Origin of the sequence: Mycobacterium kiyosense (assembly GCA_021654635.1) — a bacterium.
GTDB lineage: Bacteria > Actinomycetota > Actinomycetes > Mycobacteriales > Mycobacteriaceae > Mycobacterium > Mycobacterium kiyosense.
The window spans coordinates 4,200,212-4,661,584 of sequence record AP025179.1; the positions used below are offsets into that span (position 1 = coordinate 4,200,212).

Below are 461,373 nucleotides of genomic sequence, written 5' to 3' on the forward strand. Positions count from 1 at the left end.
TCGTGCACCGCGGCGGGGTCGGCGCCGGCCCGCACGAACCCCACCATCTGTTGCACCGAGATCCGGGCCGAGCCGGCGGACCCGACCAGCCGGGGTAGCCGCTCGAGGTGGTTGGCCTGCAGATTCCACCAATCCGCATGTTCGGCAACAAGTTTCATCATGCGCGGGCCGCTGCCACCCAGAACCAGCGGTATCGGGTAGGTGGGCTTGGGTTGCTGCCCACCGGTCCAGTATTGCTTGATCAGCTCGAGGTGGCCCCCGAGCTGCTTGACACGGGCCAGCGGATCCTGCTGACCGACATCGAATCTGGTGAACTCGGCGGGCCAGGATCCCGAGCCCAGGCCGAGTTCGAAGCGGCCCTCGCTGGCCTCCGACAGGGTGACGGCCTGCTTGGCGAGCACGGCCGGGTGCCGGAACGCGTCGCACAGCACCAGGTGTCCGACGCGCAGTCGTTGCGTCCGGGCTGCGACCCAGGATGCGATGCTCATTGCCTCCCAGATGTTTTCGTCGGGTTGTCCCGGCGCCTCGAGGTGGTCGATGAACGCGATGCCGTCGAATCCGGCGGCCTCGGCGTGCAGTGCCCGATCCACGATGTCGGACACCGCCAGCCGCACCTGCGGTACGAACAGATACCACTCCACCGTCAACCCCTCACTTCGTTTGCGCGCGGCCCGCTAGTTTACTATTTTTATTATGTTAGGGGTCTTATGAATGTTGGTCTGACGTCGGAGCAGCTGGCGCTGCGCGACACCGTGCGCGGCATCCTGCGCACCGAGTGTCCACCCGAGGTCGCGCGGCAGGCCCTCGACGATCCCGAACGCTGGCGCACCCTGTGGAAGACGGTCGTCGACCTGGGCTGGACCGAGTTGGCGGCCAACGACGCCGACGGCGAGTTCGGCCCCGTCGAACTGGCCCTGGTGCTCGAGGAATGCGGCGCGGTGCTGGCACCCGTCCCGCTGCTGAGCAGCATCGGCCTGGCCGCCGGCGCACTGCGCGCCACCGTCGGCGCGGGCTGCGCAGAGGTGCTAGACCAGATCGCCTCCGGTGCGGTGGCGACGCTGGCCGTGCACTCCCCCGGTGCTCGGCTGCCGGGCACCCCGATGACGCTGCGCGACGGCCGGCTGCGCGGCCGGGCGGTCGCGGTCCCACATGCCAGCCGCGCCGACTTGATCGTCGCCCTGGCCCGCTCCAATGACGGACCGGTGGCCGCCGTGCTGCGCGCCGGCGACGGCGTCGCTGTCTCGCCCAGCGAATCCACCGACCCCGCGCACCCATTCGACGACGTCGACGTCAATGCCGCTCCGGTGGCCGTCGCTCCCATCGCCACGCTGGACGCGGCCGTTGCGGCTCCGCTGGTGGCCGCGGCCGCGGACCTGCTCGGGGTGGCGGGCGCGGCCCTGCAGCGATCCGTCGAACACGCCAAGACACGTCGGCAGTTCGGCACCCCGATCGGCGCCTTCCAGGGCGTCAAACATGCCCTGGCGGACAACTACGTCGGCCTGGAACGCGCCCGCAGCCTCACCTATGCCGCGGCCCACCAACTCGACGCGCCATCATCAACGGCCTGGACGGCGGCGGCCATGGCCAAAGCGGCGGCCGCGGATGCGGCCACCGACTGCGCGCGCACCGCGGTCCAGGTGTTCGGCGCACTCGGCCAGACCTGGGAACACGACGCGCACCTCTACGTGCGGCACGCCTGGCAGGGCGGGGCGCTGCTGGGCGACAGCCGCGCGCTCTACAACGAAGTGGGCCGGCGCTTCGCGGGGGGCCGGGCATGACGGTCGTCGACGAGTACATCGGGTGGCTCACCGAGTTCCTGCCGCGCGACTATCACCAGCGCTACCGGGAATACCGCTGGGACATCGCGATGCGGCGCGAGCACCAGCGGGCCGCCTTCGAAGCCGGCTGGCTGCAACCCACCTGGCCGCGCCAGCACGGCGGCCGCTCGCTGGGGTTACGGGACGCGATGGAAATCCGCATCGCGGGTGCCCTTCGGTCGGCGCCCAAACTGCCCAACGTCCAGGGTCCCGGCGTCGCCGCACCCGGCCTCCGCCAGTTCGGCACGCCCGAGCAGATCGACCGTCTGCTGGTTCCCCTGTTGCGCGGCGACGAGTGGTGGGCGCTGGGGATGTCCGAGCCGGAAGCCGGGTCGGATTTCGCCGGGTTGCGCACCCGCGCCGAACGCGACGGTGACATCTTCCGGGTCAACGGCCACAAAATCTGGACCACGCAGGCGCATCTGTCGCAGTGGTGCACGTTGTATGCGCGCACCGACCCCGATGCCCCCAAGCACCGCGGCATCTCCTGCCTGATCCTGGATCTGCAGTCCCCCGGAGTGCGGATCGAACCCATCCGGATGGCGTCGATCTCCGACGAGACGTTCTGCGAGGTCTTCCTCGACGACGTCGAGGTGCCGGCGGCCAATCTGCTGGGGCCGTTGCACGGCGGATGGACCGTCGCCCTGTCCTCGCTGCACCATGAACGCCAGATGATCTGGATCATGAACTGGGTCGAAATCATGCGGGGCCTGGATTCGGTCACCGACGACCCGGACGTCTACACCGAACTGGGCACGCTGCTCACCGACGCCGAGGCCCTGCGCACCACCGGCTACCGCGCCCTGGACAACGAACTCGCCGGCCGGCCCACCCCGGAGGCCGACACCATGAAGCTGCTCGGATCGCTCACCTTGCAACGGGTCTGGGAACTGAGCGCGGCGGCCGCCGGGCCCTCCTCGTGCACCGACCCCGACCTGCTGTTCGAACGCCAGGACGCATTGGCCGCGACCATCTACGGCGGAACCTCCGAGGTTCAGCGCAACATCATCGCCGAGCGGGTGCTCGGGCTGCCGAAGGGATGACCACCATGGACTACGATCTCGGCGACGACGCCGGCGAACTGCGAAACCGGTTGCGGCAGTTGATCGCCGAACACATCCCGGCCGACTTCCTGGGAGCCTGCACCGACGACCCCGACGACCTGGCCACCACCGAGTCGTTCTGCAAACTGCTGGCCGCGGAGGGACTGTTGGCGCTGGCCTGGCCGAAAGAGCATGGCGGCGGCGGTGGTTCGATCTGGCAGCAGACCGTGCTGCGCGAGGAGATGTGGGCCAACTACGAACCGCGCGGTCCGCAGTACATGGGCATCAACTGGGTCGGACCGGCCATCATGCGATACGGCACCGCCGAACAGAAGGCCAAGCATCTGTCCGGCATCGCCGCCGGCGAGGTGATCTGGTGCCAGGGATTCTCCGAACCGGAGGCCGGCACCGACCTGGCGTCGTTGCGCACCCGCGCGGTCCGGGACGGGGAAGGCTGGCGTATCGACGGCCAGAAGGTGTGGACCTCCTACGCGCGGATGGCATCCTGGTGCGTGCTGGCCGCCTGCACCCATCCCGACGCGCCGAAGTCCAAGCGGCTCAGCCTGTTTCTGATCCCGATGGACCGTCCGGGCTTCACCGTGCGCGGCATCCCGTCGATGCTGGGGCCGCACCACCTCAACGAGGTGTTCCTCGACGGCGTGCCGGCATCCGACGACGACATCCTGGGCGAGCCCGGCGACGGCTGGCGGGTGATGCGCGAGGCGTTGGCCTTCGAGCGCGTCGGCATCGCGCGCTATGCCCGCTGCGAAGCGTTGCTGCACCGCATGCAGGACGCCCTCGGCGACGACTGGGACCGGCTGCCCGAATCGCTGCGCAGTCGCTGGGTGCGGGCGCTGGTCGACCTGCGGGTGGCCCGGCTGATGGCCTACCGGGCCGTGTCGCTGCAGGACGATCCGCAGGCCGGCGCGGCGGCCAGCGCGGCCCGCATCGCGACCACCACCTGTGACCAGCTGGTCGCCGAGCTGCTCTTCGACGTGCTGGGCCCCACCGCACTGGACAGCGGCTCCACCGCAGCGCTGCACGGCGCCGTCGACGACCACTGGCGCTACGCGCAGGCCGCCACCGTCGCCTCGGGCACCATCGAGGTCCAGCGCATGATGGTGGCCCGCGACGTACTGGGAGAACACCGATGAATACCGAACTGCCACAAGACATCACCGACTTCGCGGCCGTCGCCGCCAAGCGCCTGGCCCGGCTCGGCGGGCCGCAGGCGGCGATCCGCGCCGAGACCGACGACACCGTGCGGCAGTCGGCGCGCGACGCCCTGACCGAGCTCGGCGCGTTCGAACTCGACGTCCGCTCCGGTTCGGACGATCTGCTGGCCGCGGCGGCGCTGTGCCGAGCCGCGGGTGCCGCGGCCCTGCCTTATCCGCTCGTCGAGGAACTGCTGGCGATCGACGGCGCCCGGCTGGCGTTGGTGAACCCCGCCGCCCCCCGCATCGACCACGGCGATCTGCCCGGCGGCTGGATCGCCGCCGACCTGGACGGCATCCGCTACCCGGTACAGCCCGGCGTGCGCCCCGGCGCCAAGCTGGGGCCTTTCCTGACGCCGGCCACTCTGGGCGCCCCCGACGGAGCCGTTGCAGCGGCCGACGTTAATCTTCATCTCGTGCTGGGATCATGGCGGATTCTGGGTGCGGTGCAGCGGGCGCTGGACATCGCCACCGAGCATGTACAGGCGCGGGTGCAGTTCGGCAGGCCGCTGGCCGACTTCCAGGCCGTCAGATTCTCCGTCGCCGACGCGTCGGTCGCGGTGCGCGGCCTCCACGAACTGGCCAAATACACCCTTTGCCGTCCGGAATCGGTTGCGCTGCAAGTTCTTTCGGCTGACGCCCTGGTGTTACGGCTGAAAGCGGCCGAGACTGCGCGGCAGGTGTTGCGCACCGCCCACCAGCTGCTGGGCGCACTCGGGTTCTGCGACGAGTCCGACGTCAGCGTGCTGGACCGGCACACCCAGCCGCTGATCCGGCTGCCCCTGGGTCCCGAAGCGCTGAGCCTGCGGCTGATCCCCGACGTGCGCAAGGGACATCTGGAGACGCTGTTCAGCGGGCGCGTATCGGCATGAGCACCCAACCCGTCAGCGCGGGTACCGCCCCCAACCCGTTCGCCAACGGAATCCCGTTCGGCGACAAGCTGCGCGAGCTCGCCGGGGAGCGGGGCGACGACACCGCGGTGACCATTGTCGCGCTGGACGGTACCGCCGAGTCGCTGACCTTCGGCGAACTCGAGGCCCGCGCCAACCAATGGGGACGCGCCCTGGCCGGACACGGTGCGCAGACGGGTTCGCTTGTTGCCCTTGCCATCCCGAACTCGATCCACCTGGTGCTGGCCGCGCTCGGGTGCTGGAAGATCGGGGCGGTACCGATACCGATGCACTGGGACCTGCCGGAGTGGGAACGGGGCCGGGTGCGCGCGGTCATCGACCCCGTGGTGGTGGTCGACGAGACCACCCGCTGGGAGCTGGACGAACTGGCCGCCGCCTCGTCCCGAAGTCCTTTGCCCACAGCGGTTTCCCCGACCGCCAACGGTATCTGCAGCAGCGGGTCCACCGGCGTGCCGAAGGTGATCCTGAACCTGGCGCCCTCGCTGTGGATACCCGAACAGGGCGAACCCTTCCTGTCGAACTGGACGCCGGTGGCCAAGCCGCAGCGGATCATGGTGCCCGCGCCGATGTATCACACCAACGGTTTCGCCACCTTCCTGATGCTGCTCAGCGGCGACCACCTGGTGATCCTGGAGAAATTCGACGCCCACCTGTTCGTCGACACCATCGAGCGCTACCGGATCACCAATTTCACGGCCACGCCGACGATGCTGGCGCGGGTGGCCGCGCTGCCCGACATCCGGCAGCGCGACCTGTCCAGCATCGTGTTCATCCTGCAGGGAGCCGCGGTGATGCCGCCGTCGCTGCTGCGCACTTGGTTCGAACTACTCAGCCCCGAACAGATCGTGACCGCCTACGGCATGACCGAGAACCTCGGGCTGACCGCGCTGCGCGGCGACGAGTGGCTGACCCATCCGGGCAGCGTCGGCCGCGGCTTCCGAGACACCGAGATCCGCATCCTGGACGCCGACAAGAACCCGTTGGGCCCGGGCGAAGAAGGCGACATCTATCTGCGCGCGCCGATGAGCGCCGGCTACCGCTATCTGGGCGGGGCGCCGCCGCTGCCGTCCACCGAGGACGGGTTCCGCTCGGCCGGCGACATCGGCCGTCTCGACGAGGACGGCTTCCTCTACATCACCGACCGGCGCGCCGACATGATCGTCAGCGGCGGCGCCAATGTGTTTCCCGCCGAGGTGGAGTCCGCGCTGTCCGGACACCCTGACATCGCCGACGTCGTCGTCATCGGCCTGTCCGACCCGCAATGGGGCCGCCGGGTGCACGCCGTGGTTCAGGTGTCGGCGCACGCCGCGCAACCGCCGACCGAACAACAGCTGATCGACTACGCCAAGAGCCGCCTGGCCCACTACAAAGCGCCCAAAACGGTCGAGTTCGTCGACCACATCCCGCGCACGGCGGCGACCAAGGTCAACCGGTCGGCGATGATCGCCGCGCGAGAGGGCTCGAACACCGGCTCGAAAACCAGCTAGGTCCAGCGGCGCTGAGCGATGTAGTGCGGAAAGAACGTCTCCCACATCACCAGGCAGGCCAGGAACCACGCCGCCGGCGTATCGATGTTGATCGAACCGTAGGACGAGACGATGGGGCGGCCGCGCCCGGCGTGCGCGCGGGCATCCAGATACACCCACGTCGCCGTGGCGAAGACGATCGCCAACAGTTCGACAACTGCAACTACCACCGCTTCTCTCACGGCACCCCCTGCTCCTTAAGGCGATCTGAAACGTATATCAGAGAACACCCGAGCCGATGACCGATCACGGGAATCGGCGTCGGGCATGCTCAGTGGCGCGACGCCGCGCGCTTGGTGTCGGCGAACCCGTCGGCGATGGACGCAGCCAACTCCAGGAACGCCTGGCGGGTGCGGTTGGCCATCAGGTCCAACACGATCTCCGAACCCTGGGCCAGGTGGTCGTCGAACGGAATGACGTGTACCGACCGGATCCGGGTCAGGAACTGCGCGGCCAGCTTGTCCAGGTCCACCGAGGCCTTGCCGGGGCGGGCGGCGCTGATCACCACCGTCGCGTTGGGCACCAGGTGACCCCGCCCGTGATGCTCGAGCCAGTCCAGCGTCGCGAACGCGCTGCGCGCCGCGTCGATGGCCGGGGAGGCGACCAGCACGATCGCGTCGGCCTCGTCGAGGATGGCCGACATCGCCGAATGCACCAGCCCGGTGCCGCAGTCGGTGAGGATCAGGTTGTAGAACCGCTGCAGCAGCCGGATCACCACCCGATAGTCGGCATCGGAGAACGCCTCGGAGGTCGCCGGATCGCGTTCGGAGGCCAGGATTTCCAGCCGGCTGGTGCTCTGCGACGTGTGCCTGCGGATGTCGGAGTAACGAAAGATGTTGTCGTCCAACAACAAGTCCCGCACCGTGGACCGACTTTGATCGGGGCCGCGCTGGGCCAGGGTGCCGAAGTCGGGATTGGCGTCGACGGCGATCACCCGGTCACCGCGGATCGCCGCGAAGGTGGATCCCAGCCCCACCGTGGTGGTGGTCTTGCCGACACCACCCTTCATCGACAGCACGGCGATGCTGTAGTCACCGCGCACCGGTTGGCTCACCCTGGCCACCAACTTCTGCCGGGTGTTCTCCAGCTCGGACTCGCCGGGGTTGAGGCCGGTGAGCCGGTGCACGGCCCGGCGCCATCCGCGCTGCGGCAGCGGCCGGGCCCGCACCAGCCCGAGATCGGTGTGCGACGGAATGCGCGGATCCTGATAGCCGGGCGGAGGCTGGGGCGCGCTCGGGGCCGCCCGGGTGAACGGCGTCGCCACCGGCGCAGCGGGCGGGTTGAAGCGGGGGTCCGGTTGCGGCGGCGCCGGGGCGGGCGGCCCGGATGCCTGCCGAGGTGCGACGACCGGCGGCGCCGCGGCCGGCGGCGGCGCGGGCCGGGTGGGCCGCGGAGCGGAGCGCACCGGCGGCTTATCGGGGCGGGCGGCTGGCGCGGCGGGGCCGCAGGGCGCGCCTGGGAGTGGGCCCGGGGGTGAGGGGTAACTGGAAGACGGCCGTGCCCTCGGACATCGGACCCAGCCGCTCACGGGCTGGTCGCGGCGGCTCTGCGGGCGCCGGCGGCTCGGTGCCGCAGGCGCCGGAAGTGGGGGCAGCGCCATGACGCGGGTGCCCTCCGTGGTGGGGGCGGGGCGCGCCGGCTGCGGCTCGGGTTCCGGCTGGGGTGGCGCGTCGGCTCCAACCGCCGCGTCCGGCTCGGGTTCGGCCGCGGGTACCGGCGGCAGGTTGATGACCTGGGTGCCGGCGGTCATCGGACCCGCAGGGCCCGCGTCGGCGGCGGGCGCCGGCTCTTCGGCAACAGGTGCTGCCTCGTGGGCTGCCGGTTCGGCCGCCTCCTCGGCAAGCTTGGCCTGAATCAGGGCAACGGGTATCGGATTGGTGTCCGCGCCGCTGCTGCCCTTGAACCCGGGGGTGTCTGGATTGCCCACTAGAACGTTCTCGAAGTCAGCCGGTTGGACATGCCGAGCACGTTTTCCAGGGCGGTCCGCATGTCGGAGAGTTCGATGCGCATCAACTCGGTTTCGTCGAGATCCTCCACGCTGACGTCCTGGCGCTCACTGAGCCGGAACTCCCGTTCCTCCTCGGCCGTCTCGATCACGTTGCGCACGAAACGTCCGTTGCCGACCAAGTCGATGTCGCGGCGCAACTGGCCGGTGTCGTCGACCGACTGGTTCTCGTAGAGGCGCTTGCACGCCGCGACCAGTTCCTCGTAGGCGCCGTCGGTGAGTTCGGAGTCGCGGGTCTTGGCGATCAACCGGCCGATGTCGCCCAATTCCGTGGGGTTGTAGGAGGCGAACCGGATCCGCTTGGTGAATCGCGACGCCATGCCCTCGTTGGACGCCAGGAAGCGGTCGATCTCCGCGTCGTACCCGGCGATGATCACCACCAGCCGGTCGCGGTCGTTTTCCATCCGCGCCAGCAGGGTGTCGACCGCTTCGCGGCCGAACGCGTCACCACCGGCCAGACCGGTCTGGATCAGCGTGTAGGCCTCGTCGATGAACAGCACCCCGTCCATCGCGGTGTCGATCAGCGCCGACGTCTTGATCGCGGTGCTGCCCAAGTGCTCCCCGACGAAATCGGCACGCTTGGCTTCGACCACGGCCGGCGTCTTGAGCAGGCCCAGCCCGCAGTAGACCTGTGCGACCACCCGGGCGATGGTCGTCTTGCCGGTTCCGGGCGGACCGGTGAAGGCCAGGTGCAGGCTGCGCGCGGCGGCGCTGAGCCCCTTGCCCTCGCGCACCTTGGCCAGCTGAGCCGCCGAGCGCAGCTTGGCCACCTGCAGCTTGACGTCGGCCAGGCCGATCTGGCGGTCCAGCTCCAGCTGCGCGGCGCGCAGGTACTCGTTGCCGCGCTCGTTCATGGCCTCGGCGTCGACCTCGCGGGCGCTGCGCGCGGTTGTCGGATCCCACTTGTCGGTGCGCGAGTCGATGTCGTTTTTGGTGCTGATGATCAGCCGGAATTTCGGGTCGTGCAGCGCCGCCGCGTTGGCTTCGAACCCAGGCTCTTCGCTGTAGATCCGCTCGAAGATGGTCCGGGCCTCGGGCTCCTTGCCCATCTCGCGCAAGGTCAGGCCCTTGCAGAATTCGGCGGCCCGGCTCGCGGCCGGGATCGGGCCGTCGATCGCCAGGTCGAGCCGGCGAATACCTTCCCCGAACAAGCCCATCTGAGCGCACGCCGAGCCCACCATCAGGTTGGCCCCCGCGGCAATGTACTCGTCGGTGAACGATGTCGAATTGGCAAGTGCGGTAAGCACATCCGGCCAGCGCTGGGTAGTGAAGTGCAGCACCGCGCGGATGTAGGCACAGATCTCGGCATTCTCGGCGTCGCAGTCGGGCATCGACCGGCGCATGGTGTCCAGTTCGTCGAGCACCCGCTCGGCCTCGTCAAAGTCCTTGCCGGCGATCATGCTGGCCGCGTACGCCAGCCACACCTCGGTGAGCGTGCTCAGCGTGTAGTCCAGGTACAACCCCGTCTGAAAGCGGCCGCACAGCGCCCGTCGCGGCAGCCCGAGCCGCCGCTGCTCGCGGTTCAGGTTCTCCTTGCTGGTACGCCACAGGTTGTAGAGCACTTCGCTGCTGGTGTCACCGGCTGCGGCCCGTCCCAGCCAGGCGTCACACATCTGCGGGTCGTGCTCGGTGGCGCGTTTGAACGCCAACGCCGCGTACTGAACGTCGCGATCGGTCTCCAGCCCATCGATGGGGATGCCCAGTGACAACACCCCGGCGTCGAAGACCCGCTGAGCGTCCCTGGTGCCAGGCATCTACTCGGTGTCCTCACTACTAGTGACTGCAAGCGTCCGCGATCGCAGCTTGCCGGGCGGGGCAAGCACAAAGCGTTCTTTAATCCGGACATATAGCGGTAGAAAAGTATTGTACCGATCTGAAGAGTGTCATTGTCGCGCTAAAAATCCGGGCCGTAATCCGGCCGGACCGGCGCGGAGAGCGAGGCGGGAAGTGGTAGAGGTGCCACCGGAAAAACGGCAGCGACGCCAGCCACCGGTCCGGTCCCGTACCGGCACCATCGCCGTCGTCACCACCGAGCGCGGGCTGCCGACGGCGCTAAAAATCGACCGCAGCGAGCTGGCCCGGCCACCGCAGGACCTGGCGGCCGAGATCCTGGCGTTGTGCAAGTACTCGGCACTGCGCGCCCAGGTGGCCTTCCGCCGGGAACTGCTGGGCAAGGGATTCACGCCGTCGTCGATCCGTGAGATCGGCCTGCCCACCGAGGAGGATCTGGCCCGGGCGGAGGCCGAATTGTTCGCCGATGACGACGACGATCCGCCGGCCACCTGGATGAGGTCGGTATGACCAGCCTGGCGCAGTCGGTGATCGCGCGAGCCAAGAAGCAGCGTGATCTGCTGCAGTCGATGACCGAGCAGACCAAGACCATCAGCGCCCGGGTGACCAGCCGCAACCGGGCGGTGAGCGCGGAGGTCGACGGCCTCGGCCAACTGACCGGCTTGTGGCTGGGCCCGCCGGCCAGCCGGCTGGAACCCGACGTGCTGGCAGACCTCATCGTCGAGACCGCTCAGGCCGCGGCAAAGGTGGCCGCCGAGCGGTACAGCTTTCTTCTCAAAGAGTTCATGACCCGCATGGACGAGCTGCAGAAGTCACCGCTGGCCAGGTCCGACGGCACCATCGTGGAACCTCGGTAACCCGCAATTTCAACTTATTGCACATGCGCAAATAACGATCACGGTCTTATTACACACGTGTGAATCGCGCACCCGACACAAACCTGCTAAAAATTGGTGCAAATTAATGCTGCCGGGGGCGCTTATGGTTAGCAAAGCAGCACAAACCGCCGACTCAGCGAAAATCCTGGGGGAAAGAGGCCGACGATGACATTTTCAATGCAGCCTGAGTTCATGGAAGGACTCATCGACGCGCAGGACGGCGCTTCGGCCACCATCAGCAGTGCGTTCGGCGCGGTCACGCCCGCGGTCCTCGCTTCTTTCTCCGTGGCCCTGGGTCCGATCGCGGTGGCCAACATGATCCCGGCGATGTACGAGTCGACGGGGAACAACGTCATGAGCGGAATGATGACGGCCGCAAATCACGCGGCACTGGGCGCGGCAACGCACATCTCGCAAGGGGCATACGTCGCGACCGACACCCCCGCAAACGTCACCGAAGTCTAGGAACACTGCGATGGGGGACGTCGACACCGGCGCGCCGGCAGGCCCCCCCGGGCAGGGCGGCCCGGGGCCCGACTTCGACCATCTGCCGGTGGTCAACCAGATCGAGAACGATCTGCAAGCCTGGCTGAACCGGCCGGTGCAGGACATTTTAAGCCAGTTCAACCTCGGACAACTGCCCACCGGCGGTCCCGAGCTGCCCGGACTGCCCGGCGACGCCATTCCCGCCGACCTGACCGGAGCCACCGGCGGCATGGGCAACAACTTCGCCGGCGGGCTGCTCAAACCCGTCACCGACATGCTCGGCACCCTCGGTTCCGGCGTCTTCCAGGGCCTGAACCCCACGCAGATGTTCGGCGGAATCACCCAAGCCTTCCAGCAAGCGGCCGGCGGCGTACAGCAGGCCCTCGGCCAGATGATGGGCGGCATGGGCGGCCAGGGCTGGTCGGGCGCCGGCGCCGGCGCCGCCGCCGCGAAAACCGGAGAGACGCTGGCCAATGGCGCCGCCGTGGCAGCCCAGGGCACGGCGCTGGGCGGCCAGTACAGCGCGGCCGGGGCCAATGTCGCGCAGGGTCAGGCACGGCTCCTGGAGATCCTCATGCAGTGCCAGCACGAGCTGGAGGGCCTTTCGGCCGGGCTGCCGTGGACCGCACCGGAGATGGTCGAGTCGGCTTCGCGGGCCAGTGCGTTGGCAACTGAGTGCATCACCGAACTGGAGAGCACGCTGACCTCCCAGGCGGCAGCCACCACCGCGACCGGCGCACCGGTGGCCATCGCCCAAGGTCCCGAGATGGCCATGCAGATGATGGGTCCGCTGCTGTCGGTGGGCATGAGCATGATCGGACCCGCGATCCAGATGGGCACCATGCCCCTGTCGATGGGCATGCAAGTCGGCACACAGGTACTACAAGCAGGCATGCAGGCCGGTACCGGGCTGATGTCCAGCCTGGGCCAGGCCGGGCCGGCAACCGGCGCGGCCGCGGCCAACGCGCTGAGCCACCCCGCCCGGATGGTGAGCGCCACTCACCCCACGGGCGCCGGCGGGCACGGAGGCGGCGGCGCCGGTGCCACCACCCCGGCCCGAGCGACCGCGTCGTCCCCGATGGTGCAGAACGAGAACGGCGCCGCAGCCGCGGCGCGATCCGCCTCCGTGCGGCCCACCGTGATCGCCGCCGGCGCCGCCGGCATGGGGATGGGTGGTGGCGGCGGAATGATGGGCGCCGGCGCGGCCGGCGCACACGGCGGCAAGGCCGGCAGCGGTAGCCACACTGCGGCGTCCTTCCTGCACACGACCGATCAGGGCGGCGAGATCGTGGGCGACCTGGGCACGGCCAGCCCCGCAGTGCTCGGCGATGCCGCAGCCAACCTCGACGACGACCCCGACATCAAACTCCGGCTCTAGCAGAAAGCAACGACATGACTGACCACAATCACCTGTCCGCCCGGCCCGACGAGGTCACCGAGGTCACCCGGCAGCTCGACGAACTCGCCAGCCGGATGCAACACGTCATCCAGACCGAGACGCCAAACCTCACCACCGTCGCCTCGGGCACCGACGAGGTGTCGCAGCGGGTCGCCCACACCCTCAACGAGGTGCTCGGGTCGTTCCGGAAAGCCTCCGACCAGGGAACCAACGAGATGCAGGAAGTCGCTGCGACGCTGCGCGCGCACTCCGGGCGTATCACCGAAGCCGACCTCGCGGACTGACACGTCCGACCAACCGGCACATCCAACTTGATCCGTCGCCCTGAGGCGACGTCGGCACAGCCTGAGAAAGGGGGGCCAAGGCATGGGATTCACCAACGTGGTGTGGGAATCGCGGGACACCGAGCAACTCGCGCGCGACCTGACCGAAGGCCCCGGCCCCTCCTCGGTGGGAGAAGCGGGTGCAGCGTGGATCCGGGTGGCCAACGAGTTCGCCAAGATCTCCGCGGATTACGACCGGATCCTGGAGCGCTACCAGGCGTCGTACGACAGCAGCAACTCCGAAACCGTCGTCCGCAAGCTCGAGACCTTCGGAAAGTGGCTGCAAGCGGCCAGCCTCAGCGCCGCGGCGAACGGGCGGCGAGCCGAAGAGGCGGCGGTGGCCAACACGGTCGCGATCCTGTCGATGCCCAGCGTCTCGGAAGCCGTCGAGGCCAAGGCGGCCCAGGACATGATGGCGTCGTTGTCGGCTTATAACGGGGCCGTCCTGCAGGGCAGCTTCGCCGAGTTCGACGAAGCCGCGTCGTCGCAGCAGGCGGACGCCGCGGCGGTGATGCACCGATACGAAGACGCCTGTGCAGAGCTGGCCCAGCCGTGGGAGCAGCCGGTTCCCCCGCAGGTCACCACCGGTGCGGCGATGAAGGCTGAGAAAGAGGGCAAAGGCAAGGGCGGTGGCCATGGCGGCGGCGGAGGCGGCGGGGGCGGCGGTGCCGCCCGGCAATTGTCGCCGATGCTGGCCAGCCCCATCAGCCCCAGCAAGGAGCCGCAGGAGCTGAAGAAGACGCCGTTCAGCAACGCCGGGTCCAATGGCAGCGGCGGCGGGCTGGGCCGCGGCGCGGGATACGGCCCGATGGGGGCGATGGGCCGCAGCAACGACAGTCGGGAGCACGACTCCATCCGGCCGGCGGCCGCGCTGGAGGGCGGTGGCGAACCGGGCGCGGCCCTCTCCGATGGGGGCCAGTCCTGGCTGCCGGCCGCACAGCAGAACGATGCGCCGTTCGAGGTGTCCAACGTCAGTTGGGGCCCCAACACCGCGATATTCGACGATCTGGCGATGCCGGAGCCGGAGCCCGTCGAAGGTTTCGCCGAGGAGCCCGAGCGAACCCTGCAGCAGGTCTCCGATCGGTGGGTATCGCCGCCGGTGATCGGCGCTGAACACGAGGTGTCACTGTGACGACCGCCCTGAACGCCGCATTCACCCTGACCCAGGACGAGCTGCAGGTCCTCGCGGCGCGGGTCAACATCCAGGGCTTCCCCGCGGTACTGGGTGTGCGGACCCGGCACGCCACCATCGATGCCCTGCTGGCCGCACAGGATGCCGCGACACGGCGGCTGGCAGCGCGGGGACTGATCAGCGACGGCGCCGTCGAACCCGATCTGATCCCGCTGCTGCAGGCGCTGCAGCGCCCCCACCGCGAGCTGGCGATGCGGCTGGTGACACCCGACGGGATGAGCCGGGTGGCGATCGTCCGTCGCGGCGATCTGCAGCTGGCCGCGCGCCGCGTCGGCGACCAGTTCACGCTGCGGGTGCTCGACGGTTGCGCCGAGCTGCCCGAAGTCACCCGCGCGCTGGTCGGCGAACTTCCGCGCGCGCAAGCGGCCCAGTTCACCCCGCTGCCGGCGCCACTGGATGCGGTCGGCCGTTACCTGGCGGGCACTCACGACGCCGCGCAGCTGGCGGACCGGGTACGCGCGCTGGGCGCTGATCAGCGCACCGCGCTGACCCTGGGCGCGGCGCTGGCGACCCGGGCCGCGTTCGCCGAAATCGTCTATTACGCACTGTGTTCCGATCAGGACCGCATCGCGCGCCAACCCGCGGCGGTCGGGGTGTTCTACACGCGGCAGGGCCGAATCGTCGGCTCCCCCACCGTCTCCCCGAGCGGGCAGTTGTGGACCACGCTCAAACCAGGTTCGGAACACGCGCTGGCGCAGGCCATCGGCCAGCTCGTCGAGTTGTCCGCGGAACGATGGGAGAGGCATTAGGGAACAGTTGAATGCCAGCTACTCCGGAAGCACACCACGCAAACGAATTATCAGATAACTCAGCAGATTGGAGACTCAAATGACTGTTGCACTATCACCAGAAGAGGCAGCACGAACTCTGCAGAACATCGAGGAAATGGTCGCCCAGATCAAGCGGCGGCAGACCGACATGCGACTGCGGGCCGAGGAAATGGTCCAGAGTTCGTGGCACGGTGGCCAGGCCCGCCGGTTCGGCGAGGCCATGCAGGCCCACGATTCGGATCTGACTGCCGTCAACAACGACTTGGACAACGTCGTACAAGAGGCGCGGCAGAAAGCGAACCAGATCGAGCAGCAGGCATCGTAGGAAGGGAAATCAAATGGCAACCGATAGCGACATTCTGTACAACTTCGCCGAGAACCACGATGGGTTGGACCACATCGGCCGAGTCGTGACCGACATCCACACCATCGCCAACGATGTGCACAAGGTCTTCCAGGGCATTGCGGACCTGTGGTCGGGCCAGACGCCTGAGGCCCTGCAGGCCGCCCACCAGCGGATCAACACGCAGCTGGAGGACTACCTGCATGCGATTCAGGCGACCGGTGCCGCGGCCGGCAACCAGCAAGACGAAATGCAGGCACTGGACTCACAGCTGGCCGGCGGTTTCTGACTCCGGACGGAGGCATCAGCTCGACTCGCAGGCCCGGACTCCGCACCAGCGGAGTCCGGGTCTTCTTGTTTGCCCGCCGTTCGCTGATCTCTCCGTTCGCTGATGTCTCCGCTCGCACAGCGACACGGGCTCCGCCGAACGACTACGCCTGTTCCCTCGCTCCGCGCAACCGCCCGAAATTCTCCGACACCGAACCAGCCAATTCCAGATAAGCCTGCCTGGTGGCGGGCCGCAGCCTGTCGAAATCGACGTCGGCCCCCTCAGCGAGATGCGGGTCGAACGGAATCAGATGAATTGACCGGCAGCGCGTCTGGAAATGTTCGTACACCTTGTCCAGCTTGAGCGCCGCCGACCCGGGCCGCGAGGCACTCAGGACTACGTGCGCCTCCCGGACCAGACCCGAATGCCCGTGCTGCATAAGCCAATCCAGTGTCGCCGAGGCGCTACGGGCGGCGTCGATGGCCGGTGAACTGACCAGCACGATGGTGTGAGCCAGGTCCAGCACCGCCGACATGGCCGAGTGCATGATGCCGGTGCCGCAGTCGGTCAGGATGATGTTGTAGAAGTGCCGCAGAATATCGATGGTGCGCCGGTAGTCGTCGGCGCCGAAGACCTCCGATACCGCCGGATCCTGTTCACTGGCAAGCACTTCCAGTCGGCTGGTGGCCATCAAGGTGTGGTTGCGGACGTCGGCGTAACGGTTGATGTTCGGGTCGGCCAGCAGGTCACGCACCGTTGACCGGGTGGACATGTCACCGACGCGTTCCCCCAGCGTGCCGCGGTCGGGGTTGGCGTCGACGGCGATGACGCGGTCGTGCCGCACCGTCGCCAGTGCTGATCCCAATCCGAACGTGGTGGTGGTCTTGCCGACTCCGCCCTTGATCGACAGCACCGCGATGCGGAAGTCACCGACAATGGGCTGTCGGATCTCGGCGAGCAGATGCTCGTGCCGGCGTTGCTTGCGTGACGCTCCGGGGTTGAGGTGCCCCCCGGTCGCCCTGTGTACTGCGCGGCGCCAGCCCGACGGCGGGGCGAAGCGGTCCAGGTTGTCCACCTCGGCCTCGTCGATCGGGGGCGGCACCTGGAACGGTTGGTAACTCGGGGGCGGCCCCACGGGCGCTGGCGGCCCGCCCGGCGGTGCGGCCCGGCGTGCACGCACCGGTTGTCCGGCGACCGGCCGCGGCGTCGCCGGTGGCACGCGCTGCCCGGGCGGGGGCCCGGCCACCAGGGCGGCGGCGGAAACGGGCCCGGCGGGGGCGGCGGCGGGAACGGCGGGAGAGCGCCGGGCCGGCGGCGAGGGCCCGGTGTCGGGCGCCCGGACGGCGCTGACGTCGTGGGCGATTCCTGCGCAGCGGTCGCATCGTGCGCTGCCTCGTCGCGGCCCGCGGTGGCCGTCGATCCCGGCACCTGCCACGGCGGAATCACCGGCCGATGGGTGACCGACGGATCCGGGCCGTTCTCGGCGGAACTCGCGCCGGGCGGGACCCGGTGATCGGCCGGCTGGTCCTCAGCGGCCGGCTGCGGTGCCGACTCGGCACCCGGCATGAAATCGGTCCATCGCCATTCGGCCGCGGGCGCGACTACTTCCGCAGGTTCTTCGACCGCGGGTTCTTCGACCGCGGTCGGGGAAGATTCCTCCTCCGGCGCAACGCTTTTCGGTGTCACCGGCGGGCTGACCGAGTCCGACGGCGCCCAGTCATCGGCGCTCTGCTGCGGCGCGGACTCCTGGCTCTCGACGGCGACGGGCGCTGCCTCCGGCTCCGCCGGGGCAGTCTCCTCTTGCGCCCGCTTGGCGTGCATCTGCTCGAGCAGCGCCGCCGCTCTCAACTCGATGTCGTCGAGTTCGCCCGCCGCCGAGACTGTCGGCTGCTCGGGCACCGTCGGGGTCTCGGGTTCCACCGGGGACTGCGGCTCCCATCCGGTCTGTGTCGAAACCTCAACGCGGGCATCGGTTTCCGCCCCATGATCGGTGGGCGGCACCGCGGGCGCCGCGCCCCACTCGCGTTCCGTCGAAACCTCTACCGGCGCTTCGGATTCCACCGTGGCATCGGGTTGCTCAGAAATTTCCGGTGGCGCCGTCGATACCCACCACCCGGTATCCGGTGCGGATGCGCCGGCCGGAGCCGAAATCCCCGATTCCGGTGGTGCGATGCTTTCCTCGTCGATCTCCTCACCGCCCCGGCTCGGCGGGCCGGACGAATCAGTCCGGTAATCCGGCGACGAATCATCGGCGTGCTCGTCAGCCGGCGGCACCGGACGGTCGGCAGGTCGGCGCTCGCTGTCGTGACCGGCCCGCAAAGCCACTCGGTTTCGAGAACCCGCAGCGCCTTCGTGCTCGTCGTCGCGAACCGCCTCCGGCCCGGCCGACGACTGGACCGCTCCCGAAACGTCGTCGCCACCACGCGCGTGACTCTCGGCGTCGTCGGCACGTTCTTGCTTCCCGCGACCCAGCGGGGTGCGCTTCCGCTGCGGGTCGCCGGTCAGCCAGGGAGGATGCGCCAGCGATCCGCGTTCGTCCCCAGGCGTTTGCTTGGGCGTTTGCTTCGGCACCGTCATCCCCCCTTTCGATCGCAAATCGGTCGGCACGCCGTCTTCAATCCTACGTACGGGGACACGGATAATTTGCAGTACGACAGTCGCACACATTCGACACGGCACACGAACGGCAATTCCGCCGGAAGCCAGGGGTGCGGCGCCTTACTCCAGCAGGTCCGTGGCCTCGGATTGCACCGCTGCCGAAGCGCGGCGGCGCCGGGCCAGCGAAACCGCGCCCGCCACTCCCGCCAGCGCAACCGCGCCCACTGTGACCGACAACACGATGATCTGCGCGCGCTGGCTGGCCGGGTCGCGACGCGGCCGGCCGGCAATCGGCGTCGCCTGGTCCGGATTAGGCAGCTGGTTCGCCGCTGGAAGTCGATAGGTCAGCGCCGCGACCGGGTCGACCACCCCGTATCCGGTGGCCTCGTTCGGCCCCGCGCCCGGCGTGTGGGCGGTGCGCTTGACCAGCTCGATCACCTGGCCGGCGGTCAACTCGGGAAACCTGGACCGGATCAACGCCACCACGCCGGAGACGAACGGCGCCGCGAAACTCGTGCCGTTGATCGGCGCCAACCCTTGCTGGCTGAGCACGGCGTTGATCAGACCCGGGCCGTTGGAGTCCAGCGACGTGATCCGTTCACCGGGCGCGGCTACGCCGACCCAGGGTCCGCGCAGGCTGAAATCCGCGGGCTCGCCGGAGGTGGTCAGCGCGCCGACGGTCAGCACGTAGTCGCTGAACCAGGCGGGGCTGGCGATGGTCCGCACCGAATCCCAACCGCTGCGCAGTGGCATATTCGGGTCTGGCATCGCGTTCTGCGTCTTGCACAGGCCCTGGTTGTTGAAGTTGCCCGCCGCGGCCACCACCACCACGTTGCGTTCGAACGCGTAGCGCACCGCGCGGCCCAACTGGGCGTCGTCGAGTCCGGCGCCGACCGGGCTGCAGGCCACCTCGGACAGGTTGATGACGGTGGCGCCCAGATCGACCGCGCGGGTGATCGCGTAAGCCAGCGTCAGGGTGTTGCCGTATCCCGGCGAGGTGGCATTGGGATCGTTGGTCTGCGCGGAACCACCTTCCCTGACCGCGTAGACCGCGCTGTTCTGCCGGATCGACAAGATCGTCGCGTCGGGCGCCACCCCGAAGAAGCGGTCGGCCGGGCTGGGTTGCGCGGCGATGATCCCCGCCACCAGCGTGCCGTGGGCGTCGCAGTCCTGCAGACCGTCGGTGCTGGACACATAGTCGCCGCCGCCCTGCAACGCGGGCAGCCGTGGATGCCGGTTGACGCCGGTGTCGATCACCGCGACCTTCTGCCCGGCACCGCGCGAGAGCCGCCACGCGTCGGTGAAGTTCAGCATCGCCTCGGCGCTGGTCTGCACGGTGAAGTCGGTCTGCGGCAGTACCCCGGTGGGAACGCCGCAGATCGCCTTCAGATCGGTCGGCTCCGGCGGACCGACCGGCCCACTGGGCGGCGGACCCGGTTCCACCACCGGCGGTCTAATCGCCAGCGCGGGAGCGGCATCCACCGCACCGGTCACCAGTAAGACGGACAGAACCGCGACCAGGCGCCGCATCAGAATCCCAGCCGCTGGTAGATGCCCACCACCCACAGCGCTAGCGGTATCAGCGACCCGACAGCCAGGTAATCCAGATACGCGAGCAAAGTCGCCGTTCGCGAAGGCGACCCGTCGCCGGCATCGACCAACCCGGCCGCCGCGGCGCCGAGCGCCACGACCAGCAGCACGCCGAGCGCCACCTGCGGCATCGGTCGCATCCCGTCCTGCGCCGTCACGCAGGTAAACACCATGATCGTGACAGCCGGCACCTCCAACGCGGCGCGCTCCAACCAGCTGCCGAAGACTCTGCTGTGCAAGGCCAGCACCGTCGCGGCCGTCAACGCGAACGCGAACGTGGGCCAGTCCAGCGGCACACCGCTGCGCAACAGCAGTGCCAGCAGCACCGTCGCAGCGCCCGCCGCGCCGGCCAGCAGTGCAGCGCGGGTCACCGCCGCCGACTTGGCCCTGGTCCACACCTCCTCGGCGGTCGGCATGGTCACGCCCGGACCACCATCTGCGGCCGGAGCGGACGGCTCGAACGGATTCTCGAAATCCCAGTCCTCGCGCCGGGTTTCGACAGCGACGGACGGGGTCTCGAATCGACCCCACCTCGCCGTCAGCCGGCGCACCGCCAGGCAGATCAAGAGCGTGGTCACCGCCGCGGTCACGTACACGATGTCGGCGCGGCCATGCAGCGCCCGGGCCGGCATCACCAGACCGACCAGACCGAACAACACAGCGTTGGCCAAAAACGCCCCGTGCCCGGTGCCGATCACCCGGTCATACACGACGCAGAGCAGCAGCACCGCCGCGCAGGCGCCGGCCAAGCCGTAATAGCCGTACCGCCCCCCCACCGCGAAGGCGACACCGGCGGTGACCGGGATCGCCGCCCAGCCCAGCGCCGCCGCGACGTCGCTCAGCCGATAGGACCGGTGCGCCATGGCGGCCCCGCCCACCAGGGCCAGCACCACGGCCACCGCCAGGGCGACGATCACGAGGTGGTGCGCCGCGGCAATCCTGCCGACGACGCAATAGGTGATGGCCAACGCGGCGAGATGAACTCCGGCGAACGCCATCCAGCGTGCAGACCCGGCATCCCAGGCGGCGTAGGCCACCTTGTTCAGCCGACCGACGGCGTCCACCACGTCGTCGTAGAGGGTGGGCGGCGACAGTGCCCGTTGCGACGCGAGGCGCAGCAGTTCACCACCACCCACACCGGCCTGGCGCAGCGTCTGTTCCGGCTTCAACGCGACGCCGCCGTCGACTCGGCTGAGCACCCAGAAGTTGCGCCGCTGGTCCCTGGCGGCCTCGTCGTCGCGGTCGAAATCCCGGGACCGGACCAGCCGGGCCAGGTCGGGAACGATGTTCGAAATCGGAATGTCCAGTGGCAACGCGATATCCAGCTGGGTGTTCCCGCCCAACACCGACACCCGGATGTGCTCCGGTGCGGCCGACACCACCCGGAGCTGGCTGAGCTCGCTGATGCCGGTCACAGGTCCGGCATCCTGGACAGCTGGATCACGCCGCTCTTTGTGGTCCGCGAAACCAACATGCCTCGGCCCGGGGGCATTTCGGTGGCTTTGTAGCCGAACAGTGCACCTTCGTCCTTGGTGCCGCTCATCACCAAACCGTTGCACGACAGATCCTTGAGCCGTCCCAGGAACTGGTCCAGCATGGCGCGCCCGGCACCGCCGATCCGGCGGGTGACGACGACCCGCAGGCCGATGTCACGGGCCTGGGGCAGAAATTCGATCAGCGGAGTCAACGGGCTGCTCAGCGATCCGGTGGCGACCAGGTCGTAGTCGTCGATCATCACGAAGATGTCCGGACCCGACCACCAGGACCTTTCCTTGAGCTGCTGCTGGGTGATGTCGCTGGGCGGCAACCGGCCCTTCAGGGTGGTGGCCAGCGCTGTCATCAGCTCGGTACACGACTGCGACGCCGTGGCATAGCCCGCCAGGTACTCGTTGTCCACCACACCGAGCATCGAACGACGGTAGTCGACCAGGATGATCTTGCACTGATCGGCCGTTGCGTTCTCCATCAACCCGGTGGCGACGTTACGCAGCAGGCTGGTCTTGCCGCACTCCGTGTCACCCAGCGCCACAAAATGCGGCTGCGCATCGAAATCGATTATCACGGGTGCTAATTCGGATTCGTTGATCCCCACGGCAACGCGGGATGGGCCCAGCATCCCGGCCGTGCGGGCCGCGCGGACCACGGCCTTGCGATCCAGATTGTGCGGCAGCATCCGCACCCGGGGCGCCTGCCGTTTGCCGTAGTGCGCGCGCATCGCGCTGACCGCGCCGGCAACACCCTCCGGCAGATCCTCGACGCCGGAACTGGAATCCAGCCGCGGCAGTGCGATCAGGATGTGCAACCGTTCGCTGTTGATACCCCGGCCCGGGCGGCCGACCGGCACCAATTCGTTGTATCGGCGGCCCACGTCGCTGTCCAGCGCGTCGCCCAGCTTCAGTTCGATGCGGGTACCCAACATGTCCTTGACGGCCGCACGCATCTCCATCCAACGCGTCGCGGAGACCACCAGGTGCACCCCGTATGAAAGCCCTTGCACCGCAAGCGAAGTCAGAACAGGCTCGAGCATTTCAAAGTCGCTGCGGATCGAGGCCCAGCCGTCGACCACGAGGAAAAGGTCGCCGAACTTGTCCTGGCTCAACGGATCCTGCGCGGCCACCTCCGGCGCCAGCGTCGCCAGGCGGGCCTTGCGGGCGCGGAAGTCCCGCATCGACTCGATGCCCAGCTCGCGGAACCGCATCTCGCGGGCGCGCAGCACTCCCGACACCTCGGCGACGGTGCGACGGATACCGTCGGCATCCATCCGGCCGGCAACCCCGCCCACATGCGGCAGGTTGGCCAGGCTGGCCAGCGTCCCGCCGCCGAAGTCCAGGCAGAAGAACTGCACCTGCTCGGGAGTGTGCGTGGCCGCCGCCGACATGATCAGCGTGCGCAGCGCCGTCGACTTGCCCGACTGTGGGCCGCCGACCACCGCGACATTGCCCTGGGCGCCACTCAAATCGACCATCAACACGTCGCGGCGCTGATCGTATGGTCGGTCCACCACTCCCATGGGCAGCCACAGCCGGCCGTCGAGATTCTCCGGCGCGGCCCAATTGCTGTCCGGCAGAAGTTGATTGACCGCCGGGCTCTCGTCCAGCGGCGGCAGCCACACCTCGTGCGCCGGGCGTCCGTGGCCCCGCAGCCGGGACACCACGACGTCGAGCAGTGTCGTCTTGGCCGGACCGGCAGGCACGCTGATCTGCGGCTCGTCCACTTCGACCGGGGCGGCGCGCTCGGAGGCCACGGTTTCCTTTTTCACCGGCGTGGCGGTGAAAAGCTTGGGCGCCAACGCGCCCAGCTGCCGGCCCCTGCTGCCCTGAGCGGCCCGGCGGGGCCGGACGTATTCGCCCGACACGTAGCACGTGTTGAACCGAATCGGTTCGGAGGCATCACATTTCAGAAACGCCGAGCCTGGCACACTGGGCAGGTGATAGGCGTCCGGGACACCGAGCACGCTGCGCGACTCACCGGCCGAGAACGTCTTGAGCCCGATCCGGTAGGACAGATGCGAGTCCAGGCCGCGTAGTTTTCCTTCTTCCAGGCGTTGCGACGCCAGCAGCAGGTGTACGTGCAGCGACCGGCCCAGTCGGCCGATCATCACGAAGAGCTCCGCGAAATCCGGTTTCTGCGAGAGCAATTCGGAGAATTCGTCGACGATGATGAACAACGCCGGCAGCGGGTCCAGCTCGGCGCCGTTGGCGCGGGCGCGTTCGTATTCGTTGACGTTGGGGAAGTTGCCCGCCGCGCGCAACAGTTCCTGGCGGCGGTTCAGCTCACCGGCCAGCGCATCGCGCATCCGGTCGACCAGGATGAGCTCGTCCTCCAGGTTGGTGATGATCGCCGCGATATGCGGCACCCCCTCGAGCCCGAGAAACGTTGCGCCACCTTTGAAGTCGACCAGCACCATGTTCAACACATCGGGCGAGTGCGAGGTGATCATCGACAACACCAGCGTGCGCAGGAACTCCGACTTGCCCGACCCGGTGGCGCCGATGCACAGGCCATGCGGGCCCATGCCGGACTCGGCGGACTCCTTGATGTCCAGCTCCAGCGGTTGGCCGTTGGGGGTGTAGCCGATCGGCACCCGCAACCGCTCGCGGGGCGAGCGTTTCCGCCACACCTGCTCGGGGACGATCTCGGCTGCGTCGGGGATCTTCAGCAGCGTCATCAAACCCGGGTCGGTGGCGCGCGAATCGGCCTCCAGGTTGACGATGTGCGCGGCGCTGGCCAACCGGTAGCGGCCGATGCGGCGGGCCGTCGCCTCCGCCTCGGCGATGGTGATCGCGTCGGGCGTCGCGAACCGCTCGACCCCGACCGCGGTGCGGGCACCGACGTGCTCGCCTTCGGCGTCGGCTTCCAGCACCAGCGCCAGCCCGCGCCGGCTCGCCGCGGTGTCGGAGCCGTTGAGGTCCAGCAACACGACACTGTCCAATCCGGCGTCGGTGACCAGACGTTCGGTTCCGGTGACGTAGCCGTCGTCGACGACCACCACCAGCTGCTTGAGCCCCTTGGTGGGTTCCGCGTTGCGGGTGAACCGGCCCCGCTCGCCCAGGTCGGCGGCCAGCGACCGCTCGAGCAGATCGAGGCTGGGAAACAGCATGCGCATCGGACCCAGGCCGTCGCGGGCCGTGGCGTGCTGCGCGTGCGGCAACCACTTGACCCAGCTCCAGTTCTCGCCGTCGGGGTTTGCCGTCACCACCGCCACCTGTACCTGGTCCGGGCCGTGGAACGTGCACAACTCCAGCACCATGGACCGCACCAACTGCCGCGCCAGCTTGCGGTCGCCTTCGAAACTGATGGCGGGGAAAGCGCGCAGGGACACCGCGGTGGGCAGGGCGTGTACCACCGAATGCGTTTTGACGAACCGACGCAACGCCACCGTCGAGACCGGCTCGAGGTCCTCCGGTGGGCCGGTCTCGGGTGCCAGCAGCCGGGTCGCCAGCCGGTGGGTGCCGATGCCCACCCGCACGTGGCACCAGTCGTTGTCGGTGGTTCGACGTTCCCACATCCGCCGGCTGCCCACCACGTCACCCAGGGCGCGCGGGTCGGGGTGACTCCACTCCAGCGCCGTGCGCTGACCCTCGCCGGTTTCCTCGGCGTCGTCACGCAGGTTCGCCAGGTAACTGAAGTAGTCCTTGCGTTCCTCGTTGAGTTCCGCGGCCGCCTTGCCGGAACGTCCGCCGCCGCCCATGAACATGCCGGCCATCGACATGATCATCATCATCGGGAAGATCAGGAACATCGGATTGCGCGCCAGATCCCGGCCGCCGACCGTCACCATCAGCGCGATCATCCCGACGACGGCGACGATCATCACGAACGGCAGCAGCTTCACCACCAGGTTGCCGGGAACCACCCGCGGCACTTCCGGCGGCGGCTGCAAGTTGACTTCACCACCGGGCATGCGCGGCGGCGACGCCCGCTGCCGGCGCACGAAACCCTGCGTACTCAAAAGGCCTTTTCCCCGAAACTCGCGACAGATTCTCCACCCGCCCCTGGGTAATGTGACCAGCGAAATGCCACAACACGCAGGAGGCCGACAGCGATGACTCTACCGCCGTCGCTGTCGGAATTAGACGCCGAATCCGAGGCCGAACCCACCCTCAGCCGCGTCACTTTGGTGGTCGGTGACCTGCGGCTGGACTTCGGGCTACCGGCCGACACCAGCATCGGTGCGTTCATCGACGACGTCATCGACATCGCCAACGAGCAGATCGCCGCACACCCCGGCCCGGACGCCGAACTCGAACAGGTCGTCTTCGACACCACGGAGGGCAAGTGGACGCTGGCCCGGCTCGGTGACGATGCGATCGACCCGAGCCGTTCACTGCGCGAGGCCGGCATTTACGACGGCGAGTTGCTGACCATTCGGGAAATCGACCAGCCGGCCCGGCCGATGTTGTTCGACGACGTGCTGGACACCGACGGGCAGCCGGACAGCTCGATACTCGGCATGGGTGCCCGCCACGCGCGACTGATCACCAGCTTCGGTGTGGGCCTGACCGCTTCGGTGACCATCGCTTTCCTGCTGCCGCGGCACGCCACCGTGATCTACCTTCCCGCTACTGCGCTGGGTATCGGATGCCTGGCGGTACTCCTCGCCTGCGTCGTCGCTCACCGCTGCGGCGGTGCGCGACGCTCGGAGTGGCTCGCGGCGGTCGCCACGCCGCTGTTGTTCGGCGGCGCCCTGTACGTGGTGCCCGACGGCTGGGGAGCCAAATCGCTGCCGATGGCGTTCGCGCTGACCGGACTGGCGTCGCTGCTGGTGTTGCTGGTCACCGGCCGCGGCCGGGCGCTGCACACCGCGGTGATCGCGTTGGCGGTGATCGGTGGCGCCGCCGCGGTGGCCGGGCTGCTGTGGAGTCCGCCGCCGCGCGCCACCGGCGCGGTGCTGGCCACGGTGTCGGTGATCGTCGTGTACCTGTCACCACGGGTGACGATCCTGCTGGCGAAACTGCCCGTCCCGCGGGTGCCCACGGCCGGCGAGCCGCTCGACGACATCGAAACGCAGGGCGGGACGACCGTCGAGGGGGTCAACGCCGTCGGCAAACAGGTGATCCCGACCGAGGAAGGCATGATCGTGCGGGTGCGGCGGGCAAGTCAGTACCTGACCGGCATCCTGACCGCCACCGCCGTCACCGCAACGGTCGGCTGTTACCTGGCGGTCGACGTCAGCGACGGATTTTATTGGCAGGGAACGGTTTTCGCGACCGCGGTGGCGACCGTGCTGTGCCTGCGCGGACGCAGCCACCACGATCTGCGCCAGTCGGCGACGCTGATCGCAGCGGGTTTGACGATCGCGCTGTTGACCATCGTCAAAACTGCTGTCGGCCTGGACAATTGGGAGTTCAACGGCACCGCGGCGCTGGTGGTGCTGATGGTGTTGGTGGTCGCCTGCGGCATCATCGCCCCCCGGTTGGAGTTCTCGCCGGTGCTGCGGCGGCAGGTGGAGCTCCTGGAATACCTGGCGATCGTGCTGATCTTCCCGCTGTGCTGCTGGATGGTGCGTCTGTACGCGATGTTCCGCGAGCTCCGGATCTGACGGCTAGGACCTGGGCTGCTCGACCTTGGAGCCACGCGGGTCGGCGGCCATCCCGTCGTGCGCGACCAGCGCCGCTTCCTGGGACAGTTCCGGTCCGGCCGGCAACAACGACACGACCGGCCACGGAGCCAGTTGCGGCACCTCGCTGTCGTCTCCCGGCTTGCGCACGCCGGTGACACCCAGCGCCGCGGCGGTGGGCAGATCCTTGATGTGATAGCGCACGCCGGCGTCGGAGATGTAGAAGAGCTGCCCCTTGGCCCGGCTGTCCGGCTCCGCCCCGGTGGCTTGCACGTACTCGCCGGTGCCGGGTTTGAGGTACACCGAGTCGACGCCGGGCCCGTTGCCGTCGGCGGTGGCCAGACCGACCGGCTGCGCCCCGTCCGGAATCGGCAGCCGGTGCCCGACCAGCACCCGCACCGTGGCCTGCGCGGCGGAGTTCGCCCGTTCCCAGGCCATGCACACCACCCGGTCCGGCTCCACGGGCACCACCTGCGGCGACACTTTCGGGTAGTGATCCACCGGCAGGGTGTGCGCAATCGGGATGTGACTGACCACCGCCGGCGACACCTCGTGGGTCGCCTGGGACACGACATCGTTGGGATTGCTGTACCGGATGATGTCGGCCGCCGCCGCGGACACCGGTTGCAAACCATTGGGCAGTACGACGTAGAGCTGCTCGCCGCGCGAATCGACGGTCTTGACGATCGATCCGACCGGATAGCTGGCAGGCACGCCGGGTACGACACTGCCGGCCCCCTCGATGACCACCGGGCGGATCGGCGGGACCAGCGGGAAAGTGTTGAGTAGTGAGGCCGAGATGGGCCGCGTCGGCTCGTTCTGCAGATGCAGGGCGTTGACGACGACGGTGTCGCCGGGGTCGATCAGCGCGCGGACGCCATCGAAGATCAGGTAGACCGAGTCGCCGGCCCGGACCAGCAGCATCTGCGCCGGCGCCGCCGCGCCGATGTCGTCGCCCAAAGTGAGGTCGCCCGCGACGACCGTGGTCAGCACGCTGGCCGTCCCGATGCTTCTCGACACGTCGGGGGTGGTGACGGTGTCACACACCGTCCAATGCGAGCTGCGCATGTCGGCGCCACCGTGAATGGCGTTGGGCGCGCCGATGATCCCCACCATCGGCCCGCGCGGCACTTGATTGAGCCACTTGTCGCTGACCGATTTGGGGAGATCGGGCTTGCCGGTGATCATCCGGGCCGACGCCAGGTTCAGGACGGGATGCAGGCGCTCGCCGATGCGCACGTAGAGGCCGCCGCCGTTGCTGAGCAAAATCTGGGCATTACCGATGTTCGGCGACGGTTTGAAGAAGGCCAGCACCCCGGCCGCCCCGGTGATGAGGATCGCGATCACCAAACCCACCAGCAACGACCGCATCTGCCCGCGCATGGGGTCGTGAATCATCCGCGAGTCGGCCCGGATCAGCGCGTGCTCGAGCCGGCGGATCAGGAACCGATAGCCGTTGACTTGCGCGCGCGTCGTGACTTGCGCGGGCATATGTGCACCCCCATCAACGTCGGTCCAGCACCGAGCCTCGGTAGCGTATAACAGCGCGACCGCGGAAATGCGCGCCAGTTTTCGCTGCGCACACTGGTTAGGATTTCGTCTGTGCCGCGTCGTGCAGCAACGTCCCGGGAGCGGGGCGCGCCTTCTGACCCCCCCCCGAGTTGCGCTCGACGATCGACATCGGGGCGCAGCGCGTATTGCCGCTGCCCGATCTGCTGGTGCTGCAATTACTGGTGGCCGCGGGGACGGTCACAGCGCCGCTGCTCGGGTTCCCGGGATGGCAGGGCAGCGCGGTCGGCTTTGGCGGCCGCTCTGATTCTGGTCGTGCGGGTTCGCGGCATGACTCTGCCCAGGTTGGTCGCGCTGCGGACGGGTTTTCGGCGGCAACGCCGCAAGAGGGCCAAGAAGCGGACCCTGGCCGAACCTTTCGACGTCCCGACGGCCGATGGCGCCCTGATCGGCTTCCGTTGGGACGGAAGCACTCTGATGTCGTTGTTGAAGATCGAAGAGAACCCGCAGGCGATGACCATCATGGAGCCGGGGACGACGGTTTCCGGAGAAACCGTGCCGGTGCAGGCGTTGGTGGAATGCCTGCAGCAGTTCGACATCACCCTGGACTCCATCGACGTGATCAGCCAGGGCGCCCGGTCGCAGGGCCACAGCCAGGTGGCCGCGGTGTACGACGCCGTGCTGGGGCCGCTGCCGGCGATCGCCCAGCGCAATGTATGGATCGCCGTCCGGTTCGACCCGTCGCGCTGCGCGGCGGCGGTACGCCGGCGCGGCGGCGGCCGCGACGGCATCCTGCGGGCCGCCACGACTGCGACTCGCCGGGTGGCCAACCGGCTGACCGAGGGCGGGCTGCGCACCCGGGTGCTGACCGCCGGGGAGATCGGCCAGGCCACCCACCAGCTCACCGACGGGGTGGATCTGGCCACCGTCGAGGAGACCTGGCGGACCTGCCGGGAAGGCAGGTTCAGGTTGCGCAGCTTCGCCGTCGCACCGCGCATGCTGACCACGGCCGGACTCGGGCTGTTGTGGACCATCCCCAGCTACTCGACCACCATGAGCCTGTCGTTGCGGCGCGACCACCCGCGCGGCCCCGTCGCGATCCGGGGCCTGGCCCGCTTCGACACCCACGGCCGGTCGCGGGTCAACCTGCGCGGCCTGACCCATCTGCGGGGACATCAGTATTCGGCGCTGGCCGCCAGTCTGCCGGTGCCGGCCCCGGCCCGGCCGATCGAAAAGTGGGCCTACTCGACCGCGGATCCGATCGGGGATTTCGCGTCGCTACGCGTTCCCGCCTCGGGCTGCGGGCAGGTGATCGGCGCCGACGAGCATGGTCGCGCGGTGGCGCTGGCCCTGTTCGGCCCGCAGATCCGGCGCGTCGAAATCGCCGGCACGCTGCACCTGGCCCAGCAGGTGGTGCTGCGGTCGCTGGCGTTGGGGGCGCACGTGCTGGTACACACCCGTCGGCCGGCCAAGTGGCGCACCATGGTCGACGAGGTCGACGACCACGACCTGCTGTGGGTCGCCGACTTCAATCGAGGCTCGATGCAGGCCGGCGCGGACCGGAACTATTCGGTGGAGATGTTCGACGGGGTGGCCGAGCAGGCGGTGCGGGTGGGAGTGACCGCGATCGTGGTGATACCGCCGGAGTCGGCGGTCACGGCAAACGCCGACGTGGCCCTGGAACTGCTGGACTTCGCCAGCGACACGGTCAGGGTGAGCACGCGGGCGGGGTCGTCGGTGGTCACCATGGTCGCGACCGACGAGGAGATGCGCTACCTCAAGGCCTCGTTCGCCGACGAAGAGTGAAATGCGGCGCAGGGTGCCGATTTGCCTGACCGGGGTGCGCTAGCGTGAATCGAGGTCACCCCGATCGGGGCGGTTTGAAGGAGTGATCATGGCTTACCCCACGGGCCCGTCGGGCGGTTACTACGGCGACCACTCGCAGTGGGTCGCCGATTCCAAATCCGGTGCCAAGTCGCACCGCCATCTGACGCTGGCCGTGGCATTGCTGGGTATGGGTTCCTACCTGGTCAGTTTCGGGCCGATGCTCGGCGTGGGCGGGATCGACTGGGACGTCCGCTTCGCCGCGCTGGCGGGCCTGCTTGCGGTGTTCGGGCTGCTGCCCGGGCAGACGCCCACCGGCAAGGTCATCGCAGCGCTGGCCGCGATCGGTTTCCTCGATGCCCTGTCGAGGGCGATCGTGGTCCCCGACGGCGTCGAGCCGGGGTGGGCGCTGTGGGTGGTCGTGGTGCTCAACGCGCTGCAGGCGGCGGCCGCGGTGGGCGCATTGCTCAATCAGCCGACCGAAGCCGACGCGCAGCAGGCGTGGTATGCGGCCTACGCCGAACAGTATGCGCAGGCCGCAGCCCAGTACTACGGCCAGTACGAGCAGGAGGAACAGGCCGAGGATCGGTATGAAAGCGGTACCGCGCACGCCCAGCAGACCCAGCAGGTCTCGGCACCGGCGCCCGGACGCGCCGCCAGCCCGCAGGGCGCCAGCTACGCGGAGTTCATCGGCGACCAAGCCGCCGCGGACACCCGCGCGCCGCAGACCCAGGCGCCGGCGCCCGCCACCGGTGTGCCCAACGCGGCGCATTCCCCGACTCCGGCGCAGCAGCAGACCGTCGCGTTTCAGACGCCCTACCGAACGTCGCCGCAGTAGGGCTCAGCTGATCGACAGCTGTCCGATCAGGGTGCTCAGCGCCGCGGCGACATCGTTGGGGATGGGCCGTTCCGCCTCCGCGTCGGCCAGGAACGATGCGGGCAGGCCCGCAGCGGCAGCCGCCTCCTCGATGCTGAGTTCCGCGCGGTGCCGCGCCCCGTACAGCCGTTGACCCAACGTCGCGTGCGGTGATCGCGCAGCCCGCGCCATCACGTCGTTGTACGCGCGTCGCACGCTGCTCAGCGCCAACACCACCGCCGGTGTGCCCTTGGCGTTACGCGCGGCGCTGGCGGCCACGTTCTCGAGTTTGCGCAGATCAGCGAGGATGCTGGTGACCCGCGGGGTGAAATCCGGATGGGTCGGTTCCGGCAGCAGCCTGGTGGCCGCGTTGATGCTGTGCATGGCCAGTTCGACGGCCTCGGCCATCAGCGGGGCGCGCACGGTGTCGGTGAGCACCTCGGTGGTGTCGTCCCCGACCGCCGGAGCGGGAGCGCCCGGTAGTGACGCTTCACCGCTGCGAATCCGCGTGATCGTGCCGGGCGACCATTGCAGCGCCTTTTCCAGTTTGGCCAGGGTGGCGCGGCGCGGCCAGCTGCGCCCCTTCTCGAAGGCGATGAGGGTACCGGCGTTGATGACTTTGTCCTTGGCCAGACCTCGCTGAGTGATCTCGAGTTCGGCACGCCGGGCAGCAACCGCGCGGCCGGCGCGTGCGACGCCCGGGTCGCTGTCGGCCCCCCACCATTCGTCGTCCTCGTCACCCTCGGGCAGTTCGATCACGCCGGTCGCTTCGGTCGAGGGGTCGACCTGCGCGCCCGGGTCACCCGGTGCGCCGGCCACGCTCGGCGTCAGCGAGACCGGGATGCCTTCGGGTGCGCCCAGGTGCAAGGTGGTGGGCCCGGTGATCAGCACCGAGCTGCGCCGCACGCCGTCGAGATACATGCCGTTGGTGCTGGTGTCGATCGCTTGCCAGGCGTCCTGGCCCGGCTCGAGACGCACGTGTGACCGGGAAATGCGCTCATCGGCCAGATGTACTGCCGCGGCGCTGTCCCGGCCGATCACCGCGACTCCGGCGTGCGGATCCAGGGTATGCACTTGATCGCCGAGTCGCACCGCGATGGCGGGCGTGGCCACCGCGCGACCCGCGTGATCAACGGTCACCGCGTCACTCCCCCGGTCACTTCCGCACGCGTCGGCTCCGAATGGTTGAGCATCCTTGCTACAGCCTTTCTCAAGCACTGCGGTTACTGATGCTACATGTTTCCTGGCACATATCTCCGCGTCAGATGTCACGGATTCGCAGCACCCAGCGTTCCCACTGGCGGAGCGGTTGCCGCCGACACGCCGCTGATCAGGCATTTCATCGTGCTCCCCTAACGGCGCTTGTACGTTTTCGTAGACCGCTTCGATTTAGTTGTTGCACTAGCGCTGCAACTTTGGTTAAAGTCGTCGCATCGGCGCCCTGCGGGGCCCAGACAGCCAGACACGGAGGGGGCAGTGATGACTGCAACGGCGGTACCGCTGGTCACACGGTTGGACGAATACGTTCCGGTGTGCGCCGCCCAACCACAGCGATGGACGACCACCGAGCCCGACGACGAAGCCAAAGCGTTGTGCCAGGCCTGCCCGCGGCGCTGGCTCTGCGCGCGTGAGGCGTGCCAGGACCCCGCTGTCGAGGGCCTGTGGGCCGGCGTGGTGATCCCAGAATCGGGACGGCCGCGAGACTTCGCTTTGCGACAGCTACGCGCACTGGCCGAACGCGGCGGTTACCAGGTTGCGCCGCGACGGCGCGGGCGACCGCGGAAGTATCTGCCGTAGCCGTGCGGCGCCCGGTCTATCGATTGGCGGTCGCGGACAGACCACGGCGTCGTGGTCGCGCCGCTCGGATTACGGGACCGGTGCTGAACCGATCTGGCACACCAACAGCTCCCCGTTACGCACCTGCAAGGTGAATGTCCCCACCCCACCGTCCGGGCGGATGGCGTCGACCGTCCACACCGGACCACTGCGGGTGAACCTGACCACCTTGTCAACCGGCGACAGCACCGTAAAGAAGTCCTCACCTTTGATACCGGCGATCTCGGCGGCAAGGACCCCGTCATGGGTATCTGGACACGACAGTGCGAGCACGTTGGCCAGATGCCGTTCGTTTCGTTCCCGCATCCACACCCGTACCGTGTTCGCGGCAACGGCGAATGCCCGTTCGTCGGACATCGATTCGCTAGCGGCCATCGGCCGCAGCGTCGGAAGACTCGGGCCAGGCTTGTCCTCGGGATGGCCGCGGGTGCGGCCCACGATCGCAACGACCAGCACGACGATCGAAATAAGTGCCGCTACGCCCCACCCGGCAACCCACCGCCACCGCCGGCCCGTGCCGAATTGCGGATCAGCGGCTTCGGTAGCCACGATCACACCCGCGGCGGCGTGTCGGCGTCACATACCTTCAATTGGCCACCTTCTGATACCAGCGTGTACTCGTCGGAGAAATAGCCACCGTGCTGCTGTGCCTGCTCGACCAGCTGTTTGTCGCGCTCGGTGAGCGGATGCACCCGCAGCATGAACTTGCCCCAGACCCCGTCCCCCTCGTCCCGGAATCCCACCACCGCTTCCAAGTAGCTGATCCCTTGGACGGTCTTGGTCTGTTCGAATCCTTCGATCTCGTCCTCGACGTTCTTGCCCGGATGCGCACACGCCAGCGCGCGCAACGCCGCACCGTCCGCCCGATTCTCCGCGTCGTACCAGCGCTTCAACACTTCGAAGGCTTCCTGTTCACGCGGCGAGGGCGGCGGCACGTCGATCATCGCCGCACGGGGCGGCGGCGGCGGCACCGGCGGCGGCACCGGTGTCCGCCATCCCACCGCGAACACCACCGCCGCGGCCACCGAGCACCCTGCGGTGATCGTCGCCAGCACCCAGGTGTACCACCGCTTGGGCTCGTGCACAGGGCCGGCCGGGTCCGTCTGCATCGACAGCCGCCCGTCTGGACGGCAGTCGATCACCAGCCTGCGCCACGCTGCTCCGGCGGCCCTTGACCGCACCTGGTATTCGTTCAGCGCCTCGTATGCCTCGGCAGGCACTGTCAACGGCGTCCGCACCGAATCGGCCCCGGTCACCGATGCGGTGGCTACCGGCGGCAGCGCAGCGGAGTCGAACTCCAGTCCAAGGCGCGTCCATCCCGCGGGCGCCCGTTCGATCAGCATCGCCACGGCATCCTCGATACAACGACGATCGTCGGCACCCGAAGTCATGAAGTCAGATTAACGAAACGCCCCCGCAGACCCCGACGGCGTGAAATCGGCCCGCCGCTGATCAAGCGGGTGGTCGCAGCCAGGTCATCGCATTGTGGGTTTGATCGCTTTGCAGCAAACCGGTGCCAACCTTCCAGAGGTTGACCCGCACATCAGCGGGGGGTTTTCCACAGGATCTGACACGTGGTCCTGTTCATCGCGGCGTATTGCCCAACAAACACGCCACCCGTTTTACCGATAACGGTCGTGCCATCGGAGGCGACGTATTCTCCCGAAGGCGCGGTCTCTTCGAGATTCTGACCGGCGCACGTCGCACCGGATTGTCCGGTATGCAGATCCCACTGCTGCCACGCGTGGTCGATGACATCACCCCGCTGCACATACAGCTTGGACCCGATCATCCGCAGTATTGGAACCATCTCGGGGGGCTGCGATCTCGGTCACCGGCTTGCCCACCGCGGTGAACACCTGCCACTGACCATCAACGGCCACCACCGGCATCGCCGGGTTATCCAGCAGCTTCACCGTCGACGGGCCCATCGGGCGCTGCGCCAGTACCTTCCCCGACACGTCATAAAACATCACCCCGTTCTGGCCGGTCTGCCCCTCACGGTAGGCATAGGCAAACCCGCCGTTATAGACCACCGCACGGGTCAACGACGTTCCCGCCGGAGCCGCCGGGGTGACCTCATGACCATCAGCCGGCGAAAACACCCGATCCGCCACATCGTTCAACCCACTGGGCGAGACCGCCAACACCGGCGCCGGAATATCGTCGGCCACCCGAGCATCGGTCGGATTGAAATACCCCGTCCCCGGCACAAACCAGGTCCGCTCCCCATGCGACCCCACCCCATACACACCCCGACCATTAACCGAGGCGACCAACCACGACTGCCCCAAATACGTACCCACGGCATGCGCCTCAGGGCCGGGAAACGCAGAAACCGCCACGTCGGTCGGGCCGGTGAAACTCAACACACCGTGAACAAGGTCGATCACCGACGCCGTCGGCGGCTTTATCTCAGCCAGACACACCGCCACCCCCGGCCCGTTCCCGTAACACGTCACCCCCCACCTGGGTAACACCACCGGATCGAACAACTTCTTCCCGGTCGTGGTGTCGATGCCATACACCCACGCCTGCGGTGGGCGACAAGCGTTCCCACAGTCGTTGTCATGGAATTCCGACAGAAAGTACGCCCGGTCACCGTCGCTGGCGAACAGGTTCCCGATCGGCGCGTAATCGGGCAGCCCCACATCGGTCGGACGCACCTGCCAGCCCGCCACCGGTTGCCGATCCAACGAAAACGACACCAACAACTCCTGCGGCGTCCCTATCGGCGGCACCCACGGCCGCTGCGCCTGGGCATTACCGGGACCTTTGCTGGCACCGAGCACGCCCGAACGCCACACCCACAACCCCCCCACCAACACCACAACCACCACCAACACCGCCACCACCCACCACCGGCGCCGCCCACGCCTCGGCGGCGAGCCTTCCCCGCTGGGCGACTCCACCCAGCGAAAACCACCTGAAGAAAGCTCCGGTTCAGCCACGATTTGCCCCCTTACGATTCGCGTAGGTCGCGAGGCCAGGCACGCCTGCACGTTGGACCATGGCGATGACAAGCGATTCTCCGCGCACAATAAGCCAAGTGATGTCTTAGGCTTAAATGCGAGAAACGACGGAGCCAAGATATCTCGGTGCGTACGTTTCCCAGGGGGATCGACGAGGAGCGGCGATCGGCGTCAATTCTCGTTCGTGGCCAGCGAGCGCGACAGGTAAGGGACGCGCATCGCTGCCGTCGCCCACAAGTCGGCGACGATTTGCGAGGAGTGACCACATGAGCAACGACGACCGAAACCTTCTCGATCTGACGACGCAGATGAGCGCGTGGAGATCGGCGGGCAACGACCTGTGGACGGCGGATCAACTCCGTCTCGAAGCGGGCGCAGCGACCCGCTTCATAGGCAACATTGACGCCGCGTTAGACACCCTTCGTTCTCAACTCGCCGGAGCCCAGGGGCTACAAAGTTGGCTCGCGAACGCCGATGTGGGGCAATTCGTCTCGGCTACGACAACCCGAGGCCATCTGCAGCAGGACATCACTGAGTTCCTCGAAGCGGTGAACAAATACGCGAACTACCTTCAGGCGCTCAAGACAGCAACAGCCGGCGCTGCGCGTCTCATCACCACCGCCGACCAACCCCGCTGATGAATGGTGCGACGTCGTCTCAATACCGGCGCTTCTGCACAAGATTGATTTAGGACGCAACCGTGGCTACCGGCGCCGATATACAAGCCATGCTCGATGCAATACACAGAGTCGCTCCGCAGTGGCAACCGTCGTTATTTCTGCAAAGCTCCCTGTCCGTGGGGGCAAATCTGCCCTTGGTGCCGAACTCGGTTGTGGACGCGATCCGGAGGGAAGCTCCGCCTGGGGTCTTCGACGCCAACGGGCAAATCGTCAACCCGGCGCCAAACGCGCCCACTTTGCCTCGCCCCAGCTCCCCGACCCGACCGAACCGACCCCCGCCGCCGAATATCCCGGGTCCGGCAACTGGTACACCAATTGATAGAGACCTCGCGCGGCCACCGAATCACTTGCACGAACTGAGTGGGCGCGGCCACCCCTGTAAATCCGCGAAAAATGTTCCCCATGATGATGTCAAGAAATACATTGACGGCTACAACGCGATCGTCAATGCAACCGAGCAAGGCCCACAAAATCCTGGTTGGGATGCAACCATAAGAGCGATAAATACCGAGCTACAAAATGGCTTGCGCCTGCTTGGTGACGGCTTTACCGGCCAAGCCGCCGGCGCGATGAAGGCGAACCTGGATCGGTCTTTTCAAGTGCTCGAACAGATGAGACAGCACGCAGAGACTATGGAAACCTTGTTTCAAGCATTTTTTGACGACCTCAGCACCACAAAGCAGAACTTCGCCCAATACATGCCTCAATATAATGAAGCCGCAGCTCACCCGGATGAGCCATCAAGCCAAGAAACGCTGAATCAACTGAACGATCTTGTGGTGGGCATCATGAACGTCTACCGAGGCCCTATCGACGAAATCTCGACAAATCATCCGAGCGTCAACAGCGCGGTGCCCGACGTCAGCCCGCCCACGGACGGACCGTCCAGAGCGGGGTCCGGCACACCCAGCGGCACTGGCGGAGGCACACCGCAGACCCTTCCCCAACAGGGCCTGAACACAGGTGAACCTGCCCGCCTGACCGGACCGGACAATGCACAGCCGGACAACACAGGTGGAAAATCGGCGCCCACCTCGCCGGCCGGCGGCCAGGACGGCGGGGGCGACTCGGGCAAAGGTGGTGCCGACGGCTCAGGAAAAGCCGGCAGCCAGGGAAGCGACCCCGCTTCCAAGACGTTGGGCGGCGCAGGGCAGGGCGATCCGAAAGCCGGGGTGGGCGGTCCGACCGGTTTGCTGGGACCAGGCGCCAAGGGGCTGTCCAGCGCCTTGAAGGCGGGCTCCGGCGGCAGCGGGGCTGGTGGTGCGGGTGGACGCGGCGCCATTAACGCAAAGCCGGCGGCCAACGTCCCCGCGACACCCAAGGTCGCGAACAGCGCAGCCCCGGTCTCGCGTGCCGGAGTCAGCAGTGCCGGACAGGGCACCGGCGGCACCCCGGTTGCTGGTCATCAGGGCAACAAAGCCGACAAAACCCACAAGGCCAGCAAGGCGTTGCGCCTTCCCAAGAACGGCGAAGAGGTGGCCGGTGAGGCCGACGCGGTCGCGCCGGTGATCGGCGGCGCGCCACCGAAGGCAACTCCCCCGACTCCGAAGAAGACCTAGCCGGCGCAGCTATGAGCGACCGCACGGTGGACTTGAAGCGACTGAGCCGCCTCGACGTGCTGGATCTGGGCATGATCAGCAATTACCTGGGCCGCGAGTTCCTGCCGTTCCCGTTCGTCCCGACGCTGCCGAATCGTTTTGCCGACTTCGGCGCCTACAACGCCCATGCCAGAACCCTGCCGGATCGGGTGAACCACGGCGACCTGAAGGTGTTCAAGACGTGGTTCGCGACCTATGCCGAGGCCGATGTCCGCGTCGAGTGCCGGGTGCAGTATTTCCCCGTGCACCTTCCCAGCACTCGGTTGCTGGCGCACCGTTGCGGCGACCGCGGCTTTCTGGCGAGCCAACATTCGGACGACGTCGTCGAATTATTCGCCCTCTCCCCCTACGACCTGGGGCCGGCTATCGCGGGCATGGTGGAGCTGACGAGGCCAGGCCCACGTCCGAGGGTTGTGATTCCCGAATACGTACCGCAGTCCCTGCGTGACAGCAAAGAGGTTGCAGCACAACCTAACTGGGGTTCAGGTCCGGTGATCGACGTGCCGAGTGCGGAGGTCACCGCCTACGCCACGGTGCAGAGCCACCGTCTGCCGGCACGTGCGTGGGGATTGGATCAGGACACGGATGCCGTGGTATGGGTTCGCATCAAAGATGACGGCGAATACATCTACAACCCTGACTACCGCTGGGCCCAACCGATGACCCGGCGTTACCTCAGCGAGCGGATCGATAACCTGATCGCGGCCGACATTGCGGCGGTACGGCGACAACGAGAATGACTGATTACCAACGTTTTACAAGATCAAGCGTAAGCAGCGGGTCGTCGACTCCCGGGCGACGAGCCAGCTTGCCTACGATGGTCGACAGTGGATCGGAAACGGGGGTGGGCATGAGCGGGTCGGTCGGCAAGCGCAGCTTCGGAGGCAACCGGTTCATCGCTTGGCTCGCCCTGCTCGTGACCGCCATCGCAGCCTGCCGCGCACCCGAAGGTCCACGGGCCGGCACGACGCCAGGGTCCGGTACCACCACCCCTCAGACGAGCAGCGCAGCCGCGAGCCCGCAGATTGTGCTGCCCCTGCCCGGACTTGAGCATCCGCGCAAGCTGGCAGTCGATGCCGAGGGCGCCCTGTACATCACCGACAGCTCCGAAAAGCCGCGGGTAGTCAAGTTTCCGCCTGGGACGAGCGATCCGACCGCGTTGCCCTTCACCGATGTGCAGACTCCGAACTTCGTAGCGGTAGATCGGTCTGGCGGTGTCTACGTCAGCGACTACACGCAGAACAAGGTACTCGCGCTGGCTGCTGGAGCGGCACTCCCGAAGACTCTGCCGTTCAATGGATTACAACTTCCGTCTGGTGTCGCCACAGACGCCGCTGGTGCCCTCTACGTCGCCGACACCGGCAACGACCGCGTCCTGAAACTGCCGGCCGGCGCTGACAATCCGATCGTGCTGCCGTTCAGCGGTCTCTTCCGCCCGGTCGGCGTGGCAGTCGACAGCGCGGGTGCTGTGTACGTGTCCGACATGCGCCAGTTCGTGCTCAAATTGCCGCCCGGCGCAGACGTTTCGACCGATGTGCCCTTCTCGGGTCTGACGAACCCCTCCGGTGTCGCCGTCGACGGCGCCGGATCGGTCTTCGTCGCCGACAGCAGCAACAATCGCGTTCTCAAGATGGTGGCTGGGTCCACGACGCAGATCGAGCTGCCGTTCAACGGATTACGCAATCCAGAAGGCCTCGCCGTCGACCCCGGCGGGAACCTCTACGTGGTCGATGCCGGCAACAATCGAGTGCTCAAGCTTGCCGCGGCATGACGAAGGATCACAGCGGTATCCACTGATCACGCTGCTGGGAGTTGTAGCTGGCGACATTGGGTGTCGGCCAGTCCCCCTGGGCATCCAGCGCTCGCTGCAATGCATTGGCTTGATCGCTTTGTGCATTCTCGACTGAGACGAACCCGGCGATAATCGCAGCAGCACTGGCAAGGAAGGTGGCGATCGTGGTCAGGACAAAGGCGAGCGTCGCCGGCAGGCCGACAACCGTTACCGCCGTCGCGATCGCACCGGCAATGGACAGCAGCAGGCCGGCCACGCCGGGAATGATCGTGTACCCGGCCGTGTCCAACGCACTTGCTACTGCTTCCAACGAAGTTTGGATCGCTTGTGCTGCCGTACTCAAACCGGTAACCGCCGTCTTCTGGTGACCCACAGATACCCCGTATGCATTGGCCGCGGCACCCGTCCAATGCACTTGGCCGCGGATTCCGTTGACTTCGTCGTCCAATTTGTCCGAGATGCCTCGGGCCCCGGAATCGATTGTCTGCCAACCGTTTTTATGGTCGCGCAGCACATCAGACATGGACAGGGTGTCGGCGATCTTCTTGACGGTGGGAATCACCTGGTTTCGTAGCGCACCGATGACCAGCTTTCCGGCGGCACGGATCTCCTCGTCCAGATCCAGCGTTCGGGCCAGCCAGCTGTCAGCGGCTTCGTTGATCGCCCGCTCGAGCTCGTCGGTTCGCTTCACCAGATCTCGGTAATACTGTTGCAATTCGTCGCCGATACTCACATATCCCCCTGCCTCGACAACCGCGCGGTCAACGTGGTGTGTCAGTCGAATGAAACGCGTTCGCGACACCCACCAGCGTGGTGCTCATGGCTTCCATCCCTTCTCGACCCTTACTGGCCCGGCTGGAAAACGCCTCGCTGAACTTGTTGTAGGCAGTCAAGAATTCCTTGATCAGGGCGTACGGGTCGTAAGGCATTTCACCTGCCGATGGTTGACCGAAGGGGCTGCTGATCTTCGCCCCTGCCGCCGTGCTCGCGAACTCGCCTAATTTATCGGCGCTGCCCGACCAGAGCCGGGCATCCTTCCGCAGCCATTCGAGGTCGACCTTCAGATTGGGTGCCATTTGCTATCGCTTTCTCGCAGGAGCCGGTGACATCAGCGCTCACCCAGGTATTGCAGCGCAGCAATCCCCTCGCGGGTCAGATTGCTCAATTGAGCCAGCAGTGCCTGCTTTTCAGCTTCCAGCGCCGGCCCGCCGGCTTGGTTGTCCTTCGCCTGCTGCAGTGCAACTGCGAACTCGTTCATGATCCGGGCCGCGGCGGCTTGCTCCGCCCATTCGGCGTTGATCTGGCATCCGACCAACCAGGCACCGTCGAGCTGTACTGCGATCGTTCGGGGTTCAGCGGGCGCACCGCCGGCTTTGCGGGCTGCGGCCGCCGATGCCAGCGCAGTGGACAACCGGTTGGCTTGATCGCAGGCCGCGTACACATCCTCCCGGAATCGGGCCAGCGGTCTCGGCGGGTCGCGGTAGTCGTCCAGCGGCCCAACCAAGTCCTGCAGCGTCGCCGGCTTCGGCGGCGGCTCGTCGCTCGCGGCCTGGCGAGCCTGCTGGTATTGGATATCCAGGGCAGCCCTATAAGCGCCGAAAATGGCCGTCGGCAGCGCTTGCGCCGGTACCGCATCAGTCCAGTCGTTGCGCAGGTCCAGACGTAGAGGTGTGTGCATTTCGTCGACGGTGAGCGCGACCATCCCTGTGGTGTCGCGGCCGATCGCCGGTCCGGGCGCCGGCCCGGTGCGCAGGCGGAGGTCCTGCAAGGTGTCGGCGAACGCCGCGGCCGCTGCGGGTGCCAGTCCGATTTCGGCCGCGGTCTCCGGCGAGAGGGCGGTGAATGCCTGCAGCGGCGGCGCGACAAAGCGATGCCGCGGCTCGTGCGACTGCCCGGCAGCCTCGTCGACTGCATCCGTATCGGCCGCATCCGCGTCTGCCCAAGCCCGAGCCGTCGCGGGATCCACACCTTGCGAGAGGTACTCGTCGTAGGTCCCCATGGCGCGTTAGGTTCGCCCGCCCAGGTCACCTGCGCGTTCCGGCTCCAACGGAGTCGACACCATGACCAAAACCCCCAGGTGGATCGCTGTGCGAATAGCGTAACTAGCGTCACCAACGATAAACAGCGCAGATCTTCGGCGGGGTGGGGGCATCGGCGCGCCCACGGCGATGGCTGTGCGCCGCCGAGGCCCGCCAGAACCCCACATCGGGCGACTGTGGGCGGGTGTAGCGGTCCCGAATCACGGCACGCTGCGCGGCCCATGCACATCACCAACCGGACGGGCATCCTCGCACCGGTGTCGACCATGTTGGGTCCGGCACCAGCGGTAGCGGCTTCTCGGAACGGCTCAGCGGCAGAAAGATTCAGCAGAAAGCGATCTCGTCCCACCACAAGTCGACCGGATGTCGGCTGGTCACCAAGTCAAAAGCATTGTCGGCGAAGGGAAGTGGCCGCTGGGCGCACACGACGACGACCCCCAGCGGATGCAGCAGTTGCGTGGCCAAAGCCAGATTCGGCGGCCACGACTCGGTCGCCACCATGGCCGGCGGGAAAGGCCCGGCGCGGCCAGAACTTCGCCGCCGCCGGTCTGGATGTCCAGCGCGGACGTCACCCCCGCTAATCGGTCGCGCAGCAACCTCTGGTAGCCCCAGGACGGGCGCTGCTCGGTGGCCCTGCCGTCGAGCCAGGAGAAATCCCAGCCGTCTACCGATACCGCATCAGCCTCTGCAACCAGCTGGTCGAATCTCTTTCGCAACCCTTCCATCTTCGACTACGTACTCCACAAAGGCGAAGCGCACCATACTGATACACCACAGTGACGATGTCTCAGCGCCGCTGAACCGTCACGACAGTCCACGCGGTAACCTGATTCTCAAAGCGTCGTCGCAGCGCTCTCGCAGAGGAGAATCCGCCCATGGCCGACCCCACCGACGAAGCCGAAGTCACCCGCGCCGACCGCTTCATCAAGACCGCCGTCGAGATTCTGGGCGAAACCGGACGCACCGACTTCACCGTCCAGGAGGTGGTCGCCCGCTCCAAGACCTCACTGCGCGCCTTCTACCAGCACTTCGCCAGCAAGGACGAACTCCTGCTGGCTCTGTTCGACCGGACCATGGCCCAGGCGGCCCAGCAGTGGCGCGCCGAAATCAACGGCCTGGACAGCACCGCGGCGCTCAAGCTGGTCATCGACCGCGTCACCGCACAGCCGGAATCGACCACCCAGGACAGCCTCAACCGCGCGCTCAGCCTCTACAACCAGCACCTGGCCGAGACGCGGCCGCGCGACTATGCCCGGGTGCTGTCCCCCTTGCATCGGTTGATGCGCGACATCGTCGGGCAGGGCATCACGGAGGGGCTGTTCGATCCCTCGCTCGATGTCGGGGCGGCATCGGCGATCGCCATGCAGACGATCATCGGCGCGATGCGACTGCATTGGTTGGGCACCGAATTGAACGGCACGCCGATCGAGTCCGGCCAGATCTACGACTTCTGCAGCCGCGCGCTGGGCATCCGCGACACCGGTGACGATGCATCCGAGGCCACCCTGGCCGAACTGTTTGCCCGAATCGGCCTGCGTCCGGCCAGCGCGCCCGACGGTGAGTTGGCCATGACGATGCCGGTCAGCCCGCAGGTGGTCAACACTTCCGGCGCCTTGCAGGGCGGCCTGATCGCCACGCTGGCCGACGTCGCCGGCGGCCAGCTCGGGCTGGAATACCTGCAGCCCGGTACCGCGATGACAACCTCTGATCTGGTCATCCGCTACCTGCGCCCGATTCGGCACGGATCGGCGCGTGCCGTCCCGAAGGTACTGCGCGCCGGTCGGCGCTCACTGGTCATGCAGATCGACATCTTCGGCGACAGCGACAGCGAACTGGCGGCCATCGCGACGGTCAACTTCGCCATCGTCGGGCACCCGACCGAACCCGAAGGTGCCGCGGGGATTCGCTGAACGACCGCCGCGAAACCCCCTATCGCTTACCGCCCGTCATCGCGTGCTGTGCGGATCATTCACCGGGATCGTCGGGGTACGCGGTACCACCCTGGGAACTTACGGTTCGAACTGACCGCATTGCACGGCAACGAGATACCCGTCCCGGCGGCGAATCGACGCCGAAAGATGCTGCGCCGCAACGCATGAAAGCCGATCATTCGATCGCGGCCGGCTCGCTCCCGCCGCCGACGGCACCAGATTCTGTGAGGCACCTGTCGGATATGCACAAACGGCCGAATCCGCTGCTGGTCTCTGCTATATAAAAGGCACCACGTTTTGTCCCGGCCCGCAGCTGATATCCATCGGGGAGATATTCCAGTGCGGCCTCAATGGGGGTGCCTGATGAACATTGGACCATCCGAGTCGTTCTCGATTCCGCTGCCGTTCAGCAGCCGGTTGGCATCGGAGTTGGGTGGCCCGACGAGCACCTTGCGGGCCACCACGCTGCGCAACGGCTCCGCGGTGGTCGTCCAGGCCGGCGGCGAGGTCGACGCCGCCAACGAACACACCTGGCAGGGCCTGCTGCGCGAGGCGGCGGCCGTTGCCGTCGCACCCGGCCCCCTGGTGGTCGACGTCAGCGGGCTGGACTTCATGGGTTGCTGCGCGTTCACCGTGTTGGCCGACGAGGCCGAGCGCTGCCGTCGCCGCGGCATCACGCTGCGCATGGTCAGCGACGACCCGGGACTGGGTCGCATCGTCCACGCTTGCGCACTGAGCGGCGTACTGCCCGTTCACCCGACGACGGAAGCCGCCTTGGCAGCGGCATAACCCGGGGACCCGCACGGGGGGGTGCCGACGAAATTTTGGTGAGGCGTTCCGGCGCCGCGGATTGCTAATGTGTTTGATGTTGCTGGACTGTCGCGTCAGCGCATTCTTTGCTACTTCGGTCCGCGGGAGGTACGTCAGATGGCGGCCGAAATGGACTGGGACCAAGCGGTGGGCGCGGCGCACGACGTGCGGCGGGTCTTCGAGAACATCCCAGCCATGGCGGTCGGCTTACAGGGGCCTGAGCATCGCTTTATCGCCGCCAACGCCGCTTTTCGCGCCTTGAATCCCTCGAACGAGGTGGTGGGCAAGCCCGTCAGGGAGGTCTATCCGGAGCTGGCGGGTCAGCAGATCTTCGACATGTTCGACCGCGTTTATCACACCGGCGAGCCGCAGACCGGCACCGAGTGGCGCCTTCAGGCCGACCTCGAGGGGTCGGGTTACCGGGAACATTTCTTCGACTTTCTGGTTACGCCGCGGCGCGCTGCCGACGGATCGATCGAGGGCGTGCAACTGATCTTCGACGACGTCACCGCCCGGGTCGAGGCACGGGAAGCCGCCGAAGCACGAGTCGAGGAACTCTCCGAGCGCTACCGCAATGTCCGGGATTCGGCGACGGTGATGCCGCAGGCGTTGTTGGCGGCCACCGTGCCGATCGTGCCGGGGGCCGACGTCGCCGCCGAGTACCTGGTCGCGGCCGTGGACACCGCGGCCGGCGGGGACTGGTTCGACGCCATAGCGCTGGGCGACCGCCTGGTGCTCGTCGTCGGCGACGTCGTGGGCCACGGCGTGCAAGCAGCGGCGGTGATGTCGCAGCTGCGCACCGCGCTGCGGATGCAGATCACCGCCGGACACACGATCGTGGAATCGCTGGCGGCGGTGGACCGCTTCCACGAGCAGGTGCCCGGGTCCAGGTCGGCCACCATTTGCGTGGGCGCACTGGACCTTGCGACCGGCGAGTTTCAATACTGCACCGCCGGACACCCACCGCCCCTGGTGGTGACGGCCGCGGCGGAATCGCGTTACCTGGAGCCATCCGGCGGCGGTCCGCTCGGTGGCGGCACCGGATTCCCGATGCGCACCGAGATGCTCGACGTCGGCGATGCCGTCCTGCTCTACAGCGACGGCCTGATCGAACGCCCGGGCCGGCCGCTGCAGGCCAGCACCGCGGAATTCGCCGATCTGGCCGCCGGTATCGCCGCGGGCACGAACGGCTTCGTGATTGATGCGCCCGCCCGGCCCATCGACCGGCTCTGCTCGGAAACACTCGAATTGCTTTTGCGCTCAACCGGTTACAACGACGACGTCACGCTGCTGGCCGCTCAGCGCCGCCCCGCGATCCCACCGCTGCACATCACCACCGATGCGACCATCCAGGCCGCCCGCAAGGTGCGCGCCGCGATGCGGGAATGGTTGACCGCGATCGGCGCCGAAGCCGGTGACATCTCCGACGTGGTGCACGCGATCTCCGAATTCGTGGAGAACACCGTCGAACATGGTTACAGCACAGACGTTCCCGACGGTGTCGTCGTCAGCGCGGAGCTGGGCGGCGACGGAATGCTGCGGGCGTCGGTGACCGATCGCGGCACCTGGAAGGACCACCGTGCAGGCGAGCGCGGCCGCGGTCGCGGGCTGGCGATGGCCGAAGCCCTGGTCACCGAATCGCATGTCACACACGGATCCGAGGGCACCACGGCCACCCTCACCCACCGCCTTTCCCGCCCGGCGACCTTCGTCAGCGACTCGGTGGTCAGCCGCGTTTCCTTCCAGCGGGCGGTGGACAGCGAGTTCGTGTCGCTGGTCGCCGACAACGGCCGCATCGTGGTGCGCGGCGAAGTCGACTCGCATACCGCGTCCACCCTGGATCGGCAGATCGCCGTCGAAAGCCGTTCGGGCGTAGCGTCTTTGACGATCGACCTCAGCGCGGTCACACATCTCGGGTCCGCCGGTGTGAGCGCTTTGGCTGCCGCCCGCGACCGGGCCCGCAGGCAGGGCGCCGACTGCGTGCTGGTGGCGCCTCCGGGCAGCCCGGCGCACCACGTCTTGTCGCTGGTTCAGATCCCGGTCAGCGGCGGCGAGGCCCAGGACATCCTGGTCGAGGACTGATCTTCGACGCTCAGCGTGACCGGCCGTGCCGCACCTGGTTGAAGGGCACGCCGCGGTCGGCGGCGTATTCGCGCGGGAAGTTCAGCACCCGCTCGCCGATGACGTTGCGGGCCATCTCGGTGGTGCCGCCGCCGATGGCGACCGACTGCCGCGACAGATAGCGCAGTCCGGCCTGCAGCCCTTCGCCGACCTCTCCGACCACCCCGGCCGCACCGGCGATCGACAGCGCGGTGTCCATCTCCAGCATCACCGTCTCGGCGTGGAAAAGCCGGATCAGTGATCCCGCGGCCGGCGGCAAAGCGCCATGGCGGACGTGGTGGGACACGTGGCTGATGAGTTGCTGGGCGACGGCGCGATGCACCAGCGCCCGGCCGGCCATCTCCTGCACTCGCTCGCTGTCGGACTGCCCGGTCGCGGCCGCGAGATCGTGGTAGTCCACCGGGATGGTGTGGCCGCCCTCGTTGCCGGAGCCGCTGGCGAATTCCGAACCCTGACCGACCGCGCGCCGCTCGTGGTAGAGCTGCCGCGACGCCACCGCCCATCCGCCGTTGACCTCGCCGACCACGGCGTCGTCGCCGACGTCCACGCCGTCGAGGAATTCCTCGCAGAACTCGGCGCCGCCGTTGACCTGGGTGATGCGCCGCAGCGTGATGCCGGGGTGGTGGATCGGCACCAGGAACATGGTCAGCCCGTCGTGCTTGGGTACATCCCAGTCGGTGCGGGCCAGGCAGAGCCCGTAGTCGGCGGCGAACGCGCTGGTGCTCCAGGTCTTGGCGCCGTTGATCACCCACCGGTCACCTCGGCGTTCGGCCCGGGTGATGACGCCGGCCAGGTCGGATCCACCGCTGGGTTCGGAGAGCAGTTGCACCAGAATCTCGTCGCCGCGCAGTGCGCCGGCGATGTGCTGTCGCTTCTGCTCCTCGCTGCCGGTGTCCAGCAGGGTGGCGCAGCAGATCGTGAAGGTGGGCACGTTGAGGATCAGCGGCATCTCGTAGCCGAGGGATTCGACGTTGAATGCGCGCTGGTATTCGGGATCCAGGCCCAGGCCGCCGTATTCGCGGGGGAAGCAGATACCGGCAAACCCGCCGTCCCACAATCGCTTCTGCAGCTCCCGGGCGCGTTGCCAGGACCGTTCGTCGTCGCGGGGCGCCGCCGGCGGCGAATCGGGGTCGATGGCGGGCATGTTGGCGGCCAGCCAGGCCCGGGCCCGGACGGCGAATTCGGCGACCGATTCGGCACCTGTCATCGGCTCTCCATCTGGTAGACCCGCAGGTTGTGTTCCTCGGGGGTGCCGAACATCGCGCGATACAACGTGACTCGCCGCAGGTAGAGGTGCAGGTCGTGCTCCCAGGTCACCCCGATGCCGCCGTGCATCTGCACACAGCGCTGGACGATCTGGCCGGCCAGTTCGCCCACGTAGGATTTGGCGATGCCGGCCGAGAGTGCGGCTGTGGGCGCGCCGACCGAGACGTCGGCGACCGCGGCGGCGGTGGTCGCCCGGCAGGCTTCGAGCCACATTTTCATGTCGGCGAACGCGTGTTTGAGCGCCTGGTAGGACGCCAGCGGACGGCCGAAGGAGTGCCGGTCCAGCGCCCACTGGACGGTGAAGTCGAAGACGGTCTGCAGGATTCCGACGGTTTCGGCGCAGACCAGCACCTGGGCGATCTGACTCTGCCGCTCGATCAGCGCGGGCGTCTCGGCGGCACTCCCGACCGCGCGGTCACCGTCGATGAGCACGCCGTCGAACTCCACTTTGGCGTACTGCTTGACCAGGTCAACGGAGTCCTGCGGCGTGATCCGGACACCTGGTGCGTCCGTGGGCACCAGGTACTGGCAAACCTCGTCCCCGCTACGCGCGACGACCAACAGAACCGCGCTCTGCGCCGCCGCTTCCACCCGGTCCTTTACGCCGTCGATCCGGAAGCCGCCGTCGGTCTCGGCAACGGTGACCTGCGGATGCAGCGGCACCCACCCGCGCCGCGGCTCGCAGACCGCCCACGACGCCACCGTCTCGCCCGACATCAGCGCTTCGACCAGCTCGCTGTGGCGCTCCCGTTCGGCGCAGGCCACCAAGCCGGCGAGCACGGTACTGACCGGGTACAGCGGTCCCGGCGCCACGGTCTTGCCGAGAAATTCGGCGACCATGGCCAGGTCGGCGAGCCCATCCCCGGAAGCGCTGCCACCGCCGAGTTCCTCGGGAACCAGCAGGGCCGTCCAGCCGAGTTCGGCGGCTCGCCGCCACCAGGCGGGGTCGAACGACTGTCCCGCGGCGTGCAGTTCCCGGACGTGACGCAAGGACGCTTCTTTGGACAGAAACGCTTGGGTGGTGGAGCTGAAGAGTATCTTTTCGGGAGAGTCGACAGCGGTCATGACGACAGCCGGACTTTTCTCGGTTTTCCCGCGCTGGCGCGCCGGGGCTCGGGGGAAAAATTCGGGTGGCTGGTCATCCGCCTGATCGGTCCTCGTCGGGGTTCGCTGGCGACTCCGATGTTAGCAATGGGCGATACCGTAAGAGATACCGGAGTTCAGTCGATAATGACGAGCGGTGGCTGTAATGGCTGACACGACCGACGATGCCGTGCCATCGAAAGCCGACGTGCTGGCGCTTGCCGCGGAGGCCGAAGCCGAGGCAGCCGAGGCCGAAGCGCTGGCCGCCGCGGCACGCGCCAAGGCCCGCGCGGCCCGGTTGAAGCGCGAGGCGCTCGCCGCCGCCGATCGCGATGACGACGACGAGTACGACGAGTACGACGAGTACGACGAGTACGAAGACGACGGCGAAGAAGAGGACGAGTACGAATACGAGTACGAGGACGACTCGGACGAGTACGAAGCAGCCGGCGAGTACGAGTCCGAGGATTACGACGAGTCGCAGAATTACAGCGAGTCCGAGTCGGCTTCCGAAGCAGCTCCGGCGGTCACACTGTCGCGACGGCAGCGGTTGCGCAACGCGATTCGATTGCCGAAGCTGTCCACTGTCGCCGCTGTCGCAGCGGTGCTTCTGACCGTCGTGTTCACGGTTTTCAGCATCCTTTTCGTCTGGTGGCACCACCAGGCCACCGACAAACACCATCGCGAAGAGGCGTTCCTCGCCGGCGCGAAGCAGGGCGTGGTCAACATGACCTCGCTGGACTTCAACCGGGCCAAGCAAGACGTGCAGCGTGTGATCGACAGCTCCACCGGCGAGTTCCGCGACGACTTCCAGCAGCGCGCAACCGATTTCACCAAGGTGGTAGAGCAGTCCAAGGTGGTGACCGAGGGCACGGTGAACGCGGCAGCCATCGAGTCGATCGACGGGAACACCGCTCACGTGTTGATCTCGGCCACCTCCCGTGTCACCAATTCCGCGGGCGCAAAGAACGAGCCTCGCACGTGGCGGCTGCGGGTGACCGTGACCGAGGAGGACGGACAGTACAAGATGTCGAAAGTCGAGTTCGTGCCGTGACCGACGACGTGGACGGGATCAACCTGACCAATAAAGGCTCCGGTGCACAGGCCGCCGCGGACGGCGACACCGAGACGGCAGTGATCCAGACGCCGACGAGCGACACACCTGACCCGCACGCCGATGCTGATGCGCACGCCGACGCTGATGCGGACGCCGACGTTGATGCGCACGCCGATGCTGATGCGCACGCCGATGCCCAATTCGCCGAGGCGGCCGAGGCGGACGATGCCGCCTGGTCACTGGACGGCGACTTCGCGGACGGACTGGTGGAGCACGGCGTGACAGCGGACGGCCTGGTGGCTGACGACGCCGAGGGCGTAGCCGCCGACTCGACGGACGTCGACGACTCCGCCGCCGCTGCCAAACCGAAGCGGAACTGGCGCGGACTCTGGCAACGCCAGATCACCGTCAAACCCGTTGCCGTGATCCTGACCCTGCTGGTGCTGATCTCCGGCGGCATCGCGACCTGGCTCTACTTCTTGTATTACCGCCCCGACGAGCAGACCAGCCAGCGCGTCGCGCGGGCAGCGATCAACGCGGCCACCGACGGAACGGTGGCGTTGCTGTCCTACTCACCGGACAGCCTCGACAAGGATTTCGCCAGCGCGAGGTCGCATCTGTCCGGCGATTTCCTGTCGTACTACGACCAGTTCACCCAGCAGATCATCGGTCCGGCGGCAAAGCAGAAGTCGCTGAAGACCACCGCCCGCGTAGTCCGTGCCGCGGTGCAGGAATTGCACCCCACGTCGGCGGTCGTGCTGGTCTTCGTCGATCAGAACACCAGCAGTAAGGAGAGCCCGGAGCCGTCGATGACCGCCAGCAGCGTGCTGGTGAACCTGGCGCTGCTCGACGGGAAGTGGCTGATCACCAAGTTCACCCCGGTCTGAGCGCAGCTCGCGCTACACCGCGAACGCGCGTCGCAACGACTGCGCATGCAGTGCCCGGTTCTCTTGGGACACAACCCAATCCGGCACCACCGAGTCGAAGCCGTTGAATGTCGCCGCGATGACGTGCAGCCCGGTCGGCACGTAGGCGTGCAGCAGCCGGTTCGCGTAGTCGATGGCCTCGTCGCGGCAGGGATCGACGTCGGCGCAGCTGACGAAGGTCGGCGGCAACCCCTTCAAGTTGGCCCGATGCGCGGGCACGTGCTGGCCGTTGGCAGTGGCGTGGCCCAGGTAGTGGCCCCAGGCCCGGCTGACCGCCTGACCGTTGAGACCCGGGGTGCGCTGGAACTCCCGCCGCGACGGCGTGGCATCGGAGTCCAGCATCGGCTGATGCAGGATCTGCACCAGAATCTTGGGGCCTTCGTCGTCGAAGGTCCGCTGAGCCAGGCCGGCCACCAGTGCGGCGCCCGCGTCGCGGCCCATCACGGCGATGCGACTGGCGTCGGCATCGAGTTCGGCGGCGTGCTCGACGGCGTAGTACAGCGCGGCCTCGACGTCGTCCAGGGCCGCCGGGGCGGGGTGCTCGGGTGCCAGCCGGTAGCCGACGGAGACCACCAGGGTGCCCGAGTCCCGAGCCAGCTCGACGCAGTGCGCGTGATCGGTGTCCAGGTTTCCGGTCACGAAAGCGCCGCCGTGGGCGTAGATCACCAGTGGCAGCGCGGCGGCGCCGGCGCCCCGGTACAACCGGATGGCCAGTTGACCGCCATCCGGACCCGCAATCGTGCGTGTTTCGACGCTGACGCCGGTGGTGTCGGCGGCCGCGGCCCGCTCGGCGGCGGCGCGGTCGGCCCGCTCCCGTTCGTCGGGCAGGCTCTCGGTGCTGAATTCGACTACACCCAGCGCTTCGGCGGTGGCCCGCAAAGCCGGGTCGATACGGCTGAGGCCTTGCGGCCGTGTGACATTCGTTTGCGTCATGCCCTCTTGTCTTCCGTTTCGATGGCCCGGCCCCGGGAGCCGAAAACCCTCTCCAAGGTAGACCTGCGCTGATCAGCGCCTCAATCGAGGGCATCCCGCCAGTCGCGCGCTCGCCGGACAACGCCTCGACGGTCGCCGGCTGACCATACGGTGCGATCGCGTTGCCGTGAGCGTCCAGTCCGACCAGAAAGTCATGACATCAGACGATTGCCGCTGCCCTACTATATAAATGTCAAATATCGGTGGTTCATGTGTACCCGTTCGGAGAAAATTATGTCTTTTGCATTTGCGGCACCTGAGCATATGGCGGCGGAGGCGACGGACTTAGCAAAACTCGGTTCGGCGATCGAATCAGCCAACTCGGCGGTAAATCTCCCTACTACCAGCGTCCCGGCCGCAGCGGCCGACGAGGTTTCTGCGGCCATCGCCGCCGTGTTTGGCGCCCATGGTCAGGCGTATCAAGCCCTCAGCGGGGAGGCTGCTTCTTTCCACCAGCAATTTGTCACGTTGCTGAATGGGAGCGCGGCACAATATCTCGGTACCGAATTCGCCAACGCGCAGCAAACCATTCTGGGCGCTGTCAATACGCGTACCGAAATGTTGCTGGGACGCCCGCTGATCGGAAACGGAGCCGCTGGCTCGGCCGCGAATCCCAACGGCGGCGCCGCCGGGATTCTGTACGGCAACGGCGGCAACGGCTATTCCGAAGCGGCTAACGGCGGTGTGGCCGGCGGCAACGGCGGCGCGGCGGGACTGATCGGGTTCGGCGGCAACGGCGGCGCGGGCGGTGCGGAGCTGCGGGCGGCGCCGGCGGTCACGGCGGGTGGCTCGATGGCGGAGGTGGACAGGGCGGCGCCGGCGGGGCCGCCACGGCGGTGGGGGCTTCGGGCGGTAATGGCGGCGCTGGCGGCGCTGCCGGATTGTGGGGCGGCGGCGGAATCGGCGGGGCCGGCGGGGCCGGGGCGGCCAACAACTCCAACAGCGGCGCCCCGACCGGCGGCAACGGCGGTAGCGGTGGTGTCGGCGGGGCCGGAGGGCTGCTCGCCGGCAGCGGCGGAGCCGGCGGGCAAGGTGGCGCGGGCGGGAACTCCCACAACGGCCCCCAAACCGGCAACGGCGGGCAGGGTGGCGCGGGCGGTAACGGTGGCGCCGCCGGCCTGCTGGGCAATGGTGGTGCCGGCGGGGCCGGTGGGCAAGCTGGAATCGGCGATGAGGGCGGCGGCGGCGTCAACGGTGTCGGCGGCGTCGGCGGCAACGGCGGCACCGTCGCCGGGATCGGCAACGGCGGTGCCGGAGGCGCCGGCGCGGGCAACTCCACGTACGTCGACACCGGCTCGAACGGCGGGAACGGCGGTGCGGCCGGGCTGTGGGGCGCGGCGGGGCCGGCGGGCAGGGCGGGTTGGGCTACGGCAACGGCGGCGCCGGCGGCACCGGCGGGTTCTTCGGCAACGGCGGTGCCGGTGGTGCCGGCGGGGCAGGCGGCGACGGCAGCCACGCCGCGGGCAATGGCGGTGCCGGCGGCGCGGCGAGGATGTTCGGTGACGGCGGCGCCGGTGGTGCCGGCGGGGCCGGCAATTCGATCTCCGGCAACGGGGCGCCGGCGGTCGCGGAGGCTCGTTCGTCGGCAACGGTGGGGCGGGCGGCGCCGGCGGGTCCGCCGGTGGTTCTACCCCTATCGGTGACGCAGGCAACGGCGGCCGCGGCGGCGATGCGGGCCTGCTCGGGAGCGGCGGAAGGGTGGCGCCGGCGGGGCCGGGGCGGCACGAACAGCTTCGGCGGCCCCGGTGGCGACGGCGGCGACGGCGGGTCCGGCGGGGCCGGCGGTTTGTGGATCGGTGACGGTGGGGCCGGCGGCGCCGGTGGCGCCGGCGGAGCGGGAAACGAGTTTCAGTTCGGTAGCGGCGGCGGTGATGGTGGGATGGGCGGTCACGGCGGAGCGGCCAGAGGAATCGGCAACGGCGGCGCCGGTGGTGTAGGCGGGGCCGGGGAATCGGCAACACCAACAACGTCGGCGGCGTCGGTGGAGCCGGCGGGACCGGTGGGTCGGCCGCGACGATCGGCGACGGTGGCGACGGCGGTAACGGTGGCGCCGGCGGCGACGGTGGTGCGAGGCCGCCGGCGGGGCCGGCGGGCCCGGGGGCGGAAATGGGACCGGCGGGACACGTTTCGGGGCGGCCGGGGCGCCTGGCCAGCAGGGTGCGTCGGGCGCGAACGGCTAGCAACTGCACGAGTGGTCGGTGCCAGTGCGCGCCGCGCCGGGGCCGACTGCCGAAATCCCAACCGTCCGAGAGCTATCGACCAGGTTGCGGCCGGTGGAGATGTCGAATTTCGCATTGCGCCAACGGCATCGAGGCATCACGTACCCGGCGCAAGCCGTCGGGCTGGGGTGGGGTCGGGTTCGTTAGTGCCGTCCCGCAGACCCAGGCACCGGGGCCACCCGGACCGGCCGTTGGGCTTCGTTGCTATTTATATTATGATAGCGATATTCCGCTTTCCAAGCCCGCGCCCTCGGGCTCACTCGGTTGCTCAGAGAGGAGCGCTGATGACGCTCAGCACCGACCAGGAGGACGCCCCGGTCCTCGACTTCACCGGTGAAACCAGCCCGTATCCGTTCTTCGAGCACATGCGGCACACCGACCCGGTGTGGCATGGCGGTCTTTCGGACCAGGACCAGATGCCCGACGAACTCAAGCCGAGCGACGAGTGGACCTTGTTCGGCTACGACGATGTATTCACGGCTTTCCGGGACGACCAGACGTTCACCTCGGCCAAGTACGACGAGACCATCGGGCTGGTGATGGGCCACACCATCCTGGCGATGGGCGGCAAAGAACACCACGACCACCGCAATCTGGTGGCCAAGGCTTTTCGGGCCACCGCGCTGGAGCGCTGGGAACCGTCGGTGATCGGGCCGGTGTGCGATCAGCTGGTCGACGAGATCAAAGACCAGGGCGAGGCGGACCTGGTCAAGGCGGTGACCTTCGAATTTCCCACCCGGATAATTTCCGCGCTGCTGGGGTTGCCGCCCGAAGATCTCGACATGTTCCGCCGGCTGTCGCTGGACCTCATCTCCATCCCGACCGACATCATGGCAGGCCTAACGGCGGCGGCCGAGTTGCACGGCTACTTCCTCAACCAGGTCGAACAGCGTCGCCGCAAGCCGACCGACGACATCATCGGCGACCTGGTCGCCGCGGAGATCGACGGCGAAAAACTCGACGACGAGGCGATCATCGCGTTCCTGCGCCTGCTGTTGCCGGCCGGCTTGGAGACCACCTACCGTTCGTCGGGCAACTTGCTGCACTCGCTGCTGACCCACCCCGAGCAACTGGAAATGGTGCGGCAGGACCGGTCGTTGATCCCGCTGGCGATGGAGGAGGGTCTGCGTTACGAGACTCCGCTCACGATGGTCATGCGGACTACCACCCGCGAGATCGAATTCGGCGGCAAGACAATTCCCGCGGACGCGCAGATCGACATGTGCATGGGCTCGGCGAATCGCGACGAAACCCGCTGGACAGATCCGAACACCTTCGATATCCGCCGCCCCCGCCAGCCCCATATCGCCTTCGCCGGCGGCATCCACATGTGCCTGGGCATGCACCTGGCCCGGCTGGAGACGAGGGTGATGCTCAACAGCCTCTTCGACCGCGTCAAGGACCTCAAGCTCGTCGAAGACGACGGCACCGGGGTGGAGTCCAAGATCGTCGGACTCGTGTTCCGCTCCCCCAACAAGCTTCCCGTCACCTTCAGCCCGGTCGCATGACAAGTCCGTGGCGTCCTCGATTACGGGCTGGCCTCAGGCCTGCGCCTCCACCGCCGAATGTAAAGCGCACGACGCGACACGCCGGTGGAGCGTCGTCGACTTCACAGTCGACGTGTTAGGCCTCGTTGGCTTTTTGCTTCGCGGCGTGTAGCTCCTTTAGCCTTTTCAGCCGCATCAGCTTCTCGACCTGGCCGTAGGCGTCGATCGGGCTGTGCAGCGACAGCCCGCCGTCGGCATGCAGCACTTGGCCTGTCACCCAAGACATTTCGAGAACACCGACAATCGCCTCGGCGATGTCGCCGGGCTCCCCCAACCGACGCAGCGCCGTCCGCTTGGACATGCCTTCCACCCAGGCGGGCCACTTCTCGGCATCAGGCAGCATCGGGGTGCGGGTGACGCCGGGCCCGACGGCATTGACCCGGATGCCATGGCTGCCCCACTCCACCGCGGCGACCTTCACCAGCATGTCCAGGCCGGCCTTCGACACGCAGTAGGCACCCATGTCCCGGTCGGCGAGGGTGCCGCTGATGCTGGAGACTACGACGATCGAGCCGTCCAATTCGGCGTCGATCATGGCCTGGGCGGCGGCCCGGATCGTGTACCAGGTGCCGGTGAGGTTGACCGACAGCACTCGCTGCCACTCCGCGGGTGGCAATTGCAGCAGCAGGCCCGACGACCCGATGCCGGCCGATGTCACCACTCGCGTGGGTACCCCGTGCTCGCGGATGGTCTGTTCCATCGCCGCCGACACCGCGTCGAGATCGCTGACATCGCAGTCGATATCGCCGCCGGCGATATCCCACACCACGACGTCGTGGCCGGCCTCGCGCAGCATCGATGCCGCCGCCCAGCCGATGCCCGAGCCGCCGCCGGTCACCAGCGCGACGGAGGCGCTCATATCGCAGGCCCGATCAGCTGTACCGGCACACCACCGGGGGCGGTGACGACCGCCATCGTCACGGTCTTGTCGCGCACCAATTCCACGATCCCCCCGTCGGGTATTTGCGAATCTCCCAGAGCTACCGATCTCGACCAATCCGTCTCGGCGCCGGACAACTCCGGGCGGTCACCGGTGCACGTATGGTCGAACAGCTCGGTCGGCCCGCGCCCGTCACGCCAGAACCGCAGCTGAGGTCCGACGTTGCGCAGCGCGCTTTGAGGAACACCCGGCATGCTCAGACCGCGACCTTGGCCAGCGTGCTCTCCCACAGCTCGGCGGCCAGCCGGGGATCCTTCGCCAAGCGGTTCACCCGGGCGATCTTGTGCCGCGAATAGTATTGCCCCGGAACCCAATCCAGCCCGGGACGACTCGACGCCAACCAGATCAGCTGCTCGGCACCCTGTTCCGGTGTGGCGGTGTATCGCTCGGTCGGCAGGTATCGCTTCGAGAACGCGAGCACCTTGGATCCCGACGCCGGGCCGAAGTTGGAGTTGACGTAACCCGGGTGGACCGTCGCGACGTTGAGGCCGCAGCCGTGGTAGCGCCGATGTAATTCCTTGGTGAACAACACGATAGCCAGCTTGGACAACGCATAGGCGGTGCTGGGCCGGCGCCGTCCGGTGTTCTCCAGGTCCGCCACGGTAGCCCGCAGTATCAGCAGATGCGACGAACTGGTGGTGTTGACCACGCTGGCCCGGGATTCGACGAGCACTTCCATCAGCTGCGTGGTCAGCAGGAACGGCGAGAGGTAGTTGACCTGGTAGGTGTGCTCGTAGCCGTCAGGCGTGAAATGGATCTTCGTGCCCATGCCGCCGGCATTGTTGACCAGGACGTCGATGCGCGGATACTGCGTTCGCAACTTCTCCGACAGCGCGCGAACCTGCGCCAGGTCGGCGAAGTCGACGACGAAATGGTCGGCGTCCAATTCCGCGGCGACCGCTTCGGTCTTGGTTTGCGACCGGCCGATCACGACGACGTTGGCGCCGCTGCGGCGTAACCGTCGTGCGGCCGCCGCTCCGATACCGTCGCTGGCACCGGTGATGATGATCGTCCTAGGGCTCATGTGGCTGCTGTCCTCCGGGTGGGAGTCTATGGCCTGCGCCACACGCGCCGAGCGCTCGGGTGCCCAAGGGGGTTCATCCCAACGAGTAGCGCACCGGCAGGTGTTTGAGGCCGCCGACGAACGTGGTCGCCATATACTCTGGATCACCGGCCAGCTCAATGGATTTCAGCCTGGGCAATAACTCGGTGAAGAAGCTGCTGACCTCCATGCGGGCCAGTGCCGCCCCCATGCAGAAGTGCACCCCGTAGCCGAAGGCCACGTGCTTGTTCGGCTCCCTGCCGACGTCGAAACGGAACGGGTCGTCGAACACCTCTTCGTCCCGGTTGCCCGATACGTAGGACAACAGCACGGATTCGCCTGCCGCAATCGGGATTCCGCGTACCACGGTGTCCTGGGCTGCAGTGCGCATGAACTGTTTGACGGGGGTGACCCAGCGGATCATCTCCTCGGTCGCCTTGGGCATCAGGCCCAGATCGGCACGCAGTCGCTGCAACTGGTCCGGATTCTCGGCCAGCGCGTGCAAGCCACCGGAGATGGTGGCGCTGGTGGTGTCGTGGCCGGCGGTCGCCACGATCAGGTAGTAAGACACCGTCTCGATGTCGGACAACGGTTCGCCGTCGATGCGGGCGTTGGCGATCGCCGAGGCGAGGTCTTCGGTCGGCTGCTCGCGGCGCGCGGCGGTCACTTCGTTGAAGTAGCCGAACATGTCCAGCAGCACCGGCAACTGGTCCTCGATCGTGCTGCCGCGTTTGAATTCGTTGTCGTCGCTGCCGAACAGCTCCTGGGTCAGCTTGAGCATTCGCGGAAAGTCGGCCTCCGGGATACCCAGCAGCGACATGATCACGTACAGCGGGTAATTGACCGCAACCTCCTGCACGAAGTCGCACTCCGGACCCACCTGCATCATCTTGTCGACGTAGATTTTGGCCAGCTCGTCGACGCGTTGCTTCAGCGCGCGCATCGCCTTGGGCCGGAACCAGTCCGAGCCGATCGCGCGTACCACCCGGTGCTGCGGGTCGTCGAGGTGGATCAGCGTCTTGACGCCGATCGCGGCCTGCTGCTCGTCGCCGGCGGCGGTGGTCAGCACGGGTCGCGGCCAGTTGGTGAACAGGGTGTTGTCCCGCTCGATGTCCATGATGTCGGTGTGTTTGGTGATCGCCCAGAACGGCCGGTAATTCTCCACGTCCACCCAGGACACCGGAGCGTTGGCGCGCAGGTGGGTCAGCGTCGCATGCAGTCGGGCCTCGTCGGCGTAAGTCTGCGGGTCGGCGAGCAGCTTGGCGGCCTCGTCCATCACCGGGGTGCTCATCGTCGAAACTCCTTCAGTGCCTGGTCGATACAGTCTTGCGAGGCGGCGTAGAAGATCGGCCATACCCGGTCGGCGAGACCTTCGCAGCGGCTGCGCAGCGCTGCGGCGACCTCGTGCACCGGACCGACCACTACGAAGGCGTGCAGGATCTCGTCGTCGACCAGCGAGGCCATCGCCTCCCACTGGCCTTCCTTGGACAGCCGGTGCAGCTCGGTGTGCAGGTCGCCCCAGCCGTGCAGGTCGAGCACCCGGCGGTAGGCGGGCGTGGACCCGTAGAACGCGATCTGCTTGCGGGCAGCCGCGATCGAGGTCGCCAGCTCCTCTTCGGTGCTGCCGGTGGCCACCATCACCTCCGCGGCGACCTCGAACTCCGAGCGGTCCCGGCCCGACCGTTGCAGGCCTTGCTGCAACAACGGCAACGTCACCTCGGTGAGATAGCGCTGGGAGACCATGGGGTGACCGAGGTGGCCGTCGGCGACTTCGCCGCACATCTGGGTCATCGCCGCACCGACGGCGGCCAGGAACACCTTTGGAGCCGGGTACGGCATCGGCTCCGGAGTGAACATCGGTGTCATGATCTTGTGGGTGTAGAACTCGCCCTCGAACCGCAGCCGCTCGCCGTCTTTCCAATTCGCCCAGATCGCGTGCAGCGCCGCGACGAATTCACGCATGCGCCGGGCCGGGTGACTCCACGGCATGCTGAACCGTTTCTCGATGTGGGGCGCAATCTGGGTGCCCAGACCGAGGATGAACCGGCCGCCGGAATAGGCCTGCAGGTCCCAGCCCAGGTTGGCCACGATCATCGGATTACGCGCGAACGCGACCGCGATGTTGGTGCCCAGTTCGATGCGCGAGGTGTGTTCGGCCGCCAGCAACAACGGCAGAAAAGGATCATGACTGGTTTCGGCGGTCCAGCCGCCGTCCAAGCCCAATCGTTCCAAGCTGCCGGCCGCCTCGGCAGCCTGGTCGAGCCTGTTCGGGATGCCTCCGTCGATTTTGAGGCCCGGCACTGGACCTCCACCCACCATGACGGAAAAGCTACAGTAAGCGATTCGGTAGGGTCAACGTCTGCCCGCCTCCGGGCAGTGCTTGGCCACCGTCCGCACCCGCTACAGTAAGCAATTCAGTATGTATCCATCCGGCGAACGAGGACGAGGACGACGATGGGCAAGCCCGAGGACTGGGAAGAAACCCTCGACGACCTCGACCGGCGCCGCCGGCATTCCCGGGGCATGGGCGGCCCGGAGCGGCTCGACAAGCACCGGGGCAAGGGCAAATTGGACGCCCGTGGCCGGATCGCGCATCTGCTCGATCCGGGGACGTTCCGCGAGATCGGCACCCTGGTCGGCGGTGAGGTCGCCGCCGACGCGATCGTCACCGGCTCCGGGCTGATCAACGGCGAGCCGGTGCTGGTGGGCGCCGAAGACTTCACCACGCTGGCCGGCAGCATCGGTCCGGGCGGCAATTCCAAGCGCTACCGGATCGCCGAATTGGCGGTGCGCAACAAGGTTCCGCTGGTGATGTTGCTCGACGGCGCCGGCTTCCGCCCGACCGGTGGCCACTACGGACGCTCGCCCACCGATCTACTCGCCCAGACCCGGTGCTCGGGTCGGGTGCCCACCGTCGCCGCGGTGCTGGGACCGTCGGCCGGACACGGCGCCCTGGTCGCGCCGGTGTGCGACTTCCGGATCATGAGCCGCAACGGCACCATCTTCACCGCTGGCCCGCCGGTGGTCAAAGAGTCGACGGGCGAAGAGATTTCGAAGCACGACCTGGGCGGACCGGACGTCGCCCTGCCCAGCGGAGTGATCCACAACGTCGGCGAGGACGACGAGTCGGTGCTCGACGAGATCCGCCGCTATCTGTCCTATTTTCCGGCCAGCGCATGGTCCTACCCGCCGTCGCGGGAGCCGGATCACACCGCGGGGCCGCGCCCGACGCCGGAGCTGCTGGGCATCGTCTCCCGCGACAACCGCCGCGTCTACGACATGCGGCAGGTGCTCGACGTGGTGTTCGACCGCCCGGACTGGTTCGAGGTCCAGCCGTCCTTCGGCAAGGCCATCATCTGCGCCCTGGCGCATCTGGGCGGCCACCCGGTCGCCGTGGTGGCCAACCAGCCGCAGGTGCTGGCCGGGTCCATCGACTCCGACGCGGCCGACAAGGCGGCGCATTTCATCATGGTGGCCGACTCCTTCCATCTGCCCCTGGTCTTCCTGGCCGACAACCCGGGCATGCTGCCGGGCAGCCGCTCCGAGCGACAGGGCGTATTACGTAGCGGTGCAAGGATGTTCGCCGCACAGACCGCTGCGACCACGATCAAGTTGCATGTGACGCTGCGCAAGGCCTACGGCTTCGGGTCCATGGTCATGTCGCTGCTCAGCTTCGATCATCAGACCGCGACGTTCGCCTATCCGGGGGCCACCATGGGGGCCATGAGCGCCGCGGCGCTCAGCCGGGCTTCCCACGCCGGTGAGGATCTGGCCGCGCGGCTGCGTAAAGCGGAGTTGGAGGCGTCCTACCGGTCGGCCGAGGGGATGGGGTTCGACGAGCTGATCGATCCACGCGAGACGCGGGATGCGCTGCTGGCCGCTCTGCAGCGCGGCCTGTCCGCCCGGCAGGCCGCCGCCGAACCGGTGACGCGCACCGTCATCCTGCCGTAGTCCCCTGCCGCGAGCAGACGCTCGCGCTACGTCCGGTAGGCGGCCACGACGGGTTCGAGCTCGTCGGGGGTGGCACCGTGCAGGATCACCGCGTCCGCCCCGTAGTCGAACTCGCGCCGGATCCGGTCCACGCACTGCTGCGCCGATCCGGTGGCCGACGGTTCCAGCCATTCGTCGGGGATCAGCGTCGCGATGTGCTCGATCTGCTCGGGCGTGGCCTTGTGGTCGATGCCGCCGGCGATCGACGTCACCACCGAGTCTTCCCGGAACCGTTGCAGCACAGCGGGATCCCAGCCGTTGGTGCTGACCAGCAGGTCCCCGTAGCCCTGCAGGTAGGTGGCCAGTCGCGCCACCGTCTTCTTCAGCCGCAACTGCTCGGGCAGGTGGTCGCCGACGGTGGCGAAACACGACCACACCCGCACGCTGTCGGGGTCGCGACCGGCTTTCTCCGCGGCCGTCTTGACCGTTGCCACGCAGCGCTGCAGCGTTTCAGGCGTGAAGTAGGTGTGCAGGATGACGTCGTCGAAGGCGCGGCCGCCCAGTGCCAGCGTGTTGGGCCCGAACGCGACCAGGGCCAGTCGGATGTCCTCGTCGAAGTCGGGGTCGAGGAACAGCACGGGATACTTGCCCATCGGCCCGTCGTGGTTGAAGATCAGCTCGCCGTGCCACAGCCGGCGCATCACGTTGGCCCAGTCCTCCATCTGGGCGGTGGTCACCGCCGGGATGCCGAATGCCCCGTAGATCGCGGCGATGCCGCGGCCGATGCCCAGCGTGAACCGGCCTCCGGAGAGCCGGTGCATGGTGGTGGCCCAGGAGCCGGTGATCAAGGGATGGCGGGTGTTGTGATTGGTTGCGGCGGTGGCGATCTGCATCCGGTTGGTCACCGCGCAGGCGGCGCCGACGAGGGACGACGCCTCCTTGACGTTCCAGCGTTCGGAGATGAACGCGGTACCGAAGCCGAGCGCCTCGCCACGGCGCGCCTCGTCCATCAGCGTGGCCGGTCCCTCACCTCCGGCGCCGGCCAGCAGGTAGTAGCCCAGCTCGTCGAGAACGCGTTCAGCCAATTCCGAACTCCTTGCTAGTCATCGTCATTCGGCCACCCGGAGCGCGGCGTCCTCGCTGACCTCGCGCAGGAACCGCTCCGAGACAGCCAGGACCCGGCGGGAGAATACGTGACTGACGTGGCCGCCGGCATACCAGTACAGCTGGCCGCCCCACTTCTGCTGCAGTGCCAGCGTCGGCTCCAGCATCGCCATCCGGTCGTGACGCGCGCCGATGATCAGCCGTCGGTGCGGCGGGGGCGCCGGGTCGGCCTGCAGCGGGTCGATCACCGTGGTCAGTTGGGCCACCACGTCGGACCGCAGCAGCGTGCGGTAGTCGCTGTGCGAGGCGCCCGACCTGCCGAGGTGGCGCGCGATCATCGTGTTCAGCCCGAGGATCGGCGTGTACAGCGCGACGGCGTGCACCTGCCGCTCCAGATGCGAGACCAGGGCGGCCACCGGGCTGCCCATCGAAACTCCCGCTACCACAACCGGGGTGCCCTGCCGCTGCGCCCAGCGGACCACAGCGCGGATCTCCGACACCGAACGCATCATGCCGGCGACGTTGCCCAGTGGATCCATGTCCGGGTAGGTCGGCCAGTACTTGCGCCGGCTGCCGTGGCCCGGCTGCACCGGCATCGCGACGTTGAATCCCAGGCCGTGATGGATCCGGTCGATCCGCGACATCAGCATGTCTTGCGCGCCGCCCTGACCGGCACCGTGGATCCAGATCAGCCAAGGCCGCGGACGGTCCCGGTGCCGGCACAGGTGCACCACCGCCCGCGACGGGCCGCCGAACCCTTCATCCAGCAGTGACTCGGGCAACTGCGGATCGTGCTCGAACGTCATGCGCTCGTAGGACAAGCCGCCGATGCGCCGCCGTCGGATGCCGTGCACCCGCAGCGGGGCGGGATCCGCGTACGCGCCGTCCAGACCGAGCGCCGACAACTCCTCGGCGGCCGCCACGCACGCCGCCGGCGACCGGACAGTCACCGGGCCACCACCGCCGAGTACCGAAAAGCCGGTCAGCACCAGCTCATCCAGCAGCACTTCACCGAATTGACGCACTCCGCACGGGCCTGGCCCGTCGGCCTGGGAACCGGCCCGCACCCCGGCCACGGTCCGCGGCAGCAGCATGCCCACCTCCCGGGTGACGCCCAGCCCGCGGGTAGCAAACGACACGATCGATCACCTACCTCAGCTTGAAACCGGTATAGCCGGTGGCGGCGATCTCGTCGCAGCGTCGCCGGTATTCGGGGATTCCGCCGGTATAGCCCATGTACATCCGTTTCTTGCCGGGTACGTTGCCACCGTTGTACCAAGAGTTGCAGGACGGATGGACCAGGACCGTCGCCGCCACCAGCGAGGTGGCGTGGTCGATCCATTCCCGTTGTGCGCTCTCGAGGGCTTCGATGGTGCGAATCCCGTTGCCGCGCAGATAAGCAACGCAGTCGGCTATCCATTCGACGTGTTGCTCGAGGGCGGCCACGTAGTTGGTCGCTGCGCTGGGGCTGCCGGGCCCCTGGATGGTGAACAGGTTCGGGAAGCCGGCGACCGCCAAACCCAGATACGACAACGGTCCCTCCTCGGCCCAATACCGGCCCAGGGACATCCCGTCGCGGCCGCGGATGTCGATGCGGCTCAACGCCCCGGTCATCGCGTCGAATCCGGTGGCGTAGACGATCACGTCGAGTTGGTACTCGTTGCGCTGGGTGCGGATGCCGGTTCGGGTGACCGTTCGGATCGGGTCGGCGCGCAGGTCGACCAGGGTGACGTTGTCCCGGTTGAACGTCTGGTAATAGCCCTGGTCGATGATCGGACGCTTGCAGGCGAACGGGTGCCGAGGTACCAGCGCGGCCGCCGTCGCCGGATCCTTGACAATTCGCGCGACCGCTTCGCCGTAGAGCTCCGCGGCCATCCGGTTGGCCTCGATATCGAAGAAGACGTCGCTCCAATTCAATGCTCCCAGAACGCCTTTCTCCTCGATTGCGCGTAGTTGCTCGTCCCGGGTCGCCGTCTTCAGCGCCGGGCTGGCCAGCATCTCCAACAGCACCGAGAACGCGCTCAGCCGGGCCGCGCCGATCGGGTGCTCGCGTTGCGCGGCGCGTATCTCGCCGTAGCGGGCCTTCATCGCGTCGAGTTCGCCCGGTTCGAACCGGTGCACCCGCCACGGCAGGGTGTAGGGGGCCGAACGCTGGAACACGACGAGCTGCTGAGCTTCCCGGGCCACCACCGGGATGAGCTGGACGCCGGTGGAGCCGGTCCCGATCACACCGACCCGCTTTCCGCTCAGCTCGAAACCCTCGCGTGGCCAGCGGCTGGTGTACAGCGATGTCCCGGCGAACGACTCCCGGCCGGGGATGTCGGGTTCCAGCGGCACCGACAGGATGCCGGAGGCGGCCACGACGAACGCGGCGGTGTAGGTCTGTCCGGCCTGCGTCCGCACCTGCCAAACCGCGGCGTCTTCGTCGAAGGTCATCGCGACCACCTGGGCGCCGAAGGTGATGTCGCGGCGCAGGTCCAGGCGGTCGGCGACGAAGTTCAGGTAGGCCTCGATCTCGGGCTGGGCCGGCATGGACTCGGTCCATACCCACTCCTGCTGAATATCTTCGGAGAAGCTGTAGGAGTATTCGATGCTCTCGATGTCGCAGCGCGCACCCGGGTAGCGGTTCACCAGCCAGGTGCCACCGACACTGTCGGCCATCTCCAGAACCAGGGTGCGCAGCCCGAGTTCGCGCAGCCGGTGCAGCATGTACAGGCCGGCGAATCCGGCCCCGATGACGAGTACGTCGAGAACGTCGCAGTCAGGATCCACCGAAAACCCGCACTGTGGTCCCGGCGGTGAGCCGGCGTATCGCCTCGAGTTCGTCCGCCGCTGCGGTCATGTCACTCCTCGCCCACACCGGACGGTCTGTCAGTTGCCGTCCAGCTGAAATCTATACTGTAATGGATTAAGTATCAGCCCACACGCGAAAGGTGCCGCCGTGAAGGTCCCTTTCACCTGGAAAGTCACCGGGTGGTTCATGGTCGGGTGGTCGCCCGAATTCCCGGTCGGCGAGGTGCGCCCGTTGCAGTACTTCGGCGAAGACCTGGTCGCTTACCGCGACGAGGCCGGCACGCTGCACGTGCTGGAAGCTCACTGCAAGCACCTCGGTGCCCACCTCGGTCACGGCGGCACGGTGATCGGCGACTGCGTGCAATGCCCGTTCCACGGGTGGCGCTGGGGGCCGGACGGCACCAACCGGTACATCCCCTACCAGCCGGACCGCCCCAACAAGGCGCTGACGCTGCGGGCATATCCCGTCCACGAACAGTACGACTGCGTATTCGTCTGGCACCACCCCGACGGTAAGGAACCGCAGTGGGAGATGCCCGACATCTTCACCAAGTTCCCGCAGTTCGAGACGGACCCGTCGGCCTACTACCGGGCCTACCCGGAGTTCTCCCGGCGCGCCGAACGCGAGCCGGTGCATCCGCAGATCGTGGCCGAAAACGCACCGGACAGCGCGCATTTCGAATACGTGCACCACGCGACCGTGACGCCGCGGGTGCTGGACTGGCGCATCGTCGACCACGAATGGCAGTTCACCGCCGGCTGGCCGGACGCACGCAGCGACGATCCCGACGATTTGGCGCTGGTGTTCCACAGCCACCTGTTCGGGCTCGGCGGCGCTATCAGCGTGTTCGAGGGCGCCCAGAACCACCGGCTGATCTTCACCTGCACGCCGGTCGACGACCAGTGTTCGGACCTGTTCTACTCGATCTGGTGGCCGCGGGTGCCGGGCGACGAGGCCCCGGTGCCCGAGGGCAAGCTACGCGAGCTGATCGAAAAGCAGTTCCTGTCAACCGTTTTCGACGACCTGCAGATCTGGCGCTACCAGAAGTACGTGGAGCGTCCGCCGCTGTCCAAGGTGGACGCGAAAGGCTATATGGCGCTGCGGAAATGGGCGACACAGTTCTACGATGTCCCGGCCGGCGTCGGGGCTCCGGCATGACGAGCCGGCTCGTCGGCCTCGTCGAGCCGGGGCGCACCGCGGTCGTCACCCAGGAATGCCAGGGCGCAGTGATGGGCGCCGACGCCGGGCTGGGGATGCTGGCCGCCGAGGCACGCCGGGTGGCGCTGCCCAATATCGTCCGGCTGCTTCCGGCGGCGCGGGCCGCCGGCGTGCACGTGGTGCACTGCCTGGTGCAGAAGCGGCCGGACGGGCTGGGATCCAACCACAACGCCAAGATCTTCGCCCTGGACCGTGGCGAAGTGGACATCACTCCCGGCACCCCCGGCGCGAAACTGTTGCCCGAATTAGGTCCGGAGCCAACGGATCTGGTGCTGGCCCGCTGGCACGGCGTCGGGCCGATGGGCGGCACCGACCTGGACGCGGTGCTGCGCAACCTCGGCGTGTCCACCGTCGTGGTGGTGGGCGTTTCGCTCAACATCGCGATCCCCAACTTCGTGATGGACGCCGTCAACGCCGCTTACCGGGTGGTGCTGCCCCGCGACGCGGTGGCCGGCATCCCCACCGAATACGGCGAAGCCATGATCGCCAACACCCTGTCGCTGCTGGCCACCATCACCACCACCGACGACCTGCTGCACACCTGGCAGGCGGCATGACCGAGACCGCATCGCCGAGCCGCGGCGGCTTTCCCGACCTCAGACCGGTCCAGGATGCGCCCCCGGAACTGAACCGCTACGTGGCCGCACTGCACCGGCTGCAGGATCTGACCGTCTCCACCCGCCCGGACCCCGCACTCTGGACCGCCGCCGCCGAACACCTCGAACAGGCGTGTGCGCTGCTGGACGGCCATCAGGTTGCGGAGGTCGAGGCCGTGGCCGGCCGGGTCCTCACCATCCCCGGTCTGGGACATCCGCTGCTGCCGCCGTGGACGGTCGCCGAGTCCGGCCGCGACGGGGTGACCATGGCCGGGCACTTCAGACAGGCCCACGTCGGCGGTAATCACGCCGTGCACGGGGGCATGATTCCGCTGCTCTACGACTGGCTGTTCGGCATGGTGGTCACCGCCGCCGAGATCCGCCCGACCCGCACCGCCTACCTGCATGTGGACTACCGCAAGATCACCCCGATCGACGAGCCACTGACCGCCCGCGGCAGGATCAGCGACGTCGACGGCCGGAAGGTTTTCATTGCGGCTACCATGACGTCGGCCGACGGAACGGTGCTGACCGAAGCCCGTGGGCTGATGGTCCGCTTGTTACCCCACCAGCCGTGAGAGAGATAATGACAGACAGCACAACGCAATTCACGGTACCGGAGGTCATGGCCGCCGTGGTGGCCGCAATACCCGACCGGGAGCTGGTCATCCACGGCGACCGGCGGTTCAGCTATGCGCAGATCTTCGAGCGATCCAACCGGCTGGCCAACTACCTGCATTCGCGCGGGCTGGGCTGCCACACCGAACGCTCCGACATCGCCGGGCACGAGACCGGACAGGACCTGCTCGGCATCTACGCCTACAACGGCAGCGAGTACGTCGAGACGCTGCTCGGCTGCTTCGCCGCCCGGGTGGCTCCGTTCAACGTCAACTTCCGCTATGTCAAGAACGAGTTGCAGTACCTGCTGGCCGACGCCGGTGCCACCGCGCTGGTGTACCACGCCACCTTCGCGCCGCGGGTCGCCGAGATCCTGCCCGACCTGCCCCAGCTGCGGGTCCTGATCCAGATCGCCGACGACTCCGGCAACGAATTGCTGGACGGCGCAGTCGATTATGAAGAGGCACTGGCATCGGCCAGCCCCGAGGTGCCGCCGGTGCAACACTCGCCCGACGACCTCTACGTCCTCTACACCGGCGGCACCACCGGGATGCCCAAGGGCGTGCTGTGGCGCCAGGCCGACATCTTCATGACCTCCTTCGGCGGCCGTGACCTGGTCACCGGTCAGCCGGTCGCCGCCGTGGAGGACGTGGTGGCGCGGGTGACCGCCGGCCCCGGCGCCAAGATGATGGTGCTGCCGCCGTTGATGCACGGCGCCGCGCAGTGGAGTGTGATGACGGCGATCACCACCGGCCAGTCGGTGGTGTTCCCGACGGTGGTCGACCGGATGGACGCCGACGACGTGGTCCGCACCATCGAGCGGGAAAAGGTCATGGTGGTCACCGTGGTCGGCGACGCGATCGCGCGGCCGCTGGTCGCCGCCATCGACAAGGGCATCGCCGATGTGTCGTCGCTGGCCGTGATCGCCAACGGCGGGGCGCTGCTGACGCCCTACGTCAAGCAGCGACTGATCGAGGTGCTGCCCAACGCCATCATCATCGACGGTGTCGGGTCGTCGGAGACCGGCGCGCAGATGCACCACATGTCCATGTCCGGGTCGGTGTCCACCGGCACCTTCAACGCCGGGCCGGACACCTTCGTGGCCGCCGAGGACCTGTCCTCGATCCTGGCGCCCGGTCACGAAGGTCTCGGCTGGCTGGCGCAGCGCGGCTACGTGCCGCTGGGTTACAAGGGCGATGCCACCAAGACCGCCGCGACCTTCCCGGTCATCGATGGGGTGCGCTACGCCATCCCCGGCGACCGGGCCCGGCACCGCGACGAGGGCAACATCGAACTGCTCGGCCGCGACTCGGTGACCATCAACTCCGGCGGCGAGAAGATCTTCGCCGAGGAGGTCGAGACCGCGATCGCCTCGCATCCCGCGGTGGCCGACGTGGTGGTCGCCGGACGGCCCAGTGAGCGCTGGGGCCAGGAGGTGGTGGCCGTCGTCGCGCTGGCCGAAGGCGCCAGCGCCGAGGCCGACGAGTTGATCGCGCACACCGCAAATTCGTTGGCGCGCTACAAACTTCCCAAGGCGATCGTGTTCCGCGACGTCATCCAGCGCAGCCCGTCGGGCAAGGCGGACTACCGCTGGGCCAAGGAGCAGGCCCTCAACCCGTGAGCCGGCCGGTCGGTCGCGCGACGCGGCGCCCGCTTAACCCGCTCACGCGCTTACCCGCTTAACCGCTTACGCCGCTTACCCGCTCACGCCGAGCGTCACGCTGGCGTGACGCTCGACCGTCCAGCGTTGCACTAGCGTGACGTTGAGCGGCCCGAAGGTTCGGCGATCGGCGTATCGGGGGCGGCGCGCATCTGCTGCAGGATCGAGATGACCGTTTCGGCGGGCAGTGCCGCTGGCAGTGCCGGCATCACCCGGTCCACCGCGCCCACGCAACGAGCACGCAGCGCGGCGGCCAGTTCGTCGACAGGTGCCACGACGGCGAAGGCGTCCAGCACGTCGTCGTCGATCAACTCGGCCATCGCATCCCATTCACCCTGCCGGGACAGCCGATGTAGCTCGGTGTGCAGGTCTGCCCAGCCGTGCAGGTCGAGCACCTTCAGGTACGCCGGCGTGGACCCGTAGAAGGCGATCTGCTTACGCACTCCGGCGGCCGCGGCGGCCATCTCGGCTTCGGTTCGACCCGTCACCACGAACACCGGACACGCCACCGCGACCTCACCGGGATCCCGTCCGGCGCGCGTGATTCCGCGCCGCAACGCCGGCAGCGTCACCTCGTCCAGATACCGGCGGGTGGTGAAGGCGTGGGCGATCAGACCGTCGGTGACCTCACCGCACAGCTGCGTCATCGCCTCGCCGACCGCGGAGACGAAAACCTTTGGCACCGAACAGGTCAGGCGTTCCGGGGTGAACATCGGCGTCATGATCTTGTGGGTGTAGAACTCCCCTTCGAAGCTTAACCGGGTCCCGTGCTGCCAGCAGTCCCAGATCGCCCGGACCGCCGCGATGAACTCGCGCATCCTGGCCACCGGCCGGCTCCACGGCATGCTGAACCGCTTCTCGATGTGCGGCTGGATCTGGGTGCCCAACCCCAGGATGAACCGGCCGCCGGAGTAGGACTGCAGGTCCCAGGCGACGTTGGCGACGATCATCGGGTTACGGGCGAAGGCCACCGCAATGCTGGTGCCTATCTCGATCGTGGCGGTGTGTTCGGCTGCGAGCAGCATGGGCAGGAACGGATCGTGGTTGATCTCTCCGGTCCATCCGCCGTCATAGCCACGACGCTGCAGCTCGGCCGCGACCGCGGGCACGCGCGCCAGTTCCATGGGGATGCCCCCATCGATTTTGATCGCGGCGCCGGACTGGTCATTCATCGCTACGCCAGCACTCCGCTCATGCGGGTGGACGTTACTGTAATTGATTCGATAGGTTCAACCGGATGAGTGGGTTAGCTGAAGCGCTGCTGGGCGGCTGGCTGCTGGAATCGTTCGTGTCCCGTCATGACGGCACCGACGAGGTCCGGCACCCGTTCGGGGACAACCCGTCCGGGTTGATCCTCTACACCGCCGACGGCCACATGTCGGCCCAGTTGACGCCCGGCGGCGACGGCGAATTCGTCTCCTACGGCGGCAGGTTCGACGTCGACGAAGCCGCGGCGACGGTGTGCCACCACGTGGTCATCTCGACACTGCCGGAGTTGTTGCGCCAGCCGCAGATTCGGCACGCCAAGATCGACGGGGACCGGTTGACCCTGTCGGTGACCCAAACCTCCGCGAAAGGCCGCGTCGTACACAGCACCCTGGTCTGGCGCCGCGACACCGGTTAGCGCAGCACCCGCACCGGTACGTTGCTCCACCCGGCCACGTTCTGCATGTTCACCCGCTTGCAGCCGTCCCAGTCGACCTCGTAGTGCGGCATGAAATCCAGCATTCGCTCGAGCGCGATCACGCTCTCCAACCGGGCCAGGGCGGCGCCCAGGCAGCTGTGAATCCCGTAGCCGAGCCCCAGGTTCTGCGCCTCGGTGCGGTCCCGGTCCAGCTCGAAGGTGTCCGCGTCGGTCCAGGCTTGCGGATCCCGATTCGCCGAGGCGCCCACCAGGAACACCGGTTTGCCGGCCGGAATCGTCACCCCGTGCAACGTGACCTCGCGCATCGAACGGCGCACGTTGTACTGCGATGGCGCCTCATAACGCAACAGTTCCTCGACCGCCAGCGGCACCTTGCTGCGGTCGTCCAGCAGTTTCTGCCACTGGCCCGGGTTTCGTGCGAACACCACTGCCGCATTGCCCAGCAACTTGGTCACGGTCTCGGCGCCCGCACCACCCAACAATGTTGCGAATTCCGTGATCTCGAGATTGTTCAGCGGCACCAGTTGGCCGTCGTCGCGCTCGATCTCGGACTCGATCAGCTTGCTCAGCAGGTCGTCGCCCAGGTCCTCACGACGTGCCTTGATCAGCCGGTAGTAATAGATGGACATGTCGATGGCCGATTTGATGCCGCCCTCGCTGGCCTCGACCTGGCCGGGTTCGCGGTGCAACAGGTCGTCGATCCAGATCCGGATCTGTTGGCGATCCGGTTCGGGTACGCCCTGCAATGTGGTCATCACATCGACCGGGAACAGCGCGGAGAAGTCCTGGACGAAGTCGAAGCCGTCCGGGTTCAGCGCGGCGAGGTGCTTGTCGACGGACTCGGTCACCAGTGGCCGGAACGCCTGAATGGCGCGCGGGGTGAACACCTTGTTGAGCAGGCCCCGCATGCGCCGGTGCGCCGGCGGATCCATTGCGATGATCGACCCGTGCTCGGCGACCTGACCGGTGCGCACCTGGGCGAGGTCCACGCCGTAGGCCGACGAGAAGGTCTGGTGATCCTTGAACGCCGCCGCGACGTCTTCGTGGCGCGTCAGTGCGTAGAAGTCGTATTCCGCGCTGTAGTAGACGGGCGCTTCCGCCCGCATCCGGCGGTAGGTCTGGTAGGGGTCGGTGAAAAACTCCTCAGAGAACGGGTCGAACACCACCGTGGCTGTGGTCATGAAATCGCCCTTCTAGCAATGACTTTCGCTCTGCGGACCCGAATCCGATCCGGCGCGGGCCGATACACACCGGCGACTTCCACCAACCTGCCCACGGGGCGCGACCCCTCCCTGCTGACGGCACCTTCGGAACGCTCAACGGTAATGGTTACAGTAGTATAGACAAGTCTGTCCGTACAGCATGCACCGAACCTCGACCGGAAGGCGTTGCTCCGTGAATGATGTGGCCATCGTCGGCGTGGGTCTGCACCCCTTCGGCCGGTTCGACGGGAAGTCCGCAATGCAGATGGGTGTCGAGGCCATCGTCGCCGCCGTCGCGGACGCCGGCGTGCAGTGGAGCGACATCCAGGCGGCCACCGGAGGCAGTTGGACGGTGGCCAACCCGGACGCCATCGTGGGGATGGTCGGGCTGTCCGGCATACCGTTCACCAACGTCTTCAACGCCTGCGCCACCGCGGCCAGTGCCGCCAAGGCCTGTGCCGACGGGATCAGGTTGGGCGACTACGACATCGGCATCGCCGTCGGTCTGGACAAGCACCCCCGCGGCGCGTTCACCGAGGATCCCGCGCTGGTCGGGATGCCTCGCTGGTACGCCGAGAACGGTCAGTACCTCACCACCCAGTTCTTCGGTATGAAAGCCAACCGGTACCTACACGACCACGGCATCTCTCAGCGCACCCTGGCGCGCGTGGCCGCCAAGAACTTCCGCAACGGCGCGCTCAACCCGAATGCGTTTCGGCGCAAGCCGATCTCCGAGGAGGACATCCTCAACTCGACGATGCTGAACTACCCACTCACCCAGTACATGTTCTGCGCGCCGGACGAGGGCGCGGCCGCGGTGGTGATGTGCCGCGCCGAAATGGCACACCGCTACACCGACAAGCCGGTCTACCTCAAGGCTGTCGAGGTCCGCACCCGCAGGTACGGCGCCTACGAGGTCAACACCACCTTCGCCCCGGTCGAAGAGGACGTGGCGCCCACGGTGTACGCCGCCCGTGCCGCATTCGAGAAGGCCGGCGTCGGCCCCGACGAGGTCGACGTGATCCAGTTGCAGGACACCGACGCCGGCGCCGAAATCATCCATCTGGCCGAGTGCGGTTTCTGCGCACACGGCGACCAGGAGAAGCTGCTGGCCGAGGGCGCCACCGAGATCGGCGGGCCGATGCCGGTCAACACCGACGGTGGTCTGATCGCCAACGGCGAGCCGATCGGGGCCTCAGGGCTGCGCCAGATCCACGAGGTCGTCCGACAGCTGCGCGGCCAGGCCGGCGACCGCCAGGTACCCGGTGCGCCCAGAGTCGGTTTCACCCAGTTGTACGGTGCGCCCGGCACGGCGGCGGCGTGCGTGCTCACCACCTGAGCCTCGACCAGACCGGCGGCCGTCCGCCGCGCTATCGCATATTCTCCACGGCGCGGCGCGAGAACCCGAATCGGGCAGCCCTACAGCCCATTCGCCGCGGCCACCGCCACGCAGATCGAGGCCGGAACCACCAGTGCGTATCCACCGACCAGGTGCCCGCGACGATCCCCGTCACCGCGCCCGCGAGGAACAGCAGCGCGCGGGCACGTACGCCGCCCCGGCGTTGCACGGTTGACCGACTGGCGCGGGTCAGGAAACCTTCTGCACCGGCGGCGAGTAGTTCGGCTTGCCGAGTCCGAGCACATGCTGGGCGATCATGTTGCGGAACACTTCCAGTGTGCCGCCGTAGATCCCGGCCAGCGGGGCGAATCGGTAGAGATACTCCGATGTTCCGTTATCCGCTGCACCTTCGGTCTCGATCGGCAGCACCGATGCCGGCCCGGCGATGTCCATCAGGTCGGGCCCGATGTCGCGCATCGTCTGTGCCTGCGCGACCCGACCGAAGATGCTCGGAGTCGACAATGCCGCCTCCAACCGGGCTGTGCTGCGGCCCAGCCGGTAGGCGACCGATCCGTCGTCGATGCGCCGCGACCCGTCCGGTCCGCGGCGGCCCACCGAGGCCGCGACGGCATCCACGGCCGCCGACATGAACCCGGTCTGGTGCTGCATGATCGCGACATCCTGCAGGCCGTCCGACGCGGCGGCGACCGCGCCGTGTTCGGCGTCCAACGGCCCGCGCAGCACGGTCCAACCGCCGTTGACCTCGCCCAGCAGGTACTTGTCGTCGACCCGGACGTCACTGTAATAGACGATGTTGGTCCGGTCGCCGTCGACGGTGCGGATGCCCTGGATCTCGATGCCCGGCAGATCCAGCGGAACCAGAAACATGGTGAGGCTCTTGTGTTTCCGCGCGCTCGGGTCGGTGTTGGTGATCAGGAAGACGTACTGGCAGTTGTGCGCGCCGGTGGTGAACATCTTGGCGCCATTGACGATCCAGCTCGATCCATCCGCCTCCCGGACAGCCCGGGTCTTGCAGGTCGCCACGTCGGAACCACCCTCGGGTTCGGTGTAGCCCAGGCACATCCGGACTTCGCCGGTGAAGACTTTGGGCATCACTTCCTCGACGAGCTCGGGTTTGCCGAACGCGGCCACGGCGCGCGCCACCATCGCGGTGGTGCCCCAGGTGACCCAGGGTGTGTGCACCCGGCGCTTCTCCAGTTCCCAGATTCGCCGTCGTACCCGGGTGAACCCGCCGTCGGCCAACGGCTTCCACTCTTTCTCCAGGTATCCGGCGGCGCCCATCGCCAGGTGGACGGCCTCGTCGAAGTTGTCGCCGGTCTCGCGGTCGCGGCGACGCACCTCGTCGGTGACGTGTTCGGCGAGAAAGGCGCGGACTTCGGCCAGGAAAGCCTGATCTTCTTCGTCAAGCTCGACGCGGGTGAAATCCATTGCCTTATGCGCTTTCCCGCTCGGCGACGAGTTGTCCGACCTGTTTGGCGGTGAGGCCCGGATCACCACCGGCCAGCGCCCAGCCACGGGCCCGCACCAGATACGCCGTCGCGGCAGCCTCCACGGAAACTCCGAGTCCACCCTGGATATGCACCGCCATGGTTGCCGCTTTGGGCGCCTCCTCGGCCATGAAGACGAAGGCGCAGCCGGGCAGTTCGGGTCGCTCGTCGGGTTCGTTGTCCAGGAACCAGGCGGCCCGCCGGGCCAGGTTGCGTCCGCCCTGCACGGTGATGGCCATGTTGGCCAGCGGATGCGAGATCGCCTGCAGTGTCGAGATCGGGACGCCCAGGGTGTAGCGGGTCTTGGCGAATTCGGCGGCGATGGTCATGGTCTGCTCGACCAGTCCGGCCAGCGCGGCCGCGGTCAGCACCCGCCATTCGTCGAAGGCCCGACGGTAGGCGGCAAGCGCCTCCGGACCCGAACCCAGCACCGTCCGTGAATCCGCCGCCGCGGGGTCCACCCAGGCCATCGGCAGCTGCCCGAGATTGGGCACCCGCGCCGGTCTGGTGGCAAACGTCAGGAGCACCACCTCGTCGCCGTCGGCGACCACCAGGGCGTCGGCGATCGCCGCCGAGGCGACAAGCCTTGACCCGGTGGTCGATTCCGGCGCGACGTCGAGTCCCAGGATGCGGCTGCCCTTGACCACGTCGGCAAGATCGGCCTCGGCGACGCCGAGCCGTTCGGCCAGCCGCGCCGCGCAGACGTGCTCGATCCACGGCACCGGGGCCAGCGCCCGACCCAATTCCTCGGCCACCAGTGCGAGATCCACCAGCGTCGCGCCGTCGCCGCCCGAGTCCTCCCCCACCGCCATCGACGTCGCGCCGGTCGCGCACAATCGCTCCCACAAGCTCTTGTCGAACCCGGTTTCCTGTGCTGCCCAGACGGTTTCGATCGGGCAGTGGGTTTCCAGCAGCTGCCGATAGGCGGACTGAAGAGCCTTGTGGTCGTCGGTCAGGCTGTAGTCGACTCGGCGTAATTCGTAGCGATCCATCAGGGCTCCTGATCCTCGTCCGCGTTGAAGAAGAATGTGTCGGCATTGTTGTACAGGTAGTTGTCCAGGACTTCCGCGGGCAGGTCCAGGGCGTTGGCCTCCGGCACCACCCGGTGCTGGCGCAGCACCGGCCAGTCCGAGGCGAAGATCACCTTCTCGGCACCGCGGCTGCGCATGTAGTGAATCAGGCTGTCCGGCAACCGCTTCGGTGACCACGCTGAGGTCATCAGCCGCAGGTTGCGGTACTTGATCAGCATCCGGATCGCGATCTCCCACCACGGGTCTGCACCGTGAATCATGCACAACTTGAGTTCCGGGAAACGCACGCACACCCGGTCCAGATGGATCGGGTTCTGTACCTCGCCGGGGATCGGTGGGCCCGGGATGCCGGTGTTGACGCAGAGCGGCAGCCCGATCTCGGCGCATTTGGCATACAGCGGGTAGTAGACGGCGTCACTCGGCGGGTATTGCCCGTCTGCCCAGAAGCTGGGCCCCACAACGGTATAGGCGACCGGAAGGTCGGCCACCGTGGCGGCCAACTCGCGCAGCGACGCCACCGGGCGCAACAGGTTGACGCCCCCCATGGCGAGCGCGAAGCGGTCCGGGCGGGCTTCGACGAACTTGCGGGCGGTGACCGAAGGCTTGGCCAGGTTGTCCATCAGGATGGCCTTGCGCACCCCGTGCTGGTCCATCTCGTCGAGCAACTCAGGAAGCTCCACCGGGTCGAACATCGACTTGGGGCCCTTGAAGTAGTCGTCGCGGACTCTCTTCATGAATTCCGGTTGGGTCTCGGTCTCGCCGAAGTGGACGTTGACCAGGCAGTCGATGACTCGGCGGGGTCCGGACGGCGTCATCGGTGCATCCTTGCCGTGTCCGTGGCCTGTCGTCGGGCCCAGCGGTAGTCGGCCTTGCCGTTGCCCAGCCGGCGCACCTTGTCCACCACGATGAAGGCTTTCGGCGTCTTGAATCGCGCCAGCTCGGCGTTGCAGTGCTCCCGCAGCTCTTCCTCGGGCGCCTCGGCCCCGTCGCGTAACTCGACGAGCGCCACCACCTCCTGCCCCCAGCGTTCGCTGTCGCGGCCGATGACCAACGCGTCGGCGATGGCGGGATGGGCGCGCAGCACCTCTTCGACCTCCTCGACGAACACCTTCTCGCCACCGGTGTTGACCACCAGGGAATCGCGGCCGAACAGCCGCAACGTGCCGTCGGCGTCGACGGCGGCCCGGTCACCGGAGATCACCACCCGCTGTCCCTGCACCACCGGGAACGTCTTTGCGGTCGCGGCCTCGTCCTCGAAGTAGCCCAACGGGATTCGGCCGGTGCGGGCCACCCACCCGACGTGTGGTTCGCCCGGCCGCAGGAAGCGGGCGTAGTCCTCCGACAGCACCAGGCCGCCGGGCCGGATGGTGAAGGTGTCGGCCTGGGTGTCCTGCTTGCTGTGCCCGAATCCCATGTTTCCGGTCTCCGAAGATCCGTAGCCGTTGATCACGGTGATGTGCGGCAGGTACTTCAGCAGCGCCCGTTGGTGTTTGACGTTGGTGGCCGCTCCGCCGGTGCCGATGGCGAACAGACTGGACAGGTCGTAGCGGCGCCGGCCGAGTTCCTCGACGATCGGCGCGGCGTATGCGTCACCGACCATCGTCATCAGGCCCACTTTCTCGCGTTCGGCGATCTGCAGCACCGCGGCCGGGTCGAACTTCTGGCGGGTGTCGTAGAGCACGACGGTCTGCCCGTTCAGGATCGCCGAGAAGGCGGTCCACATGCCGGCCGCATGCATCAGTGGGGACACCGCGAACCAGGGCGCCCCGGCGTGTTGCACGCGCTGGTGGATTTCGGCGGCTTCCGCGTGGTCGGCACCGTTCATCGAGGACACATAGATGTCGGCCTGGCGCCACAGCACCCCCTTGGGGCGTCCGGGTCGTGCCGCCGGTGCAGATCATCAGCAGATCATCCGGCTGCGGCGTCGTTGGGTGGTCGGAATCACCTTGTGCCAGTGCATCTTCGAGTGGCACAGCACCGGACAGCTCGGGCAGCTCGCTGCCGTCGTCGATCGAGATCAGCAGTTCGGTGCCTGCCCAGGACAGCGCGGGCAGGACGTCGGCGAACTTGGCGCCCAGCGCGCGGTGATAGATGACGCCGCGCGGCTTGACGTAGGCCAGCAGGTCGGCAACCTCGCGCGGGGTGTAGTAGTGATTCACGTTGACCGGAACCACCCGCGCCTTGAGGCACGCGATCACCATTTCTGGATACAGGTCGTTGTGCATGATCAGCGCGACCCGGTCCTGACCACACTCCCAGTTGCCCAGCTGGTCACGCTCGGTGTGCACGCCGAATCCGTTGGCCGCCAGGTAATTGGCCAGCCGGCGGGTCCGGTCCGCGGATTGCGCGAAGGTACTGCGGCGACTGCCACAGATCGTCATCAGCCGATCGGGCACTGCGTCGGCGACCGCGTCGAGGACCGCCCCGATCGTCCATTCGCCCATCGGCTACGCCGACACCGGCACGTTCGCACCGAGCAGGTCAAGTGCGTTGTCGCGCATGACTTTACGGGTATCCTCGGCGCTGAACTCGGGGAACTGCGGTATGTCGGCGGTGAACGCCATCGGGTCGGCCAGTCCCTCCCCGTGCGGCCAGTCCGAGCCGAACAAGATCTTGTCCACCCCGATCGTCTCGGCGAGCAGCTTCACGTCGTCCTCGTAATACGGTGCGATCCAGACGTTGTTACGCAGCTGCGCGACCGGGTCCTCCTTGAAGTGATAGGGCGCGGTGTTGGCGGCCTTCTTGAGACGCTTGATCAACCGGTAGACGAAGTAAGAGCCGTTCTCGATGCTGGCGACCTTCAGCTTGGGATGCCGGGTGAAGACCTGATGCACGATCATCGACGCCATGGTGTCGTGGATCGCACGGTCGTCGAGCAGCACCTGGTCCAACGGATCCTTTTTGCCGAATCCTTCGAAAGTCGCCTTGCCACCCCACAGCGCGTTGATCGCCAGGTAGCCGCTGTCGCTCAGGTGAAAGCCCACCGGCACACCGGCTTCGGCCAGCCGCGCCCATACCGGGTCATGCAATGGGTCGCCCAATGAACGCGGTTTGACCACCCCGGGTACCGGCGCGGGACGCACCAGCACCATTTTCGCTCCCCTACCGAGCACGAATTCCACTTCCCCGACCGCCATTTCGGGATCGGCCAGCGAGATGATGGGCGCCGAGATGATCCGGTGGTCGGGACGGTCGAAGCCCCAGTCGTCGTCGAGCCACTCGTTGAAGGCGTGCACCGACGCCATCGTCGCGGGAATGTCGTGCTTGAGGGCCTCCTCCACGCCGCAGGCGAAGGTCGGCAGCATGAACACGGTCTCGAGGTTCTGGGTGTCCATCACCTTCACCCGGGCGTCCCGGTTCTGGTATTCGGGATGATTCTCCAGCCGGTCCACCTTCATCAGCGAGGCGGGGTCGACGCCTTCGGGGATCTCGCCGCGGAACAACAGATCCAGGCAGCCCGGCTCGATGATCGGGTCGAAGGTGGGGTTCGGGATGAACTGGTTGATCCGCTCACCGATCACCGCCCAGGTGCGCTTGCCGTCCCGCAGCATCTGCACACCGCGGCGCTTGAACTCCTTGGGCAGGTACCGGGTGAACGAGTCGATCGGTTCGTAGTAGTGGTTGTCGACGTCAATCGCTCGGTAGTCCAACGTGGTCATCGTGGACGTCCTCTCAGTCTGCAATCTCTAATCTTCGGGGCTGTGATCTTCGGGGCTGTCGTCTATCTTCGGGGCGGTCAGAGATGGAAAGTTCGGCGCACGCTTCTGGAAGAACGCGGTGATGCCCTCGATGAAATCGCTGCGGGTCATCGATTCGTGCATCAGCTGCTCGGCCTTCTCGCTGGTCTGCACGATCGGCAGCTCGGCGTCGGCGTAGAGCTGCTGTTTCATCACCGCCAGCGAGCTGGGCGCGCAGTTGCGGGCGATGTCCTCGGCGTAGGACAGGGCGCGACCCAGCAACTGCTCACCCGGCACCACTTCTTTGACCAGACCCAGCTCGAGCGCCTCCTCGGCCAGGAAGGTGCGCCCGGACAGCAGCAGGTCGATGGCCGCGCCCCAGCCGACCAATCGTGGCAGGATCCACGAGATCCCGTACTCGGCGACCAGTCCCCGGCGCGCGAACGACGTGGTGAACTTCGCCCCGGCAGCGGCAAAGCGGACATCTGACATCAGCGCCAGCGACAGTCCGATGCCGGCGACCGAGCCGTTGATCGCGGTGATCACCGGCTTGCGCAGCTGAGTCAGGAAATACGGATGCTTTTCGGCGACCAGGGAACGGACATCCGTCTTGCCGGCCGACTCGATGGTGGTCGACGAGATCGAATCCAGGTCCCCCATGTCCGCACCGACGCAGAACGCACCGCCGCTGCCGGTCAGCAGGATGACCCGGACGTTGCTGTCCGCCTCGGCCGTTTCGACATAGCGGAAGAACCGATCCGTCATCCCCCCACCCCAGGCATTGCGGCGCTCGGGACGGTTGAGGGTGATCACCGCGACGCCGGATTCGGAGACTTCGTAGAGCACCGGCTCGCTGGACGCGATCGGCCGCTCGGCGACCGCGCTGCCGTCGGTGGTCATCGGGGCTGTCCCTTCGTCATGCGGCAACCGTCGGGGGATGACCGGTCATAGGTTGGTACATACTGTATACCTATCGGTACTGCTTTCTGCAATGCGGCCCACCGGTGCCACCGACCCGTCGAACGCCTGCTCAGACCGGCAGTTGCGCCGGCCCCAATGCTCTTGCCAGGAAGCCGATCTGGTCGTTGGACGCTTGGTCGAACCAGTCATGACCGGGCCACACGTCGAAGTGATCGCACGGGTAGTGGTGCACCTGCGCCCGGCCGTGCACGGCGGTCTTGGCGATCGAGGACGCCGGCACGAACCGGTCGAAGTCCGCGATTTGGATCAACAGGGCCGCCCGCAGGCTCTTCGCGGCCGCTTTGGTCTTGACCTTGGCCAGTTCGAACCCCACCCCGGAATCCACTTCGTTGCGCCAGGACGGCCCGGCGATCGAGAGGTAGTTCTCGTACGCTCCGTCCAGCGACAGCGCGCCGTGTTCGCCGGGTCGGGAGGTCAGTTTCATCAGCACCGGGGTGCGCCCGCGCGCTACCGCCCAGCGACTGCGCACGCCGTCGACGGTCGTACGCAGCGCCGTACCCAGGGTGTGCTGTTTGAGCACGGCAGCACCGGTGGCCAACGGATCGGTCAGCGGTGTCATGGCGATCACCGCGACGACGTCGTCGCGACCCGCGGCCACCCGCAGCACGTGCCCGCCGGACATCGAAACACCCCAGAGCACAACGCGGTTCGGGTCGACTCCGGGCAGCGCCTTGGCGCAGGCGACAGCTGCTTGGTAGTCCTGCTCCTGTCGCTTGATCGAAATAGACTGCCGCGGAGCGCCTTCGGAGGTGCCGAAGCCACGGTAGTCGAACGCCAGCACGTCGAGGCCGGCGGCGCTGAACTTCTCCGCGAAGGGTTGCAGACCGGAATCCTTGGTGCCGCCGAAGCCGTGCGCCATCACCACCACCGGCCGGGCCGGCGTACCGTCATCGCGGCCGGCAAAGTGCCAACCGCTGCACATGCTGTCCTGCGATCGGAATGTCAGTTCCTGATAGGACATCTCGCACTCCTCATCGTGTCGGTTCCGCGACGATTCCATAAACCGCACCCAGCCATATCGCCGCCGCACCGTCGAGCAGTTCGGTCCGGTTCAGCGGGCCGCCCAAGGTCATCCGTTCCAGCATGCGGTCGTTGACTTCCAGCAGAACGGTGGCCAGAATCGTCGCGTCGATTCCCTCCGGCGCGGTACCCGCGACGCGTTCGGCACGGATCATGCCGGCCACCGATTCGACGAACGTGGCGCGCCCGTCATCCCACATCCGCCTACCCGCCGCGCTGTGTCCGCGGGCTTGCAGGGCGGCCTTGAACATCGACCGATGCCGCTCCCAGGTGTCGAACAACCCCTCGAGCATGCCGCGTACCCGCTCCCGCGGCGGGCAGTCGCTCATCGTGAAGATGTCGTTGACGAACATGGTGTCGTCGACCATCCGCTCCATCAACGCCGCGACAGCCGACGCCTTGCTCTCGAAGTAGAAGTAGAAGGCCGGCCGGGTGACCCCGGCGCGGGCAGCCACCTCGGCGATGTTCACGTCGTCGAAATCGTGCTCCTGCAGCGTCTTTTCGAGCGCGTCGAGGATGGCCTCGCGGCGCTGGTCGCCACGCTGCGGGGCACGGCGGTCGGTGCGCGCCCGGGTCACAGCGCAGCCCCCGCACGGGCTTCGGCACGCTTCATGCCGGCCGGGATCTCGCGGGCCCGCAGGTCGTGCTCGTAGTAGAAGTAGTCGACCTGCTGGGTGTGCCGCGGCCGGTCGACACAATGCCCGGTGTACAGGCGCTGGTCGGCGTCGATCACCCGCTCCATCTCGTCGACGGACGGCAGCGCGTAGCGGCCGACGGCGTATGCGGCGAGTAACCGAGACTGGCATTCCACGAACGGGAACAGCGTGGGAATGGCCTGGGCGAAGCCGATGAACACCAGGTTGTCCACGCCGGGCTTGAACATCCGCTTGTAAAGCCGGATCTGGTTGTCGGGCGCGTCGATGAAGTCGGGGTCGAAGAACGGGAAGGTGATGTTGTAGCCGGTGGCGTACACGATCACGTCGAAGACACCGCTGGAGCCGTCTTCGAAATGTACTGTGTCACCGTCGAGTCGGGTCACATTGGGCTTGGGCGTGATATCACCGGACCCGAGCCGCAGCGGCAGTTCGACCGACTGGGTGGGGTGGGCTTCGAACAGTTTGTGGTTGGCCGGCGGCAGACCGTACAGGGTCGGGTCGATACCCAGCATCGGGGCCATCAGCTGCGCCAGTTTCCGCTGCCAGGACAGCGGCAGATAGGGCGTGGTGCGGAAGAAGCGGTCGCCGGGCTGGCCGGCGAGGTACTTCGGCACAATCCACGCGCTGGACCGGGTGGACAGGGTGACGGTGTTCTGCAGTGTGCGGGAAGACAATTCGACGGCGATGTCCGCGGCGCTGTTGCCGATTCCCACCACCAGGATGCGCTTGCCGGTGAGCTCCAGCGGGGTGTGCGGGTCGATGTAGTGATGCGAATGGATCGACTCCCCGGTGAAGGTACCCGGGAAGTCGGCCAGGCGGGGATCCCAGTGGTGTCCGTTGCCCACCACCAACAGGTCGAATTCGCGCGTCGCACCGCGCTGATCTTCGATCTCCCAGCCGGCACCCACTTTGCGCGCGTGCACTACGCCGTTATTGAACTCGATGTGCTCGAGCAGCCCGAATGCCTGGGCGTAGGAGTCCAGGTAGGCCTTGATGTCGGAGTGATGCGGAAACGACGGGAAGTCCTCGGGGATCGGAAAATCCTTGAACGACAAGCGATGTTTCGAGGTGTCGATGTGCAGCGACCGGTAGGCGCTGCTGTGTCCGTTGGGGTTGCCGAACGCCCAGTTGCCGCCGATTCGGTCGGACAACTCGAAGGTGGTGTAGGGAACGCCGTAATCCTTGAGCATTTTGCCGGCGGTCAGGCCGCTGATGCCGGCGCCGATGACCGCGGTGCGTGGACGCAACATCACCGGAGGCTAACACCCGTTTTTGACGCGGGTCAATGATTTCTGACAGATGTCAAAAGGTCGGGTGATGGCCGCCGGCACTCGGTTACTGTTGGATCAACTGTACTGGATTCGGCTGATCTGCAGTACGCTGCCTAAGGTGACCGCGCCGCGCTGCCGGTCACCTTCGACAAAGGGTACGAATGATCAAAGTAATGCAAGGCTTTCGGGTCCTGGAGGTCGCACAGTTCACCTTCGTCCCGGCGGCCGGCGCCATTCTGGCCGACTGGGGCGCCGACGTCATCAAGGTGGAGCACCCGCTGCGCGGCGACACCCAGCGAGGTTTCATCAACATGGGCGGCATCCAGGTCGACCCGGAACGGCATCCCCTGATGGAGCATCCCAACCGGGGCAAACGCAGCGTCGGAATCGACATCTCCACGCCGGGTGGTCAGGAGGTGATCTACGAACTGGCCAAGACCGCCGACGTGTTCCTGACCAACTACATGCCCCGGGTGCGGCAGAAGAACAAGTTCGACCTGGAACACATCCGCGCGGTCAACCCGGACATCGTCTACGCGCGTGGCACCGCCTACGGCGACAAGGGCGCCGAACGTGACGTCGGCGGGTTCGACGGCACGGTGTTCTGGACGCGCAGCGGCATCGGGTACGCCTGCACCCCGGAGGAGCTGGGTGCGCCACTGTCGCAAGGGATTCCCGCGTTCGGCGATTCCATCGGCGGCATGTTCATCGCCGGTGGCATCTCGGCCGCCCTGCTGCATCGCGAACGGACCGGCGAGGCGCTCGAACTCGACGTCTCGCTGCTCAGTACCGCCTGGTGGGCGGCCGGCGCGAGCGTCACGCAAGGCATGGAGACCGGCGAGGTGATGCGCGCACCGATGCCGGGAACCACCGGCCCACTGGTGAATCCGTTCATGGGCAACTACCAGACCTCCGACGGCGGCACCATCAACCTGTGCATCATCAGCCCGACCGGGCTGATCCGCGACACCTTCGAGCATCTCGGCATCCCCGAGGCCGCCGACGATCCACGCTTCTCCGAGGTGCTCCCACTGATCCAAAATGCCGGCGAGGCAGCCGAATTGATCGCGAAGGCGTTCGCCGGCAAGCCTTTCGACTACTGGCGAGAGCACCTGAGGACGATGCGGGGCCAGTGGGCGCCGTTCCAAAGCCTCGTCGAGCTGGCCAGCGACGAGCAGGCGCTGGCCAACGACATGATCGCCGAGGTCGAACTCGCCGGCGGCGGTGCGCCGTTCAAGGTGGTGCGCGGCCCGGTCCAGTTCAACCACGAACCGCTGGAGACCACCAGAGCCCCGCAAGCCTCCGAGCACACCGAGATCGTGCTGATGGAACTGGGCATGGACTGGGACCGCATCGCCGAGCTCAAAGACTCGGGCGCCATCGCCTGAACGGGTACGGCCACCTCGCGACTAGATCAGGCCCAGCTTCTGGTAGGCGGCTTGCATCTGGATCCTGGCTTCCTCCGGCAACTCGGCCTGCGGCGGCCGGGAATGCGGATAAGCCCCGATCGGCAAGCCCAGCAGCGAGGCCGCGTACTTGAACGCGCCGCCCCAGTGGGTGAAGTACTCAGGTCGTCCCGGGTAGCAGGTGAACCAGGACCCCATGTCGAGCTCGAACTGGTCCAAGCCCGAATCGCGGCCGTAATCCATGGCTTCCAGCAGCTTGCCGCTCTGGATCAGGTCCCAGTACTCGGAGAAGACAGGGCGTGCCGGGGTTTCGTGGAGGTAGCCTGCGGTACCCAGTTGAGCGGGGCACACGATCCCCTCGCGCAGCCAGCCCGCCCGATACACCGTCTTGTCGCATTCCCACAGCACCAGCCCGGGCGCCAACTCGTGCAGTCGCCGGCTGGCCGCGGGACGGAACGCACCCTCCTTGGTGGCACACACCGCCGGTACTTCGTGGTAGATCCGCGCGCTTTCGGCCGGCGTCAACACGTAACCGGAGGACGGCGAATTGAACATGCCCAGCGCGATGTCGGTACGGGCGGCGATGTACTTGATGAACCGCAGCACGCCCTCGCCGCCGTGCGTCTCCATCATCGGCGTCTGGATGTAGGCGATATCGGCGCCCGACCGCTGGGCGTGCAGCGTGAGATCGAGGCAGTCCTTGGCCGTGATGGCCGCCGTGCAGGCTTGCACGACGACGTCGGGGTTGATCGCACGCGCCTCTTCGACGGCGACCTCGAGCAAGCGCTTGCGCTCGTCGAGGGGTCAGTGCCCAGAATTCGGCGATCCCGCTGGTGCACCACAACATCGGGTGGCCCAGATCTTTGACGCAGTAACGCACCAATGTGCGATAGGCGTCCCAGTCGATGTCGTCGCCGTCCTCGCCGCGGAACGGCGTGTACAGGGGAGTTGCCGATACCGCGTAGCGCACCGTGCGCCCAGGTGCGCGCCTGCGCTGCCGTAGCCATCGTCCACTCCTCCTGCCGGACAACTGTTTTCAGCCAGCTTCACGTAGTTTCCGGGACACCGGTGCCCCACGCCCGCGGAGGCGCCGGCGCAGCGGCAGATCCGGTGCCACCACTACCGCCGCAGGGCGCTCGGAGACGAGATACCAAAATGCCTACGATAGGGATTACAGTAGCAGAGGTAACATCGGATTCAGCGAGCATCGCCAAGGGCTACCGGTAAGCTAGTCGATCAACGAAACGCCCGGAATACGCAGCACGGATCGTCATGGAGGTGCCCGTAGTGGCAAAGCAGGCAACCGCCGAGAAACGTCAGCGACGCGAACGCGGTTCCATCAATCCCGATGACATCATCAGCGGTGCATTTGAACTCGCCGAACAGGTGTCGGTCGACAACCTCAGCATGCCGTTGCTCGGCAAACACCTGGGTGTCGGTGTGACGAGTATCTACTGGTACTTCCGTAAGAAGGACGACCTGCTCAACGCGATGACCGACCGCGCGCTGGGCAAATACGTCTTCGCCACGCCGTACGTCGAAGCCAGCGACTGGCGCGAGACGCTGCGTAACCACGCCCGCTCCATGCGTAAGACGTTCATGGGTAACCCGATTCTGTGCGACCTGATTCTGATTCGTGCGGCGCTGAGCCCCAAGGCGGCGCGGATGGGCGCTCAGGAGATGGAGCGCGCGATCTCCAATCTGGTGGAGGCCGGGCTGTCACCGGAGGACGCGTTCGACACCTATTCGGCCGTCTCCCTGCATGTCCGCGGATCCGTGGTGCTGCAACGACTGTTCGAGAAGAACCAGACCCCGGACAGCGGCCCGCGCTCGATCGAGGACGCGGTGGGTATCGACCCGCAGACCACTCCACTGATCGCTCAGGTCACCGGCAAGGGTCACCGCATCGGCGCCCCCGACGAAACCAATTTCGAATACGGCTTGGACTGCATCCTCGACCATGCCGAGCGACTCATCGAAGAGGGCGCGAAGTCCGCCAAGACCGGGGCACGGCCACGCAAGGCCGCCAAGTCCAGCACGCCGCGCGCCAAGACGAACGGTTAGGTATCCGTCAGGCGTTCCGGCTCCGGCACGTGAAAGTGCTCGTCGCGCAACCGGAAAGCCTCCTTGGTCCCGTGTTCGGCGCGGGTCTTGACGAAATTGAATTCGCCGGGGCCGAACTGCAGATTGGTGCCGTAGGCGTGGAAGAGATAGCTCGCGACTTCCTCGCCGTTGTAGGCCTGGGTCTGCTCGACGAGCCGGAACGCCTCCTTGGCGATCACGATCCCGTCCGCCGGCATCTTGGCGACCTTCTCGGCCCAGTACCGTGCGCGGGCGGTGACCATGCCGGGATCGCAGGTGTCGGTAAAGATTCCGAGGTGCTCGAGCTGGCCCGCCTCGATGATGTCGCCCGTCAGCAGCAGCCGGCGCGCCAGCACCGGTCCGAGCCGATGGAAGAACATGTGCAGGCTGCCCAGCGCGGGACCGAGGAACCGTGTTGCCGGCATCCCGATCTTGGTGTCGCGGCCGATCACCGAGATGTCGGTCATCAGCGCCATTTCGAAGCCGCCGCCGAGGGCGTAGCCGGAAATCTCTCCGACCGTCACCTTCGGAAAGCCCATCAGGTTGTGATAGAAGCCGAATGATTTGCGGTCCACAGTAAGTCGGCGGCGCTGGCTGGGCCGGCTCCGCTGCGGTCGTTGCTCTTTGCCGGCTCCGTACCAGCCGTAGGCATTGTTCATGTCGGCGCCGGTGCTGAAGACGCCGTCGGCGCCGCGCAGAATGACCACGGTGATGTCGTCGTCGTCGGCGACGTCGTCGAGGTGACGGGCGACGGCGTTACGCATCGCGGCGTCATAGGAGTTGCGCTGCTTGGGGTTGTTCAGGGTGATCGTGGCGATGCGCCGGTCCGGGTCGACGTCGTAGCGCACCCGATCGTCGGTGGTGTCGGTGTCTGTCATGCTTGGGTCTCCGTTCTGCGCCTGCCGAACCGGGTGGTGGACAACTGATCCGGTCGCGACGCCAGGGTGCTGACCTCACCGGTGCACAGCACCTCGCCGTCGAGCAGCAACCGCGCCGTCGAGGTGATCCCCCGCTCCACCTGCGAGCGGGCGATGTCGAAGCCTAATTCGGTCAGCAGCGGTGTCGGACGACGGAAGGTGATGTTCAGCGACCTCGTCTTGCCCGAGCGCCCGGTGTGGCAATTATGGTGCTGTATAACGCAATCGAAGAAGACACCGAGAAAGCCACCGTGCACCAGGCCGGGCGGGCCTTCATACAGCACCGGGAACGTGACGCGTCCGGACGCGGCGTCGGGGTCGAGTCGCTCGAACCGGTATTCGGGGAAACAGGGATTGTAGGCCCCGATGTCGGTGGCGTGGTTCAGATAGACCCGGCGGGCGTCGTTCTCGCGCTCACCGATGCGCGGGGCGCTGTCGGCCGGGGCGGCAGCGGCGAGCTCGGCCTCCCACTCGGCGAACTTGGCCACCATGGCGTCCACAGCCGGGTGCGGGGATTCCAGCGACAGCATCAGCGAAGCGAGCCGGCGCATCGCAGCGGCCGCGGCGACGGTCTGGTCCAGCGGCGTCTCGCCGAATCTGACGGAGGCTTCGGACGGATCGTCGGACGGGCGGCGGCTGCTGGTGCCCTCGGCCATTTCCCCTCTTTGGTCGCCGGTTCCACCGGCCCCGTTTCCGCCGGTTGGGTTTCTTGCTAACTTATACACGTCAGCAATCGTATTGCCTACTGTATGGGTAACCGTAGGGCTGGGGAAGGTCGGAGTCCAGCGTGAGCCACGAGGCGCAGACCGCCGCCGGCGACGGTTCGGTGGCGCTCAGCCGTGCCGACGCGGTGTTGCGGATAACCCTGGATCGCCCGTCTCGGCGTAATTCGTTGACGCCGTTGATGATCGACGCCCTGATCGACGCCTTGACCGACGCGGCCGCGGACGATTCGCTGCGCGCGATCCACATCTGCGGCGCCGGGGACGATTTCTGCTCCGGCTCTGACTGGGTGACCGCGAACCGCCCCGGCGCCGCGCGCCCGCGCGCCGGTGACCTGGTGCGCCGGGTGCCGCACGGAGCACACCGCGTCATCGAACTGGTCCACACCATTCAGTTGCCGGTGGTCTGCAGCGTGCGCGGCTGGGCGGTGGGGCTGGGTTGCAACCTGGCGCTGGCCGCCGATTTCACCGTGGCCAGCCGGGATGCCACCTTCTGGGAGCCGTTCGTGGACCGCGGGTTCAGCCCGGACTCGGGCTCGACGTGGCTGGTGTCCCGACTCGTCGGGCTGGCCCGGGCCCGGCGGATGTTGCTGCTCGCCGAGCAGATCAGCGGCGCCGACGCGGCCGACTGGGGCCTGATCCACCAGGCGGTGACGGCGGACGAGCTCGACGACGCCGCCGAGCGCCTGCTCGCGCGGCTGGCCGGCGGAGCGACGGTGGCGATCGGCCTGGCCAAGCAGGCATTGCAGTACGGTCAGCGGGCAACCTTGGCCGAGTCCCTGAACCAGGAGCTCTACAACCTCGAACTGTCTTGCCGCACTGGTGATTTCAAAGAGGGTCTGGCAGCATTTCGGGAGCGCCGCGCGCCGCGGTTCGAGGGCCGCTGAGCGGTGACACGACCATGAAGGGAACCCCTATGCCCGCGTTCGACAACATCCGCTACGAGGTCGACGGGCACACCGCCACCATCACACTGGACCGCCCCGAGGCTCTCAACGCGCTGAGCCCACACATGATCACCGAGCTGCGAGCCGCCTATGAGGAGGCGGAGAACGACGACCAGGTGTGGCTGACCATCGTCACCGGAACCGGCCGCGCCTTCTGCACGGGCGCCGACGTCAAGGAGATTCCCGAAGACGGCAAGGTGATCTACGAGCGGCCCTACCTGTCGACCTACGACCAGTGGGAGGCGCCGCAGGAGGGCACCCCGCCGTTTCGCACCGCGGCCAAGCCGGTGATCACCGCAGTCAACGGATTGTGTTGCGGCGCGGGCATGGACTGGGTCACCACGACCGACATCGTCATCGCGTCCGAACAGGCCACCTTCTTCGATCCGCACGTCAGCATCGGACTGGTGGCCGGCCGCGAGATGGTGCGGGTGTCGCGGGTGCTTCCCCGCTCGATCGCCCTGCGGATGGCCCTGATGGGCAAGCACGAACGGATGAGCGCCCAGCGCGCCTACGAATTGGGGTTGATCAGCGAGGTCGTCGAGCATGAGCGGCTGCTGGACCGGGCCCGCGAAATCGGCGACATCGTCAATTCCAATGCGCCGCTGGCCGTTCGCGGCACCCGGCTGGCGATCCTGAAGGGACTCAACGTCAACCTGCACGAGGCCGAGATCCTCGCCGAGACGTTCCGCGAGCGGGTGCTGCGCACCGAGGACGCCCAGGAGGGACCGAAAGCCTTCGTGGAGAAGCGCAAACCGGACTGGCAGTGCCGCTGATGACCACAGCTTTCCAGACCATCCTGCTCGACGTCGACGCCGCCGACCACGTCGCGACGATCACGCTGAACCGGCCCGAGCAACTCAACGCCTTCAACCGCACCATGTGTGAGGAGATGGCCGAAGCCTGGCGCAGCGTCAAATTCGACGATGCGGTGCACGCGGTCGTGCTGCGCGCCGCCGGTGATCGTGCCTTCAGCGCCGGACTGGACATCAAGACCTCCTATGGGCAGCCCGACAATGTCTGGAATCACGAGGATCCGGGCGAGTTGCTCAGCCCGAAGTGGCAGAAGATGTGGAAACCGGTGGTGTGTGCGGTGCAGGGGATGTGCACCGCGGGCGCGTATTACTTCGTCAACGAGTCCGACGTGGTGATCTGCTCTACCGACGCAACGTTTTTCGACTCGCACGTATCGGCCGGCCTGGTCTGCGCGTTGGAACCGATCGGCCTGATGCGCCGGGTCGGCCTGGGCGAAGCGCTGCGGATCGCGCTGATGGGGAACGACGAGCGGGTCTGCGCCGACACCGCGCTGCGGATCGGCTTGGTAACCGAAGTGGTTGCCCCGGAAAGCCTCTGGGCGCGGGCCCATGAGATCGCCGCGACCATCGCCGCCAAACCGCCCACGGCGACCCAGGGCACCGTGAAGGCCATTTGGGAGTCGCTGGACAAGCCCTACCGCACCGCTATGGAGCAGGGACTGATTTACACCAGGCTGGGCAATCCGCTGGGCACGGCCGAGCTTGCCGCCCAGCCGAAATCGTCCGGCGCGCCCAGGCTGCGGTGATGAGCCGGCATCCCCTCAGCCGGCGCATCGGGCAGGTGCCGGAGCTTGAGCCTGGCGCGCCTGCCATCGAATACGGTGCCGACTGGTATACGTGGGCGTGGGTCGGCGAAAACGCCCGCCGCATAGCGTCGTTGACCTGTGACCATCCGCAGGTCGGCATTCTGCTGCGCAACCGGCCCGGGCACGTGGCTGCATTCCTCGGGGTGCTGCTGGGTGGCGGCACCGTCGTCACCATCAACCCGTCCCGCGGCGACGACCGCACCCGAGCCGACATCGCCGAACTGCGACTGCCGTTGGTGATCGGCGAAACCGACGATCTGGCCCGATTCGTGGCGGCGGGCACGCCCACGGTCACTATCTCCGGGACGTTGGCGGAGCCCGGGGATCTTAGTCAACCCGTCGGCGATGGAGCCGGTTCGGCTGTCGCGGTCCGCATGCTGACCAGCGGGACCACCGGGCCGCCCAAGCGAATCGACCTCAGCTACGACATGCTGGCGCACAGCGTGATGGGCGCCGGGTACGCCGGCGCGGCCGCGCCCACCGAATTGCGGCGTGGGGTCGCTATCGTCAATTCCCCGCTGGTGCACATCGGCGGCGTGTTCCGGGTACTTCAGTGTGTCGTGGAGCCGCGACCCTTCGTGTTGCTGGAAAAGTTCGAGTTGCAGGCGTGGGCCGACGCGGTACGGCGACACCGGCCCCGCGCGGTTTCGCTGGTGCCCGCAGCGCTGCGCACGGTATTGCACTCCGAGATGACGCGTGCCGACCTGGCCGGCATCCGCGCAGTCACCTGCGGTACCGCGCCGTTATCGGCCGACGACGCCGACGCATTCACCGAGAAGTTCGGTATCCCGGTGCTGACCTCCTACGCCGCAACGGAATTCGGCGGTGGCGTGGCCGGCTGGACACTTGCTGACCATCAGCGGTACTGGCGGGAAAAGCGCGGCAGCGTGGGGCGCATCAATCCCGGCGCCAAGCTGCGGGTGGTCGGCGAGGACGGCGAACCACGCGCGTTCGGCCAGCCGGGCCGGCTCGAGGTCAAACCCGCTCAGCTCGGCCCCGCCGCCGACTGGATGCCGACCAACGACATGGCCCGCATCGACGAAGACGGCTTCGTCTGGATTCTGGGGCGCGCCGATCAGGCGATAATCCGCGGCGGATTCAAGGTCATGCCCGACGACGTGCGCGCCGCCCTGGAGGCACACCCCGCCGTCGCGGGCGCGGCGGTGGTCGGCCGGATCGACGACCGTCTCGGCGAAACCCCGGTCGCCATGGTGGAATTGCGCGCCAGCGCCGAACCCGACGAGCTGGTGGATTTCCTGCGAACACGATTGGCCCGCTACGAGATCCCCACCGATATCGCGATCGTCGACGCCATCCCGCGCACTGCGTCCGGCAAAGCGGACCTCAGCGCCGTGCGTGCCTACTTCCGGCCGGCACCCGCAGACCCCGGCAACCATGTCCGGTGAACCCTGCACGGTCGCCGCCACCTTGCGACGACAAGCCACCGCGCGGGCCGAGCACACCCTGTTGGTATGCGACCGCGAGCGGATCTCGTACGCCGAAGCCGACCGGCGCTCCGCGGACCTCGCCCACGGATTGATCGCCCTGGGGGCGGGCAAGGGAACCCATATCGGGCTGCTCTACCCCAACGGCCCCGAGTTCGTGGTCGCGATGCTGGCCGCGGCGCGCATCGGTGCGGTGGTGATCCCGTTCTCGACCTTCGCCACCCCGCGCGAGATCCGCGAGCAACTGGTGCACAGTGACACCGCGATATTGCTGAGCGCCCGGTCGTTCCGTACCCACGACTACGTCGAGCGACTGCGGGACGTGAGTGCGGGTGCGCCGCTGTTGCGCCACGTGGTGTTCGATTGCGATGAGCTGGCCTGCGATGCCGACGCCGCACTGCTGAACGCACTCGAGGCCGATGTCGACGGCTGCGACGTGCTGGCCATCGTCTACACCTCCGGATCCACCAGCGCCCCGAAGGGGGTGGTACACACTCACGCCGGCCTGCTGGGAAACCAGCTCGGCCTCAATATGATTCGCGGTCTCACCGCCGCCGACAGACTATTCTGCAACTCACCGTTCTGCTGGATCGGGGGGTTCGCGTTCGGGCTGCTGGCCACCCTGTCCGCCGGCTCGACCTTGGTGTGTTCCAACGCCGCCGATGCGGGCGTGACACTCGATCTCATCGAGAACGTGAAGCCGACCATGACAAACGGTTTCGTTTCCGGAATCAGGCATCTCATCGAGCACCCCAGCTACCCCGCACGGGATTTCTCCTCGTCGCGGCGGGGCAATCTCTACCCGATCAACGCACCGGACACACGGCCGGCCGATCCGGAATTGCGGCACAACATGTTGGGGATGACCGAAGCCGGGTCCGTGTTGCTGATCAGCGACGACGAGTCCGACCAGCCCGAACATCGGCGCGGATCCTACGGACGCCCGGCCCCGGGTTTCGAGACCAAGGTCCTCGACTCGGGCGAGCTGTGCATCCGCGGGCCCTACGTGATGCAGGGCTACTACAAACGCAGTCGCGAAGAATGCTTCGACGCCGACGGATGGTTCCACACCGGCGATCTGGTGCGTGTCGACGGCGAGGGATACGTGTACTTTCTCGGACGGATGTCCGGCATGATCAAGACCGCCGGCGCCAATGTCTCCGCCGCGGAAGTCGAAACGGCGATTGGCCGTGCGGGTTTGACGGCCCACGTAGTTGGTCTGCCCGACGCCGGGCGCGGTCAGGTGGTGGCGGCGGCGATCGTGCTACCGGACGGCGTGGCCGGCTTCGACGAAGCAGCGCTGCGTGATCGGCTGCGCACCGAACTTTCGGCGTACAAGATCCCGCGCCGATTCGTCGCCGTCCCGCGCGCGGACGTGCCATTGCTGTCCAGCGGAAAAGTCGACCTGGCGCAACTGAAAAAGCTGTTCGATGCCTGACACCGTCGATGGGCTACTACGGCGCCGTGCTCTCGGCGCAGCGGGCAAGCCAGCGGTGATCGACCCGACGACCCGGCTCAGCTACGCCGAACTCGACTCGACGACAACCGAACTGGCCGCTGCGCTGGTCGCGCTGGGGGTGAGCAAGGGCACCCGGGTCGGACTGATCATGCCCAACAGTGTGCGCTGGGTACAGATCGCCCTGGCGGTCACCCGCATAGGTGCGGTGCTGGTGCCGCTGAGCACGCTGCTGCGGCCACGCGAACTCCGGGCGCAGCTGCGAATGGCGGCCGTTCAGGTGCTGATCAGCGTGCAGGAGTTCCGCAGGCACCGCTACATCGACGACGTCCGGGCCGTGCCACGGATGGATCTACCAGCGCTACATAGTGTTTGGTTGGCAGACGAGCTCTCTTCGGCGCCCTTTGGTGACCGTGGGGCCGTCGCAACGATAGCTGCCACCGTCACGCCGGCCGACCCGATGGTGATCATCTTCACCTCGGGCAGCAGCGGAGCGCCCAAGGGGGTCGTGCACTCACACGGCAGCGCGTTGGGCGCGGTGGGCTCCGGCCTCCACGCGCGCTGCATCGATGCCGGCACCCGGCTGTATCTGCCGATGCCGTTCTTCTGGGTAGGCGGGTTCGGTGGCGGCATCCTGTCGGCGCTGCTGGCCGGTGCCACGCTGGTGACCGAAGAGTCCCCACAACCCAATACCACCCTGCGGCTGCTGGAACGCGAACGAGTCACGCTGTTCCGCGGCTGGCCCGACCAGGCCCAGATGCTGGCACGCCACGCGCAGCGGGCACAGACTGACCTGTCCGCACTGCGGCCGGGCAGCCTGGAGGCACTGCTGCCACCGCAGCAGCGAACGCAACCGGGCGCCCGCGCAACGCTGTTCGGCATGACGGAGTCGTTCGGGCCGTACTGCGGCTGGCGCGCTGACACCGACCTGCCGACATCGGCCTGGGGTAGTTGTGGAAAACCGTTCTCCGGCACGGAAGTTCGCATCGTCGATCCCCATACCGGGGTGCCGGTCCCGTCCGGAACTGTCGGGATGATCCAGTTGCGTGGCCCGCATACGCTGCGTGGCATCTGCCGCCGCAGCCGCGAAGAAGTCTTCACCGTCGACGGCTTCTACCCCACCGGCGACCTCGGGCGTCTGGACGCCGAAGGCTTCCTGTTCTACCACGGCCGCTGCGACGACATGTTCAAGGTCAGCGGCGCCACCGTCTACCCCAGCGAAGTCGAGAAGGCACTGCGCACCGTCGCGGGAGTCGAAGCGGTCGTCGTCACCAATGTGCCCGTCGGCGCTGGGCAGCGGGTGGGAGCCGCGGTGGTGTGCCGTGAAGTTGGGGTCGACCAATTGCGTGTTGCGGCACGCGAATTGCTGAGCGCCTTCAAGGTCCCGACCGTGTGGTTGCTGCTGGACTCCGTCGACGATCTGCCCCGCGGCGGCACCGGGAAAGTCGACGTCAGGTTGCTGCGCGAGATGCTGACCGAAGCGGGGTCTTAGCGTCGCTACGGAACCCGCGTCCACGGTTGGCAGTTCTGCGATTCGAAGGCCTTGACCGATGTGTTGATGTTGGCGAACATCGGCCCGACCGAGATATTCGTCTGCAGGACATGCTCTTTGTTCGCATCCGGCGTGCTGTAGGTGAACCAGGCGCACATCGAATCCTGGGTCGGCACATTGTTGATCCAGACGCCGAACGTCGACGCCGACCCGGCCGTACGGTAGAGCCCCGGGACGATGTCGGGTCCCACGACGAAGACACCGTTACCCGGGATGGGATCCAGCGGTTCGGCAACGGCGGGTGGCGCCAGTGGGATCGCCGACAGGCAGGCGAGCGCTGCGGCCGATGCGCGGGAAGCGAACGTGTGCGGCATTTGGTTCTTCCTCTCATGCCACCCCCAGGCACAGTATGCCGTTTCGCGCAAGTCACCACCACGGGCCGATCCGTTGTCTGACCATCACTTTTGGGCACCTCTGGAGGTCGTTGGCCGCTCCCGGACTCGATATTGCGGGCGATATCTGTTGTGCGGCTTGCTTTTTCGGTATCTCCGCCATTCGGCGGCGTGGGCTATCCACAGTTGAGGGTTGATCCACAGGCTTGCTTTTGGGCTGGCGACGGCCGGGGTGGTGTCGCCGCGGGGCGATTTCATTCGAACATGCTTGCGAACACGCGTGCGGAGATCGTCGAGGTCCTCGACGCGTGTGATGCGGCCGTCGAGCGGTTGTGTGAGTTGCGGTTTGAGGTGCTGAGCACCCCGGAGCGGATGGCGATCCTGGAGCGCTTGGAGACGGTGGCGCGGCGGCTGCCGGTGCCGCAGCATCAGCTGCTCAACCAGTTGGGCACCGCCACCAAAGAGGAGCTGGGCGACACCCTGCGCAATACGCTGGCCGACCGGCTGCGCATCACCCGCGCCCAGGCCAGCCGGCGCATCGCCGACGCCGCCGACCTCGGTCCCCGGATGTCGCTGACGGGGGAGCCGCTGCCCCCGAAGCTGGCCGCCACCGCCGCCGCCCAACGCCGCGGCCGCATCGGCAGTGAGCACGTGGCGGAAATCCGCAAATTCTTCACACACCTGCCCGCCGACATCGACGCCGGCACCCGCGAACACGCCGAAGCCGACCTGGCCGACCAAGCCGCCACCACCCGGCCCGACGAGGTCGCCGACTACGCCACCGCACTACTGACCTACCTGCACCCCGACGGGGAATTCTCCGACGACGAACGCGCGAAAAAGCGCGGCCTGAGTCTGGGCAAACAAGACCCCGACGGCATGTCCAAACTCACCGGCTGGATCACCCCCGCGCTGCGCGCCGCCCTGCAAGCCGCCTGGGCCAAGCTGGCCGCCCCCGGCATCGCCAACCCCGACGACCACCTGCCCCACATCGACGAGGGCGAGCCCGACCCCGAGGCGGTCCGCCGCGACACCCGCACCACGGCTCAGCGTCAGCACGATGGGCTGCAGGCCGGGCTGCTGGCGCTGCTGGCCTGCGGCAAACTCGGCCACCATAACGGGTTGCCGGTCACCCTGATCGTCACCACCACCTGACCGAATTGGAAGCCGGCACCGGCAAAGCCCGCACCGGCGGCGGCAGTCTAGTGCCGATGTCCGATGTGATCCGCTGGTCGGGCGCCGCGCACCCCTACCTCGCCCTGTTCGACGGCGCCACACCGCTGGCCCTCTACCACACCAAGCGGCTGGCCAACCGCGCCCAACGCCTGATCCTGTATGCCCGCGACCGCGGCTGCACCGCCCCGGCTGCACCACCCCGGCCTACCACTGCCAGGTCCATCACCTCACCGCCTGGCAAACCTGCCACAGCACCCACATCACCAACCTCGCCCTGGCCTGCGGCATCCACAACCGCCTCGCCGACAAAGGCTGGACCACCCACACCACCAGCCGCGGCCTCACCCAATGGCTACCCCCACCCACCTCGACCACGGCCAACCCCGCATCAACACCTTCCACCACCCCGAACGCCGCTACCCACCCGACGACGACGCCGATCCCTAGGGGCGCAACGACTTCGGCGTACCCGCGGAGCGCGAACGTGCTCCGTGATCGGTGACGCCTCGGCCGCCTGCTGGGTGAAGCAGCCATTGTGGCGCACGGCGCGCCGGGACGTACGACGGGAACTCGAGCGCATGATGGAGCAGCGGCTGTTCAACCGCCGACGTCAGGCATCCGCCGCGGCTACTGCGGCGGCGCCGCAGCATCCGACGCCGGTTGCGCAACCACTCCCCGCTCGATGAGATGCTCGATCAGCGGAATAGCGCTGGCGGCAAGGTGTTCCGACATCGCCCGACGAGCCGACTCCTCGTTGCGCTCAGCCAGCGCGGCGAGCACCCGACGGTGGTCCTTGACGGCCTGGTCGGGCCAGTGCTCGATCATCGGGAACACCGATTCGGGCGCGTACCGGGTGATCTGAGACATCACCTGAGCCAACTTCGGCGAATCCGCGGCGATGTTGATCGCCCGGTGAAACTCGTGGTTGAGCCGGATGGTGCGCTCGTCATCGTGGTCTGCATAGGCCTCCTCCTCCAGCTGCGCCTGAATCTCTTTCAGTTCCCGCAGCTAGCTGGGCATCGGTGATGTGCGAGGCGGCCCGAGCCGCCAGCTCGCCACCCACGTGGGCCTGCACATTGGCGACATCGGCGAGGTCGCGCCGGGTCAAGGGCAGCACCTGGAAACCACGTCGGGGCTGTTGCGCGACAAGGCCTTCGGCGCGCAACGCGAACAACGCCTCACGCACCGGCGTGACGCTGACGCCCAGTTCTGCGGCTAACTGGTCCAACCGCACGTACTGACCGGCGGCGTAGGTGCCCTCGAAGATCCGCTTTCGGACAAAGGCCGCGACGTCCTCGGAAAGCTGAGGACGCGCACCGAAATCCGGAACCGTCATCGCCTCACATCCGATACTCGTCGAGCAGGCGTTTGCTGATGATCTGCTTCTGGATTTCGCTGGTTCCCTCGCCGATCAGCAGGAACGGCGCGTCACGCATCAGCCGCTCGATCTCGTACTCCTTGGAGTAACCGTAACCGCCGTGGATCCGGAAGCTCTGCTGCGTCACCTCCGAGCAGAATTCGCTGGCAAGGTATTTCGCCATTCCCGCCGCCACGTCGTTGCGCTCGCCGGAGTCCTTGAGCCGCGCCGCGTTGACCATCATCAGGTGCGCGGCTTCGACTTTGGTGGCCATCTCGGCCAGCTGGAACGCGATGGCCTGGTGCTCGGCGATCGGCTTACCGAACGTCTGGCGCTGCTGGGCATAGCGCACCGCCAACTCGAAGGCGCGGATACCGACGCCGCAGGCCCGCGCCGAAACGTTGACACGACCGACTTCGATGCCGTCCATCATCTGGAAGAAACCCTGCCCCGGCTTGCCGCCGAGAATGTCATCGGCGCTGGCACCGTAGCCGTCGAAGATGAGTTCGGTGGTGTCGATGCCTTTGTAGCCGAGCTTGTCGATCTTGCCGGGAATGATCAGGCCGGGCACGACTTCACCGAAGCCGACCGGCTTTTCGACCAGGAAGGCGGTCAGGTTGCGGTGCGGCTTGTCGGCGCCCTCGTCGGTGCGTACCAATACGGCGACCAGCGTGGAGCTGCCGCCGTTGGTCAGCCACATCTTCTGGCCGTCGATCGTGTAGGTGCCGTCCGCATTGCGGGTCGCGCGGGTCCGGATCGCGGCCACGTCGGAACCCAGCTCCGGCTCCGACATCGAGAAGGCGCCACGGGTTTCGCCGACCGCCATCCGCGGCAGGAAGCGCTGCTTCTGTTCCTCAGTGCCGTGCTGGCGCAACATGTAGGCCACGATGAAGTGGGTGTTGAGCACGCCGGACACGCTCATCCAGCCGCGCGCCAGCTCTTCCACGCACAACGCATAGGTCAGCAGCGACTCCCCCAGACCGCCGTACTCCTCGGGGATCATCAACCCGAACAGGCCCATCTCGCGCAAGCCGTCCACGATCGCCTGCGGGTAGGTGTCGCTGCGCTCGAGTTCGGGCGCGTTCGGAATAATCTCCTTATCGACGAACTGCCTTACCGTGGTGACGATCTCGGTCTGGATCTCGGTCAGGCCGAGGGTCTGGGCGAGTCTTGTCATTGCGTCCCTATCGTTTTCGCGGCCACCAGGCGCGCGATCTCCGCCGCGGTCAGACCCAGTTCGGAGAGCAGGTCGGCGGTGTCGGCCCCCAGCCCCGGCGCGGCGATGCTGGCCGGATGTTCACCGTCGAACGCCACCGGCAGGGCGGGAGCCAAATACTCCCCCACACCCGGCTGTTGCAACCGGGAAAACAGCGGATTCGCAGTCACTTTCGGGTCGGCGGCCACTTCGGCGAAGGTACGGTACCGCTCGAAGAGCACGGTGCTGCCCGAGAGCCCGGCCTCGATCTCTTCGGCGGTGTGGTCGGCGAACCAGGTGCCGAAAAGCCCGGAGAGTACGTCGCGGTAGCGGTATCGGTCACCCTCCGTGCCGAAGTCCGCACCCAGCGCGTCGGCCAGTGCGGCCATCGCCGCCCCGGTGCCGGTCACCTCGACCAGATCGCGAAAGTGCCTGCGCGTCAACAGCACCACCATGAACCTGGCTCCGTCGCGGCTGACGAAGTCCTGACCGTACTGGCCGAAAATGGAATTGCCGACCCGCGGTCGCTGGGTTCCGAGTATCTGCGGTTCGGTGAGCAGCCCGAGGTTGCCCGCGGTGGCCAGCGCAACGTCTTCCAGCGCCAGGGTGATTCGCGCACCCGATCCGGACTGGTCGCGGCGGTGCACCGCGGCGACCACGGCGAGTGCAGCGTACAGACCACAGCTGACGTCCCACGCCGGCAGCACGTGGTTGATCGGACCTGCGTAGTCAGCCGGACCGGTGACCAACGGGAATCCAATGGCCGCGTTCACGGTGTAGTCCACCCCGGTGGATCCGTCACCGCGCCCCAGCAATTGGAGGTGGATGACGTCGGATCGCTTGGCCGCCAATGCTTCATGGCTCAGCCAGGACAGCCCGGCCGAGTTGGTGACGACGATTCCGTCGCCTTCCACGATCAGCCGCTGCACCAGATCCTGTCCCTCGGGTGAGCGCAGATCGATGGTGGCCGAACGCTTTCCCTTGTTCAGTCCGGTCCAGTAGATCGAGGTGCCGTCCTCGGCCAGCGGCCACCGTTGGGTATCGGAGGCACCGCCGATCGGATCGACGCGGATCACCTGCGCACCGAGTTGACTCAGCGTCATGCCGCACAGCGGCGCGGCGACGAAGCTGGACACCTCGACGATGCGCACACCGGTCAGTGGCAGCGTCACAGCGCCCCGACCCGCTCGAAGATGGCAGCCAACCCCTGACCGCCGCCGATGCACATGGTCTCCAGGCCGTAGCGCGCCTGGCGCCGGTAGAGTTCACGCGCCAGAGTGGCCAGCATCCGGCCGCCGGTCGCCCCGACCGGGTGGCCCAGCGAGATGCCGGAGCCCAGCACATTGGTCCGGTCATGGTCGGCGGCGCCGAAGTTCCACTCCCGCATCACCGCGAGCGCCTGGGCGGCGAACGCCTCATTGAGCTCGATGAGGTCGATGTCGCTCAGCTTCAGGCCGGCCTTGGCCAGCGCGGCTTCGGTAGCGGGCACCGGCCCGATTCCCATGACGTTCGGCGCCACCCCGGCTTGCGCCCAGGACACCAACCGCACCAATGGCGTCAACCCGAGTTGGGCGGCCTTCTCCGGTGTGGTCACCACGCACATGGCGGCCGCGTCGTTCTGGCCACTGGCATTGCCGGCGGTCACCGTCGCATCCGGATCGTCTTTGCCGAGAACGGGTTTGAGCCTGCTCAACGACTCCACCGAGGTGTCGGCGCGGGGATGCTCGTCGGTGTCGATCCGCTCGTCGCCCGAGCGGGTGCGGACCGTGACCGGGATGATCTCTTCGGCTAGCAGGCCGTCCTTCTGCGCGGCCACCGCACGCTGGTGTGAGCGCACCGCGAGCTCGTCCTGTTCCTGCCGGGAGATGCCGTACTGCCGGCGCAGGTTCTCGGCGGTCTCCAGCATGCCGCCGGGCACCGGGTAGTTGCGGCCGCCGGCGGTGCTGCGGCCGCGGGCCAGGGCGTCGTGGATGCGCACCCCGGATCGCGCTCCGCCCCAACGCATATCGGTGGAATAGAACGTGACGTTGCTCATGCTCTCGCAGCCACCGGCAATCACCAGGTCGTCGTTGCCGGTGCTCACCTGCAGGCATGCCTGGATCACCGCCTGCAACCCCGAGCCGCAGCGACGGTCGACCTGCATGCCAGGCACCGTCACTGGCAGCCCGGCATCCAGCGCCACCACCCGACCGATGGCCGGGGCCTCGGCGCTGGGATAGCAGTGCCCCAGGATGACATCCCGGACCGCCTCGGGAGCGATGCCGGTGCGGTCGAGCAGACCCTGCAGGGCAGCGACGCCCAGCTCAACGGCGGACAGCGACTTGAACATTCCGCCGTAGCGGCCGATCGGAGTGCGGACCGGTTCGCAGATCACGGCCTCGTGCCGAGCGGTCACAGGTGTCGGCCCCCGGTGATCTCCATCACGGTCCCGGTCATGTAGGACGAGAGGTCAGAGGCCAGGAACAGGGCGACACTGGCCACTTCGCTGGGTTCACCGGCGCGGCCCATCGGCACCTCGGCGACCTTGGAGTCCCAAATCCGCTGCGGCATCGCTTCGGTCATCGCTGAACGAATCAGACCGGGCTGGATCGCGTTGACCCGAATACCCAGGTAGGCAAGCTCTTTGGCGGCGGCCTTGGTCATGCCGACGATGCCGGCCTTGGCCGCGGAGTAGTTGGTCTGCCCGATCATGCCGACCTTGCCCGAGATCGAGGACATGTTGATGATGACGCCGCGCTTCGTCTCGCGCATAACTGCGGCGGCCAACCGCGTGCCGTTCCAGGTGCCCTTCAGGTGCACTGCGATCACCTGGTCGAACTGTTCTTCGGTCATCTTGCGCATGGTCGCGTCGCGGGTGATGCCGGCGTTGTTGACCATGATGTCCAGCGCGCCGAAACGGTCGATCGCGGTCTGGATCAGGTTCTGCACCTCGTCCGCTTTCGTGACGTCGCAGCGGACCGCGACGGCCACCTGCTCGCCGCCCAGTTTCTCGGCCGCGGCCTGCGTCGCTTCGAGGTTGACATCACCGAGCACCACTCGCGCACCCTCGGCGATGAACCGCTCGGCAATGGCGAAACCAAGGCCTTGCGCACCCCCGGTGACCACCGCGGTCTGACCCTCCAGCAACGACATCTCGCTCCCTTTCCTGGCCCGAACCGGGCACTTCGGTCGTAAATCATATTTCATATATGATATTGGTTCACCCTATCAAGCCGGTCGAAGGAGCACCGAACGATGTCCGTTGCCGAGGTCTCCGACGAGGACTTCCGCGAGATCCTGGCGCAGACGCGCCATTTCGTGCGCACCGCGGTGATACCGCGCGAGCAGCAGATCCTCGACGACGATCAGGTGCCCGACGACCTGCGCGACCAGGCCAAGAAGATGGGCCTGTTCGGCTACGCGATCCCCCAGGAGTGGGGCGGGCTGGGCTTGAACCTGATCCAGGACGTCGAATTGGCCATGGAGTTGGGCTACACCTCGCTGGCGCTGCGGTCGATGTTCGGCACCAACAACGGCATCGCCGGGCAGGTGCTCGTCGGCTTCGGCACCGACGAACAGAAGGCGCGCTGGCTGGAGTCCATCGCATCAGGTGAAACCGTCGCCTCCTTCGCCCTCACCGAACCCGGCGCTGGCTCCAACCCGGCCGGCCTGAAGACCAAAGCCGTTCGCGATCAACAGGATTGGGTGATCGACGGCCAGAAGTGCTTCATCACCAACGCACCCGTCGCGAACCTGTTCATCGTCTTCGCCCGCACCCGGCCCGCCGACGAACGGGGGCCGGGCATCGCCGTCTTCCTGGTCCCGGCCGATACTCCCGGCGTCCAGGTCGGTGTCAAGGACGCCAAGATGGGCCAGGAGGGCGCCTGGACGGCCGACGTCACCTTCACCAATGTCCGGGTCGACGACAGCGCGTTGATCGGCGGCGCCGAGGACATCGGTTACCGGGCGGCCATGACCTCGCTGGCGCGCGGCCGCGTGCACATCGCCGCGCTGGCGGTCGGCGCGGCACAGCGTGCGCTGGACGAATCCGTGGCCTACGCCGCGACCGCGACACAGGGCGGCACGCCCATCGGGAAGTTCCAGTTGGTGCAGGCGATGCTGGCCGACCAGCAGACCGGGGTGCTCGCCGGGCGTGCGCTGGTCCGCGATACCGCACGCGCGTGGGTCGCAAACGAGGACCGGCGCATCGCGCCGTCGGCGGCCAAACTGTTCTGCACCGAGATGGCCGGCAAGGTCGCCGATCTGGCGGTGCAAGTGCACGGCGGCAGTGGCTACATGCGCGGCGTACCGGTGGAACGGATCTATCGCGACGTGCGGTTGCTGCGACTCTACGAGGGCACCAGCGAGATTCAGCGGTTGATCATCGGCGGCAACCTGGTCAAGGGAGCCCAGCGCTAAGCGGCAAGCTGGCACTTTCGCAGCAAGGCCGCGTTGACTCTGCGCCCAGGGCTTCGAAACGCGAGTGCGATGCGCCCTCAGCGCAGGATCGACCGCGCTGGGCAAGGACATCGGCGCCCGGCTGTTCATCTCGCCGCGCACCGTGCAAACGCATCTAACCCACGTCTACAGCAAGCTTGGGCTCACTTCGCGCATGCAACTGGTTCACGAAGCGGGGCGCCACAATTGACTGTCCGGCTCAGCCGATCAATTCCAGCGTGCCCAGATCGCGAACCGCCTGGCAGCCGCGAGCGAGCATGGTCAGCACCATGTCGTCGCCGCGCTCGGTGGAGCTGGCGAAGGCGAACCCGAACGCCGAGATCAGCAAGGCCTGCGGCACCCCGAGCCGGTAGTCCCGCCAACAGGTTTCACGGTCGTAGCCGCTCACCCCGTAATCACACAACGCCCGGTGATACTGCTCGACCAGCGATTCCTCGATGGCCGGCCGCAGTTGCGAATCCAGGCTGGTCGCGGTGAAGTAGGCGAGGTCGCGCGCCGGCAGCCCGACACCGAGCGTCTGCCAGTCCACTACGCTCACCCGGGTCCGTTGCGGGTCGAACAGCAGATTGTCCAGCCGGTAGTCGCCGTGCAGCAGCGCGAACCGGTCGTATTCGGACATCAGCCACGGCGCCACCAAACTCATTGTCGTGGAGAAGGTCTCGCGATCGGCTGCGGTCATCCGGTCGCCGAGTTTCTGCAGCGTGATATCCACGCTCATTTTCGCGACCTCGCCCATGCCCTTGGCGCCCTCGGCGTCCGGGCGCGCAAAAGCGATGCCCTGGAAGTCCAGCCAGACCGGATCACACCAGCTGGGTGCGTGCAGCCCGGCCAGCGCGGTGACCGCCAGCCGCGCCTCCTGCTCGCCGCAGCCGGCGAGTTGATCGCCCTGAACCGCGGGCGCCTGGTCGGCCAGCAACAAAGCGAAATTCGCTGCGTCCTCGCTGATTTCGCTGTAGAAGCAGTCCGGTGTCGGCACCTGTACCCGGTCGGCCACCGAGGCGTAGAACGCACACTCGCTGCGGTAGCCGAAGACCACCCGGTCGCGCACCGCGTCGTCCTGGGCCGGCAACTTGATCACGAACGTGGTGGGCAGCTCACCCTGATCCGAACCGTAACCGGCCGTCACCCGGTAGGTGGCGCCGGTCTGCCCGGTGCCGATCGGTTCGACGCGGGTCTCGCTCACCTCGACCGGGGTGCCGCGTTGGCTGAGCACCCGCGACAGCCATTCGGCGGTCACGTCGGTGGGATACCGGGGAATCGACATCAGGGCACTCACAACACGCCTCCCGCTACAGCCAGGCTGAACTCCCGACTGTAAGCCATACGGAAAGAGTTACGGCAGTCGTCCCCTCGCGAGGCTGACGGCACAGTGACAAATCCTGCCGAGGTTCGCAGCAGGGTCACCACGGCGGAACCGAAGCCAGCCGCCTACTCCGCGGCGATCCGCCATTCGGCCGCCTCGTGCTGCTGGCGCCAGAACTCGCTGAACCGGCCGCCCGCGGCCAGCAACTCGTCGACCGGCCCGTCCTCGACGACCCGTCCGTTCTCGACGAACAGGACCCGGTCGGCGTGCCGGATGCTGGCCAACCGGTGCGCCACGATCACCCTGGTGTGCGACTCCGGTTCGGCGGTCAGCGCTTCGACCACCGCGACCTCGTTCTCGTTGTCCAGGGCGCTGGTTGCCTCGTCGACCAGCAGGATCGGCGACCCTTTGAGCAGGGCACGGGCGATGCTCACCCGCTGGCGCTCGCCGCCGGACAGCGCCGAGCCCGCCTCGCCGACGACCGCGTCGACCCCGTCCGGCAGCCTGCCGGTCAGTTCGTCGACCCGGGCCAGCCGGATCGCCCGGGTGAACCGGTCTTCGTCGGCTCCCGGATCGCCGGCCAGCACGTTCTCCCGAATGGTCCCGTGAAACAGGTACGGATGCTGGAACACCACGCTGCTCGCGGCGCGACGGGCATCGGCGGTCAGTGCGGCGGCGTCGACACCGTCGATCAGGACGCGGCCGCGGGTCGGCTGATGCAGTCCGGCGATCAGCGCCAGCACCGTGCTCTTGCCGGATCCCGACGGACCGACGATCGCGGTCGCAGTACCCGGCTCCAGCGCGAAGCTGACACCGTCCAGCACCGGATGGCTGCCCCCGTCGTAACCGAAAGTGACACCGTCGAACTCGATGCGTGGCGCGGATTGGGAAGGCAGCGATTCGGCGCCGGCCGCAACCCTCGGCGCGGTCAGCACCGACCGGATGCGGTCGAGGGTGGCGCGGGTGCTCTCCAGAGCCGGCGCCAGTTCGCTGACGGTAGTGAAGGGCTCCAGGTAGCGGGCGATCACCACGATCAGCGCAATGGCCTCCGGCACGGTGAGCGTGCCGCCGACCGTCAAGGCCGTGGTGGCGCCGGCGAGCAGGATCAGCGCCACCTGGCTGGCGATGCTGAACAGCAACTGTCCCGGAATCTGCATACCCAGCAGCCGGATCGTCGCACTGTGCTGCCTGCTCAACGCGTCGCCGACCATGCTGCGGGCCGGCTCGACACGGCGCGCGGCACGCAACGCCTGCTGGGTACGGGCGAATTCGATGATCCGCTCGGTCAGCGCGCTGTTGGCCGCACCGGCCGCGGCGTCGGCTTTGCGCGACAGCCGCACCGACGCCCACAGCGCGGCCAGCATCAGCGGCACCCCGGCCAGCGCGGCCGCACCGAGTTGCCAGGAGATCGGCAACAGCACCAGGGCGATGACCGCGGGCAGCAGCACCGCGCTGATCAGTGGCGTCAGCAGGTTGACCACCAGGCCGACCAGTTCGGGACCGGTCGAGGCGATGGCTTGCCGTGTGGTCGCGGTGTTTTCGGCGGTGAACCAGTCCAGCCGGACATCGGGGAGCCGGTCGGCCACGTCGTGCTGGGTGTGGTCCAATACGGCGAAGCCCAAGTCGAATCCGAGGCGCGCGGTGGTGGTGTCGATCAACCAGCCGAGCACGGTCGCCGCGGTCAGCCAGCCCAGCCACACCAGCGCCTGCCGCGGGGTGTCGCCGAACAACGCGGCAACCAACGGGACCAGTAGCACGGTGCCGACCGCCCGAACGACCACCGAGACGAAAGTCAGTGTCGCATAAGCGATCACCTTGCTCCGGCGCTCGGCCGGTACCAGGCTGAGCCAGGCGCGGATCATCGGGCACCCTCCTGACCGGCGCTGACAGCCGCCCGGGGCCGGCCGGTATCCCAGAGGCGGCGGTAGCGGCCATCGGCGGCCAGCAACTCGTCGTGGGTGCCGCGCTCGACGATGCGTCCGTGGTCGAGCACGACGATCTGGTCCGCACCGGTGACGGTGTGCAGCCGGTGCGCGATCACCAACACGGTTCGGTCCTGAGTCAGCCGGTTGAGCGCTTGCTGCACAAGGTATTCCGATTCCGGGTCGGCGTAGGCGGTGGCTTCGTCGAGAATCAGCACCGGGGTGTCGGCCAGGATCGCGCGGGCGATCGTCAGGCGTTGGCGTTCCCCACCGGACAGCGCGGCCGCGGCGCCCAGCACGGTGTCATAGCCCTGCGGCAGCCGCAGGATGCGGTCGTGGATCTGCGCCTGCGTGGCCGCGGACTGAATCTGCTCACGGGTGGCGTCGGGCACGGCCAGCGCGATGTTCTCGGCGACGGTGCCGTGCACCAGCTGGGTCTCCTGCAGCACGAATCCGACGCGGGTGTAGAGTTCGTCGGCGGTCAACGACCGAATGTCTTGTCCGCCAACCCGGATGGACCCGGCCTGGATGTCGTGGAACCTGGCCAGCAGCGCGGCCAGCGTGGACTTTCCGGAACCGGACGGACCGACCAGGGCGGTCACGGTGCCGGGCCGCAACTGCAGCGACACGTCGCGGATCACCGGCACGTCCGGGCGGTAGCCGAAGCTGACGGCGTCGAACACCACACCCGCGGCGGAGTGGGAAACCGGCAGCTCTTCGACGGTGAGCTCCGGTTCGGCGAGCGCGATCTGCAGGCGCCGTGCGGCCAGCATGCCGCCCCTGATGCCGCCGAGCCCGTAGCCGATGCCGAGCAGCCGGGCCCCGAAGGTGGTGCCCAGCAACAAGAACGGCAGCAGATCGACCGGATTCATCCGGTGGGTGACCACCAGCAGCGTGCCGGTGGTCGCGATCAGCCACAGGAACGTCGCGGGACGGGTGGCCAGATCCATCAGCGTCTTCTTGCCGGTGAACGGCCGCTGCCAGGCGACGAGGAAGCCGACGTACTGGTCGAGCAGCCGCCGGAAGTTCGAGGCGGCGGCGCCCCCGAACACCCGGATCACCGGCTGGCCTTCCAGGTAGGCGCCGGCTTCGGTGTTCATCCGCTCCGCCCACCGCTGGGCCTGCGCGATGCGTGGCCCGGACTGGACCATCATCACCGACATCGTCACCAGGTAGACCAGCACGGGCACGAACAGCACCAGCCCCACTCGCCAGTCGACGACGAACAGATACAGCAGCACCGCCACCGGGGCCACCACGGCGTTGACCGCGTCCGGGATGGCGTGGGTGACCAGATAGTGCAGGGACAGCGTGTCGTCGCTCACCAACTGCTTGATCGCCCCCGACCCGCGGGCGGTGAACCAGCCCAGCGGCAGCCGGGACAGCTTGGCGAGCAGCCGGGAACGCAGGTCGGTGGCGAACCGCGCGTCGACCACGTGCAGCCACAGCGTCAGCGCCGAACCGAGCAGCACGCCCAATCCCAACAGCGACACCGCCCACAGCCCGAGATTCCACAACCGGGACTCCTCAGCGCCGGCGGCCAGCAACCGGGCAAGCTCGACCAGCAGCACGAACGGCGCCAACTGCACCAGCGTGACGATGGCCTGCAGCACCCCGGAGACGATCAGCGCCGAGCGCAACGGCGCCAGCAACTGGCCGGCGGCCTGCGCGCGCCAGCTGCCCCGGGTGGCCGGCACGGCTGGCGCCTCGACGGATTCCGGTTGCGCCGCAACAACTTCCGGTTCAGCCGCGGGCGCCTCAGCGGGCTCGTCGCCGCGCCGGGTACCCATCTCCTTGCCGGCGCTCCAATACGCCTGCGCGTGAATCTCGGACTTGGGGAACCCGAACTCGTCGCGTAGCCGTTTGCGGACGTGCTTGAGCGCGTTGGCTTCCGGGGTCGCCCAGCAGTACCAGTTCGACCAGTCGCGACTCTCGATCGCGTTGGCCAGTGCCTTCTCGTCCCGTCGGGGCACCCCAGTGCACCCGCACCCGGGGATGCGGCGTGATCGGGATCAGCGGGTCGTTGTCGTGGTGCTGTTCGAGGTACGTCTCGATCGGGATGTCATCCGGGACGGTTTCGATGATCCCGTTGATCCCGGGGAATGGACGCCGAGTCACCGATCAGCAGGTATCCGGCCGGCTGTTCCTCGGGCACGTCGAAGCGCGTGGAGCCCATCAGCACCATCACCGCGATGCTGGCGCCGGGTGCGACGTTGCGGGCCCAGGTCGATGCGGGTCCGGCCGGCTCGTGCAGCACCACGTCGACGGCGAACCGACCGGTGGCCGGGTCGGCTTCGGAAAGGGTGTAGCCGCGCTGGAATTCGGTCTTGGATCCTTTCGGATCCGGGAACCAGAACCGCAACCACGCCGCCGGCTCGGGCTCGACCTCGTCGAACAGCGTCGTCGACTCCATCCGGACCCGCACCATATGCGGTGCGATCAGCTGGGTTTCAAGCACCGTCGCCATATGGTCGCGCGCGCCGTAGCCCCTCATCACCACGCCGGAAAATCCGCGTGCCATCAACGGTCCTCTCCCGCGGCGGTGTGGCCGCCACGACTTCGGTGATCGGACGCCCGGGCGGGATCTCCCCGACCAGCCCCTTGATCGACGCGGCCAGCAACAGCCGCACGTACTCCGCACTCGCCAACTCCGGGAGCACACCGTGTGCGGCGCCCAGCCGCGGGTGCCCGGCCAGCCGCTGCGCCACGGCGTCGCGTTCCGCCGCGAACCTGTCGGCCTGGTCGCCACCGGTAGTGCTGGTGTTGCTTTCTTCGCGGGCGGCCAGGCTGATCGCCAGGGTGGCGACGGCGCTGCTCAACACGATCGCCGCCTCTTCGGCGTAGCCGCGCCGACTCAGCGCATCGACCTCGGTGACCAGCAACCGCACCCCGGCGTCGCCGCGTGGGAACAGCACCTGCAGATAGGACGCCAGACCGGGATGCTCGACGGTGTAGTGCCACAGCTGCAGCCCGAAGGACAGCAGGTGGCCTTCGATGCCGTCGTCGGGGTCGTCGCGCAGTTCGAGCTCGGCGAGCAGACTCTCGCCGACCAGTCGCTCCAACTCCCAGCGACTCTCCACGTGCCGGTACAGCGCGGTCGCCGAGACCCCGAGTCGTGCGGCGACCGCGTTGACGCTCAGCCGCCGCAGACCCAACTCGCGACCGACGCGGACCACGTCGTCCACCGCGATCAGCGCTGGACGGCCGCCTACCCGCGACGTCACGGTGCTCATATCCAGGCCCACCCCGAGCTAGTAAGTTACCCCCACAAACTAAGGGTTGCCTTACTGCAGGTCAACTCCGGGTGCTCTGCGGCACTACAGGCCCTTGGGCGCATCCTTGACGGCTTGCACCGCGGACTCGTCGCCCTCGAAGTCCACCCGGGCGGTCCGGCCGACGGCGAACAGCAGCAATTCCTCGGGATTGCCAGTGACGGTAACGGCCGGGCCGTGGCCGGCGATCAGGATCGTCTTGCCGTCGTTGGTGCGCAGGGCCACCCGGCCCGGCACCTTCGACAGGGTCAGCCGGCCCATCAGCGGCACGGTTTTGCGCAGCCGCTCGACGAGCTTCGGCTCCAGTTCGCGCGGCTCCCAGCCGGGCTGGGCGCGGCGGACGTCCTCGTTGTGGATGAACATCTCGGCGACGTTGGCCACCGCGTCGAGCAGTTTGAACGGCGAGTAGGCGGGCGGGCCGGAGGCGACCTTGTCCACCAGCGTCTCCCAGTCCGTCTCCTGAGCGACCTTGTTCTGCAGCTTATCGGTGTGGCCGGCGAAGTACGGGATGAGGATGCCCGGCGCGGCGTCCGGGCGGTACTCCCTGATCACCAGGTGGGCCGCCAGATCTCGGGTGTCCCAGCCCTCGCAGAGGGTGGGGGCGTCGGGGCCGGCGCTGCGCATGGTCTCTACCAGAGCGGCACGCTCGCGTCGTGCGACGGACAATTCCGCCCTCCCTTCATTCGTCGGGGCGTTCGGAGGATCGTATCCCGGCCCGCCGGGCGGCTCACGCCGCCCGCAGCTCCCGCAGTGCGGTGCGCAGACCGCGCCGCTTTCCGGTCTCCGGGTCGACGAAGCTGTCCCGGACGCCCTTGCGGATCGCGAACTTGCGTTCCGAGCGGGTCTCCGGCGCGTCGTCGGAGGAGGCCTTGAGGTACTTGTCCGGCAACGCCAGCTTCAGGATCGTCCAGAACGACTGGAAGTACTGTCGCCCAAGCGATCCCGTGGTGTAGGGCAGGTCGTACTTGTCGCACAGTTCGCGCACCCGCACTGCGATCTCCGCGTACCGGTTGCTGGGCAGGTCCGGGAACAGGTGATGCTCGATCTGGTAGCACAGGTTCCCGCTGACGAACGCCATGATCGGTCCGGCGTTGAAGTTCGCCGATCCGAGCATCTGCCGCAGGTACCACTCGCCCTTGGTCTCGTTCTCGAACTCCTCGACGGTGAATTTCTCGGCGCCGTCCGGGAAGTGGCCGCAGAAGATCACCATGTACGCCCAGTAGTTGCGAATCAGGTTGGCCGTCATATTGGCCTTGATGGTGTGCTTCCAGTTGCGTCCGGTCAGCGCCGGGAAGACCACGTAGTCCTTGCCGGCCTGCTTGGCGACCTTCTTGCCGATGATGCGCAGATCCTTGCGGGCCTCGGCCCAGGTCTTCTCCTTCTTGCGCAGCTTCTTGGACTCGATGTGGTGCAGCGCCACCCCCCATTCGAACAGGGTGCCCAGCAGCATGTTGTAGATCGGGTTGCCGAGATAGTAAGGCTCCCAAGGCTCGTCGCGGGTGACGCGCATGATGCCGTACCCGACATCGGCGTCCAGGTCCACGACGTTGGTGTACTTGTGGTGCACGAAATTGTGCGAGTGCTTCCACTGCACGCTCGGGCAGGTGGTATCCCACTCCCATTCGGTGGAGTGGATCTCTGGGTCGTTCATCCAGTCCCATTGCCCGTGGGTGATGTTGTGGCCCAGTTCCATGTTCTCGATGATCTTGGCCATCGCGAGCATTCCCGTGCCGGCCAGCCACGCGTAGCGGTTCCGGCTGGCGAACAACGCAGCTCGGCCGCCGGCGGCCAGCGCCCGCTGCAACTGGATGGAGCGCCGGATGTAGCGTGCGTCGCGTTCGCCGCGGGACTCCTCGATGTCGGCGCGGATCGCGTCCAATTCTTGAGCGAGTTGCTCGATGTCCTCGGTGGTGAGGTGGGCGTATTCCTTGATGTCGGTGATAGCCATGTAATTTCTCCTAGATCTTGAGCGTGCAGTCGCCGGAGGCGGTGGAGATGCAGGTCTGGATGCGGTCACCTTCGCGGTGCTCGATTCCCGACCGGATGTCGCGCACGTGACCCGCCTCCAACGGGAGCACACAGGATTGGCAGATACCCATCCGGCAGCCGAACGGCATCTGGATTCCGGCTTCTTCACCGGCTTCCAAAAGCGTTGTGGCACCGTCGATCTCCAGCGTCTTGTCGGAGATCGCGAAGGTTACGGTGCCGCCTTCACCGCCCTTGTCGGTGGCGGCGATGGTGAACCGCTCCATATGTAGCTGATCGTCGAGATCTGCTTCTTTCCAGCATTTCTCGGCCTCGTCCAGCAACGCCGGCGGCCCGCACACCCACGCCGGACGTTCCTGCCAGTCGGCCACGATGTCATTGAGGTCCCCGAACTCCAAATGTCCCTGACTCTCGGTGAGCTGCAGGTGCAGCCGGTAGCCCTCTTGCTTCTTCTCCAATTCCCGCAATTCGTCACAGAAGATGACGTCGTCGATGGTCGGTGCGGAATGGATGTGCACCACGTCGGCTTGTTGTCCGCGGGAATTCAGGGTGCGCAACATCGCCATCACCGGGGTGATACCGCTGCCGGCGGTGATGAACAGGATCTTCTCCGGCGGCGGATCGGGCAGCGCGAAATCGCCTTTCGGACTTGCCAATCGCACGATGGTTCCCGGTTTCACACCTTTGACCAGGTGCGTCGACAGAAAGCCTTCGGGGGTGGCCTTGACGGTGATGGTGATGTTCTTGTTGTCGCGCTTGGGAACTGACGTCAGCGAGTAGGAGCGCCAGTGCCAGCGCCCGTCCACCCGCAGCCCGATGCCGACGTACTGTCCCGGGTCGTACTTGCCGGAGAAACCCCAGCCAGGTTTGATCGTGACCGTCGCCGAATCGGAGGTTTCCGATTTGACGTCCACGACGCGCCCGCGCAGCTCCCGCGCCGACCAGAGCGGATTGAGCAGCTTGAGATAGTCGTCGGGAAGCAACGGGGTGGTGGCCCGGGCGGCCAGGCCCCGGGGAATGTTGACCCAGGGTTTCGATGCCGTCTCGACGCCTTTGGCGGGAGCCGAGCTCCACCGGGTGAGGCTGCGAAGAGTCGAACTCATAGTTCTTCTTCCAATGTTGGATCGGGCTCGGATCGGGTACGCCGCGCGAGAGGCTTGAATGCGCGGTCCCTAACGGCTTCCCAGGCCTCCGGTTCGCTAAACACTTGTTCGCCCAAACTCGGGCACCAGCCTCGCGGCCGGCCCCCGATACCACCCGGGTCAGCTCGGCACCCTGCGGCGATAGCCGAATACGAGAACAGCCAGCGGGCACGTGTTCAGTCAGGAGGGTCGGTGCACACCCGGGACCGCCGAGTGCGGGCTCAGCGCCAACGCTCGAACAGGCGGCGAGGCTTGCGTCCCTGCTGCCCCAGCTCGGCGCAACAGGGTCCGTAGAAGTTGCCTTGCGGCGTCCGCCGCGACTGCCATAACGGCACATTTCGTTCGCAGAAAAAGCAGGTGACCGACCAGACGCTCCAACTGCCCATGCGCTCACCCTACGGCTTCAAAGCGCCAGCGCCGATGCTCACCGGTGCGGGCGGTGGGACTCGAACCCACACGCTCTCTCGAGCACCGGCACCTAAAGCCGGCATGTATGCCAATTTCATCACGCCCGCGCGCTCAGCGATCCTACCGCCGCACGCGGCGGATCCGTCGGCCGCGCGCGACTCGGTGGGTTCGTCCGGCACCAGCCATGACCGCCACCGCGGTACCGTCATGGGGTGTCCAAGCAGGCCAACACCCGGCACCACCGGCTCGCGGCGATCGCCTTGGTGATCGCCGCGGCATGCGGCTGCCTGGCACTGGGCTGGTGGCAGTGGACGCGGTTCCAGTCCGTGTCGGGCAGCTACCAGAACCTCGGATACGCGCTGCAGTGGCCGATGTTCGCCGCGTTCTGCGTCTACGCCTACCGGAAATTCGTCCGATACGAGCAAGCACCGCCGCAGCCCAGCGGCACCGTCACCGAGATACCGGCCGGGCTGTTACCGGAGCGGCCGCAACCCGCAGCAGAACAGACCGATGACCCGGCTCTGCGCGAGTACAACGCTTACCTGGCCGAGCTCGCCCAGCACGACGCCGAGAAACAGAACAGGACCACCGCATGAGTACATCCGAGACACCCCCCGAAGCGACGGGCGTCGAGCGCGGCGCCTCGGTATTCCCCGTCGAGAAGATCCGCACCGCGTTGCTCGCGTACCGGGTGATGGCGTGGGTGACGGGTATCTGGCTGATCGCGCTGTGCGGGGAGATCGTCTCGCACCTGGTCTTCCACCGCGAGATCCGCTGGATCGAGGTGGTGCACGGCTGGGTCTACTTCATCTACATGCTGGCCGCATTCAATCTGGCGATCAAAGTCCGCTGGCCGATCGGCAAGACCGTCGGTGTGCTGCTGGCCGGCACCATCCCGCTGCTGGGCATCCTGGTCGAGCAGCGACAGACCCGCGCCGTCAAAGCGCAGTTCCCCGTCTAGCCGTCGACAGCGCCCGCAGGGCCGGCAGCAGCAGCTGCAGCGCCCGCCCGCGGTGCGAGACCGTGTCCTTCTCGGCCGGACTGAGCTCGGCCGCGGTCCGGCCGCCGGCGTCATCGGGAAGAAATACCGGGTCGTAGCCGAAGCCGCCGTCGCCGCGCGGCTCCCGGCCGATGGCGCCGGTCCACTCCCCGCGCACCACCACCTCGTCCGTGGGAGAGACCAGCGCGCACGCCGAGACGAACGCGGCGCCGCGGCGCCCGTCGGGCACGTCGCGAAGTTGCGCCAGCAGCAGAGCCGTGTTGGCCGCATCGTCGCCGTGCCGGCCCGACCAGCGTGCCGACAACACCCCGGGCATCCCGTTCAACGCGGCCACTTCCAACCCGGAATCGTCGGCGACGCTCGGCAACCCGGTCGCGGCGAATGCGTCGCGCGCCTTGGCCAACGCGTTGTCCTCGAACGTCGCGCCGGTCTCGGGGGCCTCGTCGAACGGCTCGACGTCGTCCAAGGACACCAACGTCATCCCGGACAACCCCGCAGCGTCCAACACCCGCTGCAACTCGGCCAGCTTCTTGCGGTTACGGCTGGCCACGAGTAACCGGCTCAGCTTCCGAACGCCTTCGGTTGCGGCTTGCGCTCGGGCAGCTCACCCGGGTAGGGCAGCGCCAGCGCCTCGCGCTGGGCGGCGAACAGCTTGTCGCAACCCGCCAGCGCCACGTCGAGCAACTTGTCCAAAGTCGACCGCGGAAACGTCGCACCTTCGCCGGTGCCCTGCACCTCGACCAGCGTCCCGGTGTCGGTCGCGACGACGTTCATGTCGACCTCGGCGCGCGAGTCCTCCTCGTAGGGCAGGTCGGCGCGGACCCGACCGTCGACCACCCCGACACTGATCGCGGCGATGGCGCACGACAACGGTCGGGGATCGGACAGCTTGCCCAGTGCGGACAGGTAGGTCACCGCGTCGGCCAGCGCCACGTACGCGCCGGTGATGGCGGCGGTCCGGGTGCCGCCATCCGCCTGCAACACATCGCAGTCGACGGCGATGGTGTTCTCCCCCAGCGCCCCGAGATCGATACACGCCCGCAACGAGCGACCGACCAACCGGCTGATCTCCTGGGTGCGGCCACTGGGCCGGCCCTTCACCGACTCACGGTCCGACCGGGTGTGGGTGGCCGACGGCAGCATCGCGTACTCGGCGGTCAGCCAACCCAGGCCCGATCCCTTACGCCAACGGGGCACGCCTTCGGTGACGCTGGCGGTGCACAGTACCTTGGTGCGGCCGAATTCGATCAACACCGAACCCGCTGGATTCTCGGTGAAACCCCGGGTGATGACCACTGGACGTAGCTCGTCGTCGAGGCGGCCGTCTTCTCGTTTTGACACGACGCCTACCCTATCGGTCGCACCGCGAGCGCATCGGCGGCGCGGGATTTCGGCACGATGTTGGCAGCCGGTCACATCCGCGGCGGACTAGGAGTTGCGGACCTCGAACGTCTCACCGGGCACCACTGCGTGCACCGGACCCTCGAACTCGGCCTTGGCCTCGCTGATCACGTCCTCCCGCGACGTCCACGGCGGAATGTGGGTCAGCAGCAACTCGCGCACTCCCGCCTGAGCCGCGGCCCGGCCGGCCTCGGTGCCGGAAAGATGCAGCGCCGGCGGATGTTTCGGCGAATGCGTCCAGGACGCCTCGCACAGGAAGGCGTCGGCGCCGCGGGCGAGCTCGACCAATTGTTCGCACGCGCCGGTGTCGCCGCTGTACACCAGCGACGCCCCGGTGGGGTCGGTGAAGCGCAGACCGAACGACTCGGTGGGATGCGCGACCACCCGGGGGCACAATGGTCAGCGCGCCGATCGTCACCGCTTCGCCGTCAACCCAGTGGCGAACGTCGAAAATGTCCGAGCAGTCATCGATTTCGCCACCGTAGGGCGACGACGCCGCCCCCATCCGGGACCAGGTGTCGCTGGGCCCGTAGAGCAACGCCTTGCCACTGGGCCGCGACGTCGGGTGGTACCGGCGCCAGACGAACAGTCCCGGCAGATCCAGACAGTGATCGGCATGTAGATGCGACAGCAGCACGTGCACCGAGCCCGGGTCGGCGTGGCGCTGCAACGCTCCGAGCACGCCCCCGCCGAAATCGATGACAAGCGGCGGCGTGTCCGGCGCCCGAAGCAGGTAACCCGACGCGGGCGAGTCCGGGCCCACGACGCTACCGGAGCATCCGAGCACGGTTAGTCGCACGGACACCACTGTGCCATGCCCGCTACCACGATGGGGAAAACATCGCCGCATTTTGAGGTCGGAATCATCGGCATTCCTAGTGGACACGTGTATGACGAACGGGTTCGACGCCCGTCACGGCGGGACCCAGGAACCGGGCCGCCAGCCGGGTGAACGCCTCCGGGTCGCCGGTGGCCTCGAACACCCGTGACGGCGGGGCTGCGCCGTCGGATTCGACCGGGTGGGGCCGCAGCAGTTCCCGTTCGGTGAGAACGCGCAGCACCTGCTTGGCCGTCTCCTCGGCACTGGAGACGAGTGTGACCTCGTCCCCCATCACCAGTTGGATCAACCCGGACAACAGCGGGTAGTGCGTGCAGCCCAGCACCAGCGTGTCCACTTCGGCGCGTTGCAGCGGCTCCAGGTAACCCTCGGCCAGGCCGAGTACCTGACGACCGCTGGTGACGCCCCGCTCGACGAAGTCGACGAACCGCGGGCAGGCCACCGCGGTGATCTCGGTGTCGCGGGCCGCAGCGAACGCATCCTGGTAGGCGTGTGAGGTGATGGTGGCCCGGGTGCCGATCACCCCGATCCGCCCATTGCGGGTGGCGGCCACCGCGCGGCGCACCGCCGGCAGGATCACCTCGACGACGGGCACGTCGTAACGTTCCCGCGCATCCCGCAGGCAGGCGGCCGAGGCCGAGTTGCAGGCGATCACCAGGACCTTCACCCCGCGGCCGACCAGGTCGTCACCGATGGCCAGCGCGTGGGCACGGATCTGCGGGATGGTCAGCGGACCATACGGACCATTGCCGGTGTCGCCGACGTAGATGATCTCCTCATCCGGCAACTGGTCGATGATCGCCCGCGCGACCGTCAAGCCGCCCACGCCGGAGTCGAATATCCCGACCGGCGACAGCGGCGTACTCATGGCTCAACGGGAAGCACGGATGGACCGCTTCCGTTCCCGGGCTTTGCGTTCCGGCGATGACAGCAGATACGCCGCCACCACTCCGGCCAGTGCGCCGCACAGGTGCCCCTGCCAGGACACGCCGCCACACACCCCCGAGCACCGGCAGTGCGCCCAGCAGCACACCGCCGTACACGAACAGCACCGCCAGCCCGATGACGATGTTCCACAGCTTGCGCACGAAGATCCCGAACACCAGCAGGAACGCCAGCCAGCCGAAGATCAGGCCGGAGGCTCCGATGTGGTCGGTCGGACGGCAGCTGCTGCCCATATCGCCGATCAGCCAGGTGCCGAAGCCACCCAGGATCCAGATGATCGCGGTGGCCCAGACGAATCGGGACAATCCGGCCAGCGTCATCAGAAAGCCCAGCACCAGCACCGGCACGGTGTTGGCGATCAGGTGCCCCCAGTTCGCGTGCAGCAGCGGCGCGAACAGGATGCCCCACAAGCCGTCGGTGGTCTGCGGCCTGATGCCGTTGCGATCCAGCCGGCCCCCCGGTGAGTTGGTCGATCAATTCGACGAGGTAGAGGAGCGCGACGAACGTGCCGATCGTCGTTGCCCCGATAACCCAGGCCGGCTTCTTGTCCTGCGCCGCCGGCGGGCGCGACCCGCTTCTGCCCATAGCTGCCCTTCCAGCGCGTCCCCCGCATCGACCAGGCTACCGGCGCAACCGCGATCGGCGGCGCATCGCCTCGACCAGGTGGACGCGGATCACCAGCACGCTAACCGGTGTGCTTGGCGAACGCGCCCGGCACCACGTCACGGTAAGCCGGTATCCCGGCCACCGACTCGGCGGCGATCACCCCGGACACCACCGCCCGCGCCAGGCAGTCGGCCGCGGCGGCACCAACCGCGGTGATCACGGCCGTTTCCGGCGACAACGCGGCGGGGGTATTGGGTGACGGCGGCACCTCGATTGCGCCCGTCGCCAGCGCGAAGACGGTGTCACCGTCCAGCGGCGTGTGCGCCGGACGCAGGGTGCGCGCCAGACCGTCGTGCGCGGCGACCGCCACCCTGCGGCAGGCCGCCGGGCTCAGCACCGCGTCGGTGGCCACGACGGCGATGGTCGTGTTCAGCTGGCTCAGCGGCGACGGCAGTTCCGCCAGCGCCGCGACCTGGTCGTGCGGCGGTGGCGTCAGCGCGAACTCGCCGATCAGTTCCGCCATCCACGGCAGGCCGGTAGCCCGGTCGACGGCGTCACCGGCGGCGTTCACAATGGCCAGCGCGCCGACAGTCACTCCGGACGGCAGCGTGCGAGACGCGGTTCCCACGCCGCCCTTGAGCACCCCGGCACGCGCACCCACGCCGGCCCCGGCGATGCCCAGCGGGACGGGCGCCGCGTCGCCGGCTGTATCGGCGGCTTGGCATGCGGCATAACCGAATTCGGCGGTCGGCCGACAATCCCAGGCCCCGACCGGCAGGTCGAACACCACCGCGGCCGGCACGATCGGCACCACACCGCCGCCCATCGCCACCCCGCGCTGGTGTTCCTCCAGCCAGCGCATCACGCCGTCGGCGGCGGCCAATCCGTAGGCGCTGCCGCCGGACAGCACCACCGCGTCCACGTAGCGGACGCTGTTGATCGGGTCGAGCAGGTCGGTCTCCCGGGTGCCGGGCGCGCCGCCGCGGCAGTCGACGGCACCCACGGTCCCGGGCGGCGTCAACACCACCGTGGTGCCACAGGCCCAGCCGCCGCCGAGGAACGCGTCGGGGTCCAGCCGGTGGTAATGGCCGACGCGGATTCCGCCGACGTCGGTGAGCGAGTTCATCGGGCCCGCCACCGGGGTTACCGGTGGCCCATCAGCACCAGCACCAGATACTCCTGCAGCACCGTCAGCCATTGGTAGACGTCGAAGTGCGCGGCCAGCGGGTGGTCGGCCGGCAGGCGTTCGGGCCCGTTCGGCCCGACCTCGAGCATCACGCCCAACGTCAGGCGCAGGTCGTTGACCGCCGAAATCCAGGCGTTGGCCGCGTCCTCGGTCAATTCGAACCGGCCGCCGTTCTGCGGCACCGTATCCAACAACTGCTGCGCCGCAGCACGTTTGGCGTCGATGATGTCGGGCTCGTGCAGACTGCGCAGTGCCGAGTTGAGCGTCTCGGAGGCGTCGAGGTCCAGCGGATCCCCCTCACGCCGGCGATAGAAGTCCGGCAGCAGCCGGCCCAGCGTCGGGTCGGCCGGGCGCTGCGAGTGCCCGGTCTTGATGCCGGTGATCTCTTCGAGTTCGTCCGACGGCGAGGATGACTGCCGCTCGTCCAGCAGGCCGACCATCGCACCGACCAGGTTCTGCAGCAGGGCCGCTTCGTGCGGGGCCAGCGACGACCGAAAACGGGGACCGTTACGGGTCTCGACGCGCTTCCATTTGCGCACTATGACTACCGGCTACCCGCGGATCTCATTTGTCCTGCTGCATCGTCGCCCACAACCCGGCGGCATGCAGTTTGGACACGTCGACCTCCATCGACTCCCGACTGCCCGAGGACACCACGGCCTTGCCTTCGTTGTGCACCTGCAGCATCAGCTTGGTGGCCTGCGGCTCGCTGTAGCCGAACAATTTCTGGAACACGTAGGTCACGTAAGTCATCAGGTTGACCGGGTCGTCCCAGACGATCGTCACCCACGGACTCGTCGTAGCGTCGACCGGAGCGGATTCGCGCTGCCCCGTACTGCCCGGCTTGGCCGGCGCTTTCGCTACCACCATGGGGGTAAGGATACCGAGAGCGCACCGTCGCAGTCAGCCGATACCGTTGGCGAGGTGAATGCGCCGTGAATGACATTGCATCAGCTGGGTTGTTGACCGACAAATACGAGTTGACCATGCTGGCGGCGGCCCTGCGCGACGGCACCGCGCAGCGACAGACCAGCTGGGAGGTGTTCGCGCGCCGGCTGCCCGCCGGCCGGCGGTACGGGGTGGTCGCCGGCACCGGCCGGCTGCTGGAGCTGTTGCCGCAGTTCAGGTTCGACGACGCCGCATGCGATCTGGTGGCCGAATTCCTCGATCCCGACACGGTGGATTATCTGCGCAACTTCCGGTTCGGTGGCGACATCGACGGTTACGCCGAGGGCGAGCTGTACTTCCCCAACTCCCCGGTCCTGTCGGTGCACGGCAGCTTCGCCGAGTGCGTGCTGCTGGAAACGCTGGTGCTGTCGATCTTCAATCACGACACCGCGATCGCTTCGGCGGCCGCGCGCATGGTCAGCGCCGCCCGCGGCCGTCCGGTCATCGAAATGGGCACCCGCCGCACCCACGAGCGTGCCGCGGTCGCCGCGGCGCGGGCCGCCTACATCGCCGGCTTCGCCGGCACGTCGAACCTGGAGGCCCAACGGTTGTACGGGGTGCCCACGGTGGGCACCGCCGCGCACGCCTTCACCATGGTGCACACCCAGCAGAGCGGCACCGAGGAATTGGCCGCCTTCCGGGCACAGGTCGCCGCGCTGGGCCCAGGCACCACGCTGCTGGTGGACACCTACGACGTGACGACGGGGGTCGCCAACGCGATCGCCGCCGCCGGCCCGGAGCTGGGTGCGGTCCGCATCGACTCCGGCGACCTCGAGGCGCTGGCCCACCAGGTGCGTACCCAGCTCGACGAGCTGGGCGCCAGACACACCCGCATCGTGCTGACCGGTGACCTCGACGAGTTCTCCATCGCCGGGCTGGCCGCCGCGCCGGTCGACCGCTACGGCGTCGGCACGTCTCTGGTCGCCGGGTCGGGCGCACCGACGGCGAGCATGGTCTACAAACTCGTCGAGGTGGACGGCATCCCGGTGCAGAAACGCAGCAGCCAGAAGCAGTCCCGCGGTGGCCGAAAAGCGGCGCTGCGGCTGGCCCGGCCGACCGGCACCGTCACCGAGGAGGTCGTGCACCCCGCCGCCCGCCCGCCGGACGTCACCGAGCCGCACCGCGTGTTGACGACGCCCTTGGTGCGCGCCGGGCGCGCCGTCTTCCAGACCGATCTGTCCGCGGCACGGGAACTGGTGGCGGCGGGGTTACGCAGCCTGCCGTGGGAGGGGCTGAGCTTGTCCCCCGGCGAACCGGCGATCCCGACGCAGACCATCCCTACCTGACCGAAGGGGCAGCTGGTGTCCGAGGCTGAATCCGTCAGGGCGCTGCTTGGCAAGGCGGTCGCCGCGCTCGGCGGCAGCGAGCGCAGCGGCCAGCAGCAGATGGCCCACGCGGTCGCCCGGGCCTTCGAAACCCGCCAACACCTGGTGGTGCAGGCCGGCACCGGCACCGGCAAGTCGTTGGCGTACCTGGTTCCCTCGATCGTGCGCGCGGTCAACGACGACGCACCGGTGGTGGTGTCGACGGCGACGATCGCCCTGCAGCGCCAGCTCGTCGACCGCGACCTGCCCCGCCTGGCCGACTCGCTGGCTGACGCACTGCCTCGCCGGCCCACCTTCGCGTTGCTCAAAGGGCGACGAAACTATCTGTGCCTGAACAAGATTCACGGCGCCGTCACCGACGACCCGGACGAGCCGCCGCAAGAGGAACTATTCAACCCGATGGCGGCCAGCGCCCTGGGTCGCGACGTGCAACGCCTCACCGAGTGGGCGTCGAGCACCGAAACCGGGGATCGTGACGACCTCAAACCCGGTGTGCCGGAACGATCCTGGTCACAGGTCAGCGTGTCGGCACGCGAATGCATCGGGGTGGCCCGCTGCCCGTACGGCAGCGAGTGCTTCTCGGAAAGGGCGCGGGCGCGGGCCGGCGGCGCCGATATCGTCGTCACCAATCACGCGCTGCTGGCCATCGACGCGGTGTCCGACTCCGCGGTGCTGCCCGAACACGAACTCCTGGTCGTCGACGAAGCGCACGAGTTGGCCGATCGGGTGACGTCGGTGGCCACCGCGGAGTTGACGGCCGCGTCGTTGGGGGTGGCGGCGCGGCGCATCACCAGATTGGTGAAGCCGGAGCTGGTCCAGCGTCTGGAAGCGGCATCGACGACCTTCTCCTCGGCCATCCACGACGCTCAGGCCGGGCGCATCGACTACCTCGACGACGAGCTCGCCACCTACCTCGCCGCGCTCCGGGACGCTGCCAACGCGGCTCGCTCGGCGATCGAGGGCACCAGCGACACGCGGGCCGCGGCCGCGCGGGCGGAGGCGGCCGCGACGCTGATCGAGATCGCCGACACGGCCGCGCGGATCCTCGAGTCGTTCGGGCCGGCCATCCCGGACCGCACCGACATCGTCTGGCTCGACCACGAAGACAACCGCGGGACCCCACGTGCGGTGCTGCGGGTGGCTCCGCTGTCGGTGGCCGGGCTGCTGGCCACGCAGGTGTTCGCCCGGTCGACGACGGTGTTGACCTCGGCGACGCTGACGGTGGGCGGGACCTTCGACGCGATGGCCCAGGCCTGGGGCCTTCAGGGTTCGGACCGCGCCTGGTGCGGGCTGGACGTGGGGTCTCCGTTCGAGCACGCCAAGTCCGGGATCTTCTACATCGCCGCCCATCTGCCGCCACCGGGCCGCGACGGTGTCGGGTCGGCCGAGCAGCTCACCGAGATCGCCGAACTGATCACCGCGGCCGGCGGTCGCACGTTGGGCCTGTTCTCCTCGATGCGCGCGGCGCGGGCCACCGCCGAGGCGATGCGCGACCGACTGTCCACCCCGGTGCTGTGCCAGGGCGACGACAGCACCTCCGCGTTGGTCGAGCAGTTCAGCGCCGAGCCGGAGACCTCCCTGTTCGGCACGCTGTCGCTGTGGCAAGGCGTCGACGTCCCGGGGCCGTCGCTGTCGTTGGTGCTGATCGACCGCATCCCGTTTCCGCGGCCCGACGACCCGTTGCTCAGTGCCCGCCAGCGCGCGGTCGCCGCCCGCGGCGGCAACGGCTTCATGGCCGTCGCCGCCAGCCATGCGGCGCTGCTGCTGGCGCAGGGATCGGGCCGGCTGCTGCGCCGGGTGACCGATCGCGGGGTGGTCGCGGTGTTGGACTCACGCCTGGCCACCGCCCGTTACGGCGACTACCTGCGCGCCACGCTGCCGCCGTTCTGGCAGACCACGAATGGCGCGCAGGTCCGGGCGGCGCTGGCCCGGCTGGCACAGAGCTAAGCCAGGGTGACCAGCCCGAGTTCGCTGCTGTCGGCGAGCATCGGATGGCGCGGCAGCACCCGCACCGTGTAGCCCAGCGACCCGGCCAGCGGCAGCGGTGTCGTCGTCGAGAACACCTGGTAGCCCCCCTCGGCGCTGCCGGTGTACGTCATCTCGACGGTGAACGGATCCTGCAACTCGTCGGCCGCGTCGACCCGGCCCAACACCGCCTGCACGGTCACCTCGTCGGGCGACAGGCCGGCCAGGTGCATGGTGGCGGTCAGCGTCAGCTTCGATCCCAGCAGCGGGGTGTCCGGCAGTCCGGTGCTGTCCACATCGGTGATGTCGATCTTCGGCCAGGCCTCTTCGGCGCGACGCCGGTAGGCGGCCAGTTCCCGGGCGGCATCGAATCGGGCGCCACCCTCGTGAGCCGCGACGATCTGCCGCAGCGACCTCGCGGCCGGCGTGTAGTACTGCTCGACGTAGTCGGTGACCATCCGGGAGGCCAGCACCTTGGGCCCCAGGGTCTGCAGCGTGTGCCGCACCATCTCGATCCAGCGCGGTGGCGTCCCGTGCTCGTCGCGCTCGTAGAACTTGGGCGCCACCGCCTCCTCCAACAGCTTGTAGAGGGCGGTGGCCTCCAGGTCGTCGCGCCGGTTCTCGTCGGCCACGCCGTCCGCCGAAGGGATCTCCCAGCCGTTCTCGCCGTCGTACCACTCGTCCCACCAGCCGTCTCGGATGGAGAGGTTCAACCCGCCGTTCAACGCGCTCTTCATCCCCGACGTTCCGCAGGCCTCCAACGGCCGCAACGGGTTGTTCAGCCAGACGTCGCAGCCCCAGTAGAGCAGCCGCGCCATCGACATGTCGTAATTGGGCAGGAAGGCGATCCGGTGCCGCACCTCGGGGCGGTCGGCGAACCGCACCACCTGCTGGATCAGCGCCTTGCCGCCGTCGTCGGCGGGGTGCGACTTACCGGCGACGATCAGCTGCACCGGCCGCTGCTCATCGAGCAGCAGCCGTTCCAGCCGAGCCGGGTCGCGCAACATCAGGGTCAGCCGCTTGTACGTCGGAACCCGCCGGGCGAACCCCACGGTGAGCACATCGGGATCGAATGCTGTTGATATCCAAGTTAATTCGGCTTCCGATGCGCCGCGTTCCAACCAGGACTGGCGCAGCCGCAGCCGGACGTCCTGAACCAGCAGCGCGCGCAACTGGGATCGGATCCACCACAGGTGCCCCGGGTCGACCTGCTGCAGCCGCAGCCACACGGCAGGCTCGCCGAACGAGTCCGACCCGGCCAGCTCGCGCCCCAACTCCAGCCACTGCGGAGCGGCCCCCAGGTGCGCGCATGAACGCCGTTGGTGATCGATCCGATCGGGACTTCCGCAGGGTCGAAGCCGGGCCACAACTCGTTGAACATGACCCGGCTGACCCGGCCGTGCAACAACGAGACTCCGTTGGCCCGCTGCGCCAGCCGCAGACCCATGTGCGCCATGTTGAACTTGGTCGGGTCGTCCTCGGCGCCCAAGGCCAGCACCCGCGCCGTCGGCACGCCGGGCAGCAGCGTGGACACCTGGTCGCCGGCATCGTCGAAGTAGCGCTGCACCAGCTCCGCGGGGAACCGGTCGATGCCGGCCGGAACCGGGGTGTGGGTGGTGAAGACGGTGGCCGACCGCACCACGGTCAGGGCGGTGTCGAAGTCCAGTCCACCTTCCGTCAGTTCGCGGACACGCTCCACGCCGAGGAATCCGGCGTGGCCCTCGTTCATGTGGAACACCTCGGGGCCGGGGCGCCCCTCGATGGCGGTGAAGGCACGGATCGCCCGCACCCCGCCGATACCGGCCAGCAGTTCCTGCACCATCCGGTGCTCCTGGTCGCCGCCGTACAACCGGTCGGTGACGGTGCGCAGCTCGTGCTCGTTCTCCGGGACATCGGAGTCCAGCAGCAGCAACGGGATGCGCCCGACCTGCGCGACCCAGATCCGCGCCCGCAGCCGCATGGAGTCCGGCAACGCCAACTCCACGAGCGCCGGGCTGCCGTCGGCGTCGGTGAGCAACCGCAACGGCAGCCCCTGCGGGTCCAGCGAGGGGTAGGTCTCGTGCTGCCAACCGTCGGCGGTCAGGGACTGCCGGAAATATCCGGAGCGGTAGTACAGGCCCACCGCGATCAGCGGCAGCCCCAGGTCCGACGCCGATTTCAGATGGTCTCCGGCGAGGATTCCGAGACCACCGGAATAGTTGGGCAACACCTCGGCGACACCGAACTCCATCGAGAAGTAGGCGATGCCGGTGGGCAGGTCGGCGCCGGCAGACTGTTGCTGCTGATACCACAGCGGGCGGTTCAAATAGTCGTTCAAGTCGGCGGCGAGTTCGTCGAGCCTGCGCAGAAACTCCTCGTCGGTCGCCAGTTCGTCGAGCCGCGCCGGCTTCACTGCGCCGAGCACGGCCACCGGGTCCTTGCCGCATTTGTTCCACAGCTCGGGATCGATGGTGGCGAACAGGTCCTGCGTCGGTTTTTCCCACGACCAGCGCAGGTTGGTCGACAGCTGGTCCAGCGCGGCGAGGCGTTGTGGAAGGTGGGCACGCACGGTAAAGCGACGGAGGGCTTTCACGCATTTCAACCTTACTGAGGTTTTCCCAGCTTGCAGCCTTCGGCCACCGCGATTCGGGCAGTCGGCTGCGCCACCTTCGGTGTAGCCGGCCACTAGGGTGGGTATGGGCGCAAGGAGGCGAGCAGACCGGCCTGAGGAATCAAGACCTGTGCAAAACCCCGACGAGGAACGCTGCGGTTTCCGCGGGTGAGAACGTCCAAGAACCCTCCCGCGACGATGCGGTCCGCACCCGCGGACCGAGCAGGAGCCGGAGAATCGGATTGGAGTGATTGGGTGCCCGGTCGTATCGAGATCGACGACGTCCAGCCCGTCGTCTCGTGCGGTACTTATCCCGCAAAAAGCTGTCGTCGGTGAGGTGATCCCGGTTCGTGCCGCGGTGTGGCGCGAGGGACACGAAGCGGTGGCGGCAACACTGGTGGTGCGGTACCTGGGTACGCGTTACCCGCAGGTCACCGAGGTCCGCCGGATCAAGGCCGCGCAAGCCACCGAAAGCGAGGTGGCCGGTAGGCCGGACGCCGCAGCCGCCGACGAGCGCGTCAAGCCGCTGCACCTGCCCATGACGATGGGCCTGGAACCCTATTGTTTTTCACGGTCTGTTCACACCTGACCGGGTTGGGTTGTGGAGCTACCGGGTCGACGGCTGGGGCGACCCCATTCACACCTGGCGGCACGGTTTGATCGCGAAACTCGATGCGGGCCAAGGCGAGCAGGAGCTCTCCAACGACCTGCTGGTGGGTGCGACGCTGTTCGACAGAGCCGCCGCGGGGATGCCGCGCCAGCAGCGCCAACCACTGCTGGAAGCGGCCGCCGCTTTGCGGTCCCCCGGGGACCCGCTGACCCGCACCGCGCTCGCACTTGCCCCGGAGATCGAGGAGCTGCTGCACGAGTTCCCGTTGCGGGAATTGGTCACCCGCGGTGAGCAATTCGGCGTCTGGGTCGACCGGCCGGCGGCGCGCTTCGGGTCCTGGTACGAGTTTTTCCCCCGCTCGACCGGCGGCTGGGACGCCGACGGCAACCCGGTGCACGGCACTTTCGCCACCGCCGCAGCGGCGCTACCGCGGATCGCCGGCATGGGCTTCGACGTGGTCTATCTGCCGCCGATCCACCCGATCGGCAAGGTGCACCGCAAGGGACGCAACAACAACCCGACCGCCGCGCCCGGAGACGTCGGCTCACCGTGGGCCATCGGCAGCGACGAGGGCGGCCACGACGCGGTACACCCCAGCCTGGGCACCCTCGACGACTTCGATGATTTCGTCTCCACGGCAAGGGAATTGGGGATGGAAGTCGCGCTGGACCTGGCGCTGCAGTGTGCACCGGACCACCCATGGGCGCGTGCGCACCGCAACTGGTTCACCGAGCTCCCCGACGGCACCATCGCCTATGCGGAGAACCCGCCGAAGAAATACCAGGACATCTATCCGCTGAACTTCGACAACGATCCGGCCGGTCTTTACGACGAGGTGCTGCGCGTGGTGCGGCACTGGATCGACCACGGCGTCAAGTTCTTTCGGGTCGACAACCCGCACACCAAGCCACCGGACTTCTGGGCCTGGCTGATCGGCCAGGTCAAGTCCGTCGACCCCGACGTGCTGTTCCTGTCCGAGGCTTTCACTCCGCCGGCGCGCCAGTACGGCCTGGCCAAACTGGGATTCACGCAGTCCTACAGCTACTTCACCTGGCGCACCGCGAAGTGGGAGCTGACCGAGTTCGGCAACGACATCGCTCGCCTCGCCGACTTCCGCACCCCCAACCTGTTCGTCAACACCCCGGACATCCTGCATGCGATCCTGCAGCACAACGGTCCCGGCATGTTCGCCATCCGGGCGGTCCTGGCGGCGACCATGAGCCCGGCCTGGGGGGTGTATTCGGGCTACGAACTGTTCGAGCATCGGGCGGTACGTGAGGGCAGCGAGGAGTACCTGGACTCAGAGAAGTATGAGCTGCGCCCCCGCGACTTCGCGGGCGCGCTGGCCGAAGGAAATTCGTTGGAGCCGTTCATCACCCGGCTCAACGAGATCCGACGATTACATCCCGCACTACAGCAGCTGCGCACCATCGCCTTCCATCACCTGGACAACGACGCCCTGCTGGCCTACAGCAAGTTCGACCCGGCCACCGGCGACTGCGTGCTGGTGGTGGTGACGCTCAACGCATTCGGGCCCGAAGAATCAACCCTGCATCTGGACATGGCGGCGCTGGGCATGGAGCCCTACGACCGGTTCTGGGTGCGCGACGAGATCACCGGCGAGGAATATCAATGGGGACAAGCCAACTACATCCGCATCGACCCGGGCCGCGCCGTGGCCCATGTCGTCAACATGCCCATCGTTCCCGAGGATGCCCGAGTCGCGCTGCTGCGCAGGAGGTGAGGGGAAATGAACCGCACTGAACAACTCGCCACGACACATCTGGCGCCCGATCCCGCCGAGGTGGGCCGCTTGGTCTCCGGCGTACACCACAACCCGCACAGCATCTTGGGCGCTCATGAATACGGTGACCACACCGTGGTACGCGCCTTCCGCCCCCACGCCGCCAGCGTGGTGGCGCTGGTGGGCGAGGACCGGTTCCCGTTGCAGCACGTCGATTCCGGAGTGTTCGCGGTCGCGTTGCCGTTCGTGGACCTGATCGACTACCGGCTCGAGGTGACCTACGAGGGCTCCGGCCCGCACGTCGTCGCCGACGCCTACCGGTTCCTGCCCACGCTGGGCGAGGTGGACCTGCACCTGTTCGCCGAGGGCCGCCACGAGCGACTCTGGGAAGTGCTCGGCGCGCATCCCCGTTCGTTCACCACCCCCGACGGCGAGGTGACCGGGGTGTCGTTTGCGGTGTGGGCTCCGAATGCCAAGGGCGTCAGCCTGATCGGCGAATTCAACGGCTGGACCGGAAACGACGCGCCGATGCGGGTGCTGGGCTCCTCGGGTGTGTGGGAGCTGTTCTGGCCCGACTTCCCGGTCGGAGGTCTCTACAAATTCCGGGTGCACGGCGCCGACGGCGTGGTGACCGACCGCGCCGACCCGCTGGCTTTCGGCACCGAAGTGCCACCCCAGACCGCATCGCGGGTCACGGTCAGCCAGTACACCTGGGGCGATGGCGAGTGGATCGCGCAGCGTGCGCAACGCAACCCGGTGTTCGAGCCGATGAGCACCCTCGAGGTGCACCTCGGCTCCTGGCGGCCCGGGCTGAGCTACCGGCAGCTCGCCGAGCAGCTCACCGAATACGTTGTCCAACAAGGGTTCACCCACGTCGAGCTGTTGCCCGTGGCCGAGCACCCGTTCGGGGGATCCTGGGGGTACCAGGTCACGTCGTACTACGCGCCCTCGTCCCGGTTCGGCACCCCCGACGAATTCCGCAGCGTCGTCGACGCACTGCACCAGGCCGGCATCGGCGTCATCGTCGACTGGGTGCCCGCGCATTTCCCGAAGGACGCCTGGGCGCTGGGCCGCTTCGACGGCACCGCGCTCTACGAGCACTCCGATCCCAACCGCGGAGAGCAGCTGGACTGGGGCACTTACGTATTCGACTTCGGCCGCCCCGAGGTGCGTAACTTCCTGGTGGCCAACGCGCTGTACTGGATCGAGCAGTTCCACGTCGACGGCCTGCGCGTGGACGCGGTGGCCTCGATGCTCTACCTGGACTATTCCCGCCCGGAGGGCGGTTGGACGCCGAACATCTACGGCGGACGGGAGAATCTGGAAGCGGTGCAGTTCCTGCAGGAGATGAACGCCACCGCACACAAGGCCGCGCCGGGCATCGTCACCATCGCCGAGGAGTCTACGTCTTGGCCGGGTGTCACGCGCCCGACCAACCTTGGCGGCCTTGGCTTTTCGATGAAATGGAACATGGGCTGGATGCACGACACGCTCGACTACGTCAGCCGCGACCCGATCTACCGCAGTTTCCACCACCATGAGATGACGTTCTCGCTGCTGTATGCGTTCAGTGAGAACTACGTGCTGCCGCTGAGCCACGACGAGGTGGTGCACGGCAAGGGCACGCTGTGGAGCCGGATGCCCGGTGACAACCACGCCAAGGCGGCCGGGCTGCGCAGTCTGCTCGCGTATCAGTGGGCACATCCGGGCAAGCAACTGCTGTTCATGGGCCAGGAGTTCGGCCAGCGTGCCGAGTGGTCGGAGGAACGCGGCCTGGACTGGTGGCAACTCGACGAACAGGGCTTCTCCAACGGAACCCTGCGCCTGGTGCGCGACATCAACGCCATCTACTCCAGCCATCCGGCGCTGTGGAGTCAGGACAACACCCCCGAGGGCTATTCCTGGATCGACGCCAACGACTCGGCCAACAACGTGCTGAGCTTCCTGCGGTACGGCAGCGACGGCTCGGTGCTGGCGTGTGTGTTCAACTTCGCCGGCGCCGAGCACAGCAACTACCGACTTGGACTGCCGCTAGCCGGCCGCTGGCGGGAGGTGCTCAACACCGATGCCACGGTCTACAACGGTTCGGGAATCGGCAATCTCGGCGGCGTGGACGCCACCGAGGACGCCTGGCACGGCCGTCCGGCCTCGGCGGTGATGGTGTTGCCGCCGATGTCCGCGCTGTGGCTGGAACCGGAGTAGCAGACGCTCAGTACAGCGCGTTGGCAAGGTTGCGGCGGCCGGCGACGACTTCCGGGTCGGCGGGATCGAAAAGCTCGAAGAGCTCGATCAGGCGGGTTCGCACCTTGGTCCGGTCGTCCCCGGCGGTGCGACGCACCAACGCAATCAGCCGGTCGAACGCGCCGCTGACATCCTGGTTCAACAATTGGAGATCCGCGGCGGCGAAGGCCGCGTCGATGTCGTCGGGCGCGGCGTCGGCGACCAGCACCGCATCCGGGCGTTGCGCCGTTGCGCGGGTGAGGAAGTCGATCTGGCGGATTGCCGCCTGCGCTTCGACGTTGCCCGGGTTGGCGTCCAGGACCTCCTGATAGGACGTTTTGGCCGCTTCGAAGTCGCCGGCCTCGAGTTCCTGGCGGGCCCGCGCCACCGTCGGGTCGACCTGCGCCGGCTCACCGGAGCCGGACGGACCCCTGAGCTTTCCTTCGGTCGCCTCGAGCAGCTTGTCGATCCAGAGCCGCAGCTGATCGCCGGGCTGTGCACCCTGAAAGCTGGAAATGGGTTGCGCCGCGGCCAACGCCACCACGGTCGGAACTGCCTGCACGCCGAATACCCGTGCCAGCCCCGGCGCGGCGTCGACATTGGCCGCTGCCAGCGCCCACTTGCCGTTGTCCTCGGCGACCAGCCCGGACAGCGTCTCGAGCAACTCGACACAGACCTCGCTGCGCGGTGACCACAACAGCACCACCACCGGCACCTCGTCGGAGCGGTTGATCACCGCGTCTTCGAAGTTGGCCTCGGTGACCTGAATGATCTGCCCGGCGTCGGGTCCACCCGGTTGCCCCGCCGGTCCACTGCCCGCTGCGGAACCCGACGCCGCGGTGGACTGCTGAGCGCGTTGTTTGAGGCCGGACAGGTCGACCGCACCGGCCAACGCCGGCCCGATCGAGGGACGGGGACGAGTCACGCCGTCAATTTTGGCACGCCGCTTTCGACCCGGCCGACCCGGTGGCGCCGACTGCGTATCCGCCCGGTACCGGCCGGTAACTTATCGATATGAGCAATCTCACAAATACGGCGAGGCGGCCGCGCGCCGAGCCAGCCAGCAAACTCCGGCGCCACACCCCCTGAATCGCTACGGGGCCCGCAGAACGAGCGCGTCGCCCTGGCCGCCGGCGCCGCACAGCGCCGCTACGCCATAGCCCGAACCGCGGCGCGCCAACTCCAGCGCCACGTGCAAGGTGATGCGCGCTCCCGACATGCCGATCGGGTGCCCGACGGCGATCGCGCCACCGTTGACGTTGACGATCTCCGGGTTCACCCCGAGCTCCCTGGTGGAGGCCAGCGCCACCGCCGCGAAGGCCTCGTTGATCTCGACGACGTCGAGCTGATCGACGGTGATGCCCTCCCGGTCGAGCGCTTTCTTGATCGCGTTGGCCGGCTGGGACTGCAGAGTGGAGTCCGGCCCGGCCACCACACCGTGAGCACCGATCTCGGCGAGCCAGCTCAGCCCCAGCTCCTGGGCCTTTTCCTTGTTCATCACCACCACGGCGGCCGCCCCGTCGGAGATCTGCGAGGCCGAACCCGCGGTGATGGTGCCGTCCTTGCGAAACGCAGGTTTGAGGCCGGACAGCGAGTCGGCGGTGGTGTTGGCGCGGATACCTTCGTCCTCGCTGAACTGCAGCGGGTCGCCCTTGCGCTGCGGAATGCTGACCGGCACGACTTCGTCGGCGAAGACGCCGTCCTTCCACGCGGCGGCGGCCTTCTGGTGCGAGGCGGCGGCGTATTCGTCCTGCTGCTGGCGGGTGAACTGGTCGACGTCGTTGCGCTGTTCGGTCAGCGCGCCCATCGGCTGATCGGTGAACACGTCGTGCAGCCCGTCGTAAGCCAGATGGTCGAGCACGGTGACGTCGCCGTACTTGTAACCCGATCGGCTGTCCATCAGCAGGTGCGGCGCCTTGGTCATGGACTCCTGCCCACCGGCGACCACCACGTCGAACTCGCCGGCCCGAATCGGCTGGTCGGCCAGCGCGATGGCGTCGATACCGGACAGGCACATCTTGTTGATCGTCAGCGCTGGAACGTCCCAGCCGATACCGGCCGCGATCGCGGACTGCCGCGCCGGCATCTGCCCCGCACCCGCGGTCAGCACCTGGCCCATGATCACGTACTCGACCGCAGATGCAGGCACGTTGGCTTTTTCCAGCGCCGCCTTGATCGCGATACCACCGAGATCGCTGGCGCTGAAATCCTTCAGCGAACCCATCAACTTGCCGATGGGTGTCCGTGCCCCAGCAACGATCACCGACGTCGTCATGAAACCTCCTACATGCATGAGAGCGGGCGATTGTGCCAACCCGGAGAAGCAGATTCTTCGCTATGAGGTTACCGTTATGAGATGACGACCGATCAAGTTGACGCCCGTCGCAGTTTGGCTACTTCCCTGGTGACTGGACTCGATCACGTCGGCATCGCAGTCGCCGACCTCGATGCCTCGATCGAGTGGTACAACGACCACTTGGGCATGATCCTGGTGCACGAGGAGATCAACGACGACCAGGGGATTCGCGAGGCCATGCTGGCGGTGCCGGGCACTAGTGCGCAGATCCAGCTGATGGCTCCGCTCAACGAGGACTCGGTGATCGCGAAGTTCATCGACAAGCGCGGACCGGGCATCCAGCAGCTGGCCTGCCGGATCAGCGACCTCGACGCCATGTGCGCGCAGTTGCGCGAACAGGGCGTGCGGCTGGTCTACGAGAACCCCCGTCGCGGCACGGCTAACTCGCGGATCAACTTCATCCACCCCAAGGATGCCGGCGGGGTGTTGATCGAACTGGTCGAGCCGGCTCCTCGCTGAGCTAGGACCTAGGACCACTTCCGCGTCGGACCGCGGTTGCCGCGATTGGCCCAGCACGGCGTATGCCAGTGCCGCCGATCCTGCACCGCCTCCGCCGAATCTGCCCGCCACGCCACTACATGCGCTGTGCCGGAACGGATTTCGTGATCACATCCGGGGCAGCGATAAGTCTTGACCGCGCGCGCGGCCGCCACCGGCCGGACCTGGTACTCGTAGCCGTCCGGTCCGGTCTCCACCCGTTGCGCCAGCCTCGGCGGCGCGGCGGCGCGTTGTGGCCGAGTGCGGCGCCGGGCCATCAGAACAGCCGGTACTCGTCGCTGTCCATCCCCCGCATTTTGTCGTAATCCAATGTCAGACAACGGATTCCGCGGTCGGCGGCGAGGGTACGGGCCTGCGGTTTGATCTGCTGGGCGGCGAAAACGCCCTTCACCGGTGCCAGCACGGTGTCGCGGTTGAGCAGTTCGAGATAACGGGTGAGCTGTTCCACCCCGTCGATCTCACCGCGCCGCTTGATCTCCACGGCCACCGAGCCGCCGTTCTCGTCCCGGCACAGCAGGTCGACGGGCCCGATCGCGGTCATGTATTCGCGGCGCACCAGCGTGTACCCGTCGCCTAGCAGCCCGACGTGCTCGGCGAGCAGCGCCTGCAGGTGGGCTTCCACGCCGTCCTTCACCAACCCGGGATCGACACCCAGGTCGTGACTGGAGTCGTGCTCGACGGCCTCGACGGTGATGCGTAACTGTTCGCCGGCCTTGTTCTCCACCACCCAGATCGGTCCCGGTTCCTCGGTCAGCCAGCACGGCGGGCTCATCCAGTTCAGCGGCTTGTAGGCGCGGTCGTCGGCGTGGACGCTGACCGAGCCGTCCGCCTTGAAAAGCAGCAACCGGCGTGCGGAGGGCAGATGCGCGGTGAGGCGACCGACGTAGTCGACGGTGCACTGGGCGATAACGAGACGCACCCGCATCACCTTAGAGGCTTCGTCGCAGAGCGTGTGCGAAGGAATCAGCGGCCCACGAATTAGGCTGGGCGCAACCATGTCGTCCAAACAGCCGTCCAGGCGGTCGTCCCAGCAGAGTTTCGCGCAGCGGCTTGGCCGCATGCTGGAGAGGTTGACCCGGCAGAGCGGGCGACTGCCGGCCACCCCCGCTTACGGCTCCTGGCTGCTGGGGCGCGTATCGGAGGATCAGCAGCGCCGGCGAGTCCGCATCCAGGTCATCATGACCGTGCTGATCCTGGGTGCGAACCTGATCGGCATCGCCGTGGCGGTACTGCTGGTGACGGTCGCGGTGCCGGTGCCGGACGTGTTCGAGGACGCCCCGTACTGGGTTTCCTTCGTGGCGGCCCCGGCCTACATCCTCGCGGCGTTGGCCGTGGGGACGTTCTCGATCACCCGTGGCACCGTCGAGGCGCTGCGCTGGGCGATCGAGGAACGCGAACCCTCCCCCCGCGACGAGCGCAATACGTTCATGGCGCCGTGGCGGGTAGCCGTCGGCCACCTCGTCCTGTGGGGCATCGGCACGGTGTTGCTGACCGTGCTGTACGGCATGGCCAACACCATGTTCATTCCCCGGTTTCTGATCGCGGTCAGCTTCTGTGGGCTGCTGGTGGCCACCAGCAGCTACCTGCTCACCGAGTTCGCGCTGCGCCCGGTGGCCGCCCAGGCCCTCGAAGCGGGGCCACCGCCGCGGCGACTGGCGCCGGGAATCCTGGGCCGCACCATGATGGTCTGGCTGCTCGGCTCGGGCGTGCCCGTCGTCGGAATCGGCTTGATGGCCATCTTCGAGATGGCCATGCAGAACCTGACTCAGACGCAGTTCGCGGTCGGCGTGCTGATCGCCGCGGCGGCCACGCTGATCTTCGGATTCACGCTGATGTGGATCCTGGCCTGGCTGACGGCCACCCCGGTTCGGGTGGTGCGTGCGGCGCTCAAACGCGTCGAACAGGGCGACCTTCGCGGTGACCTGTTGGTGTTCGACGGGACCGAACTCGGCGAGCTGCAACGGGGTTTCAACGCGATGGTCGACGGGCTGCGGGAACGCGAACGGGTGCGCGACTTGTTCGGCCGGCACGTCGGACGAGAGGTAGCGCTGGCGGCCGAGCGCGAACGCCCGAAGCTGGGTGGCGAGGAGCGCCACGTCGCCGTCGTCTTCATCGACATCGTCGGGTCCACCCAGCTGGTAACCAGCCGTCCGCCCGCTGACGTGGTGCAACTGCTCAATCAGTTCTTCACCATCGTTGTCGAAGAGGTCGACCGCCATCACGGGCTGGTGAACAAGTTCGAGGGCGACGCCTCGCTGGCTATCTTCGGTGCGCCCAACCACCTGGACAGTCCCGAGGACGCCGCGCTGGCGGCCGCCCGGGCCATCGCCGAGCGGCTCGCCCACGAAATGCCGGACCTCAGGGCCGGCATCGGGGTGGCGGCCGGGCAGGTGGTCGCCGGCAATGTGGGGGCCAAGGAGCGCTTCGAGTACACGGTGATCGGTGAGCCGGTCAACGAGGCGGCCCGCCTGTGCGAGCTGGCCAAATCACGCCCGGGCCGGTTGCTGGCCTCCGCGCAGACGCTGCAGGGGGCCGGCGAGGAGGAGCAGGCCCGATGGCAGTTGGGCAGGCACGTCCGGCTGCGCGGCCACGATCAGCGCATTCGGCTGGCCGCACCGGCTGAGCCGGCCAGACGGGCCAAGTAGTGCCTTGGACGTAATCTCTTTGCATGGGTACCGGCAGCTGGGTGTTTCTCGTGTACGGATCGGTACTCCTGGTCTTTCTCGGGATCATCGCTTACAGCATCAAGGTGACCCGCGGCGACGGTAGATTCCGCAACAGCGACGTGCCGGACACCGGAAGTGACCGCAAGCCGCGCGACCGGCACCGCGCCGGCGAGGAATGACGTCCTGTCTCATGCGCAACGGACCCCGGGCGGGCGCGGCCATTAGGGCCCGACGCGTCGGGGCAGCGTTCGCGGTCGTCGCGGCGTTGTCGACAACGGTTCCGGCGGCGGCAGATCCTCCGTCCGGCGCTGATGCGATCGATGCTTACCCGTTGGCACAAGGGCATTTTTCCTCGGCCGGTGACTTCTACTGGAAGTTCTTCAAGACCCCAGACGGCCGCTCCTGTGCGATCGCCCCCAACGGCGGCGTCTCCGGATGCGACGCGGTTCCCATTGTCGCTCCGGCCGGCACCAACCAGACCGTGGTCAGTAGCTGGGCGGCAGCACAGTACCGGCACGCCGACCCACCCGGATTCGCCCGCGACGTCGACGTGCTGCCCGAAGGTCAGCGGCTGGAGAACTGGGGCACCACCTGCGGTGTCGGATACCAAGGCACGGTCACCTGCAAGGCTCCCGGGTCGCACGGCTTCATTCTGGCCAGCACCTATGCGGCGCTCTGGTAGCGCAGGTTGTGGCCTGTCGACATTGATGTCGCTTTTCCGCCAGTCATGGCGGCCCGACGGTGTAACTGTTGAGGGGTGCACGAAGATTTCGAACGCTGTTACCGGGCGGTCCAGGCCAAGGACGCCCGGTTCGACGGCTGGTTCGTCATCGCGGTGCTGACCACCCGGATCTACTGTCGGCCCAGCTGCCCGGTCCGGCCTCCGCTGGCCCGCAACGTGCGCTTCCTCCCGACGGCCGCCGCGGCCCAGCACGAAGGCTTCCGGGCCTGCAAACGCTGCCGTCCGGACGCCTCACCGGGGTCTCCGGAATGGAACGTACGCGGTGACGCCGTAGCGCGCGCCATGCGACTGATCGCCGACGGCACGGTGGACCGCGAGGGCGTGACCGGTCTGGCCGGTCGCCTGGGTTACACAACACGGCAATTGGAGCGGTTGCTGCAGGCCGAGGTGGGCGCCGGCCCGCTCGCGCTAGCCCGTGCGCAGCGCATGCAGGCCGCCCGGGTGCTGATCGAGACGACGGACTTGCCGTTCGGCGACGTGGCGTTCGCCGCCGGGTTTTCCAGCATCCGTCAGTTCAACGACACGGTTCGGCTGGTGTGCGACAGCACCCCGACGCAGTTACGCAGCAAGGCGGCCGCCCGCTTCGGCGCCCTGACCAGCTCGCCCGGTGCGATATCGCTGCGACTGCCGGTACGGACTCCGTTCGCGTACGAGGGCGTGTTCGGCCACCTGGCCGCCACCGCGGTACCGGGTTGCGAGGAGGTCCGTGACGGCGCCTACCGGCGCACTCTGCGGCTGACCCGGGGGAAACGGTGTAGCGACGCTGACGCCCGCCCCCGATCATGTGCGCTGCCTGCTGGTCCTCGACGATTTCCGCGATCTGGCGACCGCGACCGCCAGGTGCCGCCGCCTGTTGGACCTGGACGCCGACCCTGAAGCCGTGGTCGATGCGCTCCGCGCGGACCCGGATCTGGCGCCGGTGGTCGCCAAGGCGCCGGGCCAACGGATCCCGCGCACCGTCGACGAGGCCGAACTGGCGATACGGGCGGTGCTGGGTCAGCAGGTGTCCACCAAGGCCGCACGCACCCACGCGGCCCGGCTGGTCACCGCGTATGGTCGGCCGGTACCAGATGCCGCGGGCGGGTTGACCCACACCTTCCCCCTCGGTGCCCGACCTCGCGGACATCGACCCGATGCATCTGGCCGTGCCGCAGTCGCGGCGACGTACGTTGACCGTGCTGCTGTCCGCCCTCGCCGACGGCAGTGTCACCCTTGATCCCGGATGCGACTGGACGCGTGCTCGACGGCAGCTGCTGAACCTGCCGGGAATCGGACCCTGGACCGCGGAGGTGATCGCCATGCGCGCCCTCGGCGACCCGGACGCATTCCCGTCCGGCGATCTCGGCCTTCGACTGGCGGCCAACCAGCTGGGCTTGCCCGATCAGGAACGGAGCCTGACCGAGCACAGCGCCCGCTGGCGTCCGTGGCGGTCGTATGCCACCCAGCACCTGTGGACCACCCTCGAACATCCGGTCAACCAATGGCCACCGGCAGAGGCACCGAAAGGAGCGGCATGATTGTCTACCGCACCATTGACAGCCCCATCGGGCCACTGACTCTGGCGGGCCGGGACGGGATTCTGACGAATCTGCGGATGGTCGATCAGACATATGAGCCGAGCCGTGCCGACTGGACCCGGGACGACACCGCGTTCGGTGCCGCGGTCGACCAACTCGACGCCTACTTCGCCGGCGAACTCTGCGACTTCGACGTCGAAATCGACATGCGCGGCACGGGATTTCAGCAGCGCGTGTGGAACGCCCTGCTGACCATTCCCTACAGCGAGACCCGCTCCTACGGAGAAATCGCGGCCCAGGTCGGGGCTCCCGGAGCGGCTCGCGCCGTCGGATTGGCCAACGGCCACAATCCGATCGCGATCATCGTTCCCTGTCACCGGGTCATCGGCGCCAGCGGGAAGTTGACCGGGTACGGCGGGGGCCTGGACCGCAAGCAGACGTTGCTGCAATTGGAGAAGCGGCGAGCAGCGCTGACGCTCTTCGACTGACCCGATTCGCACGGAGTAACCCCGAGTCCGATTTCCGGTTGGTTCTTTCACCGGGCGGTTGCATTCGCCGACGACTGAACCCGGAATACAAAAACACCCCCAAATGAATGGGGGTGTTTTTGTATATGTTCGGCGGTGTCCTACTTTTCCACCCGAATTGGGCAGTATCATCGGCGCTGACAGGCTTAGCTTCCGGGTTCGGGATGGGACCGGGCGTTTCCCTGTCGCTGTGGCCGCCGTAACTCTATTTAATTGGTGCATTCAAGTTGTATTGATGGGGGGTGTGGTGTCCGCGCAATTAAGCCGGCGAACAGATAGTGGTTGCGATTGGTTGTGTTGGTAAGTTTTCGGCCGGTTAGTGCCAGTCCCCTGCACTCATTACTGAGCTTCCAGGTCTGGCCTATCAATCCCGTGGTCTGCGGGGGGCCTTATCCCTCCTAGAGGGTGAGAAACCTGATCTTGGAGAAGGTTTCCCGCTTAGATGCTTTCAGCGGTTATCCTGTCCGAACGTAGCTATCCAGCGGTGCCCCTGGTGGGACAACTGGTGCACTAGAGGTTCGTCCGTCCCGGTCCTCTCGTACTAGGGACAGGTTTCCTCAAGTTTCTGACGCGCGCGGCGGATAGAGACCGAACTGTCTCACGACGTTCTAAACCCAGCTCGCGTGCCGCTTTAATGGGCGAACAGCCCAACCCTTGGGACCTGCTCCAGCCCCAGGATGCGACGAGCCGACATCGAGGTGCCAAACCATCCCGTCGATATGGACTCTTGGGGAAGATCAGCCTGTTATCCCCGGGGTACCTTTTATCCGTTGAGCGACACCCCTTCCACTCAGAGGTGCCGGATCACTAATCCCGACTTTCGTCCCTGCTTGACTTGTAAGTCTCGCAGTCAAGCTCCCTTGTGCATTTACACTCAACACCTGATTGCCGTCCAGGTTGAGGGAACCTTTGGGCGCCTCCGTTACATTTTAGGAGGCAACCGCCCCAGTTAAACTACCCACCAGGCACTGTCCGTGAACCGGATATACGGTTCGACGTTAGGTGTCCAATACGATCAGAGTGGTATTTCAACAACGACTCCGCCCTAACTGGCGTTAGAGTTTCACAGTCTCCCACCTATCCTACACAAACCGTACCGAACAACAATACCAAGCTATAGTGAAGGTCCCGGGGTCTTTTCGTCCTGCCGCGCGTAACGAGCATCTTTACTCGTAGTGCAATTTCGCCGAGTCTATGGTTGAGACAGTTGAGAAGTCGTTACGCCATTCGTGCAGGTCGGAACTTACCCGACAAGGAATTTCGCTACCTTAGGATGGTTATAGTTACCACCGCCGTTTACTGGGGCTTAAATTCTCCGCTTCACCCTTACGAGTTAACGGGTCCTCTTAACCTTCCAGCACCGGGCAGGCGTCAGTCCGTATACATCGTCTTGCGACTTCGCACGGACCTGTGTTTTTAGTAAACAGTCGCTTCTCACTGGTTTCTGCGACCGGCTTCCGCTCCCACCGCAAGGGTGTTCACGACATGCCGGCCCCCCCTTCTCCCGAAGTTACGGGGGGTATTTTGCCGAGTTCCTTAACCATAGTTATCTCGTACGCCTTGGTATTCTCTACCTGACCACCTGTGTTGGTTTGGGGTACGGGCCGTGTGTGAACTCGCTAGAGGCTTTTCTTGGCAGCAGAGGATCACCGAATTCGCCTCAATCGGCTATGCGTCACCTCTCAGGATTAATGAGCGACGGATTTGCCTATCGCTCTCCCTACGGGCTTGCCCCAGTATTACCACTGACTGGTACGGCTACCTTCCTGCGTCACCCCTTCGCTTGACTACTACCAACCGGGGTCCCACGCAGCCGGTCACCGTCGCACCCCGAAGGGATTGATCAGCAACCATTTGGGTGGTTAGCACAATTGATTCATCACGGGCGCGCACACACGGGTACGGGAATATCAACCCGTTGTCCATCGACTACGCCTGTCGGCCTCGCCTTAGGTCCCGACTCACCCTGGGCGGACTGGCCTGGCCCAGGAACCCTTGGTCTTTCGGCGGGCAAGGTTCTCACTTGCCTATTCGCTACTCATGCCTGCATTCTCACTCCCCCACCCTCCACCGGCGGTTACCCGACGGCTTCGCTGAATGAGGGACGCTCCCCTACCCACACCTACTTACGTAGATGTGCCGCGGCTTCGGCGGTGTGCTTGAGCCCCGCTACATTATCGGCGCACAATCACTTGACCAGTGAGCTATTACGCACTCTTTCAAGGGTGGCTGCTTCTAAGCCAACCTCCTGGTTGTCTTTGCGACTGCACATCCTTTCCCACTTAGCACACGCTTTGGGGCCTTAGCCGGCGATCTGGGCTGTTTCCCTTTCGACGTACGGAGCTTATCCCCCGCCGTCTCACTGCCACGCTTGACACCACGGCATTCGGAGTTTGGCTGACGTCAGTAACCTAGTAGGGCCCATCGGCCATCCAGTAGCTCTACCTCCGCGGTGAACCACGCAACGCTGCACCTAAATGCATTTCGGGGAGAACCAGCTATCACGGAGTTTGATTGGCCTTTCACCCCTACCCACAGCTCATCCCCTCAGTCTTCAACCTAAGTGGGTTCGGGCCTCCACGCGGTCTTACCCGCGCTTCACCCTGGCCATGGGTAGATCACTCCGCTTCGGGTCCAGAACATGCCACTACACCCCTTACGGGGATACGCCCTATTCAGACTCGCTTTCGCTGCGGCTACCCCACACGGGTTAACCTCGCGACATGTCCCTGACTCGCAGGCTCATTCTTCAAAAAGGCACGCCATCACCCCACAAGGAGGCTCTGACGGATTGTAGGCACACGGTTTCAGGTACTCTTTCACTCCCCTCCCGGGGTACTTTTCACCATTCCCTCACGGTACTAATCCGCTATCGGTCATCGAGAAGTATTTAGGCTTACCGGGTGGTCCCGGCAGATTCACAGCAAATTCCACGGGCTCGCTGCTACTCGGGAAATTGATACGAGGCAGGTGCCGAGTTTTCGCGTACCGGGCTCTCACCGTCTATGGCGGACCATCCCAGGCCACTTCCGCTAACTACGACACTTTTTGACTGCCCCCTCAGCCAGGTAGAACTGAGAAGTATCACTCCCACAACCCCGCACACACAACCCCTACCCGGTATCACATGCATGCGGTTTAGCCATTTTCCGCGTTCGCTCGCCACTACTAGCGGAATCACAATTGTTTTCTCTTCCTACGGGTACTGAGATGTTTCACTTCCCCGCGTTCCCCCCCGCACCCTATATATTCAGGTACGGGTAACACGACATCACTCGTGCTGGGTTTCCCCATTCGGAAATCCTCGGATCAACGCTCGGTTGACAGCTCCCCGAGGCATATCGCAGCCTCCCACGTCCTTCATCGGCTCTCGATGCCAAGGCATCCACCATGCGCCCTTAGACACTTACAAACACTACAAAAACCAAAGAATAAAATTGCACAAAAAAAGAACGCGCTACCGCGAACGGCAACGCATCTGTTTTGATGCTCGCAACCACTATCCAATTCTCAAACACCACACCCCACCACCAAGGTGGCGGGACAACACCTGGACAAACTCAAGTGTTGCCTCAGGACCCAATAGTGTGTCTGGCTTGCTTGTTGTTGTGCACCCGGCTCCCGTCCACTACAGACAGGAACCCCCTCACGGCTCGCACCCCACCAATTGGAGTGCTTTTCGTGGTGCTCCTTAGAAAGGAGGTGATCCAGCCGCACCTTCCGGTACGGCTACCTTGTTACGACTTCGTCCCAATCGCCGATCCCACCTTCGACAGCTCCCTCCCAAAGGGTTAGGCCACTGGCTTCGGGTGTTACCGACTTTCATGACGTGACGGGCGGTGTGTACAAGGCCCGGGAACGTATTCACCGCAGCGTTGCTGATCTGCGATTACTAGCGACTCCGACTTCACGGGGTCGAGTTGCAGACCCCGATCCGAACTGAGACCGGCTTTAAAAGGATTCGCTTAACCTCGCGGCATCGCAGCCCTTTGTACCGGCCATTGTAGCATGTGTGAAGCCCTGGACATAAGGGGCATGATGACTTGACGTCATCCCCACCTTCCTCCGAGTTGACCCCGGCAGTCTCTCACGAGTCCCCGGCATTACCCGCTGGCAACATGAGACAAGGGTTGCGCTCGTTGCGGGACTTAACCCAACATCTCACGACACGAGCTGACGACAGCCATGCACCACCTGCACACAGGCCACAAGGGAACCGACATCTCTGCCGGCGTCCTGTGCATGTCAAACCCAGGTAAGGTTCTTCGCGTTGCATCGAATTAATCCACATGCTCCGCCGCTTGTGCGGGCCCCCGTCAATTCCTTTGAGTTTTAGCCTTGCGGCCGTACTCCCCAGGCGGGGTACTTAATGCGTTAGCTACGGCACGGATCCCAAGGAAGGAAACCCACACCTAGTACCCACCGTTTACGGCGTGGACTACCAGGGTATCTAATCCTGTTCGCTCCCCACGCTTTCGCTCCTCAGCGTCAGTTACTGCCCAGAGACCCGCCTTCGCCACCGGTGTTCCTCCTGATATCTGCGCATTCCACCGCTACACCAGGAATTCCAGTCTCCCCTGCAGTACTCAAGTCTGCCCGTATCGCTCGCACGCTCACAGTTAAGCCGTGAGATTTCACGAACAACGCGACAAACCACCTACGAGCTCTTTACGCCCAGTAATTCCGGACAACGCTCGCACCCTACGTATTACCGCGGCTGCTGGCACGTAGTTGGCCGGTGCTTCTTCTCCACCACCTACCGTCAATCCGAGAAAACCCGAACCTTCGTCGATGGTGAAAGAGGTTTACAACCCGAAGGCCGTCATCCCCCACGCGGCGTCGCTGCATCAGGCTTGCGCCCATTGTGCAATATTCCCCACTGCTGCCTCCCGTAGGAGTCTGGGCCGTATCTCAGTCCCAGTGTGGCCGGACACCCTCTCAGGCCGGCTACCCGTCGTCGCCTTGGTAGGCCGTCACCCCACCAACAAGCTGATAGGCCGCGGGCCCATCCCACACCGCAAAAAGCTTTCCACCACAGGACATGCATCCCGTGGTCCTATCCGGTATTAGACCCAGTTTCCCAGGCTTATCCCGATGTGCAGGGCAGATTACCCACGTGTTACTCACCCGTTCGCCACTCGAGTACCCCGAAGGGCCTTTCCGTTCGACTTGCATGTGTTAAGCACGCCGCCAGCGTTCGTCCTGAGCCAGGATCAAACTCTCCAAACAAAAAACCCCTCGCTAACGAGGTGAATTTACAATCAGAGAAAATCTGACCTAACAAGTGACACCAAAACTGGCATCTTAAATTGCGACCACACCCACACACGGGGGGTGCTAGGTGTAGTCAAAAAAACAACAACAAACAAAACACCAAACACACTATTGAGTTCTCAAACAACACTTTTCGATCTTGTTTCGCCCGTTTCGGGGCAACCCTGCCAGCTTAATACAGATCCGGCTGGGGTGTCAAGTCCTGGTTTCGATCTTCTTCTTGGGAAGTTGTCTTCGCTTGGAAGTTGATCGCGCCGATCGGGCGTGACTCGGCTACTGTACCCGCTCGATCTCCGCTCCCAAAATCGCCAGGTTCTCGACGAAAAGTGGGTAGCCGCGGTCGATGTGGAACACGTCGTGGACCTCGGTGTCACCGTCGGCGACGAGCCCGGCCAGCACCAGCCCGGCGCCGGCCCGGATGTCCGAACACCACACCGGCGCGCTGGACAGTTGAGGCAGTCCGCGCACCACGGCGTGATGCCCGTCGGTGCGGGCGTCCGCACCGAGCCGGATCATCTCCTCAACGAACCGAAACCGCGCTTCGAAAACGTTCTCCGTGATCATCGAGGTTCCGTCGGCGATCGAGGCCAAGGCAATCGCCATCGGCTGCAGATCCGTCGGAAACCCGGGAAAAGGCAAGGTCGCGACGTTGACGGCTTTCGGACGCTCATATTGAGCAACCCGGAAACTATCGTCGGTCTGGGTGACCGTCGCACCGGCATCGTGCAACTTATGCAGCACCAACTGCAGATGCGCGGGATCTATTCCCGTGACCGTGATGTCGCCGCGCGTCATGGCAGCGGCAATCCCCCAGGTGGCCGCGACGATGCGGTCCCCGATTACCCGATGTTCGGTGGGGTGCAGTCTCGGCACCCCGGTGATGGTCATGGTCGGCGAGCCGGCGCCTTCGATCTGGGCGCCCATCTGGTTGAGCATCGTGCACAGGTCGACCACGTCGGGTTCGCGCGCGGCGTTGTGAATAGTGGTGACGCCCTCGGCCACGACGGCCGCCATCAGGATGTTCTCGGTGGCCCCCACGGACGGGAACTCGAGCTGAATCTCCGCGCCGCGCAACGTTTCTGCGTGTGCCACCACACAACCGTGCTCGATGTTGCACTGCGCGCCGAGTTGGCGCAGACCGGCCTGGTGCATGTCCAGCGGCCGCGATCCGATCGCGTCGCCGCCCGGCAGCGCCACCTTGGCCCGTTTTGCACCGGCCCACCAGCGGGCCCAGCACACAGACGGAAGCGCGGAACTGGCGCACCGCGGCGAAATCGGCGTCGTACTTGGGTTCGTCGGGTGAGGTGATGCGGGCGACGTCACCGTCGAGTTCCACGGTGGCGCCCAAACCGCGCAATACCTCGGCCATCAACGGGACGTCGAGGATGTCAGGACAGTTGGTGATGGTGCTGGTGCCCTCGGCCAGCAGCGTCGCGGCCATCAGCTTCAGCACGCTGTTCTTGGCGCCCCCAACAGCGACTTCGCCTGCCAACCGGTTGCCACCAGTCACCACGAATCGCTCCGCCACCCGCGTCAGTCTAGTGGGGGGGCCATCGCCTTGTCAGTTAGGTGAGAGGGTCGCGCCCGGTAGCGTCTTGTGCATGGCTGTCCATCTGACCCGCATCTACACCCGCACCGGCGACGACGGCACGACGGGATTGAGCGATTTCTCACGCGTCGCCAAGACCGACGCACGCTTGGTCGCCTACGCCGACTGCGACGAAGCGAACTCGGCGATCGGCGTCGCGGTGGCGCTGGGCAACCCGGACGACGCGCTGCGCGAGGTGCTGCGGCAGATCCAGAACGATCTGTTCGACGCCGGCGCGGACCTGTCGACACCAGTTGTCGCCGACCCCGAGCATCCGCCGCTACGCATCACCCAGCCCTACATCGATCGGCTGGAGAGTTGGTGCGACAGCTACAACGAGAACCTGCCGGCGCTGAATTCCTTTGTGCTGCCGGGTGGTTCGGCTCTCTCGGCGCTGCTGCACGTCGCCCGGACGGTAGTTCGCCGCGCCGAGCGATCCGCCTGGGCCGCGGTCGACACGCATCCGGACGGGGTCAGCGTGCTGCCGGCGAAGTACCTAAACCGGCTCTCGGATCTGTTGTTCATCCTGTCCCGGGTGGCAAATCCGGAGGGCGACGTGCTGTGGCGCCCGGGCGGCGGCGCGCGTTGATCAGTCGCGCAGGGTGCGCCCCTGCGCGTCGGGAACGTTGCCCATCAGGATCATGATCCCGTCGACCAGTGGCCAGATGGCGCCGACGCCACACGTGCAGATGGTCACGGCGATCTGGATCAGGGCGATGTTCGTGTAGCCGAGGTAGAACCGGCCGACCGCGAAGGTGGACAGGAAGATCTGCATGAGTCCGGCCGCAACCTTGCTTTTATCGGACAGCGGTCGGCCGTAGGCATCCACTCCGTACGGGGCGCCGCCATAGGCCGGACCGCCATAGGAGGCCGGAACGGCCGCGGCGGCGTCGTGGCGCCACTGCCCGCCGTCCCAATACGCCTGACCGGGTTGGCCGCTGGGGTCGGGGTACCAGCCGGGGGCCGGTGAGCCGCTGGTCATAGTCGTTTACCTCTTCCTGTCGGTGGCCGAACCGGAAAGGCTCAACGCGGCTCGGTCGCTGGTTACGGGCCTGGATATCAGAATTGAAGCAGACCGGTGTGAATACTGCCCGAGTCTTCTTGGAAGATTCTTGGCTCAGCTGCTGCGACGACGGGCGCGTGGCGACGGCCGCGATTCCAGCCAGGACTGGAATGCCGTCAAAGCGCCTCTGTCCAAAGCGATTTCGTAACCCATCCGCCGCTCCTGGGTGGTGTCGCGCAGCTCCAGGATGGTGATCTCGTCGGTCATGATGTCGAACTCGTCACCACGCGGGGCGCGCCGGGTGACAACCTCCACCCCTCGTCGACTCAGTCTGCGGTCGGGCCACAGCCGCACGCTGGACAAGCGGTAGAAGGCAGCCTCTCCGCCGCGGTACCGGATCACGCCGTGCCGCCAGCCGTGGCCGCCTACCGCCGGGATGTCGCGCATGATGGCCGCGGTCCCGCCCTGACGCAGCTTCCACAGCCGATAACTCAGACCGAGCACCGCCGCGCCCAGCACGACGACGAGCACGACCATGCCGACCATGGGCGCGCTCATTTTGCGAATCAGTCGAGCGCGCCGACGGCGCGCAGTCTGGCGCGGCCCCTGGCGGCAGTTTGCGGATCATCCGATTCGGCGTCCTGCCGGGCGGATTCTTCGTTGATCTCCGACTCGAACTCGGCGGACTCGGCGAGGATGGTCACGCTCTCCTCGGTCACCGAGAGGAAGCCGCCGTCGACGGCGACCCGAAGGTCGTCGTCGCCTTCTCGTTCCACGCGCACCATGGCGTCGTCAACCAACTGAGCCACCAGCGGAATGTGGTGAGGCATGATGCCGATCTCGCCGACGGTGGTGCGGGTGAAGAGGAATTTCGCCTCGCCGGACCAAATCTTCCGGTCGACGGCAACGATCTCAACGTTCATTTCCGCCATGCCACACCTCCTTTCGTGCCAGCCGGACTCTCATCACAGCTTCGCGCCGAGGCTCTCGGCCTTCTTGGCCAGGTCGTCAAGGCCACCGATCAGGAAGAACGCCTGCTCGGGGACGTGGTCGAACTCACCCTTGCTCAGCCGGTCGAATGCCTCGATGGTCTCCTTCACCGGCACCGTCGAACCGGGCTGGCCGGTGAACTGCTCGGCCGCCATCATGTTCTGCGAGAGGAACCGTTCGATGCGACGTGCGCGCTGCACAAGCTGCTTGTCCTCCTCGGACAGTTCGTCGATACCGAGAATCGCGATGATGTCCTGAAGGTCCTTGTAGCGCTGCAGGATTCGAATGACTTCCTGAGCCACCCGGTAGTGCTCGTCGCCGACCACACTGGGGTCAAGAATGGTCGAGCTGGAGGCCAGCGGGTCCACCGCCGGGAAGATGCCCTTGGAGAACACCGACCGGGACAACTCGGTGGTGGCGTCCAGGTGGGCGAAGGTGGTCGCGGGCGCCGGGTCGGTGTAGTCGTCGGCGGGCACGTAGACGGCCTGCATGGAGGTGATCGAGCGGCCACGCGTCGAGGTGATGCGCTCCTGCAGTTCACCCATCTCGTCGGCCAGCGTCGGCTGGTAACCCACCGCGGACGGCATACGACCGAGCAGCGTCGACACCTCGGATCCGGCCTGGGTGAACCGGAAGATGTTGTCGATGAACAGCAGCACGTCCTGGCCGGCCTCGTCGCGGAACCACTCGGCCATGGTCAGCGCGGACAGGGCCACCCGCATACGAGTGCCGGGCGGCTCGTCCATCTGACCGAACACCAACGCGGTGTCCTTGAGCACGTCGGCTTCCTTGAGCTCGACCCAGAGGTCGTTACCCTCTCGGGTGCGCTCCCCCACCCCGGCGAAAACCGAAGTGCCACCGAAGTTTCGGGCGATACGGTTGATCATCTCCTGGATGAGCACGGTCTTGCCCACGCCGGCACCACCGAACAGGGCGATTTTGCCGCCACGCACGTACGGTGTCAGCAGGTCGACGACCTTGAGACCGGTTTCCAGCATCTCGGTGCGGGGCTCGAGGTCTTCGAACTTCGGCGGTTTGCGGTGAATCGACCAGTGGTCGAAGTCCTCACCGTATCCGGGCTTGTCCAGGCAGTATCCCAACGCGTTGAAGACGTGGCCCTTGACCTCCTCGCCGACCGGCACCGAGATCGACGCTCCGGTGTCTTTGACCTCGACGCCGCGCACCAGACCATCGGTGGGCTGCATCGAGATGGCGCGCACCAGGTTGTCGCCCAAGTGCTGAGCAACTTCGAGGGTCAGGGTCTTCTTCATCGCCTCGAAGGTGATCTCGGCGTGCAGCGCGTTGAACAGCTCAGGAACCGAACCGCGCGGGAACTCGACGTCGACGACGGGCCCGGTGATCCGGACGATGCGGCCGTTGGTGTCGGAGCTTCCCGACTTCTTGTCGGTCTTCTCGGTGGTGTCTGAAGTGGCAGCCATAACCTTTTCGCTTCCTCGTCGGCCTATTTGGCGGCGTCGGCGAGCGCGTTTGCGCCACCGACGATTTCGCTGATCTCTTGGGTGATTTGGGCCTGCCGCTCACGGTTGGCTTGCAACGTCAGGTCCTTGATGAGGTCGTCGGCGTTGTCGGTGGCCGACTTCATCGCACGTTGGCGGGAGGCCAGCTCGGAGGCGGCCGATTCCAGCAGCGCCGCGTACACCCTGGTGGTCAGGTACCGCGGCAGCAGCTCGTCGAACAACGTCGTCGCGTCCGGCTCGAAGGAGTACAGGGTGTGTGGCCCGGTGTCTTCCTCGACATATTCGACCAGCATCGGAGCAATGCGGTGTGCCACCGCGGTCTGCGACATCATCGACTTGAACTCGGAATAGAGGATGTGCAATTCGTCGACACCCTGCACCCCGTCCGAGTCGTCGGATTGGTGGTCGGACTCGTCGTCGCCGGTGCCGGCCATGAACGCGTCCACCAGTGTGGCGCCGATCTCGGCGGCATTCTCGTACTTGGGCTGCTCGGAGAACCCCGTCCAGGACTGCTGAATGTCCCAGTTACGGAATGTGTAGTAGTTCTGCGCCTTTCGGCCGACCGTGTAGAGGATCGGCTCCTTGCCTTCCTCGCGCAGCAACGAGAAGAGCTCCTCCGAGCGACGGAAGATGCTGGAGTTGTAGGCACCACACAGACCGCGGTCCGATGACACCACCAACACGCCGGCCCGCTTGGGGTTCGGCCGTTCCACCAGCAACGGATGGTCCAGCGCGGCCTCAGCGGAGAGCGTGGTGAGCATCGCGGTGATCTGAAACGCGTAAGGCCGGGCGGATTCCAGCCTGGCCTGCGCCTTGCCGATGCGCGAGGTGGCGATCAGCTCCTGGGCTTTGGTGATCTTCTTGATCGACCCGGCCGAGCGGATCCGCCCACGCAGTTCGCGAAGTGTTGCAGCCATTGTTAGCTACTTCTTGTCCTTCTTGTTGTCCTTCTTGGGCTTTTCCTTCTTGACCTGTACCGACTCCTTGGCCAGGTCGCTTTCGTCCAACGGCTCGACGTGCTCGTCGGGCACCACCGAGCCGCCGCCGGTGGCCGCGAAGCCCTTCTTGAACTTGTTGATGATGTCGGTGAGCTTCTCTTCTTCTTCCTCACCGAGTTTCTTGGTCTTGCGGATTCCCTCGAGGAAGCCCTCCTCCGACGCCTTCATGTGGTCCAGAAGTTCGGCCTCGAACCGCTTGACGTCCTCCACCGGCACCGAGTCCAGGTGACCGGCAGTGCCCAGGAAGATCGAAACCACCTGCTCCTCAACCGGCATCGGCGCGAACTGCGGCTGCTTGAGCAGTTCGACCAAGCGCTCCCCGCGCTCCAGCTGCTTCTTCGACGTCTCGTCGAGGTCGGAGGCGAACGCCGCGAAGGATTCCAGCTCGCGGTACTGCGACAGATCCAGCCGCAGCGACCCGGCCACCTCTTTCATCGCCTTGATCTGCGCGGCACCACCGACACGGGACACCGATACACCGACGTTGATGGCGGGCCGGACACCCTGGTTGAACAGGTCGCTCTCCAGGAAGCACTGTCCGTCGGTGATCGAGATGACGTTGGTGGGGATGTAGGCCGAAATGTCGTTGGCCTTGGTCTCGATGATCGGCAGGCCGGTCAGCGAACCGCCGCCGAGTTCGTCCGAGAGCTTGGCGCACCGCTCGAGCAGCCGCGAGTGCAGGTAGAACACGTCACCGGGGTAGGCCTCGCGGCCGGGCGGACGGCGCAGCAGCAGCGAGATGGCACGGTACGCCTCGGCCTGCTTGGTCAGGTCGTCGAACACGATCAGCACGTGCTTGCCCTCGTACATCCAGTGCTGGGCGATCGCCGAACCCGTATACGGCGCAAGCCATTTGAAGCCGGCGGAGTCCGAAGCCGGTGCGGCGACGATGGTGGTGTAGTCCATGGCGCCGCCCTCGTCCAGCGCGCGCCGCACCGAGGCGATGGTGGTGCCCTTCTGGCCGATCGCGACGTAGACGCAGCGGACCTGCAACTTCTCGTCACCGCTCTCCCAGTTCTGCCGCTGGTTGAGGATGGTGTCGACGCAGACCGCGGTCTTGCCGGTCTTGCGGTCGCCGATGATCAGCTGGCGCTGGCCACGCCCGATGGGGGTCATCGCGTCGATGGCCTTGATGCCGGTCTGCAGCGGCTCCGACACCGACTGCCGCTCGACCACGGAAGGGGCCTGCAGTTCCAGGGCGCGACGGGTATCGGTCTCGATGTCGCCGCCACCGTCGATGGGCTGGCCGAGCGGGTTGACCACCCGACCCAGGAATGCGTCGCCGACCGGCACCGACAGGACGTCGCCGGTGCGCTTGACCTGCTGGCCCTCTTCGATGGTCTCGAAGTCACCCAGGATGACCGTGCCGACGCTGTGCTCGTCGAGGTTCAGGGCCACACCGAGCACCCCACCCGGGAACTCCAGCAGCTCCTGGGTCATCACCGACGGCAACCCCTCGACGTGCGCGATGCCGTCACCGGCGTCCACGACGGTGCCGACCTCCTCGCGGGAGGTGTCGGCGGTGAAAGACTCCACGTACTCTTCGATGGCGCTCTGAATGGCATCAGCGGAGATTGTCAACTCGGCCATGTCTTTTCGTCTTCCTACTTCGATTTGTGCTGACTAGTTTGTGTTCGGTGGAGCGGTTCAGTCGGGCAACTGCGCTTCGGCGGCGGCCAGTCGAGACTTGAGCGTGCCGTCGATCACCTCGTCGCCCACCGAGATCAAGAGCCCACCGAGTAGTTCGGGATCGATTTGCAGCTGGACCGCCACCGGATGTCCGTAGATCCGGCCCAGCACCTCGCTGAGGCGAGTCCGCTGGGAGTCGCTGAGCTCGGCCGCGGCGCTGACCTGTGCGACAACCTCACCGCGTCGAGCGACCGCCACCTGGGCCAGGAACAGTACGGCCTCCTCGGCCGGCTGACCCCGCAACAACTCGACGGTCTGGGACAGCAGCGACACGGCGACCGGGTTGACTTTTCCGCTCGAACTCTCGAGCACCTTGCGCAGCAACCCGACTCGGCCCTCGGCCGGCGCGGTGTCGGAACCGAGCAGGACGGCCAGTCGCGGCTGCGCATCGAGGATGCGCGAAAACCGGAACAACTGGTCCTCCACCTCGTCGGTGGTCCCGTCCTGTTCAGCCACCTCCAGCAGGGCTTGGCGCGACACATGCTCGATCGCGTCGATCAGGTCGGCGTTGGCCGACCAGCGCTCCGCGACCGCGGCCCGCAGCACCTCGAGGGTGGGGGCGCCGACCTTGCCCTCCAGGATGCGTTCGATCAACCGGACCCGGGGCGCCGAATCTTCGGCCGGCACAGTGAGATACCGGGTGGCAACGGTCTCCCGGTGCAGGAGCGCAGCCACCGATGCCAATTCCTCGGCCAGGGTGTTCAGGCCCTGCTTGTCGAGGTCCTTGATGATGTCCTTGAACCGTTCGACCAGGTCGTCCAGCGCGTGGCGACTGGCCGCACGCATCTTGGCCAGCAGCGGGTACTCGACGTCGACCGCTTCGGGCGCCATGTCGTCGAGTTCGTCCAGGAAGCGATCGACGGTGGCTGCCTGCTGGTCGGCGTCGGCGACGTAGTTGCGCACCAGTTCGCCTGCCTGGCGCACGGATTCGTGGCCGAGCTCCAACCGCAGCTGACGGGTCATTTGAGCACGCAGCAGCTCAGACTGGCGACCACCTTGTGCCCTGATGCGTTCGGCTTCGGATTCGGCCTGCGACCGCATCTGTTCCTCGATGCGCGCGGAATCCGCCTTGGCGTCCTCGACGAGGCGCTTCGCCTCTTTCTTCGCCGCTTCCACGGCCTTGCTGTGCGCGGTGGTCGACTCCTCGAGACGCCGAGCGGCCTCCTTGGAGTCCTTCAACTGCTGGCGCACAGCCTCCTGCCGCGCGGTCATCATGTTGCGCACCGGCGGCACCACGAAGCGCCAGACCAGCAGCGCGATGGCCACGAAACCGACCAGCTGTCCGATAAAGGTGTCCATATTTGGGGCTACCTCGCCGTGGCGGTAGGGGCGACGTCGACGCCGAGGATCCGACTGGCCAGGGTGGCTGACATGGTCCCGACGTTGGCACGCAGATCCAATTCCACGGCGTCGCGCTCCCGCTTCAACTGTTCGTTGGCTTGCGCCAACGTCTCTGCCACCTGCTGCTCGGCTTCGGCGCGCGCGTCGTCGATGGCCTTACGACCCTCGTTGCGGGCGTTGTCGCGGAACGACGACGCCTGGACCCGGGCTTCCTTCAGCGCTTCCTCGTAGTCGGCTTCGGCGGCGGCGAACTGCTCGGACGACTTCTTGTTGTCGGCCTGCGTCTTAGCGACCATGGCGTCGCGTTCCTTGAGTACCTTCAGGATCGGCGGTACGACGAACGTGCCGATCACTCCGAGCACCACCAGGAAGATGGCCAGCACGAAGAAGAAGGTGCCGTTGGGAATGAGGAAGTTGTTACCTTCCGCCACTGCCTGGCTGGACGCCAGAACATTCATGGTCGTGTCACCCACCACGACGAACTAGGACGCGCCGGGTGTGGCGAAGACGAACAACGCCATGAACGCCAAGTTGATGAAGTAGGCCGCCTCGACCAGACCGACGGTGATGAAGAACGGCGTGAACAGCCGTCCCTGCGCCTCGGGCTGGCGTGCGACGCCGGAGATCAGGGCGTTACCGGCGATACCGTCACCGATACCGGCGCCGATGGCGCCACCACCCATGATGATTCCACCGCCGATCAGGGCCCCGGAAAGAATTTGGGGGTCGAGAGCCATCGTTATCCTCCTTGATAATTGGGTTTGCAAGCACTGACAGTGTTAGTGGTGGTCTTCTTCTAGCTCCATGGCCTGGCTGAAGTACAGGATCGTCAGCAGCGAGAAGATGAAAGCCTGAATCGCGCCGACGAACAGGTCGAAGGATTTCCAGATCGCGTTCGGCAGCCACAGGATGTAGGGCGGGAACATCGCGATCAGTGCGACGAGGATGCCGCCGGCGAAGATGTTGCCGAACAGTCGCAGCGACAGCGAGATCGGCTTGGCCAGCTCTTCGACGATGTTGATCGGCGCCAGGATGGCGACGTGACCCTTGAGGACCCTGAGCGGGTGGCCGATGATGCCGCGGCGCCAGATCCCGGCGGCGTGGTAGCAGACGAAGACGAACAAGGCCAGCGCCAGTACGTAGTTGATGTCGGCGGCGGCCGAGGACAACAACTCGCTGGTCTTGCCTTCTTTGTCCTTGTACTGCAGCGGCAGTACCGACAGCCAGTTGGAGATCAAGATGAACACGAAGATGGTCACCGCGAGCGGCAGCACGAACGGCGCGATGCGCATCCCGATGGCGCTTTCGATCTGGCCGCGCATCTGGATGGTGACCGCCTCGAAGAACAGCTGCACCCCGCCCGGCACATCGCTGGACGTGACCTTAGATTTCAGCCAGAAGGCCAGCGCGATCACGATGACGGCGGCGATCGCGGTCGAATAGATCGTGTCGGTGTTGACGGTCAGCCCCAGCCACTTGGCCGTGTGGTGCTCGCCGACCTCGATCTGGCCGGCCAGGATCGACTTAGTCATCGCCGGCGCTCCTCACTTCCGTCCCTTCCGATACCGCCACTACCCCGCTCGCCGCACTCTCGGAGTCCCCGGCCCGCAGCTTCTTCCACACCGGCAAGGCCGTCGAGGCCACCAAGAGCACCTGGAAGATCGCCAAACCGAACACCACGCCCAGGCCTTCCGGCTTGAAGATGAAGGCGATGATCAGCGCCAGGATGGTGATGATCGCGATGCGCGACGCCGAATTGACGGCCATCGACCGCTTCAGCGGATGCTCGCGTCCGGTGATCGACTCGACCGACCGCTTGACCATGACGGCGTTGAGCAAACCCAGCAGCAAACCGACGCCCAGGAACAGCCCGACCATCGGATGGCCGGTGAAACCGGCTGCCAGGGTTCCCGCCGCGGTCAGCGCGAGGCTGATGACCAACAACCGCACGGGGCGGAAGGCAACAGCGGGAAACACCAACGGCGCGTCCTGCGCTGGTGTCGTCACTGCAGCACCTCAATCCCGGGTTGTTGGAGCGGAAACGCCGGATCGCCCGATCCGTGGCCCGCCGAGCGTATCGCAAGGCTCGAGCTGGACTTACCCAAGGGGTAGCTCCCTGTGTCGGTCGTTGTTCGGCACCGCCGGATGCGCGTCCGCCGAGCCGGGAAGGCCACAACCCGCGAAGTTCGTTTTCGGGGTTCTACCAGCACCTTACCATAACTACGACCGACCTACTACCGATCGTCGTAGTCCTCGTCCCAGTAGTCGTCGCGGCGCCGGAGTAGCGGAATGGCCGTCGCGACGCCCGCCACGACGATCGCACCCAGCATCACCGCCGCGGTGTGCCGCGGGTCGAAAAAGATGGTGCTGGCCGCCCCGAACGCGACGATGCCCACCCACAGATAGATGAGCAGCACCACTCGTCGATGCGAATGGCCGATCTGTAGCAGCCGGTGGTGCAGGTGCATCTTGTCCGGCGTGAAGGCGCTGCGGCCCGCGCGGGTGCGCCGCACGATCGCCAGCAACAGGTCGAGCATCGGCACGAACATCACCGCGACCACCAGCAGGAAGGGCGACAACAGAGCAAACACGTCGCGGGCGCCGTAGGCGTTCTGCGAAATGGGTCCCGCCGCCGTCGTTGACGCCGCCGCCAGCATCAGGCCGATCAGCATCGAACCCGAATCGCCCATGAAGATGCGGGCGCGGTGAAAGTTGTGCGGCAGAAAACCCAGACAGGCGCCGGCCAGCACCACCGAGATGACCGCGGGCGGGTAATACAACACGTCGCCGCCGTGGTCGCGGAGCAGACCCACCGAGAACATGCAGATGGCCAGCGCGGTGATCAGGCCCAGCCCGGCGGCCAGCCCGTCCAGCCCGTCGACGAAGTTCATCGCGTTGACGATCGAGACGGTCAGCGCCAGCGTGAGCAGGATCGAGGAGGCCTGGTCCAGCACGATGGTTCCCACCCCGCCGACCGGGATGTACAGCACGCTCCAGGCCACGCCCATGGTCACCAGCACGCTGGCCGCGGTGATCTGACCAGCGAACTTCGTCAGCGCATCCAGGCCCCAGCGATCGTCGATCAGGCCGATGCCCATGATCACCGCCCCCGCCACCAGCACCGCGGGCATCCCGGTGGAATAGACGAACCCGCGGGTGAGGGCCGGCAGCTGCGAGGCCAGGAAAACGGCGGAGACCACGCCCAGGAACATCGCCAGCCCGCCCATCCGCGGGGTCGGCGTCACGTGCACGTCGCGTTCGCGCGGGTAGGCGACCGCGCCCAGGCGGGTCGCCAGCACGCGCACCGGCCCGGTGGCGAAATAGGTGATGATCGCCGCGGTCAGGCCCACCAGGGCGAGCTCGCGCAAGGGAACGCCCGCGCTGCGATCCGAGAGTGCGAGCACACCACCGGCAAGGCTGGTCACATCGCTGGACACCTCGAGACCCTATCAACGTCCCCTGTCAGCTACCTGAGCCGCGGACCGTCGTGTGCGCTAAGCGATCAGCGAGGCGGGGTCGACGCCCAGTACTTCGGCGACCCGCTGGGTGCTCACCGGCCCTTCCCGCAGGATGCGCGGGGTGCTGCCGCTCAGGTCGACGATCGTCGACGCGGCCTGCTGCGCGGACGGGCCGGCGTCGAGATAGACGTCGACGCGCGGCCCGAGTTGGCGGCGCGCCTCGTCGGCGTCGACGGCGGCGGGCTGGCCCGAGACGTTGGCGCTGGACACTGCCATCGGCCCCACCTCGCGCAGCAACTCGAGGGCGACCGGGTGCAGCGGCATCCGCAGCATCACCGTGCCGTGCGCGTCGCCCAGATCCCACTGCAGCGACGGCGCCTGCACCACCACCAAGCTCAGCGCACCCGGCCAGAACGCCCGGACCAGGTCGCGGGCGCCGTCCGGCATCCCGTACACCAGCCCTTCGATGGTGTGCCAGGAACCGACCAGGACGCCTACCGGCATGTCGCGCCCGCGCCCTTTGGCCGCCAGCAGCGCGTCCACCGCGGAGCTGTCGAACGCGTCGGCGCCCACACCGTAGACGGTGTCGGTCGGCATGACGACCAGTCGTCCGGCCTTGAGCGCACCCGCCGCGGCGGCGATTCCGCGCGACCGCTGATCGGGGTCGGCGCAGTCGAAGGTGTCAGTCATCGGCACTCTTTCTGCGGGCCGTCACGAACCTCGGCCGGCCGGCGAGATCCGTTCGGGCCACGATGTCATCGAATAATCCTGTCTTGTCCAAGAATTCGACGGTAGGCCCCGATGTCGTGTCGTCGTGCTCGACGGCGAAGAATCCGCCGGGCCGCAACCAACGTCCGGCCACTTCGACGACGGCCGCGATCACCGCCATCCCGTCCGGGCCGCCGAACACCGCATGATGCGGATCATGCTGTGCCACTTCGGGTTCCAACACCGCGCCGTCGGGAACATACGGCGGATTGGAAACCAGCAGATCCACCTGACCGTCGAGTTCGGGCAGCAACCCAGGCGTACCCACGTCGGCGCGCACCAGTTCCACCGCGGTGCCCGCGGCGTTTCGTCGCGCGTAGTCCAGTGCCGCCGCGGAGTCGTCGATGCCGACGACCCGGGCCTGCGGGCGGTGCCCGGCCAGCGCCACGGCCAGTGCGCCCGATCCGGTGCATGCGTCGACGATCACCGGACGCACCGGAAGTGGTTGTGCCCTAGCCCATTCCAGCATGGCCTCGGTCTCCGGGCGCGGTATGAAGACACCCGGGCCGACCTGCAGCAGCACCGGACCGAACGCGACGGTCCCGACCAGGTGCTGCAGCGGGACCCGTCGAGCGCGGGCACAGACGGCGTCGTGGTAGCGCCCGTAGAACTCTTCGGCGGGCGCGTCGAGCAGCGCGAGGCGACCGCGGTCGACACCGGCCACATGCGCGGCGAGCAGTTCAGCGTCGTGGCGGGCGGAATCGATACCCGCTTCGGCCAGCAGCGCCGCCGCGGAGGCGATCGCCTGCCGCAGGCCGTGCGTCGCCGGACGGGTCATGTCGCCTGTTGCAGCCGGGCTTGTTTGTCGGCTTCGCTCAACGCGTCGAAGAGCGCGTCGAGGTCACCGTCGAGAACCTGGTCGAGGTTGTGCGACTTGTAACCGATGCGGTGATCGGTGATCCGGTTCTCGGGGAAGTTGTAGGTGCGGATTCGTTCGCTGCGGTCCACGGTGCGGATCTGGCTGGCCCGATCGGCCGAGGCGTCGGCCAGTGCCTGCTCTTCGGCCAGCACCTGCAGGCGCGCCGCGAGCACCTGCAGGGCGCGGGTCTTGTTCTGCAGCTGTGACCGTTCGTTCTGGCAGGTCACCACGATCCCGGTGGGCAGGTGGGTGATCCGTACCGCCGAGTCGGTGGTGTTGACTCCCTGGCCGCCTTTACCCGAAGACCGGTAGACGTCGATGCGCAGGTCGGATTCGTCGATCTGGACCTCGCCGACCTCCTCGGGCTCGGGATAGACCAGCACCCCGGCCGCCGAAGTATGTACCCGCCCTTGGGATTCCGTCACCGGGACGCGCTGCACCCGATGCACGCCACCCTCGAACTTCATCCGCGACCACACGCCGTCGGCGCTGTCGCCCTTGGAGGCGATGGCCAGGGTGGCGTCCTTGTAGCCGCCGAGATCCGATGTCGTCTCCCCCAGCACCGTCACCGTCCAGCCGTGCCGCTCGGCGTAGCGGATGTACATCCTGGCCAGGTCGGCAGCGAACAACGCCGATTCCTCGCCGCCCTCACCGGATTTCACCTCGAGCAGGATGTCGTCGGCATCGTGGGGGTCGCGCGGCGCCAGCATGTCGGTGAGCTGGGTGTCCAGTTCGGCGACCCGCGCCTCCAGCTCGGTGACCTCCTCGGCGAACGACGCGTCGTCGGCGGACAGTTCGCGGGCCGTCTCCAGGTCCTCCCGGGCGGTCACCAGCTTGCGGTGGGTGGCCACGATAGGGGCCAACCGGGCGAAGCGGCGGCCCACCTTGCGCGCCTCGTCGGGATTGCTGTGCAGGTCGGGGTCGGCCAGCTTGCGCTCCAGCTCGGCGTGCTCGGCGAGCAGGACGTCGATCGTCTGCACCGGTTGCGTCATGTCTGCACCTCCCTACCGCCTTGCCGCGAGCCCTACCCCCGAACGCGAACCGACGCCCGGCCTGCGCGTTGCTGCGCAGTTCGGGCGTCGGTGAGCCGGCTACTTGTCGGCCTCGGCCTTGTCGGCAACCTTGCGCTTGCCGTAACGCTTCTCGAACCGGGCCACCCGGCCACCGCTGTCCAGAATCTTCTGCTTACCGGTGTAGAAGGGGTGGCACTGCGAGCAGACCTCGGCCACGATGCGGCCACCCGGCTTGGTGCTGCGGGTGGTGAAGGTGTTCCCGCAACCGCAGACCACGGTGGTCTCCTCGTAGGCGGGGTGAATGTCAGTCTTCATGTTGTCCTCTTCGATGCTGAAGTCGCGGGCCGATTATGCCAGCTCAATCACTGCCATCCCAAAACGCGGGGATGGCGTCGGGCATTCCCGGGTCAGTCCCCGTCCATGTTGCCCGGTGTCGTCTTGGACACCTGGACCAGGAACTCGTAGTTGGTCTTGGTCTTGCGCAGCTGCGACATCAACAGGTCGATGGCCTGGTGGGAGTCCAGACCCGACAGCACGCGACGCAGTTTGTGCACGATGCCGAACTCGTCGGGCGACAGCAGCAACTCGTCCTTGCGGGTGCCGGACGGGTTGACGTCGACCGCCGGGAACACCCGCCGCTCGGCGATCTTGCGGTCCAGCTTGGGCTCGGCGTTACCGGTGCCCTTGAACTCCTCGAAGATGACCGTGTCACCGGTCGACCCGGTCTCGACCATCGCGGTGGCGATGATGGTCAGCGACCCGCCCTCCTCGATGTTGCGTGCCGCGCCGAGGAACCGCTTGGGCGGGTACAGCGCGGTGGAGTCGACACCACCGGACAGGATGCGGCCCGACGCCGGCGAGGCGTTGTTGTAAGCACGACCGAGTCGGGTGATGGAGTCGAGCAGCACTACGACGTCCTTGCCCTGCTCGACCAGACGCTTGGCGCGTTCGATGGCCAGTTCGGCGGCCTGGGTGTGGTCCGACGGCGGCCGGTCGAAGGTCGAGGCGATAACTTCGCCCTTGACCGAGCGCTGCATGTCGGTGACCTCTTCGGGTCGCTCGTCGACGAGCACCACCATCAGGTGACATTCGGGGTTGTTGCGGGTGATCGCGTTGGCGATGTCTTGCATGATCGTGGTCTTACCGGCCTTGGGCGGCGACACGATCAGCGCACGCTGGCCCTTACCGATCGGCATGATCAGGTCGATCACGCGGGTGGTCAGCCGGTCGGGAGTGGTCTCCAAGCGCAGCCGCTGGTTGGGGTACAGCGGGGTCAACTTGCTGAATTCGGGCCGCTTCTTGGCGTCCTCGATGGAGCCACCGTTGATGGTGTCCAGGCGCACCAGCGGGTTGAACTTCTGCCGGGGGTTCTTGTCGCCCCCTTCGCCCTCGCGGGGCACCCGCACGGCACCGGTCACGGCGTCGCCGCGGCGCAGACCGTTCTTGCGGACCATGTTCATGGAGACGTAGACGTCGTGGGGTCCGGCCAGGTAGCCGGAGGTGCGTACGAAGGCATAGTTGTCCAGGACATCGAGAATCCCGGCGACCGGCTGCACGACGTCGTCCTCGCGCAATTCGGCCTCGCCGCCACCCTCACCGGTGCGTTCGCCGCGACGCCGGCGGTCACGGAAGCGCCGGCCACGCCGGCCCTGGCGGCCGTCGCCGTCGTCGTCCTGCTGATTCGAGCCGCCGCGCTGTTGACCGCCTTGCTGGTCACCGCCCTGGTCGCCGCCCGAGTCGCCGGAGCGCTCGTTCTTAGCCTGCTTCTGGTCGCGCTGCCCGTCGCCGCTGTCGTCGCCGCCGTTCTTCTCGGCGCCGGCGGCGCCGGCATCCCGGGAGGCACCGCGACGTTCGCGACGCGGCGTGTCGTTCTTCTGCGTGTCGTTTTTCTGTTGCGTGTCGTTCTGCTGCTGCGCGTCGGCCGGGGCGCCTTCCTGAGCCGCGGCGCCTTCCTGAGCCGAGGCGTCCGCAGTGGCGTCCGATCGCTTCTGGGCGCGCGCCTCCTGCGCGGAGTCCTTCTGCGGCGGCGTGTCGGCCTTGGAGGCGTCCTGCGCCGTCTTCGCCGACGCCGACCCTCCGTTGGCCTGTCCGCGGCTTTCCTGGATCGCGGCGATCAATTCGTTTTTGCGCATGCCCGATGTCCCTTTGACACCGGCCTGGTTAGCCAGGGCACGAAGTTCGGGCAGCACCATGGTGGCCAGCGAGCCGGTATTGCTCTTGACGTCGGAGACGACGGCAGAGTCTGTCCTCACGGCGTTCGACAGCTTCTCGCTGTCGGTGCTTTCGCCAGCCGTGATGAGGTCCGTATCAGTCACGGATTTCCTTTCTTGCCCCGCTGATCACGTCAAACGGGGGATTCCTGCATCGGACGAATATTCAGGCAAAGTCCCGAGGGCGCCCAATCATCGACTCTGAAACGGTGATCGCCGGTTGGGCGACGAAACAGCGAACCTCGTCCACGAGAAGAATTTGGTTTGTCCTAGCTTCAAGCAGTATGGATGCAGATGCAGATGCTGCGGTTGCTGGACGGCTCCGAGAATAACCCGCTTCCTGGCGGGAAGCAAGAAACCCCGCCGCCACGCTGTGGATCAGCCCGCGACGGCGACTCCCGGCCTCCAGCGAACTCCGCCGCCGGCCGCCATCGGCCGGATCGCGAATCCATTCGCGGTTCCGTACTCGACCGCTTCACCTGGCAACTCCGGCTCGGTGCTCATCGCTATCAGCGAGGGTCCCGCCCCGGAAAGCGTTGCCGCAACGTTATGACGCCGCAGCAGCCGCAAATATTCCGCCGAGGCCGGCATCGCCGGCGCCCGTTGCGGCTGGTGCAAAACATCTTCGGTGGCGGCCGGCAACAGGTCGGGCCGCTGGGTGAGCGCGACGACCAATAACGCGGCGCGGCTGAGGTTGAATCGCGCGTCCTCGTGGCTGACCTGGGCGGGCAACAGAACTCGCGTCTCGGCGGTCGACGACCGCTCCTCGGGGATTGCAACGAACAAGTGGATGTCGGGGTGCAGGGCCAGGGGAACTGCACGGTAGTCGGCTTGAGTGCCGCGGTGGTCGACGTGATGTTCTGTCCACGCAACCACCGCACCGCCGAGCACCGCGGCCGCCGCGTTGTCCGGGTGGCCCTCGAACTCCGACGCCAGCTGGATCAGCTCGGCTGCACTGAATGGTTCCGAATCGGTCTGCGCGACAAGGCCGTTGACGGCGGCGAGCCCACTCACCACGGCCGCCGCCGAGGAGCCCAGGCCTCGGGAGTGCGGGATGTCGTTGCGGCAGCGCACCACCAGACCCGCAGCCTGGAAGCCCGCGGCCTGCAGACCGCGCTGGATGGCACGCACCACCAAGTGATCGGGGCCCAGCGGCACCTGGCCGGCCCCTTCGCCCTCGACCATCACCACCAGACCGGAACCCGTTGTCTCGACCACGATCTCGTCGCACAAATTCAGCGCCATGCCGAGGCTGTCGAAGCCGGGACCCAGGTTGGCGCTGGACGCCGATACCACGGCAGAGGCGATGAGCCCGGCAGGCAGCGTCTGAGTCACCGCTACTCGAGCCCGAGTTGCTCGACGACCAGAACCGGATCGACCGGCAGCGCAGCCACTTCCGGCATATCCCGCAGTGCGGTGTCGGGATCCTTCAGGCCGTTGCCGGTCACGGTGCACACCACCGTCGAGCCGCGCGGCACCCAGCCGTCCTCGACGGACTTGAGCAGACCCGCGATGCTGGCCGCCGACGCAGGTTCGACAAAGACGCCTTCAAGGCTGGCCACCAGATGATAGGCAGCCAGGATCTCCTCGTCGGTGGCCGCCAAGAACTTTCCGTTGGACTGCTGTTGGGCTTCGACGGCCGCAGTCCACGACGCGGGGGCGCCGATGCGGATCGCGGTGGCGATGGTCTCCGGGTTGGGGACGGGTTCGCCGTGCACCAACGGCGCGGCGCCGGCCGCCTGGGTGCCGAGCATCCGGGGCAGCTTGTCGATCACGCCGTCGCGGTGATATTCGGTGTAGCCCTTCCAGTACGCGGTGATGTTGCCGGCGTTGCCCACCGGCAGCGCATGGATGTCCGGTGCGGCGCCCAGCGCGTCGACGATCTCGAACGCCGCCGTCTTCTGCCCCTCGATACGCACCGGGTTGACCGAGTTGACCAGTGAGATCTTCGGGAAGTCGGCGGTCATCTTGCGGGCCAGTTCCAGGCAGTCGTCGAAGTTGCCGTCGATCTGAATGATCTTCGCGCCGTGCATGACAGCCTGCGCCAACTTGCCCATCGCTATCTTGCCCTGTGGAATCAACACCGCACAGGTGATGCCGGCGCGAGCGGCGTAAGCGGCCGCGGAAGCCGAGGTGTTGCCCGTCGATGCGCACAACACCGCCTGCTGGCCGCGGGCCAGCGCATCGGTGACGGCCATGGTCATGCCGCGGTCCTTGAAAGAACCGGTGGGGTTGAGACCCTCGACCTTCAAATGGATTGTGCAACCGGTCTTCTCGGACAGCCGGGCCGCGGAGATCAGCGGGGTTCCCCCCTCGAGCAGGGTGACCGGCGTCCAGTCGTCACCCACCGGCAACCGATCCCGGTATGCCGCGATCAACCCCGGCCAGGGTTGGTGGACCACCGTGCGGCTCATAGATCGGTTCCTTCCAGTCTCAGCACGCTCGCCACGCTCTGCACGACGTCCAGGTCGGCGAGCGCTTCGACGGTCTCCGACAGCGCGGCGTCTGTGGCGCGGTGGGTGACCACCACGATGCGGGCCCCTACCCGCTGGCCACCCTGGTCTGTCACACCCTCCTGACGGACCTCGGCGATGCTCACTTCACGTTTGGCGAATTCGGCTGCCACCGCCGACAGTACGCCGGGCTTGTCCGCGACATTCATGCTCACGTAGTAACGGGTCTCGATGAAACCCATTGGCGCGACCGGCAGTTGGGCGTACTTCGACTCGCGCGGGCCACGGCTGCCCAGCACCCGGTTGCGGGCGGCCATCACCAGGTCGCCGGTGACCGCCGAGGCGGTGGGGGCACCGCCGGCGCCCTGACCGTAGAACATCAGCCGTCCGGCCGCCTCGGCCTCTACCACCACGGCGTTGAATGCGCCGTTGACCGTGGCGAGCGGATGCGACAAGGGCACCAGTGCTGGGTACACCCGGGCCGAAACCCGTTGCTGCCCTTCGTCGGTGGTGATGCGCTCGCAGATGGACAGCAGTTTGATGGTGCAGCCCAGCGATTTCGCCGACTCGAAGTCCGCCGGGGTGATCTTGGTGATGCCTTCGCGGTACACGTCGTCGGCGGTCACCCGGGTGTGGAAAGCGATGGACGCCAGAATCGCGGCTTTGGCGGCGGCGTCATAGCCTTCCACGTCGGCGGTGGGGTCGGCCTCGGCGTAGCCCAGCGCGCTGGCATCGGCCAGCGCCTTCTCGTAGTCGGCGCCGGTGCTGCCCATCTCCGAGAGGATGTAGTTGGTGGTGCCGTTGACGATTCCGGCCACCCGTAACACCGTGTCGCCGGCCAGCGACTGGGTCAGCGGGCGGATCACCGGGATCGCGCCCGCGACCGCCGCCTCGAAGTAGAGGTCCACGGCTTCGCTTTCGGCAGCCGCCGCCAACTCCCCACTGGACGTGGACAACAACGCCTTATTGGCCGTGACGACGGACTTGCCGTGCTCAAGCGCGGCCAGGATCGCCTTGCGCGCCGGCTCGACCGGGCCCATCACCTCCACGACGATGTCGACGTCGTCGCGGGTGACGAGTTCATCGATGTCGTCGGTGAGCAACTCGATCGGCACCCCGCGGTCGGCGGCAACGCGACGCACCCCGACACCGCGCAGTTCCAGCGGTGCGCCGATGCGGCCGGCCAGATCTTCGGCACTGCGCTCGATGATGCGCACGACCTCGCTGCCCACGACACCCAACCCGAGTACCGCTACGCCCACAGCTTTTTCGTTATCGGGCACAGCTCACCTCACTTCCAAACTCAGCAGATCGTCGAACGTCTCGCGGCGCAGGATCAACCGGGACTGTCCCCCGCGCACGGCCACCACGGCGGGACGGCCAACCATGTTGTAACGGCTCGACAGTGAATAGCAGTAGGCCCCGGTGGCGGCGACCGCCACCAGGTCGCCGGGGTGGATGTCGTCGGGCACCCAGGTGTCACGGACGATGATGTCGCCGCTCTCGCAATGCTTTCCGACCAGGCGGGCCTGCGCGGCGGGGGCGTCGGACAACCGCGAGACCAGACGCACGTCGTACTGTGCGTCGTAGAGCGCGGTACGGATGTTGTCGCTGATGCCGCCGTCGACGCTGACGTAGCGGCGCACCGCGGTGGCGCTCACGTCCACATCTTTGACGGTGCCGACTTCGTAGAGCGTGACGGTGCCCGGGCCGGCGATGGCGCGGCCGGGTTCGACCACCAGCCGCGGTGCGGGCAGCCCGACCGCTGCCGATTCGGCGCTGACGATGGCGCTCAACTTGGCGGCCAGCTCGTGGATCGGCGGGGGGTCGTCCGAGGGCTGATACGAAATGCCCAGTCCGCCACCGAGATCGATGGTCGACACTTGCGCGGTCTTCTCGACGCCGAATTCGGCGACGATATCGCGCAGCAGGCCGATCACCCGGTGCGCGGCGATCTCGAAGCCCGCGACGTCGAAGATCTGCGAACCGATGTGGCTGTGCAGGCCGACCAGACGCAGGTGGTCGGTTTCGAACACGCGGCGCACCGCGGCCATTGCCGCGCCGCTGGCCACCGACAGCCCGAACTTCTGATCCTCGTGCGCGGTGGAGATGAACTCGTGGGTGTGCGCTTCGACGCCGACGGTGAGGCGCACATATACGTCCTGCACGATCCCGGCTTCGCCGGCGATGGAGTCGAGGCGCTCGATCTCGATCATCGAGTCCAGAACGATATGGCCTACACCGGATTTCACCGCAGCGGTCAGTTCGGCGACCGATTTGTTGTTGCCGTGCAGCGCAATTCGCTCCGGCGGGAAGTTCGCGTGCAGCGCGACGGCGAGTTCGCCGCCGGTGCAGACGTCCAGGGACAGACCCTCTTCGGCGATCCAGCGGGCGATCTCGCTGCACAGGAAAGCCTTGGCGGCGTAGTGCACGTTGGCTCCCCCACCGAAGGCGGTGGCCGTCTCCTGGCAGCGGGAGCGGAAGTCGTCCTCGTCGACGACGAACAACGGGGTGCCGTACTGCCGGGCCAGTTCGGTGACGGCGACTCCGGCGATGGTGGCCACCCCGCCCTCGTCACGAGTGGTGTTGCGGGGCCACACATTCGGGGCCAGACGCAGCAGTTCGTCAGCCGACTGCGGGCGCGGCGGGCTGCTGACTTGCCGGGCGTCCTCGGCGTACCGGGGGCCGGCGGGGTGCACGTTCACATTCTCTCCGGGGCGCTGACTCCGAGGATGGCCAGTCCGTTGGCGATGACCTGGCGCGCGGCCTGGCACAACGCCAGCCGGGCGGTGTTCAGATCGGTGGGCTGTTCGTCGCCCTGGGGCAGGATCCGGCACGCGTCGTAGAACCTGTGGTAGTCGCCGGCGAGGTCTTCCAGGTACCGGCAGACCCGGTGCGGTTCGCGCAGCGACGCAGCGGTTTTCAGCACCCGCGGGAACTCGCCGATGGTGCGCAGCAGAGTGCCCTCTTTGTCGTGGCTGAGCAACTCGAGGTGCCCGGTGTCGGGGATCAGGCCCAGCTCGGCGGCGTTGCGGGCCAGGGCCGACAACCGGGCGTGCGCGTATTGCACGTAGTAGACCGGGTTTTCGTTGGACGCCGAGGACCACAGCGCCAGGTCGATGTCGATCGGGGTGTCCACCGAGGAGCGAATCAGGCTGTAGCGGGCGGCGTCCACGCCGATGGCCTCGACCAGGTCGTCGAGCGTGATCACGGTGCCAGCCCGCTTGCTCATCTTGACCGGCTGGCCGTCGCGGACCAGGTTGACCATCTGCCCGATCAGCACCTCGACGGTGGCGGGGTCTTCGCCGAAGGCGGCCGCTGCGGCCTTGAGCCGGGCGATGTAGCCGTGATGGTCGGCCCCGAGCATGTAGATGCACAGGTCGAATCCGCGCTGCCGCTTGTCCAGGTAGTAGGCGAGGTCTCCGGCGATGTAAGCGGGCTTGCCGTCGCTTTTGACCACGACGCGGTCTTTATCGTCACCAAAGGCGCTGCTGCGCAACCAGGTTGCGCCGTCCTTCTCGTAGATGTTGCCGGTGTCGCGGAGTTTGGCGATCGCTTCGTCAACCCGGCCGCTGGTGTGCATGGAGTCTTCGTGGGTGTAGACGTCGAAATCGGTGCCGAATTCGTGCAGCGATTCCTTGATGTGGGCGAACATCAGGTCCACGCCGATCTCACGGAACGTCTCGTGCATCTCGGCGTCCGGCAGGCTCAGCGCGTCGGGCTCCTTCTGCAGCACCTGCGCGGCGATGTCGCTGATGTAGGTGCCCGCGTAACCGTCCTCGGGGGCCGGCTCGCCCTTGGCCGCGGCGACCAGGGAGTTGGCGAAGCGGTCGATCTGCGCGCCGTGGTCGTTGAAGTAGTACTCGCGGACCACCTCGGCGCCCTGTGTGGTGAGGAGCCGGCCCAGTGCGTCGCCGACGGCGGCCCAGCGAGTACCACCGATGTGGATGGGCCCGGTGGGGTTGGCCGAGACGAACTCCAAGTTGATCTTCTGGGCGTCGAGGTCGTTGGAGTGCCCGTATGCCGCGCCGGCGTCGATGACGCTGTTGACGACCTTGGCCTGGGCCGAAGTCTCCAGCCGCAGGTTGATGAAGCCGGGTCCGGCGGTTTCTGCCGCGGCGATGCCGTCGGCGTTGGCGAGCGCCTCGGCCAGCCATCCGGCCAGCTCACGGGGGTTTGCGCCGACCTTCTTGCCCAGCTGCAGGGCCAGGTTGGAAGCGTAATCGCCGTGCTCGGGGTTGCGTGGACGCTCGACGGTGACCGTGGACGGCAGCGCGGACACGTCGAGGCCATGCTCGGCCAGCACCGCCATGGCGGTGATTTTGAGCAGCTCAGCGAGGTCGGCGGGGGTCACGAGCGTCCATCCTATTGGCTGACCTGCCTCGGCCCCGAATCCATTACCGGTGCTCGGGCGGTCACCGGGATGCGCTACTCTGGCGGGGCTTGTTCATGCCCTATGGCGCATGCTGTTGGTGCGCCCCCGTAGCTCAGGGGATAGAGCGTCTGCCTCCGGAGCAGAAGGCCGCAGGTTCGAATCCTGCCGGGGGCACCAAGCGTTTGCGCAGCTCAGAGTCTATTTTTGAGCTGGTCGCGAGAACGCTGTGCAACATCCGGACTATTCGTCGTCGGCCGCCCCCGGTTCCCAGCTAACTGCGGTCTGAGGAGGGCAAATGGGCGGACACCTACTGCTATTCAGCCGGACGCGGACGCTCACGCCGGGCGGCCACCCGGGCGCCGGCATCACGGTCCACTCGCGCGGCGACGGGATCATCGTGCACATCACCGACCAGGAGGGGGCCTGGTACGAGGTCTTCCTCGACACGACCGCGACGACGAACCTCGTCGAGATGCTGACGGACGACCCGACCGTGTGGGGCTGGCGGCCACCGCCGAGGCCCTAGCGAGACCAGGACGCCAAACGCGCGGTCCCCCACCGGATTGCCCGCGTCGGGGGCCCTCGTCGTCTCTGGGCGGTACCTATTTCTGCTTCATCATGTGAGACTCGATGACGTCCACTAGCACTACCTCCAGCAGGAGCGGATCGATCAGCTCGAAGAGTTGCGTCGCGTCTATCGTGATGATGCGGTCGCCGTTGTCGTCGGTCAGCTCCAATCGCGCCATGTCCGAAGTCCACCACAGACGTCCGTCAGCGGTGGCGCACCTTGGCTGACCTCGACGGACGCGCCTTGCGGACCGCCTCCTCGATGCGGACGGCGGCCTGCGTCAGGTCCTCGTGCTCCCAGAAGCGCATGACGGTCCACCCCTCGGCAGCCAGCTGTTCGTCGGTCTGGCGATCGCGCTCCTGATTGCGTTGAATCTTCGCCCGCCAAAAGTCCGCGTTGGCCCGTGGCGCCGTGTAGTGAGTCGTGCAGCCATGCCAAAAGCAGCCATCGACGAACACGGCAATGCGCGCTGGCCTGAAGACGATGTCGGCGGTGCGGTTGAGAGACGGAATCGGCCGGGCCGAAACACGAAAGCGGAGCCCCAGCGCGTGGAGTGCCGACCTCAGCAGCTTCTCTGGCGTCGTGTCTCGGCTGCGATTCGCGCGCATCGTGGCGCGCGCGATGTGCGAGCTTGCCCACGACTCACTGCTGACGATCCCCGGCTGCAGACCCTTCGCCACCACCCAACCGTACGTTCACGCCGTGTCGCCGGTCGCGATCCCGGAGCCCGCTGCGAGAATCGAGGGCGTGCCGGCCCAAGACGATGCCCGCGAAAACCAGATGGTCTGGATGTTCAACCTGTCGGTGCCGCCGGACCCGGGGGCGTTCCGACATTGACGCATACCTCGACCTGGAGGGGCATCCCGAGCCGATACCGTTCGAGCTGAAGTCAGCGACCAGTGACTCGGTGTCAACCGTCCGAGACTTCGGGCCGGAGCACATCGCGAAGTGGGCCCACCTGCATTGGCTGTTCGCGTTTTACGAGGCCGATGCTACAACACTGCGTCACTGCTACTACGCGTCGCCAGCGGACATGGCCGCGTGGATCGCGGACAAGCAGCAGTACGTGCGACCTGACGAGGTGCTGGCGCAACGCGTGCCCCAGCGAATCACCGACGAAGACCTCACGGAGGTAATGGGCCCGGAGGCTGACTTTTCCATATCGGACGCGAAGCGCATCATGAAGAAACAGTGGAAGGCTGCGCAGTACCGCGAGCGCGCCGACCTTCCCCAACCAGCGCTACTCACGCAGCGCGATGCTGGAGGTCCTCCGTGAGCGATGTGGATACGTCATCCGCCGAGGGGCGACGCTCAACAATCCACATATCGCAGAGAGTTACCTCATTGACCAAGGGCTGCAGCCCATTACGAAGGACCACGCCGCTCGACTTCGGGAGCTCGTGCGCGAATACCTCGCGAATCGCGCGGAACAGCTAAAGGAAGGCGCCGTCCCCGCCGAGGACGTGGTCGACCCCGTGATTCTCGATCAGGCGGCCAAAGCGGCGGATACCGACGACGCAAGCGCGTAGGCCATCGGCGGCGGCACCGCATTGCCAAGTTGCCCTAGCTGCATATACGTTGCGCCGACCAGTGGCCAATCCTGCGGGAATCCCTGCAGCACAGCGACATCGGGCACAGCCAGTCTGAAATGGCCGTTCGCAGGCACGAAGGCTCTCGCCTCTTCGCGAGTACGCGCTACTCCGTTCGGCCAAATCTCGAGCTGTTCGAAGACTCGCTGTGCCGCAACACTATTGAGGATGCTGGTCGTGTGTCGCGGGCCGGTCAGTGTGCTGCGAATGGTCGGCGAGAGCGCATCAAAGCCGATATCGGAAAGCCCAAGAGCCTCGCGCGCTCCAAGGCACCGTTCCAACCCCTGGTCTTCGATCGACCACAAGCCGCCCTCATCGGTTTGCCTCGTATGGGTTGGTGCGGGCGGCACATAGCGCTGCGCGTCCTTCTTACGCGCGAATCCAACGAAGACGACGCGACGCCTAATCTGTGGCACCCCGTAGTCCTCTGCGCGAAGACACAACATCCGGACGTGATACCGACTGCCAAGCGGCTCAAGTATCTGAGTTCGTACGTAGCCCTCAAACTTCTTGGATGCGAGAGCTGGGACATTCTCGGCGACGAACGCCTGCGGCTTAGTCGTGTTGACGCAGCGGACGAACTCCGGCCACATATCGCGAACGTCGGCGGCGCCAGCTTGACGGCCAGCGATAGAGAACGGCTGACACGGAGGCCCGCCATGGACAACGGCTACTTCGCTTCGCAAAGGCGACCAATCCGCCTTGGTGACGTCACCGTCGATGCCACCGTTCACAGTCCAATCGGGACGCGCGGTCCGCAGCGTTTGCGCCGCGTGTTCAAGAATCTCGAAAGAGGCCGTGTGGTTGAACCCTGCCCGGTCGAAGCCAAGATCGAGGCCACCGCCGCCACTGAACAAGGACAGTGTCGGCAGGCCATTGGGCTCCAACTGTGGCATCAAGTCCCACGGGTCGAGCTTCGGCACGTTCACGTCGTGCAGGGGGGTAGTCACACCCCGCATTGCATCGAGCTTTGCTTGGCGCGACTTGACCGCGATATTGCGGAACTGTGCGCGTTGGCGGGCCGTAAGGTCGCGCGGCTGATGATGCGGATTCGTCGACTTGATACGTGAAGGCACGATCTCGTCGGAGTCGTCGTCTGGCAGATCCGACGTCAAATCGTTAGTCATGCGGAACCACCGACGAGAACCAAAGCGATACCTCTCCTTGAGACCGCAGTCTGTTGCCGTGATCGTAGTGTGACCCGACGACACTGCCGCGGATTCCAGAGGTTGTGTCGTCCTCGGCCCGAGCGCCCGACGGAAAAGTCCCAGACTCCGGCGACATCAGAGCCTCAATGCCATCCGTGGGTCGGTATGCCGTGCCGGGGGGGTATACCGGTGCCCCCGACCGGGGCACGGCCGGACCGGCACGGGCTGGCTGCTCAACCCGTCCGGCTCCCGGCCCGGCCGTCGCTCGGTTACGAGGTGGCGAGCCTCAGCTGCGCGATCGCCGCGGGGTGCGGGAAGCCGAAGCCCACGCGGAGCGTGCAGCGGATCGCCGTGCGGTCGCTCGTGAAGAACGCCGAGGAGTCCACCTGCACGTCGGCGTCCTGCCTCAGGACGAACAGTGAGTACTCCTTCGTGATGCCCCACATGACGGCGCTGGCGATGTCCGGGGTGTGGAGCACCGGCACGCCGCCGACGACGCGGCGGTACTGCTGGCTCGGGTCCGGCCCGAGCAGCGGCTTGTTCGATCCGGTGGCCTCCTTGATCTTGCCGAGCAGCGCGCCGTAGAACGGGTTGACCGCCCACGCGGTGAGCTTGCCGCCCGCGATCTCGACCTGGCTGGCGAGGTCGCCGAACACGTCGAGGTTCGAGCCGAAGGCGTTAGCCGTGCCGGTGAAGCCGTTGGTCACGCCGTTGCCGACCAGCGACGGGACGCCGCTCGGGCCGTTGGGCGTGGACGCGCTGAAGTACGCGGCGTCGACCTTGCGGCGCAGGCTGTTCACCAGTCGGCTGCCGACGAGCTTCGCCGCGTCCTCGGACGAGTCGGCCAGCAGCTCGTTGGAGACCACGGTCAGGCCCGCGACCTTCTTCGGCGTGATGACCAGCTCGGCCAGGTCGAGGTCGTCGGCGGTGATCTCGGTGCCCTCCGGCGTCCAAGAGGTGTCGGGGTCAGCGGCCACGATCGGCACGCGGTACTGGTTGCTGTCGGTGCGTACGACCGTCGAGACCTGTGCGGCGACGCTCTGCGCGAGCAGCGGCTTGATGACGAGTTCGCCCACCTGCTCGGGCGTGAGGATCGAGGTCGAGTTGACTGTCGTGTTAGTCACGACGGAACTCCTTCCCTGAGTAGCGAATAGGAACGACCGCGGGCGTGATCGCCTGCGGGTGAACCTGATTCGCCGCCGCGTCGGCGGACCCCTCAGGGGTGCCCCACTTTCCGCTGGGGTCAGCGGGCGGGCGGCGCGTCGGCTGCGGTCGCCCTTCCCGCCGATTCTATCGCTACCTGCGCAGGTACTTGGAGTGCTCGCGCAGCACCTCGCCGAACGTCGCGGGCTTCTCCGGCGGCACCCCGCCTGCCCTGCCCGCGGTGCGGACCGGCCTGGGCCTGCGCGGAACCCCGGCCTCGGACCGCGCGCCTTCCAGCGCAGTGGCCAGGCCTTCGGCGTCGACGGCGCCGTGCTCGTCGAGGTGGTCCTCGACCCTCACGCCCTTGGCAGTCGCGACGTCGGCGTCGAGGCCCGCGGCCCGGCACGCCTCCATGAAGGCCACCTGGCGCGACCATGACAGCTGCGAGCGCAGCTCGTCGCGCTCGGCCTCGGCGTCCTTGAGCCGCTGTCGGACACCCGGCTTTTTGGGCTGCTCGCCCTCGTCGTCGGCGTCGTGCTCGTCGTCGCCGGGCTCGGCGTCCGTGTCGGTATCCTCGACCCACTCGGCGGTGTCGTCGTCTGCGGTGCCGGCATTGTCGGCGGTGTGGTCGTCGGTGACGGTCATTGTGCTCACTCTCCCTGTGTCGCTTGATCTTTAAGCTGCGGCCAGCTCCGGTGCCGGACGCCCTCAGTGTGGAACTGGACTCGCGTCCTGAGGTCTGCGGGCAGCGCGTAACCGAGGTGCTCCAGCAGGATTCGCTCGGTCGGCGTCGCCGGTCTGCTCCACTGGCCCCAGTGGTCGCCGCGGGCTCGCGTGATGTCGCAGTCCTGCGTGCTGTCCTCAGACCGCTGTAGGTCGTCCGGCAGCCAGTCGAACGCCAGCCAGCCGCGGGGGTCAGGCTGGGGCTTCTGCGGCCCGATGTCGGTGTCGCTCATGGTGTTTCCTCCTCGGTGTGCGATTCGTCGCCCAGCTCGGCGAGCTGGCCCATGATGTGGGTCGTGATCCCGTCGAGGCGCTCGCCGACGTCCTGGTCGGCGAACGGCGCGGTCAGGAACGCGACCAGCTCGGCCGCGACCGTGACGACATCGAGCCCGTCGAGCAGCCCGTGGGTCCCGAGCCGTCGCCTGGCGAGGTCGTACAGGTGCGCCCAGGAGCTCCCCGGCTGGGCCAGCTGCAGGACCGCCATGCCGACCTCGGCCTCGGCGCGGGTGCTCGTGCCGCTCTGCAGGCCGTAGATGAGCCCGCGCCGGGCCTCGCCGAGCACGAAGTCCGCCGTCGCGGCGTCGCCGTCCCAGTCGTCGCTGCCGATACGCGCGGCCGCCATCCAGGACAAGCCGCCCGCCGCCGCCAGCAGCAGCGCCGGGTCGTGGCCCTCGGCGGCCAGCGCCGCCCCCGCGACCCGCTTCGCGCGCGGGGCGTCGCCGCAGGCGTGGCGCGCCACCGCGAGCATGTCCAGCATCGCGGCGCCCATCGCCTCCGTGGGCGGTGCCTCGGTTGTCATGGTGTCTCCCCTTCTCTCTGTCCGCCGCCGGGCGACGGCGTAGCTGGCCTGGGCCCAGGCGCGGCCGATGCGCGCCACCTCGCGGCCCCTTGTGTGTGCCACTCGCCCTCCGCGTGGCCGCACGGCCGGGCGATCGGGCTGCCCAGGTCCGAGTGCAGGGCGAGCCGCCCGCAGGTCCAGCAGCGCATCCAGGCCGCCGCGGACCACGTCCAGCCGGACCCGTTGTGCTCGCCGATCAGCCCGGCCGCGGGGTCGTCTGTGCACAAGCGCTTGACGGCGGGCAGCGGGTTGGCGCCGACCAACAACAAGTCCCCGTCCCAGGCCCGCTCTGCGGCGTCGCGCTCGAGGCCGGGCGCGTGGGCCTCGAGGGAGGAGCCCGTGAGCCCGAGCGTGACGCGCATCAGCAGCGGGCGGCCGCCGTAGACGGTGAACCACCGCCGCCTGTGCGAGTAGGTCGTCGGCCAGTCCAGCCGCCGCGCGAACTCGCCCCACAGGGCGTCGTTGGGCCTCATGCGGTGCTCCCGGCGGTTTTCGGCCCCTGGTCGCCCAGCTCTCGCCTGGGGCGTCGTTTCGGGCGGTCCGGGCGCGGCGTCCGCTCGGGGCGGCGGTTCAGTCGGCCCGCCACGACGCCGGGCGGCCGCTGCGACCTCGGCAGCGACGCGAGCCAGTCCGAGCAGTCGCGCAGCGCCGGGCAGGTCCGGCACCCGGCCATCGCCTGGCGGACGCGCCAGGACGTCGGGTCCTCCTCGTCCCAGACATCGGCGCGGCCCTTGCAGTTCGCGCGGTCCAGCCGCGGGATCTCGCCCAGGACCGATGAGATGCTCTCGACGGGGCTCACGCGGGCCACCCGTCTGTGGTGCGGCATCCGAATCCCCGTGTACTAAGTACACGGTGGGTTTCGTGAATGCCCTGGGCGTGAATGCCAGTGATTGCCAACGTGATTGCTCTGCCAGCGGTTTTGCCGGAAACGTGAATGGCGTGAATGCCCCCGTGAATGCTTTGGGCGCGTGAATGCTCTGCCAGCGGTTTTCCAAAAAACGTGAATGGGGCGTGAATGCTCACAGCGTCACCGCCCCGCTCGCCGGGAACCAGGTGGTCGGCTGCTTTTCGCCGCCGCCGACGATACCGGCCACGCGGGCCAGAACGCCAGCGTCGGTGAGCTTGTCGAGCTTGCGCCGAGCCTTCTCCTCCTGCGCCCGCGTGGGCTTGCCCTCGACCGCGAACATGGCGATCGCGGCGTCGTGTGCGGTCATGCCGTCGGGCCCGCTGGCGGCGACGAGCGCCGCGAGGTCGGTCGCGTGGTGGACGGCGATCTGCCCGGCCTCCTGGTCGTGCAGGAGCTGGAACGGCCCGACCTCACTGGCCGGTTGGCGGATATGGCGGAACCCGACGATCGGGTCGCCGGGGGCGCCGCTGAGCATCACGATCGAGCCGGTGCCGTTGGCGATCCACGCCGAGCCGTAGACGTCGGCCGCGGTCGTCGGCGGCCCTCCGTTGGCGCCGCGCTTGGTCGTGTGGTGAAGCTCGCACAGCTCCACCCCGACGCGCAGTAGCATCTGCCGCGCTCGGTTGTACCCCGCGCCGACCTCGTCCTCGCTGAGCCCGATCGCCGCGTCCTTGACGGAGTCGACGAACAGCGTTGAGGCGTCGGCCGTCTCCGCCAGCAGGGTCAGCAGCTCGGGCCGCTTTGCCACGTCGGCGGGCGGCGGGCCCTGCCAGATCAGCAGTCGGTCGTCGAGTACCGCGCGATCGTCTTCGGTGAACTGCCGTGCCATCGCCCGCGCGATCTGCTGCGGCCGGTCCATCGCGAGGTACAGGATCTTGCCCCCCGCGCGGCTTGACAGGGAGCCCGAGGAGGGTGCCGCCGCCCAGGCCGAGCTGGTTGCGGACGAGCAGGCCCGCGACGGTGGTCTTTCCCAGACCCATCGGCCCGGCGATCATCAGCGACTCCCCGGGTGCCCAGAGCACGTCGTTTCCGTCGCCCCACAGCGCGTCTGGCGTCTTCGGGACGTCGAGGATGAACGGTCCGCCGTGAGAGAACAGCGGTGCCTGCTGGTCGCCAGTGTCGGGCTCCAAACTGTCGGGCTCGAAACTGTATGCGTCGCCGTAGGTCTCGCCGCCGACGTGCGAGAGGTCGGCCGGCCCGGCCTGCTCGGCGCCGTCGAGCGCGGACGCGACGGTTGCGCCGACGCCGCGACCGGTTAGGCCCGAGCGCGCCCCAGCGTCCTCCATCGTGGCCCGCACGATCGCCAAGTCCAGGCCGGCGGCGAGCGCGACCCTCGCGGCGCGGTACGTCGCCGCGTTCAGGGTGTCGTTGCGGGCGCCCTCGGGCGTCCCGGCGACCTCAGTGGCGCAGCTGTCCAGCGTCGCCAGCGCGTAACGGCGCAGCCGGTCGGGCTCCGCGCCGGGCCTCACCACGGTGAGCGGCGGCCGCCGCTGCGGCAGCGGCGGGAACTGCTCGGGGGAAGTGCCTGCGGGCCCAGGCGCGCAGGTAGTGCCCGCCGTGGTCCGGGTCATCGTCGTCGGGTTCCGTTACGCCACTGGTGATCTCGTCCTCGTCGGCGATAGACTGCTCTGCAGGCCTTCGCGGGTCGTTAAGTGGTGGGTCGCCCCCGGTCTGGTCGCCGGGGGCCTCTCTCCATATTCGGTGCCGCCCATGGTCTGGGCTCCTTCGCGGGGTTCCTTAGCCGGGCTCCCTTGCGGACCTACTTGCTGGTCTGGTGGATCACGCTGTACGAGTGCGTGTTTCGGCTTACGCTGCGCCGCCTACCGGGGCGGTGAGCCTCTCGATGTCGGCCACGCGGATTCGGATCAGCCTCGGGCCGACGCGCTGCGCGGGCAGGCGACCCTGCGCGATCCAGCGCCGGACGGTGATCGGGTGGACGTCGAGGTACTCGGCGGCGGTGTCGACGCCGACCATTTCCGGTGCGCGGGATTGCGATTGCTTCTTCATGAGCACGGACGCTATGCCGAGTGTCGGTCAGCCGCTCGGCCCGTTGAGCCGTTTCTGCACCACCAACAGACGTAAGCGCTGGTCGGCCCGGCGTTTCTCCCGCGTGCGGAAACGCCAGGGGCGCAACGGTTCCCGTAGACCCCCTCTACACGCTTCGCGGCGTGTTGCCCCCGTTCGCGAGCCCGGACAGCGCCTCGGCCACCTCGGCGTCGCGGCCGCTGGCGATCTGCTGGTAGATCAGCGAGGCGCGGACTGTCGAGTGGCCGAGGCGCCCCATGGTCTCGACGAGGTTGCCGACGCGGGCGGCCTGGGTGCCGCTGAAGTGGCGCAGGTCGTGGACGCGCACGCCCTCGACGTCGATCGCCTCCTGCGCGTCGACGAAGTAGTCGCGGAAGACCCGGTCGTTGAGGTGGCAGCCGCCCATCGCAGCCGGGAACAGAAGGGCGTCAGGGCCTTTCGCGACGTTCTCGTCCAGGTGCGCCCTGAGGTCGTCCCGGATGTGCGGCGGTACAACGACCTTGCGGCCCTTGCCCGACTTCGGGGTGTCCACGTGGCACTCGCCGTTGCGGTGGGTGGCGCCCCGCGCAATGGTGAGGACCGAGCAGTCTGCGCTCACGTCCTTGCGGCGCAGCTCGATCGCCTCGCCCCATCGCGGCGCGCACCAGGCCATCACCAGCACCATGGCCCGCAGCCGCTTGGGCTCGATCGCGTCGGCCAGCGCGGCGACCTGGCCGGGCTCGAGAATCGTCGCCTGCCGCTTGGTGGCGGCCGCCATCGCCTTGGTGATGTTGCACGGGTTGGCGGGCAGCAGGCCGTCGGTGACCGCGGTCGCGCACACCGCGTGGAGGATCTGGTAGGCGCGGGCGGTCGGCTTGTCCTTATCCATCGCGGCGTGCCACGCGCGGACCGCCTGGGGCGTCAGGTTGCGCAGCGGCACCGCACCGATCAGCGAGCCCTCGACGCGGCGCTCCAGGAGCGACTCGTAGCCCGCCTTGGTGCGCGGCTTGAGCGGCCGCTCCTCGACCCACGTCCTCGCGTAGTCGGCCACCGTGAGCGACCCGGCCAGCCGCTCGGCCTCGCGCCGCGCGGGCGGCGTCCACACGTTGAGCTCGACGAGGCGGCGCTCGTCGACCAGCCACCCTTCGGCGTCCATCTTCGCGGTGTAGGTGCGGGGCGCGTAGTGCCGCACGCAGTCGGGCCCGACGTAGCTGGCCTGCCACCGGGCAGACTTGTTGGGCAGCTGCCGGATCGAGCCCCAGCTCCGCCGCGCCGCATTCGCCTTCTTTCTCGCCACCTGGCTACCTCCGGGTCCGTGCGTCATCTGTGCGACCAGTGTGCTCTATTGTGCTTATAAGAGCTAACGCGATGGGTGTAGACTGGGTCTACAGTATCGGCTGGTCAGCGCGACTTTCCGCTAGTCACGGACGGTGCGGGGCAAACCGCGGGCGGCGTTTTCGAATCCTGCCGGGGGGCACCCTCTAACTGCTGGTTTCACTAATGCCGGGACTACTTCTGGGCCATGGCGAGAGCGAAAGTGACGACCGACGACGAAATTGTCGAGTTCCGGTTCCAAGCACCGTCTGGTCAACAATCAAAGAGGTAGTGCTCGGCCAAACGGGTGGAGTAACCAGCAGAGGCGGGACGGATGAGATCGCGTGGAGTGAGTCACGTCGAGTTTGCAGTGCTGGACTACCAGGAGTCCGTCGAGTTCTACGACGCGATGTTCGGCTGGTTGGGGTTCAGCAGCTTCTCGACACTCGACATGGAGTATGAGTCCACCTACTACATGACGCGGTACCTAAACCCTCACAGCTACATCGGTATCCAACCCGCCGACACCGGCTCGCGGCTTGTCCATGCAGATCAATCGGTCGGGATCAATCACATCGCGTTGTGGGCGCGGAGTCGATCCGAGGTGGACCTTTTCCACCGAGAGTTCTTGGTTGGACGCGGAATTGAAGTCACCGACGATCCACGGGACTATCCCCAGTACCATCCCGGCTATTACGCCGTCTTCTTTGATGATCCGGTCAACGGCATTCATTGGGAACTGGCATGGGTGCCCAGAATCCCGAGCCCCCGCCAGGTCGCGGCCTACTACCGAGCGCTCCGTGGGTTCGCAAGACAACGCCGCGATCTGGCGAATACCGTGCCTGGCCTCGCCTGGCAGGCGAAGCGTCGCCTACCGAGACGGCGATAGGCTGGGAGATGACTGAGGTCGGCGGCGTGGTCGAGTTCGGGTTCAACGGCTGACACCGTCGGCGACACGACATGGACCCCGTCAGATTGCGGCCAGAATTTTGTCTCAGCGAACGCGTTATGCACCAATGCCTTCCGGATCGGCGTTGGTAGCCTCAGCGGGCAGTCTTCGACTCCGTCCCATGGATCGGCGCATGGCCAAGTTCGCGGCTGCGCGCTCACCCCAGGCGACCGCGGTGTTCTGCCCGGTCTGGGACAGGTAGTCACCCGCGAACTGGATGGGATCGGATTCGTCGATGCCGGCCACGAAATCGCCAATGGCGCGATAAACGCCCTGCTGAGTGTGGGGAAGGGCGATCGGCCAGCGGCGAACATAGGTGTAGTCGATCTCGCCCAGGTCGGGAAAGAGGCGACGCAGAGTTTCGACCGAACGTTCGATGATCGCGTCGTCGGTTGCGTCGAACCACGCGGCCGCGGCAGACATCTCCCACGAGATCGTGAACAACCCGTGGCCCGCCGGCGCGCGATCCGGAGCCTTTCGGTTCTCGACGATGATCATGGCGATGTTTCGGTCCTCGCTACGCGGTAGCTGCACCAGGAATGAAGGGTCCGAGGGCGCCCGGGTCGACCCGATGGCCACGTTGATGCCTCGAGTGAAGGTCAGCTTTGCAGCGAAAAGTTCCAGTCGCGCCCGATGATCGGGACAGATCCGGGCCGCCACGGGCAGGGGTGTGGCGACGACCGCGGCATCGAATTCCTCGACCCGGGGTTCACCGGAGGCGTCGCGGTAGCTGATCAGCACGCCGGCTGCGGTCTTAGCGACCTGATCGACGGGCGACGAGGTGCGTACCTCGCCAATCCTGTCGACCATGCGGTTGATGATGTCGGCTTGGCCGCCGATGGTCGTTCCGAGCGTGCCGGCGACTGCGTTGATCAGACCCGACATCAGCTCGACCCGGCTGACCTGGTCTGAGTTGGCCAGCAATAGTGCCCGGGTAACCGGCTCGGCAAAGAACTGATCCGCCTCCGCGCCGGCGACGCGCCGAACGTACGACTGAGCGGTCTCGTCGTCGAGAATGGCTGCCTTGCTGAGGTTGTCGTAGTCGAGCCGGCCGCGGGCTTTCGCTGTCACGATCTCGGCCACCAGTCGCGTCATCCGCAGTTTCGTCGGCCACGACAGGAGTTTGGTCCGCAGGCCCGAACGCACCAGATCGTCGAGCTTGAGAGAGTGTATCCGGCCATCGCGGACAACTCCGAGATACGGTGCGGTGGAAACGATTTCGCAGCCCAACTCCTCGGCGAGCGCGGTAAAGATCGGGTAGCGGGCCGCGATCGCGGTGGCGCCGGTGTCGACGATGTAGCCCTGATCCTTGATCGTCTCGACTCGTCCGCCGGCGTGGTCGGCGGCCTCGAGAACGACGACCTGCCAACCAGCCTGCTTGAGCCGAAGGGCCGCGGTGAGTCCGGCGATTCCACCGCCGACCACGGCTGCGCGCGGATGTGTGTCTGTCATGAGGCTCCTCAGCGGGCTATCGGTAGCGGTAGGAACGCCCGGGTTCGGGCCATCAGGGCTTGGTATTCGGGACGATCACCCATGACCTTGTCCTGGTAGGCGCTGCCCAGCACTTTGGTCAGCATCAAGGTGTTGACCGCGGGCCCGGCGACGGTCCACCAGATGTCGGGGTTGCCTGCGACGGCGACAATCCAAATGCCCCACCAGACCAGCGTGTTGCCGAAATAGTTCGGATGACGCGAGTATGTCCAGACGCCGGTGTTGAGGTAGCGGGGGCGCGTGGACAGCGCGAGGAACGACTGAAGCTGGCCGTCGGCGACCGTCTCGAAGTAGTAGCCGATCCCGAACACCGCTAGACCGACGGCGGTCAGGATCCCGATCTGACCGTTGATCTCGCGGTTACCGAGGATCCCCGCGGTCGACGGCAGCCCGACCAGAATGATCACCAGGGCTTGTGGCTCCATTACTCGGAAGAAGCTCTTCCACCAGTAGCCGTCGGCGTAGTCCTTGCGCCACTGCAGGTAGCGTGGGTCACCACCGTGGGTTGTGACGAACCGGCGCCATCGTGAGCCGAGGTACCAGCCGAGCCGGCAGCCGTGCAGTGCCACCATCAGGAGCAGCAATGCGGCCGTCTGTGAATGCGCGCCGCCGGAAGACCAGAAGCAAATCGCCGCGGGCAGGACGAAGCCGAATCCGTACCAGCCGTCCATGACCGAATGCTCACCCCTGATCAGGCCAAGCACCCAGATCGCAGTCACGATCGCAATCGTCACACCCGAAGCCAAGAGGAAGACCTCCACCTCGGCCGTCGTCAGATTCAGCACTGAATCCTCCCCATTTCCGTGATAGCACTTCGTTCCATTCGGAACGGTGTCTCATTTGACACGAGGTGTCAAACATGACTAGTATCACTCTTCGGGAGGCGACGCGTGAAGCATGAATTTCAGCGGCAACAGTCCGCGTGGCGCGATCGGAAGAAGGCGATGCTGCGCGCCAACATCGTGCGAAACGCGCTGGACCTCTTCGCCCGACACGGCTACGACGAGGTGTCTCTCGACGAGATCGTCGAGGCCTCGCATTGCTCGCGCAGTACCTTCCACCGGCACTTCGGAACGAAAGAAGACCTGCTCTTCCCGGGAGCCGACGAATACCTGACTGCGTTCGAACATGAGCTCGCCCAGGTCGACGACGGCGACGACCCGTGGGTTGCCGCACGTGCGGGTGCCATCCGCGGCCTGCACGGCTTCACCGAATCACTCGATCCCGACCTGAAGGCGAGCTTCGCCCGACTCTGGATGAGCGGCCCGATCCCACGACGTCGATACCAGGAGATCGTCATGTCATGGGAGGCAGTGCTGGTCGTCCATTTTGCTCGTTTCTTGGGTTCCGGCTCCAGCGACGGGCTGGAGTGTCAGCTGCTGGCCTCCATGGTCACGGCCGCGTTGAGGGCGGCCCTGAACGTGGCGGTGACGACGGGTGACGACGTCGACATCACCGCGGCCCGGGCCTTCGATCTCGTCGAATCAAGTCTTCTCGTCCATCAACTGCGCGCAGCCGCGCGTCCCGCCGTCTGAACCAGGAGACGACAATGTTCCCTCGCGGATCCATTCCGGTAACCAGTTTCGGTGACGATCGGGCCGTCAATGCCACCGCGGAGATGGTCGCGATCGTCGCGACCAGCGTTCTCGCCGTCGTGGTCATTGGGCTGGTCATCAAGCTCTGTATGCGTGAGCGAATCACGTGGCCGTTGTTCGTACTCGTCGGCGGCACGGTAACGGCTTTCCAGGAGCCGCTGTTCGATCACCTCTACGGCCTCTGGTTTTACACCGCAGGGCAGACCACTGCCTTCCAGACCTACGGCGTCCACGTGCCGGTGTGGTTGCCGATCATCTACATCTCGTACTACGGCGGACTGACCATTTTCTTCACTCGCCTGTTCTCGCGGGGCATCCCGCAGAAAAACATCGTGAAGTTCTTTCTGATGTCGGTCGCTCTGGCCGCGACGGCGGAGATCTTCTACATCAATATCTGCAACCTCTACGGCTATCAGGACCACCAGGCATTCGTAGTGTGGACCTATCCGGTGTGGGTGGCGTTCGTCAACGGGGTACCGCCGTTCTTGGCGGCGATCGCGCTGGCCCGCCTGGTACCCATTGCGCGTGGCTGGGCACAGCTGGGCTTGATGTTTGTCGTGCCAATTGCGTTCGCGGCGGACTCCTTTGGCACCGGGTTCATCTACCTATCGATCCGGCACGGAGCTTGGGAGAACGGACCAAACATGGGATTGGTGCATGTCGCGGCTCTTCTGACGGCGGCGTTGACCTTCGCGACTGTGCTCACCGCCGCCAAGATGGCCGACCTGAAAACGCCACGGCCAATCAACCCACCGCGACCCTCCGTTGCCGACCAGCCCAATCACGTACACGCATGACCAACACGACAGTGGAAATCGCCGGCACGTCGGCACTGAGCGAGAAGCACCAACGCCTCTGCGTGTGGGCCGGCCTTGCCTTCGTCCCCGTGTTCGGTGCGGTATTCATCTTCATGGGATGGCTACCGCCGCCGTCTCCAAACCTCGGTGCCGCCGAGATCGCTCAAATATTCAGCGACGACCGAATTCGCATCCGAATCGGGATGTACTTGCTCACCTTTGTCGCGCCACTCCTCGCCTTCTTTGGCGCGGCTCTGACGCACCAATGCCGAATGATCGTCGGCAACTCCCCATTAGTGTGGGTGCAGGCGTTGTCTGCCGCGGTGCTGACGCTGGAGTTTCTCATTCCCCAAATGGTTTGGCAGACAGCGCTGTTTCGGACTGAACGCACACCGGCGATGGTGCAGATGCTCAACGACCAGGCCTGGTTGCTGTATCTGGGCGTCGTCGGAACGGTGATGGTGCAACTCATCGTTCTTGCGATCTGCATCTTCCACGACCCGCGCGCGGAGCCGCTGATTCCGCGCTGGGCAGCCTACCTGTGTTTGTGGGTGGCGCTGGGCGTATCAGCCGGCGGATTGATTGTGTTCACCCACACCGGACCGGTCGCGTGGAACGGCATCATTTCATGGTGGATCGTGGTGATCTCATTCTTCGTCTGGATCGCCTCGATGTCGACTCTGATGCTGCGGGCCAGTCACCGGATCGAAGATGAACTCGCAGTGAGTATCACGACCGACGGCTGAGGCAGCGAGCCGCATCGGCCAGCTCGGCCTCGCTGGGCATCAGCAACAGGTCAACACGGGTACGACGCCCGTCGATGTCACGCACGTTGACCGGATTCAGGTTCGGCGCGCTGGGCGGTGCGGGACGATCGTTCGAGTATGCCGCTGCGACGACGGGTACCGACACGGCCCAACTCAATTTCAAGTCCGCAGGTCGTTTCCTTGCACCCAACCGACGTGATCCGATGTTTTCAAATGTACGGAATAGACTTTGCAAAAGGTGGTGGAGTTGAGATTGCAATCGCGGCCTACGCCGACTGCTTGCCCCTTGAACAGCGTGCCGGCCCACTGAAAGTTGCTATCCAACATTGGGGTATTGCGAATCGCTTCTGCTCTTACGCCGAGGTCGGCGAGGGCGGGTCCCGCCGAGAAGATCGCGGCTGCAACAGCTGTGCCTACGATGCTGCCCGCGACGGTGACGCGAGCGACCTTGGAACTGATCATTTTGTTGCCTTTCTCTTGGTTTGCACTATCGAGATGACGGCGGATTCCGCCTTGATTGGCAGAAGCTATTGCAGCTGACTTGGAGTTTTCTTGGCGAATCCGGCTGGCACGCCGCACGCGTTGTTGCCGTGAATACTGGCTTCTACGAACAGCTTTGCAATCGGCCCGGGGGCGTCGTCATTCGGTTCTGTTGTCACAGTTGCCGTTTCGACATAAACAACCCTAAGCGTTGGCTACCCAATCTGCCGTTTCCTCGGGGTTCGAACGTTGAGCATCGCCGCGAGGCGCCGCGCCATTTCTACTGGGCGCGCGATGCGTTCGGCCGTAATTCGCGAGCGATCAGAAAGAGCGGAAAGGTCACGCTAATTCCATGTCAGACTGTGGGCAGCCGCATCACGTACCCCGCTTCCAGCGCAGCCCACAGGGCGCCGTCCGGCCCGAGCGCGAGTCCGTGCGGCTCGCTGCCGGATGGCAGGTCGATCAACGTGACCTCACCGTCGGCGCTTACGCCGGCAATTTGATCGGAGCCCCACAAGCTCACCCACACCCCACCGATCGGATTGGCAATCACCGCGTGCGGCTTTCCGGGTAGCTCGAGCTCCTGTATGGCGTCGTCGATCGGGATGCGGCCCAGCTTGCCGGCCAGGATCTCGGTGAACCACACCGCGTCGTCGTGCGTCGCGGCGATGCCGACGGGCCCGGCGCGCGGCGTAGGCACATCGCGCACGGTCATCTCACCCGACGGCGTCAGCCTTCCGATTGCATTGCGCTGGTTCAGCGTGAACCACAGCGCGCCGTCGGGACCGGCAGCGATCATCGACGGCATGCCGCCCGGCGCAGCCACCTCCGTGACTACGCCGTCGACGCTGATGCGGCCCACCACGCCCGACGTCATGGCGGTGAACCACAGCGCCCCCTCCGGTCCCACAGTGAGTCCCAAAGGTGCACTGTCGCTGGGCAATTCGAATGAACTGAGGTCACCGTGAGTGGTGATCCGCCCGATCCGGTCGTCACCGGCACAGGTGAACCACAGCGCGCCATCCGGCCCGGCGACAATGATCGACGGCTTGCATTGCGGCGCAACCGGGTACACGTCTATGCCGCCGCCGTCGGTTACTCGGGCGATCGCGCCGCCGTGTATCAGCGTCACCCACATTGCGCCGTCCGGCCCGGTGGTGAGCGCGTACGGGCCGCCCGCGACGGGGACTTCCTGAATGCGACTCATGTCGACGTGGTCGGTAACAACTCGTCTCCCCCTCTTCGACCAGGGCACGATGCTCACTTACCATGGACGCCCCGGCGGGAACGTGGAGTTTCGCATCCCGCGAATAGCCGCCACCATACAAGTCCCGACCCGACACGTTGTAGTCGACCGAAGCCGCAACCGCGCAGCAAGTACGTGCCACGACTAGCGATCCCAACCGAGTCCACCGCCGGCGCGGCGCGCCCAACAGCGGCGAAGACGCCCGCTCCGACCGGTCCACGCGGCATGATGGATTCATGGCAGTGCAGCCACCCGCCGACCTGGTGGAAGGCACCGATCCCGAGCGCGGTGCGCTGCTGACGATGCTGCGCTGGGTCGCCGTCATCGGTCTCATCGCCGGTGCCGTGCTGTATTCGAACTGGCTTCTCGAGATGGTCTACACCCGCACGTTGCCCGACCCCGACCTTTACATCAGCGAACTCTCGGCGGCAGATCAGCCGCACGGCGGATGGTTCCGCGGCGGCGACCAGGCCTCGGCGGTCGTACTGCTCTTCGCCGCAGCCGCAGCGTTGATCGGCGTTCCGAGCTGCCGGTGGGGCCGCAGAGGATGGTGGGCACTGGGCGTCTTTGCCGTCGCGACCCTGCTGGACAGCACTGTGTGGCGACTGGTGTGCGCACCGAGCTCGGATGCGGTGTGCAAGGCCCGCGAAGCCTCGGGCACTGTGCCGATCGGCCATCAGCTGCATTGGCTCAGTAGCGGAATGGGCCTGGCCGCCGCGATCGCGTCGTTGCTGGCGTTCGTCCTAGCGGACCGCCGTGCTGTTGCCGCTGCGCCGGTGCGCCGGCTCGGGATATTCATGCTGGCGGCGCTGGTGGGTACCGCGATGTTGACCGGCGTCGCGATCGTCATCGACAGCACCGACCACGTGGGAGTGATCGGGATCGCCCAGCGAGCCGAGCTGGTGGCCTTCGCCGGGTGGTTGATCTATGTCGCGCTGCGCACCGCACTCACCTCGGCTGCCATCGATCCATGACAGCGCACGTCGATGTCGAAATCGGCGGCTATCGCGTGCGGATCCTCGTCGACGGGGGCACCGGTCCAGTCGTGGTGCTCTGCAGCGGACTCGGCGGCCGCGCACTGCACTGGACCGACACCGTCGAATACCTCAAGAACGACCACACGGTCGTGCGCTTCGACCGGCCCGGAACGGCCCAGACGCCGGCGGTGACCTGGCGTCCAACGCTCCGGGGCGAGGCCGATCGCATCGCTGCGGTACTGGACGCACTACGCAGGCCCGAGCCTGCGATCGTGGTGGGGCATTCGGTGGGCGGCTTTTACGCGGAGGGATTCGCCCGCCTGCACCCGCAGCGGGCCCGCGCACTATTGCTGCTGGATTCCAGCATCGCCTACGATAAACCGCGAATTCCGTTGCGGCCCAAGCTTGCCGCCGTTGAGGCGGCGGCGAGGTTGCTCGACACGGCGCACCTACAAGGCCCGCTTGCCCGCGCGGCCATCACGCTGGTGCAGCGACGCCGTCCCGACGGGCTCGACAGCCAAACGCGGTCACAAGTGCACAGCGCCGCGGCCGAGCCGGGACTCGCGCACACGGTGCTGGCCGAATATGTCGCCTACCCCGAGCTCGGGGCCGAGCTGTGCGCGCTACGGGCCGCCCATCCGCTGCCGCCCCTGCGATGCGTGGTCGCGACCGCTCACACCGGCTGGCGCTCCCGCGGCTGGCGCAACCGCCAGATCAGACTGGCCAGATCGCTCGGAGCCCAGCACGTCACCATCGCACCCGCCGGACACCTGGTCATGGTGGAACAGCCGCTGCGCACCGCCGGGCTCATCCGCGCACTTACCACCTGAGCGTCCACCGAGCGCATTTCTACGCAGCCTGAACATAACTCCTCGAACCCGGTTCCCGGTGCCCCGCTGAACCTCTTGGAATCTCCTATGAAAAGCCTGAATACGGCATCAAGCTGGATTTTTACCGATGCACTTCGTATATATTGCCCATAGTCAACGATGTCTTCGGCGCAAGGTGGCACATGAAACTCGACTTGCGAGTTGCCGGGGTTGCATTATCATCTCTTGCTTTTTGTGGCGTGGAAGCGCCCCCGGCCAGGGCAGATGGCCCCACCACCGAAGGTGTCTACGCCTACCAGGAACAGGACGGCGCCGCCGCGACGTGGACCATCAACACCACCTGCGCCCCGAACTGCATCGCGAATGTCACGACGTCACCCGGGCATGGTTTTGCCGCGCCGCTGGTCAACGGCCGTCCTACCGTCACCCGACTCGTGCCGGACGGGGTGAGCTGCCCCACCTACCAACTCGGGGTAGACATCATGGGTGGCGGCAACTGGCCGGTCACCGTGCGTCAGTCGTGGGACCCGCGTCGCCTCGTCGGCCAAGTGGACTTCCTCGACACCCCGGCACCGTGCGGCATTGCCGACCCCCACCAGAGCTTCACGCTCACGAAGATCGGCTGACGACCGCCCCCGGGCGGGCTGCGCCAAGAATTCTCCAAGCCCTCCCCCGCAAGCTTCTTCCCAATACCCCGCTTCGGCGGTGGAAGCGCACCAGGGAGGAACAGCACCATGTCGAACCGATCGCACCGCCACCTGCGGCCCGTCCGGGACGTGACCGCGCCGTCGCTGCAATTCCGCACCATCCACGGCCATCGGCGCGCCTTCCGGATCGCCGGCTCCGGCCCCGTCGTCGTGCTGCTGCACGGTGTCGGTGACAGCTCCACGACCTGGGAGCCGGTGCACGCCAAACTCGCCCAACGATTCACCGTGATCGCCCCCGACCTGTTGGGCCACGGCGAGTCGGACAAGCCACGCGCCGACTACTCGCTGGCGTCGTTCGCCAACGGCCTGCGCGACCTGCTCACCGCACTCGACATCGACCGGGTCACCCTCGTCGGTCATTCCCTGGGGGGTGGCATCGCCGCCCAGTTCGCCTACCAGTACCCACAATTCGTCGAACGCATCGTACTGGTCAGCGCCGGCGGCGTAACGAAGGACGTGAGCGCCGCATTGCGCTTCGCGGCCATGCCGCTGGGCGCCGAGGCGCTTGCCATACTGCGCGTACCCGGCGCCGTTCCGGCGCTGCAGCTCGCCAGCCGCGCGGTTGCAAACGTCGTAGGCTCAACGAGATTCACCCGTGACGTGACCAGCCTGCCGCGCCTGGTCAACGGCTTGCGCAAACCCGGTGCCGTGGAGGCTTTCGCCCGGACCCTGCGAGGGGTCGTCGACACGCGCGGCCAGTACGTCACGATGCTGGACCGCACCTACCTGATGCACGGCCTTCCGGTGCAGATCGTCTGGGGTGAGGACGATTTGATCATCCCGGTGAGCCACGCCCGGCTGGCCCATCAGCAGATTCCCGGGTCGCGCCTGGAGATCTTCGAGAAGTCCGGCCACATGCCGCACGGCGACCATCCGGACCGTTTCGTGCAGATCGTGCAGAAGTTCATCGACTCGACCGAAGCGTTCGACTCCGACCCCGAGTTGATCCGGCAGGCACTCAAGACCGGCGAACGTCAGTACGCCGACTACGAGCCCGCCGACAGCGCGTCGGACCTGGCGTAATGACCGCCATGTACCTTCAATTCGCTGCGCTGTGGCTGGTCCCGATGCTATCGATAACCGTAATCCACTGTGCCGCTTCAGGATTGCTTCCGCGTAACCAGATCGCAGGGATTCGCATCCCGAGTGTGATGGCATCCGACACGGCTTGGCGCGCCGGTCATCGGGCTGCCATTCCCGTCATCTGGCTGACCGCACCGGTGGCCCTGGCCGGCACCGTGGTGGCCGCCATGATCCCCAACCCCGGCCTGGCCGGCCTGCCCGTCCTGGCCTCGTGCGCGCTGTCCATCGCAATTCTGATCCGATCCGCCGTCGTGGCCAACAGGGCCGCCCGACGGGCCGGCGGTGCGTGAGGACGCGCCACCGAAACGACAGAGCCGCACCAGAGAGGAAACATCGTTGCCAGCACACCGACGACGTGTCATCCGACAGCGTCAAAGCCACATCGCGGGCACCCGCGCCGCGTATTATTCGCCGAGAAATCCGCAGATCGAGCTCGCTGAGCGATGCCCGACATTTTGGCAGAGCTCTGCCGGGGAGGGGACGTAAAGCATGGGCATGCGAGACATGATCCGGGGCGAGTTCGTCGACATCATCGAATGGCTCGACGACACCAACACGACGTTGGCGTGGCGGTTCCCGCGCTATGACAACGAGATCAAGAACGGCGCGCAGCTGATCGTCCGCGAGGGCCAGCGGGCCATGTTCGTCTATCGGGGGCAGCTGGCCGACCAATTCACCCCCGGTCACTACCGGCTGACCACCGAGAACATGCCGATCCTGGGCACGCTGCAGGGCTGGAGGTACGGGTTCAACAGCCCGTTCCGGTCCGAGGTCTATTACGTCAATACCCGCCCCTACCCCGATTTGCGTTGGGGCACACCGCAACCGGTGACCGTACGGGACCCTGACTTCAAGATGGTGCAGGTGCGCGCCAACGGCACCACAGTCGTGCGGGTCACCGATCCGACGGTCTTCTTGCGCCAGGTGCTCGGCACCCAGAGCGTGGTCGACATGGAGCAGATCACCGAGTTGATCCGTCGCAACATCGCGCTTGCGTTCAACGACATGGTGATGGGCAGCGGCCTGGGCGCCATCGACTTGCAGGGCCGCCAGGTGGAGTTGTCGGACAAGCTTCGCGAGTTCGTCGCTCAGCGTGTCCAGGCGTTCGGCCTGGGCATCGACGCCGTCACCATGACCATCTCGTTGCCGGAAGAGATTCAGCAGGCGATGACCCGCGGTGTAGCGCGCGGGCTCGAGGAGAGCAGCTTCTTGAACAACGTCGGCGACCTTGACCGCTACACCCAGGCCCGCCGCGCCGACGCGATGTTGGCAGCCGCACAGAACGAGGGCGGAGGCGCCGCCGGAGCCGCGATCCAGGCCGGACTCGGTGTCGCCCTGGGCAGCCAGATGGCTGGCGCGGCCCAAGGCGGATACGCCCAGCCGCAGCAGCCGCAACACTTCATGCCGCAGGGCGGCGCGGCGCAAGGTGCGCCGCCACCGCTGCCGACCCAGCAACAGTTCCACTTCGAACAGGCGGGCCAGCCGGCCGGCCCGTACCCGCTGAGCGCGCTACGGCCGTTCGTCGCCAGCGGTCAGCTCACCCGCGACACCGTGGTGTGGACTGAGGGCATGGCCGGCTGGGCGCCGGCCTCGACAGTGCCGGCGCTGGCCCCCCTGTTCAGCACACCGCCGCCGTTGCCCGGCACTCCACCGCCACTTCCGCAGCAATGACCTACCCACCAAGCGATCCCGGTCGGTACCAGGGTCCGCCGCCCGTGCAGCCGCCGCCGCTGCCACGGCGCCCGCGGGCCCGCCCCCGCTCGCCCGCCGAGCGGGCCGCCGCCGCTGCCGCGACAGCCCGGCCCCCAACCCCCTCGCCGCCGCCCACCGTCCACACGTTCGCAGGGCCACCGGCCGGTCCGGCGATGTTCCACCAGACCGAGCGCACTCGCACCTATCCCTGCGCAGCGTGCGGCGGACAACTCAACTTCGACATCGCCAGCCAGAAGCTGCGTTGTCCCAACTGCGGCAACTATTCGGAAATCGCCGCGCCCAACACGCCGGTCAGATCACGCGAATTGCGCACCGCGATGCAGCAACTCAGGGAGGTGCAGCAGCGCCAGCAGGGCCCCAACGTTTCCGGAATGCGTGAAGTTGCTTGCCAAAATTGCGGCGGTACAACGGAATTCGCGGGCAGCTTGACCGCCACGAAGTGTCCGTACTGCGCGACCCCGATTCAGCGCGACGACGTGCACAATGCCCCGGCCCGGCTGCCGGTGGACGGACTGCTGCCGTTCCGGGTCGACGAGAAACAGGCGCGCCAGCTCATCGAGAGGTGGGTTACCAAACGCTGGTTCGCACCAAGCGATTTCAAGAAATATCGGGAGATCGGCGCCTTCTCCAGCCTGTACACCGCGTACTTCACCTACGACGCCGATACCGACACCCAATACGAGGGTGAACGCGGTGAGGATCACCAGGTTCGGGTCGGGACCGACAACGAGGGCAACGCGATCTACGAAACTCGGACGTACTGGTACCGCGTCTCCGGACAGGTCCACAACAACTTCGTCGACCTGCCCGTGCTGGCCAACGACGGCGAAACCCTCAACCGCAAACGGATCAAATCCCTAGAGCCGTGGCCACTCGAGCAGGCCAGGGCCTTCTTGCCGGAGTACGTCGCAGGCCATCTGTGCCGCACCTACGACAAGGACGCCGAACAGGCGCTCCCCGAGGCGAAGCAGGAGATGGAGAGCAGCGTCGAGCACACCGTGCGGTCCGCCATCGGCGGCGATCACCAGCGGATCCACGGACTCCGCACAACGTGGAACTATCTGGGGTTCAAACACATCCTGCTCCCGCTGTGGCTGTTGACAATCATGTACAGCGACAAGCCGTTTCAGGTGTGCATCAACGGGCTCACCGGCGAGGTGGCCGGCGATCGGCCCTGGAGCAAGGTCAAGCTGGCAATCGCGATCACCGTCGCGGTCCTGGTGGTGATCCTGGCGATCGCGATCTTTGCCTACCTCCGTTCCCACGGCCATCATTCGGGCTCGTCGCAGCGCATCAAGCACCGGAGGTAGCCGATGGACATCGCCCTACTGGTTATCGCAGCGCTGATCGTCGCTGTCATAGGTGCGACGGTTGCCGTCGTCGCCGTGGTCAACCGCAACCAACAACGAGCTATCACCCGCGACAGTCAGCTGATCCCCGGCCAGCCGACCGCGGCCCCCCGGTCCTGGGCGAGGTCGCATGACCCCGAAGCACGTCTGCATCGCCGACTGCGGGACGCGATGACGGCCCTGCACGCGGCTAACGCGTTCGACACCGGCTCCACAGTGGTGCTACGCGCCGACCTGGAACAGACGGCGCTTGCGGTCGACAATCAGCTCATCGCGGTGGCGGGGCTCGCACCGGCTCAGCGTGACGAGTTGCTGCAATCCATCGCCCGAACGGTCGAGTCCATCGAGGCCGCGGTCGGGCGCTATGCAGCGGCCGCGACGAAACCCGACACCGCCGCTCTGGAAGCAGATCTCGCCGCGGTCCAAGACCAGCTCGACGTCACCGTGCAGCTGCAGCGGCGGCCGCCGGAGAGCAGAAACGCCCAATTCGAGTGAGGGGTGCTGCGGCGGGGCCTTGACAGGGAATTGCCGCGGCCGGCGACAAGAATCCTTCAAGGATTCGTGCAGGATCCGACCAGCTCTCTGCGTGATCGTGAGTGTCACATTCCACGAAACGCGGAAAGGCGGTCACCATGAGAATGTTCTGCTTTCACCACGCCGGCGGCGGCGGGTTGGCGTTCAAGGCCTGGGTCAAGGCGCTGCAGCCCACCGTCGAGGTGGTTCCGGTCGAGATCCCCAACCGCGAACGCTTCGCCACCATGCGGGATCTGGTCGACGAGGTGATCGCGCAACTCGGCCCCCTGCTCGACGAACCGCACATGTTCTTCGGCCACAGCTTCGGCGCCCTGCTGGCCTACCGGGTGGCCAGCGCGCGCGCCGCAGCCGGCGCCGAGCAGCCGCGCGCGGTGTTCCTGTCGGCCTACGCCCCTCCCCACCTACAGCTGCCCCTGCACGTGGTTGACCAGCTCGACAACAAGCAACTCGCCGAATTCCTCGCCGAGATGGGTTTGATGCCCGCCGAGCTGACGCGGTGGCCGTCCCTGCACGCCCAGGCCCTCACGATCACCCGCCACGACCTGAAGCTGCTCATGACCGACGAGGAGAGCGACACCCCCGAGCTGTCTTGCCCGATCCACGTCTTCGGGGGCAGCGAGGACCCGATCGTCAAGGAGTCGGAGCTGCGCGAATGGCGGTCCCGGACCCGTGCCGAGTTCTCGTTGCAGATGTTGCGCGGCGGCCACTTCTACCTACGTGACCGCAAGCCCCTGTTCGAGTCGCTGCGGCCGCTGATGTCGACGCTCGCGGCCGCGTAACGGGTGGCGCGCCAGCTTTGCAAGACTGGGCGGATGGACAGTGCCGGCCGACGTGGACGTCGACGACAAGAAGCACCCGCTCGCAGGACCTGGCTGACGGCGACGGCAGCAATGCTGCTGCTCGGCGTCTGCACACCGGCGACGGCCACGGCCGCCCCCGGTGACGACCAGCGCCTGAGCCCGTTCGACCTGTCTTATCCCACGGTGAGCCGGCTCGACCCCGCACTGCTCGACGCGCTGCAGCGGGCCACCCGTGCCGCTGGCGCCGAGGGGATCACCGTCGGCCTCAACTCCGGCTGGCGCTCACCGGAATATCAGCAGCAGCTGTTCGACGACGCCGTCGCGACCTACGGCAGCGCCGAAATCGCCAGCCAGTACGTCGCCTCGCCGCAGACTTCCAAACACGTACTCGGCAAAGCGATCGACGTCGGCCCCGCCACCGCCGACAACTGGCTCATTGCCAACGGCCCGCGCTTCGGGTTGTGCCAGATCTACGCCAACGAGGTCTGGCATTTCGAGCTGGCTTCAGACTACGGCGGCGCCTGCCCGCCGCTGCGGCCTAACGCCGCCGGCTGACGCCGTTGCGTCGAGCGGGTGGAATGTTCGATTTCGTCCGTGACACCCATATTCGGCGAAATAACGCCGACACTGCATTCGAGCTGCGCTCCTAGAAGCGGTGCGTGGTGAGCCAGTTGTCGATCCGTTCGGCTACCGCCTGCCATCCGGTTTCCAGCATCATGTCGCGCCCCATATCCCGGAATAGTTCCGGCTCGACTCCGAAAAGCGTTGCTGTGTAGCCGATTTCGTGCGGCAAGAATGGTGTTGATTTCAGCGCCGAGGACCAGCGCGGGGACCCGATCAACCCGTTCGGGTTTGACCAAGTTGACGGCGAGCATGCGCCGTGCCCCGCGCACGCTGAGGGCATGGCACGCGTACCCGCGGTCGGCGAGGTAGCCGAGGAAGTGCTCGTCCCAGCACCAAGCCCCGTGCCACGAGCCGTGTAACAGCAACGGAATCCGATGATGCTCGGTCGCCGATCCCCGGGCGATGAGTTCGAGCACGAGGAGTCTCCTTCTGCCCCCCGGGCGAACCATAACGTGCCGACTAACGCTTGCGCAGCGACATAGCCGGCGGTACGCGCAAGGACGGGGTCCCAGCAGGTCTCGATCACGCCAAGAATTCGTCAAGAATCCAGACAGTGCCGGTGCCGAATATTTGGTTCAACGCACCCAGCGTCCACCACCACAACCAATACAACAGGAGTTCTGAAATGTTCACTCGCCGCTTTACCGCTTCGCTGGCCGGCACCACCCTGACCGCCGCGACCCTCGGCCTGGCCGCTCTCGGTTTCGCCGGCAGCGCCGGCGCGACCTCAGTCGACGACGCGTTCCTAGCCCAGATCGAGGCCGACGGGATCAAGCCGCCCAGCGCGGCCCGCGCCATCAGCGAGGCCCAGACCGTCTGCAGCGAGCTCAATGCCGGCAAGACCAGCAAGCAGGTCATCAGCGGGGTGGCCACCCGGACCGGCCTGAGCAACAGCGGCGCCAACACCTTCGCCGTCGACGCCGCGAAGGCCTACTGCCCGCAATACGTCAGGACCACCAACGCCTGATTCGACCGCCCAATCATCATCCGAAAAATGCGGGGATCCAGCCGGATCCCCGCATTTGCGCGTGCCGGCCGTCAGCGCCGAAACGCGGCAACCGGCATTTCGACGCTGCCCCGGCAGGGACCACCGGCGATGTCGGTGTGCCAGGTGCCGCGCAGCGAACCGTCCGGCTGGGGTGTGTAGAACGCCCACGACTTCGCGGGCGCCCATACCTTCGGAACCCCTTCTCCCATATAGCAATCCCACTGGAAGTCGAATCGTTCCACCCATCTGTTGCCGTCCCAGGTGTAGTGCGACGGCACCGAGATCGTGGGATTGTTCGGCTTGGGCCCGTTGTTGGCGGTGGCGACACAGGAGGCCGCCGAGCACACGGTGGAGAACACGTAATCGGCGCTGAAGGTGGCTTCGGACTGGCCGGCGGCCACACTGGTGCCGGTCTTGTCGACGGCATATCGCACCAGCGAGTACGGGCCGTTCCAGGCCGGCGTCGCCGCCTGGGCCGCGGGGGCACTGCACACCGCGATCCCGAGGGCAACGAACGTGGCGAGTACCGGACGCATCCGATCCATGTTGGCTCATCGATGACGCGACGAGGTTTCGCCGCGGACACGATCAACGACGAGTTTCCCGCATCAGCAACAGTCCGTACGCCGCGATGGACTGCGCATCGGTGATGACGCCGTCGCGGATCATCTCCTCGAATCGTGTTCGTGAGAACCAGGCGCTGCGCATGTCCTGCTCCTCGTGCTCCCGCTCGGCGGCTCCCGGCGTTATTCCGGTGGCCAAGAACACCCAGCCGCGCTGACTGCTCATGCCCGGCGCGACGTCCAGCTGACCCAACGCCTCGAAAGTGGCTGCACGCAAGCCGGTTTCCTCGCGCAACTCACGCTCGGCGAGAGCCGCGGGCTCGAGGTCGGCCAGATCCGGAGCGGTGCCCTGGGGGAACTCCCAGCGGCGCGCCCCCACCGGATAGCGAAACTGTTCGACCAGCCGGAAACGCGCGCCGTCATAGGGCATCACGAGCGCGTAGGTCGGCTTGTCCACCACCGCATAGACGCCGGGACTGCCGTCCGGCCGGCGGATGTCGTCCTCGCGCAACACCATCCACGGGTTGCGGTAGACCTCACGGGACGCGACGGTTTCGATGAAGGGCACCTGTCCAGTATCCCGGCCGGACAACCTCGCACGCGTGCGCTGGGCCGGTGACCAGCTCGCGTCGAGCGCGATTGTGCTGCTCGCCGCGGCGGTGCGCCTCATCGGGCGCCCTGGACGCGACGAGCGGGATGACGGGCAACCCGCTGCGGCCGGGCCCCCTAGCGGCCCGCCGGACGGCCCAGGCTTCCGACCCGGATTCGGCGGCCCTATCATCGCGCCGAGTAAAGCCGGTGCCACCAGAGGGGATTTGATGACCGACAGTTCACGCCACGGCGGCCGACATGTGGTACGTCACATCATTGTCAGCGGCGACAACGCACTGGCGACGACCATCATCGAGGAACTGAACAAGGTCGGCGCCAATGTGGCCATGCTGCCCGACGACAACGTCGCCGACATCGGGCCCGCCGATGCGGTGGTGTGTGTCGGCGACGACGACGCTCGAAACCTCGAAATCGCCTTGCTGGCAAGGAAAGTCAACCCTCGTGTGCGGGTGGTGGCACGGTTGGCCAACGACGTGCTGCGCGAAGCCGTCGCCGCCGGCAACGGTCCCGGGGCCATTCTCGACGTTGCCGACCTCGCCGCGCCCTCGGTGGTCGAGGCCTGCCTGGCGCACACGGCGCACCCGTTCGGAGCGGCCGGCATCGAATTCGTCGTGTCGGGATCCGAGGCGCCGCGCGAGGCGACGCTGCGCGAAATCTACGGCGACCTGGCACCGGTGGCGGTGATCCACGGCAAGAACTCCCCCAGCCCCGGCCAGGTGGTGGCCTGCCCCGGACGCGACCATCGGGTGCACGCCGGTGACTGGACGGCGATGATCGGCAGCACCGACGAGCTGGCCGAGCGCGGCATGAAGGTCCGGGAAGCGACGGTGACGCGGGTCCGACGTTCCCGCATCAGCCGAATCGCCGACGCGGCAAGGGCTTTGCGCAACGATGTGCACCCGATGTTCTACCGCGCGCTGATCGCTCTGCTGTTCTTGCTGATTGGTTCGACGGTCCTGTTGCGCTACGCCTATCGGCTCCCACCGGGCATGACGTGGGTCGACGCGCTGTACTTCAGCACCGAGACCGTCGCGACCGTGGGCTACGGTGACTTCAGCTTCATCAACCAGCCCACCTGGCTGCGGCTGTTCAGCATCCTGTTGATGTTCGCCGGGGTGATCAGTACCGCCGTGCTGGTCGCGTTCCTCGCCGAGCTGATGATCAGCCGTCGCCTGCTGAACTCGGCCGGCCAGCGCAAGGCACGCATTCTGCGCAACCACGTGATCGTCGTCGGCCTGGGCTCTTTCGGTATCCGGGTAGCCACCGACCTGACCGCCGCCGGGTACGACGTCGCGGTGATCGAGCGTGACGAGAACAACCGGTACCTGTCGACCGCCGCCGAACTGGACGTGCCGGTGATTCTCGGGGACTGCACGTTGCGTCAGACCCTGAAGTCGGCCGGTATCGACCGGGCCCGGGCAGTGGCGTTGCTCACCGAGAACGACATGGTCAATATCGAGACCGGCATCATCCTGCGCGAGATGCTGGGTGCTGGCGCGCGACCGGAGCGCAACCGGCCCCACGTTCCGTTGGTACTGCGGGTCTACGACCGAGCGCTGGGAGCGGCGGTGGCGCAACGGTTCGGCTTCGACAACGTCCGCTCCACCGTCGACCTGGCGGCGCCATGGTTCATCGGCGCCGCGATGGGGCTGCAGGTGCTCGGGACGTTCTCGGTGGGACAACATTCGTTCATGGTGGGCGGTATGCACGTCGCGACGGGCAGTGAACTCGACGGCATGCCCATGCTGCAGCTGTCCACTCAGACCCGCGTCATCGCCATCACCGAGCCGGACGGACAGGTGAAGCTGCATCCGCGGCGCGATGCGCGACTGCAGGGCGGCGACACGGTTTATCTGGTCGGCCCGTACCGTGAGCTGCTGGCCACGCTGAGCAAGGGTGAGGTTTCGGCAGCGTCCGACCACACTCCGGAGGCGGCCGCGGGCTGAGTCACAGCGCGGCAACGACGTCGGCCGCGCGCCGAAGCTGCCCGATGTCCGAGCTGGTGGGGATCAGTTGCACCTCGTCGGTGCCGGCGTCGGCGAACCGGCGCAGCACAACGAGCAGATCGTCCTCGGTACCCGCCCAGCCGGTGGCCGGCGCCATGGCGTCGACGTACTCGGCCGGAATCCAGTTCATGTATCGCCGCAGATGGCGGTGGACCTGCGTGCGTGCCGCCCCGGGCTCCGAGTCCGCTCCGAACGCGAACCAGAACGAGGTCGCCAGGTGAGGTGCGGGCTTGCCCGCCTGCGCCCAGGCCCTTCGCGCTACGTCGAACAGTTCGCTCTGCTTGCCGACGTCGAGATCGAGGGTGATTCCGGCGACTCCGTCAGCCCAGGCTGCGGCATTGCGGATGGTCTTGGGACCGATGGTGCCGACGTGCAGCGGCGGCCCGCCGGACTGAACGGGCAGCGGCCCCACCGGACGTACCGAATCGGTGGTCTTTTCACCGGCCCACACCCGCTTCATCACCGCCACCCGCTCGGCCATGCCGCGCATCGTCTGCGTCTTCGGGTCGGCGCCCACCGCGTTGTAGTCCTCGCGCCGACCGCCGACGCCGATGCCGACGGTGAGCCGACCGCCGCTGAGCATGTCGCCGGTCGCCAATCCCTTGGCCAGCATCACCGGGTCGTGCAGCTGCGGCACGATCACGGTCGTCACCAGCCGAACCCGGTCGGTCCAGGCCGAAAGCGCCCCGAGCAAGGTCAGGCTGTCTGGATTGTCGAACGCGATGCGTTCCCCCCAACACAGTGACGAGAACGGGCCGGCGTCGACCGCGCGCGCCCAATCCCTGAGCAGGCCGGCGTCGAGGTCGGGTTCCATCACCGGCATGGTCATACCTACGTGCACACAGCGATTCTGGCAGCATGGGTCGGATGGCCTTAACCAGCACGTCGATTGCGCATGTCCGGCTCACCGTGACCGACATCGAACGATCCCGGCAGTTCTACGAGAGCGTGTTCGGCTGGCCGGTTCTCGTCGAGATACCCGACAACGCCGACGAAGCGACCCGGCGCCGGCTGGACTTCCTGTTCGGCGGGGTCATCTACGACATGGGCGGCGCTTTGTTGGGGCTGCGGCCAGTGGCCGACGACCGGTTCGACGAGAACCGCACCGGCCTGGACCACATCGCGTTCCGGCTCAGCAGCAAAGACGAAATCGATTCTGCTGCAGAGCATTTGGATGAACTCGGGATCGGCCACGAGCCGATCAAGGATATCGGGCCGTCCTTCATCCTGGAGTTCCGCGACCCCGACAACATCGCGCTGGAGCTCACCGCACCGAAGTAGCGCAACACAAGATAACCGTCCCGCCCGTACGATTCCGGTGCTTGAGGGTCAGCCGTGCCGTTTGCTCTCCTGATCGCGGTAGTCGTCGGCCATTCTCGCGACGTGGTCGGGCAGCGTGCCGGTGGCCACGTCGGCCAACGTCGTCTCCTCCAGCACCGAACGCATGGCGGCGCGCAATGCTCGCCATACGTCGGTCAGCGGTAGCGTCGGACCAGAGTAAGGAAGATCACCCAGCCCGATGTCGCGGACGCTGGCCAGCGGACCGTCGATGCAACGCAGCACGTCGGCGATGCTGATTTCGCTGCCGGGACGCGCCAACTCGTAACCGCCGTCGCGCCCCCGCTGGCTTCGCACCAGCCGATCGGTGCGCAGGTTGGTCAAGATGTCCACCAGAAACTGTGCCGGAATGCCTTGGGCCTGCGCTAAATCCTCGGTCTTGACCAGGGTCCCGCTGGGGACCGTGGCGAGTTGGACCATCGCCCGCACCGCGTATTCCGCTTTGGCCGACATCCGCATGGTTCAGGATTGTCTCATCCGGCCCGGGTTCCGGCGCGCGAGCGTAACGCACCGCGAGTTCGCGCGCCTATCATCGCGGGCTGGTCCCACTCGCGGGGGTCAGGACAGCTGCAGCATCTGGATGACACTTTCGGCCTGCTCCTCGATGCTGCGATCGGCGGACAGCCGCAGATCCGGTTTCTTCGGCCGCTGGTAGGGGCTGTCGATACCGGTGAAGTGGGTGATCTCCCCGGCGCGCGCTTTGGCGTACAGTCCCTTGGGATCGCGCCGCTCGCACTCTTGCAACGGGGTGTCACAGAACACCTCGAAGAACTGGAACCCCGCGTCGGCGTGCACTTTTCGGGCCATCTCCCGATGCTCGGCCAGCGGACTGATCGCCGGCACCAGCACGATCTGGCCGGAATCGGCCAGCAGCGTGGCCACGTGCGCCAGGCGGCGCAGGTTCTCGGCCCGGTCGGCCATGGAGAAGCCGAGGTCGGCGTTCAGCCCGTGCCGCAGGTTGTCGCCGTCCAGAACGTATGCGGGAACGCCTCTTTCGAGCAATTTCTGCTCGACCAGCATGGCCACCGACGACTTACCGGCCCCCGACAGACCGGTGAGCCACACCGTCTTGCCGTGGATCGCCCGGTCGGAGGCGGTGACCAACGACTTGTGCCGCACCGTGTTCGGGCTGGCTTTCTGCGCCGTGACATCGCGCAGCACCATGCCGGCGGCCACCGTGCCGTTGGTGTCGGGGTCGATCAGGATGAAGGACCCGGTGCTGGCGTTGCGGGTGTATTCGTCGAGTAGCAGCGGCACCTGGGTGCGTAGCGAGATGCGGCCGAGTTCGTTGAGCTTCAACGCCGTCGCCGTCTTGTCTCGGTGCAGGGTGTTGACGTCGAGCCGGTAGTCCAGTGCGGTCACCCGCGCGCGGGTGGTGCGGGTGGTGTGTTTGATGACGTAGTCCCGGCCGGGTTCGAGCGCCGCCGTGTCCGCCATCCAGCAGACGGTCGCGTCGAACTCCTGCGAGATCCGGGGCTGGTTGTTGGTGCGGGCGAGCATGTCGCCGCGGGAGATGTCGATGTCGTCGGCCAGGCTGATCGACACCGCCATCGGCGGAAAGGCTTCTGTCACAGGCCCGTTGGGGCCGTCGATCGTGGTGATCTGGGTGGTCTTGCCGATGGGCAGCACCACCACCTCGTCCCCGGGACGCATCACGCCGCTGGCCACCGTGCCCGCGTAACTACGGTGATCCTGGTGCTCGCGGGTGTGCGGCCGGATGACGTACTGGACCGGGAACCGCACGTCGACCAGGTTGCGGTCGCCGGCGATGTAGACCTCTTCGAGGTGCGAAAGCAGCGCGGGTCCCTCATACCACGGCGCCTGGTCGGATTTGGTCACCACGTTGTCGCCGTGCAGCGCCGACATCGGGATGGTGGCGACGTCCTGAACGTCCAGGCGCGCGGCGAAGGCGTGGAAGTCGTCCCGGATCGCCTCGAATTTCTCCTTGTCCCAGCCGATCAGGTCCATCTTGTTCACGGCGAGCACGATGTGCTGGATGCCCAGCAGGGAGGCCAGGAAGGCGTGCCGGCGGGATTGTTCGAGCAGGCCGTGGCGCGCGTCGACGAGCACGATCACCAACTGCGCGGTGGACGCGCCGGTCACCATGTTGCGGGTGTACTGGATGTGGCCGGGGGTGTCGGCGATGATGAATTTCCGCTTGGGGGTCGCGAAGTAGCGGTAGGCGACGTCGATCGTGATGCCCTGCTCGCGCTCGGCGCGCAGACCGTCGGTGACCAGGGCCAGGTCGGTGTACTCGTGGCCGCGGTCCTTGGACGTCTGCTCGACGGCGGCCCACTGGTCCTCCATCACGGCTTTGGAGTCGTACAGCAGGCGCCCGATCAGCGTGGACTTTCCGTCGTCGACCGAACCGGCGGTCGCGAGTCGCAACAGTGTAGTCATCAGAAGTACCCCTGCCGCTTGCGGTCTTCCATCCCGGCCTCGGAGATCCGGTCGTCCGCGCGGGTCGCGCCGCGCTCGGTGAGCCGCGACACCGCGGTCTCGGCGATGACCTCCGAGACCGTGGCCGCCTTGGATTCCACGCAGCCGGTGCAGGTGACGTCGCCGACGGTACGGAACCGCACCGAGGCTTCGAACACCCGCTCGTCGGCCCGGGGCTGCAGGTGGCGGTCCACCGCCAGCAGCATGCCGTCGCGCTGAAACACCTTGCGGCGGTGGGCGAAATAGATCGACGGCAACTTGACCTTCTCGGCGCCGATGTAGGACCAGATGTCGAACTCGGTCCAGTTGGACAGCGGGAACACCCGGATGTGCTCGCCCTTGTGGTGGCGCCCGTTGTAGAGATTCCACAGCTCCGGCCGCTGCGCCTTGGGGTCCCATTGGCCGAACTCGTCGCGAAAGCTGAACACCCGTTCCTTGGCGCGCGCCTTCTCCTCGTCGCGCCGGGCGCCGCCGAATGCCGCGTCGAACTTGTTCTCGCGGATCGCGCGCAACAACGTGACCGTCTGCAACGGGTTGCGCGAGGGGATGGTCTCCACGACGCGGCCCGCGTCGATGTCGTCCTGAACCGAGGCCACCACCAGACGCACCCCCGCCTCGGCGACCAGCTCGTCACGGGTGGCGATGACCTCCTCGAAGTTGTGGCCGGTGTCGACGTGCATCACCGGAAACGGCAGCCGTCCGGGGCGAAATGCCTTGAGCGCCAGATGCAGCATCACGATGGAGTCCTTGCCGCCGGAGAACAGCAGCACCGGCCTCTCGAACTCGGCGGCGACCTCGCGAATGATATGGATCGCTTCGGCTTCCAGCGAGCGCAGATGGCTCAATTCATATTGCCCGGGAACCGGGCGGTGGTCGTTTGGGCCTGCCGCGGGGCCGGCCTGGACATCGGTGGTCATCGTCATCATTCCCGGTAAAGTTGGTCGAATTGACCATATTAATGATTATTACCTGGCATGTAACCAGCCGTGCGCCCCGGTGTCAATACCGCCTCGGTGTCAATACATGGTGCTGGCGCAAGCTATTGCTCGCGCTCCACAGGCACGTACGCTCCTTTGGTGCGCTTGTCGTGGCCACTGGTAGGTCGCTCGCAGGAGATGCGAACCATCGAGGTTGCCATCGGAGCCCCGGATAGTTGCGGCATCGTGGTCCGGGGCGCGGCTGGGGTAGGCAAGAGCCGCATCGCCCGCGAGGCATTGTCGGCCGCCGCGTCAAAGGGATTCGACGGCCGGTGGTCGGTCGGCACATCGGCGGCGCGGGCAATTCCCCTGGGGGCCTTTACCGCGTGGGCGCAGTCAGGTGTCGTCGACACCGTTCAATTGCTGCGGGGCGTGATCGAGTCGCTGACTTCCGCATCCCCCGGCACCACGGTGGTGGTGTGTGTCGACGACGCGCATCTACTCGACGATCTTTCGACATTCGTCGTGCATCAAATCGTTCAGCGTGGCGCGGCGAAAGTGATCCTGACGGTTCTCGACGGTGAACCCACTCCCGCCGCAGTGCAGGAGTTATGGAGGGTAAACCAGTTCGACCGGCTCGACCTGCAGCCGCTGTCGCTCACCGACAGCACCTCGCTGCTGACGGCGACCCTCGACGGAATAGTCGACCCGGACGCCGCGCAGCGGCTATGGAAGCTGACCGGCGGCAACGTTCTCTACCTACGCAACATCGTCGAGCAGGAGGCCGCCGACGGTCGACTCGTGCGTCAAGACGGATACTGGCGCTGGCTCGGTGACCCCGTCGTGCCGCCCGGGCTGGTCGAGCTGATCGAATGCCGCTTCGGCGCCCTGCCCGCCCCGGTCAGCGACGTGCTCGACACGGTAGCCGTCGGGCAGCCCATCGACCTGGCGTGCCTGAGGCGCATCGCCGACCCGGCGGCGATCGAAGAGGCCGACACCCGCGGCCTGATCGCGCTCGCGCCCGTGGCCGGCGGCGTCGAGGTGCGAGCGGCACACCCGCTCTATGGCGAGGTGCGACGCAGGACCGCGGCACCGAGCCGGCTGCGGCGGTTACGAGGGCTTATCGCGACCGGGTTCGCCGCAGCCGATAACCGCGACGACATCCCGGTCGTGGTGCGCCGGGCGGCGTTGAGTCTCGACTCCGACCTCGCGCCCGACACCGACCTACTCATGCGGGCAGCCCACGGGACCGTCTGGCTGGCGGACCTGGCCCTTGCCGATCGGCTCGCCGAGGCGGCAGCCCGCGCGGGAGCGGGTCCGGAGCCGAATTTTGTTCGTGCGCATGCGCTTTCGTGGTCAGGCCGGGGCGAGGATGCCGACGGGGTGCTGGCCGGAATCCGCACCGATGAGTTGACGGACATCCAGCGTGCCAGACTCGCGTTTCTGCGCGCCAGCAATATGCTGTGGGCTCTTGGGGAGCCGGCTCGCGCGAAAGAAATCATCGACAATGCCGAGCGCACCGAGTCACCCGAAACCTGCAGTTACATCGACGCCTTCCTCACGGTGTATTGGTTTGCGACGGACGAGCCGGTCGCGGCGCGGCGCGCATCGAAAAGCCTCGCTTTGGACGAGCTGCCCGGCGTCGTCGGCGCCGAAATCGCCTGGGTGCTGGCAACCATATTCGCGGATGCGGGGCGCGCCACCGAAGCCGTCGCCTCCGCCGAGGCGGGATATCGCGCGATGGCACGCTCCTTCGATGCGCCGCACATGAGGTTCAACATCGCGGACTCACATGCCAGCGCACTGTTGTTGGCCGGCCGGGTAGCGGAAGCCCTTGATGTGGTCGAGCGGGTGCGCCGCCAGTCGGCCGACATGCCGGGTGCCGCTCATTTGCTCGGTGCCGCGGTTGCGGGTCGGGCCGCCGTCGGTGCCGGACAGCTTCAGTCCGCGGTTGCATTGCTCGACCACGCAACGGTGGGACTCTCCGCCACTCATGCATTGGGCTGGGGATATCGGTATCGCATTTCCCGCGTAACCGCGCTCGCGATCAGCGGTTCCATTGGGGAGGCCGCCAATGCGCTGGCCGCCCTTGACGAACAGCGACGCCCTTTTCGGTCGCTGGACTACGAGCGTAGTCTGGCACGCGCGTGGGTTGCCGCGGGCCAAGGCGCCGTCAGTGAAGCGATCACTGTTTTGTTGGCGGCGGGCGAAAGGGCCGGGGCCAAAGGTCAATTCGCCGCTGAAGTGCTTTGCCTGCAGGTCGCCGCGCAGTTCGGTGACCACTCCGGGACACCGAGATTGCGCGAACTGGAAGCGATTGTGGAGGGGCCGCGCGTTGGTATCGCGGCGCGGTTCTCGGCCGCCCTGGCTAACGGGGACGCCGCGGAATTGGCCGCGTTGTCAGAGGAATTCGAGCGAATGGGTGACCTCGTGGCCGCGGTCGATGCGGCCGCCCATGCCGCCGTTACCTATCGCGACAAGGGCCTGCGGGGATCGGCGCTGGGATGCGCGGCCCGCGCAGATGCGCTGGCCGAACAATGCGGCGGCGCATGGACTCCGGCCCGTCGTCAAGCCAGCGAGCCTTTGCCGTTCACCGACCGCGAACGGGAGATCGTGCAACTGATAGGTGCGGGGTTGTCGAACCGTGCAGTCGCCGAGCGATTGACCCTGTCGGTGCGCACCGTCGAAAGCCACATCTACCGGGCGATGGCCAAAACCGGAACCAGCAGCCGCGACGAACTCGCCGCGCTGCTACCCGGCCGCGGGGCGCAGACAGAGTGATGTCGCCGCGCGTGACTCGGTAGCCCCGCGCCCATGCCGGGCGAGATTGCAGTAGCGCACTACTGCGCTCGTCGCGCCGCAGTCGAGTGACGATTTTCATCGCGAAGCGCGACACCCTAACGGTGCTCGTCAGCTTCGCGCGCGGACGCGGGCGGAGGCACGACGATGACTACCGCAAAATTCGGCGGTCGCGGTGACACGATGACGAGAACCGCGCCGCCCGCGACCGCCCACGCACGGGTCGACCAAGATGATCCGTTGGCAGAGCGTGCGACCGACCTCTATCGCCGGGAATTCGTCACGGATTTCGCGGACAAGTGGGACGAACTGATCGATTGGGATGCTCGGGCGAAATCCGAAGGTCAATTTTTCATCGAAATCCTCCGCACCCACCGGAAGATGAGCATCCTTGACGTCGCCACGGGCACCGGCTTTCATTCCATTCGTCTGCTGGAATCGGGTTTCGACGTGACCAGTGTCGACGGCTCAGCACCCATGCTCGGCAAGGCTTTTGAAAACGGCCAGAAACGTGGACTCATCCTCAAGACCGCCCAAGCCGACTGGCGCGAACTCAACCGAACCATCCGTGGCAAATATGACGCCATCATCTGCCTCGGCAACTCGTTCACACACCTACACAGCGAGCACGATCGCCGGAAAACGCTGGCCGAGTTCTACGCGGCGCTGCACCACGACGGGATTCTGATCCTCGACCACAGAAACTACGACGAAATGCTCGACCACGGCTTCACATCGACGCACAGGTACTACTACTGCGGCGATCAGGTCACGGCGGAGCCGGAATACCTCGACGAAGGCCTCGCACGCTTCAGATACGCGTTTCCCGACGGGTGCGAATACACGCTCAACATGTTCCCGTTACGCAAAGCCTATGTCCGGCGCCTCATCCATGAAGCGGCTTTCGAGCTTGTGCGCACCTACGGCGACTTCCAGGAAACCTACCGGGAAAACACGGCCGAGTTCTTTGTCCACGTGGCGCACAAGTCCATGACCTCGAACCGCCCGCTCCGTGACCGCCGCTCCCCTGGCTTCGGCGCGGCGCACAGTGCACCAGAAACAAAAGGCCGATGAGAAATGGCCACTGAGCGCAGGCCGTCCGCTGCAGACAGCAGGCGGTCGAACGAGCCGATCGCGATCTTGGGTATGGGATGTCGATTCCCGGGCGGCGTCGAATCGCCAGATGATCTGTGGCAGTTACTATCCGAGGAACGCGACACGACCTCGGAGTTTCCGACCGACCGCGGTTGGAATCTGGAGGCGCTCTTACGTCCCGAGCCCGACGCACGCGGTGCGACCTACGTGCGCGGAGGTTCTTTCCTGGACAACGCGGGTGATTTCGACGCGGCATTCTTCGGGATCAGTCCGCGTGAAGGCCGAGCCATGGACCCGCAGCAACGACTGCTGCTCGAGGTGACCTGGGAGGCACTGGAGCGGGCAACGATCGATCCGATTTCGCTGCACGGCAGCAACACCGGCGTGTTCATCGGCGCGGCCGCTCAGGAGTACGGCCCGCGCCTATATCAGGAGACGGACGGATTTGCCGGCTATCTGGCTACCGGTGTCCCCGCTTGCATCGCCTCGGGCCGAATTGCTTACACACTCGGGCTGCAAGGTCCGGCACTGACGATCGACACCGGCTGCTCGTCATCTCTGGCTGCGGTGCACCTTGGCACGCGGTCGCTGCGTTCTGGTGAATGTGACTTGGCGGTAGTCGGTGGCGCCACCGTGATGTGCTCACCCAGCGTCTACATCGGCCTCGGCCGGCAGGGCGCGCTGTCTGCGGACGGCCGATCCAAGCCGTTTGCTGCCGCAGCGGACGGGTTCGGCGCTGCCGAAGGGGTCGGCGTGCTGGTACTAGCCAGACTTTCGCACGCCCGAACCGCGGGTTACCCGTTGCTCGCCCTGATCCGCGGCAGCGCCCTCGGACAGGACGGGGCTACCGAGGTACTGTCCGCACCCAGCAATTCGGCTCAGCAGCAGGTGATTTGGCAGGCGCTATGGGATGCGGGCCTGAGTGCAGGTGACGTCGACGTGGTCGAGGCGCACGGCACGGGCACGAGGATCGGTGACCCGGTCGAAGCAAAAGCCTTGCACGCAACGTACGGCAAGGCCCACTCGCCGGAACGCCCACTACTGGTCGGCTCGGTCAAGTCGAACATCGGCCACACCCAGTACGCCGCCGGCGCCGCCGGCCTGATCAAGACCGTACAGTCGATTCGAAACGGGGTGGTGTCCGCGACGCTGCACCTGGATTCGCCTACACCACAGGTGGATTGGTCGTCTGGAACAGTCGAGGTGGTCGCCAGTGCACGTCCCTGGCCCGAGTCACCGGACCAGACCGAACGACCGCGGCGAGCCGGGATATCGTCGTTCGGCCTCAGCGGAACCAACGCTCACGTGATTCTCGAGCAGGCGCCGCCAGAGTCTGTGAGGGCGACGTCAACTCGTAAGCCTCTGCCGGTGACACCGTGGGTGCTGTCCGCAAAGTCGGCGCCTGCGTTGGCTGAGCAGGCGGCGCGGTTGCGGCGGTTCGTCGAGCAGCGCCCAGACGCCGATGCGATCGATATTGCCTACTCGTTGAGCGCGACTCGGTCGCTGTTCGACTATCGCGCGGTTGCGGTAGGAGCCGAACGCGACGAGTTGTTGAGCGGATTGGCCGCGATCGCCTCCTGCGCCCCCGCACCCAATGTGGCAGCTGGAAAGGCCACTACCGCAGGCGGAACGGTCTTCGTCTTTCCAGGCCAAGGAACGCAATGGGCCGGCATGGCCGCCGAACTTCTGGACACGGCAACGGCGTTCGCCGACCAGATGCGGCTCTGCGAAGCCGCTTTCGCCGAATTTGTCGACTGGTCGCTACTCGAGGCCGTACGGACCGCCGTTGGGTCTGCGAGCCTCGATCGTGTCGATGTGGTTCAGCCGGTGCTGTTTGCGGTGATGGTCTCGCTGGCCGCGCAGTGGCGAGCGGTGGGAATTCAGCCCGACGCCGTCCTCGGCCATTCACAGGGTGAGATTGCAGCGGCCTACGTCGCTGGTGCGCTGTCGTTGGGGGACGCGGCGAGGGTCGTCACGTCGCGGAGCAAGGCAATCAAGGCAATCGCGGGAACCGGCGGCATGGTTTCGATCTCCCGGCCTGTCGAACTGGTTCACGCACTCATCGGACCATGGGCTCCATCGATTTCCGTTGCCGCACAAAATGGTCCGTCATCGACGGTCGTGACCGGGAACGCGGCGGCGTTGGACGAGCTGATGGTCAGGTGCGAGCGCGACGAGGTGCCGGCCACCCGGATTCCTGTCGACTACGCTTCGCACTCGGCCCAGGTGGAGACGCTGCGTGACTCATTGCGCGAGTCGCTTTTCGGGCTGCAGCCACAAACCACCGAGATCACGTTCATCTCAACGGTCACCGGCGCCGGACTCGACACCAAGATCCTCGACGCCGACTACTGGTTCGCCAATCTGCGGCAACCGGTGCTCTTCGAACAGGCTGCGCGTTGGTCATACGAACATGGCTTTCGCACGTTCCTGGAATCCAGTCCGCATCCGGTGTTGATTGCCGGTATCCAGGAATCGCTGGAAGACGGTGGTGACCTCAATGTGGTTGGGACGCTGCGCCGCAACGAAGGTGGCATGCGGCGGTTCTTGCTGTCGGCCGCCGAGGTACACGTGCACGGGAAATCACCCAACTGGGAGGGCATGTTCCATGCCACCGGCACGCGTCGGGTCGACTTACCCACGTATGCGTTTCAACGCAAGCGCTACTGGATGGGCCCCGGGACCGATTTGGTCGACCCGAGCGGTCTCGGTGTCAGCGCCGCCGAACACCCCCTGCTCGGTGCCGTTGTGGACCACGCTGATTCAGCAGAGACCATTTTCACCGGTCGCCTCTCGCTCACGTCCCACCCGTGGCTCGCCGACCACAAAGTACACGGGGCAGTGCTCGTCCCGGGTGCGGCCATGGTGGAGCTGGTGCTATACGCCGGTGATCGTGCGGGGTGCCCGCGGGTAGACCAGCTCGTTTTGCAGGCCCCCTTGATCGTCGGCGAACGCGGTGGTGTCGCAGTGCAAGTCGTCGTCGGCGCGCAGGATGCGTCGGGTGAACGCGCGGTGCGGATCTACTCCCGGATCGACGGCGATGGTGCGGAACGAACTTGGACGCGTCATGCCGAAGGCATCCTTTCCCCAACCCCGGATGCCAGCTCCGGACAGGACTGCCACCGTTGGCCGCCGGAGGGGGCAATACCGATCGATATTTCGCAGGCCTACCCGAAGCTGGCCGCAGCTGGATACGACTACGGTCCCGCATTCCGCGGCCTGCGGTCGGTGTGGCGCCGTGGCACGGAGGTGTTCGTGGAGGCGGCGTTGCCGGAACAGGCAATGGCCGAAGCGAGCCGTTTTTGTCTGCACCCGGTACTGCTTGACACGATCCTGCACGGCATCGGCGCCGGCGGCATCCTTGCCGAATCGGAGTTGACCAGGCTGCCGTTCGAATGGGAAGGCCTGTCGCTGCATTCTGTTGGCGCGTCTCGGGTCCGCGCCCGAATCAGTCTAGTGGGCGACGATACGGTCGCCGTCAATCTGATGGACAGTCATGGGGACCTGGTTGGTCGCATCGATTCCCTTGCCCTGCGTGGTGTTTCGCCCAATAAGCTGCTGATGAGCACTGTCACCGACGATGCTGTGTACGGACTCGATTGGGTCGATTGTGCGCCAGGTGACGCTGGCGCGGGCCACGACCCGATGCGGAACGTCACGGTACTACGCTGCCCACCGACCATTTCGGATAGCGCAGCGTTTACCGATGGCGTCCGGCGAACGCTGGTGTATGTGCTGGCGCGAGTACAGAACTGGTTGTCGAGCGATCGTCGCGACGATGCGTGCCTGGTGGTGCTCACCCGCGGGGCGGTCGCGGTGGACTCGTCCGAAGACGTCACGGATCTCGGTCAGGCGGCCGTGTGGGGACTGCTGCGAAGCGCGCAGACCGAGCATCCGGGCCTGATCTTCTTGGCCGACGTCGATGACTGGGACCGTGCCGACGTCGCGGTCGCCGAACTGGCCAGCCGTAACGAATCCCAACTCGCAATCCGTCACGGCGGGAGCTTTGCCCCACGGCTGGTACGCACCGAGCGAATCGATGGCGCCGAATACACCGAGATGGGCAATTGGCGCCTTGCCACCCTCGGCACCGGCACCCTGGACTCCGGTAACTTCGCACTGCGGGCGTGGCCCGAAGCCACGCGTCCCCTTGCGCCCGGCCAGGTACGTCTGGGTTTGCGCTGCAGCGGCGTGAATTTCCATGATGTCCTGACGGCACTGGGTCACCCGTCGGACTACGACGTCGGCCTCGAAGGATCCGGCGTTGTTCTCCAGGTCGCCGACGATGTGCTCGATTTTGCGCCAGGCGACCGCGTGATGGGTCAGTTCTTCGGCGCTGGACCCGTTGTCATCGTGGATCACCGGAGGATCGTCTGCATCCCGCCCGGGTGGTCGTACGGACAAGCGGCGACGGTGCCGGCGGTTTTCCTGACCGCGTACTACGCGTTGGCGCATGCCGCGCGCAGCTGTGCGGGCGAGCGGTTGTTGGTGCACGCCGCCACCGGCGGTGTCGGCATGGCTGCGGTACAGCTGGCCAGACACTGGGGACTCGATGTGTACGCGACGGCAAGCCCAGGCAAATGGGAAGTGTTGCGCAGCATGGGGTTCGACGCCAGTCACATGGCGAATTCCCGCACGCTCGAGTTCGAGCAGCATTTTTTCGCGGCGACCGGCGGCGCCGGTATGGACGTCGTAATCGACTGCCTGAAAGGCGAATTCGTCGATGCATCGCTGCGGCTCTTGTCGCGCGGCGGGCGTTTTGTCGAGCTGGGCAAAGCGGACATCCGAGATGCGGCCGAGGTGGCGACGCGGTACCCGCATGTTCAGTATCGAGCGTTCGATCTCGTCGACGACGTTTCTCCCGAGCTGATGAGCGGGATGCTCGGTGAACTGGTGAAGCTCTTCGAGACGGGTGAACTGAGTCCGCTTCCGCTCCGTTCGTGGGATATCAGGCAGGCATCGGATGCGTTCCGCTTCTTAAGCCGCGCACGTCACGTCGGCAAGCTGGTGCTCACCGTGCCCACACCACTCGATCCTGAAGGCACGGTACTGATCACGGGCGGTACGGGAGTGCTGGGGGCGCTGCTCGCCCGGCACCTGGTGACACGTCACGGTGTGCGAAACCTGCTGCTTATCAGCCGAAAAGGTCGCGCCGCCGAAAACGCTGCCAGGATCGAATCGGACCTGCTGGAACTCGGCGCCAGGGTGCGGATCGAATCGTGCGACGCGGCGCACCGACCTTCGTTGCAGGAGGTCTTGGCCGGGATATCAGCCGAACATCCGCTGACGGCGGTCATCCATGCCGCCGGAGTGCTCGACGACGCCGTGTTCGCGGCTCAGACCCCGCAGCACCTGGACGCGGTGCTGCGCCCGAAAATCGATGCGTCGTGGAATCTGCACGACCTAACCGCGTCTACCGAACTCGCGCTTTTTGTGCTGTTTTCGTCGGCGGCGGGTGTCCTCGGTTCCCCCGGGCAGGCCAACTATGCGGCCGCCAACGCATTTCTCGACGGGCTCGCGCAGCATCGCCGCCAGCTTGGGCTGCCGGCTGTGTCCGTGGCGTGGGGATGGTGGGCCCAGGAGACCGGGATGACCGGTCATCTCGACGAACGCGATCGGACGCGCATGAGCCGCAGCGGCTATATCCCGATGTCTTCGGCCGAGGGCCTCGCGCTTTTCGATGCGGCGCTGTTGCAGCCGCGCTCGTTCGTCGTGCCGGCACAGTTCAATCTCGCCACCATCCGTTCGCACTCGACGGTCGGCGGGCCGCCACCCATTTTCCGCGGGCTGGTCCGTGCGCCACGGCGCACCGCCGAGTCTGCCGCGACCGAGCCGCCTGCCGACTTTCGACGGCGGTTCGCGGCGATGAGTACCTCGGAACGGGAACAAGAGCTGCTCGCCGTCGTCCTCACCAACGTTGCCGCGGTGCTTGGGCACGAGGCCGGCTATGCGGTGGACGCGAGCCAGGAGTTCAAGGAGCTGGGCTTCGATTCGCTTGGTGCGGTGGAGCTTCGGAATCGGCTCAAATCGGCGACCGGTTTGAAGTTGCCCACCACCGCCGTCTTCGATCATCCGACATCGACAGCGCTGGCCCGGTATCTGGCGAGTGCGCTCGATACCGCGGGGTCCCGAGCGGAAGAAGAAAGCGAATCGGCCGAACCGGATTGCTGGCCGTTGACGGCTTATCAACGCGACATCGTCGTGCTCGGTGCACGCTATCCGGATCTTCCGATCGCACAGGTAGTTGCCCACACCCGCCTGGACGGCAGCGTGAATCCGCAGCGCATGCGCGGGTGCGTGCGGCGCGCAGGTCTGCGAAACGACGCACTGCGATTGCGTTTTGAACTTCGCGGTGGCGAGTTCGTCCAGGTCGTCGGGGCCGAGCTGCCCGAGCTCGAGGTCATCGATTTCACCGGTGACGCGGACCCGGCGGCGGCGTGCCGGCGCTGGATCGAGGAGGCGACCGAACGCGTGCTTCCGCTCGAGGGGCCGCTGATCCGCGCCGCGGTGCTCATTGATCGGACTGATTCGTTTCTGGTGTACGCGTGTCTCCATCACGCCGTAGGCGATGCGTGGGGCATCAATCTCGCGCTGAGCCAGGTGTTGAAAGAGTATGTGTCGCGGACCGACACGAGCAGCGACAGCGACGTCGAGATGCCGAGGTACGTGGACTTCGTACGCACGGAACGCGAATACCGCGCTTCTCCGGAGTGGGCGGCCGATCGAGAATTCTTTCTTCAGAAGTACCGCGACATTGAGCCGGCGCTGTTCGCCCGCAACGGATCTCTATGCAGCCGCCGTCGATGCCACCACTCCCTGCGGGTGGATCCGGAGACAGTCCAACGTGTTCGAGACACAGGTTGCACGATCTTTGCTTTCACCGCGGCCGCCGTCGGTGAGTACCTGGGCCGGATACATCGCGGCCGGGACGTCGTCATCGGGGTCCCGTTCCTCAACCGGTCATCGGATGCCGAACTGCGCATGGTCGGCTGCATGACGAACATGCTGCCGCTGCGAATTCCGGGTGACGGCAAGTCGTCGATGGTCGAACTGGCCGGACGGATTAGCGCGCAGGTATGGGAACTGCAGGCCCGGCAGCGCTTCGCGTATGGAGACATCGTCGCGGCGGTGCAGAACGGGTCTGAGAACCCGTTGTTCGACGTCACCTACTCGTACATCTCGATACCTGACACCGGACATGAGTGGATCTGGAAAGACGTCAGCGTGCTCGCGTCCGGGTATTCACTCGATGCGGTCAATATCGTGGTTCGTGACCATGAGCGGGATGGATCGCTCGAGGTGGACCTGTTCTACGCCGACGATGTCTTCGACGCGAACTATCCGTTCGCAGACGCCGTGCGTCACGTAGTGACTTTGATCAGGCGGGCACTGGACGCACCCGAGATGCCGCTCAGCGGAATCGACATGCTGTCGGTCGCCGATCGAGTCGCGCTCGACGAGTTCGCGTGCGGAGGGCCGACTCATGCTTGATATCGATCCTGGGAAGATCATGACGCTGGACCGGTTTGCCGCCGACGTTCCGGGTGGGCGGTCCGCGGTGGTGTCGACCGGCGGAACGCTCAGTTACGCGGAGTTCGACGGCGCCGTCAATCACGTCGCGGAAGTGTTGCGCGGCAAGGGGGTCGAGCGCGACGAATGCGTCGGGGTCATCATGCCGCGTTCACCCGAATTGCTCGTTGCGATCCATGGGATCTTGCGTGCGGGCGCCGCGTACGTGCCGATCGACCCGGCATATCCGAAGTTACGTATTCGTTCGATCGTTGCGGAGTGTGGGGCTCGAGTACTGATAACCGGAACCGAATTCGCGCAAATGGCCCATGAACTCAGAGTTGACCGCGTGGCGCCGAGCATGGTGGCGGCGGCTCCGGTCGAGCCAATCGCCTCGCCGGAGGACTTGGCTTACGTGATCTACACGTCCGGATCAACCGGCCGCCCCAAGGGCGTGATGATCGAGCACCGCTCGGTGGTCAACCGACTGCGCTGGATGCAGCAACGGTATCCCCTCGGTGCCGACGACGTCATTCTTCATAAGACGCCGGTGACTTTCGACGTGTCGGTGTGGGAGTTGATGTGGTGGGCGATCGCGGGTGCCAGCGTCGCGCTGCTCGAGCCGGGCGGCGAACGCGATCCGCGCAAGATGATCGCGGCGATCGAGCGCCATCGGGTTACGGTCATACATTTCGTGCCGTCGATGCTCGGCCCGTTCTTGGATCAACTGGAAGACCAGCCTGATTCGATACGCGGGCTCACGTCATTGCACACGGTGTTCTGCAGTGGGGAAGCGCTAAGGCCCGCGCTGGTTGAGCGGTTCAACCAGGTATTCGGCTCCATCGGTGTGCCGCGGCTGGTGAATCTCTACGGACCGACCGAAGCGACGGTGGACGTGAGTTACTTCGACTGCCCGTCCTGCGGGCCAGTCGACGCCGTTCCGATCGGAAAGCCAATCTCCAACACGACATTGGTGGTTCTCGACGAGCGCGGCAACCGCTGTCCGATGGGAGTGGCGGGGGAATTGAACATCGCCGGTGTGGGTCTGGCCCGCGGCTACCGCGGCCGCCCAGACTTGACGGCGGCGGCATTCCTCGCCGATGATCGCGTACCGGGGGGGCCGGCGCTACCGTACCGGCGATCTGGCCCGTTGGCGAGCGGACGGCAACCTGGAGTTTCTCGGCCGCATCGACGACGAGGTCAAAGTCCGGGGCAATCGGGTAAGCCTGGGCGAAGTGCAGACCGTGGCGCAGGCATGCCCGGGCGTGCGATCGGTGGTGGTGATCGCCGAGCCGTCAGACACCCACGGAACTAATCTGATCGGTTATTTCGTCGGCGAGTTCGTCTCCGTTGATCAACTCCGAGAGCACCTGGCGCGGCGGCTGCCCGCCTATATGGTTCCCACCGCCTTCGTCGAGTTGAACGCGTTGCCCCGCACGGCCAGCGGCAAGGTGGATCGTCGGGCGCTGCCCCCGCCCGGCGGGGCGGATCACTGCGCCGCGACACCCCGTACCCCGACCGAGGCGGCTCTAGCCGCCGCCTTCGCGTCGGTTCTCAAGGTCGAATCCGTTGGTATTTACGACAATTTCTTTGCCGGTGGCGGTGACTCGATTCTTGCGCTCGCGGTACGCAGCGACGCGGAGAAGCGCGGAATCGCCTTCGATGTCGACGACCTCTTCGCCCGGCCCACGGTCGCCGAACTGGCCGAGTCAACTTGGCCGACGGCGCCGGAGCCAGACGGCGTCACGGCTGCATTCGCGTTGGTTCCGCTGATCGATCGTGCTGCGCTGCGTGACGCCGAGGATGCGTTTCCCGCTACCGCGTTGCAACTCGGCATGCTCTTCCACAGCCTCAACCGCGCCGAATCGACGATGTATAAGGATGTCTTTCGCTATCGCGTGGTGATGCCTTGGCAAGAACGAGAGTTCACCGAGGCGTTTGACCGGTTGGTTGCCCGGCATCCCGCCCTGCGGTCCTCGTTCGACCTCGGCCTGCATTCGGTGCCGCTGCAGGTTGTCTGGTCACGGGTGCCGCGTGCGTTCGACTCCGTGACCGGAGCCGACGATGTGCTTGTCTGGGACTACCTGGCTGCCCGCCACGCGTACCGCTACGACGTGGAGCGAGCTCCGCTGTACAGCCTGCACGCGTTCGTACGGGACGAAGGCGTGGATCTCGTCTTCGCGTTCCATCACGCCATCCTGGACGGCTGGAGCGTCGCGAATCTGATGCGGGAGTTGTTGCAGGACTATTTGTTTCACGTTGGGATCGATGTCGCGCCGATCAACACCGAGGTGCACGCGGCGACCATGCTCGCCGAATATGCCCGTCTGGAAAGAGAGGCGCTCGAAGAACCTGCCGCGCGGGACTTCTGGCGAAATACTCTGGATGGAGCGCAGGCCACGTCGCTGTCAACCTGTGTCGCCGGTGAAGCGGCGGTGACGGTCGATCCGGTTGTGACGGCTCCGATTCCGCCGCGGCTGCAGGATGCCGTTGGACTATTGGCAAAGTCTCGTGGGCTGCCGTTGAAGTCGCTGCTGCTGGCCGCGCATTGCGTCACCCTGCAAAGACTCTCGGGCCAGCGGGACGTCACCACGGGACTCGTCACGCACGGGCGGCCCGGTCGTGCCGGAGCCGAGATGGCCGCCGGACTGTTTCTCAACACGATACCGGTCCGGCTTGACGACACACCGGCGACCTGGCTCGACGTCGTCGGCCAGATTGCACGTACGGAGCGCGCGAGCTATCGCTACCGACGTTATCCTTTGCAGGCCATGCAATCCGATGCCGGCCGCCCACTCTTCAACGTGGTGTTCAACTACGTCAACTACCACCCCCTTGCCGAACTGGCCGGAACCACCGACATCGAACTGCTCGACTTTGAAGTACACGAACAAACGAACTTCTCGCTACTCGCGACCGTCGGCATCGATCCGCGCACCGGGCAGCTGGTGTTGCGCGTCACAGGTGATCCGAAAGGCGTCACCTTTGCGCAAGCCAACGAATTTGCAACCACATTCATGCGTGTGTTGGCCACAATCGCACGCGAACCCGAGCAGACCGTCGATAGTGTCGCCGACGTGCCGCTCGCTCAATGCGTCACACAACGGGTCGCCGAACAGCCCGAAACGGCCGCGGATGGATCGCCGGTGGCTCCTCGCAACCGGGTCGAGGCGGCGCTGGTCGATGTGTTCGCCTCGGTGCTCGGCGTGAAATCCGTGGGTGTACACGACAATTTCTTCACCGTGGGCGGAGACTCGATCCTTGCCCTCGTCGTGCGCAGTAAGGCCGAAAAGCGGGGCATTGCTTTCGATATCGAGGAATTATATGCGCGGCCCACGGTCGCCGAACTGGCTGAATCCGGTTCAGCGCCGCCGCCGCAGGGTGTCACGGACGCGTTCGCATTGCTTCCGCTGATCGATCGTGCTGCGCTGCACGACGCCGAGGACGCATTTCCCGTCAACGCGTTGCAACTCGGAATGCTCTTCCACAGCGCCGAGCGGGTCGATTCGACGATGTACAAGGACGTCTTCCGTTACCGCCTGGCGATGCCGTGGCGCGAAGAGCAGTTCACCTACGCGTTCGATCACTTGGTGGCAAGGCATCCCGCGCTACGTTCGTCGTTTGAACTGAGCCGGTATTCCGCACCGGTGCAGATTGTCAGGTCGCGGGTGTCGCGTGCGTTCGACGTCGTGACCGGAGCCGCGGACATCGAAGGCTACATCACCGCCCGACAGAGCCAACGGTACGACGTCAACCACGCACCGCTCTACAGCTTGCGCGCGTTCGTCTGCGAGGACAGCGTGGATCTGGTATTCGCCTTCCATCACGCAGTGCTGGATGGCTGGAGCGCCGCCAACCTGGTACGCGAATTGTTGCAGGACTATCTATTCCACGTCGGCGTCGTTGGCGTCCCTCCGATCGACGCCACGGTTGAATCGGCAACCATGCTCGCTGAGCATGTCCGGCTAGAAAGGGAGGCGCTGCATAACCCTGAGGTGAAAAAGTTCTGGCAGCATGCGATGGACGGCTCCCGTCCGACGACGCCGCAATCCTACGTCGCCCACCAGCCACCGGCGACCGCCGATCCGGTTGCGACGGTGCTGATTCCCGAGTGGCTGCAGGATGCTGCGGGACAACTTGCCAAGTCTCGTGGGTGGCCGATGAAGTCGGTGCTGCTGGCCGCGCATTGTGTGACCCTACAAAGACTCTCGGGCGAAGCGGATGTTACGACGGGGCTGGTCACGCACGGGCGCCCCGGTCGTGTCGGCGCCGAAGTGGCCGCCGGGTTGTTTCTCAACACGATCCCGGTCCGACTCGATGACAAAGCGCAGACCTGGCTCGGTGCCGTCGAACATCTAGCGCGATTTGAGCGCGCAAGCCATCCCTATCGGCGTTATCCGTTGCAGGCCATGCAATCTGATGCAAATCGTCCCCTGTTTGAGGTGGTGTTCGACTACGTGAACTATCACCTGTCCGGGCAGTGGACCGGTGGCGCCGGGATCGAACTGCTCGACTTCGAGGTGCACGAACAAACAAATTTCGCACTGTGGGTCACCGCCGCGACGGATCCACGGACCGGCCGGCTGTCGCTGCGGGTGACTGGCGATCGCGCGGTGCTGACCGGTATGCAGGCACGCGAATATGCAAATTGCCTTGTTCGCGTGCTGACGGCAATGGTGCGCTCACCCGAGCAGGTCATCGATCCTGTTGCCGCTGAGCTGGATGCCCGCGACGTCATACAACTCGTCTCCGAGCAGGCCGCGGCAATCCCGGATACAGCCGCGATCATCACCGACACCGAAAGCTGGTCCTACAGCGAATTAGACTGTGGTGCTGTACGAATCGCGGCAGGGTTGCTTGCGGCGGGTATGCCGCCGGGAGCACGCGTGGGCGTGATGCTGGAACGGTCGCCGGAACTGATCGCGGCCATGATTGGCGTCCTCAAGGCCGGCGCCGCGATTGTCCCGTTGGACGTCAGCTACCCGCGCGCGCGGATCGACTTGATGATCGAGCGTGCCCGGCCCTTCCGCGTCATCTCCGACATCGCAGAAATCCGGGCGCTGATGGAAACACCGGCGACAATGCCGTTGCCGGCCATCGACCCGGAAAGCGCGGCCTACGTGTTGTTCACCTCTGGTTCGACCGGCGAACCCAAGGGTGTCACGATGCCACACCGGGCCCTGCACAATGTCATCACCTGGCAGAACCGCCGCCCGTCCGGCTGCGTCGGCGGTTCCACGCTGCAGTTCTTCCCGTTGTCCTTCGACGTAGCGTTTCAGGAAATCTTTTCGACACTGTGCGGCGGCGGCACCCTGCGATTGGTTTCCGACACGCGGCGAAAAAGATTTCGCGGCGCTGCTGCAACTCGTGGCAAGCGAGAAGATCGAACGCGTTTTTTTGAGCTGCGTTGCCCTGCAGGCATTCGCCGAGGCGGCGCACGTCACCCAAACAGGGCTGCAGTCGTTGCGCATCGTGATCAATGTGGGCGAGCAGCTACGGGTGACGCCGGAGATCCGTCAGCTGTGCGCGGCGAATACCGGCCTTGTGCTGGAGAACCATTACGGCCCAACCGAGACGCACGAGGTAGCCAGCTACACCATGAGTGGCTCACCCGACGACTTTCCCGCTTTGCCACCCATCGGCAGGGCGATCGACGGCGCCACCATCCGTCTCCTCGGCGCCGACCGTCGTCCGGTGCCGCCAGGAACGAAGGGCGAGATCTACATCGGAGGACGTTGTCTCGCAATCGGTTACGAGGGGGCGCCCCGACCTCACAGCGGAGCGGTTCGTGATGATCAGCGGTGAGCGAATGTATCGCACCGGCGATCTGGCGGTCCAACTACCCAGCGGCGACCTCGCCTATCTCGGACGGACGGATACCCAGGTGAAAGTGCGCGGCTTCCGCATCGAATGCGCGGAGATAGAACTCGCCCTGATGAAACTCAACGACAAGGCGATCCGAGCGGTAGCGGTGGTGGCGCGAAACCTCGACTCGGTGGATTCGATGCTGGTGGCCTACCTCGTCGGGGACAGGGCAGCCGCCGACGTCAACGCGATCCGAGGCCGCCTGCGAGCGGCGCTACCGGCGTACATGATCCCGGCGCACTTCCGATGGCTTGACGAGTTTCCGCTCACGCCGAGCGGCAAGCGGGACGACAAGGTTTTGCGTGAGCTGCCACTAGCCACACCCGGTGCGCCATCAACCGGCACCGCTCCGGTCAACGCACACGAGCGCGCGGTCGCCGACATCATGGCGGAGTTCGCGGGTGGCGCTGGGTTTGCCACCGATACCAATTTCTTCGACGCCGGCGGCACGTCGATCGGCGCCATGCGCGTGGTGATGGCGATCGCGCGAACATGGGACGTCGAGATTCCATTGGACGCGTTCCTCGCCACGCCCACGCCCGCGCACCTGGCCAGCCTGATCGCGGCTGGCGGACCGGTGCGCGCGTTCGATCCCGTTGTCGCGCTGCGTATCGCGGGCGATCGCCCGCCGCTGTTCTTGGTTCACCCGATTGGCGGGAATGTCCTGTGCTATCTCGATCTTGTCAAACACCTTCCCATCGATCAGTCGGTCTACGCGTTGCAAGCCCCGGGTGCCGAGCCGGGCGCTACGCCACTGCAAACGATGAGCGACCTGGCCGCGTCCTACATAGCGGCGATTCGCCGGATTCGCCCCCACGGGCCGTACCACATCGGCGGGTGGTCCTTCGGCGGTTATGTCGCTGTCGAGATGGCGCGGCAGCTGGGTGAGGAGGAACTGGCGCGGCTGATCCTGCTCGATACGACCGCACTCGGCGACGGACCTCATCCCGTAGTCGCTGAAAGCGAATTGATCACATGGTTTTTCGGAGAGCTGCTGTTGGAGGCGTATGGCATGAAGGCCGCGCAGCTGAGGTTCGAGCCCGACGTGTCGAATCGTGACGCTTTGTTCGACTCGACCTTCCGTTACGCGGTCGAGGCGGGAATCGTTCCCGCCGAGAGCTCGCCACACTTGATCCGGCGGCTCTACGAGATATTCCGCGCCAACTATGTCGCCACGCTGAACTATCGCCACGAACCATTGGATCGTGACATCACCCTGCTGAGGTCGACCGAAGGCCTTCCGGCCGGACTCGCGGGACCCCACCGCCTGGTGGGCAGCATGTTCGCCAGTCCCACAAACGGTTGGGAGATACTGTCGCCGCGCAGCCTGACGGTGATCGACGTTGCGGGCGATCACTTGTCGATGATGTCGGAGCCGCACGTCGCGGACGTCGCGACCAAACTGTCCGCGGAGCTCGTCGTCAGGGACCTTGTCGGCGGGGGTCGGCGATGAGCGCGCCGACAGTGGCGGTGGTCGGTGCCGGAATCGGCGGTCTGACCGCCGCCGTCGCCCTGCGGGCCAAGGGGATCGACGTCGAAATCTACGAGGCCGCACCCGAACCGCGGGTCACCGGCACGGCATTGGGGCTGGCCAGCAACGCCACGAAAGTGCTGCTCTCGCTGGGCGTCGACTTGGTCACGGACGCCTCCTGCCGCGCACTGGAGCGCTTTGAATTTCGAACGGCCCGAGGGAGACTCATTCGGGGGGTTGCCGGGCGCGGCCATCACCGCCGAACTAGGCCATCCGTTCGTCAGCATTCACCGCAACGAGTTGATCCGCGCGCTGCGCAATGCGGCCGACGCACCCATCCATTACGGCGCCGAGGTCGCCGCCGTCGGAATCGACCGAGGTGGGGCACGTGCCGCACTCGTCGACGGCACCGACGTGCGCGCTAGCGTGCTGGTCGGCGCCGACGGCATCCGATCGGTCGTCCGGTCGACGGTCGCCGGTGAGCGGCCGCCCAGCGAGTACGGCTATGTCTGCTGGCTTGCCACCGTGCCCTTTAGCCACCCACGCATGACCCCCCGGATACACCGGCCATTACTGGGGCAGAGGGCAGCGGTTCGGCCTCGTCGACATCGGCGGCGGGATGGCCTATTGGTGGGGAACAAAGAACATGCCCGCCGCCCAGGCACGTGACTGGCGTGGAGGTAAGGCGGACGTCCTCTCCGCATTCCACGGTTGGGCTCCCGAAGTAATCGAGGTGATTGAGCAAACACCGGCGCAGGCCATCGTCAGTGTGCCCGGACAGGATCGGCCGGTCCTCAAGCGTTGGGGCAGGGGTCCGATCACCCTGCTGGGTGATGCCGCGCATCCGATGCTGACCAGCAGGTCCCAAGGGGCCAGCTCCGCCGTGGAGGACGGTTATGTGTTGGCGGAGGCGATTGCCCGCATACCCGACGCGGTCGAGGCCCTGCGCGCCTACGAGGACCGGCGCCGCAACCGCGCAGGAATGCTGGTGCGGAGTTCGCGGCGGCTGAACAGCCTGGAGCAGGCGCAGAATCCCCTCGCTTGTGCGGTGCGGAACTTGGGCGTGCGTTGTGTGCCGATGCGATCACTGACCCGGAACACGATCCGCCCCATGCGATTCGACTTGGGGTGGACAGCGTGAGGGCGTTGCCGGTGACGCCGGCACGGTCGAAGTCGGTCGTCATCACCGGCGCATCGAGCGGGCTCGGCAAAGCCGCGGCCATCCACCTCAGCGCACTCGGCTATCGCGTGTTCGCCGGGGTGCGTTCCGAGTCGAGCGTGGCTGAACTTTCCGGGTTGTCAACGTCGCCGGGCGAACTCATCCCGGTGCTGCTGGACGTCACCAGTGCAGCCTCGATCGCGCAAGCCGGTGAAATCCTCGAACACGCATGCCTCGACACCGGGTTGTGGGCGGTGGTTAACAACGCGGGCCTGTGCATCAGCGCGCCGCTCGAATGCGTCCCGATGGACCTGGTGCGCAGCCAGCTGGAGACGAATCTTGTTGGCGCACTTGCAGTCACCCAGCGCTTCCTGCCACTGCTGCGCGCATCCGGCGGCCGCATCGTCAACGTCAGCTCTGGCATCGCCAACCACGTGCCACCGTACGCGGGGGCGTATGCAGCAGCCAAGTTCGGCATGGAGGGGCTCAGCGATGCGTTGCGGCGCGAGCTGCACCCTCTCGGGGTAAGCGTCTCGGTTGTCCAGCCAGGTGTGGTCTGTACACCAATCTGGGGCAAGATCCGCGAATCCGCGGACGACATTCTTGCCGCGGCCCCCGTCGACGTCGTCGACGTGTACCGCTCGCGATTTGTCACGATCCTGAGCACGAGTGAGGCTGTCGCACAGGTGAGCAAGACCACGACCACGGACTTCGCCGATGCCGTCGCCGCCGCCCTGGCAGCCAAGCGCCCGAAGATCCGATATCGAGTCGGTCTCGATTCGCGCGGCGCCGCCCTTGCTCGCCGTGCGCTGCCGGACCGGATGATGGACACCCTGATCAGTTTCGAATTCAAGGCCGTCAAGGGCCTGCTTGATGCAAACGGGCAATCGATGGTGGGGATCACGGCCGCCGCCAAGCACGCGGAAAATATCCGTCGTCGCACGAAAAGGCTTGTCCTCAAGGGCGGTACGGTGCTCGCCCGCCGACAGTTGCACCGAAAACCGGTCCGGCCCGGCCCTTTCCCGACACCGAAAGAAAGTGAATTGCAACCGATTCCGGGCGACAAGGGTCTGCCCATTCTCGGTCACGCCCTGGCCGCGGCGACGCTGCCCGTCGAATTTCTGGAAAGTCGGGCGACAACCTACGGTCCAGTGTCGTGGATGCGCGGCTTCGCGCTGCCGTTCGTGCTCGCGCTGGGGCCGGACGCCTCGCAGGAAGTGTTCGCCAACAGCGACCGTGTCTTCTCGCAGCAGGGCCAGGAATTCTTTTCCGGGCGCTTCTTCAATCGGGGACTGATGTTCCTGGACTTCGCGGAACACCACTTCCACCGTCGAATCATGCAAGCGGCGTTCACCCGAGAACGTCTGAGCGGCTATCTGCAATCGATGAACACGATCTGTCGCGCCGCCGCGGCGGAGGTGCCCGAGCACGAATTGCTGGTTTATCCATACCTGAAACGGACATTGCTCGACATCGCCACCGTCGCGTTCATGGGCGACGAGCCCGGACCGCAGAGCGACCTGATGAACCAGGCTTTCACCCAGTGTCTGCACGCCGCCACGGCCGTGGTTCGGGTTCCGGTTCCCGGCTTGCGCTGGTGGGCGGGTATCCGCGGTCGGCGCACGCTCGAGCAGCATTTCCGCACCAACATCGACGCGCGGCGCAGTTCCGACGGTGACGACCTCTTCGCGGCACTGTGCCGCGCCCGCGACGAGGACGGCAATCAGTTCACCGATGACGACGCGATCAACCACATGATCTTCTTGATGTCAGCCGCGACCGATACTAGCGCGGCCGCAGCGACCGCCACCCTGCATCAGCTGGCGCTGCATCCCGAGTGGCAGGACCGGGTGCGGGCAGAGGCTGCTGAGATTGCCGACGGGCCACTTGACCTGGACACGCTGGATCGCATGCAGTCGCTTGGGATGGTGATCAACGAGTCGATGCGGCTGTTTGCCCCGGTGCCGGTGATCTTCCGGAAAACACTGGCGGACACCTCGATTCAGGGTTACTTCGTGCCCGCAGACACCATGGTGGTCGTCGCTCCGTTACTCAACCACTACTGGCCGGGGCTGTGGAGCGACCCGCACACATTCGATCCCGAACGGTTCAGCGAGGCGCGTCGCGAGGACAGATCGCACCGGCTTGCCTTCGTGCCATTCGGCGCAGGTGCACACAAATGCATCGGTATGCATTTCGCGACAGTGGTCGTGAAGCTGGTGATCCACCATCTGCTTCGAGAACATCGCATCGAGCTGCGGTCCGGCTACACGCTGGAGTGGGACATGACGGCACTGCCGGCTCCTACCGACGGCTTCCCGGTGCTGATCCGGCGCATCGACGACGCGAAAACATAACTGCGGCTACGTGAATTGGAGTTCTCTGATGGACGTTACCTATTTCTTGGCATTCAACCGATTTGTCTCAAAGTACTTCTACCGCATCCAAACCCGGTTGTTCGCCACCGATGACGTGGTATTCCTCAACATCGGCTACGAGGAAGAACCGCCGATGGCACTCTCCCTCTCGGAAGGCGACGAGCCCGACCGGTTCTACATCCAGCTCTACCACCGCATGACGGCCCAGGCCGACCTCGGGGGCCAACGGGTGCTCGAAGTCGGGTGCGGGCACGGCGGCGGAGCCTCTTACCTGACGCGCACCTTGCACCCGGCCTCCTTCACCGGGCTGGATCTCAACCCGGCAGCCATCGCCTTTTGCCGGAAACGGCACAAGTTGCCCGGCGTGGACTTCGTGCACGGCGACGCGGAGCGGCTGCCCTTTCCCGACCAATCCTTCGACACTGTAATCAATCTCGAATCCTCCGCTGCCTACCCGCACTTTTCCCGGTTCCTCGCCGAAGTCGCGCGGGTGCTTCGCCCGGGAGGACATTTCCTCTACGCCGATCTCCGCCCCCGCGACGGCATCGCCGAGTGGGATGCTGCGCTGGACGAGGCTCCACTGAGGATGCTTTCGCAGCAGCTCATCAATGCGCAGGTGCTCTGCGCGCTGCAACAGAATTCGCCGCGGATCTCCGACCTGCTCAGCCGTTTGCCGGCGGGCCTGCGCGGCATTGGCCGCGAATACTCCGGCATGGAAGGCACTCGGTTCTATCGTGCGATGCAACGCGAGAAGTATCTGTACCGGATGTACTGCTTCACCAAAGCCGAGGCGGTGTCTGAGTCCGCCTAGTCCCGGTTACTCCTGCGTTGCAATCTGTTTGGGCGCACCCAGAAGTTCTGCCGCCTCCGGCCGGATCTCGAGCACGCACTCCACTCCCTTTTTCGCCCGACGTGACGAAGCGACGCACTGCCGGGAGAAGCCGAGCGTGCGCGAACGAGTTCCTCAATCCCCGCCGGCTCAGGATGTACTTGCGCAAGTCGCGGCGTACGTACCATCGGCACAATCCGGGGTCGGTGCGCACCGTCGCATCCCCCTGAATCCTCAGGATTCTCCGATCGTCGGGTTCGCTCTCGATGTCGAACAGGATGGTGACCCGCGGGTTGGCCTTGACATTCAGCGCTGCCAAGGTTCGGTCCGTTGTGCCAAGGTAGATTTTCCCGTTCCCACACACGAAAAGTAGAGGGGGTTGACATGGGGTCGTCCGTTGCGCGACACGGTCGCAATCCGCGCTACCATCGCGCGACGGAGGAAGTCCATCACCACCGGGTCGTCAGCAACCATCGTCGACTTCCCTGATGCGGGCATAATCCCAGGCAACGGCTCGCGTCGGCTCGATTGCGAACCAGAAGAAGTCGCCCGCCAAACCCGCCAACCCACCCAGCGGCCGGACTTGGCCGCGCAGGTAAATCGCACGGAGATCAAAGAACTGGACACCGTCGTCGACGAGCAGCACCACTTCGTCGTGAACAGCCGGCCGATGTGCGCCGCTCGAGGGCATCCCGACCAGGTAGCGATCATCCTCGAAGACAAGGGTGACGGGCTCAACCCGCGGACCCCCGTCGCCGATGAAGGCTACGCACGCGCGCGGCACCCGCTGCAGAAGATCGCGCGCTTCAATCAGAGCGACGTTCAACGTAATTCGCTTCACTCGGACACCTTCAAACGTCATTCCTGTCGCGCTGCCGCGGCGAATGACAGCCGCCGGACCAGTTGCTATTCTCGCTTCGGTGCGCTGCGTCGAACTCAGTAGCGGGCCACTGAATACCCCCGACACCGGCGCGCGGTACTACTTAGCGACCGATACGTCGGCCTTCACGTCATCGCCTCGGCCCAGGCGATATGTCCTTCAAAGCCAAGCGATTTCGCCCTCTCGCGATAGCGCTGCACCATGTCCCGGTAGGCGACCTCGTCGCCGCGGGCGCGGGATTGCAGCGTGCGCAGGCGTAGCAGCAGGACGTCGAGGGCCGCCGAGCCTTGGGCTGCCGGCAGCTTCGCCAACCGATTAATCGCCTCCTGGGCTTCGACCACGTCACCCTCGGTGCCACGCTCCAGCAGCGTCTCTACCAAAACTCCAACACCCCAGATGCCATAGAAGACCTGGTCTTGCTGATGCAGCTGGTCGACAGCCTGGCGCAGCACTGGAATGGCACCATCGCGGTCGCCACGCCTGGCCCTTGCCCAACTGGCCCAGACATCAACCACGGGCAGCAGGAAGAGAACACCCTCGCGCAGCCAAAGTTCGCGGGCGCGAATCATCAGTTCCAGCCCACGATGACCATCGCCCGCGGCGTTGCGATTCAGCAGCGCGACGGCCAACACGTACTCGGCCAAGCACAGCGCGAGATCATTGCTGGCCGCCGCGGCGGCGTGCACCGCCTCCTCGCTCGCGCGCACCGCCGAGTTCTCAGCCCGGAGCACCCCGTATTGGATCGCGAAACCATACGTCCAGGCGACGATGCCGGCGCGGGCGGTCGGATCGCTGTGCCGGACCATCGCGAGGGCGTCGTGGATGTCTTGACGCCAGCCGGGACGGTCCAACCACCACCGAGCAGCGCCCCGAAATGCGATTGCGGCCGCCAGCGGTGATCCCATCCCGAACTCGGCGCCCTTGGCGGGGTCGCCGGCGGCAAGATCGATAATGGTCTGGGACCATCGCAACGTCTTGCCGAATTCACCAGCATCGAACCAGATGCAGAACGTTGAGAACGCCAACCCCACAGTCGGGCCGGGATCGCCGATTGACTCGAGCAGCGCCACTTGTTCGGATGCCAGGCGCGACGCTTCACGCGTGTGCCCACCGTAGAGGAACTTGGCAAGCAGTCCGCTCATGCCGATGGCCAGCGAGATCGTGTCGCCGGCCGCGTTGCACAACTCGCGTAGCTCCGAGTAGCGGGCCGCGCTTTCCTCGAGTTCTCGCCCTCGCCATGCGATGGCACACAGCATGGTGCGAGGGGCGATGCGCATGGGCAACTTGCTGGGGTCGTCGGCGGGCAGTCCGTCGGCGATGCGGCGGGCCCGTTCCCAGCTGCCTGCGGCGGCGTTGAGATCTCGGTTCATTGACCAGGCGCCGGCGCGCATGTGCCAGCCACAGGCTGCGTGCGGCGCGTCGGCGGCCTCCCAATGTTCGGCGATCAGCGTTGCGTTCTCTTCAATCGATCCCGGTTCACCCTCTTCGATCGCGGCGGCCAGACGCCGATGCCATTGGGCGCGATCGGATTTCAGCTGCGATTCGTAGGCCACCGCGTGGATTAGCGGATGGTGAAAGGCGTACTCCGCGCTCGGGGTGAATCGCACCTGATCGATCAGCTCCGCGGCCAGCAGCTCATCGAACACCGGATCGATTCCCAGCGCAGTCAGCAACCACGTCTCGAAGCGCGCCCCGATCACCGACGCCGCCTGCAACGTCTGCCTGGCCGGGCCGCTCAGCCGGTCGACGCGCGCCGCGATGGCCGCCTGCACCGTGGCCGGCACACTCAGTTCGGCGACACCCGCGGAACAGACGTAGCCACCGCGTTCGCCGGCGAGCACGCCGCGCTGGGCCATCTCGCGCACCATCTCCTCGGCGAAAAACGGATTACCGGCACTCCGCTCGGCGATGATCGCCGCCAGCTCGGCAACCGAGGGATCCGCACCCAGCAGCTCGCGTACTAACGCCGCGGTAGCCGAATCATCCAGTGGGGCAAGCGCTATCGTCTGCGCTGCGGGCACCCTGCTAAGCGCTCCCTGATATTCGGGACGATAGGTGATCAGCGCCATCGACGGACTGCGCGGGAAGACTTTGAGGAAGTCGGCGATCATCGACTCGCTGGTCGCATCGATCCAGTGCGCATCTTCGATGATGTACAACGCCGGCTTGATGCGCGCCGACGCCACCGTATTGATCAGCGCGGTCAACCGGCGCCGCCGCGCATCCGGGTCGATCTGCGGCAGCGCCACCTCGGGGTCGCCGATAGCGAGCAGATCCTCGAGTAGCAGCAGATCTTGCGGGTCGGCATCCGGGACGTGGTCCCGGATCCGGGCGCGGGCGGTGTGGCCGTCCAGCTCGGCCACACCCATGGCCGCCCGCAACAGTCCGGTCACCACTGCGAAGGGGATGTCGCTGGCATGCGACTCGCAGAAGCCCCAGAACACCTCCACCCCTCGATTGGCGGCCTGTGCCGCAACCTCGCGGGCCGCCCGGCTCTTGCCGATCCCCGGCGGACCCACCACACCAACGACACCACCGCGGCCAGCAATTGCGCGCTCGACCATGGCCTCGAGTGCCGCCATTTCCCAACGTCGACCGACCAGGATCGCCTCGTCGCGCCCGGCCACCCTCTGCCGCGGGCGAATCGCCACCAGCCGGCGCCCGCCCACCGGTTCGTCGCCCCCCTTGATGCGCACCCACTCCAGTTCGCCCAGCAGCGCGGCGTGTTCAATGAGCCGGGCGGTGGACTCCGACAACATCACCCCGCCGGGTGGTGCCGCCGATTCCATTCGCTGGGCAAACCCGACCGCCTCCCCGGTCGCGGCATACCGTGGCGTCCTCGAACCGATGTCACCGGCGATCACCCGACCCGAATTCAGACCCACCCGCAATTGCAACGCCACGCCGTCCCGGCGACCCACCTCGGCCGCCAACCGGCTGGCCTCCTCCTGGATCGCCAACGCAGCTAAACAAGCACGAAAAGCATGATCCTCCAACGCAACCGGGGCACCGAACAGCGCCATCACCCCGTCGCCGTTGTATTCGACCGTCCCGCCGTAACGCTGCACCACCCCCGCCGAACGCTCCACGACGTCGGTCATGATCTCGCGCAACCGCTCGATATCCACGGCGGCAGCGAGGTCCATCGACCGCACCACGTCGGCGAACAACACGGTGACCTGCTTGTACTCCGGCGTGTCACCCGATACCGACGTGGGCGCACCGCACTCGTCACAGAACTTGGCATCTCGCCGCAGGCCAGTGCCGCACGACCCGCACGCAGTCATCCGAGCACCGCCGATCTAGGGTCCCGAACCCTCTGTTTGCCCAAGGATAGGGTGCGAGCAGACGCAAACGCACCCGTTTCGGCACGAAATGGGGAGAGCTTTTGCGTCTGCTCGCGCTAGAGGGTGACCTCTTCGAGTTTGCCGGTCGCCACGTCGAAGACGAATCCGCGCAGCGAGACATGCTTGGTGACGAACGGGCTGTTCTCGATGCGGCGCAACGACTGCCGGACGTCTTCGGCCACATCGGGGAAGGCCTCGGCCGCCCACGGCGGTTTGACCCCGATCTCGTCTTGGATGCCGCGCTTGAAGTCGTCGTCGGTGAAGGTGAGCATGCCGCAGTCGGTGTGGTGGATCAGGATGATCTCCTGCGTGCCGAGCAGCCGCTGGCTGATGGCCAGCGACCGGATCGCGTCGTCGGTGGCCACCCCGCCGGCGTTGCGGATGACGTGCGACTCCCCCTCGTTGATGCCCAGCACCCGGTAGACGTCGATCCGGGCATCCATGCAGGCCAGCACCGCGATGTGTTTGCTGGGCGGCAACGGCAGCGGCCCTTTGAAGGAGCTCGCGTATTGAGCGTTGTTAGCCAGGTAGTCGTCGGTAACCGTCACGCAAGTCTCCCTCGGGTTTGCCAGGCGGATCGCTGCCGGGCTGGAGGCTAACAATTGGGGGCCCGAAATTCACTAGTGCGGCTCAGTGGGATCGCAATGTCGTAAGGCGCCGTTACCGCCACGCCGCGCCCGCATCGCTACCCTGTCCCAATGCGACACGGTGCTACGGCATGACGCGGTTCCTGCTGCGCCGGGTGCTGAAGTACCTCGTGCTGCTGGCGCTGGCGTCCTTCCTGACGTTCTGCCTCACCTCGGTCGCGTTCTCGCCCTTGGAAAGTCTGATGCAGCGCAACCCGAGGCCACCGAAGGCCGTCATCGACGCCAAGGTCCACGACCTCGGGCTGGATCGCCCCATCCCGATCCGCTACGTGAACTGGGTCTCGCACGCGGCCCACGGCGACTTCGGCAAGACGGTCACCGGCCAGCCCGTGGCGACCGAGCTGTGGCGCCGCATCGCCGTCACGCTGCGGCTGCTGGTCATCGGCTCGGTACTGGGCACCCTGCTGGGCGTGACGCTCGGCGCGTGGGGCGCCATCCGGCAGTACCGGGCCAGCGACCGCCTGGTCACCGTATTCGCGCTACTGCTGCTGAGCACGCCGACGTTCGTGCTGGCCAACCTGCTGATCATGGGCGCGTTGCGGACCAACTGGGCGTTGGGTTTCCAGCTGTTCGACTACACCGGGGGAGACCTCCCCCGGTGTGGCCGAGGGGGTCGTGGGCCGCCGTGGCCGACCGGTTGAAACACCTGGTGCTGCCCACGCTCACGCTGCTGTTGTTCAGCGCCGCCGGCTACAGCCGCTACCAGCGCAACGCGATGCTTGACGTGCTGGGACAGGATTTCATCCGCACCGCCCGCGCCAAGGGGCTGACCCGGCGCCGGGCATTGGTCAAGCACGGGTTGCGGACGGCGTTGATTCCGATGGCGACGTTGTTCGCCTACAGCGTGGCCGGCCTGTTCGGCGGCGCCGTCTTCGTCGAGAAGATCTTCGGCTGGCACGGCATGGGGGAATGGACGATCCGGGGGGTGGCCACCCAGGACACCAACATCATCGCCGCCATCACGCTGTTCTCGGCGACCGTCACCTTGTTGGCCGGCCTGCTCTCCGACATCTTCTACGCGGCACTGGATCCCCGGGTGCGGGTGTGATGGCGGCCACCGTGCAATTCACCTCCCGCCGCACCCTGGTGCTGCGCCGATTCCTGCGCAACCGGTCTGCGGTCGTGGCACTGACCCTGCTGGTGTTGTTGTTCATCGGCTGTTACGCACTGCCGCCACTGCTGCCCTACTCCTATCGCGACCTCGACTTCAACGCTTTGTTGCAGCCGCCCAACACCCGGCATTGGTGGGGCACCAACGCGATCGGCCAGGACGTGTTGGCCCAGACGTTGCGGGGCATGCAGAAGTCAATGCTGATCGGCGTCTGCGTCGCGGTGATCTCGACCGGCATTGCCGCCACCGTGGGGTCGATCGCCGGCTACTTCCGGGACTGGCGCGACGGGATGCTGATGTTCGTGGTCGACCTGATGCTGGTGGTGCCCAGCTTCATCCTGATCGCCATCGTCTCACCGCGAACCAAGAACTCGGCCAACATCTTTGCCCTCGTGCTGCTGCTGGCCGCCTTCAGCGGATGGGTCAGCTCCCGCATGGTGCGCGGCCTGACCATGAGCTTGCGGGAGCGCGAATTCATCCGCGCGGCAAGGTATATGGGCGTATCCAGCCGGCGGATCATCACCAACCACATTCTGCCGAACGTGGCGTCCATCCTGATCATCGACGCCACGTTGAACGTCGGATTCGCCATTCTGGCCGAAACCGGATTGAGCTTCCTCGGTTTCGGTGTGCAGCCTCCCGACGTGTCGCTGGGCACCCTGATCGCCGACGGCACCCAGGCGGCCACCACCTTCCCGTGGGTGTTCCTGTTTCCCGCCGGGGTGTTGGTGTCGATCGTGTTGTGCGCCAACCTGACCGGCGACGGGCTGCGAGACGCGCTCGATCCGGGCGCGAGAACCCTGCGGCGCGGTACGCAATGAGTCCGCTGCTCGAGGTGACCGACCTGGCCGTCACTTTCCCCACCGACGGCGCACCCGTGACCGCGGTCCGGGGTATCAGCTACCACGTCAGTCCCGGCGAAGTGGTCGCCATGGTCGGCGAATCGGGGTCGGGTAAATCCGCTGCGGCGATGGCTGTGGTTGGCCTGCTTCCCGAGTACGCCAGAGTCGGCGGCTCGGTGCGGCTGCACGGAAACGAGCTGCTGGGCCTGGGCGATGAGGCGATGTCGCGCTTTCGCGGCAGGTCGATCGGCACGGTGTTCCAGGACCCGATGTCGGCCCTGACGCCGGTCTACACAGTGGGCGATCAGATCGCCGAGGCAATCCGGGTGCACCAGCCCACCGTCGGGAAGAAAGCCGCTCGCGCGCGGGCCGTGGAACTACTCGAGCTGGTCGGTATCGCCCGGCCCGACGAGCGCGCCCGCGCATTTCCGCACGAGCTTTCCGGCGGTGAACGCCAACGAGTGGTGATCGCCATCGCGATCGCCAACGACCCCGACCTGTTGATCTGTGACGAGCCCACCACCGCGCTGGACGTGACCGTGCAGGCCCAGGTCCTCGACGTCCTGAAGAAGGCCCGCGACGTCACCGGTGCCGGGGTGTTGATCATCACCCACGACCTGGGCGTGGTCGCCGAGTTCGCCGACCGGGCGCTGGTCATGTACGCGGGCCGGGTGATCGAGTCGGCCGGTGTCGACGACCTTTATCGCGACCGTCAAATGCCTTACACCATCGGCTTGTTGGGTTCCGTTCCGCGCCTGGACGCCCCACAGGGCACCCGGCTGGTGCCGATACCGGGTGCTCCCCCGTCGCTGGCCGGGCTGGACCCGGGGTGCCCGTTCGCGCCGCGCTGCCCACTGGTCATCGACGATTGCCGTAGCGCCGAACCGGTGCTGGTGGAGGTCGCACCCGATCACCGAGCCGCCTGCATTCGCACCGATGCGGCCGCCGGGCGCAGCGCCGCGCAGATCTACGGCGTCGAAACCGCCAAAGGCGAGGCGGTGTCCGATCATTCGACCGTGGTGGTGCGGGTGCGTGATCTGGTCAAGACCTACCCGCTGACCAAAGGCGTGCTGTTGCGCCGCACCGTCGGCGAGGTCCGCGCCGTCGACGGCGTCAGCTTCGAGCTGCAACAAGGCCGCACGCTGGGCATCGTCGGCGAGTCCGGGTCGGGCAAATCGACCACGCTGCAACAGATCATGGAGCTCGCCGCGCCACAGTCGGGTTCGATCGAGGTGCTCGGCACCGATGTCACAACTCTTGGTGCAGCGGGCCGGCGGTCATTGCGGCGCGACATCCAGATCGTGTTCCAGGACCCGGTGGCCTCGCTGGATCCGCGGCTTCCGGTCTTCGAGCTGCTAGCGGAACCGTTGCGGGCCAACGGTTCCGACAAGGGCAGCACCAACGCCCGGGTCGGGGAGCTGCTCGACATCGTGGGCCTGCGCCGCGCCGACGCCAACCGCTATCCCGCCGAGTTCTCCGGCGGCCAGAAGCAACGTATCGGCATCGCGCGGGCCTTGGCCCTGCAGCCCAAGATCCTCGCCCTCGACGAGCCGGTGTCCGCACTCGACGTCTCCATCCAGGCCGGCATCATCAACCTGCTACTGGACCTCCAAGACCAGTTCGGATTGTCCTATCTTTTTGTCTCCCACGACCTTTCGGTGGTCAAACACCTCGCCCACCAGGTGGTGGTGATGCTGCGGGGCGCCGTCGTCGAGCAGGGCGACAGCCAGCAGGTGTTCGGCAATCCGCGACACGAATACACCAAACGACTGCTGGGCGCCGTGCCGGGAGCAAGCCATGGGTAGCCGCGCAGGTGCGCCGCCCGGGACGCCGGGCCGCCGAAGCACGCCGCTCCTGAAAATGTTGTGCGCTCTGCTGGCCGGCGCCTTGCTGCTGTCCGGATGCGCGACCGGCGGCCAACTGACGCCGGCCGGTCACGGCGCCATCGGCACCGCCAGCGACGTCAACCCGCAGGATCCCGCCACCCTGCGCGAGGGTGGAAACCTGCGGCTCGCGCTCATCGACTTCCCGCCGAATTTCAACATCCTGCATATCGACGGCAACTCGTCGGAAGTCTCCGGGATGATGAAGGCCACTCTGCCCAGCGCGTTCATCATCGGAGCCGACGGCTCCACGCGAGTCAACACCGACTACTTCACCAGCGTCGAACTCACCGGAACCGACCCGCAGGTGATCACCTACACCATCAACCCCAAAGCGGTGTGGTCCGACGGGAGTCCGATCACCTGGCAGGACATCGCCAGTCAGATACACGCCACCAGCGGATCCGATGAGGCATTCGCCATCGCGACCACCAACGGCGCCGAGCGAGTCGCGTCGGTGACCCGCGGGGTGGACGATCGGCAGGCGATCATGACCTTCGCCAAGCCCTACGCCGAATGGCGGGGCATGTTCGCCGGCAACGGCATGCTGTTGCCGGCCACCCTCACCTCGACTCCCGACGCTTTCAACAAGGGCTGGCTCGACGCGCCGGGCCTGTCTGCCGGCCCGTTCATCATCTCGACACTGGATCGGGCCAAACAGCGAATCGTGTTGACCCGCAACCCGAGATGGTGGGGCCGGACGCCGCGCCTGGATTCCATCACCTATCTGGTGCTCGACGACACGGCGCGGCTGCCGGCGCTGCAGAACAACACGATCGACGCGACCGGACTCGCCTCGCTCGACCAGCTGATCATCGCCGAACGCACCAAGGGCATCGCCATCCGGCAGGCACCCGCGCCGGTCTGGACACACTTCACCATGAACGGCGCCAACGGATCGATCCTGCAGGACCCGGCGCTGCGCCTGGCCGTCTGCAAGGGCATCGACCGCAAGACCATCGCCACCGTCGCGTTGCACGGCCTCACCGCCGAACCGGTGCCGTTGAACAATCACGTGTTCGTCGCCGGCCAGGAAGGCTATCAGGACAACAGCCTGCCCTATGACCCCGAACAGGCCAAACGAGATCTCGACGCGCTGGGCTGGCGACTGAATCCCGATACGGGCATCCGGGAGAAGGACGGTCGGCAGCTGGTGGTGCGGATGCTGTTCTACGAGGCGCAGAGCACCAAGGTGTTCACCCAGATCGCCCAGCACAGCCTCGGTGAGATCGGCGTGAAGCTGGACCTGCAATCCCGTTCCGGCAGTGGGTTTTTCCGTGACTACGTCAATGTCGGGGCGTTCGATATCGCGCTGTTCGGCTGGGTGGGCGACGCGTTCCCGTTGTCCGGGCTCACCCAGATCTACGCATCCCACGGCGAGAGCAACTTCGGCAAGATCGGCAGCCGGGAGATCGACGACGCAATAGAACAGACGCTCGGTGAGCTCGATCCCGGTAAGGCGCGCGCGCTGGCCAATAAGGTCGACCAGCTGATCTGGGCCGAGGGGTTCAGCCTGCCGCTGACCCAATCGCCGGGCCCGGTGGCCGTGCGCAGCGACCTGGCGAATTTCGGTGCCCGCGGCCTGGCCGACCCGGACTTCACCGCGATCGGCTTCACGCGCTGACGCGCCTGCGCCCGTCAGCCCCGGATCAGGTCGGCGGCCTTCTCCCCGATCAGCACCGACGGGGCGTGCGTGTGCCCGCGGATCGTGCTCGGCATCACCGACGCGTCGGCGATGCGCAGCCCGTCGACTCCGCGGACCCGCAGTTGCGGATCGACCACGCTGGCGTCGTCGCTGCCCATCCGGCAGGTGCCCATCGGGTGATAGAGGGTGTGCGAGCAGGTGTTGAGGGCCAATTCGAGGGTGGCGTCATCGAGTTCGGTGCTGTTGCGTGGTCGCACGACGGACCCGAGGACGTCTCGCAGCGACGGGGCCTGCGCAATCTCGGCGCATATCCGCAGCCCAGCCATCATCGCCGCCCGGTCCACGCCGCCCGGATCCGACAGGTAGCGCGGGTCGATGACGGGCTTGTCGTGGGGGTCGGCGGAGCGCAGCGTGATCTGGCCCCGGCTCTGCGGTGCCACCAGAATCGGGCCGAACGCCACACCGTGCCCGGCCGGCGGCACCAGCGCCTCGTCGTAGAACGGCGCCGGGGCGAAGATCAATTCCAGGTCGGGCAGGTCCAGGTCGGCGCGGCTCCGGACGAATCCATATGCCTCCCCGACGTTGGAGGTGAGCATCCCGCGCCGCCGCAGCAGATAGCTGATCAGCTGCCGGGGCTTTTCGGCGGCGAACAGGCTGCCGTCGGCGACGTCGAAGCCCAACGGCGTCACCAGGTGGTCGATCAGGTTCTGGCCGACTTCCGGTGCGTGCCGGACGATCTCGATGCCGTGCTCGTCGAGATGATCACGGTCGCCGATCCCGGACAGCATGAGCAGTTGCGGGGTGTTGACGGCACCGCCGCACAACACCACTTCGCGCCGGGCGCGGATTACCGACGTGTGACCGGCCCGCTGGTATTCCACGCCCACGGCGCGGTTGCCGTCGAACAGGATTCGCGTCGCGGCGGCTTCGGTGAGCAGGGTCAGATTCTTGCGGCTCATCGCCGGCTTGAGGTAGGCGTCGGCCGTGCTGCACCGGGCGCCCCGGTGCTGCGTGACGACTGTCTCGCAAAATCCTTCCGGTGCAATGGAATTCGGCTGGGCAGCCGGGTAGCCGCACTCACGGACGGCGGACAGCCAGGCCGCGGTCAGCGGTCGCGGGCTGCGTTGGCGGGAGATGTGCAGCGGGCCGATGACGCCGCTGTCCTCGCCGCTGACGAAGTGCCACGCCGCGCTGACGTTCTCGATGCGACGGTAGTACTCGAGCACCTGAGCCGCCGACCATTGCGGATCGGCGAGTCTGCCCCACTCGTCATAATCGGCGCCGAAGCCGCGCACCCACATCATCGCGTTCATCGACGAGCAGCCGCCGAGCACTTTGCCTCGCGGCCAATAGATTTCGCGTCCGTCCAACTCGGGCTGCGGCTCGGTGAGGTAGTCCCAGTCGACCTCGCTGCGGAACAGCTTGGAGAACGCCGCCGGGATCCCGATGAACCGGTTGGTGTTGCCGGGTCCGGCCTCCAGTGCCGCCACCTCGGTGGCCGGGTCGGAACTGAGCCGATCGATCAGCGCGGCACCGGCCGAGCCGGTGCCGACCACCACGTAGTCGCGCTGCATCTCCATCGCAGGGCCGAGTCTAGGCCGGTCAACCCCGAAGCACTATGCGCTGAGATCGATGCGATGCGCGCCCGTGACACCGGCGTACCGGGCGGGGCTGCAGGTCAGCACGATCACCTGCCCGTGCGCGCCCACGGTGTCGAAGACCTCACTCATCTTGGCCAGCCGGTCCGGGTCGGTGAAACCGAGCGCGTCATCGACCACCACTGGAACGGTGTCCTCCTTGGCGACCAGGGCCGCGCCGGCCAACCGCGCGAGGATGCCGAGTTGTTCCTTGGCCCCGCCGGACAATGACTCGTACGGCACGGTGACGCCGTTCAAGGTCCGGCTCTGGATGCGCAGCGCGCTGTCGACCTCAACCTCGAACGTCGGCCCGAACACTGGACGGCCGAGTCGTTGCAGTTCGGTGCGGTAGGGCTGTACATAACGCAGCCGGCTGGTGTCGCGGTGGCGCGTCATCACCGAGCGCAGCAGCTGAGCAGCCCGGGCGCGATCGCCGATCCGCGCGTGCTGCCCGGCGGCGTGCTCGAGTTCGATCTGTGCAGCGTCGAGCTTGCCTTTGCGTCCCTCGCTGCGCAGCACCGCAAGCTCGATGCCGATTTGGTTGAGCGCGGCGACGGACTCGCAGTGGCGCTGGTGCAGCGACTCGGCGGCCTCGGTCGCCGCGGCGAGCTCGGCGGCGATCGAGTCCGGTGCCGCAGCGGCCAGCGCCTGGTTCAGCTCGGCCACGCGTAACTCAGCGACCCGCGCCGCGTGGCCCTGCGCCTCGGCGGTGGCGGCGAGCGCATCGTCGGAGACCGCGGCCCGTTCGGCCGCCAACTTATCAGCGGCCGCCTCGAGCTCGGCGCGCCGGGTGGCCACGCTGCTGCTCAAAACCGTTGCACGGGTGGTTGTCTCGGCGTGCCGGCGAGCAGCTTCGGCGGCGAGCCGGCGCTGGGTCTCGCACGCCGCCTGCGCTGCGATCCGGTCCGCCTCGGCGGCGTCGCGTTCGGCACGAGCGGCGTTGGCATCGGTGGTGAACAGATCCGGTGCGGCCGGTTCGCGGGCGTGCAGCTGGCCCAGCCGGGCGCGCAGCGCGTCTGGTTGCTCGTCACCACACAACGCGGCCAGGGTCGCCGTCAGCCGGTCGCGCTCGCCCCGCAGTTCGTGGCGTCGTCGCTCGACCGCGCGTGCCGCGGTGAGGTCGGCGACCCCGGCCGCTGCCAGGGCTTCGGTCAAGTCACCTTGAGCAGCAACGTGTTCGGCATGGATATCGAGCGTGGTCGCGCCCGGTGTGACGCGGGCGCTGAGCACCCCGGGCACTTCGACGTCGGTGGGGCCGGTGGCAGTGATCTGCCACATCTGCCCCGCCGACAGCGTTACGTGCCGGCCGCCCACGGCAATCTCGATATCGGCGGCCGCAGTGAATTCGACGACGGCGGAGAGCAACTCCAGCTGGCCGCCGATCCGGTCGACGGCGGCTGCGGCCGCTTCTATCCGGCGGGACAACTCGTCGGTCAGCGCGATGCCGGACAGCTCGGTGCAGACCCCGTCGAGCTGGCGCTGCGCCTCGCCGATCCGGTTGAGCCGCCCACTCAGCCGGTCGGCCTCTTCGCGTTCGGCGATCTGGTCGAGAGTGCGCTGCGCGGCTTCCGCGCGTTGCTGCGCCGCCGCCAGGACGGCCGCGGCCTGCTTGGCCGCCTCGTCCTGGGCGTCGGCCTCGGCGGCCGCCACCGCCTGCTGCCGTGTCGCCTCCTGCGCTTCGACCGCCTCCGCGGAGACCGCCGTTGCGCGACTGTCGATTTCAGCGATCAGCGCCAGCCTCGCGGTGTGCGCATCGTGCGATGTGGCGCTGGTGGCCACCGCGGCCGCGGCAACCAGCCTGGCGTCCTTGAGCTGGTCGCGAAGTGCTGCTACCCGGTCCGCGGCAGCCTGCGCGGCGGCCAGGCGCGGGGCGGCGGCACTGCGCTGCCGCGCCAACTCCGCGCTCTGAGCGACCAACTGCGCATGCCGCGCCACCCGGTCATCCACCTCGGCCATCGCCTTGGTGCACTCGTCCACGGCGAGCTTGGCGGCGTCGAGCCGAGAGATCGCGGCGGCCCACTCCCCCGTCGGACGGCCGGTCGGGGTGAAGTAGCGCGCGAACTCGGCATCGATGCGCTCGATGAGCAGCGGCTCGGTACCGCACAGCGCCGCGTCGCCGGCCGAGTCGGCGGCGACGTCGAGTGCCCGCGACAGCGCGTCGCAGCCGGCGAGGTCGACCGCACACGTCGACGCGGCCTGCAAGACCCGTTGGGCGTGCCACAATTCGGTGTCGACCGTCTCGGCCAGCATCGCTCGGACCCGCTCGTGCGCTTCGTCGCCGGTCAGCTGCTCGCGGCGCGGCGCCAGCACCGTCAACTCGGTCTCGGGCCGCTTGTGGAACCGCTTGCGATAGACGAAACGGTAAGGGCCGCTGCTGATCTCGGCGCTGACCTCCGCTCCGACGTCGGCATTGGTCGGCTTGACCTGCTTGACGTCCTTCTTCGTCGAGCGGTCCTTGGACTCCAGCAGCAGGTCCAGCGCCTCGATCATCGACGATTTGCCGATCTCGTTGGCGCCGTGGATGATCACCACGCCCTGGTCTGGTAACTCGATCTCGCGGTGCGTGACGCCACGGTAGTTAGTCATGACCAGCCGGTGCAGCTTCATGCCGCACCCCGATCCGTCAGCCGCAGCAACAGCGCCAGCGCCGCTTGCGCATCGACGGCGTCCGGCGAGTCACCCGCGCGTGCGGTCTCGACCAGTTCGTCGACCGCCGCAGCGGCGAACCCGCCGATCCCGAGGTCGGCGAACTCTCCATCGGCGGGCACCACCGCCAGGTCGGTGTGGCTGTCCCACAGTCCCACCCACGCGAAAAGCCGGGCGTAACGGTCAAGGCACGCGTCAAGTTTCGCGCGATCGGTGACCGTCACCGAACCGGTGAGCGCCAGCCGCACCACGGTGCGTTCCTTGTCGCTCAGCAGATCCAAGTTCACGTCCAGGTCCGCGATGTCACGGTCGTTGTCGACGTGACTGTGCAGCGTGACGAACCGCCAGCGGCCGACATGACGGGCCTCGACCGTCACCGGGCGGCTCGGGTCGGTTTCGTCGATGTCGACGACCAGGACGTGACCGGGGTCGGACTCGACGTCGTCGTAATTGGTGACCTCCGGTGCGCCCGAATACCAGACCCGCCCGCTGGCGCCGACCTGGGTGAGCGAATGCTTGTCGCCCAACGCCACATAGTGGATCACGTTGTCGGACAGCGCTTTTTCTATGCAGTCGAGACGGATCAGCGACGGCTTGTCGCGATCGGGGTCCAACGCGTCGACGCCGCCGTGCGCGACCAGCACCCGGGTGACGTCGGCGCCGGAGAGTCCGTCGAGCGCCTCGGCGACCAAGTCTGTGGTGGGCGCTTTGGACCGCCACGGAGCCGCGACGATTTCCAATCCCGGCCGGACCTCGTGCACACCGGCGCGGTCCAGGACCACAACGTTGGCCGGGCATTCCGTGCTGAACAGCGGACCGCTGTAGACCGACGCCGCGTCCAGCGGATCGTGGTTCCCCGGTAGCAGGTAGACCGGAATCCCGATGGCGCGCATGGCTTCCAGGGATTGACCGATCACTTGCGGGGCCAGCTGGTTGTGCTCGAAGACGTCGCCGGCCACGACAACGAATTCCGCACCGACCTCGGCGGCCAGCGCTCCCAGCCCGGCCACCGCGTCGCGGCGGGCCGCCGAATATCGCGGCTGGGCGTCGCCGGCAAGAAAGTGCCGCGTCATGCCCAGTTGCCAGTCGGCGGTGTGCAGGAACCGCATGGCGTGGACCCCCTTCCGGAATGGTGAAAGCCGATGCCCGGGAGTGTAGGGCGGGGCGCCGACAAGTCCGGGGACGCCGATCGGAGGTTCGGTCCGCAGTCCCACGCGCGGTGAGGTCGCCGGTCACACCAACCTCGTGTGCCACTTTGGCCTCTGTCGTGTCACCCGATCGGCCGGTTCGGCGACCGAGACCGGCTGCACGTGGATGCTCGACGAACTGCCCTCGGACTACGGAGCGGGCCCCCCGCGGCCGCGGCATCGCAGCCCGCGCCGGCACGCCCGCCTGGCCAGGGTGACCGACCACGGACGGGACGCTCGGGCGGGGCGGACTGCGCGGTGACCATCGACAGTGGTTAACGTGAGCCCGTGAACGAGCGGCACACCCTGGTACTGATGCGGCACGCGAAGTCGGACTATCCCAGCGGGGTGGCCGACCACGATCGGCCGTTGGCCGCGCGGGGCCGCCGCGAGGCCGCGCTGGGCGGCGAATGGCTGTCCGCCAACGTGCCCGCCATCGACGCGGTGCTCTGCTCGACGGCCGCCCGCGCCCGGGAAACGTTGGCGCGCACCGGAATCGATGCACCGGTCAGCTACGTCGGGCGACTCTACGGCGCGACTCCCGGCGCGCTGATCGCGGAAGTCAACAAGGTCGACGACGGCATCGGCACCGTGCTGGTCGTCGGGCACGAACCGACGATCTCCTCGGTCGCACTCATCCTCGCCGACGGCCGCACGAATATCGCTGCGGCCGAGCGCATCTCACAGAAGTATCCGACATCGGGCATCGCGGTGCTACGCGTTCCCGATCGCTGGGCAGAGCTGGAACCGGGTAGCGCCGAATTGGTGGAATTCCACGTCCCGCGCCAAGGCACCCGAGGTTAGGCGTTGGTGGCCAGCGTCAGTTCCATCAATTTGATCGCCTGACCACAGGCATCGATGCCGGGCGCCTGGGGATTTACCCACCAGCCGACCACCCCGGCCGCGTCGCTGGCGACACCACAGGAGCCGTTGGGATCGTTGGGCCGCATCACGATCGAGTCGATGCCCTGGATCGAGCGGGTCTCGATCTGGTACTTCAAGCCCTCGGCAACCTTCCGCTCGTTGCTCAGGCTGCCCTGCTCGAACCAGAACCGGGTGATGTCGATCAGACCGGCCGGGTTCGCCGCCTGCCAGCGGCAGATCGCGCCCACGAACGTGCTCTGGATGTCCAACGGGTCGGCCCCCACCGTCTTCGCCAGGATGTCGGTGGTCAGGACTTCGCATTCCTTGAGCAGGTTCGGATACTGCTTCTCGGAGTTGTCGTTGCGCGGGACTCCGCCCCCGCCCGCCTTGACCGCCGCCCCGTTGACCGTCTTCGTACAACCGGTCAAGACCAGCAGAGCGGCAACAACGGCCACCGTCAGGGCTGCCAGGCTACGCATCCACCTGTTCATTTCGCATTCGCAATCGACTGCCGGGCCAATTCCTTGGCGATGTCACAGGGCGGCGGAAACGGCTTCTGGGCGAAACTGATCGACCATTCGATGAAGTCGTCCTGGAACTGGATGCCGACCTCACACAGCGACTCGCCGAGGTTGGCCTCGCTGTTGACCGCGATGAATCCGCTGTGACCGTTGATGTTGATGTCGTCGACGCTGGCGCGCGACACCTCCTCGGTCTTGCGTTCCCGCCCGATGGGGCTGCCGCGGTACCAGGAGAAAGAGAAGTGCGGGCCGGAGATACCACCGCCGGCCAGCCATTGGCAGCCCACGGAGTTCTTGGCGGTGTTGACCAGGCCGGTGATTCTGGTCAGCTGCGTGACCGTTTCGTCGCTGATGCCGCCGCACTGCGGGAAGAACGGCCCGTGCTTGCCCTCGGCGTTCCCAGGCGTCGACGGCACCGTCCCGCCGCTCGGCTTGTTGTCTCCGGAACCGCCGCAACCCGCAACCCCGAGCAGCATTGCCGCCAGGGTCAGCGCGGCCACGACCCGCGCCGCCAAATTACGCCGCACTGCAACCTCTTCTACTGCCCGTCACACGATGCACTGTAGCGGCACCGTTGCAGGTCAACCACCGACACGCCACCTGATCAGGCATTTCAGCCATGCAGGTCGGCGCGGTACCGGCGCGAGTGGGTGTGCGACAGTTACCCCATGCTCCTGGCACTGCTGCGCCAGTACATCCGGCCGTACCGCCGGCTGGTCGGGGCGTTGATGGCGCTGCAATCGATAAGCACGTTGGCGTCGCTGTACCTGCCGACGGTCAACGCCGCGATCATCGACGACGGCGTCGCCAAGGGCGACACGCTCACGATCGCGCGGTTGGGCGTAGTGATGCTGGTGGTCACCGGTCTGCAGGTGCTGTGTGCGGTGGGGGCGACCTTTTTCGGTTCGCGGATCGGGACGGGTTTCGGCCGCGACCTGCGGGCCGCGATGTTCGAGCACATCCTCACCTTCTCCGAGCACGAGACGGCCCGATTCGGCACACCGACGCTGCTGACCCGCAGCACCAACGACGTTCGCCAGATCGTGTTCCTGGTTCAGACCACGGCGACCGTGCTGGTCACCGCCCCGATCATGTGCATCGGCGGCGTCGTCATGGCCATCCACCAGGAGGCCGCGCTGACCTGGCTGCTGCTGGTCAGCGTCCCCGTCATGGCCGTCGCGAACTATTGGATCATCGGCCACATGCTGCCGATGTTCCGCAGCATGCAACGCCTGATCGACAACATCAACCGGGTGCTGCGCGACCAGCTGTCCGGGGTGCGGGTGGTCCGGGCTTTCACCCGCGAGGACTTCGAACGGGACAGGTTCGCGCACGCCAACCAGGCGCTGTCCGATGCCGCGCTGGGTGCGGGCAACTGGCAGGCGCTGATGCTGCCGGTCACCACCTTGACCATCAACCTGTCCAGCGTGGCACTGATCTGGTTCGGCGGCCTGCGCATCGACGCAGGGCGCATGCAGGTGGGTTCGCTGATCGCGTTCCTGTCCTACTTCGCCCAGATCCTGATGGCGGTGCTGATGGCGACGATGACGCTGGTGGTGCTGCCGCGTGCGTCGGTGTGCGCCGAACGCATCACCGAGGTGCTGGCCACCACCGCGGCCGTCGGCGACCCCGACCAACCACTGTTCCCGCCACACGGAATCACCGGGGCGGTCCGGCTGGACCAGGTCACCTTCACCTATCCCGGTGCGGACTGCCCGGTGCTGCAGGATATTTCGCTGACCGCGGCGCCGGGTTCCACGACCGCCATCATCGGCAGCACCGGCTCGGGCAAGTCGACGCTGGTGTCGCTGATCTGCCGGCTCTACGACGTCACCGCCGGCGCGGTGTCCATCGACGGCGTCGACGTCCGCGACTACCGCACCGAGCGGTTGTGGTCGGCGATCGGGCTGGTGCCGCAGCGCGGCTTCCTGTTCACCGGGACCGTCGCGGACAACCTGCGCTACGGTGCGGCCGAGGCGACCGACGAGCAGATGTGGGACGCGCTGCGCGTCGCCGCGGCCGAGGACTTCGTGCGACCGCACGGCCTGCAGATGCGGGTTGCGCAGGGTGGCATCAATTTCTCCGGTGGGCAGCGCCAGCGACTCGCGATCGCGCGCGCCGTCATCCGCCGCCCTGCCGTCTACCTTTTTGATGACGCGTTCTCCGCACTCGACGTACACACCGACGCTCGAGTCCGCACCAGCCTGCGCGAGGAAGCCAAAGAAGCGACGATCATCGTTGTCACCCAACGTATTTCGACCGCATCGCAGGCCGACCAGATTATTGTCGTCGACAAGGGCGGCATCGTCGGGGCCGGCACGCACGAATCCCTGCTGGCCGGGTGCCCGACCTACGCCGAGTTCGCGGCGTCGCAAGCGGTGGGGGCGATGCGGTGACCGCACCGATGAACGCGCGTCCCCGCGGCGCCGCCCCCGCCCCGCCTAACATGCGCTCCCGGGACTTCTGGGGATCGGCTGGCCGCCTGATCCGGCGACTGGCCCCGCACCGCGGGCTCAGTGTCGCCGTCATGGTGCTCGGTGTGTCCGGTACCGCCGTCGGAGTTGCCGTGCCGCGAATCCTCGGACACGCCACCGATCTGCTGTTCGACGGCGTGGTCGGACGCCGACTGCCGGCAGGCATCAGCAAAGCACAGGCCGTCGCGGCCGCCCGGGCCCGTGGCGACCACGCCTTCGCCGACTTGTTGTCGGGGATGAATGTGACACCCGGCCGAGGCGTGGACTTCGGTGCGGTCATCCGCACGCTGACGCTGGCATTGCTGCTGTATCTGGTTGCCGCCCTGCTGCTTTGGGGCCAGGCCCGGCTGCTGAACGTCACCGTGCAGAAGACCGTCACCAGACTGCGCAGCGACGTCGAGGACAAGCTGCACCGGCTGCCGCTGTCCTATTTCGACCGGCACCAGCGTGGCGAACTGCTCAGCCGCGTCACCAACGACATCGACAACATGCAGACGTCGTTGTCGATGACGATCAGCCAACTGGTGACGTCGGTGCTGACGGTCGTCGGCGTGTTCGCGATGATGCTGTGGATCTCACCACTGCTGGCGCTCATCACCGTGCTGACGGTACCGCTGTCGCTGCTGGCCACCCGGACGATCACCCGCCGGTCGCGGCGGCTGTTCCTGGCGCATTGGACCAGCACCGGGCGGCTCAACGCGCATATCGAGGAGACCTACAGCGGGTTCACCGTGGTCAAGACGTTCGGTCACCAGGCCAGCGCGCAAGCGCAGTTCCGCCAGCTCAACGACGACGTCTATCACGCCAGTTTCGGCTCGCAGTTCTTCTCCGGCCTGGTAGGGCCCGCAACGGGTTTCATCGGCAACCTCGGCTACGTCGCGGTCGCGGTGATCGGCGGCTTGCAGGTGGCCGCGGGACAGATCACCCTGGGCAGCATTCAGGCGTTCATCCAGTACGTGCGCCAATTCAACACCCCGGTCGGCCAGGTCGCCGCCATGTACAACACCCTGCAGTCGGGGGTGGCCAGCGCCGAGCGGGTGTTCGATCTGCTCGACGAGCCCGGAGGACACTCGGACCGCCACCCCGGGCTGCCGGTCGCCGCCGACCGGCCCGGCCGGGTCGAGTTCCAGCACGTGAGTTTCGCCTACCTCCCGGGACACCCGGTGATCCACGATCTGTCGCTGATCGCCGAACCGGGCAGCACGGTGGCCATCGTCGGGCCGACCGGCGCCGGCAAGACGACCCTGGTGAATCTGCTGATGCGCTTCTACGAGGTGCAATTCGGCCGAATCCTGATCGACGGGGTGGACATCGCCTCCCTGGACCGGCACGCACTGCGCTCCCGGATCGGCATGGTGCTGCAGGACACCTGGCTGTTCGACGGCACGATCGAGGAGAACATTGCCTACGGCCGGCCGGACGCCAGCCCGGAGGAAGTGGTGGCGGCGGCCAGGGCGGCCTACGTGGACCGGTTCGTGCATACGCTCCCGGCCGGATATCAGACCAGGATCAGCGGCGACGGCGGCAACATCAGCGTCGGCGAGAAGCAACTCATCACGATCGCCCGCGCCTTCCTGGCCCGCCCGCAACTACTGATCCTGGACGAGGCGACCAGTTCGGTGGACACCCGAACCGAACTGCTGATAGCCCGCGCCACCCGCGAACTTCGCCGCGATCGGACCAGCTTCATCATTGCGCATCGCCTCTCGACGATCCGGGATGCCGACCGCATTGTGGTCGTCCAGGAGGGGCGCGCGGTCGAACAAGGCAGCCACGCCGAACTGCTGGCGCGCCGCGGTGCTTATTACGAAATGACCCGGGCATGAATCTGGCTGGGGTCGGACGCGGGCTGTTGACTGTCGTGCGCGCCGATGGTTATGCAGGAAGAGCTGGAGGCCACCGTTAGGAGATGTCGATGAAGCTCCCACCGCGTGCCGACCGCCGGGGTCTGGTCGCCGCCGCGCTGGCCGTGGCGCTGGTGCTCGCCGGCTGCGGCAGCAACGGGTCGACCGGCGCGAGAACATCCACCGGCACCACCGCGGCCACCAGGGCCGAGGCGGCGACGCTGCTCAAATCGGCCGCTGAGGTGATGCGCAAAGTCACTGGCACGCACCTCAAGGTCGCGGTGCAGGGTGAGGTGCCCAACATCGGCGTGCGCAAATTCGACGGCGACGTCTCCAACACACCCCAAACCGCGGCCACCGGCATTGCGACGGTGCCGCTGGGCGGTGACAGTCAAGAGGCCCGATTCGTCTTCGTCGACGGGCATCTCTACTGCGATCTGGGCCAGCCCGGCTCATACACCGATTTCGGCACCGGCGCCTCGATCTACAACGTCTCGGTACTGCTGGATCCGGGCAAGGGATTGGCCAATCTGCTGACCAACCTGAAGAACGGTTCGGTGGCCGGCAGCCAGCAGCTCGACGGGGTCGCCACCACCAAGATCACCGGTGACTCGTCGGCCGACGACATCGCCACGCTGGCTGGCGTCCGTCTGACCGAAGCGAACGTCTCGACCGTGCCGACCACCGTTTGGACCGCGTCGGACGGGTCGTCCCACCTCGTGCAGGTCCAGATCTCCCCCACCGCGAACGCATCGGTAACGCTGAGCATGTCCGACTGGGGCAAACAGGTCACCGTGACCAAACCCGGCTAGAGAGTAGGAATTCTTGATGACGAGCAGCTCCCGGCGGCGGCTGACGGTTACCGTCGCCCGGTTGGTGGGCGGTGCGGCGATCGCGGTCGCCCTGGCGCCCGCCGTCCAGGCCGCCGACTCCTACGGCGCCATCGCGTACGCCCCTAACGGCATGTGGGGACGCTCGCACGGCACTCCCGCCAAGGAGGACGCCGAGGCTGCAGCAGTGAAATCCTGCGGGTCCACCGAATGCAAGGTGATGATCAGCTTCACCGGGTGTGGCGCCGTCGCCACCAAAGGCGGCGGCGGAGATACCGAATATCAGGCCGGGACCGGTCCGGATCTGCGCACTGCGATGAAAGAAGCCCTGGGCAAGCTCCCCGGCGGCTATATCGACACCTGGTCCTGCAACTGACGCCGGTCGCCGACTATCCGGTCAGATAAACATGATTCGCGCAGTCATCGGGTCGGCAGCAGCGCCGGCCGGTCACGCCAAGAAATCGTAGAGATAACCAGAAGACCGACGCCGCAGCCTTTTCTCAAGCACTCCGCACCGCGGACCAACAACCCGGAGAAAAGGCAGCACCGATGACCGGCATCAAGATCACCAGCATCGCAAAGACCGCCAAGTTCGCTCTGGTCGCCACTGCGGCCGCCGGCGCTCTTGCGCTCGGACTCGCCGGACCCGCCCAGGCTTCCGGGAACGGTCCCATGTACGGCGACCCGGTTGCCGCCGAGAAGTACTGGCAGCACCAGAAGTACGACGACTGCGCCATCATGTCCAGCGCCGAGGTGGTCGGCCAGATCACCGGCAAGCTGCCCTCGGAACGTTCCATCGTCAAAGTCGCCCAATCCACCCCGAGCGCCTCGCACTCCGGCTCCGTCTACGTCAAGCCGGCCGACAAGAACGACCCCAACTCCGGTATGGGAACCGACCCGTACGACCTGCCGACGCTGTTGGCGCACTATGGGATTCACGCGGACAACAGCCACGCATCTGGAATCGAGGCCCTCGAACAGAACCTGGGCAGCGGACACGCCGTGATCGTCGTACTCAACGCGGAGATGATCTGGAACAAGCCGATCGAGAAGAAGGGCAGCAACGGCCAGCCCCGCGCCGACCACGCCGTGGCGGTCACCGGCATCGACGCCGCGAACGGCGTCGTCCACCTCAACGACAGCGGCACCGAGAAAGGCAAGAACGAACAGATCCCGATGGCCGTGTTTGTCAAGGCCTGGGCCACCGGCCGCAACTTCATGACGGTCACCCGGGAGACCCACAAGTGACGTGAGGCCCGGGCGTCTGGGCGGGCGGGCAGCCACCGGTGTGACACCGGACCGGCTGCCCGCCTTCGTTGTGTGCGCGGCGCAGTCGAGTGCCCCAAGAATTCGCCCAGATTCCAAGAAGGCCGCTGCCCCAACCTTTTCTCGACGACGACACAGAAGGGGACAGACCATGCGCGGCAGGCTTCTCATCCACGCCAAGAGCATCCTGGTGGTCTTGGCGGTCACGGTCTTTGGCGCCACCGGACTGGGCCTGGCCGCCCCGGCTGGCGCGGCCGCCGGCATCACATACGGCAACCCTGCCGCGGCCGCCAAGTGGTGGCGCTACCAGAAGTACGACGACTGCGTCCTGATGGCCAGCGCTGACGTGGTCGGCCAAATGACCGGTAGCGAACCCGAGGAAGAGGCGATCATCCGCGTCGCGCAATCCACGCCGAGCACCATGCATCCCGGCTCGATCTACATCAAACCCGTCGACGAGAAGAACCCGAACTCGGGCAACGGAACCAGCCGGATGGACATCCCGACGTTACTGGGGCACTACGGCATCGGCGCTCAGATGACCGACGAGAGCAAGGCGGAGAAGACGGGCCTCGCGACCGGAGTGAAGGCCCTGGAACATTACCTGGGCGCCGGACACGCGGTGATAGTCAGCGTCAACGCCGAAATGATCTGGGGTGAGCCGGTCGAGAGCAAAGACGACGACGGTAACCCGGTATCCGACCACGCCGTGGTGGTGACCGGCGTCGACACCGCCCGTGCGGTCGTACACCTCAACGACAGCGGCACCCGAACAGGCCGCGACGAGCAGATCCCGCTGGAGCTGTTCCTCAGGGCGTGGGCCACCAGCCACTATTTCCTGGTTTTCACCGGCGGAACGGTGAGGTGACGCGGCGCAATTTCGCGATCTGTGCCCCAATTCATCGCGAACCCGGCATTGGGCCTCGCTCTGCATGCTCCTGCGTCGTCCGGCCTCGGGTTACGGCAGGGCAATCAGTAGCGCGATGATCCACGAACTTCCTGGTGCGATGCCCCACAATGACAGGACCCGCAGTGAAACGATTCGTAGAGGTCGAGAGACAATAACGAGGTCTCGGTACGGTGCCCGGCCCGGGCATCGATAGCCGCGTAGGACCCGGAATGGCTGGTAGCGCGATGGACGTAAGTCTCGAGTTCGGTGTGCTCGGACCACTTGAAATGAGCATCGGCGGCACGCTGGTGCCATTGGGCACCCCCAAACAACGGGCGGTGCTGGCCATGCTCGTCATCAATCGCAACAGGCCTGTCGGGGTCGACTCGCTGATCACCGCGCTCTGGGAGGAATGGCCGCCGTCGGGGGCGCGGGCCAGCATCCACTCCTACGTGTCCAACCTGCGCAAGCTGGTCAGCGGCGCCGGGGTGGACTCTCGCGTGGTGTTGGCCGCGGCCCCACCCGGTTACCGGCTCACCATTGCCGAGAACACTTGCGATCTGGGCAGGTTCATCGCGGAGAAGACGGCGGGCGTGCACGCCGCCGCCGGGGGCCGGTTCGAACAGGCCAGTCAGCATCTGTCGGCGGCGCTGAAGGAATGGCGCGGGCCGGTCCTCGACGATCTGCGCGACTTTCAATTCGTCGATTCGTTCGCCACCGCGTTGGTGGAGGACAAGATCATCGCCCACACCGCCAAGGCGGAAGCCGAGATCGCCTGTGGCCGGGCCTCGGCGGTGATCTCCGAGCTGGAGGCGCTGACGAACGAGCACCCCTACCGGGAACCGCTGTGGGCGCAGCTGATCACCGCCTATTACCTCACCGACCGTCAGTCCGACGCCCTGAACGCCTATCGCCGGGTGAAGACGACGCTCGCCGACGACTTGGGCATCGACCCGGGGCCGAACCTGCGCGCGCTCAACGAGCGGGTGCTCCGCCAGGAACCACTCGACGCCAAGCAGACCGCGAAGGTCACCGCCGTCGGCACCGTCACGGCGCTCGACCAGCGCACCATGGCTGCCAGCCAGCAGGTCACCGCCTACCTGCATGACCTCGCCACCGGGCGGGACTACCAGCTGCACGGGGCCGCGACCCGGATCGGCCGGCTGAGTGACAACGACATCGTCCTGGACAGCGCGAACGTCAGCCGGCACCACGCCGTCATCGTGGACACCGGAACCAACTTCATCATCAACGACCAACGCTCGTCCAACGGTGTGCATGTGCGCCACCAGCGGATCCGCGTCGCCGCCACCATCAACGACGGCGACCATATCCGGATCTGCGATCACGAATTCACGTTCCGGGTCACCGCGCGCACCGAGGCCTGACGGGGGCGCCGGGACAGCCGTGAATGTAGCTGTCGCACAATACTTTCGTTGCGCTCTAGGGTAATTGCGCCGCGTACTCGAGCCGGCCGATCGGCAATCCGGCATGGCCTTTCAGGGATTGGCCGAGGTGGCTTTCGTTCCAGCACACCGCGACCGCCCTTATTTATCCTGGATCCAAAACCACCGTCTACGATATGCGTGTGCCTAGAAAATCTGTGGCGGCCTCCACTCGCGGAACGGCCATCGACGCTGATTCCAAATCCGCCCGCACACGGGCCCGAATCCTCGATGCCGCGGCACACGTCTTGAGTGCGAAAGGTTTTGCCGGTACCAGACTTTCAGATGTCGCCGAGTATGCCGAGCTGCAAGCGCCCGCGATCTACTACTACTTCGGCTCCCGCGAGGAACTCATCGAAGAGGTGATGTATTGCGGCATCGCCGATCTACGCCAACACGTGCAGGAGTCGCTGAACAACCTGCCGCCGGAGACCTCGCCGTTGGATCGGATCATGACTGCCGTCGAGGCCCACTTACGTCATGAACTCGAGATCTCCGACTATGCCACCGCCTCGATCCGCAATTCCGGACAGATCCCCCAGCATCTGCGCGCTCGACAGCTCAAAGAGGAGGCGAGCTACGGACGGGTGTGGCGCCGGCTGTTCGACAACGCCAAAGCCGACGGGCAAATCCGGTCGGATATCGATCTGCGTTTCGCGCAACTGCTGGTGCTCGGGGCTCTCAACTGGGCAGCAGAATGGCGCGATCCTCGACGCGACTCCGTCGACAATATCGTGGCCACTGCCCAATCGTTGATCCGCCACGGACTGAACATGCAGGAAAGTCCGCAGGTGCGCGGGGCCCGCAAGGCACGTACATCGACCGCTAAGCGGTGAGATCACCACCACTGGCGACAGAAGCCCCAGCTTTTTGATTCTATGTTAAATTATGTAGGTGACTGAAGCCTTCATCGTCGATGCGGTTCGGACAGCGGTGGGTAAACGCGGAGGGGGATTCGCCGAAGAGCACCCCGCGGACATGGCCGCCCATGTCATTCGTACCGTCGTCGAGCGACACGACCTGGATCCCGAAGCCATTGACGACGTCATTCTCGGCTGCCTGGACAACATCGGCTCCCAGGCCGGCGATATCGCACGGACAGCCGCCCTGGCCGCAGGCCTGCCCGAATCCGTACCCGGCGTGACGATCGACCGGCAGTGCGGATCGGCGCAACAGGCGGTGCATTTCGCCGCACAGGCCGTGATGAGCGGCACCGCGGACCTGATCGTCGCCGGCGGGGTACAGAAGATGAGCCAGTACCCCATTCTGAGCGCGTTCGCCGCCGGCGAACCGTTCGGCTCGGTCGATCCGTGGACCGGATGTCGCGGCTGGGAGGCCCGGTACGGCAACCAGGAGATCTCGCAGTTCCGCGGCGCAGAATTGATCGCCAGCCAATGGAAACTGAGCCGTGAGGACAACGAAAGATTTGCGCTGACCAGCCACCAGCGCGCCGCTGCCGCGATCGCCGAAGGTCGATTCACCCGCGAGATCACCCCCTATGCCGGCGTCGTGAACGACGAAGGCCCGCGACCCGACACCTCCCTGGCCAAAATGGCCAAGCTGCCCCCGCTGACCGAGGGCGGCGTACTGACCGCGGCGGTGGCCAGCCAGATCTCTGACGGCGCCGCAGCACTGCTGATCGCATCCGGTGAGACCGTCGAGCGCTTCGGACTGACGCCGCGGGCCAGGATTCACCACATGTCGGTGCTCGGCTCCGATCCGGTGATGATGCTGACTGCGCCGATCCCAGCCACCCGCCACGCGCTCAAGCGAACTGGGCTGTCGATCGACGATATCGACCTGGTCGAAATCAACGAGGCGTTCGCACCGGTGGTCCTGGCCTGGCAGGCCGAACTCGAAGCCGACCCCGCTCGGGTCAACGTCAATGGTGGGGCGATCGCCCTCGGGCACCCCATCGGATGCACCGGTGCCCGCCTGATGACCTCACTACTGCATGAACTCGAACGAACCGGTGGCCGCTACGGCCTGCAGACCATGTGCGAAGGCGGGGGGCAAGCCAACGTTACGATCATCGAGAGGATCTAACGGTGCGCCGCGCTCTGTACGGTCCCGACCACGAGGCGTACCGCGAGACTGTCCAAGAGTTCCTAGCTCGAGAAGTGGTTCCCTACCAGACTGATTGGGACCGCAATCACCAGATCGACCGCAACGTGTTCGCCAGTGCGGCGAAGGCGGGCGTCTACGCCCTCGAGGTCGACGAACGCTACGGCGGCGCCGGAGAACACGACTACCGCTACCGGATGGTGGTCTGCGAGGAGATCGCCAAAGTCAACGCTTTGTCGTTCGGCCTGACCGTAAGCCTCCAGGACGACCTGGTGCTGCACTACCTGCTCGACCTCACCACCGAAGAGCAGAAGCAACGTTGGCTGCCCGCTTTCGCCGCCGGCGAACTGATCGGCGCCCTCGCCATGACCGAACCGGGCACCGGAAGCGATCTCAGGGGTATCCGGACCACCGCGCGCCGCGACGGCGAGAATTGGATCCTCAACGGCCAGAAGACGTTTATCTCCAGCGGCATCATGGCCGACCTGGTCGTGGTCGCCGCACGCACCAACCCAGAGGCCGGTTCTCGCGGCTTCAGCTTGTTCGTCGTCGAGCGCGACACACCTGGGTTCCGGCGCGGACGTCAGCTCGAGAAAATCGGACTTCCCGCGCAGGACACCGCCGAACTGTTCTTCGACGACGCGTTGTTGCCCGCCGAGAACCTGCTCGGAGAAGAAGGCCGCGGACTGCAGTACCTGATGAGTCACCTGCCTCGCGAGCGGCTCGGCGTCGTTGCGCAAGCAATTGCGACCACGCGCGCAATCTTCACGCAGACGGTCGAGTACTGCCGACAGCGCAACGCATTCGGCCAGCCACTCACCGCCAATCAACACATCCGCTTCGAACTCGCCGACATGGCCACTGAAATCGACGTCACCGAGGCGTACGTCGACAAGTCGGTCGAGGCCTTCAACGCCGGGGAACTCTCCCCCGTCGACGCCGCGAAGGGCAAATGGTATGTCAGCGAACTCCAACGCCGAGTGCTCGACCGCTGCCTGCAACTACACGGGGGCTACGGCTACATGGTCGAGTACCCGGTCGCCCGAGCCTATCTCGACACCCGTGCCCAAACCATCTACGGCGGGACGACGGAAATCATGAAGGAACTCATCGGCCGCGAGCTCGCCGGCTGACCACGCGACTTTCCGGAAACGACTACTAACGAAATCTTAATATTTAATATATATTAGACTCTGCGCTCGAGTTGTCCGGGCCACGGCGAGTTTGCAGCGGCGGGCTCTAGGCCACGTGTCGCAGAGGCGCATCGACGACGATGCGCCGCCAAGGCGAAAGCTGGCCGCGGCCGTCCTGGTAACCACCCGAACTTGCCGTGGCGGGGTGAATTCATCCCCCGCCACGGCATCGCCCACCCCATCCCGTCGATTGCGTTTAACACCGCATAGAAATCGTGCGACGTTGCCTGCCATCTCCGCGCTTCAGGCGTATATGGAAGCCTTCAAATGCCGCCTAGAAATTTGTTCGGACACGCAGCGGTGCGACGGCGATAACTGGCTAGAATCAGTTGATGACCAGGTCGGCTGAGGTGGCTCCGGGATCAGCCAACAACACCGCGTCCAAGTCAGCGCAGACCCGACGCCGGATCCTCGACGCCGCCGCGCACGTGTTGAGCGCCAAGGGCTACGCAGGATTGCGCCTCAACGACGTCGCCGCACAGGCCGAACTGCAGGCACCGGCGATCTACTACTACTACCCCCTCCCGCGATGACCTCATCGAGGAGGTGATGTGGGCCGGCATCGCCGACATGCGAGAGCACGTCGTCACGGTGCTCGACGCCTTGCCCGACGACGTCGGCGCGCTGGATCGTCTGCTCGCCGCCGTCGAAGCGCATCTGCGACATGAACTCGAGATATCGGATTACACCACCGCTGCGATCCGCAACGCAGGCCAAGTGCCGCAGGCGATCCGGAAGCGCCAGATCCTCGAAGAGCAACGCTACGGCGAAGTGTGGCGACGACTGATCAACGACATGGCGCGCTCGGGAGCATTGCGCGCCGATCTCGACTTGTACCTGGCGCAGATGCTGGTCCTGGGTGCCCTCAATTGGGCAGTCGAATGGTGGGATCCGCGGCGCGGTTCGCTGGATATCGTGGTCGCCAACGCCCAGTCATTCGTCCGTCACGGGCTTTCCGAGCCGTCGGTCGACTGAGCGGACGCAGTTTTCGCCCAGCCGATTTCAGCGTGCTACTCAGGGAGCGCCAGGTGAGTGATGCGCAAAGATCTTGTCCGTCACCAGCAGAGCCGTCTCTGCGCACGCCGTCGTGCCGCCGTTGGCGTATTCCTTGACGCCGTCCCCGACATTCCACAGCCCGGCGAACGGGGTGTCGTGCGGCAGGTCGAATCCGGCCACCGCTCGTTGCGGCGGCCAGTCGTCCCGGGTGACGGCGACACTCAGCACCCGCGCACGCTCGTCGAAACCGTCGACGTTATCGCGCAGATCCTCGAAAAGCAGCTCGGTTTCCGCGGTTTCGTCGAAGTCACCGATGGACGGCTTGGGCACCGAGGTCCCGACGTACAGGTGCCACCCCGGCGGCGCCATCTCGGGGCAGATGTCGGTGAAGTTCGCGATATAAGCCAGTCGCCGTGTGGTGGCGAAGCTGAGCATCCCGGGAACATCGACCAGGCGATCGCGGCTGGCGAAGTTCACCGAGATCATTGCTGTCGGGCGATCTCCCTTCTTGACCAGGTCGAGATAGTCGGCTGGAACGTTCTCCTGTCCGAGCAGCTCGACGGTCGCGGCGGGCCCCACATCGCTCACCACGATCGGTGCATCGATGGTGAGGGCCTGGCCGTCGCGGATCACTTCGACGCCGGTCACCCGGCCGTCGCGCAGCACGATCCGGCTGGCCGGTGTCGAAAGCCACACCTCCCCGTTGGACTCCACCACCTCGGCCAGACCGCGCCACAGGCCGATCGTGCCCTGCGGATGAAAGCCGAATCGCTTGAACGCACTCTTGCGGGTGAAGTAGGTGAGAAACACCCGGGCCGGTAGGTCCTCGGAACCGACGGCGAAGATCGATGCGCACATGTTGCGGAAGATCCCATGTACGCGTTCGTTTTTGGTGAAACGTGACACCCACTCGGCGGTGCTGATCTGATCTTCGGGCAGGCCGGTGTCGTTGCGGGCGGCGCCGATTCCGGCCACCAGCTTTGGCACCCTGCCGGGTGAGCTTGCCCAGCAGCAGACCCCACCCACCGCCCGTCACGTCGACGTTTTTGCCGCCGATCCGGTACAGGAGTGCGGGTTTGGGTTCACGGATGTCAAACGGTGCACCGACCTCGGCGCAGATCTGCTCGGTGGTGCCCCCCACCTCGATCACGATGGCGCCGGTATTGACCTTGAAGCCGTCGATGTCGTCGGTGGAGGCCCGTCCCCCCCACCTTGTCCAGGCGCTCCACCACGAGTGTGCGGTAGCCATGGTGGGCGAGCCGGGCGGCGGTGAACAAACCGCCGGCGCCCGCGCCGATGACCACGGCATCGAATTGTGTTGAATTCATTCCGGTTTCCCTCCTCAGTAGGATCGGGGCAGGCCAAGCGACGTTTGGGCGACGTAGTTGAGCACCATTTCGCGGCTCACCGGCGCGGTGCGCATCAGCCGGGTCACGAACCACAGCTCGGAAAGCCCGTATTCGTGCGACAATCCGTTGCCCCCGTGGGTCTGAATCGACTGGTCGAGCGCCTTCAGCGCGGCTTCGGAGGCAGCGAATTTGGCGATGTTGGCGGCCTCACCGGCAGGCTCGCCGGCGTCGAACAGCTCCGCGCTGCGCTGAGTTGCCATCCGACCCAATTCGACCGCGATATGGCATTCGGCCAGCGGATGAGCGATGCCCTGATGGGCGCCGATCGGTGCCGACCACACGCTGCGCTGCTGGGCGTAGTCCACTGCCTTGCCGATCGCGTATCGTCCGATCCCGCTGGACAGCGCGCCCACCAGGATCCGTTCCGGGTTCAGGCCGTCGAAGACCTGCCGAAGACCGTTGCCGGCCAGACCGATCAGCGCCTCTTCGCCGACCTCGACCTCGTCGAGGTACACGGTGAATTGTTTGTCCGGCGAGACGATCGACGTGTCGATCGGCGCATAAGTCAGCCCCGGGCTGTCAGTCGGAACCACGAACAGCGATAGCCGGTTGCGCTGTGCGGTCGAATGATCCGCGTCCCGGGCCACCAGCAGGATTGCCTCGGACTGGTCCACCGCGGAGATGTAGTACTTCGACCCCGAAATCACCCAGCCGGTATCGGTGCGGCGGGCGGTGGTCTTGACGTTGTGACTGTTGGAGCCGGCGTCGGGTTCGGTGAGGCCGAACGCCATCTTCGTGCTGCCGTCCGCGATCGGCGGTAACCATCGCCGCTTCATGTCCTCCGAAGCGTGGCAGGCCAGGATGCTGCCGCAGATCGCCGGCGATATGACCCAGATCAATAGCGGCATTCCTTGTGCGGCAAGCTCTTCCACCACCACAACCGCTTCGGCCATTCCTCCCCCGCCACCGCCGTAGTCCTCGGGTAGATGCAGGCCGAGCAGTCCGGCGGCGCCGAGGTCGTTCCACAACTCCTCGATTCCCGCGCCGGTGCGCCCGCGCTCCAGAAAGTACTCGGGACCATATCGCTTGGCGATACCGGCAACGCTCTCCCGGATGGCCTTATGCTCAGCTGAATCGTTGATCAGTCCCATGTCCTACCTTCCGGTGAAGCGCGGGGCACGCTTTGATCTGAAGGCCGACAGCGCTGCTGCGGCATCAGTGGTTTCGGCGGTGGCCTGCAGTGCCCCGATCTCGTGCTCGAGTTGGGTGCTCAGGTCGTTGTGCCACGAGTCACGCAGCAGTGCCCGCATCCGGGCGAATGCGCTGGTGGGTCCCTGCGCCAAATCGGTGGCCAGCGCCAGCGCCCGGGTTCTCAGCTCGTCGGCCGGGACGATCTCGTTGATCAGCCCCCCACTCGAGCGCCTCGGCGGCTTCGATCGGCGTATTCCGCAAGTAGGCCTGCGCGGCCCGGCGTGCGCCGATCAGTCGCGGCAGGTGCCAGGTTCCACCGCCGTCGCCCGAAAGCCCAAGCGCGGCAAACGCTGTCAGGAACCGGGTGCCCTCAGCCGCCAACACCAGATCGGCGACGTAGACGAAGCCGAGCGCACCGCCGGCGACGCCACCGTGGGCGGCGGTGACGATCGGCACGTCAACGCGGCTGAGCATCCGCAAGGCCTCATGAAAGGGCTTGGTCATTCGCGCCAGCTGTTCGCCGTACGCTGAGCCGTTCGAGTCGAAGCTGTCGATGTCGCCGCCGACCGACAACGACGGCCCGTCGCCACAGATCAGTACCGCGCGAAGGGATCGGTCGTCGGCAATTCGTCGGGCCACGACCAGCGATTCGTCTGCCATGCGCGGGTCGATCGCGTTGCGAACTTCGGGCCGGTTCAGGCGGACGGTCGCCACGGCGTCGGTCACGCGATAGTCGATCGTCGCCAGCGGCTCGCCGAGCGCCTCGACCCACGCGGCGCTGTCGGTCAGTTGTTCCAGCGACGTCATCCGCCCGTCGTCGGCGAAGCCGATCACGTGATGAAAGGCCGCGTCCAGCTTGTTGCCCGACCGCCGCGCCGTTCCCAGGTAGCGACCGACGACAAGCAGGCGGCCGTCGTCGAGCAGATGGAACGCGTCGGCATGGGCCATCACGTCGTAGTGGCGACCGAGCTGCCACCAGAGTTCGCGGCGCATCGCGTCGGGGCCAACGTGCTCGCCCCCCACCCCCAACGGCAGGCCCGCGGTAGCGCGTCCGATGAACTCCGGATGCAGCAGCACCGCGAGTGTTTCGCGGTCGCCGGCGGCCAGCGCGTCGTAGAGCCGCCGAACAGCGCCGACCTTGGCGTCGTAAGGCGGCGATGCATCGGATGCGTCGGCCACTGCTGGGAACCTCCCGTTCCGAACGAGCATCACTCGACAACTTATTTAATATCTGTTAGGCGACTCAGTGACCAGCTTATCGGCCTATCCAACCCAGGCTAGCAGATTTTTCTATTATCTGTTAAATTCTTTTCACCGGCTGGACGCGGCGTGGCCCGAGGAGGCTCTGTGACAACGACAACACGACGGACGACGGCCGCAGGCGGGCGAAACAGGAGCTCGGACTACACAACTCTTCGGCTTGGCCTGTGGTCCGTGTGTCTGTACGCGGGCCTCGGCTTGCTGGGCTTCGCAGTGCTCGCCGGCTTCTGGCCACCGCCGGGACAAGACCTGGACGCCTCGGCCATTTCGCGCTACTTCCACGCCCACCACACCGGCATCCAGCCGGGGATGGTGCTGATGGTTGTCGGCGCTCCCTGTTACTACACCTGGAGCGCTGCGGTCTCGAAGATCATCGGCCGGATGGAAGGTCCGATGGGTGTGCTGTCGACCACGGAACTACTGGGTGGCCTGATGACGGGTGTGGTCACCGCGGTGCCTGCCGTCGTATGGCAGGCGGCGGCATTCCGGGCTGAAGTGCGCTCACCCGAATCCGTGCAGACGCTGTACGACCTCGGCTGGCTGTTCTTCGACCTCACGTTCATGTTCTCGCTGCTGCAGAGCGTGGCGCTGGGTGTCGCCATCCTGCTCGACCGGCGCGCACGTCCCCTATTTCCGCGCTGGGTGGGTTACCTGTGCTTTCTCACCGCGGCGCTCTACGTTCCGCTGAGCCTCGTGCCGTTTGTCCGAACCGGCCCGTTCGCCTGGCATGGGTTGCTGAACTTCTGGGCCGTTTTCGTGATGTTCTTCGTACTGATCGCCGTCGTGACGCCGTACGCGTTGCGCGCGGTGGGCCGGCTCGAACAAGAAGACTCCGCCGCTGCGAAATAGCCTGTGGCTCAACGCCGTCGCGAGGTGGCAGCTTGACCGACGATGCGGTTGGTGGGACTGTCCTTGGTCGCAATCGGGGAATGGCCGTCGGGGCAGTTGTAGGCGCTGCCGGGACCGCAGACCCCGCCGGTGCGCCATTCGCGGTCGACGAATGGCTTGGCCATTACCGCGTGCATACCCCAGTACGAGTACGGGATGTTGTACGTGACCAGCATCGCGAGCTGGCATGCGCCCATGATCGCCAGGAAGCGCGCGAAGGTGCGCAACCGGCCGCTGCGGATGCGCAGCGCGTTCAGGCCTCGTTCGGGCAGACTGCGGCCGTGGTCGTCGCGGAAGAAGTGCAGGCTCGCCAGAGCGGTGTAGGTGCCCGCCCAGCTGATCGTCTCGTAAACCGGGAACTGGTGGTCGGTGCCGGCCCACAGACTCAGCGCCGGCACCACGCTGCCGTAGTTGAACAATTGCGTACGGGTGATGAAGCTCTCCAGCACGATGTCGAAGACGCTAAACGCCAAGTAGGAATACCCGACGAGCCGCAGCCACGACATCGTGGCGTTCTTGCTACGCAACCGGGCCATGAAACGAGAGCCGGCGTAGGCGGGAATGCCGACCAACCAGAAGTAGGCCGACAGCGCCCACAACGACAACGGAACCAGCTCACTGTTCGGACTCGACCAGCCGGGGATATGACTGGTCCAGCTGCCGAAGTTTATCGACGTTGTGCTGTAAAGGAATTGGACGGAGTTCCAGTTGATCCAGGGTTCTTGAAAACACAACGTGACACAAGCCAGGAAGAAGAGGCCGTCGAAGGTGAAGCGGCCAGTCTTGATCTTGGGCCGGATCACGAACCACCACAGGATGGCCACCGAGACAACCAGCGCGAAGATCTCCCAGCCGCGGATCAATACGACGTACCAGTCGGGTTCTGACCCCCGGCCCCTGGTGTTAGTGCGAAAGTCGCCGCTGACTATCCACGCGGTCCACACGTAGAGCATGAGTCCGAGCCAGAGCGCGCCGTTGAGAACCCACAGTCTGGCGGCTGAGCCGCGGTCGGCAGGACGCTCGTCGACGGTCTGCTTGGCCGCTGTGCCGAGTGTCATCGCACGCTTCTCTCAGCCCCGGCGCTACGGACGGGGAATCGAAACACCCGGACCGGGGCACGGATTGAGGCCGCGAGACGCCTCGTCGCCCGGATAGGCGCACATCTGGTTGATCATGTGCGACGGATATCCGTCCGGGAACGGCCCGGAATGCAGTGCCAGGAATTGATTCGGCACGAAATAGAAGATCGCGAACGCCGCATGTACGCCGCCGAAGATGGCCAGGAACTTGACCCATTGGCGCTTCGCCGGACCGGCTCGCAAACCGTCGATTCCGCGTTCGACGATGGTCCGGTTGCGGTCGTCGCGAAAGTAGCTGAGCGCGGCGATCGCGCCCAGCCCGAATCCCGCGAAGAAGATTGGTTCGGTCAAGGGCAGCTGATATGTTTTGCCGGAATACAAACTCAGCCAACGGATTCCGCCAGGATAGGCGTAGATGCCCAGCCGCAGCAGGATCGATTCGATGATCGTGTCGATGACGATCAGTCCGAGGAACAGGATGGCCCACACCGCCCACGCTGACAGCGCCGGACGACGGGCCTTGATCTTGCGGACGATGAAGAGAATCAGCATCACCTGGGAGAACACCAGAGCGGTGTAACCGGGTAGGCACACGAAGATGGGTTCGGGTAGTCGATCGGCGTGCGGGCTCACCCATCCGGGCCAGGATCCGGTGGCCCAGGCGCCGAAGTTGACCAGGCCGGAGTTGTAGAGCAGCGTCACCGATGTGTAGTTCATACACATGTCCCAGAAGAAGATCATCGCGCCCGACAGTGCGAGCATGCCGTCGGTGGTCAGCCGGCCCTCGCGGCGCCAGGGCCGAATTACCCAGGCCCACAGTCCTATTGCCGCTCCGATTGGAATGGCGATCTGCAGCACCAGGAACAGGCCCTGTTGGCCGCCGCTGATCGGATCGACACCGGGGTGGCTGGGCCGGAAGTTCGGGCCGAGGATCCAGCGCGCGAGGACATAGAACTCGAAGGCCAGCAATGCGGCTCCGATGACTGCCCATACCACGACGGCCGGAACGCTCCGCCGCGATTCGGGCGCGGGATCGGCGGCCAGTCCGCGGGCCGGTGCCACATGCGTCGTGATTCGCGTCATTGGCTCGCACTCCTTCGGCGCCGCGGTGGCGATCTCTGGCGAGCCTAGCTTTCGGAGTAACCACTCACAATAGTTGAATGACTATTTACTTTGATTGACTTGGGCGGCTGACCGCAGCCGTTCCAGTTCGATCGCCTGATCCGCGACAATCCGACGCAGTGTCTCGTTCTCGGCCCTCACCTGATCCAAGTGCTCGTCCCGGCGACGCGCGGCAGTAGCTCGCGCCGCCCAGTAGTGGTCCCAGCTCTCTTCGCTGACCACGGATGGCTTGTCCGCGGGTGGCCCGTCGGCAGAGTGCTGCAACACTTCAATGCCGGCCAGGATGTCGAGCAGGTCGTCGGCACCGGCGCCACCCAGCGCTGCGGCGACAAACGACCGCACGACCTCTGCCGTGTGGACCGTGTCCTCGGGAGTGGAGGCCGCGGCCGGTTCTCGGTATGCAGCGTCGAGCGTGATCAAGAAGATGATCCCGATAACCGCACGCGAGAGGAAGGAAGCGCTGACCCCGTGCCCGGGCATTCCGTCGAGCGCGACGCCCACCTTGTTCTCGAACCGGTCGAACAGCGGCACGATCTTGTCGTTGTAAAAACGCCGGCCCTCGCGGGCGTCGCTGAACAGTGCGACGCCCAGCAGCGGCAATACCGCCGCCATTGTCTCGAGGAACGATTCGTAAAAAGGCCCGACTGCCCGGCCCCTCCCAGTCCAGTAGTCCGTCGGCCCCGCTGATCACCCCCTTCGACGAACTCGGCAACCGGTTCCACGACGGCGACCTCGAAAAGTTCCTGCTTGGAGGTGAAGTGGCGGTAGAGCATGCTCTCGGCCACACCGGCGGCGTCGGCGATGGTCGATGTCCGCGCCCCGGCCAGTCCGCTCGAGGCGAAAACCGACTGCGCCGCGGCGATGATCTCGCGGCGACGTTGCGCGCCGGTGAGTCTGCCCCGCCCGGTTCTTGACCCCGGTGCAGCTGCCCGCGGTGGCGTCTGCCGTGTTGTCACCAGCGCTCCCTTCGGCCAACCGTGTTGGTCAGTGCAAGCCACTCGAGACAATAGACTAGATATTCACATTTTGTGAGTGCGCAATCACTACAGTACGGTTCGGACTGGAAACCTGAGCCGCTCGGCGACCAGCCAGAGAGAGAATAAGCCAGCAACGTCGTGTATGGCGGCCAGGCAGAGGTCTTCAAGATCCTGCTCAGAAATGTTTCGTGGCAAGGGTTTCGACGCTGTGCGTGTGAACTGGGCAGCGCGGGGGGAGAAAGTCGCGTCGACCGTTAGCGGAATCGGCGCACGGTGCGCTCGGTTAACCCCCCAACCTTCGTCGCCGCCCCAGGTGAAGCGTGTGGTCGCCTCGGCCAGCCAGTGCGACGCGGTCGGCTCGGGGTCACGTCCGATCACCATTTCGCTGGTTCCGGCCATCGAGAGCGTCGCCGCCTGACCCGGCTCGGCCGTGATATCGACGATCCCGCGCTCGGTTTCGAACCGGAGCAGGTACGGGTCCTGCCCCTGCTCGAGCACATCGATGAGCGGTGCGTCGGAAACGATTTGGGCATTGATCCGGCCACGACCGTCGTCGACGGTGACGTGAGACAACACCTGTCCCTGCATCGTGAGCAGATGAAAGATCATAAAGCTGCGACCGTCGGACCACTGGCCGTGGATCCAGCAGTGGTGATCGATCGGGGCGAAATCGCGTGGGCCCCAAGAGTGGTCGCGCAGTCCCGTACCGGCCAAGTCGATGCGTTCGTCTCCAAAGGAGATGAACCCGGACAGGTCGCAGTTCTGCTCGTAGTGGGTGTGTCCCCAGGACTGGCCGCTCATGTCCATGTCGAATGCCGGACCGCGAGCGGTCCAGGTGACCTCCATGTCGACCCCGATGCCAAGCCCATCGGTCAGCGATCCGGCGCGCAGCTGGTCACCGGTCACCAGCCGTGCCAGACCGTGGAAATTCTTGGTCCATTGGGTGAATGGTTCATCGCAGCGATAGGTCAGCGCGGGGCCCTGCGGACCGCGGTCATCCGGTAATCGGGCCGTGCCTTTGGCGCAGAGGTATCGGTCGTCCGGCAGGTAAAAGACGTAGAAGTCCTGCCACGTCCTCGGATCGAATGCGGTACGACCCTGATGCAGCCAATGGGCGCAGCCAACCTCCGGAAACACGGCGTGGCTCAGGTAGTTCTCGGACCACAACGGCTCGTCGACGATCGCGTGTGGCAGGTCGTCTTCGTCCGACAGAAACTCGGGCCGCAGCCTGTCAGAAGTCCGGCGAAGCTCGGATGGTTGCGCAGCGGTCATTGATCGGTCCTCCAAGACCATTCGGTGATTCCATAACCGACTTCACCGTCCCATTCGAATCGGCTCGCGCCCTCGAACAGGTGATGCGAAGCGGTCGCCCCCGGCGCCCCGAGGATCAGTTCGCTGCCATTGTCCAAGGCCAGCGGAACGGCGGTGAGGATTCGGCCGCGCAGCTTCCCGACATCGCCGTCGGTGCGTCTGAACTCGACCTCGTAAGCATCGCTCCAATGCGCGGGCGGTCGTGGGACGGGCAGCTCGCCGACCTTCGTGATCGGCCGCAACTCGCGGTCTAGTTCATGACCGTGCTCGAGCAATCCCCCGCCGGCCGGGGTGACGTGATGGAAATACATGATCCGTCGCCCGCTGGGGAACTCTCCATAGATCCATACGTGATTACCCAGCTGCGTGAGGTCGCGTGGCCCCCATGAGTGGTCGCGGATGCCGAATCCACTCAATTCGAGTTGCTCATCTCCGAAGACCAAATGGCCTCGAACCCGGCAGTGTTGCTGATAGTGAGCCTTGACTTCGGCCCACACTTGCTCACTCATATCCATGTCGAAGGTGGGACCAGCACCTTCCCAGACGAGGTCCATGTCGACCGCGAGATGCGGCCCGTCCGGTAGCGGGCCGCTTCGCAACTGATCGCCCGATACGAGTTGTGCGAGCCCATGAAAGGACTTGCGCCAGCGCTGAAATGGCTCCAGGCACTCATACGTCAGACCGGCGCCGAACACCGATGCCTGCGCGTCGGCGGGGACTGCCCCCCTTGGCGACGAGGAAGCGGTCCCCGGGAAGCATGAAGGTGAATATCGATTCCCAGAAGCGTGGGTCGTGCTGCGGGCGGGACTGATGAAACCAGGCTCCCGCCTTCGCCGACGGAAAGCACACGCCGCTGAGATAATTTTCCGACCACATCGCGACGTCGGTGGGCGCCTGATGAAATCCTTCGTCGGCGTCGCGGAGATAGACGGGCCGGTCCGGTGATGCAAGCCGCTGACTCATCCCACTTTCGCTTCCGGTCCGACGGTCCTAGCCTGGCTTGTCACCTGCCCGTTTCCCGGACGACTGCGGCGCCCGATTGACAGCCGGGCTTGCAGTGGCGGGCGCCATGGGCCGGCGCCGGTACAGAATCCGGTCGACCAGTTTGCTTACGGGCCCACCGTCGGTGTTGCGCAACACTTCTCGCGCACTATTACGACCTGGCCAGCCGCTCAGGAAGGCCATGGGGAAGGCGCCGGCGGCACTGTGCCACAAGCCTCGGACCGGCGTCCGGTACGCCGATAGCGACGGGACGGGCCGGAACGGACCCATGTTCGCCATCGTGCAGTCGACGTGCTCGTAATTGCCGACGTTGTAGCGGGTGACGAAATCGTCTGGGCTGGTGAGGTCGACGTCGATGATCGCGTCGCGAATGTCGGGGCAGTACCGGGCGAAATTGTCCAGCATCAGGTCCGCGTAGCGCTGGCGCTCCTCGGCCCAGCTGCGCCCGTCCGACAGTCGTACCGGCGTGTTGAACGCGTACATATAGCAGGTGTCCCCGTCGCTTCCGGGCGGTACGAGCGTGCGGTCGTAGATCGAGGACGTGATGTGTTGGATCGGGATGTCGGGGCTGAACTCTCCGCACGTGGCGAGGTTGGCCGAGCGGTTCATGTACTCCATGTCGTCGCAGATCGTGATGGCCGAGAGTGCCTCGTCTTCGCGGCCCGCGCCGTGAAACGGGAACCGGAGCCGGCGGTCCAGCGCGGCGTCGAGTTTGAACGTGTAGATGTTGGCGTGCAGGTCCTGGATGCCGCGCATCTCATCCTTGACCTCGTCCGGCACGATCGCCGGATCCAGTAGGCGGTTGACGAGATGATGAGGCGGGATCGCGGCGATGACCTGAGGCGCGGCAAACTGGCGTCCGTCGGCCAGTCGCACGCCGCGGGCTCGTCCGGCGTGGGTGAGGATCTCCTCGGCGCGGGCGTTGGTGAGGATCTCCCCGCCATGGGCTGTCACGCACCGCGCCAGAGCCTGCGTGAAGGCTCCGGTTCCCCCGACCGGGTGACGCACTCCCCACTCGTGCAAGCCGCAGATCAGCGAAAGGTGCAGCCCTGTCCCCTGCTCCCAGGCGGGGGCGAAGCTGGCCAGCGAGTAGCAAGCAAGAGGGACCTTGATCTCGTCGCGCTCGAAGTATTCCTCGCAGACGGCCTCGATCGAAGAGATCATCGCCCGTGCGCCCCGCGCAATGTGCTTGCGGCCCTTGGCTGCAACCGTCAGCATCTCCCACAGGGCCTGTGGACGCACTCGGAACGGATGGCCCTGGAGATAGGGCAGCGCCGCCTTCAGGGTCACCGTGATTTCATCGACCAGCCGGCCGTAGTTCCTGGCGTCCTTCTTGGAGTAGCGCGCGATCTCCTCCACGAGCCGGGCTCGGTCGCGCCAGATCGGCATCACTTGCCCATGCGGCCCCAACCAGGTCAGCAATGTGTCCGGGTAAACCCAGTTGAGCCCGTACTTGTGCAGCTCGAGCTCCTTGTCCACCGACGGCTGGACACCGGTCAGCAGAAATTCGACCGAACAGGGATTCACGAAATACCCTGGCGCATTGGGCATTTCCATCGTCCATGCCAGGCCACCGACGACATCGCGCGCTTCGAGCACGAGCACCTTCTTGCCCGCTTTCGCCAAGTACGCGGCACTCGTCAACCCATTGTGTCCGGCGCCCACGACGATCACGTCATACATGTGGAACCTCCCGCTCGAAATCTGCCCACCCCATCGCGATGCTTAAGCTACTAGCCATCGAACTCAATGTCTAGATGCGAAGTATTCGGACACGCCGTCGTCCCTCAAGCACGGGCACCGTTCGGCGTGCATTGCGCTCGGATCTGTCGGATCTGGTTCGTCGGAGCGGCAAGATGGTTGCGACGGTGCCGACGCCAGCAACAACCACCAGACCGATGGTCTAGATGTAAAGTTTGGTGGTGGTTTCTGAGCCCGCGACTTCGACTCCAAAGCGCCACCGGTGCGATCGGTGACTGACGAACAGCCTAAACCCCAGGCAGAGCTGCTTGACCGGCTCAGCGATGCCGTGGAGCGGCTGCTGCGCCAAGGCGCCACGTTCGAGGAGATCAAAATCAACGACCTGGTGCGGGAGGGCGGCCTCGCAAAGTCGACTTTCTACGTCTACTTCGCCGACAAGACGGCATTGCTGAGCGCGCTGGCCCAGCGTGTCATGTCGGATCTGGTCGGCTTCGACGCCGCCTGGTGGCACCTGCCGCCATCTGCGAGTAAGCATGAGATCGCGCTCGCCCTGTCGGCCATGTTCGAGGACTACCGCGCGCACGGCCTGCTCCTGGATGCGATCACCGCCGCGACGGTCTACGACCAGGCGTTACGTACTCAGTTCGGCGCACTCATGGGCGTTGCGGTAGAGGCGACGGCCGAGTTCCTACGCACATCGCAAGCCGCCGGCCTCACCCCCGCGGAGCTCGACCCGACCTACATCGCGTTTTCGCTGGTGTGGATGCTCGAGCGAGGATTCAACCGGCTGCTGGTTCGTTCGACGCCCCAGGAGCTGCGGACTCGTCTGGCTTCCCTCACCGAGATCATTTGGTGGACCGTCCGAGGGCACGAGTGATGTCGCGCCGCGCCAGCCGTTCCCCGCGTGACCGACCGAGCCGCCGCGAAGCCGTGGAGTCACGCCTGTTGGCGGTCCTGCAGCGCCGGCTGGAAGAGGGCCAAAGCCTTGCCTCGATCACAGTCGACAGCCTCGTCGCCGAAGCCGGCGTCTCACGCGCCAACTTCTACATCCACTTCCAAGACAAGGTCGACCTGCTGGAAGGGTGGCTGCTCGAAACCCGGCAAGTCTTGTTTGAAGTCAGCAACGCCTGGTATTCCGCAGCGGCATCCCAGCTTTCGCAGCCGCGAATTCACGAGCTACTCGGCGAGATCTTCGGCGTTTATCGGGCTCGGATGACCCTGATGCGGGCCATGTACGAGACCGTCCTGCACGATCCAACCGTGCGCGAGGAGTTCGCCGAGGCTTTCGAGCTGCACTTCGTCGCCTTGACCGAGCACATCCGCAACGGCCAGCGCGATGGGGCGATTCGCCCGGAACTTGATCCACGGGCAACCGCCGAATGGCTCATTTGTTTGGTAGAACGCGTACCCATGCAGATCGACCGTAACGCTGCGCCCCGCGAGCTCGAGGGCCACACCGCCGCGATCGCGCAAATCATTTACCGGACACTCTATGATCTCGGTAATCACTAGGCGGGACAAGGCCTTTCGACGCGGCCGCGCGAACTAGCCTTAGGGCCGCACGGCGAGAAGGTCGAGCGCGCCAGTCGTTTCGATCGCGTCCGAGGTCCGACGCAGCATCTCCACCAGCAACTGCTTGCCGTAGTCATCGGTGTTTTCGTACTGCATGAATGCGAGCCCGGGAAGCATCAAGTTGAAAGCCAGAGCAATCCGGTACTGGCGCCAGGCGCGCTCGTAGTCGTAATCTGTGACGCCGAGCGCGGCGAGCGTGTCGACATAGCGGCGCACCAGCATTTCATCGTTTCCCCGGCGCGCTTCCACCGGAAGGCTTTGCGCCACAAGGTAAGCGACATCCACAATCCCCGCCTGCTGCGCAACGGTCTGGAAGTCGATCATCAAAAGCCCGCCGTCCGGCAGCAGAAAAAAGATTGTCGGCCCGCAGCTCACCGTGAACTATCGTGCGTGGCGTCGCCAGCTCGGTGACGAAAGTCGGCAACATCTCACCCCAGCTGTCGCCGAATTGCTTGACATCATCGGCCACGACCGAGAGCTCGCGCGCGGATTGCCAGGATAGGCCGAAGAATTGCGCGAACTGCCCGTAGACGCCGGCTGCCCGCTCGCTGTCGAGCGGCGGAAAGCGCTCGGCCAGTCCTGGCAGCCGCTCGTGGTTCCACGACCAGGCGTGGAATTTCGCCAACTCAACGACGGCCGTCTCGGCCAACTCGAGGGTCAGGCCCTTGAGTTGGTTCGCGGGTTCAAGCCCGGACAGGTCCTCGAGCACGAGGACGAAGTCGGTTGATTCGCAAGCGATCTCGGCAACGTAGCACGTCGGGACGCGGACGGGGACGTCCTTGGCGAGTTCGGAGTAGAACGTGACCTCGCGAACGTAGGCGCCGATGCCCTCGAGCAGCTGCCGTACCGGCCCCCCGACGGGCAGCTTGACGACGACCGAGTCGGGTATCGGACCCGCTCCCGCCAACTCGAGGCGGTACATAGCGGTCGAGTAGCCCAGCGGTACCGGGGCGCACGACGTGATGGTGACCTCTTGGCCTAGTGCGGCCGACAACCAGCCGCTGTCGAGTTCGTCGATTGTCCGCGGGACGTCCATCCGCGAGACCATAGAAGATAGCGCGTCTAGACGTCAAGTTCGACAGGCCTTATGGCTCTGCCTGCGACCGCTAGATAGCTCATGGCCCTGGCTGGGAACTGGCACCAGGCGACCAAGTCATGCGGCGCTTTAACCTGACCCAACGCCGGCCGCGACCTACGAACCTTAGTTCTAGACAGTGAGTATGACAAGCTGTTACCGTGGCTCCCGCCGCGTCGAGAATTCAGACCGCACCGATGTTGACCCCGCCCCGGCCATCGCCGGTGCGATGGCGGCCTATGCACGGGACTGGCCGGCTAAACCAAGGAGACGCAGATGAGCAAGACGGTCGAGACGGCACTACCCTGTGACAACCACCGCGACATGCCCATGCCGCTGGTCGCTGAATTCACCAAGGCCATCGGCGAGACCCAAGTCGTCGACTACCTCTGGCTGTGGGACGAACTATCAGGGTGGTTCCCCGGCAATTTGTGGCGGCCGGAAAACACGCCTGCTGCGTCGTTCATCGACGCGAACTCCACGTACGACCCCTTCGTGCAGGCCGCCTACGCTTTGGCAGCAAACCCCACGATGGGAGTTCGGCTCTCCACAGACGCGATCCGCTCGGCGCCCGCTGAGCTGCTACGCAAGCTCATCAGCTTGGCCAACTGCACCGACGGCAAAGTCGTAATCGCAGTCGGCGCAGGCGAACTCCGCCAGTCCAAGCCGTTCGGCTACAAACGCGTGGAGGGCCTCAAACGCCTGGAAGATCTGCTCAAATTCATGCGGCGCCTCTACGACGAGCCTGAACCGTGGACCGAGGAGGGCAACTTCTGGCATTACAAGAACGCCACGATCGGCACGCAGCGCCCGGTCAAACGACCGGAGTTCTGGGCGCTCGGCGGCGGTCCGACCCTGCTTGACATCGCGGCGCGATATGCGGACGGCTTCGAAGCGGCTACGCCGCAATCCATTACAACTCCCGAGGAGTTCGCCGACACGGTCAAGACAATGCGCGACAAGGTCGCAGGCTACGGCCGCGACCCTGACGCCTTCGGGTTCGGCATCTGGAACATCTGCGTCTGCCACGACGACGAGGACGGCATCAGCGAGGTCCTCTCCAATCCGCTGGTGAAATACTTTGCGGGGCAGTTCGGACGCGTCGACTCCGACAGGTGGGCGGAGGAGGGCGAGTCGTCGGTCATGCCCGCAGGCTGGAACTACGCGATGAAGTGGGCGCCGTTCGAGCAGGGCGACGAAGAGGTCCAGCGAATCGTCGATCAGGTGTCGCCGTCGTTGGTGCGAAAGTCCTTTCACGTCGGCACGCCCGCGCAGCTACGTGAGCTCAACGAGCGCTTCGTGGAAGCCGGCGCGAATTTCGTCGGGATGCTCGACATGACTCCGCTGGCCCTGGGGCCCGAGCAAGCGCAGGAATCCGTGCGCCGCCACGTCGAGATGTTCAAGGGCCTGAAGAACCGGGAATCTTGACGGCGTGGTGCTCGCGGCACGGAAAGGCCAGACCGAGCAAGAAGAACCCGTATCCGCTCCCCGAACCGATCAGCTCATTCTGTGTCGTCGTCTCAAGCGCCATCGGGCGGATATTCGGCGGATGCCGGAAAGCAATTCAGCAACGCGGGGTCCTCGGCGAGGAGCTTGCGCCAGTAGCGGCGATAGTGCCGGAAGGACATGAAGTCCTGATCGTTGCCGTAAACGGTTTGGCCGTCGTATTGCCATCGGACCAGCGACCACCAGTTGAGGATGTCGCTGTTGATGGGCCACTTGAGCCAATTCAGGCTCTGCCCTTCGGCATGCAGCTCCCGGCCGAGCTCGTCGACGGCATCGATCACCTGCGTGAGCACCCGTCCGTCTCGACCACGTTCGGCGCGACGGGTGCCCCCCCAGGACGCGGGCCTTCACCCCGTCGCGAATGTAGAAGCCCGTCGTAACCGTCTCGGTGGTACCTGCGATCGGGTCTTCGTCAAAGGACAACTCGGTCTGGGGATCGTAGAGATGCCACGCGCTGTCAGGACTCGCGAAGACATAGGGCCACCCGGCTCGCAGCGGGTCGGCGACGTCAGCGTGCCGGGGCCCCCCAGCCACGGTCGCGTAGTGCCCCACAGTCGATCCTGATTCGCTCACCACCAATCTCGAGATATCCGGCGAACCAGCCGGATTGCTCGTAGTGACCAACAGAGAAATCGCCGTCCTTCTTCACCCAGTTCTTGATGCCGGGGTCCTCATCGCCGCTTCTGGCCAGCTTCATGTAGTGCGGCTCGGCCATGGCCGTCCAGGTGAGATCGAACTTGACACCATGGCGGTCGTAGCGAAACCGATATTCCTGTTGAGGCTCTATCATGCTACAGCTCAACGAGTTTGAGAGTTCGAAATCGAACATCTCGGCACCGTTCGGGATGGCCAAGTGTTGATCCCAGCCGTAGTACAGACAGTTGTACACATCCTCGCCGGAGTTGTCCCACACAGCCGGGCCGGCAACCACCAGATTCATGTTGGGACGCCAGTAGAAGTAGATGAAGCCGGACAGATTTCGATCGGGGACGTTGAAGCCGAGCAGGCTGTTCTCGCTCCAATAGGGGTCGTCGCTATGGGGGTGAAATCGCTCGTCGGAGACGTCGATCGTGTCCGTCCAGCCCATGTCGTTCCTCCTCGTCGAGGTCTACGTCTCGCTCCCGTCGAGCGCGCGACGCGATTGACACCATTTTTCGAATCGTACATTATGTTCGAATGATATGTTCGATTAAAGTCCTCGCTGCCGGATGTGGGGCGGCACGACGACTCCAGCCGCGGCGAGGAGGCCGTCGGTGACGGCCGGCTCGCTGTCGCGAAGCCAGACGACACTCACCGAGCGTGAGATCCCGCTCATCACCAATGCCGCAGAGCTTCAAGTGGATTGGTTCAGGCGGGTGTTGTCCGCCGCGAGTGTCTCCGCCGGGGCCGATCTATCGGAAGTGATTCTGGAACCGGTCACCGGCGGCCTGATGGCCCGCATGGTCCGCGCGACGCTGACCTACCCGGGACCCGAATCGACCCCGGGGTCGCTGCTGGTGAAGTTCCCGACCGACGATCCGGGCAGCCTGGGCGTCGCCCACGCCATGAGCATGTACGAATTAGAAACCCGCTTCTATTCGGACATCGCGCCGCTTGTCCCCGATATGGGGCTGCCAGGGTGTTACCTGGCAAAACTGTCGGATGGCGCCAAGAACTTCACTCTGGTCCTGGAGGATCTGAGCAGCGAGTTGCAGGCAGGGGACGTACTCAGGCCGAGCAGCGTCGACGATTGCTCACGCGCCCTCGGTGAACTAGCGAAATTTCAAGCACCGCTGTGGAATTCAGACAAGATTTCCGGACTTAACTGGATCGCCTGCCCGGCGCGCACCATCGCGGTGTTCGATGCGATACCCAGCGGACTGCCGCCGTTTCTCTCCCGATTCGGCGATCACCTCGACGCGGACCACGTCACACTGTTCGAGCGCGTCATTCCACAGGCAGGAGCCTGGGTGCGCAGCTGGAAAGCCCCAACAGTGGTGCAGCACGGGGACTTCCGCAGCGACAACATCATGTTTTCAATCGATCCGAATAGCCAGCGTGTTGCAGTGATCGACTTCCAAACGGTTCGGCTCGGCCCCCCGGGAGTCGATCCGGCCTACTACCTTGGCTCTGCCCTGGCGACCGAGAATCGACGCTCCTCGGAACGCGACCTGATCTCCGAGTACCACGAACAACTCTTGCGTGGTGGGGTAAGGGATTTCGACTTCGATGCCTGCTGGGACAGCTACCGCGAGGGCGCCATGTATGGGGTCCTGCTTTTCGTGGGCATGGCCGGGCAAGTGGCCTCGACCGAACGCGGTGACCAGCTGATCGTTGACCAAATCCGCCGCTACGCCGAGATGGCGCTCGACCTCGACGCGCCCGCAGCAGCTGCCCTGATCTGAAAACGGAAGGCGCACTTCATGACCGAGACTGCGCAGGATCAACCGACGATGATGGACGCGTTTCGCAGTACATGGGACACGTGCGAACTCTTCGCACAGTTGCGCCACCACGCCCCCATCATGCATGTTCCCGAGCTCGACGCGTGGGTCCTGAGTCGATACGACGACATCCTGCCGATCATTCAGGACGTCGACCGCTTCGGCTGCATGCCCGACGACCTCGTCGGCGATGTGCCCGACGAGCTCAAGGACGCCTTGCCGCACGGCTACGCCCCCCTGGCAACCGGCACTGGTCAACACCGATCCGCCACAACACACCCGAATCCGAAAATTGGCGACCAAAGCATTGACGCCGAATGCGGTTCGGGCACGCGAGGGCGCGATCAAGGAAGCCTCCGACCGCCTTCTCGATGCCATCCGGCCCGAGGGGGCGCGGCGACCTCATGGACCGATTCGCGACCCCGATGCCCGTTCACGTGCTGATCAGCATCCTCGGCGTACCGGCCGAGGACCACCAGAAATTCCACGAGTGGACGCTGGGCATCACCGAGCTGTTCGTCCCGTCCATTTCCGATGCTCGCCGGAGGTATCTGGCCCGCGAGCAAGTCGACTTCAGCGATTACCTGATGGAAGCGATCACACAGCGTCGCAAGTCACCGAACGACGATCTGATCAGCGGTCTGATTCTTGCCCAGGACGGCAGCGAGAAAAGCTTGACCGATCGCGAAATCCTCGGTGTCGTGGGACAACTCGTCATCGCCGGATTCGAGACGAGCGCAGGAGGTATCGGCTTTGCGCTCTATAAACTCTGCGAGGACCGGGATCTGATCAACCGCGTTCGGTCCGACTTGTCATTGGTGCCTAAAGTCGTGGAGGAGTCGCTGCGGCGACTAACCCCCGCACGCGGCATTGTGCGTCGCGTCAAAGAGGACGTCGAGATCCGCGGCCAGCAAATCACCAAGGGCTCCAACCTCTTTCTGCTCGTGCAGTCGGCCAACAACGACGACAGCGAGTTCGAAGATCCCGCGAAATTCGATATCGACCGCGATGCCGCCGAAATGCGCAAGAGCGTGCATTTCGGTCTCGGCCCGCACAACTGCATCGGGAAGTGGGTGGCCAGACTCGACATGCGAGTGGCCATCGAGACCGCGCTTACCCGCCTGCCCAACCTGCGCGTTGCACCCGACCAGGAGATCCGGGTACAGCAGGGCATGATCTTTCATCGCCCCGAGCACCTGCACTTCGAATGGGACTGACACGCACTTCGTTCAGAGGAGATTGCCTGGCATGAGACCGAATTCACGTCTGATCGGGGTATGGAGCGCCGCGGCTTTCTTTGTCATCTGGGCTGTCGGGTACCTGGGATTCGCCCATTGGGTGCCGCCGCTCGCCCCCTCACTGACCGCACCACAGGTTGCCCAGCTGTTTCACGAAAGCTCCGTCCCGATTCGGGTGGGCATGGTGCTCATGAGCCTCGGCGCTGTCTTATACCTGCCGTGGACCGTCACACTCTCCACACTCATCAAGGAGATCGAAGGAAAGTCGTTCTTCTGGGCCGCAACTCAACTGGCAGCGGGAATCGTCTCGATGCTCACATTTATGCTGCCGGCATTCGCGTGGGCGGCCGCAGCCTTCAGACCCGAGAGGAATCCCGAGATCACCCAGGCACTCAGTGATTTGGGCTGGCTGCTCTTCATTACACCCATCGCCCCGTTCATGGTGCAGTACATTATTTTGGGTATCGCAATCCTCAAAGGACTCGCGGCCGCGCCCCGCTTTCCCGGCGCTGGGCGGCGTATCTTCAGTTCTGGGTCAGCCTTTCGTTCATCCCTGCGGTCATCGCATTCTTCGCCAAGAGCGGTCCGTTCGCCTGGAACGGGCTTCTCGTCTGGTGGATCCCGTTGACCAGCTTCACGGGTTGGTTCGTGTTGATGATCGTTCTGGCGCGACGGGCTGTCCTGATGCCCGAGGCAGCAGCTGCGCAATACGGAGCACCCGCAGGGCTCCGTAGCTGAAGACTGCCGTCGACCCTCAGCGAGTGCCTTCGTACAACGTCTGCCATATCACCGAAGTGGCGCCGTCGAGCGCAGACTCGGTCATGACGCCGTCGCGCCCCGCCAACTGGTTGAAGCCCCTTTCGAACATCCACGCCAGCCACGGAGTCACGGCCACCAGATCGATGTCCCCACGAATGGACCCGTCGCGCTGTTGGGGAATGAAGTTCCGGTTCATGTCGTCACACCGGCGTGCCATGACCGCGGCGTACTCCTCTTGTACCCGAGGGTCGTACGCGGCGGCCTCAATGACCGCCGACATCATGCGACCGTGCTGTCGATACGCCGCGGCCAGGCGAGCGAGCGCTTTGCGCAGATCCGCGCGAGTCGCTCCGGGCGGCAACTGAAACCAGTCGTTGGCCGCATCTCCCACCGCCTTCGTGACGCGCTCCATCAGTTCGATCATGAGCGCGCCCTTGTCCTCGAAATACACGTAGAAAGTCGATCGGGCGATGTCGGCCTCGGTGATCAACTGTTCGACGCTGATCTCGGAAAAAACGGCACCCTCCGCAAGCAAGCGTTCGACGATCGTGAACAACCGGTTGCCGATCGCCTCTCGGCGTTCTGCCCGGCTTTGCTTCGCCCTGCGGGTCACCGTTGGCATATCTGACAGAATCCTCGTCGCTTCGTATCGAAGCGTAAGTCTAGCTCCGGCGACGGCGATTCATCGCGCGCAAACTCGGATTCAGTCGCGAGTCCTGAACAGACTGAGGCGCTTGCCGACTCAGCCGGGCAGCAGGTACGACGGCAGGTGCGCGTGCGAAGCACCCACGATGCCCAGCCAGTTGAACGGCAGATGGTAGATCAATATCGTTGCAGCACAGCAGAAACCGATCACCGCCAGGGTACGCACCATCGGCTGAAGTGAGGGCCTCCAACGCTCGAAGCCGCGTTCCACCGGTGACAGCCCATCAGGGGACGAGACGGCCTGTATCCGCATCCAGGTGTAGAATAATCCCAGCGTGGCCACCAGGAACGACTCGTAGAGCGGGAACTGGAATTGGCTGCCCGCCCACAAGGTAAGCGGCCCGTAGGTTTGCGCGAACGAATAGCCGTGCGTCAACCGGATCGCCAAATTCTCCACCACGAAATCGAACACGAACTCGCCGGCGAAGATGATCGACAGCAGGGCCACATTCGACTGGTGCGGAAAGCGGGACCGCAGCGCGAAATACGCGGGACAGCCGACCACGGCCACGCCGGCGCAGAAGTACACGTACATCGGCGGGCCCCACAACAGCGACTCCGCGTACCGGGAGGATGCCGCCGGGTTGTGGAACGGCAGATACGCCGTCCAGACGCCCATGTTGACGTTGTGCGCATTCCACGCGAACAGGTAGGTGTAGCAGTTCAGGAAGGCGTCGGCGACAAAAAGCGGCCATCCCGCCCAGGACGAACTTGCCGTCCAGGCTCAACGCACCGGTCCGGCGCCAGGGGGTCACCACGTAGGCCCATACGAGGTACACCAGCAGCGCCATGCTGAGTCCCTCGAAGATGCGCAACGCCACCACGTTCCACGCCGGCATCTGATCGTGGCCGTCCAGGGGTGCCGGCGCGAAATCGCTCGATGCCATCCATCGCACCAGGGCCTGCACGGCGATCAACAGCCAGACGACAGCGATTGCCGCCCATACCGTCACCCCTCCCGAGCGTGACGGCTCCACGGCAGTCGCACCCCGGCGCGGGCCGCTTCGGTGCAGCGTTGATTCGGACACCACGGCAATCACCACCCTTTCTTTGAATATAAATTAAACACCGTGCTCGCCCGGGGTGGCAATATGCCATAGACACCGCATACGTACTCGCTGTCAGGCAGCCTCAGCTCAACTGGGGGGATGACCTCGGCGCCAATGAGTTCCACCATGTCGCGGTATTCGCCGGCCGGCTGGCCGCCCATGTCGACGTAGATCAAGTTCGTGTCACTGGTCAGGACTTCCGACCAGGAGTTGAGCCGATCGGCCACTTCTGCCGCACTGCCGACGATGGCGGGACCGCGGGTGGTGAGGAACTCGAAGTCGAACGGCTTGGTGACGAACGGTGGCGGGTCGGGATTCACCCGCGGGATGACGGTATTCATCAGCTCGAAGTAGGCCCGGTAGCGCGGTTCCCAGCGCTCCCGGGCCGCCTGGCTCGTCCTGGCGACGTTGACGTGCCAGCAGGCGCCGACCCGCGGATCACGGGGATGCCCATAAGAAGCGAACCTCTCCCGATAGTTCTCGACCACGGGTTTGAACATCTGGGGGTTACCGAACGCCGAGGGCAGCATCAGATCCAGTCCCAGGCGCGCCGCCAGTTCGAGCGACGATTCCGAGGCTCCGCCGCCTACCCATAGCGGCATCGTGCCCACCGGCGCAGGCTGCAGCACGAACTCATTGATCGCGGCGCGATGACGCGATCCCGCCCAGCTCACCTCCTTGCCCGCCCACAACTGGGCGAGCAGCTCGACGTTCTGGGCGAACAGCTCGTGGGAGTCCTCCAAACGCTGCCCGAACAGCGTGTAGGTGGAGACGAAGAAATTGCCCCGGCCCACCACGACTTCGCAGCGTCCATCAGAGAGCGCATCGACGGTCGCGTAGTCCTCGGCGACGCGGATCGGGTCGAGGTTCGCCGCCAACGTAACGGCGGTGGACAACCGCAGCCGCGACGTGCGTTCCCCGATCGCGGCGAGGATCACCGGCGGCGCCGATGTCGTGTACTCAAGCCCGTGGTGTTCGCCGATGTGCACGCCCTCGAAGCCTGCTTGGTCGGCGACTGCGGCGGCCTCCACGATGGCTCGGTGCCGCTCGGCAGCCGTGGCGACCTGCCCGGTGACCGGATCGGCTACCACGTCCCCCAGGGTCATCAGGCTCAGCTTCATTTGTCGGGCTCCTTCTTTGGCGGATATCAATCTTTGTTTGGTTATTTGCCGGCGCTGACAGCCAGGCCGTCCTGGCGTCAGGGTTAGTCGAGGTCGAAACCGTGGCGGTGCAGCCAGTCGTGGACGTGATCGGCTGCCTGTGACAGCTGCGATCGCTGATCCTCGCCGGTGAAATAGTGGTTGGCGCCCGGCAGGTCTACCCGCTCCTTCTCCTGGTGACCTATCGCATCGAACACCTGCGCCTGATGGCTGGTCGGCACCGCGTCGTCACAGCCGTTGACGACCATGAGCACCGGCACCGACACCCGCGGCGCCGCGTCGCCGGCGTCCACCTGCGCAGTGTCCAACCCCCACTGCGACAACCAACTCCGCGCAGTGGTGAAGCGCATCAGTGCACCGGGGCTGGTGTTGGCCACCTCGGGGTCGCCCAGATAACTCCACCGCGGCCGGCGGCCGTTGGGTTCGATGGTCGGGTCCAGCCAACGCGGATCGGCCATCGTCCCGTGGACGACGAACGAGTGCTCGGCGTGTGGCCGGCCGGCGTCTCGGAAGTCCTGCAACCTCTGCTGGGCCATGGCGGTGATCCGGCGGTTGCGTTCGCGTTGTCGGTCGCGGTAGGCGGCAAGGAAGTCCGCCGGGTAAGGCGGCTGGTTGGGGTTCGCGGGGTCGTACAGGTCGAATTCGGCAGCCCGGTTGCGCTCGGGCTGCAGTTCGTCGGTGATCGAGGCGTCGAGGAACTCGGTCAGCAACCGGTGACGGCTGCGCGGAGCCGCCAACAACATCACCGCGTCAGCCGGCGGGAGTGCGGTCTCGGCGAGCAACGACGGCTCCCCCGCCGCGGTCTGAGTGATTGTGGGCTTCTCCGCTTCCGCCTGATAACCCATCATCGGCGATCCGCCGCCACTCCAGCCGGCCAGCACCACGCGCTGGTAGCCGAGCCTTTCGCGCGCGTCTCGCACGCAGGCGCCGAGATCGAGCAGATGGTTCTCCATCTGCAGTGCGGAGTCACCAACCGAATATCGGTTGGCGCAACCGATCACATGCAGCCCAGTACGCGCCAGTTCGGAGAACAGCGGCAGGTAGGCCGGCGACCCGATCGGATGAGACGCGACGATGACCGTGTCCGACTCACGATCACCGCGGAGCAACTGCGCGTACCGCACCACGTGATCGGCGACGGTGCCGTAGACATCCTTGCGGACCGAATGCTCTTGGGAAACAACAAGATACGGGGTACGGCGATACTTGCCACGGGTGACGGCCGGTGCGGAATTCATGACCGGCGCACCTCACGCCATGGGATGTCCCGGTCAACCCTGGGTTCACCAGGCAACCCGAGCACTCGCTCACCGAGGATGTTGCGCATCACTTCCGACGTACCACCCTCGATCGAATTCGCCAGCGACCGCAGGTACGACTTACGCACGTCGGCCCCGCCGTAGGCAGCCGACGACGTGGGCGCATGCTCGTCGTAACCGTCGATGAGCAACTGGTCCACGCCGGACATGTCCACGCACAGCTCGTATATCGCCTTGTTCAACTCGGCCATCTGCAGCTTGGCGATCGAGCCTTCCGGCCCCGGCGCCCGGCCCGTCTGGGCGGCCCGGACATTGGTCAGCCGGGCTGCCTCGGCCTGCGTCCACAGCAGCATCAACCGCTCCGTCACCACGGCGTCCACCCGCCCTGAACTCGCTGCCTCGCAGTAGATTTCCACGGCACGACCGATTGGGCCCTCGCCCCGCTGCGCCGGCCGGGCGCCGATCGAGATCCGCTCGTTGGCCAGCGTGGTCATCGCCACTGCCCAACCCTGGCCCACCTCGCCCAGGACGTCGGCCTTCGGGATCCGCACGTCGGTGAGAAAGACTTCGTTGAACTCGGCCTCGCCGGTGAGCTGCCGCAGGGGGCGCACTTCGACGCCGGGGCTGCGCATGTCGAGCAGGAAGTAGGTCAAACCCTTGTGCTTGGGCACGTCGGGGTCGGTGCGGGCCAGCAGCAACCCGAATCGAGCGAGGTGTGCCAGCGACGTCCAGATCTTCTGCCCGTTGACGACGAATGTGTCACCGTCGGCAACGGCACGGGTGGCCAGCGCGGCCAGGTCCGAGCCCGCGCCCGGCTCGGAGAACAGCTGACACCAGATGTCCTCGCCCGAGAAGCACGACCGCAGGTAGCGCCGCTTCTGCTCGCCAGTACCGTGTGCGTGGATCGTCGGCATCGCCATCCCGAGGCCGATCACGTTGCTGGCCATATGATCTCGGCATCCTGCAGCCGCGAACCGGCGCTCGACGACGCCCTGCAGTGACGGGTCCAACCCACGCCCCCCCCGCATCCCTCGGCGAAATGCACGACGGCCAGTCCAGCGTCGAATCGTGCCTCCCGAAGCGCACGGTCGGCCGCGGCATCGTCGGGCTGGGCAACCGGGTGGTCGCGCAGGAACTGCGCTATCTCAGCCTCGATCGGCTCTCCGCCGGTAGGCTGGTCCTCGGCAGCGCGCCGCGCGGTAACAGGCACCGGTGCCACAGTGGCCACCATCTCGGCCAACCGCGCCCGATGAGCGGTTGCCGAACCGAAAAAGCAGGGCAGAGCTTTTCGCCCGCTTGAGATACAAGTGCGCGGGATGTTCCCAGGTGAACCCGATGCCACCATGGATTTGAATGTTGTGCGCCGCCAGCTTGCTGTAGGCATCCGAGCACACCGCACGGGCCAGGCTCGCCGACAGGGCCAGGTTGTCCCGGTCGTGCACGGCGGTCCACAGTCCGTGATAAACCACTGATCGGGCCGACTCGACGTCGACGAGCATATCGGCACAGCGGTGCTTGATGGGCCCGAAAGACCCGATGGGCCTTCCGAATTGGTATCTGGTGCGGGCGTGGGCCACCGCCATTTCCAGCACGCGGGCCGCCCCGCCGAGTTGTTCGGCGGCCAGGTATAAAGCGGCCAGATCGGCGGTGTCGCGCAGCGCGTCGCTGGCGCCGCCGTCCGAACCCAGCAACCGCGCCGGACACCGGTCGAGATTCACAGCGGCAAGCCTGCGCGTGGAATCCATTGCGACCAGCGGTGTGCGGCTGAGCCCGGGTGCACCGCCTTCGACGGCCAGCAGGCAGCAGCCCGCCGGACTGCGAGCGACCACCAGCAGCAGATCGGCAGCGCCGCCGTCGACGACGATGTCGGCGGTGCCCGAGACGGTCCAGCCGTCGCCCTGCTCGCACGCGGTCAGCGTGCTGGCTCCCGGGGACGGCCCCGACCAGACCAGTGCCGCGACGGTATCTCCGGCCACAATGCCGGGTAGGTAGCGTGCCGCGGCATCCTCGTCGCCGAGTTCGACAAGCGCGGTGACTGCCAAGCCCACTGTCGCCAGGAACGGACCGCAGAACAGTGCTGCGCCCATCTCCTCGAACACCACGCCTAGCTCGATCGCACTCGCCTCGGCGCCGCCGTACCGTGCCGGCGCTACCAAACCGGGCAGGCCCAACTCGTCGGCGGCTTGACGCCACACGGTCGGGTCGTAGCCGCGCTCGCTCTCCATCTGGGCGCGTACCGCGGCCTCATCGGAGCGTTTGGCGAGGAATTCGCGCACGACTGCGCGCAGTTGCTCGGCTTCCTCACCCGGTATGAAGCTCACCTGTTCCTCGTCTCAGTCGCGTCGGTCCCGCCGATCCCAGCGCTCGGCTGGTTCAGTTCTGCCGACGATGGCGGAAGCGGGGTTACCGGCATCGTCTGCTCAACCGATCTTGTCGAACAGCAGATCCAGCCGCTCCGGACCGTTGGCAATGCCTGGGGCCCAACGCACTTCGGCGTCGGGATCGGCAAACCGCAACTTCGTCACCCGCTTGAACAGCTCGTCGAAGGCGATCGCAATCTGGATGCGGGCGAAATGCGAACCCAGGCAGCGATGGATTCCCAGTCCGAAGCCGGCGGAGCTGGGGCGCCGCACATCGAACCGCAAGCGTGCGGCATCCTCGAACCGTGCCTCGTCGCGATTCGCCGAATCGAAGCGGATCAGCAACTGCTCGCCCTGCCGAATCTTCACACCGCCGAGTTCGACATCCCGGGTCGCCCTTCTCCCCAGACAGCCCACCGGCGACTCCAGGCGGATGAACTCGTCCATGTCCTGTCGAATCCAGGCCGGATCACGAAGGCGCTGTTCGAGTTCGGGATCCTTGGCCAGGTGATAGGCGATCGAGCCCATCGCACCACGGGTGGTGTCGAGGCCACCCAGGAATAGCACGGTGACGACACCGAGTCGTTCGACGTCGGTCAAGGGCCTGCCGGATTCGAGGACGCCGGTCGCGATCGCGTTCAGCACATCGGTGCGCTCGACCGGGTTCGCCTCCCGCTCGGCGATGTATTGCCCTGCGAGCATGGCGAGTTCGAAGAATGCCTCGTCGGTGGCCTCGACAGCAACCCGGATCACGACGTCGGCCGCCCGGTCCATCTTCTCGGGGTCCTCTTCATTGAAGACGACCCTGGACAAGGCGTTGCCCACGAACGGACCCGGCGAACTCCCGAATGAAGTCGCACCGCCCGTTGTCGATGAAGCGCCCGATCAGGTCGACGGCGTTCTTGCGCAGTTCGGGTTCGAACCGGAGCAAAAAGTTACGGGTGAACAGCGGGTTGAGGAGCTTGCGCAGTTCCACCTGATAGGGGGGATCAGCGTCGAGCGGGTTGAGTTGTACCGGCGATGGGCGCGGTGAGACACCGGCAGACGAGAAGGTCTGCGGGTCTTCCAGGACCCGGCGAACGTCTTCGTATCGGGTCACGACGTATTGGCCGCCGCCGTCGGCATCGGTATGGGCCACTGGACAATTCCGCCGCGCGTAGGCGAACACATCCCACTTGGCCTTCTCGTGTGCCCGGGATCCCACATGTTGTAGTGCGGCAGAATCGCCGCGGCCGCCGTCTCGGATTCGGCCTGCGCCTCGCCCATATCGTCGCACACTAATCCATCATTGTTTGGTTAGTCAATGTCTGCAAGCGGCCGACCAGTGGAATCAGACATCATGTGTTGACGGGATGTCGGATCCTTCCCGGGTTCTAGCTGGATAAACTCTTCCAATGGCGCAGCGGACCCGCAACACGGCAGCGCTACGAGCGCGCCGGAAGGCCGCCCTTCGGGAGAAGTTACTCGCCGCAGTCGAGGTGTTGCACAACCAGGGCTTCGCCTACGGCGACATGAGCGTTGAGAGGTTGATCAACGAGGCGGGCGTGACGCGCTCGACTTTCTACTCGTACTTCGACGATAAGGACGCGTTGCTGCGCGACTTGGCGGGCTCCGTCCTCGACGAGCTGCTGCAACCGTGGTTCGCCATTCGGCCAGACGGCTCCAAAGCCGATCTGCGCCGCGGTATCGACGGAATCTTCGCCAGATATCGGGCGCATCGCGTGATTATGGCCGCAATCGACGAGCCGCCGCCGGGCGGCAGCGCGGAACGCGAGTTCGTCGGGCTGATGACACGCGGCGCCAGCGCGGTCGCGTCGTACATCAGGTCAGGCCAGGCGTCTGGCGCCATTGACCGCAGCCTGGACGCCGCCACCACGTCGACCCTGTTGATGTGGATGAGCGAACGTGGTCTGGCGAAGATGGTGGCCGGCGCAGGAGCACACGAACTCGACGCCCTGGCCGAGGGACTCACCGAGATCTTCTGGCGCACGCTCCGTGAAAACTGCGAGCCATGATCGCAAAGGGCCCGGGGCCGGTGGACCGACGTGAGCACGGCCGCCGCCGCCGTAAACGCGATCAAACGCGGGATGATCTACTGCGCGCGATGCAGGAACTACTGGAATCCGGAGAACCCTTCACCAAGATCAGCGTGGAGCGCCTGGCGGCCCAGACCGGCATGTCACGGACCCGGTTCTACATGTACTTCGAGGACCTCGGCGACCTGCTCTTTTCCGCATACGCCCGAATCGTCGCTGACGGCAAGCAGATCGTGGCCAAGTGGTGGGACGAGACCGGCTTCATCGAGCGACACCAGATGAGACTCATCCTCGGCGAATTCGTTCGGTATCGCGCCAAACACATCATGGTTTCCCGCGCTATGCACGCGTGCGCGGTCACCGATCCGATTGCGCGGGGATCAGTCGACGCCCTGCGGAGTCAGTCGATCGACGAACTGGGAGCGGTCATCTCGGCCGCACAGTCCGCGGGTTCGGTGGACGATTCGCTGGACCCTGTGGTGATCTCGGGCTGGCTGGGATGGTTACTGGAGCGGGGGGTCGATCAGCTGGTCCAAGACGCGCGCCCGTCGAATTTGCGAAAGGTCGCGGACTCGCTGACCAACATCGTCTGGAATACGCTTTATCGCCCTAATTGAATTCCACGAGCGTGCGCCGAAGGCGCACCAGCGCATCAGTATCCAACCCGTGCCGTGTGAGATACGCCGCGACCGTGCCGTTGGCGGCCCGCACCTGGTCGAGTACGTCCATCATCAGCTGGGGCGGGCTGCCCATCATGACAGCTAACTGTTGAGCGGGTATTCCAGCCTCGATCGCGCGCTGGAGCACCCTGGCCCTCGCCTCCTCTCCGAGGTTGACTTCGGTGACGGCGTAGTCGTCTGCAACTGCCGAATCGGGTACGCCGATGGCTGCCAGCAGCAGCCCGACGGCCATTCCGGTGCGATCCTTGCCGGCCGTGCAATGGACGAGGGCTGGTAGCGCGTCGGGACGGCTCAAGCATTCGATCACCGCCGCGAATTCTGGTCCGGCGACGCCGATGACGGCGGCGTACAAATCTGCGATGTCCGCGAGGTGGCCGTATGTCAGGCGATCACGCAGAATCGGAATCTGTTCACACCGAACGCCATTGCCCAGATCCGGTGGCGCCTCTCGCCGCTCCCGGGGCTCCCGCAGGTCGATCACGGTTCGAAGGTTGAGGTCTCGCAGCGATCGGCGCCCCGCCTCGCTGATCGCGTCAATCGCGTCGCTGCGGTACAGGAGGTTGCAACGGAGGCGTCCGCCCCCTTGTACCGGCAACCCCCCGACGTCACGCAGATTGAAGGTGCCGTCGATCTCGAGGCGCACCTCACGACTGCCGGTATCCGCGGACTGCGGCCTCACCCGATTAGGCTTCTCAAGCACTCCCGCCAACCTCGACAAGGGTCGGGCTGTGCGCGTCGGGGGCGGGCGGTAAACCCGATGCGCCCTCGTCGCCCACGATTACCGAACCGGTGTTTCCGTCGACGGTGATGGTGGCACCGTCTTCGATCAGCTTCATCGCCTCGGGCAGGTACACAGCAGGAAACCCTATCTCGCGCGCCAGGCACGAGGCGTGCGAGAGCATTCCACCGGTCTCCACCACGACAGCTTTGATCACGGTGAAAACAGGATTCCAGCCGGGATCGGTTGAGTGCGTGACCAATACCTCGCCGGGCCGGACCCGGCCCATCTCGCTGTGGTCGCGCACCACCCTGGCAATTCCGGTGTAGGTGCCTGGGCTCGTTGCGGTGCCCACGTAGACGCCATCTTGGCCCTCGGCCCGCGGATGATCGAGATCGACCGCTCGGTTGCGGATGAGGTATTTCGGTGGGTCCGCCTCTTTGCGCAGTGCCGCGTCGATATGCCGGCGGCGGGCAGCGATCTTGACTTTCAGCAGGTCTGGCCGTTCTTCCAGGCCACGGAAGAACTGGTACAGCTCGATCTCGGACAGGCAGTTGTGGTCTCGGGGATCTTCGATCATGCCGCGTTCGAAGAGTCGCCGGCCGATCTCGTCGAAGCCGCGCTTCCAGGCGTACATCAGCACATCGGTCGGACGACAACGCTCGTTATCGCGGATGATCAGATACTCGTGACACAGCGGGAGCACGGCCTTGAGTATCTCGACCTTGAATTGGCCGTCCGGCTTGGTGGCAACGTTGGTGATGACCTGCTGGAATGTTTCCTCGCGCTGTCGCGCCAGCGCTCGCTCCGCGGCTTGGGGATCGTGGTCGGCGTCGGCGTTGAGCATGAGCTTGAACGCGCGGTAATCCAGGGTTGGGTCATCGGCTCGACGCGGGTGCAGGAAGTCCCGATCCGCCTGTCCGCGGAAACCCCAGTTGGCGATCCACCGGTCGTAGTGCTCGAGGAAATGCCGCCCCTCGAGAAAGGTGTGGCAGTGCTCGAAAAATGCACGGTCTTCGTTCTCCTGCAAGGCTTTTGATAGTGCTGGCGACCGACGGATCATCGTGACGAGTTCCAGCAATTCGGAGTTCTCGCGCTGCGTGTCGGTCCGGCGGGTGGCTCCCGCGACCAGCGTGGCGAACGTCGCCATGGGATCGGCGCCGTCGTACCAGGTGCTGAGCATCCACGCCAGGCCCGCCATTGCGAAACGCAGGGTGAAGAAGTACGGCAGGAAGATGCAGTCGCCCCACTCACCTTCGAGAGCGGTGATGTGCTGACAGTACGAGACGAGTTCTTCGTCGTTGAGCGTGCGGAGTTCCTCGGTCGTCTTGCCTTCGTAATCGGTGCGGGCTCGCCATGCTTCGAACGTCCGGGGGAACTGGCCGGGTGTGGTGTCCGGGTCCAGCATGTGCCAGCGCATGAGCGCGCGTGCCAGGGTGGCCTTGTCGAACGGCGCGTTGAGCACCTGCTCGTGCATCGTCGGCGGGATGAAGTCCAGGAACATCGGTCGAAGCGCGGGGGGCACTAGTCGCTCGATCGGCAGGCGTTCGGTGTCAACGTTGAAGTACCACTGGCCCTTCCAGTACTTGAATGCTCGCATCTCGGCGAGATCCGGAAAACCAAAGATCTCCCACATGCGGCGCATGTGCCGGTTGGAGAACTGTGGGGTCCGGCAGGCGTACTGCAGCGCACCGGGCGACCCGGTCATGATCGCGTCCGCGTAGGCGCGGGTCCAGACGGTGTCGACAGCCGCAGCCTGCAGATGGCCCCGATCGACATCCGCATCCCAGGTGAAGTCGACTCCGGTGACGGGTCGGGACTGCAGTAGGTACAAGGTGCCGCCTTCGATGGCCCATTCGATGTCCTGCGGGTAGCCGCCGTAGTACTCCTGCACCGTCTGGCCGAGACGCGCGAGGTCGACGATCTGCCGAGAGTTCAGACTGGCGCGAGCCCGCTCCTGCGCGGGCACGTCCTGCTCGATCACGCCGCGACCCTGGCTGCGGTCGCGTACGATCCGGGATTCCTTGGCTCCGAGCAACTCTTCGACCACGGTGTATTGCGGTACCTGCACGACGAACTGGTCCGGTGTGATGATGCCTTGCACCAACGCCTCGCCCAGCCCCCATGTCGCGTTGATGACCGTCTCGTCCGTCGCTGTGGTCAACGGGTTGCCGGTGAACATCACCCCCGAGACCTCGGAGGTGACCATCTTCTGGACCACAACCGCGATCGCCACCGCGGCATGGTCGAAGTCGTGGTGCTTGCGATACCCGGTTGCGCGCGTGGTCCACAGCGATGCCCAACACCGGCGCACCGCATCGATGACCTCCTCGGCGCCCACTACGTCGAGATACGTGTCGTGCTGTCCGGCGAACGACGCGTCGGCCAGATCCTCCGCGGTCCCCGAGGAGCGCACCGCTACGAATGCTCCGTCCCCCAAACCCGCGTAGGCCGTTGCGATTTGCGTCGAAATCTCAGCGGGCATCGGAGCGGCCACAATGAACTGCCTGATCGCGGCGGTTTGGCGATCAAGGGCGTCCGGATCGTCGTAGCAAAGCTCTGCGACCAGCTCGACGATCCGCTCGGTCAGACCGTCGGCGGCCATGAAGCAGCGGTAGGCATCCGCGGTGACACAGAAGCCTGGTGGCACCGGAAAGCCTGCTTGAAACAGCCGACTCAGGTTGACTCCTTTGCCGCCCGTCTGCTCTTGGAACAACGCGGCGTGATCGGAGAAATCGAGGATGTGGCTCATGACTTCGTTCCTTGTCTGAGTAGTGCGGCGTCTAGCTGGTGCGCCCGGATTCCTTCTTGAATACGCGCAGCATGGTGTTGGCGGCGTTCCTGCCGGGCAGGCCGCTGATGCCCGCGACCGGATGAGTCCCCGAGCCGGTGAGGAACAGGCCTGGCACCGGGGTGGAATAGCCGGCGAACCCAGGTGCCGGCTTCCGCGGCCCGAATCGGGTGATCACCGGACGACGTGATAGACACTGCCGTCGATTGCGTGGAAGCGGTCTTCGATATCGGGCAAAACCAAAGTGCGAACACCGATCCGGAGTTCGTCGACGCCGACGTAGAACTTGTCGACGTGTTTGATCGCGGCGTTCTGCAGTTGTGCCCGCACGGTGTCCCAATCAGCGTCGGGGTCAGCTGGTGTGAGCCCGCACCACATCCAGAACGTGTCGTGTCCCTTCGGCGCCAGTTCGGGAGCCATCGCAGTGGTGACCTGCCCCAGACCGCACACGTGTTCTGGAATGTCTCCTCGCCGGCAGGCCCGCTCGGCACCCAGCACCTCTTGCCACGTATTGAATGAATTTGCGCCCAGCCGCAAATCGACTCCGTCCCCCCCGCCAACGCTCGTGTCGAGAGGTGTCCAGGCGACCTTTCACCGCCACGTCCATCTTGAAGTCCGCGATACCCCGAACTCGGGTGGGGATGTTGTCCGCACGCGCCTGCATTTTCCACGGCAGCACACCCCGGGGCAGCAACCGCGTCAAAGTGGTCTTGGGGCTGCATGCGGTCAACACGCCACGTCGCGCGTAGACCTCCTCACCATCCACGAGGCGCACGCCCGTCACTCGACCGCCATGCACGATCAGTTCATCCACCTCCGCCGAACACCGCACCCGGCCTCGAAAGTCGTTGAGGCACTCGATCAGCGCTCGGGGGGAAGTTGCCGGTGCCGCCCTCGAACATGGCGGTACCGTATTTGCTCATGATGCCGAGGTAGATCATTCCCCAGCCGCCGCCGTCTGTGGCGAATGGTGTGAAAGGCAGATTGATCGCCAGCTGCGCCTTGATGATGTCGGATTCGAATGTCTCGTCGAGAGTCTCACTGAAAGAGCCTGCGGCCCAACGGCCGATCGCGGCGAGTCGGCGTCGGTGGACGCCGGTCGCCTTCAGCATTTTGAGGATCGTCTGGATTCCGGGTCGCAACGGGTTTGCCATCATGAAAGGCAAGCCGATATCGACTGCGGCACGGATGGTTTCGAACATCTCGAGGTACTCCGCGGCGTCGCGCGGTGAAAAGTAGCTGAGCTCATCGGCGGTCTTGCGGGGATCACGCCAGAGAGCCAACGAGCTACCGTCCTCTTGCATGTGCACGTGCGGCGGGTCGATCACTCTCATGCGCAGCCCGTATTTACTCTCCAAGCCCAGCTCGCGCGAGATCGGCGTCGTGCGGAAGAGCGACGGCTGGATGGACGCGTCGTTGGCGAAGTGCTCCGGCGCCTCGGGCATCGGATTGGTGGCCGTCATGCCGCCGGGAGTGTGGTGCGCCTCCAGTACGAGCACGTCCAGTCCCGCCTTGGCCAGATAACAGGCGGCCACCAATCCGTTGTGTCCTGACCCGACGACGACCACGTCGGCATTGCGTTCGGTCATGTCACTCCTCTCGTTCGTGCGACTTTATATCAAACACTCTGTCACTACAATAAGTCTGCAAATTCGAGCAGCTCCGACAGCGAACTCGGCATCGGCCAGTGAGTTGTGCGGTTCTGACAGGATGTGCAGACGACGTCGACCGGAGTTCCATCAGGCGTTAAAGCTTTGCAGCACAACATAAGCAAGTCGCGGCGATGCCGCGGCACGGCGGCTGTCTTCACGCGTGCCGCGGCATGGCGCACACAGCCCGGCTCACCGGGCCAACTCTTGCAACAACCGAGCACTCAGCGATCTCGATGGCTGCGCGGTGCGCATCGGACGCCAGGACGGCGCCACCGGTTGAACCCTCGGCCGGCCGGGACCCGGATAGGCATCGCGCAGCACCGGGCGGTACCACCACGAGATAACCGTTTGCAGTCTGCGAAAAGTTGTTTACAAGGCCTCGGGGCGGCACTACGTTATCTAACAATGATCGGTTAATGCGCATGCGTCGCGTCGAACAGGAGATCCAAATGGGAGCGTTGGACGGCAAAGTTGCCTTCATCAGCGGTGGAGCACGAGGCCAGGGGCGCTCACACTCCGTGCGATTGGCCAAGGAGGGTGCCGACATCGTCACGTTCGACATCTGCGAACAGCTGGACTCGGTCCCCTACCCGCTGGGCACCGAGGAAGAACTCGCCCAAACCGTCGAACTGGTCCGAGGGCTCGGTCGTCGAATCGTGGCCGCCAAAGCCGACGTTCGCGACGAGGCGGCGGTCAACAAAGTCTTCGACGAGGGATTGGCGGAGTTCGGCCGGGTGGACATCGTGATCGCCAACGCAGGCATCATGCCGGTACTCGGCCCCACCTCAAAGGTGATCCAAGCCTGGCACGACTGCATCGACGTCATGCTCACCGGGGTGGTCCACACCATCGAAGCGGCCATCCCGACGCTGGTCGACCAGAACCAGGGTGGCGCCGTGGTCATCACCAGCTCGGCGGCGGGCCTGAAGGGGACCACACGTAGCCTGCGGTCCAAGACGTACGGGATGCTGGGCTACACCGCGGCCAAGCACGGCGTCGTAGGGTTGATGCGCGCCTACGCGAACGCGTTGGGCAGCTACAACATCCGGGTGAACTCCTTGCACCCCACCGGGGCCGACACTCCCATGGTGAACAACGAAGCGTTCCTGGGTGCCGCACCCGAGGTGCCCGAGCTGTTCGAGGCGATGACCAATATCCTTCCCGTGCAACTCATCCAGGCCGAAGACATCTCCAACGCGGTCGCCTGGTTGGTCTCTGACGAAGCCCGGTACATCACCGGCGCGGCCATCCCCGTCGACGCCGGTGCAACCGCCCGCTGATACCTGAGTCAGTGCCGAATTCCGCCGACGCCGTACCTTGGTGGCCAACGGTTTTCGCCCTGCAGGAGGCCGCGGCCGATAGCTATCACGCCGCACCGGTCTGTTCGGGTCTGCCGCGTCTCTACGGCGGCCAGGTTGGGGCGCAGAGCCTGCTCGCCGCAGCCGCAACGGTCGACAACACTCGAGTGCCGCATTCGTCGCAGACCTCGTTCCTGCACGCCGGCGACGACACGCGTGCCATCAGCTACGACGTCGACCGGGTCCGTGATTCCCGTTCGATGTCCACCCGGGTGGTCACCGCGCGGCAGGACGGACGAATGCTGGCCACCACCGTCGTCTCGTTTCACACCGCGGCCTCGAGCGACAGCCAGGCATCGATCGAACATGAATGGGCGGCGGACCACGGTGACCATGTCGACCCGGCGCCCGACCCCGATACGCTGCCCTCGCGCCGGGCAGCACTGGCGGACCGATACGGGACCGACATTCCCGTTCAAGCCGGCCCGCAGTGGCCGGTCGACCTGCGATACGTCGACCACGTGCCGTGGAGCGATTCGGTTGCTCCACCGCGAAACCGCATCTGGCTGAAGGCTATTGACTATCCGCGGCAGCTTCCCGGGGCCGACGTCGCGGCCGTGGTATTCGCCACGGATCTGCCCATGTTCGAGCCGGTATACTTTCCGACCGGGATAGCGTGGCTCGACATGGTCAGCCACACGACCCTGCTGGGAGCGACGCTCAATCATTCGGTCTGGTTCCACCGTCCAGCCCGCCTGGACGATTGGCTGCTGCTCGAGCAGTTCGCGCCCATCGCGCACGGCTACCGCGCGTACTGCCGCGGCGAATTACGCTCCCGGGCAAGTCGGCTCGTGGCGAGCGTCGCCCAGGAGATGGTATTCGTGACGCCGCGCAAGGCCGAGAACGCTCAACTGTCCCAATGATCCTGTTTGAGCTGCTCGCGGGATAACTTGCCGGTGACATTACGAGGAAGTTCCTCGACCAGTACCAGCCGCTTGGGCAGCTTGTAGCGCGCCAGACGTTGTGCCGCAAAGGCATTCAAATCCGTCAGGGTAACCACCACCCCGGCTTCGGGCACCACCACGGCCAGGCCCACCTCACCCCACTGGTCGTCGGCCACCCCCACAACACCGACATCACGGACATCGGGATGCAGCGCGAGCACCTGTTCGACTTCGGCCGGGTAGATGTTCTCCCCGCCGGACTTGAACATCTCCTTCACACGCCCAACCGGGTAGTAGAAGCCGTCGCCGTCTCGGTATGCCGAATCTCCGGTCCGAAACCAGCCGTCGTCGGTGAAGTAATCGGCGTTGTCGCGATCCCAATATCCGACGGTGACACTTGGACCCCGCAACCAGATTTCGCCCGTAACACCGTCCTCGACGTCCTTGCCTGCCGAGTCGACCAGCCTTATCCGCGTATGCAGCGCGGCACGCCCGGTTGAACCATTCTTCGCATAGGCAAGATTGTTCGCTTCGTCGTCCAGAGCTGTTGCCATCGGACCCATTTCGGTTCCACCGTACTGAGGCTGAAGCGGGAAACCACGGTCTGCCCACAGCTGCAACAACTCTGGCGATGCGATTGCGCCGGCGATGATCCCATGGCGCATCCGCGACAGGTCCGCCGCCGCAAAGTCGGCCGTTTCGGCGATGCGCTGATAGAACATCGGGATGGCGGCGAAGTGGGTGATCGGCGGGTCCTGGTTCACCATCTGGTGCAGAACGGCATCGGGATCGAAGCGGGCCATGGTGGTGACCGCGCCGCCGAAGTACAGGATCGAATTGGCCATCACGTTCAGGCCGCCCGCGTGAAACAACGGCATCGGATTGAGTTGATGGCATCCGGGCTGTGAGTACCCGGTGGTGTGGGCGGTGTTGAGAGCCTGCCACACCAGCGTCGCATTGGTCGACAAAGCACCTTTGGGCCGCCCGGTCGTCCCCGACGTGTACAGAATGTGCGTGGGCTGGTCCATCGGGATCGCGCCGCCGGCACGCAGCGGGTTCACCGTCGAAATGGCCGACTCGTAATCGGTCCGATTGTGCTCCCGGCCGAACGACAGCCGCTGGGCGATACCGGTTTTCACGGCAGCGGCGTCCGCGACCTCTGCCCAGCGTTCGTCGTGCACGATGACACCCGGCCGGGCGTCGAGGCAGATGTCCTGAATTTCGCTGACGTGCAGTCGCCAGTTGAGCGGCACGAAGAGCGCGCCGAGGCGCATGCAGGCGAACTGGACCTCGAACACGCGCGGGTCGTTCTCGCTCACCAATGCCACCCGGTCGCCGGGCCCGACGCCGAGTTCGCGCAAGGTAGCGGCCGCGCCGGCGACCCGATCCTCCAGCTGTGCCCACGTTGTTCGCCGGCCGTCCTCCGCGCATCCGAGTGCAAGGGACCCACCACGGTGCCGCGCGTGGTAGGCCACCCAGTCAGTTGCGGCAAACACCAATCTGCACTCCGATCTCCGCCTTAACCGTGATTAAAGTTGCGGGCCCTGCTCTGTCAGCTAGGGATGCGGCAGACGCCGTAGCGGCGCCGTGAAGCCCGGGGTACCCGGGCATGGACCGTAGGCGCTGCCTTGTACCGGGCCAATGTCGCACTGCCCGTTGAGGATATGGGCTGGGTAGGTCGGCGAGTTGTTGGCGTACAGCCCCACCGGGGCGATGGTGAGCAGAATGGTCACCGCCACCATCAACTGCATGTAGCCAACCAAGGACAGAAACGACAGGGCTTTGCGGCTGCGCGGCCGCAGGTGATCGAGCCCGCGCTCGAAGATCGTTCTCCCTCGGTCGTCACGCAAGTATCGAGCCAGGGTCGGGGCCCCGAAAAACAGTATCGCCGACAGCGGCAGGGTCGCCGGGAAGGGACGCACGGCATTGGCGATATTGAGGCCGGCGGGGATGAACTGATTCCACAGATTCAACTGGCTCGAGACACCATCGATCAACAGGTCGGCGACGATGGCGAAAACCGCAAGCGCAATCAAGCCCCGCGCCATCGAGGCGCCCGGATACCGGTTTTTGACCGCCCGCAGCAGCCGACACCCCAACATTGCGCAGACCAGAAACCCCACCAGGTAGATACTGCCGATGACCAGGATCGGCTCGGGCGAGCCGCCACACGCCTTGTTGAGCACGAATGGCGCATGACTGCACCAGCTGCCCACGTTCACGAAGTTCGAGCTGTACAGGTTCATCGGAACGAAGAAGTTGTAGAACGGATCGAGCCAGTACGCCAACAGCCCGGCAATGCAGAGCTGCGCGTCGAAGGTGAAGCGCCGTTGTCGCAGACACCCGCGAACGACATAAGTACCCACGCCCAGAACCAGCAGCACGGCGACAATTTCGTAGGCCTTCGCGATCGTGTAGGTGGACGCCGTGGGATCTCGATAGGCGGTCACCGGCCGAGGGCCCGCCGCCAACCAGGCCCCGATCGTCCACCCACCCCAGACCAGGAATAACCCCGCGATCACGGCCAGGTAATGCTGCCAGCGCCAACCCGCTCTGGTCGCGGGCACTATCTCACGACGAACCGAGTGAGCCGCCGGGTGCATCACATCCAGCTTGTCCAAACCGCTTGACATAGGGCGCCTTCCACGTCGGCAACCATCGCTGTGAGCTCCGCTGCGCTCCAAGGCAAGCGGTTCAATCGGCCGCAGACCCACTCTATTTGAACGACGTTTGGTTAGGAAGGGGGCCCAGAGCGGCGAATTCGCGCCCAGACTGCTCCGAGACGCTTGACCTGGGCCGCCCTGCCTGGCACGGTAACTCACCAAATAACCGAACATCGTTTGGCGGTGCGTGGGATAAGGGTGTGGTTATGACGACGTTCGTCCTCGTCCACGGCGGGCTACACGGCGCCTGGTGCTGGCAGCGGATCGTCGGTCCGCTCAGCGAGCGTCACGCGGTGGTGACGGTCGACCTGCCGGGGCGCCGGCCGGGGAGCCGGCCCGAGCTCAGTGCGTACCTCGACGCCGTCGCCGCCGCTGTAGACCGCGCCGGACCCCCAGTGGTGCTGGTCGGGCACAGTCTGGGCGGAGTGGTCGTCAGCCAGTTCGTGGAGCAGCGACCCGATGCGGTCACGGGACTGATACTGGTCAATGCGTTGCTGGTCGAGGACGGCGAGGCTCCGCTGCCGAAGATGCAGAGCATCGGCGAGGACTGGTTGTTCGCCCGCCCGGGGGCACTCACCTTCGAGCCAGACGGCAGCGCGTTTGCGGTGGCGCCAGAGCTCGTCGTCGAAGGCTTCTACAACCGCTGCACACCCGCGGACGCCGAGTGGGCCGCCGGCCAACTGTGCCCCGAGCCGCTGGGCTTGGTGACCACGCCCTTGCGCATAACCGCCGAGGGTTTCGGATCGGTGCCGAAGGTCTACCTGGGCGGTCGTCACGATCGCGTGTTGCCGTGGTGGTTTCAGCAGAAAATGAGCACCGCGGCCGACGCCCGACTCGTCGACCTGGGCGGGGATCATTCGCCGTTTCTCTCGGTTCCGGACAAGCTGGTCGAACATTTGCTTGCCAGTGGCGTCGACGGCCCGCGCTGATCGCGGTGAGCGAAAGCCCAGCGCCGGCTCGTAGAGTCTTTCCGGTGACCTCTCCCGTCGGCCGCCGCCGGCCAGGCCGACCGTTAGGCGCAGACGGCGCCGAGACACGGCAGAAAATCCTGCACGCTGCCCGGCAGGTGTTCGCCTCCACCGGTTACGAGCGAGCCAGCCTCAAACAGATCGCCGAGGAAGCCGGCATCACCCGCAACGCGGTGGCCAATTACTACTCGGGCAAGATCGAGCTCTACGCCGCCGCGCTGGCATCGGTCCGCGATGTTGTGGCCGACAAGATCCTTGCCGACGCCAACGGTGTGACCGGCTCCGCGCATCGACGCGTCATGGCGGTGTTCGAAAGCGCGGTCGGATTCAGCCAAACCGACGAGACATTCGTCCGGTTCTTCGTCATCTCGACCGCCGACGCCATCACTCACCCGGAGCTCCGCGAAAAAGCGCTGCTGCCAATCGACTCCGTGCGCCGTTACGTCGGCGACCTGCTCGCTGCTGCGGCACGGACCGGTGAGATCGACGCCGAGATGGACACCGAAGCCACCACGCAGGTGTGCATGGATCTGTTGTGGGGCTTGGCCATGGACATCGGCTTCTACTCCGACGAAGAACGAACCCGGCGGACGATGCGGGCCGTCGATCGAATCGTCGCCGCAACGCTGGCTCCCGGCCGACCCTGACCGGACAAGGGCCGCGGCGTTCATCGCATGCCCGATGGTGTCTTGCGGTCGGCCAGTGCGGCGAGTAGCTCGCTCAGCCGTTGCTGTTCAGCGGGTTGGAGTTCGGCGAACCAGGCACGTTCCCGGTCCCCCTGCTCACGCATCGCCTCGCGCAAGGCGGCAGCACCGTGCTCGGTCAACTCGATTCGGACCAGTCGACGGTCGGCGCTGTCACGGCTGCGGAGCACCAGCCCATCGCGTTCAAGTGTGTTCAGCGCGCTGGAGACAGCGGCCCGGGACGCTCCCGAAAGGCGTGCGATATCGCGCAATTCGGCGGGACCCACTGCCCACAACACATTCATGATGCGAAAGCCGGCCCAGGTCCAGCCCCGCCGGCGATGCATTCCCTCGAAATCGCGAGCCAGTCGATGGTGCAGGCGGGTCAGGTTGAACACCAGTTCGGCGTGCTCGGCGGCGTCCACGCCGACGACACCGTCCGCGCGCAGGCGGCTGGCCAACAGTTCCCGATACTGCTCGACGGTGATCGCTCGAGTCGGCGGGTGGTCAGTGGCCATGTCCGATTATGAGCTGCCGCTCGGGCACCCGGGCGCCGCGTCAGCGGGTGTGTCCTGCCCCGCCGCGCGCCACTCGCCCCAATTCGCCCCCCCGACCCGGGCCGGACTCCACGGGGTAACGATCGTTTACGTATCGCCGACGTGGTCCAGCAGTCTTGTGCTATGCCGAACTAGAATGGCGCACGTCGCCAGCATTGAGGCGCGCAGAAGAACTGCAGCTTAATGTATGTCACATCGCACTTCCCCAGCCACTTCCGGCGGCGCCGACCCCACCGCCGACCGCCACCGGCCTGCGCCGTGTAGACTACGTAAGTGCTCGTTTACAAGTTGAGGTTTCGGCGCTAACATCTCCGGTACCGCAGCCCTCGCGTAAGCGCTGCTGCCCAGAACAAGAACCAGGGAGCTGAAAATGGGTTACTCCATTCCCGACACGGTCACCACCAAGGGGCCGTTCCAACCGATGCGCTTCGAGGCCACCGTCGAGGAGTGCATCGTCACCCACGGTGAGATCCCCCGCGATCTCTCCGGTGGGATTTACCGCACCGGGCCATGCTGGAAGCGGCCGACCAGCCAGGGCACAACGCCGCTGCTGGCGATGGACGGCATGGTGCAGGGACTGGTGTTCGAGAACGGCCGCGCCGACTTTCGGAACCGCTGGGTTCGCACGCCGAAATACATGCTCGAAGACAGGTACGGCCGCGGGATGTTCGAGTACTCCGACGGTGGGTTCGGCGATTACCGCGACTATGGCTACGGCGAGGTGTTGCGCACGACCGAAAACGCCCACACCCCGCAGGGCACGGCCAGCATCAACATCTTTCCGTTCGCCGGCGAGCTGATTGTTTCGGGCGAACTGGGCGCCCCACCCCAGATCATCGATCCGATCACGTTGGAGACCAAGGGAATCGTACCGTGGGCACCGGAATTGTCCCGAGGCCCGCACGAGCCGGTGTGCTTCGGCGACGGCACCTTCTGCGCTCACCCGAAATGGGATGAGGACACGGGCATTCTCTACGGGTGGTCATACAGCGACACCGCGCCCTATGTGTCGATGAAATACGTACACCCGAACGGGACGGTGGAATCCCGCGACCTGTGGGATGCCCCGTACAACACGGTGGCACATGATATCTGGCTCACACCCGAGTGGGTGGTCATGCCTTTCCAGCCGTTCATCATCGACTTGAAGCGGAATAGCAAGGGGTACGCGGTCTTCGGCTGGGAGCCGGAATTGCCGATCACCATCGCGCTGATCCCGCGGCACGATCTGCAGGGCGAGATCCGTTGGGTCAAGACCGAACTGCCCGCGCAATACGTCATGCATACGATGACGGCCAACGTCAAGGGAGACCAGCTCGTCCTGGACGCACCCATCTTCAACACGCCGCCGTTCCCGATGGAAAACGAGTTCAAAGAAGGCGACCAGGCTGCGTTGTTCTTCAGCAACGCCGCAAGCTACCTGGGACGCTGGACCGTCAACCTCACCACCGGCGTCACCAAGGCCGAGCAACTCTCCGAGCTGCCGTCCGAAATCTGCAAGGTCGACCAACGCTTCTACGGCAAGGGACACCGCTACGGGTTCCAGATCGGCGGCCAGCCCAAGAAGCGCGGCATGCGCATGGACAGCCTCATCCGCAACGACGTGGACAAGCTCACCGAGGAGATCTACCAGATCCGTGGTCCGGGCGAGCTGGCCGCGGTCCTGGAAGCGTCGTTCGCACCGCGCAGCATCGACGCTCCCGAGGGCGACGGCTACATCATCGTGCCGGTGTCGTGGTGGGCCGATCGGCGTGGCGAATTCCAGATCTTCGATACCGACGACATCACCGCCGGCCCGATCTGCAAGATCGAACTGCCGTTCCACATGGGTTGGACCCCGCACGGACATTGGATGGACTTCCGCTGAGGCAATGATCACCCGTGACGCCGCTACTCGCCGGAAACCCGACGGGTGGCGGCGTCACGCGGGATCGGGGAGCTCGCAGGGGGGCGAACTCCATTCGACCCGAACGGTCGTTTCCGTAGGACGGCGTGACAGGTTCAGGCTATGCGGGACGAACCCCTCCTGCCTGGCCCGGACAGCGCCGCCCGGTCGCGGCAGGTTGTCCGAGCGGTGCGGTGGGGCGCGTACTCATCACTGCTGAGCTGCAATTTCTTCGACATTACATTGACAATTTGGTACATGACGTCTCAGTATCGAATTCATGATGTCAACCCGCGCCACAGCCACCAAAGCTCGGCCCTCGGCGGGCTCGGGGAATGTGAACGATCTCTCGCAGGAACCGCACCGTCTGGTTCCGGTGAAGTGGTGGGCCGGCCTCGGAAGCGTTGATCGTTGCCTTCATCGCCTACGTGTTGATCGATTGGGTGACCGGCCCGTTCTTTCAACGGGTGCCCACCGGCCCCAACGATCCACCGACCTACATGAAAGTGGCGATGGTCTTCTTCCAGGCCGTGTCGATTCCGGTCGGGCTGATCCTGATTGGGTGGTTCGTGGTGCGCCCAATCGTCCGGCAACGCCGGCTGACCCTGGACGGCATGCTGGTGCTCGCCTTCTCGACGCTATGGTTTCAAGATCCGTTGTCGGCCTACGGCGGCCACTGGTTCACCTACAACTCGTGGACCTTCAACTACGGCTCGTGGGTGCACAGCGTCCCGGGTTGGCTGTCCAACGGAAAGCCCGGCGCCATGGTGGTCGAGCCGATTCTGATCATGCCGGGGTTGTACGTCTACGTTTTCGTCATCACCATGTTCCTGGGTTGCGCGGTGATGCGGCGGGCGAAAGCCAGGTGGCCACAGATCGGCACCCTCGGACTGATCGTCTGCTGCTTCGTCGCCATGGTCGGTTTCGACATCATCCTCGAGGGCGTGATATTCATGCCCCTCGGCATTTGGGAATACCCTGGCGGACGCGGCTTCTCGATCTTCAGCGGGACCTACCATGCCTTCCCGCTCAACGAGGTGGTCACCGTCTCGGCGACCTTCACCGCCGTTGCCTGCCTACGATACTTCCGCAATGACCGTGGCCAGACGCTGGTCGAGCGCGGCGCCGAGAATCTCCGGTTGTCCGACCGCAGCCAGGCGGTGGTTCGCGCACTCGCGGTCCTGGCCGGCGTACACGTGGCGTTGTTCCTCACCTACAACGTGCCGAACTACTGGATCGGGACCCACTCCAAAGAATGGCAGCGCGACCTCCTGGAAAGGTCATACTTCACCGACGGATTGTGCGGCCAGGGCACGGATCGCGCCTGCCCGGGCCCGGGTGTTCCGTTGAGCCGCAACGACAACACCGGCTCAGGTGGGGGGGTCGGGCTACCTCACACCTGACGGCAAGGCCGTCATCCCGCCCCACACCCAACTCCCGGCTCAGTTCCCGTTTGCCAATTGAGGCCGATTGGCCTTGCGCAATTGCTGACAGCGCTGACGTCAGCCGGCGGAAACACCCACCTCGTCCCGGCTCGCCGGCCCCCGAATTGCTTGCAGTGCCAGTCCGGTAGTGACTGCAGCACGGGCATGAACTTCGCGAAAGTCCAGAGGGTCAGCATCGTGATAGCCGCGGAAACGAGCGCTGCGAAGTGTTTCACCGCCGACGACGTGTCGAAGTTGAGAGCGGCATAGACGGGCCAGCCCGCCCATAGCTCCCATGCCCCGAATGCCGCCGGCACGATGAAGATTGCAGCAGCGGCAGCCTTATTGCCGAATCTCTTGATCAGCAGGTACAGCACGACGGCGCCGAGTAGCTCACCAAAATTCGTGAAGACCCACCACAGCGGGAACCCGAACAGCCGGAAGGGCTGATCGCCGTAGTACTGGTAGACCTTGGCATTGATGAGTGGTATCTCGATGAGCCCATTGACGATGACCTGCCACCCTGCCACCATCCAGAACGTCCGGCGGCCGGCGCCGCGTTTGAGCATCAAATAGAAGACCCAACACTGGAATCCGCCGAACTGGATGTAGAGCAGCACCGCCCACAAGGGATAGTCCACCGGGAACGCGGTCTGGGCGAACGCTTGAAAGACAACGGTGTTGCCACGATTGAAGTTCAGGTGGCCCATGACATCCCAGAACGGCTCGATGGCGTTGCAGAAGATGCCACCGATACAGCAGAACAGCAGTACCGCGGTGCGCTTGAGCAAGATTTCCCCGACGGCGGCGATCACGCAGGCAGCCGCGGTGACCACGCAGATCCACGTCACCACAGTGCTCGTGGTAGCACCGAGAGTGATTGAAAAGTCAGGCACGGGAACGGGATTGACCCAGGACGCGCTTGCCGTCATGGCAATCAGCTCCTTTGCGCGGGCAGGCTGGTTGACGAGCGTGGGCGCCGCGTCACGCAACCAAAGTGATACAAGAATATTATCTGCGTATCATTAGGTCAACATGTCGGCGCCGACAGCGGCGAGAACTCTACGGCCGCGACAGCACGGGCGGAACGATGAAATCGGCGAAGAACTCGCGAGCGTCACGGGCTACATGGTCGAGCAACTCGGTGCGGGTGGACAGTTGCACCTGCGACGCCAGGAACCAACGGATTATGCGCTCATCGCTGAGGCGGTCGTTGATTTCGCCGCGCGAACGGCCGTAGCTCAGTACGGGATACCAATAGTCACTCTCCGCGGACATGATCAACTCGTCGCCGGCGACTATCGAGGCGGTGATCTCGACCATCTCCTTCACGACCACCAACTGCGTCATTTCTTCGGTGCGGTGAATCTCATAACCGAGCACCAGCGACTCCACCAACACCCCCGCCACGGGGCCGTCCAGCGGAATCTTCTCCCGCCGGATGCCATTGGTGATCTCGATTTCCCGCTCCAGAGCCGCGGCAATCAACGCCTCTCGACTGGGGAAGTAGCGGTACAGGTTGGGGCGCAACAACTGGGCCTCGTCGGCGATTTCATCCATCCGCGTGGCCATTACGCCGCTGCGCCGGAAGCACACTCGGGCCGCATTGAGTACACGCTCGCGCACGCCATCCGGGGAGCGTCGCCGAATCGGATTGGGTTGAGCCACGGTTATCAGTCTGCCAAACCCAACCCGCCGCGCAGAAGACCCTATTGATACGGATATTCTATGTCTGTATCGTAAGTGATCGGGTGACCGCCCATCCACCGTCAGGTGAGTCCCGCGTATGCGGCTCGTGCGGACAGGAGAATGCCCCGATGTCCGAGTTCAGCCCCTTCGCTGACTTCGACTACCGCACGGTGGTCGGTGCGTTTCGGCCCACGGTGGCGTCGATGCTGCCGACGAAGACCTATTACGGGCTCGGCATGCAGGTGCAGTACATCTACGGATTTCTCCAGGACGACACCGGCAATTCCTATGTGGTGGAACGAAAGTTCATGGGCTCGATGACCGGTGGTTGTTACGTGATGTCGACCGAGCACGGTTCACTTCAAGTGCTGCCGGCCACCAGGCGCAGTGCACGGGGAGAACTGCGCCGCAGCTCGACTGCCAACCAGCGCCGCTGGGCCGAACCCGTCATGCAACGCCTCGCACCAGGGGTGGCACCTGCCGATGAGGCGCCGCTGACCATCGACCTCACCGACAGCCGGGTCACCTGGGACGAAGGTGACATCCTGCATTTGGAAGGCCAGACCGGGGCACTGGGCGTGCAGGCATTCGCCCCGATGCCCGACCAGCCGTGGTTCTATTCGCAAGTCCCGCACCGAGCTGAAGGCACGATTCTGGGTAGACCGGCGCGCGGAATCGTGGTCTTGGAACAGGGTTTTTGGCCACACGGCATCGAACCGAAGGAGTTCGCGTTCTATGCCGACCTGGAGATCAGCTTCAATGCGTTCGGCAACCTCCTCGAGGACGGCGCGATGCAGTGGGGAATGATCGTCAACGGCAAGCGGGGCCTGTCCTGCGCGGTCGTCGTCGAAGACCTCGACGGTGAGGGCACCGTACTGACCGCCGCCACCGAGCACGCCCAGCACTACGTATTCGACGCGGGCGGCCATGTCGACAGCTCGACAATGGCGACCGGCGGTGTAATATGGGAGTTCCGTGGCGACAAGACCGGCTGGATGGACGAATTCGCCAGTTCCCGCTGGGGCGGCTACGGGTCGCAAGCCGGGTCGACCACCCGTCGAGGCGACCCTCGCACACCGACCTTCAGCTACGGGTGGTTCGAGTACTTCGCCGATCGCATTCCCGCCGACAGCCGTACCAATTGATGACCCTCTCGGGACGTCGGTTCACCGATCCCGTAGCGGGAGTCAGTGAGCCAGAACGCTTCTGGACCACTACCAATGTGGCCGAGGCCACGCCCGATCTGTTGTCACCACTGTGCTGGGACATCTGGAGTGACGGCCTGGAACGCGCTTGGCTGCAATCGATGTTCGACTTCGGACTGTTGTCCCGCCGCGAAACCGCGATCCACGCCGATCCCAACAAGCGCTCCACCGCAGCCATTTACGGCCGTCAAGTAGCAAATGTCGCGGTGATCCGGACCGTCATGGGCCGGCTCCCCGGAGTCAGCCCCGACGACGTCGAGCGGGACCTCCTCGGCAGCGTCCGTCCGGGTCTACCCCCAGAACCAGGGGCCGGTCGGCGGCTGCCCGTCATCGCGGTACGCCTGCCGGCGGCGATGCTGCGCACCAACGCCCTAGTGTGCGCCATGCACACCCGCAACCGTCAATGGTGGCGTGAGGACGTACTCGGCAATGCCTCTCACGCTTCGCCTTTGCAGCGTCTGGAGATGTCCCGCAGCAAATTCGCCGAAGCCATGAACCTTCACTCCCGTGTCCGGTTCCTCGTTCCGGTGGCAGTCGGTGCGGTTACCGCAATTGCCGCTCCGGCGTCCGGCGCCGGCCCGGAACAGACGCGAAACCTGTTGAGCGGCTTCGGCAATGTCGCCGAAACCACGCTGGCAGACGATATCTGGCGAGTGAGCCGCGACGAAATGACGATCGAGGCTTTCCTGGCCGAGTACGGATTTCACGGACCGAACGAAGGCAACGTCTACACGAAATCTTGGCGGGAACAACCCGAACGGGTACACGCGTTGGTGTCCGCCTACCGCACTCGCGTAGATATGCCCCGGGCCCGCGACCGCGAACGCGACGCGATGCGCACCCGAATTGAAACTGAAACCCGTGTCCTGGCTGAACTTCCCCGTCTCCGGCGGCTCGCGCTGCGATTTGCACTGCGCCGCGCAGCCAACCTGATCCGAAATCTGGAGCTGACCAAAGCGTCGTACCTCCGGGCACTCGACGGCGCCCGAGCTGCCGCACGCGACCTCGGGCGGCAACTGGTGGCGCAGCAACTCATCGACGACGTCGACGACGCGTTCTTTCTCACCATCAGCGAGCATCACGATCTCGCCAACGGGCGACTGTGTGACGCCAAGGAGCTGATCGCCTATCGACGGGACCAACGCTCCCGCTACGCGAGCATCGACCTCCCAGTGAGTTTCACTGGAATGCCGGCCACCGTCGCGTCCGCTGCGCCAGCCCGAAATGACCAGCCTGTCGAGGCCGCCAAAGGCGTCGCCGGTGGCGGTGGGACGGTACAGGGCCGGGCCCGTGTGGTGCTCGATCCCAATGACGACGTCGAACTGGAGCCGGGCGACATTCTGGTGTGCCGATACACCGATCCGAGCTGGGCGCCACTGTTCGGGACCGCCAGTGCACTGGTCATCGACGTCGGATCGGCGTCGAGCCACGGTGCCGTGGTGGCTCGGGAACTGGGCATCCCCTACGTGATCGGCACCGGCAACGGCACCACTGTCATTTGCGACGGTGACCAGATCCTTGTCGACGGTGCCACGGCGACAGTGCAGGTACTGGCTGACAACCGACACCAGCTCGATGACGCATCCAGCTTTCCGTGACCTAGGAGATCCACTCAATGGACGCCAACCATCCCACTTTTCCCGAGATCGACGGATGGAGCGAGACACGCTGGATCGGTACCTGGAGCCCGGAATCGCAGTGCGGCCTGTGGCTGCATGTCGGTCGTTGCCGCGAAGACCTCGATCTCTGGTGGGTGCAGACGAACGTCTACCTACCCGGCGGGCGTCTCATCGTGAGCCGATCCTGGTGCCGTACCGGTCAGGGTCCTCTCGTGCTCGACGGCAACCTTCGGCTCAGCACCGATGAGGAATTCCAACGCTTTTCGCTCGCATTCGACGGTGCTGGGGAACTGTGCACAACTGCCGAACTCGCCGAGAAGACCGCGGGCGCAGGGATCGCCGTGCCATTTCGCGTCGAGCTGTCGGCCGAGGCCGCGGCTCCACCGTTCGATCCGTTCGGCGGCCATGGCAACGGCGAGGCGTGGGCATCCCGACACACGCAACAGACCTACACCACCACCGGCACAGTGACATTCGAGGGCACGTCGCTCGAGCTCGACGGAGTCGGCTACATCGACCACTCCAGCGGACCACGCTCGTTCGCGGGTGTGGGCAGCCATGTCTTCGTCAATGCTGTTCTCCCCGACATGTCGGTGCACGCCATGGCGGTGCGAGGACACGATGGAGAGCAGCAGATGGTGGCCGGCGCGGTGTTCACTGACAGTGCGGAATCAAAGATCGTCGCCGTCGATATGCCGAATCTCACCGATCTCGTCGGCGGACCGCACTCGTTCCAACTTCGGATCGACAGTGTCGACGGCCAAAGCACCACGCTGGACGTCGAGATCATTCACACACTCCCCGTGACGATCACCGACCGCAACGACAATCTCAACGGGATCGGCTGGGACCTGCCCGAGGACACGCTGATCCTCACCGAATGCGTGGCCCGGGTCACCGCCGCCGACGGGTCGGTCGGCTATGGTCAGGTCGAGCGGAGCATGCGCCGCAAAGATTATCTATCGTGAACAACCAAGTGGCGCAACGACAATAAGCGGTCCATAAGTGGCCGCGCAGGTGCGGCGCCTGCTAACGGTCGAGACCTTCGTCGACGAGACGGTCCACAAACCCTTCCAGCCAGGACAGGCCGGCAACCAGCTTGCGGTCGTCGCCGACCTTGCGCAGGTGGCCGTACTGGGCGCGATAGTTGGCCCAGCGGGATTCGGAGAACTCCGTCATGCGACCGGTGACCGGACCCTCGAATTCGTACTTCTCACCGGCGACGTCATAGACCGCCGCGAGCGGCCACCCGGCGGAATCCAACTCGAATTTCGCGCTGACCGTCGGTGTCATCGCCGCAACCTCCGTGCCGCGGATCACGACACCCGGGGTGAAGCCGTCCTTACCGTTGACGAGGTGGCCCCACTCGAAGGTGCCGTCATCAAACTTGTTACAGAACACCTGCCACATGATCTGCAGATCGTTGAAGTAGCCGTATTCTTTCCACTCCAGGCCATGGCGCCAGTAGGCGTTGTCATACCACATCGGGCCTTGCACGGTCTTGCCCTGGATGGTGCCCTTCGTCCAGTAGCAGGTACTGGTGTAGATCAAGGGCTCATGGAACGAGGGCACGAAGAACTGCATTCCGTTGCCAACCGACGGACCTTCGATCGACAGGATGTCGCCCTCGTCGTAGGCCAGTTTGGCACCGTTCCAGTACAGCGTCATCGGCTGTTCCCCTTCGGGGAGAGTGCCTTTCGGCAGCCGCTGGAACACCGGATCCGACCACTTGCGTTCGACACCGCCGATAACCCGGCGCAGTTCTCCGCGGGCCGACCGGCCGGAGTCCTTATGCACGTTGAGTTCCTGGCCGGGGTCACCATCCTGCGTCATGATGAATCCCCCGCTGGTCAGGGAACCAACGAACTTCCGCTCGACGCCATAGGTGAGGTCCTCGTCATCACGCAGAAATCCGTAGAGCCAAGTCGCCTGGATGTTCAACCCGTGCAACGACTGATCTACCTGCATGTGGGCCGGGTTGGGATCGAACGATCCCACCACCACGCGGTGCCCAAAGTCCCCGAATGTCTGTCGCGCCATGTTGCTTCAACCTTCCTTTCGATCAGCGTGCTGCGAGGTCCCTGTTGGCGCGCGCCACGACGGTGACGGTGCCATCGGTGCCGTTGACCCGGACCCGGTCGCCGTCGTGCAGCACCGCGGTGGCGTTACCGACGTTGATCACGCACGGAATGCCCATCTCTCGGGCGATGATCGGACCGTGGCTGTTGGGTCCACCGATGTCGAGTACGAGAGCATCGGCCATGCCGAACAAGGGTGTCCAACTGGGATTCGTGGTGCGGCACACCAACACCACACCGGGCTCGATATCGCCGTCGGGGCCATCGGCGACACACACCACCCCCACCACGGTGCCCGGGCTGCCGGGAATGCCGCAGAGTTCGTCGACATCTGCCGTCGGTGTGGCGGCGGCACGCGGGATCGTCTGGGGCACACCGTGGAAGGTCATCGGGATGTCGAAAGACAGGTATTCGGCCCGCCGAGCTTTGCGGAATTCGACGATGTCCCTGGCGGCTACGGGTGGTCGCTGCTCGAGTTCGCTGATGGTGAAAAAGAAGACGTCCTCGGGGTCATCGATGATGTCGCGTTCGGCGAGATCGAGCCCGACGCGCCGCGCCGCCGCGCGGCAGCCGTCAATGGCCATGTGGTATGTGCTCTTGGCCAGTTCAAGGTTGCGCACCTGCGTGGCGGCGTGGGCGAAGAGTTGCTTGGCCAGTAGCCGTTGCAGGGGCCCGCACGCGGCCAGGATCTGACGTTCCGCATCGAGTCGCGCCTCGGTCGCCGCGCGGGATCGCACGTCAGGATCTTCACGCTCGGCCAAGGCCCGTGCGCGTGGTAGCAGCGCCTCGGGATCCTCGCGCCACGCACGCGTCCACACTAGGCCTTCATTCGGGCCGTAGTAGCCGTAGCGCTCGACGAAGTCCGCGGCGCTGATCTCACCGGCACCAAGGCGGCGCATGTCACGTGCCAGCGACAACTCCGTGATGTCCCCATAACCGGCGAACACCGGTAACGCAAGGTCAGGGCGGCCGACCTTGTCGGCCAGGCTGACCAGCGCGCCTTGGACGCCGGTGATGAAGGTCCGCACCCGGATATGCAGTCGCATGGTCTGCCGGAAACGCACGCTGGCAGCCCGCAGATCAGCGACCGGGTCAGTGGAACCGTTGCCGTGCAGAACTTCTCGTGTCCACCAGCGTTTGGTCTCAGCGTTGGATTCGATCAACTCCGCGCCGGTGCGGCGATAGCAGCGCGGCAGTCGCCAGGCCATTGCGGGCACGCGACGATACGATTTCGGCTGCGGCGGCAGGCCCTTTCGGACGCTGCCGCAGGTATCGCGCTCGAAATCATCGGGAGAGCCGCCGGGGACCGTGCCCATCCTGGCACGGACATAATCGACGTTCATCGCATGGCGACCGAAGAACACCGCAGTTTGGCGCACATTGGGATCCAGTGGCAGGAAAATCTCGGACTTCGCCATGATGCCGAGGTCGTACCACCCTTCGCGGGTGGCGAGTTCGAAGCTGTCCCACACACTCCAGTCCAGCGGGGACAGCACTCCCGGCGTGACTTCACCGGTGTTGGCCAGTGTCCAGAAGCGGCCCGGTTCCGAGGTCCCCCGGACCGGGTCCGTGATCAGCGTCAAGAGAACTCCCTCGTCCCCAGCGGCCGCATGGTGTGCCTCGCACTCTGGAATATAACGATACGAGAATATGATATTCGTATCGTTACGTCAACGGCTCGACTGACCACTACCACCATGCCGAGGCGGGCCGTCACCCCGGAGTCGAAGCCGGGTTACATTCGGGTGGGTAGCCGACCCGTACGGTCGGACGAATATGTCAACAGTGCGGCACGAAGCACCAATCATGCTCTAGCACTTGATTTTTCGCCGGGACGTTACTGGATTGCGCGGGTTGCGTTGCCGTTCAGCAGCTCCGGTGCCCGCGCCACTCTTGCCGACATGCGCTCCGCGTGGTTGATCAGCAGATCCAGCGTGGCGAGACCGATCGCGATGGTCAGCGCCGCGGCCAGCCATCGCAGCGGCGCGCAAGCGTGCGCATTGAGTGCACTGAAGATCGGCCACCCGACCGCGACGCTGCCGGCGGCGTCGAACATCATGGGCAGGAACGGCAGATACAACGTGCGCCAGCCGGTGAAGGTGTCACCGGCGGCCAACAGCAGCACCGCCAGCGCCAGCGGCCCCACCGGGTTGATGACGATCCAATACGCGGGAAAGCCGGCAATCTTCATGGGTGCATCGCCGTAGTAGCTGTAGATGCCGCTGGCCAAGACCGGCAGCTCCACCGCGACATCAATCACCGCCAACACGCCAACCCAGGCCCACAGTTGACGACGTGTCATACCCCGGCGCAACGCCTGCAGAATCAGATAGGGCATTCCGCCGAAGAACACGATGTAGATGCCCAAGCCCCACATCGGAACCCGCGAGAAGGTGTCGAGCACGGTCCATTGACCAGCGACCGGATGCCACACCAGGCCCAGCACATCGTCGATGGGTTCGTTGAAGTACGCCCCCGCTCCCCCGAGGAGGAGCAGCGCCAGCATGACCGATCGGGTTCGGGCGATCTCCCGTATTGCGTACCCGGCGAAGCCGACCACCAGCACCGCCATGGCGACCGTCGCGACGAGCTGCGCCGTTGCAGGCATCGTCGTGCCGTCGGGGGTCGCCGGCAAATCGAAATGCCCGCGGATCCAAGTCATTGTTGCTGAAGTTCGCGCGTCGAGGCCAGGTCTCGCCGCAGCTTAAGGGTGTGCGTGTAGATCCAGCGCGCCGACGCATCGAGTATTGCCAAACCGATTGCGCAGGAGGCGACTGCCCCCGTCCAGCTGACCCAGCCGGAGGCACCGGGCACGTGCAGCGCGTTGTACACCGGCAGACCTACCGCGGCGCTGCAGCCGGCGTCGGTGACCAGGGGCAGAAACAGCACCAGCACTTTACGCCAGCCGGTGAAGTAGCCGGGCGCCGCAAACAGGATGGCGGCGCACAGGATTGGGCCCGTGGTGTTGATGAACAGCCAGTACAACGGAAATCCGCCGATGCTCATCGGAACCTGGCCGTAGCCGAAATAGGTGTAGAGCCGAAAGTGCAGCAGCGGCAACTCGATCAGCAGATCAGCCACGAAGGTGATCGCGATCCCCGTCCAGAATGCGCGCGGCGTGAAGTTGAGCCTGCGCAGCTCCAACAGCAGCACATACGCGATGCCGCCGAAGAAGATGATGTAGGTGGGCAGTCCCCAATGCGGTATCGGCCCCATCGTCTCGAACACCACATCCTGGCCTGGTCGAGGATGGTGCACCAATCCCAGGATGTCGTCGAGCGGTTCGTTGAGGAGCGCGATGCCGCCACCTGCCAGCATCACCAATCCCAGCGGCGACCCGGTCCGCCGCCACTGGCGCACCGCAAAGATCACGAATCCGACGACCACCAGCCAGAGCACGATTTCGGCGACCGTCTGAGGCGTCCGCGGGAACACCATCGACGGCGGTGTCGGGATGTTGAATTGGCCCATTTTCGTCAGACCGCCAGCGCGGCCGGCGAAAGTGCTTGTAACAGTTCACGTGCGGCACGTTCGCCGGCTGTCGTAGCCGTGTTGACATTGCCCGAGGAGTTGTAGGAACCCGCGAGATGGATGCGACTTTTCAGATCCCGGGAGGCATGGAAACGGCCCAGAGCGCGATACAGCCCGGGGTGGCTGTAGACAAGCACGGGATACCACCGGTTGACTCGTACGAACTCGATCGCGTCACCCAAACCGGGTATCGCCTTCTCGGCGTCGGGCAGGACGTCGGCCAGGATCTGCTCATCGCTGGCGTCCATGTGGTCAACGGCCCATTGGTTCATCATGAACAGCGACACCAGGCCTTTGCCCGCCGGCGCCCGGCCCGGCGCCTTGTTGTGTTCCAGAATGACCGCGAACAAGCCCTCGGATACCGGCCGTGGAACCACGACGAAGGAAGCCGGACAGTCGGGAACCCGATTCAATGCCAGGTTTATCGACATTGTCGAGGTGTAATTCAGCTCCCGCAAGAACTTCGCCCGCTCCGGATCCAGCTGCGGCACGAGGTCGGGAACCCGGTTGCCCATCGAGCTGACGATGGCCCCGGCGCCACGCTCGGTGTACTGCTTGCCGTCGGGTCCGACACACGTGACCGTCACGCCGCCTGCGTCTTCGACCACCTCGACCACTTCGGTGTTCAAGCGAACGTCGGGTATGGCTGCGGCCAGCCGTTCGGGAAACGACGAATATCCGTCGCGGAAGGCATACAGCTTGGTGCCCAACACCTTCTGCCAGAGGAAGAAGAACTCCACGACAGAGATGACGCTGGCCGGAACTCCAGCCCCGCCACGCACCGTCGGCTCGATCAAGTAGTCGTACAACTCCCCGTCGAGACCGCGGCGCCGGCAGTACTGCTCGGGTGTTTCGATGTCGTAGGCACCGGCGATGGACAAGTCCTCGTAGCTGAGCAGGTTGCGTAGCCTGAACGAGTCGGCGGCCAGCCGGGCAACCTTGAGCTTCGAACCCAGCGACAGCAACTTGGTCCGGGCGGCATCCAGGACGAGCCGATTCGCTCGTAGGTAGTGCATCTGATCCCCGCGCATAAAACCCATCAGCGAGTTCGCCGGTATCAATTCGTCCGCCATGCCGATGTCGTGGACGAGCCGCATCACGCTGTCGTAGGCGGCGGGCAAGATCGTCGTGCCGGCTTCCATCAGATAACCGTCGCGCTTGATCGAAAGCAGTTGTCCACCAACACGATCGCGGGATTCCATCACCACGACAGGGCGACCTGCTTCGTGCAGCCGCCACGCCGCCGCCAGGCCGGACGGTCCGGCTCCGACGATGTACACCTTCGAGGGATCAGACATGGTGTGCATGTTATCAAACAGTGAATACGTTAAACAGACACTCTGTATGAGTGCGCGTACAGGGCATATACTTCGCGCGTGGCCGCATCACCTCCCCGCCCGCTGCAACTGTCCCGGGCCCAACGCCGAAGCATGCTCGGCCGCCATTTCGTCGGCGTCGTCGAAGAACTAGTGGCGAACGGGGTGAGATATGCCGACCTGAGCGTCGAAGCGATAATCACCGCGGGCGGGATCTCGCGATCCACTTTCTATGTCTATTTCGATGACAAGGGCGATCTTCTCGTCGCCATGGCGCAAGACGTCATCGGCGAGCTGATCGCCGATGGCTCCTCGTGGTGGGACCTACCGGTCAACGCAACCCGCGAGGATCTGCACAAAGCCATGCGAGTGCCGATCGACACCTATCGCAGACACCGCACGATTCTGGGCACGATTGCCGAGACCGCCGCCTACGATCCGCGCGCACAAGAACAGCAGCAGCATCTGATCGGTCAGGTGGTGCGCGCGCTGACTGCCTATATCGGCGACGCACAGCGCGCCGGGGTGGCCGATACCGAGCTGGATTCCGCACGCACTGCGCAGTGGCTCATCTGGATGATCGAACGCGGGCTCTATCAGCTTGTCGGCTCCGCCGGCGACGAGGAGGTCGAGCTCCAGCTCGATGCCCTCGTCGAAATCGTCTGGCGGGTGGTGTATCTCAGCGGCCGCGGCGCGGCACCCCGGCGCGCTAAGGCGCCGACCACCAAACCGACCCGCGCGACCGGGCGGCAGTCGTCTACCTAGGTCGACGAGGCTAATGGCCTACCGGCAGATCACTTTGGGCCCTAGGGCCCCCGGTGACACCGTAGAGCAGCATCCGAGTCAGTTCGTTGATCTGGCGGGTCTTGCCGGGGCGACGCTGATCGGGCGGGAACACCCAGTCGTCGAGCAGCACCAGGGCCAGGACGGATCCCACCGATACGGCCACACTCACCGGCGCGTCGAGGCTGCGGAAGTTGCGAGCTTCGCTGTGTTCCAGCAGCACTCGCCGTGGCGTGCTGAGATTGTTGGCCAGCCTCTCGCTGACCCTGGTGGCGACTGCGGCCAACCCCGGGTCGGTGCCGCTGATCCGGGCCGCGACCAGGGTGCTCAGCAGTCCACGGTGCTGGTCGACGAGTCCGTAGAACCCTTTCACGAAGGCCTCAGCCACCTGCATCGGGTCGGCGGAGGCTGTCGTCTTCGCATCCCACGTCGTCGCCCAGTTGTCGACGAACTCGTTGAACGGGGCCAGGATCGTCGTCTCGAACAGTTCGGCCTTGGAGCCGAAGTTGCGGAAGATGACCGATTCACCGACGCCGGCTTTCTCGGCGATCTGCCGGGTCAGGGTGCCGTGGTAGCCGTGCGCCGAGAAAAGGTCATGCGCGGCCTTGAGGATGAGTTCCTTGACCGTGTCAGGTGCGCGGCGGGCGCCCCGCCGCACGACGGTTGATTCGGTCGACAGCCTCGCTCACCCCTCTCGCATGCCGGCAATCTCAGCCATGACAGGTTGCCGTGCAAAAGCCTAGCGTGGCCGGCCCGCGTACTGGTTGAGCCTCGAGCAACGGCATCACGGGAGGACCCGAGGATCACCGACGCGTATCAGTGCCCGGCGGCGGGGATGAAGGTGTTGGCGACCGGCATCCGGAAGCCGGGGCTGCCAGGGCACGGCCCGTAGGTGGTGGGCGCGGTCGAATGCGGGTTGCCCGGGATGTTGCACAGCCCATTGACGAGGTGGGCCGGGTAGTCCGTCGGGTAGGGCGATGCGTGCAGTCCGGCGGGGATCTGCACCAGCAGCAGTGCCCACATCGACATGGCGAACACGGCGATGGTGGCCAAGACGCTCACGGTGGTCCGGGCGGCCGGATGGAAAGACTCCAGCCCACGCTCGGTGATCGTTTGGCCCTTGTCGTCGCGGAAGTAACGCACCGCGGCGAAGGTGGTGAAAACTATTCCGGTGGTGAGATATTCAGCCCAGGCGTAGCGCTGTCCGTTGGCGAACAGTGAGAACGACGCGGGCGCGCCGGGCAGGCCCCAGAGGTTGAACAGGAAAGTAGGCGCCTCCAGGCAGAAGCCCAGGAAAAGTCCGTAGGCATAGGCGAATGCCAGTAACGCGACGGTGCTGATCTGGGGAACGCGTCGCTGCACGACCCGCATGCCGTGGTTGAGGATTATCGAGAAACCCAACAGCCCGAACGGGTAGATGAACATGATGAACACCGGTTGTGGCATCAGACCGGCGGTCGGGTTGACCACCCCCGGGGCCTGGGCAACCCAGGTGTTGAGGTTGAGCCATTGCGAGCTGTACATGAAGTTGGGCTGCATCCAGTTGACCATCGGGTCCCAGAACAGCGTGAAAAACCCGGCTATGACCACGATGCCGTCGAAGACCAGACGCCGTTGCTGAAGGCATTGGCGCACAACATGAATGCTGATCACCACCACGGCCACCGCCATGATCGTCTCGTAGCCACGTGCGACCCACCAGGACGCATCGCCGGGGTCGCGGGTGGCAGTGATCTGAGTGGGGCCCGAGGCCAGCCAGGCTCCCCACGTCCAGAGCGCATAGCCGGCCACCAGGGCACCGATCACCGCAAGAATGACCGGGGCCGGCACTTGTCGGGGCGGTGCCGACACCGGAAGCGGCCGGCGGTGATCCGCTGCGACGGCGGACATGGTGCCTCCCATCGGGGCAACTCGAAAACACTGGCTCGAACTCAGCGTACAGCTTAGGGCGACATGCCGACAAGTATTGTCGTGGTGTCGCCTAGCAGTCGACGAACACGGACGGCACGGCGTAGGTGCGAAACTCCCTGCGCAGGGCCGCGGCGTCGAGGTTTTCCCGCAGCAGGGCGAAGCTGATCACCCCGAGCAACCACTGACTGGCTTCGTCGACCACCACACCGGGACGCAGTTGCCCGGCGGCCGCCGCCTCCTCGAGCACCGGTCGCAGACTCTTGGCCAGCAGTGCCTGAACGGCGGTGGCGCCACCGATGATCCGATCGACGGTCTCGGGCGGCAATGCCTCGGCCAGTGCGCCGAATTCCTCGTCTCCGCTGGCGATTTCGACAGCCCGGGCAAGTACTTCGACGAAACGTTCGCGCAGGCCGGCCGGCGCGTCGACCAACGCTGCGTCCAAGCGCTGTTGCAATTCACCGCAACATGCCACCAGAGCGAGTTCGATGAGTTCGTCGCGACCGCTGACGAAGTCGTACAGCGTCTGGCGCGCCAACTTGGCTTCCTTGGCGATGTCGGCCATTCGCGTGCGCGCCACGCCGTAGCGGGCGAACACCGCCCGGGCAGCGCTGACGATTCCTGCAGTTGTGGCGTCCATCGACGGTCCTGTCTGACGGCAGGTCGCGGCTCCTGCCCGACCTGATATGCGGCGATTCTATGACCGGCGCCGAGGTCTCACCGCCGGGAACCGCGCCGGCCGAAGCGTTGACATCGTTGCGACGATGTGGATATTTTGAGACTGATATTCCAATTAATTCAGGTGTGCGGATCCGGCGGCTCGCATCGACGCGGGGTTCCGTCTCGGCATCTCAGGGAACGGAATGACCGGATCCGTTGATGCCCTTGAGGTTTCACTCAGCGTCTCAACCCGCTGATCGCCGGCGACGATGGAGTACAAGGATGACGACGCCCGAACTCTGCGACGACTACCACTACATCGTGGTCGGCGGTGGCCACAACGGACTCAGCGCGGCGTGCACCCTGGCCGGTTCCGGAGCCACCGTGCTGGTCCTGGAGCAGCGTCCCCACCTGGGCGGATTGGCCAATAGTGGGGCGTTTGTGGCCGAGGCGCCACACCACATTCTGAGCCTGGGCGCGATGGACGACATGTTCATGTCGTGTACGACGTTCATCTCCGATCTCGGCCTGCATCGCTACGGCTACCGCAGCACGCCGGTGCAGGCCCCGTACGGCTGGATCGGTGCGGACGGGTCCACGCTGCTGCTGTTCCACGACCTGAACCGCACGCTGGCCGAGGTGCGGCGATTCTCGGCCAAAGACGCCCGCACCTACGCCGATCTACAACCGGCGCTGTCCTGGATTTTCCAGGCGCTGACCACCGTCATGCCACATCATCCCGCGCAGTTACCGAAAGCGGAGCTGGGCAAACTGCTGCTCAAACTCGCTCCCAGTCGGGCGATTCGGCGCCAGCTGGGCCGAATAATGTCGCACAACCTGATCGACCTGATGGCCGATACCTTCGACAGCGACCAGATGCGATCGCTGGCCACGTACTGGGGCAGCATGATCGGGCCGATCGATCACGACGGCGGTGGCTTCTACTGCGTCGGCCTGGCCGCGGTGCACCGCAAACCCGGCGTGATCCGGCCCCTCGGGGGTATGGGTGCGGTGATGGAGGCGATGGCGGCGTACGCGACTCAACGCGGCGCTCACGTCCGCACCGGTACCCCGGTGCAAAAGGTGATGGTCACCGATAATCGCACCACCGGAGTCGTCCTCGGCGACGGTTCAGAGATCCGTGCTACCCGCGGCGTACTCGCGGCGGTACCTCCACAGCTGGCCTACGGCGGGCTGCTCGAGGACGGCGTGCTGGACTCGGCAACCCGGGCTAAGGTCGCGATCTTGCCGGCCAGTGGCAACAACTCGGCCACCTTCAAAATCGATGTCGCCCTGTCCGGGCGCGCCACCTACCCGAGGGGTGCCTTGCAGCGCCGCAAGATCGACGACTTCGACATCCGCAAGACGGCGCTGATGACCGGGACGTTCGAGCAGAACATCCGCCAGCTGCAGGCCATCCGGGCTGGTGAGTCGCTTGAAAGTCCGCCGGTCTACATGGCCGTGCTTTCGGCCAACGACTCGGGATTGGCGCCGGAGGGCCAGGACGTCGTTTATCTGGCCGCCAACGTCCCCGCCCAACCGCGCGACGGCTGGGAGAAGACGAAAGCGGGAATGTCGGACGCGATCATGGGCTCGGTGCGTCAGCACCTGGACGGTTTCGACGGCGAGATTGGCCGAATCGAAACCAGCCCGGCCGATTTCGGCGATCAGTTCGCCACCCCGAACGGGTCCTACTTCCACGTCGACATGACCCCGCTCCGGCTGGCCATGAACCGGCCTGCGCCAGGCCTGGGCGGCTACCGCTCACCGGTGCGCAATTATTTCCACGCCGGAGCGGGCTCGCATCCCGGCGGCGGGGTCAGCGGCTGGCCTGGCCGACTCGCTGCCCAGACCGCGCTCGGGCAGCACGGCGCTTGACCGCCCACTGCACGGATCAGCGATGAATGTACTGCCGCACAACGCAGTTGACTAAGGCCGCGGCATCGGCACGCCCGGGCCGGGGCATGTCTTGCCGTCGGCTCCACCGGTACACATGCCGTTGATCAAGTACGACGGGTATCCGGCCGGGAACGGGTCGGCATGCGTGGCGAACCACTGTTGCGGAACCATGTACAACACCACGAAACCGATGTGGACAGCGCCGTAGATGGCGAAGAACTTCAGTGTCTGCCTGGCCTTGTCGCCGGCCTTGAGCCGGTCGAGGCCACGCTCGACGATGGTGCGCCCGCGGTCGTCCCGGAAGTAGCTCAGGCAGGCGATGGCTCCCAACGCCAGGCCGCCGAACAACACGGTCTCCGACATCGGAATCTGATACGTCCGGCCGGCGAACAACGTGATCGCCTTGATACCACCGGGATAGGCATACGCTCCGGTGCGCAGGACGAGCCCTTCGATGATGGTGTCGGTGAGGACCAGTCCGACGAAGATGAGCGCGACGATGCCAGGAACCCCGAGCTGCGGCCGGCGCGCTTTGAGCTTACGCACCGCCCACAACACGATGATCACCTGGGAGAACACCAGCGCCGTGTAGGCCGGCGGCACGATCAGTAGGGGTTCGGGTAGCCGGTTTGCGTTGGGGCTGGTCCACGTCGGCCAAGAGCCGTTGGCCCACGCCCCGCGGTTGATCAGATGGGAGTTGTAGAGCAACGACACCGACGTGTAGTTCATGACCATGTCCCAGAAGAAGACCGTCGAGGCGCTCAGCGCGATCATCGCATCGGTGGTCAGCTTGCGATGGCGCCACCATGGGCGGATCACCCACAGATAGAACAACACCACCGCTGCCACCGGGACCCCGATCTGCAGCGCCGTGAACAGAACGTGCTGCCAGCCCGGCAGTGCGTCCGGACCAGGCGGTGTCGAGGTGAAATGCGGACCGAAAACCCAGCGCGCCAACACGATTACCTGAAACATCAGCAGCACGACACCGAGCGCAACCCAGAACAGCACCGGCCGGGACCGCTTCGGCGCCACCTGGGTCGGCAGTGGCCCGCCGGCTGGGATGTCGCTCGCAGACCGATCCAGAACAGCCATCGATGCCCCTCGTCTCAGCGTTGCCCAACAGTCACTCTAATTTGAGATTCAGTATCTCCACAAGATGTTTTCGCACTTCTGACGGTTTCTGTTAATAAGTAGAGGTAGCTAAAGCCGTTGACAGGCCTGGGTCGGGGTCGATACCGTTCAGCTCACCACCGCCTTATCGGCTAGAGGTTTCACGCCGGTCATCATGAGGATTGGAGCGCACCCATGCGCAGTGACGGTTTCCACCCGCTCATCCTGAAGGTCTGCGCTTGCACAGGCTTCGCGTTCGCGTTCCTCTGGCCGTTCGCGGCGACCGTGGTGTCAGGGTTTCAGTACATCCTGCCGCCGTCAGCGGCCGACCCGGCGCCCAAAGTGGTGGCCGAATACCTGGCCAACACCACCGGAATACGAATTGCCACAGTCATTTTCATCTTTTCCAGCATTCTGTACACGACCTGGAGCATGAGCATCATCCAGCTGGTGCGGCGCCGGGAACGACAGTGGCCCATCCTGTTCAACATCATGGTGGTCGCGGTCGCCTGCGAGGTCGTCGTGGTGATGTTCATCGGCTTCTTCTTCGGGGCGGCGTCGTGGCGCCCGGGCGAGACCTCCCCCGAGGTCACCCAAGCCCTCAACGACCTGGGCTGGCTCGGTGTGTTGTTCACCGGTGCCCCATTCGCGCTCTTTCAGATCTGCCTGGCCGTCACCACCCTGCTCGACAAGAGCGTGCAACCCGCCTTTCCGCGGTGGTCGGCCTATTACAACCTGTTCGCGTCGTTCTTCATGTGCGAGGCGTCTCTGCTGTTGTTCTTCAAGACGGGCCCGTTCTCGCAGGACGGGGTGCTGGTCTTCTATGTCCCGATGATCGTGTTCTTCGTCTGGATCGTCATGTTCTCGGTGCTGACGTTGCGCGCCATCAACGCCGAAGCCCAGCGGCCCGTCAGCGATCCGCCCCTGATGGACCGCCTGCGTACCCCCGCCGCCGCGGCAAGCTAGAACCGCCGCCCGACGCTCGGGGGCGCCCGTGTCAATGCGTGGTTGAAGCGGCCTTATCCCTCAGCTCGCCGACTTGTGCTTGCAACTGGGCGATTTGGGCGGCCAGTTCCGCGTGCGTCGGGGTGCCCCGGTCGCGCGCACGCGATCCGGTGGCGACGTTCTTTTCGACGTTCTCCTCGGCGCCCACTTCCGCGAGGTGGCTTTGCACCGCACGGATCAGATACACCGAGACAAGCACCAACCAGACGCCGAACACCACCACCGGCAACCACCACGCCAGCAGCCCGTTCCAGGCCAGCGGCCCGCGCTTGAAGAACACGTTGAAGGTGCCCGCGCAGAAGATCATGGCGGTCCACAGGTTGACGTAGCCGAGCCAGCGCGGAAACACCGGCGTCGGGCGGCGATCAATCAGGATAGCGACACCGAAAGCCGCCACCTGGGCCGCGGCCGTTCCAGTCAAGCCGACGAAGGGAATCCCAGGCCATGTCGTTGAGCAACTCGACGAGTTTGGGATCGCGATCGGCGCGGAATGTCGCAGTCTGCCAGAAGAAAAGCAGATACAAGAATTCGAGCACGAACAACATGCCGAAACCGAATTCGATCATTGCCAGCGCGGGGAACCGTCCTTCGATGCGACGCATCTGAACCGCGATCTCGACAGCGAGCACCCCCAGAAACACGGCGGCGGCCATCGTCACCACCATTCCCCACCTGATCGTGGTGGTGTGATCGAGGATGAAACGCGTGGTCTCGGCCGTCGTCAAGGCCGGCGACGGCGGCGGAAAAGAACCGTGCCAGCCCGATGAATCCCGCGACCATCAGGACCAGACAGACGATGCCACTCCAAGCGCAGAATTTATGCACCGCTCTATTCATCAGAACCCCTTCACTCGCTGCCATTGCCATCCGAAGCACGCGGGCTCAAACCCGCTCTCAATAACTGCTTTTGGACCTTCCCAGCGCCATTGCGCGGGATTGCCGCGAAGATGATCTCGCGCGGAATCTTGTAGTCCGCGATCCGCGCGGTGCAGTGCTGCTTCAGCGAGGCGGGCGTGAGGTCTGCTCCAGCCGCGGCGGTGATGAAAGCCACCACCGTTTCGCCCCATTCGGGGTCGGGCCGGCCGATCACCGCCACGTCGGTCACATCGGGGTGGTCGGCGATGGCTTGTTCGACCTCGGCGGAGTAAACGTTGCGCCCACCCGTGATGATCACGTCTCGCAACCGGTCCACCAGACGCACGGCGCCGTCGTCGTACACCTGCATCAAGTCGCCGGTGTGTAGCCAGCCGTCGCGGATCACCTCTTGGGTGGCCTTGGGTTGATTCCAGTAACCCTTGGTGATCGTCTCGCCGCGAAACACCAGTTCGCCGACTTGCCCCGGCGGCGTGTCGTTTCCTTGCGCGTCGACGACTCGGGCCTCGACAAAGGGCTGTGCCAGATGGCCGGACGACGCCGGCCGCGACCGGACCTGTTGCATCGTCGAATAAATCCCGGTGGGTCCGGCTTCAGTCTGGCCGCACTGCTGGAAGAACGCGACGTGCCTAAACGCGGCCAACAGCCGCTCGACAGTGGCCGCCGGCATCGGGGCCGCGCCGAAAATGCCGATCCGCCATGAACTCAGGTCGGCGCGGTCGTCCCGGTAGCAGTCCAGGATCTGTTGGTACATGGTGGGAACGGCGAATAGCCATGTGGCGCGGTGTCGTTCGACCAGTTCCAGCACACTGCGGGCATCGAACTTCGGCACGACGATGTGGGTGCCCCCCAGCAGTGTCGTCGCGTTCAGGAACGTCATTCCGCCCGAGTGGTACATCGGCGCCAAGTGCAGGTAGCGATCGCCGTCGCGCAGTCCCAGCGAGACAATCTGGGCCATCGCCGCCCATACGGCGCGGTGGTGATCGAGTAGGACACCCTTGGGCTTCCCGGTGGTACCCGAGGTGTACAGAATGAACGCGTCGTCCCGTTCGCCGGCACGATCTTCATGAACCGGATCGCCGTACCCACCGGCGAGCAGGTCGGGATAGCGGTTCGACGGTCCCAGTGACAGCAAGGTGGTCGACGTGGCGGTCCGACTCGCAGCCTCGGCCAGATGTGCTTGGGCGGGGCTGAACCCCAACACGGTGCTGCCGGAGTCGTTCAGGATGTAGGCGATTTCCGGTGCGGCCAACCTGGTGTTCACGGGCACCACGATCGCCCCGAGACGCGACGCGGCGTGCGAAGCGATGATGAATTCCGCGGAGTTCGGCGACAGGATGGCAACCCGGTCGTGTTTGCATACCCCGAATGCCTCGAGCGCCGCCGCGGTCTTCGCGATGTGGGATTCCAAATCGCGCCATGTCCACGCCCGCTCCGCCGTGACGATGGCCTCGCGCCCACCGACCCGATTCGCGTTGAGCAGCGCAGTTCCACCTATGGTCGGCATTACCTGCCTTCGCACCAGTCCTAATATTGAGCTCAGCTATATCAATATATTGACCCCGGCGGCGCCAGGTCAACGACGTTATGCTCACCAGCCGACGTAACTTGGGCGGGCTCAGTACGAGCGCGGCAGGCCCAAACTGTGCTCGGCCACGAAGTTGAGGATCATCTCCTTCGACACCGGCCCCATATTGAGCATGCGCACCAACCAGAAATACGGCGCGAGTTGATATTCGTATGTCACGCCGTTGCCCCCGTGCACCGCGACCGCAGCGTCCAGCGCTTCCAAACCCGCTGACGCGCCAAGGTATTTCGCCATATTGGCCAGCTCTCCCACCTCAGCCCCGGTGTCGTAGAGGGAGCATGCGCGGTCGGTGACAAGTTCGGCGGCCTGCAGGTGAATGTGGGCGGCCGCCAGCGGATGCGCCACAGCTTGATGCGCACCGATCGGCACGTTCCACACTCGACGGTCGTTGGCGTAGTTCACCGCCTTGCCCAGCGCGTAACGCCCGATCCCGGTACACAGCGAACTGGTCAGGATGCGTTCGGTGTTCAGCCCGGTGAAGGCGACGGCGAGGCCCTTGTTTTCCACCCCGATCAGATTCTCGGCCGGCACCAGGACATCGTCGAAGAAAACTTGGTGACTCTTGTCGGGCTGGTTCATCACGGTGCGGATCGGGGTCCAGGAAAGCCCTGGCGAATCCCTGTCGACCATGAACACCGACAGCCGGCCGCGCCCAGTTGCGTCGTCCAGCATGGTACGGGCAACCACCATCACCAACTCGGCCGACTCCATGCCGGTGATGAACACTTTCTGTCCGTTCAGGACATAGTGGTCGGCTTCACGCCGGGCGGTCGTCGAGATGCGGTGCGCGTTGGAGCCCGCGTCGGGCTCGGTGATTGCGAACGAAAGCCGGATGTCGCCACTGGCGACGCCGGGCAGCCAGCGCGCCTTCTGTTCCTCGTTGGCGCTGCGGTCCAGGATGGTGCCGGTCACCCCGGAGGAGAACAGCATCGACTGCATCGGACAACCCGCGACCGCCGCCTCATGGACCACGATCGACAGCTCACTGACGCCCAGCCCGCCACCGCCGTACTGCTCGGGCAGGTGCACTCCCAGATAACCGTTGGCGCCCAATGTCTTCCACAGTTCCGCACAGCTACCACCGTCATCGACTTGTCGCTGGTAGTAGTCCGGCCCGAACGCGGTGACGATACCGCGTACGGCCTCACGCATCGCGCGATGCTCGACGGTGTCCTCCATGACAGTGTTGGTTTGAACCGCCATCGTCACCCTCCTATTCTCGTTGCCCGGCAGGCCCTTTCGTGCCAGCCTGCACCCTAGAGATCTCTGACGATCGGTAATACGCGACCCGCAAGAGTTTCGACGATCCTGGATCGGTCCTCGGTCGACTTGGCGGCGACCTGGATCAGCACGGTATCCACTCCCGCCGCGGAGAACTCAGCCAGCCGCTCCACGACTGCATCGGGCCCACCGATGAGCAGGTACCTATCGGCCAGCTTCGAAAAATCCTGGTGGTATGCGGCGCTGACGGTTCGGATACCGGTATCGCGCGCCCACGACGAGTCGGCGTCGACGGCCGTCCAGGCGAACAGCGCCGCCGACACGGAGTCCGCACTGCGCTCATGTCGTGCGGCCGCGGTCCGGACCGCCGCCAATCCGCTCCGCACCTGTCCGGGGTCGACCATATAGGGCATCCACACATCGGCGTATCGGCCGGCGCGGCGAAGGGCACCATTCTTCCGGCCCCCCCAGCCAGATCGGTAAACCGCTGGACCGAAGCGGCGGCGGGTCCAATGCGACCTCGGAAAGCGTCGCATAGCTGCCCTCGTACGTCGCCGATCCGCCGGCGAAGAGCCTGCGGATGACCTCCAGGCCTTCGTCGAGGCGCCGGAATCGGGTGCGTGGATCGATACCCGCCGCGGCGAACTCGGGCGGGTATTCGCCGCCCGCGCCAACTCCCAACTCGAATCGGCCGCCCGAGATGCGGTCGATGACGCTCGCCATCTTGGCCACCATGGCCGCGGGGTATAGGGGCAACAGCGCGATCGACGTCACCAGGCGGATGCGTGACGTGACCGCCGCCGCGGCGGCCAGCATCGCGAACGAATTCGGTGTGGGTCCGTGAAAGAACAGGTGCTCACCACAGCCGAGATAGTCGAAGCCGAGCGTTTCGGCACGACGCGCCTCGGCCACGACCGTTTCCGGATCGTCGACGGTGATTCCAACTTTCACCCTGACCGCGTCCTTTCGTCCCGCCTCCGGACCGTCGAGCCGTCGTTCCAGGAACGATCGTTATCGCAATCTCTACGATAGAGACGGTAACATTCGCTGGATTCTGCAGTACTCATACCTGCATACTCGAACTCGATTGCGAACGATTGTTATCCCCAGGAGGCCCCGTGACCGCCCTGTCCACCAGCGAGACCGGCGGCCCGATTCCGGCCCGGTCGGAGATCGACGTACTCTCCCCGGCCGATGGGCGTCTGGTGGGCAAGGTGGCGGACATGAGCGCCCCCGAGGTCGAAGCAGTCGCGCACCGGCTGCGGGGAGCCCAGCCGGCGTGGGCGGCGATCGGCTTCACCGGCCGCCGCATCTGGCTCGAGCGCTTCCGAGACTGGATCCTGGACAACGAAGACCGGCTGCTGCGCCTCGTGCAGGACGAGACCGGCAAGACCTGGGGGGACCTGCCGATCGGCGAGATCGTCGCGTCGGTGGATGTGCTCAACTACTGGGCACGCAACGCCGAGAGGTTCCTGGCGCCCCAGAAAGCCAGGCCGCACAACGTGATGATGGCGACCAAGCGAATGCGGGTCACATATCAGCCGTATCAGCTGGTCGGTTCGATCACGCCGTGGAACGCCCAGCTCGCAATGCAAATGCTCGACATCCCCGCCGCACTGATGGCCGGCTGCGCCGTCCTCACCAAAGCCTCCGAGGTGACGCCGCTGGCCTGGGCCGCGACGGTGAAGGGCTGGAAGGAGATCGGCGCTCCAGATGTCCTCGACGCGGTGACCGGGCGCGGTCCCGCCGGCGCCGCCGTCGTCGACAACGTGGACATGATCCAGTTCACCGGCAGCGTCGGTACCGGCCGGCGGATCGGAATCCGCGCCGCCGAACGGATGATCCCGTGTTGCCTGGAGTTGGGCGGCAAGGACGCGATGATCGTGCTGGCCGACGCCGACCTCGATCGCGCGGCCAAGGCCGCGGTTTGGGGTGGCTTCTACAACGCCGGCCAGATCTGCGTGTCGGTCGAGCGCGTGTACGTCGAAGCTCCCGTCTATGACGAGTTCGTCGGCAAGGTCGTCGATCTGACCAGGAAACTTCGCGTTGGCACCGATGCTCCCGGCAGTTACGACGCCGACGTCGGCGCCGTCGCCACGCCCCAGCAGCTGTCCATCATCGAACGCCACGTTGCCGATGCGGTAGCCAAGGGGGCTACGGTCGCCGTCGGTGGTCACCGGGTGCCCGGTCCAGGTTTGTTTCATCAACCCACCGTGCTGCTCGATGTCGACGAGTCGATGGCCTGCATGGCCGAAGAGACATTCGGGCCGACCCTGCCGATCGTCAAAGTGGCCGATGCCGACGAAGCCGTGCGACGCACCAACGACTCGGATTTCGGGCTTGCCGCCAGCGTGTTCACCCGCAACCATGCCAACGGCCGGGCGATCGCCGCGCGGATCGATTCCGGCTCGGTCAACGTCAACAACGTCATGACCAACGTCTTCCAGCTACCGGTGCCGTTCGGCGGCCGGCGCAACTCCGGCCTAGGCGCCCGGCACGGTGGCGCCGAGGGAATTCGCAAGTACTGCTGGGCTAAGTCGGTCATCGAAGAGCGGTTCAACCTGCCGACTGAAATCTATTGGTACCCAACGAAAGCACGCCGAATTCGGTTGATGACACGGGCGGCTCGTTTGCTCTCCGCGGGAGATTGGCGCCGCCGGCTCCGGCTACGTCGGTAGCCTTCATCGGAGGCCTCATCGTCGGCCCAGAACGTCTCGGTTGCGAGATGGAAACCCGATCTCCACGATGAGGTCCTATCGAAACCCCGCCCGTGTGCGAGACGATCCCTGCATGGCCACAACGAACCAGGCGAACCACCAGACCCGCACCCGGCGCCGCTCGACCGACCTGCGGGCGATGGTGGTGCAGGCCGCCGAGTATTCGTTCAGCCAACTGGGCTACAAGGGCGCCACGATGGCAGGCATCGCGGATCGGGCCGGGGTCACCCGATCGGTACTGACCCGTCATTTCGCCACCAAGGCAGAGCTGTTCGCCGAGGTGATGACGAAGCCTCTGCTGCAGTTCATCGACGAGTGGACCCAGCGGTGGACCGGCAGACTCGACGGGCAGCCCACCGAGCCCGAGTTGGTCCACGAGTTCGTCTCCGACCTGTACCGCAACAGCCGTGCCCATGTCGGCGCGCTGCGGCTGTTGATGTTCTCCGATGAACACCTGGAACCCGCAGTCCGGCAACAGGTCTGGCAGAAGCTTAATCAGGGTCTAACCGCCGTGCTGGACATTGCGGACCGCGAGATCGGTTCGCACGGCTATCCCACCCGCCACGTCGACGTGACCGTGCGGGCGATCATCAGCATGGTGATGGGCTACGTGACGCTGGACCCCGCGCTGTTGCGCACGGCCACCACCGACGAGGACGAACTGGTAACACATCTGGCTTCACTGATCCTGTACGGCCTCGCGCTCCAGCCGAGTTCTCCGGGCACCTAAGGGACAATATTGTCCCTTGACAATCTGCAGGCGCGCGCTCCACACTGAGGTCGAATCGGCGGCCCCGCTAAGTGTTGCCGCCGACATGATCAACGAGGAGTGCGAGATGACCACCGACATCGTTTCGGATGTGACGCCAACCGATGGCGGCCGCGGCACTCATACCGGAGTACGGAGCCGCCCGCAGGGACCTATCACCAAAAGTGTTCTCAACCCGCAATACCCGATGTCGTACTGGCAGATCGCCTTCTCCGAAGACGTTGCCAAAGAGTCGGTCATTCCGCTGCGAATTCTCGAACGCGACGTGGTCCTATGGCGGGACGCGGGAGGGGTGCTGCACTGCGCGGCTGCCCACTGCCTCCATTTGGGCGCCCACCTCGGCTACGGCGGCGAAGTGGTCGACAACACGTTGCGCTGCCCCTTTCACGCCTGGCGCTACAACGCCGATGGCAAAGTCGTGCACGTCCCGGGCCTCACCGAAGCGCCGAAGACGAAAGCGTGTCTGCCGACATATCGTGTGATCGAGCGCTATGGCACCGTTTTCTTGTGGAACGGGCCCAAACCACCCGACCACGAACTGCCCGACTTTCTCGCCGACGAAGGCATCGACGAGCACTCGATCATTTTCGAGCATGTTCGCTACAAGTTGCCTTTCCCGGCGAAGTGGTTCGTCGAGAATCTGCCCGACTCAGCACATTTCGCGGGCCTGCATCGACTGGGATCGTGGGGTGACACCGAGATCATTTCGAAGTCGGACACCAGGCTCGAATACATCTGCCATTTCTACGGCCGGGCGCCCTACGTCGGCTGGGAGGATCTCAAGCGCAGCTACCGGCGCGGCGAAATGTGGGGGGTGTCCGACGCCGCCGGTGGGGACTTCCATGCCACGACGTACGGTGGTGGCCTGCACCTGATCGACCTAACCGCCTCGCCGCCGGAGCTGGTGGAAAGCCGCGCCAAGGTGACCGCGCGTCTACCGCGGGCCGTCATCGCGCTCACCGAGAAAGTCAACGAGCTCAGCGACAGCGCACGGCTGATTCTCAGCTTCACGCCGGTCGAGGCCGACAGTCACATCGTTTACCTGACGATGATCGTCCCCAAAATCACGAACCCGGCATTGCGCGTGCTCGGCCGCCCGATCGTGCGGTCGCTGCTGGTGCGACGCAACTGGTTTGCGATCATGCAGGACACCGCGTTGATGATCCATCGGCAGGAGCCCGAACACCCCGCGTACAACAAGTTCGACCGCGGCCTGGTGAAGTTCCGGCGATTCTGGGATAGCCGGCTGCTCGATCGCGGCCTCTGGGCCGGCGACAACGTGCACAGCGCCGGCGCCCGGGCGGGCTGCGACTGGCCGGACGACCCCACCAGGGTGACCACCGGCAATGGCTCGGCCGGCGGTGTGCGGTGAGCCGCGACGCCGTCGCCAAGCTCGCTGTCCCGTTGGCGACGGGCCTCGCCGGTTGGCAGGTGTACCGCCGGCACCGCCGCCGTCAGCTGGCGTTGATGCCCAAGGGAATCAACGCGGCACACGGGATCACGATGCGCAGCACCATCAAAGCGGCGCGGCCGACCGCCCGCTGAGCGGTTTCGAGGTCACCGGCATGTCCGCGACGTATTCACCCGCGTTATGGACGAGCTGCCGGGGTAATTAACATCTTCCTCAGAACGAGCGACCGTTCACGCTGAGTTGGTAGGGCACGGGATAGCACGTCCAATTGCCTTATTCTGTCTCACGCGGCTTGTCGGTGGCCAACGTCGACAACCCTTGGACCGATGGTGAACGTACGTTGTCCATGACAGAGCATTAACGCGTACAGCAGGATAGCTCCAGAGTCACGCCACGAGCCGACAGGAGGGAGCCCTGATATGGACGCAGGACGTCCGTGGGTGACCGGGCCTACGGCAGCGCCGGTTCCCACCGATCCGGCCGAATGGATCACCTGGTTCGCTGAATCGGCTGACCCGGAACGGCTTGCGGAGTTCGTCGCCCAGGCCGTCGACGCGGCAGCGGCGGGCACACCCGAGATCGCATCTGATCCTGCACTGCGAAGTGATCTGCTGGCAATGGCCTCGGACAGCTTGAACTCTTTCCTGCGACTTCTCGCCACCGGCGGATCGGAGGCCGCCCACGTTCCGCCGGCCGGAGCCGCGTTCGCCCGGACGCTGGCGCGCCGCGGGCTCGATGTGGCGGTGCTGCTGAAGCTCTATCGCCTTGGGCAGTCATTCTTTTGGCGAGTCACGATGGAAGAGTCAGAACGCTTCATCGCCGACCCGGTCCTGCGTAACCGGGTGCTCACGCTGATGTGGGAGCGGCTGAACCTGTGGCTGGAATTCCTGCTCGACAAGTTGTCAACGGCCTACGACGAGGAACGCAGGCACTGGCTGCAGGGGGCTTCCGCCCGACGATCGCAGACCATCCAAACCATCGTGGCCGGCACCGAAGTCGACAGTGACCGGGCCAGCCGCCAACTCGGATACGAGCTGCGGCGCTGCCACACCGCGATGATCCTGTGGACGGACGTGTCCGCACCGCAAGAAGAGTCGATTCCCCGGCTCGAGCGACTCGCGCAGATGGTGGCGCGCACGTTGGGATCATCGCCGGCGCTGACGATGCCGGCCGGATCGAGAGAAATCTACGCGTGGATCGGTATGGCCGACCCGCTCGACGCGCGCCAAGCCGGACATGCGGTTCCCGTACGGGGGCACGATCGGGTGGCGATCGGCCGGAGCGGTCGCCATGTCACCGGTTTTCGCCAAAGTCATCTCGAGGCGCTGGCCGCCCAACGCATCGCGCTCGCCGATCCGCGGCAGCCGGCGTGCACGAGCTACGACGACGTGGAGGTCGTCTCGCTGTTGTCGCGCGATGAGCGGGCAATGCGGGCACTCATCGCTCACGAGTTGGCCGGGCTGGGCACCGATCACCCGGGACTCGATGTGCTGCGCGCCACCGCGCTGGCGTATTTGTGCTCTGGCAGCGCCACGGCCGCGGCACGCCAGCTCGGCACCCACAAGAACACTATTCGCCACCGGCTGGAGCGCATCGAACAGCTGATCGGCCATCCCATCGACGAACGCCGGCTCCAGCTGCAACTTGCGCTGATGCTCACCGAGATCTTCGGCGCCACCTGAGCGAGACCACAGAGCACATTCGGAACGTCGAAATTGTCCTGCTGGACACAAGACATGTGGTTGCGCGCAGAACCACCATCAGGACATGCATTCAGAAGCCGACGTCGCACCAGCGGTCCTCAGCCCGCTTGACCTGGTGGTGGAGCACCCCTTCCCCTGGGACCGAGTGCTGGAACGGTCATCATGACCTTCGACGTCCTGAGTCCCGAGGTGTACGCCAAGGGCGACCCCGCGCAGAACGGGCTGCCCCTGGACGCGATGGACCGCATGCGCGTGGAAGCACCGTGCTACCGGCAGCGGCTTGACGACCCGATGATGGTCAACGAAATCTGGGTCCTCACCCGCCATGAAGACATCGATCGGGTCAGCCGCGACCCAGCCACGTTCTCGTCGAGACGGGGCCTCACCGCACGGCTATGGACACCGTTCGAGACCGAACTAGGTGGCAAACCCGCCATGATCGGCCTGGACGGGCAAGATCATCTGCGCAACCGGCGGGTGGTCACCAAGGCCTTCACTCCCAATGTGGTCAAACACTTCGAAGCCGAGTTCCGTGTGATGTGCCGGCGGATCGTCAAAAAGGCGCTGCAGAAAGGAACATTCAACTTCGTCGAGGAGATCGCGGTGGAAATGCCGCTGCACGCGATCTGTGAGTTGATGGGGGTTCCGGAAAAGGATCGGCGCACCTTCCTGTCGTGGGTGAATGCCTATGCGGTGCCGACCGACCCCGACTACGCCCCGTCGCCCGAGGCAGCGCTCGGCGCGGTCGCCGCAATCTGGCAGTACGCACTCGAACTCGCCGAGCACCGGCGAACGCAACCCGGCGAGGACTTGATGTCGAAGATTGTGCGGGCACGCGACGAGGAAACGCTCGATGACGACGAACTACAGGGTCTCGTGCTGCTACTCGCGGGCGGAGGGGCCGACACCACCCGTAACGCTTTCTCGCACGGGATGCACGCTCTGATCCGCAACCCCGAGCAGATGGCATGGCTGCGCGAACGTGCCGACGACATCCCGCTCAGCGCCGTCCAGGAAATCGTCCGGTGGGCGACGCCGGTAATCCACATCGCGCGGACGGCGACGACGGACACCGAGATCGCGGGGCAGCCCGTCGCGGCTGGTGAGCGAGTCGCAATGCTCTTGCCGGGTGCCAACTTCGACCCAACCGTTATCGAAGACCCGCGCACGTTCGACCTGTCCCGCGAACCGAACCGCCACCTCTCGTTCGGGATGGGACCACACGCCTGCATCGGCCGACACATTGCCGCGCTGGAAATAAAATTACTGTTCGAAGAACTGCTCAGGGAGACCGCGGTGATCGAGATGGCCGGCGAGATCGGTTATGTCCGTGACAATTTCCTGCGCGGCGTGCACAGCCTCCCCATCAAAGTCAGCTAGCACTTCCCTGCAGAGCGACAACCCTTTTGCAACTTTACGGAAGGACCAAGCCAACATGTCCGCGGTCTCGTCAAACACCCAACAACCGATGCTACCGCTCGTCCCCTCCGACGAAGACCGGATGCTGCGGGAGACCGTGTTCACCATCGCGTCCGGCTTCGGCCCGGCCTACTACAAGAAGGTCAACGACCAAGGGCGTTCACCGATCGAGCTCTGGAATGCTCTCGGAGACAAAGGATTTCTCGGCGTCCACCTGCCCGAGGAATACGGCGGTGCGGGCCAGGGCCTGTTGCAGCTGACTGCCGTGCTCGAGGAGACGGCGGCCGCGGGCTGCCCCCTGCTGCGCCTGCTGGTCTCCCCCGGCATCATCGGCACGATCCTCAACCGGCACGCCACACCGGAGCAGAAAAACCGTTGGCTGCGCGGCATCGCCTCGGCGCAAATGCGATTCTCATTCGGGCTCACCGAGCCCGGAGCGGGGTCGAACTCGCACAACATCTCCACCACCGCCCGCAAGGAAGGCGACAGATACATCGTCAACGGTCAGAAGTACTACATCTCCGGGGTTGACGAGTGCGATGAGCTTCTGCTGGTCACCAAGACCGGCACAGATCAGAAGGGCAGGGGGCAGCTCACCCTGCTCATGGTGGATCCGCGCAGCCCAGGATTGACCATGCAGCCGATCGAAACCGCCCTCGAGGAACCGGAGAAGCAATTCACGCTGTTCTTCGACAATGTCGAGGTGCCCGTCGATCGCCTGATCGGCCAGGAGGGCCGCGGGCTGCAGGCAGCGTTCGACGGTCTGAATCCGGAGCGGATTCTCTCCGCGGCCGTCTCGGTCGGCATCGGCCGTTACGCACTGGACAAGGCCGCCGCGTACGCGCGCACCCGCACGGTGTGGGACGGTCCGATAGGCGCGCATCAGGCGATCGCGCACCCGCTGGCCGAGGGCAAGATCAAGTTGGAGTCGGCGGCGCTGATGACGCAACGCGCGGCGGCGCTCTACGACGCGGGGTTGCCGGCAGGAGAGGCCAGCAACATCGCAAAACTCGCGGCCGCCGAGGCCGGTGTGTTCTGTCTGGATCACGCGATCCAGACCCACGGCGGCAACGGTGTCGCGCGTGACTACAACCTCACCAACTATTGGTTCCTGGCCAGGCTCTTGCTGATCGCACCCGTGTCGCGCGAGATGGTTCTCAACTTCGTCGCCGAACATTCCCTCGGTTTGCCCCGCTCATACTAACGGGCCGCGCGACCTAGCGGTCGCCCTCACGCGGGTGTGATGGTGACCGGCAGCTGATATACACCGCGCGAGAACGCATCTCGCACATAGCTGATGTCGCCGGCGGGGGTGATGTCCTTGGTGCGTCGCAGCAGTTCTTCGAGCAGGATCTTCATCTCCAGGCCCGCGACGTGCTTGCCGAGGCACTGATGCGGACCGCGGCCGAAGCTGACGTGCGGATTCTTCTCGCGAGTCAAGTCAAAGACGTTGGGACTGTCGATGGCACGTTCGTCGAAGTTGCCCGAGGTGAACAGCATCAGCACGATGTCACCTTCTTTGATCTGTTGGCCGTACAACTCGTGATCGGCGGTGGCGGTGCGCACCAGGTGGGTGAACGGGGTGGCGATGCGCACGATCTCCTGGATGGCGGTGTTCGGGATGTCGTCGGCGTGCGCGCGCAGCCAGGCCATCTGCTCGGGGTTGCGCATCAGCTCGTGCATACCGTGGCTGAGCGCGGTACGGGTGCTCTCGGCGGCCCCGCTGGCCAGCAGGGCGACATTGCCCAACAGCTCGTCCTGGGAGATCACCTCGGCTCCCGCCTGCACCAGCTGAGTGATCACGTCATCGCCGGGCTCGGCGCGCTTGATCTCAGCCAATTCGACCGCGTAGCCGAGTAAGTCGAAGATCGCCTGCAGCACGAATTCGAAGGAGGGGGTGATGCGGGTGTCGAATGGTGCCGCGAAGGTGTCCACCCAAGCGAAGAACTTCGCCCGGTCCCCCGACGGCACGCCCAGCACGTCACCCAGGGCCTCCATCGGCATGGTGTGCCCGATGTCGGTGACGAAGTTGAAGGTGCCCTTCTCCAAAGCGGCGTCGACGATGTTGACCGCGTATCCGCGGAACTTCTCCTCCAGCTTCTTGACCATGCCCGGAGTGAACGCCTTACTCATCACCCCGCGCTGGGTGCGGTGCTTGGCCCCGTCCATCGTCAACATCGCCGGCTTACCGCCGACGCTCGGGTCGAGTGGGCTGAACTTCCACATCAGCACGTGACCACGATCGGCCGCATACAGCTCCGAATTCTTGTCCACGGCCCAGATATCGGCATTGCGGCTGACCACCCAGGCGCGCTCGATGAGCATCGGATCGTTGAATTCGTAGAGGTAACAAGGTTGCTCGTCGCGCAGGTACTTATACTGCTCCAACGGCAGCCCGAATGTTGTCGGGTCGCCGTTGGCGTAGGTGTCCGCTTCCAGAACGCGGATGTCGGGCTTGGCTGTCGTCATCGGTGATTTCCTTGCCGTTCAGTAAGACTCAGTAGGATCGAGGCAGTCCCAGCGTGTGCTCGGCGACATAGTTGAGCACCATTTCATGCGAAACCGGCGCGAACTTGATCATGCGTGCCAGCCAGTACATGTCGGTCAAACCGTATTCGAGTGCAACACCGTTGCCGCCGTGGACCTGGATGGCGTGGTCGAGGCAATTCACACCGGCCTCGGCGGCGGCGTATTTCGCCATGTTGGCCACTTCACCGACACCGGGATCCCCGACGTCGTACATCATGCACGCCTTCTGGACGAACAGACGCGCGGCCTCGAGTTCGATCTTCGCCTTGGCCAGCGGGTGCGCCACGGCCTGATGCGCGCCGATCGGCACACCCCACACATTGCGTTCCCGGGCGTACCGCACCGCCTTGTCGAGGGCGTAGCGGCCGATGCCGATGGTTTGGATCGCGCCGAGAATGCGCTCCGGGTTGAGCCCGTCGAACACCGCGCGCAGACCCTCGTGCTCGTTTCCGATAAGGCGTTCGGCGCCGACGGAGACGCCGTCGAAGAACAGGGTCCACTGCTGATCGGGAACCTCCACCGCGGTCGGAACATGTTGGCGGGCCAACCCTTCCGCGTTGGGATCAACGACGAATAACGACAACAATCCCCGCCCGTCCGGCCGCTTACCCGTGCGCGCCACCACCACGATCTGGTCGGCGCTCTCCACGCCGGAGATGAACGTCTTGGTTCCGCGCAGCACCCACTGGTCGCCGACCTTTTCCGCCACCGTGCTGATGTTGTGGGAGTTCGAGCCGGCGTCGGGCTCGGTGATCGCGAACGAGAACTTCATTGCGCCGCTGGCGATTCCCTCCAGCCAGGCATCCTTTTGCCCGGTTGTCCCGTACTTCGCGATCAACTGCCCGCAAATCGCCTGGGAGAACACCAACGGCACCATGGGACAACCCGCCGCCGCAAGCTCCTCGGCTACGATCATCAGCGTCCACAGGCTCTGGCCACCGCCGCCATACTCGACCGGCAGACACACCCCAAGGAATCCCTGCTCCCCCAGGGCATTCCACAGCTCCGACGCCGACCCGCCGTTACGCACCTGCTGCATGAAGTACGAGTGCCCGAAGCTCTGCGCGATCTGCGCGACGCTGTCCCGGAGCATCTTTTCTTCGTCCGACGGCACCAACCGCATAACCGGTTCGGCGCCGAGAGCGTCTTGGGTGATTCCCGTCATGTCTTCCTCGCTTCTTGTCTCATCGATTGTTGTGTCTCACCGGCTGGAATTCGTTGAGCCCCTTCGAAGTCCCACACGTTCTCGTCGACTGGTCGTTCCCGCAGCCGGTATTTCATGACCCGCCCGACGGCGGTTCGCGGAAGATCGTCGAGAAACTCGACGTAGCGTGGTATTGCGTAGGACGGCACCTGCTCGCAGAAGAACGCGAAGAGTTCCTCGGGCGTGATCGCGGCCCCTTCGGCCAGCACGATGCACGCCTTGACGTCGTCTTCGCTCAACGCGGATGCCACACCGTGCACGGCGACGTCAACCACCTTGGGATGCGCCCGGATGGCTGCTTCCACCTGCATGCTCGAGATGTTCTCTCCGCGGCGGCGCAGCGCGTCCTTCCTGCGGTCGATGAACTCGAGTTGCCCGCTGGGCAGGAAGCGGCCGGAGTCGCCCGTGTGGTACCACAGGTTGCGGAAAGCCCGCAGCGTGGCATCCGGTTGATCCCAGTAGCCGTCGAACATGACGAAGCGGCCCCTAGGCCGGATCGCGATCTCCCCGACCTGCCCTCGCGGCACCGGACGGTCATCGTCGTCAAGCAATGCAAGTTCCAGGTCGTCCACGGGAGCGCCGCAACCGGCCATGTCACGTGCGTCGGACAGACGCGTGCAGGTGATCGGCATGCATTCGGTCTGTCCGTACATCTGCCCATGCGGAATGATTCCGAACCGGTCCCGAAATGCCTGCTGCGACTGCGGCGCCAATGGCGCGACGACCATGGTCCTCAGTCGGTGCGCCCGGTCCGCTGGGCTCGGCGGTGTTGCCAACAGCGCGTTACCCATGGCCCCGACGGCGAAGGCAACCGTCGCGTTCACCTCGGCCGCGCGGGTCATGAAGTTCCGGGCACTGAACGCAGGTTCGATCACTGCCGGGATCGCGTAGACCAATCCCCCGATGAGGCTGCTGAACATTGCTGCGGCATGAAACATCGGCAGTGTCGTGAACAGCACGTCGTGTTCGGTCACCTCCACACCGCGTCCGACGGCCAGCGCGGCGCGTTGGTAGTAGCCGTGGCTGAGCAGGCAGCCCTTCGGGAATCCGGTGGTCCCCGAGGTGTACATGATCGTCATGGTGTCGCTCGGATTCACCGTTACCCGAGGAGTTTTCGCGCTCGTCGTGACGAACTCCGAATAGCTGGTCCACTCGATGCCGACCAGTTCGCCTCCGCCCCGCCCGCCGTCGAGCAGAACGCACAGCCGAAGGTCGGTCAGCCCGGGCAGAACCGGAGCGAGGGCGCAGGCGCATTCAGCGTCCACCACAACGATCGAAGCCCCCGACTGGCTGAGCTGATAGCGCAGGAAATCACCCTTCAACGCCGCGTTAAGTGGCACCTGGATCGCGCCGAGCTTGGCCAATCCGAAGAACAGTTCCGCGACCTCCGGCCTGTTCGGCGTCAACAGTGCCACCCGGTCACCGGCACGCACACCATTGGCATGCAGAGCCGAGGCAACCGCGTCCGAGCGGGCATCGAGTTCGGCGAACGTGAACCCGCGTCCGCTCACGGTCAGGTACGCCCGATCGGGAAGTTCCGCCGCCCTGACCCGCAGTAGCTCGCCGAGCGAAAGCATCTGCCCGGTTCCAGGTACGGCTCGCACGGCCGTGTGCTGCTCCACGTCCGGCTTCCTCCTCGATGATCGCGACTCGCATGAAGCGACAAATTTATATGCTCATATAATTTGGGTTACCATATAAGCATGGCGACGGAGAAGCAACAAGGCAGCGCGGACGACCGCCGAGATGTACTGGTGGAGCGCCATAACACCACGATCGTGGCCCGGCTGAATCGTCCCCAGCACGGCAATTCCGTTCAGGGAACCCTGATGCGGGATCTGCTCGACGCATTCGAGACCGCCGATGGCGACGACAGCGTGCGAGCGATCGTCACCATCGGCGAGGGATCCACCTATTGCGTCGGCGCGGACCGCGACGTGCTCGGGCGCGTCACTTCCGAGGGCGGAATCGATTTCCAGGAGCTCGGATACCAGGGCGACCTCGGTGGAGATTGGGGGATGCCGGCACTCTCGGCAGTGCAACGGCGCTCCGACACTCTCGGATTCGGACGCTGGGTCACCCGCATTCTCGATGTCTCGACCCCGACCATCGCGGCGATCAACGGCGGCACAGCAGGCGGCGGCCTGGCACTTGCGCTGTTGCACGACATCCGAATTGCATCGAGAACTGCCAAGTTTGCTCCGGTCTTCGTGGCGCTCGGCGTTTCTCCGGAGCTGGGAGTGAGCTGGCTGCTGCCCCGGATCGTGGGCTGGCCCAAGGCTTTTGACCTGCTCACCCGGGTTCGTCCGATTGATGCCGACGAAGCGCTCGAAATCGGACTTGTCGAGGCAGTCGTCGAGCCGCACGAGTTGCTCGACGCCGCGCTGGCCCGTGCGGCGCACTTCGCCCAGCTGCCGAAGGTCTCGGTCCGGATGGTCAAGCGACTGCTGCGGCAATCGACGGAATCCACCCTTCAGACGCAGCTCGAGCGTGAATGGCATAATCAGACGAACCTTTTCAGCTCGCCGGAAATCGGCGCCGCCGCGAAAGCCTACCTTGACCGCCTCTAGAACCCGGGTCGGACTGTCATGAGCCAAGCGGACCTCGCCGCTGGCGAGAACGGTCGCGAACGAGGGAAACGGCTACGCGCTCAACGTATTCTCAGTGCGGCCCGAGATCTGATTCACGAACGGCCCGACGACAGCCCCACCATTCCCGAAGTCGCGGCGCGTGCCGGCGTGGCCCCGATGACCATCTTCAACCTGATCGGAACCCGGGACGACCTGTGGGCCGCATTGGCCAACGAGTCACTGGCCGAATGGCAGGATGTCGCGTCTGAGGTAGCGGATCCACACCAGCGCGCCCGCAAGATCGTCGACGAGGTGATGCGCATCATCAGCGCCGAAGCTCCCGTCTGGCGTGCGCTGGTTTCAGGGTGGCGCGACAGCGGTCGCGTCCTGGAGCGCGAACCCAGCGGTGCACTCGTCGCGTGCCTGCGACAGGCGGCCGATGAGGGCCACCTCGCGCCCGGCGTCGACGTGCGCCGCCTCGGCGCGATGATCTTCAGCGGCCTGGTCGGAATCGTTCATCAGTGGGCCGCCGGCCTGATCGGTGATCGGGCGATGCGCAGACGTGCCCGCGATCTCGTCGACATCGCCTTCGCCGCCGGTCGTCCCGACCACACTTCGCCGAGCTGGGACCTGAGCTCCGGCCGAGCAGTAGAGTAACGCCGGATCCAACAGACGGCGCCACCATCGAGCCCTGGACGAGCGGTCGCGCAACATCCGCAACGCACCCGTTGGTTAACGTTTCCTCACTCCTTTCGGTCAGGCCTGCACCGACGGATCTTGCTCACCACTAATCATTCATCAGGAGGCATAGATCTGATGAGAGAACTTTCGTTCACACCGAGGAGTGCGAATATCCGAGGCGCAAGTTAGTAGACATTATGTCCTGTAGTGCCTAGAGTAACTGCTATGCGCGCGCCGCAGTCCGAGGCCGCAGTCCGAGGCCGCAGGCCGAGCGCTCGATAACGCCGCGACGCATCGGAAAGAGCCCCCCTACGAACCGATTTCAGCGCTTAGCATCGCCGGAGGTGGCTTCGGCACAGCTGAGACTTCGGAGCGCCCATGCCGAACAAGTTGCGCAGAAAGGACGTCGCGATGACCGAGACTCTCACCACCGAGTGGGGGCAGCTGGCCCACCCCATCCGGACCGACCACCCCGGCGCGGGCAAGCCGCCGTGGAAAGACAACGCGTACCTTGCGTTCTGGGATCCGGTCAACGGTATCAACGGTGTGGTCCATGCCTCGACTTCGCCGAATGCCGAGGGCCGGCGGGTACGCGCGAGCATCGCCATCGGCGGCGTCAGCGCCGAGGTGGCCGAGGATCCCCCAGCTGGGTCTTACGAGACACCGTCGATCGCCTTCGACCTCGACGGTAAGGTCACCGTGCGGTCCAAAGACCTCGAGGCAGACCTGCGACTCGTCCCGCGCGGTGTTCCTGCGGACTACACGGCCGGCAAGATCATTCCCGAGCTGGTGCCCGGAGAACCACTACAGCATTTCCAGCAGGCGGCGATTGTCACCGGAAGTGTGACGGTCTGCGGAACCGAATCGGTTGTCGCGGGCGTCGGATTGCGCGACCGAACATGGGGCTACCGCGACGAATCAGCAATGTTCCCAGAGTATATCGGCCTGATCGCGGACTTGGACGGCGAGATGCTGACGGTGATGAAGTTCGCCCACGCCGACGGCTCGGCCCGGGCCGAAGGGTTCCTGCTCGGCGAACACGCCCGTACGGTGACCGATCTGTCCCAGATCGCCCGCGACGCCTCAGGGCTGTTCGCCGCCGCCGAGATCACGATCGAAGGCGGCGAGCATGTGACACTTCGGGCGACGCGCCGTACCGGTGGATTCTGGGTGCCGATGGGTTGGGAGCGGGTAGGTCCGACCATGAGCGCCTACGACGAGTTCCTCGAACTCACCACCGGAAACGGTGGCACCGGACGGGGCCTGGTCGAGCAGGGAATCATCCGCAGGCTCGCATAGCCGCCAATTCGACCCGGTGCCCGGATCAGCGTTGGTCGATGGCGAACTGCGGCAACGCCTTATGGCGCCGCCTAATCGAACCGTGTCGAGGACTCAGGGAACCGGCACGGCGGTGACCGGAACCTTGTCGCGTTCTTGGGCACCGAAGATCGCTGCCTTGATGATGCCGACCTTGGATTTGATGAACACCTCGTCCTCGGGCCGGGCGACCACGAACGACAGAATCCACACCGAGGTCAACGCCAAACCCAGCGTGACCAACCACGCCAGATGCGTGAACACCAAGTGCGCGTTGAGGTTCAGGGCCGTCCACATCGGCCAGGCGGCGGCACCGTTCGCTATCCCGTCGGACATCGGAATAAACGCGATGACAAGGGCCAACCGCCACCGCTGAAGATAGGGGCTCATCCGGTAGATCAACGCGCCGGCCGTCATGGGCATCAACGGATTGACGCAGACCCACCACAACGGCAGCCCCCAGAAGTTGAGCGGTTGCGGACCGTAGTACTCGTAGGCACCCATCAACACACCGGGGCTTTCCAGCCAGATGTTGATGAAGACGTCGATCAAGTACAGCTGAAAAAACTGCTTTGCGGGTTACGCCAGTCTGGTAGATGCGAAAAGCCAGGTACGCCAGTCCCCCGACGTACCAGATGTAAACAAAGTTGATGAACAAGGGAAAGTCTCTGCCCATCGACGAGAACGTCTTCGTCACGGCCTGCTGACGTATGTAGCACAAACCCAACGTGTCGACGATCGGCTCGAACAGGCAGGCGATCCCTCCGCCGATCAGGCAATAGGCCAGCAGCGGGCCACGGCCCGTCACGAGATGTTTGACTGCGAAGAAGACACCGAAAAGCACCGGAATCCCGAGGAAGATCGTGAACAACACCTCAGGCACAAAGGGAATCGGCGTCGTCGGGTGCGCCGGGATCGGTGGGGCTGCGAGCACAGTGTTGAACGCCGTCATCTCTTCCCTTCGCCGCGAACGGGAACGCGCACCCTGCGCGCCACTCGAAGAGCCTATCGAGCTATGAATGACTTTTCAATAATGAACATATCTTCATTCTCTGGCCCGGCCGCAACAAGTGTCCTCTGCTCCACCGTGGTCGCCACTGATCCCCCAAATCCGCCGCCAGTGCATGCTTCGACGACAAACGATCTGCGATCGAGTTTCAGGACTGATTGTTGAGCAGCACAACAGCTTTCAAGGTGCGCAGACGTAAGATCAAGCGCCGGAGCCAGGCGACACGGCTACACCGCGACGAAGCGTCTGCGCGGCGTCCGCAACTGGGCGACCAGCTCTGCCGCCGCACGCTCACCGGAGACGGTTGCGGTGCACATGTTCGACGAGGAACGAAATACCCCGGCGAGCTGAATACGGGAGGTGACTGCGGCCTGCCGCGCCTGGAACTGCCCGAGTTGCTTGTAGAGGCCCGGCCTGCTGTACACGATCACTTCGTTCCACCGCGCAATTCGTGTGTAGTCGACGGTGTCACTGACCCCGGGGATCAACTTTTCCATCCGGCGCAGGATCTCGGTGCGGATGGTGTCGTCATCCTCGTCGATGATCTGTTCGGCGAATTCGGTCATGGTCAGAATGTCAAGCAGGCCATGGCCTTCCGGCGCACGACCGGGCGCCTTGTTGTGCTCGCAGGTGAAGCCCATCAGATCGGGATCGACCGGCTCGGGGATGTTGATGACCGATGCCACAATGCCTTTGGGTTTACGGGTGACCCCGGTGTTCATCACCACGCATTTGGTGTAACGCAGGCCACGCAGGAACGCCTGCGACGCCGCGTCGAAATGGCCCGGCACGAGATCGGGAATGGTATCGCCGCGGGCGGTGACCACGGCGCCCGAACCGGACTCGGTATGGGTCTTGCCCTCGCCGTCCGTCCACGTGACGGTCACGCCGTCGGCCTCTTCCCGGATCTCATGGACGGTGGCCTTCAGCCGGATGTCCATGCCTTCGGAGAGCCGGTCGACGTACGTCGAGTACCCCTCACGGAACGCGTAGAGCTTGCTGCCCAGGATGTTGTACAGCATGAAGAACAGCTCGAGGTTCGAAATGGCGTCACCACGCACGCCCAGCACCCCACGAACCGTCGAGTTGATGACGTAGTCGTAGACCTCCCCGGACAGGCCGAGGTGCAGCGAGCAGTATTCACGTGGTGTCATGGTGTCGAATGCCGAAGCGCGAGAGAGGTCTTCGTAGTTGAGCAGCTTGCTTGCGCGGGTCGCATCGACACCGAATCGGGCCATCAGCGCCTTGGACTTCAGCGACACGAGCGGTGTCTTGAGGACGTCGAGGAACAGGTGGTCCGAGCGCAGGTTGTAGATGGTGTCGTCGCGGGCAAAGCCGATGATGGACCCGGCCGGGATCAGATCTTGACCGCTACCGATCTCGTGGGCGAGTTTGACTACCGGCTCGTAGGCACTCGGCAATATCGTGGCCCCCTCCTCCATCAGGTAACCCTGTTCGCGGTGGGTGTGGATCATCCCACCCGTACGGTCGCGCTTCTCCAGAACGACAGCCGGGATGCCCTGCTGCCGAAGCCGATACGCCGCGGTGAGGCCGGACGGCCCGGCACCGACGATGAAGACGGGTCCGCGATCGGCCAGTCCGTCCTGAGTGTGGGGTGTCATCTCTTAGCTCTCTTTCTCGGGGTATCAGGGTGTGCGACCAGGGAGGGCAACACGAAGTCTGTGACGAGCGCTTTTTCGGCGTCGGCGTCGAGGTCTTCACGCAACATCAACATCAGGTAGACACCACGCAGCCACTCGACGGCGCGGTCGTCGCTGACTTCGGGCCGGATCTCGCCGCGTTCGCGGGCACGCCGCAGCATTGGCCCCAACACGTCCAAAACGATTCCCTGCATGGCGGATTCGTGACCGGTGATCAACCGGTGCAAGGACACGGTGGTTGTCGTGTCCAGCAGGTGGCCCAGTTCCGGGTCGGAGCGGGCCGCGTCCACCGTGGCGATCGAGGTCTGCAGTAGCAGTTCGTCAAACGGGGCATTGCGGTCGGCGATCGGGCGGATGCCCTCCCCCAGTTCGCGCAGTCTGGTCACGATCGCGGCTTCGGTGATCTCGCGCCGGGTCAGGCCCAGCCGGTAGACACCGGTGCGCCCGATACCTGATTCCTTCGCGATGTCCTGCATCGTGGTCCGGTCGACGCCGTAACGGGCGAAGCAGCGGCGCGCAGCGGCGATTACCCGCTCCGGCGGCCCAAGTGTCTGGTTCTCGGTGACCATCGCGACCATCTAACCGCCTCCACTCGCGTCGCTCTGCGATTGCTTGAGGCGATTGAGATATTGATTGGGGCACAACGGCTTTCCAGGTTGGCCACAGTAGAGGCTGCCCTGCTGATAGGACGGCAGCACCGGGATGCTGTTCACACCGCCGGTCATCGCTACCCAGTCGTTGGGGATCTGGTAAGCCACCACGGTGGTGAAGCCTGCCCATCCGCAGACCGCCAGGGTGGACAACAGCGTCTTGACGGCGGAGTTTACGGTCAACGCGTCGACGTCACGGTCCACCGCGCACCGCCCGTTCGCATCGCGTCCGTCGCGCAGCCAGGTGAACATCAGGCAATACGAGGAGATGAACAACAACTCGGTCAGCGGTAACCGGTGCGTCGTGCCGGCCCACAGCGTCAGCGCGTCCGGCGAGGACACGTAGCTGTAGACACCGGTCCGGTTCCATACGGTGGCCAGGCATCCGAAGGCCACCATGAACGTCCCTAAGACGACCGCGTAGAGCGCGACCGTGCTCGCTCGCGGGAACTGTCGGCGCAAAGCATCCAGATAGGCACAGCCCACGATCGCGGCTCCCACTCCCAGCCAGATATAGGCCGGCATGCACCAGCCCAGGCTCCACGCCCACCGATCGGCCTGCGGTGCAGCGAAGCCCGGGAACTGCCCGGCCCACGTGCCCAGATTCAGCGAGTGGGCGTTCAAGGCCCAGGTGGGGTTGAACATCTGGCACAACACGTCGAGCACGGACGCGAACAAGCCGCCCAAGAACAGCTTCCCGTCCAGGGTGACGGTGCGCTGCCGGTACGCCGGGCGCAACAGCGTGTACCAGAACAGGAATGCGAACACCGAGAGGCTGAGCGTCTCCGTCAGCCGGATGACCCAGCCGTAGCGGTACGGATCCGGGCCGGGGTCGACGGGTTTGGCACTCCCGGACAGCAACCACCGGGTCCAACAGGTCACCGCCAGGCCAACCAGCGCCAAGCCCGCAGCGGCCCACAACCACACCTTCCCGGACGGCCGCGCGCTGGCACCGGACGTCGCGGGCGTGTCCCGGTCGATCAGAACCGCATCGAAACCGGCGTTCATTGCTGGAACATAACACATGGAACGGCTTACGTACCTCGTTCCAATGTCGTACATTGTCCCCGATGAGTAACCCAACCGTGCCGATGGTCGAGCAGCCGAACCTGCTCCACATGGTCAGCTCGCCGAACACGTTCTTTTTCGACAGGCAACGTCGCCGAGGCGGCTCCCGGCGTGCACACACCGCTGGGCTGGAGCATCTGGGGCGGCCTGACCGAACAGGTCCTCTCCGAGGTCGTCGTCGCCCTCGGCGCATGGCCGCGCCCGCCCGATGTCTCCGATGTCAACAGACGGTTCGGTTGCATCTTCTACGGCCGATATGCGGCCAATGTCAATACTTTTCGCGCCTTCGGCGATCGGATGCCGGGCACGTCGGGCGATGCGGTGGAGGCCCAGTTTTTTCGGGGCCAAGATGTCGCACGAGCACAATCGGCCGGTACGTCACCGGTATCCGATCGTGGCCGCGAAGATGCCCCGGAATGTGATTCAGACTCCCCGGCAGGTGGCTGCGTACCGGGCCGACAACTATGCGTGGTGGACGAGTCAGGTCTGTGACCGTGCACCGGTCGGAGTGGAGGCAGGCGTTGCGGTGCTCTCCGAGGGCCGCCGCCGCTACGTCCCGGTGATGCGTGCCCACTGCATTGTCACCCTGCTGGCCCAGGCCTTCTACGACCAACTCACCAAGTTGTGCGACGCAGCCGGAATGGACGGCGCGGAAAGGACTTTGGTCAGTGGATACGGCGGCATGGAGGAGTCCGCCGTGGTCGCCGATGTGCGGGAGCTGGCCGCAGGGCGACTTACCGAGTCGGAGTTCGTCCACCGGCACGGGTACCACGGCCGGGGCGAGGGCGACGTGTCAAGCCGTTCCTGGCGCGAGGACCTGACCCCGATTCGGGCCTTGGCCAAGTCGTACCGCAAGTCCGGTGCCGATCCGCTGGCCAATGCCGCGTCCACCCGATTGGCCCGGCAATCTGCCGAACGTCAACTGCGGGAACAACTTCCACGATCACGACGGCCTTTGGTTGGACCAACCCTGGCATTGACGCGACGATTTGTGCTCGGCCGTGAAGTCGGCAAGGCCGGCTTTCTGCTGGCCATGGACGGGATGCGCGCCGGCGCGCGAGCGATCGGGGCCGCGTTGGCCGCCGAGGACGTTCTGGACGATGAGGAGGACGTGTTCTTCTTGACCCTCGACGAACTCCTCGGCGACCCCCACGCTGATCGCGGTGACCTGATCGCCGAGCGTCGCGCCCTCTACGCCCGCTACCGAGCCTTGGACCTGCCGCCGACGTGGCAGGGCAACCCGACACCGGTGCCGTTGGACGGCGGCGAGCAGCCAGCCGAGCGCGTCGACGTCGTCTCAGGCATGGGCGTGAGTCCCGGCGTAGTCGAAGGAACGGCCCGGGTCATTCATGACGCCGACAGCGACCAGGCTGACGATTTCGAACCCGGCGACATCCTGGTGTGCCGCATCACCGACCCGTCCTGGGCTCCGCTGCTATCGGTTGCCGCGGCGGTCGTCATTGACATCGGCGGGTCGCTGTCCCACGGCGCCATTGTCGCCCGCGAACTCGGAATCCCCTGTGTCATCAACACTGTGGACGGCAGCCGCACGTTGCGCACCGGAGACCGAGTGACCGTCGACGGCGGCGCGGGCACGGTGCGAGTGCAGCCGGCCTAACTTCGGCCGGCCTTGGCTTTCGGAGCGGCGCTTCGGACGTGCGCACCTTTCGCTGGCGGTTGCCTTGCGGCGTCGCGAGATTCGATGCCACGCAAGGTGAGCGCGACCGCCTCGTCGAGTAACCGGTCGTCTGCCGGCTTGTCGTCGGGGGGGAACAGAAAATCGTCGTACAGCACCGTCGACATCAACATGCCGGTGACGCAACGGACCGTGACGGGCACGTCGACACCGACCAAGCCTTGTCCCTCGATAGCGGTGCGTACCCGGTCGACCACATTGCCCAGCTCGCGGCTGAGCGCGGACTCCTCCACCGCACGCCCCGCGCGTCCCTGCAGATACGCGGCGAACAGTTCGCGGTTGTCCCGCAACAGGGCTACGACACTTTTCATGAACAGGCGCGCGGCGGCCTCGTTGTTGCGCTGGTCGGAGCCGATGAACTCCCAGTCGTTGAGAAACCCGTCGACGGTGGCGTGCAGGGGTTCTTCCACCGCCGCCTCGAAAAGGCCCTCCTTATTGCCGAAATGCCGATAGATCGCCGCGGCGGTCACTCCGGCAGCGCTTGCGACGTCGCGGGTGCTGGTGCCCCGGTAACCGTGGATAGAGAAGAGCTTGCGCGCGGAGGCCAGTATCAGCGTGCGGACTTCCGCGGTGCTACGACGTGTCGGGGTGGGGCGCGCGGCACCCCCGTTCCGCTTCACTCCGGCCGACGCCATCTGTACCCTTCTTCCGCGCTGGACCGCGCTGATGACTGACACAGTAGCGGCCGGCCACCGCTACTCCCCGACCTGATCGCGGCCGCGCCTCACCACACGGTTTTGCGCCCGTCGATCAGCGCAGGTTTGGGGGCGAACTTACGGACGAGGTTGAGGTTGTAGATCGCGTAGGCGGTCGCGACGAGCCCGCTGAGCGTGAACCACGGGGTGTCGAAGTAAGACGAGGCGGTGGTCCACATGCCATATCCGCGCGGCAGATAGGTCGCGATGATCGACAGCAGCACCATGATCGCGAGGCCCATAGACGTGCCCTCCCGCGTCCTACGGACGGCCCACAGGTATCCGGGACCTACGGCGACGATGAGGTTCGTCCAGACATACCATTTGAACATCGCGGCGTCGTGTAGGCCGCCGAAGAAGTAGTTGGTCAGGTTGACCACGCAGAGGAACCACAGGGTCTGCGCCGCAATCCGATTCACCGCCTGCCGCGGTGTGACCGGCTGGTCGTAGTACCGACCCCAGATTTCTTGGCGCTCATAGCAAACCGCCATGTATAACGACCACAGCTCACAGAACACCCAGATCAACATGGCTGCGGAGCTGGCACTGAAGAACCAGAACCAATGATGTTCTTTGGCGAGCAGGAACCAGAACACCGTCCCGGTGGCATCGCAGGCGAGGTAGAACGTATGCATCCAGACCGGGTACGGGCTCTTGCGCTCCCGCACCAATAGCAGGATGCAGTAGACGTACACCCCGTAGCCGAATCCGAACGCGACCGCCGACACGATCAGCACACGCACGATATCGGGATTGCTGAAATCGTAGTTGCGCAACAGATCTTCGAGTACCAACGGGCGAACTCCTTTTCACGGCAGGATCGAGCGCTCAGCGAGCCGGCGACAGCGCGTCCAGGCGGGCGCGCAGGTCGGCAATCTCCTGTTCGAGCCGTCCATCGCCCTGGGCCGGCTCGGTGTCGGCACGCACGGCGCGCAGCAGGCAGACGAAGTTCGGCAGGAACCACAGCAGGAATGCGGCGACGGGCACCCACCACACCAGCACGCCGTTCCATGCCAGCGGCCCGGTCTTGAAGAACACCAGGAAGCTGGCCGGCGTGAATGTTATTGCGAGCCAGATGTTCACATAGCCCAGCCAGCGGGGAAAGATCGGCGCGGTGCGGCGGTCGATCAGCACCGCCACACCGAACAACACGAGCTGTAAGACGAATGTCGAGATGACGCCGAGGAAGAAGAACCACCCGAGGTCGTACAGCGCCCGCGTCACGTCCGGGTTCTGATCGGCCCGGTAGGTGGACGCCAGCATGAACACGTACGGGATGACGAATTCGATGGTGGCCAGCGCTCCCAGCGCAAGCTGGGTGTAGGCCATGATCGGACGGACACCCTCAATGCGCTTCATCTGAATGGTGAACGAGGCCAGGAACGGCATCAGTAACGGGCATGACGCCAGGCAGATGACGATACCGATCCGGATCGCGGTGCGATGCGCGTCGATCATCGCCGCCACCTCGGCAGAGCTCTTGTTCGGCGACGGCGGCGGGAAGAACCCCGCGACCGTGAAGCCCACGACGAACAAGACGCCCATCGCGGGACCCGCCCAGATACAGGCCTGCTGAATCCGACGGCTGATCGCCAATTCGGCCATCTCATATCTCCTTTCGGGCGGCCGGTCGCGCAACCACAACCGGGTCGGCGGTCAAAGGCGCGGTCGCCCGGGACTCCACGGGGTACCGGCGCAGTAGCAGGTTGTAGGCAAGCGCGGTGACAAAACACGCCGCCGCGGCGAGATAGGTGATCGCGGTGTCGAACTGCGGGGCCACCGCCGGCAGGAACAACGTCAGAAACGCCGCGGGTGCCACCAGCATCGCCCGAGCCGCAGCCGTCGAAATCCCGCGACGATGTCCACGGCCGAGCAGCATCGGAATCGCGAATGCGACAGAGGTGAATTGGGTCGAAACGATAGCCAACAACAGGATGGGATCGTCGACAAGGTTGATGAAGAAGATCATCAGGACGAACATGGCGAGCTGGGCGCCGAGATAGAGCGCAACAGCCGGACCTCGTCCCAGCGTTGGAATCAATTCCGCCAGAGAGTATTTGATTGTCTGATAGTGCGTCATCAGCTCGAGACTGACCCAGATCGCCATGCCGAACCACAGCGCGATGGTGAACCAGTGGCTGTACGGGTTACGACCGAACCAGCGGGCGAACAAGCACAAGTAGATGAAGTCGTCGGCGAAATTCCACATGTTGCAGGCAACGGGTGTCCCGTGTATTCGGTCCCGAAAGCCTTTACGCACGCTCGACACGTACTGCACGTAGTAGCCGGTACTGGCCAGCGCCAGCCCGATGAAGGCACGTGGGTCCAGGTTGTCGAGGGTCCCGAAGACCTGATCGACCGAGTATTGCATCATCAGCCGGCCGCGGCCGCTTCGAGCTTGGGGATGGGCATCATCACGCCCATGCCGCCGTCGACATTGATGCACTGGCCGGTGACGAAGAACGATTCGTTTTCGGAGGCAAGGAATACCGCCGCACCCACGAAGTCACGGGGTTCTGCGATGCGAGTGGTCAGTACGCACCCGGCGAGCGCGGGTCCGATGACTGGGTCGTGCACCATTCCCTCGATCGCACCTGTCGCGACCAGACCCGCGACGATGGTGTTGCACCGGATCTGTGGGGCGTATTCGACCGCAATGGAGCGGGTCAGCGCGTTCATTGCGCCCTTGGTGGCGGTGTGTACGTCCACGCCGGCCAGGCCCTGGTTGGACACCATGCTGGAAATATTGATGATGGTCCCAGTACCACCCTGTTTGGTGAACTGTTTGATCGCCTCGCGCAGCGCCCAGAAGAGCCCGTCGAAGGTGGGCAGCGTGATCTTTCGCCATGCTTCGGTCGTGAGCTCTCCGATGGGGTTGTCGATCTTGTCCTCGAGGCCCGCTGCGCCCCCGGCGGTGTGTTCGGTCGGGTGGGCGTTGTTGACGATGATGTCAAGCCTGCCGTAATGCGCCGCGGTCTCGCGCATCAGATTGGCCACGCTCGCTTCGTCGCTCAGGTCGAACCGGATGAAATGGGCTGTGCCGCCATCGGCATTGATCTGGTCGGCCAGTTCGGCGCCACGCTGGGCGCTGCGGCCGCACACCACGACTTTGGCTCCCTCTTGGGCGAATCCTCTGACCAGGGCCTCCCCCGATCCCCTTGGTCGAGCCCGTGACGATCGCGACCTTGTCCTGTAGGCGGCCTCTGCTCATTGCGACGTATCTCCCTGCGGCTCAGTTCAATCGATGATCCGATGCGACGAAGTCGATCGTCAGGACGGTGACTACTAGATATCGTTCGATCTCTTATTAGAGATCAATTGTTATCTTATGAATGGTACGAAGTCAACCCCCAGCCCCACTCGTGCAGGGCTTGTGACTACGGCAGCTTTCGCCGGGCAATCTCCCGCGCGGACGCCGGGTCCACCCCGAAGCCGCGCAACATCATCTCCGCCCCGCGCGACTCCGTCTTCGGCCCCGCCGGAAGCCGCCCGGCCAGGATCGCCCGGATAGCCGCCAACGCGGCACCCACGATCGAGATGAGGGCCAGATTCAGGTCGTCGATCTCGAACCGGTCGGCTTTGCGGCCACGGGTCAGGGTCTCCATTGCCCATGGCGTCACCGCGTCCTCGAAAATCGCGTTCACGCGGTCGAGTTCGACGAGAACCCGAGCCAATTCGGGTTCGTCCCGGCTGAAGCGCAGGAAACGCCGATACGACGCCGACGCCGCCTCAGCAGGATCGGTGAACTCCAGAGCATCCGCACCGATCCGTGCCGCAAGGCCGGCAAGCACGTCGGCTACCACCGCCTCAATGAGCGCGTCTTTGGACTGGAAGTACGTGTAGAAGGTGCCGAAGCCGAGGTCCGCGTGATCGGTGACATCGCTGATTCGAAGTTCCGACACACCGTTCTCGGCGATCAGCTGGTGGGCTGCGGCCAGCAGTCGTTGCCGGGCTTCGGCCTTGCGCCGATCGCGGCGTCCCATCGGGGCAGGAGACACAGTCACGACAGCAGTATCGCATCCGATCCACATCTCAATCTTGATTTTACAATCGAGTTCGATGAAGATCGCAGGTATGACGGAAAATGCTCTCCCCGCTGAAGCCGACTACGTGGTCATCGGAGCCGGACACAACGGATTGACCGCCGCCTGCTACCTGGCCCGCGCTGGACACCGCGTAGCCGTCCTGGAGGCGTCGCCCACGGTGGGCGGCATGACCTCCACCAACGCCACCTTGGCCAAGGCGCCCGGCCACTTCTTCAACGAAGGCGCGATCCAGCTGACCGGAATCTTCCGGCTCTCCGGAGTCGCCGAGGACCTCGAGCTGCACAAGTATGGTCTCAAGCAGATATCGGTGGACCCCGCGCATATCCAATTGGCTCCGGACGGAAGCTCGCTGGCGATCTGGAAGGACGCCAGTCGCACGGCAGACGAGCTGCGGCGGTTTTCCCCCAAAGATGCTCGGGCCTGGCTGGACCTGGCCAACTCGCTGGATCCGATCATGGATGTGGTGGTGGCCTACATGAAGTCGCACCCACTGCGGCCGTTCAACCGGGAGATGGGCAGCTCGCTGTTCGGCGCCACCCGCCACATCAAGGACGTGTGGAAGCTGCGGAACATGGTCTACGCGTCGCACACCGAATTCCTCGAAGAGACCTTCGAATCCGAGTTACCCAAGGGCGCACTGGCGGCGATGGCCGCGTTTTCGCAAATGCAATTAGACGTGACCGCGTGGGCGATGATCTATCTCGGTGTCGTACAGAAGGTTTCGAACGCGATGCCGGTCGGGGGCACCGGCGCGCTGCCCGCCGCACTGCACCGCTGCCTCACCGCACACGGCGGCACGGTGCACACCGACAGCCGGGTTCAACAGCTCACCGTGTCCAACGACCGGGTGACCGGGGTGCTACTGGAATCCGGTCAGCTGGTCCGGGCCCGCAATGGCGTGCTGACCACCTGTAACCCCGTCGTCACTCTCAACGAGCTGCTACCGGCCGGCACGCTGGACACCAAACTGTCGGTGCGCGCCAAGGACATTCCGATCCGCAAGACCCACGCCACGTCCCTCAAGATCAACGTCGCCCTCGAGGGCCACGTGACGATGAAGAAACACGAGGACTGGCGTGGCGACGGCCTGGACCTGCGCAAGTACCTCATTGCCTGGCACACCCTCAAAGAACAAGATGCTGCCTGGAATGCCGTTGTTCGCGGCCAATGGCCCGACCCGGTTCCGGTGAGCTGCGCCATCATCCCAAGCGCGGTCGATCCCACCCAAGCCCCCGAAGGCCGAGCCAACCTGTGGCTGTGGTCGGGCGTCATCCCGGTGACACCCGAAGAGCCGTGGGACGACGTGCGTGACAAGGTCGGTGACGCCGTGTTGCGCGACTCCGCCCAGTATTACGAGGGACTGGACAGGCTCGAAATCGATCGGGCCGTACTCGGCGGGCCGGATATCGAAGCCAGATTCAACGCACCGGCGGGCAACGTCTACCACGTCGACCCGCTCATCTCCCGATTCGGGCCCCTCAAGCCGGCAGCCGGGCTGGCCGGCTACCGCACGCCAGTCAAAGGTCTCTACCTCAGTGGAGCCGGCACCCATCCCGTCGGCGGCGTGTGCGCCTTGCCTGGAAAGCTCGCTGCCCAGACTGCGTTGCGCGACAACAAGAGGCGATGACGGCGCTCGATTCGCCGCTGCGGGCCATCCGTGCGCCGCGGTAGCCGACGAGCATGCGGCACGTTCCAGTCAATCCTGAATCGCCCACTACTCGAACGGAATCGAGAAGTACTCCTGATAGCGGGCGAACGCGCGACGGTCGCGGGAGTTCATCTCCTCGGTGCCGAGGTTGAGCTTGTGCACCGGACGCGCGCCCCGGGGGTGTGCGTCGACGTAGTCTTGCATCGCCGCACGGCCCGCCTCGGTCAGTTCCAGACCGAACGCGCCGTACATGGCGGCGATCGCCGCGATCGGATCATCGACTAGGTCTGCGTAGTACACGTGATGGAGTCTGTCTTTGGGAATGGCGCCCGATTCGATCTGGTCGATGACGGCGTTGAACCGTGCGGCGGACAGGTCGGGATTGGTGACGTAGTCGAACGCGCCGAATTGGAACGGATGGTCGGTCCGCCCCCATTGGACGGTACCCAGCAGGCTGACGGCCGACGCCAGCGCTCGGGTCGGGTCGCGATGAGGCCAGACGAACCGCGCGTCCGGGTAAACCTCGAGCATCTCGGGTATGCGGTCGAGATGCATGGGGTCCTTGAGAATCCAGTGCTCACGCGGGTTCCGCCATTGCAGAAGCTTCAGGACGCGCCGGTGATACGCCAGCGCGATGCGGACGTCCTGTCCGGCCAGCCACATCTGGTAGCTGGGAACCTGGCCGAGGCTGTCGAACCACGTCGAGGAACGGAAGCCGAATCCGAGGATCTGGCAACACTCCATCGGTAGTCTGCCGGCGAATTCGTGCAGGGACACCATCGTCGGCGTGACGCGGTTCCATTGGTCGATCAATTGATGACCGCGCTCGATCCGGGGATCGGTCTCGTAGGTGGCCGCCTCCGGCGGCGGGCAGGGGAAAGATGATCTCCCAGTGTTTTGGCGCGCAGTTGTCGGGGTGAGCATCCAGGATGTTGGCTAGCATCGTGGTTCCCGAACGGCCCTGCCCGATCACGAAGATGGGTGCGCTGACGACCTCGTCGTCGATCTCCGGGTGGCGGGGTGTACCAGTCCTCGATCTGCAGCCGGCCCTCCAGTAGTTGCAGAATCTCGGACCGGGTCCGGATCCGGCCCATCAGGTTGAGGTCAGCCTCCTCTTCCATTGCTTTGCAGAGGATTTCAAATGGTTCGCGCCAGTTATCATCGCCGAAGTCGGTCAGCCCGGTGCTGCGCTGGGCTGCCGAGATCAGCGACTCGGGGTCCAAGGGCACCACCGCGCTGATGTTCATGTGCGCGCCTTCTTCGTTGATCCGCTGGACCCATTCGGGTCGTGGCGGCGGTTCCCACAGCGCGGTGCGTTCGGTCATGATGCTCCTTCGGTGGCGAATCTCAGTTGAAACGTCTCCTGGCGTTCCCGGAGTTGTCGGGCCCGCTGCTCTTTGGTGACGCGCGGAACGTCAAGGGGCAGTGCGGATTCCAGATCTGCGATCGGTACCAGGTGTCCAGCGGCGGTGGGCTCGGAACCACCGCGCATGCCCTGCCAGCGGTTGACGACCAGCAGATGCTCGAAGCCGCAGGGGTCCAGCCAGTTCGCCACACCGGGATCTTCGTGAGACACGACGTAGGTGATGCTGCCGTCAGGATTCGGTGTCGACTGACCGTTGTTCAGACAACTCTGACGCTTCCAGTAGTCGATGGTACGAAACCAGTAGTCGTGCAACACGATGTTGCGGTATGGCGCGTCCCCGTCCCCGATGGTGAATACGAACGCGTGCGACTCGTCGACCTGCAGTCGGGCGAACATGATCATCTGCGACACCAGACCTCCGACCCATCCGGTGCCGAACAGCGGCGACACGGAGTTGGGTTCCATCGCGGCGAACAGGCTCATGAACCAGTGCATCGCCGGCACGTCCTCGATCATCGTGGCTGCCGCACGATTGGCCACCTGGTCCTCGGTCCAGGGTGCGGCGGCCGGCGGATCGAGGCGTCGAACAGTCCAACTGCTGGGCACTTGCCGCCAGTCCGAACGACATTCCCGGTTGAACAGATACAAGGCGCCGGGCGGCACCTGCACATGGTTCGGATCGCCGTCGGCGGCTTCGGGTCCGACCGTGAGCCGGTAGTGACCGTCGTCGGAGACCGTGATCTGCAACAGATCCAGGCTCCCCAGGGTCATCGTGAGCGACGGGTTACCCACGATCGTCAACGGAATGTTGGCCGGCACCGGGTCGAACCTTCGACCCTCGATTTCATAGTGCGCTCCGTAGCTGACCGGAACGAGCACGTAATGCTGATCCGGGCCGTCACCCCCCGAGCCCCGCGAGCCCGGCACATCCACGCCGAACCACCGATGCGGCGGACAGTAGTGCATGCCCAGGACCCTCGGGTGGTTGGCGTCGCCCGCAGCGGCCTTGAGGCAGTAATTGAACGCGAACTCCTCGACGAGTTCGTCGAACCGAGTCCCTAGCGCCTCTTGCGGGGCGCCCCGTCCGGCGAGGGTTTTCCACCGCATGGCGACCAGTTCACGCGCCCGTTCGACGACCGGAGATGCCAAGGCGCGCATGGCCAGTGCCTCGCCTTCACGCTGCTCGGTGGTGGCGAGTGGATTGCCGGCGGCGGTGGGGAGCATGGCCACAACCTAGCAATAAAGAGACATAGTGTCTATTAACTTTGGTAAGCCGCTAAGCTTGGCGGGTGCCGACGCGCAAGGTTTCCAGCGGCCGGACTCGCCGCAACGGCGTTACCCGGGACGTCATCGATGCGACGGTGCGCTGCCTCTCGGCCGGCGAGAGCGTCACCAGCCTGGGTGTCCAGCGGATCTGTGCGGAGGCCGGCGTAGCCAGGTCGGCGTTCTATAAGAACTTCACCGACAAGACCGATCTGCTGCGCAGAGTCGTCGCCGACGCCACGGCCGATTTGTTCGACACCGCCCGCGCCTGGGCCGCGGGCACCGGCGGACGGGAATCGATGGTCACCGCGCACCTGAACACCGTGCGCGTGTGGCGCGAACACGCACCGCTGCTGCGGGCTTATTTCGAGGCCGCCGCATACGATCCCGAACTGGCGGCGATCTGGGACGACCGGATGAAAGAGGTCGCCACCGTGATGCGGGAACGGATCAGCAACGGCCAGCTCGAGGGTTCGGTGCCCGATGACCTCGATGCGCAGATGGTCGCGAATTTCGTCGTCTACGGCTTTGAGCGCCTCACCGCCCAGCACATAGCCACCGCGCCCGCCTCGGCCGATAGGAAGTTCGCGCGGTCAATCTCGGAGGTCGGCTGGCGGCTGATCTACGGACCGACCGGCGGCAACGCGTGAGCGCGGACGTGGGACAGCGAGGGTAGACACGATATTCGCCGCATGAAACATTTCTTCTTGCCAGCTACCAACGCCAGCCATCGCTCTTATCCCCATATACGTTCGGAACCAACGTATTCACTCGTTGTGAAGCGCTTGTTCGCGGCGCAGCAGCTCGACTTCGGCGGCGAGCTCGTCCAGCGTCTTGGCCGGGGCGTCCGGGTGTGTCTGCTGATGCCGGACGGCTCCCAGCAGCAGCACTGTGTCAACCAGGATCCAGGTGGCGAACACGAACACGATCAGCCACCAGGCGAGCAGTCCGTTCCAAGCAAAGGGACCGTTCTTGAAGAAGTAGATGAAGGCGGCGGGGAAGAACATCATCACGATCCAGAAGTTGAAGTAGCCGGCCCAGCGGGGAAACACCGGTGCCGACCGAGTGTCCTTCAAGATCGCGGCACCCATCACAAAGCCTTGAATAACCGCGGTCGACAGAATCCCTAGGAATGGCAGCCAGGCCAGGTCGTTGAGGCGCTGGATGATCTCCGCGTCACCCTCCGGGCGAAATGCGGCGACCTGCCAAAAAGCGCACGGGAAGATCAATTCGAGCACCAGGCACGCTCCGCACATCAGCATGGTGTAGGTCAGGGGCGAGGTGCGGCCCTCGATCCGTTTCATCTGAACTGCCCACGCCGCACACCACGGAAGCATCAACGCTCCCGCCAACATGTTGATGAGCATTCCGATGCGGATGCCGGAGGTGTTGCCGGCAAAGAACGCCTTGATCTCCTGCGGTCCCAACTCTGGCGAGGGTGGCGGAACGAAGCGAGCCAGACCCCAAAAGCCCAGGAAGAATAAAACGACCCACGCGAATCCGAGGTACGCGCTGATCCGCTGCGTACGAATGCCCATGGCATCTTCCCCTTGCCCTCAGGTCAAGTTATCGCGCTTTCCGCCCGGCACACCGCTGAAAGCGACCGCGGAGTTTTCAGAAAGAACGTCTCATATATTTACACGATCAAGGGAGATATCCCGGGGCACCACAGCGACCAGAGCGGACGTGCTGTCCCCCAACTACTCAGGGTTGCAATGAGGTTTGACCGCCAGTCTGGTCTCGGCTGTCCGCGGCGCTGACGATGGATTCGGCCTCATGCGGCGGCAAGCCGAGGGATGCCAGCACATGGCGGGCAAACGCCTGGTGCGCGTTGGCGCCATGGCGCCCTTTGAGTATTTCCCGGATCAGCGCGAAGGCACCACCGATCACCGCGGTGAGCAGCACCTCGATGTCGGCGACAACGAAACGGCCACTTTCGATTCCGCGCTCCACTGCGATGCGCGCGTACGGCTGGACGGCGTCACCGAACAACGCCTCGGAGTGCCCGATGTTGACGATCAGGCGGGCGAAGTCGGGTTCGTCATAGGCGAGCCGGATGACGCGAAGATTGGCTAGCGCCACGACCGCAGCGGGGTCGGTGTCGTCGTCGACGTTGGTGATGATCGCCGACGTCAGGTCCGAAAGACTTTCGGTGATCACCGCCTCAAGGAGTTCCTCCTTGGACTCGAAGTAATTGTAAAAAGACCCGAGCGCGACGTCAGCCTCTTCGGTGATGTCCTGAATGCGCAGGCTGGCAACGCCTTTGGCGGCGATCAGCGTGCGCCCGGCGTCCAACAGCAGGCGCCGGGTGCGTAGCCGCTGGCGTTCGAAGCGCGTCGTCGCCTTGCCGTCGGTCTCGGACTCCACACCCGGATTATTACTGTATGAATTGCGATTCACTATTGAAACTATATTCATCCGATGTTAGCTTGATCCCACGGACATGAACTGGCTCACAGCTGCCAAGCGGCGCGGTGAGATGCCCGGTCGCGGTGAGCCGACACTCCCAGACATAGGAGCGAATCGGGCATGGCGCTTGCCACACATTCACCGGACACCGACCTGCTACTACCGATGCCGGCAGCCGGCGAGCAGTGGGATCCGCACCTGATCCACACCCACTACTTCGGTTTCTGCGTTCCCGAAGCCGCGATCGGCGCGTTCCTCTACGTGCGCTACCAGCCGGCGTTCCCGCTGTCCCAAGGTGGCGTCTGCATCTTCCAGGGCACCGACAACGTCGAGTACACGGACATGGCATTCCTCGATTACGAGATCACCATGCCGTGGCCGCGCGTCGAGGGCAGCACGATCACCACCGACAACGGGCTGAGCATCGACTTCGTCGAACCCGGCCGGACCGCACGGATCACCTACCGCAGCTGCGAGGGCACCACCTTCTTCGACGTCGTGGCCGAGGCCGTGACCCCCCTGCTGGCTCGTGGACATGTGATGCCGGGCGAGGAAGACCACCACGACTTGGCGCGTCAGCCGGGCGGCACCGAGCAGTTCATGCACATGACCGGAGAGTTGCGTCTGGACGGCACCACCTACCCGGTCGACTGCTACGCACCGCGCGACCGATCTTGGCGTCAGATCCGGGTGGAACGCCGTGGCGCGGTGCCGGTTCCGCCGGTCGGCTGGTCACCGATGTATTTCGGCCCGGATCTGATCTTCAACCAGATCAGTTTCGAGCCACTGGACACCGATCCCGCCTGGGCCGGTCTGTACGACGTCGGGGACCGTCCATCGCATCACTTCGCCTGGGTTCAACGTGGCGACGAGTCCCGCTCCATCAAGTGGGTGCGCCGCAACGTGTTCGAATACCATCCGCGCATCCACCTTCCGATCCGCCAGGAGATCACGGCGGAAGACGAAACCGGCGAGGTGTACCGGTTCCAGGGTGAGGCGATCGCTTGCGCGCCACTGCCGGCGTGGCCCAACACCTCGTTTCACGACAGCGTCTATCGCTGGACCGACGAACAGGGCCGAACCACTCACGCGACATATCAAGAGCTTTGGTTCGACGACTACCAGCGGATGATGAAACGTCGGGCATTGGCCACCGCGCACTCATAACCCGCCGAACCGCCGGCATGACGACACCGTCATGCCATCGATGCGACACGCGGCGCACCGAGAACGCGGAGACCCCTTGTCTTCTAAATAGATTGACTCACCTAGGAGTAGATGATGGCCCTGAAGAATGTCGTCGACACCGAGTTGGCAGCCAAGCGGCTCGCCGACTGGCTGGCAGCGAAACAGCCTGACGCGCAGGGCATCGCTGTGACCGATGTTCAGGTCCCCGGTGCGGGTGGACTTTCCAATGAGACGGTGCTGTTCACCGCCAATTGGCACGACGCCGACGGCGAGCACACGCGCGGTATGGTCGCCCGAGTGCAACCCGACGGCCCCGGGGTGTTTCCGGATTACGACTTGAGCAAGGAAGCCGCGGTCATCGGGGCACTGGCAGAGCACTCCTCGGTCCCGGTGCCTGCGGTGTACTACCTCGAAGACGACCTCTCCGTCTTCGGTGCGCCGTTTCTGGTGATGCAGCGGATCGACGGTCGCATCCCCGCCGACGACCCGCCGTTCACCGCGACCGGATGGGTGCTGGAAGCCACGCCGGAGCAACGACGGCGGATGTGGCACAACAGCATTGACGTACTGGCGCAGATCCACGACGTCGACTGGCGCGCAATCGGATTGGACTTCCTCGACACCCCGGAGCAGCACAGCGGTCTCGACGCGGGTCTCGCTCAATGGCGACGCACCTTCGAGTGGGCTGCGGCCGGCGAGCCGAACCCCACTCTGGAAGCGGCGCTGCGCTGGCTGGACGAGCACCGCCCGCAGCATGACGAACCCAAAGTTCTCAATTGGGGGGACGCACGGGTGGGCAACATGATCTACACTCCTGAACTCATCCCCGTGGGCGTGCTCGATTGGGAGATGGTGAATCTGGCCAGCCGCGAACAGGATCTCGGTTGGTGGCTGTTTCTGATGCGCCATCACACCGAGGGCGTCGGCCTCGAGCTGCCGGCGGGTATCCCCGACCACGGCGAAACCATCGCCTACTACGAGCAGGTGACCGGTCACCAACTGCGCGACCTGCAGTACTACGAGGTTCTGGCCGGCACCCGACTATCGATCCTGATGGTCCGCGCCGCGCACATGATGATCGACGCGGGACTGCTGCCACCGGACTCGCCCATGGCGCAAAGCAATCCCGCCAGCCAACTCGTCGCGAAACTGCTTGACCTGCCGGCGCCCACCGGCGCCACTACCAGCTTCATCGGGAATCGGGGTTGATATGAACGCGCAGGCGGCTTTTCAGCGATTCTGTGCATTCAGCGGGATCATTTGTGTACTGCTGTTCTTCGGCGGATTCGTCGCCGCCGGGTTCCTACCGCCGCTGTCCCCCGGCATGTCAGCGGCACAGGTCGCCGCACACTACCGGGCGCACACCGCCGGGATCCGATTGGGTGCGGGCCTGATCTTCCTCAGCTCGATGTTCTACATCTGGTTCACCGCGGTGATATCCGGCCAGATACGGCGGATTCCCGGAGTGCATCCCACCGTCGTCAACGCGACGCTGGCCGCCGGCGCGTTCGCCGGCGTGACGTTTCTGGTGCCGGCGCTGATGTTCGCGATCACCGCGTTTCGTCCCGATCGCTCACCGGATGCGACCCTGATGCTCAACGACATGAGCTGGATCATGCTGGTGATGCCGTGGACGCCGTTCATGCCGCAGTACATTTCCTTTGCGTTCGCGATCTTGTCCGATCCGCGGCCACAGCCGCTGTTCCCGCGGTGGCTGGCGTATTTCAACATCTGGGTCGAGATGATGTTCACGCCCGCGACCGTGCTGCCGTTCTTCAAATCCGGCCCGTTCGCCTGGAATGGACTGTTTGTGTTCTGGCTGCCTGCGACGGTTTTCACCGCCTTGTTCATCGTCAACACGACGTGGCTCATCAAGGCGATCAACGCCGAGGCGCGCGAAATCCCGCAAGGCGCTGAGGGGCGCGAGCAAGTTCACACCGGGGTTGTGTGAGATTGCCTGTCTCAATATACTGACCCGATCTCATCGGAGGCAGAGCGGGAGCTTTTATGTCAACCCTGAAGAAATCCGCGACTATGACGCTGGGCCTCGTGGCGACCGGACTGTACCTCGCAGCGCCGGCCGTCGCCGACCCCGACTTCGACCCGTGTCGCGCGACATTCATTCCGATCTGCAGAATGGCCCCGACGATGCCCGATCTCGACCACGATGTCGACCTCACCCAGGACCCCAACGGGCTGGTACCGGGCCAACCCGGTCCCAGCCAACCCGGCGGCTAGGAAGTCCGCGCCGCCCGTCACACCGCAGGGACGTCTGGCGGGTTACTTACCCTGCCACTGGGGCGCGCGTTTTTCCGCGAACGCCAGAGCGCCTTCCTTGGCGTCGGCGGACTCCCGCACCCGGCCGGTGATCTCGCGCTGCCACTCGAACGCCGCGAGATCGGTCCAATTGCTCTGGCTGGCAAGAATCTTCTTCGTGGCCCTGACCGCCAGCGGCCCATTCGCGGCGATCTTGGCGGCGATGTCGCGCGCTGTTGCCAAGGCTGCACCGGGTTCAGTGAGCACGGCGACCAGTCCATGACGTTCGGCATCCGCAGCGGTGATCGGTTCTCCCGTCAACGCGGTCAGCATAGCCAGCGAGTAGGGCAACGCCTTCGGCAGCCGCAGCAGCCCGCCGGCTGCGGCGACCAGTCCCCGCTTCACTTCGGGCAGACCGAATTTAGCGGCCGTGCTGGCCACCACGATGTCCGCGCTGAGCACCAGCTCGCAGCCACCCGCCAGCGCCCAGCCCTCGACCGCCGCAATCAGCGGCTTGGTGGGCGGGCTCTCGGTGAGGCCGGCAAAACCACGTCCGGGGATCGACGGTGACTCGCCGCGCAGAAAGGCCTTGAGATCCATACCCGCGCAGAATGTTCCGTCGGCGCCCGTCAGGATGGCCGCCGTGAGGTCGTCACGGGATTCCAGGTCGTCGATCGCCGCAGCGATACCGGTGGCAACCGAGCTGTCGATCGCGTTCTTGGCTTGCGGACGGTTGATCGTGATCACCATGACGCGGTCCGCGGTGTCGACGAGGACGGTATCGGTCACTATTGCCTCCTGAAAGTTACGCCGGCATCCGGCCCCGCTAGGCCGAAATGCTTTCCCAGAGCTCGATTTCGCCTTCGTCGCGCACCCGTGCCCCGAGCCGGCGGCAGTAGTCGAATTCGGACTGATCGGCGTCTCGCAGTGCCCACAACGTGCTGGTGTGGCGGTGCAAGTCGTACTCGGCGGTGATGCCCACCGCCCCGTGCAACTGGTGCGAGGTCCGTGCCACCAGCGTCGCCGCGGCGGCCGCGCCGATGCGGGCCGCAGAAACCGCGCCGAACCGGTGCGTGTCGGGCACGTCGGTAGCGGCACACGCCGCCGTTGCCCGATCCAGTGCCGATTGAGCGAACCTGGTACGCACCGTCATCTGTGCCAGCGCGCTCGACACGGCAGGAATCTTCACCAACGGCGCACCGAATTGTTCACGCTGCAACACGTAGCTGCGGGTGAGTTCGTATGCGGCCCAAGCGCTGCCGAGTAACGCGGCCGACCTCGCCAGAGCCAGACGGTCGCCAATCTGCGCAACGGTCGGCCCGGCGGGCACGTGCTCGACCGGTGCGTGGTCGAGTTGTACACCGCCGTAGGGCAACCCGGCGATGTCGTGGTCCGTTTCGACGGTGACCGATTCCCCCGCCAGCGCGACCCTGCCCACCGCCGAGGAGGCCACGATCACCAGGGCGGCGGCCTTGTCGGCGAACGGCACCCGAGGCAGTCGCGCGGTAAGCGATTTCGACGCAAGGTTCAAATCGGGCGCGACGACGATCGTGTCGAATTGCTCACCTGCCGCCGCATCCATTGCATACGCGGCTGTCGACGCCTCGACGATCGGGGTACCCAGTCCGGCACGGGCCAACTCCCGGATAACCACGATCAGGTCGGCCAGGCTCCCGCCCGAACCACCTCGGCCTTCCGGTACCCCGATTCCGGCAAGTCCCAGTTCGCAGACCTGGCCCCATGCCGAATCCGTATCTCCGGACTCCGCCGCGAGGCTCTTGATGAGGTCTGTCAGTTCGCGCGCGAATTCACTCACGGCTTGGTCTCACTCTTCGTGACGATCGAAAGCAGCACATCTGAGGCGCCACCCCGCAGCGTGAACCCGGGAGACGCCAAGAGCGCCTCCGCCAGTGGGTCTTTGCGTGAGGTCGGCAGCCCTACCCGGCGCGCGAATTCGATGACGTCGTTCTCGAACTCCGTGCCCAGATACTTCAGACTGGCCGCCTCCACGACGGGGGCGCGACCGGCATCCAGGGCGTTGGCGATCTCCCAACATTGGCGCCGAAGCGTGGCCAGCCGCGCGACCAGGGCACCTAGTTCCACGTCGTAGCGGTCGTCATCGGCACGACGGAGGTGGTCGAGCGTTTCGGCCAAGAGCGGGTAGGTGCTCAACACCCGTTCCGGGCCGCCTCGTTCGAACGAAAGCTGTTCGACCACCTGGCGCCAGCCGTTTCCCTCCGTCCCGAGCAGACGATGCTGCGGAATGAAGACGTCGGTGAAAGTGACCTCGTTGAAATGGTGTTCGCCCGACATGTCGACAATCGGCGAAACCTCGATGCCGGGAGTGGACATGTCCACCACGAATTCGGACAGACCTTCGTGCTTCTTGCCGGTGGAATCCGTGCGCGCCAACAGGTAGGCGTGCGTCGCGCGGTGCGCAACGCTGGTCCATATCTTGCGGCCGCTGACCGACCAGCCCCCGTCGACCCGCTTCGCGGTGGTACGTACCGCGGCCAAGTCAGATCCCGCTTCGGGCTCACTCATACCGAGGCAGAAGATGTACTCGGCCCTGATGATGCCCGGCAGCAATTCCTGCTGCAGTTCGTGGCTGCCGTGACGCAGAATCGCCGGACCGATCTGCCGATCGGCGATCCAGTGGGCGGCGACCGGCGCTCCCGCGCGCAGCAGTTCTTCGGTGACGACCAGACGCGACCGGGCGTCCAGACCGCCACCGCCGAACTCCACCGGCCAGGTGATGCCGATAAGTCCCCGCTCAGCAAGCGCGCGACTGAAGTCCAGATCGAAGGAACGCAGCCAGCAGTCGCTGCGCGGTGTGTAGCGACCCTCAGCCAGCCATGATCCAGTCAGCTCACGCACTTCTCGCCGCAGCGCGGCGAGCCGCTCTGCGGCATCGGTGTCATCCGGCAGGTCGGTAACAGCGGCGATCCCCGTCATACCCGCAGCCCCATCTCGCGCACGGAGGCAACGATAACATTTTGAGTTTCTACGTCTCAAATCAATCCGTGGCTTCGATCCAGGTTCGATCGGACGCCGGGTCCGTAGGCTGCGGCGACGCCGAGCCACTGGGCAATCACCGCGCGCGATGGCAGCATCTCGAGGTGGTAGCCAAACCCGCAACGCTCGCAGCGCTTCTGAACAGAAAAACACGGTGCCTCATGAACCAGCCCGAAGGATTTCCGCTCCCGCATGCCGCGACCGACCTGAGTGGCCAGGTGGCGTTGGTCACCGGCGCTACCGCCGGACTCGGCCGGCGCTTCGCCGCGGTGCTCGCGGCCGCCGGTGCCGCGGTCGTGGTCGCGGGCCGCCGGCTCGAGCGCCTGCAGCAGGTCACTGCCGAAATAACCGAGCGCGGGCAACGTTGCGCAGCGGTGCCGATGGACGTGTCGCAACCCGCTCGACTCAGCGACGATCTGGACCGCGCCGAACAGGCTTTCGGGACCGTCACGATCCTGGTCAACAATGCCGGCATCCCGGACGCCCAACGAGCGCACCGCATGTCACTGCAGCTCATCGACGCCGTCATCGACACGAACCTGCGCGGGCCGTTCGTGCTCACCTGCGAGGTGGCCCGGCGTCTCATTGCCGCGGGCCTACCCGGGCGGATCATCAACCTGTCGTCGATGGGCGCGTATCAGTACCAGGGTGATGGAGCCGCGCTCTACTCGGTGACGAAAGCGGCCGTCAACAGGATGACCGAGGCCCTCGCGGTCGAGTGGGTCCGCTACGGGATCAACGTCAATGCGATCGCCCCCGGCGCTTTCATGACCGAGATGATGGAGGGCCGAATCGCACGTGTCGGGGACTTCACCGACGACCTGCCCCGCAAACGCATCGGAGATCCGGCGCAACTCGACAGCACACTGCTCTACCTCGCCGCGCCGGCATCGGACTTCGTCACCGGAACGATCGTCAAAGTCGACGACGGACAATTCCCACGCTGAGGCCGTCGAACCGCCAGATCCTTTGTGCGTCAACCACTATTCTGTTCCGAAGCCGCGAGCGGCTGGTGGATGACGACACGGCCAGAGGTCCCGTCGACCGTGATCTGCGCACCGTCCGGGATGTCGCGGGTGCCGTGCTTGGAGTTGATCACACAGACGACGCCGAGCTCACGAGCGACGATCGCACCGTGGCTCATGACGCCACCGGTATCGATCACCAACGCCTCGGCCAGCATGAACAACGGCGTCCAGCTGGGGTCTGTGGTGGGACACACCAGAATGTCCCCGTCCTCGAGGTCGGCGTCGTCGGGATCCAAGACCACCCGCGCGGTGCCGGTCACCTCGCCTCCGCAGACACCGATCCCGGCCAGCTCGGTCACCGCAGGCCGATCCGCTTCGACGACCGGCGATGCTTCCGTCGCCACCGGATTGCCGACCCAGCGGTCGGGCACGTCGAGGTGTTGAAAGTATTCATGGTCGGCCCTGCGGGCGAGCACCAGGGCGCGCAACTCGTCCGCGGCGCTGCCCGGCGCGTCATTCACCAGCTCGTCGTAGGTCAAGAAGAAGACATCCTCGGGGTCCGCTAGTTGACCCGAGGCGGCCAACTTGTCCCCGATGACGCGCGCTGCACACCGGGCCGCATCGACGCAATGTAAGAAGCCGGCCTTCCCGACTTCGCGCACGGGGATGTATTCGGCCGCCAGCCGCAGGACAAGCCGAGCACGAATCTTGTTGACGGCGTTAAGATTTGCCAGGATCTCCTGTTCCGCCGTGCGCCGGATCTGTTGCTGGCGCCGCCAGATCTGGTCAGGATGCGGTGCTTCACGATAACGATAACGATTGGCCAGCAACCACAGTGGTGTCTGGTCCTCGCGCCAGACACGGCTGGGCAGGTTGCCTTCACTCGGGCCGTGATAACCATGCCGGGCAACGAATTCGGTCATCGGCAACTGGCCGTTGGCCAAGCTCCACAGGTCGGCGATGACTTTGGTTTCTTCGACGCCGCCGTATCCGGTCATCAGTTCGGCCGCCCGTTCGCGAGTTCCGAACGCCGCCGAAGCGAGCAATTCCACCTGCTCGCCGAGCGCCTGACCCACCAGTGACAGCGTGGTGTGCATGGTGCCGATGGTCACGAAGTTTTCCGCGGCCTCCCGCAGCAGGCGCTGAGCTCCGGAGATGGTCGTGGGCGGGGATTCGACCACGCTGCGCCGCCACCAAGCGCCGATCTGCGCGCGCTGCGGGCGGATGTGCTTGCGGTGCCGATAGGCACTGGAGACGGTACTCACCAGGATCACCGGATAGCGTAACTTCGCCCGCAACCGCGATGTCGCGGACTGCGCGGCCCCGACTGTGCCACGGGGCTCGCCGAACATCTGTTGCACGACCGTATCGCCGTCCGTTCCGGGCATCCGCTGCCCGATGCGGTGAAACGTGTTGAGATTTCCCGCCGGAAGACCATGAAATGCGGCGCTGATGCGATCGTCCGGGCTGGCCGGAGGCGGTACTTCGGCGCGAGTGAGCACGCCGAGCTCGCCGAACCCGCGGCGCACCGCCGTCTCCATCGCAAATTGCCAGAAGGTCCAGCTGAGCGGGGTCTGCACGCCCTGAATCGCCTCGGAGAAGTTGACCCTTGACCAGGCAGTCTTTGCATCGGACCGGCTGTGTACCGGACTGTTGGTTACGGCCACCTGTCACCCGCTTCCCGTCTGCAGCGAGTGGAAGAATCCACCGCATCGAACACAGTGTGCGCCTGACTGTACATGGCGTACGACCGGCGGAAACACCAGTTATAACAAACAATGCTTGATTAAGCGCGTGCAACGTCAGTACGCTCCGCACATGACCATCCGGCATGGCGATCTTCGGCTGGACGTGAACGGCGACGTGGCCGAGATCGTGTGGGCGGCAACGGGGCTCAATCTGTTCACCCCCGAGGTCGCCGACGCTTACGACGCGGCGTTGGACGACCTTCCCGAGAGCGCACGCGCCCTGATCGTGCGGGCCGAAGGCAAGGTGTTCTGCGCCGGGGTTCAGGCTCAGCAGTTCACCACGATGGACGCCGAGGCGGGCACGGAGTTCAGCCGCCGGCTGCTCGGCCTCGTCCAACGGATCGAGCGGCTACCGCTACCCACCGTCGCCGTGGTACACGGCCTGAACCTCACCATCGGCCTCGAACTGACGTTGGCATGCGACTTCATCTGGGCCGCGGCGGAAGCGAACATGGGATTGGTCGAAGCCCGGGTGGGTATCACGCCCGCCGCCGGCGGCACCCAGCGTCTGGTGGCCCGGGCCGGGGTGGCACACGCCAGAGAAATGGTCATCACCGGGCAGACCTATCCGGCATCGGTGTTGCGAGATTGGGGGGTCATCGACCGCGTGCTGCCGCAGGAGCAGTTGCTGATGGCCGCCCGCGAGTTTGCCGCCGAACTCGCGGCGGGCCCCACGGTCGCCACCGCGATAGCCAAACAGATCATCGCGCTTGCTCGCGATCACGGTGTCGCGGCGGCCGACGCCGCCACCCCAGAACTGGCCGGACCGGTCCTGAGCAGTGAAGACGCCGCGATCGGCGTCAAGACACTACTCAGCCAGGGCCCGGGCGCTAAGCCCCCTTTTCGCGGCCGTTAGCCCCTGATCCGTCCTGGGCCTGGCCGGCCGGCAACCACCTTGCCTGGCGCACTTTCACCGCCGCATCGATCGCGTCCAGAATGCTGGAGGTGACGAGGTCGAAGATCTCGTCGGAAGACAATCCGCTCTCCGACATCGCTTTGGCCAGCGCCGGATATTTGTCGCCGTCGATATCGTGCTGATCCTCGGGCGAATAACCTTGTGTGTCGTGCAGAGCGCTGCCGATGGCGAACAACTCGAGTGCGTCCAGCAATGGCATGACCGCGGCGCTCGGCACTCCCTCTGCCATCAGCCGTTCCGCCGAGGTGTTCAGCATCCGGGCGCCCATGCCCAGGGAACGCTTGGACACGATCAGCGGTACCAGCCCCGGATGCTCGAGCAGTGCGTTGCGCAGATTGCGGGCGTTCTGTGACATCCAGTGCCGCCAGTTGTCATCGGAGGCTTCCGGCGTCCGAACGTTGCTCAGGGCTAATTCGGCTGCGCCGACCAGGATTTCGTCCTTGTTCTCGAAATGGTGGTAGAGCGAAGCACCGTTGACACCGAGCGCGTCGGCCAGGCGGCGGATACTCAGACCCGCTAGACCGTCCTGGTCGATGATGGTCAGCGCCGTCTCGAGTACCTTGCGTCGCGAGATGAGCGCAACTTTGGGCCTTACCATGCCGGTCGCCTCCCAGGAATGTGTGGTCTCAGGCTAACCAAACACCCTCGCCGGCGCCCGAAGACACTCACTGAACACTCATTGGGCCGAGACAGTCGGGGTCGGCGAACCGTACCGCTTCTTCAAATCTGCCTTGGGAATCTTGCCGGTCACGTTTCGTTCGAACGGCTGCACGGCCAAGAATTCCGCGGGCACCTTGTACCTGGCCAGGCGTGCGCTGCAGTGCGCGGCGAGCGCATCGCGGTCGAGGTCGACCCCCCGGATTCAAGACGATGAGGGCCCTTCCGACTTCACCCCAGCGCTCGTCGACGATCGGGATGACGGCGGCGTCCGCGACGTCGGGATGCTCATGCAGCACCCGCTCGACCTCGGCGGGGTAGACGTTTTCGCCGCCAGACTTATACATGTCCTTGAACCGGTCGACCATCGTCAGGAAACCGTCCGCGTCGCGTTTGACGGCATCTCCGGTGCGGAACCACTCCCCCGCGAATGCCGGGTCGTCGGCACGCTCCCGCCGCCAATAGCCGGCCGTCACTGCAGGCCCGTTGGCCCACAACTCCCCCCGCCTCGCCGTCGCCGACATCACGGCCGTCGGCACCGACAATGCGAATGTTGGTGTACTGCACGGGATCACCGCAGGATCCGAATTTCGCCAGAGTGTCCGACGGCCGCACCACGCTGACGATGGGGCCCATCTCGGTGGCCCCGTATCCGGGGCTCAGCGGCCAGCCCCGGTCGTGAAAGGCCTTGGTCACTTCGTAATTGAGGAACCCACCACCGACCTGGCCGTGGCGCATGTGACCGAAGTCGGCTTCGGCAAACGCCGGAACCCGCGCCATCACCTGATACATCACCGGCGCTCCGGAGAAGTGGGTGAATCCGTTCGCCGGTTCGGCAAACAACCCTACGACCTCGGCCGGGTCGAACGCGGGGACCACTGCCACCGTGCCGCCCAGCGCCAGGATCGGGTTCGTCATGCTGTTCAGGCCGGCGGCGTGAAAGAACGGCAACACAGCCAGATAGCGGCTGCGCGAGGTCAGTTCGTACGGATCCAGAGAGTTCAGCATCTGATAATGCAGCATCCGGTGCGTGCAGATCGCCGCCTTGGGACGTCCGGTGGTTCCGGAGGTATAGATCAGCTGGACCGCATCGGTGACGTCGACGATGGGCGCTGCGCTGCGGGGAGCGGCGCGCTCGGCCGCCGCGACGATGTCATGGTCCGCATTCTCGACACCGAACGAAGCCAGGTGGGGCACCCCCGCCGCGGCGCGGACTCGCGTCGCCATCTCCGCCCAGGCCGCGTCGTGGAGGAGCACGGTGGGCTCGGAGTCGATGCAGCAGAACTCGAGCTCGGGCTGTGCGAGACGGAAGTTCAACGGAACCAGCATCGCCCCGATCCGCATGCACGCGAACTGCAGGATCAATACCCACGGGTGGTTGGCGGCCAGCACCGCGACCCGGTCACCACGACCGACGCCGAACTCGTCGACGAGCGCCCCGGCCAGGCCCGCCACCTGACGCTCGAGGTCACCCCAGGTACTCACCGCACCCGTGCGCACGTCCTCGATTGCCGGTTCGGCAGGCCGGCGGCGCGAGTGATACTGCACGACGTCGGTTGCAAAATGCTCCACGCTCATCACCGGCCCCTTACTCTTGGCGACGGTCATACCGGTGCGCCGATCGCATCGCCGCCACGGTGCGCCCATCATAACCATATGATGTTTGGTTGGAATCCTCCGGCTCCGCCCGACATTCGCAATCCGGTTGTGCCTACGGGCCGCGGGAGCAACCTTGCTCTACCAAACGCTGTTTGGTATCGTGGCCACCGTCGCCATCCGGATCGGGAGAGCCGCAGTGGATCAGTTCGACCATCACTCGCAATATTTCGCCCAGCATTGGCGTGACATCTATGCCGATATGCGCCAGCACTGCCCCGTGGCGCACAGCGATCGACACGACGGCTTTTCGATCCTGACCCGCTATGACGACATCAAGAAGGTCCTGGCCGACCCCGAGACTTTCGTCAGCGGCCGCGATCTGTCCCTCGGCGGCAAGATTGTCGGCGGTGGTGCGACGGTGCCGACCAACCCGGTCCGGATGGGCATGATGGAAATGGATCCGCCGGTCTCCCAGGCCTACCGCAAGTTATTGGCCCCGCTGTTGTCGCGCAAGGCAATTGATGCGTATCGCCCCAGGATGCAGGAGATCGTGTCGTGGACGATCGACCGTGTCATCGAGTCCGGCAGCATCGATTTCGTCGACGCGATCGCCAACCCGCTTCCCGCCATGGTTTCCCTGGACTATTTCGGCCTGTCGCTGGACAAGTGGGAGCAGTACGCCACGACGTTGCACAAGGCCGTGTATCGGGAGAAGGGTTCGGTGCGCGACCTGATGGCGCTCGTCGACGACGTGCGGTCGACCGTTGCCGAGCGGCGGCCTACGGCCGGGCAACGCGGTGATCTGGTCGATGCATTGCTGACCGGCGAGGTCGACGGTAAACCGCTCGACGACGAGATGGTCACCGAGTTGTTGTTCATGCTGCTCAACGGGGGTATTGATACCTCCACCGCGCTGATCGCGCACATGTTCGGCTACCTGGGTGAGCATCCCGGCGACCGCGAGGCACTGATCGCCGACCCGGCCCTGATTCCGCTCGCCGTAGACGAGATGCTGCGATACTTTCCGCCAGGCACCGGGGTGGCCCGCACCGTCGCGAAGGAAGTGGAGATCGAGGGCCACCGATTCGCGCCGGGTGACCGTGTGTACTGCGCGATCGGCGGGGCCAACCTTGACCCCGCGGTCTTCCAGCATCCTGACGAGGTGCACCTGGACCGCGAAAACAGTGCCAAGCACTTGTCTTTCGGCTTCGGCGTGCATCGCTGCCTCGGATCATTCCTGGCGCCGATGGAGCTGACCCTGCTGCTCGGCGAGGTTCTTCGGCGGATGCCCGACTACGTCATCGACCGTGCGCGGGTCCGGCAGTATCCGACGATCCCGCTGGTCAACGGCTATCTGGCGATGCCGGCCACGTTCACCCCCGGCCCACGCGTGCTGACCGGCTTCGACAACGCGCTACCGGTCCGGTTGGAGCCGGCGACCGCGTCCTGAGCCAGGCTTCAGCGACCCTCGTCCAGGTAGCCCGCGCGGCTGCGGTCGAGGAACGTCTGCCGGGCGGCCGAGGCATCGCCGAGCATGTTGAGCTCGAAGGTGTAGCTGAGCTCTTGCCGATAGAGGGTGCGCAGATCACGGGCGGCGGTGTTGTTCAGCGACTTTTTCATCGCGCGCACCACCCGCGGCGACTTGGCGGCGACAGTCGCTGCGACCTCCCGGGCCCTGTCCACCGCGGCCTCCACGGTCGGCTCGACATGGTAAACACTGCCGTAGGCATGCAGCTCGGCGATGTCGAACGGTTCGCAGGTGAACATCGCCGCGCGCATCCGCTTCTCCGGCAGCAGTCCGAGCGCCTGCACGCCTCCGGTAGTCGCGCCGTTGTCGACCTCGGCGAGAACGAATTTCGTTGCGGTACTGCCTATCAGCACGTCACAGGTGCCGGCCAACAGCACCCCCACCCCGACGCAGTAACCGTGTACGCAACCGATCACCGGTACCGCGCATTCGGCGATCGCCAAGCTGGAGTCTTGGGAACCCCTGGCCTGTCCGAGAATGCCCTCGAAGCCGGGTAGACCTTGAACCTCCTTCAGATCACCGCCCGCGCAGAAGCCCTTGCCCTCGGCCCGCAGCACCACGACCCGTACCTCGTCGCGGTGCTCATAGCTGCGCAGCAGTTCGGTGAGCCTCGCCAGATCCGCGATGGTGTAGGCGTTGGCGGGCGGATGGTGTACCACCAGCTCGGCGACTCCATCGGAATCGATTGTCTCCGTTACGGACACGCCGGCTCTTTCAGCACCGTGGCCGAAGCCGACAGCAGCTCGCGCGCCTGGTTGACGATGCGGGTGACCAACTCGGCGACGGTGGGAATGTCGTGGATCGCCGCGGACACCTGCCCGGCGACCAGCAGGCCGCGCTCGACGTCACCGTCGCGCTGGGCGACCCGGATCTGTTCCTCTTCCCAGGCCTGGAACTCCTCGGGCGACAATGCTTCTCGCGCCTTGTCCAGTGCGGCGATCGCGTCGTTGCGCAGGCCCCGTATCGGGGCGTAGATGCCGCCGTAGACGACGTCCTCCCACTCCTTGGCGTCGACGATGCGCTGCTTGTAGGCCTGATGCCATTGATGCTCCTGGGTGGCGATGAAGCGGGTGCCCATCGCCGCCGCGGCCCCGCCCATCGCCAGCACCGCAGCCAGTCCCCGTCCGTCGCAGATGCCGCCGGAGACCACCACCGGGATATCGAGCGCGCCAATCACCTGGGGCGCCAACACCATTGTGTGGACACCCTTGGCGTGAGTGTGGCCGCCCATCTCGTAGCCGGAGGCGATGATGACGTTCGCGCCGTACTCCGCGGCCTTCAGCGCGTGGCGCAGCGAACCCACCTTGGCCATGTGCACAAGGCCGGATTCGCGGATGGCGGAACCGAACTCGCCGGCGAAGCCCGCCGATGTCACGATCGCGCGCAGTTGCTCGCCCGCCTTGCCGCCGTCCCGCTTGACCGATATCGCCTCATCGATGCACGTCCGGCTCACCAGCAACAGCTCACCGTCGGGGGTGCGACCGACCGGCACGTTGACCGCGAACGGTCGGTCGGTGCTTGCTGCCACGTATTCGATCGCACCGCGAAAGCCCTGGCGTAGGAATTCCTCTGAGGTATTGACGATGCTCGGACAGCTCACCGTCCCCAGGCCGCCGGCCGCCGATACCGCAGCGGCCAGGTGCGTCGTCGGCGACGGGCCCATGCCGTCCTGCATGACCGGGTACTCGACACCGACGAGATCCTGAAATCGACGCCACATTCGGCTCACGACCATCTCCTAAGTCTTCTGGACCCACTGGGCCTGCTGGTCAACATCACCGACCGCCTTCATCCCGACCTACCGACACCGTCTTGGGATGTGGCATCGGATGGCGCACCTCGGGGGCTTCGTCGGGGACCTGCTCACGTACCCACGTTGCGGCACGCCGATAGGCCTCGATCAGCCGATCCTCGGCGTCGTAGTCAAAGCGTGCCGGATACAGCGGATAGTCGGCGGGTGTCACCGGGTTGGCAGTAAGCCACTCGACCGCTTCGACCATTGCCTCGTGTGCGGGAACCACTTGGGTGTAGCCGAGTTCCCGCTTGGCCTTGCCGTTGTCGAGCAGAATGTGCGGATCGCCGCTCGGCGGCAACAGCTCGATCAGCGCCGAAGGTGCCATCTCCCGCGGGATCCCGACGAATTCCAGTTCGGCACCCATGATGTCTGCGACGGCCTCGGCCCACTGACGAACGGTGAACTGGTCATCGTCGGCGGCGTTGTAGGCCTGCCCGTCGGCCACCTCGGGATGGTCGACCGCACCGAGCACCACCTCGGCAGCGTTCCGACCCGCGCAGCGCGAGATGATCCATAAACCATTGTCCGGCAGGATCATTCGGCTTCTTCCGTCGCGCACTCGGCGCATCACCGACCATTCCCAGGGCACCAGGTTGCGCGGGCCGTAGATCGCCGGGTAGCGGATCACCGTGCCCCGGTAGGCGCCCGCCGCGGCGCGCTCGAGCACGGCGCGTTCGGCGGCGCGGATCAATTTGGCGAACTTCGGCACCGGCTCGGTACCGTCGGACAGCGGCCCGTCCTCTCGGGCATTGACCGCCATTCCGTACGGGTGGACCCGCGCCGCCTGCAGGCAGCCACGGTAGGCGGGGACGCCACCGATGCTGATCAGATGGCCACACCGACCTGCGAAGACCTCGGCGATGGCGGCCACCCGGCCATACATAGCAAGCACAATGTCGTATCGGCTGTCGCCGATCGCCTCGGCCAGCGTCTCGGGGAAGTGCGGATCGGCGTGGATGTGCGGGACGTCGGGCAAGCCGTCGGGTTCGTGCACACCACGATGCAGCATCGTCACGTCGTGCCCGCGCCGCAGCAGGCCTTCCAGCACCGGCACGCCCGTGGACCCGCTCCCACCGATGACTAGCGTTCTCATCGCCTCACCGTCTGCAGTCGATTAAACCAAACAGTAATTGGTTCTTGCCATCAAATCACACAAGCCCACCGGTTAGCCAGTGGATCTCGGTGCGCCCGCTACCGCTGGGAGCGCAGCGGCGATGCGGTCCACCACCAGCCGCGCGGAGTGCACGCAACCGCTCTGCCCTGCCGTCGCCCATTCCCGCACGCCGTCGCCGACGTTGAAGAGGTTGGGAATCGGCGTGGTCTGCGGAAGATCGCGACCCGCGATGGCCCGCTGGGCCGGCCAATCCTCGCCCGCACAGATCTGCACCGAGAGAATCTTGGCCGTCTCAAAACCTGGAAAGTGCTCCGCCAGATCGGCTTTCAGCATCGCGATCTCAGCCGCCTCGTCGAAATCGCCAGTCGCCGGGTGCGGCGTACTGGCGCCGGCATACAGGTGCCAACCAGGTGGCGCCATCTCCGGGCACGTCTCGGTCAGGTTGGCCGCGTAGGCGAGCCGACGCGTGGGACCGAAGAACACCACCCCGGGCACCGTGGTCAAGGGCCGCCTGCTCGCGAAGTTCACCGTGATCAGCGTGCTCGGCGCCGACTGTGCCCGAACCCGATCGGCGTAGCCGGCGGGCAGGTTCTCGTCACCGCACATCCGCACCGTCGCCACCGGACCGGCGTTGCTGACCACGGCACGCACCGAGACTGAAACGTCTTGACCCGCAAGGCGCACCACCGCACCAACGACCCGACCGGCATCGTCGAAGGTCAGCCGGGTGACCTCGCTGTTCAGCCAGAGCACGCCACCCGTGCTCTGGAACTGCTCGGCCAGCGCACGCCACGGGCCGATGCTGCCCTCCGGATGCATGGCGTAGGTATCCAGAGCCTTCGGCTTGGTGAGGTAGTCGAACAGCAACGCGGCTTCCACATCGGCCGGCTCGGCCGCGAAAAGGGCGCTGGTCAAGTTGCGCAGCAGGCCCCGAATGAATGGCCCTCTGCGTGCTGTCACGTCGGCGAGCGTGCGCCCCGCCGACGGACGCATCCCCGGGAACCGCCGAGCGGTGCCACCGAGCAGCGCGACCATGGCTTTCAAAATGGCGCCGCCCGGCCCGTTCATCACCGGCACGTCGCGCTTGCCCAGTCGTAACACCAGCGGCTGTGCGGGCAGGCGCGTTCCCATCGGCACACCCAGGTCGTCGAAGAGCCTGCCGTTCTCGCCGCCGGTCTCGATGATCAATGCTCCGGTGTTGACCCGAAACCCATCGATCTCAACCGTGGAAGCCCGTCCCCCGACGCGATCGCGGCATTCCGTCAGCAGCGTCCGGTACCCGAGGCGGTTGAGGCGTGCCGCGGCCGCCATACCCCCTGCGCCCGCACCGATGACCAATACATCGAACTCCTCGTCACCGCCTTGAGAACCACCGTCCGCCAAGCCCTTCGGAGCCGCCTCGGCACCGTTGCGCCTCACTTGATCACGGCCCCCGCGTCGATGGGCAGTGAGATCCCGGTGATGTATCGAGCCTCGTCGCTGGCCAGGAACAGCACCGCGTTGCTCACATCGCCAGGCTCGATCCACGGCACCGGCAGCGCGTTCATCTCCCCGGCGGGCACGGCGAACTTCTCCCTGGTCGGGTGCGGATCGTCCGGCAGGAAAACGCGATACGTCGACTCGTTCATGATCATGCCGGTGTCGACGTTGGTCGGATGGATGCTGTTGACGCGGATGTTCAGCGGTGCCAACTCGAGGGCCAGCGTCTTCATCAACCCGACCACCCCGTGCTTGGCCGCAACGTAGTGCCCGATTCCTGGCTGGCCGATGAGGCCGGCGATGCTGCTGGTCAATATGATCGATCCGCCGTTGCCGCCAGCGATCAGATGCGGCACCGCCGCTTTGGTGGTGCGCCACACTCCGGACAGATTGGTGTCGATCACCTGCGACCAGGTCTGTTCGGACAGCTCGAAAGACGCACCGACGGAGAGGATCCCGGCGTTGGCTATCACGATGTCGAGGCGCCCGAGTTGAGCCACTCCGTCGTTCACCGCGGCTATCAGCGCGTCGGCGTCGCGGACGTCGGCCTCGTGGGTGACCACGCTCTGCCCGAGTTCCTTGACCTGGCGGGCGGTCTCCTCGAGATCCTCGGGAGTGGCGAGGGGATACGGCACCGACTCGATTTGACGACAGATGTCGAGCGCGATGATGTCGGCGCCCTCCTGGGCAAGCCGTAGCGCGTGGCTACGCCCCTGGCCGCGCGCCGCTCCCGTGATCAACGCAACCTTTCCGGCGACACGTCCGGTCATGTGGACCTCCTAGTGAGGGACGTTAACAGCTTGAGGCTCAGACCTTTTTCGAAAGTCAGTGGAACCCGGTCCGGGCAGTTCGCGATGCCGGGCGCCCACTTGAGGTCGGCCGGGTCGCCGTCGAATCTCAAATTCGTGATGCGGGCCAGCAGTTCTTCGAACGCGATGGCGATCTCGACCCTTGCCAGATGCATGCCGACGCAGCGATGTATGCCGAGACCGAAGCCCGCGTTGCCGCCGCGTGGCGGATCGAACTGCAGCTGGTCGGCGTTGGGAAACTTCTCCTCATCGCGGTTGGCCGAGTCGAAGCGCACCAACACCCGATCCCCCCTTGCGCATCGGACAGCCGCCGACCTCGGTGTCGCGGGTGACCGTCCGGCCGAACGTGGCCACCGGAGACGTGTGCCGGATGAACTCGTCCATGTCATTGCGCACCCACCGCGGATCCCGCACGCGGGCTTCGAGTTCGGGCTGCAGCGCCATATGCATGGCAATGGTGCCGATCGCCGAACGAGTGGTGTCCAGTCCGCCCAGGAACAGCACGCAGATGGCGCCGAGCGCTTGCTGCGGCTCGAGCGGTTTCCCGTCGACCGTCCCGGAGACCAAAGACTTCAGGATGCCGTCTTCCTCCGGCGGATTCTCGGTTGCCGCGGCCAGGTACTCGGCGGCCAGGATTCCGAGGTTCATGAAGTCCTGTTCGGTGCCGTCCTCGGTCACGGCGAAGACGACCTGCTTGGCCCGTTCCATCTTGGCCATGTCGGTCTCCTTGAAGACCACAGACGCCAGCACCCGGGACACGAACGGGCCGGCGAACTCACCGAGCAGCTCGACCTTCCCCTTGTCGACGAAATTGTCGACGAGCTCGCGGGCGATGCTGCGCATTTCGTCCTCGAACGTCAGCGAATACTTGCGCGACAGGTACGGGTTGAGCAATTTGCGAAAAGTAGTGTGCAGCGGCGGATCCGAGTCAAGCGGGCCCAGGCCGATCGGGGTCGGGGCGGGTGAACCTCCCTGCGAGGAGAAGGTTTCGGGATCCTCGAGAACTTTGCGAACGTCGGCGTAACGGGTCACCATCCACATCGGGCCGGTCAGTTCGGTTTCGGTGCGTACCACCGGACAATGCTCGCGGGCGTAGGAGAAGGCGTCGTACTTCCACTCCTCGTGTTCGGCGTTGAACAAGTCGAACGTGGTGAGCAGGGCGGCAAGGTCGCGTTCAACTGCGGAAGAAGTCATCGAGACGGCTCCAGAATCTCGGGCAAACGGTTCTCAAACAGTGTTTGGTATTTAATTGGCCAGCATGCCATATGAAGTGGGTCACGTCCAACATGCGGCACCCGGTCGCGCCGTTGTCGTCAGCCTCCGACGACGGGATCCAACTTCAGCGGCCGGGCCGCCTCGACCATGATGATCTCCCATTCGATCCTGGAGTGTTCATCCCATTCGCGGCGAGACTTGATGCGAGCGCGATCGGGGAAGCCGTGATGGATGCCCTGCGGATCATGGCTCACCAGACCAGCTTTGAGCGGGCGGCCGAGTGATTTCCCACCGTGGATCAACGCGATTTCGTCGTAGTCGGCGTTGCGGTGGAACCAGGGGATGCGCTCGACGCCCTGGATCGACTCGAACGGCCGCGGGAGCAGGTTGATGATGTTGATGCCGTCCGCCACCAGGAAGCAATGCATCGATGGAGGCAGGTGCAGGCTGTCGGACATGATCACATTCCAGTCGGCGATATTGAACGCGAACGGGAAGTAATCTCCCTTCCAGCCCTGTACGTCGCACGGATGATGGTCGACATAGATCGTCGAGTACTCGTTGTCGTATTTGACCCGGATCTCGTATTCGTCCCGATCCGAGACGGTGGCGGCAGGCTCTGGCACCCGGATCACGTCGGGGTCGAAGGGGGCATGCCGGCCGAGTCCCACATAGGTGGGCGCCCGCAACTCACCGACCGTCTCGATACCGAACAACATGGTCTCGCCGGGGTCAACCACGAATCGGTGCGTGATCGCCTTGGGAATGACGACGTAATCGCCTTGCTCGTAGGCGATCGGGCCGAATTCCGTTTCGACCGTTCCCGACCCGCGGTGCACGAACCAGCACTCGTCGCCGTCGACGTTGCGTCGATAGAACGGCATCGGCTCGGCCCGCCGGGACAACCAGATGGTGGCATCGGCGTTGTAGTACATGCGTTGTGGATTGCCACGCGGGTCGGTCAGGTCATCGGGTTTGATATCGCCGAGCATGACGCTGGTCGACCGGAACCGACCTTCGGTGCGGAACACCGTCGGGTCATTGGTGCGGTACAGCACTCTCTATGTCAACCTGACTCAGGACCACTGTGACGGCTTGATTCGGGACCACCTCGGCGAGGAGGTGGTGGCTCAGGCGTCTTCGTAGGCTGTGATCGCGAGCTGCTACCGCGGGTATGGCTGAGCCGGTATGAGGTGGTGCCGGTTTCGATGATGGTGCCGTGGAAGGTGAGTCGGTCGACGATCGCGGCGCAGAGTCGGGGGTCGGTGAAGGTTTTGGTCCAGCCGGAGAAACTCTCGTTGGATGCGATGGCTACTGACGCCTTTTCCTCGCGTTCAGTGAGTACTTGGAACAGCAACCCGCGCCCCGGCGGTCGAGTTCCATGTAGCCGAGTTCGTCGATACATAAAAGATCGACGCGGCCGTAGCGGGCGATCGTGCGGGCGAGTTGCTTTTCATCGGCGGCCTCGACGAGTTCGTTGACCAGTTTGGTCGCCAGTGTGTAGCGGACGCGGAAGCCTTGCTCGGCGGCGGCGGTGCCCACACCAATGAGCAGGTGGGACTTGCCGGTGCCCGAGTCGCCGATCAGGCAGAGCGGGTCGCCTCGGCGTATCCAATCGCCTTGGGCGACGGTATGTACGGTGGCGGCGTTGATGTTTGGGTTGGCGTCGAAATCGAAGTCGCCCAACCATTTCTGACGTGGAAACCCGGCCGCTGCGACTCGCCGCAAGGTGGATCGGCGGTCCCGGTCATCGCATTCGGCCAGGAGCAGTTCGGCGAGGAAGCCGTGGTAGGTGAGCTGTTCACGCTCGGCGACTTTCACTGCTTCGTCGATCACCGCACGCACGGTCGGCAACCGCAGGCGTCGGCATGCGGAATCGACGGCGGCTTGGGCCGCTTGTGGGGTCATCCCGCGTTGGCGGCGCAGGGTGTTGGTGACTTTCGTGGCCGTGCTCATGATCCAGTCGTTCCTTCCATTCCGTCACCGGGTGGCGGTGTTGGGGGTCTGCGTTGGAGCAGCTCGTCGTAGGCCGCGACGTCAGGCAGCGGCCGGGTGTCGGGTGGCAGGCCGGCGATCACGGTCGCTGGATCAGCCAGGCGGCGCTGGGTCAGACTGACGACCCGGTAATCGACGGTATTGGCATGGTTACCGGCGTGACGGTCTGATTCGAGACCACCACCGGCGGCATGCAGGCGTGCTTCGACCGCGACCACATCCGCTGAAACGGCACCGACCGACAGGGCGGCGTGGATCCCGGCGATCACATCGGTAGCGCGCATGCTCGGTGCAGCAGCAGCACGTCGATTAGCGAGCGAGTCCCGCCAGCATCGCCGTCGACGCGGCGGGCCTGCTGCCAGAACGCCTCGTGCGCTGCGGTGAAAGTGCCGGCGGCGCGGGCCTGAGCAAGCGCGGTGGAGCCGGGCAACGCGCCGGGTTTGCAGTGCAACACCTCCAGATAGTGGTCGAGGTTGATCGATTGCCCGTTGCGGGTCGTGACGCGTTCATGGCGTGCGGCGATAGTGCGGCCGTCGAAGACGACCAACTCCGAGGCCCGCAGCGACACCCTGACTTTGCGTCCGATCAACCGGGCGGGAACCGAGTACTTCGCCGACCGCGCCGTGATCAGCGCCGACCGGTCCACCCGTGGATGCAGCACCAGCCCCGGGTCGAACCGCTCGGCAGGCAGAGCGGCGAGATGTTCTCGTTCGGTCTGGAAGTCCTGGCCCACGGTGTGCAGCCGGCCGGTGACCCGCCGATGATCCTCACGTGCTTCGCAGCGGCGGATGTAGTCGTTGAGCTCTGACAGCGAGTCCACTTCCGGCATGGGCGTGAGCCAGGTGCGGCGGAAACGTCCGATCTCGCCCTCGACTCCGCCTTTCTCGTGGGCGCCTTTCACTCCCGGCTGGCAGTAGAACGGGTCGAACCCGTAGAACGATCTGAACAGCACCCACCGGTCGTTCTCGACCCTGCCCCGACCGCGGCCGAACACCACCGAGGTGACCGCAGACTTCAAGTTGTCGTAGCGGATATGGCGCACCGGGATGCCGCCGATCACGTCGAATGCTTCGATGTGGCCTTCGAGGAACGCCTCCTGCGACTGAGTCGCATACACCCGATGGACTGCCTTGCCGGACATCGACATTCGGAAAACGAACATGTAGCAGCGGGTTCTGACACCAGCGAGGATGACGTGAACCTCGCCGAAATCAACCTCAGCTTCAGCGCCGGGCGGGTGTTCCTGCGGCACGAACGCTTCCTGCGCCTGCTTACCGGACTCGGCGATGATCTCCGCACGACGGACCCGGACATAGTCACGCACCGACGAATACGACACATCCTCAACGCCGTGTTCATCGGCCAGACGATTGCAAATCCTTGTCGCAGTGTGGCGTTGCTTGCGGGGCGCATCCAGATCGGTCCGCAGCATCGCATCAATCGCAGGTTTGAGCGGGCCCAGTTTCGGCGACTCCCGCACCGGTGTCTTCCGCCTCGGCGGCTCCGGATTCGCCAACGCGTGCCGGACCGTATCCCGGCCAACCTTGTACTTACGAGCAAGCGCCCGAATACCCAAACCCTCGACCCGGGCGTCCCTACGTATCTGGGCGAACAGCTCCACACGACTTCCCATCCGGAACCCTCCGACAGCGAGCCAATAATCGACACGCCAACCGTCGAGGGTGGTCCTGAATCAAACCGTCACAACACACCGGTCTGAAAGAAGGTGGTCCTGAATCAGGCCGTCACACCGGTCCTGAATCAAACTGTCATAGCCACAGCACGGCCTCCCGGCCGTCAAAGCCGTGCCGCGTCAGTTCATCGTCCTTGAGAAGTTCGCCGTTGCTATCGGCGGCGGGCAGATCGCGGTGCGCCTGCCGACTCGTCTTGCCCTTGCTGAGCTGGATCAAGGTTCGCATGGTCATGGCGTCAGAATAAAACATCATCAAGCGTTTGACGATCAGCATTTGGTTTGTGCTCTTCAGAAGAGTCGCAACATGTGCGCTGAGCAGGTGCGCCTCCGTCGGGACCACCAACAAACCTTGTTTGGTATCTTGAACGGGTGGTCCAGCTTCCGCCGACGGGTGTCGCACCCACCGGCCTGCCCCCGTTGACCGGTGTGCGCGTGCTGGACCTGAGCGCTTTGGGGCCCGGCCCGTTCTGCTCGATGCTGCTCGCCGATTTCGGCGCAGATGTGGTCGCCGTCGAGCGGCCTGGAGACCCTCATCCCTTCGATCCGGCCAAGTCCCTGTCGCGGGGTAAACGCTCGGTCGTGGTAGACCTGCGCGCAACGCGCGGCCCGGAGGTCATCGCCCGGCTTGCCGACTCCGCGGACGTCCTGTTGGAAAGCAATCGACCCGGCACCATGGAGCGCTACGGGCTGGGCCCGGATCCGTTGTGCGAACGCAATCCGCGGCTCATCTACACGCGGCTGACCGGTTGGGGCCAAGACGGGCCGTACCGGGACAAGGCCGGCCACGACATCAACTACGCCGCGATCGCGGGCACCCTCGGCGTGATCGGAGACGAGCAACCGGTACCGCCCCTGGCCATGCTGGGCGACCTGGCCGGTGGTTCACTGTTCGCCGCGCTTGGGATAGTGATGGCGCTCTACGAACGCACGGTCACCGGCCGGGGCCAGGTCATCGATGCGGCGATCACCGACGGCTCGGCCTTACTCAACCTCACCAACCTCGCCGAATTCAACGCCGGGATCTGGGCCGGCCGCGGCCGCCACATCCTGTCCGGAAAAGCCCCGTTCTACGGCCCCTACGCTTGCGCGGACGGTCGATACTTCGCGGTTGGTGCCATCGAACCGAAGTTCTACGCCAATTTCCTTGCTGCCCTTGGCATCCAAGATGCGGATAGCTCCGCGCAACTCGACCCGGCACGCTGGGCTCAGTTGCGCGAGGAGATCGCGGCCGTCTTCGCCACCAAACCCCGCGCCCACTGGACGGCGGTGTTCGCCGACGTCGACGGTTGCGGAGCACCGGTTCTCGAGCTCGACGAGTTGGCCGACGACCCACATCTACGGGCACGTTCCACGATCGTCACCGAGCCGGACGGCTCGGTGACCGCCAGCCCCGCACCACGGCTCTCGCGCACGCCGGGACGTACCGGCCCCGCTCCGAGGGCAAAAGGTGCGGATACCCGAGATGTATTGCGCGAGTCCGGTTTCAGCGACGAAGAAGTCAGTTCGCTGCTCGCCGAGCGGGCCGTTGCCGCACCCGATTAACAGCGATCTTCCTCAGTCACGCCCACGTGATGGCATGCTCGGGGCAGCTCAGCACGGCTTCGTCGATGTCCGCCTTATCCGCGTCGTCGACATTGTCGTGCAGCACCACCCCGAACCCGGCGTCGTCCATGTCGAAGTATGCCGGCGCGATGAGCACGCAGCGGCCGTGCCCCTGACACTTACCCGGGTCGATCGTCAGACGAGACAAGGTAGTTCACCCCTTTCATTTCTTGCCGGGCCGGCCGAGGCGGCGCCGCCAGTCGTGCGCGCCAGTGAGCCGCACCAGCCGCGCCTGCAGCCGGCTCATCCGGGGCTGGTACGGATACCAGTGCGGTTCGGATTTCAGCTTGAACCGTTCGGTCACGACGGCTTGCTGTCGGCAGAACTTGAGAAGTCCCGCGGCGCCGCCGTTTCGGCCGCCGACACCCGAGGATTTCCACCCTCCCATCGGCAGCGTGATCAGCATGGTGGCGGTGAGCACACTGTTGATGTTGACCGCGCCGGTTTCCAGTCGGCGCGCGACCCGGTCGGCTCGTTCGGGGTTTCCGCTGAACACACTGGCGGCCAACCCATACGGCGAGTCGTTGGCCAGCCGCACGGCCTCGTCCTCATCGCGGACGCGCATCACCGGCAACGTCGGACCGAACGTCTCCTCCCGCATGCACGCCATCGAATGATCCACGTCCACCAGCACGGTTGGCTCAAAGAACATCCCCGAACCTGCCCTCTTACCACCCGTGAGGGCGCGGGCACCGGCCTGCACCGCGTCGCCGACATGGCGCTCGACGATGCTCAACTGGTTGGCGGTTGCCATTGCCCCGATTTCGGTTTGGAAGCTGCCGTCGCGGTCCATGCCCTGGCGCAGCGTCGAAACCTTGGCGGTCAGCTTTGCCACGAACTCGTCGTAGACCTTGTCCTGCACGTAGATTCGCTCCACCGAAACACAAATCTGGCCCGAGTTCCACAGACCGCCCCATACCGCGCCACTCGTTGCGCGGTCGATGTCGGCGTCGTCGAGCACGATCATGGCGTCTTTGCCGCCGAGCTCCAGGCTGCATGGGATGAGCCGCTCACCCGCGCGAGCGGCGATCTTGCGGCCGGTCGCCGTAGACCCGGTGAACTGCACCATGTCCACCTCGTCGACCACTGCCGCCCCGACCCCACCACCGCCGGTGACGCAGGCGATCACCGGCGGTCCCCCGATATCCTCCCGCCAGCCGCGGGTCACTTCGGCCCAGGTCAACGGCGTGACCTCGGATGGCTTAAACATAACCGCGGCACCGGCCATGAGTGCCGGGACGCCGTCGATGGTGGAGGTGGCCAGCGGCCCGTTCCACGGGGTGATGATGCCGACGAGCTGGTGCGGGCGATGGAAGACTCGCAGGTTCTTGGTCAGCGCTAGCGCTCCTGACCGCTTTACGGTCCGGTCTGCGAGGAATTTCACGGCGTGCTTGGTGAAGTAATTCACCGTGTCGACGAAAACGGCGGTCTCGACCTGGGCATCACCCCAGGATTTTCCGGTTTCCTCCTGCATGATGCCGATCAACCGCTTCTCGTTGTCAAGCACCCAGTCCAGCAGGCGCAGAAGGTGTTTGGCCCTGCCGTCGGGCCCAAGGTCTTCCCACGCCGGCTGCGCGGCGCGCAACTGCGCAGCGATGTCATGCACTTGGGCCGGCGTCATGTCGGGCACCGTGCCGACCACACGTCCGTCAGCGGGGCACCGGACGGAGAGGTACTTGGAACGCTGCTGCGAGTCGCTAACGTCTAAATCGGTCTGCGTCGCCATTGACGGTCCTTTCGCTGGACTACGACGCCCGCTAGCCTAACAGTGTTTGGTACCGATTGGTCGGGCGTATCCGGCTAAACCGCTACCCGAGCGACCCTCTAGCCTTGACCGGATGAACCTGCCGCGACACGAGGGCCGCGACCTTGCGACCGTGACGCCCGATCGGATTCTTTACGCGGAGGATCTGGCTCCCGGCGACTGGATGGACCTGGGTCCCGTCGAAGTCACCCGAGACGAGATCATCTCCTTTGCACAGCGTTTCGACCCGCTGCCCATTCACCTCGATGGTGCCGACTCACCGTTCGGCGATGTGATCGCCAGCGGCATGCACACCCTGTCGCTGTTCGCCAGCATCTCCTCGCCGAGGTTCATGGCCCGGCTGGCACTGGTAGCGGGCAAAGGCTTCGACCGGATGCGACTGCCCAATCCCGTCCGGCCCGGCGCGGTGCTCACCGGCTCGCTCGAGGTACTCGAGATCAGGATGGGCCCGCGAAAAGCCGACGTGCACTGCCTCTACGAGATGGTGGACCAGAGTGGCGGCCTGGTCATGACGATGGTGGGAATCCAGGTCGTCCGACGCCGTCATCCCGTCGCCGATTGATGCCGACCCGCGTACTGACACCAAGAGGCTTCCGTCGCTGCGCGAACGTACGTTAACCTAACGAAGTGCATCTTCAACCAGGGGCGCGGGGATGACGGCGCCGTTATCCAGCGCGGCGGGGCGCGTTCCGCATTGGACCGACATCGACTGGGTGCCCGCGGTCGCGACTCTGCGCATCAACGAATTGCAGGTCAACTACCTCGATCATGGAACGGGGCCCGCTCTCGTCCTGCTGCACGGGATGGCCGCCAGTTGGCAATGGTGGTTGGAGAACATTCCGGCACTGGCCCAGCACCATCGCGTCATCGCCGTCGACCTACCCGGTTTCGGTCGATCCGACCCGTTGACCGGGCCGGCCGAAATGGCCACCCACGCACGCACTGTGCTTGATCTGCTGGACCACCTGGACATCCAATCGGCAACGGTCTCCGGACATTCCATGGGCGGCTTGGTGGCAACCGCGATGTTTGCCGCCGCTCCGGAGCGCGTCCGGAGCCTGATCCTGGTCGACGCGGGCGGGGTGCCCATGTCGCAGCGACGCCTGGCCGTCGTTCTCGTGGCGCTGCGAATCTGCACCTCGGTGCTGCGAAGCGGCCTCGTCCGTCGCGCACTGACCACGAAGTCATGGGCGCGGCGGCTCGCCCTCGCCACCGCTTTCCGCGACCCCCGCGTGATGTCGCCACACCTGGCAGCCCAGACCATGCCGCATTTCGGCGGCCCGGGCTGCGTCGACGCCATTGCCGCCGCCGGTCGCGCGGTCAACTCCACGGCTCCGGAGTCGATCACCTGTCCCGTGTTACTCGTGTGGGGAGAGCACGACGCCATCGTGCCTCCGCGGTGCGCCCACGACATGCACGAGAGACTGCCCGACTCGGAACTCGCCGTCTTCGCCGGCGCAGGGCATAGTCCGATGGTCGAATTCCCGGATCAGTTCAACGATTTGGCGTTGCGGTTCATCGCGTCACGCCACGGCGGGCAGAACCGCCTCGAAGCGAACTAGATTCGCGGGGTATTCGGGCGCGCGGAGCGCGCGTCATTCGGCCACCGGCGAGAACGCGGCCAGCACCGCCCGCAGCCCGGTGCGGAACTGGGTGGCATCGGTTCCGGCCTTGGGCGTGGCCGACGACTTCTCGGCGATCTCGAAGAGGGCGAAGCCCAGGGTGTAAGTAGACAGCGTGCGGTGCACGGTCAGCGCGTCCCGTTCGGAGAACCCGGCGGCCTCGAGCACTGCCAGCACCTCTGCGTACAACCTCGCCTGAGCCTCGCTGGCCACCGGAAGGCCCGCGATCAACTGAGTGACGTTGCGGTGCCGCACCAGTCGGTCGTGAACTTCGGCAAAACACGCGTCGAGTTCATCGCGCCACCGCCCGCCACGGTCGATCGGCGGCAGATCGGCGAGCAGTACATCGGGCAACATGTCGACAATTCCCTGTTTGCCGGCCGCGTAGTTGTAGAGCGTCATCTGAGCCACGCCGAGGCGGTCTGCCAGCCGCGCGATGGTGAGCGCGGCGGCCCCCTCAGCGTCGACAAGTTCGAATGCGGCCGCAGCGATGATGTCGTGTGTCAACAACCGGGCGCGCGCCATGGTCGAGCATCTTCTCACGAATGCCCTCGAAGCGAGGGTCCCGAATCTCCACGAAGGGGTTCCACGCGACCGCCGCAACGAGTACCTTCAACAGCAAAACGTACGCCGCACGTATTCGTGAGGAAGGACGGCTGCCATGACCGTTCAAGACCGGGTTGATTTGGGGCGTTGGGGGCCGTTGGCGACGCCCATCCATCACGACGTGCCGCCCGTCGATGACGACGGGACGCCGTGGCGCGACTACGCACTGTTCTGCTGGTGGGACCCGGCCTCCGACGTCTACGTGATGACCCATCACATGTCCTCGCCGGACCTCGCCTTCCCCGGACGAACCCGGGTCTCCGCGTGGGCCGGCGGCAAAGCGTTCGAACTCATCGAGACGCCACACCAAGGCACTCACCAAAGTGACCACATCACAGTCGATCTCGACGGCAGCCTGGTCGTCGATCATCCCGACTTGCAACTGAACGCGACCGTCGACCCCAAGTATCAGCCGATCGACCTGCACTCGCTCAACGCGCTGCCATCGAACAAGGCCGGACGGCCGTTGCATCATTACGAGCAGCCCCAACGCGCGACCGGGACCATCACGGTACGCGGCGAGCAACGCACATTCGACGGGGTCGGATTGCGAGATCGCACCTGGGGTTACCGCAGTGAGTCATCGCAGTGGGAGGAATACCAGTACCTGATGGCCGACCTCGGTTCGGAGTTCCTGGTTTTCTGGAAACTCAAGGGTCTCGTCGGCCCGCAGATCGACCTCGCCTTCCGCCTGACCGCCGACGGGCAGCACCGCCTGGATCGATTCGCCTTCGCGCGCAATGGGTCCGGATTACTCAACGACGTCGAGACCGAGCTTCCGAGCGGACCCGTGAGCATCGAGGTCACCGATCGGCCGGTCGGATTCTGGGTCCCGCAGGGTGGCCGTCAAACCGGACCGACGTTTTCTGCCTACGACGAATTCGTGAAGCTACGACTCAGCGACGGGCGCCACGGTGCCGGCCTGGCCACCTATGGCATCCTGCGAAAACTGGCTTGAGCATGGCCATCGTCGGAGGGATCAGCACCGCAGAAATCCGGACCAGGGCGGCGCCCTGGATCGCAGATCGCTTTGGCGGAGCCACCGTCGCCGGAGTCACCGCCCCGGTGGGTAACGGCCGTTCCACCGATACCTTCCTCGTCGATCTGGACAATGGCGAGCGCTTCGTCCTGAGAGTCGAGCCCAGCGCCTACCGCGTGGTCTACGAGTACGACCTGGGCAGGGAGGCGTTGGTGATGGACGCCTTGGCCCGCAACACCGACATACCGGTGCCCAAAGTGCTTTTCCACGAACCTGATCCAGCGATCCTGGGCAGTCCCTTCCTCGTCCTCGAGCGTCGCGAGGGTTGCATTCCCGGCGACGAGCCCCCATTCCCCGCCGACCCGGACAGCTGGGTGCATTCGCTGTCCGACTTGGAGCGGACCGTGCTGGCCGATGACGCGCTGCGCACCCTTGCCGCCATCCATGCCGTGGACTGGCGCGCCCTGGGACTGGGATCGCTGGACCGGCCCGAGCTTGGAGCCGACGCGCTGACTCAGCATGTGTCGTGGTGGCGTGCGTTCTTCGACTGGGGATCGGCCGGCAGACCCTGTTCCACCATCGAGGAGACGTTCGATTGGCTAGCCAAACACTGGCCCGCCGATCCCGGGCCGACCGTATTGTCCTGGGGCGATGCGCGACTCGGAAATCTGATGTTCGCCGGACCCCGCGTGTCGGCCGTCCTGGACTGGGAACTTGCCACGCTGGCCCCTGCGGGCTGCGACCTCGGTTGGTGGTTGTTCTGCGACCGCCACCACAGCGAGGGTGTCGGCGCACCGTGGCCGCCGGGCCTGCCCGACCGCGACGAAACCCTCTCCCGCTATACGTCTTTCAGCGGTCGCACGATTGCTCACGCCAGGTGGTTCGAAGTCTACGGCGGCCTGAGGTTCGCGGTCCTGATGAATAGGGCGGGCAACATGCTCATCGAGGCGGGCGCCTTACCCGCGGACCATACGATGGCCGTCAACAACCCCGCGACTCAGCTACTGGCCCGGATGATCGGCGTCACCGCTCCCGACGGACAACCCACCAGTTTCCTGGACCCGGCGTCGACGTAATGCGCGCTCAGCCGGCACCGACGGCGGCAGTCTCCTCGGCTTCCTGGTGCGGGATCGCGTATTTGACCAGGCAGATGGACACCGCAAAAATCCACCCACCGAAGATCGCCAGGCCAAGCCACCACGCCAGCAATCCGTTCCACGCGATAACACCCGTCTTGGCAAGGCAGTTCAGCCCCCCGGGCAGGAAACACAGTGCCGCCCAAAGGCTGAAATAAGCCAACCAGCGTGGAAAGACCGGGTTTTCGCGCGGATCTTGAAATATGGCCACCGCCAAGATGACTGCCTGCAGCATACCGGTCCAGGGCAGCGCAATGAACATGATCGACGCCAGATCGTGTATGCGGTAGGTGAAGCCGGGATCGATCTGCGGACGGAAGGCCGCGGCCTCCCACATGATGCAGGGCACGTAGAACTCGACGAGCAACATCACCCCCAGCAGCGCCTGGCTCAGCGCCAACGGGGCCAAAGGTCCTTCGATACGGCGCATCTGGATCGCGATCGCGGCTGACCACGGCGCCAGCAACGTCACGCCGGCGCAGGCGATGATGATGCCGACCCGGATGCGGCCACCACGGTTGACATAGATCGCGACGATTTCTTCCAGTGTCTTGTTGGGGCCCGGTGGCGGCACAAACCCGGCGATGACCCACATGCCGAGCAGCAAGATGGCCATGCTGACGATTCCGCCCCAGGCCATCCAACGCTGATTGACGGCACTCATGTGACTCATTGCACGCTCGTCCCGGCGGTCGTCGGCCGCCGCACGCCGACGCGGTCATACACATCCTGCGGGATCGCCTCTTGCGACTTGTAGATGTTGAACCGGCAGTGCCCGGTGATGTGACCGTCGTGAATACCCGGTTCCACCAATAGGAAGTAGGGTCCGTCGTGTTCGAGGACGTGCTTGTTGGTGCCCGGGCAATGCATGCAGTACACCGGCATCTCCTCGACGCCGAAGCTCTCCACGCTCGGGCCCTTGACCATGGGCAGATTCTTGGGCGCGTCGTAGGCGCCTTCCTCGATCAGTCGGCCACCGCTGCCGCAGGGCTTGGTGTCGAAACAGAACCCGCCTTCGTCTTCGAGCAGGTCGTATTTCATGCCGTGTTGATGGAACAGCGTCGCCAGCCACTGCACCTGGTCCCGGTATGGCATGGTGTCGACCTGACCGAGCACCTGGCCCATGGTGGGTAGGTTGTAACACTGCTCGACCGAATCCCAGCAGTGTTGCACCCCATGGTTTTCCAGGATCCAGCCAGTCTGGGCGGTGATCAGGTCGCGCCCGAAGTGGTGCCCGGGATACCACTCCGTCTTCGACAGCATCAAGTGACGGCGAGCGCGATCGAGATCGCCGGCGTCGATCGCACGCACCGCGAGAACATAGGCCTGCAAACGCATGTCCTCGCGCTCATCGGGATCGAACAGTAAGGCACCCGACACGTCGAACGCGGCCGCGATACGCGCAACGTCACGCTCCACGCCCAGACGTTCGAACACTGCCGGTGGGACGTCGAGCGGATTCTTGTAGATCGTCAGCCGTAGCGGCTCGCCGTCGCGACCATCGGCGAACACGAAAGGCGGATAGCCGAGCCATTCGCAGCAGAGGCGTTCGATTTCGGTGCTCACAATCCTCAGATCCGGTGTGTCCGGGATGGCGTCGGCACGGTTGCCCGCCCAGTTCGGCGAGACGAGCACGAGCTTGTCGGTGTCCTCCTCGAACGCGGCCAGTTCACCGCCGTCCATGCGAAAGATCATCGCCAGCGATTGGACGGCTTCCCGGGAAACTCCGTTGCGGAACCACTCGGCCCACGGCCGGACAATGGTGCGCAGTGCGGCGGGTACTGACCGCCGCAACGCGTCGGCACCGAACTCCCGCTCGATGTAGCCCAGCGTGAGGGTATTCCAGAGTAGATAGATGTCGCGGGTCGAGAAATGCAAGTCCACTGACTGCGCCGCGATGTCACGCGCCGCCGCCAAATCGCCACGATCCAGAGCTGCGGCCGCGCGATCACCGGGCGAGGTCGCCAGTTGCCGCAGTTCATCTTCGGTGAACACCAAATCTGTCATGGCCATGCTCCTAGTCGGCTGTTGATTGTTCTGCGGCTCGCACGATTCCGTCGAGCAAACCCGAAATTCCTTGCTTGAGAATGATTCCGAGTACCAAGCCGATACCCGGGATCGGCAGGGTAGGCGTGGAACGCACCGAATAAGTGACGCGGGTTCCGGTTTCGGACTCCGCAAGCTCGACCGTTCCGGTGTGGTCGCGAACAGGAAGGCCAGAACGCAGTCGGTAACCGAATCGCGTCGGTCGCTCGAACTCGGTGACTTCCTCGATCTGCGCCGGTCCGATCAAGCCCATCCGCCGTAGTGCGCCCACCCCGTTCGGCTCGGTGTCGCCGGGCCGGACCAGCTCACTGGTCCGCAGCGGCGAGATGTTCTTGTAGTTCCGGTGATCGGTGAGCCGGTCGAAGACTGCCTCGATGGGCGCGGAAGTGGTCCGGGTCAGCGTGAATTCGATCATCCTTGCGCTCCTTTCACCACCATGCCCGCGGCTTGATGCCCTTCTCGTAGTTCGTCGAGACCGAAGGCCTGTACCGGGCCCAGCGGGCCGTGGCCGCGGACCTCTCCCGCTGCAGCGCGCTCGGCGGCCCATGCGGTGAGGTCCGCCGTCACGTCGTAGACGTCCGGTCCTTGCAGGGTGACTTCGGAAAGTACGTGCCCGGCACGGGAATACGCAACGGCGACAACGTATGTTCCGGCCCTGGCGCGAGCCGTGTCGTCCGGCCCGATTGGCGCGGCGTACTTGACCAGACCGCTGAGCGTATCCGCGAACCACCTGGCGCCCGGAAGGGCAGCCAACCTGCCGACCTGGGCCACCACCGGGGTCGCGGCGCCCAGACCGCCCTGGTATACGTCGACCGTGTCCAATTTCGGATACGCCTGCGGCAGCGTGATCGCCTCCGAGGAACCCAGCGTCATCGATGGCACCGAGCGCCCCGACACCGGCCACGCGCGGGTACGCGCGCCACACCGCTCCGTTACCAATCGGCCACCACGCCAAGCGAATCCAGGAGCGGTGAGGACGCCGGCGGCGGATGCGACGGTGCCTCTGCTGAGTTCGCCGCGACCCGGCCCAGTCAGGAAGTAGCCGATCTCGAGCGCGTCGACGGGACCACCCGGACTTCCGGCCGCTTGCTCCATCGCAAGCGCGCCCGCCAGATTTCCGGGCGAATAGTTGAATCCCATCGCAGTGACCAGCGCACCGGCTGCCTTTTGCGCCGATGGGTTTTCGAATACTTGCCGCACGAACGGGGCCTCGCCCGTGGTGTCGATGTAGTGGGCGCCGCACGCGATCGCCGCATCGAGTGCGACGTCGCCCACCTTGATGAAGGGGCCGACGGTGGTCAGCAGTACGTCGCCGGGCCGCAGCAGCGTACGCAGCGTACGCGGATCGTCCAGCCGGACAACAGCCGTCGCACAGGCGCCGCCGAGTTCGTCGGCAAGGGCGGCGAGGGCGGCAGGTGAGCGCCCGGCCAGTATCGTCTCGACGGTCTGCTTGGCGAGCCGTTCGGCGATGAGGCGACCGGTGTAACCGGTCGCTCCGAGCAGGACGATCCGAGCCATCAGATCGACGCGGCCATCAGTCCGCCGTCGACCGGGTAGGCGATGCCGGTGACCCAGGCGGCATCGTCGGAAGCCAGGTGCAGCACCACTTTTGCGATATCTTCAGGCTGACCCAGCCGGCCTTGCTTCTGCTCGAAGTAGTCATGGGCCGGCGCTCCGGTCGCGGCTTCGAATCCGGCGATCAAGGCGTCGGAGAACGGCGTCTCGGTGAAGGCCGGACACACGCAATTGACGCGAATGCCCGCCGGCCGAAGTTCGGCGGCCGCCGTCTTGGTCATGTTGACGATGCCGGCCTTCGTGGCACCGTAACCGCCGAGCAACGGGGCCCCGTTGAGCCCGGCGGTCGACGCGGTCGAGATGATCACACCGCCGCCGTTCATCTGCGCAGCCGCAGCCTTGATGCCGTGGAACGTGCCTTTCAGGTTGACCGCGATCATCCGGTCGAAATCAGCGGTACTCAGCGCGGCCAGCGGCCCGAGGACGCAGATGCCGGCGTTGTTGACCATGACGTCCAGCGAGCCGAACTCCGAAACCGCCAGTCGCACAGCGGCATCGACCTGGCCCTCGTCAGCCACGTCGCAGCCGATCCAACGGGCGCGTTCGCCGGCCTCGGCGGCCACGGCTTCGGCACCCGCGCTGTCGATATCGGCCACCACAATCGAGGCGCCGGCCGCGGCGAAACCTCGAACGATTGCTTTGCCGATCCCGCTGGCCCCTCCGGTGACGACCACCGATCGTCCGTCTGCCATGGGCAACCTCCTGCCTGGAATAAATCCGTATGCTATACGAAAATTGGCAGAATTCGTATAGAGTTTAAAAAATCTGTTCAGGACCGGTTCCGCTCGAGGAAAGGACCGCAACCATGTCGATGTCTGCCGGCCTGGCCGATACGACGGCCGATTTGACTCCCGCGTGGTTCACCGCCGCGCTGCGTGCCGCGGGCGCGCTCGGAGCGGACGCCGCCGTCGAGAAGGTGGACGCGGTGCTGTACGGAACCGGCCAGCTCGGGCTGGTCGCCCGCGCCGAGCTCGACTACGCGGGCCCCGCCGACGGGGCGCCGACGTCGGTCATCGTGAAGTTGCCCTCGGAGGATGCCGGTAGTCGCCAGCTGGGGGTCGGCATCGGCGCCTACGAAGCTGAGGTGAGGTTCTATCAGGAGGTCGCGCCTCGTTCGACCATCAGCGTGCCGCGACTGTACTGGGGGTCGTTCGAGCCGGGAACGGGGCGGGTGACGCTGGTGCTCGAGGACCTCTCACAGGACTGGCAGGTCGGCGATGCGGTGGCAGGCGGCACGGTGCGCCAAGCCGAGGTAGCGCTGGATCAGATCGCGCTTCTGCATGCCGAACTGTGGGATGACACCGGCCTGCGTGGACTGGACTGGCTCGCCTCGCCCGCCCGCACTCAACTACTTTTCGATGGCGTGCCCGCAGCACTACCCCTGTTCCGGGAGCGGTTCGCCGACCGGCTCGAACCTCATCAGTTCGCCGCCGTCGAAAGACTCGCGCCGAAAGGCGCTGATTACCCGGCGCTGGCTTGGCACGGACCGATGGTGGTCACCCACGGCGACTTCCGGCTCGACAATGTCATGTTCCGCGGCGAGGCGGCCGGCATGCAGGCGACGGTGATCGACTGGCAGGCAGTGCGATTGGCGCCGCCGATGATTGACCCCGCGATATGGCTGTCCAGCTGTCTATCGGTGAAGGACCGCCGCGACAACCAGGATGCGCTGTTGCGCCGGTACCATGACCGCCTGCGGCAAGGCGGTGTCGACAACTTTTCGTTCGATGACTGCGTGCGCAACCTGCGGGTGTGTTCGCTCTACATTTTCCTGCTCAGCGTGGGGGTCTCGGTAACCCTCGCGCGGTCCGACCGCGGCGACGAAATGTTCGCCGGCATGGTGGCTCAGGCAGCCGATTTCGTCACCGATCTGGACGCCGAAAGCGTCCTCGACTAGGAGAAAGCACATGGAAGCCAACGACGTTGAGCCACAACTGGCGCCAGTCGCCGAGGACATGAGTGCATTCATCATCGCCGGCGCGGTGACATCCAAGCAGCAGGACTCCGAATACGCCACCGTGTCACGTACCCCCGCCCAAGGCATCCAGGACGGAGTCGACGCCGAGCGCATCGGTTACCGCCGCATCTGGCTCTCCGAACGCATCGACATCAAGTGGTCCGACGTGATCCTGTCGGGCGTGGCCGCACGCACCAGCAGGCTGGAGGTCGGTACCGGCGTGATCGATCCGACGACGCGTCACCCCTGGACCGCCGCGGCGTTCGGCGCCACCATGCAAGCCTGCTACGGCGAGCGTTTCATCATGGGCCTCGGCCGAGGGGACAACGGATACTTCCGCGGCAGCGGCATCAAGATGGCCACCTTCGAGCAGATGCACGACTACGTCGACATCCTGCGTCAACTGTGGGCCGGCAAACACGTCTGCTACGACGGCCCGGTCGGCACCTTCGAGGATCTGTCGTTCGCCGAGAGCTACCACGGCAACCCTCCCCCGATCTGGTTCGGCGGCTTCTGCGCCCCCGCCGGGGCGCGTTTCGCCGCGGCCAAGGCCGACGGCGTCATCCTGATCCCGATGATGAACCCGCCTGCCGTAGCTGCCGCCAAGGAGCGCATCGTCAAGGCCTGCGAGCGAATCGGACGGGATCCCAACGAGATTCGGGTAGCGGCGCTGGTGGTCACCGCGCCCAATCTGGACGACTTCGAAACCCGCGCCATCGCGCACGGGCGAATGGTGACCTACCTGCAGTACCCGGGCTACGGCGAACAGCTCTGCACCGCAAACGGATGGGACCTCGGCCTGCTCGACAAGATCCGCAATCACAAGCGCTTCGAGAACATCACCCAAGTCGCAGACCGGGAGTTCCAGCGTCACGAGATGATGGACGTTGCCAGCGTCATTCCCGACGAGTACATGTGGGACTGCAGCGCCATCGGAACCGTCGATGAATGCGTGACCAACTTGCGCAGGTTCATCGACGCCGGCGCCGACGAAATCGTCACGTACGGTTCGACTCCGGCGCAGAACGCCGAGTTAGTGGCGGCCTGGCGTGACCGCGCCCGCTGACGACGCAAGCACCTCCCGGCCGCCCCGACGACCTGGGCGGCCGGCCCTACTGACCCGAGATAAGTTGGCGCGCACGGCATTTGACCTCGTCGACCGGGAGGGGTCGGCGTCGCTGACGATCAGCCGGCTGGCCAAGGAACTCGGTGTGGGCCCGATGACCATCTACGGATACGCCTCGTCCAAAGACGCCATCGTGGCCATGCTGCCCGATCTGTTGTTGGAGAACGTCCCGCAGGTCGACATGGGTAAACCCTGGCGGGCCGCACTGGAGGAGGTTTTCACCGCCGTGTACCGCGGCTTCCTCGAGCACCAGCACGTCACCCGGGCCATTGCCGAATCGCCGGTATTCGGGCCCGCCCAGGGCAAGATCATCGAGAGCGTGCTCGCGCGATTGGAACGCGCCGGGTTCAGCGACCGCGAAGCGTTCGAGCTCCAGCGCACCCTGTCGACCTATACGCTCGGCTTTGCGATGTTCGCCGTCACCGAGGCGCAAGCGGGCGACGACCGCCCGCGCTCGACTTGGACGCACAACCTGCACAACGGCGAATACCCGCACGTCTCAAGGGTTTCAGAAATGTTCGGCGAGGAGGTGAGCGAGCAGCAGTACCTTGCCGGACTGCGACGGATCCTGGGGCCCTGAGATATAGTCCACCCAACTCGATCGCCTGGTCGGCCGCGACGGCCTAGAGACGCCAGGCTCGATAGCTAATCGGGAGAGTTATGGACAATCGGTACTTTCCTTTGGTCGTCGCGGTCGTCATGCTGGCGCTGGGACTCACGCTCACGATCGATGACTTCCGGCGCGCCGCCACCCTGCGGCGACCGTTGGCGGTGGCATTGATTTGCCAAGCCCTGCTGTTGCCGGCCCTGTGTCTCTTGATCGCCGAAGTTTTTGCACTTCCGCCGAATCTGGCGGTCGGACTGATGCTGATGGCGGCCACCCCGGGCGGAACGACGGCGAACATACTGAGTCACCTGTTCAACGGGGACTTAGCGCTCAATCTCACCTTGACCGCCATCAATGCGGTGCTCTCGATCGTCGCGGTACCCGTGATACTCGCGATTTCGATGACCTGGTTTCTCGGGGACGGGCGGTTTCTACCACTGCAATGGGACAAGTTCCTCGGGGTGTTCGGGCTCGTGTTCATCCCTACGACGATTGGCGTTTTCATCCGCCACCGCTTTCCCGAGCTTGCCCGGCGGCTCCAGCTGCCGATCCGGATAGCCGCGGCATTGCTGTTGGTGCTCATCATCGCGGTGACGCTGGCCAAGTCCTGGGGAACCCTGTCGCACTACTTCGGCGTGCTGAGCGGCGCCGTTGCGACGTTCTGTGTGACCAGCCTGACCGTCGGCTATCTGGCACCGCGTCTGATGCGTCTGGCCGGCAGGCAAGCGATCGCGATGGGCCTCGAGGTCGGCATGCACAACGGGGTATTGGCCATGGGAATCGCGCTGAGCCCGCAGCTGCTCAACAATGCCGAGATGGCCATCCCGGCAGCGGTCTACGGAATTATCGCGATATTCATCGCCCTGGCATTCATTTTCACCGTTCGCAGACTGGACCCTTCGTTCCGTGATCCCGACGCGCGCCGGGTCATTTCCGCCGATCAATCCGACCCGTCAAAGGACCCGCAAGAAGACCCCGCTTAGGGCTCGCTGAGGGCTCGGTCTTCGGCCCAGCTAGGGATTCGCCGCGTCGCCAGCATCGTCTGCCGTTTGGGTCGGTCCACCCAGCACCGCGTAGGCCAAGCGCTCGATTTCGGCGCGCACGCCCGCCAGGTCGTTGGGCCGGGCCCAGCTTCTGATCAGGACGCCGAGGATGTACGACATCGCAAGGCGAGCCCGCACCGCCGCATCGTCGACACCGGTCTCGGCCAGGACCTGCTCGAGGTGCTCGACGACGGTGTCCTGGACTTTGGCCAGGGAGTCGGTACGGCCGCTGCGAGTTGCAATGATCCAGTATTCGAACCAGGCGGTCGCCAAACCTGGTTGTTCGGCGAAGATTCCGAAGTACGCCTCAAACAGTGCCCAGTACCGGTCGGTGACATTGGCTTCGGCGTCCCTGGCGCCGTCGATGGCGGCGACGAGGTCGTCGGCGAAAGCGCCCATGGCGGCGTCGAGGATGTCCTCCAGGGATTCGAAGTAGTAATAGATCAGACCCTGGTTGAGTCCACTTTCCCGCGCCACCGCGCGGGTGGTGCAACGCCCGGGGCCGTCGCGTAAGAGAATCCGTTGCGCCGCAGCGATTATCTCGCCCCGCTTTGCCAGCTGCTTCGGTGACAAGGTCTCCGGGAGCTCAGCCATAACCCAAAACTTTAGGCAAACCCTTGACAGCGCATACGCGGTGTCAATATTTTTAGGCGCCCGAGTAAAATTTCAGCCGCCAAAGGAGGCGTGCGATGGGTGGGTTGTCCGGCCGGGTGGCTATCGTCACCGGAGCGAGCCGGGGGGGGTGGGCCGCGGTGAGGCGCTGGCCCTTGCAAAAGAAGAGGGAGCCGCCGTCGCACTGGTTGCCACCACCATGGCCGGCGTGGAGAAAGTTGCAGTCGAGATCGAGGAGATCGGCGGGACTGCGCTGCCGCTGGAATGCGACGTCAGCGTCCGGGCACAGGTCGATGCCGCCGTGGCTGCCACGTTGGATCGCTTCGGTCGCATCGACATTCTGGTCAACAACGCACAGCGAATTCCCGTCGACCATCCCTTCGAGACCTGGACCGAGCCCGAGCTGCGCGAGACCTGGGAATCCGGCTTTCTGGGCACCTGGAATTTCATGCAGGCCTGTTTCGAGCCCATGAGGGAACGAGGGTACGGCCGAATCATCAACACCTGCTCGATGGTGGGCTACTTGAACTGGCCCGGTTTCAGCGCGTACGCCGCGACGAAAGAGGGAGTTAGGGCATTGACGCGCACCGTATCCCAGGAGTGGGGCCAGCACGGCATCACCGTGAACGTGATCTCGCCCGCCGTGGCCTCCGACGCGCTCGACATGCTCTACCCCGAAGGCGAAATCCGCGACGCGCTGCTGGCACGTTTCCCGATGCGCAGATTCGGCGATCCGGAGGCCGACATCGGCCGTACCGTGGCCTATCTCGCGGGCCCGGACGCCTCGTACGTGACGGGCTGCACGCTGAACGTCGACGGTGGAATGGGTGTGGTGGTCTAGTCATGCTGAAAGCGCAATCGCTGCTGAACGAGGCGAGAACGATGGCCGGGCTCGACGATTACGGCGACATGCAGTTCGCCGACGGCATGGCCGTGTTGATCAAGTCGATCAACGACGAGGCTGGCTTGACGCCGCAGTACGAGGAGGCTCTCAAGGAAGAACTGTTGCGGGTGTTGGTGAACCGGCTCCGGATGAACCGGGACCTGCAGCTGCACCCCGAAATCGCGGACGAGGAGGTGCTGCCGCCGGTCTACATCACCAGTATGCCGCGCACGGGATCCACCAAGCTGCACCGAATGCTCGCGGCCACAGGCGATTTCAATGCCTTGCTGTACTGGCAATCATTGAATTTCGCGCCGTTCCCGGACGCCGACCCGGATGGGCCCGACCCGCGCATCGAGGCGGGTTACCGCCACCTGGCGCATGTCAGTGCGCAGGCCCCCGGCTTCCAGCGCGCGCACCCGATGTTCGCCGAGGAAGCCGAAGAGGAACTCAGCCTGCTCGACGCCGGCTTCAACAGTCTCTATACCTGGGCGGCGTTGCTCGACGTCCCGACGTACATCGAGTACGTGCTGCGATCGTCGCCATTGGCGGCGTTCGAGGACATGCGCAGAACCATCCAGTACATCCAATGGCAGCACTACCGGGGATTGGGCAGGCGCTGGGTGTTCAAGACCCCATCGATGTTCGGCTTCGAGGGCGCCTACTCGGCGGTGTTCACCGGTACGGATTTCATTGTCACCCATCGCCACCCGCTGCAGACGGTGGCATCGATGTGCAACCTGATGTGCGGCAGCCGCTCGAAATACAGCGACGCCGACTTCACCGCCGTCGCCGGGGAAACGATGATCCACAACTTCGCCGAAGCTCAAAAGGGCCATCTTGCCTGGCGGGCAACCTATCCGGAGCCCAAAACCCTCGACCTGCGATTCAATGACATCACGAGCGACGAAATCGGCGTCGCGAAAGCCGTTTACGACTTCCTTGGCATGGAACTGACCGAGCGGGCGATCGACAATATTGAAGCCTGGCTCGCAATGGATGCGGGACGCAACCACCAGCCGTGCCGAGACACGTTGGCCGACTACAACGTCGAGGCGTCGTTCGTCGAAACCTCATTCGCCCCGTACATCGACCGCTACGAAAAGTACCTTTAGCGGAGAAAGGATCGAGAATGGCAGAGCAGGCACGAGCGGACGCGATCGCCGCCGCCGACAAGCAGTGGCGCGCCTATACCGAACCGCTTCTCGAGCTCGGCGGACAGGTCGCCGAGATGTGGCCTGAGGTCGACGACGACCCGCAACTGCGCGCGGAGCTACTGTGGTTTCTGTACTCGGAAATCGGCGCCGGCTTCATGACGGTGGCCTGGGCGAACGACCACCACCCCGACTTCTTCCCTTGCTGGGGGCAGGTTTTCAACAACGGTGGCAACATCAATCCCGACGGCGTGTACTACATGACCCCGATTGACGACAGCGGCGTGTATAAACTCGCCGGTTTTCGCGGCACCCTGCGCGTCGTCGACCTGCAGCTCGGCGACGGTTCGGTATTCGCATGGGGAAAGCTCAATGACGACTTCAGTTTCGGTCCGACACTGGCGAACTATGATCTCGACGACGATGTCACCATCGACGACGCGGGCTGGTTCGAAGTAATTCTGAGCGCACGGCGCCCCGACGGCTGGACGGGCGACTGGTGGCCGCTGCCGCCGAAAACCAACTACCTTCTCGTGCGCCAATTCGCCTACGACTGGATCAATGAGGTCGACGCGCGAATCGCCGTCGACCGTCTCGACACACCCGCCGCGAAGCCCCGCAGGACGGCCGAGGAGATCCAAGGGATGCTGGCCCGCGTCCCCGAGTTCATGTATGCGTCTCTGAAGACCCTCGATGTGCCGATCCACGCCGAATCCGGTCTCGGGGCACCGGGATTGGTGAACAATCTGGTCAAGATCGATTACGCCCCGGACCAGGCCGGCCGCGCCGGACAGTGGTACATCGCGGGCCGCTTCGACCTGCAGCCCGACGAGGCGTTGATCCTCGAAATCGCTCCCGGCGAATGCCGGTACTGGAACCTGCAGCTTGCCAACGAGGTGACCAACACCCTCGACTTCTACAACCGGCTCATCGGAATCAACGGATCACAGGCCGAACCCGACGCGGCGGGGGTGTTCCGTGTCGTGGTCTGCGATCGGGATCCCGGGGTGTGGAACTGGCTGGACACCGTGGGCCACCGCAGGGGCTTTCTCTGGGGACGCATGGACCGTACCAACGACTACGAGCCCAAGGCGAAGCTGGTTAAGTTCGCAGATGTGCGTGCCGAACTCGGGCCCCAGGTACGCGACGTGACACCGGCCCAGCGAGAGGCCGAGATTCGTAAGCGCCGGATGGGTGCACAGTTGCGCCGGCGGTGGTAGGGCGCCCCGGCGTCACGCCAGCGCAGCTGTGGCCGCCCCGGGTTGCGCCAGCGTGACGTTCGGCGACGCGACTCGGCAAAGAGCCCGTCTGGACCGGCGGCCCACCAGTCGGATTGGCGAGGTGGGCGTGATAGGAGCGCCTACCGGACAGGCGATCCTGAGCCCTCGGCAGGCGGCGCATCCTGGACTCGAAAACAACTTAAGCCTATAGTTTTGCGTGAATGCGCCCAGGTCTCCGAACTGCGCAGTGCGGGATATGACCGACCAGCCCCTTTGGCGCCGAACTGTTTTGGGAGGCGATAGGCAATGAAGGTGCGCCTTGAACGCAGCAAGTGCGCTGGGCATGCGCAGTGCTATGCGGTGGACCCGGATCTGTTCCCGATCGACGACGAAGGCTACTCAATCCTGCAGGACCACGTCGTCAGCGCCGGCGACGAACAGGTGACGCGCGATGGCGTCAACGCCTGCCCGGAGCTTGCGCTGATCCTCGAAGAGGACTAGCGACTATCGGCGCTGCCGGCTAATAACCTTCTCGCCATAGGTTAAAGCGTCGCAGACCCGCGCCGCAGGTCCGACGCGTGACACCTTCCTGCCGCGACCCGTCAGCCGGAAGATATCCGCCTTTCAGGACAATTTTTCGGTAGATCCGCGACACCGTCGGGGCCGACCGGACTGGTGACCGCAATCCAGCTGACATTTCTTGATTGACGTTTCATACCTAGTGTCGTAAGTTTAAGGCGACAGCCAAATGTAGCCGGGGTCACACCGGCGTGCTGCCACAGTGCCACGACCTCGCCCATCAGCCCAGGGCTTCGATACCGGAGGCCATTCGGGCCGGGGGCGCACCGCCAACCGAAGGAGCACGATGAAACTCGAGGGCAAAGTAGCCTTGATCACCGGAGCGGGTTCCGGCCTCGGCAGGCAGGCGGCGCAACTGTTCGCTGCCGAAGGCGCCAGAATCGCGATCGTCGACATCGACTCGGATCGTGCCGAGCAGGCGTCAAAGCTGGTCGAGCAACAGGGCGGTGACGCGATCGCAATCACCGCCGACGTCGCGCAGAAGGACCAGATAACCGCCGCGGTGGCCAACACCGTCGATCATTTCGGCAAGCTTGACATCGCCTGGGCCAACGCGGGAATCGTGTCGCGCGGCGGTGCGGCGGCCCTCGGTACCGAACCGGCCATCGAGTTCGAGGATATGACCGAAGCCGATTGGCAACATGTGCTGGGCGTCAACCTGAGTGGCGTCATCTACACCGCCCAGGCCGCGGTCCCCCCACCTGAAAGCCAATGGCGGCGGCACCATTCTCGCCACGTCCTCGGCGGCCTCTCTCGTCGCCTACCCAAAGATCCCCATGTACTGTGCGACCAAAGCCGGCGTCAACGGCTTGGTACGCGCCCTGAGTCTGGACCTCGGCCGCTACGGAATACGGGTCAACGCCATTGCGCCAACCCATGGCATGTCACCCAACTTCTTGATGCCCCCGGGAACCCCGGTGGTGGGCCAGTCCTACGAAGAGGTTGCGGGCCCGTGGAATCCCACCGTGTCGCCGATCCCACTGAAAATCCCCCGCCCCCCCGTCGCTGCTCGACAATGCCAAGGTGGCGTTGTTCCTGGTGTCCGACGACTCGGCCTACATCTCCGGGGCCACCCTCGGCGCCACCGACGGAGGAACCCTTGCCCGCGTCGGAATGTGGTTCCCCGACGACCTCAACCCCGAGCCCGTTCCCACGGCGAATTGAACTGGTGCCGAACTGAGTTCGCCAACGATTGGAGCGTAAAGAGATGACAACAGCTATGGACCGCGTACCCCCGAACCTCGTCACCGACTTCGACGTCTACGACCCGGACCTGGCCACCCCGGTCGACGTGTTTCAGGAGCGAGTGGCCGAGCTGGCCGCCAAAGGCCCCGTCGTGTACTCGCCGGCCTACGGTGGCCACTGGGTAATCACCCGGTACAAGGAAATTCATCAGGTGCTCACCGACCCGGAGACATTCTCCAGTCACCCGAACAACCTCGTCACACCCGTCGATTTCGGTAAATTCATTCCGCTCGAGCTCGACCCGCCGGAACACACCGCCTACCGTCAGGTCCTCCAACCGCTGTTCAGTCCGCAGCGCATGAAGAAGCTGTCGGGCGAAATCCGGACCGTGGTCAATGAATTGATCGACGGGTTCGCGTCGAAGGGCCACGCCGAATTCATCTCCGAGTTCGCCCACGAGTTACCGGCCCGGATCTTCTTGGCCCTGATGGACTGGCCGCTGGAAGATGCCCCGCTGTTCACCGAGGCCACCGACATCGTGTTGTTCGGAAAACCTGGTGGCACGCAAGAGGAGTCCGACCAGGCCCGCATCGCCGCCGGTCTGACCGTGGCCGGCTACTTCCAGAAGGTGATCGAGGACCGCCGGAACAATCCACGCGACGACGCGACGTCCACCCTGATCAATACCGAGGTCGAATTACCGGACGGCACAAGGTTGCTCGAGGACCAAGAGCTCATCTTGATGTTCTACTTGCTGTTGATGGGTGGTCTGCACACCGTGCAGGGATCGCTGGCCTGGGCCATCGTGCATCTGGTCAACAACCCCAGCCAACGAGAGCTCATCCTGGCCGACCCGGCCGTGATCCCCAAGGCGGTGGAGGAGATACTCCGCATCGAAGCGGCCGTCGCCGCCGGCCGCCGGGCAACCCGCGACGTCGAACTCGGCGGTGTCAACATCGCCGCCGGCGACCAGCTGTTGCTGATGTTGTGTTCGGCCAACCGTGATCCGGATACCTTCCCCGAACCCGACAAATTCGACATCAACCGCTCCCCCCAACCGGCACTTGTCCTTCGGCGCCGGGGTGCACCGCTGCCTGGGCTCCCATCTCGGGCGCATCGAGTTGACTGTCGCCCTCGAAGAGTTACACCGGCGTATCCCCGATTATCAACTGGTGGAAGAGGATCCCCCCCATCTTCCACTCGACGCAGGTGCGCGGCTGCCTTCGCATGCCGATCACCTTCACACCAGAGAAGTGAGTCCGATGACCACATCACTGCCCCGTCAGGACCGAATCCGTCGCGCGATCGAGCTGCTGCGCAACGAGACGACCGACAAGTTCGACGACGTCGTCGGCTTTTCCGCGAGCGAGTTCACCGATCCGGTGCTCGCGCAACAGGAGCGGGATCTCATCTTCGGCCGGGTCCCATCGATCATCGCCCACGGCACCGAGATCGCGCGTCCGTACGACTTCATGACCGTGCAGATGCCACGCAACAACGTCATCGTCGTGCGCCAAAAAGACGGCGGCGTCAAGGCGTTCGTCAATCTGTGCCGGCACCGCGGCGCGCTGTTGGAGGACAACGAGAAGGGCAGGTGCCGGTTCTTCTCCTGCCCCTACCACCGTTGGTCCTACGATCCCGACGGCTCGCTGCGGATGGTCACCCGAGATGCCACGTTCGGCGAGATCGACCGTAAGAAGCAGGGGCTGGTGGAGTTGCCGTGTGAGGAGCGGCACGGCTTCATCTGGGTGGTCGACAACGCTCACGCTTCGATCGACGTCGCGGCCTGGCTGGGCCCGGAAATGGATTCGATCTTGGCGGGCTATCACCTGGACAAACTCCAATGCGTACGGTCGGCCGGTTTCGACGAACCGACCAACTGGAAGATCATGCAGGATGCGTTCCTCGACGGCTACCACATTCAGTACGCGCACCCGAACACCGCGGGCAAGATCATCCACACCAATGTGATGGCATTCGAGGACTTCGGTCGGCACTGCCGATTCATCGCGCCTCGTAAGTCCATCGACCGCTGGCTGGAAGAGGATCCGGGCGACCGCGAGCTGGACCGCTACGTCACCGAGACGCATTTCCTGCTGCCGAACAGCACGTTGCTCCGCCAGCCAGACCACTTCCAGCTGTTGACCTTCCGCCCCCATCCGAGCGATCCCGCCCAGTCGCGCATGGAGCAGCGACTCATGGTTCCCAGTCAGGAAGAGTCCGGCATGGACGAGGCGCACTGGAACCGCCGGTGGGACAAGAACTGGGAGATTCTGCTGGCCGTCCTGCACAACGAGGACTTCCCGTTGCTGCGCAATTCGCAGCGCGGCATGGCCAGCGCGGATGCCGGCGATATGCTGCTGGGCCGCAACGAAACCGCCAACCAGGTATTTCGCCGGGAGACCAAAAAGCTGATCGCCGAAGGCAGCGGCACAGAATGACCCCACCATGATCAAATATGAATGGCGGACCACGCTCAGTGCCGACGAATCGGCCGAACTGTCCGACCTACTCGGCCGCGCCGCCGACTACGACGCTGAGCCGGAATACAATCGGATCGACTTTGCCGACGTCGATCGCGCTATGTCCCAACCAAATTCGTCACAACGCCACCTGTTGATCTGGATGCTGCCGCACGCCACCGCCATGGGTGAGCCCGATCAACCCGAACGGATCGCCGGGTTGCTGCAACTCAGTTGCCAGCCGGACGGATCGGCCTACGCCAGCGCCGTCATAGACCCCAGTCTGCGTTCGATCGGGATCATGACGCTTCTGGTGGAACGCGTCGGCTTGGACACGTCCGCTCCCGGCGGCTGGCTGGACACCGGTGCGCATACGGTGACCGCTTGGGCACAGGGCAACCATCCGGCTGCCGGCCGGCTTTCGAACCGGTTCCTCATCCCGCGCACCCGACGGGTGTGGAAACTTATCCGCTCGACCGACACACTCGAAGATGCCACCGCTGCACCGGTTCTCGAACCCGCCGACGATACATCACTCGCCGAGCTGAGCTGGGTGTCGGCGTCCCCGGGCGGAGGCCACACCTATGCGCTGCGTGAGGCGGGGCGCATATTTGGAGTCGTAGCACTGGATCTGCGGGCCGTGGCGTCCGACGAATTCGGCCGCTGCGGCACCATCGTGTCCGCCAGCGCTCCGCCGGCGGCCGAAGTGGCCCAGCGCCGCCGACTCCTCGACGGCGCGGCGGCCGTCGCGCACGAGGCCGGACTTACCGGCGTGATCGTTTACGTCGACGCCGACGACACAGCGATGGTCAACGCCTGCCGGATGGCCGGCTTCCAACACGACCGCACGGATGTGCGCTACGAAATCGGGGGCCACCGATGAGCGACACGATTCCGGCCGACTTGGCCAGCACCGCCGAATCCCACGGTAAAGCTGTTGCCGCAGGCGACAACAAGACAGTGCTGGCAGATTTTCTGCCCGACCGCGTAGGTCAGTTGATAGCCTCAGCCAAAGTCCCGGACCAGCTCAAGGACGCGCAGGTGCGCACCATCCGCGAAGCAGAGCCGGGCAGCTACGACGTCACCATTCGGTACACCAAGCTCGACGACCAATGGTTCGAATTGCGCAGCCACTGGGTGCGGTTCACCGATGGCAGCTGGCGAGTGGCCAGCGTCCGCAACATCCCGGACACCCCGCCGTGGACGAGTCTCACCGGCCCGTCCCCCGACGGTTTGGACACCGCGCACTGGGAGGGGCTACGAGCGGGAAGATTACTGATACAGCGCTGTCCGCGGTGCACGAGCTGGATCTGGTCGCCGCGCCCCATCTGCCCGGGCTGCCATTGTTTCGAACTGGAATTCGAGGACGTCGAACCGGTGGGAACCATCTACTCGTGGACACGCACCTGGCAACCCTTTACCCCGGAGGCCACCGGCCACCTTCCCTACGTGGTGGTGCTCGTCGAACTCCCCGCAGCCGCCAACCGCCGGGTGCTCGGGGTGCTCGCCCACGCCGACGGGCTGACCCCGCGCATCGGAGCGGCCGTTCGTGGAACCATCGAGCAGCCGCCCGACGACCGGTACTGGCCCCTGCTGCGCTGGCACTTACAGCCTGATTCGGACGGAGGCGTCCGGTGAGCGGGTTTCGAGGTTCGACCGCAGTGGTGGGTGTGGGATCCACCGACTACTACAAACGCGGCACCAGCCCGCTGTCGTCGGCACAGTTGGTGCTGCAGGCCATTCTGCGGGCCTGCGACGATGCGGGTGCCGATCCGCGCGCCGTGGACGGGTTCGTTTCCTACGCAGGGGATTCCAGCGAAGGTCTGGCTATCGGCGCCGCGCTGGGCGTCCATGAAGTGCGCTGGTCGACCCAGGTGTGGGGCGGCGGCGGCGGTGCGGTCGCTGCCGCAGTCAACTGCGCTGCCGCCGCGGTACACAGCGGTCAGGCCAGCTGCGTAGCGGTCTACCGCGGCCTGTCCGAGGCCACCGACGGTCGCGGGGCATACAACAAGGGACACATGGGCCACCTCTACGCCGCACACGGCATGATGGCTCCGGCCCAGGTGTGTGCGATGCGCACCCAGCGGATGCTCGAAGTCGACGGGGTACCACCTTCGACGATGGAAGCGATTGCGCTGGCCGGTTACCACCACGCACAAAACAATCCGAGCGCGGTAGCCTACGGTCAGCCACTCGATCATGACCGCTATCGGGGCGCTCGGCTCATCTCCGAACCGCTACGACTCTTTGACTGCTCTCGCGAAAATGACGGTGCCACAGCGGTTTTGGTGGTCAGCGCGGAGCGCGTCGGGGACTACCGCGGGACGCCGGCCTACATCCTGTCCGGCGTACAGGGCGCGGCGGCCGGCTGGACCGAATCGGTCGAGAACGAAAGCAACTACACCAGCGCGGGATTTCATCCCGCTTTGGTGAAGCGGCTGTGGGAGGGCGCGCAGCTGACGGCGAACGACGTCGACGTGGCGCAGGTGTATGAGAACTTCACCGGTCCGGCGGTAGCGTCGATGATCGATCACGGATTGTGCCCACCTGGGCCGGCCGCCGGCGAGGTCCTCACCGTCGACAACTTGACCGTCCAGCGTGGCCACCTCCCCATCAACACCGCCGGTGGAAACATCGCCGAAGGTTTCGTGCACGGCATCGGCCTGGTCGCCGAGGCGGTGCGGCAGATTCGCGGTGGCTCGCCCAATCCTGTTGTCGATGCTGATGTTTCGCTGCTGATCGGCGGACCGATGGCCCCGCTGGTGAGCTCGACGGTGTTCGGGTCGGCCGCCACCATCTGACCCGCTGGGGAAACGAGGAGGAAAATGGCCGCGACAGTCGGCTCCGCACTGCACTGGTGGGCAAGGACCAAGGGCGATCAACCCGCCATCATCCTCGGTGCGGAGCAACTCAGCTATCGGCAGCTGCACGACTGGTCCGGTCGGCTGGCACGTCGGCTGGTCGACGATGGCGTCAAACCCGGTGATCGGGTCGGCGTGCTGGCGCCCAACGCCCTGCAGTGGCCAGTGGCGGCGTTGGGGATCATGAAGTCCGGCGCGGTGATGGTGCCGTTCAACGCCCGCCTCAAGGCAGCCGAAATCCGCAAGATCGCCGACGACGCCGGGCTCAGCTTACTGATCGCCGCCCCCACCCATACCGCCGTAGCGCACGAGGCACGAGAGGCCGGCCGGGAATTCGCGGTGCTGTCTTTCGACTACGTCGACGCCGAACGAACCGGCGCTCCCGACGATTTCCGCGTCGACCCGGCCGGCGACGAGCCGATCGCGGTGATCTTCACCAGCGGCTCCACCGGCCTCTCCAAAGGCGTGATCCTGACCAGCAACACGCTGCTGGCCATGGTGCTGGAAAACACGCTGACCGAAGAGGGTTTCCGACCGGGCACCGTGACGTTACTGGTCCTGCCGTTGGCTTTCACGCCGGGCCTGGTGTACGGATTGCTGATCACCACGGTGCTGGGCGGAACGCTCATCGTCGAGCCAGAACTCAACCCGTCGCGCGCGGTCAAACTTATCGAGCAGCACTCCGTCCGCGCGATCTTCGGCGTCCCGCTGATCTTCGAGTCTCTTTCTCGTGCCGAAGAATTCCGCAACGCGGACTTGAGCTCGCTGCAAACCGCAATCGTCGGCGGAGCGGCGGTGCCTACGGACCTGCTGAAGCGCTGGGCCGACAAAGGGGTGTTGCTGCGCCAGATCTACGGAATGACCGAAGCGGGCGGTGTCGCGACCGCGACACAGAGAGCCGACGCGATGGCCCATCCCGACTCCTGTGGCAGCGGCTCCATCTTCACCGAAGTCGCGGTGGTGGACGAACACGGCTCGGTGGTCGGACCTGGTGAACACGGCGAGATCGTGGTGCGCGGTCCCGGGGTAACGCCGGGATATTGGGACGATCCGCAGACTACGGCCGCGGCAATCCGGGACGGCTGGCTACACAGCGGGGATCTGGGAACGCGCGACGAACAGGGACGCATCAAGTTCGTCGACCGGATGAAGGACCTGATCATCTCCGGTGGAATCAACATCTCTCCGGTGGAACTGGAAGCGACCATCGGCAGCCTTGACGGTGTCGCCGAAGTGGCCGTGATCGTGGCGCCGGACGAACGCTTCGGTGAGACGCCGGCGGCGATCATCACGGTGAAACCCGACGCCGAAGGCCTGGACGAGGCCGCGGTGATCGCGCACTGCGAGCGACTGTTGTCCGACTACAAAGTGCCACGGTATGTGGTGCTGCGGTCGGACCCACTGCCCCGGTTGCCTAGCGGAAAGATCGCCAAACAGGCTGTCCGAGAGGAATATCATGACATCAGCCAACGATTCACCCGGGCGAGATGACTCCGGGGCCGGTGCGGTTCTGCTACCCCCGCCGGGGATGTCCCTCAGCCTGGCCGGCCACGGCAGGGCCAAGCGGCGCACCAACACCAGCGTCCTGAGCACCGATGCCGCCGAGGCGCGCCAACAGATCCTGGCCGCGGCCGAGAATGTCATCGCCCGCTACGGCGTCTCGAAGACCACGATGGACGACATCGGCAAGCAGGCCGGTGTATCTCGTCCCACCGTGTACCGCTACTTCGGCGACCGCGACAATCTGTTGTGCGCCTTGATCGAACGGCGCACGCGGATGTTGTTCGATCGTGCCCGCGACTATATCTTCGGGTTCGAGTCTTTCGACCGGCAACTCGTCGAAGGGCTGTTGTACCTCGTCGACCATGGCCGCAAGGACCCGATCGTGCGGATCCTGGTCGGCCCCGAGAGCCTCGGTGTGACCACGCCGATCGTGAACGGATCCGCGCTGGTCGTCGAGCTCACCGCCGAGATGTGGGAGCCGGTGCTGCAACGGGCGATCCAGCGCGGCGAAATCCGTTCGGATCTCGACGTTCTGGCGGTGGGCCAGTGGCTGGCGCTGGTGCAGTTCATTCTGGTCGGGCGCCGCGATGTTGCCGGCGTCGACGAGCCCGCAACCCGGGAAATGCTTCAACGTTTCGTGCTGCCCGCGTTTATGCCCGAGACGGGCGACAAGTAGGCACGCTCGGCAAAACCGATAGAGCTGAACCCGGTCTGGTCAAGGCCGCCGGGTAGTCGGGCTTCGCGCTGATGGTGGCCCCTGAAACGGCTTCGTCGCTCAGAAGACGCTGTAGGCCCCGTCGACAACCACTTCATTGCCGGTGTGGTACGTCAGCCCGGGGTGCGCAAGAAACGGTGCGATAGCCAGGTAGTCATCGGCGGTTGCCCAGCGGCGCAACGGGATTCGCGCGGTAGCAGCCTTCATGAATCTCGGATCGGCACGCAGGAACTCGTTCATTGCGGTGGTCGTCCACCCTGGTACCAAGATGTTCACCCGGATACCATGGCGGGCCAGTTCCACAGCCAGGGTCCGGCCCAGACCGACCAAGCCGGTCTTGGTCACGGCGTAGGCGGCCTGGCGTGCGGCACCATAGCGCGCCACCATCGACGACACCACCACGATGGATCCGCTCCCGCGGTCGACCATGTGCCTGGCAGCGGCTCGTGTGGTCAGAAAGCTGCCGTCGAGGTTGGTGCGCAGGACGCGCTGCCAATCGGCCAGGGGCGTTTCGACATACGGGGCGAAGTCTGCGATGCCCGCATTGGCGAACAAGCTGTCGACGCGACCGAAACGTTGCAGGGTGGCGCTCATGGCGCTTTCGACGTCGGTTTCGACGGCCACGTCACACATTACCGACCAGGCTTCGATGCCCTCGGCACGCAGTGCGGCCACTGTCGCCTCGTTGCGGGCCTCGTTTCGCGCCCAGATCGCCACCGCCGCGCCCGCCAGCCCCGCACCTCTGGCCAAAGCCGCACCAATGCCGTCGTTTCCGCCAGTGACCACCACCGTGGTGCCGCTCAGGTCGTAGCTGAAGGGTGGCCGTTGTGCAGCATCGAGCGGCTGGTCGGCATTGCCTTCGGTCACGATGTGAGCTTTTGCAGCTCTCGGCGAAATATATGGTTCACCAACTCGTTTCGCCCGAGCAGCATCGGTCCGGCGTTCGCGCTTTCCATGGCCTGCTGTGATCCGCGTAGCAGCGGAAAGTCTTCGTCGAAAAGCACGGCTTGCAGGATGGCCCAGTTCTTCTCCCAAAGCTGTTGCCACCGTGCGTCATCCATGCCTGAGTCCGCGACGCTGGGAACCATCATCCGCATCTCCATCCGGCAACGGCCGGGCTCGGTGGGGTGTGGCCGAAATGTCAGCAACTCGAAATGCGTGGTCTGGCGAAGCAAAGTGCTGTTGGGTAAGAGGAAATGGCCGTCGATGATGTGTTTGGTCAGCAGCTCGATCGACGGGTCGTCGTCCAGGACACGGTCGATCGACTTGCGTGGGGTGGTCATGCGTACGTGACGCCCGTAGTCCTCGACGGTTTGCACATTGGTGTAGACGTGCTTTCCCGCGGAATTGGGGTGCGCGTACTGGATGTGGTAGTTGTCGATGAAGGCGTCCTGCATGATCTTCCAGTTGACCGGCTCGTCATAGGCCGCGCTGCGGAAGGTGACGAGCCGCTCGAGCGGATAGCTGCCCAGCAGCTCATCGAAAGCCTCGCCCAGCCCAAGCGGACACGTCGATGGACGCCGTGGCCTCATCGACCATCCATACCAGTCCGTGGCGTTCCTCGGTGGGCAGCTCGATCAGCCCATGCGCGGCGCGATCCACATCGCCGAAGGTGTTGCCCCGCGTCACCGCGCGTAACGAGCCGTCGGGGTTGTAGGACCAACGGTGGTATCCACAGGAGAACAGCCGACAGCTGCCTTGCCTCGCTCCTGCTCCTCGAGGAGCGCGCCGCGGTGCCGGCAGTGGTTGACGAATGACTTCACACCGCCGTCGCTCTGACGCACCACGATGACCTTGTTGCGTGGCATCTGCAGCGTGAGAAAGTCGCCCGGGCGCGGTATCTCCGAGCCGTGGCACACGATCGAGGGCACCCGGCCGAACACCAGTTCGCGTTCGCGCGCGGCGATCGCCGGATCGGTGAACTCGCTGGGCTGGATGGTTACCACGTCGTCGAATTCCGCTGTGGTGCCGTTTTTCAGGTGGTTGAGCAGCTTCGAGATGCGATCGTGGGGCGCCGCCGAACCCGCCAGAGCCTTCGTCACGCCGTGCCTCCTTGCGATTCACCATGCCAAGCGCGTCGCGTAATATCTACTATCACTAGGTTTACACCATTCATATGGACAAACAAAGGCCGTCATCGCGCCGAGCACTCGCACGCCGGCTGAGGTGATGCCGCAAATAAGCGGCTGACCAGCGGATGTGACGCTTGACACAGTTTACCTATACTCATAAGTTATAGGCATTGCCCGCCGCCCCAACGGGCATCGGTCGGCAGTGCCCGGGAAGGCACGGACGGCTTACCCGGGCCGACTGGGCAGCCCCAGGAACACAGTCAGCGCAGCAAATGGTACGGCTTAGGAGCAAGCTTGTTATGACCACTACCACCGACACAGTCCCCGCTGAGCTCGTCGTCGACTTCGACGTCTACGACCCCGCCTTGGCCGCCCCGAAAGACGTGTTCCAACAGCGAGTTCAGGAGCTGGCGGCGGTGGGTCCAGTGGTGTACTCCCCGCACTACGGCGGTCACTGGGTGGTCACCCAATACAAGGAAGTCGCGGAGGTGCTGCGCGACCCCGCCCGATTCTCCAGCTATCCCAACAACCTGGTTCCGCACGGCTTCGGCAAATTCATTCCCCTGGAATACGATCCGCCGCTGCACACGGTGCTCCGGCATGCGCTGCAACCACTTTTCAACCCGAACCGCATGAACGCGCTGGAACCCCAGATCCGAGCCATCGTGACGGAGTTGATCGACGGGTTCGCCGCGCGCGGATCAGCGGAGTACATATCCGAATTCGCCCACGAGCTGCCGGCGCGGGTTTTCCTGGCGTTGATGGGCTGGCCGTTGCAGGACGCGCCGATGTTCACCGAAGCGACCGACACCACGCTGCACGGCGTGCCGGGCGGCACCGAAGAGGAGTCCGCGGCAGCCCGGGCCGCCGCGGCCGCGCGGATGATGAATTACTTCGGCGCCGTGGTCACCGACCGGCGCAACCGCTCGGTCGACGCTTCCGACGTCACCGCATCCATCATCAACAGTTACATCGAAATCGACGGTGAGGTAAGACAATTCACCGATGAAGAGCTGTGCAACATCTTCATGCTGTTGCTCATCGCCGGATTGCACACCACCCAGGGGTCGCTGGCCTGGGGCATCATCCATCTGGCCGCTCACCCGGACCAGCGGGCAACGCCCGGACCAGCGGGCAACGCTGGTCGCAGATCCCAGCCTGATTCCTGCCGCAGTGGAAGAGGTGCTGCGTATGGAGGCGGCAGTCTCCATGGGACGCCGGGTGGTGCACGACACCGAACTGGGCGGTGTGCAGCTGCGGGCCGGCGATCAGATGTTGGTCATGCTCGCCGGTGCCAACCGAGACGGACGGGAGTTCGACAATCCCGACGACGTGCAAGTGAGCCGCACCCCGAACCGGCACCTGTCCTTCGGCACCGGCCCGCACCGATGCCTGGGCTCTCATCTGGCCCGCGCCGCGTCGAGCTTCGCATCGCCTTCGAGGAATTGCTGCGTCGGCTGCCCGACATCGAGCCCGATCCCGATCGACCCTCGGTGTCGAACACCGCGCAGGTGCGGGGCGTGCTGGAGTTGCACACGCGCTTCACCCCTGAGGCGCAGCCGGCGCAGCCCACGGCGTGAGCTTCGTTCTAGTACCTGGAGTTCAGGTCGAACGCCCGAATCTCGTTGTTGGAAAGTGACACTCGGCAGAGTGTGGTCCGGGGAGAAAGCAGGAGACCGCGTGCACGTGCATGAAGAATTGCTGGTCGGTGGCGAGTGGCGCAAACCCGCGTCGAAGGGGCGGATCAGTGTCGTTTGCCCATCCACCGAAGAGGTGATCGGGCAGGTACCCGACGCGGGTGTCGACGACGTCGACGCCGCGGTGCAGGCCGCCCGCACCGCGTTCGACCAGGGCACCTGGCGGGCTATGACCGTGGCCGAGCGGGCCGACGTACTGGAGCGCGCGCTGCAGTTGCTCGGCTCGCGCATCGATGAGATCAGCCGACTCGTCACCGCGCAGATGGGCCTGCCGGTCAGCATCGCCGGAATCCAGATCCCGGGCGCGCTGGACACGGGCCGCTTCTTCCTGCAGGCGGCACAGGCCGATCCGGTCAGCGAGGTCAGGCAGACCCAAACTTGCGCTGCAGCGGTGATCAAGGAACCGGTGGGCGTGGTGGCGTCGATCGCTCCGTGGAATGGGCCATTCAACATGGCCATCGCCAAAATCATCCCGGCCCTGGTGACCGGGTGCAGCGTGGTCTACAAGCCGGCCCCGGAGACGCCGCTGGACGCATTCTTCATCGCCGAGGCATTCACTCAGGCGGGCTTGCCTGCGGGGGTGTTCAACCTGATCACCGGAGACCGCGAGACGGGGGCCGCCCTGGTCGCGCATCCCGGGATCGACAAGGTCAGCTTCACCGGCTCCACTGCGGCCGGCCGTGAGATCGGCCGGGAGTGCGGCGGCAGCTTCAAGCGGTTACAGCTGGAACTGGGCGGTAAATCGGCGGCAATCGTTCTCGACGACGCCGACATCGCTGCCACCATGACCGGTCTGGCCATGGGCTGCTTTTTCAATACCGGTCAGGTGTGCGCGGCCTACAGCCGGGTGCTGCTGCCGGCAAGTCGCTACGACGAATTCGCCGCAGCGTTGGTGGCGACCGCCGAATCGTTCGTCGTCGGCGATCCGTTCGACCCCGCCACCACGATGGGGCCGCTGGTTTCGGCACGCCAGCGTGACCGGGTGCTGTCCTACATCGAGGCCGGCAAGAACGAAGGCGCCGTGATCGCCACCGGCGGTGGGATTCCCGCCGGCCTCGAAAAAGGCTTCTACGTCGAACCCACCGTTTTCACCGGCGCGGAGAACTCCATGCGAATCTGCCGCGAGGAGATCTTCGGGCCGGTGGTGGCGGTCCTGCGCTACGACAACCTGGAGCAGGCCATCGCGATCGCCAACGACTCCGACTACGGCTTGCACGGCGCGGTCTTCACGACCGACCCGGCCCGCGCGGCCGACGTCGCTCGGCGAGTGCGTACCGGGACGTTCAGCGTCAATGCCTTCGTGTACAACATCGAAGCGCCTTTCGGCGGGGTGAAAAACTCCGGCATCGGCCGCGACACCGGACCCGAAGCCGTGCAGGCCTACTACGAGTTGAAAACCGTCAATCTCGACGCGCCGACCGCCGCAATGTTCAGCTGAACGAGTATGCAGTACAGCTTCCGCACCCACCGCATCTCCGGCGGCATCGGCGCCGACGACCGGTACTGGGAAGCATTGGAAGAAGGCGTTTTTGAGCTTCCCCGTTGCGCGGACTGCGGACGCTGGGTCTGGCCCGCACACTTTCGCTGCGGGCAGTGCGGCGGCTGGGAACTGGACTGGGAACCCGTCGATCCAGTCGGCGCCGTGTACGCGTGGACGCGGTGTTGGTATACCTTCGACCGCACCACCGAACGCTCCCCCGACCTCCCCTACGTCGTTGTCCTGGCCGAGATTCCCGCTGCCGGTGGCGCCCGAGTCACCGGCGTGTTGGATGGCGCTGAGGAGCACTTGCGCATCGGCTCGCCGGTCCGGGGAAAGATCGACGCGCCATCGGCAAAAGCCAAGGGATACGCGACAATTCGTTGGGAACTGACCGGAGACTGAGAACCCGCAATGAGCACGTCGATCAACACGATGCTGCGTGGCACAACGGCGGTCGTCGGCATCGGCCAGACACCGTTCTACAAACGTGGAACCTCCGGACAGCCCGCGCTGAAGCTGGCACTGCGGGCCATCGTGGCGGCGTGCGACGACGCCGGCATCGATCCGGCAGATATCGACGGATTCGTCTCCTACGGCGCCGAACGCAACGACGGGCAACGGATGATGCCCGCATTGAACACCAAAGAGCTCCGGTTCGGGGCACTCGTTTGGACCCACGGCGGCGGTATCCCAGGGGCGTTGGGCCTGGCCGCGACCGCGATCGTAACCGGGCAGGCCGAGGTGGTCGCGGTGTACCGCGCGATGTCCGAAACGGGGGGACAACGCCTGCGGCTGGACGTCGCCCAGGACGACACCCCGGCTCAGCAATTGGTCAACGGGTTGGACGGGCCCGCCCAAATGTGCGCAATGCGCTCGATGCGGCTGATCGAGGCCGAAGGAGTACCGGCACGCACGTTCCGCGACATGGCTTTGGCGTCGTATTTTCACGCGCAGCGCAATCCCGCGGCTGTCGGGCGTGGGACCGAACTCGACGAATCGACATACGCGTCGTCGCGATGGATTTCAGAGCCCTACCGGCTGTTCGATTGCTCGCGCGAAAACGACGCGGGGGTCGCGGTCATCATGGTCTCCGCGCAGCGGGCCGCCCAGCTGCGCCAGCCGCCGGCCTATCTGCTCGGCGCACCGATGGGTGCGGCCCGCGACTGGGGCATGCGCGAAGAGAACCAGAACCCGTACTGGTCGGCGGGTTTCCAGGGTGTCGCGGACAGGCTGTGGGCCGAAACCGGATTCGGCCCGGGCGACGTCGACGTGGCCCAGATCTACGAAAACATGACCGGCATGGGCGTATCGGCGATCATCGAGCACGGCTTCTGCAGCCTGCAAGACGCCGCCGAGTTCATCCGATTCGACAACCTCATCGCTCCCGGTGGTGCGCTGCCGATCAATACCTCCGGCGGCAACCTCGCCGAAGGCTTCATCCATGGCATGAGTCTGGTGAACGAAGCCGTACGCCAGATCCGCGGCACCTCCACCAATCAGGTTCCCGGGGCCGCGCTGTCGCTGATGACCGGCGGGCCCGGCGATCCCGTCGTGTCCACCGCTTTGCTGGGCAGTGCCGACACCCTTTGACTCCGGCGCGTCGGCAGACAGGCTTATTGCCCCACACGGATAAACCTACTAGCATTAGGCAAATTGTCGGGCGCAACCCGCGGCATCCCGAGCTGGGCTGCCGGCGGCCTGGATCGCGGAGCGCCGCGTCTTGCGCTCTGGGTTTCTTACCACGCTCGGGGTTCAGTGCAACAGAAAGGGACCGTCTTGACATCAATCCCCCCGATGTCCCAGATGTCCCACATTTCCGAGTCACGCTTACCGCTAAGCACATTGCGCGTCCTCGACCTCACCGAGGACGCCGCCGAATGGTGCGGCCGAATCCTGGCCGACCTCGGAGCCGAAGTCATCCGCATCGAGCCACCCGGCGGCTCTCCGGGACGCCGCGACGACTTCGGGTTCGCGCTGCGCAACGCCAACAAATTCGGGGTGGTCCTCGACCTCGACGATCCCGCCGGGCGATCCGCATTGCTGGATCTCGCCGCCGACGCCGACATCCTGTTGGAGTCGTTCAGCCGTGAGCAGCTGGAGACCCACGCGTTGACATCGGCGGCGCTGCTGCAGGCGAACCCCGCCCTGGTGGTCGTGTCGATCACCGACTTCGGGCGCACCGGCCCATACCGTGATCGCGTCGCCACCGAAGATGTGCTCGCCGCCGCCGGCGGTGTCTTGTCACGGTCGGGGCCACCCGGCGGCACACCGTTGCTGCAGCCCCGGGGGGTGGTGTCGCTGACCGTCGGCGTGAACGCGGCGTTTGCGGCGCTGGTGGCGTACGTGAAGCGGGTGCGCACCGGCGAGGGCGAGCACGTGGACGTCTCGGCGCTGGAAACGGTGGTCCACGGGTTCGACCCGGGCTTCGGATCGCAGGGCACCGCGGCCGCCGGCCGATCGGAGACCTTTCCCCGAGGCAGACCCGATGCGGCCAACTACTACCCGATCTACACCTGCGCCGACGGGCACGTCCGAATCTGCCTGCTGGCCGCTCGGCAATGGCGTGCCATGTTCAACTGGCTGGGCCAGCCCGCCGAGTTCGCCGACCCGCGGTACGACGCGATCCCCGCCCGCTTCGCGGCCTCCGACCGGCTCAATCCGCTCATCGCCGCACTCTGTGCCGACCGCACCCGCGATGAGCTTGTCGCCGAAGGCACCGCCCGGGGCATCCCGATCGCCGGCGTGCTGACGGTCGATGAAGTGCTGGCCAGCGACCACTTCTCCGAAACCGGCACGCTGGTAGAGGCCGACATCGCCGACGGCCTGCGAGCGACGGTGCCGTCCGGTTTCGTGTTCGTCGACCGCGCCCGAGCGGGGTTAGTTCGCCGCGCCCCACGACCCGGCGAGCACAATCACCTGCTGACCGCTGCCCGCTCGAGTCGACCCGACCACGACCTCGGGTTGCCGGCGCTGCCGCGTGGGGCAGCGCCGTTGAGCGGCCTGCGAATGCTCGACCTGGGTGTGATCGTCTTCGGCGCCGAACTCGGCCGCCTGTTCGCAGACCACGGTGCCGACGTCATCAAGGTCGAGAACTCCGCGTTCCCCGACGGCCTACGCCAGACCCGTAAGGGGGGCGGCATGAACGCGTCCTTCGCCTGGGGACACCGCAACAAACGCGGCCTGGGTCTCGACTTGCGCCATCCCGAGGGAGCCCGCCTCTTCCGCGAGCTCGCCGCCCAGGCGGACCTGGTCTCCGCGAACTTCAAACCCGGCACGCTGGAAACGCTCGGGTTCAGTCACGCCGAACTGGCCCGGGTGAACCCCCGCATCGTCGTCACCGACAGCAGCGCATTCGGCAGCCGCGGCCCGTGGCGCAGCCGGATGGGTTACGGGCCGCTGGTGCGCGCGTCCTGCGGACTGTCGGCGCTGTGGCGAGACACCGACGCGAATCCCGATGAGCCCAGCGCTTATTGCGACGGTTCGACGGTATATCCCGACCACGTCGCCGGGCACGCCGCGGCGGTCGCGGCGCTCGCGGCGATCATCGGGCGCGGCTCAACCGCGCGCGGCCAGTCAATCGAGGTGCCGCAGGCCGACGTCGCCGTGTATGCCTTGGGTCCCACTCTGGCGCTGGCCTCGAAGGCCATCGCCTCTGGTCAGCCGGGCAGTGTCGACGCCGAAGGAAACCATCGAGCCGGTCTGGCGCCGGCCGGGGTATTTCCCTGTGCCGGTGATGACGAATGGTGCGTGATAGCGGTGCGCGACGACGTCGATTGGCGGGCACTGGCCGCGGTGACCGGCCTACCCGACGATCCGGCCTTGAGCACTTTTGCCGGGCGCGCCGCCCAGCGCGAGCGGATCGAGGAGCGACTGGCCGGCTGGACCGCAGCGCACGACCCTGTCGACGTAGAAGAAAAGCTGCAGGCCGTCGGGGTTCCGGCTGCGGCGATGGTGCGCCTGCCCGACGAACTCACCCACCCACAACTAGTGGCGCGGGACTCCTTCCACACCCTGGATCACCCTTTGCTGAGGAGTCCCATACCGGCCTCGGCGCGCATCGCCCGCTTCTCCACCATTCCGGACCCGGAGCTGCGTCCGGCCCCCGCTCCCGGCGAGCACACGCGGGAGATTTGCGCGTCGCTGCTTCACCTGGACGCTGACGAGATCGACCGCCTGGTGGATGCCGGGGTGCTGCAGCCGCCGATCGACGAATCCACCTCACCCCGGCAAGCCGAGAAAGCCGCCGGGGCTCAGCCGGCACGGAAAGGACTCGCCCGTGAGCATCAGCCTGGATAGACATTCGGTCTTCATCGGCGGCACGTGGGTGGCCGCGTCCGCGTCGACCGCCGAGGTGCTGGAAGCGGCTACCGGCAAGGTGCTGGGCAGCGTGGCACTGGCCGGAACCGCTGACGTCGACGCTGCGGTGAGCGCCGCGGCGGCGGCGCTGCGGGGTCCGTGGGGGGCCACTTCCGGGATGGAGCGTGCCGAGCTGATGCGTCGGATGGCCGCGTCGCTGCAAGCACGGGCCAAGGACACCGCCGAATTGGTCAGCCGCGAAAACGGCATGCCACGCCGGCTTTCCCTGGGCGCCAACGGCTACTTTCCGTCCATCGCGCTGGACTACTACGCCGGCCTGGCCCAGCACATCGACGATGAAGACGAGCGGCCGGGCGCGCTCTCACACGTTACTGTCCGCCGCGAGCCGATCGGGGTGGTCGCCGCGGTGATCCCGTGGAACTATCCGATGAGCCTGGCCGCGATGAAGATCGCCCCCGCGCTGGCCGCCGGCTGCACCATCGTCCTCAAGCCGCCGCCGGAAACCGCCCTCGACGCTTTCGCGTGGGCGGAGGCGGCGCTGGAGGCCGGCCTACCCGCCGGCGTGCTCAACGTCATTCCGGGCGGGCGGGAGAGTGGTGCCGCCCTGATCAGTCATCCCGGGGTCGACAAGGTCGCCTTCACCGGCTCCACCGCCGCCGGCCGCGCTATCGGCGAGATCTGCGGTCGGCTGCTGCGGCCCGTCACGCTCGAGCTGGGCGGCAAGTCCGCGGCGATCATCGCCGACGATGCCGAGCTGGACGCTTTCGTAGCGGCGCTGCCCGACATCTGTCTGCCCAACAACGGACAGACCTGCCATGCCGCCACCCGCATCTTGGCACCCGCCTCGCGGTACGCCGAGATCGTCGACGCAGTGACCGACACGGTCGGCGCGTTGCGCATCGGCGACCCACTGGACAAAGCCACTCAGATCGGGCCCATGGTCAGCGCGGCCCAGCGCGGCCGCGTCCTCGATTACATCGAAACCGGCAGGGCAGGCGGGGCGCGTCTCACGACCGGGGGCGGCACGCCCGCCGATCAATCCGTGGGCTGGTTCGTCGAGCCCACAGTCTTCGCCGACGTCGACAACGCGATGACAATCGCCCGCGAAGAGATCTTCGGGCCGGTGCTGTGCGTGCTGCCCTACGCCGACGACGACGAGGCCGTCGCGATCGCCAACGACTCCGACTACGGGCTCGGTGGCACGGTGTGGACGACCGACCCGGAACGGGGCGCGACGCTGGCGGCCCGGATGCGCACCGGGTCGGTGGGAATCAACCACTACGCCCTGGACGTGGTCGGCCCGTTCGGCGGCGTCAAATCCAGCGGCGTGGGTCGCGAACTGGGTCCCGAGGGCCTGGCGCCGTACGTGGCGCTCAAATCGGTCTACCGGCCCCCGGTCAGGGAGAACCGTTGACCGCAGCCATCGTCGGCCTGGGCATGACGGAGCTGGGCAAGGTCTATGGGCGGTCGTCGACCGCGTTGGCTGCCGAGGCTGTCCAGCGGGCGGTCGGTGACGCGGGGCTGGGGCTGCGCGACCTGGACGGTCTGCTCGTCAGTGCCGGCGTCAAGCAGGACGTCGGGGTGGGACTTGCCGCGGTGTTGAGTCTGGGCGAGCTGAATTTGCTGGCCCAGGTCAACGCATTTGGCGCCACCGCCGGGGCGATGGTCGCACACGCCGTGCAGGCCATCGAAGCCGGCGTGGCCACCACGGTGGCTTGCGTTTTTGCGGACTCGCCTTTGAAGCCCGACCGCTCGGCGGGCGCGTCGTGGCGCTCGCCCAATCGGTTGGGCAGTGCCGGCACCGCGGCGCGCGGGTTGGCCGGCTGGTCGCTGGCCTCCGGCGCGGTCAACCCCAACATCCTGTATGCGTTGTGCGCACGGCGGCACATGCAGGCATACGGCACCACCTCGCGGCAGCTCGGCGAGATCGCGGTCGCTCAGCGCGCCTGGGCCGCAGGCAATCCCGTTGCGCAGCTACGCGATCCACTGACGATCGAGGAGCATCAAGAGTCGCGGTGGATCGCCGAACCCTTGCATCTGCTGGATTGTTGTCTGGTCAGCAACGGCGCCATCGCCGTGGTTGTCACCGCGGCGGACCGGGCGGCCGACCTCCCCCACCCACCCGTCCACGTCTGGGGGTACGGGCAGGCGCATGCGCCACGCCGGATGCAGGCCGGCTCGCAGTGGGGTCTGGTCACCCCGGCCGCGCGGTCGGGACCGCAGGCGATGCGGATGGCCGGCATCGGGGTCGACGATGTCGACATCGCGCAGTTGTACGACTGCTACACGTACACGGTGTTGGTCACCCTCGAGGACTACGGATTCTGCGCCAAAGGGGAAGGCGGCGAGTTCGTCTCAGACGGCAGACTCGCTCCCGGGGGCAAGCTCGCGTGCAACACCGGCGGCGGGCAACTGTCGTCGTACTACATGTGGGGCATGACTCCGCTGTCGGAGGCGATCATCCAAGCGCGCGGCGACGGCGAAGCACGCCAAGCCCCCCGCAATGACGTGGTGCTGGTCAGCGGGAACGGCGGCATCCTCGAACACCACTCCACCCTGGTGCTCAGCCCGCATCGACGCGGGGCCGCGGCATGAGTGCCACGCTGCCCGCGGTCGTGCGGGACGAGGCCAGCGCCGCGTTCTTCGACGCGGCGTCTCGCGGCGAGTTGCTGGTCAAGCGGGGCCCGTCCGGGACCGTCCTGCCCCCAGAGGCGCGCACCGATCCGACGACCGGCTCGTCGGACCTGGAGCCGTGGGTTGCCACCGGCGAGGGGACACTGGTGAGTTGGGCCGTCGTGCACCGCGCACCGCTGCCCGCGCTGGCCGCGTCGGTGCCCTACGTCACCGCCATCGTCGAATTGACCGAGGGCCCATGGCTGTTGGTACGGCTCCTCGTCGACGAGCCCGATCGGCTGAGTGTCGGCGATCCGGTGCGGGTGCGCTTTCTACGTTCGGGTGATGGAGCAGAAGGCGAACAGGGTTGCGAGGTGTTACCGGTGTTCGAGCTCGCTTCGGGATGCTGGGTGAGGCTGCGGATCTTTCGCTCTGCATCCGTTCAGCCACCGGTAAACGTGCGTTCCCGCACCTTTCCGTTTACAGCTGTGCCCGATCTTGCAGGTATCGCTTCAGGTCGCCGATGAACTCGGTGTAGATCGCTTGGGAAGACCGCGGTGACTTCGTCGAGAACGTTGTGCTCGCAGTCGAACTCGCCGTACCACTCGAGGAACGTCGTCCCGGTCTCGGTGATCGGCAATGCATGAACGGTTCCGCGATACGTCGACACCGGGAACGGGATCTCGTCGGCGAACTCGTAACTGTACCGGCGGCCCGGGGCGTCGTAACCGATCAGTCGCTCGCGGGCCGTCTGCCCGTCGGGCTCAAGGGTGAGTCTCCGCACCGACCCGACCGTTGCCGGGCCCGAACCGTTCTCGGACTCACTGGCCCGGATGCGGGCGATCCATCGGGGCAGACCGTGAAAGTCGCCGAGAACCGCCCACACGGCGTCGACGTCGGCGTCGATGGTGCAACTGACGTAGGCGAGGCTCATTGGTCTCCGATCGGTGGCGGATCAACGTCCCGACCAGATTGTCCTGCTGCGGCGGGCGCGGGTGATCGGCGGCAGTTGACGTTACGCCACCGCACAGTTCGAGCCGCGTCAGGATGCGGCTGTGATCGTTGACACGTCGTAACCTACTGAAATAAGGTTTTTGCGTTGGCGGCGATTCCCGGCCGGCCGCGCCATGACCTGTCCAAAGGGAGAGAGCGCATGCGATGACCGAACTGGTGACCGACGGTCTGAGCTATTGGGCGAGGCAATCCCCCCACCGTGCCGCCATCGTGTTCGACGGCGTGGATAGCGTCGACTACGCGGCTCTGGATCGCTGGACCGACAGTGCCGCAACGCATCTGGCCGCTGCGCTCAGTCCTGGGGAGCGGGTCGGGATCATCGGTGACAACAGCCTGGAGTGGGTCGTCGCAGCAATCGGAGCCCTCAAGTTGGGGGCCGTCGTCGTCCCCTTCAACAATCGCTTCACCCCCGACGAGCTGCGCTATCTGATCGACGACTCCGGCCCCAGCCTGATCCTCGCCGACGCCGCCCACCAGAGCCGGGCATCGGCGGCCAGACAAGGGACCACAACGCAGCTTTGGCGTCTAGAGGATTTCACCGGGTTGCGTCATCAGCAATGCCCCGCGGTTGCGCGCCGCGAGGAGGGAGGCGCAGCCGGACGACATCACGCAAATTGTCTACACCAGTGGAACGACTTCGCACCCAAAAGGTGTCGTCTTCACCCACCGCAGCACGTTCAACCTGGTCGCGGACCTGGCCATCACCGAACCCGCACTTCGGCCCGGTGCCCGAATCATCTACACCCTGTCGATGTCGGGGGCCCCGGGACTGCTCTGGCACATTCTGCACCCGTTGATCCGGGGTATGACTATCTACTACGAGCGTGGCTTCGATGCCGCGACCACGCTACACCGACTCGCCGACGAGCGGATCCAGATCCTTTCAGGCGTACCTGTTCTCTACGAGCGCATGGCGTCCCATCCGGATTTCGGGTCGGTCGACCTGTCGGCACTGGAACTGGCGACGGTCGCGGGTGCCCCGGCCCCCATCGCGACGATGAAGTCCTGGCTGAGCAAGGGTGTCGTCGTGCAGCAGGCCTACGGAATGACGGAACTGGGGGGGCTTTCCACCATCAACCCCAAGGAGCAGGCCGGCCAGTGGCCTGAATCAATCGGTGATGGAACGGTTTTCACGCGCCTGCGGGTGGTGCGGCCCGACGGCACCGACTGCGAGCCCGGCGAGCCCGGCGAGATCATCGTGTCCGGTCCGGGCATCGCGCCGGGGTATTGGCGAAACGAGGACGCTTACGCCGCCGCGATGCGTGCCGGCTGGTTTCACAGCGGCGACGTTGGTATCAAGGACGCCAACGGGATTCGCGTCGTGGACCGGCTCAAAGACATCATCATCACGGGCGGTTTCAACGTCGCCCCCTCCGAGATCGAGGCGGTGGTCAGCGCGCTACCCGGCGTGCTCGAGACGTGCGTGGTGTCGGCGTCCGACCCGAAATTCGGTGAGGTGCCTGCGACTGTCATCTACACCGAAGAGAACCTGACTGCGCAAGCAGTGATCGAACACTGTCGAGCACATCTTGCCGGCTACAAAGTGCCGCGCCACGTCATCATCCAACACACGCCGTTACCACGGATGGCCAGCGGGAAGATCGCCCGACGCCAAATCCGCGAGGCTCACCCCGAGCTGATGTCAGACACTCAAGCGGTCGGCTGAGGCCACCGGTTTCAGGAGGCTGTCGGCTCTTTGAGTTCCGCAGTGGCAGAGCCGAACTCATTCCAATGTAGCGGTGGCGGCGCTGTCTCGGGGACCTGCGGCGCCGCGCCGCGCAGGAAACTACGAATCGACTCGGCGAACACGCCGGTGGCGGATCGCTGATTGGCGGCGGCGGCCGCGACCAGCACCGGTTCGGTGGCCGGATCGGCGTTGGCAAATAGGCGCCCCCTGCCCTCGTCACCATGCATCGCTTCGGTGACGCCGGCGCCCAAAACCAGTTTGTCCAGCCCATCCATGATCAACACCACTTGCTCCAGCGGCACGCCGATCTCGATCAGATACGCCGCGGACTTGTTGTAGTTGCGGATGAGCACATCGCGCGGCATGAACTGCAGCAGCAGCGGCACCGCATTGTGGTGCCGCAATATCGATTCACGAAACGCCAGACTCAGCGCCACAAGCCACTCCATCCAGTTGGGCACCGACGTAGGGTCGGGTAACCGCGTCTCGACCACTATCGCCCGCGCCACCGCCTTCAAGATCTCCGCCTTGTCCTCGAAATGGTGATACAACGACGGCGCTTGCACATTGAGCTCCCGCGCGAGGCGGGGCAGGCTGAACGCGTCCAAGCCTTCCGTATCGATGATGCGCAACGACGCCTCCACTACGGCGTCACGACGGATTAAGGGCTTGGAGGGACGGGGCATGGTCACATTATCGACCATCGGTTGCTCAAACGCAGCAACGCGGCCGAGATAAACCTAAAATCAGCAGGTTTACTACCTGCTGGCCTCGCTCGGCACGGCCTGACCACTGGCAGCCGCGACGGCGCTCACATCAGTTGCCGAGCGCTCGGCGCGGCGACTGGCACGCAACATCAGCCACGTCATCGTCACCATCCAGATGAAGAACGACACACAGAGCAACCACCAGGCCAGAATCCCGTTCCAGGCCACGGGGCCGCCGTGCACAAAAACGACGAAACTGCCCGGCGCGACGCCCAGTGCGGTCCAGATGTTGAGGTAGGCAGACCAGCGTGGCAGCAGTGGCTGTGGGCGACGATCGGAGAACACCACGATCGCGATGATCGCCATCTGGACCATCGCGGTTCCGACCACCCCGACGTACGGCAACCACGCCAGGTCATTGAGCATCTGGACGGTCTCGGGGCTGCGCTCAGCCCGGTACGCCGCGGTCTGCCACACCAGCTGCGGGAAGATGAACTCGAGGATCAAGCACGATCCGGCGATCAGCTGGGCCGTTGCCAGCGGCGAATCGCTGCCCGCGATCCGACGGATCTGATGGGTCAGGGCCGCGACGAAAAATGCCAGAAAAGGCGCTGCCGCGGTGGCGACCCACAGGCCCGCCCGGATCCGGCCTCGGTGTTCGGCGAACATCCGCGCTACTGCTTCGGCGCTCATACCCGGGGCCGGCGGCGGGATGAAGCCCGCCAGCAGCCAGAAACCGACAAAGAACAACGGAGCGAAAGTGATTCCGCCCCAGATGCAGACGCGCTGTTGTCGCTCCGTCATCATGGCCGCGCCTGTCGTGCAGTGTCGGGACAGGACTCGGCCGAGGTGCGCATGTTCCCGCCCACATGGTCGGCGGAGCTCAGCACTCGTAGCGCGGCGATAACTCGCGACAACCGAGGCACCGCAACCAACCCCGAGGGCCCACCGCCGCCGACGACGACATCAGCAGTCATCGGCGCACTACCGTTTGAAGGCGTCGATGATCTGCAGGTAGCAGTCCTCGGACTCCTCGGCGGTGAACGGCGGCACATAGGACGTGTGCAAAGCCAGGTGCGGCAAACCCTTGTAGTTGTCCAGTTTCTGGCGACACTCCTCCGGCGTCCCGGTGATGGAGAACAGCTCCACAAGCTCTTCGGGGGTGTCCTCGAACGCGGCCAGTCCCTTTTGCATCATCGAAATCCGCAACTCGTTGACCAGGTCCTGCACGCCCTCGATCTCGGCGACAACGTCAGAAACCGGATGGGCGATGTAGAAACCGACGTGCTTCTTCGCGCGCGCCAGAGCGACATCACGGTCGGGGTGCACGCAGCAGATGACCTCGCACGCCAAATCGAGCGCATCCGGATCACGACCGGTCGAACGTGCGCCCTCGGCGATGTTGGGTAACACGATCTGCTCGAAAAACTTTGGCGTCCATAGGTATCCGACCCATCCGTCGGCCTTGGCTCCGCACAACTTCAACATCTGCGGCCGCATACCCGCAACCAGGATCGGGATCTGCGGGCGCACCATCTCCCGCAGCCCCCACGGGTTGATCGGCGGGGCGACGAAGTTGTAGAACGAACCGCTGTAGGGCTTGACCTCTTCACCGGCGAGGTATGCCCAGGACCGGCGCAACACATCGACGTATTCACTGAGCCGCTTGATCGGCTTGTTGAAGTCGGTGGAGTGGAAGGACTCCAGAAACTCCGGAACTCCGGTACCGAGGCCGAATCTCATCCGGCCTCCGGACAGCTCGTCGACATCGGCCGCTGCATTGGCCGCTTCGAACGGCGAGCGGTTGAATGCCGTCGCCAGCCCCGAGCAGAGTTCGATGTTGGAGGTGGCCAAGGCCGACGTGGCCAGCATCGCAAACGGATTGCGGTATACCTCATAGGTCCACACCGAATCCAAGCCCGCCTCGTCGGCCATCCGCGCGTAATCCGGTATGCGCGAAAGCGCTGCCGTGCGACTGGGCATTGTGATTCCAAGTTTCAAGGCCCCAAACCCCTTTCAGGTTGAACTACCAACTGTTTCGTACAAAGCGGGCATGACGGTTCGCGCAAAGCGTTCCTGGTTGGCCAGCGCCACGGCCGGCGTCAGATTGCCGAACGCCGAGACGACGATGAGGCCGCCGGCATCGGTGCGGCGCACTATCTCTCGGGTCTGCTCGATGACCTCGTCGGGTGTCCCCCACGGCTGCAGCTCGGCCAGGAAGTGCGCGAACTGCTCGTGACCATGCTTGGCGATGGTCCGCGCGATGTTGCCGTAATACTCGTAACCGGGTACTCGCGCCGTTGCCTCATCGGCGAACCCGTAGTGATCGATCGTCGAACGGTAGTAATTGACCACCTGCTCGAAGTATTCGGCGGCGGTGTCGCGATCCTCGTGACAGGCATTGAAGATGACGACCATCGGCTTGGGCGGGTCACCTTCGCGGTACCGGCGATAGTGCTCACGGTAACGCTCCACGTCACCGACCGTTTGCTCCCAGGGTTTTTGCAAGAAAATCATGATCCCGGCGCCCAGCCGCGCCAGCACCTCGGCGGACTCCGGCGAGATCGACGAAGCAAATACCCGCCCGCGCAACGGAGCCAAGGGGGCCGGCCGCAGATCCACACCGCGGATTCGTCCGGTTTCGAACGCGTCCAGCAGCTCGGCGGCGTACTGATCGAACAGCTGGCGGGAGCGCCCCATCTCGACGCCGAAGCCGTCGAACTCCTGACGCGCCAGACCGCGCCCCATGCCGAGGATCAGCCTTCCGCCCGAGAGGTGATCGAGCACGCACGCGTGTTCGGCCAACCGAATCGGGTCGTGCCACGGCAATACCGACACCATCGTGCCCAGCTGAACCCGGTGCGTCCGCCCCGCAACCCAGGTCAGGAACTGCAGTGGATCCGTCGACATCGAGTAACCCGCGAAATGATGCTCCACCGCCCACACCGAATCGAAGCCGAGCGACTCGGCCCGGTCGGCAAGCGCCATCTCCGCCTGCCAGACCTCGCCATCCGGTCGGCCGTCAAGGTTCTGGAAGAAGTGTCCGTGCCCGATACGCATGACGGATTGCGGCTCCTCAATCATGGCCGCGACTCTGAACGACCGTGTAGACAGAGCCGAACCGCAGCATGTTTTGGAGCATATCAGCACAGCCGACGACTGTGAACGATCGTTGACTTCTGCACCAAGACAGCGTTAGTTCGGCCGCAGCGTTTCGCTTCGCTCGACGAAGGGCCTCGGCGCACTCTCTCGGTCAGGCCGTTGTGGGGCGTCCCCGTACTGAGCACGTTGTCGAATGTCGGCCAGGAGTCCGCGGCCGGAGGTGTCCGGTTGAACCCGAGGCCATACCGTGCTTGCGGCGTCAACGCGGGCCTCGGTGCCGACGACATCTGACATTCGACGAGGTGACCGCCCCCTACTGCGACCGGACGTGCGCGAGGTCATAGCGTTCCGCCGCGCGCGGCGCGAGCACTATTGCACGCTGATGTTGCCAAACCTGTGGACGGGCAGTCCGAGCCACGGCGCGTTCGTGGCCCGCGAATTGGGCCTGCCGGCCGTGGTGAACACGCACGACGCGACGCGACGGCTGCGCTCGGGAGATCGCGTCCGAGTCGACGGATCGGCCGGCACGATAACCCGGATCCCATAAATGCCTACCTGGACTGATGCGAATAAGCCGAACTGCCGGACCGGTCGCTGTTAACGATCGGTTGCAGTCTAGATCTTTGTAATAGATTTGATCTAGCGTGTATTCGACGATTTTGGCAGTAATCGTTCTCCACGACGTTTGACCAGGAATAGAGTACCCGGGTACACGCACTCGGTGTTACACCAGAACCTGACGACCGCCATGGAATCAGGCCGAAACTCGGATTGAGAGGTGACCGACGTGAACCTCGGCGCAGCGCAGATCTCGAATATCCGGCTCACCGACGCCTTCAAAGGCGTGCAGCGGTGACCGGCCCGGAGAGGCCGGTCGATCCTGATGACGTCATCGTCGTCGGCGGGGGTCCTTCGGGGCTCGCCGCGGCGCACCGGTTGGCGCAGGCGGGCGTGTCGGTCCGGATCCTGGAAGCCGCGGATCGCGTCGGCGGCAAGATGTCAACCAACCACCGTGCCGGCTACATCATCGACAACGGCGCTCTGTTCATCACCAGCACGTACGGCAACGTGCTGTCGATTGCCGACCAGCTCGGCATGAGCGACGAGGTCGTTCCGGGCAGATTCGTACTGTCGGTGGTCCGCGATGGCGTTCTGCACGATCTCGACGGAGACCACCTGGTCTCCGCGATCGTCAAGACCAAACTGCTGTCGGTACGGGCCAAGGCAGAACTGGTCAAACTTGTCCCCGAGCTGGTGCGGTCACGCAAGGCCCTCTACGAACGCATTCCGACGACCGGCGAGTACGACGTGGAGTCCGTGGACGAGTGGGCGCGTGCACACCTGAGTCGCGAGCTGCGGGAGTACCTGATCGGCGCGCTGATGCGTGGTATCGCGGCGACCTCGGGCCGAACGTCCTCGCGCGTAGACTTTTTGGCGCTGCTCACACTGCTCGGCGGTGCCAAGCTCCTGGCCTTCAAAGACGGTATGAACTCCTACGCGGATCGCATAGCGCAGGACAAGAAGGTGGATCTTGGCGCGACCGTGGACAGCATCGAAGCCAGCGATGCCGGCGTAACCGTGAACTGGACCGACAGCGGGGGCGCACAACGGATCGAGCGGGCGGCGGCCTGTGTCGTGGCGACACCCGGAAAGATCACTGCGGAGCTGGTCCCGCAGCTCGACGAGTGGCGGCGACAATTCCTGCGGCGCGTCCACAACAATCCCTTCATGATCATCAGCGTCGGTCTGTCGCGCCGTCCACCGCTCGCTGCCACCTACGTCCTGATACCGGAATCCGAGCATCCGTTCATCACCGGTGTGATGGTCGATCACAATAAGGCCGAGGGACGCGTTCCCGCGGGCAAAGGCCTTCTGACACTGACGATTCTGGATACCTGGGGCCGCGATCACTGGGACGACGACGACGACGAGATCCGCCGGTCGGTCCTCGATGGTCTTCAAAAACTCTTGCCGTGGATCGCTGGGGCGGTCGATTTCGTCGACGTCAGCCGGTGGCATCTCGAAGTCAGTCCGATCGGCTTCTACCGCGATCTCGGCAGGTTCCGCGCCCTGTGCGAACAGGACACCCGCATCCAGCTCGCCGGCGACTCGCAGAGCATGCAGAACATCGAGGCCGCAACGACGACAGGGCTACGGGCGGCAGAACGACTACTCGCCACCGGAATTCTGCGGTGACTGCTGTCCAAGCCGGCGCAGACCCATCGCCTCCCGCAGCATGATGTGCGCGAACCTTTGCGCCACTGCGCCACCAACCGGGTAGCGGCAACGAAAGGGCTTTCCTGGGACGGGGATTGGAAGCTCGCGTCGACGAAACCCGGCAGCTTCACCGGAGTCACGGCGGGTCGGTCTTGAGACCGGTGATCAAATACCGCAGACCGACCTCGAAGGCAGCCGGCGAACCGCCCCGTCCGCGTCTCGTTTCGATCATGACCGCACCCAGCAGGTAGTTGAAGATGACGCTGATCCCATCGGTTGCCTGGCGGTCGTCGAAGCCACCGCCGCGGAGGATATCGAGGATGCGCTCCCGCGCGTCGGCGATCCAGCCACCGGTAAGCTCGCGGGCAACCAGGATTTCGGCGATCCCAGGGCGGTCGACCAATACACTATGCAGGTCCTGGATCACTTCGAAGAGCACTTCGTCCCAGGACTCGGATGTTGCTGCACGGATCGCCGGAACGGCGATGGTACGGGCGACAAGCGCTTCCAATAGTGCGTCTTTGCAATCGAAGTAGCCATAGAGCGTCATATGGCTGACGCCGAGTTCGGCACTGAGGCGCCGCAAGCTGACGGCCTCCAGACCGTCGGCGTCCAGGATCGCCAAAGCCACGTCGATCACATGGTCGACGTCGAGAAGTGCGCGGCGCCCGGGCCGATTACCGGTGGTCATTACCGCAAAGGTAGATCATGCAGTTGACAGGCAAAACCTTTACGGTGTAAATATTTGGTCATCGAGTTCGGCGTCGAACAGGGGAATCCGTGAGGCTTGGCCTGCTGTTGCCCACGATGCAATCTATGGACGTCAATCGCGCCGCTCTGCGAGCCGCGGAGCAGGTGGGAGTCGATGACGTCTGGGTGCTCGACCACATGATGGGCCTCACCCATCCGGCAATATGGCCGTTGTTCCCGGCGTCCCAAGCACTTTCAGATCCCGATGCGCTGCTCGACCCCTTTTGCGTCGCTGCCGCGCTGGGCCCCACCACCGACCTGCCGCTGGGCCTCTGCGTCACCGATGCCACCCGACGCCGGGGCGGTGATCTGACCCGCGCCGCCCTCACTCTGCACGACGCCTGCCGGGGCGGTTTCGTCCTGGGCGTGGGCTCCGGGGAGGCGGAGTCCATCATCCCTTTCGGCTACGACTACGACTCCCCCGTCGGCAATGTCGAACGAGCCTTGCGCGAAATCCGCTCGATGCTCGACCACGGCCGAATGCCCGAAGGCGTTGGCCGCACCGGACTTCCGCGGGGCGGCGACAAAGGCATTCCCCAGGTCTGGGTGGCGGCCCAGCACCCGCGGATGCTACGGCTGACCGGTAGGTACGCCGACGGGTGGCTGCCGCTGCCCAGCAGCGTGGACCGCTACCGCGAGCAATTCGAGGTCATCAAAGCTGCCGCCGCGAACGCCGGCAGACCAACACCGGTGGCCTCACTGGTGCCCGCGACCATTCTCGGAGACTCTCGCGAGCAGGTCTTGCAGACGCTGGAACGGCTACCAGTCGCGCGCTTGATCGCCTACTACTTACCCGCCGCGACCTGGCGCACGTACGGCCTGGAGCATCCAGGTGGACCGAACTGTCGCGGTCAGGCCGACATCATTCCGCACACGATCGAGGCCGAACGTCTCGTCGAGATCGCCGACACGATTCCCGTGGAGCTCGTCGAGGAACTCGCCTGGTTGGGCAACGCCGACGAAATCGCCGAGCGCATCGCTCCCTACGCCGATTCCGGCGCGACCCATCTGCTGCTCGGCGACGTCACCGGAACCACCTACGCACCCCAAGAGGCAGCGCGGGTGATCGGCGAACAGCTCCCGCGGCTGCGGACCCTGCTTGAGCAACTATGACGCGAAGGACCGCGATGACAACCGACATGGAACGCGAGATCACCCCAGAAGACGACTCGTTTCGCTACCACGAGCGACCCGACGATCCGTTCTGGAACGAATCCGGCTTGTTCGGATTCATGATTCCCGAGCGCAAGATCGACGGCTACTTCTACGTGTGGCACCGGCCGAACATGAACCTGACATCGGCAGGCGTTGCGCTGTGGGACGACAAGGGCATGGAAACGCACAACTGCCTCTATTCGGAATGGTTTCACTTCAACCCGATGGCCCCCGACACCGACATGTTCGACTTCGAACTCGGTAATGGCATGCGCTGCAAGACCATTGAGCCCCTCAAGCAGTATCGACTCGGCTACACCAGCGACACCTATGCCCTCGACCTGCTCTGGACCGGTGCCTATCAGCCACCCAACCTGCACTACTCCGGCGAGCACGGCTTCGACATCTACGGCGGCGTCCACTATGAACAACTCGGCACCGTGACAGGCACCATAACCCTGCACGGTGAGACGATTCCGGTTGACTGCCACCACTTTCGCGACCACTCCCGGGGTCTGCGGCCCGGCCCGGCCCACAACCTTCCCGGTGGTGGATTCGACTTCGCCTGGGCCTCCGAGCGCACCTCCTTCGCGGTCACGTCGGCACGGCCCGACCCCAGGGCGCCGGTCAGCGCCCGATCGATCGACCAGGTCAGCTACGGCCACCTGACCAAGGACGGCATCACCGCGCATGTCGTCGACGGCACCCGCGAGGTCCTGGACCGCGAGGTGGACGGCCGGCCGCGAAAGGTCGCGCTCCATCTGATCGACGAGCTCGGCAGAGAGATGCACGCCGAGTCAGAAGTTCAGAACTGCCTGAAGTGGCACAGCATCTGGCACATGCAGTGGTGCCTCGCCAGCTGGGACGTCGACGGCGAGTCGGGTTGGGGCGAGAACCAGGACTGGTTCGACATCGACGTCATCCGTGCCCATCAGCGCCAGGCGTTGGGCTCGCGATAATGGTGTCCAGTCCCGACGAGCTCACCCCCGACTGGTTCACGAGTGCACTCGGAAGTGCCGGCTCGACGGTGACTGACGTCCAGCTCGAGCAGGTAGGTGGCGGCGCCATGTGCCACATGGTGCGTGCGACGCTGGCCTGGGCCGCGGGCGACGGTGGGCCCGATTCGGTGATCGTGAAGTTCCCGACTTCGGATCCGGGCACGCGCGCGCTTGCCCAGGCGATGCGGATGTACGAGCTCGAAGTCCGTTTCTACCGTGACCTGCTGCCCAGGCTGGCCGACTTGAGCACTCCTGCTTGCCATCTCGCCGAACTCGATGAGGCAACGGGAGCGTTCACCCTGGTTCTCGAAGACCTCAGCGCAAGAACTCGCCCGGGCGATGTGCTCGTGGAGAGCACCGAGGACGAGTGCAATGCGGTCTTGACTGAACTCGCTCATCTGCAAGGTGCGTCGTGGGACTCGTCGACTACCGCGGCAATGCCCTGGCTCGCGGATCATCAACGGACGGTTCAGCTTTTCGATTCGATGCCCGCCGGACTCGAGCCGTGGCTCGCTCGCTTCGGCCACGCCCTAGAGCCCGCTCAAGTCTCGCTGTTCGAGACGGTGATTCCGCAAGCCGGAAAATGGATCAGATCGTGGGCCGGCCCGTCGGTCGTTCAGCACGGTGATCTGCGCACGGACAACGTGCTTTTCAGTCTCGACCCGGTTCCGCGGGCGACCCTGCTGGACTTTCAAACGGTGCGTCTGGGCCCACCCGGCATGGACCTTGCATACTTCCTGGGCTCCTCACTCTCGACGGCGACTCGGCGCGCTGCCGAGCGGGCTCTGCTGGCAGAGTTTCACGGCCGCCTCACCTCCGCCGGTATCGCCGGCTACGACTTCGACGACTGCTTCCGGGCCTACCGCGAAGGTGCGATGTATGCCGTCTACCTGTTCTGCGGGCTGTCCAGCCAGGTCGCGCCTTCGGAGCGGGTCGACCGGGTGATCGCGGACCAGACCCGCCGATACGCAGACATGGCACTGGACTTGGAAGCCGCGCAACTCGCCGGTCTGATGTGAACGCGCCCGTTCAGGTGTCTAGGTGGAAACCGCTGGTAGCACCAGAGTTTCGATGACCTTCCGGATGAAATCCGCGTCGACGGTCTGCCCGTTGAGTGCCCGCAGCAGACTCATCGCGGTCAAAACATCGGCGACCAGGGACCAGTCGCGGTCGGCGGCTATTTCACCGCGGGCGGCGGCGCGGGCGAGAATAGTCGAGATTATCGGTGTGCCCTTGAGCAGAATCAGGTCGCCGAGAGCCTCGGCGAGCTGGGGATCGCGGGTGGACTCCAGCGCAACGCGAAGCACGACGTCGTTGGTGATCAATGCGTTGTCGTTGCGTGCCACTCGCTCGACGAGCGCGTCGAGGTCGCCGGCCAGACTGCCGGTGTCCGGAACGTCGTCGGTGCGCAGATCGGGCCGCCAGTAGAGCAGGACGTCGGTGAGCAAGGCCGCTTTCGACGACCACCGGCGGTAGATCGCGGCTTTACCCACCCCGGCGCGCGCGGCGATGTCGTCCATATTCGTTGCGTCGTAACCATTCTCGGTCAGCGCGGCCAAGGCGGCGTTGAGTATCGCGGGATCACGGGAACGGTCCAGCCTGCCAACCGTGCGTTGGCGGAGCTTAGATTCCATCTCGGCCATGAGTGTTATACCTTCACTGGTTGCGCGACCGGGGCGGTGTTCACATCCTCCTCGGGCTCGTCGACCTTCTTGGTGCGGAAGGTGTTGAGTGGCCACCAGAACCAGTTGCCGAGTGCGGCCGCGATCGCCGGCGTCATGAATGCCCGCACGATGAACGTGTCGACGAGCAGGCCCATTCCGATCGCGGTGCCGAACTGCCCGATCACCCGCAGGTCACTGACGATCATCGACGCCATCGTCGCCGCGAAGATGAGACCGGCCGCGGTGACGACCCGACCGGAGGCACCCATGCCGCGGATGATGCCGGTGTTCAACCCGGCCGGGATTTCCTCCTTCAAACGCGAAACGAGTAGCAGGTTGTAGTCGGACCCCACGGCCAGCAGGATGATCACCGTCAGCGGAAGCACAATCCACTGCAATCCCAGCCCGAGGATGTCCTGCCAGAGCAGCACGGAGAGACCGCAGGCGGTGCCTAGCGAAGCCAGCACCGTACCGACGATCACCAGGGACGCGACCAGACTACGGGTGATCAGCAGCATGATCGAGAAAATCAATATCAGCGTGGCGATGCCGGCGATGGTGAGGTCGATGACGACCCCATCCTGCATGTCGCTGTACATCGACGCGGTACCGGCCAGCGAGACTTTCGACGATTCCAGCGGGGTGCCTTTGAGGGCGTCGGCCACCGCCTCCTTGATGCCCTTGACATGTTGGATGCCTTCCACCGAGGCCGGGTCGCCTTGGTGGGTGATGATGAACCGCACGGCTTTTCCGTCTGGCGAGACGAACATCTTCAAGCCCCGTTGGAAGTCGGGGTTTTTTGAAGACTTCCGGCGGCAGATAGAAGGAATCGTCGTTCTTGGCTTCGTCGAAATATTGACCCATCAACGTCGACCCCTGCCGCGCCCTCCTGCATATGGGCTTGGATCCCCGCCATCGTGCTGTGGGTCGACATCAGGAAATCACGCATGGTCTTCATCGAGTCGATGGTCGCCGGGAAATCGGCCAGCAGTTTGGGCATCAACTGGTCGATCTTATCGAGATCGCCGTTGAGGTCGGTCAGTTGCTCGGAAAGCTGGTCGATGCCGTCCAGCGAGTCGAAGATCGATCGCAGCGACCAGCAGAGCGGAATGTCGAAACAGTGCTTCTCCCAATAGAAGTAGCTGCGAATCGGTCGCCAGGCGTCCTCGAAGTCGGCGATGTGGTCGCGGAGTTCGTTCGTGGTCTCGACCATGGCATGGGATCGACCGACCATGCTGTGCGTCGTCGCGGTGAGGTCTTTCATAACCCCGTACATGTGCTCCATGATCGCGATGGTGTTGCTCAACTCGTCGGCCTGTTTCAACATCTGAGCTGTGTTGTCGTTGTTGAACTTAGCCGTCTGCAGCGTCGCCGAATTCTGCATCGCGATCTGGAACGGGATCGAACTGTGCTCGATCGGCGCCCCGAGCGGCCGGGTGATGGTCTGCACCCGCCCGATGCCGCGTTCATGGAAGACGGCCTTGGCGACCCTGTCGATGATCAACATGTCCGCCGGGTTGCGCAGGTCGTGGTCGGCTTCGACCATCAGCAATTCCGGATTCATCCGGGCCGGCGTGAAGTGCCGTTCGGCGGCTGTCTGCGCGACGTTTGCCGCGATGTCCGGCGGGGTGAACTTCTTGTCGTTGTAGCTCGGGACGTAGGTCGTCAGACTGACGAAACCGATCACCGCGATGAAGGAAGTCACGACGATGATGGGTTTGGGCCAGCGCGTCACCATGGTGCCGATCCGGCGCCAACCCCGTTCCGAGACTTCACGTTTCGGATCGAAGAAACCGAACCTGGACGCGACCGCGAGTACCGCCGGAGCCAGCGAGAGGCCGGCCAGCATGGTGGTCACGAGCGCGATGGCGCAAGGCACCCCCATGGTCTGGAAATACGGAAGCCGGGTGGCGGTCAGGCACAGGCAGGCGCCCACGATCGTCAGACCCGAACCCAGGATGATGTGCATCACGCCGCTGTAGGCGGTGTAGTAGGCCTCTTCCCGATCCTGGCCGCGGGATCGGGCTTCGTGATATCGGCCCAGCAGGAAAATGAAATAGTCGGTGCCGGTGGCGATGGTCAGCATCGTGACCATGCTGACGGCGTGCGGGGTGAGGCCGATGATGTTGAGATTACCCGCGGTAGCCACCACCCCTTCGGCAGCATAGAGCTCGAAGCGGACGAGTACCAAAGCCAGGAACGCGTTCTTCAGCGAGCGGTAAATCGCGAGCAGCATCACGAAGATCACGCCGATCGTGACCGTCGTCATCAGGTCCATGCTGTTGTGCGCGGCGATGAGGGTGTCGGTGTTGAGCACGGTGTTGCCGGCCACGTACGCTCGCACGCCCGGCGGCGGGGGCACGCTCTTGACGATCTTGCGGACCGCGGCGACCGACTCGTGACTGGGGCTGGTGCCCTGGGCGCCGTCGAGGAAGACCTGCACGTAGGCGGCCTTGCCGTCCGGACTCTGGGAACCCGCGGCGGTCAGCGGATCGCTCCAGAAATCCTGGACGTTCTGTACGTGCTTGCTGGCCTTGAGTTTCGCGACGATCTTGTTGTAGAACTCGTGCGCACTGTCACCGAGCTTGTCGTCGCCTTCCAGGACGACCATCGCGGTGGAGTCGGTGTCGAACTCTTGGAACTTGTGGCCGATGTTCATCATGTCCTTGAACGCCGGCGCTTCCGTCGGCGTCATGGGCACGGAGTGCTTCCCCGCCACCTCGCCCAGCGACGGGGTGAACAACGTGGTGCCGACCGCGATGAGGAGCCAGAAGAGGATGATCGGCACCGCAAGGACACGGATCAGGTGGGCGACGCGGGATCGGTGTGCGTGTGCGAGGTCGTTGCTCATACCGATTTCACCAAGCAGTAGATGAAGGGTTCGAATCCGTCGCTGCTGCGATCGTCACGAACTTGGCCGTCTACGATCACCCGGCATCGGAGGGTCCGCATGCCGGGGTCGCCCTGCGCGACGATATTGGCTGACATCGAAGGCAGTGTCGTCACGATCGTGTAGGACCACGGCAGCGGGGCGTTCTCGACCAGATGGGGTTGCCCGTTCTCGTCGAGATAGTTGGCGTTGGCAGTGCCGCCCGCCGGGGCCGTGATCTCGTAGGTGATGTGTTTGGGATTGAACGGCTTCGTGTCGGCGTTCACCTCGCCTCTCGCGACGGCGCTGTTGGCACCGAAAGTGTTGCGAACACGGATGACAACGTAGGTGCCTAGCACGACGACGACGACAAGAAGCAGCGGTATCCACGCCTTCCGGAACAGTCGATACACCCCACCGTCTCCTCACCTACCGGTCGCCACCACACGCCACGCACCACCAATGAGCCGTCGGCACGTCAGAGCGCAGAAAGTCGCCTCGCATTCATGACGGAACTTGAGTTCCATTGCCGATCGAATGGGACTGTACCGCATCGCCAGCCACTTCGACGACCCAGGCTGCCACCCCAAGTCCTCGAGCCGGCCCGGTTCACCGGTCAAACACCTACGGCGGCAAAAGAATCGAGATCGTCGATGGCCGCCGCGGTCCTCCGCACGATCGCCAGGCAGAAGTCCACCGGCTGCATCTTGGGCTGGTAGGGCGCTCGGCCGATGGTGAACGCCCACGCCGCGTACGGCCAGAACGACTGCTGGCGGTAGGCGAGCATGGCATCGTCGAAGCCGATCACCGGACCGCCCAGGTTTCGCAGCGTCGTGATGTATTCACGAACCAGCGAATCCTGCCATTTCCTGCGGTCGTCCGGCTCGCAGCCGGAGTTCACCAGGTAGGCGAAGTCGAAGGCCCAGCCGCCCTGCTGGATCACCTGCCAGTCGCCGATACCCATCTTCCCGGTGTCGGTCACGTAGGTCTGTCCGGCGTGACAGTCACCATGCAACAGGGTGCGCGGCATCTGGTGGGCAGCGATGTCCATCGAGCGCACGGTCGCGTCGAACAGCCGGTCATGCTGACCTAGGAGCGCGGGCGGAATTACCTGCCGTGCCCGCCGCATCCCCACTTCACAGCGCTTACGAATGTCGAGGAACTTGCTGGTGTTGGCGATGTAGTCGGCGGGCGTGTTCAGGTCGACAATGCCTGGATCGCCCCACAGTGGGGCATGTAGCCGGGCCAGCTGCCCGACGAGATCGGTGATCTGCTCACGGCTGAAGGCAGTGGTGGGTTCCCAGAACTTGGCACCCTTGGTGACGGCGATGTCCTCCATCACGGCGATGGAGCGCCACGAGACCGGATCCACCTTGCCCCAATACCCCCGCGGCGCTTCCAGCGTCGATTTGTCCCGCAGACCCGTGTAGAAGCGGGTCTCGCCGTGCAGTACTCCGGCACCCCCCAACATGAGGCGCTGCTGAAATGACTTGGTGGCCTTGGTGAATACGTGGCAGGGCAGACCTGCGGCCATACCGGCGTCGTTGTAGGTAACGCGAATGGCGACACGTTCCGAGGTTCCACTGCTGCCACCTGGAAAGTCGACAGCCACCACCTCGGCACCCGGGGTGTCCCGGCACAGCACCGACGTCAACCACTCGGCGGTGACGTGGGCACCCGAGATCGGCACCTGATCGCGATGGATCACTGTGGGCGCACGAAACCGTTCGGAGACGCTGATGGCGCCGACGACGACGGCGCGTCCGGCGAGTTTGAGCTTGGGGTTCATGCCAACTCCTTCGAATCACCCGTCAGGCCTCAGCGGCGGGACCGCGACGCTGCCGTCGCAACCCTTCCCGGGGTGAACGGTCGTTACACCTCGTCCATACCACCGTCCATTTGACATTGATAGTCCTTGGGAAGCAATAAGCCACCGTGCGCGACGCGGTCGAACGCACTTCAGGCAGCAGAACGGTCGTTTCCTGCGCACCCGGCTGCCGCACGGCGAGGACTGCAATCGCTCCGTTGCCTTGCCCGCGGACGGCACCGAACAAGCACCTCCTGCGCCCGCTGCAGGGATCCATCGCCGCGGTGCCCGGAGAGTAACCAGGCCCGCGCGACGGTAGCCTCATGCCGGACGGGAAAGGGAACCGATGGCCAGGTCGATGACCGAAGCTCGACGAGATTTCACTCGAGAAGAAATCTTGGCAACGGCTCAGCGGTTGTTCACCGAGCGTGGCGTGCGGGCAACCTCGATTGGCCAGGTGGCGGCTGCGGCAGGAATGACGCGCGCCAACCTCTACTACTACTTCTCCTCGAAAGACGAGTTGCTGCGAGAGACTCTCTCGGCCACCCTGCGGCGCTATCGACAGAACTGGTCGACCGTCCCGGACGGAGCGACGCTCTCCGAGTTGGCCGAGCATATGGTCAGCTTGCGCTATCAGGAGGTAGCGCGTTCAGGACCGATGGATTTGCGTTTCTTCTACCTCTTGCTCACCGATCAGGCAGGGGAACGGGAAGCCGAGATGGTTCGGGCCGAGATCGAAATGGTCGCCGACACGATCCGCCGCTTCCTGCGCCAGGGCCAGCGCCGTGGCGAGGTCCGACCCGATCTCGAGGTCGAACGGATCGCACATTGGCTGATCATGCAGCTGATGGGCCTCGACATGCTCTGGCTGGTCAATCCGCAAGCGGTGGACCTCCAGCAGATGGCGGCGGAAATCTCCGCCGAATTCCTCGATCGGACCGCACTGCCGCCGCCGGCCACTCGGACCTGAGCTGACGCCGCACAGCCGCTGACCGGCTACAGGCTTGACACAGTGTCAAAATTTTGACAGATTGTCGGCATAGTGCTCTAGACGGGTTTGACCTGGTGCAACCGCGATCGCGAACGAGGCTTCGATGGAATCGATTACGCGCGTCGGAGTGTGGGGCGTCGGAATGACGGGCAGCGCGGTGGTGCAGCTCGTCGCACGGAATCATGCCCTGGAGCTGGTCGCGGGCCTGGGCTACGACTCGGGAAAAGACGGCCGCGACGTAGGCGAATTGGCGGGTGCGGGCCCGCTGGGCGTCGGGCTCACGCTGGACCCGCAGGAGTTCATCGACGCGGCCCCCGATGTCGCGGTCTATCTGGCTCGTGATCTGGGCTCCTTCGCTGCCGACGACGATCTGGTTCGGTTACTCGAGGCCGGCATCAACACCATCACCGCGTTGCCCTACGCGAACCTGGGCTTCCGCAGCGAGGAGGTCCGGCGGCGCTTCGGTGACGCGGCCGACCGGGGCGGCGCCACCTTCATGGTGTCGGGCATCGATCCGGATTACGTGTGGGAACGCCAGGTCTTGACCGCATCGGGCCTGTGCGGGGAACTGGACGGCATCCACATCACCGAGATTTTTCGCGGCGACACATTGGGTGCGCAGATGATGCCGCTGTTCGGCTTCGGACTGCCGGTCGAACAGGTGCGCAACGACACCGTCTTCCAGAACTTTGTTCGCAATTACATTGCGCCGTCGATGAATTGGGGTTGCGAACAAATGGGGGTGCACCTCGATGAGGTCACCGTACGGTCGATCAGCGAACCCACCGATCAACGGATCCAGCATCCACTGATCACCATCGAACCGGGCACGGTGGGCCTGTCGATCACGCGAATCGAAGGCTGGATCGGTGGCCGGGTCTTCGCGACGCAGGACATCAAATATCACGTCGGCGTCAACCGGCCGGTGGAGGCACCTGTCGACGAGTGCTGGATCGTCGAACTGGAAGGCCGTCCGTCGGTGAGAGTTGTCATAGAGTCGCTGGCATCGGTCCGCGACGGCACCAATCGCTACGCCGACGATCCGAACTCCATCCCGCCGGGTTATTGGATCACCGCCGGACCGTTGGTGAGAGCGATCCCGGTAGCGCTCGCCGCCGCCCCCGGCATCAAGGAGCCCGAGGCGCCCGAAATGCGTTACGTCCAGCCAAGGACGGCCCGGGTCTCTGCGAGATGAGCGGTTTCGGTGCGGCGGCAGGCTGTCACACTGCCGACTGGGGAGGTGGCCGAGTCACATCGACGATCCGACCCGCACGACTGAGTTAAGGAGCGCAAATGCGCACTGCCACAGCAAAACCCGTGCAGGTCATCCAGTGGGCGACCGGCCGGGCCGGGGTACCGGCATTGCGCGCGATCATCGAGCGCCCCGACACCGATCTCGTCGGGCTCTACGTGAGTTCCCCCGACAAGGACGGCAAGGACGCCGGAGAACTGTGTGGGCTGGCTCCGGTAGGAATCGCGGCGACCCGCGACGCCCGCGCTCTGCTGGAGGGGCCGGGAGACGTAGTTTCCTACAGCGCCACCGACGTCGGCCGACTCGAGGAGGTCGTCGACGACCTGTGCGCGATCCTGGAATCAGGCAAGGACCTGGTTACCATCACCCCAACCCAGCTGTTCCACATCCCCACCGCCGACCCGGCAATCGTCTCGCGCCTGCGGCAAGCATGCGCGAGCGGCAATTCTTCGCTGCACTTCACCGGTATCTTCCCCGGTTTCCTGTGCGACTCACTGATCTTCTCGCTGACGAACCTGTCGCACCGGATCGAGTCGGTCACGATGGCCGAGATGTTGGAAATCTCCAGTTACGACCCCGCGATGCTCAAAGCGCTGGGTTTCGGCGAGCATCCGGATGCCGATGCGCAGGGGTTCTCACCGGACTTCCTGAACTTCTACTGGGAGTCGATCCTGCACTACCTCGCCGAGGCGTTCGATATCACTTTCGACGAGATCCGGCATTTCCGCGAAACTGCGGTCACCGACACGGCGTTCGTCACCACCAGCGGTCTGGATGTTCCGGCGGGCTGTATCGCGGCGTTGCACTGGGGACTCGAGGGCCTCATCGACGGAAACCGCCGGCTGTGCGTGGAGCACTATGAGCGACTCGATCCCGCCATCGCCCCGCACTGGCCCCAGCCCCCGCAGCGGGGCGGTTACCGGTTCACCATCGTCGGGCAGCCCGGCATCACCGTCGACATCGCCTTCGAAGGCACCGATCCTCTCACCGACGCAATGGTCACCACTTCCAACCGTGCCGTCAATGTGCTGGCGGCCGTCCACGCCGCGCCGGCCGGCATCATCGAGTCCTTCTCCGACCTCCCCTTCGTTCCGGGCCAGATGGCGTAGCGTCGCCGACCTCGGGGCCGGAGATTGCCGTCGACCAGCAGGATTCACCTGCTGGTCGAGCAGCGACCGGCAGAGTAGTTAACGATCGTAAACTCTGTGCCGTATCAATGCCTGAAATGACTTACATATGCTTCGAAATCTACGTGACCGATCGTTTCCGATTTGTTAGAGTGTGCGGGTGAATAGTTTGGTCAGCAGCTTGGGCGTGAATCCGTCCAGCAATCTCAGCGTCTTCCTGTTCTGCACCATCTTCACCTTCTCGGTGGTGACCATCCTGTGGCTGGTAGGCCTGCTGCAGGGCAATCACTCGATGATGGACGGCTGGTACGGCTTCGCCTTCGCGGTGCCGGCGTTGCTCGCGTACCTGATCGTCGGGGCCCAATCGGTCACCGCGGCGCTGCTGCTGTTCATGGTGATGCTGCACGGCGGCCGACTGGGCTGGTACCTGGCCGCGCGCTGGCGTCGATACGTACCCGTCCACGGCGGCGACCCGCGCTACCTGAACTTCGTCAAGGAGATGACGCCCGGCTACTGGTGGAAGAGCTTCTTCCGGGTGATGGAGCCCCAGGCGGTGATCATCGTGCTGATCGGAATGCCCGCCGTGGTGGGCATTTTGGCGAACCGAGCGCCCAACGGCGGCATCGGACCCGTGGCATTCATCGGCCTGTTGGTGTTCATGGTGGGCCTGTACTTCGAGACGGTGGCCGACGCGCAGCTGCAGTCATTCCTGGCACTGGAACAACGTCCTCGCTACCTGAACACCGGCGTCTGGAAGTACAGCCGCCACCCGAACTACTTCGGTACCACCACGGTGTGGTGGGGCATGTGGCTGGTGGCTGTCGCCGGCAACCCCACTTACTGGTGGACCGTCGTCGGCCCGGTCATCAACACCATCATGCTGACGTCAGTGCTGGGTTCGGCGTTCCAGGACAACTACATGGGCGTGCGGCCCGAGTATCAAGAGCTGATGGCCCGCACCCGCCGATTCCTGCCGCTGCCCCTGTCCGCCGACGCCATCGCGCGCAACCAGGCCCGGCTGGCCGAGCAGCGCGCGACGGCAAACGCACGTTGAGATGTATGACGCCATCGTCGTGGGCGGCGGCCACCACGGTCTGACCTGTGCCACCTATCTCGCCCGGGCCGGCAAGCGGGTCGTAGTCCTCGAACGCAATCCGTGGCTCGGCGGCATGACCTACTCGCGCGAAACCGTGGCCGAGGCGCCAGGATTCGTGATGAACCCGTGCGCGGTGGATCTGCTGTTCACCAACCTGGAGCCGTCAATCATCAGCGAGCTTCGCCTGGAATCGTTCGGCCTGCGCCAAGCGAGTCCGGAACCGTGGGGCGCCTACCTGGGGCCGGAAGGTCAGTCGATCGGGCTGTGGCGTTCGCTCGACCGTACCGTCGAAGAGATCCGGCGATACTCGAAACGAGATGCCTCAAAGTTCGCTCAGCTGTGCGAAATGTGGTGCGACTTCTGGTATGTGGCGGCGCCCTATCTGATGGATCACCCCACCCGGCCGCGGGTCAAGACGGTCGCGGAGCTGGGCTGGCGGGCGGTACGCAAACGCCGCAATCTCGCACCCGTCGCGCGGATGTTGATGGCTTCGCCGCATCAGCTCATCGAGACGATGTTCGAGTCCGAAGAGGTCAAGTCGCTGTTGGCGATCTACGCCTCCGGTTCGGAAGCTCCGCTGCGCGAACCGGGCTCGGGTGCGGTGCTCGGGGTGATCATGATGCACATCGGCTGGGGCATCAAACGCCCGATCGGTGGCATGGCCGAGTTCACCAAAGCGCTATCGGCCTGCCTGCGCCATCACGGCGGCGAGACCCGCACCGACGCAGCGGTCGAAGAGATCCTGGTCCGCGGCGGGCAGGCCGCCGGCGTACGACTGGCCAGCGGCGAGGTGTTGTCCGCCAAACAGGTTGTCGCAGCGGTCGATCCGGTTTCGCTGATGTGCAAGCTCGTCGACCCGGCGCATGTGTCGGAGCCGGTTCTCGACGAGGTCCGTAACATCCGAATCAACGGCTGGGGCATCAACAACGCCAAGATCGACGTCGCGCTGTCCGAGCGTCCAAAACTGTTGTGCGACAGGCCAGAGCTCTGGGGCAGCTATATGCTGATCGGCGACTCCAAGGATTACGTCGACCGGGCCCTCGACACCGCGATGCACGGCCGCATACCGTCCGAGACGCCGATGTGGGCCCTGATGCCCTCGGCGTTCGACCGATCACAGGTGCCGCCGGGCGATTCCGGAGACACGATGTACCTGTTCTGCACCGCGGTCCCGCAGAACTTCGCCGATGGCAGCGACTGGCAGCAACACCGCGAACCTTACGCGGCGCAAGCGATCCGCAAGGTCGACGAGTTGGCCCCCGGCTTCGGCGACAGCGTCATCGGCAGCTGGGTGAAGAGTCCCGACGAACTGCGGGAGATGACGTACGAGGGCAGCTACGTCGTTGCCGACATGTCGCTGAATCAGATGGGACCCAATCGTCCGACCGCGGCGCTGGCTGGCTACCGCACCCCCATCCCCGGTCTGTGGCATACCGGGGCGGGTGCGCACCCGATGGGCGGTGTGCACGGCTGGGCAGGCAGGACCACCGCTCGCACCGTCCTCAAATCGCTCTAGTCACAGGCATATTGGTGGCCGGCAACATTTCGGCGGACGGCCCGGACTCCGGCGCAGTCCTGGAAGCCAAGGTCCAAAGGGTACTGATCTGGACCGGACCGGTGATGATGGTCTTATTCCTGATCTCGTTCTGGCTGGGCGGCTTCCTGCCGCCGCATCGCCCCTGGGCGACGTCGGAACAAATCGCCAACCTGTACAACGCACACCCCACGATGATTAGGGTCAATCTCGTCGTCACCATGGCGGCCTGTGCGCTTTGGGTGCCGTGGGGCGTGGCGATCGGGGGCCAGATCCGGCGGATCCCCGGTGCCAAGGCGCTTGCTGCAACCCAGACGCTGTCGTGCGCACTCTTCTCGCTCGAGTTCATCTTTCCGGTCGGTATCTGGATGGCGACGGCCTTCCGTTCCGGTGACCGGCCGGTCGACATCACCCGCGCGCTCAACGACACCGGGTGGATTCTTTTCGTCCTGGTCATCTGGTCGGTCGAAGTCCAGATGTTCTGCATCGCGGCGGCTGTGCTCATGGACAACCGGCCCGCGCCGATTCTTCCCCGCTGGGTCGGCTACCTCACGCTGTGGGCCGCCATCCTCATCATTCCCGCCGGCCTGATTCTGTTCTTCAAGACAGGCCCGTGGGCCTGGAATGGAATCCTCGGCTTCTTCGTACCCCTCACCGGGCTCGTCGCCTGGCTTGTGTCGATGACGTGGACGGTGCATAGAGCCCTGACACTCCAGATAGCCGAGGGCGCCGGGCCAGAAGACACTCGTATGCTGCGATCATGACCGCAACGAAGCGGAATCGATTGCCTCCCGGTCCACCGCTCCCCCGGTCGGTGCAGACCGCGCTGATGCTGCGCTACTGGCCACGCTTCGTGGCCGCCTGCCGGCGCCGGTACGGCAGCGTGTTCGCGTTGCGCATCGCGACCATGGGGACGCTCGTCTACCTCGACGACCCCGCCGACATCAAGGCCGTCTTCGCCGGTGATCCCGCCGTTTACCATGCTGGCGAAGCGAATTCGTTGCTCGCGGGGTTCGTGGGCGAAAGTTCGGTGCTGGTGATCGACGGAGACCTGCACCGTGACCGGCGACGTCTGATGATCGCGCCGTTCCAGCGCGACGCCGTCACACGCCAAGCCGGTGTGATTTCCGAGATTGCCGCGGCCAGCGTCAACAGCTGGCCGGTGGGGGTGGAATTCCCGGTGGCGCCCAAGATGTCCGAGATCACCCTCGAGGTGATCTTGCGGACGGTCATCGGCGCCACCGATCCCGACCGACTCGCCGCATTGCGCGAGGTGATGCCGGCGCTGCTCAACCTGGGCCCGTGGGCCTCGTTGGCAATTGCGAATCCCGACCTGCAGCTGCGGCGGCCCTGGCGATATGTGCGCCGCCGCATCGAGGAAGCCGACCGACTCCTATATGCCGAGATTGCCGATCGACGCGCTGCTACCGATCTTGCCCAGCGCACCGACGTGCTCGCGATGCTGGTGCGGGCCAGCCACGACGACGGTCGAACCATGACCGATTCCGAACTGCGTGACCAACTCATGACCCTGCTGGCCGCCGGACATGACACGACCGCCACGGCACTCTCGTGGGCGCTGGAGCGGCTCGTCAGGCATCCCGTCATCCTGCGCCGGGCGGTACGCGCAGCCGACGCGAGTGCGGCCGGTGATCCCGCAGGCGACGAGTACCTCGACGCAATCGCCAAGGAAACATTGCGGATTCGCCCCATCGTCTTCGACGTCGGTCGCGTCCTGACGCGGCCCGTCGACTTTGGCGGGCTACCACCTGCCCGCCGGCGTGATGGTCGCCCCGGGCATCGGGCTGGTTCACGCAAGCCCGGCGCAATACCCCCATCCGGACCGGTTCGACCCGGACCGGATGCTCGGCACCACGCTCGGTCCCACTACCTGGCTGCCGTTCGGCGGCGGCAATCGGCGTTGTCTGGGTGCGACATTCGCGATGGTCGAGATGCGAGTCGTACTACGCGAGGTTCTCCGCCGCGTCCAGCTGCGAACGACTGCGGCACGCGATGAACGGCAACGCGTGAAGCATGTCATCCTGGCGCCGCACCGCGGCGCTCGAATCTGCATTGAGTCGGTCCGCGGCGCAGCGCCGGCCCCGCTCCCGGCCGCCGAGACACCCCGCTGCCCCGTTGAAACCCCGCGGGGGCGTGGCCTCGCCGACGTTGCGGCATACCTGACCCACTCAGGTCTAATGTGCGCCAATCAAGTTGTGCGCGGCCCGATTTCCGAACTCTACGGCGGTGTTCTGCCCGGCCGCCGACATGAAGTCGGCGGCGTACTGCACCGGTGATGCCGGGTCGAGTTCGGAGTTGAGGCGCCCGATGTCCTGGTAGGCGCCGATCCGGGTGAAGGGCAACGCCCGCCGCCACCGGGTCACGTGGGTGAATTCGACGGTGTGGCGCAGTTCGGGAAACACCTCGAACACCGACGCCAGGGTGTGCTGGATCAGTTGCTCGTCGGGGGCATCGATCATCCGCTGCGAGGCGCCGGTTTCCCACAGACAACTCAGCAGGCCGCGGCCGGCCGGCGCGCGGTCGGGGGCCTTGTTGTGATCGAGGAACATCAGCGCGATATCGGGATCCTCCACCGACGGGAACATCACCAGAAACGCCGGGCAGTCCGGTGGCCTGCTGGTGCCGACAGCGACACTGACGCATTGGGTATAGCCCAGGCTTTCGTCGAGCGGACCGAGGATGCCGCGATCATCGACGCAGATGGCTGCCGCCTCGGGCAGCGGGCACGTGACGACGCAGGCATCGTAGTCCGACGTCGTCCCCGAATGCGTGACTCGGACCCCGTTTTCGTGCCGCCGTACCTCCACGACCGGCGTCTGCAGGTGAACCTTCAGGCGGCTGGCCAGCGCCTCGGGGACCCGGCCCTGCCCGCCGGCGGCGGCCAGGATCTTGGCGGTGAAGATGTTGCCGATCCCGGAGAACAATTCCACCTTGGACACCTTGTCGGTGTCGGCGATCAACATGGTCCGCACGATCGGCTCACACAGGTAGCTGTCGACTTCTGCGGACAATGCACGCTTGGCGTAGGCACGCGCACTTTCGGTGTCCAGTGGTGCGGCCTTGCGCATGTCGGCGTAGTCCAGACGGCCGCGCGCCTTGGCCATCGCCACGTCAATCGCCAACCGCGGCACCCGCAGCTTTGCGCCCAGCGACAGCAACGGCGTCGTCAAGCCAGAACGGACCATCTTGTCCATGTCGAGCAGATGCGTCGCGCCGGCGCGACGGATCCCGATATATGGTGCGGTGGGCCGCATTTCGATGCCGAGTTCGCGCGCCAACGCCAGGTAGCTGTGGTATGTCGAACCGAGCGCAGAAGCCCCGGTGTCGACCGCGTAGCCATCGCGGCGCACGGTCTGTACCCGGCCACCGGGCGAGTTCGTCGCCTCGAAGACATCGACCTGCCATCCGGCGGTCTGCAGCCGATAGCCCGCCGTAAGCCCGGACAAGCCGGCTCCGACTATCGCGGCTTGCGGCATGCTCACGCCACCTTGACCGCAGCCACCGGCCGCTCGGGCACTCCGTCCAACCGGTGCAGCGACTTGCGGATCGCGTAGTACATCACGAAGAACCAGACCCAGAACGTCGCGAACGGCAGGTAGAAGCCGAACAACCCGTTCCAGGCGAACGGACCGCTCTTGAAGAAGAAGATGATGCTCAGCGGTATCAGGTCCAGCATGAAGAAGACGTTGAACCATCCTACCCAGCGCGGAATGATCGGATCAGGGTCCTCGTCGGCAAGTGAGGCGTAGATGATGCTGATGACGACGAAGTAGAACGGTGCTATCACGCCGAGGAACTGCAGCCAGGCGATGTCGTTGAGCAGTTGCACGATCTGCGGATCGCGCTCGGAGCGAAACGACGCGGTGAGCCACCAGCCTGCGGGATACGCGGTGAGCAGCACATTGGTACAGCCGGCGATGATCTGACAGAACGTCAGGATGCCCGGCTTGCCCTCCACGGCCGCGATGAGTTTGGCCAGCATCGCCGTCCAGGGCACATAGAACATCGAGCCTACCAGCACCAGCACCATTCCGATGCGGATTCCCATGACGTTGTCGTGGTAGACCCGGGTAATCCGGGCGGCGTCCCAGCTCGGCGGCTGCGAAGGGAAAAAGCCGGCGAGCGGCCAGATGCCGACCATCAGGAAGGCGATGTAGACGAAGCCGCTCCACGAAGTCTGCTTCAGGAGTCTCAGATTTGCCTGTGGCGATAGCAATTCGCCCTCCTCCTCGGCCGCTCGCGGTCCCCGCACTCCGATCTGGGTTGAGACATCGAAGAATTGTAAACGATCGTTGCCGCTTTTCGTACGGTCACAGAGTACCTCGCGGAACACGGTTTAGACCCCGACGTAAGTTCTGAATTAGTGAAAATTCGGGTCATCAGCTCCTCGATCCGAAGATTTCCGTAAACGATGGTTGACACCAACTATTATTAAACCCTACTGTCTCAAAATAACCCTCCGCCACGAGAGCCCTAGAAGCCACCAGGTGCCCCGAACATCGATCGTGAAAGCACGGCGCGCAGTTGTCGCCGGCGCTGGAATCGCCGGCCTCACTGCCGCTTACCGTCTGCAGCAGGCAGGCTGGGAGGTGGAAGTCTTCGAAGCGGAATCCCGCGCGGGCGGCCGCGTCGAGACCATCGTGCAGGACGGCTATCGCGTCGACACCGGCGCGACGGCGTTCGCCGCGCGATACCCGATTGCCACGCAGCTGGCCAACGAGCTGGGGCTGTCCATCGTGGACACGGCCCCATATCTCGGCATCTACCGCGACGGCCGGGTCCGGCTGTTGCGCCTCGATCGGTTGATCCGCTCGGGGCTGAAAACCGATGCGCTGTCCTGGTCCACCAAGGTCAGGCTGGCACGGGTGGTGCTCGACGTCGCGCGAGCCAGTCTGCGCGGCATGCTGTCCTACGATGACCTGCGCGCCGCGGCACCGCTTGACACCGAGACCGCCCGCGATTACGTACGCAGGCTGGCCGGGGCCGAAGCCGACGCCTACTTCGGCGAACCGATCACGCGCGCGTTGTTGCTCACCAACTCCGACAAGGTCAGCCGCGTCGAGTTGATGTCGGGTCTGGTCAATGCGGTGGCCGGCCGCCTGTCGACGCTGACGGGTGGGCAGGGCGCGATCATCGATGCGCTGCTGGCACAGGTGCGCACGGTGCACCTGTGCTCCCCCCGCACTTTCACTGACCGAAACCAACGATGGTGTGCGCCTGAAATATCGCGACCCCGAAGGAGAGACGAAGACGGTCGAGGCCGACGCGTGTGTCGTCGCCACCCCACTGCCCGTCGCGGCCACGATCTGCGCTCCCGCCAGAACACGACTCGGCCTGCTCAACGCCACGCTCAAGTTCACCCAGGCGATCAACGTCGCCATCGGCACCACCCGCCCGGCGAACACACCGGCATTCCTGATCCAGCTGCCCGCCGCCGAAGACCGCGAGGTCTGCATGATCATCGTCGAGAACAACAAGGCGCCAGACCGTGCGCCGTCCGGCCACGGACTGCTCTCGGTGTGCTGGGAGATGTCGGCGGCCAGCGCATGGATGCAGCGCTCCGACGACGAATTGGTGGCGCGCTCACTGCAAACAGTCCTGCGACTGTTCCCGGAGCTCAGCGGTACCGTCGATTTCACGTATGTGCGCAGGTGGCCAGTGGCGTTGCCGCAGGCACGCGTTGGCGTCTATCAGCAGATCGCCGAGTTCACCTCGAGCCTGAATCCACGGTCGCGCATTCAATTCGCCGGCGACTACTTATCGCAGACCGGCCAGAATACGGCCGTCGCCTGGGGCAACCGCGCCGCGGCGAACTTGACCACCCACCAGAGTCGACGCATCTGGGCCAAACAAAAGGAGTTCACTCATGGCTGATGTCCAATCAATGCTGAGCTCTGTGATCGGCGCCGGCAAAGACGTCGTTCACAAAGTCGCCGCCGACGAGATTCGTCGCTTCATCGAAGAGCAGCCCGATGTCAGCGGCAGCGTCGAGGTGACGGTGATCGGCGACGGCGGTGAAGTCGGCGCCTCAAGTGGCACAGTGCTGTTCGACGCAACTCTGGACAGTGACCGCGGCCGTGTCACCCGCGAGCTGGTGCTGCGTCACGCGCCGGTCAGCGACAAACGGTTGTTCTTCGAATACGACTTGTCGCGACAGTTCCAGGTACAGCGCGCTCTGTACGGCACCGATGTGCCGGTGCCCGAACCATTGTGGCTGGACCCCGATGGCCGCTGGCTCGGCGCCGCCGGATACGTGATGTCGCGGGTGCGGGGGCGGGGCCAGCATCCAGCCGCCTTCATTCAGGGACCGATCGCCGAGGCGTCGCCGGCCGATCGGGAGGAGATGCTGAACAAGATCATGACGGCGTTGGTTGCCATCCACAACACCGACATCAAGGCGCGAGGCCTGGAGAACTTCGTGATGAACGCACCGGGTTTCGCACCGCTGGAGCGCCTCATCAATTGGTATTGGCAGACCTGGGATTGGGTGCACCTGCCAACGTTCGAGCGCCTGGTTCCGGTCCGCGGGTGGCTGCTCGACCACCTTCCCGAGGGTGAGCCGGAGTTGATGCACGGCGACTCGACACTGCAGAACTACTTTTTCGACGGCACGAGACTGGCAGCGGTGCTGGATTGGGAGATGTCGAGCCTTGGGCGCGCCGAGGCGGACCTCGCCCTGCAATGCGTCAGCAATCGCATCTTCGCGGCGCCGCCCGACAGCGGATTGCTGCAGCCACCAAGCGAAGACGAATGGCTGGCCAGGTACCGCGCCGCCGGCGGCCGACCATTGCACGACTTCGACTACTTCAAGAAGTTCGCCGCGTACATGATCATCGTCGCGGTCAGCGCACTGCAGAGAAACATGACGGAAGCCGAACGTGAAGCCCAGGCGCCGCTGTTGCAGCCGTGCTGGGATCTCGCGGAATCATGAAGGGGGACAACGATGTCCAGTGAAACCATTCAAACGCATGACAAGGCGTTCTGGGAAGAAAAGAACCTGTCGTTCGGAACCGCTGTACCCGAGGACGACCTGCTCCATCCACAATTCAAAGACACGAATAGATCACCCGCCCTGACCGAAACCCAATTTTTCGGCTTCAGCGTCCCGGAGGAGAACATCCATGCGCTGACCTATGTGTGGCATCACCCGAATCTGGGTGTGGTCAGCGGTGGCGCCTGGGTATGGCAGGGCGTCAAACGACACTTCCTCCAGTCCGAACTGGTCAACTGGACGTCCTTCATGAGCGAGGACGTTCTGGCGAATGACTTGTGGGACTACAAATTCGACAACGGCTACCACGTCCAGACGATCGAACCGCTCAAGAGGCATCGACTGCGCTACACCGACGAATCACGCAACAACTCGTTCGACATCGAGACGCAGGCCCTGATGGAGCCGATGCTGTTGCAAACCGGCATGCACTTCGAGCAGGCGGTGCGTGCACGCGGCGAACTCACGTTGCGGGGCAAGACGTACCAGGTGGACTGCACCCATGTCCGCGATCGTTCGTGGGGACAAAGTCGCAGCGAACAACACGCCCCGACACCGCCATTCGACTGGATCACCGGCGTCTTCAGCGAGAACTTGATGTTCGGTTGCAGCACGTACGATCATCCCGATCTGGAGCCCGAATGGAAGGGCCAGCTGCAGGTTCCGGGTGGCGACCCGACCAAAGGAGGTTGGGTGCGCCGGGATGGCCAGCTGATTCCGATCGTCTCCACCCGAAAGCTCGTCGGCCACGATTATTCGACACTGGCGCCGACCACCATCGAGATGGAGATGATCGACGCCACCGGACGCGAGTACCAGATCCGCGGTGAGGTCGTTGCGGCCAACCATATTCCCCTGTGGCCGAATATGGATACCTGGGTGTGCCTCGCACGTTGGGAGTGCGCGGGCCAGGTCTGCTATGGCGACCTACAACAGGTGCAGTGGCACGATTATGTCCGACAGTTTCTAGGACAGTCGTAGCGATGGTTTCTTCGATTCCCGCCACCGCAGCTGCCCGGCCCGCCTCAGACGTACTCGTCGAGCGCGACGACACCGTGGGCGTCATCACGATCAATCGACCCGCACGACTCAACGCCGTCACCCCGGAGGCCGGGGACACGCTGAGATCGGCTTTCCTCGAGTTGGAAGCCGACAGCCGGATCCGCGCCGTCGTGCTGACCGGCGCGGGCCGCGGATTCTGCGCGGGCGCGGACATTTCCGGCGACGTAGGCGACGCCCGGAAGGTGCTGCTCGACTCATGGAACCCACTGGTGCTCACGATGCGGTCGCTACAGATCCCCGTCGTCGCCGCGATCAACGGGGTGGCGGCCGGTGCGGGAGTGTCGCTTGCGCTGGCGTGCGATCTGCGTGTTGCGGCCGCTTCAGCGCGCTTTGAGTTGTCGTTCGCAAAGATTGGACTGATGCCCGATGCGGGCCTGACGTGGTTGCTTCCCCGGGTCGTCGGGCTGGGGCGTGCCAACGAGATGGCATTGCTGGGAGGACGCGTTTCGGCCACCGAGGCACGCGACTGGGGCCTGGTGAACCGGCTGGCCGAGGACGGTGAGGCGCTGACCGACGCGATAGCGATGGCCCGGCGCTTCGCCGAACTGTCGGTCAGCGTGGCAACGATCAAGCACGCGCACCAGCGAGCTCTGGAAAGCGACTTCCCAGTCAAGCTGACCTACGAAGCGGAGACCCAGGGCTGGCTTCAGCAACAACCCGATTTCGCCGAGGCGACACAGGCGTTCGCCGAGAAAAGGCCGCCCCGCCTGGCCGAACGTAAGCCGCCGGACCGCAACCGGTGAGCGGATGCCGGGTCCGATCCGGGCATCTGCGCTACCGTTGAGCAATGGCGACTCGTAACGACCGTTCAGAGCAGATCCTGCGGACCGCGATGCACCTATTCCACGAGCGCGGCTTCGACGGGGTAGGCGTGGACCTCATCGGCGAGAAAGCCGGTGTGTCCGGGCCGGCGATCTACCGTTATTTCAGCGGCAAAGACGAGATCTTGATCACGCTGCTGGACGAGGCAATCGATCGCGTCCTGATGTCGACGGGTGGACATTTCGACGATCCCCGAGAAGAGCTGGAGCATCTGGTGCGCGGCCATGTGCAGCGGGCCTTGGAGGAACGCGAACTGATGAGCGTGTGGACCCGAGAACGCAATTCGATCCCGAAGGCCTACCGTTCGAGGCTGCGCGCCCGAATCAAGCGTTACATCGACCACTGGGTGGACTGCCTGCAGGCCTGCTATCCGGACCAGTCCAGCGAGGTCCTCAACGCGGCCGTCCACGCGACGCACGGACTGATCGACTCGACCTCGATGTGGCCGGAGAAAGCGCTGCGGACCGCGGGCCTGGCCGACATCCTGACCGGGATGGCGCTACATAGTCTGGAGTGGCTGGGCAGCGAGGCGTCGCGCCCGACGCCCACGAAGAGCGTCCGACCGAAGCGAACTGCCGCGCGTTCAGCCTGAAATTCTACGTAAACGAACGTTTACAAAAACTTGCTGAATCGCTCCTCCGCTCCGGTACGATACCTCTGGCACCGCACCGGAGCGTCGCCCGCACGGGCACCTCGGGCGTCGCGGCTGCCACGGGTCGGTCGGAGGAGAAGACGATGGAGCCCATGACCAAGTCGCGCATCCAGATGTTCGGCGCGTGGTGTGCGATCGGCTATCTGGCTGCACTCTTCATCGGCTGGGGGGCTATCGCCGGGTTCCTACCGCCCACCGCGCCTTCCGCGGACGCCAACCAGATCGCCGCGCTCTACCAAAGTGACTACACGCGAATCCGGATCGCCATGCTGGTCGTCATGCTCGCCGCGTTGATCTTCATCCCATTCGCCGCAGTGATGTCGCAGTTCCTCGCCCGCATCGAGGGCACGGCCGGCGTCTTGACCTACACGTTCCTGCTGGGCGCCGCCGGCAATATGGTGCTGACCTTCTATCCCGCGATCTGGTGGCTCACCGCCGCCTTCCGCCCTGATCGGCGGGCCGAATTGATCTACCTGATGAACGACATGGCGTGGCTGCAGTTTCTCGGCGGTATCACCATGTACTTGGCGATGCCGCTGGCGGTAATGGTCGCAGCACTGTGCGACAAGAGCCCGACCCCGGTATTTCCGCGCTGGTGCGGATACGCAAACGGCTGGATGGCGTTGACGATCGTTCCCGATCAGTTACTTTTCTTCTTCCATAGGGGCCCCTTCGCGTGGAACGGCATCTTCGGCGTCTGGGTCCCGGTCGTGGTGTTCAGCGGCTTCTTCATCGTCAACTTCATCGCCTTGCGTCAGGCGGTCCTGCGCGACCGGGCGTCGATCGACTCGCTACCCAACCCGCAGGACAGTGCAGCACAAAGGGTGTGACCTGAGCGAACCGTCGACCGGATGCTGCACGGTCGAGGGTCTACTCACGCCGGCTCATTTTTGATATAAGTTGTATCAATAAAAACGCATGATCTCGTCAGCGAAGGAACGCTTCATGCCCGAACCGCTCACCCAGAAGCTCAGAGTCGCCGGCCAGCTGGGACGAATCGGCGCACACATCGTCAACGAGCGGGTGCGCCGTCCCAAACCGACGACGCTGGCCGAGATCCCGCCCTCGGTCGACGCGCTGACACCCGAGTGGCTCACCGCCGCCCTGTGCCGCGGACACCCGGGCGCATGGGTGACCGCGGTATCCACCGCGTCCGGAAGCGACGGGTCGACCACGAGGCGAGTCCTGGCCGTCGACTACAACGACGTCGGGCGCGCGGCCGGACTTCCGAAATCGATCTTCACCAAGTCCACGCCCAAACTGACCTCCCGGGCGGTGACGGTCCCGTCAGCGGCCTTGACGTGCGAGGCGCTGTTCTACGACCGGATCCGCCCCACCCCTCGACATCGAAGCCCCCCGTGGCTATTACATGGCGGTGGACAACAGATCCGGGCGCTCGATGTTCTTGATGGAAGACGTGGCGACCAGCAAGAACGCAACTTTCGGTGATCCGACTAAGCACTACATCGACCGGACCAGGGCCGAAGCGATCATCATCACCCTGGCCAACGTCCACGGAACACTATGGGAGAGCCCGCGTTTTGCCGGCGATCTGACCCCTCGTCAAGGATGCCTACCGGTGGCAGGTCGACGTCAACGACACCATCGCCTTTCCGCGTCGCACCCTGATCGGCTTCGACCGCGCGGAGTCGGTCTTCCCCGCCGGGTTCCGTCGCCACCGGACCGAGGTGTTCCCGGCGCTGATGACGTCGCTGGCGATGCACGGTTCGGCCCCCAACACACTGCTGCACTCCGACGTGCATTCCCGCAACTGGTACCTGACCCCGGACGGGGGCATGGGCTTGTACGACTGGCAGCTGATCACTCGCGGCGTGTGGGCCCTCGACGTCGCCTACGCTCTCAGTTCGGCGCTGACCGTGGAGGATCGGCGCGCATGGGAGCGCGAGCTGATCGAGTTGTACATCGACCGCCTGTTCGCCTCGGGAGGCCCCGCGCTCTCGTTCGACGAAGCCTGGCTGGCGTACCGTCAGCAAGCCTTCCACGGTCTGGTGTTCTGGCTCTATACGATCGGCGCCGGCCGCTTGCAGCCGGCTATGCAACCCGACGAGGTGTCGCTGGCCAACCTGGAGCGCATGACGGCCATGATCGATGATTTGGATTGCTTTGGCGCCCTTAAGCAGTCACCAGCGACCTCGGGACT

396 protein-coding genes, 2 tRNA genes, 3 rRNA genes and 38 pseudogenes (2 of these 439 only partly in view) are annotated in these 461,373 nt (G+C 65.6%); 207 read left to right on the forward strand and 232 right to left on the reverse strand.

Annotation, left to right across the window (positions count from 1 at the left end):
• Positions 1-641, reverse strand: the 5' portion of a protein-coding gene (locus tag L6444_RS19735; RefSeq protein ID WP_236976704.1) for an LLM class flavin-dependent oxidoreductase. The gene continues 199 nt to the left of window position 1, outside the view; only the first 641 of its 840 coding nucleotides appear in the window; the start codon lies at positions 639-641; the stop codon falls past the left edge of the window.
• Positions 642-707: 66 nt separating this feature from the next.
• On the opposite strand from L6444_RS19735, the gene L6444_RS19740 reads away from it, so the two are divergent.
• The 5 genes from L6444_RS19740 to L6444_RS19760 are packed head-to-tail and all read left to right on the forward strand — an operon-like array spanning position 708 to position 6,472.
• Complete coding sequence (locus tag L6444_RS19740; RefSeq protein WP_236976706.1) at positions 708-1,778, forward strand: acyl-CoA dehydrogenase family protein; 1,071 nt, start codon at positions 708-710, stop codon at positions 1,776-1,778.
• Positions 1,775-2,860, forward strand: coding sequence for an acyl-CoA dehydrogenase family protein (locus L6444_RS19745; protein WP_236976707.1), 1,086 nt, complete (start codon positions 1,775-1,777; stop codon positions 2,858-2,860). Before L6444_RS19740 ends, L6444_RS19745 begins: the two co-directional genes overlap by 4 nt.
• Positions 2,857-4,014 (forward strand): acyl-CoA dehydrogenase family protein, encoded by a 1,158-nt coding sequence (locus L6444_RS19750; RefSeq protein ID WP_236976708.1) that lies wholly within the window; start codon positions 2,857-2,859, stop codon positions 4,012-4,014. Before L6444_RS19745 ends, L6444_RS19750 begins: the two co-directional genes overlap by 4 nt.
• On the forward strand, positions 4,011-4,946 hold the full coding sequence (locus tag L6444_RS19755) for an acyl-CoA dehydrogenase family protein (protein ID WP_236976709.1): 936 nt from the start codon (positions 4,011-4,013) through the stop codon (positions 4,944-4,946). Before L6444_RS19750 ends, L6444_RS19755 begins: the two co-directional genes overlap by 4 nt.
• Positions 4,943-6,472 carry a class I adenylate-forming enzyme family protein gene (locus L6444_RS19760; RefSeq protein ID WP_236976710.1) on the forward strand — a complete coding sequence of 510 codons (1,530 nt, stop codon included), beginning with the start codon at positions 4,943-4,945 and terminating at the stop codon, positions 6,470-6,472. Before L6444_RS19755 ends, L6444_RS19760 begins: the two co-directional genes overlap by 4 nt.
• Here L6444_RS19760 and L6444_RS19765 read toward each other — a convergent pair.
• The 3 genes from L6444_RS19765 to eccA all read right to left on the reverse strand — a co-directional run bounded on the left by L6444_RS19765 (position 6,469) and on the right by eccA (position 10,270).
• On the reverse strand, positions 6,469-6,693 hold the full coding sequence (locus L6444_RS19765) for a hypothetical protein (protein ID WP_236976711.1): 225 nt from the start codon (positions 6,691-6,693) through the stop codon (positions 6,469-6,471). The genes L6444_RS19760 and L6444_RS19765 overlap by 4 nt on opposite strands.
• Positions 6,694-6,782: 89 nt before the next feature.
• Positions 6,783-8,438 (reverse strand): MinD/ParA family ATP-binding protein, encoded by a 1,656-nt coding sequence (locus L6444_RS19770; protein WP_236976712.1) that lies wholly within the window; start codon positions 8,436-8,438, stop codon positions 6,783-6,785.
• Positions 8,438-10,270 carry a type VII secretion AAA-ATPase EccA gene (eccA, locus tag L6444_RS19775; protein ID WP_236976713.1) on the reverse strand — a complete coding sequence of 611 codons (1,833 nt, stop codon included), beginning with the start codon at positions 10,268-10,270 and terminating at the stop codon, positions 8,438-8,440. The genes L6444_RS19770 and eccA overlap by 1 nt, the downstream gene beginning before the upstream one ends.
• Before the next feature lie 202 nt (positions 10,271-10,472).
• Between eccA and L6444_RS19780 the strand changes: the two genes are divergently transcribed.
• From L6444_RS19780 to L6444_RS19820, 9 genes are all read left to right on the forward strand, one after another.
• Complete coding sequence (locus L6444_RS19780) at positions 10,473-10,817, forward strand: hypothetical protein (protein WP_236976715.1); 345 nt, start codon at positions 10,473-10,475, stop codon at positions 10,815-10,817.
• Positions 10,814-11,164: a YbaB/EbfC family nucleoid-associated protein gene (locus L6444_RS19785; protein WP_236976716.1), complete on the forward strand. Its 351-nt coding sequence runs from the start codon at positions 10,814-10,816 to the stop codon at positions 11,162-11,164. Before L6444_RS19780 ends, L6444_RS19785 begins: the two co-directional genes overlap by 4 nt.
• 186 nt (positions 11,165-11,350) lie before the next feature.
• A complete protein-coding gene (locus tag L6444_RS19790; protein ID WP_236976717.1) occupies positions 11,351-11,650 on the forward strand; it encodes a hypothetical protein in 300 nt (99 codons plus the stop codon).
• 10 nt (positions 11,651-11,660) lie between these two features.
• Positions 11,661-13,049, forward strand: a complete 1,389-nt coding sequence (locus L6444_RS19795) for a hypothetical protein (protein ID WP_236976718.1) — start codon at positions 11,661-11,663, stop codon at positions 13,047-13,049.
• Positions 13,050-13,063: 14 nt separating this feature from the next.
• Positions 13,064-13,354, forward strand: a complete 291-nt coding sequence (locus L6444_RS19800; protein ID WP_236976719.1) for a PE domain-containing protein — start codon at positions 13,064-13,066, stop codon at positions 13,352-13,354.
• Between the two features lie 82 nt (positions 13,355-13,436).
• On the forward strand, positions 13,437-14,525 hold the full coding sequence (locus L6444_RS19805) for a PPE domain-containing protein (protein WP_236976720.1): 1,089 nt from the start codon (positions 13,437-13,439) through the stop codon (positions 14,523-14,525).
• Positions 14,522-15,334 carry an ESX secretion-associated protein EspG gene (locus L6444_RS19810; RefSeq protein WP_236976721.1) on the forward strand — a complete coding sequence of 271 codons (813 nt, stop codon included), beginning with the start codon at positions 14,522-14,524 and terminating at the stop codon, positions 15,332-15,334. The genes L6444_RS19805 and L6444_RS19810 overlap by 4 nt, the downstream gene beginning before the upstream one ends.
• A gap of 79 nt (positions 15,335-15,413) precedes the next feature.
• A complete protein-coding gene (locus L6444_RS19815; protein ID WP_236976722.1) occupies positions 15,414-15,680 on the forward strand; it encodes a WXG100 family type VII secretion target in 267 nt (88 codons plus the stop codon).
• Positions 15,681-15,693: 13 nt separating this feature from the next.
• Complete coding sequence (locus tag L6444_RS19820; protein WP_236976724.1) at positions 15,694-15,987, forward strand: WXG100 family type VII secretion target; 294 nt, start codon at positions 15,694-15,696, stop codon at positions 15,985-15,987.
• A gap of 142 nt (positions 15,988-16,129) precedes the next feature.
• Here L6444_RS19820 and L6444_RS19825 read toward each other — a convergent pair.
• The 4 genes and pseudogenes from L6444_RS19825 to eccCa form a co-directional block, all read right to left on the reverse strand.
• Positions 16,130-17,523, reverse strand: a pseudogene (locus L6444_RS19825) (MinD/ParA family ATP-binding protein); the annotation flags it as partial.
• A 1,161-nt stretch (positions 17,524-18,684) separates the two neighbouring features.
• A complete protein-coding gene (mycP, locus tag L6444_RS19830) occupies positions 18,685-20,094 on the reverse strand; it encodes a type VII secretion-associated serine protease mycosin (protein WP_236976726.1) in 1,410 nt (469 codons plus the stop codon).
• A complete protein-coding gene (eccD, locus tag L6444_RS19835; RefSeq protein ID WP_236976727.1) occupies positions 20,094-21,569 on the reverse strand; it encodes a type VII secretion integral membrane protein EccD in 1,476 nt (491 codons plus the stop codon). Before eccD (L6444_RS19835) ends, mycP begins: the two co-directional genes overlap by 1 nt.
• Positions 21,566-25,606: a type VII secretion protein EccCa gene (gene eccCa, locus L6444_RS19840; RefSeq protein WP_236976728.1), complete on the reverse strand. Its 4,041-nt coding sequence runs from the start codon at positions 25,604-25,606 to the stop codon at positions 21,566-21,568. Before eccCa ends, eccD (L6444_RS19835) begins: the two co-directional genes overlap by 4 nt.
• Before the next feature lie 93 nt (positions 25,607-25,699).
• On the opposite strand from eccCa, the gene eccD (L6444_RS19845) reads away from it, so the two are divergent.
• Entirely contained in the window at positions 25,700-27,196 is a 1,497-nt protein-coding gene (gene eccD, locus L6444_RS19845) for a type VII secretion integral membrane protein EccD (RefSeq protein WP_236976729.1), read from the forward strand.
• Positions 27,197-27,199: 3 nt separating this feature from the next.
• Here the strand turns inward: eccD (L6444_RS19845) and eccB are convergent, their stop codons facing one another.
• Positions 27,200-28,705 carry a type VII secretion protein EccB gene (gene eccB, locus L6444_RS19850; RefSeq protein WP_236976730.1) on the reverse strand — a complete coding sequence of 502 codons (1,506 nt, stop codon included), beginning with the start codon at positions 28,703-28,705 and terminating at the stop codon, positions 27,200-27,202.
• A 348-nt stretch (positions 28,706-29,053) separates the two neighbouring features.
• Here eccB and eccE point away from each other — a divergent pair, with 348 nt between their 5' ends.
• Both eccE and L6444_RS19860 read left to right on the forward strand, forming a co-directional pair.
• Positions 29,054-30,529, forward strand: coding sequence for a type VII secretion protein EccE (eccE, locus tag L6444_RS19855; protein ID WP_236976732.1), 1,476 nt, complete (start codon positions 29,054-29,056; stop codon positions 30,527-30,529).
• A gap of 88 nt (positions 30,530-30,617) precedes the next feature.
• A complete protein-coding gene (locus L6444_RS19860) occupies positions 30,618-31,385 on the forward strand; it encodes a DUF5336 domain-containing protein (protein ID WP_236976733.1) in 768 nt (255 codons plus the stop codon).
• A gap of 3 nt (positions 31,386-31,388) precedes the next feature.
• Here the strand turns inward: L6444_RS19860 and L6444_RS19865 are convergent, their stop codons facing one another.
• Positions 31,389-32,543, reverse strand: a complete 1,155-nt coding sequence (locus tag L6444_RS19865) for an FHA domain-containing protein (protein ID WP_236976734.1) — start codon at positions 32,541-32,543, stop codon at positions 31,389-31,391.
• A gap of 339 nt (positions 32,544-32,882) precedes the next feature.
• Here L6444_RS19865 and L6444_RS19870 point away from each other — a divergent pair, with 339 nt between their 5' ends.
• On the forward strand, positions 32,883-33,200 hold the full coding sequence (locus L6444_RS19870) for a WhiB family transcriptional regulator (protein ID WP_236976735.1): 318 nt from the start codon (positions 32,883-32,885) through the stop codon (positions 33,198-33,200).
• Positions 33,201-33,269: 69 nt separating this feature from the next.
• On the opposite strand, the gene L6444_RS19875 is transcribed toward L6444_RS19870, so the two are convergent.
• The 4 genes from L6444_RS19875 to L6444_RS19890 form a co-directional block, all read right to left on the reverse strand.
• The gene (locus L6444_RS19875) at positions 33,270-33,788 is read right to left on the reverse strand and encodes a hypothetical protein (protein WP_236976736.1); all 519 of its coding nucleotides are present in this window, start codon (positions 33,786-33,788) and stop codon (positions 33,270-33,272) included.
• 2 nt (positions 33,789-33,790) lie between these two features.
• Positions 33,791-34,630, reverse strand: a complete 840-nt coding sequence (locus L6444_RS19880; protein ID WP_236976737.1) for a hypothetical protein — start codon at positions 34,628-34,630, stop codon at positions 33,791-33,793.
• Positions 34,631-34,782: 152 nt separating this feature from the next.
• On the reverse strand, positions 34,783-35,031 hold the full coding sequence (locus tag L6444_RS19885; RefSeq protein ID WP_236976738.1) for a hypothetical protein: 249 nt from the start codon (positions 35,029-35,031) through the stop codon (positions 34,783-34,785).
• Positions 34,997-35,920: a hypothetical protein gene (locus tag L6444_RS19890; RefSeq protein WP_236976739.1), complete on the reverse strand. Its 924-nt coding sequence runs from the start codon at positions 35,918-35,920 to the stop codon at positions 34,997-34,999. Before L6444_RS19890 ends, L6444_RS19885 begins: the two co-directional genes overlap by 35 nt.
• A gap of 557 nt (positions 35,921-36,477) precedes the next feature.
• On the opposite strand from L6444_RS19890, the gene L6444_RS19895 reads away from it, so the two are divergent.
• The 4 genes from L6444_RS19895 to L6444_RS19910 all read left to right on the forward strand — a co-directional run bounded on the left by L6444_RS19895 (position 36,478) and on the right by L6444_RS19910 (position 40,260).
• Positions 36,478-36,849, forward strand: a complete 372-nt coding sequence (locus L6444_RS19895) for a hypothetical protein (protein ID WP_236976741.1) — start codon at positions 36,478-36,480, stop codon at positions 36,847-36,849.
• Positions 36,850-37,238: 389 nt separating this feature from the next.
• Positions 37,239-38,450, forward strand: coding sequence for a hypothetical protein (locus L6444_RS19900; RefSeq protein WP_236976743.1), 1,212 nt, complete (start codon positions 37,239-37,241; stop codon positions 38,448-38,450).
• Between the two features lie 11 nt (positions 38,451-38,461).
• The gene (locus tag L6444_RS19905; protein WP_236976745.1) at positions 38,462-39,229 is read left to right on the forward strand and encodes an ESX secretion-associated protein EspG; all 768 of its coding nucleotides are present in this window, start codon (positions 38,462-38,464) and stop codon (positions 39,227-39,229) included.
• Between the two features lie 77 nt (positions 39,230-39,306).
• Positions 39,307-40,260, forward strand: coding sequence for an NHL repeat-containing protein (locus tag L6444_RS19910; RefSeq protein ID WP_236976747.1), 954 nt, complete (start codon positions 39,307-39,309; stop codon positions 40,258-40,260).
• 7 nt (positions 40,261-40,267) lie between these two features.
• Here L6444_RS19910 and L6444_RS19915 read toward each other — a convergent pair whose 3' ends face one another.
• The 4 genes and pseudogenes from L6444_RS19915 to L6444_RS19930 form a co-directional block, all read right to left on the reverse strand.
• Positions 40,268-41,014 (reverse strand): hypothetical protein, encoded by a 747-nt coding sequence (locus tag L6444_RS19915; protein WP_236976748.1) that lies wholly within the window; start codon positions 41,012-41,014, stop codon positions 40,268-40,270.
• Positions 41,015-41,042: 28 nt separating this feature from the next.
• Complete coding sequence (locus L6444_RS19920) at positions 41,043-41,357, reverse strand: hypothetical protein (RefSeq protein ID WP_236976749.1); 315 nt, start codon at positions 41,355-41,357, stop codon at positions 41,043-41,045.
• A 32-nt stretch (positions 41,358-41,389) separates the two neighbouring features.
• Positions 41,390-42,280, reverse strand: a complete 891-nt coding sequence (locus tag L6444_RS19925; protein ID WP_236976750.1) for a hypothetical protein — start codon at positions 42,278-42,280, stop codon at positions 41,390-41,392.
• Between the two features lie 373 nt (positions 42,281-42,653).
• Positions 42,654-43,045 (reverse strand): annotated as a pseudogene (locus L6444_RS19930) (methyltransferase domain-containing protein); the annotation flags it as partial.
• Positions 43,046-43,195: 150 nt separating this feature from the next.
• On the opposite strand from L6444_RS19930, the gene L6444_RS19935 reads away from it, so the two are divergent.
• From L6444_RS19935 to L6444_RS19945, 3 genes are all read left to right on the forward strand, one after another.
• Positions 43,196-44,230 (forward strand): hotdog fold thioesterase, encoded by a 1,035-nt coding sequence (locus L6444_RS19935; protein ID WP_236976751.1) that lies wholly within the window; start codon positions 43,196-43,198, stop codon positions 44,228-44,230.
• A gap of 384 nt (positions 44,231-44,614) precedes the next feature.
• Positions 44,615-45,040, forward strand: coding sequence for an anti-sigma factor antagonist (locus L6444_RS19940; RefSeq protein ID WP_236976752.1), 426 nt, complete (start codon positions 44,615-44,617; stop codon positions 45,038-45,040).
• A gap of 138 nt (positions 45,041-45,178) precedes the next feature.
• Positions 45,179-47,143, forward strand: coding sequence for a SpoIIE family protein phosphatase (locus L6444_RS19945; protein WP_236976753.1), 1,965 nt, complete (start codon positions 45,179-45,181; stop codon positions 47,141-47,143).
• 10 nt (positions 47,144-47,153) lie between these two features.
• On the opposite strand, the gene L6444_RS19950 is transcribed toward L6444_RS19945, so the two are convergent.
• Together L6444_RS19950 and L6444_RS19955 are read right to left on the reverse strand one after the other, a co-directional pair.
• Positions 47,154-48,389, reverse strand: coding sequence for an acyl-CoA dehydrogenase family protein (locus L6444_RS19950; RefSeq protein WP_236976754.1), 1,236 nt, complete (start codon positions 48,387-48,389; stop codon positions 47,154-47,156).
• The gene (locus L6444_RS19955) at positions 48,386-49,513 is read right to left on the reverse strand and encodes an acyl-CoA dehydrogenase family protein (protein ID WP_236976755.1); all 1,128 of its coding nucleotides are present in this window, start codon (positions 49,511-49,513) and stop codon (positions 48,386-48,388) included. Before L6444_RS19955 ends, L6444_RS19950 begins: the two co-directional genes overlap by 4 nt.
• Positions 49,514-49,697: 184 nt before the next feature.
• Between L6444_RS19955 and L6444_RS19960 the strand changes: the two genes are divergently transcribed.
• Positions 49,698-50,585 carry a hypothetical protein gene (locus L6444_RS19960; RefSeq protein ID WP_236976756.1) on the forward strand — a complete coding sequence of 296 codons (888 nt, stop codon included), beginning with the start codon at positions 49,698-49,700 and terminating at the stop codon, positions 50,583-50,585.
• Between the two features lie 281 nt (positions 50,586-50,866).
• The gene (locus tag L6444_RS19965) at positions 50,867-51,475 is read left to right on the forward strand and encodes a hypothetical protein (RefSeq protein WP_370653195.1); all 609 of its coding nucleotides are present in this window, start codon (positions 50,867-50,869) and stop codon (positions 51,473-51,475) included.
• 12 nt (positions 51,476-51,487) lie between these two features.
• On the opposite strand, the gene L6444_RS19970 is transcribed toward L6444_RS19965, so the two are convergent.
• Positions 51,488-52,447 carry an alpha/beta hydrolase gene (locus L6444_RS19970; protein ID WP_236976758.1) on the reverse strand — a complete coding sequence of 320 codons (960 nt, stop codon included), beginning with the start codon at positions 52,445-52,447 and terminating at the stop codon, positions 51,488-51,490.
• Between the two features lie 273 nt (positions 52,448-52,720).
• Between L6444_RS19970 and L6444_RS30735 the strand changes: the two are divergent.
• Together L6444_RS30735 and L6444_RS19980 are read left to right on the forward strand one after the other, a co-directional pair.
• Positions 52,721-54,371, forward strand: a pseudogene (locus L6444_RS30735) (PE family protein); the annotation flags it as partial.
• 618 nt (positions 54,372-54,989) lie between these two features.
• Positions 54,990-56,213 (forward strand): cytochrome P450, encoded by a 1,224-nt coding sequence (locus tag L6444_RS19980; RefSeq protein WP_236976759.1) that lies wholly within the window; start codon positions 54,990-54,992, stop codon positions 56,211-56,213.
• 115 nt (positions 56,214-56,328) lie between these two features.
• On the opposite strand, the gene L6444_RS19985 is transcribed toward L6444_RS19980, so the two are convergent.
• The 5 genes from L6444_RS19985 to L6444_RS20005 all read right to left on the reverse strand — a co-directional run bounded on the left by L6444_RS19985 (position 56,329) and on the right by L6444_RS20005 (position 60,553).
• Positions 56,329-57,111: an SDR family NAD(P)-dependent oxidoreductase gene (locus L6444_RS19985; protein ID WP_236976760.1), complete on the reverse strand. Its 783-nt coding sequence runs from the start codon at positions 57,109-57,111 to the stop codon at positions 56,329-56,331.
• Positions 57,108-57,386: a hypothetical protein gene (locus L6444_RS19990; protein WP_236976761.1), complete on the reverse strand. Its 279-nt coding sequence runs from the start codon at positions 57,384-57,386 to the stop codon at positions 57,108-57,110. Before L6444_RS19990 ends, L6444_RS19985 begins: the two co-directional genes overlap by 4 nt.
• Positions 57,387-57,388: 2 nt before the next feature.
• Positions 57,389-58,216 carry an SDR family NAD(P)-dependent oxidoreductase gene (locus tag L6444_RS19995; RefSeq protein ID WP_236976762.1) on the reverse strand — a complete coding sequence of 276 codons (828 nt, stop codon included), beginning with the start codon at positions 58,214-58,216 and terminating at the stop codon, positions 57,389-57,391.
• 73 nt (positions 58,217-58,289) lie between these two features.
• Complete coding sequence (locus L6444_RS20000) at positions 58,290-59,510, reverse strand: cytochrome P450 (protein ID WP_236984282.1); 1,221 nt, start codon at positions 59,508-59,510, stop codon at positions 58,290-58,292.
• An 11-nt stretch (positions 59,511-59,521) separates the two neighbouring features.
• The gene (locus tag L6444_RS20005; RefSeq protein ID WP_236976763.1) at positions 59,522-60,553 is read right to left on the reverse strand and encodes an LLM class F420-dependent oxidoreductase; all 1,032 of its coding nucleotides are present in this window, start codon (positions 60,551-60,553) and stop codon (positions 59,522-59,524) included.
• 135 nt (positions 60,554-60,688) lie between these two features.
• On the opposite strand from L6444_RS20005, the gene L6444_RS20010 reads away from it, so the two are divergent.
• Positions 60,689-62,185 carry an acyl-CoA carboxylase subunit beta gene (locus tag L6444_RS20010; RefSeq protein ID WP_236976764.1) on the forward strand — a complete coding sequence of 499 codons (1,497 nt, stop codon included), beginning with the start codon at positions 60,689-60,691 and terminating at the stop codon, positions 62,183-62,185.
• Between the two features lie 26 nt (positions 62,186-62,211).
• Here the strand turns inward: L6444_RS20010 and L6444_RS20015 are convergent, their stop codons facing one another.
• The 3 genes from L6444_RS20015 to L6444_RS20025 are packed head-to-tail and all read right to left on the reverse strand — an operon-like array spanning position 62,212 to position 66,040.
• Positions 62,212-63,249, reverse strand: a complete 1,038-nt coding sequence (locus L6444_RS20015; protein WP_236976765.1) for a TIGR03857 family LLM class F420-dependent oxidoreductase — start codon at positions 63,247-63,249, stop codon at positions 62,212-62,214.
• A gap of 24 nt (positions 63,250-63,273) precedes the next feature.
• Positions 63,274-64,407, reverse strand: a complete 1,134-nt coding sequence (locus L6444_RS20020) for a PHB depolymerase family esterase (protein WP_370652920.1) — start codon at positions 64,405-64,407, stop codon at positions 63,274-63,276.
• A 10-nt stretch (positions 64,408-64,417) separates the two neighbouring features.
• Positions 64,418-66,040, reverse strand: a complete 1,623-nt coding sequence (locus L6444_RS20025) for a flavin-containing monooxygenase (protein WP_255730771.1) — start codon at positions 66,038-66,040, stop codon at positions 64,418-64,420.
• Positions 66,041-66,209: 169 nt separating this feature from the next.
• Here L6444_RS20025 and L6444_RS20030 point away from each other — a divergent pair, with 169 nt between their 5' ends.
• From L6444_RS20030 to L6444_RS20045, 4 genes are read left to right on the forward strand one after another with little or no spacing between them, the layout of a single operon-like run.
• Positions 66,210-67,220 carry a Rieske 2Fe-2S domain-containing protein gene (locus tag L6444_RS20030; RefSeq protein ID WP_236976767.1) on the forward strand — a complete coding sequence of 337 codons (1,011 nt, stop codon included), beginning with the start codon at positions 66,210-66,212 and terminating at the stop codon, positions 67,218-67,220.
• Complete coding sequence (locus tag L6444_RS20035) at positions 67,217-67,837, forward strand: cysteine hydrolase family protein (protein ID WP_236976769.1); 621 nt, start codon at positions 67,217-67,219, stop codon at positions 67,835-67,837. Before L6444_RS20030 ends, L6444_RS20035 begins: the two co-directional genes overlap by 4 nt.
• Positions 67,834-68,454: a PaaI family thioesterase gene (locus L6444_RS20040; protein WP_236976770.1), complete on the forward strand. Its 621-nt coding sequence runs from the start codon at positions 67,834-67,836 to the stop codon at positions 68,452-68,454. Before L6444_RS20035 ends, L6444_RS20040 begins: the two co-directional genes overlap by 4 nt.
• An 8-nt stretch (positions 68,455-68,462) precedes the next feature.
• The gene (locus L6444_RS20045) at positions 68,463-70,115 is read left to right on the forward strand and encodes an acyl-CoA synthetase (RefSeq protein WP_236976771.1); all 1,653 of its coding nucleotides are present in this window, start codon (positions 68,463-68,465) and stop codon (positions 70,113-70,115) included.
• 131 nt (positions 70,116-70,246) lie between these two features.
• Here the strand turns inward: L6444_RS20045 and L6444_RS20050 are convergent, their stop codons facing one another.
• The gene (locus L6444_RS20050; protein ID WP_236976772.1) at positions 70,247-71,326 is read right to left on the reverse strand and encodes an LLM class F420-dependent oxidoreductase; all 1,080 of its coding nucleotides are present in this window, start codon (positions 71,324-71,326) and stop codon (positions 70,247-70,249) included.
• 65 nt (positions 71,327-71,391) lie between these two features.
• Between L6444_RS20050 and L6444_RS20055 the strand changes: the two genes are divergently transcribed.
• Positions 71,392-71,778, forward strand: coding sequence for a lipocalin-like domain-containing protein (locus L6444_RS20055; protein WP_236976773.1), 387 nt, complete (start codon positions 71,392-71,394; stop codon positions 71,776-71,778).
• On the opposite strand, the gene L6444_RS20060 is transcribed toward L6444_RS20055, so the two are convergent.
• Positions 71,775-72,980, reverse strand: a complete 1,206-nt coding sequence (locus tag L6444_RS20060; RefSeq protein ID WP_236976774.1) for a cytochrome P450 — start codon at positions 72,978-72,980, stop codon at positions 71,775-71,777. The genes L6444_RS20055 and L6444_RS20060 overlap by 4 nt on opposite strands.
• A gap of 214 nt (positions 72,981-73,194) precedes the next feature.
• Between L6444_RS20060 and L6444_RS20065 the strand changes: the two genes are divergently transcribed.
• Positions 73,195-74,340 (forward strand): thiolase family protein, encoded by a 1,146-nt coding sequence (locus L6444_RS20065; protein ID WP_236976775.1) that lies wholly within the window; start codon positions 73,195-73,197, stop codon positions 74,338-74,340.
• A 249-nt stretch (positions 74,341-74,589) separates the two neighbouring features.
• Here L6444_RS20065 and L6444_RS20070 read toward each other — a convergent pair whose 3' ends face one another.
• The 9 genes and pseudogenes from L6444_RS20070 to L6444_RS20110 form a co-directional block, all read right to left on the reverse strand.
• Positions 74,590-75,789 (reverse strand): acyl-CoA dehydrogenase family protein, encoded by a 1,200-nt coding sequence (locus tag L6444_RS20070; RefSeq protein ID WP_236976777.1) that lies wholly within the window; start codon positions 75,787-75,789, stop codon positions 74,590-74,592.
• Between the two features lie 4 nt (positions 75,790-75,793).
• Positions 75,794-76,840 carry an acyl-CoA dehydrogenase family protein gene (locus tag L6444_RS20075; protein WP_236976779.1) on the reverse strand — a complete coding sequence of 349 codons (1,047 nt, stop codon included), beginning with the start codon at positions 76,838-76,840 and terminating at the stop codon, positions 75,794-75,796.
• Positions 76,840-77,694 (reverse strand): amidohydrolase family protein, encoded by an 855-nt coding sequence (locus L6444_RS20080; protein ID WP_236976781.1) that lies wholly within the window; start codon positions 77,692-77,694, stop codon positions 76,840-76,842. The genes L6444_RS20075 and L6444_RS20080 overlap by 1 nt, the downstream gene beginning before the upstream one ends.
• Positions 77,691-79,323: pseudogene (locus tag L6444_RS20085) on the reverse strand (acyl-CoA synthetase). The gene L6444_RS20080 and the pseudogene L6444_RS20085 overlap by 4 nt, the downstream one beginning before the upstream one ends.
• A 3-nt stretch (positions 79,324-79,326) precedes the next feature.
• On the reverse strand, positions 79,327-80,538 hold the full coding sequence (locus L6444_RS20090; protein ID WP_236976782.1) for an amidohydrolase family protein: 1,212 nt from the start codon (positions 80,536-80,538) through the stop codon (positions 79,327-79,329).
• Positions 80,539-80,565: 27 nt separating this feature from the next.
• The gene (locus L6444_RS20095; protein ID WP_236976783.1) at positions 80,566-81,456 is read right to left on the reverse strand and encodes an enoyl-CoA hydratase; all 891 of its coding nucleotides are present in this window, start codon (positions 81,454-81,456) and stop codon (positions 80,566-80,568) included.
• A 130-nt stretch (positions 81,457-81,586) separates the two neighbouring features.
• Positions 81,587-82,498, reverse strand: coding sequence for an alpha/beta hydrolase (locus L6444_RS20100; RefSeq protein ID WP_236976784.1), 912 nt, complete (start codon positions 82,496-82,498; stop codon positions 81,587-81,589).
• A 10-nt stretch (positions 82,499-82,508) separates the two neighbouring features.
• Positions 82,509-83,135, reverse strand: a complete 627-nt coding sequence (locus L6444_RS20105) for a TetR/AcrR family transcriptional regulator (protein WP_236976785.1) — start codon at positions 83,133-83,135, stop codon at positions 82,509-82,511.
• Complete coding sequence (locus L6444_RS20110) at positions 83,132-84,463, reverse strand: flavin-containing monooxygenase (RefSeq protein ID WP_236976786.1); 1,332 nt, start codon at positions 84,461-84,463, stop codon at positions 83,132-83,134. The genes L6444_RS20105 and L6444_RS20110 overlap by 4 nt, the downstream gene beginning before the upstream one ends.
• Before the next feature lie 194 nt (positions 84,464-84,657).
• Here L6444_RS20110 and L6444_RS20115 point away from each other — a divergent pair, with 194 nt between their 5' ends.
• A complete protein-coding gene (locus tag L6444_RS20115; protein WP_236984288.1) occupies positions 84,658-85,872 on the forward strand; it encodes a CaiB/BaiF CoA transferase family protein in 1,215 nt (404 codons plus the stop codon).
• A gap of 21 nt (positions 85,873-85,893) precedes the next feature.
• Here L6444_RS20115 and L6444_RS20120 read toward each other — a convergent pair.
• A pseudogene (locus L6444_RS20120) lies at positions 85,894-86,897 on the reverse strand (dihydrodipicolinate synthase family protein).
• A gap of 265 nt (positions 86,898-87,162) precedes the next feature.
• Here L6444_RS20120 and L6444_RS20125 point away from each other — a divergent pair.
• Positions 87,163-87,954, forward strand: coding sequence for a TetR/AcrR family transcriptional regulator (locus L6444_RS20125; protein ID WP_236976787.1), 792 nt, complete (start codon positions 87,163-87,165; stop codon positions 87,952-87,954).
• Here L6444_RS20125 and L6444_RS20130 read toward each other — a convergent pair.
• Both L6444_RS20130 and L6444_RS20135 read right to left on the reverse strand, forming a co-directional pair.
• Complete coding sequence (locus L6444_RS20130) at positions 87,951-88,850, reverse strand: enoyl-CoA hydratase/isomerase family protein (protein ID WP_236976788.1); 900 nt, start codon at positions 88,848-88,850, stop codon at positions 87,951-87,953. The genes L6444_RS20125 and L6444_RS20130 overlap by 4 nt on opposite strands.
• Complete coding sequence (locus tag L6444_RS20135; RefSeq protein WP_236976789.1) at positions 88,847-89,545, reverse strand: PaaI family thioesterase; 699 nt, start codon at positions 89,543-89,545, stop codon at positions 88,847-88,849. Before L6444_RS20135 ends, L6444_RS20130 begins: the two co-directional genes overlap by 4 nt.
• 131 nt (positions 89,546-89,676) lie before the next feature.
• On the opposite strand from L6444_RS20135, the gene L6444_RS20140 reads away from it, so the two are divergent.
• The 6 genes from L6444_RS20140 to L6444_RS20165 are packed head-to-tail and all read left to right on the forward strand — an operon-like array spanning position 89,677 to position 96,572.
• Entirely contained in the window at positions 89,677-90,498 is an 822-nt protein-coding gene (locus L6444_RS20140; protein WP_236976791.1) for an enoyl-CoA hydratase/isomerase family protein, read from the forward strand.
• Between the two features lie 14 nt (positions 90,499-90,512).
• Entirely contained in the window at positions 90,513-91,334 is an 822-nt protein-coding gene (locus tag L6444_RS20145) for an enoyl-CoA hydratase/isomerase family protein (protein WP_370652922.1), read from the forward strand.
• Entirely contained in the window at positions 91,334-92,119 is a 786-nt protein-coding gene (locus L6444_RS20150) for an enoyl-CoA hydratase/isomerase family protein (RefSeq protein WP_236976795.1), read from the forward strand. Before L6444_RS20145 ends, L6444_RS20150 begins: the two co-directional genes overlap by 1 nt.
• On the forward strand, positions 92,119-93,585 hold the full coding sequence (locus tag L6444_RS20155; RefSeq protein ID WP_236976796.1) for a class I adenylate-forming enzyme family protein: 1,467 nt from the start codon (positions 92,119-92,121) through the stop codon (positions 93,583-93,585). Before L6444_RS20150 ends, L6444_RS20155 begins: the two co-directional genes overlap by 1 nt.
• Positions 93,575-95,062, forward strand: a complete 1,488-nt coding sequence (locus L6444_RS20160) for a class I adenylate-forming enzyme family protein (protein WP_236976797.1) — start codon at positions 93,575-93,577, stop codon at positions 95,060-95,062. Before L6444_RS20155 ends, L6444_RS20160 begins: the two co-directional genes overlap by 11 nt.
• The gene (locus tag L6444_RS20165; RefSeq protein ID WP_236976798.1) at positions 95,055-96,572 is read left to right on the forward strand and encodes a class I adenylate-forming enzyme family protein; all 1,518 of its coding nucleotides are present in this window, start codon (positions 95,055-95,057) and stop codon (positions 96,570-96,572) included. The genes L6444_RS20160 and L6444_RS20165 overlap by 8 nt, the downstream gene beginning before the upstream one ends.
• Before the next feature lie 5 nt (positions 96,573-96,577).
• Here L6444_RS20165 and L6444_RS20170 read toward each other — a convergent pair whose 3' ends face one another.
• Positions 96,578-96,946 (reverse strand): hypothetical protein, encoded by a 369-nt coding sequence (locus tag L6444_RS20170; protein WP_236976799.1) that lies wholly within the window; start codon positions 96,944-96,946, stop codon positions 96,578-96,580.
• A 282-nt stretch (positions 96,947-97,228) separates the two neighbouring features.
• Here L6444_RS20170 and L6444_RS20175 point away from each other — a divergent pair.
• Positions 97,229-98,587, forward strand: a pseudogene (locus L6444_RS20175) (HNH endonuclease signature motif containing protein).
• A 180-nt stretch (positions 98,588-98,767) separates the two neighbouring features.
• Here L6444_RS20175 and L6444_RS20180 read toward each other — a convergent pair.
• From L6444_RS20180 to fabG, 5 genes and pseudogenes are all read right to left on the reverse strand, one after another.
• A pseudogene (locus L6444_RS20180) lies at positions 98,768-99,476 on the reverse strand (GntR family transcriptional regulator).
• A 4-nt stretch (positions 99,477-99,480) separates the two neighbouring features.
• On the reverse strand, positions 99,481-100,674 hold the full coding sequence (locus L6444_RS20185) for an acyl-CoA dehydrogenase family protein (protein WP_236976800.1): 1,194 nt from the start codon (positions 100,672-100,674) through the stop codon (positions 99,481-99,483).
• The gene (locus L6444_RS20190) at positions 100,671-101,864 is read right to left on the reverse strand and encodes a CoA transferase (RefSeq protein ID WP_236976801.1); all 1,194 of its coding nucleotides are present in this window, start codon (positions 101,862-101,864) and stop codon (positions 100,671-100,673) included. The genes L6444_RS20185 and L6444_RS20190 overlap by 4 nt, the downstream gene beginning before the upstream one ends.
• Positions 101,861-103,087 carry an acetyl-CoA C-acetyltransferase gene (locus L6444_RS20195; protein ID WP_236976802.1) on the reverse strand — a complete coding sequence of 409 codons (1,227 nt, stop codon included), beginning with the start codon at positions 103,085-103,087 and terminating at the stop codon, positions 101,861-101,863. Before L6444_RS20195 ends, L6444_RS20190 begins: the two co-directional genes overlap by 4 nt.
• Positions 103,084-103,824 (reverse strand): 3-oxoacyl-ACP reductase FabG, encoded by a 741-nt coding sequence (gene fabG / locus L6444_RS20200; RefSeq protein WP_236976804.1) that lies wholly within the window; start codon positions 103,822-103,824, stop codon positions 103,084-103,086. The genes L6444_RS20195 and fabG overlap by 4 nt, the downstream gene beginning before the upstream one ends.
• A gap of 102 nt (positions 103,825-103,926) precedes the next feature.
• Here fabG and L6444_RS20205 point away from each other — a divergent pair, with 102 nt between their 5' ends.
• Positions 103,927-105,090: an acyl-CoA dehydrogenase family protein gene (locus L6444_RS20205; RefSeq protein ID WP_236976806.1), complete on the forward strand. Its 1,164-nt coding sequence runs from the start codon at positions 103,927-103,929 to the stop codon at positions 105,088-105,090.
• Between the two features lie 103 nt (positions 105,091-105,193).
• Positions 105,194-105,319 (forward strand): annotated as a pseudogene (locus L6444_RS30745) (response regulator transcription factor); the annotation flags it as partial.
• 9 nt (positions 105,320-105,328) lie between these two features.
• Here L6444_RS30745 and L6444_RS20210 read toward each other — a convergent pair.
• The 8 genes and pseudogenes from L6444_RS20210 to L6444_RS20245 form a co-directional block, all read right to left on the reverse strand.
• Positions 105,329-106,393: a phosphotransferase family protein gene (locus L6444_RS20210; RefSeq protein ID WP_236984290.1), complete on the reverse strand. Its 1,065-nt coding sequence runs from the start codon at positions 106,391-106,393 to the stop codon at positions 105,329-105,331.
• A gap of 164 nt (positions 106,394-106,557) precedes the next feature.
• Positions 106,558-108,294 carry an ABC transporter ATP-binding protein gene (locus L6444_RS20215; protein ID WP_236976808.1) on the reverse strand — a complete coding sequence of 579 codons (1,737 nt, stop codon included), beginning with the start codon at positions 108,292-108,294 and terminating at the stop codon, positions 106,558-106,560.
• A pseudogene (locus L6444_RS20220) lies at positions 108,291-110,875 on the reverse strand (ABC transporter ATP-binding protein/permease). Before L6444_RS20220 ends, L6444_RS20215 begins: the two are co-directional and overlap by 4 nt.
• A complete protein-coding gene (locus tag L6444_RS20225; RefSeq protein ID WP_236976810.1) occupies positions 110,805-111,587 on the reverse strand; it encodes a TetR/AcrR family transcriptional regulator in 783 nt (260 codons plus the stop codon). Before L6444_RS20225 ends, L6444_RS20220 begins: the two are co-directional and overlap by 71 nt.
• An 84-nt stretch (positions 111,588-111,671) precedes the next feature.
• On the reverse strand, positions 111,672-112,292 hold the full coding sequence (locus L6444_RS20230) for a TIGR03085 family metal-binding protein (RefSeq protein ID WP_236976812.1): 621 nt from the start codon (positions 112,290-112,292) through the stop codon (positions 111,672-111,674).
• A gap of 61 nt (positions 112,293-112,353) precedes the next feature.
• Positions 112,354-113,574 (reverse strand): fatty acid desaturase family protein, encoded by a 1,221-nt coding sequence (locus L6444_RS20235; RefSeq protein WP_236976814.1) that lies wholly within the window; start codon positions 113,572-113,574, stop codon positions 112,354-112,356.
• 10 nt (positions 113,575-113,584) lie between these two features.
• Positions 113,585-114,715 (reverse strand): ferredoxin reductase, encoded by a 1,131-nt coding sequence (locus L6444_RS20240; RefSeq protein ID WP_236976815.1) that lies wholly within the window; start codon positions 114,713-114,715, stop codon positions 113,585-113,587.
• 470 nt (positions 114,716-115,185) lie between these two features.
• Positions 115,186-115,269 (reverse strand) — tRNA-Leu (locus L6444_RS20245).
• Between the two features lie 105 nt (positions 115,270-115,374).
• On the opposite strand from L6444_RS20245, the gene L6444_RS20250 reads away from it, so the two are divergent.
• Positions 115,375-115,758: a hypothetical protein gene (locus L6444_RS20250; protein ID WP_236976816.1), complete on the forward strand. Its 384-nt coding sequence runs from the start codon at positions 115,375-115,377 to the stop codon at positions 115,756-115,758.
• The gene (locus L6444_RS20255; protein WP_370652925.1) at positions 115,755-116,123 is read left to right on the forward strand and encodes a DUF3817 domain-containing protein; all 369 of its coding nucleotides are present in this window, start codon (positions 115,755-115,757) and stop codon (positions 116,121-116,123) included. The genes L6444_RS20250 and L6444_RS20255 overlap by 4 nt, the downstream gene beginning before the upstream one ends.
• Here the strand turns inward: L6444_RS20255 and rdgB are convergent.
• From rdgB to clpS, 8 genes and pseudogenes are all read right to left on the reverse strand, one after another.
• Entirely contained in the window at positions 116,101-116,727 is a 627-nt protein-coding gene (gene rdgB / locus L6444_RS20260) for an RdgB/HAM1 family non-canonical purine NTP pyrophosphatase (RefSeq protein WP_236984296.1), read from the reverse strand. The two genes, L6444_RS20255 and rdgB, sit on opposite strands and share 23 nt — an antisense overlap.
• Positions 116,724-117,503 (reverse strand): ribonuclease PH, encoded by a 780-nt coding sequence (gene rph / locus L6444_RS20265; RefSeq protein ID WP_236976817.1) that lies wholly within the window; start codon positions 117,501-117,503, stop codon positions 116,724-116,726. The genes rdgB and rph overlap by 4 nt, the downstream gene beginning before the upstream one ends.
• Before the next feature lie 87 nt (positions 117,504-117,590).
• Positions 117,591-118,368, reverse strand: a pseudogene (locus L6444_RS20270) (cyclic nucleotide-degrading phosphodiesterase).
• Positions 118,369-118,438: 70 nt separating this feature from the next.
• Positions 118,439-119,269 (reverse strand): glutamate racemase, encoded by an 831-nt coding sequence (murI, locus tag L6444_RS20275; protein ID WP_236976818.1) that lies wholly within the window; start codon positions 119,267-119,269, stop codon positions 118,439-118,441.
• A 3-nt stretch (positions 119,270-119,272) separates the two neighbouring features.
• Positions 119,273-119,931, reverse strand: a pseudogene (locus tag L6444_RS20280) (rhomboid family intramembrane serine protease).
• 100 nt (positions 119,932-120,031) lie between these two features.
• Positions 120,032-121,078: a P1 family peptidase gene (locus tag L6444_RS20285; RefSeq protein ID WP_236976819.1), complete on the reverse strand. Its 1,047-nt coding sequence runs from the start codon at positions 121,076-121,078 to the stop codon at positions 120,032-120,034.
• Between the two features lie 17 nt (positions 121,079-121,095).
• The gene (gene aosR / locus L6444_RS20290; protein ID WP_236976821.1) at positions 121,096-121,677 is read right to left on the reverse strand and encodes an oxidative stress transcriptional regulator AosR; all 582 of its coding nucleotides are present in this window, start codon (positions 121,675-121,677) and stop codon (positions 121,096-121,098) included.
• 25 nt (positions 121,678-121,702) lie between these two features.
• Positions 121,703-122,008, reverse strand: coding sequence for an ATP-dependent Clp protease adapter ClpS (gene clpS / locus L6444_RS20295; RefSeq protein ID WP_180914679.1), 306 nt, complete (start codon positions 122,006-122,008; stop codon positions 121,703-121,705).
• 116 nt (positions 122,009-122,124) lie between these two features.
• Here clpS and L6444_RS20300 point away from each other — a divergent pair, with 116 nt between their 5' ends.
• Positions 122,125-123,372: a nicotinate phosphoribosyltransferase gene (locus L6444_RS20300; RefSeq protein ID WP_236984298.1), complete on the forward strand. Its 1,248-nt coding sequence runs from the start codon at positions 122,125-122,127 to the stop codon at positions 123,370-123,372.
• A gap of 15 nt (positions 123,373-123,387) precedes the next feature.
• The gene (locus L6444_RS20305) at positions 123,388-125,358 is read left to right on the forward strand and encodes an ATP-dependent DNA helicase (RefSeq protein WP_236976822.1); all 1,971 of its coding nucleotides are present in this window, start codon (positions 123,388-123,390) and stop codon (positions 125,356-125,358) included.
• Here the strand turns inward: L6444_RS20305 and glgP are convergent.
• Positions 125,355-127,948 (reverse strand): annotated as a pseudogene (gene glgP, locus L6444_RS20310) (alpha-glucan family phosphorylase). The gene L6444_RS20305 and the pseudogene glgP overlap by 4 nt on opposite strands.
• A 273-nt stretch (positions 127,949-128,221) precedes the next feature.
• Between glgP and L6444_RS20315 the strand changes: the two are divergent.
• Both L6444_RS20315 and glgB read left to right on the forward strand, forming a co-directional pair.
• Positions 128,222-130,320 (forward strand): annotated as a pseudogene (locus L6444_RS20315) (alpha-1,4-glucan--maltose-1-phosphate maltosyltransferase).
• 6 nt (positions 130,321-130,326) lie between these two features.
• Positions 130,327-132,522, forward strand: a complete 2,196-nt coding sequence (glgB, locus tag L6444_RS20320; RefSeq protein WP_236976823.1) for a 1,4-alpha-glucan branching protein GlgB — start codon at positions 130,327-130,329, stop codon at positions 132,520-132,522.
• A gap of 7 nt (positions 132,523-132,529) precedes the next feature.
• On the opposite strand, the gene L6444_RS20325 is transcribed toward glgB, so the two are convergent.
• The gene (locus L6444_RS20325) at positions 132,530-133,465 is read right to left on the reverse strand and encodes a tetratricopeptide repeat protein (RefSeq protein WP_236976824.1); all 936 of its coding nucleotides are present in this window, start codon (positions 133,463-133,465) and stop codon (positions 132,530-132,532) included.
• 168 nt (positions 133,466-133,633) lie between these two features.
• The gene (locus tag L6444_RS20330) at positions 133,634-134,815 is read right to left on the reverse strand and encodes an acetyl-CoA C-acetyltransferase (RefSeq protein WP_236976825.1); all 1,182 of its coding nucleotides are present in this window, start codon (positions 134,813-134,815) and stop codon (positions 133,634-133,636) included.
• Positions 134,816-134,896: 81 nt separating this feature from the next.
• Here L6444_RS20330 and mce point away from each other — a divergent pair, with 81 nt between their 5' ends.
• Complete coding sequence (mce, locus tag L6444_RS20335) at positions 134,897-135,355, forward strand: methylmalonyl-CoA epimerase (RefSeq protein WP_236976826.1); 459 nt, start codon at positions 134,897-134,899, stop codon at positions 135,353-135,355.
• Between the two features lie 8 nt (positions 135,356-135,363).
• Here the strand turns inward: mce and L6444_RS20340 are convergent, their stop codons facing one another.
• Both L6444_RS20340 and nucS read right to left on the reverse strand, forming a co-directional pair.
• On the reverse strand, positions 135,364-135,651 hold the full coding sequence (locus L6444_RS20340) for a hypothetical protein (protein WP_236976827.1): 288 nt from the start codon (positions 135,649-135,651) through the stop codon (positions 135,364-135,366).
• Entirely contained in the window at positions 135,651-136,313 is a 663-nt protein-coding gene (nucS, locus tag L6444_RS20345; protein ID WP_236976828.1) for an endonuclease NucS, read from the reverse strand. Before nucS ends, L6444_RS20340 begins: the two co-directional genes overlap by 1 nt.
• Positions 136,314-136,389: 76 nt before the next feature.
• Between nucS and L6444_RS20350 the strand changes: the two genes are divergently transcribed.
• The 5 genes and pseudogenes from L6444_RS20350 to L6444_RS20370 all read left to right on the forward strand — a co-directional run bounded on the left by L6444_RS20350 (position 136,390) and on the right by L6444_RS20370 (position 140,807).
• A complete protein-coding gene (locus L6444_RS20350) occupies positions 136,390-138,039 on the forward strand; it encodes an adenylate/guanylate cyclase domain-containing protein (protein WP_236976829.1) in 1,650 nt (549 codons plus the stop codon).
• 23 nt (positions 138,040-138,062) lie between these two features.
• The gene (locus L6444_RS20355; RefSeq protein WP_236976830.1) at positions 138,063-138,239 is read left to right on the forward strand and encodes a hypothetical protein; all 177 of its coding nucleotides are present in this window, start codon (positions 138,063-138,065) and stop codon (positions 138,237-138,239) included.
• Between the two features lie 11 nt (positions 138,240-138,250).
• Positions 138,251-138,742, forward strand: a complete 492-nt coding sequence (locus L6444_RS20360; protein WP_236976831.1) for a hypothetical protein — start codon at positions 138,251-138,253, stop codon at positions 138,740-138,742.
• A 75-nt stretch (positions 138,743-138,817) separates the two neighbouring features.
• Positions 138,818-140,319 (forward strand): annotated as a pseudogene (locus tag L6444_RS20365) (AlkA N-terminal domain-containing protein).
• The gene (locus L6444_RS20370; protein ID WP_236976832.1) at positions 140,316-140,807 is read left to right on the forward strand and encodes a methylated-DNA--[protein]-cysteine S-methyltransferase; all 492 of its coding nucleotides are present in this window, start codon (positions 140,316-140,318) and stop codon (positions 140,805-140,807) included. The pseudogene L6444_RS20365 and the gene L6444_RS20370 overlap by 4 nt, the downstream one beginning before the upstream one ends.
• A gap of 127 nt (positions 140,808-140,934) precedes the next feature.
• Here L6444_RS20370 and rrf read toward each other — a convergent pair.
• The 4 genes and pseudogenes from rrf to murA form a co-directional block, all read right to left on the reverse strand.
• Positions 140,935-141,048 (reverse strand): 5S ribosomal RNA (rrf, locus tag L6444_RS20375).
• Positions 141,049-141,142: 94 nt separating this feature from the next.
• Positions 141,143-144,258 (reverse strand): 23S ribosomal RNA (locus tag L6444_RS20380).
• 283 nt (positions 144,259-144,541) lie between these two features.
• Positions 144,542-146,075: ribosomal RNA gene (locus L6444_RS20385) — 16S ribosomal RNA — on the reverse strand.
• Together the 16S, 23S and 5S rRNA genes form the textbook arrangement of a ribosomal RNA operon.
• A gap of 318 nt (positions 146,076-146,393) precedes the next feature.
• Positions 146,394-147,648 (reverse strand): annotated as a pseudogene (gene murA, locus L6444_RS20390) (UDP-N-acetylglucosamine 1-carboxyvinyltransferase).
• A 73-nt stretch (positions 147,649-147,721) separates the two neighbouring features.
• Between murA and L6444_RS20395 the strand changes: the two are divergent.
• Positions 147,722-148,297 carry a cob(I)yrinic acid a,c-diamide adenosyltransferase gene (locus L6444_RS20395; RefSeq protein WP_236976833.1) on the forward strand — a complete coding sequence of 192 codons (576 nt, stop codon included), beginning with the start codon at positions 147,722-147,724 and terminating at the stop codon, positions 148,295-148,297.
• Here the strand turns inward: L6444_RS20395 and L6444_RS20400 are convergent, their stop codons facing one another.
• From L6444_RS20400 to argS, 22 genes are all read right to left on the reverse strand, one after another.
• Entirely contained in the window at positions 148,298-148,690 is a 393-nt protein-coding gene (locus L6444_RS20400) for an NINE protein (RefSeq protein WP_236976834.1), read from the reverse strand.
• 135 nt (positions 148,691-148,825) lie between these two features.
• Positions 148,826-149,269, reverse strand: a complete 444-nt coding sequence (locus L6444_RS20405) for a DUF2550 domain-containing protein (protein WP_236976836.1) — start codon at positions 149,267-149,269, stop codon at positions 148,826-148,828.
• A gap of 8 nt (positions 149,270-149,277) precedes the next feature.
• Positions 149,278-149,643: a F0F1 ATP synthase subunit epsilon gene (locus L6444_RS20410; protein WP_236976838.1), complete on the reverse strand. Its 366-nt coding sequence runs from the start codon at positions 149,641-149,643 to the stop codon at positions 149,278-149,280.
• Positions 149,644-149,676: 33 nt separating this feature from the next.
• Positions 149,677-151,140, reverse strand: a complete 1,464-nt coding sequence (gene atpD / locus L6444_RS20415) for a F0F1 ATP synthase subunit beta (RefSeq protein ID WP_236976839.1) — start codon at positions 151,138-151,140, stop codon at positions 149,677-149,679.
• A 23-nt stretch (positions 151,141-151,163) separates the two neighbouring features.
• A complete protein-coding gene (locus L6444_RS20420; RefSeq protein ID WP_236976840.1) occupies positions 151,164-152,096 on the reverse strand; it encodes a F0F1 ATP synthase subunit gamma in 933 nt (310 codons plus the stop codon).
• A gap of 6 nt (positions 152,097-152,102) precedes the next feature.
• Entirely contained in the window at positions 152,103-153,767 is a 1,665-nt protein-coding gene (gene atpA / locus L6444_RS20425; RefSeq protein ID WP_236976841.1) for a F0F1 ATP synthase subunit alpha, read from the reverse strand.
• A gap of 57 nt (positions 153,768-153,824) precedes the next feature.
• Entirely contained in the window at positions 153,825-155,165 is a 1,341-nt protein-coding gene (locus tag L6444_RS20430; protein WP_236976842.1) for a F0F1 ATP synthase subunit B/delta, read from the reverse strand.
• Between the two features lie 8 nt (positions 155,166-155,173).
• A complete protein-coding gene (locus L6444_RS20435; RefSeq protein ID WP_370652931.1) occupies positions 155,174-155,665 on the reverse strand; it encodes a F0F1 ATP synthase subunit B in 492 nt (163 codons plus the stop codon).
• Between the two features lie 24 nt (positions 155,666-155,689).
• Positions 155,690-155,944, reverse strand: a complete 255-nt coding sequence (locus tag L6444_RS20440; RefSeq protein WP_236976844.1) for a F0F1 ATP synthase subunit C — start codon at positions 155,942-155,944, stop codon at positions 155,690-155,692.
• Between the two features lie 42 nt (positions 155,945-155,986).
• The gene (gene atpB, locus L6444_RS20445; RefSeq protein WP_236976845.1) at positions 155,987-156,739 is read right to left on the reverse strand and encodes a F0F1 ATP synthase subunit A; all 753 of its coding nucleotides are present in this window, start codon (positions 156,737-156,739) and stop codon (positions 155,987-155,989) included.
• A complete protein-coding gene (locus tag L6444_RS20450) occupies positions 156,732-157,214 on the reverse strand; it encodes an ATP synthase subunit I (RefSeq protein WP_236976847.1) in 483 nt (160 codons plus the stop codon). Before L6444_RS20450 ends, atpB begins: the two co-directional genes overlap by 8 nt.
• A gap of 227 nt (positions 157,215-157,441) precedes the next feature.
• Complete coding sequence (gene rfe / locus L6444_RS20455) at positions 157,442-158,644, reverse strand: glycosyltransferase family 4 protein (RefSeq protein WP_236976848.1); 1,203 nt, start codon at positions 158,642-158,644, stop codon at positions 157,442-157,444.
• Between the two features lie 57 nt (positions 158,645-158,701).
• A complete protein-coding gene (locus tag L6444_RS20460) occupies positions 158,702-159,355 on the reverse strand; it encodes an L-threonylcarbamoyladenylate synthase (protein WP_236976849.1) in 654 nt (217 codons plus the stop codon).
• Complete coding sequence (gene prmC, locus L6444_RS20465) at positions 159,348-160,211, reverse strand: peptide chain release factor N(5)-glutamine methyltransferase (RefSeq protein WP_236976850.1); 864 nt, start codon at positions 160,209-160,211, stop codon at positions 159,348-159,350. Before prmC ends, L6444_RS20460 begins: the two co-directional genes overlap by 8 nt.
• On the reverse strand, positions 160,208-161,284 hold the full coding sequence (gene prfA / locus L6444_RS20470; protein ID WP_236976851.1) for a peptide chain release factor 1: 1,077 nt from the start codon (positions 161,282-161,284) through the stop codon (positions 160,208-160,210). The genes prmC and prfA overlap by 4 nt, the downstream gene beginning before the upstream one ends.
• A gap of 99 nt (positions 161,285-161,383) precedes the next feature.
• Positions 161,384-161,620 carry a 50S ribosomal protein L31 gene (gene rpmE, locus L6444_RS20475; protein WP_236976852.1) on the reverse strand — a complete coding sequence of 79 codons (237 nt, stop codon included), beginning with the start codon at positions 161,618-161,620 and terminating at the stop codon, positions 161,384-161,386.
• Positions 161,621-161,712: 92 nt separating this feature from the next.
• Positions 161,713-163,620, reverse strand: a complete 1,908-nt coding sequence (rho, locus tag L6444_RS20480; RefSeq protein WP_236976853.1) for a transcription termination factor Rho — start codon at positions 163,618-163,620, stop codon at positions 161,713-161,715.
• A 273-nt stretch (positions 163,621-163,893) separates the two neighbouring features.
• Positions 163,894-164,850, reverse strand: a complete 957-nt coding sequence (gene thrB / locus L6444_RS20485) for a homoserine kinase (RefSeq protein WP_236976854.1) — start codon at positions 164,848-164,850, stop codon at positions 163,894-163,896.
• A 2-nt stretch (positions 164,851-164,852) separates the two neighbouring features.
• Complete coding sequence (gene thrC, locus L6444_RS20490) at positions 164,853-165,929, reverse strand: threonine synthase (RefSeq protein ID WP_236976856.1); 1,077 nt, start codon at positions 165,927-165,929, stop codon at positions 164,853-164,855.
• The gene (locus L6444_RS20495) at positions 165,926-167,251 is read right to left on the reverse strand and encodes a homoserine dehydrogenase (protein WP_236976858.1); all 1,326 of its coding nucleotides are present in this window, start codon (positions 167,249-167,251) and stop codon (positions 165,926-165,928) included. The genes thrC and L6444_RS20495 overlap by 4 nt, the downstream gene beginning before the upstream one ends.
• 3 nt (positions 167,252-167,254) lie before the next feature.
• Entirely contained in the window at positions 167,255-168,589 is a 1,335-nt protein-coding gene (lysA, locus tag L6444_RS20500) for a diaminopimelate decarboxylase (protein ID WP_236984300.1), read from the reverse strand.
• A gap of 80 nt (positions 168,590-168,669) precedes the next feature.
• Entirely contained in the window at positions 168,670-170,322 is a 1,653-nt protein-coding gene (gene argS / locus L6444_RS20505) for an arginine--tRNA ligase (protein WP_236976860.1), read from the reverse strand.
• 122 nt (positions 170,323-170,444) lie between these two features.
• Here argS and L6444_RS20510 point away from each other — a divergent pair.
• Both L6444_RS20510 and L6444_RS20515 read left to right on the forward strand, forming a co-directional pair.
• Positions 170,445-170,520, forward strand: a tRNA-Arg gene (locus L6444_RS20510).
• Between the two features lie 118 nt (positions 170,521-170,638).
• The gene (locus L6444_RS20515) at positions 170,639-170,869 is read left to right on the forward strand and encodes a hypothetical protein (protein ID WP_236976861.1); all 231 of its coding nucleotides are present in this window, start codon (positions 170,639-170,641) and stop codon (positions 170,867-170,869) included.
• A gap of 76 nt (positions 170,870-170,945) precedes the next feature.
• On the opposite strand, the gene L6444_RS20520 is transcribed toward L6444_RS20515, so the two are convergent.
• Together L6444_RS20520 and L6444_RS20525 are read right to left on the reverse strand one after the other, a co-directional pair.
• Positions 170,946-171,089: a hypothetical protein gene (locus L6444_RS20520; RefSeq protein WP_236976863.1), complete on the reverse strand. Its 144-nt coding sequence runs from the start codon at positions 171,087-171,089 to the stop codon at positions 170,946-170,948.
• Positions 171,090-171,114: 25 nt separating this feature from the next.
• Positions 171,115-171,591: a very short patch repair endonuclease gene (locus tag L6444_RS20525; protein ID WP_236976865.1), complete on the reverse strand. Its 477-nt coding sequence runs from the start codon at positions 171,589-171,591 to the stop codon at positions 171,115-171,117.
• Between the two features lie 22 nt (positions 171,592-171,613).
• Between L6444_RS20525 and L6444_RS30215 the strand changes: the two genes are divergently transcribed.
• Positions 171,614-171,748, forward strand: a complete 135-nt coding sequence (locus tag L6444_RS30215; protein WP_255730792.1) for a hypothetical protein — start codon at positions 171,614-171,616, stop codon at positions 171,746-171,748.
• Positions 171,749-171,818: 70 nt separating this feature from the next.
• Complete coding sequence (locus L6444_RS20530) at positions 171,819-172,187, forward strand: hypothetical protein (protein WP_236976867.1); 369 nt, start codon at positions 171,819-171,821, stop codon at positions 172,185-172,187.
• Positions 172,188-172,397: 210 nt separating this feature from the next.
• Here the strand turns inward: L6444_RS20530 and L6444_RS20535 are convergent, their stop codons facing one another.
• From L6444_RS20535 to L6444_RS20570, 8 genes are all read right to left on the reverse strand, one after another.
• Entirely contained in the window at positions 172,398-173,627 is a 1,230-nt protein-coding gene (locus L6444_RS20535; RefSeq protein WP_236976869.1) for a DNA cytosine methyltransferase, read from the reverse strand.
• A 290-nt stretch (positions 173,628-173,917) separates the two neighbouring features.
• Entirely contained in the window at positions 173,918-174,772 is an 855-nt protein-coding gene (locus L6444_RS20540) for a phage major capsid protein (RefSeq protein ID WP_255730797.1), read from the reverse strand.
• A gap of 172 nt (positions 174,773-174,944) precedes the next feature.
• On the reverse strand, positions 174,945-175,436 hold the full coding sequence (locus L6444_RS20545; protein WP_236976871.1) for a hypothetical protein: 492 nt from the start codon (positions 175,434-175,436) through the stop codon (positions 174,945-174,947).
• A 5-nt stretch (positions 175,437-175,441) separates the two neighbouring features.
• Entirely contained in the window at positions 175,442-175,747 is a 306-nt protein-coding gene (locus L6444_RS20550; protein WP_236976872.1) for a hypothetical protein, read from the reverse strand.
• Positions 175,744-176,313 carry a hypothetical protein gene (locus tag L6444_RS20555; protein ID WP_236976873.1) on the reverse strand — a complete coding sequence of 190 codons (570 nt, stop codon included), beginning with the start codon at positions 176,311-176,313 and terminating at the stop codon, positions 175,744-175,746. Before L6444_RS20555 ends, L6444_RS20550 begins: the two co-directional genes overlap by 4 nt.
• A complete protein-coding gene (locus L6444_RS20560) occupies positions 176,310-176,825 on the reverse strand; it encodes a hypothetical protein (RefSeq protein WP_236976874.1) in 516 nt (171 codons plus the stop codon). The genes L6444_RS20555 and L6444_RS20560 overlap by 4 nt, the downstream gene beginning before the upstream one ends.
• Positions 176,822-177,178, reverse strand: coding sequence for a hypothetical protein (locus L6444_RS20565; protein WP_236976875.1), 357 nt, complete (start codon positions 177,176-177,178; stop codon positions 176,822-176,824). The genes L6444_RS20560 and L6444_RS20565 overlap by 4 nt, the downstream gene beginning before the upstream one ends.
• Positions 177,179-177,371: 193 nt before the next feature.
• Positions 177,372-178,118, reverse strand: coding sequence for an AAA family ATPase (locus L6444_RS20570; protein ID WP_236976876.1), 747 nt, complete (start codon positions 178,116-178,118; stop codon positions 177,372-177,374).
• A gap of 226 nt (positions 178,119-178,344) precedes the next feature.
• Between L6444_RS20570 and L6444_RS20575 the strand changes: the two genes are divergently transcribed.
• Positions 178,345-178,518 (forward strand): hypothetical protein, encoded by a 174-nt coding sequence (locus L6444_RS20575; protein WP_236976877.1) that lies wholly within the window; start codon positions 178,345-178,347, stop codon positions 178,516-178,518.
• 547 nt (positions 178,519-179,065) lie between these two features.
• Here the strand turns inward: L6444_RS20575 and L6444_RS20580 are convergent.
• Together L6444_RS20580 and L6444_RS20585 are read right to left on the reverse strand one after the other, a co-directional pair.
• Positions 179,066-179,266, reverse strand: coding sequence for a helix-turn-helix domain-containing protein (locus tag L6444_RS20580; protein WP_236976878.1), 201 nt, complete (start codon positions 179,264-179,266; stop codon positions 179,066-179,068).
• Positions 179,267-179,411: 145 nt separating this feature from the next.
• On the reverse strand, positions 179,412-180,560 hold the full coding sequence (locus tag L6444_RS20585; RefSeq protein ID WP_236976879.1) for a tyrosine-type recombinase/integrase: 1,149 nt from the start codon (positions 180,558-180,560) through the stop codon (positions 179,412-179,414).
• A 351-nt stretch (positions 180,561-180,911) separates the two neighbouring features.
• On the opposite strand from L6444_RS20585, the gene L6444_RS20590 reads away from it, so the two are divergent.
• Positions 180,912-181,466, forward strand: coding sequence for a VOC family protein (locus tag L6444_RS20590; RefSeq protein WP_236976880.1), 555 nt, complete (start codon positions 180,912-180,914; stop codon positions 181,464-181,466).
• Between the two features lie 117 nt (positions 181,467-181,583).
• Here the strand turns inward: L6444_RS20590 and L6444_RS20595 are convergent, their stop codons facing one another.
• Together L6444_RS20595 and L6444_RS20600 are read right to left on the reverse strand one after the other, a co-directional pair.
• Positions 181,584-182,978 carry a protoporphyrinogen/coproporphyrinogen oxidase gene (locus L6444_RS20595; RefSeq protein ID WP_236976881.1) on the reverse strand — a complete coding sequence of 465 codons (1,395 nt, stop codon included), beginning with the start codon at positions 182,976-182,978 and terminating at the stop codon, positions 181,584-181,586.
• An 8-nt stretch (positions 182,979-182,986) separates the two neighbouring features.
• Positions 182,987-183,802 carry a DUF1295 domain-containing protein gene (locus L6444_RS20600; RefSeq protein ID WP_236976882.1) on the reverse strand — a complete coding sequence of 272 codons (816 nt, stop codon included), beginning with the start codon at positions 183,800-183,802 and terminating at the stop codon, positions 182,987-182,989.
• 105 nt (positions 183,803-183,907) lie between these two features.
• On the opposite strand from L6444_RS20600, the gene L6444_RS20605 reads away from it, so the two are divergent.
• From L6444_RS20605 to L6444_RS20615, 3 genes are read left to right on the forward strand one after another with little or no spacing between them, the layout of a single operon-like run.
• Entirely contained in the window at positions 183,908-184,552 is a 645-nt protein-coding gene (locus tag L6444_RS20605; protein ID WP_236976883.1) for a TetR/AcrR family transcriptional regulator, read from the forward strand.
• Positions 184,553-184,566: 14 nt separating this feature from the next.
• Positions 184,567-185,409 (forward strand): hypothetical protein, encoded by an 843-nt coding sequence (locus tag L6444_RS20610; protein ID WP_236976884.1) that lies wholly within the window; start codon positions 184,567-184,569, stop codon positions 185,407-185,409.
• The gene (locus tag L6444_RS20615) at positions 185,406-186,155 is read left to right on the forward strand and encodes a hypothetical protein (RefSeq protein WP_236976886.1); all 750 of its coding nucleotides are present in this window, start codon (positions 185,406-185,408) and stop codon (positions 186,153-186,155) included. Before L6444_RS20610 ends, L6444_RS20615 begins: the two co-directional genes overlap by 4 nt.
• A 180-nt stretch (positions 186,156-186,335) precedes the next feature.
• On the opposite strand, the gene L6444_RS20620 is transcribed toward L6444_RS20615, so the two are convergent.
• Positions 186,336-186,755, reverse strand: a complete 420-nt coding sequence (locus tag L6444_RS20620) for a hypothetical protein (protein WP_236976888.1) — start codon at positions 186,753-186,755, stop codon at positions 186,336-186,338.
• Positions 186,756-187,011: 256 nt separating this feature from the next.
• Entirely contained in the window at positions 187,012-187,863 is an 852-nt protein-coding gene (locus L6444_RS20625) for a virginiamycin B lyase family protein (RefSeq protein ID WP_236976890.1), read from the reverse strand.
• 275 nt (positions 187,864-188,138) lie between these two features.
• On the opposite strand from L6444_RS20625, the gene L6444_RS20630 reads away from it, so the two are divergent.
• From L6444_RS20630 to L6444_RS20675, 10 genes are all read left to right on the forward strand, one after another.
• On the forward strand, positions 188,139-188,876 hold the full coding sequence (locus L6444_RS20630; protein ID WP_236976891.1) for a DUF998 domain-containing protein: 738 nt from the start codon (positions 188,139-188,141) through the stop codon (positions 188,874-188,876).
• Complete coding sequence (locus tag L6444_RS20635) at positions 188,873-189,709, forward strand: alpha/beta fold hydrolase (protein WP_236976892.1); 837 nt, start codon at positions 188,873-188,875, stop codon at positions 189,707-189,709. The genes L6444_RS20630 and L6444_RS20635 overlap by 4 nt, the downstream gene beginning before the upstream one ends.
• Positions 189,710-189,891: 182 nt before the next feature.
• Complete coding sequence (locus tag L6444_RS20640; protein WP_236976893.1) at positions 189,892-190,335, forward strand: hypothetical protein; 444 nt, start codon at positions 189,892-189,894, stop codon at positions 190,333-190,335.
• 108 nt (positions 190,336-190,443) lie between these two features.
• Positions 190,444-191,439 carry an alpha/beta fold hydrolase gene (locus L6444_RS20645; RefSeq protein ID WP_236976894.1) on the forward strand — a complete coding sequence of 332 codons (996 nt, stop codon included), beginning with the start codon at positions 190,444-190,446 and terminating at the stop codon, positions 191,437-191,439.
• A 44-nt stretch (positions 191,440-191,483) separates the two neighbouring features.
• Positions 191,484-191,789: an SdpI family protein gene (locus L6444_RS20650; RefSeq protein WP_255731318.1), complete on the forward strand. Its 306-nt coding sequence runs from the start codon at positions 191,484-191,486 to the stop codon at positions 191,787-191,789.
• Positions 191,790-191,994: 205 nt separating this feature from the next.
• Entirely contained in the window at positions 191,995-193,170 is a 1,176-nt protein-coding gene (locus tag L6444_RS20655) for an SPFH domain-containing protein (protein ID WP_236976896.1), read from the forward strand.
• A complete protein-coding gene (locus L6444_RS20660; protein WP_236976897.1) occupies positions 193,167-194,522 on the forward strand; it encodes a TFIIB-type zinc ribbon-containing protein in 1,356 nt (451 codons plus the stop codon). The genes L6444_RS20655 and L6444_RS20660 overlap by 4 nt, the downstream gene beginning before the upstream one ends.
• Before the next feature lie 3 nt (positions 194,523-194,525).
• Positions 194,526-195,056 carry a hypothetical protein gene (locus tag L6444_RS20665; protein ID WP_236976899.1) on the forward strand — a complete coding sequence of 177 codons (531 nt, stop codon included), beginning with the start codon at positions 194,526-194,528 and terminating at the stop codon, positions 195,054-195,056.
• Positions 195,057-195,193: 137 nt separating this feature from the next.
• Positions 195,194-195,874: a thioesterase II family protein gene (locus tag L6444_RS20670; protein ID WP_236976901.1), complete on the forward strand. Its 681-nt coding sequence runs from the start codon at positions 195,194-195,196 to the stop codon at positions 195,872-195,874.
• Between the two features lie 111 nt (positions 195,875-195,985).
• On the forward strand, positions 195,986-196,450 hold the full coding sequence (locus L6444_RS20675; RefSeq protein WP_236984302.1) for a M15 family metallopeptidase: 465 nt from the start codon (positions 195,986-195,988) through the stop codon (positions 196,448-196,450).
• Here L6444_RS20675 and L6444_RS20680 read toward each other — a convergent pair.
• Positions 196,405-196,935 (reverse strand): hypothetical protein, encoded by a 531-nt coding sequence (locus L6444_RS20680; protein ID WP_459551866.1) that lies wholly within the window; start codon positions 196,933-196,935, stop codon positions 196,405-196,407. The two genes, L6444_RS20675 and L6444_RS20680, sit on opposite strands and share 46 nt — an antisense overlap.
• Before the next feature lie 209 nt (positions 196,936-197,144).
• Here L6444_RS20680 and L6444_RS20685 point away from each other — a divergent pair, with 209 nt between their 5' ends.
• Positions 197,145-197,486 (forward strand): DUF732 domain-containing protein, encoded by a 342-nt coding sequence (locus L6444_RS20685; RefSeq protein WP_236976903.1) that lies wholly within the window; start codon positions 197,145-197,147, stop codon positions 197,484-197,486.
• 71 nt (positions 197,487-197,557) lie between these two features.
• Here L6444_RS20685 and L6444_RS20690 read toward each other — a convergent pair whose 3' ends face one another.
• Positions 197,558-198,052, reverse strand: coding sequence for an Rv2253 family sensor-like surface protein (locus L6444_RS20690; RefSeq protein ID WP_459561247.1), 495 nt, complete (start codon positions 198,050-198,052; stop codon positions 197,558-197,560).
• Positions 198,053-198,095: 43 nt separating this feature from the next.
• The gene (locus tag L6444_RS20695; protein ID WP_236984304.1) at positions 198,096-198,587 is read right to left on the reverse strand and encodes an NUDIX domain-containing protein; all 492 of its coding nucleotides are present in this window, start codon (positions 198,585-198,587) and stop codon (positions 198,096-198,098) included.
• 301 nt (positions 198,588-198,888) lie between these two features.
• On the opposite strand from L6444_RS20695, the gene L6444_RS20700 reads away from it, so the two are divergent.
• On the forward strand, positions 198,889-200,628 hold the full coding sequence (locus L6444_RS20700; RefSeq protein ID WP_236976907.1) for an NAD-binding protein: 1,740 nt from the start codon (positions 198,889-198,891) through the stop codon (positions 200,626-200,628).
• A 1-nt stretch (position 200,629) separates the two neighbouring features.
• Here L6444_RS20700 and L6444_RS20705 read toward each other — a convergent pair whose 3' ends face one another.
• On the reverse strand, positions 200,630-201,517 hold the full coding sequence (locus L6444_RS20705; protein ID WP_236984306.1) for an LLM class flavin-dependent oxidoreductase: 888 nt from the start codon (positions 201,515-201,517) through the stop codon (positions 200,630-200,632).
• Between the two features lie 38 nt (positions 201,518-201,555).
• On the opposite strand from L6444_RS20705, the gene L6444_RS20710 reads away from it, so the two are divergent.
• Entirely contained in the window at positions 201,556-201,969 is a 414-nt protein-coding gene (locus L6444_RS20710; protein ID WP_236976909.1) for a VOC family protein, read from the forward strand.
• A 48-nt stretch (positions 201,970-202,017) separates the two neighbouring features.
• Here L6444_RS20710 and L6444_RS20715 read toward each other — a convergent pair whose 3' ends face one another.
• The 3 genes and pseudogenes from L6444_RS20715 to cysD form a co-directional block, all read right to left on the reverse strand.
• Positions 202,018-202,485, reverse strand: coding sequence for an Rrf2 family transcriptional regulator (locus L6444_RS20715; protein ID WP_236976911.1), 468 nt, complete (start codon positions 202,483-202,485; stop codon positions 202,018-202,020).
• Positions 202,486-202,584: 99 nt separating this feature from the next.
• Complete coding sequence (gene cysC / locus L6444_RS20720) at positions 202,585-204,426, reverse strand: adenylyl-sulfate kinase (protein ID WP_236976912.1); 1,842 nt, start codon at positions 204,424-204,426, stop codon at positions 202,585-202,587.
• Positions 204,426-205,419 (reverse strand): annotated as a pseudogene (cysD, locus tag L6444_RS20725) (sulfate adenylyltransferase subunit CysD). The gene cysC and the pseudogene cysD overlap by 1 nt, the downstream one beginning before the upstream one ends.
• 122 nt (positions 205,420-205,541) lie before the next feature.
• Here cysD and L6444_RS20730 point away from each other — a divergent pair.
• The 13 genes and pseudogenes from L6444_RS20730 to L6444_RS20780 all read left to right on the forward strand — a co-directional run bounded on the left by L6444_RS20730 (position 205,542) and on the right by L6444_RS20780 (position 229,430).
• Positions 205,542-208,163: a helix-turn-helix transcriptional regulator gene (locus tag L6444_RS20730; RefSeq protein WP_370652936.1), complete on the forward strand. Its 2,622-nt coding sequence runs from the start codon at positions 205,542-205,544 to the stop codon at positions 208,161-208,163.
• Positions 208,164-208,328: 165 nt separating this feature from the next.
• Positions 208,329-209,255: a glycine/sarcosine N-methyltransferase gene (locus tag L6444_RS20735; protein WP_236976916.1), complete on the forward strand. Its 927-nt coding sequence runs from the start codon at positions 208,329-208,331 to the stop codon at positions 209,253-209,255.
• Between the two features lie 3 nt (positions 209,256-209,258).
• Entirely contained in the window at positions 209,259-216,767 is a 7,509-nt protein-coding gene (locus tag L6444_RS30750) for a type I polyketide synthase (protein WP_264915921.1), read from the forward strand.
• Entirely contained in the window at positions 216,760-218,100 is a 1,341-nt protein-coding gene (locus tag L6444_RS20745; RefSeq protein WP_236976918.1) for an amino acid adenylation domain-containing protein, read from the forward strand. The genes L6444_RS30750 and L6444_RS20745 overlap by 8 nt, the downstream gene beginning before the upstream one ends.
• Positions 218,066-222,061, forward strand: a pseudogene (locus L6444_RS20750) (condensation domain-containing protein); the annotation flags it as partial. The gene L6444_RS20745 and the pseudogene L6444_RS20750, both read left to right, overlap by 35 nt.
• Positions 222,062-222,152: 91 nt before the next feature.
• On the forward strand, positions 222,153-222,590 hold the full coding sequence (locus tag L6444_RS30220) for an AMP-binding protein (protein WP_255731319.1): 438 nt from the start codon (positions 222,153-222,155) through the stop codon (positions 222,588-222,590).
• Complete coding sequence (locus L6444_RS20755) at positions 222,577-224,103, forward strand: alpha/beta fold hydrolase (protein ID WP_255731320.1); 1,527 nt, start codon at positions 222,577-222,579, stop codon at positions 224,101-224,103. The genes L6444_RS30220 and L6444_RS20755 overlap by 14 nt, the downstream gene beginning before the upstream one ends.
• A pseudogene (locus tag L6444_RS30225) lies at positions 224,100-224,258 on the forward strand (NAD(P)-binding protein); the annotation flags it as partial. The gene L6444_RS20755 and the pseudogene L6444_RS30225, both read left to right, overlap by 4 nt.
• 61 nt (positions 224,259-224,319) lie before the next feature.
• On the forward strand, positions 224,320-224,790 hold the full coding sequence (locus tag L6444_RS20760; protein WP_255730800.1) for an FAD-dependent monooxygenase: 471 nt from the start codon (positions 224,320-224,322) through the stop codon (positions 224,788-224,790).
• Between the two features lie 64 nt (positions 224,791-224,854).
• On the forward strand, positions 224,855-225,262 hold the full coding sequence (locus L6444_RS20765; RefSeq protein ID WP_236976920.1) for an FAD-dependent monooxygenase: 408 nt from the start codon (positions 224,855-224,857) through the stop codon (positions 225,260-225,262).
• 11 nt (positions 225,263-225,273) lie between these two features.
• Positions 225,274-227,637: a cytochrome P450 gene (locus L6444_RS20770; protein ID WP_236976922.1), complete on the forward strand. Its 2,364-nt coding sequence runs from the start codon at positions 225,274-225,276 to the stop codon at positions 227,635-227,637.
• A gap of 28 nt (positions 227,638-227,665) precedes the next feature.
• A complete protein-coding gene (locus tag L6444_RS20775; RefSeq protein WP_236976923.1) occupies positions 227,666-228,469 on the forward strand; it encodes a phthiotriol/phenolphthiotriol dimycocerosates methyltransferase in 804 nt (267 codons plus the stop codon).
• Positions 228,470-228,884: 415 nt separating this feature from the next.
• A complete protein-coding gene (locus L6444_RS20780) occupies positions 228,885-229,430 on the forward strand; it encodes a hypothetical protein (RefSeq protein WP_236976924.1) in 546 nt (181 codons plus the stop codon).
• A gap of 62 nt (positions 229,431-229,492) precedes the next feature.
• On the opposite strand, the gene L6444_RS20785 is transcribed toward L6444_RS20780, so the two are convergent.
• Positions 229,493-232,654: an adenylate/guanylate cyclase domain-containing protein gene (locus L6444_RS20785; RefSeq protein ID WP_236976925.1), complete on the reverse strand. Its 3,162-nt coding sequence runs from the start codon at positions 232,652-232,654 to the stop codon at positions 229,493-229,495.
• A gap of 116 nt (positions 232,655-232,770) precedes the next feature.
• Positions 232,771-233,262: a beta-class carbonic anhydrase gene (locus L6444_RS20790; RefSeq protein ID WP_236976926.1), complete on the reverse strand. Its 492-nt coding sequence runs from the start codon at positions 233,260-233,262 to the stop codon at positions 232,771-232,773.
• Between the two features lie 170 nt (positions 233,263-233,432).
• On the opposite strand from L6444_RS20790, the pseudogene L6444_RS20795 reads away from it, so the two are divergent.
• The 4 genes and pseudogenes from L6444_RS20795 (at position 233,433) to L6444_RS20810 (ending at position 238,821) form a co-directional block, all read left to right on the forward strand.
• Positions 233,433-234,409: pseudogene (locus L6444_RS20795) on the forward strand (ABC transporter permease).
• Positions 234,409-235,293 carry an ABC transporter permease gene (locus L6444_RS20800; protein WP_236976927.1) on the forward strand — a complete coding sequence of 295 codons (885 nt, stop codon included), beginning with the start codon at positions 234,409-234,411 and terminating at the stop codon, positions 235,291-235,293. The pseudogene L6444_RS20795 and the gene L6444_RS20800 overlap by 1 nt, the downstream one beginning before the upstream one ends.
• Positions 235,290-237,119 (forward strand): dipeptide ABC transporter ATP-binding protein, encoded by a 1,830-nt coding sequence (locus L6444_RS20805; RefSeq protein ID WP_236976928.1) that lies wholly within the window; start codon positions 235,290-235,292, stop codon positions 237,117-237,119. The genes L6444_RS20800 and L6444_RS20805 overlap by 4 nt, the downstream gene beginning before the upstream one ends.
• A gap of 55 nt (positions 237,120-237,174) precedes the next feature.
• Positions 237,175-238,821 (forward strand): ABC transporter family substrate-binding protein, encoded by a 1,647-nt coding sequence (locus tag L6444_RS20810; protein WP_236976929.1) that lies wholly within the window; start codon positions 237,175-237,177, stop codon positions 238,819-238,821.
• 14 nt (positions 238,822-238,835) lie between these two features.
• Here the strand turns inward: L6444_RS20810 and L6444_RS20815 are convergent, their stop codons facing one another.
• From L6444_RS20815 to L6444_RS20825, 3 genes are read right to left on the reverse strand one after another with little or no spacing between them, the layout of a single operon-like run.
• On the reverse strand, positions 238,836-240,422 hold the full coding sequence (locus L6444_RS20815) for a GMC family oxidoreductase (protein WP_236976931.1): 1,587 nt from the start codon (positions 240,420-240,422) through the stop codon (positions 238,836-238,838).
• A 36-nt stretch (positions 240,423-240,458) separates the two neighbouring features.
• On the reverse strand, positions 240,459-243,086 hold the full coding sequence (locus L6444_RS20820) for an AAA family ATPase (protein ID WP_236976933.1): 2,628 nt from the start codon (positions 243,084-243,086) through the stop codon (positions 240,459-240,461).
• The gene (locus L6444_RS20825; protein ID WP_236976935.1) at positions 243,083-244,234 is read right to left on the reverse strand and encodes a metallophosphoesterase family protein; all 1,152 of its coding nucleotides are present in this window, start codon (positions 244,232-244,234) and stop codon (positions 243,083-243,085) included. Before L6444_RS20825 ends, L6444_RS20820 begins: the two co-directional genes overlap by 4 nt.
• Positions 244,235-244,600: 366 nt before the next feature.
• On the opposite strand from L6444_RS20825, the gene L6444_RS20830 reads away from it, so the two are divergent.
• A complete protein-coding gene (locus L6444_RS20830) occupies positions 244,601-245,116 on the forward strand; it encodes a SixA phosphatase family protein (protein ID WP_236976936.1) in 516 nt (171 codons plus the stop codon).
• Here L6444_RS20830 and L6444_RS20835 read toward each other — a convergent pair.
• Entirely contained in the window at positions 245,113-245,655 is a 543-nt protein-coding gene (locus L6444_RS20835; protein ID WP_236976937.1) for a DUF3558 domain-containing protein, read from the reverse strand. The genes L6444_RS20830 and L6444_RS20835 overlap by 4 nt on opposite strands.
• A gap of 8 nt (positions 245,656-245,663) precedes the next feature.
• Positions 245,664-246,173, reverse strand: a complete 510-nt coding sequence (locus tag L6444_RS20840) for a DUF3558 domain-containing protein (RefSeq protein ID WP_236984314.1) — start codon at positions 246,171-246,173, stop codon at positions 245,664-245,666.
• Between the two features lie 192 nt (positions 246,174-246,365).
• On the opposite strand from L6444_RS20840, the gene L6444_RS20845 reads away from it, so the two are divergent.
• From L6444_RS20845 to L6444_RS20895, 11 genes and pseudogenes are all read left to right on the forward strand, one after another.
• Positions 246,366-248,093 (forward strand): ABC transporter ATP-binding protein, encoded by a 1,728-nt coding sequence (locus L6444_RS20845; protein WP_236976938.1) that lies wholly within the window; start codon positions 246,366-246,368, stop codon positions 248,091-248,093.
• On the forward strand, positions 248,090-249,997 hold the full coding sequence (locus L6444_RS20850) for an ABC transporter ATP-binding protein (protein WP_236976939.1): 1,908 nt from the start codon (positions 248,090-248,092) through the stop codon (positions 249,995-249,997). Before L6444_RS20845 ends, L6444_RS20850 begins: the two co-directional genes overlap by 4 nt.
• An 89-nt stretch (positions 249,998-250,086) precedes the next feature.
• Positions 250,087-250,827, forward strand: coding sequence for an LppX_LprAFG lipoprotein (locus tag L6444_RS20855; protein WP_236976940.1), 741 nt, complete (start codon positions 250,087-250,089; stop codon positions 250,825-250,827).
• A gap of 16 nt (positions 250,828-250,843) precedes the next feature.
• Positions 250,844-251,221, forward strand: coding sequence for a DUF4189 domain-containing protein (locus tag L6444_RS20860; RefSeq protein WP_236976941.1), 378 nt, complete (start codon positions 250,844-250,846; stop codon positions 251,219-251,221).
• Between the two features lie 173 nt (positions 251,222-251,394).
• Positions 251,395-252,093 (forward strand): C39 family peptidase, encoded by a 699-nt coding sequence (locus tag L6444_RS20865; protein WP_236976942.1) that lies wholly within the window; start codon positions 251,395-251,397, stop codon positions 252,091-252,093.
• Between the two features lie 169 nt (positions 252,094-252,262).
• Entirely contained in the window at positions 252,263-252,979 is a 717-nt protein-coding gene (locus L6444_RS20870) for a C39 family peptidase (protein ID WP_236976943.1), read from the forward strand.
• A 251-nt stretch (positions 252,980-253,230) separates the two neighbouring features.
• The gene (gene embR, locus L6444_RS20875) at positions 253,231-254,388 is read left to right on the forward strand and encodes an ATPase/transcriptional regulator EmbR (RefSeq protein WP_236976944.1); all 1,158 of its coding nucleotides are present in this window, start codon (positions 253,231-253,233) and stop codon (positions 254,386-254,388) included.
• A 200-nt stretch (positions 254,389-254,588) separates the two neighbouring features.
• Positions 254,589-255,281, forward strand: coding sequence for a TetR/AcrR family transcriptional regulator (locus tag L6444_RS20880; protein ID WP_236976945.1), 693 nt, complete (start codon positions 254,589-254,591; stop codon positions 255,279-255,281).
• Between the two features lie 58 nt (positions 255,282-255,339).
• Positions 255,340-256,491: an acetyl-CoA C-acetyltransferase gene (locus tag L6444_RS20885; RefSeq protein ID WP_236976946.1), complete on the forward strand. Its 1,152-nt coding sequence runs from the start codon at positions 255,340-255,342 to the stop codon at positions 256,489-256,491.
• 2 nt (positions 256,492-256,493) lie between these two features.
• Positions 256,494-257,642, forward strand: coding sequence for an acyl-CoA dehydrogenase family protein (locus L6444_RS20890; protein ID WP_236976962.1), 1,149 nt, complete (start codon positions 256,494-256,496; stop codon positions 257,640-257,642).
• Between the two features lie 392 nt (positions 257,643-258,034).
• Positions 258,035-258,677: pseudogene (locus L6444_RS20895) on the forward strand (TetR/AcrR family transcriptional regulator).
• 39 nt (positions 258,678-258,716) lie between these two features.
• Here the strand turns inward: L6444_RS20895 and L6444_RS20900 are convergent.
• From L6444_RS20900 to L6444_RS20915, 3 genes and pseudogenes are all read right to left on the reverse strand, one after another.
• Positions 258,717-260,026: pseudogene (locus L6444_RS20900) on the reverse strand (phytoene desaturase family protein).
• A gap of 14 nt (positions 260,027-260,040) precedes the next feature.
• The gene (locus L6444_RS20905) at positions 260,041-261,198 is read right to left on the reverse strand and encodes an acyl-CoA dehydrogenase family protein (protein ID WP_236976964.1); all 1,158 of its coding nucleotides are present in this window, start codon (positions 261,196-261,198) and stop codon (positions 260,041-260,043) included.
• A 3-nt stretch (positions 261,199-261,201) separates the two neighbouring features.
• A pseudogene (locus tag L6444_RS20915) lies at positions 261,202-262,417 on the reverse strand (enoyl-CoA hydratase-related protein).
• 255 nt (positions 262,418-262,672) lie between these two features.
• Between L6444_RS20915 and L6444_RS20920 the strand changes: the two are divergent.
• Positions 262,673-263,347, forward strand: a complete 675-nt coding sequence (locus tag L6444_RS20920) for a hypothetical protein (protein ID WP_236976968.1) — start codon at positions 262,673-262,675, stop codon at positions 263,345-263,347.
• A gap of 8 nt (positions 263,348-263,355) precedes the next feature.
• Here L6444_RS20920 and L6444_RS20925 read toward each other — a convergent pair whose 3' ends face one another.
• The 7 genes and pseudogenes from L6444_RS20925 to L6444_RS20950 form a co-directional block, all read right to left on the reverse strand.
• Complete coding sequence (locus L6444_RS20925; RefSeq protein WP_236976970.1) at positions 263,356-264,444, reverse strand: spirocyclase AveC family protein; 1,089 nt, start codon at positions 264,442-264,444, stop codon at positions 263,356-263,358.
• 24 nt (positions 264,445-264,468) lie between these two features.
• The gene (locus tag L6444_RS20930) at positions 264,469-265,548 is read right to left on the reverse strand and encodes a spirocyclase AveC family protein (RefSeq protein WP_236976972.1); all 1,080 of its coding nucleotides are present in this window, start codon (positions 265,546-265,548) and stop codon (positions 264,469-264,471) included.
• Positions 265,549-265,629: 81 nt separating this feature from the next.
• The gene (locus L6444_RS20935; RefSeq protein WP_236976974.1) at positions 265,630-266,199 is read right to left on the reverse strand and encodes a hypothetical protein; all 570 of its coding nucleotides are present in this window, start codon (positions 266,197-266,199) and stop codon (positions 265,630-265,632) included.
• A gap of 131 nt (positions 266,200-266,330) precedes the next feature.
• Positions 266,331-266,585, reverse strand: a pseudogene (locus L6444_RS30760) (TetR/AcrR family transcriptional regulator); the annotation flags it as partial.
• Between the two features lie 45 nt (positions 266,586-266,630).
• Positions 266,631-267,836 carry a hypothetical protein gene (locus L6444_RS20940; protein WP_236976976.1) on the reverse strand — a complete coding sequence of 402 codons (1,206 nt, stop codon included), beginning with the start codon at positions 267,834-267,836 and terminating at the stop codon, positions 266,631-266,633.
• On the reverse strand, positions 267,833-268,570 hold the full coding sequence (locus L6444_RS20945; RefSeq protein ID WP_236976978.1) for a DUF7065 domain-containing protein: 738 nt from the start codon (positions 268,568-268,570) through the stop codon (positions 267,833-267,835). Before L6444_RS20945 ends, L6444_RS20940 begins: the two co-directional genes overlap by 4 nt.
• Positions 268,571-268,865: 295 nt before the next feature.
• Entirely contained in the window at positions 268,866-270,560 is a 1,695-nt protein-coding gene (locus tag L6444_RS20950; protein WP_255730801.1) for a phytoene desaturase family protein, read from the reverse strand.
• Between the two features lie 289 nt (positions 270,561-270,849).
• Here L6444_RS20950 and L6444_RS20955 point away from each other — a divergent pair, with 289 nt between their 5' ends.
• Entirely contained in the window at positions 270,850-271,455 is a 606-nt protein-coding gene (locus L6444_RS20955; protein WP_236976982.1) for a TetR/AcrR family transcriptional regulator, read from the forward strand.
• Positions 271,455-272,090 carry a TetR/AcrR family transcriptional regulator gene (locus L6444_RS20960; protein ID WP_236976984.1) on the forward strand — a complete coding sequence of 212 codons (636 nt, stop codon included), beginning with the start codon at positions 271,455-271,457 and terminating at the stop codon, positions 272,088-272,090. The genes L6444_RS20955 and L6444_RS20960 overlap by 1 nt, the downstream gene beginning before the upstream one ends.
• Positions 272,091-272,129: 39 nt before the next feature.
• On the opposite strand, the gene L6444_RS20965 is transcribed toward L6444_RS20960, so the two are convergent.
• Complete coding sequence (locus L6444_RS20965; RefSeq protein ID WP_236976986.1) at positions 272,130-272,372, reverse strand: hypothetical protein; 243 nt, start codon at positions 272,370-272,372, stop codon at positions 272,130-272,132.
• A 1-nt stretch (position 272,373) separates the two neighbouring features.
• Positions 272,374-273,186: an ecdysteroid 22-kinase family protein gene (locus L6444_RS20970; RefSeq protein WP_236976987.1), complete on the reverse strand. Its 813-nt coding sequence runs from the start codon at positions 273,184-273,186 to the stop codon at positions 272,374-272,376.
• Positions 273,187-273,501: 315 nt separating this feature from the next.
• Here L6444_RS20970 and L6444_RS20975 point away from each other — a divergent pair, with 315 nt between their 5' ends.
• Positions 273,502-274,653 carry an LLM class flavin-dependent oxidoreductase gene (locus L6444_RS20975; protein WP_236976988.1) on the forward strand — a complete coding sequence of 384 codons (1,152 nt, stop codon included), beginning with the start codon at positions 273,502-273,504 and terminating at the stop codon, positions 274,651-274,653.
• A gap of 92 nt (positions 274,654-274,745) precedes the next feature.
• Here the strand turns inward: L6444_RS20975 and L6444_RS20980 are convergent, their stop codons facing one another.
• On the reverse strand, positions 274,746-275,012 hold the full coding sequence (locus L6444_RS20980; RefSeq protein WP_236976989.1) for a hypothetical protein: 267 nt from the start codon (positions 275,010-275,012) through the stop codon (positions 274,746-274,748).
• 227 nt (positions 275,013-275,239) lie between these two features.
• Positions 275,240-275,818 carry a hypothetical protein gene (locus tag L6444_RS20985; protein WP_236976990.1) on the reverse strand — a complete coding sequence of 193 codons (579 nt, stop codon included), beginning with the start codon at positions 275,816-275,818 and terminating at the stop codon, positions 275,240-275,242.
• Positions 275,819-275,984: 166 nt separating this feature from the next.
• Between L6444_RS20985 and L6444_RS20990 the strand changes: the two genes are divergently transcribed.
• From L6444_RS20990 to L6444_RS21005, 4 genes are read left to right on the forward strand one after another with little or no spacing between them, the layout of a single operon-like run.
• Positions 275,985-277,115, forward strand: a complete 1,131-nt coding sequence (locus L6444_RS20990) for an ecdysteroid 22-kinase family protein (protein ID WP_236976991.1) — start codon at positions 275,985-275,987, stop codon at positions 277,113-277,115.
• Between the two features lie 18 nt (positions 277,116-277,133).
• Positions 277,134-277,598, forward strand: a complete 465-nt coding sequence (locus L6444_RS20995; protein WP_236976992.1) for a cytochrome P450 — start codon at positions 277,134-277,136, stop codon at positions 277,596-277,598.
• Positions 277,592-278,371 carry a cytochrome P450 gene (locus L6444_RS21000; RefSeq protein ID WP_236976993.1) on the forward strand — a complete coding sequence of 260 codons (780 nt, stop codon included), beginning with the start codon at positions 277,592-277,594 and terminating at the stop codon, positions 278,369-278,371. Before L6444_RS20995 ends, L6444_RS21000 begins: the two co-directional genes overlap by 7 nt.
• Positions 278,372-278,402: 31 nt before the next feature.
• Positions 278,403-279,020, forward strand: a complete 618-nt coding sequence (locus L6444_RS21005; RefSeq protein ID WP_236976995.1) for a hypothetical protein — start codon at positions 278,403-278,405, stop codon at positions 279,018-279,020.
• A 126-nt stretch (positions 279,021-279,146) separates the two neighbouring features.
• On the opposite strand, the gene L6444_RS21010 is transcribed toward L6444_RS21005, so the two are convergent.
• The 8 genes from L6444_RS21010 to L6444_RS21045 form a co-directional block, all read right to left on the reverse strand.
• Positions 279,147-279,707, reverse strand: coding sequence for a TetR/AcrR family transcriptional regulator (locus L6444_RS21010; RefSeq protein ID WP_236976997.1), 561 nt, complete (start codon positions 279,705-279,707; stop codon positions 279,147-279,149).
• 186 nt (positions 279,708-279,893) lie between these two features.
• Positions 279,894-280,475, reverse strand: a complete 582-nt coding sequence (locus L6444_RS21015; RefSeq protein WP_236976999.1) for a spirocyclase AveC family protein — start codon at positions 280,473-280,475, stop codon at positions 279,894-279,896.
• Positions 280,476-280,892: 417 nt separating this feature from the next.
• A complete protein-coding gene (locus L6444_RS21020) occupies positions 280,893-282,026 on the reverse strand; it encodes an LLM class flavin-dependent oxidoreductase (protein WP_236977001.1) in 1,134 nt (377 codons plus the stop codon).
• Between the two features lie 83 nt (positions 282,027-282,109).
• Positions 282,110-283,303: an alpha/beta hydrolase family protein gene (locus L6444_RS21025; protein WP_236977002.1), complete on the reverse strand. Its 1,194-nt coding sequence runs from the start codon at positions 283,301-283,303 to the stop codon at positions 282,110-282,112.
• A complete protein-coding gene (locus tag L6444_RS21030; RefSeq protein ID WP_236977005.1) occupies positions 283,300-284,352 on the reverse strand; it encodes an acyl-CoA dehydrogenase family protein in 1,053 nt (350 codons plus the stop codon). The genes L6444_RS21025 and L6444_RS21030 overlap by 4 nt, the downstream gene beginning before the upstream one ends.
• A gap of 117 nt (positions 284,353-284,469) precedes the next feature.
• Positions 284,470-285,645 carry an acyl-CoA dehydrogenase family protein gene (locus tag L6444_RS21035; RefSeq protein ID WP_236977006.1) on the reverse strand — a complete coding sequence of 392 codons (1,176 nt, stop codon included), beginning with the start codon at positions 285,643-285,645 and terminating at the stop codon, positions 284,470-284,472.
• 99 nt (positions 285,646-285,744) lie between these two features.
• Entirely contained in the window at positions 285,745-286,509 is a 765-nt protein-coding gene (locus L6444_RS21040; RefSeq protein ID WP_236977007.1) for a cytochrome P450, read from the reverse strand.
• On the reverse strand, positions 286,475-286,888 hold the full coding sequence (locus tag L6444_RS21045; protein WP_236977008.1) for a cytochrome P450 family protein: 414 nt from the start codon (positions 286,886-286,888) through the stop codon (positions 286,475-286,477). The genes L6444_RS21040 and L6444_RS21045 overlap by 35 nt, the downstream gene beginning before the upstream one ends.
• A gap of 190 nt (positions 286,889-287,078) precedes the next feature.
• On the opposite strand from L6444_RS21045, the gene L6444_RS21050 reads away from it, so the two are divergent.
• Positions 287,079-287,699 (forward strand): TetR/AcrR family transcriptional regulator, encoded by a 621-nt coding sequence (locus L6444_RS21050; RefSeq protein WP_238304805.1) that lies wholly within the window; start codon positions 287,079-287,081, stop codon positions 287,697-287,699.
• Complete coding sequence (locus L6444_RS21055; RefSeq protein ID WP_236977010.1) at positions 287,696-288,337, forward strand: TetR/AcrR family transcriptional regulator; 642 nt, start codon at positions 287,696-287,698, stop codon at positions 288,335-288,337. Before L6444_RS21050 ends, L6444_RS21055 begins: the two co-directional genes overlap by 4 nt.
• Here the strand turns inward: L6444_RS21055 and L6444_RS21060 are convergent.
• From L6444_RS21060 to L6444_RS21080, 5 genes are all read right to left on the reverse strand, one after another.
• Complete coding sequence (locus L6444_RS21060; RefSeq protein ID WP_236977011.1) at positions 288,330-289,043, reverse strand: tyrosine-protein phosphatase; 714 nt, start codon at positions 289,041-289,043, stop codon at positions 288,330-288,332. The two genes, L6444_RS21055 and L6444_RS21060, sit on opposite strands and share 8 nt — an antisense overlap.
• Before the next feature lie 49 nt (positions 289,044-289,092).
• Positions 289,093-291,870 (reverse strand): PEP/pyruvate-binding domain-containing protein, encoded by a 2,778-nt coding sequence (locus L6444_RS21065; RefSeq protein ID WP_236977012.1) that lies wholly within the window; start codon positions 291,868-291,870, stop codon positions 289,093-289,095.
• Positions 291,871-291,901: 31 nt separating this feature from the next.
• Positions 291,902-292,087: a hypothetical protein gene (locus L6444_RS21070; protein WP_236977013.1), complete on the reverse strand. Its 186-nt coding sequence runs from the start codon at positions 292,085-292,087 to the stop codon at positions 291,902-291,904.
• A complete protein-coding gene (locus L6444_RS21075) occupies positions 292,084-292,407 on the reverse strand; it encodes a glycosyltransferase family protein (protein WP_236977015.1) in 324 nt (107 codons plus the stop codon). The genes L6444_RS21070 and L6444_RS21075 overlap by 4 nt, the downstream gene beginning before the upstream one ends.
• A gap of 308 nt (positions 292,408-292,715) precedes the next feature.
• Positions 292,716-293,498 (reverse strand): phytoene desaturase family protein, encoded by a 783-nt coding sequence (locus L6444_RS21080; RefSeq protein ID WP_236977017.1) that lies wholly within the window; start codon positions 293,496-293,498, stop codon positions 292,716-292,718.
• Between the two features lie 512 nt (positions 293,499-294,010).
• Here L6444_RS21080 and L6444_RS21085 point away from each other — a divergent pair.
• Together L6444_RS21085 and L6444_RS21090 are read left to right on the forward strand one after the other, a co-directional pair.
• Positions 294,011-294,841 (forward strand): mycofactocin-coupled SDR family oxidoreductase, encoded by an 831-nt coding sequence (locus L6444_RS21085; protein ID WP_236977018.1) that lies wholly within the window; start codon positions 294,011-294,013, stop codon positions 294,839-294,841.
• Between the two features lie 11 nt (positions 294,842-294,852).
• A complete protein-coding gene (locus L6444_RS21090) occupies positions 294,853-295,782 on the forward strand; it encodes an acyl-CoA thioesterase (RefSeq protein ID WP_236977019.1) in 930 nt (309 codons plus the stop codon).
• Here L6444_RS21090 and L6444_RS21095 read toward each other — a convergent pair.
• Together L6444_RS21095 and L6444_RS21100 are read right to left on the reverse strand one after the other, a co-directional pair.
• The gene (locus tag L6444_RS21095; protein ID WP_236977020.1) at positions 295,767-297,299 is read right to left on the reverse strand and encodes an AMP-binding protein; all 1,533 of its coding nucleotides are present in this window, start codon (positions 297,297-297,299) and stop codon (positions 295,767-295,769) included. The genes L6444_RS21090 and L6444_RS21095 overlap by 16 nt on opposite strands.
• Positions 297,300-297,359: 60 nt before the next feature.
• Positions 297,360-298,424 (reverse strand): spirocyclase AveC family protein, encoded by a 1,065-nt coding sequence (locus tag L6444_RS21100; RefSeq protein WP_236977021.1) that lies wholly within the window; start codon positions 298,422-298,424, stop codon positions 297,360-297,362.
• A gap of 248 nt (positions 298,425-298,672) precedes the next feature.
• On the opposite strand from L6444_RS21100, the gene L6444_RS21105 reads away from it, so the two are divergent.
• Positions 298,673-299,395 carry an alpha/beta fold hydrolase gene (locus tag L6444_RS21105; protein ID WP_236977022.1) on the forward strand — a complete coding sequence of 241 codons (723 nt, stop codon included), beginning with the start codon at positions 298,673-298,675 and terminating at the stop codon, positions 299,393-299,395.
• A 44-nt stretch (positions 299,396-299,439) separates the two neighbouring features.
• Positions 299,440-300,081, forward strand: coding sequence for a TetR/AcrR family transcriptional regulator (locus L6444_RS21110; RefSeq protein WP_236977023.1), 642 nt, complete (start codon positions 299,440-299,442; stop codon positions 300,079-300,081).
• Between the two features lie 20 nt (positions 300,082-300,101).
• Here L6444_RS21110 and L6444_RS21115 read toward each other — a convergent pair whose 3' ends face one another.
• The gene (locus tag L6444_RS21115; protein ID WP_236977024.1) at positions 300,102-300,635 is read right to left on the reverse strand and encodes a MarR family winged helix-turn-helix transcriptional regulator; all 534 of its coding nucleotides are present in this window, start codon (positions 300,633-300,635) and stop codon (positions 300,102-300,104) included.
• Between the two features lie 409 nt (positions 300,636-301,044).
• On the opposite strand from L6444_RS21115, the gene L6444_RS21120 reads away from it, so the two are divergent.
• On the forward strand, positions 301,045-302,541 hold the full coding sequence (locus L6444_RS21120) for a carotenoid oxygenase family protein (protein ID WP_236977025.1): 1,497 nt from the start codon (positions 301,045-301,047) through the stop codon (positions 302,539-302,541).
• 422 nt (positions 302,542-302,963) lie between these two features.
• The gene (locus L6444_RS21125; RefSeq protein ID WP_236977028.1) at positions 302,964-303,962 is read left to right on the forward strand and encodes a spirocyclase AveC family protein; all 999 of its coding nucleotides are present in this window, start codon (positions 302,964-302,966) and stop codon (positions 303,960-303,962) included.
• An 11-nt stretch (positions 303,963-303,973) separates the two neighbouring features.
• Here the strand turns inward: L6444_RS21125 and L6444_RS21130 are convergent, their stop codons facing one another.
• Together L6444_RS21130 and L6444_RS21135 are read right to left on the reverse strand one after the other, a co-directional pair.
• Entirely contained in the window at positions 303,974-304,975 is a 1,002-nt protein-coding gene (locus L6444_RS21130; RefSeq protein WP_236977030.1) for a hypothetical protein, read from the reverse strand.
• 70 nt (positions 304,976-305,045) lie between these two features.
• Positions 305,046-305,750, reverse strand: coding sequence for a TetR/AcrR family transcriptional regulator (locus L6444_RS21135; RefSeq protein WP_309297899.1), 705 nt, complete (start codon positions 305,748-305,750; stop codon positions 305,046-305,048).
• Positions 305,751-305,800: 50 nt separating this feature from the next.
• Between L6444_RS21135 and L6444_RS21140 the strand changes: the two genes are divergently transcribed.
• From L6444_RS21140 to L6444_RS21150, 3 genes are read left to right on the forward strand one after another with little or no spacing between them, the layout of a single operon-like run.
• Complete coding sequence (locus tag L6444_RS21140) at positions 305,801-306,817, forward strand: hypothetical protein (RefSeq protein ID WP_236977034.1); 1,017 nt, start codon at positions 305,801-305,803, stop codon at positions 306,815-306,817.
• Positions 306,817-308,475, forward strand: coding sequence for a PEP-utilizing enzyme (locus L6444_RS21145; protein ID WP_236977036.1), 1,659 nt, complete (start codon positions 306,817-306,819; stop codon positions 308,473-308,475). Before L6444_RS21140 ends, L6444_RS21145 begins: the two co-directional genes overlap by 1 nt.
• 17 nt (positions 308,476-308,492) lie before the next feature.
• Complete coding sequence (locus tag L6444_RS21150) at positions 308,493-309,464, forward strand: DUF7064 domain-containing protein (RefSeq protein ID WP_236977038.1); 972 nt, start codon at positions 308,493-308,495, stop codon at positions 309,462-309,464.
• 61 nt (positions 309,465-309,525) lie between these two features.
• Here the strand turns inward: L6444_RS21150 and L6444_RS21155 are convergent, their stop codons facing one another.
• The 5 genes from L6444_RS21155 to L6444_RS21175 form a co-directional block, all read right to left on the reverse strand.
• Positions 309,526-310,536, reverse strand: a complete 1,011-nt coding sequence (locus L6444_RS21155) for a hypothetical protein (protein WP_236977040.1) — start codon at positions 310,534-310,536, stop codon at positions 309,526-309,528.
• A 22-nt stretch (positions 310,537-310,558) separates the two neighbouring features.
• Positions 310,559-312,157 (reverse strand): PEP-utilizing enzyme, encoded by a 1,599-nt coding sequence (locus L6444_RS21160; RefSeq protein WP_236977041.1) that lies wholly within the window; start codon positions 312,155-312,157, stop codon positions 310,559-310,561.
• A gap of 254 nt (positions 312,158-312,411) precedes the next feature.
• Complete coding sequence (locus L6444_RS21165) at positions 312,412-313,236, reverse strand: hypothetical protein (protein WP_236977042.1); 825 nt, start codon at positions 313,234-313,236, stop codon at positions 312,412-312,414.
• Positions 313,233-314,045 carry a hypothetical protein gene (locus L6444_RS21170; RefSeq protein WP_236977043.1) on the reverse strand — a complete coding sequence of 271 codons (813 nt, stop codon included), beginning with the start codon at positions 314,043-314,045 and terminating at the stop codon, positions 313,233-313,235. The genes L6444_RS21165 and L6444_RS21170 overlap by 4 nt, the downstream gene beginning before the upstream one ends.
• 5 nt (positions 314,046-314,050) lie before the next feature.
• Entirely contained in the window at positions 314,051-315,403 is a 1,353-nt protein-coding gene (locus L6444_RS21175; protein WP_236977044.1) for a protoporphyrinogen/coproporphyrinogen oxidase, read from the reverse strand.
• Between the two features lie 132 nt (positions 315,404-315,535).
• On the opposite strand from L6444_RS21175, the gene L6444_RS21180 reads away from it, so the two are divergent.
• The gene (locus L6444_RS21180) at positions 315,536-316,186 is read left to right on the forward strand and encodes a TetR/AcrR family transcriptional regulator (RefSeq protein WP_236977045.1); all 651 of its coding nucleotides are present in this window, start codon (positions 315,536-315,538) and stop codon (positions 316,184-316,186) included.
• 10 nt (positions 316,187-316,196) lie between these two features.
• On the opposite strand, the gene L6444_RS21185 is transcribed toward L6444_RS21180, so the two are convergent.
• From L6444_RS21185 to L6444_RS21195, 3 genes are all read right to left on the reverse strand, one after another.
• Complete coding sequence (locus L6444_RS21185) at positions 316,197-316,862, reverse strand: TetR/AcrR family transcriptional regulator (protein ID WP_236977046.1); 666 nt, start codon at positions 316,860-316,862, stop codon at positions 316,197-316,199.
• A gap of 158 nt (positions 316,863-317,020) precedes the next feature.
• Entirely contained in the window at positions 317,021-318,094 is a 1,074-nt protein-coding gene (locus tag L6444_RS21190) for a spirocyclase AveC family protein (protein WP_236977047.1), read from the reverse strand.
• 91 nt (positions 318,095-318,185) lie between these two features.
• The gene (locus tag L6444_RS21195; RefSeq protein ID WP_236977048.1) at positions 318,186-318,752 is read right to left on the reverse strand and encodes a TetR/AcrR family transcriptional regulator; all 567 of its coding nucleotides are present in this window, start codon (positions 318,750-318,752) and stop codon (positions 318,186-318,188) included.
• A gap of 302 nt (positions 318,753-319,054) precedes the next feature.
• On the opposite strand from L6444_RS21195, the gene L6444_RS21200 reads away from it, so the two are divergent.
• On the forward strand, positions 319,055-320,650 hold the full coding sequence (locus tag L6444_RS21200) for a phytoene desaturase family protein (protein ID WP_236977050.1): 1,596 nt from the start codon (positions 319,055-319,057) through the stop codon (positions 320,648-320,650).
• Positions 320,651-320,701: 51 nt separating this feature from the next.
• Here the strand turns inward: L6444_RS21200 and L6444_RS21205 are convergent, their stop codons facing one another.
• On the reverse strand, positions 320,702-321,766 hold the full coding sequence (locus L6444_RS21205) for a spirocyclase AveC family protein (protein ID WP_236977052.1): 1,065 nt from the start codon (positions 321,764-321,766) through the stop codon (positions 320,702-320,704).
• Between the two features lie 213 nt (positions 321,767-321,979).
• Here L6444_RS21205 and L6444_RS21210 point away from each other — a divergent pair, with 213 nt between their 5' ends.
• A complete protein-coding gene (locus L6444_RS21210) occupies positions 321,980-322,750 on the forward strand; it encodes a hypothetical protein (protein ID WP_236977054.1) in 771 nt (256 codons plus the stop codon).
• Positions 322,751-322,781: 31 nt separating this feature from the next.
• Here L6444_RS21210 and L6444_RS21215 read toward each other — a convergent pair whose 3' ends face one another.
• From L6444_RS21215 to L6444_RS21240, 6 genes are all read right to left on the reverse strand, one after another.
• Positions 322,782-323,186 carry a hypothetical protein gene (locus L6444_RS21215; RefSeq protein ID WP_236977056.1) on the reverse strand — a complete coding sequence of 135 codons (405 nt, stop codon included), beginning with the start codon at positions 323,184-323,186 and terminating at the stop codon, positions 322,782-322,784.
• Entirely contained in the window at positions 323,155-323,442 is a 288-nt protein-coding gene (locus L6444_RS21220; RefSeq protein WP_236977058.1) for a hypothetical protein, read from the reverse strand. The genes L6444_RS21215 and L6444_RS21220 overlap by 32 nt, the downstream gene beginning before the upstream one ends.
• Positions 323,443-323,636: 194 nt before the next feature.
• Positions 323,637-325,169, reverse strand: a complete 1,533-nt coding sequence (locus tag L6444_RS21225; RefSeq protein WP_236977060.1) for a class I adenylate-forming enzyme family protein — start codon at positions 325,167-325,169, stop codon at positions 323,637-323,639.
• A 111-nt stretch (positions 325,170-325,280) separates the two neighbouring features.
• Positions 325,281-326,453 (reverse strand): acyl-CoA dehydrogenase family protein, encoded by a 1,173-nt coding sequence (locus tag L6444_RS21230; protein WP_236977062.1) that lies wholly within the window; start codon positions 326,451-326,453, stop codon positions 325,281-325,283.
• Between the two features lie 53 nt (positions 326,454-326,506).
• Positions 326,507-326,884 carry a hypothetical protein gene (locus L6444_RS21235; protein ID WP_459551867.1) on the reverse strand — a complete coding sequence of 126 codons (378 nt, stop codon included), beginning with the start codon at positions 326,882-326,884 and terminating at the stop codon, positions 326,507-326,509.
• Positions 326,811-327,422, reverse strand: a complete 612-nt coding sequence (locus tag L6444_RS21240; RefSeq protein ID WP_459551868.1) for an LLM class flavin-dependent oxidoreductase — start codon at positions 327,420-327,422, stop codon at positions 326,811-326,813. The genes L6444_RS21235 and L6444_RS21240 overlap by 74 nt, the downstream gene beginning before the upstream one ends.
• A gap of 167 nt (positions 327,423-327,589) precedes the next feature.
• On the opposite strand from L6444_RS21240, the gene L6444_RS21245 reads away from it, so the two are divergent.
• The 7 genes from L6444_RS21245 to L6444_RS21275 all read left to right on the forward strand — a co-directional run bounded on the left by L6444_RS21245 (position 327,590) and on the right by L6444_RS21275 (position 335,694).
• The gene (locus L6444_RS21245; protein WP_236977065.1) at positions 327,590-329,149 is read left to right on the forward strand and encodes an aldehyde dehydrogenase family protein; all 1,560 of its coding nucleotides are present in this window, start codon (positions 327,590-327,592) and stop codon (positions 329,147-329,149) included.
• Between the two features lie 112 nt (positions 329,150-329,261).
• Positions 329,262-329,918, forward strand: a complete 657-nt coding sequence (locus L6444_RS21250; RefSeq protein ID WP_236977066.1) for a TetR/AcrR family transcriptional regulator — start codon at positions 329,262-329,264, stop codon at positions 329,916-329,918.
• Between the two features lie 106 nt (positions 329,919-330,024).
• On the forward strand, positions 330,025-331,329 hold the full coding sequence (locus L6444_RS21255) for a Rieske (2Fe-2S) protein (RefSeq protein ID WP_236977067.1): 1,305 nt from the start codon (positions 330,025-330,027) through the stop codon (positions 331,327-331,329).
• Positions 331,326-331,502, forward strand: a complete 177-nt coding sequence (locus L6444_RS21260) for a hypothetical protein (RefSeq protein WP_236977068.1) — start codon at positions 331,326-331,328, stop codon at positions 331,500-331,502. Before L6444_RS21255 ends, L6444_RS21260 begins: the two co-directional genes overlap by 4 nt.
• Before the next feature lie 285 nt (positions 331,503-331,787).
• On the forward strand, positions 331,788-333,050 hold the full coding sequence (locus L6444_RS21265; protein WP_236977069.1) for a PucR family transcriptional regulator: 1,263 nt from the start codon (positions 331,788-331,790) through the stop codon (positions 333,048-333,050).
• A gap of 210 nt (positions 333,051-333,260) precedes the next feature.
• Positions 333,261-334,451: a cytochrome P450 gene (locus tag L6444_RS21270; protein ID WP_236977070.1), complete on the forward strand. Its 1,191-nt coding sequence runs from the start codon at positions 333,261-333,263 to the stop codon at positions 334,449-334,451.
• Positions 334,452-334,539: 88 nt separating this feature from the next.
• On the forward strand, positions 334,540-335,694 hold the full coding sequence (locus L6444_RS21275; RefSeq protein WP_236977071.1) for an acyl-CoA dehydrogenase family protein: 1,155 nt from the start codon (positions 334,540-334,542) through the stop codon (positions 335,692-335,694).
• A 26-nt stretch (positions 335,695-335,720) separates the two neighbouring features.
• Here the strand turns inward: L6444_RS21275 and L6444_RS21280 are convergent, their stop codons facing one another.
• From L6444_RS21280 to L6444_RS21290, 3 genes are read right to left on the reverse strand one after another with little or no spacing between them, the layout of a single operon-like run.
• On the reverse strand, positions 335,721-336,959 hold the full coding sequence (locus tag L6444_RS21280) for a cytochrome P450 (RefSeq protein WP_236977073.1): 1,239 nt from the start codon (positions 336,957-336,959) through the stop codon (positions 335,721-335,723).
• A gap of 28 nt (positions 336,960-336,987) precedes the next feature.
• Positions 336,988-338,142: an acyl-CoA dehydrogenase family protein gene (locus L6444_RS21285; protein WP_236984318.1), complete on the reverse strand. Its 1,155-nt coding sequence runs from the start codon at positions 338,140-338,142 to the stop codon at positions 336,988-336,990.
• Between the two features lie 38 nt (positions 338,143-338,180).
• Positions 338,181-339,845 carry an AMP-binding protein gene (locus tag L6444_RS21290; protein WP_236977075.1) on the reverse strand — a complete coding sequence of 555 codons (1,665 nt, stop codon included), beginning with the start codon at positions 339,843-339,845 and terminating at the stop codon, positions 338,181-338,183.
• 81 nt (positions 339,846-339,926) lie between these two features.
• Here L6444_RS21290 and L6444_RS21295 point away from each other — a divergent pair, with 81 nt between their 5' ends.
• The 3 genes from L6444_RS21295 to L6444_RS21305 all read left to right on the forward strand — a co-directional run bounded on the left by L6444_RS21295 (position 339,927) and on the right by L6444_RS21305 (position 342,773).
• A complete protein-coding gene (locus L6444_RS21295) occupies positions 339,927-340,793 on the forward strand; it encodes an enoyl-CoA hydratase/isomerase family protein (RefSeq protein ID WP_236977076.1) in 867 nt (288 codons plus the stop codon).
• An 18-nt stretch (positions 340,794-340,811) separates the two neighbouring features.
• Positions 340,812-341,450, forward strand: a complete 639-nt coding sequence (locus L6444_RS21300; RefSeq protein ID WP_236977077.1) for a TetR/AcrR family transcriptional regulator — start codon at positions 340,812-340,814, stop codon at positions 341,448-341,450.
• A gap of 435 nt (positions 341,451-341,885) precedes the next feature.
• Positions 341,886-342,773, forward strand: a complete 888-nt coding sequence (locus L6444_RS21305; protein ID WP_236977078.1) for a hypothetical protein — start codon at positions 341,886-341,888, stop codon at positions 342,771-342,773.
• 93 nt (positions 342,774-342,866) lie between these two features.
• On the opposite strand, the pseudogene L6444_RS21310 reads toward L6444_RS21305, so the two are convergent.
• The 4 genes and pseudogenes from L6444_RS21310 to L6444_RS21325 form a co-directional block, all read right to left on the reverse strand.
• A pseudogene (locus tag L6444_RS21310) lies at positions 342,867-343,743 on the reverse strand (hypothetical protein).
• A 284-nt stretch (positions 343,744-344,027) separates the two neighbouring features.
• On the reverse strand, positions 344,028-345,422 hold the full coding sequence (locus L6444_RS21315) for a protoporphyrinogen/coproporphyrinogen oxidase (RefSeq protein WP_236977079.1): 1,395 nt from the start codon (positions 345,420-345,422) through the stop codon (positions 344,028-344,030).
• A complete protein-coding gene (locus L6444_RS21320; RefSeq protein ID WP_236977080.1) occupies positions 345,419-346,039 on the reverse strand; it encodes a TetR/AcrR family transcriptional regulator in 621 nt (206 codons plus the stop codon). The genes L6444_RS21315 and L6444_RS21320 overlap by 4 nt, the downstream gene beginning before the upstream one ends.
• On the reverse strand, positions 346,040-347,119 hold the full coding sequence (locus tag L6444_RS21325; RefSeq protein ID WP_236977082.1) for a spirocyclase AveC family protein: 1,080 nt from the start codon (positions 347,117-347,119) through the stop codon (positions 346,040-346,042).
• 171 nt (positions 347,120-347,290) lie between these two features.
• Here L6444_RS21325 and L6444_RS21330 point away from each other — a divergent pair, with 171 nt between their 5' ends.
• Together L6444_RS21330 and L6444_RS21335 are read left to right on the forward strand one after the other, a co-directional pair.
• Complete coding sequence (locus L6444_RS21330; RefSeq protein ID WP_236977084.1) at positions 347,291-347,671, forward strand: hypothetical protein; 381 nt, start codon at positions 347,291-347,293, stop codon at positions 347,669-347,671.
• Positions 347,619-348,797, forward strand: coding sequence for a PEP-utilizing enzyme (locus L6444_RS21335; protein ID WP_236977086.1), 1,179 nt, complete (start codon positions 347,619-347,621; stop codon positions 348,795-348,797). The genes L6444_RS21330 and L6444_RS21335 overlap by 53 nt, the downstream gene beginning before the upstream one ends.
• Here L6444_RS21335 and L6444_RS21340 read toward each other — a convergent pair.
• From L6444_RS21340 to L6444_RS21365, 6 genes and pseudogenes are all read right to left on the reverse strand, one after another.
• Positions 348,794-349,510 (reverse strand): TetR/AcrR family transcriptional regulator, encoded by a 717-nt coding sequence (locus L6444_RS21340; protein ID WP_236977088.1) that lies wholly within the window; start codon positions 349,508-349,510, stop codon positions 348,794-348,796. The genes L6444_RS21335 and L6444_RS21340 overlap by 4 nt on opposite strands.
• 89 nt (positions 349,511-349,599) lie before the next feature.
• On the reverse strand, positions 349,600-350,364 hold the full coding sequence (locus L6444_RS21345; protein ID WP_236977090.1) for a hypothetical protein: 765 nt from the start codon (positions 350,362-350,364) through the stop codon (positions 349,600-349,602).
• Between the two features lie 34 nt (positions 350,365-350,398).
• The gene (locus tag L6444_RS21350; RefSeq protein ID WP_236977092.1) at positions 350,399-351,175 is read right to left on the reverse strand and encodes a hypothetical protein; all 777 of its coding nucleotides are present in this window, start codon (positions 351,173-351,175) and stop codon (positions 350,399-350,401) included.
• Position 351,176: 1 nt separating this feature from the next.
• A complete protein-coding gene (locus L6444_RS21355; RefSeq protein WP_236977094.1) occupies positions 351,177-351,944 on the reverse strand; it encodes a hypothetical protein in 768 nt (255 codons plus the stop codon).
• Positions 351,944-352,720, reverse strand: a pseudogene (locus L6444_RS21360) (SDR family NAD(P)-dependent oxidoreductase); the annotation flags it as partial. The gene L6444_RS21355 and the pseudogene L6444_RS21360, both read right to left, overlap by 1 nt.
• 227 nt (positions 352,721-352,947) lie before the next feature.
• A complete protein-coding gene (locus L6444_RS21365; protein WP_236977098.1) occupies positions 352,948-353,574 on the reverse strand; it encodes a TetR/AcrR family transcriptional regulator in 627 nt (208 codons plus the stop codon).
• A 55-nt stretch (positions 353,575-353,629) separates the two neighbouring features.
• Between L6444_RS21365 and L6444_RS21370 the strand changes: the two genes are divergently transcribed.
• Positions 353,630-355,243: a phytoene desaturase family protein gene (locus L6444_RS21370; RefSeq protein WP_236977099.1), complete on the forward strand. Its 1,614-nt coding sequence runs from the start codon at positions 353,630-353,632 to the stop codon at positions 355,241-355,243.
• 87 nt (positions 355,244-355,330) lie between these two features.
• Here L6444_RS21370 and L6444_RS21375 read toward each other — a convergent pair whose 3' ends face one another.
• The 3 genes and pseudogenes from L6444_RS21375 to L6444_RS21385 form a co-directional block, all read right to left on the reverse strand.
• A complete protein-coding gene (locus L6444_RS21375; RefSeq protein ID WP_459551869.1) occupies positions 355,331-356,077 on the reverse strand; it encodes a sulfotransferase in 747 nt (248 codons plus the stop codon).
• Between the two features lie 82 nt (positions 356,078-356,159).
• Positions 356,160-356,207 (reverse strand): annotated as a pseudogene (locus L6444_RS31230) (hypothetical protein); the annotation flags it as partial.
• Positions 356,208-356,585: 378 nt separating this feature from the next.
• Complete coding sequence (locus L6444_RS21385; RefSeq protein WP_236977102.1) at positions 356,586-357,854, reverse strand: hypothetical protein; 1,269 nt, start codon at positions 357,852-357,854, stop codon at positions 356,586-356,588.
• A 65-nt stretch (positions 357,855-357,919) separates the two neighbouring features.
• On the opposite strand from L6444_RS21385, the gene L6444_RS21390 reads away from it, so the two are divergent.
• The gene (locus tag L6444_RS21390) at positions 357,920-358,543 is read left to right on the forward strand and encodes a TetR/AcrR family transcriptional regulator (protein ID WP_236977103.1); all 624 of its coding nucleotides are present in this window, start codon (positions 357,920-357,922) and stop codon (positions 358,541-358,543) included.
• Between the two features lie 117 nt (positions 358,544-358,660).
• Here L6444_RS21390 and L6444_RS21395 read toward each other — a convergent pair whose 3' ends face one another.
• Complete coding sequence (locus tag L6444_RS21395) at positions 358,661-359,431, reverse strand: hypothetical protein (RefSeq protein ID WP_236977104.1); 771 nt, start codon at positions 359,429-359,431, stop codon at positions 358,661-358,663.
• Between the two features lie 166 nt (positions 359,432-359,597).
• Positions 359,598-360,311, reverse strand: a complete 714-nt coding sequence (locus L6444_RS21400; protein WP_373877343.1) for a TetR/AcrR family transcriptional regulator — start codon at positions 360,309-360,311, stop codon at positions 359,598-359,600.
• Positions 360,312-360,422: 111 nt separating this feature from the next.
• Here L6444_RS21400 and L6444_RS21405 point away from each other — a divergent pair, with 111 nt between their 5' ends.
• The 4 genes from L6444_RS21405 (at position 360,423) to L6444_RS21420 (ending at position 363,728) form a co-directional block, all read left to right on the forward strand.
• A complete protein-coding gene (locus L6444_RS21405; RefSeq protein ID WP_236977106.1) occupies positions 360,423-361,469 on the forward strand; it encodes a DUF7064 domain-containing protein in 1,047 nt (348 codons plus the stop codon).
• A 114-nt stretch (positions 361,470-361,583) separates the two neighbouring features.
• The gene (locus tag L6444_RS21410; protein ID WP_236977108.1) at positions 361,584-362,699 is read left to right on the forward strand and encodes a phosphotransferase family protein; all 1,116 of its coding nucleotides are present in this window, start codon (positions 361,584-361,586) and stop codon (positions 362,697-362,699) included.
• Between the two features lies 1 nt (position 362,700).
• A complete protein-coding gene (locus L6444_RS21415) occupies positions 362,701-363,441 on the forward strand; it encodes a hypothetical protein (protein ID WP_236977109.1) in 741 nt (246 codons plus the stop codon).
• 98 nt (positions 363,442-363,539) lie between these two features.
• Entirely contained in the window at positions 363,540-363,728 is a 189-nt protein-coding gene (locus tag L6444_RS21420; RefSeq protein ID WP_236977110.1) for a fibronectin-binding protein, read from the forward strand.
• A 42-nt stretch (positions 363,729-363,770) separates the two neighbouring features.
• Here L6444_RS21420 and L6444_RS21425 read toward each other — a convergent pair whose 3' ends face one another.
• The 3 genes from L6444_RS21425 to L6444_RS21435 all read right to left on the reverse strand — a co-directional run bounded on the left by L6444_RS21425 (position 363,771) and on the right by L6444_RS21435 (position 366,701).
• Complete coding sequence (locus tag L6444_RS21425) at positions 363,771-364,496, reverse strand: crotonase/enoyl-CoA hydratase family protein (RefSeq protein WP_236977111.1); 726 nt, start codon at positions 364,494-364,496, stop codon at positions 363,771-363,773.
• A gap of 76 nt (positions 364,497-364,572) precedes the next feature.
• The gene (locus L6444_RS21430; protein WP_236977112.1) at positions 364,573-365,562 is read right to left on the reverse strand and encodes an acyl-CoA dehydrogenase family protein; all 990 of its coding nucleotides are present in this window, start codon (positions 365,560-365,562) and stop codon (positions 364,573-364,575) included.
• The gene (locus tag L6444_RS21435; protein WP_236977113.1) at positions 365,559-366,701 is read right to left on the reverse strand and encodes an acyl-CoA dehydrogenase family protein; all 1,143 of its coding nucleotides are present in this window, start codon (positions 366,699-366,701) and stop codon (positions 365,559-365,561) included. The genes L6444_RS21430 and L6444_RS21435 overlap by 4 nt, the downstream gene beginning before the upstream one ends.
• A gap of 221 nt (positions 366,702-366,922) precedes the next feature.
• Here L6444_RS21435 and L6444_RS21440 point away from each other — a divergent pair, with 221 nt between their 5' ends.
• Complete coding sequence (locus L6444_RS21440; protein WP_236977114.1) at positions 366,923-367,708, forward strand: SDR family NAD(P)-dependent oxidoreductase; 786 nt, start codon at positions 366,923-366,925, stop codon at positions 367,706-367,708.
• A 29-nt stretch (positions 367,709-367,737) separates the two neighbouring features.
• Here L6444_RS21440 and L6444_RS21445 read toward each other — a convergent pair whose 3' ends face one another.
• Complete coding sequence (locus tag L6444_RS21445) at positions 367,738-369,396, reverse strand: PEP-utilizing enzyme (RefSeq protein ID WP_236977115.1); 1,659 nt, start codon at positions 369,394-369,396, stop codon at positions 367,738-367,740.
• Between the two features lie 151 nt (positions 369,397-369,547).
• Between L6444_RS21445 and L6444_RS21450 the strand changes: the two genes are divergently transcribed.
• Positions 369,548-370,333 (forward strand): enoyl-CoA hydratase/isomerase family protein, encoded by a 786-nt coding sequence (locus L6444_RS21450; RefSeq protein ID WP_236977117.1) that lies wholly within the window; start codon positions 369,548-369,550, stop codon positions 370,331-370,333.
• Here the strand turns inward: L6444_RS21450 and L6444_RS21455 are convergent.
• From L6444_RS21455 to L6444_RS21470, 3 genes are all read right to left on the reverse strand, one after another.
• Positions 370,308-370,991 (reverse strand): TetR/AcrR family transcriptional regulator, encoded by a 684-nt coding sequence (locus L6444_RS21455; protein WP_236977119.1) that lies wholly within the window; start codon positions 370,989-370,991, stop codon positions 370,308-370,310. The two genes, L6444_RS21450 and L6444_RS21455, sit on opposite strands and share 26 nt — an antisense overlap.
• 67 nt (positions 370,992-371,058) lie before the next feature.
• Positions 371,059-371,418 (reverse strand): AMP-binding enzyme, encoded by a 360-nt coding sequence (locus tag L6444_RS21460; protein WP_236984320.1) that lies wholly within the window; start codon positions 371,416-371,418, stop codon positions 371,059-371,061.
• Entirely contained in the window at positions 371,390-372,628 is a 1,239-nt protein-coding gene (locus tag L6444_RS21470; protein ID WP_459551870.1) for an AMP-binding protein, read from the reverse strand. The genes L6444_RS21460 and L6444_RS21470 overlap by 29 nt, the downstream gene beginning before the upstream one ends.
• Before the next feature lie 217 nt (positions 372,629-372,845).
• Between L6444_RS21470 and L6444_RS21475 the strand changes: the two genes are divergently transcribed.
• Positions 372,846-374,099: a cytochrome P450 gene (locus tag L6444_RS21475; protein WP_236977120.1), complete on the forward strand. Its 1,254-nt coding sequence runs from the start codon at positions 372,846-372,848 to the stop codon at positions 374,097-374,099.
• Positions 374,100-374,107: 8 nt separating this feature from the next.
• On the opposite strand, the gene L6444_RS21480 is transcribed toward L6444_RS21475, so the two are convergent.
• The 11 genes and pseudogenes from L6444_RS21480 to L6444_RS21530 form a co-directional block, all read right to left on the reverse strand.
• Complete coding sequence (locus tag L6444_RS21480; protein WP_236977121.1) at positions 374,108-374,881, reverse strand: enoyl-CoA hydratase-related protein; 774 nt, start codon at positions 374,879-374,881, stop codon at positions 374,108-374,110.
• Positions 374,872-375,897, reverse strand: a complete 1,026-nt coding sequence (locus tag L6444_RS21485; protein ID WP_236984322.1) for an NAD(P)H-dependent flavin oxidoreductase — start codon at positions 375,895-375,897, stop codon at positions 374,872-374,874. Before L6444_RS21485 ends, L6444_RS21480 begins: the two co-directional genes overlap by 10 nt.
• Positions 375,898-375,952: 55 nt before the next feature.
• Positions 375,953-377,065, reverse strand: a complete 1,113-nt coding sequence (locus L6444_RS21490; RefSeq protein ID WP_236977122.1) for a Rossmann-fold NAD(P)-binding domain-containing protein — start codon at positions 377,063-377,065, stop codon at positions 375,953-375,955.
• Between the two features lie 72 nt (positions 377,066-377,137).
• Entirely contained in the window at positions 377,138-378,505 is a 1,368-nt protein-coding gene (locus L6444_RS21495) for an FAD-dependent oxidoreductase (protein ID WP_236977123.1), read from the reverse strand.
• Positions 378,502-379,335 carry a mycofactocin-coupled SDR family oxidoreductase gene (locus L6444_RS21500; protein ID WP_236977124.1) on the reverse strand — a complete coding sequence of 278 codons (834 nt, stop codon included), beginning with the start codon at positions 379,333-379,335 and terminating at the stop codon, positions 378,502-378,504. Before L6444_RS21500 ends, L6444_RS21495 begins: the two co-directional genes overlap by 4 nt.
• Entirely contained in the window at positions 379,332-379,655 is a 324-nt protein-coding gene (locus L6444_RS21505; RefSeq protein WP_236977125.1) for a cytochrome P450, read from the reverse strand. The genes L6444_RS21500 and L6444_RS21505 overlap by 4 nt, the downstream gene beginning before the upstream one ends.
• A complete protein-coding gene (locus L6444_RS21510; RefSeq protein ID WP_236977127.1) occupies positions 379,621-380,568 on the reverse strand; it encodes a cytochrome P450 family protein in 948 nt (315 codons plus the stop codon). Before L6444_RS21510 ends, L6444_RS21505 begins: the two co-directional genes overlap by 35 nt.
• A gap of 119 nt (positions 380,569-380,687) precedes the next feature.
• Positions 380,688-381,647, reverse strand: a complete 960-nt coding sequence (locus L6444_RS21515) for a homogentisate 1,2-dioxygenase (RefSeq protein ID WP_236977128.1) — start codon at positions 381,645-381,647, stop codon at positions 380,688-380,690.
• A gap of 8 nt (positions 381,648-381,655) precedes the next feature.
• Positions 381,656-382,545, reverse strand: a pseudogene (gene istB / locus L6444_RS21520) (IS21-like element helper ATPase IstB).
• Positions 382,542-384,217: pseudogene (gene istA / locus L6444_RS21525) on the reverse strand (IS21 family transposase). Before istA ends, istB begins: the two co-directional pseudogenes overlap by 4 nt.
• A gap of 136 nt (positions 384,218-384,353) precedes the next feature.
• Entirely contained in the window at positions 384,354-384,617 is a 264-nt protein-coding gene (locus L6444_RS21530) for a hypothetical protein (RefSeq protein ID WP_236977129.1), read from the reverse strand.
• A 29-nt stretch (positions 384,618-384,646) separates the two neighbouring features.
• Between L6444_RS21530 and L6444_RS21535 the strand changes: the two genes are divergently transcribed.
• The gene (locus L6444_RS21535; RefSeq protein ID WP_289624745.1) at positions 384,647-385,819 is read left to right on the forward strand and encodes a CaiB/BaiF CoA transferase family protein; all 1,173 of its coding nucleotides are present in this window, start codon (positions 384,647-384,649) and stop codon (positions 385,817-385,819) included.
• A 16-nt stretch (positions 385,820-385,835) separates the two neighbouring features.
• Here L6444_RS21535 and L6444_RS21540 read toward each other — a convergent pair whose 3' ends face one another.
• Both L6444_RS21540 and L6444_RS21545 read right to left on the reverse strand, forming a co-directional pair.
• On the reverse strand, positions 385,836-386,027 hold the full coding sequence (locus tag L6444_RS21540) for a ferredoxin (RefSeq protein WP_236977130.1): 192 nt from the start codon (positions 386,025-386,027) through the stop codon (positions 385,836-385,838).
• A 15-nt stretch (positions 386,028-386,042) separates the two neighbouring features.
• Positions 386,043-387,605 (reverse strand): aldehyde dehydrogenase family protein, encoded by a 1,563-nt coding sequence (locus L6444_RS21545; RefSeq protein WP_236977131.1) that lies wholly within the window; start codon positions 387,603-387,605, stop codon positions 386,043-386,045.
• A 112-nt stretch (positions 387,606-387,717) separates the two neighbouring features.
• Here L6444_RS21545 and L6444_RS21550 point away from each other — a divergent pair, with 112 nt between their 5' ends.
• Together L6444_RS21550 and L6444_RS21555 are read left to right on the forward strand one after the other, a co-directional pair.
• A complete protein-coding gene (locus L6444_RS21550; RefSeq protein WP_236977132.1) occupies positions 387,718-388,206 on the forward strand; it encodes a MaoC/PaaZ C-terminal domain-containing protein in 489 nt (162 codons plus the stop codon).
• 91 nt (positions 388,207-388,297) lie between these two features.
• The gene (locus tag L6444_RS21555) at positions 388,298-389,206 is read left to right on the forward strand and encodes an alpha/beta fold hydrolase (RefSeq protein ID WP_236977133.1); all 909 of its coding nucleotides are present in this window, start codon (positions 388,298-388,300) and stop codon (positions 389,204-389,206) included.
• A 33-nt stretch (positions 389,207-389,239) separates the two neighbouring features.
• Here L6444_RS21555 and L6444_RS21560 read toward each other — a convergent pair whose 3' ends face one another.
• Complete coding sequence (locus tag L6444_RS21560) at positions 389,240-389,791, reverse strand: TetR/AcrR family transcriptional regulator C-terminal domain-containing protein (protein WP_236977135.1); 552 nt, start codon at positions 389,789-389,791, stop codon at positions 389,240-389,242.
• 136 nt (positions 389,792-389,927) lie between these two features.
• On the opposite strand from L6444_RS21560, the gene L6444_RS21565 reads away from it, so the two are divergent.
• Both L6444_RS21565 and L6444_RS21570 read left to right on the forward strand, forming a co-directional pair.
• A complete protein-coding gene (locus tag L6444_RS21565) occupies positions 389,928-390,830 on the forward strand; it encodes a hypothetical protein (protein ID WP_236977137.1) in 903 nt (300 codons plus the stop codon).
• 2 nt (positions 390,831-390,832) lie between these two features.
• Positions 390,833-391,927 carry a phosphotransferase family protein gene (locus L6444_RS21570; RefSeq protein ID WP_236977139.1) on the forward strand — a complete coding sequence of 365 codons (1,095 nt, stop codon included), beginning with the start codon at positions 390,833-390,835 and terminating at the stop codon, positions 391,925-391,927.
• 7 nt (positions 391,928-391,934) lie between these two features.
• Here L6444_RS21570 and L6444_RS21575 read toward each other — a convergent pair whose 3' ends face one another.
• From L6444_RS21575 to L6444_RS21595, 5 genes are read right to left on the reverse strand one after another with little or no spacing between them, the layout of a single operon-like run.
• Entirely contained in the window at positions 391,935-392,651 is a 717-nt protein-coding gene (locus tag L6444_RS21575) for a hypothetical protein (protein ID WP_236977141.1), read from the reverse strand.
• A 5-nt stretch (positions 392,652-392,656) separates the two neighbouring features.
• Positions 392,657-393,994, reverse strand: coding sequence for a hypothetical protein (locus tag L6444_RS21580; protein ID WP_236977143.1), 1,338 nt, complete (start codon positions 393,992-393,994; stop codon positions 392,657-392,659).
• Between the two features lie 10 nt (positions 393,995-394,004).
• On the reverse strand, positions 394,005-394,448 hold the full coding sequence (locus L6444_RS21585) for an SRPBCC family protein (protein ID WP_236977145.1): 444 nt from the start codon (positions 394,446-394,448) through the stop codon (positions 394,005-394,007).
• On the reverse strand, positions 394,445-395,551 hold the full coding sequence (locus L6444_RS21590; protein ID WP_236977147.1) for a saccharopine dehydrogenase family protein: 1,107 nt from the start codon (positions 395,549-395,551) through the stop codon (positions 394,445-394,447). Before L6444_RS21590 ends, L6444_RS21585 begins: the two co-directional genes overlap by 4 nt.
• Positions 395,551-396,300: an SDR family NAD(P)-dependent oxidoreductase gene (locus L6444_RS21595; RefSeq protein ID WP_236977149.1), complete on the reverse strand. Its 750-nt coding sequence runs from the start codon at positions 396,298-396,300 to the stop codon at positions 395,551-395,553. Before L6444_RS21595 ends, L6444_RS21590 begins: the two co-directional genes overlap by 1 nt.
• 113 nt (positions 396,301-396,413) lie before the next feature.
• Between L6444_RS21595 and L6444_RS21600 the strand changes: the two genes are divergently transcribed.
• The 4 genes from L6444_RS21600 to L6444_RS21615 all read left to right on the forward strand — a co-directional run bounded on the left by L6444_RS21600 (position 396,414) and on the right by L6444_RS21615 (position 400,281).
• Entirely contained in the window at positions 396,414-397,505 is a 1,092-nt protein-coding gene (locus L6444_RS21600) for an ecdysteroid 22-kinase family protein (protein ID WP_236977151.1), read from the forward strand.
• 10 nt (positions 397,506-397,515) lie between these two features.
• The gene (locus L6444_RS21605) at positions 397,516-398,631 is read left to right on the forward strand and encodes a TIGR03857 family LLM class F420-dependent oxidoreductase (RefSeq protein WP_236977153.1); all 1,116 of its coding nucleotides are present in this window, start codon (positions 397,516-397,518) and stop codon (positions 398,629-398,631) included.
• 64 nt (positions 398,632-398,695) lie between these two features.
• On the forward strand, positions 398,696-399,271 hold the full coding sequence (locus tag L6444_RS21610) for a TetR/AcrR family transcriptional regulator (RefSeq protein WP_236977155.1): 576 nt from the start codon (positions 398,696-398,698) through the stop codon (positions 399,269-399,271).
• A 101-nt stretch (positions 399,272-399,372) separates the two neighbouring features.
• On the forward strand, positions 399,373-400,281 hold the full coding sequence (locus L6444_RS21615; protein WP_236977157.1) for a bile acid:sodium symporter family protein: 909 nt from the start codon (positions 399,373-399,375) through the stop codon (positions 400,279-400,281).
• Between the two features lie 30 nt (positions 400,282-400,311).
• Here the strand turns inward: L6444_RS21615 and L6444_RS21620 are convergent, their stop codons facing one another.
• Complete coding sequence (locus tag L6444_RS21620; protein ID WP_236977159.1) at positions 400,312-400,935, reverse strand: TetR/AcrR family transcriptional regulator; 624 nt, start codon at positions 400,933-400,935, stop codon at positions 400,312-400,314.
• 148 nt (positions 400,936-401,083) lie between these two features.
• Here L6444_RS21620 and L6444_RS21625 point away from each other — a divergent pair, with 148 nt between their 5' ends.
• From L6444_RS21625 to L6444_RS21680, 12 genes and pseudogenes are all read left to right on the forward strand, one after another.
• Entirely contained in the window at positions 401,084-401,794 is a 711-nt protein-coding gene (locus L6444_RS21625; protein WP_236977161.1) for an SDR family NAD(P)-dependent oxidoreductase, read from the forward strand.
• 2 nt (positions 401,795-401,796) lie between these two features.
• Complete coding sequence (locus L6444_RS21630) at positions 401,797-402,951, forward strand: sulfotransferase family protein (protein WP_236977163.1); 1,155 nt, start codon at positions 401,797-401,799, stop codon at positions 402,949-402,951.
• A gap of 17 nt (positions 402,952-402,968) precedes the next feature.
• Positions 402,969-404,210 carry a hypothetical protein gene (locus tag L6444_RS21635; protein WP_236977165.1) on the forward strand — a complete coding sequence of 414 codons (1,242 nt, stop codon included), beginning with the start codon at positions 402,969-402,971 and terminating at the stop codon, positions 404,208-404,210.
• A 306-nt stretch (positions 404,211-404,516) separates the two neighbouring features.
• Entirely contained in the window at positions 404,517-404,711 is a 195-nt protein-coding gene (locus L6444_RS21640) for a ferredoxin (protein ID WP_236977167.1), read from the forward strand.
• 364 nt (positions 404,712-405,075) lie between these two features.
• Positions 405,076-405,953: pseudogene (locus L6444_RS21645) on the forward strand (SDR family NAD(P)-dependent oxidoreductase).
• A 43-nt stretch (positions 405,954-405,996) separates the two neighbouring features.
• Positions 405,997-407,231: pseudogene (locus L6444_RS21650) on the forward strand (cytochrome P450).
• 5 nt (positions 407,232-407,236) lie between these two features.
• Positions 407,237-408,415, forward strand: coding sequence for an aromatic ring-hydroxylating oxygenase subunit alpha (locus L6444_RS21655; RefSeq protein ID WP_236977168.1), 1,179 nt, complete (start codon positions 407,237-407,239; stop codon positions 408,413-408,415).
• A 7-nt stretch (positions 408,416-408,422) separates the two neighbouring features.
• Positions 408,423-409,319 carry a hypothetical protein gene (locus L6444_RS21660; protein WP_236977169.1) on the forward strand — a complete coding sequence of 299 codons (897 nt, stop codon included), beginning with the start codon at positions 408,423-408,425 and terminating at the stop codon, positions 409,317-409,319.
• Positions 409,316-410,074: a Zn-ribbon domain-containing OB-fold protein gene (locus L6444_RS21665; RefSeq protein ID WP_236977170.1), complete on the forward strand. Its 759-nt coding sequence runs from the start codon at positions 409,316-409,318 to the stop codon at positions 410,072-410,074. The genes L6444_RS21660 and L6444_RS21665 overlap by 4 nt, the downstream gene beginning before the upstream one ends.
• Positions 410,071-411,237: a thiolase C-terminal domain-containing protein gene (locus tag L6444_RS21670; RefSeq protein ID WP_236977171.1), complete on the forward strand. Its 1,167-nt coding sequence runs from the start codon at positions 410,071-410,073 to the stop codon at positions 411,235-411,237. Before L6444_RS21665 ends, L6444_RS21670 begins: the two co-directional genes overlap by 4 nt.
• A 24-nt stretch (positions 411,238-411,261) precedes the next feature.
• Positions 411,262-412,788, forward strand: coding sequence for a class I adenylate-forming enzyme family protein (locus L6444_RS21675; RefSeq protein ID WP_236977172.1), 1,527 nt, complete (start codon positions 411,262-411,264; stop codon positions 412,786-412,788).
• 37 nt (positions 412,789-412,825) lie between these two features.
• A complete protein-coding gene (locus L6444_RS21680; RefSeq protein ID WP_236977173.1) occupies positions 412,826-413,476 on the forward strand; it encodes a TetR/AcrR family transcriptional regulator in 651 nt (216 codons plus the stop codon).
• Positions 413,477-413,575: 99 nt separating this feature from the next.
• Here the strand turns inward: L6444_RS21680 and L6444_RS21685 are convergent, their stop codons facing one another.
• A complete protein-coding gene (locus L6444_RS21685) occupies positions 413,576-414,382 on the reverse strand; it encodes an SDR family NAD(P)-dependent oxidoreductase (protein WP_236977174.1) in 807 nt (268 codons plus the stop codon).
• Positions 414,379-415,545 (reverse strand): annotated as a pseudogene (locus L6444_RS21690) (aromatic ring-hydroxylating oxygenase subunit alpha). Before L6444_RS21690 ends, L6444_RS21685 begins: the two are co-directional and overlap by 4 nt.
• Before the next feature lie 926 nt (positions 415,546-416,471).
• Here L6444_RS21690 and L6444_RS30770 point away from each other — a divergent pair.
• From L6444_RS30770 to L6444_RS21730, 9 genes and pseudogenes are all read left to right on the forward strand, one after another.
• Positions 416,472-416,684: pseudogene (locus tag L6444_RS30770) on the forward strand (cytochrome P450); the annotation flags it as partial.
• A 112-nt stretch (positions 416,685-416,796) separates the two neighbouring features.
• Positions 416,797-416,943, forward strand: a pseudogene (locus L6444_RS30775) (cytochrome P450); the annotation flags it as partial.
• 324 nt (positions 416,944-417,267) lie between these two features.
• Positions 417,268-418,722: an aldehyde dehydrogenase gene (locus L6444_RS21700; protein WP_236977175.1), complete on the forward strand. Its 1,455-nt coding sequence runs from the start codon at positions 417,268-417,270 to the stop codon at positions 418,720-418,722.
• A gap of 6 nt (positions 418,723-418,728) precedes the next feature.
• Entirely contained in the window at positions 418,729-419,166 is a 438-nt protein-coding gene (locus L6444_RS21705) for a Zn-ribbon domain-containing OB-fold protein (protein WP_236977177.1), read from the forward strand.
• Between the two features lie 9 nt (positions 419,167-419,175).
• Positions 419,176-420,354 carry a thiolase C-terminal domain-containing protein gene (locus L6444_RS21710; protein WP_236977179.1) on the forward strand — a complete coding sequence of 393 codons (1,179 nt, stop codon included), beginning with the start codon at positions 419,176-419,178 and terminating at the stop codon, positions 420,352-420,354.
• A gap of 252 nt (positions 420,355-420,606) precedes the next feature.
• Positions 420,607-423,060: a CaiB/BaiF CoA transferase family protein gene (locus L6444_RS21715; protein ID WP_373877348.1), complete on the forward strand. Its 2,454-nt coding sequence runs from the start codon at positions 420,607-420,609 to the stop codon at positions 423,058-423,060.
• Positions 423,041-424,495, forward strand: a complete 1,455-nt coding sequence (locus L6444_RS21720; protein ID WP_236977180.1) for an aldehyde dehydrogenase — start codon at positions 423,041-423,043, stop codon at positions 424,493-424,495. The genes L6444_RS21715 and L6444_RS21720 overlap by 20 nt, the downstream gene beginning before the upstream one ends.
• Positions 424,492-425,676: a thiolase family protein gene (locus L6444_RS21725; protein WP_236977182.1), complete on the forward strand. Its 1,185-nt coding sequence runs from the start codon at positions 424,492-424,494 to the stop codon at positions 425,674-425,676. Before L6444_RS21720 ends, L6444_RS21725 begins: the two co-directional genes overlap by 4 nt.
• Positions 425,673-426,221, forward strand: a complete 549-nt coding sequence (locus L6444_RS21730; protein ID WP_236977184.1) for a Zn-ribbon domain-containing OB-fold protein — start codon at positions 425,673-425,675, stop codon at positions 426,219-426,221. Before L6444_RS21725 ends, L6444_RS21730 begins: the two co-directional genes overlap by 4 nt.
• Here the strand turns inward: L6444_RS21730 and L6444_RS21735 are convergent.
• Entirely contained in the window at positions 426,137-426,628 is a 492-nt protein-coding gene (locus L6444_RS21735) for an SRPBCC family protein (RefSeq protein WP_236977186.1), read from the reverse strand. The two genes, L6444_RS21730 and L6444_RS21735, sit on opposite strands and share 85 nt — an antisense overlap.
• A gap of 224 nt (positions 426,629-426,852) precedes the next feature.
• Between L6444_RS21735 and L6444_RS30780 the strand changes: the two are divergent.
• Both L6444_RS30780 and L6444_RS30230 read left to right on the forward strand, forming a co-directional pair.
• Positions 426,853-427,191: pseudogene (locus L6444_RS30780) on the forward strand (AMP-binding protein); the annotation flags it as partial.
• An 85-nt stretch (positions 427,192-427,276) separates the two neighbouring features.
• A complete protein-coding gene (locus L6444_RS30230; RefSeq protein WP_255730833.1) occupies positions 427,277-428,374 on the forward strand; it encodes a class I adenylate-forming enzyme family protein in 1,098 nt (365 codons plus the stop codon).
• Positions 428,375-428,385: 11 nt separating this feature from the next.
• Here the strand turns inward: L6444_RS30230 and L6444_RS21750 are convergent, their stop codons facing one another.
• From L6444_RS21750 to L6444_RS21765, 4 genes are all read right to left on the reverse strand, one after another.
• Positions 428,386-429,081, reverse strand: a complete 696-nt coding sequence (locus L6444_RS21750; RefSeq protein ID WP_236977187.1) for a TetR/AcrR family transcriptional regulator — start codon at positions 429,079-429,081, stop codon at positions 428,386-428,388.
• 72 nt (positions 429,082-429,153) lie between these two features.
• A complete protein-coding gene (locus L6444_RS21755) occupies positions 429,154-429,909 on the reverse strand; it encodes a hypothetical protein (RefSeq protein WP_236977188.1) in 756 nt (251 codons plus the stop codon).
• Between the two features lie 177 nt (positions 429,910-430,086).
• On the reverse strand, positions 430,087-431,085 hold the full coding sequence (locus L6444_RS21760) for an LLM class flavin-dependent oxidoreductase (RefSeq protein WP_236977189.1): 999 nt from the start codon (positions 431,083-431,085) through the stop codon (positions 430,087-430,089).
• 33 nt (positions 431,086-431,118) lie between these two features.
• Positions 431,119-432,186 (reverse strand): LLM class flavin-dependent oxidoreductase, encoded by a 1,068-nt coding sequence (locus L6444_RS21765; protein ID WP_236977190.1) that lies wholly within the window; start codon positions 432,184-432,186, stop codon positions 431,119-431,121.
• 421 nt (positions 432,187-432,607) lie between these two features.
• Here L6444_RS21765 and L6444_RS21770 point away from each other — a divergent pair.
• Positions 432,608-432,751 (forward strand): annotated as a pseudogene (locus L6444_RS21770) (PEP-utilizing enzyme); the annotation flags it as partial.
• A 305-nt stretch (positions 432,752-433,056) separates the two neighbouring features.
• Positions 433,057-434,400 carry a protoporphyrinogen/coproporphyrinogen oxidase gene (locus tag L6444_RS21775; protein ID WP_236977193.1) on the forward strand — a complete coding sequence of 448 codons (1,344 nt, stop codon included), beginning with the start codon at positions 433,057-433,059 and terminating at the stop codon, positions 434,398-434,400.
• A gap of 157 nt (positions 434,401-434,557) precedes the next feature.
• Here L6444_RS21775 and L6444_RS21780 read toward each other — a convergent pair whose 3' ends face one another.
• Entirely contained in the window at positions 434,558-435,061 is a 504-nt protein-coding gene (locus tag L6444_RS21780) for a TetR/AcrR family transcriptional regulator (protein ID WP_236977195.1), read from the reverse strand.
• A 176-nt stretch (positions 435,062-435,237) separates the two neighbouring features.
• Here L6444_RS21780 and L6444_RS21785 point away from each other — a divergent pair, with 176 nt between their 5' ends.
• Genes L6444_RS21785 through L6444_RS21795 form a run of 3 tightly spaced genes read left to right on the forward strand, consistent with a single transcriptional unit; the run spans position 435,238 to position 438,343 of the window.
• The gene (locus L6444_RS21785; RefSeq protein WP_236977197.1) at positions 435,238-436,284 is read left to right on the forward strand and encodes an LLM class flavin-dependent oxidoreductase; all 1,047 of its coding nucleotides are present in this window, start codon (positions 435,238-435,240) and stop codon (positions 436,282-436,284) included.
• Positions 436,285-436,298: 14 nt separating this feature from the next.
• Complete coding sequence (locus L6444_RS21790) at positions 436,299-437,285, forward strand: DUF7065 domain-containing protein (protein WP_236977199.1); 987 nt, start codon at positions 436,299-436,301, stop codon at positions 437,283-437,285.
• Complete coding sequence (locus L6444_RS21795) at positions 437,285-438,343, forward strand: ecdysteroid 22-kinase family protein (protein ID WP_236977201.1); 1,059 nt, start codon at positions 437,285-437,287, stop codon at positions 438,341-438,343. The genes L6444_RS21790 and L6444_RS21795 overlap by 1 nt, the downstream gene beginning before the upstream one ends.
• Positions 438,344-438,361: 18 nt before the next feature.
• Here L6444_RS21795 and L6444_RS21800 read toward each other — a convergent pair whose 3' ends face one another.
• The 4 genes and pseudogenes from L6444_RS21800 to L6444_RS21815 form a co-directional block, all read right to left on the reverse strand.
• Entirely contained in the window at positions 438,362-438,967 is a 606-nt protein-coding gene (locus tag L6444_RS21800; protein ID WP_236977202.1) for a TetR/AcrR family transcriptional regulator, read from the reverse strand.
• 5 nt (positions 438,968-438,972) lie between these two features.
• A pseudogene (locus tag L6444_RS21805) lies at positions 438,973-441,839 on the reverse strand (MMPL/RND family transporter).
• Positions 441,836-442,270, reverse strand: coding sequence for an MmpS family transport accessory protein (locus tag L6444_RS21810; protein WP_236977203.1), 435 nt, complete (start codon positions 442,268-442,270; stop codon positions 441,836-441,838). The pseudogene L6444_RS21805 and the gene L6444_RS21810 overlap by 4 nt, the downstream one beginning before the upstream one ends.
• A gap of 203 nt (positions 442,271-442,473) precedes the next feature.
• On the reverse strand, positions 442,474-443,646 hold the full coding sequence (locus L6444_RS21815) for an aminoglycoside phosphotransferase family protein (RefSeq protein ID WP_236977204.1): 1,173 nt from the start codon (positions 443,644-443,646) through the stop codon (positions 442,474-442,476).
• A gap of 376 nt (positions 443,647-444,022) precedes the next feature.
• Between L6444_RS21815 and L6444_RS21820 the strand changes: the two genes are divergently transcribed.
• From L6444_RS21820 to L6444_RS21850, 7 genes and pseudogenes are all read left to right on the forward strand, one after another.
• Positions 444,023-444,634, forward strand: coding sequence for a TetR/AcrR family transcriptional regulator (locus tag L6444_RS21820; protein ID WP_236977205.1), 612 nt, complete (start codon positions 444,023-444,025; stop codon positions 444,632-444,634).
• A gap of 124 nt (positions 444,635-444,758) precedes the next feature.
• Positions 444,759-445,850: a hypothetical protein gene (locus tag L6444_RS21825; RefSeq protein ID WP_236977206.1), complete on the forward strand. Its 1,092-nt coding sequence runs from the start codon at positions 444,759-444,761 to the stop codon at positions 445,848-445,850.
• 98 nt (positions 445,851-445,948) lie between these two features.
• Entirely contained in the window at positions 445,949-447,016 is a 1,068-nt protein-coding gene (locus L6444_RS21830; protein WP_236977207.1) for an NAD(P)H-dependent amine dehydrogenase family protein, read from the forward strand.
• A 178-nt stretch (positions 447,017-447,194) separates the two neighbouring features.
• Positions 447,195-448,088, forward strand: coding sequence for a DUF1295 domain-containing protein (locus tag L6444_RS21835; protein WP_236977208.1), 894 nt, complete (start codon positions 447,195-447,197; stop codon positions 448,086-448,088).
• Position 448,089: 1 nt separating this feature from the next.
• On the forward strand, positions 448,090-449,646 hold the full coding sequence (locus tag L6444_RS21840; RefSeq protein ID WP_236977209.1) for a phytoene desaturase family protein: 1,557 nt from the start codon (positions 448,090-448,092) through the stop codon (positions 449,644-449,646).
• A 14-nt stretch (positions 449,647-449,660) separates the two neighbouring features.
• Entirely contained in the window at positions 449,661-450,428 is a 768-nt protein-coding gene (locus tag L6444_RS21845; protein WP_236977210.1) for a hypothetical protein, read from the forward strand.
• A pseudogene (locus L6444_RS21850) lies at positions 450,425-451,805 on the forward strand (cytochrome P450); the annotation flags it as partial. The gene L6444_RS21845 and the pseudogene L6444_RS21850, both read left to right, overlap by 4 nt.
• Positions 451,806-451,859: 54 nt before the next feature.
• Here L6444_RS21850 and L6444_RS21855 read toward each other — a convergent pair.
• Together L6444_RS21855 and L6444_RS21860 are read right to left on the reverse strand one after the other, a co-directional pair.
• Complete coding sequence (locus L6444_RS21855; protein ID WP_236977212.1) at positions 451,860-453,161, reverse strand: protoporphyrinogen/coproporphyrinogen oxidase; 1,302 nt, start codon at positions 453,159-453,161, stop codon at positions 451,860-451,862.
• Between the two features lie 2 nt (positions 453,162-453,163).
• Complete coding sequence (locus L6444_RS21860; RefSeq protein WP_236977214.1) at positions 453,164-453,901, reverse strand: hypothetical protein; 738 nt, start codon at positions 453,899-453,901, stop codon at positions 453,164-453,166.
• Between the two features lie 289 nt (positions 453,902-454,190).
• Here L6444_RS21860 and L6444_RS30785 point away from each other — a divergent pair.
• From L6444_RS30785 to L6444_RS21900, 9 genes and pseudogenes are all read left to right on the forward strand, one after another.
• A pseudogene (locus tag L6444_RS30785) lies at positions 454,191-454,775 on the forward strand (FAD-dependent oxidoreductase); the annotation flags it as partial.
• Positions 454,776-454,821: 46 nt separating this feature from the next.
• On the forward strand, positions 454,822-455,559 hold the full coding sequence (locus L6444_RS30240; protein ID WP_255730839.1) for an FAD-dependent oxidoreductase: 738 nt from the start codon (positions 454,822-454,824) through the stop codon (positions 455,557-455,559).
• Positions 455,552-456,616 carry a phosphotransferase family protein gene (locus tag L6444_RS21870; protein WP_236977216.1) on the forward strand — a complete coding sequence of 355 codons (1,065 nt, stop codon included), beginning with the start codon at positions 455,552-455,554 and terminating at the stop codon, positions 456,614-456,616. The genes L6444_RS30240 and L6444_RS21870 overlap by 8 nt, the downstream gene beginning before the upstream one ends.
• 12 nt (positions 456,617-456,628) lie before the next feature.
• Positions 456,629-457,657, forward strand: coding sequence for a DUF7064 domain-containing protein (locus L6444_RS21875; protein WP_236977217.1), 1,029 nt, complete (start codon positions 456,629-456,631; stop codon positions 457,655-457,657).
• Positions 457,658-457,659: 2 nt separating this feature from the next.
• The gene (locus tag L6444_RS21880) at positions 457,660-458,481 is read left to right on the forward strand and encodes an enoyl-CoA hydratase/isomerase family protein (protein WP_236977218.1); all 822 of its coding nucleotides are present in this window, start codon (positions 457,660-457,662) and stop codon (positions 458,479-458,481) included.
• Positions 458,482-458,525: 44 nt separating this feature from the next.
• Positions 458,526-459,152, forward strand: coding sequence for a TetR/AcrR family transcriptional regulator (locus L6444_RS21885; RefSeq protein ID WP_236977219.1), 627 nt, complete (start codon positions 458,526-458,528; stop codon positions 459,150-459,152).
• A complete protein-coding gene (locus tag L6444_RS21890) occupies positions 459,074-460,042 on the forward strand; it encodes a hypothetical protein (RefSeq protein ID WP_236977220.1) in 969 nt (322 codons plus the stop codon). Before L6444_RS21885 ends, L6444_RS21890 begins: the two co-directional genes overlap by 79 nt.
• Positions 460,043-460,157: 115 nt before the next feature.
• Positions 460,158-460,661: a hypothetical protein gene (locus L6444_RS21895; RefSeq protein WP_236977221.1), complete on the forward strand. Its 504-nt coding sequence runs from the start codon at positions 460,158-460,160 to the stop codon at positions 460,659-460,661.
• A gap of 179 nt (positions 460,662-460,840) precedes the next feature.
• Positions 460,841-461,373 carry the 5' portion of a phosphotransferase gene (locus tag L6444_RS21900; protein WP_255731323.1) on the forward strand. 16 nt of this gene lie beyond the right edge of the window, so the window shows 533 of its 549 coding nt (coding positions 1-533); the start codon lies at positions 460,841-460,843; its stop codon lies off the right edge, out of view.

What these genes read in the sequence shown, in the direction of transcription:
- L6444_RS19920 (WP_236976749.1), bottom strand. Translation starts at nt 41,357, where the DNA reads ATGGCACCCAATCTGAAGGTCGACCTCGAATGGCTGCGGAAGGATGCC.
- L6444_RS20440 (WP_236976844.1), bottom strand. Translation starts at nt 155,944, where the DNA reads ATGGCTCTCGACCCCCAAATTCTTTCCGGGGCCCTGATCGGCGGTGGA.
- L6444_RS20070 (WP_236976777.1), bottom strand. Translation starts at nt 75,789, where the DNA reads ATGGATTTCACCCGCGTCGAGCTTGACGAAGAAGATCAGGCTTTCCTG.
- L6444_RS21115 (WP_236977024.1), bottom strand. Translation starts at nt 300,635, where the DNA reads ATGGCCACTGACCACCCGCCGACTCGAGCGATCACCGTCGAGCAGTAT.
- L6444_RS20905 (WP_236976964.1), bottom strand. Translation starts at nt 261,198, where the DNA reads ATGGGACTGATCAACGATTCAGCTGAGCATAAGGCCATCCGGGAGAGC.
- L6444_RS30750 (WP_264915921.1), top strand. Translation starts at nt 209,259, where the DNA reads ATGGCCACTGAGCGCAGGCCGTCCGCTGCAGACAGCAGGCGGTCGAAC.
- L6444_RS20745 (WP_236976918.1), top strand. Translation starts at nt 216,760, where the DNA reads ATGCTTGATATCGATCCTGGGAAGATCATGACGCTGGACCGGTTTGCC.
- embR (WP_236976944.1), top strand. Translation starts at nt 253,231, where the DNA reads ATGGCTGGTAGCGCGATGGACGTAAGTCTCGAGTTCGGTGTGCTCGGA.
- L6444_RS19885 (WP_236976738.1), bottom strand. Translation starts at nt 35,031, where the DNA reads ATGATCGGGTCCAAGCTGTATGTGCAGCGGGGTGATGTCATCGACCAC.
- L6444_RS21485 (WP_236984322.1), bottom strand. Translation starts at nt 375,897, where the DNA reads ATGTGGCGTCGATTTCAGGATCTCGTCGGTGTCGAGTACCCGGTCATG.
- L6444_RS21205 (WP_236977052.1), bottom strand. Translation starts at nt 321,766, where the DNA reads ATGGCTGTTCTGGATCGGTCTGCGAGCGACATCCCAGCCGGCGGGCCA.
- L6444_RS21570 (WP_236977139.1), top strand. Translation starts at nt 390,833, where the DNA reads ATGGCCATCGTCGGAGGGATCAGCACCGCAGAAATCCGGACCAGGGCG.
- L6444_RS21680 (WP_236977173.1), top strand. Translation starts at nt 412,826, where the DNA reads ATGTCCCTCAGCCTGGCCGGCCACGGCAGGGCCAAGCGGCGCACCAAC.
- L6444_RS21210 (WP_236977054.1), top strand. Translation starts at nt 321,980, where the DNA reads ATGCGCAGTGACGGTTTCCACCCGCTCATCCTGAAGGTCTGCGCTTGC.
- L6444_RS20115 (WP_236984288.1), top strand. Translation starts at nt 84,658, where the DNA reads ATGCAAGGCTTTCGGGTCCTGGAGGTCGCACAGTTCACCTTCGTCCCG.
- L6444_RS21020 (WP_236977001.1), bottom strand. Translation starts at nt 282,026, where the DNA reads ATGAAGCTGAGCCTGATGACCCTGGGGGACGTGGTAGCCGATCCGGTC.
- L6444_RS20715 (WP_236976911.1), bottom strand. Translation starts at nt 202,485, where the DNA reads ATGCGGATGTCGGCCAAAGCGGAATACGCGGTGCGGGCGATGGTCCAA.
- L6444_RS20300 (WP_236984298.1), top strand. Translation starts at nt 122,125, where the DNA reads ATGCTGGCGGCGGCCCTGCGCGACGGCACCGCGCAGCGACAGACCAGC.
- L6444_RS20785 (WP_236976925.1), bottom strand. Translation starts at nt 232,654, where the DNA reads ATGACTGCGTGCGGGTCGTGCGGCACTGGCCTGCGGCGAGATGCCAAG.
- L6444_RS20160 (WP_236976797.1), top strand. Translation starts at nt 93,575, where the DNA reads ATGTCCGGTGAACCCTGCACGGTCGCCGCCACCTTGCGACGACAAGCC.
- L6444_RS20405 (WP_236976836.1), bottom strand. Translation starts at nt 149,269, where the DNA reads ATGAGCGCGCCCATGGTCGGCATGGTCGTGCTCGTCGTCGTGCTGGGC.
- L6444_RS21855 (WP_236977212.1), bottom strand. Translation starts at nt 453,161, where the DNA reads ATGCCGCAAGCCGCGATAGTCGGAGCCGGCTTGTCCGGGCTTACGGCG.
- L6444_RS21545 (WP_236977131.1), bottom strand. Translation starts at nt 387,605, where the DNA reads ATGGCGACGCAGACCGATTTAGACGTTAGCGACTCGCAGCAGCGTTCC.
- mycP (WP_236976726.1), bottom strand. Translation starts at nt 20,094, where the DNA reads ATGCGGCGCCTGGTCGCGGTTCTGTCCGTCTTACTGGTGACCGGTGCG.
- L6444_RS20590 (WP_236976880.1), top strand. Translation starts at nt 180,912, where the DNA reads ATGAGATCGCGTGGAGTGAGTCACGTCGAGTTTGCAGTGCTGGACTAC.
- L6444_RS21620 (WP_236977159.1), bottom strand. Translation starts at nt 400,935, where the DNA reads ATGGCTGAGCTCCCGGAGACCTTGTCACCGAAGCAGCTGGCAAAGCGG.
- L6444_RS21200 (WP_236977050.1), top strand. Translation starts at nt 319,055, where the DNA reads ATGACGACGCCCGAACTCTGCGACGACTACCACTACATCGTGGTCGGC.
- L6444_RS20965 (WP_236976986.1), bottom strand. Translation starts at nt 272,372, where the DNA reads ATGCTGGTGCGCCGCTATGTCGACACGCTCGCCGCGCTCGGCGTCACA.
- L6444_RS20970 (WP_236976987.1), bottom strand. Translation starts at nt 273,186, where the DNA reads ATGGACGTCCCGCGGACAATCGACGAACTCGACAGCGGCTGGTTGTCG.
- L6444_RS20820 (WP_236976933.1), bottom strand. Translation starts at nt 243,086, where the DNA reads ATGAAGCTGCACCGGCTGGTCATGACTAACTACCGTGGCGTCACGCAC.
- L6444_RS20125 (WP_236976787.1), top strand. Translation starts at nt 87,163, where the DNA reads ATGGAGGTGCCCGTAGTGGCAAAGCAGGCAACCGCCGAGAAACGTCAG.
- L6444_RS19960 (WP_236976756.1), top strand. Translation starts at nt 49,698, where the DNA reads ATGGCTGACACGACCGACGATGCCGTGCCATCGAAAGCCGACGTGCTG.
- L6444_RS21470 (WP_459551870.1), bottom strand. Translation starts at nt 372,628, where the DNA reads ATGAGCGTGGAGCATTTTGCAACCGACGTCGTGCAGTATCACTCGCGC.
- L6444_RS21875 (WP_236977217.1), top strand. Translation starts at nt 456,629, where the DNA reads ATGTCCAGTGAAACCATTCAAACGCATGACAAGGCGTTCTGGGAAGAA.
- L6444_RS21585 (WP_236977145.1), bottom strand. Translation starts at nt 394,448, where the DNA reads ATGATCGAATTCACGCTGACCCGGACCACTTCCGCGCCCATCGAGGCA.
- L6444_RS20655 (WP_236976896.1), top strand. Translation starts at nt 191,995, where the DNA reads ATGCGAGACATGATCCGGGGCGAGTTCGTCGACATCATCGAATGGCTC.
- L6444_RS20285 (WP_236976819.1), bottom strand. Translation starts at nt 121,078, where the DNA reads ATGAACTCGCTCACCGACGTCGGCGGAATCCGCGTCGGCCATTACCAC.
- L6444_RS20255 (WP_370652925.1), top strand. Translation starts at nt 115,755, where the DNA reads ATGAGTACATCCGAGACACCCCCCGAAGCGACGGGCGTCGAGCGCGGC.
- L6444_RS20845 (WP_236976938.1), top strand. Translation starts at nt 246,366, where the DNA reads ATGCTCCTGGCACTGCTGCGCCAGTACATCCGGCCGTACCGCCGGCTG.
- L6444_RS19905 (WP_236976745.1), top strand. Translation starts at nt 38,462, where the DNA reads ATGAGCGACCGCACGGTGGACTTGAAGCGACTGAGCCGCCTCGACGTG.
- L6444_RS20800 (WP_236976927.1), top strand. Translation starts at nt 234,409, where the DNA reads ATGGCGGCCACCGTGCAATTCACCTCCCGCCGCACCCTGGTGCTGCGC.
- L6444_RS20825 (WP_236976935.1), bottom strand. Translation starts at nt 244,234, where the DNA reads ATGCGGTTCCTGCACACCGCCGACTGGCAACTGGGCATGACGCGGCAC.
- L6444_RS30240 (WP_255730839.1), top strand. Translation starts at nt 454,822, where the DNA reads ATGCGCTGCTGGCACAGGTGCGCACGGTGCACCTGTGCTCCCCCCGCA.
- L6444_RS21580 (WP_236977143.1), bottom strand. Translation starts at nt 393,994, where the DNA reads ATGACAGATTTGGTGTTCACCGAAGATGAACTGCGGCAACTGGCGACC.
- L6444_RS20145 (WP_370652922.1), top strand. Translation starts at nt 90,513, where the DNA reads ATGAAGGGAACCCCTATGCCCGCGTTCGACAACATCCGCTACGAGGTC.
- cysC (WP_236976912.1), bottom strand. Translation starts at nt 204,426, where the DNA reads ATGACTACACTGTTGCGACTCGCGACCGCCGGTTCGGTCGACGACGGA.
- L6444_RS21295 (WP_236977076.1), top strand. Translation starts at nt 339,927, where the DNA reads ATGGCGACGGAGAAGCAACAAGGCAGCGCGGACGACCGCCGAGATGTA.
- L6444_RS20420 (WP_236976840.1), bottom strand. Translation starts at nt 152,096, where the DNA reads ATGGCTGCAACACTTCGCGAACTGCGTGGGCGGATCCGCTCGGCCGGG.
- L6444_RS20520 (WP_236976863.1), bottom strand. Translation starts at nt 171,089, where the DNA reads ATGGCGCGATTGGAGCTGACCGACGACAACGGCGACCGCATCATCACG.
- L6444_RS21180 (WP_236977045.1), top strand. Translation starts at nt 315,536, where the DNA reads ATGCTCGGCCGCCATTTCGTCGGCGTCGTCGAAGAACTAGTGGCGAAC.
- L6444_RS21340 (WP_236977088.1), bottom strand. Translation starts at nt 349,510, where the DNA reads ATGGCGTCGGCCGGAGTGAAGCGGAACGGGGGTGCCGCGCGCCCCACC.
- L6444_RS20330 (WP_236976825.1), bottom strand. Translation starts at nt 134,815, where the DNA reads ATGACGACGTCGGTGATCGTTGCTGGGGCACGGACACCCATCGGCAAG.
- L6444_RS21815 (WP_236977204.1), bottom strand. Translation starts at nt 443,646, where the DNA reads ATGAACCCCAAGCTCAAACTCGCCGGACGCGCCGTCGTCGTCGGCGCC.
- L6444_RS20000 (WP_236984282.1), bottom strand. Translation starts at nt 59,510, where the DNA reads ATGGACGAGGCCGCCAAGCTGCTCGCCGACCCGCAGACTTACGCCGAC.
- L6444_RS20705 (WP_236984306.1), bottom strand. Translation starts at nt 201,517, where the DNA reads ATGACCATGCCGGTGATGGAACCCGACCTCGACGCCGGCCTGCTCAGG.
- L6444_RS21225 (WP_236977060.1), bottom strand. Translation starts at nt 325,169, where the DNA reads ATGCCGACCATAGGTGGAACTGCGCTGCTCAACGCGAATCGGGTCGGT.
- L6444_RS21870 (WP_236977216.1), top strand. Translation starts at nt 455,552, where the DNA reads ATGGCTGATGTCCAATCAATGCTGAGCTCTGTGATCGGCGCCGGCAAA.
- L6444_RS20840 (WP_236984314.1), bottom strand. Translation starts at nt 246,173, where the DNA reads ATGCTGCTCGGGGTTGCGGGTTGCGGCGGTTCCGGAGACAACAAGCCG.
- L6444_RS21190 (WP_236977047.1), bottom strand. Translation starts at nt 318,094, where the DNA reads ATGTCCGCCGTCGCAGCGGATCACCGCCGGCCGCTTCCGGTGTCGGCA.
- L6444_RS20225 (WP_236976810.1), bottom strand. Translation starts at nt 111,587, where the DNA reads ATGAGCACCGTGACGTCGCGGGTAGGCGGCCGTCCAGCGCTGATCGCG.
- L6444_RS20700 (WP_236976907.1), top strand. Translation starts at nt 198,889, where the DNA reads ATGACCGACAGTTCACGCCACGGCGGCCGACATGTGGTACGTCACATC.
- L6444_RS20395 (WP_236976833.1), top strand. Translation starts at nt 147,722, where the DNA reads ATGGCTGTCCATCTGACCCGCATCTACACCCGCACCGGCGACGACGGC.
- murI (WP_236976818.1), bottom strand. Translation starts at nt 119,269, where the DNA reads ATGAGTACGCCGCTGTCGCCGGTCGGGATATTCGACTCCGGCGTGGGC.
- L6444_RS21630 (WP_236977163.1), top strand. Translation starts at nt 401,797, where the DNA reads ATGCTGAAAGCGCAATCGCTGCTGAACGAGGCGAGAACGATGGCCGGG.
- L6444_RS21675 (WP_236977172.1), top strand. Translation starts at nt 411,262, where the DNA reads ATGGCCGCGACAGTCGGCTCCGCACTGCACTGGTGGGCAAGGACCAAG.
- L6444_RS20610 (WP_236976884.1), top strand. Translation starts at nt 184,567, where the DNA reads ATGTTCCCTCGCGGATCCATTCCGGTAACCAGTTTCGGTGACGATCGG.
- L6444_RS19795 (WP_236976718.1), top strand. Translation starts at nt 11,661, where the DNA reads ATGGGGGACGTCGACACCGGCGCGCCGGCAGGCCCCCCCGGGCAGGGC.
- L6444_RS21705 (WP_236977177.1), top strand. Translation starts at nt 418,729, where the DNA reads ATGCAGTACAGCTTCCGCACCCACCGCATCTCCGGCGGCATCGGCGCC.
- L6444_RS21790 (WP_236977199.1), top strand. Translation starts at nt 436,299, where the DNA reads ATGACAACCGACATGGAACGCGAGATCACCCCAGAAGACGACTCGTTT.
- L6444_RS20110 (WP_236976786.1), bottom strand. Translation starts at nt 84,463, where the DNA reads ATGTTGCGTCCACGCACCGCGGTCATCGGCGCCGGCATCAGCGGCCTG.
- L6444_RS20625 (WP_236976890.1), bottom strand. Translation starts at nt 187,863, where the DNA reads ATGAGTCGCATTCAGGAAGTCCCCGTCGCGGGCGGCCCGTACGCGCTC.
- eccD (WP_236976729.1), top strand. Translation starts at nt 25,700, where the DNA reads ATGACTCTACCGCCGTCGCTGTCGGAATTAGACGCCGAATCCGAGGCC.
- L6444_RS20975 (WP_236976988.1), top strand. Translation starts at nt 273,502, where the DNA reads ATGAGCAAGACGGTCGAGACGGCACTACCCTGTGACAACCACCGCGAC.
- L6444_RS21640 (WP_236977167.1), top strand. Translation starts at nt 404,517, where the DNA reads ATGAAGGTGCGCCTTGAACGCAGCAAGTGCGCTGGGCATGCGCAGTGC.
- L6444_RS20210 (WP_236984290.1), bottom strand. Translation starts at nt 106,393, where the DNA reads ATGTCGATTCCCCGGTATCCCACCGACGTGACCGCCGAATGGCTGTCG.
- L6444_RS20360 (WP_236976831.1), top strand. Translation starts at nt 138,251, where the DNA reads ATGCGCAACGGACCCCGGGCGGGCGCGGCCATTAGGGCCCGACGCGTC.
- L6444_RS19895 (WP_236976741.1), top strand. Translation starts at nt 36,478, where the DNA reads ATGAGCAACGACGACCGAAACCTTCTCGATCTGACGACGCAGATGAGC.
- L6444_RS21440 (WP_236977114.1), top strand. Translation starts at nt 366,923, where the DNA reads ATGAACCAGCCCGAAGGATTTCCGCTCCCGCATGCCGCGACCGACCTG.
- L6444_RS21785 (WP_236977197.1), top strand. Translation starts at nt 435,238, where the DNA reads ATGGACGTCAATCGCGCCGCTCTGCGAGCCGCGGAGCAGGTGGGAGTC.
- L6444_RS21230 (WP_236977062.1), bottom strand. Translation starts at nt 326,453, where the DNA reads ATGGCGGTTCAAACCAACACTGTCATGGAGGACACCGTCGAGCATCGC.
- L6444_RS20940 (WP_236976976.1), bottom strand. Translation starts at nt 267,836, where the DNA reads ATGACCGCTGCGCAACCATCCGAGCTTCGCCGGACTTCTGACAGGCTG.
- L6444_RS20775 (WP_236976923.1), top strand. Translation starts at nt 227,666, where the DNA reads ATGGACGTTACCTATTTCTTGGCATTCAACCGATTTGTCTCAAAGTAC.
- rpmE (WP_236976852.1), bottom strand. Translation starts at nt 161,620, where the DNA reads ATGAAGACTGACATTCACCCCGCCTACGAGGAGACCACCGTGGTCTGC.
- L6444_RS21730 (WP_236977184.1), top strand. Translation starts at nt 425,673, where the DNA reads ATGAGTGCCACGCTGCCCGCGGTCGTGCGGGACGAGGCCAGCGCCGCG.
- L6444_RS19950 (WP_236976754.1), bottom strand. Translation starts at nt 48,389, where the DNA reads ATGACAGGTGCCGAATCGGTCGCCGAATTCGCCGTCCGGGCCCGGGCC.
- L6444_RS20095 (WP_236976783.1), bottom strand. Translation starts at nt 81,456, where the DNA reads ATGACCACCGACGGCAGCGCGGTCGCCGAGCGGCCGATCGCGTCCAGC.
- L6444_RS20615 (WP_236976886.1), top strand. Translation starts at nt 185,406, where the DNA reads ATGACCAACACGACAGTGGAAATCGCCGGCACGTCGGCACTGAGCGAG.
- eccA (WP_236976713.1), bottom strand. Translation starts at nt 10,270, where the DNA reads ATGCCTGGCACCAGGGACGCTCAGCGGGTCTTCGACGCCGGGGTGTTG.
- L6444_RS20370 (WP_236976832.1), top strand. Translation starts at nt 140,316, where the DNA reads ATGATTGTCTACCGCACCATTGACAGCCCCATCGGGCCACTGACTCTG.
- L6444_RS21565 (WP_236977137.1), top strand. Translation starts at nt 389,928, where the DNA reads ATGACCGTTCAAGACCGGGTTGATTTGGGGCGTTGGGGGCCGTTGGCG.
- L6444_RS20635 (WP_236976892.1), top strand. Translation starts at nt 188,873, where the DNA reads ATGACAGCGCACGTCGATGTCGAAATCGGCGGCTATCGCGTGCGGATC.
- L6444_RS20805 (WP_236976928.1), top strand. Translation starts at nt 235,290, where the DNA reads ATGAGTCCGCTGCTCGAGGTGACCGACCTGGCCGTCACTTTCCCCACC.
- L6444_RS21350 (WP_236977092.1), bottom strand. Translation starts at nt 351,175, where the DNA reads ATGGCCGAATTGGCGATCAGCCGTCGGATTCAGCAGGCCTGTATCTGG.
- L6444_RS20930 (WP_236976972.1), bottom strand. Translation starts at nt 265,548, where the DNA reads ATGACGCGAATCACGACGCATGTGGCACCGGCCCGCGGACTGGCCGCC.
- L6444_RS21415 (WP_236977109.1), top strand. Translation starts at nt 362,701, where the DNA reads ATGAACGCGCAGGCGGCTTTTCAGCGATTCTGTGCATTCAGCGGGATC.
- L6444_RS21385 (WP_236977102.1), bottom strand. Translation starts at nt 357,854, where the DNA reads ATGCTCCCCACCGCCGCCGGCAATCCACTCGCCACCACCGAGCAGCGT.
- L6444_RS21825 (WP_236977206.1), top strand. Translation starts at nt 444,759, where the DNA reads ATGGAATCGATTACGCGCGTCGGAGTGTGGGGCGTCGGAATGACGGGC.
- L6444_RS19760 (WP_236976710.1), top strand. Translation starts at nt 4,943, where the DNA reads ATGAGCACCCAACCCGTCAGCGCGGGTACCGCCCCCAACCCGTTCGCC.
- L6444_RS21425 (WP_236977111.1), bottom strand. Translation starts at nt 364,496, where the DNA reads ATGGTGATCACGATCAACCGTCCGCAAGCCAAGAACGCGATCGACAGC.
- L6444_RS19740 (WP_236976706.1), top strand. Translation starts at nt 708, where the DNA reads ATGAATGTTGGTCTGACGTCGGAGCAGCTGGCGCTGCGCGACACCGTG.
- L6444_RS20865 (WP_236976942.1), top strand. Translation starts at nt 251,395, where the DNA reads ATGACCGGCATCAAGATCACCAGCATCGCAAAGACCGCCAAGTTCGCT.
- L6444_RS19955 (WP_236976755.1), bottom strand. Translation starts at nt 49,513, where the DNA reads ATGACCGCTGTCGACTCTCCCGAAAAGATACTCTTCAGCTCCACCACC.
- L6444_RS21455 (WP_236977119.1), bottom strand. Translation starts at nt 370,991, where the DNA reads ATGGTAAGGCCCAAAGTTGCGCTCATCTCGCGACGCAAGGTACTCGAG.
- L6444_RS21800 (WP_236977202.1), bottom strand. Translation starts at nt 438,967, where the DNA reads ATGGCCGAGATGGAATCTAAGCTCCGCCAACGCACGGTTGGCAGGCTG.
- L6444_RS20815 (WP_236976931.1), bottom strand. Translation starts at nt 240,422, where the DNA reads ATGGAGATGCAGCGCGACTACGTGGTGGTCGGCACCGGCTCGGCCGGT.
- L6444_RS20005 (WP_236976763.1), bottom strand. Translation starts at nt 60,553, where the DNA reads ATGGTGGGTGGAGGTCCAGTGCCGGGCCTCAAAATCGACGGAGGCATC.
- L6444_RS21765 (WP_236977190.1), bottom strand. Translation starts at nt 432,186, where the DNA reads ATGATTGAGGAGCCGCAATCCGTCATGCGTATCGGGCACGGACACTTC.
- L6444_RS21660 (WP_236977169.1), top strand. Translation starts at nt 408,423, where the DNA reads ATGATCAAATATGAATGGCGGACCACGCTCAGTGCCGACGAATCGGCC.
- L6444_RS20695 (WP_236984304.1), bottom strand. Translation starts at nt 198,587, where the DNA reads ATGGTGTTGCGCGAGGACGACATCCGCCGGCCGGACGGCAGTCCCGGC.
- eccE (WP_236976732.1), top strand. Translation starts at nt 29,054, where the DNA reads ATGACTCTGCCCAGGTTGGTCGCGCTGCGGACGGGTTTTCGGCGGCAA.
- L6444_RS20155 (WP_236976796.1), top strand. Translation starts at nt 92,119, where the DNA reads ATGAGCCGGCATCCCCTCAGCCGGCGCATCGGGCAGGTGCCGGAGCTT.
- L6444_RS20430 (WP_236976842.1), bottom strand. Translation starts at nt 155,165, where the DNA reads ATGGACACCTTTATCGGACAGCTGGTCGGTTTCGTGGCCATCGCGCTG.
- L6444_RS21820 (WP_236977205.1), top strand. Translation starts at nt 444,023, where the DNA reads ATGACCGAAGCTCGACGAGATTTCACTCGAGAAGAAATCTTGGCAACG.
- L6444_RS19750 (WP_236976708.1), top strand. Translation starts at nt 2,857, where the DNA reads ATGACCACCATGGACTACGATCTCGGCGACGACGCCGGCGAACTGCGA.
- L6444_RS20040 (WP_236976770.1), top strand. Translation starts at nt 67,834, where the DNA reads ATGACCGAGACCGCATCGCCGAGCCGCGGCGGCTTTCCCGACCTCAGA.
- thrC (WP_236976856.1), bottom strand. Translation starts at nt 165,929, where the DNA reads ATGAGCCGCACGGTGGTCCACCAACCCTGGCCGGGGTTGATCGCGGCA.
- L6444_RS19980 (WP_236976759.1), top strand. Translation starts at nt 54,990, where the DNA reads ATGACGCTCAGCACCGACCAGGAGGACGCCCCGGTCCTCGACTTCACC.
- L6444_RS20340 (WP_236976827.1), bottom strand. Translation starts at nt 135,651, where the DNA reads ATGGCCCGGCGCCGCACTCGGCCACAACGCGCCGCCGCGCCGCCGAGG.
- L6444_RS21370 (WP_236977099.1), top strand. Translation starts at nt 353,630, where the DNA reads ATGAAGATCGCAGGTATGACGGAAAATGCTCTCCCCGCTGAAGCCGAC.
- L6444_RS20595 (WP_236976881.1), bottom strand. Translation starts at nt 182,978, where the DNA reads ATGACAGACACACATCCGCGCGCAGCCGTGGTCGGCGGTGGAATCGCC.
- L6444_RS20050 (WP_236976772.1), bottom strand. Translation starts at nt 71,326, where the DNA reads ATGAATGACCAGTCCGGCGCCGCGATCAAAATCGATGGGGGCATCCCC.
- L6444_RS21655 (WP_236977168.1), top strand. Translation starts at nt 407,237, where the DNA reads ATGACCACATCACTGCCCCGTCAGGACCGAATCCGTCGCGCGATCGAG.
- L6444_RS19910 (WP_236976747.1), top strand. Translation starts at nt 39,307, where the DNA reads ATGGTCGACAGTGGATCGGAAACGGGGGTGGGCATGAGCGGGTCGGTC.
- L6444_RS20435 (WP_370652931.1), bottom strand. Translation starts at nt 155,665, where the DNA reads ATGAATGTTCTGGCGTCCAGCCAGGCAGTGGCGGAAGGTAACAACTTC.
- L6444_RS20185 (WP_236976800.1), bottom strand. Translation starts at nt 100,674, where the DNA reads ATGACAAGACTCGCCCAGACCCTCGGCCTGACCGAGATCCAGACCGAG.
- L6444_RS20810 (WP_236976929.1), top strand. Translation starts at nt 237,175, where the DNA reads ATGTTGTGCGCTCTGCTGGCCGGCGCCTTGCTGCTGTCCGGATGCGCG.
- L6444_RS21600 (WP_236977151.1), top strand. Translation starts at nt 396,414, where the DNA reads ATGTCGATGTCTGCCGGCCTGGCCGATACGACGGCCGATTTGACTCCC.
- L6444_RS20650 (WP_255731318.1), top strand. Translation starts at nt 191,484, where the DNA reads ATGCTATCGATAACCGTAATCCACTGTGCCGCTTCAGGATTGCTTCCG.
- L6444_RS19995 (WP_236976762.1), bottom strand. Translation starts at nt 58,216, where the DNA reads ATGAGCCCTAGGACGATCATCATCACCGGTGCCAGCGACGGTATCGGA.
- fabG (WP_236976804.1), bottom strand. Translation starts at nt 103,824, where the DNA reads ATGTCGTTGCTGGAGGGTCAGACCGCGGTGGTCACCGGGGGTGCGCAA.
- prmC (WP_236976850.1), bottom strand. Translation starts at nt 160,211, where the DNA reads ATGACCCGTCCGGCGACGCACGGCCTGCGGCAGGCGATCGCCTCCGCG.
- L6444_RS20870 (WP_236976943.1), top strand. Translation starts at nt 252,263, where the DNA reads ATGCGCGGCAGGCTTCTCATCCACGCCAAGAGCATCCTGGTGGTCTTG.
- L6444_RS21150 (WP_236977038.1), top strand. Translation starts at nt 308,493, where the DNA reads ATGGACGCCAACCATCCCACTTTTCCCGAGATCGACGGATGGAGCGAG.
- L6444_RS21165 (WP_236977042.1), bottom strand. Translation starts at nt 313,236, where the DNA reads ATGACTTGGATCCGCGGGCATTTCGATTTGCCGGCGACCCCCGACGGC.
- L6444_RS20640 (WP_236976893.1), top strand. Translation starts at nt 189,892, where the DNA reads ATGAAACTCGACTTGCGAGTTGCCGGGGTTGCATTATCATCTCTTGCT.
- L6444_RS21755 (WP_236977188.1), bottom strand. Translation starts at nt 429,909, where the DNA reads ATGATGACGGAGCGACAACAGCGCGTCTGCATCTGGGGCGGAATCACT.
- L6444_RS19935 (WP_236976751.1), top strand. Translation starts at nt 43,196, where the DNA reads ATGGCCGACCCCACCGACGAAGCCGAAGTCACCCGCGCCGACCGCTTC.
- L6444_RS19985 (WP_236976760.1), bottom strand. Translation starts at nt 57,111, where the DNA reads ATGAGCGCCTCCGTCGCGCTGGTGACCGGCGGCGGCTCGGGCATCGGC.
- L6444_RS21265 (WP_236977069.1), top strand. Translation starts at nt 331,788, where the DNA reads ATGGACGCAGGACGTCCGTGGGTGACCGGGCCTACGGCAGCGCCGGTT.
- L6444_RS21120 (WP_236977025.1), top strand. Translation starts at nt 301,045, where the DNA reads ATGGGTTACTCCATTCCCGACACGGTCACCACCAAGGGGCCGTTCCAA.
- L6444_RS19970 (WP_236976758.1), bottom strand. Translation starts at nt 52,447, where the DNA reads ATGACGCAAACGAATGTCACACGGCCGCAAGGCCTCAGCCGTATCGAC.
- L6444_RS20150 (WP_236976795.1), top strand. Translation starts at nt 91,334, where the DNA reads ATGACCACAGCTTTCCAGACCATCCTGCTCGACGTCGACGCCGCCGAC.
- L6444_RS19755 (WP_236976709.1), top strand. Translation starts at nt 4,011, where the DNA reads ATGAATACCGAACTGCCACAAGACATCACCGACTTCGCGGCCGTCGCC.
- L6444_RS21275 (WP_236977071.1), top strand. Translation starts at nt 334,540, where the DNA reads ATGCTACCGCTCGTCCCCTCCGACGAAGACCGGATGCTGCGGGAGACC.
- L6444_RS19925 (WP_236976750.1), bottom strand. Translation starts at nt 42,280, where the DNA reads ATGGGGACCTACGACGAGTACCTCTCGCAAGGTGTGGATCCCGCGACG.
- L6444_RS20235 (WP_236976814.1), bottom strand. Translation starts at nt 113,574, where the DNA reads ATGGCTATCACCGACATCAAGGAATACGCCCACCTCACCACCGAGGAC.
- L6444_RS20735 (WP_236976916.1), top strand. Translation starts at nt 208,329, where the DNA reads ATGACTACCGCAAAATTCGGCGGTCGCGGTGACACGATGACGAGAACC.
- L6444_RS19745 (WP_236976707.1), top strand. Translation starts at nt 1,775, where the DNA reads ATGACGGTCGTCGACGAGTACATCGGGTGGCTCACCGAGTTCCTGCCG.
- L6444_RS21155 (WP_236977040.1), bottom strand. Translation starts at nt 310,536, where the DNA reads ATGGCGCGACAGACATTCGGGGACTTTGGGCACCGCGTGGTGGTGGGA.
- L6444_RS21795 (WP_236977201.1), top strand. Translation starts at nt 437,285, where the DNA reads ATGGTGTCCAGTCCCGACGAGCTCACCCCCGACTGGTTCACGAGTGCA.
- L6444_RS21300 (WP_236977077.1), top strand. Translation starts at nt 340,812, where the DNA reads ATGAGCCAAGCGGACCTCGCCGCTGGCGAGAACGGTCGCGAACGAGGG.
- L6444_RS20860 (WP_236976941.1), top strand. Translation starts at nt 250,844, where the DNA reads ATGACGAGCAGCTCCCGGCGGCGGCTGACGGTTACCGTCGCCCGGTTG.
- L6444_RS20215 (WP_236976808.1), bottom strand. Translation starts at nt 108,294, where the DNA reads ATGATCCGCGCCTGGCTCAGCCTGGTACCGGCCGAGCGCCGGAGCAAG.
- L6444_RS21235 (WP_459551867.1), bottom strand. Translation starts at nt 326,884, where the DNA reads ATGCCCTATATGGTCGACCCCGGACAGGTGCGGAGCGGATTGGCGGCG.
- L6444_RS20035 (WP_236976769.1), top strand. Translation starts at nt 67,217, where the DNA reads ATGACGAGCCGGCTCGTCGGCCTCGTCGAGCCGGGGCGCACCGCGGTC.
- L6444_RS21460 (WP_236984320.1), bottom strand. Translation starts at nt 371,418, where the DNA reads ATGGTCGACCGGTTCAAGGACATGTATAAGTCTGGCGGCGAAAACGTC.
- L6444_RS19800 (WP_236976719.1), top strand. Translation starts at nt 13,064, where the DNA reads ATGACTGACCACAATCACCTGTCCGCCCGGCCCGACGAGGTCACCGAG.
- L6444_RS21590 (WP_236977147.1), bottom strand. Translation starts at nt 395,551, where the DNA reads ATGGCTCGGATCGTCCTGCTCGGAGCGACCGGTTACACCGGTCGCCTC.
- L6444_RS20545 (WP_236976871.1), bottom strand. Translation starts at nt 175,436, where the DNA reads ATGACCGTCACCGACGACCACACCGCCGACAATGCCGGCACCGCAGAC.
- atpD (WP_236976839.1), bottom strand. Translation starts at nt 151,140, where the DNA reads ATGGCTGCCACTTCAGACACCACCGAGAAGACCGACAAGAAGTCGGGA.
- L6444_RS20170 (WP_236976799.1), bottom strand. Translation starts at nt 96,946, where the DNA reads ATGCCGCACACGTTCGCTTCCCGCGCATCGGCCGCAGCGCTCGCCTGC.
- L6444_RS21605 (WP_236977153.1), top strand. Translation starts at nt 397,516, where the DNA reads ATGGAAGCCAACGACGTTGAGCCACAACTGGCGCCAGTCGCCGAGGAC.
- L6444_RS20410 (WP_236976838.1), bottom strand. Translation starts at nt 149,643, where the DNA reads ATGGCGGAAATGAACGTTGAGATCGTTGCCGTCGACCGGAAGATTTGG.
- L6444_RS21195 (WP_236977048.1), bottom strand. Translation starts at nt 318,752, where the DNA reads ATGGACGCCACAACTGCAGGAATCGTCAGCGCTGCCCGGGCGGTGTTC.
- L6444_RS20855 (WP_236976940.1), top strand. Translation starts at nt 250,087, where the DNA reads ATGAAGCTCCCACCGCGTGCCGACCGCCGGGGTCTGGTCGCCGCCGCG.
- L6444_RS21410 (WP_236977108.1), top strand. Translation starts at nt 361,584, where the DNA reads ATGGCCCTGAAGAATGTCGTCGACACCGAGTTGGCAGCCAAGCGGCTC.
- L6444_RS20985 (WP_236976990.1), bottom strand. Translation starts at nt 275,818, where the DNA reads ATGGGCTGGACGGACACGATCGACGTCTCCGACGAGCGATTTCACCCC.
- L6444_RS20755 (WP_255731320.1), top strand. Translation starts at nt 222,577, where the DNA reads ATGATCAGCGGTGAGCGAATGTATCGCACCGGCGATCTGGCGGTCCAA.
- L6444_RS21055 (WP_236977010.1), top strand. Translation starts at nt 287,696, where the DNA reads ATGATCGCAAAGGGCCCGGGGCCGGTGGACCGACGTGAGCACGGCCGC.
- L6444_RS20205 (WP_236976806.1), top strand. Translation starts at nt 103,927, where the DNA reads ATGTCCGTTGCCGAGGTCTCCGACGAGGACTTCCGCGAGATCCTGGCG.
- L6444_RS21400 (WP_373877343.1), bottom strand. Translation starts at nt 360,311, where the DNA reads ATGAATATAGTTTCAATAGTGAATCGCAATTCATACAGTAATAATCCG.
- L6444_RS20710 (WP_236976909.1), top strand. Translation starts at nt 201,556, where the DNA reads ATGGCCTTAACCAGCACGTCGATTGCGCATGTCCGGCTCACCGTGACC.
- L6444_RS21710 (WP_236977179.1), top strand. Translation starts at nt 419,176, where the DNA reads ATGAGCACGTCGATCAACACGATGCTGCGTGGCACAACGGCGGTCGTC.
- L6444_RS21050 (WP_238304805.1), top strand. Translation starts at nt 287,079, where the DNA reads ATGGCGCAGCGGACCCGCAACACGGCAGCGCTACGAGCGCGCCGGAAG.
- L6444_RS21065 (WP_236977012.1), bottom strand. Translation starts at nt 291,870, where the DNA reads ATGAGCCACATCCTCGATTTCTCCGATCACGCCGCGTTGTTCCAAGAG.
- L6444_RS19860 (WP_236976733.1), top strand. Translation starts at nt 30,618, where the DNA reads ATGGCTTACCCCACGGGCCCGTCGGGCGGTTACTACGGCGACCACTCG.
- L6444_RS19940 (WP_236976752.1), top strand. Translation starts at nt 44,615, where the DNA reads ATGAACATTGGACCATCCGAGTCGTTCTCGATTCCGCTGCCGTTCAGC.
- L6444_RS19820 (WP_236976724.1), top strand. Translation starts at nt 15,694, where the DNA reads ATGGCAACCGATAGCGACATTCTGTACAACTTCGCCGAGAACCACGAT.
- L6444_RS21405 (WP_236977106.1), top strand. Translation starts at nt 360,423, where the DNA reads ATGGCGCTTGCCACACATTCACCGGACACCGACCTGCTACTACCGATG.
- L6444_RS21560 (WP_236977135.1), bottom strand. Translation starts at nt 389,791, where the DNA reads ATGGCGCGCGCCCGGTTGTTGACACACGACATCATCGCTGCGGCCGCA.
- L6444_RS19790 (WP_236976717.1), top strand. Translation starts at nt 11,351, where the DNA reads ATGACATTTTCAATGCAGCCTGAGTTCATGGAAGGACTCATCGACGCG.
- L6444_RS20665 (WP_236976899.1), top strand. Translation starts at nt 194,526, where the DNA reads ATGGACATCGCCCTACTGGTTATCGCAGCGCTGATCGTCGCTGTCATA.
- L6444_RS20045 (WP_236976771.1), top strand. Translation starts at nt 68,463, where the DNA reads ATGACAGACAGCACAACGCAATTCACGGTACCGGAGGTCATGGCCGCC.
- L6444_RS20835 (WP_236976937.1), bottom strand. Translation starts at nt 245,655, where the DNA reads ATGCGTAGCCTGGCAGCCCTGACGGTGGCCGTTGTTGCCGCTCTGCTG.
- L6444_RS21025 (WP_236977002.1), bottom strand. Translation starts at nt 283,303, where the DNA reads ATGAATTCCGCACCGGCCGTCACCCGTGGCAAGTATCGCCGTACCCCG.
- L6444_RS20960 (WP_236976984.1), top strand. Translation starts at nt 271,455, where the DNA reads ATGTCGCGCCGCGCCAGCCGTTCCCCGCGTGACCGACCGAGCCGCCGC.
- L6444_RS21030 (WP_236977005.1), bottom strand. Translation starts at nt 284,352, where the DNA reads ATGCGGGGGGGGCGTGGGTTGGACCCGTCACTGCAGGGCGTCGTCGAG.
- L6444_RS21325 (WP_236977082.1), bottom strand. Translation starts at nt 347,119, where the DNA reads ATGAACGCCGGTTTCGATGCGGTTCTGATCGACCGGGACACGCCCGCG.
- L6444_RS20685 (WP_236976903.1), top strand. Translation starts at nt 197,145, where the DNA reads ATGTTCACTCGCCGCTTTACCGCTTCGCTGGCCGGCACCACCCTGACC.
- L6444_RS21880 (WP_236977218.1), top strand. Translation starts at nt 457,660, where the DNA reads ATGGTTTCTTCGATTCCCGCCACCGCAGCTGCCCGGCCCGCCTCAGAC.
- L6444_RS20675 (WP_236984302.1), top strand. Translation starts at nt 195,986, where the DNA reads ATGCTGCTGCTCGGCGTCTGCACACCGGCGACGGCCACGGCCGCCCCC.
- L6444_RS20010 (WP_236976764.1), top strand. Translation starts at nt 60,689, where the DNA reads ATGGGCAAGCCCGAGGACTGGGAAGAAACCCTCGACGACCTCGACCGG.
- L6444_RS19990 (WP_236976761.1), bottom strand. Translation starts at nt 57,386, where the DNA reads ATGCCGGGTGTTCCTCAAAGCGCGCTGCGCAACGTCGGACCTCAGCTG.
- L6444_RS20645 (WP_236976894.1), top strand. Translation starts at nt 190,444, where the DNA reads ATGTCGAACCGATCGCACCGCCACCTGCGGCCCGTCCGGGACGTGACC.
- L6444_RS21395 (WP_236977104.1), bottom strand. Translation starts at nt 359,431, where the DNA reads ATGGGCATTCGTACGCAGCGGATCAGCGCGTACCTCGGATTCGCGTGG.
- L6444_RS21285 (WP_236984318.1), bottom strand. Translation starts at nt 338,142, where the DNA reads ATGCGGTTGGTGCCGTCGGACGAAGAAAAGATGCTCCGGGACAGCGTC.
- glgB (WP_236976823.1), top strand. Translation starts at nt 130,327, where the DNA reads ATGAACCGCACTGAACAACTCGCCACGACACATCTGGCGCCCGATCCC.
- L6444_RS20090 (WP_236976782.1), bottom strand. Translation starts at nt 80,538, where the DNA reads ATGACCACGTTGGACTACCGAGCGATTGACGTCGACAACCACTACTAC.
- L6444_RS20570 (WP_236976876.1), bottom strand. Translation starts at nt 178,118, where the DNA reads ATGGACCGGCCGCAGCAGATCGCGCGGGCGATGGCACGGCAGTTCACC.
- L6444_RS21760 (WP_236977189.1), bottom strand. Translation starts at nt 431,085, where the DNA reads ATGCCCAGTCGCACGGCAGCGCTTTCGCGCATACCGGATTACGCGCGG.
- L6444_RS19805 (WP_236976720.1), top strand. Translation starts at nt 13,437, where the DNA reads ATGGGATTCACCAACGTGGTGTGGGAATCGCGGGACACCGAGCAACTC.
- L6444_RS20565 (WP_236976875.1), bottom strand. Translation starts at nt 177,178, where the DNA reads ATGCCGCACCACAGACGGGTGGCCCGCGTGAGCCCCGTCGAGAGCATC.
- L6444_RS21555 (WP_236977133.1), top strand. Translation starts at nt 388,298, where the DNA reads ATGACGGCGCCGTTATCCAGCGCGGCGGGGCGCGTTCCGCATTGGACC.
- L6444_RS20690 (WP_459561247.1), bottom strand. Translation starts at nt 198,052, where the DNA reads ATGGATCGGATGCGTCCGGTACTCGCCACGTTCGTTGCCCTCGGGATC.
- L6444_RS20935 (WP_236976974.1), bottom strand. Translation starts at nt 266,199, where the DNA reads ATGGCGGCGGTATTGCCGCTGCTGGGCGTCGCACTGTTCAGCGACGCC.
- L6444_RS21105 (WP_236977022.1), top strand. Translation starts at nt 298,673, where the DNA reads ATGACGACGTTCGTCCTCGTCCACGGCGGGCTACACGGCGCCTGGTGC.
- L6444_RS20555 (WP_236976873.1), bottom strand. Translation starts at nt 176,313, where the DNA reads ATGACAACCGAGGCACCGCCCACGGAGGCGATGGGCGCCGCGATGCTG.
- L6444_RS20060 (WP_236976774.1), bottom strand. Translation starts at nt 72,980, where the DNA reads ATGACCACAGCCACGGTGGTGTTCGACCCGTTCTCTGAGGAGTTTTTC.
- L6444_RS21500 (WP_236977124.1), bottom strand. Translation starts at nt 379,335, where the DNA reads ATGACCGGACGTGTCGCCGGAAAGGTTGCGTTGATCACGGGAGCGGCG.
- L6444_RS21305 (WP_236977078.1), top strand. Translation starts at nt 341,886, where the DNA reads ATGACCGAGACTCTCACCACCGAGTGGGGGCAGCTGGCCCACCCCATC.
- L6444_RS21255 (WP_236977067.1), top strand. Translation starts at nt 330,025, where the DNA reads ATGACCACCGACATCGTTTCGGATGTGACGCCAACCGATGGCGGCCGC.
- L6444_RS20535 (WP_236976869.1), bottom strand. Translation starts at nt 173,627, where the DNA reads ATGACTAACGATTTGACGTCGGATCTGCCAGACGACGACTCCGACGAG.
- L6444_RS20100 (WP_236976784.1), bottom strand. Translation starts at nt 82,498, where the DNA reads ATGTCCTATCAGGAACTGACATTCCGATCGCAGGACAGCATGTGCAGC.
- L6444_RS20950 (WP_255730801.1), bottom strand. Translation starts at nt 270,560, where the DNA reads ATGTATGACGTGATCGTCGTGGGCGCCGGACACAATGGGTTGACGAGT.
- L6444_RS21220 (WP_236977058.1), bottom strand. Translation starts at nt 323,442, where the DNA reads ATGGCCGCCGCCGTGTTTCTGGGGGTGCTCGCTGTCGAGATCGCGGTT.
- L6444_RS20400 (WP_236976834.1), bottom strand. Translation starts at nt 148,690, where the DNA reads ATGACCAGCGGCTCACCGGCCCCCGGCTGGTACCCCGACCCCAGCGGC.
- L6444_RS20355 (WP_236976830.1), top strand. Translation starts at nt 138,063, where the DNA reads ATGGGTACCGGCAGCTGGGTGTTTCTCGTGTACGGATCGGTACTCCTG.
- L6444_RS20350 (WP_236976829.1), top strand. Translation starts at nt 136,390, where the DNA reads ATGTCGTCCAAACAGCCGTCCAGGCGGTCGTCCCAGCAGAGTTTCGCG.
- L6444_RS21450 (WP_236977117.1), top strand. Translation starts at nt 369,548, where the DNA reads ATGACCATCCGGCATGGCGATCTTCGGCTGGACGTGAACGGCGACGTG.
- L6444_RS20515 (WP_236976861.1), top strand. Translation starts at nt 170,639, where the DNA reads ATGGGCGGACACCTACTGCTATTCAGCCGGACGCGGACGCTCACGCCG.
- atpA (WP_236976841.1), bottom strand. Translation starts at nt 153,767, where the DNA reads ATGGCCGAGTTGACAATCTCCGCTGATGCCATTCAGAGCGCCATCGAA.
- clpS (WP_180914679.1), bottom strand. Translation starts at nt 122,008, where the DNA reads ATGGTGGTAGCGAAAGCGCCGGCCAAGCCGGGCAGTACGGGGCAGCGC.
- L6444_RS21830 (WP_236977207.1), top strand. Translation starts at nt 445,949, where the DNA reads ATGCGCACTGCCACAGCAAAACCCGTGCAGGTCATCCAGTGGGCGACC.
- L6444_RS21175 (WP_236977044.1), bottom strand. Translation starts at nt 315,403, where the DNA reads ATGTCTGATCCCTCGAAGGTGTACATCGTCGGAGCCGGACCGTCCGGC.
- L6444_RS20630 (WP_236976891.1), top strand. Translation starts at nt 188,139, where the DNA reads ATGGCAGTGCAGCCACCCGCCGACCTGGTGGAAGGCACCGATCCCGAG.
- L6444_RS21490 (WP_236977122.1), bottom strand. Translation starts at nt 377,065, where the DNA reads ATGAGAACGCTAGTCATCGGTGGGAGCGGGTCCACGGGCGTGCCGGTG.
- L6444_RS20165 (WP_236976798.1), top strand. Translation starts at nt 95,055, where the DNA reads ATGCCTGACACCGTCGATGGGCTACTACGGCGCCGTGCTCTCGGCGCA.
- L6444_RS21145 (WP_236977036.1), top strand. Translation starts at nt 306,817, where the DNA reads ATGACCCTCTCGGGACGTCGGTTCACCGATCCCGTAGCGGGAGTCAGT.
- L6444_RS19785 (WP_236976716.1), top strand. Translation starts at nt 10,814, where the DNA reads ATGACCAGCCTGGCGCAGTCGGTGATCGCGCGAGCCAAGAAGCAGCGT.
- L6444_RS21320 (WP_236977080.1), bottom strand. Translation starts at nt 346,039, where the DNA reads ATGGTCGCGATGGTCACCGAGAACCAGACACTTGGGCCGCCGGAGCGG.
- L6444_RS19945 (WP_236976753.1), top strand. Translation starts at nt 45,179, where the DNA reads ATGGCGGCCGAAATGGACTGGGACCAAGCGGTGGGCGCGGCGCACGAC.
- L6444_RS20925 (WP_236976970.1), bottom strand. Translation starts at nt 264,444, where the DNA reads ATGACACTCGGCACAGCGGCCAAGCAGACCGTCGACGAGCGTCCTGCC.
- L6444_RS19815 (WP_236976722.1), top strand. Translation starts at nt 15,414, where the DNA reads ATGACTGTTGCACTATCACCAGAAGAGGCAGCACGAACTCTGCAGAAC.
- L6444_RS21250 (WP_236977066.1), top strand. Translation starts at nt 329,262, where the DNA reads ATGGCCACAACGAACCAGGCGAACCACCAGACCCGCACCCGGCGCCGC.
- L6444_RS21510 (WP_236977127.1), bottom strand. Translation starts at nt 380,568, where the DNA reads ATGACTTCTTCCGCAGTTGAACGCGACCTTGCCGCCCTGCTCACCACG.
- L6444_RS21885 (WP_236977219.1), top strand. Translation starts at nt 458,526, where the DNA reads ATGGCGACTCGTAACGACCGTTCAGAGCAGATCCTGCGGACCGCGATG.
- L6444_RS20460 (WP_236976849.1), bottom strand. Translation starts at nt 159,355, where the DNA reads ATGACTGACACCTTCGACTGCGCCGACCCCGATCAGCGGTCGCGCGGA.
- L6444_RS21895 (WP_236977221.1), top strand. Translation starts at nt 460,158, where the DNA reads ATGCCCGAACCGCTCACCCAGAAGCTCAGAGTCGCCGGCCAGCTGGGA.
- L6444_RS21005 (WP_236976995.1), top strand. Translation starts at nt 278,403, where the DNA reads ATGAGACCGAATTCACGTCTGATCGGGGTATGGAGCGCCGCGGCTTTC.
- L6444_RS21140 (WP_236977034.1), top strand. Translation starts at nt 305,801, where the DNA reads ATGTCCGAGTTCAGCCCCTTCGCTGACTTCGACTACCGCACGGTGGTC.
- L6444_RS20240 (WP_236976815.1), bottom strand. Translation starts at nt 114,715, where the DNA reads ATGAGTTCGACTCTTCGCAGCCTCACCCGGTGGAGCTCGGCTCCCGCC.
- L6444_RS20080 (WP_236976781.1), bottom strand. Translation starts at nt 77,694, where the DNA reads ATGACGCCGTCCGGACCCCGCCGAGTCATCGACTGCCTGGTCAACGTC.
- atpB (WP_236976845.1), bottom strand. Translation starts at nt 156,739, where the DNA reads ATGACTAAGTCGATCCTGGCCGGCCAGATCGAGGTCGGCGAGCACCAC.
- mce (WP_236976826.1), top strand. Translation starts at nt 134,897, where the DNA reads ATGACGACCGATCAAGTTGACGCCCGTCGCAGTTTGGCTACTTCCCTG.
- L6444_RS21550 (WP_236977132.1), top strand. Translation starts at nt 387,718, where the DNA reads ATGAACCTGCCGCGACACGAGGGCCGCGACCTTGCGACCGTGACGCCC.
- L6444_RS21635 (WP_236977165.1), top strand. Translation starts at nt 402,969, where the DNA reads ATGGCAGAGCAGGCACGAGCGGACGCGATCGCCGCCGCCGACAAGCAG.
- L6444_RS20560 (WP_236976874.1), bottom strand. Translation starts at nt 176,825, where the DNA reads ATGAGGCCCAACGACGCCCTGTGGGGCGAGTTCGCGCGGCGGCTGGAC.
- L6444_RS21355 (WP_236977094.1), bottom strand. Translation starts at nt 351,944, where the DNA reads ATGATGCAATACTCGGTCGATCAGGTCTTCGGGACCCTCGACAACCTG.
- L6444_RS20135 (WP_236976789.1), bottom strand. Translation starts at nt 89,545, where the DNA reads ATGGCCGAGGGCACCAGCAGCCGCCGCCCGTCCGACGATCCGTCCGAA.
- L6444_RS21735 (WP_236977186.1), bottom strand. Translation starts at nt 426,628, where the DNA reads ATGAGCCTCGCCTACGTCAGTTGCACCATCGACGCCGACGTCGACGCC.
- L6444_RS21595 (WP_236977149.1), bottom strand. Translation starts at nt 396,300, where the DNA reads ATGGCAGACGGACGATCGGTGGTCGTCACCGGAGGGGCCAGCGGGATC.
- L6444_RS21170 (WP_236977043.1), bottom strand. Translation starts at nt 314,045, where the DNA reads ATGGGCCAATTCAACATCCCGACACCGCCGTCGATGGTGTTCCCGCGG.
- L6444_RS21280 (WP_236977073.1), bottom strand. Translation starts at nt 336,959, where the DNA reads ATGACGACAGCCAAGCCCGACATCCGCGTTCTGGAAGCGGACACCTAC.
- L6444_RS20055 (WP_236976773.1), top strand. Translation starts at nt 71,392, where the DNA reads ATGAGTGGGTTAGCTGAAGCGCTGCTGGGCGGCTGGCTGCTGGAATCG.
- L6444_RS19870 (WP_236976735.1), top strand. Translation starts at nt 32,883, where the DNA reads ATGACTGCAACGGCGGTACCGCTGGTCACACGGTTGGACGAATACGTT.
- L6444_RS21015 (WP_236976999.1), bottom strand. Translation starts at nt 280,475, where the DNA reads ATGGGCGTCTGGACGGCGTATCTGCCGTTCCACAACCCGGCGGCATCC.
- prfA (WP_236976851.1), bottom strand. Translation starts at nt 161,284, where the DNA reads ATGACGCAACCGGTGCAGACGATCGACGTCCTGCTCGCCGAGCACGCC.
- L6444_RS21315 (WP_236977079.1), bottom strand. Translation starts at nt 345,422, where the DNA reads ATGACACCCCACACTCAGGACGGACTGGCCGATCGCGGACCCGTCTTC.
- L6444_RS21080 (WP_236977017.1), bottom strand. Translation starts at nt 293,498, where the DNA reads ATGACCGAACGCAATGCCGACGTGGTCGTCGTCGGGTCAGGACACAAC.
- L6444_RS19880 (WP_236976737.1), bottom strand. Translation starts at nt 34,630, where the DNA reads ATGACTTCGGGTGCCGACGATCGTCGTTGTATCGAGGATGCCGTGGCG.
- L6444_RS21750 (WP_236977187.1), bottom strand. Translation starts at nt 429,081, where the DNA reads ATGCCCCGTCCCTCCAAGCCCTTAATCCGTCGTGACGCCGTAGTGGAG.
- L6444_RS21575 (WP_236977141.1), bottom strand. Translation starts at nt 392,651, where the DNA reads ATGAGTGCCGTCAATCAGCGTTGGATGGCCTGGGGCGGAATCGTCAGC.
- L6444_RS20670 (WP_236976901.1), top strand. Translation starts at nt 195,194, where the DNA reads ATGAGAATGTTCTGCTTTCACCACGCCGGCGGCGGCGGGTTGGCGTTC.
- L6444_RS21435 (WP_236977113.1), bottom strand. Translation starts at nt 366,701, where the DNA reads ATGACGGGGATCGCCGCTGTTACCGACCTGCCGGATGACACCGATGCC.
- L6444_RS20995 (WP_236976992.1), top strand. Translation starts at nt 277,134, where the DNA reads ATGACCGAGACTGCGCAGGATCAACCGACGATGATGGACGCGTTTCGC.
- L6444_RS20130 (WP_236976788.1), bottom strand. Translation starts at nt 88,850, where the DNA reads ATGACAGACACCGACACCACCGACGATCGGGTGCGCTACGACGTCGAC.
- eccB (WP_236976730.1), bottom strand. Translation starts at nt 28,705, where the DNA reads ATGCCCGCGCAAGTCACGACGCGCGCGCAAGTCAACGGCTATCGGTTC.
- L6444_RS21085 (WP_236977018.1), top strand. Translation starts at nt 294,011, where the DNA reads ATGGGAGCGTTGGACGGCAAAGTTGCCTTCATCAGCGGTGGAGCACGA.
- L6444_RS20550 (WP_236976872.1), bottom strand. Translation starts at nt 175,747, where the DNA reads ATGAGCGACACCGACATCGGGCCGCAGAAGCCCCAGCCTGACCCCCGC.
- L6444_RS21665 (WP_236977170.1), top strand. Translation starts at nt 409,316, where the DNA reads ATGAGCGACACGATTCCGGCCGACTTGGCCAGCACCGCCGAATCCCAC.
- L6444_RS20580 (WP_236976878.1), bottom strand. Translation starts at nt 179,266, where the DNA reads ATGAAGAAGCAATCGCAATCCCGCGCACCGGAAATGGTCGGCGTCGAC.
- L6444_RS20075 (WP_236976779.1), bottom strand. Translation starts at nt 76,840, where the DNA reads ATGGATCGCTACGAATTACGCCGAGTCGACTACAGCCTGACCGACGAC.
- L6444_RS20660 (WP_236976897.1), top strand. Translation starts at nt 193,167, where the DNA reads ATGACCTACCCACCAAGCGATCCCGGTCGGTACCAGGGTCCGCCGCCC.
- L6444_RS21840 (WP_236977209.1), top strand. Translation starts at nt 448,090, where the DNA reads ATGTATGACGCCATCGTCGTGGGCGGCGGCCACCACGGTCTGACCTGT.